Annotated in this window: 375 protein-coding genes, 1 tRNA gene, 2 pseudogenes and 1 riboswitch (1 of these 379 only partly in view); of the genes and pseudogenes, 174 read left to right on the plus strand and 204 right to left on the minus strand. The window is 54.5% G+C overall.

Annotation, left to right across the window (positions count from 1 at the left end):
* The coding region (locus tag Q0824_RS11615; RefSeq protein WP_298450537.1) for a hypothetical protein at positions 1-450 on the plus strand (450 nt) is incomplete at its 5' end.
* 242 nt (positions 451-692) lie between these two features.
* Here Q0824_RS11615 and Q0824_RS11620 read toward each other — a convergent pair.
* From Q0824_RS11620 to dctP (Q0824_RS11630), 3 genes are read right to left on the minus strand one after another with little or no spacing between them, the layout of a single operon-like run.
* Positions 693-1,973: a TRAP transporter large permease gene (locus tag Q0824_RS11620; RefSeq protein WP_298450540.1), complete on the minus strand. Its 1,281-nt coding sequence runs from the start codon at positions 1,971-1,973 to the stop codon at positions 693-695.
* A 23-nt stretch (positions 1,974-1,996) separates the two neighbouring features.
* Entirely contained in the window at positions 1,997-2,509 is a 513-nt protein-coding gene (locus Q0824_RS11625; RefSeq protein ID WP_298450542.1) for a TRAP transporter small permease subunit, read from the minus strand.
* Between the two features lie 35 nt (positions 2,510-2,544).
* Entirely contained in the window at positions 2,545-3,558 is a 1,014-nt protein-coding gene (gene dctP / locus Q0824_RS11630; protein WP_298450545.1) for a TRAP transporter substrate-binding protein DctP, read from the minus strand.
* Positions 3,559-3,703: 145 nt separating this feature from the next.
* Between dctP (Q0824_RS11630) and Q0824_RS11635 the strand changes: the two genes are divergently transcribed.
* From Q0824_RS11635 to Q0824_RS11645, 3 genes are all read left to right on the plus strand, one after another.
* The gene (locus Q0824_RS11635) at positions 3,704-5,137 is read left to right on the plus strand and encodes a PLP-dependent aminotransferase family protein (RefSeq protein WP_298450548.1); all 1,434 of its coding nucleotides are present in this window, start codon (positions 3,704-3,706) and stop codon (positions 5,135-5,137) included.
* 188 nt (positions 5,138-5,325) lie between these two features.
* Positions 5,326-6,570, plus strand: a complete 1,245-nt coding sequence (locus tag Q0824_RS11640) for an FAD-binding oxidoreductase (protein WP_298450551.1) — start codon at positions 5,326-5,328, stop codon at positions 6,568-6,570.
* A gap of 18 nt (positions 6,571-6,588) precedes the next feature.
* Positions 6,589-6,939, plus strand: a complete 351-nt coding sequence (locus Q0824_RS11645; protein ID WP_298450554.1) for a RidA family protein — start codon at positions 6,589-6,591, stop codon at positions 6,937-6,939.
* 528 nt (positions 6,940-7,467) lie between these two features.
* Here the strand turns inward: Q0824_RS11645 and Q0824_RS11650 are convergent.
* Positions 7,468-7,660: pseudogene (locus Q0824_RS11650) on the minus strand (transposase); the annotation flags it as partial.
* Positions 7,661-7,808: 148 nt separating this feature from the next.
* On the opposite strand from Q0824_RS11650, the gene Q0824_RS11655 reads away from it, so the two are divergent.
* Positions 7,809-8,075, plus strand: coding sequence for a winged helix-turn-helix domain-containing protein (locus tag Q0824_RS11655; RefSeq protein WP_298450556.1), 267 nt, complete (start codon positions 7,809-7,811; stop codon positions 8,073-8,075).
* A 42-nt stretch (positions 8,076-8,117) separates the two neighbouring features.
* Here Q0824_RS11655 and cysC read toward each other — a convergent pair whose 3' ends face one another.
* The 8 genes from cysC to Q0824_RS11695 all read right to left on the minus strand — a co-directional run bounded on the left by cysC (position 8,118) and on the right by Q0824_RS11695 (position 35,379).
* The gene (gene cysC / locus Q0824_RS11660; RefSeq protein WP_298450559.1) at positions 8,118-8,720 is read right to left on the minus strand and encodes an adenylyl-sulfate kinase; all 603 of its coding nucleotides are present in this window, start codon (positions 8,718-8,720) and stop codon (positions 8,118-8,120) included.
* Positions 8,721-8,733: 13 nt separating this feature from the next.
* Entirely contained in the window at positions 8,734-9,951 is a 1,218-nt protein-coding gene (locus tag Q0824_RS11665; protein WP_298450561.1) for an HlyD family efflux transporter periplasmic adaptor subunit, read from the minus strand.
* Positions 9,941-12,136 (minus strand): ATP-binding cassette domain-containing protein, encoded by a 2,196-nt coding sequence (locus Q0824_RS11670; RefSeq protein WP_298450563.1) that lies wholly within the window; start codon positions 12,134-12,136, stop codon positions 9,941-9,943. Before Q0824_RS11670 ends, Q0824_RS11665 begins: the two co-directional genes overlap by 11 nt.
* 3 nt (positions 12,137-12,139) lie before the next feature.
* Complete coding sequence (locus Q0824_RS11675; RefSeq protein WP_298450566.1) at positions 12,140-13,381, minus strand: TolC family protein; 1,242 nt, start codon at positions 13,379-13,381, stop codon at positions 12,140-12,142.
* A 20-nt stretch (positions 13,382-13,401) separates the two neighbouring features.
* Entirely contained in the window at positions 13,402-16,029 is a 2,628-nt protein-coding gene (locus tag Q0824_RS11680; protein ID WP_298450568.1) for a tetratricopeptide repeat-containing sulfotransferase family protein, read from the minus strand.
* 111 nt (positions 16,030-16,140) lie between these two features.
* Positions 16,141-23,178: a cadherin domain-containing protein gene (locus Q0824_RS11685; RefSeq protein ID WP_298450570.1), complete on the minus strand. Its 7,038-nt coding sequence runs from the start codon at positions 23,176-23,178 to the stop codon at positions 16,141-16,143.
* Between the two features lie 199 nt (positions 23,179-23,377).
* A complete protein-coding gene (locus Q0824_RS11690) occupies positions 23,378-32,005 on the minus strand; it encodes an Ig-like domain-containing protein (protein WP_298450572.1) in 8,628 nt (2,875 codons plus the stop codon).
* Between the two features lie 794 nt (positions 32,006-32,799).
* Complete coding sequence (locus tag Q0824_RS11695) at positions 32,800-35,379, minus strand: EAL domain-containing protein (protein WP_298450575.1); 2,580 nt, start codon at positions 35,377-35,379, stop codon at positions 32,800-32,802.
* A gap of 722 nt (positions 35,380-36,101) precedes the next feature.
* On the opposite strand from Q0824_RS11695, the gene Q0824_RS11700 reads away from it, so the two are divergent.
* The gene (locus Q0824_RS11700) at positions 36,102-36,257 is read left to right on the plus strand and encodes a hypothetical protein (protein WP_298450578.1); all 156 of its coding nucleotides are present in this window, start codon (positions 36,102-36,104) and stop codon (positions 36,255-36,257) included.
* A gap of 186 nt (positions 36,258-36,443) precedes the next feature.
* On the opposite strand, the gene Q0824_RS11705 is transcribed toward Q0824_RS11700, so the two are convergent.
* The 5 genes from Q0824_RS11705 to Q0824_RS11725 all read right to left on the minus strand — a co-directional run bounded on the left by Q0824_RS11705 (position 36,444) and on the right by Q0824_RS11725 (position 41,186).
* On the minus strand, positions 36,444-37,172 hold the full coding sequence (locus tag Q0824_RS11705) for a response regulator transcription factor (RefSeq protein ID WP_298450581.1): 729 nt from the start codon (positions 37,170-37,172) through the stop codon (positions 36,444-36,446).
* The gene (locus tag Q0824_RS11710) at positions 37,169-39,112 is read right to left on the minus strand and encodes an ATP-binding protein (RefSeq protein ID WP_298450584.1); all 1,944 of its coding nucleotides are present in this window, start codon (positions 39,110-39,112) and stop codon (positions 37,169-37,171) included. Before Q0824_RS11710 ends, Q0824_RS11705 begins: the two co-directional genes overlap by 4 nt.
* 215 nt (positions 39,113-39,327) lie before the next feature.
* Complete coding sequence (locus tag Q0824_RS11715) at positions 39,328-40,104, minus strand: hypothetical protein (RefSeq protein WP_298450587.1); 777 nt, start codon at positions 40,102-40,104, stop codon at positions 39,328-39,330.
* A 346-nt stretch (positions 40,105-40,450) separates the two neighbouring features.
* Positions 40,451-40,870, minus strand: a complete 420-nt coding sequence (locus tag Q0824_RS11720; protein WP_298450590.1) for a transcriptional regulator — start codon at positions 40,868-40,870, stop codon at positions 40,451-40,453.
* A gap of 4 nt (positions 40,871-40,874) precedes the next feature.
* Positions 40,875-41,186 (minus strand): type II toxin-antitoxin system HigB family toxin, encoded by a 312-nt coding sequence (locus Q0824_RS11725; RefSeq protein ID WP_298450592.1) that lies wholly within the window; start codon positions 41,184-41,186, stop codon positions 40,875-40,877.
* Positions 41,187-41,505: 319 nt separating this feature from the next.
* On the opposite strand from Q0824_RS11725, the gene Q0824_RS11730 reads away from it, so the two are divergent.
* Positions 41,506-42,426 carry an NAD(P)-dependent oxidoreductase gene (locus Q0824_RS11730; RefSeq protein ID WP_298450594.1) on the plus strand — a complete coding sequence of 307 codons (921 nt, stop codon included), beginning with the start codon at positions 41,506-41,508 and terminating at the stop codon, positions 42,424-42,426.
* 124 nt (positions 42,427-42,550) lie between these two features.
* On the opposite strand, the gene Q0824_RS11735 is transcribed toward Q0824_RS11730, so the two are convergent.
* From Q0824_RS11735 to Q0824_RS11815, 17 genes are all read right to left on the minus strand, one after another.
* Positions 42,551-43,708: a helix-turn-helix transcriptional regulator gene (locus tag Q0824_RS11735; RefSeq protein ID WP_298450597.1), complete on the minus strand. Its 1,158-nt coding sequence runs from the start codon at positions 43,706-43,708 to the stop codon at positions 42,551-42,553.
* Positions 43,709-43,888: 180 nt separating this feature from the next.
* Positions 43,889-45,091, minus strand: coding sequence for an acetyl-CoA C-acyltransferase (locus Q0824_RS11740; protein WP_298450600.1), 1,203 nt, complete (start codon positions 45,089-45,091; stop codon positions 43,889-43,891).
* An 11-nt stretch (positions 45,092-45,102) separates the two neighbouring features.
* Positions 45,103-45,573 (minus strand): MaoC family dehydratase, encoded by a 471-nt coding sequence (locus Q0824_RS11745; protein WP_298450603.1) that lies wholly within the window; start codon positions 45,571-45,573, stop codon positions 45,103-45,105.
* Positions 45,574-45,638: 65 nt separating this feature from the next.
* Complete coding sequence (locus Q0824_RS11750) at positions 45,639-46,436, minus strand: SDR family oxidoreductase (RefSeq protein WP_298450606.1); 798 nt, start codon at positions 46,434-46,436, stop codon at positions 45,639-45,641.
* Between the two features lie 2 nt (positions 46,437-46,438).
* Entirely contained in the window at positions 46,439-47,623 is a 1,185-nt protein-coding gene (locus tag Q0824_RS11755) for an acyl-CoA dehydrogenase family protein (protein ID WP_298450609.1), read from the minus strand.
* Entirely contained in the window at positions 47,620-48,816 is a 1,197-nt protein-coding gene (locus Q0824_RS11760; protein ID WP_298450612.1) for an acyl-CoA dehydrogenase family protein, read from the minus strand. The genes Q0824_RS11755 and Q0824_RS11760 overlap by 4 nt, the downstream gene beginning before the upstream one ends.
* A 14-nt stretch (positions 48,817-48,830) precedes the next feature.
* On the minus strand, positions 48,831-49,715 hold the full coding sequence (locus tag Q0824_RS11765) for an SDR family oxidoreductase (protein WP_298450615.1): 885 nt from the start codon (positions 49,713-49,715) through the stop codon (positions 48,831-48,833).
* A gap of 82 nt (positions 49,716-49,797) precedes the next feature.
* On the minus strand, positions 49,798-50,952 hold the full coding sequence (locus Q0824_RS11770; protein ID WP_298450618.1) for an acetyl-CoA C-acetyltransferase: 1,155 nt from the start codon (positions 50,950-50,952) through the stop codon (positions 49,798-49,800).
* A gap of 4 nt (positions 50,953-50,956) precedes the next feature.
* Positions 50,957-52,015, minus strand: coding sequence for an acyl-CoA dehydrogenase family protein (locus Q0824_RS11775; RefSeq protein WP_298450621.1), 1,059 nt, complete (start codon positions 52,013-52,015; stop codon positions 50,957-50,959).
* A gap of 11 nt (positions 52,016-52,026) precedes the next feature.
* Positions 52,027-53,193: an acyl-CoA dehydrogenase family protein gene (locus Q0824_RS11780; RefSeq protein ID WP_298450624.1), complete on the minus strand. Its 1,167-nt coding sequence runs from the start codon at positions 53,191-53,193 to the stop codon at positions 52,027-52,029.
* A 27-nt stretch (positions 53,194-53,220) separates the two neighbouring features.
* Positions 53,221-53,973: an enoyl-CoA hydratase family protein gene (locus Q0824_RS11785; RefSeq protein WP_298450627.1), complete on the minus strand. Its 753-nt coding sequence runs from the start codon at positions 53,971-53,973 to the stop codon at positions 53,221-53,223.
* The gene (locus tag Q0824_RS11790; protein WP_298450630.1) at positions 53,970-55,097 is read right to left on the minus strand and encodes a nitronate monooxygenase; all 1,128 of its coding nucleotides are present in this window, start codon (positions 55,095-55,097) and stop codon (positions 53,970-53,972) included. The genes Q0824_RS11785 and Q0824_RS11790 overlap by 4 nt, the downstream gene beginning before the upstream one ends.
* Positions 55,094-56,005 carry an enoyl-CoA hydratase gene (locus tag Q0824_RS11795; RefSeq protein ID WP_298450632.1) on the minus strand — a complete coding sequence of 304 codons (912 nt, stop codon included), beginning with the start codon at positions 56,003-56,005 and terminating at the stop codon, positions 55,094-55,096. Before Q0824_RS11795 ends, Q0824_RS11790 begins: the two co-directional genes overlap by 4 nt.
* Positions 56,002-56,811, minus strand: coding sequence for a ketoacid CoA transferase (locus tag Q0824_RS11800; protein WP_298450635.1), 810 nt, complete (start codon positions 56,809-56,811; stop codon positions 56,002-56,004). The genes Q0824_RS11795 and Q0824_RS11800 overlap by 4 nt, the downstream gene beginning before the upstream one ends.
* An 11-nt stretch (positions 56,812-56,822) precedes the next feature.
* Positions 56,823-57,698 carry a CoA-transferase gene (locus Q0824_RS11805; RefSeq protein WP_298450638.1) on the minus strand — a complete coding sequence of 292 codons (876 nt, stop codon included), beginning with the start codon at positions 57,696-57,698 and terminating at the stop codon, positions 56,823-56,825.
* 444 nt (positions 57,699-58,142) lie between these two features.
* Positions 58,143-58,772 (minus strand): nuclear transport factor 2 family protein, encoded by a 630-nt coding sequence (locus tag Q0824_RS11810; RefSeq protein WP_298450640.1) that lies wholly within the window; start codon positions 58,770-58,772, stop codon positions 58,143-58,145.
* Positions 58,773-58,840: 68 nt separating this feature from the next.
* A complete protein-coding gene (locus Q0824_RS11815) occupies positions 58,841-59,620 on the minus strand; it encodes an SDR family oxidoreductase (RefSeq protein WP_298450644.1) in 780 nt (259 codons plus the stop codon).
* Positions 59,621-59,766: 146 nt separating this feature from the next.
* On the opposite strand from Q0824_RS11815, the gene Q0824_RS11820 reads away from it, so the two are divergent.
* Positions 59,767-60,552, plus strand: a complete 786-nt coding sequence (locus tag Q0824_RS11820) for an enoyl-CoA hydratase (protein WP_298450646.1) — start codon at positions 59,767-59,769, stop codon at positions 60,550-60,552.
* Between the two features lie 51 nt (positions 60,553-60,603).
* On the opposite strand, the gene Q0824_RS11825 is transcribed toward Q0824_RS11820, so the two are convergent.
* Both Q0824_RS11825 and Q0824_RS11830 read right to left on the minus strand, forming a co-directional pair.
* Positions 60,604-62,205, minus strand: coding sequence for a FadD3 family acyl-CoA ligase (locus Q0824_RS11825; RefSeq protein WP_298450649.1), 1,602 nt, complete (start codon positions 62,203-62,205; stop codon positions 60,604-60,606).
* Positions 62,206-62,290: 85 nt separating this feature from the next.
* Complete coding sequence (locus Q0824_RS11830; protein WP_298450652.1) at positions 62,291-63,052, minus strand: SDR family oxidoreductase; 762 nt, start codon at positions 63,050-63,052, stop codon at positions 62,291-62,293.
* Between the two features lie 290 nt (positions 63,053-63,342).
* On the opposite strand from Q0824_RS11830, the gene Q0824_RS11835 reads away from it, so the two are divergent.
* A complete protein-coding gene (locus tag Q0824_RS11835; RefSeq protein WP_298450655.1) occupies positions 63,343-64,638 on the plus strand; it encodes an MFS transporter in 1,296 nt (431 codons plus the stop codon).
* Positions 64,639-64,711: 73 nt separating this feature from the next.
* Here the strand turns inward: Q0824_RS11835 and Q0824_RS11840 are convergent, their stop codons facing one another.
* The 8 genes from Q0824_RS11840 to Q0824_RS11875 all read right to left on the minus strand — a co-directional run bounded on the left by Q0824_RS11840 (position 64,712) and on the right by Q0824_RS11875 (position 73,982).
* On the minus strand, positions 64,712-66,265 hold the full coding sequence (locus Q0824_RS11840; protein ID WP_298450658.1) for an AMP-binding protein: 1,554 nt from the start codon (positions 66,263-66,265) through the stop codon (positions 64,712-64,714).
* 56 nt (positions 66,266-66,321) lie between these two features.
* On the minus strand, positions 66,322-67,383 hold the full coding sequence (locus tag Q0824_RS11845; RefSeq protein ID WP_298450662.1) for an alkene reductase: 1,062 nt from the start codon (positions 67,381-67,383) through the stop codon (positions 66,322-66,324).
* A 167-nt stretch (positions 67,384-67,550) separates the two neighbouring features.
* A complete protein-coding gene (locus Q0824_RS11850; protein ID WP_298450665.1) occupies positions 67,551-67,979 on the minus strand; it encodes a nuclear transport factor 2 family protein in 429 nt (142 codons plus the stop codon).
* Positions 67,980-68,060: 81 nt separating this feature from the next.
* The gene (locus Q0824_RS11855) at positions 68,061-69,254 is read right to left on the minus strand and encodes an ABC transporter substrate-binding protein (RefSeq protein WP_298450668.1); all 1,194 of its coding nucleotides are present in this window, start codon (positions 69,252-69,254) and stop codon (positions 68,061-68,063) included.
* Between the two features lie 22 nt (positions 69,255-69,276).
* Positions 69,277-70,581: a DcaP family trimeric outer membrane transporter gene (locus Q0824_RS11860; RefSeq protein ID WP_298450671.1), complete on the minus strand. Its 1,305-nt coding sequence runs from the start codon at positions 70,579-70,581 to the stop codon at positions 69,277-69,279.
* A 57-nt stretch (positions 70,582-70,638) separates the two neighbouring features.
* Positions 70,639-71,292 (minus strand): ABC transporter ATP-binding protein, encoded by a 654-nt coding sequence (locus Q0824_RS11865; protein ID WP_298450674.1) that lies wholly within the window; start codon positions 71,290-71,292, stop codon positions 70,639-70,641.
* Entirely contained in the window at positions 71,279-73,102 is a 1,824-nt protein-coding gene (locus Q0824_RS11870; RefSeq protein WP_298450677.1) for an ATP-binding cassette domain-containing protein, read from the minus strand. The genes Q0824_RS11865 and Q0824_RS11870 overlap by 14 nt, the downstream gene beginning before the upstream one ends.
* Before the next feature lies 1 nt (position 73,103).
* On the minus strand, positions 73,104-73,982 hold the full coding sequence (locus Q0824_RS11875) for a branched-chain amino acid ABC transporter permease (protein ID WP_298450679.1): 879 nt from the start codon (positions 73,980-73,982) through the stop codon (positions 73,104-73,106).
* 798 nt (positions 73,983-74,780) lie between these two features.
* Between Q0824_RS11875 and Q0824_RS11880 the strand changes: the two genes are divergently transcribed.
* The 11 genes from Q0824_RS11880 (at position 74,781) to Q0824_RS11930 (ending at position 85,846) form a co-directional block, all read left to right on the plus strand.
* Positions 74,781-75,884: a hypothetical protein gene (locus tag Q0824_RS11880; protein ID WP_298450682.1), complete on the plus strand. Its 1,104-nt coding sequence runs from the start codon at positions 74,781-74,783 to the stop codon at positions 75,882-75,884.
* Positions 75,884-77,398 (plus strand): AMP-binding protein, encoded by a 1,515-nt coding sequence (locus tag Q0824_RS11885; RefSeq protein ID WP_298450685.1) that lies wholly within the window; start codon positions 75,884-75,886, stop codon positions 77,396-77,398. Before Q0824_RS11880 ends, Q0824_RS11885 begins: the two co-directional genes overlap by 1 nt.
* 36 nt (positions 77,399-77,434) lie before the next feature.
* A complete protein-coding gene (locus Q0824_RS11890) occupies positions 77,435-77,950 on the plus strand; it encodes a TRAP transporter small permease (RefSeq protein WP_298450688.1) in 516 nt (171 codons plus the stop codon).
* A complete protein-coding gene (locus tag Q0824_RS11895) occupies positions 77,947-79,236 on the plus strand; it encodes a TRAP transporter large permease subunit (RefSeq protein WP_298450691.1) in 1,290 nt (429 codons plus the stop codon). Before Q0824_RS11890 ends, Q0824_RS11895 begins: the two co-directional genes overlap by 4 nt.
* A 34-nt stretch (positions 79,237-79,270) precedes the next feature.
* Positions 79,271-80,257, plus strand: a complete 987-nt coding sequence (gene dctP, locus Q0824_RS11900) for a TRAP transporter substrate-binding protein DctP (RefSeq protein ID WP_298450694.1) — start codon at positions 79,271-79,273, stop codon at positions 80,255-80,257.
* A 70-nt stretch (positions 80,258-80,327) separates the two neighbouring features.
* Positions 80,328-80,972: a GntR family transcriptional regulator gene (locus Q0824_RS11905; RefSeq protein WP_298450697.1), complete on the plus strand. Its 645-nt coding sequence runs from the start codon at positions 80,328-80,330 to the stop codon at positions 80,970-80,972.
* 188 nt (positions 80,973-81,160) lie between these two features.
* Positions 81,161-82,087: a LysR family transcriptional regulator gene (locus Q0824_RS11910; RefSeq protein WP_298450700.1), complete on the plus strand. Its 927-nt coding sequence runs from the start codon at positions 81,161-81,163 to the stop codon at positions 82,085-82,087.
* 127 nt (positions 82,088-82,214) lie between these two features.
* Complete coding sequence (gene dctP, locus Q0824_RS11915) at positions 82,215-83,240, plus strand: TRAP transporter substrate-binding protein DctP (protein ID WP_298450703.1); 1,026 nt, start codon at positions 82,215-82,217, stop codon at positions 83,238-83,240.
* Between the two features lie 74 nt (positions 83,241-83,314).
* Positions 83,315-83,806 (plus strand): TRAP transporter small permease, encoded by a 492-nt coding sequence (locus tag Q0824_RS11920; RefSeq protein WP_298450706.1) that lies wholly within the window; start codon positions 83,315-83,317, stop codon positions 83,804-83,806.
* Positions 83,803-85,080, plus strand: coding sequence for a TRAP transporter large permease (locus Q0824_RS11925; protein WP_298450709.1), 1,278 nt, complete (start codon positions 83,803-83,805; stop codon positions 85,078-85,080). Before Q0824_RS11920 ends, Q0824_RS11925 begins: the two co-directional genes overlap by 4 nt.
* A gap of 4 nt (positions 85,081-85,084) precedes the next feature.
* Positions 85,085-85,846 (plus strand): M15 family metallopeptidase, encoded by a 762-nt coding sequence (locus Q0824_RS11930; RefSeq protein ID WP_298450712.1) that lies wholly within the window; start codon positions 85,085-85,087, stop codon positions 85,844-85,846.
* Positions 85,847-85,884: 38 nt separating this feature from the next.
* Here Q0824_RS11930 and Q0824_RS11935 read toward each other — a convergent pair whose 3' ends face one another.
* The 10 genes from Q0824_RS11935 to Q0824_RS11980 all read right to left on the minus strand — a co-directional run bounded on the left by Q0824_RS11935 (position 85,885) and on the right by Q0824_RS11980 (position 95,337).
* Positions 85,885-86,655, minus strand: coding sequence for a heme ABC transporter ATP-binding protein (locus Q0824_RS11935; protein WP_298450715.1), 771 nt, complete (start codon positions 86,653-86,655; stop codon positions 85,885-85,887).
* A gap of 12 nt (positions 86,656-86,667) precedes the next feature.
* Complete coding sequence (locus tag Q0824_RS11940) at positions 86,668-87,708, minus strand: iron ABC transporter permease (protein ID WP_298450718.1); 1,041 nt, start codon at positions 87,706-87,708, stop codon at positions 86,668-86,670.
* The gene (locus Q0824_RS11945; protein ID WP_298450722.1) at positions 87,698-88,579 is read right to left on the minus strand and encodes an ABC transporter substrate-binding protein; all 882 of its coding nucleotides are present in this window, start codon (positions 88,577-88,579) and stop codon (positions 87,698-87,700) included. Before Q0824_RS11945 ends, Q0824_RS11940 begins: the two co-directional genes overlap by 11 nt.
* A complete protein-coding gene (locus Q0824_RS11950) occupies positions 88,570-89,661 on the minus strand; it encodes a ChuX/HutX family heme-like substrate-binding protein (RefSeq protein WP_298450725.1) in 1,092 nt (363 codons plus the stop codon). The genes Q0824_RS11945 and Q0824_RS11950 overlap by 10 nt, the downstream gene beginning before the upstream one ends.
* 5 nt (positions 89,662-89,666) lie before the next feature.
* Positions 89,667-90,830 (minus strand): HmuY family protein, encoded by a 1,164-nt coding sequence (locus Q0824_RS11955; protein WP_298450728.1) that lies wholly within the window; start codon positions 90,828-90,830, stop codon positions 89,667-89,669.
* Positions 90,831-90,855: 25 nt separating this feature from the next.
* On the minus strand, positions 90,856-92,880 hold the full coding sequence (locus Q0824_RS11960) for a TonB-dependent receptor (protein WP_298450730.1): 2,025 nt from the start codon (positions 92,878-92,880) through the stop codon (positions 90,856-90,858).
* A gap of 151 nt (positions 92,881-93,031) precedes the next feature.
* A complete protein-coding gene (locus Q0824_RS11965) occupies positions 93,032-93,838 on the minus strand; it encodes an energy transducer TonB (protein WP_298450733.1) in 807 nt (268 codons plus the stop codon).
* Positions 93,835-94,260, minus strand: a complete 426-nt coding sequence (locus Q0824_RS11970) for a biopolymer transporter ExbD (RefSeq protein WP_298450736.1) — start codon at positions 94,258-94,260, stop codon at positions 93,835-93,837. The genes Q0824_RS11965 and Q0824_RS11970 overlap by 4 nt, the downstream gene beginning before the upstream one ends.
* Positions 94,257-94,655, minus strand: coding sequence for a biopolymer transporter ExbD (locus Q0824_RS11975; protein WP_298450740.1), 399 nt, complete (start codon positions 94,653-94,655; stop codon positions 94,257-94,259). The genes Q0824_RS11970 and Q0824_RS11975 overlap by 4 nt, the downstream gene beginning before the upstream one ends.
* Positions 94,645-95,337: a MotA/TolQ/ExbB proton channel family protein gene (locus Q0824_RS11980; RefSeq protein WP_298450743.1), complete on the minus strand. Its 693-nt coding sequence runs from the start codon at positions 95,335-95,337 to the stop codon at positions 94,645-94,647. The genes Q0824_RS11975 and Q0824_RS11980 overlap by 11 nt, the downstream gene beginning before the upstream one ends.
* Before the next feature lie 203 nt (positions 95,338-95,540).
* Here Q0824_RS11980 and Q0824_RS17355 point away from each other — a divergent pair.
* The 4 genes and pseudogenes from Q0824_RS17355 to Q0824_RS11995 form a co-directional block, all read left to right on the plus strand.
* Positions 95,541-95,654, plus strand: a pseudogene (locus Q0824_RS17355) (CarD family transcriptional regulator); the annotation flags it as partial.
* Between the two features lie 63 nt (positions 95,655-95,717).
* Entirely contained in the window at positions 95,718-96,032 is a 315-nt protein-coding gene (locus Q0824_RS17360; protein ID WP_366521656.1) for a hypothetical protein, read from the plus strand.
* 130 nt (positions 96,033-96,162) lie between these two features.
* Positions 96,163-97,419 (plus strand): cytosine deaminase, encoded by a 1,257-nt coding sequence (codA, locus tag Q0824_RS11990; RefSeq protein WP_298450746.1) that lies wholly within the window; start codon positions 96,163-96,165, stop codon positions 97,417-97,419.
* Between the two features lie 154 nt (positions 97,420-97,573).
* Positions 97,574-100,399: a M66 family metalloprotease gene (locus Q0824_RS11995; protein WP_298450749.1), complete on the plus strand. Its 2,826-nt coding sequence runs from the start codon at positions 97,574-97,576 to the stop codon at positions 100,397-100,399.
* 40 nt (positions 100,400-100,439) lie between these two features.
* Here Q0824_RS11995 and Q0824_RS12000 read toward each other — a convergent pair whose 3' ends face one another.
* The 3 genes from Q0824_RS12000 to Q0824_RS12010 all read right to left on the minus strand — a co-directional run bounded on the left by Q0824_RS12000 (position 100,440) and on the right by Q0824_RS12010 (position 106,470).
* Positions 100,440-102,926 carry an EAL domain-containing protein gene (locus Q0824_RS12000; RefSeq protein WP_298450752.1) on the minus strand — a complete coding sequence of 829 codons (2,487 nt, stop codon included), beginning with the start codon at positions 102,924-102,926 and terminating at the stop codon, positions 100,440-100,442.
* 15 nt (positions 102,927-102,941) lie between these two features.
* Entirely contained in the window at positions 102,942-103,988 is a 1,047-nt protein-coding gene (locus Q0824_RS12005; protein ID WP_298450755.1) for a spermidine/putrescine ABC transporter substrate-binding protein, read from the minus strand.
* Positions 103,989-104,088: 100 nt separating this feature from the next.
* Positions 104,089-106,470: a neutral/alkaline non-lysosomal ceramidase N-terminal domain-containing protein gene (locus tag Q0824_RS12010; RefSeq protein WP_298450757.1), complete on the minus strand. Its 2,382-nt coding sequence runs from the start codon at positions 106,468-106,470 to the stop codon at positions 104,089-104,091.
* Positions 106,471-106,644: 174 nt separating this feature from the next.
* Between Q0824_RS12010 and Q0824_RS12015 the strand changes: the two genes are divergently transcribed.
* Positions 106,645-107,274, plus strand: a complete 630-nt coding sequence (locus Q0824_RS12015) for an HPP family protein (protein WP_298450761.1) — start codon at positions 106,645-106,647, stop codon at positions 107,272-107,274.
* A 196-nt stretch (positions 107,275-107,470) separates the two neighbouring features.
* Positions 107,471-108,931, plus strand: a complete 1,461-nt coding sequence (locus tag Q0824_RS12020; protein WP_298450763.1) for a fibronectin type III domain-containing protein — start codon at positions 107,471-107,473, stop codon at positions 108,929-108,931.
* A 22-nt stretch (positions 108,932-108,953) separates the two neighbouring features.
* On the opposite strand, the gene Q0824_RS12025 is transcribed toward Q0824_RS12020, so the two are convergent.
* Positions 108,954-110,033 carry a helix-turn-helix domain-containing protein gene (locus Q0824_RS12025; RefSeq protein ID WP_298450770.1) on the minus strand — a complete coding sequence of 360 codons (1,080 nt, stop codon included), beginning with the start codon at positions 110,031-110,033 and terminating at the stop codon, positions 108,954-108,956.
* A 152-nt stretch (positions 110,034-110,185) separates the two neighbouring features.
* On the minus strand, positions 110,186-113,083 hold the full coding sequence (locus Q0824_RS12030; RefSeq protein ID WP_298450772.1) for a ricin-type beta-trefoil lectin domain protein: 2,898 nt from the start codon (positions 113,081-113,083) through the stop codon (positions 110,186-110,188).
* A 297-nt stretch (positions 113,084-113,380) separates the two neighbouring features.
* On the opposite strand from Q0824_RS12030, the gene Q0824_RS12035 reads away from it, so the two are divergent.
* The 3 genes from Q0824_RS12035 to Q0824_RS12045 all read left to right on the plus strand — a co-directional run bounded on the left by Q0824_RS12035 (position 113,381) and on the right by Q0824_RS12045 (position 117,501).
* A complete protein-coding gene (locus tag Q0824_RS12035) occupies positions 113,381-114,511 on the plus strand; it encodes a DcaP family trimeric outer membrane transporter (protein WP_298450775.1) in 1,131 nt (376 codons plus the stop codon).
* 136 nt (positions 114,512-114,647) lie between these two features.
* Positions 114,648-115,817 (plus strand): acyl-CoA dehydrogenase, encoded by a 1,170-nt coding sequence (locus tag Q0824_RS12040; RefSeq protein WP_298450778.1) that lies wholly within the window; start codon positions 114,648-114,650, stop codon positions 115,815-115,817.
* Between the two features lie 94 nt (positions 115,818-115,911).
* Positions 115,912-117,501 (plus strand): AMP-binding protein, encoded by a 1,590-nt coding sequence (locus Q0824_RS12045; protein ID WP_298450781.1) that lies wholly within the window; start codon positions 115,912-115,914, stop codon positions 117,499-117,501.
* A gap of 15 nt (positions 117,502-117,516) precedes the next feature.
* Here Q0824_RS12045 and Q0824_RS12050 read toward each other — a convergent pair whose 3' ends face one another.
* From Q0824_RS12050 to Q0824_RS12060, 3 genes are read right to left on the minus strand one after another with little or no spacing between them, the layout of a single operon-like run.
* On the minus strand, positions 117,517-118,791 hold the full coding sequence (locus tag Q0824_RS12050) for an FAD/NAD(P)-binding oxidoreductase (protein WP_298450784.1): 1,275 nt from the start codon (positions 118,789-118,791) through the stop codon (positions 117,517-117,519).
* Positions 118,792-118,795: 4 nt separating this feature from the next.
* Complete coding sequence (locus Q0824_RS12055; protein WP_298450786.1) at positions 118,796-120,187, minus strand: cytochrome P450; 1,392 nt, start codon at positions 120,185-120,187, stop codon at positions 118,796-118,798.
* A 58-nt stretch (positions 120,188-120,245) separates the two neighbouring features.
* On the minus strand, positions 120,246-120,566 hold the full coding sequence (locus Q0824_RS12060; protein ID WP_298450789.1) for a 2Fe-2S iron-sulfur cluster-binding protein: 321 nt from the start codon (positions 120,564-120,566) through the stop codon (positions 120,246-120,248).
* Between the two features lie 153 nt (positions 120,567-120,719).
* On the opposite strand from Q0824_RS12060, the gene Q0824_RS12065 reads away from it, so the two are divergent.
* Together Q0824_RS12065 and Q0824_RS12070 are read left to right on the plus strand one after the other, a co-directional pair.
* Positions 120,720-121,778: an AraC family transcriptional regulator gene (locus Q0824_RS12065; protein WP_298450792.1), complete on the plus strand. Its 1,059-nt coding sequence runs from the start codon at positions 120,720-120,722 to the stop codon at positions 121,776-121,778.
* Entirely contained in the window at positions 121,775-122,962 is a 1,188-nt protein-coding gene (locus Q0824_RS12070; protein WP_298450795.1) for a CynX/NimT family MFS transporter, read from the plus strand. The genes Q0824_RS12065 and Q0824_RS12070 overlap by 4 nt, the downstream gene beginning before the upstream one ends.
* A 9-nt stretch (positions 122,963-122,971) precedes the next feature.
* On the opposite strand, the gene Q0824_RS12075 is transcribed toward Q0824_RS12070, so the two are convergent.
* Positions 122,972-123,208 (minus strand): hypothetical protein, encoded by a 237-nt coding sequence (locus Q0824_RS12075; protein WP_298450799.1) that lies wholly within the window; start codon positions 123,206-123,208, stop codon positions 122,972-122,974.
* Between the two features lie 131 nt (positions 123,209-123,339).
* Here Q0824_RS12075 and Q0824_RS12080 point away from each other — a divergent pair, with 131 nt between their 5' ends.
* From Q0824_RS12080 to Q0824_RS12090, 3 genes are read left to right on the plus strand one after another with little or no spacing between them, the layout of a single operon-like run.
* Positions 123,340-126,576, plus strand: a complete 3,237-nt coding sequence (locus tag Q0824_RS12080) for a CHASE domain-containing protein (RefSeq protein ID WP_298450802.1) — start codon at positions 123,340-123,342, stop codon at positions 126,574-126,576.
* A 4-nt stretch (positions 126,577-126,580) separates the two neighbouring features.
* On the plus strand, positions 126,581-127,492 hold the full coding sequence (locus Q0824_RS12085; protein ID WP_298450806.1) for a diguanylate cyclase: 912 nt from the start codon (positions 126,581-126,583) through the stop codon (positions 127,490-127,492).
* Positions 127,473-129,662 (plus strand): EAL domain-containing response regulator, encoded by a 2,190-nt coding sequence (locus Q0824_RS12090; RefSeq protein ID WP_298450808.1) that lies wholly within the window; start codon positions 127,473-127,475, stop codon positions 129,660-129,662. The genes Q0824_RS12085 and Q0824_RS12090 overlap by 20 nt, the downstream gene beginning before the upstream one ends.
* 16 nt (positions 129,663-129,678) lie before the next feature.
* On the opposite strand, the gene Q0824_RS12095 is transcribed toward Q0824_RS12090, so the two are convergent.
* On the minus strand, positions 129,679-132,057 hold the full coding sequence (locus Q0824_RS12095) for a DUF6351 family protein (protein ID WP_298450811.1): 2,379 nt from the start codon (positions 132,055-132,057) through the stop codon (positions 129,679-129,681).
* 341 nt (positions 132,058-132,398) lie between these two features.
* Here Q0824_RS12095 and Q0824_RS12100 point away from each other — a divergent pair, with 341 nt between their 5' ends.
* From Q0824_RS12100 to Q0824_RS12115, 4 genes are read left to right on the plus strand one after another with little or no spacing between them, the layout of a single operon-like run.
* A complete protein-coding gene (locus Q0824_RS12100) occupies positions 132,399-134,015 on the plus strand; it encodes a cbb3-type cytochrome c oxidase subunit I (protein ID WP_298450814.1) in 1,617 nt (538 codons plus the stop codon).
* Complete coding sequence (locus tag Q0824_RS12105; RefSeq protein WP_298450817.1) at positions 134,012-134,641, plus strand: cbb3-type cytochrome c oxidase subunit II; 630 nt, start codon at positions 134,012-134,014, stop codon at positions 134,639-134,641. The genes Q0824_RS12100 and Q0824_RS12105 overlap by 4 nt, the downstream gene beginning before the upstream one ends.
* Positions 134,638-135,297, plus strand: a complete 660-nt coding sequence (locus Q0824_RS12110; RefSeq protein ID WP_298450820.1) for a cytochrome c — start codon at positions 134,638-134,640, stop codon at positions 135,295-135,297. Before Q0824_RS12105 ends, Q0824_RS12110 begins: the two co-directional genes overlap by 4 nt.
* Before the next feature lies 1 nt (position 135,298).
* Complete coding sequence (locus Q0824_RS12115; protein ID WP_298450823.1) at positions 135,299-137,539, plus strand: cation-translocating P-type ATPase; 2,241 nt, start codon at positions 135,299-135,301, stop codon at positions 137,537-137,539.
* Here the strand turns inward: Q0824_RS12115 and Q0824_RS12120 are convergent.
* Positions 137,514-138,560, minus strand: coding sequence for a tellurite resistance/C4-dicarboxylate transporter family protein (locus Q0824_RS12120; RefSeq protein WP_298450826.1), 1,047 nt, complete (start codon positions 138,558-138,560; stop codon positions 137,514-137,516). The genes Q0824_RS12115 and Q0824_RS12120 overlap by 26 nt on opposite strands.
* A 214-nt stretch (positions 138,561-138,774) precedes the next feature.
* Between Q0824_RS12120 and Q0824_RS12125 the strand changes: the two genes are divergently transcribed.
* Positions 138,775-139,101 carry a GreA/GreB family elongation factor gene (locus Q0824_RS12125; protein ID WP_298450829.1) on the plus strand — a complete coding sequence of 109 codons (327 nt, stop codon included), beginning with the start codon at positions 138,775-138,777 and terminating at the stop codon, positions 139,099-139,101.
* Between the two features lie 166 nt (positions 139,102-139,267).
* Complete coding sequence (locus Q0824_RS12130) at positions 139,268-140,293, plus strand: AraC family transcriptional regulator (protein WP_298450832.1); 1,026 nt, start codon at positions 139,268-139,270, stop codon at positions 140,291-140,293.
* A gap of 42 nt (positions 140,294-140,335) precedes the next feature.
* Here Q0824_RS12130 and Q0824_RS12135 read toward each other — a convergent pair whose 3' ends face one another.
* Both Q0824_RS12135 and Q0824_RS12140 read right to left on the minus strand, forming a co-directional pair.
* Entirely contained in the window at positions 140,336-141,610 is a 1,275-nt protein-coding gene (locus Q0824_RS12135; protein ID WP_298450835.1) for an SO2930 family diheme c-type cytochrome, read from the minus strand.
* A gap of 100 nt (positions 141,611-141,710) precedes the next feature.
* Positions 141,711-143,291 carry a parallel beta-helix domain-containing protein gene (locus tag Q0824_RS12140; RefSeq protein ID WP_298450838.1) on the minus strand — a complete coding sequence of 527 codons (1,581 nt, stop codon included), beginning with the start codon at positions 143,289-143,291 and terminating at the stop codon, positions 141,711-141,713.
* A gap of 352 nt (positions 143,292-143,643) precedes the next feature.
* Here Q0824_RS12140 and Q0824_RS12145 point away from each other — a divergent pair, with 352 nt between their 5' ends.
* Together Q0824_RS12145 and Q0824_RS12150 are read left to right on the plus strand one after the other, a co-directional pair.
* On the plus strand, positions 143,644-145,212 hold the full coding sequence (locus Q0824_RS12145) for an EAL domain-containing protein (protein WP_298450841.1): 1,569 nt from the start codon (positions 143,644-143,646) through the stop codon (positions 145,210-145,212).
* A gap of 126 nt (positions 145,213-145,338) precedes the next feature.
* Positions 145,339-145,902, plus strand: coding sequence for an NAD(P)H-dependent oxidoreductase (locus tag Q0824_RS12150; protein WP_298450844.1), 564 nt, complete (start codon positions 145,339-145,341; stop codon positions 145,900-145,902).
* Between the two features lie 60 nt (positions 145,903-145,962).
* On the opposite strand, the gene nhaD is transcribed toward Q0824_RS12150, so the two are convergent.
* The 3 genes from nhaD to Q0824_RS12165 form a co-directional block, all read right to left on the minus strand.
* Complete coding sequence (nhaD, locus tag Q0824_RS12155) at positions 145,963-147,471, minus strand: sodium:proton antiporter NhaD (RefSeq protein WP_298450847.1); 1,509 nt, start codon at positions 147,469-147,471, stop codon at positions 145,963-145,965.
* Between the two features lie 162 nt (positions 147,472-147,633).
* The gene (locus Q0824_RS12160) at positions 147,634-148,392 is read right to left on the minus strand and encodes a putative 4-mercaptohistidine N1-methyltransferase (RefSeq protein ID WP_298450850.1); all 759 of its coding nucleotides are present in this window, start codon (positions 148,390-148,392) and stop codon (positions 147,634-147,636) included.
* Between the two features lie 14 nt (positions 148,393-148,406).
* Positions 148,407-149,765 (minus strand): serine hydrolase, encoded by a 1,359-nt coding sequence (locus tag Q0824_RS12165; protein WP_298450852.1) that lies wholly within the window; start codon positions 149,763-149,765, stop codon positions 148,407-148,409.
* Between the two features lie 141 nt (positions 149,766-149,906).
* Here Q0824_RS12165 and Q0824_RS12170 point away from each other — a divergent pair, with 141 nt between their 5' ends.
* The 6 genes from Q0824_RS12170 to Q0824_RS12195 all read left to right on the plus strand — a co-directional run bounded on the left by Q0824_RS12170 (position 149,907) and on the right by Q0824_RS12195 (position 155,097).
* Positions 149,907-150,899 (plus strand): LLM class flavin-dependent oxidoreductase, encoded by a 993-nt coding sequence (locus Q0824_RS12170; RefSeq protein WP_298450855.1) that lies wholly within the window; start codon positions 149,907-149,909, stop codon positions 150,897-150,899.
* 6 nt (positions 150,900-150,905) lie between these two features.
* Positions 150,906-151,433 (plus strand): YqiA/YcfP family alpha/beta fold hydrolase, encoded by a 528-nt coding sequence (locus Q0824_RS12175; protein WP_298450859.1) that lies wholly within the window; start codon positions 150,906-150,908, stop codon positions 151,431-151,433.
* A 122-nt stretch (positions 151,434-151,555) separates the two neighbouring features.
* Positions 151,556-152,581 carry a TRAP transporter substrate-binding protein DctP gene (dctP, locus tag Q0824_RS12180; RefSeq protein ID WP_298450862.1) on the plus strand — a complete coding sequence of 342 codons (1,026 nt, stop codon included), beginning with the start codon at positions 151,556-151,558 and terminating at the stop codon, positions 152,579-152,581.
* 117 nt (positions 152,582-152,698) lie between these two features.
* Positions 152,699-153,292 carry a TRAP transporter small permease gene (locus Q0824_RS12185; RefSeq protein ID WP_298450866.1) on the plus strand — a complete coding sequence of 198 codons (594 nt, stop codon included), beginning with the start codon at positions 152,699-152,701 and terminating at the stop codon, positions 153,290-153,292.
* Positions 153,293-153,331: 39 nt separating this feature from the next.
* Positions 153,332-154,618 (plus strand): TRAP transporter large permease, encoded by a 1,287-nt coding sequence (locus Q0824_RS12190; RefSeq protein ID WP_298450869.1) that lies wholly within the window; start codon positions 153,332-153,334, stop codon positions 154,616-154,618.
* 35 nt (positions 154,619-154,653) lie between these two features.
* On the plus strand, positions 154,654-155,097 hold the full coding sequence (locus Q0824_RS12195; RefSeq protein WP_298450872.1) for a universal stress protein: 444 nt from the start codon (positions 154,654-154,656) through the stop codon (positions 155,095-155,097).
* A 23-nt stretch (positions 155,098-155,120) separates the two neighbouring features.
* On the opposite strand, the gene Q0824_RS12200 is transcribed toward Q0824_RS12195, so the two are convergent.
* The 9 genes from Q0824_RS12200 to Q0824_RS12240 all read right to left on the minus strand — a co-directional run bounded on the left by Q0824_RS12200 (position 155,121) and on the right by Q0824_RS12240 (position 165,553).
* Positions 155,121-157,397: a GGDEF domain-containing protein gene (locus tag Q0824_RS12200; protein ID WP_298450876.1), complete on the minus strand. Its 2,277-nt coding sequence runs from the start codon at positions 157,395-157,397 to the stop codon at positions 155,121-155,123.
* A 146-nt stretch (positions 157,398-157,543) separates the two neighbouring features.
* Positions 157,544-158,584, minus strand: a complete 1,041-nt coding sequence (locus Q0824_RS12205; RefSeq protein WP_298450880.1) for an extracellular solute-binding protein — start codon at positions 158,582-158,584, stop codon at positions 157,544-157,546.
* On the minus strand, positions 158,581-159,348 hold the full coding sequence (potC, locus tag Q0824_RS12210) for a spermidine/putrescine ABC transporter permease PotC (RefSeq protein ID WP_298450882.1): 768 nt from the start codon (positions 159,346-159,348) through the stop codon (positions 158,581-158,583). The genes Q0824_RS12205 and potC overlap by 4 nt, the downstream gene beginning before the upstream one ends.
* Positions 159,348-160,208, minus strand: a complete 861-nt coding sequence (gene potB / locus Q0824_RS12215; protein WP_298450884.1) for a spermidine/putrescine ABC transporter permease PotB — start codon at positions 160,206-160,208, stop codon at positions 159,348-159,350. Before potB ends, potC begins: the two co-directional genes overlap by 1 nt.
* The gene (potA, locus tag Q0824_RS12220; protein WP_298450886.1) at positions 160,192-161,328 is read right to left on the minus strand and encodes a spermidine/putrescine ABC transporter ATP-binding protein PotA; all 1,137 of its coding nucleotides are present in this window, start codon (positions 161,326-161,328) and stop codon (positions 160,192-160,194) included. The genes potB and potA overlap by 17 nt, the downstream gene beginning before the upstream one ends.
* 173 nt (positions 161,329-161,501) lie before the next feature.
* Positions 161,502-162,506: a TRAP transporter substrate-binding protein gene (locus tag Q0824_RS12225; RefSeq protein ID WP_298451659.1), complete on the minus strand. Its 1,005-nt coding sequence runs from the start codon at positions 162,504-162,506 to the stop codon at positions 161,502-161,504.
* A gap of 202 nt (positions 162,507-162,708) precedes the next feature.
* Positions 162,709-164,385, minus strand: coding sequence for a methyl-accepting chemotaxis protein (locus Q0824_RS12230; protein ID WP_298450889.1), 1,677 nt, complete (start codon positions 164,383-164,385; stop codon positions 162,709-162,711).
* An 84-nt stretch (positions 164,386-164,469) separates the two neighbouring features.
* Positions 164,470-164,673, minus strand: a complete 204-nt coding sequence (locus tag Q0824_RS12235; protein WP_298450891.1) for a DUF3565 domain-containing protein — start codon at positions 164,671-164,673, stop codon at positions 164,470-164,472.
* Positions 164,674-164,683: 10 nt separating this feature from the next.
* On the minus strand, positions 164,684-165,553 hold the full coding sequence (locus Q0824_RS12240) for a cation diffusion facilitator family transporter (RefSeq protein WP_298450894.1): 870 nt from the start codon (positions 165,551-165,553) through the stop codon (positions 164,684-164,686).
* 95 nt (positions 165,554-165,648) lie between these two features.
* Here Q0824_RS12240 and Q0824_RS12245 point away from each other — a divergent pair, with 95 nt between their 5' ends.
* Complete coding sequence (locus Q0824_RS12245) at positions 165,649-166,530, plus strand: LysR family transcriptional regulator (protein ID WP_298450897.1); 882 nt, start codon at positions 165,649-165,651, stop codon at positions 166,528-166,530.
* 3 nt (positions 166,531-166,533) lie between these two features.
* Here the strand turns inward: Q0824_RS12245 and rarD are convergent, their stop codons facing one another.
* The gene (rarD, locus tag Q0824_RS12250) at positions 166,534-167,424 is read right to left on the minus strand and encodes an EamA family transporter RarD (RefSeq protein ID WP_298450900.1); all 891 of its coding nucleotides are present in this window, start codon (positions 167,422-167,424) and stop codon (positions 166,534-166,536) included.
* A 113-nt stretch (positions 167,425-167,537) separates the two neighbouring features.
* On the opposite strand from rarD, the gene Q0824_RS12255 reads away from it, so the two are divergent.
* Both Q0824_RS12255 and Q0824_RS12260 read left to right on the plus strand, forming a co-directional pair.
* The gene (locus Q0824_RS12255) at positions 167,538-167,918 is read left to right on the plus strand and encodes a rhodanese-like domain-containing protein (RefSeq protein ID WP_298450903.1); all 381 of its coding nucleotides are present in this window, start codon (positions 167,538-167,540) and stop codon (positions 167,916-167,918) included.
* Between the two features lie 42 nt (positions 167,919-167,960).
* Positions 167,961-168,941 carry a sensor domain-containing diguanylate cyclase gene (locus Q0824_RS12260; protein WP_298450906.1) on the plus strand — a complete coding sequence of 327 codons (981 nt, stop codon included), beginning with the start codon at positions 167,961-167,963 and terminating at the stop codon, positions 168,939-168,941.
* Positions 168,942-168,949: 8 nt separating this feature from the next.
* Here Q0824_RS12260 and Q0824_RS12265 read toward each other — a convergent pair whose 3' ends face one another.
* The 3 genes from Q0824_RS12265 to Q0824_RS12275 form a co-directional block, all read right to left on the minus strand.
* Positions 168,950-169,375, minus strand: a complete 426-nt coding sequence (locus tag Q0824_RS12265) for a hotdog fold thioesterase (RefSeq protein ID WP_298450909.1) — start codon at positions 169,373-169,375, stop codon at positions 168,950-168,952.
* 45 nt (positions 169,376-169,420) lie between these two features.
* On the minus strand, positions 169,421-170,245 hold the full coding sequence (locus tag Q0824_RS12270) for a transporter substrate-binding domain-containing protein (protein ID WP_298450912.1): 825 nt from the start codon (positions 170,243-170,245) through the stop codon (positions 169,421-169,423).
* 80 nt (positions 170,246-170,325) lie between these two features.
* The gene (locus tag Q0824_RS12275) at positions 170,326-171,078 is read right to left on the minus strand and encodes a transporter substrate-binding domain-containing protein (protein WP_298450915.1); all 753 of its coding nucleotides are present in this window, start codon (positions 171,076-171,078) and stop codon (positions 170,326-170,328) included.
* A gap of 207 nt (positions 171,079-171,285) precedes the next feature.
* On the opposite strand from Q0824_RS12275, the gene Q0824_RS12280 reads away from it, so the two are divergent.
* The 13 genes from Q0824_RS12280 to Q0824_RS12340 all read left to right on the plus strand — a co-directional run bounded on the left by Q0824_RS12280 (position 171,286) and on the right by Q0824_RS12340 (position 188,060).
* Positions 171,286-171,969 carry a type 1 glutamine amidotransferase domain-containing protein gene (locus tag Q0824_RS12280; RefSeq protein WP_298450918.1) on the plus strand — a complete coding sequence of 228 codons (684 nt, stop codon included), beginning with the start codon at positions 171,286-171,288 and terminating at the stop codon, positions 171,967-171,969.
* 137 nt (positions 171,970-172,106) lie between these two features.
* Entirely contained in the window at positions 172,107-172,835 is a 729-nt protein-coding gene (locus Q0824_RS12285) for a flagellar motor protein MotA (protein WP_298450920.1), read from the plus strand.
* Positions 172,832-173,878: a peptidoglycan -binding protein gene (locus Q0824_RS12290; RefSeq protein ID WP_298450922.1), complete on the plus strand. Its 1,047-nt coding sequence runs from the start codon at positions 172,832-172,834 to the stop codon at positions 173,876-173,878. Before Q0824_RS12285 ends, Q0824_RS12290 begins: the two co-directional genes overlap by 4 nt.
* Positions 173,879-174,020: 142 nt before the next feature.
* Entirely contained in the window at positions 174,021-176,798 is a 2,778-nt protein-coding gene (locus tag Q0824_RS12295; protein WP_298450924.1) for an endo alpha-1,4 polygalactosaminidase, read from the plus strand.
* Positions 176,799-176,801: 3 nt separating this feature from the next.
* Positions 176,802-180,008, plus strand: coding sequence for a tetratricopeptide repeat protein (locus tag Q0824_RS12300; RefSeq protein ID WP_298450926.1), 3,207 nt, complete (start codon positions 176,802-176,804; stop codon positions 180,006-180,008).
* A gap of 14 nt (positions 180,009-180,022) precedes the next feature.
* A complete protein-coding gene (locus Q0824_RS12305) occupies positions 180,023-180,553 on the plus strand; it encodes a hypothetical protein (RefSeq protein ID WP_298450929.1) in 531 nt (176 codons plus the stop codon).
* 6 nt (positions 180,554-180,559) lie between these two features.
* Complete coding sequence (locus Q0824_RS12310; protein WP_298450933.1) at positions 180,560-181,894, plus strand: PelD GGDEF domain-containing protein; 1,335 nt, start codon at positions 180,560-180,562, stop codon at positions 181,892-181,894.
* Positions 181,891-182,874 (plus strand): HEAT repeat domain-containing protein, encoded by a 984-nt coding sequence (locus Q0824_RS12315; protein ID WP_298450935.1) that lies wholly within the window; start codon positions 181,891-181,893, stop codon positions 182,872-182,874. The genes Q0824_RS12310 and Q0824_RS12315 overlap by 4 nt, the downstream gene beginning before the upstream one ends.
* The gene (gene pelF / locus Q0824_RS12320; protein ID WP_298450939.1) at positions 182,871-184,409 is read left to right on the plus strand and encodes a GT4 family glycosyltransferase PelF; all 1,539 of its coding nucleotides are present in this window, start codon (positions 182,871-182,873) and stop codon (positions 184,407-184,409) included. The genes Q0824_RS12315 and pelF overlap by 4 nt, the downstream gene beginning before the upstream one ends.
* A complete protein-coding gene (gene pelG, locus Q0824_RS12325) occupies positions 184,409-185,785 on the plus strand; it encodes an exopolysaccharide Pel transporter PelG (RefSeq protein ID WP_298450942.1) in 1,377 nt (458 codons plus the stop codon). The genes pelF and pelG overlap by 1 nt, the downstream gene beginning before the upstream one ends.
* A 75-nt stretch (positions 185,786-185,860) precedes the next feature.
* A complete protein-coding gene (locus Q0824_RS12330) occupies positions 185,861-186,280 on the plus strand; it encodes a YkvA family protein (RefSeq protein ID WP_298450945.1) in 420 nt (139 codons plus the stop codon).
* Positions 186,281-186,347: 67 nt separating this feature from the next.
* A complete protein-coding gene (locus Q0824_RS12335) occupies positions 186,348-187,124 on the plus strand; it encodes a MotA/TolQ/ExbB proton channel family protein (RefSeq protein WP_298450948.1) in 777 nt (258 codons plus the stop codon).
* 6 nt (positions 187,125-187,130) lie between these two features.
* On the plus strand, positions 187,131-188,060 hold the full coding sequence (locus Q0824_RS12340) for a flagellar motor protein MotB (RefSeq protein WP_298450951.1): 930 nt from the start codon (positions 187,131-187,133) through the stop codon (positions 188,058-188,060).
* Positions 188,061-188,067: 7 nt separating this feature from the next.
* Here Q0824_RS12340 and Q0824_RS12345 read toward each other — a convergent pair whose 3' ends face one another.
* The 5 genes from Q0824_RS12345 to Q0824_RS12365 are packed head-to-tail and all read right to left on the minus strand — an operon-like array spanning position 188,068 to position 196,490.
* Positions 188,068-189,153, minus strand: coding sequence for a lipocalin-like domain-containing protein (locus tag Q0824_RS12345; protein ID WP_298450955.1), 1,086 nt, complete (start codon positions 189,151-189,153; stop codon positions 188,068-188,070).
* Positions 189,150-191,444, minus strand: coding sequence for an ABC transporter permease (locus Q0824_RS12350; RefSeq protein ID WP_298450958.1), 2,295 nt, complete (start codon positions 191,442-191,444; stop codon positions 189,150-189,152). The genes Q0824_RS12345 and Q0824_RS12350 overlap by 4 nt, the downstream gene beginning before the upstream one ends.
* Positions 191,441-192,121 carry an ATP-binding cassette domain-containing protein gene (locus Q0824_RS12355; RefSeq protein WP_298450961.1) on the minus strand — a complete coding sequence of 227 codons (681 nt, stop codon included), beginning with the start codon at positions 192,119-192,121 and terminating at the stop codon, positions 191,441-191,443. Before Q0824_RS12355 ends, Q0824_RS12350 begins: the two co-directional genes overlap by 4 nt.
* A complete protein-coding gene (locus tag Q0824_RS12360; RefSeq protein WP_298450964.1) occupies positions 192,118-195,255 on the minus strand; it encodes an efflux RND transporter permease subunit in 3,138 nt (1,045 codons plus the stop codon). The genes Q0824_RS12355 and Q0824_RS12360 overlap by 4 nt, the downstream gene beginning before the upstream one ends.
* The gene (locus Q0824_RS12365) at positions 195,252-196,490 is read right to left on the minus strand and encodes an HlyD family efflux transporter periplasmic adaptor subunit (RefSeq protein ID WP_298450967.1); all 1,239 of its coding nucleotides are present in this window, start codon (positions 196,488-196,490) and stop codon (positions 195,252-195,254) included. Before Q0824_RS12365 ends, Q0824_RS12360 begins: the two co-directional genes overlap by 4 nt.
* 156 nt (positions 196,491-196,646) lie before the next feature.
* On the opposite strand from Q0824_RS12365, the gene Q0824_RS12370 reads away from it, so the two are divergent.
* Positions 196,647-197,072, plus strand: a complete 426-nt coding sequence (locus Q0824_RS12370) for a potassium channel family protein (RefSeq protein WP_298451662.1) — start codon at positions 196,647-196,649, stop codon at positions 197,070-197,072.
* Between the two features lie 178 nt (positions 197,073-197,250).
* On the opposite strand, the gene Q0824_RS12375 is transcribed toward Q0824_RS12370, so the two are convergent.
* On the minus strand, positions 197,251-199,266 hold the full coding sequence (locus tag Q0824_RS12375; RefSeq protein ID WP_298450970.1) for a TonB-dependent receptor: 2,016 nt from the start codon (positions 199,264-199,266) through the stop codon (positions 197,251-197,253).
* A gap of 247 nt (positions 199,267-199,513) precedes the next feature.
* Between Q0824_RS12375 and gdhA the strand changes: the two genes are divergently transcribed.
* The 4 genes from gdhA (at position 199,514) to Q0824_RS12395 (ending at position 205,316) form a co-directional block, all read left to right on the plus strand.
* The gene (gene gdhA, locus Q0824_RS12380) at positions 199,514-200,863 is read left to right on the plus strand and encodes an NADP-specific glutamate dehydrogenase (RefSeq protein ID WP_298450972.1); all 1,350 of its coding nucleotides are present in this window, start codon (positions 199,514-199,516) and stop codon (positions 200,861-200,863) included.
* 16 nt (positions 200,864-200,879) lie between these two features.
* The gene (locus Q0824_RS12385) at positions 200,880-203,456 is read left to right on the plus strand and encodes a PEP/pyruvate-binding domain-containing protein (RefSeq protein WP_298450975.1); all 2,577 of its coding nucleotides are present in this window, start codon (positions 200,880-200,882) and stop codon (positions 203,454-203,456) included.
* A gap of 74 nt (positions 203,457-203,530) precedes the next feature.
* A complete protein-coding gene (locus Q0824_RS12390) occupies positions 203,531-204,796 on the plus strand; it encodes a HAMP domain-containing sensor histidine kinase (protein ID WP_298450979.1) in 1,266 nt (421 codons plus the stop codon).
* Entirely contained in the window at positions 204,783-205,316 is a 534-nt protein-coding gene (locus Q0824_RS12395; protein WP_298450981.1) for a response regulator, read from the plus strand. The genes Q0824_RS12390 and Q0824_RS12395 overlap by 14 nt, the downstream gene beginning before the upstream one ends.
* A gap of 59 nt (positions 205,317-205,375) precedes the next feature.
* On the opposite strand, the gene Q0824_RS12400 is transcribed toward Q0824_RS12395, so the two are convergent.
* The 4 genes from Q0824_RS12400 to Q0824_RS12415 form a co-directional block, all read right to left on the minus strand.
* Positions 205,376-206,035, minus strand: coding sequence for an energy-coupling factor ABC transporter permease (locus tag Q0824_RS12400; protein ID WP_298450984.1), 660 nt, complete (start codon positions 206,033-206,035; stop codon positions 205,376-205,378).
* A gap of 76 nt (positions 206,036-206,111) precedes the next feature.
* Positions 206,112-207,842 (minus strand): sulfate permease, encoded by a 1,731-nt coding sequence (sulP, locus tag Q0824_RS12405; protein WP_298450986.1) that lies wholly within the window; start codon positions 207,840-207,842, stop codon positions 206,112-206,114.
* Positions 207,843-207,849: 7 nt separating this feature from the next.
* The gene (locus Q0824_RS12410) at positions 207,850-208,716 is read right to left on the minus strand and encodes an MBL fold metallo-hydrolase (RefSeq protein ID WP_298450989.1); all 867 of its coding nucleotides are present in this window, start codon (positions 208,714-208,716) and stop codon (positions 207,850-207,852) included.
* An 85-nt stretch (positions 208,717-208,801) separates the two neighbouring features.
* Positions 208,802-210,310: a diguanylate cyclase gene (locus Q0824_RS12415; RefSeq protein WP_298450991.1), complete on the minus strand. Its 1,509-nt coding sequence runs from the start codon at positions 210,308-210,310 to the stop codon at positions 208,802-208,804.
* Between the two features lie 192 nt (positions 210,311-210,502).
* On the opposite strand from Q0824_RS12415, the gene Q0824_RS12420 reads away from it, so the two are divergent.
* The 3 genes from Q0824_RS12420 to Q0824_RS12430 are packed head-to-tail and all read left to right on the plus strand — an operon-like array spanning position 210,503 to position 213,472.
* A complete protein-coding gene (locus tag Q0824_RS12420) occupies positions 210,503-211,597 on the plus strand; it encodes an HlyD family secretion protein (RefSeq protein WP_298450994.1) in 1,095 nt (364 codons plus the stop codon).
* Positions 211,598-211,607: 10 nt separating this feature from the next.
* The gene (locus Q0824_RS12425) at positions 211,608-212,654 is read left to right on the plus strand and encodes an FUSC family protein (protein WP_298450999.1); all 1,047 of its coding nucleotides are present in this window, start codon (positions 211,608-211,610) and stop codon (positions 212,652-212,654) included.
* 26 nt (positions 212,655-212,680) lie between these two features.
* Positions 212,681-213,472, plus strand: a complete 792-nt coding sequence (locus Q0824_RS12430; protein WP_366521662.1) for an adenosylcobinamide-GDP ribazoletransferase — start codon at positions 212,681-212,683, stop codon at positions 213,470-213,472.
* 12 nt (positions 213,473-213,484) lie between these two features.
* Here the strand turns inward: Q0824_RS12430 and Q0824_RS12435 are convergent, their stop codons facing one another.
* Entirely contained in the window at positions 213,485-214,156 is a 672-nt protein-coding gene (locus tag Q0824_RS12435) for a DNA-3-methyladenine glycosylase I (RefSeq protein WP_298451005.1), read from the minus strand.
* 109 nt (positions 214,157-214,265) lie between these two features.
* On the opposite strand from Q0824_RS12435, the gene Q0824_RS12440 reads away from it, so the two are divergent.
* Complete coding sequence (locus Q0824_RS12440) at positions 214,266-214,844, plus strand: nucleotidyltransferase domain-containing protein (RefSeq protein WP_298451008.1); 579 nt, start codon at positions 214,266-214,268, stop codon at positions 214,842-214,844.
* A 23-nt stretch (positions 214,845-214,867) separates the two neighbouring features.
* Here the strand turns inward: Q0824_RS12440 and Q0824_RS12445 are convergent, their stop codons facing one another.
* The 7 genes from Q0824_RS12445 to Q0824_RS12475 all read right to left on the minus strand — a co-directional run bounded on the left by Q0824_RS12445 (position 214,868) and on the right by Q0824_RS12475 (position 220,555).
* Positions 214,868-215,020 (minus strand): hypothetical protein, encoded by a 153-nt coding sequence (locus Q0824_RS12445; RefSeq protein ID WP_298451011.1) that lies wholly within the window; start codon positions 215,018-215,020, stop codon positions 214,868-214,870.
* 96 nt (positions 215,021-215,116) lie between these two features.
* Entirely contained in the window at positions 215,117-215,818 is a 702-nt protein-coding gene (gene bluB / locus Q0824_RS12450) for a 5,6-dimethylbenzimidazole synthase (RefSeq protein ID WP_298451014.1), read from the minus strand.
* Positions 215,815-217,284: a cobyric acid synthase gene (locus tag Q0824_RS12455; RefSeq protein WP_298451016.1), complete on the minus strand. Its 1,470-nt coding sequence runs from the start codon at positions 217,282-217,284 to the stop codon at positions 215,815-215,817. Before Q0824_RS12455 ends, bluB begins: the two co-directional genes overlap by 4 nt.
* Before the next feature lie 3 nt (positions 217,285-217,287).
* Positions 217,288-217,899 (minus strand): cob(I)yrinic acid a,c-diamide adenosyltransferase, encoded by a 612-nt coding sequence (cobO, locus tag Q0824_RS12460; protein WP_298451018.1) that lies wholly within the window; start codon positions 217,897-217,899, stop codon positions 217,288-217,290.
* 26 nt (positions 217,900-217,925) lie between these two features.
* The gene (locus Q0824_RS12465) at positions 217,926-218,693 is read right to left on the minus strand and encodes an ABC transporter ATP-binding protein (RefSeq protein ID WP_298451022.1); all 768 of its coding nucleotides are present in this window, start codon (positions 218,691-218,693) and stop codon (positions 217,926-217,928) included.
* Complete coding sequence (locus Q0824_RS12470) at positions 218,693-219,652, minus strand: iron ABC transporter permease (RefSeq protein ID WP_298451024.1); 960 nt, start codon at positions 219,650-219,652, stop codon at positions 218,693-218,695. The genes Q0824_RS12465 and Q0824_RS12470 overlap by 1 nt, the downstream gene beginning before the upstream one ends.
* A 33-nt stretch (positions 219,653-219,685) precedes the next feature.
* On the minus strand, positions 219,686-220,555 hold the full coding sequence (locus Q0824_RS12475; protein WP_298451026.1) for a cobalamin-binding protein: 870 nt from the start codon (positions 220,553-220,555) through the stop codon (positions 219,686-219,688).
* Between the two features lie 96 nt (positions 220,556-220,651).
* Positions 220,652-220,873, plus strand: a riboswitch (cobalamin riboswitch).
* A 141-nt stretch (positions 220,874-221,014) separates the two neighbouring features.
* On the opposite strand from Q0824_RS12475, the gene Q0824_RS12480 reads away from it, so the two are divergent.
* Entirely contained in the window at positions 221,015-222,985 is a 1,971-nt protein-coding gene (locus Q0824_RS12480) for a TonB-dependent receptor (RefSeq protein ID WP_298451028.1), read from the plus strand.
* A 68-nt stretch (positions 222,986-223,053) separates the two neighbouring features.
* On the plus strand, positions 223,054-224,268 hold the full coding sequence (locus Q0824_RS12485) for a hypothetical protein (protein WP_298451032.1): 1,215 nt from the start codon (positions 223,054-223,056) through the stop codon (positions 224,266-224,268).
* A gap of 28 nt (positions 224,269-224,296) precedes the next feature.
* Here Q0824_RS12485 and cobD read toward each other — a convergent pair whose 3' ends face one another.
* A complete protein-coding gene (gene cobD / locus Q0824_RS12490; RefSeq protein WP_366521658.1) occupies positions 224,297-225,316 on the minus strand; it encodes a threonine-phosphate decarboxylase CobD in 1,020 nt (339 codons plus the stop codon).
* Entirely contained in the window at positions 225,313-226,260 is a 948-nt protein-coding gene (gene cbiB, locus Q0824_RS12495) for an adenosylcobinamide-phosphate synthase CbiB (protein ID WP_298451668.1), read from the minus strand. Before cbiB ends, cobD begins: the two co-directional genes overlap by 4 nt.
* Before the next feature lie 158 nt (positions 226,261-226,418).
* On the opposite strand from cbiB, the gene cobT reads away from it, so the two are divergent.
* Complete coding sequence (cobT, locus tag Q0824_RS12500; RefSeq protein ID WP_298451034.1) at positions 226,419-227,489, plus strand: nicotinate-nucleotide--dimethylbenzimidazole phosphoribosyltransferase; 1,071 nt, start codon at positions 226,419-226,421, stop codon at positions 227,487-227,489.
* Positions 227,490-227,504: 15 nt separating this feature from the next.
* Entirely contained in the window at positions 227,505-228,128 is a 624-nt protein-coding gene (cobC, locus tag Q0824_RS12505; RefSeq protein ID WP_298451037.1) for an alpha-ribazole phosphatase family protein, read from the plus strand.
* On the opposite strand, the gene cobU is transcribed toward cobC, so the two are convergent.
* Entirely contained in the window at positions 228,109-228,624 is a 516-nt protein-coding gene (gene cobU, locus Q0824_RS12510) for a bifunctional adenosylcobinamide kinase/adenosylcobinamide-phosphate guanylyltransferase (RefSeq protein WP_298451040.1), read from the minus strand. The genes cobC and cobU overlap by 20 nt on opposite strands.
* A gap of 111 nt (positions 228,625-228,735) precedes the next feature.
* Complete coding sequence (locus Q0824_RS12515) at positions 228,736-229,854, minus strand: porin (protein ID WP_298451043.1); 1,119 nt, start codon at positions 229,852-229,854, stop codon at positions 228,736-228,738.
* 267 nt (positions 229,855-230,121) lie between these two features.
* Between Q0824_RS12515 and Q0824_RS12520 the strand changes: the two genes are divergently transcribed.
* Both Q0824_RS12520 and Q0824_RS12525 read left to right on the plus strand, forming a co-directional pair.
* Entirely contained in the window at positions 230,122-232,008 is a 1,887-nt protein-coding gene (locus Q0824_RS12520; RefSeq protein ID WP_298451046.1) for a putative nucleotidyltransferase substrate binding domain-containing protein, read from the plus strand.
* Positions 232,001-232,729, plus strand: coding sequence for a 3'-5' exonuclease (locus tag Q0824_RS12525; protein WP_298451050.1), 729 nt, complete (start codon positions 232,001-232,003; stop codon positions 232,727-232,729). Before Q0824_RS12520 ends, Q0824_RS12525 begins: the two co-directional genes overlap by 8 nt.
* 3 nt (positions 232,730-232,732) lie before the next feature.
* Here the strand turns inward: Q0824_RS12525 and msrB are convergent, their stop codons facing one another.
* The 3 genes from msrB to Q0824_RS12540 all read right to left on the minus strand — a co-directional run bounded on the left by msrB (position 232,733) and on the right by Q0824_RS12540 (position 236,209).
* On the minus strand, positions 232,733-233,908 hold the full coding sequence (gene msrB / locus Q0824_RS12530) for a peptide-methionine (R)-S-oxide reductase MsrB (RefSeq protein ID WP_298451053.1): 1,176 nt from the start codon (positions 233,906-233,908) through the stop codon (positions 232,733-232,735).
* A 78-nt stretch (positions 233,909-233,986) separates the two neighbouring features.
* Positions 233,987-235,492 carry an ATP-binding protein gene (locus Q0824_RS12535; protein ID WP_298451056.1) on the minus strand — a complete coding sequence of 502 codons (1,506 nt, stop codon included), beginning with the start codon at positions 235,490-235,492 and terminating at the stop codon, positions 233,987-233,989.
* A 6-nt stretch (positions 235,493-235,498) separates the two neighbouring features.
* Positions 235,499-236,209, minus strand: coding sequence for a response regulator transcription factor (locus Q0824_RS12540; RefSeq protein ID WP_298451059.1), 711 nt, complete (start codon positions 236,207-236,209; stop codon positions 235,499-235,501).
* 175 nt (positions 236,210-236,384) lie between these two features.
* Between Q0824_RS12540 and Q0824_RS12545 the strand changes: the two genes are divergently transcribed.
* Positions 236,385-236,966 carry a hypothetical protein gene (locus tag Q0824_RS12545; protein ID WP_298451062.1) on the plus strand — a complete coding sequence of 194 codons (582 nt, stop codon included), beginning with the start codon at positions 236,385-236,387 and terminating at the stop codon, positions 236,964-236,966.
* Between the two features lie 65 nt (positions 236,967-237,031).
* On the opposite strand, the gene Q0824_RS12550 is transcribed toward Q0824_RS12545, so the two are convergent.
* From Q0824_RS12550 to Q0824_RS12560, 3 genes are all read right to left on the minus strand, one after another.
* Positions 237,032-238,429, minus strand: coding sequence for a sodium-dependent transporter (locus tag Q0824_RS12550; RefSeq protein WP_298451064.1), 1,398 nt, complete (start codon positions 238,427-238,429; stop codon positions 237,032-237,034).
* 122 nt (positions 238,430-238,551) lie between these two features.
* Positions 238,552-240,126 (minus strand): PAS domain-containing methyl-accepting chemotaxis protein, encoded by a 1,575-nt coding sequence (locus Q0824_RS12555; protein WP_298451067.1) that lies wholly within the window; start codon positions 240,124-240,126, stop codon positions 238,552-238,554.
* A 142-nt stretch (positions 240,127-240,268) separates the two neighbouring features.
* Positions 240,269-241,141 carry a carboxylate/amino acid/amine transporter gene (locus Q0824_RS12560; RefSeq protein ID WP_200201445.1) on the minus strand — a complete coding sequence of 291 codons (873 nt, stop codon included), beginning with the start codon at positions 241,139-241,141 and terminating at the stop codon, positions 240,269-240,271.
* Between the two features lie 172 nt (positions 241,142-241,313).
* On the opposite strand from Q0824_RS12560, the gene Q0824_RS12565 reads away from it, so the two are divergent.
* Positions 241,314-242,717, plus strand: a complete 1,404-nt coding sequence (locus tag Q0824_RS12565; protein ID WP_298451671.1) for an MATE family efflux transporter — start codon at positions 241,314-241,316, stop codon at positions 242,715-242,717.
* Here the strand turns inward: Q0824_RS12565 and Q0824_RS12570 are convergent.
* Both Q0824_RS12570 and Q0824_RS12575 read right to left on the minus strand, forming a co-directional pair.
* Positions 242,706-243,734, minus strand: a complete 1,029-nt coding sequence (locus Q0824_RS12570) for a GGDEF domain-containing protein (protein WP_298451074.1) — start codon at positions 243,732-243,734, stop codon at positions 242,706-242,708. The genes Q0824_RS12565 and Q0824_RS12570 overlap by 12 nt on opposite strands.
* 179 nt (positions 243,735-243,913) lie before the next feature.
* The gene (locus Q0824_RS12575; protein ID WP_298451076.1) at positions 243,914-244,345 is read right to left on the minus strand and encodes a CBS domain-containing protein; all 432 of its coding nucleotides are present in this window, start codon (positions 244,343-244,345) and stop codon (positions 243,914-243,916) included.
* A 204-nt stretch (positions 244,346-244,549) separates the two neighbouring features.
* On the opposite strand from Q0824_RS12575, the gene Q0824_RS12580 reads away from it, so the two are divergent.
* Positions 244,550-245,911 carry a sodium:alanine symporter family protein gene (locus Q0824_RS12580; protein ID WP_298451079.1) on the plus strand — a complete coding sequence of 454 codons (1,362 nt, stop codon included), beginning with the start codon at positions 244,550-244,552 and terminating at the stop codon, positions 245,909-245,911.
* A 176-nt stretch (positions 245,912-246,087) separates the two neighbouring features.
* The gene (locus Q0824_RS12585; protein WP_298451082.1) at positions 246,088-246,741 is read left to right on the plus strand and encodes a peroxiredoxin; all 654 of its coding nucleotides are present in this window, start codon (positions 246,088-246,090) and stop codon (positions 246,739-246,741) included.
* A 111-nt stretch (positions 246,742-246,852) separates the two neighbouring features.
* Here Q0824_RS12585 and Q0824_RS12590 read toward each other — a convergent pair whose 3' ends face one another.
* The 6 genes from Q0824_RS12590 to Q0824_RS12615 all read right to left on the minus strand — a co-directional run bounded on the left by Q0824_RS12590 (position 246,853) and on the right by Q0824_RS12615 (position 252,844).
* On the minus strand, positions 246,853-247,635 hold the full coding sequence (locus tag Q0824_RS12590; protein ID WP_298451085.1) for a MetQ/NlpA family ABC transporter substrate-binding protein: 783 nt from the start codon (positions 247,633-247,635) through the stop codon (positions 246,853-246,855).
* A 27-nt stretch (positions 247,636-247,662) separates the two neighbouring features.
* The gene (locus Q0824_RS12595; RefSeq protein ID WP_298451088.1) at positions 247,663-248,328 is read right to left on the minus strand and encodes a methionine ABC transporter permease; all 666 of its coding nucleotides are present in this window, start codon (positions 248,326-248,328) and stop codon (positions 247,663-247,665) included.
* Positions 248,328-249,335 (minus strand): methionine ABC transporter ATP-binding protein, encoded by a 1,008-nt coding sequence (locus tag Q0824_RS12600; protein WP_298451093.1) that lies wholly within the window; start codon positions 249,333-249,335, stop codon positions 248,328-248,330. The genes Q0824_RS12595 and Q0824_RS12600 overlap by 1 nt, the downstream gene beginning before the upstream one ends.
* A 117-nt stretch (positions 249,336-249,452) precedes the next feature.
* The gene (locus tag Q0824_RS12605; RefSeq protein WP_298451096.1) at positions 249,453-250,550 is read right to left on the minus strand and encodes a PLP-dependent cysteine synthase family protein; all 1,098 of its coding nucleotides are present in this window, start codon (positions 250,548-250,550) and stop codon (positions 249,453-249,455) included.
* 65 nt (positions 250,551-250,615) lie between these two features.
* Positions 250,616-251,230 (minus strand): hypothetical protein, encoded by a 615-nt coding sequence (locus Q0824_RS12610; RefSeq protein WP_298451099.1) that lies wholly within the window; start codon positions 251,228-251,230, stop codon positions 250,616-250,618.
* A gap of 111 nt (positions 251,231-251,341) precedes the next feature.
* Positions 251,342-252,844, minus strand: coding sequence for an amidase family protein (locus tag Q0824_RS12615; RefSeq protein ID WP_298451101.1), 1,503 nt, complete (start codon positions 252,842-252,844; stop codon positions 251,342-251,344).
* Positions 252,845-252,896: 52 nt separating this feature from the next.
* On the opposite strand from Q0824_RS12615, the gene Q0824_RS12620 reads away from it, so the two are divergent.
* Positions 252,897-254,036, plus strand: a complete 1,140-nt coding sequence (locus Q0824_RS12620; RefSeq protein WP_298451104.1) for a transglycosylase SLT domain-containing protein — start codon at positions 252,897-252,899, stop codon at positions 254,034-254,036.
* Positions 254,027-254,794, plus strand: a complete 768-nt coding sequence (locus tag Q0824_RS12625; protein WP_298451107.1) for a sulfite exporter TauE/SafE family protein — start codon at positions 254,027-254,029, stop codon at positions 254,792-254,794. The genes Q0824_RS12620 and Q0824_RS12625 overlap by 10 nt, the downstream gene beginning before the upstream one ends.
* A gap of 10 nt (positions 254,795-254,804) precedes the next feature.
* On the opposite strand, the gene Q0824_RS12630 is transcribed toward Q0824_RS12625, so the two are convergent.
* Positions 254,805-257,153 carry a diguanylate cyclase gene (locus Q0824_RS12630; RefSeq protein ID WP_298451675.1) on the minus strand — a complete coding sequence of 783 codons (2,349 nt, stop codon included), beginning with the start codon at positions 257,151-257,153 and terminating at the stop codon, positions 254,805-254,807.
* 352 nt (positions 257,154-257,505) lie between these two features.
* Between Q0824_RS12630 and Q0824_RS12635 the strand changes: the two genes are divergently transcribed.
* The 6 genes from Q0824_RS12635 to Q0824_RS12660 all read left to right on the plus strand — a co-directional run bounded on the left by Q0824_RS12635 (position 257,506) and on the right by Q0824_RS12660 (position 261,688).
* The gene (locus tag Q0824_RS12635) at positions 257,506-258,024 is read left to right on the plus strand and encodes an Hcp family type VI secretion system effector (RefSeq protein ID WP_298451110.1); all 519 of its coding nucleotides are present in this window, start codon (positions 257,506-257,508) and stop codon (positions 258,022-258,024) included.
* A gap of 57 nt (positions 258,025-258,081) precedes the next feature.
* Positions 258,082-258,429 (plus strand): hypothetical protein, encoded by a 348-nt coding sequence (locus tag Q0824_RS12640; protein ID WP_298451113.1) that lies wholly within the window; start codon positions 258,082-258,084, stop codon positions 258,427-258,429.
* 10 nt (positions 258,430-258,439) lie between these two features.
* Positions 258,440-258,889 (plus strand): hypothetical protein, encoded by a 450-nt coding sequence (locus Q0824_RS12645; protein ID WP_298451116.1) that lies wholly within the window; start codon positions 258,440-258,442, stop codon positions 258,887-258,889.
* 164 nt (positions 258,890-259,053) lie between these two features.
* Positions 259,054-259,398: a hypothetical protein gene (locus tag Q0824_RS12650; RefSeq protein WP_298451118.1), complete on the plus strand. Its 345-nt coding sequence runs from the start codon at positions 259,054-259,056 to the stop codon at positions 259,396-259,398.
* Positions 259,399-259,583: 185 nt separating this feature from the next.
* Positions 259,584-260,240, plus strand: coding sequence for a hypothetical protein (locus tag Q0824_RS12655; RefSeq protein ID WP_298451121.1), 657 nt, complete (start codon positions 259,584-259,586; stop codon positions 260,238-260,240).
* A 65-nt stretch (positions 260,241-260,305) separates the two neighbouring features.
* Complete coding sequence (locus tag Q0824_RS12660; RefSeq protein WP_298451123.1) at positions 260,306-261,688, plus strand: wax ester/triacylglycerol synthase family O-acyltransferase; 1,383 nt, start codon at positions 260,306-260,308, stop codon at positions 261,686-261,688.
* On the opposite strand, the gene Q0824_RS12665 is transcribed toward Q0824_RS12660, so the two are convergent.
* Entirely contained in the window at positions 261,681-262,088 is a 408-nt protein-coding gene (locus Q0824_RS12665; protein ID WP_298451125.1) for an NINE protein, read from the minus strand. The two genes, Q0824_RS12660 and Q0824_RS12665, sit on opposite strands and share 8 nt — an antisense overlap.
* A gap of 220 nt (positions 262,089-262,308) precedes the next feature.
* Entirely contained in the window at positions 262,309-263,415 is a 1,107-nt protein-coding gene (locus tag Q0824_RS12670; RefSeq protein ID WP_298451128.1) for an AraC family transcriptional regulator, read from the minus strand.
* 221 nt (positions 263,416-263,636) lie between these two features.
* On the opposite strand from Q0824_RS12670, the gene Q0824_RS12675 reads away from it, so the two are divergent.
* Complete coding sequence (locus Q0824_RS12675) at positions 263,637-264,542, plus strand: metal-dependent hydrolase (RefSeq protein ID WP_298451131.1); 906 nt, start codon at positions 263,637-263,639, stop codon at positions 264,540-264,542.
* A 51-nt stretch (positions 264,543-264,593) separates the two neighbouring features.
* Here Q0824_RS12675 and Q0824_RS12680 read toward each other — a convergent pair whose 3' ends face one another.
* Both Q0824_RS12680 and Q0824_RS12685 read right to left on the minus strand, forming a co-directional pair.
* Complete coding sequence (locus tag Q0824_RS12680) at positions 264,594-265,391, minus strand: class II glutamine amidotransferase (RefSeq protein ID WP_298451134.1); 798 nt, start codon at positions 265,389-265,391, stop codon at positions 264,594-264,596.
* Positions 265,392-265,502: 111 nt separating this feature from the next.
* Entirely contained in the window at positions 265,503-266,318 is an 816-nt protein-coding gene (locus Q0824_RS12685; RefSeq protein ID WP_298451137.1) for an SDR family NAD(P)-dependent oxidoreductase, read from the minus strand.
* Positions 266,319-266,517: 199 nt separating this feature from the next.
* On the opposite strand from Q0824_RS12685, the gene Q0824_RS12690 reads away from it, so the two are divergent.
* Complete coding sequence (locus Q0824_RS12690) at positions 266,518-266,976, plus strand: nodulation efficiency, NfeD-like protein (RefSeq protein ID WP_298451142.1); 459 nt, start codon at positions 266,518-266,520, stop codon at positions 266,974-266,976.
* A 2-nt stretch (positions 266,977-266,978) separates the two neighbouring features.
* Entirely contained in the window at positions 266,979-268,013 is a 1,035-nt protein-coding gene (locus tag Q0824_RS12695; protein ID WP_298451145.1) for an SPFH domain-containing protein, read from the plus strand.
* Positions 268,014-268,046: 33 nt separating this feature from the next.
* Here Q0824_RS12695 and yfbR read toward each other — a convergent pair whose 3' ends face one another.
* Both yfbR and Q0824_RS12705 read right to left on the minus strand, forming a co-directional pair.
* Entirely contained in the window at positions 268,047-268,640 is a 594-nt protein-coding gene (gene yfbR / locus Q0824_RS12700) for a 5'-deoxynucleotidase (RefSeq protein WP_298451148.1), read from the minus strand.
* Positions 268,641-268,684: 44 nt separating this feature from the next.
* On the minus strand, positions 268,685-271,525 hold the full coding sequence (locus Q0824_RS12705; RefSeq protein ID WP_298451150.1) for a DUF748 domain-containing protein: 2,841 nt from the start codon (positions 271,523-271,525) through the stop codon (positions 268,685-268,687).
* 203 nt (positions 271,526-271,728) lie between these two features.
* Here Q0824_RS12705 and pdxH point away from each other — a divergent pair, with 203 nt between their 5' ends.
* The 3 genes from pdxH to Q0824_RS12720 are packed head-to-tail and all read left to right on the plus strand — an operon-like array spanning position 271,729 to position 273,745.
* Positions 271,729-272,364, plus strand: coding sequence for a pyridoxamine 5'-phosphate oxidase (pdxH, locus tag Q0824_RS12710; protein ID WP_298451678.1), 636 nt, complete (start codon positions 271,729-271,731; stop codon positions 272,362-272,364).
* Positions 272,333-273,109: a 4'-phosphopantetheinyl transferase superfamily protein gene (locus Q0824_RS12715; protein ID WP_298451153.1), complete on the plus strand. Its 777-nt coding sequence runs from the start codon at positions 272,333-272,335 to the stop codon at positions 273,107-273,109. The genes pdxH and Q0824_RS12715 overlap by 32 nt, the downstream gene beginning before the upstream one ends.
* Before the next feature lie 33 nt (positions 273,110-273,142).
* Complete coding sequence (locus Q0824_RS12720) at positions 273,143-273,745, plus strand: DNA-3-methyladenine glycosylase I (RefSeq protein ID WP_298451157.1); 603 nt, start codon at positions 273,143-273,145, stop codon at positions 273,743-273,745.
* 51 nt (positions 273,746-273,796) lie between these two features.
* Here the strand turns inward: Q0824_RS12720 and Q0824_RS12725 are convergent, their stop codons facing one another.
* The 7 genes from Q0824_RS12725 to Q0824_RS12755 form a co-directional block, all read right to left on the minus strand.
* On the minus strand, positions 273,797-275,239 hold the full coding sequence (locus Q0824_RS12725; protein ID WP_298451160.1) for an aspartate kinase: 1,443 nt from the start codon (positions 275,237-275,239) through the stop codon (positions 273,797-273,799).
* 54 nt (positions 275,240-275,293) lie between these two features.
* Positions 275,294-276,562 (minus strand): diaminobutyrate--2-oxoglutarate transaminase, encoded by a 1,269-nt coding sequence (gene ectB / locus Q0824_RS12730; RefSeq protein ID WP_298451163.1) that lies wholly within the window; start codon positions 276,560-276,562, stop codon positions 275,294-275,296.
* A 109-nt stretch (positions 276,563-276,671) separates the two neighbouring features.
* Positions 276,672-277,187, minus strand: coding sequence for a diaminobutyrate acetyltransferase (gene ectA / locus Q0824_RS12735; RefSeq protein WP_298451166.1), 516 nt, complete (start codon positions 277,185-277,187; stop codon positions 276,672-276,674).
* 149 nt (positions 277,188-277,336) lie between these two features.
* Positions 277,337-278,290, minus strand: a complete 954-nt coding sequence (locus Q0824_RS12740; RefSeq protein ID WP_298451169.1) for a hypothetical protein — start codon at positions 278,288-278,290, stop codon at positions 277,337-277,339.
* Positions 278,287-279,693 (minus strand): sodium:solute symporter, encoded by a 1,407-nt coding sequence (locus tag Q0824_RS12745; RefSeq protein WP_298451172.1) that lies wholly within the window; start codon positions 279,691-279,693, stop codon positions 278,287-278,289. Before Q0824_RS12745 ends, Q0824_RS12740 begins: the two co-directional genes overlap by 4 nt.
* Before the next feature lie 188 nt (positions 279,694-279,881).
* Complete coding sequence (locus Q0824_RS12750) at positions 279,882-280,850, minus strand: radical SAM protein (RefSeq protein ID WP_298451175.1); 969 nt, start codon at positions 280,848-280,850, stop codon at positions 279,882-279,884.
* Positions 280,851-280,873: 23 nt separating this feature from the next.
* A complete protein-coding gene (locus Q0824_RS12755; protein WP_298451178.1) occupies positions 280,874-283,066 on the minus strand; it encodes a bifunctional TVP38/TMEM64 family protein/FAD-dependent oxidoreductase in 2,193 nt (730 codons plus the stop codon).
* A 231-nt stretch (positions 283,067-283,297) separates the two neighbouring features.
* On the opposite strand from Q0824_RS12755, the gene Q0824_RS12760 reads away from it, so the two are divergent.
* Together Q0824_RS12760 and Q0824_RS12765 are read left to right on the plus strand one after the other, a co-directional pair.
* Entirely contained in the window at positions 283,298-283,918 is a 621-nt protein-coding gene (locus Q0824_RS12760; protein ID WP_298451180.1) for an RNA polymerase sigma factor, read from the plus strand.
* A complete protein-coding gene (locus tag Q0824_RS12765) occupies positions 283,912-284,172 on the plus strand; it encodes a zf-HC2 domain-containing protein (RefSeq protein ID WP_298451182.1) in 261 nt (86 codons plus the stop codon). The genes Q0824_RS12760 and Q0824_RS12765 overlap by 7 nt, the downstream gene beginning before the upstream one ends.
* Here Q0824_RS12765 and Q0824_RS12770 read toward each other — a convergent pair.
* Together Q0824_RS12770 and Q0824_RS12775 are read right to left on the minus strand one after the other, a co-directional pair.
* Positions 284,169-284,921 carry a hypothetical protein gene (locus Q0824_RS12770; RefSeq protein WP_298451183.1) on the minus strand — a complete coding sequence of 251 codons (753 nt, stop codon included), beginning with the start codon at positions 284,919-284,921 and terminating at the stop codon, positions 284,169-284,171. The genes Q0824_RS12765 and Q0824_RS12770 overlap by 4 nt on opposite strands.
* Before the next feature lie 6 nt (positions 284,922-284,927).
* On the minus strand, positions 284,928-285,263 hold the full coding sequence (locus Q0824_RS12775) for a cytochrome c peroxidase (RefSeq protein WP_298451186.1): 336 nt from the start codon (positions 285,261-285,263) through the stop codon (positions 284,928-284,930).
* A gap of 517 nt (positions 285,264-285,780) precedes the next feature.
* Here Q0824_RS12775 and Q0824_RS12780 point away from each other — a divergent pair.
* Entirely contained in the window at positions 285,781-286,536 is a 756-nt protein-coding gene (locus Q0824_RS12780; RefSeq protein WP_298451188.1) for a YiiX/YebB-like N1pC/P60 family cysteine hydrolase, read from the plus strand.
* A gap of 21 nt (positions 286,537-286,557) precedes the next feature.
* Here the strand turns inward: Q0824_RS12780 and Q0824_RS12785 are convergent, their stop codons facing one another.
* Positions 286,558-287,181 carry a YbhB/YbcL family Raf kinase inhibitor-like protein gene (locus tag Q0824_RS12785; RefSeq protein ID WP_298451189.1) on the minus strand — a complete coding sequence of 208 codons (624 nt, stop codon included), beginning with the start codon at positions 287,179-287,181 and terminating at the stop codon, positions 286,558-286,560.
* Positions 287,182-287,334: 153 nt separating this feature from the next.
* On the opposite strand from Q0824_RS12785, the gene Q0824_RS12790 reads away from it, so the two are divergent.
* The gene (locus tag Q0824_RS12790) at positions 287,335-287,667 is read left to right on the plus strand and encodes an ankyrin repeat domain-containing protein (RefSeq protein ID WP_298451191.1); all 333 of its coding nucleotides are present in this window, start codon (positions 287,335-287,337) and stop codon (positions 287,665-287,667) included.
* A gap of 29 nt (positions 287,668-287,696) precedes the next feature.
* The gene (locus tag Q0824_RS12795; RefSeq protein WP_298451193.1) at positions 287,697-288,437 is read left to right on the plus strand and encodes a methyltransferase domain-containing protein; all 741 of its coding nucleotides are present in this window, start codon (positions 287,697-287,699) and stop codon (positions 288,435-288,437) included.
* Between the two features lie 24 nt (positions 288,438-288,461).
* Here the strand turns inward: Q0824_RS12795 and Q0824_RS12800 are convergent, their stop codons facing one another.
* A complete protein-coding gene (locus Q0824_RS12800; RefSeq protein WP_298451195.1) occupies positions 288,462-289,022 on the minus strand; it encodes a TIGR00730 family Rossman fold protein in 561 nt (186 codons plus the stop codon).
* 187 nt (positions 289,023-289,209) lie between these two features.
* Between Q0824_RS12800 and Q0824_RS12805 the strand changes: the two genes are divergently transcribed.
* The 3 genes from Q0824_RS12805 to Q0824_RS12815 are packed head-to-tail and all read left to right on the plus strand — an operon-like array spanning position 289,210 to position 291,547.
* The gene (locus Q0824_RS12805; RefSeq protein ID WP_298451197.1) at positions 289,210-290,520 is read left to right on the plus strand and encodes an NAD(P)/FAD-dependent oxidoreductase; all 1,311 of its coding nucleotides are present in this window, start codon (positions 289,210-289,212) and stop codon (positions 290,518-290,520) included.
* Positions 290,521-290,557: 37 nt separating this feature from the next.
* Positions 290,558-291,322: an HNH endonuclease gene (locus Q0824_RS12810; protein WP_298451200.1), complete on the plus strand. Its 765-nt coding sequence runs from the start codon at positions 290,558-290,560 to the stop codon at positions 291,320-291,322.
* 18 nt (positions 291,323-291,340) lie between these two features.
* Entirely contained in the window at positions 291,341-291,547 is a 207-nt protein-coding gene (locus tag Q0824_RS12815; protein ID WP_298451203.1) for a hypothetical protein, read from the plus strand.
* Here Q0824_RS12815 and Q0824_RS12820 read toward each other — a convergent pair.
* The 8 genes from Q0824_RS12820 to Q0824_RS12855 form a co-directional block, all read right to left on the minus strand.
* Entirely contained in the window at positions 291,528-295,367 is a 3,840-nt protein-coding gene (locus tag Q0824_RS12820) for a DUF3427 domain-containing protein (RefSeq protein ID WP_298451206.1), read from the minus strand. The two genes, Q0824_RS12815 and Q0824_RS12820, sit on opposite strands and share 20 nt — an antisense overlap.
* Before the next feature lie 49 nt (positions 295,368-295,416).
* Positions 295,417-297,315, minus strand: coding sequence for a diguanylate cyclase (locus Q0824_RS12825; protein WP_298451209.1), 1,899 nt, complete (start codon positions 297,313-297,315; stop codon positions 295,417-295,419).
* Between the two features lie 121 nt (positions 297,316-297,436).
* On the minus strand, positions 297,437-298,777 hold the full coding sequence (locus Q0824_RS12830; protein ID WP_298451212.1) for an HD-GYP domain-containing protein: 1,341 nt from the start codon (positions 298,775-298,777) through the stop codon (positions 297,437-297,439).
* A 104-nt stretch (positions 298,778-298,881) separates the two neighbouring features.
* The gene (locus Q0824_RS12835; protein WP_298451215.1) at positions 298,882-299,115 is read right to left on the minus strand and encodes a formate dehydrogenase subunit delta; all 234 of its coding nucleotides are present in this window, start codon (positions 299,113-299,115) and stop codon (positions 298,882-298,884) included.
* Complete coding sequence (gene fdhD / locus Q0824_RS12840; protein WP_298451217.1) at positions 299,112-299,987, minus strand: formate dehydrogenase accessory sulfurtransferase FdhD; 876 nt, start codon at positions 299,985-299,987, stop codon at positions 299,112-299,114. Before fdhD ends, Q0824_RS12835 begins: the two co-directional genes overlap by 4 nt.
* Positions 299,968-302,904, minus strand: coding sequence for a formate dehydrogenase subunit alpha (fdhF, locus tag Q0824_RS12845; protein WP_298451219.1), 2,937 nt, complete (start codon positions 302,902-302,904; stop codon positions 299,968-299,970). The genes fdhD and fdhF overlap by 20 nt, the downstream gene beginning before the upstream one ends.
* Position 302,905: 1 nt before the next feature.
* Positions 302,906-304,465, minus strand: coding sequence for a formate dehydrogenase beta subunit (locus Q0824_RS12850; protein WP_298451222.1), 1,560 nt, complete (start codon positions 304,463-304,465; stop codon positions 302,906-302,908).
* 17 nt (positions 304,466-304,482) lie between these two features.
* A complete protein-coding gene (locus Q0824_RS12855; protein ID WP_298451225.1) occupies positions 304,483-305,013 on the minus strand; it encodes a formate dehydrogenase subunit gamma in 531 nt (176 codons plus the stop codon).
* 92 nt (positions 305,014-305,105) lie between these two features.
* On the opposite strand from Q0824_RS12855, the gene Q0824_RS12860 reads away from it, so the two are divergent.
* The 4 genes from Q0824_RS12860 to Q0824_RS12875 all read left to right on the plus strand — a co-directional run bounded on the left by Q0824_RS12860 (position 305,106) and on the right by Q0824_RS12875 (position 309,161).
* The gene (locus Q0824_RS12860) at positions 305,106-306,176 is read left to right on the plus strand and encodes a substrate-binding domain-containing protein (protein WP_298451228.1); all 1,071 of its coding nucleotides are present in this window, start codon (positions 305,106-305,108) and stop codon (positions 306,174-306,176) included.
* Positions 306,177-306,283: 107 nt separating this feature from the next.
* The gene (locus tag Q0824_RS12865) at positions 306,284-308,008 is read left to right on the plus strand and encodes a potassium/proton antiporter (protein ID WP_298451231.1); all 1,725 of its coding nucleotides are present in this window, start codon (positions 306,284-306,286) and stop codon (positions 308,006-308,008) included.
* 108 nt (positions 308,009-308,116) lie between these two features.
* The gene (locus Q0824_RS12870; RefSeq protein WP_298451235.1) at positions 308,117-308,677 is read left to right on the plus strand and encodes a L,D-transpeptidase family protein; all 561 of its coding nucleotides are present in this window, start codon (positions 308,117-308,119) and stop codon (positions 308,675-308,677) included.
* A 202-nt stretch (positions 308,678-308,879) separates the two neighbouring features.
* Positions 308,880-309,161: an Lpp/OprI family alanine-zipper lipoprotein gene (locus Q0824_RS12875; protein WP_298451237.1), complete on the plus strand. Its 282-nt coding sequence runs from the start codon at positions 308,880-308,882 to the stop codon at positions 309,159-309,161.
* 67 nt (positions 309,162-309,228) lie between these two features.
* Here Q0824_RS12875 and Q0824_RS12880 read toward each other — a convergent pair whose 3' ends face one another.
* The 6 genes from Q0824_RS12880 to Q0824_RS12905 all read right to left on the minus strand — a co-directional run bounded on the left by Q0824_RS12880 (position 309,229) and on the right by Q0824_RS12905 (position 315,212).
* Positions 309,229-309,981, minus strand: coding sequence for an SDR family oxidoreductase (locus Q0824_RS12880; protein WP_298451240.1), 753 nt, complete (start codon positions 309,979-309,981; stop codon positions 309,229-309,231).
* Positions 309,982-310,029: 48 nt separating this feature from the next.
* Positions 310,030-311,079: a L,D-transpeptidase family protein gene (locus Q0824_RS12885; protein WP_298451243.1), complete on the minus strand. Its 1,050-nt coding sequence runs from the start codon at positions 311,077-311,079 to the stop codon at positions 310,030-310,032.
* Between the two features lie 53 nt (positions 311,080-311,132).
* Positions 311,133-311,702: a TMEM165/GDT1 family protein gene (locus Q0824_RS12890; protein ID WP_298451245.1), complete on the minus strand. Its 570-nt coding sequence runs from the start codon at positions 311,700-311,702 to the stop codon at positions 311,133-311,135.
* Between the two features lie 228 nt (positions 311,703-311,930).
* A complete protein-coding gene (locus Q0824_RS12895; protein ID WP_298451247.1) occupies positions 311,931-313,325 on the minus strand; it encodes an MDR family MFS transporter in 1,395 nt (464 codons plus the stop codon).
* A gap of 4 nt (positions 313,326-313,329) precedes the next feature.
* Positions 313,330-313,755 (minus strand): MarR family transcriptional regulator, encoded by a 426-nt coding sequence (locus Q0824_RS12900; protein ID WP_298451250.1) that lies wholly within the window; start codon positions 313,753-313,755, stop codon positions 313,330-313,332.
* Between the two features lie 170 nt (positions 313,756-313,925).
* On the minus strand, positions 313,926-315,212 hold the full coding sequence (locus Q0824_RS12905) for an MFS transporter (RefSeq protein ID WP_298451254.1): 1,287 nt from the start codon (positions 315,210-315,212) through the stop codon (positions 313,926-313,928).
* 217 nt (positions 315,213-315,429) lie between these two features.
* On the opposite strand from Q0824_RS12905, the gene Q0824_RS12910 reads away from it, so the two are divergent.
* From Q0824_RS12910 to Q0824_RS12920, 3 genes are all read left to right on the plus strand, one after another.
* Entirely contained in the window at positions 315,430-316,332 is a 903-nt protein-coding gene (locus Q0824_RS12910) for a WYL domain-containing protein (RefSeq protein WP_298451257.1), read from the plus strand.
* A 16-nt stretch (positions 316,333-316,348) separates the two neighbouring features.
* Positions 316,349-318,112, plus strand: coding sequence for an ExeM/NucH family extracellular endonuclease (locus Q0824_RS12915; RefSeq protein WP_298451260.1), 1,764 nt, complete (start codon positions 316,349-316,351; stop codon positions 318,110-318,112).
* A 166-nt stretch (positions 318,113-318,278) separates the two neighbouring features.
* Positions 318,279-319,349 carry an AraC family transcriptional regulator gene (locus Q0824_RS12920; protein ID WP_298451263.1) on the plus strand — a complete coding sequence of 357 codons (1,071 nt, stop codon included), beginning with the start codon at positions 318,279-318,281 and terminating at the stop codon, positions 319,347-319,349.
* A gap of 1 nt (position 319,350) precedes the next feature.
* On the opposite strand, the gene queE is transcribed toward Q0824_RS12920, so the two are convergent.
* The 3 genes from queE to Q0824_RS12935 all read right to left on the minus strand — a co-directional run bounded on the left by queE (position 319,351) and on the right by Q0824_RS12935 (position 321,043).
* Positions 319,351-320,007, minus strand: coding sequence for a 7-carboxy-7-deazaguanine synthase (gene queE, locus Q0824_RS12925; protein WP_298451266.1), 657 nt, complete (start codon positions 320,005-320,007; stop codon positions 319,351-319,353).
* Positions 320,007-320,672 carry a 7-cyano-7-deazaguanine synthase QueC gene (gene queC / locus Q0824_RS12930; protein WP_298451268.1) on the minus strand — a complete coding sequence of 222 codons (666 nt, stop codon included), beginning with the start codon at positions 320,670-320,672 and terminating at the stop codon, positions 320,007-320,009. Before queC ends, queE begins: the two co-directional genes overlap by 1 nt.
* A 131-nt stretch (positions 320,673-320,803) precedes the next feature.
* Entirely contained in the window at positions 320,804-321,043 is a 240-nt protein-coding gene (locus Q0824_RS12935; RefSeq protein WP_298451271.1) for a hypothetical protein, read from the minus strand.
* Between the two features lie 442 nt (positions 321,044-321,485).
* Between Q0824_RS12935 and Q0824_RS12940 the strand changes: the two genes are divergently transcribed.
* Complete coding sequence (locus tag Q0824_RS12940) at positions 321,486-321,758, plus strand: hypothetical protein (RefSeq protein ID WP_298451274.1); 273 nt, start codon at positions 321,486-321,488, stop codon at positions 321,756-321,758.
* 25 nt (positions 321,759-321,783) lie between these two features.
* On the opposite strand, the gene Q0824_RS12945 is transcribed toward Q0824_RS12940, so the two are convergent.
* The 3 genes from Q0824_RS12945 to Q0824_RS12955 are packed head-to-tail and all read right to left on the minus strand — an operon-like array spanning position 321,784 to position 326,265.
* Positions 321,784-322,197: a response regulator gene (locus Q0824_RS12945; RefSeq protein WP_298451276.1), complete on the minus strand. Its 414-nt coding sequence runs from the start codon at positions 322,195-322,197 to the stop codon at positions 321,784-321,786.
* 55 nt (positions 322,198-322,252) lie between these two features.
* Positions 322,253-322,804 carry a hypothetical protein gene (locus Q0824_RS12950; protein WP_298451279.1) on the minus strand — a complete coding sequence of 184 codons (552 nt, stop codon included), beginning with the start codon at positions 322,802-322,804 and terminating at the stop codon, positions 322,253-322,255.
* The gene (locus Q0824_RS12955) at positions 322,801-326,265 is read right to left on the minus strand and encodes a response regulator (protein WP_298451681.1); all 3,465 of its coding nucleotides are present in this window, start codon (positions 326,263-326,265) and stop codon (positions 322,801-322,803) included. The genes Q0824_RS12950 and Q0824_RS12955 overlap by 4 nt, the downstream gene beginning before the upstream one ends.
* Positions 326,266-326,468: 203 nt before the next feature.
* Here Q0824_RS12955 and Q0824_RS12960 point away from each other — a divergent pair, with 203 nt between their 5' ends.
* Positions 326,469-327,545: a hypothetical protein gene (locus Q0824_RS12960; RefSeq protein ID WP_298451282.1), complete on the plus strand. Its 1,077-nt coding sequence runs from the start codon at positions 326,469-326,471 to the stop codon at positions 327,543-327,545.
* Here the strand turns inward: Q0824_RS12960 and Q0824_RS12965 are convergent.
* Positions 327,539-327,796 (minus strand): hypothetical protein, encoded by a 258-nt coding sequence (locus Q0824_RS12965; protein ID WP_298451285.1) that lies wholly within the window; start codon positions 327,794-327,796, stop codon positions 327,539-327,541. The genes Q0824_RS12960 and Q0824_RS12965 overlap by 7 nt on opposite strands.
* Positions 327,797-327,845: 49 nt before the next feature.
* Between Q0824_RS12965 and Q0824_RS17365 the strand changes: the two genes are divergently transcribed.
* Positions 327,846-327,995, plus strand: a complete 150-nt coding sequence (locus tag Q0824_RS17365; RefSeq protein WP_366521659.1) for a tetracycline resistance efflux system leader peptide — start codon at positions 327,846-327,848, stop codon at positions 327,993-327,995.
* Positions 327,992-328,336, plus strand: coding sequence for a hypothetical protein (locus tag Q0824_RS12970; RefSeq protein WP_298451288.1), 345 nt, complete (start codon positions 327,992-327,994; stop codon positions 328,334-328,336). The genes Q0824_RS17365 and Q0824_RS12970 overlap by 4 nt, the downstream gene beginning before the upstream one ends.
* 9 nt (positions 328,337-328,345) lie before the next feature.
* Here the strand turns inward: Q0824_RS12970 and Q0824_RS12975 are convergent, their stop codons facing one another.
* Positions 328,346-329,632: a serine hydrolase domain-containing protein gene (locus Q0824_RS12975; RefSeq protein WP_298451291.1), complete on the minus strand. Its 1,287-nt coding sequence runs from the start codon at positions 329,630-329,632 to the stop codon at positions 328,346-328,348.
* A gap of 78 nt (positions 329,633-329,710) precedes the next feature.
* On the opposite strand from Q0824_RS12975, the gene ybaK reads away from it, so the two are divergent.
* Positions 329,711-330,181: a Cys-tRNA(Pro) deacylase gene (gene ybaK, locus Q0824_RS12980; RefSeq protein ID WP_298451294.1), complete on the plus strand. Its 471-nt coding sequence runs from the start codon at positions 329,711-329,713 to the stop codon at positions 330,179-330,181.
* 79 nt (positions 330,182-330,260) lie between these two features.
* On the opposite strand, the gene Q0824_RS12985 is transcribed toward ybaK, so the two are convergent.
* The 9 genes from Q0824_RS12985 to Q0824_RS13025 all read right to left on the minus strand — a co-directional run bounded on the left by Q0824_RS12985 (position 330,261) and on the right by Q0824_RS13025 (position 343,723).
* Positions 330,261-332,504, minus strand: a complete 2,244-nt coding sequence (locus tag Q0824_RS12985) for an NADP-dependent isocitrate dehydrogenase (protein WP_298451297.1) — start codon at positions 332,502-332,504, stop codon at positions 330,261-330,263.
* A 556-nt stretch (positions 332,505-333,060) separates the two neighbouring features.
* Positions 333,061-335,052, minus strand: coding sequence for an acetoacetate--CoA ligase (locus Q0824_RS12990; protein ID WP_298451301.1), 1,992 nt, complete (start codon positions 335,050-335,052; stop codon positions 333,061-333,063).
* A 16-nt stretch (positions 335,053-335,068) separates the two neighbouring features.
* The gene (locus tag Q0824_RS12995; RefSeq protein WP_298451304.1) at positions 335,069-335,848 is read right to left on the minus strand and encodes a 3-hydroxybutyrate dehydrogenase; all 780 of its coding nucleotides are present in this window, start codon (positions 335,846-335,848) and stop codon (positions 335,069-335,071) included.
* A gap of 62 nt (positions 335,849-335,910) precedes the next feature.
* A complete protein-coding gene (locus Q0824_RS13000; protein WP_298451306.1) occupies positions 335,911-337,281 on the minus strand; it encodes a TRAP transporter large permease subunit in 1,371 nt (456 codons plus the stop codon).
* A 17-nt stretch (positions 337,282-337,298) separates the two neighbouring features.
* Complete coding sequence (locus tag Q0824_RS13005) at positions 337,299-337,838, minus strand: TRAP transporter small permease subunit (protein ID WP_366521663.1); 540 nt, start codon at positions 337,836-337,838, stop codon at positions 337,299-337,301.
* Positions 337,839-337,995: 157 nt separating this feature from the next.
* The gene (locus Q0824_RS13010; RefSeq protein WP_298451314.1) at positions 337,996-339,081 is read right to left on the minus strand and encodes a TRAP transporter substrate-binding protein; all 1,086 of its coding nucleotides are present in this window, start codon (positions 339,079-339,081) and stop codon (positions 337,996-337,998) included.
* A gap of 339 nt (positions 339,082-339,420) precedes the next feature.
* Positions 339,421-340,833 carry a sigma 54-interacting transcriptional regulator gene (locus Q0824_RS13015; RefSeq protein WP_298451683.1) on the minus strand — a complete coding sequence of 471 codons (1,413 nt, stop codon included), beginning with the start codon at positions 340,831-340,833 and terminating at the stop codon, positions 339,421-339,423.
* Between the two features lie 138 nt (positions 340,834-340,971).
* A complete protein-coding gene (locus Q0824_RS13020; protein ID WP_298451317.1) occupies positions 340,972-343,086 on the minus strand; it encodes a 3-hydroxybutyrate oligomer hydrolase family protein in 2,115 nt (704 codons plus the stop codon).
* A gap of 274 nt (positions 343,087-343,360) precedes the next feature.
* Positions 343,361-343,723, minus strand: a complete 363-nt coding sequence (locus Q0824_RS13025) for a DUF6164 family protein (protein ID WP_298451319.1) — start codon at positions 343,721-343,723, stop codon at positions 343,361-343,363.
* 87 nt (positions 343,724-343,810) lie between these two features.
* On the opposite strand from Q0824_RS13025, the gene Q0824_RS13030 reads away from it, so the two are divergent.
* From Q0824_RS13030 to Q0824_RS13045, 4 genes are read left to right on the plus strand one after another with little or no spacing between them, the layout of a single operon-like run.
* Positions 343,811-345,223, plus strand: coding sequence for a DUF2868 domain-containing protein (locus Q0824_RS13030; protein ID WP_298451322.1), 1,413 nt, complete (start codon positions 343,811-343,813; stop codon positions 345,221-345,223).
* Positions 345,220-346,650, plus strand: coding sequence for a GTPase/DUF3482 domain-containing protein (locus tag Q0824_RS13035; protein ID WP_298451325.1), 1,431 nt, complete (start codon positions 345,220-345,222; stop codon positions 346,648-346,650). The genes Q0824_RS13030 and Q0824_RS13035 overlap by 4 nt, the downstream gene beginning before the upstream one ends.
* Before the next feature lie 50 nt (positions 346,651-346,700).
* Positions 346,701-347,096, plus strand: coding sequence for an ectoine synthase (locus tag Q0824_RS13040; protein ID WP_216006726.1), 396 nt, complete (start codon positions 346,701-346,703; stop codon positions 347,094-347,096).
* Between the two features lie 6 nt (positions 347,097-347,102).
* Positions 347,103-348,293 (plus strand): MFS transporter, encoded by a 1,191-nt coding sequence (locus Q0824_RS13045; RefSeq protein WP_298451331.1) that lies wholly within the window; start codon positions 347,103-347,105, stop codon positions 348,291-348,293.
* A gap of 143 nt (positions 348,294-348,436) precedes the next feature.
* Here the strand turns inward: Q0824_RS13045 and Q0824_RS13050 are convergent, their stop codons facing one another.
* Positions 348,437-349,612: a type III PLP-dependent enzyme gene (locus tag Q0824_RS13050; RefSeq protein ID WP_298451334.1), complete on the minus strand. Its 1,176-nt coding sequence runs from the start codon at positions 349,610-349,612 to the stop codon at positions 348,437-348,439.
* A 408-nt stretch (positions 349,613-350,020) separates the two neighbouring features.
* On the opposite strand from Q0824_RS13050, the gene Q0824_RS13055 reads away from it, so the two are divergent.
* Positions 350,021-352,375 (plus strand): fatty acid cis/trans isomerase, encoded by a 2,355-nt coding sequence (locus tag Q0824_RS13055; RefSeq protein ID WP_298451336.1) that lies wholly within the window; start codon positions 350,021-350,023, stop codon positions 352,373-352,375.
* A gap of 32 nt (positions 352,376-352,407) precedes the next feature.
* Here the strand turns inward: Q0824_RS13055 and Q0824_RS13060 are convergent, their stop codons facing one another.
* Entirely contained in the window at positions 352,408-353,226 is an 819-nt protein-coding gene (locus tag Q0824_RS13060; protein WP_298451338.1) for a hypothetical protein, read from the minus strand.
* A gap of 159 nt (positions 353,227-353,385) precedes the next feature.
* On the opposite strand from Q0824_RS13060, the gene Q0824_RS13065 reads away from it, so the two are divergent.
* Positions 353,386-353,754, plus strand: coding sequence for a DUF6746 family protein (locus tag Q0824_RS13065; protein WP_298451341.1), 369 nt, complete (start codon positions 353,386-353,388; stop codon positions 353,752-353,754).
* Here Q0824_RS13065 and hrpB read toward each other — a convergent pair whose 3' ends face one another.
* The 7 genes from hrpB to Q0824_RS13100 all read right to left on the minus strand — a co-directional run bounded on the left by hrpB (position 353,755) and on the right by Q0824_RS13100 (position 361,821).
* Positions 353,755-356,253: an ATP-dependent helicase HrpB gene (hrpB, locus tag Q0824_RS13070; protein WP_298451344.1), complete on the minus strand. Its 2,499-nt coding sequence runs from the start codon at positions 356,251-356,253 to the stop codon at positions 353,755-353,757.
* Between the two features lie 5 nt (positions 356,254-356,258).
* Positions 356,259-357,473, minus strand: coding sequence for a YbfB/YjiJ family MFS transporter (locus tag Q0824_RS13075; RefSeq protein ID WP_298451347.1), 1,215 nt, complete (start codon positions 357,471-357,473; stop codon positions 356,259-356,261).
* 97 nt (positions 357,474-357,570) lie between these two features.
* On the minus strand, positions 357,571-358,236 hold the full coding sequence (locus tag Q0824_RS13080; RefSeq protein WP_298451349.1) for an SCO family protein: 666 nt from the start codon (positions 358,234-358,236) through the stop codon (positions 357,571-357,573).
* A gap of 152 nt (positions 358,237-358,388) precedes the next feature.
* On the minus strand, positions 358,389-359,309 hold the full coding sequence (cyoE, locus tag Q0824_RS13085; RefSeq protein ID WP_298451352.1) for a heme o synthase: 921 nt from the start codon (positions 359,307-359,309) through the stop codon (positions 358,389-358,391).
* Entirely contained in the window at positions 359,306-360,388 is a 1,083-nt protein-coding gene (locus tag Q0824_RS13090; protein ID WP_298451687.1) for a COX15/CtaA family protein, read from the minus strand. The genes cyoE and Q0824_RS13090 overlap by 4 nt, the downstream gene beginning before the upstream one ends.
* A gap of 64 nt (positions 360,389-360,452) precedes the next feature.
* Positions 360,453-361,103, minus strand: coding sequence for a hypothetical protein (locus Q0824_RS13095; RefSeq protein WP_298451355.1), 651 nt, complete (start codon positions 361,101-361,103; stop codon positions 360,453-360,455).
* Positions 361,084-361,821, minus strand: a complete 738-nt coding sequence (locus Q0824_RS13100) for an SURF1 family protein (RefSeq protein ID WP_298451359.1) — start codon at positions 361,819-361,821, stop codon at positions 361,084-361,086. The genes Q0824_RS13095 and Q0824_RS13100 overlap by 20 nt, the downstream gene beginning before the upstream one ends.
* A 53-nt stretch (positions 361,822-361,874) precedes the next feature.
* Between Q0824_RS13100 and Q0824_RS13105 the strand changes: the two genes are divergently transcribed.
* Positions 361,875-362,078, plus strand: coding sequence for a twin transmembrane helix small protein (locus Q0824_RS13105; protein WP_298451362.1), 204 nt, complete (start codon positions 361,875-361,877; stop codon positions 362,076-362,078).
* A gap of 18 nt (positions 362,079-362,096) precedes the next feature.
* On the opposite strand, the gene Q0824_RS13110 is transcribed toward Q0824_RS13105, so the two are convergent.
* The 4 genes from Q0824_RS13110 to coxB are packed head-to-tail and all read right to left on the minus strand — an operon-like array spanning position 362,097 to position 366,388.
* Positions 362,097-362,984, minus strand: a complete 888-nt coding sequence (locus Q0824_RS13110; RefSeq protein ID WP_298451365.1) for a cytochrome c oxidase subunit 3 — start codon at positions 362,982-362,984, stop codon at positions 362,097-362,099.
* Between the two features lie 16 nt (positions 362,985-363,000).
* Entirely contained in the window at positions 363,001-363,609 is a 609-nt protein-coding gene (locus Q0824_RS13115) for a cytochrome c oxidase assembly protein (RefSeq protein ID WP_298451368.1), read from the minus strand.
* Between the two features lie 13 nt (positions 363,610-363,622).
* The gene (gene ctaD / locus Q0824_RS13120; protein ID WP_298451370.1) at positions 363,623-365,206 is read right to left on the minus strand and encodes a cytochrome c oxidase subunit I; all 1,584 of its coding nucleotides are present in this window, start codon (positions 365,204-365,206) and stop codon (positions 363,623-363,625) included.
* Positions 365,207-365,263: 57 nt separating this feature from the next.
* Positions 365,264-366,388, minus strand: coding sequence for a cytochrome c oxidase subunit II (gene coxB, locus Q0824_RS13125; protein ID WP_298451373.1), 1,125 nt, complete (start codon positions 366,386-366,388; stop codon positions 365,264-365,266).
* 205 nt (positions 366,389-366,593) lie between these two features.
* Between coxB and Q0824_RS13130 the strand changes: the two genes are divergently transcribed.
* The 4 genes from Q0824_RS13130 to Q0824_RS13145 all read left to right on the plus strand — a co-directional run bounded on the left by Q0824_RS13130 (position 366,594) and on the right by Q0824_RS13145 (position 370,489).
* Entirely contained in the window at positions 366,594-367,922 is a 1,329-nt protein-coding gene (locus Q0824_RS13130; RefSeq protein ID WP_298451376.1) for an MATE family efflux transporter, read from the plus strand.
* 198 nt (positions 367,923-368,120) lie between these two features.
* Complete coding sequence (locus Q0824_RS13135; RefSeq protein WP_298451379.1) at positions 368,121-368,771, plus strand: hypothetical protein; 651 nt, start codon at positions 368,121-368,123, stop codon at positions 368,769-368,771.
* A 50-nt stretch (positions 368,772-368,821) separates the two neighbouring features.
* Positions 368,822-369,052 (plus strand): DUF1653 domain-containing protein, encoded by a 231-nt coding sequence (locus tag Q0824_RS13140; RefSeq protein ID WP_298451382.1) that lies wholly within the window; start codon positions 368,822-368,824, stop codon positions 369,050-369,052.
* Between the two features lie 114 nt (positions 369,053-369,166).
* On the plus strand, positions 369,167-370,489 hold the full coding sequence (locus Q0824_RS13145; RefSeq protein ID WP_298451384.1) for a Na+/H+ antiporter family protein: 1,323 nt from the start codon (positions 369,167-369,169) through the stop codon (positions 370,487-370,489).
* Positions 370,490-370,948: 459 nt separating this feature from the next.
* Here Q0824_RS13145 and Q0824_RS13150 read toward each other — a convergent pair whose 3' ends face one another.
* Together Q0824_RS13150 and prlC are read right to left on the minus strand one after the other, a co-directional pair.
* On the minus strand, positions 370,949-371,200 hold the full coding sequence (locus tag Q0824_RS13150; protein WP_298451387.1) for a YheV family putative zinc ribbon protein: 252 nt from the start codon (positions 371,198-371,200) through the stop codon (positions 370,949-370,951).
* Positions 371,201-371,256: 56 nt separating this feature from the next.
* Entirely contained in the window at positions 371,257-373,302 is a 2,046-nt protein-coding gene (prlC, locus tag Q0824_RS13155) for an oligopeptidase A (protein WP_298451389.1), read from the minus strand.
* A gap of 289 nt (positions 373,303-373,591) precedes the next feature.
* Between prlC and Q0824_RS13160 the strand changes: the two genes are divergently transcribed.
* On the plus strand, positions 373,592-374,128 hold the full coding sequence (locus Q0824_RS13160) for a gamma carbonic anhydrase family protein (RefSeq protein WP_298451392.1): 537 nt from the start codon (positions 373,592-373,594) through the stop codon (positions 374,126-374,128).
* On the opposite strand, the gene Q0824_RS13165 is transcribed toward Q0824_RS13160, so the two are convergent.
* The 8 genes from Q0824_RS13165 to Q0824_RS13200 form a co-directional block, all read right to left on the minus strand.
* Entirely contained in the window at positions 374,125-374,436 is a 312-nt protein-coding gene (locus Q0824_RS13165; RefSeq protein WP_298451395.1) for a PA4642 family protein, read from the minus strand. The two genes, Q0824_RS13160 and Q0824_RS13165, sit on opposite strands and share 4 nt — an antisense overlap.
* A gap of 32 nt (positions 374,437-374,468) precedes the next feature.
* Positions 374,469-375,302: a flagellar motor protein MotB gene (locus Q0824_RS13170; protein WP_298451398.1), complete on the minus strand. Its 834-nt coding sequence runs from the start codon at positions 375,300-375,302 to the stop codon at positions 374,469-374,471.
* A 4-nt stretch (positions 375,303-375,306) separates the two neighbouring features.
* On the minus strand, positions 375,307-376,080 hold the full coding sequence (locus Q0824_RS13175; protein WP_298451401.1) for a MotA/TolQ/ExbB proton channel family protein: 774 nt from the start codon (positions 376,078-376,080) through the stop codon (positions 375,307-375,309).
* 51 nt (positions 376,081-376,131) lie between these two features.
* A complete protein-coding gene (aroE, locus tag Q0824_RS13180; RefSeq protein WP_298451403.1) occupies positions 376,132-376,959 on the minus strand; it encodes a shikimate dehydrogenase in 828 nt (275 codons plus the stop codon).
* A gap of 12 nt (positions 376,960-376,971) precedes the next feature.
* On the minus strand, positions 376,972-377,898 hold the full coding sequence (gene hemF, locus Q0824_RS13185; RefSeq protein WP_298451406.1) for an oxygen-dependent coproporphyrinogen oxidase: 927 nt from the start codon (positions 377,896-377,898) through the stop codon (positions 376,972-376,974).
* Between the two features lie 8 nt (positions 377,899-377,906).
* Complete coding sequence (locus tag Q0824_RS13190; protein ID WP_298451409.1) at positions 377,907-378,479, minus strand: L-threonylcarbamoyladenylate synthase; 573 nt, start codon at positions 378,477-378,479, stop codon at positions 377,907-377,909.
* Positions 378,480-378,523: 44 nt separating this feature from the next.
* On the minus strand, positions 378,524-379,648 hold the full coding sequence (dprA, locus tag Q0824_RS13195; RefSeq protein WP_298451412.1) for a DNA-processing protein DprA: 1,125 nt from the start codon (positions 379,646-379,648) through the stop codon (positions 378,524-378,526).
* 67 nt (positions 379,649-379,715) lie between these two features.
* A complete protein-coding gene (locus tag Q0824_RS13200; RefSeq protein WP_298451415.1) occupies positions 379,716-380,735 on the minus strand; it encodes a LysM peptidoglycan-binding domain-containing protein in 1,020 nt (339 codons plus the stop codon).
* A gap of 412 nt (positions 380,736-381,147) precedes the next feature.
* Between Q0824_RS13200 and def the strand changes: the two genes are divergently transcribed.
* The 8 genes from def to Q0824_RS13240 all read left to right on the plus strand — a co-directional run bounded on the left by def (position 381,148) and on the right by Q0824_RS13240 (position 389,286).
* Positions 381,148-381,651: a peptide deformylase gene (gene def, locus Q0824_RS13205; RefSeq protein WP_298451418.1), complete on the plus strand. Its 504-nt coding sequence runs from the start codon at positions 381,148-381,150 to the stop codon at positions 381,649-381,651.
* A gap of 102 nt (positions 381,652-381,753) precedes the next feature.
* Complete coding sequence (gene fmt, locus Q0824_RS13210; protein WP_298451421.1) at positions 381,754-382,689, plus strand: methionyl-tRNA formyltransferase; 936 nt, start codon at positions 381,754-381,756, stop codon at positions 382,687-382,689.
* A 1-nt stretch (position 382,690) separates the two neighbouring features.
* On the plus strand, positions 382,691-383,992 hold the full coding sequence (gene rsmB, locus Q0824_RS13215; protein ID WP_298451424.1) for a 16S rRNA (cytosine(967)-C(5))-methyltransferase RsmB: 1,302 nt from the start codon (positions 382,691-382,693) through the stop codon (positions 383,990-383,992).
* The gene (trkA, locus tag Q0824_RS13220; RefSeq protein ID WP_298451427.1) at positions 383,989-385,365 is read left to right on the plus strand and encodes a Trk system potassium transporter TrkA; all 1,377 of its coding nucleotides are present in this window, start codon (positions 383,989-383,991) and stop codon (positions 385,363-385,365) included. The genes rsmB and trkA overlap by 4 nt, the downstream gene beginning before the upstream one ends.
* Before the next feature lie 153 nt (positions 385,366-385,518).
* On the plus strand, positions 385,519-386,526 hold the full coding sequence (gene glyQ / locus Q0824_RS13225; protein ID WP_298451690.1) for a glycine--tRNA ligase subunit alpha: 1,008 nt from the start codon (positions 385,519-385,521) through the stop codon (positions 386,524-386,526).
* Positions 386,527-386,528: 2 nt separating this feature from the next.
* Positions 386,529-388,610, plus strand: a complete 2,082-nt coding sequence (gene glyS, locus Q0824_RS13230) for a glycine--tRNA ligase subunit beta (protein ID WP_298451431.1) — start codon at positions 386,529-386,531, stop codon at positions 388,608-388,610.
* 5 nt (positions 388,611-388,615) lie between these two features.
* Positions 388,616-389,185 carry a D-glycero-beta-D-manno-heptose 1,7-bisphosphate 7-phosphatase gene (gmhB, locus tag Q0824_RS13235; RefSeq protein WP_298451433.1) on the plus strand — a complete coding sequence of 190 codons (570 nt, stop codon included), beginning with the start codon at positions 388,616-388,618 and terminating at the stop codon, positions 389,183-389,185.
* A gap of 24 nt (positions 389,186-389,209) precedes the next feature.
* Positions 389,210-389,286: transfer RNA gene (locus Q0824_RS13240), tRNA-Pro, on the plus strand.
* A 21-nt stretch (positions 389,287-389,307) separates the two neighbouring features.
* Here Q0824_RS13240 and Q0824_RS13245 read toward each other — a convergent pair.
* Positions 389,308-389,820 (minus strand): lipocalin family protein, encoded by a 513-nt coding sequence (locus Q0824_RS13245; protein WP_298451436.1) that lies wholly within the window; start codon positions 389,818-389,820, stop codon positions 389,308-389,310.
* Between the two features lie 95 nt (positions 389,821-389,915).
* A complete protein-coding gene (locus Q0824_RS13250) occupies positions 389,916-391,364 on the minus strand; it encodes a phospholipase D family protein (protein WP_366521661.1) in 1,449 nt (482 codons plus the stop codon).
* A gap of 379 nt (positions 391,365-391,743) precedes the next feature.
* Here Q0824_RS13250 and Q0824_RS13255 point away from each other — a divergent pair, with 379 nt between their 5' ends.
* Both Q0824_RS13255 and Q0824_RS13260 read left to right on the plus strand, forming a co-directional pair.
* Entirely contained in the window at positions 391,744-394,104 is a 2,361-nt protein-coding gene (locus Q0824_RS13255) for an EAL domain-containing protein (protein ID WP_298451443.1), read from the plus strand.
* A gap of 43 nt (positions 394,105-394,147) precedes the next feature.
* Positions 394,148-394,519 (plus strand): VOC family protein, encoded by a 372-nt coding sequence (locus tag Q0824_RS13260; protein ID WP_298451445.1) that lies wholly within the window; start codon positions 394,148-394,150, stop codon positions 394,517-394,519.
* Between the two features lie 28 nt (positions 394,520-394,547).
* On the opposite strand, the gene Q0824_RS13265 is transcribed toward Q0824_RS13260, so the two are convergent.
* Both Q0824_RS13265 and Q0824_RS13270 read right to left on the minus strand, forming a co-directional pair.
* Positions 394,548-396,812, minus strand: coding sequence for an ATP-dependent DNA helicase (locus tag Q0824_RS13265; RefSeq protein ID WP_298451447.1), 2,265 nt, complete (start codon positions 396,810-396,812; stop codon positions 394,548-394,550).
* Entirely contained in the window at positions 396,809-398,503 is a 1,695-nt protein-coding gene (locus Q0824_RS13270) for a VRR-NUC domain-containing protein (protein ID WP_298451450.1), read from the minus strand. The genes Q0824_RS13265 and Q0824_RS13270 overlap by 4 nt, the downstream gene beginning before the upstream one ends.
* Positions 398,504-398,663: 160 nt before the next feature.
* Here Q0824_RS13270 and recC point away from each other — a divergent pair, with 160 nt between their 5' ends.
* The 3 genes from recC to recD are packed head-to-tail and all read left to right on the plus strand — an operon-like array spanning position 398,664 to position 408,183.
* Positions 398,664-402,212: an exodeoxyribonuclease V subunit gamma gene (gene recC, locus Q0824_RS13275; protein ID WP_298451452.1), complete on the plus strand. Its 3,549-nt coding sequence runs from the start codon at positions 398,664-398,666 to the stop codon at positions 402,210-402,212.
* A complete protein-coding gene (gene recB, locus Q0824_RS13280; protein ID WP_298451455.1) occupies positions 402,209-405,937 on the plus strand; it encodes an exodeoxyribonuclease V subunit beta in 3,729 nt (1,242 codons plus the stop codon). The genes recC and recB overlap by 4 nt, the downstream gene beginning before the upstream one ends.
* Positions 405,934-408,183 (plus strand): exodeoxyribonuclease V subunit alpha, encoded by a 2,250-nt coding sequence (gene recD / locus Q0824_RS13285; protein ID WP_298451458.1) that lies wholly within the window; start codon positions 405,934-405,936, stop codon positions 408,181-408,183. The genes recB and recD overlap by 4 nt, the downstream gene beginning before the upstream one ends.
* On the opposite strand, the gene Q0824_RS13290 is transcribed toward recD, so the two are convergent.
* Both Q0824_RS13290 and Q0824_RS13295 read right to left on the minus strand, forming a co-directional pair.
* Positions 408,071-409,300 (minus strand): phage tail sheath subtilisin-like domain-containing protein, encoded by a 1,230-nt coding sequence (locus tag Q0824_RS13290; RefSeq protein WP_298451461.1) that lies wholly within the window; start codon positions 409,298-409,300, stop codon positions 408,071-408,073. The two genes, recD and Q0824_RS13290, sit on opposite strands and share 113 nt — an antisense overlap.
* An 84-nt stretch (positions 409,301-409,384) precedes the next feature.
* On the minus strand, positions 409,385-411,190 hold the full coding sequence (locus Q0824_RS13295) for an ABC transporter ATP-binding protein/permease (RefSeq protein WP_298451464.1): 1,806 nt from the start codon (positions 411,188-411,190) through the stop codon (positions 409,385-409,387).
* Between the two features lie 108 nt (positions 411,191-411,298).
* Here Q0824_RS13295 and Q0824_RS13300 point away from each other — a divergent pair, with 108 nt between their 5' ends.
* From Q0824_RS13300 to Q0824_RS13310, 3 genes are all read left to right on the plus strand, one after another.
* Positions 411,299-413,032, plus strand: coding sequence for an ABC transporter transmembrane domain-containing protein (locus Q0824_RS13300; RefSeq protein WP_298451692.1), 1,734 nt, complete (start codon positions 411,299-411,301; stop codon positions 413,030-413,032).
* A gap of 97 nt (positions 413,033-413,129) precedes the next feature.
* A complete protein-coding gene (locus Q0824_RS13305; RefSeq protein ID WP_298451467.1) occupies positions 413,130-414,407 on the plus strand; it encodes an aspartate aminotransferase family protein in 1,278 nt (425 codons plus the stop codon).
* Between the two features lie 112 nt (positions 414,408-414,519).
* Positions 414,520-415,257, plus strand: coding sequence for a VC0807 family protein (locus Q0824_RS13310; RefSeq protein WP_298451470.1), 738 nt, complete (start codon positions 414,520-414,522; stop codon positions 415,255-415,257).
* Between the two features lie 118 nt (positions 415,258-415,375).
* Here Q0824_RS13310 and gyrB read toward each other — a convergent pair whose 3' ends face one another.
* The 5 genes from gyrB to dnaA all read right to left on the minus strand — a co-directional run bounded on the left by gyrB (position 415,376) and on the right by dnaA (position 423,055).
* Complete coding sequence (gene gyrB / locus Q0824_RS13315) at positions 415,376-417,790, minus strand: DNA topoisomerase (ATP-hydrolyzing) subunit B (protein WP_298451473.1); 2,415 nt, start codon at positions 417,788-417,790, stop codon at positions 415,376-415,378.
* A gap of 79 nt (positions 417,791-417,869) precedes the next feature.
* Positions 417,870-419,003 (minus strand): DNA replication/repair protein RecF, encoded by a 1,134-nt coding sequence (gene recF, locus Q0824_RS13320; protein ID WP_298451475.1) that lies wholly within the window; start codon positions 419,001-419,003, stop codon positions 417,870-417,872.
* A 129-nt stretch (positions 419,004-419,132) separates the two neighbouring features.
* A complete protein-coding gene (locus Q0824_RS13325; RefSeq protein WP_298451478.1) occupies positions 419,133-420,404 on the minus strand; it encodes an AarF/ABC1/UbiB kinase family protein in 1,272 nt (423 codons plus the stop codon).
* Between the two features lie 8 nt (positions 420,405-420,412).
* Positions 420,413-421,516: a DNA polymerase III subunit beta gene (dnaN, locus tag Q0824_RS13330; RefSeq protein WP_298451481.1), complete on the minus strand. Its 1,104-nt coding sequence runs from the start codon at positions 421,514-421,516 to the stop codon at positions 420,413-420,415.
* Between the two features lie 72 nt (positions 421,517-421,588).
* Positions 421,589-423,055: a chromosomal replication initiator protein DnaA gene (gene dnaA, locus Q0824_RS13335; RefSeq protein WP_298451483.1), complete on the minus strand. Its 1,467-nt coding sequence runs from the start codon at positions 423,053-423,055 to the stop codon at positions 421,589-421,591.
* Between the two features lie 680 nt (positions 423,056-423,735).
* Here dnaA and rpmH point away from each other — a divergent pair.
* The 6 genes from rpmH (at position 423,736) to Q0824_RS13365 (ending at position 429,357) form a co-directional block, all read left to right on the plus strand.
* Entirely contained in the window at positions 423,736-423,870 is a 135-nt protein-coding gene (gene rpmH, locus Q0824_RS13340; RefSeq protein WP_008172542.1) for a 50S ribosomal protein L34, read from the plus strand.
* 15 nt (positions 423,871-423,885) lie between these two features.
* The gene (gene rnpA, locus Q0824_RS13345) at positions 423,886-424,293 is read left to right on the plus strand and encodes a ribonuclease P protein component (RefSeq protein WP_298451486.1); all 408 of its coding nucleotides are present in this window, start codon (positions 423,886-423,888) and stop codon (positions 424,291-424,293) included.
* Entirely contained in the window at positions 424,293-424,586 is a 294-nt protein-coding gene (gene yidD, locus Q0824_RS13350; RefSeq protein WP_298451489.1) for a membrane protein insertion efficiency factor YidD, read from the plus strand. The genes rnpA and yidD overlap by 1 nt, the downstream gene beginning before the upstream one ends.
* A 4-nt stretch (positions 424,587-424,590) precedes the next feature.
* Entirely contained in the window at positions 424,591-426,312 is a 1,722-nt protein-coding gene (gene yidC / locus Q0824_RS13355) for a membrane protein insertase YidC (RefSeq protein WP_298451492.1), read from the plus strand.
* A 92-nt stretch (positions 426,313-426,404) separates the two neighbouring features.
* A complete protein-coding gene (gene mnmE / locus Q0824_RS13360) occupies positions 426,405-427,793 on the plus strand; it encodes a tRNA uridine-5-carboxymethylaminomethyl(34) synthesis GTPase MnmE (protein ID WP_298451495.1) in 1,389 nt (462 codons plus the stop codon).
* A 97-nt stretch (positions 427,794-427,890) separates the two neighbouring features.
* Positions 427,891-429,357, plus strand: coding sequence for an aldehyde dehydrogenase family protein (locus tag Q0824_RS13365; protein ID WP_298451498.1), 1,467 nt, complete (start codon positions 427,891-427,893; stop codon positions 429,355-429,357).
* A gap of 45 nt (positions 429,358-429,402) precedes the next feature.
* Here the strand turns inward: Q0824_RS13365 and Q0824_RS13370 are convergent, their stop codons facing one another.
* Positions 429,403-429,861 (minus strand): YchJ family protein, encoded by a 459-nt coding sequence (locus tag Q0824_RS13370; protein WP_298451501.1) that lies wholly within the window; start codon positions 429,859-429,861, stop codon positions 429,403-429,405.
* A 164-nt stretch (positions 429,862-430,025) separates the two neighbouring features.
* Here Q0824_RS13370 and Q0824_RS13375 point away from each other — a divergent pair, with 164 nt between their 5' ends.
* Both Q0824_RS13375 and Q0824_RS13380 read left to right on the plus strand, forming a co-directional pair.
* A complete protein-coding gene (locus Q0824_RS13375; RefSeq protein ID WP_298451503.1) occupies positions 430,026-432,134 on the plus strand; it encodes a TonB-dependent receptor in 2,109 nt (702 codons plus the stop codon).
* 201 nt (positions 432,135-432,335) lie between these two features.
* The gene (locus Q0824_RS13380) at positions 432,336-433,091 is read left to right on the plus strand and encodes a transporter substrate-binding domain-containing protein (protein WP_298451506.1); all 756 of its coding nucleotides are present in this window, start codon (positions 432,336-432,338) and stop codon (positions 433,089-433,091) included.
* 139 nt (positions 433,092-433,230) lie between these two features.
* Here the strand turns inward: Q0824_RS13380 and Q0824_RS13385 are convergent, their stop codons facing one another.
* Positions 433,231-435,051: an acyl-CoA dehydrogenase C-terminal domain-containing protein gene (locus Q0824_RS13385; protein WP_298451510.1), complete on the minus strand. Its 1,821-nt coding sequence runs from the start codon at positions 435,049-435,051 to the stop codon at positions 433,231-433,233.
* A gap of 345 nt (positions 435,052-435,396) precedes the next feature.
* Between Q0824_RS13385 and Q0824_RS13390 the strand changes: the two genes are divergently transcribed.
* The 21 genes from Q0824_RS13390 to Q0824_RS13490 form a co-directional block, all read left to right on the plus strand.
* Positions 435,397-435,783, plus strand: a complete 387-nt coding sequence (locus Q0824_RS13390) for a DUF3833 family protein (protein WP_366521664.1) — start codon at positions 435,397-435,399, stop codon at positions 435,781-435,783.
* 37 nt (positions 435,784-435,820) lie between these two features.
* The gene (locus Q0824_RS13395) at positions 435,821-436,915 is read left to right on the plus strand and encodes an efflux RND transporter periplasmic adaptor subunit (RefSeq protein WP_298451515.1); all 1,095 of its coding nucleotides are present in this window, start codon (positions 435,821-435,823) and stop codon (positions 436,913-436,915) included.
* Positions 436,916-436,918: 3 nt separating this feature from the next.
* Positions 436,919-440,032 (plus strand): efflux RND transporter permease subunit, encoded by a 3,114-nt coding sequence (locus Q0824_RS13400; protein ID WP_298451517.1) that lies wholly within the window; start codon positions 436,919-436,921, stop codon positions 440,030-440,032.
* Between the two features lie 38 nt (positions 440,033-440,070).
* A complete protein-coding gene (locus tag Q0824_RS13405) occupies positions 440,071-441,351 on the plus strand; it encodes an MFS transporter (protein WP_298451520.1) in 1,281 nt (426 codons plus the stop codon).
* A gap of 356 nt (positions 441,352-441,707) precedes the next feature.
* Positions 441,708-443,594, plus strand: a complete 1,887-nt coding sequence (gene mnmG, locus Q0824_RS13410; RefSeq protein ID WP_298451524.1) for a tRNA uridine-5-carboxymethylaminomethyl(34) synthesis enzyme MnmG — start codon at positions 441,708-441,710, stop codon at positions 443,592-443,594.
* Positions 443,595-443,602: 8 nt separating this feature from the next.
* Positions 443,603-444,238, plus strand: a complete 636-nt coding sequence (rsmG, locus tag Q0824_RS13415; protein ID WP_298451528.1) for a 16S rRNA (guanine(527)-N(7))-methyltransferase RsmG — start codon at positions 443,603-443,605, stop codon at positions 444,236-444,238.
* A gap of 71 nt (positions 444,239-444,309) precedes the next feature.
* On the plus strand, positions 444,310-445,104 hold the full coding sequence (locus Q0824_RS13420) for an AAA family ATPase (protein WP_298451532.1): 795 nt from the start codon (positions 444,310-444,312) through the stop codon (positions 445,102-445,104).
* 66 nt (positions 445,105-445,170) lie between these two features.
* Positions 445,171-446,046: a ParB/RepB/Spo0J family partition protein gene (locus Q0824_RS13425; RefSeq protein ID WP_298451695.1), complete on the plus strand. Its 876-nt coding sequence runs from the start codon at positions 445,171-445,173 to the stop codon at positions 446,044-446,046.
* A gap of 202 nt (positions 446,047-446,248) precedes the next feature.
* On the plus strand, positions 446,249-446,641 hold the full coding sequence (locus Q0824_RS13430; protein WP_298451534.1) for an ATP synthase subunit I: 393 nt from the start codon (positions 446,249-446,251) through the stop codon (positions 446,639-446,641).
* Positions 446,642-446,656: 15 nt separating this feature from the next.
* The gene (gene atpB, locus Q0824_RS13435; RefSeq protein ID WP_298451537.1) at positions 446,657-447,508 is read left to right on the plus strand and encodes a F0F1 ATP synthase subunit A; all 852 of its coding nucleotides are present in this window, start codon (positions 446,657-446,659) and stop codon (positions 447,506-447,508) included.
* A gap of 53 nt (positions 447,509-447,561) precedes the next feature.
* On the plus strand, positions 447,562-447,789 hold the full coding sequence (gene atpE, locus Q0824_RS13440) for a F0F1 ATP synthase subunit C (RefSeq protein ID WP_014873137.1): 228 nt from the start codon (positions 447,562-447,564) through the stop codon (positions 447,787-447,789).
* Positions 447,790-447,884: 95 nt separating this feature from the next.
* Positions 447,885-448,355 carry a F0F1 ATP synthase subunit B gene (locus tag Q0824_RS13445; RefSeq protein ID WP_200201633.1) on the plus strand — a complete coding sequence of 157 codons (471 nt, stop codon included), beginning with the start codon at positions 447,885-447,887 and terminating at the stop codon, positions 448,353-448,355.
* Positions 448,356-448,366: 11 nt separating this feature from the next.
* Positions 448,367-448,903: a F0F1 ATP synthase subunit delta gene (locus Q0824_RS13450; protein ID WP_298451557.1), complete on the plus strand. Its 537-nt coding sequence runs from the start codon at positions 448,367-448,369 to the stop codon at positions 448,901-448,903.
* A gap of 28 nt (positions 448,904-448,931) precedes the next feature.
* Positions 448,932-450,476 (plus strand): F0F1 ATP synthase subunit alpha, encoded by a 1,545-nt coding sequence (atpA, locus tag Q0824_RS13455; protein WP_298451560.1) that lies wholly within the window; start codon positions 448,932-448,934, stop codon positions 450,474-450,476.
* Between the two features lie 67 nt (positions 450,477-450,543).
* A complete protein-coding gene (atpG, locus tag Q0824_RS13460; protein ID WP_298451563.1) occupies positions 450,544-451,404 on the plus strand; it encodes a F0F1 ATP synthase subunit gamma in 861 nt (286 codons plus the stop codon).
* A gap of 53 nt (positions 451,405-451,457) precedes the next feature.
* Entirely contained in the window at positions 451,458-452,852 is a 1,395-nt protein-coding gene (gene atpD, locus Q0824_RS13465; protein ID WP_298451566.1) for a F0F1 ATP synthase subunit beta, read from the plus strand.
* A gap of 36 nt (positions 452,853-452,888) precedes the next feature.
* Positions 452,889-453,311, plus strand: a complete 423-nt coding sequence (locus tag Q0824_RS13470; RefSeq protein ID WP_298451569.1) for a F0F1 ATP synthase subunit epsilon — start codon at positions 452,889-452,891, stop codon at positions 453,309-453,311.
* Positions 453,312-453,430: 119 nt separating this feature from the next.
* On the plus strand, positions 453,431-454,801 hold the full coding sequence (gene glmU, locus Q0824_RS13475) for a bifunctional UDP-N-acetylglucosamine diphosphorylase/glucosamine-1-phosphate N-acetyltransferase GlmU (RefSeq protein WP_298451572.1): 1,371 nt from the start codon (positions 453,431-453,433) through the stop codon (positions 454,799-454,801).
* A 50-nt stretch (positions 454,802-454,851) separates the two neighbouring features.
* Positions 454,852-456,684, plus strand: a complete 1,833-nt coding sequence (glmS, locus tag Q0824_RS13480; protein ID WP_298451575.1) for a glutamine--fructose-6-phosphate transaminase (isomerizing) — start codon at positions 454,852-454,854, stop codon at positions 456,682-456,684.
* Between the two features lie 171 nt (positions 456,685-456,855).
* Positions 456,856-457,566 carry a PEP-CTERM sorting domain-containing protein gene (locus Q0824_RS13485; RefSeq protein ID WP_298451578.1) on the plus strand — a complete coding sequence of 237 codons (711 nt, stop codon included), beginning with the start codon at positions 456,856-456,858 and terminating at the stop codon, positions 457,564-457,566.
* 83 nt (positions 457,567-457,649) lie between these two features.
* Positions 457,650-461,373, plus strand: partial view of a putative Ig domain-containing protein gene (locus tag Q0824_RS13490; protein WP_298451581.1) — the 5' portion only. The gene runs 3,962 nt beyond the window's last position; 3,724 of the gene's 7,686 nt are visible here — the first part of the coding sequence; it begins with the start codon at positions 457,650-457,652; its stop codon lies off the right edge, out of view.

The raw sequence follows: 461,373 nt of genomic DNA on the forward strand, positions 1-461,373 counted from the left end.
TTCTGGTCATCAGACACCTCGTTTATGGTGGCGATATTACCACCTACGTTGGTGTCCGGAATCATTGAACCACTACAGTTTAGAGAAAGTGGTGGTTTATTTGGAGGAACCTATAACGAAGTCGCTATGCCTTACTTCTCCTCAAGCAGCGTATCCACATCAGTAACTGGTGTTCCAGCCCCGACCACATACTCCCTGGATACTTTCAAACTTACTGCCCAGGGTCAGGATTTTACAATCGTAAACCTTGTGTCGACCGACAACACATCCCAAGTTACGCCATTTTTCGCTGGCCTCTCTGAGGGAGTTACAGTAGCGGAGGATACTGAGCTCGAATTCGAACTCATCTCGCCACTTACCCGTGGCGCTACGGTTGATTTGAACTTCTCATTTGAAGTGCTGGAGACTGGCGAGACATTCTCGGCATCTTATGTGTTCAGCAGCAATTAGATAAGAGAACGGAAGACTTGGGGGAAGGTGCTGATACTGCGCCACTTAGCAGATAAAGCATCTCCCCCAGCTTTTAAGAAGTAACTGGGTCATTCATCCGGCTTTTATATAAAGCCTTCTGCCCCCCTTTAAGACACGTTCCTGCCATGCCGATAACACGTGCTCGTTATGCTGCTGCCTCCTCCCACACTTTAATATTTGACGCCCGAGAGGAGGAGCCTTGGTTCAAGGTGCAGTCCTAATTAACCAGCTAAAAGAAACCGGGGTAGAGTTAACGATAGTGCCGGCAAGAAGGTTGTCAGCAAAACCACAGGCAAGTATGCGAGCAACAGAAATACCATGGTAGGCTTAAGCATAGTGCTCAGGGGCGTTTTTCCAGTCAAGGCCCCTAAATACAATATGGGTGCTGTGGGCGGCGTGATCAGCCCCATGCCTAAATTCGTCGCGATAATGGCAGCAAACTGCACAGGGTCAATGCCTAGTTCATTAATGACGGGCATTAACAGAGGTGTTGCGAGCAAAATACCGCTGGCATCATCCATGAGCATTCCAACTAGCAACAAAAATGCATTGACAAGTAACAACAGGATAACCGGATTATCACTGATGGCCGTAAAGCCAGACAAAAGCATTTGCGGCACGCTTTGCATGGTTAACATTCTGGCTAACATCGAGGCAAAAAACACAAGCATAAGCAATACGCCCGTGATCTGGCCTGACCGCCACAACTGTTCATACAAACCTTTCCAGCCCATTTCACGATAAACCAGAATGCTTACCGGTACGGCATACACAACCGCTATCGCCGCTGCTTCAGTTGGTGTTGTAATTCCACCATAAATGCAACCCAGTATGATCACTGGCATCATCAATCCAAGGCTGGCCCTTCGTCCTTTTTTTCCGATATCCGCAAGCCAGGCCTCGGCAGGCAACGCCTCCTCCGTATGAACTGGCATGTATCTAGTCATGAACCAATTTAAAATACAAAACAGGGTAATGAGCAATATCGCCGGAACGACCGGCGCAAGAAAAGCGGCTGTTATGGATGTGCCACTTACCCAACCATAAAGAATCATCGACGCGCTGGGCGGTATCAGCAGGGCCAGGACGGCCGAGCAAGAAACCAACGTTGCCGCATAGCCGCGATCGTAGCCTTTCTCCACCATTCGGGGAATCAGTGTTGTGCCTATAGCCGCAACCGCAGACGACGCCATACCGGATATTGCACCAAACACAGCTGTGGTCAGAACCACAACAATGCCAAGCCCACCCCGAAAGCGACCAACAAAACTTTCCGCAAAATCCACTAGACGATTGGCGATCCCGCCATGACTCATAATATTGCCCGCAATAATGTACAGCGGAATCGCGAGCAGAATTACGGAGCTGGCCTGGCTGAAACCGGCACTTACCAAAAAGGAAGCGCTACCAAAATCACCCACAATAAAAAGAAGCAACACTGCGGTCGCAAAACAGATCGGTACCGGCACACCTATCATCAGAAGGACAACCAGCAAAAGCACATCGAACACAAGTACCCAGTCCATCAGCCGCGCAGCCTCCGTAATAAATCCGCACAGTGTTCTGCAAACTCTGCAACAAAGTAGAGGGTCATCAGACCCAACCCGACCGGCATTGCAAGATGAACATACCCGATAGGTATATTGACCTCAGTAGACATCATTCCCATTTTTAAAGACCAGCTTGCAAGCCCCCACGACCAAACCACCATCCAGCCACAAACAACCGACGTAAGAAGGGAAGAAAAGGTTTTGATCGCTTGCTGCGCCGTGTCATTTTTAATCAAAATATCGGTTAGGGAAGCGGAAATATGGCCCCGCTCGCTGGCACCAACGGATCCCCCCAAAAAATAAAACCAGATGGCGATATACACAGCTATCTCTTCCAGCCCGAAAATCGCGGTTTGAAAGACATATCGGGCTATCACTTGTGCGAATATTATTAATGTGAGCAACACTGCGCATATAGCCAGCACGCAACGCTGAAAACTCAACGCTGCGTGCCAGGCCATGCTCAGCCTTGAGATAAAGGCAGGCATTGTTTTTTCTCATTCAGGTGAAAGGGGGGAGGCACTCAGAGTCCGACCGCCTGGTTCAGCCGCTTCATAACCTCAGCGTCAAGCTCAGCGCCGATTTTTGGCCAGACCTCCTTGCGGGTAAAGTCTGCTAATTTTTGCAGCGTTTCCTCCTCAAAGCGGACCACGTTGATGCCTGCCTCTTCCATAACATCCAGGAAACGACGATCCGCCTCCCGCACATCATCAAACCGCTTGTGGGATATTTCCTGAGCAACTTCCAAAATAATTTTCTGATACTGTTCCGGGAGTGCGCCCATGCGTTCGGCGTTGATTACAAACCAGGCGAGCTCCAGATGATCATTGTATTGCACCCAGGTATTGGTGATGTCCTTGAAGTTATCCAGCGCCATTTCAGCGGTACCGCCGATCTGCCCATCCACAACACCGGTTTGCATTGCGGTATAGAGCTCAGCCCAGGGCACGGTTGTCACTTGGTACCCAAAACCTTCCATCAACGAACGATGCGTGGTTCCACCCGGCCATACGCGCACACGGAGCCCTCGCTCGCCCTCTACGTCAGCAGGGTTTGGCACCGGCTTGGCAAATCCGGCCCCCCCCATACCCGCGCTGTACACCCCCAATAAACGCAATCCTTGTGGCGCAATCATGTCATCGACTAATTTGTAGGCGAAGCCATCAGCACTGAATACCGTTTGCGCTTCGGAATAAGTGGGGGCAATGTAAGGAAACCAGGCGATAGACAGGCGCCTGTCGAAGTTTGTTGATAACGGCTGAAGCCCGATATCGATGGCACCCTGCATCAGCTGTGAATGGGTTTCAACCCAATCACCCAGCTGGCTCGCTGGGAATACTTTTACTTCAACACGGCCATTGCTTCGACGATTGACCTCTTTAGCAAACTGCTCGGCAGCCTGACCTCCGTCAGATCCTGGACGGAACAAGGTGGACAGGCGCAGAGTGTGATCGGCTGCCTGGGCAACCAGTGGTGAAAATGCGAACGTGAAGGCAGCGGCTAACACTGCCAGGCGCTTTAAGAAAACCGGGAGCATGACGAACCTCGCGAATGATTTTTGTTTTGTTGTTAAGAGCAAGCACTACAACTCAAGTACAACTCAAATTAATATACCACCATTGTAATTGTCAAGACTTTAAATTTCAGGTACAAACTGTGGAACCCACCCTGGATACTAGACAATGAGCGCCAAAAAGTTGCCAATCGAAAACTTAATAGATGCCACAGCCCAAAGAATCAACCGCTCACGTAATCGGGCAGAACCCCTCTATGAGCAGCTGGCAGACACCTTTACGGACTGGATTACCGGCGGAAACCTAGGCGCGGGCGAAAGACTACCAACACATCGTGAGCTCGCCAGCCAATTAAGTATAAACATCACAACGGTCACCAAAGCCATGGCCATCCTGCAGGAAGCCGGGTTGGTTGAAAGCAGGCCCGGGCGTGGGACACGGGTAAAGCTCCCTGTGGGGCAGCCTCAGGCACAGTTTCTCAGTGCCCCTAGCGATGTACCTGGGCTGATCGACCTGAGCATTAACCGCCCGGCAACCAACGCATACAGCGACTTTCTGCCCAAACTCCTGCCTCAGCTTGCGGCCGACCCCCGCTTTCTTTTCATACAGGATTATCAGATTCCGGAGGGGCCTCTTTGGGCACGCTCAGCAGCGCAAACCTGGCTGGGCGAGCAGGGCATAGATACAACCTCAGGGCAAATAATTATTACAGAGGGCGCCCAGCACGGCATTGCCTGCACGCTACGTGCACTCACCCAGCCAGGCGACACCATCTTGACCGATTCGGTTACCTACCAGGGCATCAATGCGCTCTGCCACACCCTGGGTCTCAACATTATTGGCGTAAATGCCGACACCGGAGGAATGTGCCCCAAGGCGCTTGAAGCCGCTTGCACAGAACACCAGCCTGAGGCGATCTTCCTGGTGCCGTCCATACAAAACCCAACCACGGTGACGCTCAGCGAGCATAGGCGGCGCGAACTGGCCGCCATCATCAAACGGTTTGGATTATTGCTTATCGAAGATGACGTTTACCGGCCACTGCTGGACACATCCCCCCCACCCTTCGCGGAACTGCTGCCCGATCAAACCGTTTACATCACCGCCATGTCCAAATGCATTGCGCCGGGTTTGCGCATGGGTTTTGTGGTTCCGCCGCTGAAATGGCAGGCCGATATCAGCGCCACCCTCAGAATTGATTGCTGGAGCACATCGCCGCTCTCAACCCTGATCGCATCCCGGCTTATTGAAGGCGGGCAGGCCTCCGAAATGGTGGCCCTACAACGGGAGGAACTGCGTGCACGCCAGAGCATACTGCAGGAACTCTTTGTTAACCTCAACGTTCAATCGAGTGCGACCTCACCCCACGCCTGGCTGCACCTTCCGGATGCGTGGCGAGCCTCCAGCTTTGCCAAAGCCTGTTACGAAAACGGCGTAAGCCTCCTGCCCGGTGTCGCCTTCACGCTGCGCCGCGAAAGCCCGCCAGACGCGGTTCGCATCAACTTGGCAGCAGCACGCAACCGCGATCAGCTTGTGGTCGGGTTGAGCGCCATTGCGCGACTGGCCCAACAGGGTCACCTGCATATGTACGACGCCGTCTGAGGTAATTTACCCACACTCCGAGCAGCGTCCTGAAGAGCGGAACATTAATCACCAAGTACATCTTTAAAGTTATATTGCAATTGTATGGCTTCGCATTTTTTGAGACTATGATCCTTGGCAACGCCGCCATCAGACTCGCAGCACAACATCAACGCCGTTTATGGGCACCCAAAGAAGGAAGATGGAGTATGAGCCATACGGAGCGTACAGAAATAGCCGTCATTGGCGCAGGAGCAGTAGGTATTGCCTGTGCGCTCTGGTTACGCCAGCGCGGGTATGACGTAACCGTGCTGGAACGTGAAGGCATTGCCAGTGGTGCGTCATTTGGCAACGCAAGCACGTTCGCCGTTCATGGCAGTACTCCCATCGCTCGCCCCGACATCTGGAGCAATGCGCCACAGCTTTTGTTTTCGCCCGATTCGCCGTTTGTCATCAACTGGTCAAGGCTGCCACGCCTTACCCCCTGGCTAATACGTTTTCTGGGGCAGTGCAATAAAAAACGCTTTCTGAAAAATTCCGGGACGCTTGCACAGCTTCTCGGCGATACCTACGGCGGCTACGCGCCTTTGCTGGAAGAAACACCAGACGCCCAAACTCTCATAAACCGCCGCGGCTGCCTTTATTCCTTTCGGCAAGCGGCAAACCTTCGTGCGGCACACGGCGATATAGAACTGCGCGACAAGATGGGCATTCACCAACAGCGGCTTAACGAAGCCGAGGTTGCCGAGTTGGAGCCCGCCATGGAGGGCCACACCAAAGGCGGCATACTGTTCACAGACTCCAGCCATCTTGATGATCCGGAGGCCTTTATCCGTGCCCTCAGCGCCCCGTTGCGCGCAGAGGGGCGGGTACACATCGCGAGTGTTACCTCGATTAAGCCCACCGGGCAAGGGCTGAGCATTGGCCACTCCGATGGTCAAACACTTCTGGCTGACAAAGTGGTTGTGGCCAGTGGTGCTTGGTCAGCAACCCTGGCTCGCCAGGTTGGCGACCGTATTCCCCTGGATACAGAACGGGGCTACCACATAGAGTTTGATCTTGATAATGTGCCTGTCTCCCGGCCCACATGCCCGGTAGAAAACGCCTTTTACATGACACCGCTCCAAGGCAGATTGCGAGCGGCCGGAACGGTAGAGCTTGGGTCGATACGAGACCCCGCAAATCCGAAACGCCTTCGCTATATAGAACAGCACGTTCGCCATATTCTGAATTTAAATTCCGAACCGGCACGAACCTGGCTCGGGTTTCGCCCGTCGCTGCCCGACTCTCTGCCCGTTATTGGGCCATCACCCCGCGAGCCCCGCCTCATCTATGCTTTTGGCCACCAGCACTTGGGGTTAACCCTGGCCGGAGCAACCGGGCGACTGGTCGCAGACTGCCTTGCAGGACAACAACCCGACTGGCTGAAACACTGTTCAGCTGGTCGATTCTGAACCACACAGGAAGCATTTATGAACATTCAACGTTTTGAAACCGGCCCCCGTATGAGCAAGGTGGTGACTCACAACCAAACAGCTTACCTAGCCGGCCAGGTGGGCGAAGCGACAGGCAGCATAGCGGAGCAAACCCGAGAAGCCTTGTCCCGGGTAGACGCCTTATTGCAGAGCGTTGGCTCTGACCGTAAACACCTGTTACAGGTTATTGTATGGCTGGCCGACATGTCGGACTTTGAAGAAATGAACGCCGTATGGGACGCCTGGGTACCCACGGGTCACGCGCCTGCCAGAGCCTGCGGAGAAGCACGCCTCGCTTCGCCGGAACTCAAGGTGGAAGTGATTGCCACCGCAGCAATTAGGGCCTGATGCTCGGGGCGAAAGTCGCCCCCTCTATGGTTAAAGGCTGTCTCGAAGCCTGAAATTCGAATGCATACCGACCCTCGGATATCGGAACCAACACGAGGCCAACAAAAATGTTGGTAATTATCTAACGAGCCACTTCAACAAAGGTCGTTCTTACACATTTAGCGACAGCATTTGCCCCTTACAACTGCTGAAAGCTTTAAAATACTGTCCAAGATTACATCCAGCTTTTATAAGCACCTTCTAAACCTCCCCCATAAGCAACTTTCCTGCGACGCCGATAGCGCGTGCTCGCTAGCCCCAGCATGCCAACCGATAGCAGTATTAGTGAACTCGGCTCAGCCACACCGTAGGCGGGATTTGATGGGGTCAAATCAGTAATCAGGCCCTCAAGCCGGAGCTGATCACCGTCGGATCTGCGCAGGAAAACGAGAGTCATCTTTCGATAGGATGAAAAATCATCCAGGTTTAATGTATCGGGCAGTGCTAGATCGGAAAAAACCGAGCCAGTGTTGTCTATTAGAGCCGTACCTCAACTTCCAGCTCTTTAAGACGCTTCATCATCGATGCGTCCATGCCGCCGAATTTCGAGTGCCACTGATAGATCAACGCCGAGCTGACATTGTGCTCACGGGCCAGTTCAGCAACCAAAACTCCGGCTTCGTGCTGCTTGAGGGTTGTCATGATCGGTGATTTGGCTGTCGGTGAATCGAGACTTCTTCATCTGTCGCTCCCTTTGCGATCATTGTAGAAGTCTCTACTCAAAACCTCGATTATTTTCTGGCGGATTACAGTGGCAAAGAATTCAGCATCACTCCCCGTCAGTCCTCACTCAGCCGCCTCGAGAAGCCTCAGGCGAGTGGCAGCTGGACGTGTCGCGTCAGAAACTGACAACACCCCTTGATGACGAGTTACCACTTTCAACTCAGGAATTCTCGTTGATCAGCACGCTGGCTCGTTCATCCGGTGAGGTTTTTACCAAGGAAGCCTTGCTTGATCTGATGTTCCGTTATGAGGAACATCCCGACATCCACCGCATTGTCGTCATCCTCAGTCGCCTGCGTAAAAAAGCAAAGGAGGAGAATATAAACCTTCCTGTACGCTCCATTTTCGGCAAAGGATTGTTTTTTTGTACGTAGCGCCCATGAGCGTATGTCTGATTGACCAACACGAACAGCTTTTTACTCACGGGCAATTAGCTGTTTTTCGAGAAGGTAATCGACAACCTTTTCTATACACTCACCTACCGACAACTCCGAGGTATCCAGCCGTAAATCCGGATTGCCAGGTGGTTCATAAGGGGAATCAATACCCGTGAAGTGCTTGATGTGCCCAGAGCGCGCTTTCTGGTACAGGCCCTTGGGGTCTCTGGATTCGCAAACGTCCAGGGGAGCATCCATAAACACTTCAATAAACTCCCCTGCCGGAAACAGCTCCCTAACCAGGCGCCGGTCACTGGAAAAAGGCGAGATAAACGCACTTAATACGATTAAACCGGCATCCGTGAACAACTTACTCACCTCGCCGATGCGGCGAATATTCTCCACGCGATCCTGATCCGAAAAACCAAGGTCGCTGCATAGGCCATGGCGAACATTGTCTCCATCCAGAACAAACGTGTGGTAACCACGTTCATGAAGCGCTACGTCCAACGCGTTGGCAAGGGTGGATTTACCCGAACCACTGAGACCCGTAAACCAGAGCAGGCATGGCTTCTGGTTCTTGTTTTTTGCGCGCTCGCCGCGGGTAACATTATGGGCGTGCCAGACAATATCGTTTCCCATAGCGAGCTCCCTGTTATCGCTCTCCAAAAGATTCCGCGAACGACCTGCGCAGCGGCTTCAACAAAAAGTTCATCAAAGTACGATCCCCTGTTCGAATGTCGACCTGGGCGGTCATACCTGGCTGAATTTTCAGCACCTGCCCGGTCGTCGTGGTAACCGGCCAGGAACTTGGCGATACATGCACTCGGTAATAAATCTCTTCACCGTTGCGGGTATCTTCCTTAAGCGTGTCGGCACTAACATACTTCACTTCGCCAGGCGCTCCGCCGAATATGGTGTAGTCATAGGGGTCAAAGCGGATGGTAACCGGCAAGCCTTCGCGTATGCGGGCAATGTCGGTGGGGCGTACTTTTGCTTCAATGAGCAGATCATCATCCACCGGCACAATTTGCATAATTTCCTCACCGGCGCGCAGCACACCGCCTACGGTTGTCACCCGGATATTTTTCACGATTCCGGCCATCCTCGCGGTGAACACACTGGCCTGCTGCTCCTCCCGGCGCCGGGTCAGTATGGTTTCATTCTGTGCTATTTCGTCTTCGGTGCGAGTCAGCTCAATGCGCGCATCTTCCAGAAACTTGTTCTGGCGATTGATCAGTTGTGCGTCTGCTTCATTGACCCCTCGGCGCGCACGAAGTATCTCAGAACCACTGACGTCGCCCGAGAGTTTAAGCTGCTGCACCAGCGCAAGTTCCTCCCTGGCTAGATCGGCCGCCACCTTGAGAGTACGCACCTCTTCCTGCAAGCCAAACCGGCGCTGTTTAAACAGGGCTTGTTCAACCTGTGCCATATCCCGGTATGCCTCCGGAATATTCTCTGGCAATTGCAGTTTGTCTGCGCCGGTTACCTCCGCCCGTAAGCGGCTGGCTTTGGTTTTCAAAGCGAACAGGCGCGCCTCAATCTCGCCCACTGCCGCGGTAATTCTGGCCGGATCCAAGCGAGCCAACTCCTGCCCTGCCTCTACGCGATCCCCTTCCTTCACCAGCAAATGGGAGATCACTCCCCCGTCTACCGACTGGATAACCTGCACACGGCTGCTGGCAATGACTTCGCCACTGGCCCGAGCCACTTCATCTATGTAAAAGCTCATGCTCCAGGCAATAAAACCGCCCAACCCGACGAGCAACAGGCTGAGCAGCAATCCATAACTGCGGTAGTGGTAGCTTTCCAGGCGCGCCACTCGGGCTTTCATGGCCAGTTCCTGATCGTCGCTGTCGCGATTAAACCACATCGATTTTGGCTCCCACTGAACGCTCAGGCTGGGCTGGCTTTGCTGCAAAAGAACCACCTGGGTTGCGAGCTAGAACCTGAGGCAATACCACCTGAGGTGCACCGTCTTTAACCACGTCACCCTGATTGATCACAATAACCCGTGTTGCCCACTGGGCGGCCTGCATGGGCCGATGTGTGGAGACAACAAGAATGTCTTCCGGGCGCAGGTTTTCCTTGATAACCTGCCAGGCTCTGGCTTCGCTCTCGGAATCCAAGGAGGCGGTGGGCTCGTCCAGAAGCCATATCCGCGGCTGGGTAATGATCAGCCGAGCCAGAGCCACCAACTGCCGCTGGCCGCCAGAGAGGCCTTCGCCACCCTCACTGATGGGCAAGTCCATACCTAAAGGGCTGCTCGCTGCAATATTATCCACTCCCAGGTCGCGGGTTACTTTGAGCAGACGAGAATCGCTGCCCGTTCCCGACAGTGCGAGATTAGTGCGCAAGCTGCCTTTAAACAGGTGCACCGCCTGCGGCAAATAACCGACGTGGCTGACCACCGCCTGCGGGTCGATTTCCCACAAATCCGCATCCCCTAACCGCACTCTTCCTTCACTGGGTCGGTATAGCCCGGCCAGCACTTTAAGCAGAGTGGATTTCCCACCGCCCACCGGGCCTACCAGCAGCACCCGTTCGCCAGACTGGAAGCTCAACTTGTCAATATTGAGCTGTTGCACTGGCGATTCCGGGTAGGCGAAACGGATCTTTTCCACCTCGATGGTTCCAGGGGGCTCGTCGGGCAACAGCAGTTGCTGGTCGGCACGCCGCTCCAAGCTGAGGTTCAGCACCTGATCGACCATTTGCAACGACTGCGCTACATTTTGCCACTGAGTCAGGTATTGAACACTCTGGGCAACAGGTGCTATTACGCGGCCTCCCAAAATACTGCAGGCAATCAACCCACCCATGGTCAGCAGACCTGCTTCGATTTGCCATACGCCCACCACCACCGCTGCAACATATGCGAGCGTAGACAAACTGCCGGTTGTAACGGTCGAAAAGTTACTGATGGCCTTTTGTTGAATGCTATAGCCTGAAATAGTCTGGGTCACAGCCTGCCATTCCTCAGAAAATCGCCAGGTTGCGTTATTTGCCCGAACCGATTCGGCACCGCGAATACAATCCACTAGCAGCCCCTGACGCTCATTGCTCCGCTGCAACTGGCGTTTCAGCAGGTTACGTAAACGCAACTGGGTGACATACCCCAACAACAAGGCTACAGGTAGCAACAGCGCATAAACCCAGCCCACTTGTCCGCCAATAATTGCGATAACAGCGATGAACAGTAAGGCAAAGGGTAAATCAATAAGGGCGAACACCACGCCGGAGGAAAAGAACTGTCGCACGGAATCCAAACCACCCACTTGCGCCGCGAGCGTGCCCAGGCTTCGGGGCTGCACGTCCAGCTGCAAGTGCAGAAGATGGTCAAACACCTGCTGCGATACCCGCTTATCGACACTGCTGGCAACACTGTCGACAATCCGTGCCCGCAGGGTTTTCAGCAGCCAATCGAGTGAAATGATGAGTAACATGCCAGCCACCAGGGTGGTAAAGGTCGCATAGGCCAGCGTTGGCACAACGCGATCGTAGACTTGCATGGCAAACAGCGAGGTCGTCACGGCCAGCACGTTAACAATCAAGGTAGCCACTAGCACTTTCGCTACCCATCCGCTGTTACGGAATAACTCCCGCCATACCAGTTCGGCAGCCAGGTTACCTTTCAGCGTTGGCGAGTCGCCGCGTGCACGTTGTCCGGGTGTGCGCAGCCATAGCACCAGCGCGTCTTGCATTTCAGTTTCTTCAATGAGCTGCTGGCTGGCGTTGGCGGCCGTTAACGCAATGTTATCAGCATCGGCGCGCTCGGCTATAAACCACTCCGCCTGGTGGCATACCAGAGCCGGCAACCGGCGCAAATCAAAACGGCGCCAGCCTAGCTGAATTGGCTGCACACCTTTCAACTGCGTTTCTGTCAGGATGAAACGCGCGCGCTCCACCGGCTGCACATCGGGGAGCGTTTGTGTGGCTTTGTCACATGCGGCCTGCAGCGGAGCCGCATCCACACTCACACCAAGTTTTTCCAGCAGCTGTCTAAACAGCTCTGGGGGAATTGCAGAACTGGGTGTACCAGCGGGCGTTTCCTGTGACATGATTTACTCCTGTTGTAGGCCGGCCGCGGCATCAAGCCCACCGGATAGGGCGGCAAGTCGTAGCGAGTAAATTAACCAATCATTTTCGGCTTGCACCAGTTGCAACTGCTGTTCGGTCAGCTCACGCTGCATGTTCAGCACATCCAGCCAGGCTTTGTGGCCGGCTTCGTATTGCCGTTGATAGGAGGCAAGAATCTCCGCCAGTTCCTGCACCGATTGATACTGCGAACGCATCACCGCTTCTTGCATCTTCCGGTTGGCATACAAGCTGTCTACCGTGCGATCCAGATCGTTGCGCGTAACCCGCAGGTTTTCCTGGCTGGCGTTCAGCCGTGCGCTGGCCGATTTGTTGCGCCCGGCGGCAACGAAGCCCAGGCCCTCCAGATTGGCTTCCAGTACCACACTGAGCCGCTCATCATCATTGAAACTGCGCGACTGGCCAAAAAACCGCTCAGCCTGCAGATACACCGTTGGCCGGGAAGCGGTTTTTTCACGATCGCGCTCGGCTCTGGCCAAAGCGACCTTCTGGGCCGACAGCAGAACATCTGCGCTGTTTTCCTGTGCTCTGGCCTTCAATTCAGAGGCCGCGGACAATTGGGCGTATTCACCGGGCACAGCCTGCTGCGCGTTCACTGGCATCTGAGTTAACGCATACAAATCGGTGCGCGCGAGCGCCAGCTCACCCTCTAATCGTGACTTTTGGGCCCGCGCCTGAATCAGCCTGGCAAAGGCCAGACGCACGTCTGCTGACGATGCGAGCTGACCTTCAGCCCTGCGCTGTATGCGCTCGAACAGCGCACTCAGACTGTCGATGTTGCCTTCTGAAACACGCAAGCGCTCATAGATACCCTGCAGCCGGGCGTAAGCTGTTGCCGTCTGATCCAAAAGCTGTCGTTTGACCCGGAGCAAGTCAGCCTGCTCAACAATCTGATCCGCCTCGGCATAGGCTATGCCGGCATCAATGCGGCCGAAGGCCCAAACCGGCTGACGGACTCTGAGCGTCGAAGGCGTGGTTTCGTTATCGGCGGAGGCCTGGGCGCTCAAACTTGGGTAGCGCTGGGCTCGTGCGGCGTCACCACCATAACCTTTGGCTTCTACTTCGGCCTCTTTGCCGCTGACCGCCGGGTGCCGGGTTAACGTGGCACGCAGAGCCGCTTCAAATCCGCCCTCATTGGCGGCGCTGGTGAAGGGGCTGGCCAAAAAAGCACCAAACGCCACGGCAAAATACAGGGTACGCATGCGCATCTTAGTATCAATCGTGTTAACTAGCAGGTCGAAAGCTCATCGGCTTCGCCCACCCGGGATGGTTGTCGTAAGGCGGCCGCTTTTTCAGCCTCGCCCAGCATCTCATAGGCCTGGATCAAGTCTTTGCGCCAGTTCATATTCCAAGGGCAGCGGGCGTAGCCAATTTGCATGAGCTCGACCGCGTCCGGCAAATGGCCTTTGCGAGCGTAGACCAAGCCCAGCATAAAGTTGGCTGCCCCGTGCTCCGGGATAAACTGCAGCAATTGCTTAAAGCGAGACTCGGCTTCGTCGAGTTGGTTTTTGTGATAAAAGTCCACCCCGGCGTTGAGCAGCCCCGGTTCGGGCAGTGCAAGCATGTCAATGGGCTGCCATTCGATTTTGGCATTGGTGCCCCGTGTCAGCGGCGCCAGGTGTTCCCGGTAACGCAGCCATTTAGCCTTGGAACTCTGGTAAACCGGCTGGCGCACCTGCCAGACACTGGCGGTTTTCACCGGTCGATCCAGCTCGTTGAACGCCAGCACCTGGGGTTCCCAGTCGACGCCGACATAGTCGAGCATCTTGCGCGCCACGCCTTCGAGATCTTCCACCAGATCTTCATAGTTGACCTCCAGAATCTCGCCCGGGAACACCTGCTGCCAATGCTGCATCAACAGGTTGTGATCAGCCAATTGCTCGCCGATCCAGCCCAGATCGTAGGCAAAGCCCATGCCGCCGTGTTTGGCCGCATAGTCGGTGAAGTAGTTCGACAGCGCGATGTCGCGGGGATCACGGCGCACCGAGATGATCCGCGCCTGCGGAAACAGCAGTTTGATCAGGCCAATGTTTTCGAAGTTGTGCGGCAGTTTATCGACCACGTGCCTGGCGTCAATATCGAACTCACGCAATTGCTCCAACACCTTGTTGGCCATGCCGGCGCTGACATAGGCGTTCAGATCATCCACACAGTCCGGATAACCGCGGCCAGAACCGGTGCGCCGCTCCCAGTGTTCCAGCCCGGCGATTACCTGGGGGATCAGCCCCAGCTCGCCAGCACCGCAGATTTGGCTGTGGCTGGCCAGCACTTGCTCCACCAAAGTGGTGCCCGAGCGCGGCATGCCCAGCACATACACCGGCAGGCGCGAGTCAACGCCACAATCGGGGCGATGCTGGTACAGCGAACGGCTGAAAGCATGGCGGATGCGGGCACAACGTTGCCTGTGCGCCTGCGGATCGTAATTCAGCAGACGCTTGCTGGCTGCGTTGGCGTCGTTCGCCAGGGCCATGGCTTTGTCGTAGTCTTTGCGTTTTTCCCAAGCGGCAGCCAATTGCAGCAGCAGACCGCCGCGCACCGTGCCTTCCACACTGGGCTGGCGAGCGATGCCCTCCATGCGTTCCAGGGTCTGCTCATCATCCGGAAAGCGGCGGGCGTTGATCAGCGACGCATAGCCCTTGGCCGGGTCGATCTGCTTGATGCGCTCGAACAGCGCCAGCGCCTCGTCAATGCGGCCGCGCTGCATCTGTTGCTGCCCCAGACCCTGCAACGCCGGGACGAAATAGGGGTTGTCGGCCAGAATCTCGTTGAACAGCGCCTCGGCGGGTTCGAACTGCTGCGCCTGGCTTTCCACCTGTGCCAGGGCGTGGCGTGCCTGCAGTCGCAACTGGTGAATCTGTGCCTCGGATGAGGCCTCGCTGGGCGAGAGCCGCTCCACCAACGCCAGCGCCTGTTCGGCGGCGTGGCGGGCCTGTTCGTCCCGGCTTTGCAAACAGGCCGCCGACAACCGCACCCAAAGGCCCACTTCCTGGTGCCCGCCCTGGTGCTTGGCCGCTTGGATGGCGCGACGCAGCAAATGGATAGCTTGTGGTGTGCGGCCCTGCAGTTGTGCCAACTCGGCTTGCTGCGAGAGCAGGTCAAGATTTTTGGGGTAGTGCTCCAGGGCATCGCTCAAGGCCGCTTCCGCGGCGGCGTGGCGATCCTGGCCGGCGAGCGTGAGCGCGTAGCCGCTCAGCAACGCCACCCAGTCGCTCTCGGTTAAGGTGGCGCGGCGCTCGGCCAGCCAGTGCTCGGCCTGCGCCAGCGCCTCGCTGGCCACCCAGATTTCCAATTGTAAACCGCGCAGCTGCGCCGTGGCCTGTTGCACCACCGCCTCAGGCAACTCACGGTGGGCGATCTGCAAGCGTTCGATGGCCGCGTCCAGCGCCTGCTGAGCCGCAACAGGGTCACCATCCTGCAAGCACAGCCGCGCCAGTGCGGTCCACACCGGTAAGCGCTCGGGGGCCAGCTCCACCGAGCGCCGGTACAGCCGCCGAGCCTGCACAGCATCGCCCTGCTGCAGCCGGCACCACGCCAGCCGCGCCAACGCCAACGGATGATCCGGGGCTTCCGCAAGTGCGCCTTCCAGCAGCGGGACGGCCTCGCCCAGCTGCAGCAACACGCAGGCTACGCCGGCCAGATCAACCCGCGCGTCCAGATCCAGCTCCGCCTGGCGCGCCGCCGCCTGGCCACCCAGTGCCAGTGCCTGCTGGCGCTCACCCAAATGGGCGTGCGCCAGCGCCAGCAGCGGCCAGGCGCGCACATCGCCGGTCTCGGCCAGATACGCCTGGGCATTGGCCTGCAGTACGCTGAACTGCTGCTGGTCGACCAGTTGGCGGAGGATCGTGAGATAAGACATGGGGCGTTACTCGTTAACGGTGGTTAATTCAGCAAAAACACCGCCGGCAAGCCAAAAGCCTGCCGGCGGTGTCAGCGTGCTGGGCGAACACGGCATTGGCTCAGAGCCGCATTACACTAGGCCCTGGGAGGTGAGGATGCCAGTGGCCATGGCCGTCTGATAAACACTGGCAAAGGCGTTGTCGGCATTGGGGTTGACGCCCCAGGAACCGCTCCAAAGCTGCTGATTCTCCGATCGAGCCAACGTCGCCCGAGTCATGCCTCTAAATCCACTCATGTACACCGCAGAAGCCGAGCCTGTGCTGAAGGACAGCGAGAGTCCGACCGCATGCATTCCAAGCACTTGTACGCCGCTCCGACCGATAACCGGCGCCCCGTCGCCGACGAGCACGATCCGATCATCGGCGCCGAGGTTCGCGCCGCCTGTCCACTGCCCCCAGCTCGCGTCCACGTGGGCGCCACCCTGAGGAACGTTGTGCAGCGTCGCTGAATCGGAATCCACCCGGAGGTAGATAGTGTAGGCGACGTCGGCCTGGAACTCGCGACCACTGTGACCGGAGCTCACCCCGTTCACCATATCGAACACCACGATCGAGGTGTCTGACGTGGGTGCGGCGGCCGTGGTGAAATCTACCGTTGTGCTATCGGCGATACCGGCAAAAGGCTTGCCCGCTGTGTCGGTGATCGCGCCGTTGCTTACTTGGACGTAGTAGGTACTTTCCTCAGCCGCTAGGTCGGCGGTGGGATTGATGGTCAGCGTGTTGCCAACCACCGATAATTGCCCGTTGTGATTGCTGACATCAATAACGTGCGCGTCTGTGCCGTTGGTGACAGTGACCGTGCCAGATGCGCCCAGAGCGATAGCCTCATTAAAAGTGAGAGTGATGTCGCTATCCAGTGCGACATCGGTTGCCCCGTCTACCGGTGAGGAGGCGCTGAGAGTGGGGGCTGCGGTGTCGATTGTCATAATAACCGGAGTGGGCTCTGACAGGTTGCCAGCTGCGTCGGCGGTGTACAACCTGTAGTTACCATCAACTAAGCCGGCCGATGTAACCGCGGTGTTGGTATTGGCCGTTGTTATCGTTGCCGAGTTCCATTGGTTGTCATCTGCGCCGGTAATATCGGCCAGGCTGTTGACAACAACGCTGTCCTTAACAAGATAGGCCATGCCGGCCTCGCTGCTCTGAACAGTGGCGGTAGTGATGCCCAGAGTGGTTTCATCGACCTTAGCAACCGTAAATGAGTCTTTTGTACCGTCGGGGTTGAACTGCTGTACAGAAATATAACGGCTGCCATTCCAGGTGACCACATAGGCCCCATCACTGCCTATTTCGCTGATTTGGGGGGTGGGGGTATTGTGCTGGTCATAATCACCTAGCGTGACCGGCTCATAGCCAGCAGTGGTACCGTCGGCATTGAAATGCTGGACAAAAACTACATCATCGCCTCGCCAGGTGACCACATAGGCCCCCTCACTGCCCACGGCGGTGATTTGGGGGTCTGTATCGTTGCCATTGCTGGTAGCCTTGAGTTCGACCGGTGCACCACCGCTAATAGTGCCGTTGGCGTTGAACTGCTGCACGTAAATGCTCTTGCCTGGGCCTTCCTCGTCGCGGCCTTCCCAGGTGACCACATAGGCCCCCTCACTACCCAGCGCAGTGATTTGGGGGGCTTGATTGGCGGCATACTGAAGGTTATTCCCGAGCTTGACTTGTGCATAACCGGTAGTGGTACCGTTGGCATTGAACTGCTGCACATAAGTAGAATAAACGTCGTCGTGATTGCCTTCCCAAGTGACCACATAGCCGCCGTCGCTACCCACGGCGGTGATTTGGGGGGTGAAGTTATGGTTGTCCAGAGCGCCCGCGGCCGATAGTTGGGCTAGCGGGCCATTGGTGGTGCCTTCAGCGCTAAACTGCTGCACCATAATGTTACTCCAGAAATCTGGGCGGCCTTCCCAGGTGACCACATAAGCCCCTTCACTGCCCACAGCGGCGATCTGGGGGTTTATTAGTTCAGTGCCGCCGCCCGTCGTCTCGAGTTGGATCGGTGTATGACCGTTAATGGTGCCGTCGGCGTTGAACTGCTGCACGAAAATGTAGTGGTTGGCTTGGTCGGCAACCTCGCCGAACCAGGTGACCACATAGGCTCCATCACTGCCCAGGGCGGTGATTTGGGGGTGTTTATCGAGGCCATCTTGATTGCCGGTAGCCTCGAGTTGGACCGGTGCATCGCCGATAGTGGTGCCATCGGCATTAAACTGTTGTACAAAAATGCTGTAGTCGCCATCGCTATCTTTGCCGTGCCAAGTGACCACATAGGCCCCGTCAGTGCCTACGGCGGTGGCTTGGGGCCTATCTGAACTGAGGCCAGCGTTGAGCCTGACCGTTGGAGGGCGAGTGCCGTCGGCGTTGAACTGTTGCACAAGGATATCGCCACCACTGGCCCAGGTGATCACATAGCCGCCGTCACTATCCGTGGCGGAGGCTAGAGGGTGCCAGCCGGAACCTAACTGCTTCATTGTATCTGGTGGGATTATCGACGGCGCTGTGGTGTCGACCAGATAGTTGGGGTTGTCTTTCTGGTTGTACATGGTCAGAACAGCATTATTGCCGGCTGCGTCGACAAGCGAACCATTGTTTAGCGTCAGGCTGGAGTGATTGATACTGATACCGTTGGTATCGGTTTCATTCGTGATGGTGTAGGTGAATACCAGCTTATTACTACCACTACCCGAAGCGTAGTCCGCCTGCACTATGGTGCCGCCGATGTTCAGGGCCAGTTGCGGCGTGCCACTGACCGTGGTTGCCTCGCTCATAGTCACGGTAACGCTAACGACGTCACCGGTGTTGAGGGTTTTGTTTTGAATGCCGGTTGCGCTAGTTATGGTAACGCTATTAACCCGTGGGGGCGTATCATCCAGATCGTTAATATTGAGGGTAACTGCCTGGGTATCAGTATTGCCTGCGACATCTTTTGCGATAACGTCAAAATTATACTTCCTTCTCGTTTCGTAATCAGGGTTTGCTATGAGCTTCACCTCTCCGCTGTTGCTATCAATGCTTAACAAGCTGGCATCCGCACCGCTGAGGCTGTACGTCAAGGCTGCGCTGGTGTCGGTCGCATCGTCGACATCGGCGGTATCGGTGGCCGTGACGGTATAAATGGTTTGGCCCGCGCCACTGTTTTCGTCAATCGCGATGGCGGTATCGCCAGAGGTGATAATTGGATTTGAATCATCCAGGTCGTTAATGTCGAGACTCACGGCTTGGGTGTCGGTATTGCCCCCCGTATCAGTGGCGATCACGGTAAAGCTGTAGTTGACTTTTGTTTCGTGATCCGGGTCAGCGGTGAGGGTCACCGCGCCGGTGTCGCTATCAATGCTTAACAAGCCGGCATCCGCACCGCTGAGGCTGTACGTCAACGCTGCGCTGGTATCAGTCGCATCGTCGACATCGGCGGTATCGGTGGCCGTGGCGGTGTAAATAACTTGGCCCGCGCCACTGTTTTCGTCAATCGCGATGGCGGTATCGCCGGAGGTAATCGTTGGCTTGGATTCATCCAGGTCGTTTACGTTAAGAGTGACTGGCTGCTCGCTGGCATTGCCTGCGGCGTCCGTGGCAATCACGGTAAAGCTATAGTTGGCCTTGGTTTCGTGATCCGGGTCAGCTAAGAGAGTCACCGCTCCTGTCTGCGCATCAATACTCAGGGCTGCGTCGCTACCTGCCTTAAGGCTATAGCTCACACCGCCACTGATATCGCCGGTATCCGTTGAGGTGACGGTGTAAACGACTTGGCCTGCACCACTGTTTTCATCGAGTGCGGTGGCCGTTGCCGCCGAGGTGATGGTGGGAGCCACTTCATCCAGGTTATTAATATCGAGGGTCACGGCCTGCTCGCTGGCATTGCCTGCGGCGTCCGTGGCGACCACGGTAAAGCTGTAGTTGGCTTTGGTTTCGTGATCTGGGTCAGCGGTGAGGGTCACCGCGCCGGTGCCGCTATCAATGCTTAACAAACCGGCATCCGCACCGCTGAGGCTGTACGTCAAATCTGCGCTGGTGTCGGTGGCATCGTCACTATCGGCGGTATCGGTAGCGGTGACGGTATAAATCACTTGACCCGCACCACTGTTTTCGTCAATCGCGATGGCGGTATCGCCAGAGGTGATAATGGGGTTGGAGTCATCTATATCGTTAACATTGAGAGTCACCGCTGTCGGTGCGCTGCTGTTACCCGCGGCATCGGTAGCGATCACGGTAAAGCTGTAGTTGACTTTTGTTTCGTGATCCGGATCAGCGGTGAGGGTCACCGCGCCGGTGCTGCTATCAATGCTTAACAAGCCGGCATCCGCACCGCTGAGGCTGTACGTCAACGCTGCGCTGGTATCAGTCGCATCGTCGACATCGGCGGTATCGGTGGCCGTGGCGGTGTAAATAACTTGGCCCGCGCCACTGTTTTCGTCAATCGCGATGGCGGTATCGCCAGAGGTAATCGTTGGCTTGGATTCATCCAGGTCGTTTACGTTAAGAGTGACTGGCTGCTCGCTGGCATTGCCTGCGGCGTCCGTGGCAATCACGGTAAAGCTATAGTTGGCCTTGGTTTCGTGATCCGGGTCAGCTAAGAGAGTCACCGCTCCTGTCTGCGCATCAATACTCAGGGCTGCGTCGCTACCTGCCTTAAGGCTATAGCTCACACCGCCACTGATATCGCCGGTATCCGTTGAGGTGACGGTGTAAACGACTTGGCCTGCACCACTGTTTTCATCGAGTGCGGTGGCCGTTGCCGCCGAGGTGATGGTGGGAGCCACTTCATCCAGGTTATTAATATCGAGGGTCACGGCCTGCTCGCTGGCATTGCCTGCGGCGTCCGTGGCAATCACGGTAAAGCTGTAGCTGGATTGTGCTTCATGATCCGGGTCAGCGGTGAGGGTCACCGCGCCTGTCTGCGCATCAATACTCAGGGCTGCGTCGCTACCTGCCTTAAGGCTATAGCTCACACCGCCACTGATATCGCCGGTATCCGTTGAGGTAACGATGTAAACGACTTGGCCTGCACCACTGTTTTCATCGAGTGCGGTGGCCGTTGCCGCCGAGGTGATGGTGGGAGCCACTTCATCCAGGTTATTAACATCAAGGGCCACAGCCTGCTCGCTGGCATTGCCTGCGGCGTCCGTGGCGACCACGGTAAAGCTGTAATTGGCCTTGGTTTCGTAATCTGGATCGCCAGTTAGGATTACGGAGCCATTACTGCTATTAATACTGAATGAGGCATGATCCCCACTTTCTTTTAAGCTATAAGTGACGTCTCCGCCTGCATCTGTAGCCCAAGCGGTGTATACCACTTGATCGGTAACGCTATTTTCATCAATACTCGTGGCGATGTTACTCGAGATGAAGCTAGGCGCTGTGGCGTCGATACTTTCGCCATTGAGCGTCACGCTGGTGAGCTCGGAGCTGGTGTTTCCAGCGGCATCCGCCAGCGTTAATTCGGTGGCAACGGCTTCGGTATCGGCGACATTGCTGTCACCTTCCACCACTGTGTATATGGCCGTGTAGGTGCCATCGCCGTTGTCTCGGAAGCCGGTAAGTTCCTGGCCGTTGAATCTGCCTTTGGAGAGGGTCAGGCCCGTTTCGCCGTTGTCAGCGGTGATGGTAATCTCCACCTGATCGCCCACCTTCCAGGTGCCATCTTCCACGCTGACACTCAGGATGCCTGGCGGAGTCACATCCACGGAATCGATCACAGCCTGCAGACCGGCAAGTGTATCGACTTCGCTACCGTCATCGGGGGTACCGCCGACGGCCTCTTGCATGGCTTTCAGGGTTTCCGGTGTTATCCCGGTAATGCCGAGGGTTTCGAAGTCTTCAAGAGTAGGCGGTGTGCCGCCACCGGCCGCTCCGCGCACAACATTGAGGGCATCCACAATCGCCTGTATTTCTTCAGGCGTGTCGCTGCTGCTCTTGGGCAGGCTGGCCAGGGCATCTTTGACCGAACCAGCATTCTCAGCCGTGACGCCGGTGACGCCCGTACCTTTTCCAAACAGATCGGCCACAGCGTCACCCGTTTGGCCGGCCACGATGGCACCAATTAGCAGAATCGCTTCCGCGGCAGGGCTCAGCGCGGCCACGCCGCCGCTAAGATCGATTCCCGCGACCAGTGCATCGATGGTGGCCTGGCTGTCGCCGCCATTATCCAGGTCGGCACCTGAGAAGGCGGCCAGCAAGATGCCGTAGGCTTCGCTTTCACTGATGCCATCGCTGGTATCAAAACTGGTGTCACCGTTCACGGTGACGACTGGGAGGTTATGCAGATCACTGAGGCCGAAGGCGTTCGCGATAGCCTTATTAATGGCCGCTACATCGTCCGCCTGGAGGGGGTCACCGCCGGCTGCTTCCAAGGCTTTGTGATAAGCGATGGTGGTCAGGGCGTTCAGGTTCAGAGTTAACGTGCTGTTTGCTTCGGTAATCGCACCAGCGGCAAACAGCTCCGCGTTGAGGTTGGCCGGGGCATTGGTGGCTTCGTCCAAGTGATCTTTGCTCGCGCCGGTATTGATCGCCTGCGCAATCACTACACCGCGATAACTGCCCACGGCAACGCTGAAGCGCCCTTCAGCATCAACCGGGCTATGGCCCAGCTCGGTGATGCCGTCGGACTGATAAACGGCTACCTTTAAATCGTTACCCGGCAGCACCGGGCCTGCCACTACCTGACCTACTACCGTGTTGACCTCTGGAGTGTCTTCATCATGACCGCCACCGTGGCTGGACTGTGCGATCAGACCACCACTCAGGAACACGGCAACCGGATCCAGATCCGATGAGTCCGCTGCCTGCCAGACGATATCACTACCTTCGACAACCGGATCCGCTGCGGTAACCTGCTTTATGTTGCCCGCCTCGCTGACTTCGAACACAGCACCTTGGTCGGCGTCGTAAAACTGCTCAAGCTGCGCCACCGGCTCATCGTCAATCTCTATTACCAGCGCATCGTCTTTTTTCTTCAACACCAGGTTGCTGACCGGTTCCTGTGTATCTGCATCCACAATGGCGTAGGTCGCATTGGTTTCCACAGGAAGCGACAAAAACGCATCCAGCGCGTGGGTTTCGATGATTTGGGCTGAGGTAACAATACGTAGTTGAAGCGCTGACATGGCAAAGGTCTCCGAGACCGAAATTGACAGTTATTAAGAGTCTGCGGGAAACAAACAACGCCAGCCATTCTCAAAACTCTCAGAACTCTCGGTTTTGGCAATTAATTTTAACTCAAGAACCATTGCACTCGCCGGCAAGCTATTAGTCTGCCGGCGGGTGCAATGGGCCGGGCGAACCCGGCGTTGGCTCAGGGCCGCATTACACCAAGCCCTGAGAGGTGAGAATACCGGTGGCTATGGCCGTCTGATAAGCTCTGGTAAAGCCATCGTCGGCATTGGGATTGCCGTTCCAAGCTCCGCTCCAGAGGCCTCTCGCTGACGATGCTGACGACGTAACTCGTGTGATGTCCCCCCATGGTTTTATTATCACCGCTTCGCCCGAGCCGGTTTTGAAAGTCAGCGTCATGAGATTTTCCATTCCATTCACTTCCTGAGCCTTCAGACCAACAACCGGTGCCCCGTCGCCGACGAGCACGATCCTATCAAGGGTTCCGAGGTTCGCACCGCCGGTCCACTGTCCCCAAGTCGCCTCGGCGTGCGCGCCGGTCTGCGGGGTGTCGTGTAACCTCCATGAATCGGAATCCACTCGGATGTAGATGGTGTACTCGACGCCCTCTTGGAACTCGCGACCACTGTGATCGGAGCTCACCCCGTTGACCATATCGAACACCACAATCGAGGTATCCACAGGTGGCTCAACTACGGTCACCGTCTCGGCCGAGGCAACCGACAGGTTGCCGGCCGCATCGGTGGTGTAAACGCGGTAATCGCCGGCCGCTAAGCCAGTGGCGGCTAGATTGGTAGCGGTGTTAGCGGCGCTGATGGCCACCGAGTTCCAGTGCTCGTCGGCCGCGCCGGTGATGTCGGTCAGGCTGCTGACCACGACGCTACTGTGCACCAAATAAGCCGTGCCGGTCTCGCTGCTTTGCACCACGGCGCTTTCGCTCGGTTCGATCGTGCTGGCCGTGACCGCAGCCGCCGGTGGCGTGGTATCGACCAAGTAACCGGCGTTATCGACCACAGCATCGTGCTGGAGCAGCGTGGCGTTACCGGCGGCGTCGGTGATGGCACCGCCGTTGAGGCTGAGGCTGTTGGCGTCGATGGCAATGCCGTCGAGGTCGGTTTGGCCAGCCTGGATGGTGTACTGGAACTCCAGTTCTGTGCCGCCGCTGCCAGAAACGTAGCTCGCCTGCACGGCGCTGCCACCGATGTTCAGCGTCAGCTGCGGGCTGCCGGCGACGGTTACCACATCGTCGAGAGTGACAGTGAAGCTCACAACATCGCCAGCGTTGAGGGTGTTATTCTGGAGGCCGGTAGCGCTGCTGATGGCCACAGCCGTGATGCTGGCGCGGGTGGCATCCACCGATTCGCCGCTCAGGGTGACGCTGGTCACCCGCTCGCTGCTGTTGCCAGCGGCATCAGTGAAGGCCAGCTCGGTGACGGCGCTGCCGCCGTCGGCGATATCAGCATCGCCCTCGACCACGGTGTAGGTGCCGGTGTAGGTGCCGTTGCCATTATCGGTGATATTGCTAAGAGTCTGGCCGTTGAACTGTGCCGAGGACAGGGTCAGGCCGGCCTCGTTGCCGGCGGCGGTGATCGTCACCGCCACTGCGTCGCCGATGGCCCAGCTGCCGTCGGCCACGCTGACTGCTGCCACCGTGGGATCGGTGGTGTCGACTTTATAGGCCTCGTTGGCGGCCACAGCGTCGTGCGCGATCGACGTGGCGGGATTGCCGTGGATGTCGGCAATGCTGCCGCCGCTGAGGCTGTTGGCGAGGACGCTGATACCGTCGAGGTCAGTTTGGCCAGCGTGGATGGTGTACTCGAACACCAAGGTGTCGCTGCCGCTGCCGGAGGCGTATACGGCCTGCACGTTGGTGCCGCCGATATCGAGTGTCAGCTGGAGATTGCCGAGCGCGTCGACTGCCTCATCAAAGGAGACTGCCACACTGAGCACGTCGCCTTCATTGAGCCAGCCGTTTTGGGCGCCGTCGGCACCGCTGAGAGCAACACCGGTGAGAATTGGCGGGACGGTGTCAATGGTCAGCGCCACGGGCGAGGCGACTGAGAGGTTGCCGGCGCCATCGACACTGTAGACCACGTAGTCGCCATCGCGCAGGCCGCTGGTGGCGAGCAGCGCATCGACGCCGGCCTCGGTAACGGCGGCAGACACCCAAAGATCGGTAGCGGCGTTGGTGATGTCAACTTCGCCATCAACTGTGACACTGCCATGCACCAGATAGATGGTACCCGGCTCAGTGCTCTTTACCGGGAACTTGGCAACGTCAATGCCAGCGGCGTTAACGCTCAGATCTGCACTGCTGTCGTCATTGACGTTCCTCACCACAAAGCCGTCGTCATCGAAACCCATCACCCTGTGGCCTTCGGCGTTAAAGCGCTGCACAAAGATACTGTAATCACCGTCACTGTCACGGCCGTACCAGGTGACGAGAAAGGCGCCGTCGTCGCCCACCGCGGTGACTTGTGGGTCCCTATCGTTACCATCGGTCCTGCCGATACCCTCAAGCCGCACCGGAGCGTTGCCGGTGATCGTGCCGTCGGCATTAAAGCGCTGCACGAAGACGCTGTCATCGCCCTCAGCGTCTTCGCCTTGCCAAGTAACTACATAGACCCCGGCGCTGCCCACCGCGGTAACCTGCGCTTCTGAAACATAAAGACTGGAGTTGCCGATGGCCTCGAGCTGTACTCGCGCGTTGTCCGTGGTGGTGCCGTCGGCATTGAAGTGCTGCACGAAGATGCAGGCATCGCCACCCTCGAGCCCACCCTCCCAGGTCACGACGAATGCGCCGTTGTCACCCACCGCAGTGATTTGCGGGTCGATGTTATGAACCCCGATGCCGTCGAGCTGCGTCATCGGTCCATCGGTGGTTCCGTCGGCCTGGAAGCGCTGCACGAAGATACTCAGAGTGCCGCTGCTGTTATCACCTGTCCAAGCGACCACGTAGGCATCGCTGTTACCCACCGCAGTCACCTGCGGTTGATAATCGTAACCGAACGTATCGAGCTGCACTTGCGCGCCAACCGTGGTGCCGTCGGCATTAAAGCGCTGCACGAAGATGCTATCGCCATCCACGTCATCGCCTTGCCAGGTCACGACGAATGCGCCGCTGTTGCCCACCGCGGTGATTTGCGGGCTGGAATTATCACCCAAGGCGTCGCCGTTAGCGTCGAGCTGCGTTATCGCCCCGTTGGTGGTGCCGTCGGCATTGAAGCGCTGCAAGAAGACGCTCGTATGGTCGTTAGTGGTGCTGCCGTCGTTATTGCTGTTGTCACCTGCCCAGGTGGCCACGTAAGCGCCGCTGCTGCCCACCGCAGTCACCTGCGGGTCTTCGTCAGCGCCGGCTGAATTGCCAATGGCCTCGAGTTGCACTGGGCCGCTGCCGGCGGTGGTGCCGTCGGCATTGAAGTGCTGCACAAAGATGCTGTAATCACCGTTGCTGTCACGGCCGTACCAGATGACGACGTAGGCGCCACTGCTGCCCACCGCGGCGATTTGCGGGTATTTGTTACTCTCACCGTAGAGGCCGTTGGCTACGAGCTGCACCGGCGCGTTGCCCGTGGTGGTGTTGTCGGCATTGAAACGCTGCACAAAGATACTGTCATCTCCATCGGCGTCCTCACCCTCCCAGGTGACCACGTAGGCGCCATCGCTGCCCACCGCGGTGATTTGTGGTCTGCGGTCACCTCCATCGGTGACGCCGGTGGCCTCAAGCTTCACGGAAACCGCCGGCAGGATCACTACCGGCCGATTGGCGTCGATTGATTCGCCGTTAAGTACCACACTGGTGGTGGCCGCGCCCACGTTGCCAACCGGGTCGGTGAAAGCCAGTTCGGTGACGGCGCTGCCGCCGTTGGCGACATCGGCATCGCCCTCGACCACGGTGTAGGTGCCGGTGTAGGTGCCATCGCCATTATCGGTGACATTGGCAAGGGTCTGACCGTTGAATTGGGCCGAGGTGAGGATCAGGCCGGTCTCGTTGCCGGTGGCAGTGATCGTCACCGCCACCGTGTCGCCGATGGCCCAGTTGCCGTCGGCCACGCTGACGGCAGCCACTGTGGGCGCGATGGCGTCCACTTTATAGGCGTCGTTATCGGCGACAGCGCTGTGGCTGAGCACGGCGGCGTTGCCGGCGGCATCGCGGACGGTGCCACCGTTGAGGTTGAGGCTATTGGCGTTGATGCGGATACCGTCGAGGTCGGATTGGCCAGCTTGGATGATGTATTCAAACACCAGCGTGTTGCTGCCGCTGCCGGTGGTGTAAGTAGCCTGCACGGGGCTGCCGCCAATATCGAGGGTCAGTTGCGGGTTACCGGTGACGGTCACGACCTCGTCGAGCGTGACGGTGACGGTGACCATATCGCCGTCAACAAGCCAGCCGTTCTGGGCACCGTTCGCGCCCAGGGTGATGCCGGTGATGCTCGGCGCGGTGGCATCGAGGGTGAAGGCGATGTCGCCGCTGGCAATACTCACGGTACCGGCCGCATTGCTAACCTGCGCGGTCAGGGAGCGCTCGCCATCGGCGCCCAGCTCGGCCGCCACTACGTCGATGTCGACGTAGCCCTGTGCCAAGTCGCCCGCACTTAAGATCGTGAACTTGGCCGGGGCAAAAGCCGCACCGTCGAGTTGTAGCTCGACGCGATCACCCGCTTCGAAGGCGCCGGCGGTCGGCAAGGTCACGCGGAAGGTGGTGATGACCGCCTCATCGGCATTGAGCACGCCGTCGGCCAGATCGGTACCCAACTCGGCCAGTATCGGTATAGCCGCATCGATCAGCGACTGTAGCTCGGTGCGGGTATCAACCTCGCTGCCGTCGTCAGCTGTAGCGGCTATCGCCGCCTGCACTGCCGCCAAGTTCTCCGTCGTTACGCCGGTGATGCCCAGCGTTTCCAGATGCGCCTGAGTCGGGGCCGTGCCGCCAGCCGCGCCTTCGAGCACGGCCGCCATCGCGCCAATCAATACTTGCAGCTCGGCAGGGCTGTCAACTTCGCTGCCATCGTCGGCGGTAGCGGCGATCAACGCCTGCATAGCGGCCAAGTTGCCGGGCGTTACACCGGTGATGCCTAGCGTTTCAAGATCCACCAGGGTCGGAGCTGTGCCGCCGGCCGCACCGGTCAACACCGCTTGTGCAGCATCCACCAGCGCTTGCAGCTCGGCGCGGGTATCCACTCTGCTGCCGTCATCCGCGGTCGCTTCAATCGCCGCTTGTACCGCGGCAAGGTTGTCCAGGGTCACACCGGTGATGCCCAAGGTATCCAAATGCGCTTGGGTCGGCGCCGTGCCGCCAGCCGCACCTGCGCGCACCGCCAGCACCGCCTCGACCAGCGCTTGCAGCTCGGCGCGAGTATCGACCTGGCTGCCATCGTCGGCGCTGTCGGCAATGGCGAACTGCACCGCAGCAAGGTTCTCGGGCGTGATGCCGGCGATGCCCAGAGTCTCCAATTGAGCCTGACTCGGCGCCGTGCCGCCAGCGGCCGCTTCAAGCACGATCGCTGCCGCCGTGACAAGGGCCTGCAACTCGGCTGGGGTATCGACCTCGCTGCCGTCATCAACGGTGGCGGCAATGGCCGCTTGTACGGCGGCCAGATTGGCCGGCGTCAGACCAGTGATGCCCAGCGTTTCCAGTTCGGTTTGGGTCGGCGCGGTGCCGCCGGCCGCACCGGTCAGCACGGCTTGTGCGGCATGGACCAAGGCCTGTAGCTCGGCGCGGGTATCGACGCCGCTGCCATCGTCAGCCGTGGCGGCGATGGTTGCTTGCACAGCGGCAAGATTCTCCGGCGTGACGCCGGTGATCCCTAAGGTCTCTAAATGAGTCGGGGTGGGCGCTTCGCCACCGGCCGCGCCGGTTAGCACCGCTTGAGCCGCATCGACCAGCGCCTGCAGCTCGGCTTGGGTATCCACTTCCGTGCCGTCATCGAGGGTCGCCGCAATCGCCGCTTGTACGGCGGCAAGGTTCTCCCGCGTGACACCTATGACACCAAGCGCCTCAAGCTCAACCTGATCCGGCGGTGTGCCACCGGCCGCACCATCACGCACTGAGGCCCACGCCTCATCTAGCACCACCGGTGTCACCACGGCCTGAAGCTCTGCAAGGGTATCAACCTCGCTGCCATCATCAGCGGTGGCGCCAATCGCCGCTTGCACCGCCGCCAGGTTGCCTTCGGTAACGCCCACAACGCCCAACAGTTGCAACTGAGCCAAGGTCGGCGGCGTGCCGCCAGCCGCACCCTCGCGCACCGCCAGCACCGCCTCGACCAGCGTTTGCAGCTCGGCGCGAGTATCGACCTGACTGCCATCGTCGGCACTGTTGGCAATGGCTGCTTGCACCGCGGCCAAGCTCTCCGGTGTCACGCCGGAGATGCCCAGTGTCTCCAGGTGAACCTGGGTCGGCGCCTCACCACCGGCGGCGCCGGTTAGCACCGCCTGTACCGCATCGACCAGCGCTTGCAGCTCACCTTGCGTGTCCACTTCCGTGCCGTCATCGAGGGTCGCCGCAATCGCCGCTTGCACGGCGGCAAGGTTCTCCGGCGTGACGCCGGTGATGCCTAAGGTCTCTAAATGAGTCGGGGTGGGCGCTTCGCCACCGGCCGCGCCGGTTAGCACCGCCTGAACCGCATCGACCAGCGCTTGCAGCTCAATTTGCGTGTCCACTTCCGTGCCGTCATCGAGGGTCGCCGCAATCGCCGCTTGCACGGCGGCAAGATTCTCCGGCGTGACGCCGGTGATCCCTAAGGTCTCTAAATGAGTCGGGGTGGGCGCTTCGCCACCGGCCGCGCCGGTTAGCACCGCTTGAGCCGCATCGACCAGCGCCTGCAGCTCGGCTTGGGTATCCACTTCCGTGCCGTCATCGAGGGTCGCCGCAATCGCCGCTTGTACGGCGGCAAGGTTCTCCGGCGTGACACCTATGACACCAAGCGCCTCAAGCTCAACCTGATCCGGCGGTGTGCCACCGGCCGCACCATCACGCACTGAGGCCCACGCCTCATCTAGCACCACCGGTGTCACCACGGCCTGAAGCTCTGCAAGGGTATCAACCTCGCTGCCATCATCAGCGGTGGCGCCAATCGCCGCTTGCACCGCCGCCAGGTTGCCTTCGGTGACGCCCACAACGCCCAGCAGTTGCAACTGAGCCAAGGTCGGCGGCGTGCCGCCAGCCGCACCCGCAAGTACAGCGACCACCGCATCAACAATCCCCTGCAATTCGGCCTGAGTATCCACACCGCTGCCATCATCAGCCGTGTCCGCAATCGCCGCCTGCATCGCTGTGAGGTTTTCAGGCGTCACCCCGGTGATGCCCAAGGCTTCAAACTCAGCCTGGGTCGGCGCCCTTTCACCTGCCGCAGCGCCACTCATCGCCGCGCCAGCCTCGGCCACCACCACTGTGGTTACCAGCGTTTGTAACTTACCGGGAGTGCCAACTTCGCTGCCATCATCAGCCGTGGCCGCAATGCCGGCTTGCACCGCCGTGAGATTTTCAGGCGTTAAGCCGGTGATGCCAAGAATTTCAAGCTCTGCTTGCGTGGGCGGCGTGCCGCCAGATGCACCTTCGCGTACCGCATCCACTGCATCAACAATCGCCTGCAGCTTTGGCACTGTATCCGCCCGCATCTCGTTGAGTGCGTTAGTGATCGCCTCCCGATTTGCTTCGCTGACACCGCTAACACCCGAATTTGCCCCAAACAAATCGGCCACTGCGTCACCCGTTTGGCCGGCCACGATGGCACCAACTAGCAGAATCGCTTGCGCTGCCGGACTAAGCGTGGCCACGCCGCCGCTAAGATCGATTCCCGCGACCAGTGCATCGATGGTGGCCTGGCTGTCGCCGCCATTATCCAGGTCGGCACCTGAGAAGGCGGCCAGCAAGATGCCGTAGGCTTCGCTTTCACTGATGCCATCGCTGGTATCAAAACTGGTGTCACCGTTCACGGTGACGACTGGGAGGTTATGCAGATCACTGAGGCCGAAGGCGTTCGCGATAGCCTTATTAATGGCCGCTACATCGTCCGCCTGGAGGGGGTCACCGCCGGCTGCTTCCAAGGCTTTGTGATAAGCGATGGTGGTCAGGGCGTTCAGGTTCAGTGTTAACGTGCTGCTTGCTTCGGTAATCGCACCAACGGTAAACAGCTCAGCGTTGAGGTTGGCCGGAGCATTGGTGGCTTCGTCCAGGTGATCATTGCTCGCGCCGGTGTTTATCGCCTGCGCAATCACTACACCGCGATAACTGCCCACGGCGACGCTGAAGCGCCCTTCAGCATCCACCAGGCTTTGGCCCAGCTCGGTGATACCGTCGGCCTGATAAACGCCTACCTTTAAATCGTTGCCCGCCAATACCGGGCCTGCCACTACCTGACCTACTACGGTGTTGACCTCTGGAGTGTCTTCGTCATGACCGCCGCCGTGGCTGGATTGTGCGATCAGAGCACCACCCAGAAACGCTGCGCCACCCAGGAACACGGCAGCGGGATCCAGATCCGATGAGTCCGCTGCCTGCCAGACGATATCACTACCTTCGACAACCGGATCCGCTGCGGTAACCTGCTTTATGTTGCCCGCCTCGCTGACTTCGAACACAGCACCTTGGTCGGCGTCGTAAAACTGCTCAAGCTGCGCCACCGGCTCATCGTCAATCTCTATTACCAGCGCATCGTCTTTTTTCTTCAACACCAGGTTGCTGACCGGTTCCTGTGTATCTGCATCCACAATGGCGTAGGTCGCATTGGTTTCCACAGGAAGCGACAAAAACGCATCCAGCGCGTGGGTTTCGATGATTTGGGCTGAGGTAACAATACGTAGTTGAAGCGCTGACATGGCAAAGGTCTCCGAGACCGGACGTTGTCTTAGTTTTTATTAACAGACTGCTTCCGCGCGACACAGCTATCTCTTGGTTCTTTGAATAATTATTTCTAGCCGCGCACGAGCTTAAGCATATAGTTCTACTCGTGCTATCAGTCTGCGCAAAAAAAAAAGACCCCGCCATTCTCAATCCTCTCAAAACTCTTACTTTTGCCTATTACTTTGTAAATAAACAACAAAATGATGTTTAGAGCGCCAACATATGAACAGCGATACCGAACAAACTGTCGAAGAGAGGCCAAGGAAGGCCTTGTGGAAGGTGGCCTAGGGTTTCGCTATTCGATAAATTCAGCATGATGTAGTGGTCAACTAATCCCGGACAGTATTTTAAAGCTGCCCTCAGCTGCAATGGACGGTATGCTGAAAGGGTTTGTAGGTCCGCCCTGGATGAAGAGGCTCACAGCGGTCATCCCGGTGATGCAGGGAGCGACCATGACCCTTATTTCTTGCCCGGAACCGGCGACAATTAGGAAGTTCTTTTTCAGTCATTCGCTTGATAGATATAAATCGCCGTCCTTCATTGCGTTGATGACAAGATTACCTCCAACGTAACAGGTATTCAGCCTCGGCAGTCGTTCAGGAATGCTCGTATCCACTCATTCTCAGCCGACCGCGGCTCAAGCTTGTAGCTTTTCAAAGTCCGAAAGAAGCGAGGGATCTAACTGCACAGGCCCATTCGCAAATCATTCGTGCTTCTCACATGACTACTGCCCTGACTCATAGGGAACGTCAGAAAATATGCATCATCGTTATGTCCCGGTACCCTCCGGCAAGAGGTCAGGCAGCTTTTTCAACTCAGCCAGAGGCATTGGCCGGGCAAACAGATACCCCTGCAGGATATCGCAGTGCCGGCGAGCAAGGTCGTCCTGCTGCTCACGGGTTTCTATCCCTTCCGCAACCACGATCATATCCATGTGATGGGCCATGGTAATCACGCCCTGAACGATAGCAGCAATCCGGTGATCGGTTGTGGTTTTCTCCACAAAGCTTCGATCGAGCTTTACCTTGTGAGTGGGCAAATCCCGAAGATAACTTAGGCTGGAAAAGCCTGTTCCGAAATCATCCAGGGCCACACGTATGCCCAATTCTTTTAGGGTTTCCATCAGTTCGATCACAGGCCCCGCACCGTCCAGAAGAACACTTTCCGTTACCTCCAGTTCCAGCAGTTGGGGCGAAAGGCCCGTTTCTGCCAGTATCCGGCGAAGGTCATCCAAAAAGCCGCCACGGATGAACTGTAAAGATGAAATGTTGACGGCAACTCGCAGCCCCCTTTCCCGGTGAGCATTAAAGTCTGCGATCTCCATGCAGGCTTGCTTAAGGACCCAGAGGCCGAGGGGCACAATCTGGCCGGTATGCTCGGCCAGAGGAATGAAGTCACCCGGGGGGATCATCCCTTTGATAGGGTGGTGCCATCGCACCAGGGCTTCGACACTGCGCATGTGTCCAGTGACAGCGTCCACCAGTGGCTGGTAATGGAGTTCAAACTGGTTTTCCTTCAGCGCAGTATGAAGATCATGCCTCAGGTTCACGCTGTTGTGACTGCGCTCGACTTTCTGGCCACTATGCCAATGCCAGGTGTTTTTACCCTGACGCTTGGCCCGCTCCCGGGCAATGTCTGCAAACTGGAGCAATTCATGAGGGGCCTTTAGAGGCACACTGTTGCAGGCGATCCCGATACTGGCGCTGATGTGAACCATTTGGCCGTCTACGTCGATCGGTTGTGCAAGGTTTGCCAGTATGCGTTCGGTTAGTTGGATGACTTCTTTCCTGCTCGTGTACCCGGGTAGCAGTAGACCAAACTCATCCCCAACTAATCGGGCAACGGTCGCGTCAGGCGCTGCCAGGGCTATGAGTCGTCGAGCAATGGTTATGAGCACCTGGTTCCCGACATGGTGCCCCAGCTCGTCATTAATAGGCTTGAATCCGTCGAGGTCAAGATACAGGGCAGCCAATGCTTTACGCCCTCCGTCCACAACCAGTGTTTCTCGCAGCTTTTCTTGAAACGAGACTTCATTGGGCAATCCGGTAACCAAGTCGTGGGTGGCTTGGTAGATAATCTGAGCTTCCTGCTCCTTTTGGTGGGTAACATCCTGCTGAGTTCCGATAAAGTGTGTGCACAGGCCGTCATTATCGAACACTGGGCTGATCCGAAGGTGGTTCCAGAAAGGTGTTCCGTCCTTTCGGTAATTGACTAGCTCGACATTGACCTCAGTTTTGTGGCGTATTCCATGCCGTATGGCCTCAAGTGCTTCCGGAGCGGTGTTTTCTCCTTGAAGAAAACGACAATTACGCCCTATCACCTCGTCGTGGGCGTAACCGGTCATTTCGGTGAACGCGGGGTTGGCATAGACCACTGGCATGTCTGGGCTGCATACTTCCACCATCAGCATGCCGTTAGGGCTTGCCTCAATGCCACGCTTGAGCAGGTGCAGATCTGAACCCTGATGTTTGCGATCGGTAACGTCCTGGCAGAGACCGTAGACACCGACGATTTTACCTTGGATGGTGACCGGGAAGTTGGTGACCTCCAGAAAGTAGGAATAGCCGGAGGCGTGGATGCCCATGGTTTCGTAAGTGATGATTTCACCGTTTCGAACTCTGTCGAATGCGGCCTGGGTGTGTTCGCGGTAATCAGGCTCAACAAAGAGATTGAAGTGAAGACCGTGTAAGCTATCCGCCGAATAGCCGGAAATTCTTTCCAGTGCCTCGTTACAGCTCTGGAAGCGACCATCGAGGTCGAATGTGTATACTCCATCCGGATGGTTGTCGAACAGGGCCCGATGCCACTCGGAGAGAGTCCTGTGGTTCTCAGCATCCCGGTGTCGGAGGATGGCCAAGGCGACCAGGGCGGCAGCCCGGGCTAGGTTGCGTTGAGCCCCCGCAGTCGGGGTAGCTGGAACACGATAGTAGGTTGCAAAGGTGCCCAAGAGTTCGTTCTTCGAGGTGAGAATCGGCATGGACCAACAGGCACGAACGCCTTCTTCCAAGGCGATGTCATGGAAGCCCGTCCAGCGGCGATCTTCCTGAATGTTGTCAGTAATGACTAATTCTTTAGTAAAGGCCGCCGTACCGCAGGTGCCCATGTTCTCAGCCACCTGAATATCCTGCATGACCCGGGAAAAGTGTTCTGAAAACCGTTCGCTGGGCATCAGATTCAGGCTGTTGGTGGCCGGATCAAATTGCATGATGGATACGAGCGCGCCGGGCATCATGCTGCCGACCCAGACGGCTATCGCGTCCAATGTCTGTTCCAGAGGATGTTGCTGGGCGATCAGTTCATGGATGTTCTGTTGCGCTTCCAGCACGGAAAATTCAATGTCACTCATCATGCGATGCTCTGCCTACAGATGGGGTTCTTCTCAGAAAGCCGTTTACGCCAACCGCCAGAGCATGTCTGAGGTGAGCACTGGAGGACGATCTCAGCTCTCAAACGAACATTTCTCCAGACTAGCCTGAGGCATTCAATGGCTATAGCCGAAGTTGAACCAAAATCGTGGATTCTTCTGCTGGCCGTCGGACAGGGCCTCGCCACCCCCGAGTTTCCAAGCCCTCACCAGGTCGGCGCTCCAGCCATTGCGCTTGTAGAGCACACCGAAACCGGCACCGGAGACCGATCGAACGCCTCCATCGTCGGAGCCTCCGTTGAGCGTGCAGGAATGTTTTTGGGGATGTCAGTCTCACTCCTCTCAATACTATCAGCGGGCAATAACGCCAGCCACGACACTCTAAGCACATATTTGCGAGCCGAGAAAAGGATGCATTGTCCTGCCCCTACTTGTGCGAATCAGCCCGCCAACTTCCACGCTGTCCATGACAGTTTTTACACTCTCGGTAGGCTTTGCGCTTTCGATAATCACCGCACTCGCGACATGCCTTATGGTTTCTCACGCCGCCGCAGACCGAATAAAACTGGGGAAAAATATTCCCTTTAGCGTGCTGATAGATGCCCAGGGCAGTTCTCGTCCAACCAGGCTGCAGAAAAACTCGCACAGTAGAACTTGATAGAGCGCTCTTCCTTCTATCCTGATTGCGCGAATGGGAAATGTGACCTATGGACTACCGCAATCCTGTATTAGTTCTGTTTGGCATGCTATCGGCAGTGGGGCTTGTGCCGCTCAATCGCGAGTTCCATGCAATCTGGCTACATGCATTGATTGCGTTCATTTTGTTGGTCACGGCGATAGCCGTTTACCGAATACAGGAATAAAAAATCAAAGAACTAGACAGGAGCCAACTCGCCAGCAAGCTCAAAGCAGAACGGGATGCCAGCTTCCACCAAAGTCAGTTTATGGGCATCGCGTCCCAGGAGTTCCGCACACCGTTGGCGGTGATCTCGACCTGCTTGGCTGACTTGGAAGTTAATTGCATCTGATTAAGCCGCAATGGATGCTGATCAACCCATTACTCGCTCTTCAACATTGCCTACAAATACCAGCCCTTTACCAAAAATAGAGCGAAGCGGAAGGTTTATATTCTCTTGCTTCGCTTTTTTGCGCAACCGGCTGAGAATGACATCGATTCGGTGAATATCCGACTGTTCTTCATAACAAAACATCAGATCAAGCAACGTCTCTTTAGTAAAAACCTCACCAGCCGAACGAGCCAGCGTGCTGACCAGAGAATACTCTTGGGTTGAGAGGGCTAAATCGTCACCGTTAGGCGTGATCAGCCTTTGACGCGATGCATCCAATTGCCACTCGCCAGAAGCCTCCCTTACGGTTTGTGCTGTGCTGGCAGGCTCGCTTTCCTGTTGCATCCTTCGCCATAGGCCATCAATAGCGGTTGCAAGTTCTACGAAGTTGACTGGTTTTACGAGGTACAAATCGGCCCCCAAGTTGAGACCTCGCAATTTATCTTGCTGGTGTCCCCGCGCAGTGGCAATAATCACGCCCATTTTGCCTATATCCTTGAGATAATCCACAACACTGAAACCATCTTCGCCAGGCAACCCCAGATCAACCATCACAATATCAGCCGGGCTGCGGTGAAGTTTTTTCCAGAATTGCTCAGCGCTTGAAACACCCCAAACGCTGTACCCACGCTGTTGGAGAAAAAATATTAACTCGTCCAGTAGGTCTGAGTTGTCTTCGATGATACTGATTGCTGGTTTTCTGGCGGTCACGAATCGGAGTTCTCCTCTCCCGGTTGAAATGTAAGCTCAAAACAACTGCCCTGGCGGCTCGTCAACACGACCCTTAAATCGCCGCCGTGGGCGCGGCTTATTTCCCGCGCAACAAACAAACCTAGACCTGCGCCGCGGCGAACATGATCCCCGCGACGATAACGTTCGAAGATCCAACTGGTATCCTCAATACCCTGGCCCTCATCGCATATACGAATTGCCACCAGACCTTCAAGTGATGAGCAATCCACCCGGATTAGCCCACCTTCAGAATGTTTGACGGCGTTGTCGATAACATTCGACAGGGCAATACGAATCAGGGCTGTGTCTACGATCACGGTCCAGTCTTGCAACCCTGAACCCTCGATCTCTCTGTTTGCTGCCGTCAGCTGCAAATTGTGCGCACTGGACAGCTCAGCCAACTCAGAGGCGGAACGTACAAGATCGATTAGTTTGGTCGGTTTTGGGTCAACATACAGATTATCAGCTGCAAGCCGCGCATCGGCAAGGCAATTATCAGTCAGCGAAACCAGCCGGTCTGTCGCACGGCGGATCTTGCCATATCGCCCTGTTCGCACACTATTTGCGCCACCCTCTAGGTGTACTAAATTCTCCAGCGCACCAGAGATCACTGCCAGAGGCGTACGGAACTCATGTGAAACCATCCCCATAAACTGACGTTGGTGGAAGCTGGCATCCCGTTCTGCCTTAAGCTCACTAGCAAGTTGACTCTTTTCCAATTCTTTCAGTTTTTGCTCTCTGACCCGGAAGACTGCGGTTGCCATCACCAATAACACGAGGGTGATCAGTACATACTGCCAAATCACGTAAATCTCACCATTGAATGGCACCAGCCCAAGTAACGAAAGCAATGCAAACAGGCCACCCAAAATGCATGCGATAGGCGTAGCGCATAACAATAACGTCGTAACGTTGAAGTTTGAGCGCCGCCACTTATAGGCTACGGCGCATATAAAAACGACCGCTCCGAGCAAGAAAAGGCAGCTCAGAATCCGGATGGCGAGCCCGTATTGCTCAAGAGGTATTAAAACAACTAACGAAAGAATCATTGCGCTTAGAGTGATCAGCAGTTTGTGCGTACGAGACAACAGGAGTCTGAGGCGTGCGGTTTCTGCTGATAGCCAGAGCAGGGTTGAATAGGAGCTTAGCGTCAGTATGCCCGTCAGGTAGTGCTGCAATTCCGCCCCGAATTGGGGCAGCAGCCAGCTGATGTAGCCCTGTATCGCAGCGACAAGCAAAAAAGAGGTGGAAAATGCCACTGCGGACCAGAGCAATGTGCCGCCGATCACAATCGCCAGCACGAGCGCGAGCGTTGTCGACAGCGTGGCCAGACCAAGAAAGAAGCTCCAGAATGATGTGGATCTTGTTGCGTGCCCCAGGAACTCCGCTGGCCGCCACAGATTGGCCTGTACGATCGTCGCGCTGCTACTTTGCACGCGTACTATCACCTCGTAGCCTTTTGCATTGCTAACAGGTGGTGCCAGGATGAACACCGACTTTCGGTAGTTAAGGTCTGCTTGGCCGATCGTCAGATCTCCGGCTCGCTTTGATAGCCAGGGCTCGTCGCCGCCAATAGGGCGTGCAAAAATCTTGAGGTCATCAAGAAAATTAGGTCCTACCTCCATCCAGAGATCGGCGCCGGCAAATGCCGTTTCCGGCAACTCGAACCTAAGCCAGAATGCCCCATTCGTGTAACCGCGAGAAAAGGTTGAGTGCTGGTCCAGACTTTGATCGGTCAGCTTTTCTACAGCTCGTGCAAGCGAAAACTGAGCCATGGGATCTGCAAGGGCGCTATAGGGAATGTCTTTTCCAAGTTTCAATGGGTCGGCGAGCAATGAGGCTGGTATAAGCCACGCAAGCAACAGGAGGAGGCGATAGAGCGTCAAAAGGCTATTTTTATTATAGGAATAGCTTTGCATATTGGGCTTTTATATATTGATCTTTAGCAGAAAATGGTGGATTTAAGCATGGTTTCGCCATAGTTGCTATCTGTCACGAAGGTGTTACAACAGGGATGTTTCGTAATGGATCGTGCGAAGCAAGAAAGAATAGATGCAAGCGCTAGTCACGAGCAGGCGCGGACACAGACTCGACCCTGGATTCAGGGCCGAGCAGGTTAAGGCATTTTCCTTACTCAATAGTCCGATTGATTCAGCATCGACTCAATCTCAAATACTCCATCCTGATCAAGGTCGAGCTTGTAGGTAAGGTGGTTGCTGAAAATTTCCACCTGAAGTGCACGGCCACCTCTACGCAGAGTATAGGAGCCATCCTGCACACCTCCCAACCAACTGTCGTAAACGATTCCTGAAGTGATCTCAGCATCATACACAAGCCCCGCGGAGCCAAGACCAAGCTGGAAAGGTTCGGCAGCCATCATCGACCATGCGGCCTGGTAAGAGGGTAATCCCTCTACCTTGTTAATTACCAGATGGTAGTCACCCAAGTAGTACTCGAAACGGTTAACACCACTCGTGCGAGCCTTGAGCGACGCGCCTTTGAGGGATATTTGCGTGCCTTCGCTGAGCTTCAGATTGATGTCACCGTGGATATATGAGTCAGCAGTATCAGCGCTAGCGATTCCATACTTGTCGAACACCTGAAGAGTTTCTGAATTCAGAGCAGAAAAATGATCGAACCAATCATAATAACCGGAGACGACCTCAGTGGTTACTGAACCATGGAGTTTATAGGGGGATCTTAGCTGGGTAGACGCACAGGCCTCACGTTCAATGCGGAATTTATCGCCAGCACCAAAGTATGTGAAGCTATCAGGATCGACTTCCAGCTGGCCATTCTCGATGATTAACTCGGTTCTACCACCCAGATCACACATGTAATCAGTGAGATTGATCGTATTTCCGGGAACATCATGTTGTGTTAGCTGCCTCGGATCGACAGGATCAAGCAAAGGTCATATTCGGGCAGCCCGAAATTCTCACCCTGTGCCCAAAATACAAGTCGTTATGTGGGCTTAACCGTTTTCGATAGGGCGAGCACATTTCGACCAAACCCTTTCCCAGCAACGACTTACGCCGATTTACGACGGTGCCGGCCAGTTGAAACCGTCTAATGGGGTGCCCTCCGAAGCTATTTTCGAGGCCTTACGTGAAAGCGTAGGGCCTTTTTAATTTCCTGTGTCCAAATTGTGTCCACGAATTTAAACTGCTTTTTCTTGGTTCGGTAATTATGACCATTGCCTGATCACACTCCATGTTAGTGAAAACGCAGAAATAGCCCGGTTTTCTGGCTAGTGATCAGAAGAAGAGAGCCGGAGAAACATTAAAGCGCTCCCCCAGGGCCTCCATGTGCTTGCGGGTGAGTTTCTTCCCTTCCGCCTCGTTGAGGATTTTGCTGACGTTGCCTTTTGAGCCCAGCTCAGGCAAATCTGCTACGCCTAGGTTGTATTGATCCATAAGTGTTTTCAAGACAGCAATGCCGTTGTCAGTGCCTGCTACGGCAGCATTAAAGTCTTTGAACTCTTCTGCCTGATCTTCCCAGCGCTCAATGCTAACGGCGAGGATCTCGATGAGCGGCTTATTGGTATCATAATCTTCAATGAGGTCATCCATCATGGCCAAGGCGCTTTCGTAGTCTTTCTGGGTCTCGATATGGGCCAGAAATGGCAGCTCGCCCAGAACAGTGCGGAGCTGGTGAATCAAAGCGGTGTTTAACATGGCTCTACTCCTTGGTTCTGCGGTACTTGTCAGTTAGCCGGTCGTACTCGGCGTGGCTGCAAATATGTTTAACGTACATGCGGTTGTCACGGAATTCGATGAAAGCGATCAGGCGAAGGTTGTTGCCGCCTATGTCGATTACCCACCACTTATCCCTGTATTCGAAGTTATCCAGTGAGTGGAATACCTGGCGTAACTGTGCGGGCGTTTCAAATTTTCCGTTACGCAATGTTGTGTAGACGTTGATCAGAGCATCCCTGTCGTTCGGGTGCTGCAGAGCTGCGTCATTAAACGGTTTTCGTGAAATTACATGCACCGCCTTCCCTTTGTTTCATTTTTTGAAACCATATCACAGGGGTTTCCTTTTTGGAAACCTTCTCGTTTTGGCCGTTCCCTAAATGGGTCCACGGTGTGTCCACGAATTTAAACTGCTGCGTCTCTTCACTGAAATCACGCCCCCTGCCCTGATCCCGGACAACCGCTCTTAGGGCACAGAAAGAACAATCCCAAGAGCCTTGGGGTTTTCGCTCATTTCCGAAATCATTATCCCAACTAACGCCTTAGTCTTAACAGACGATTCACCTCCTTGAAGACTGGCCTAGCCTCAAGTATCAACTCCAATAACAAGGAATGATATGAAAGTGCTTATTGTAGGCGGCTCCGGAATGATCGGCGGCAATACTGCTTTGCATCTGCAGGAGCTTGGCCATGACGTAACCCTTGCGGCACGAAATCCGGCGAAAGCAGGCACACTGATGGCCGCCATGCCAATAATTTTCGGCGATTATACTCGTCAAGAATTCACCAAAGCCGACCTGGCACCGTTTGAAGCGATCGTTTTTGCGGCTGGCAATGACATCCGCCATGCTTCACCGGATGAACAAACAGCGGAATTTTGGCGAGCGGCGCAATCAGAAGGTGTGCCTGCATTTGCTGAGCTAGCTCGAGATGCCGGGGTAAAGCGATTTATTCAGCTTGGCAGCTATTACCACCAATTACGCCCGGACCTTCTCGAAGGCAGTCCCTACCTACAAGCCCGCCAGCTAGCCGATGATAGAGCGCGAGCTCTGGCTACCGATGACTTCAATATTTGTACGCTAAACCCGCCCTCCATAGTGGGAGCCCTACCCGGCCTGATTGCCGCCCGCTATGAAACGCTTGCAGCGTGGGGGCAAGGGTTACGCCGCGACATTCCCAATACAGCGCCGCCTGGTGGCACCAACTACATGTCAGTACGCTCTCTTACCCAGGCAGTTGCAGGTGCCCTGGACCATGCTAAGACAGGTAAAGCGTATTTGGTTGGGGATGAAAACCTCAGCTTTAGAGAATTTTTCCAGCTGTTCTTTGATGTCGCCAACAATCCAGTTGAGATAGTAACAGTAGACGAGGAGCACCCGCTATTGCCTGACGCATTTATCGTTCAAGGTCGGGGAAACAGCTTGGTTTATGAGCCAACCCCCAAAGAAACGGAAGCATTGGGGTATAAACGGAAAGATATCAAAAACGCGGTAAGAGAAGTCATATCCCTGATCAGTTCCGCTAAACAGAAAAGCTGAGTCATGGCTATTAATGAAACATCCATTATAGATCTGCACGATAGCTTTCCGTTGATCACCGGTGCGGGCTCAGGAAGCAAACAGGGACTATGTGAAACGCTGGTTCCCGGTGGGAGGGAGCTTATCAGCCCCTTTCCAGCATACTTTTACCACTAAAACTGGCAACACTGTTCAACAGCACTCGAATCAGGTCGCTTTGCCGGGTAACGTCAACTTTAGAGAAAATTGAGCGCAGATGAGCTCGAGCCGTGTTGCGCTTGATGTCAGATGAAAGTGCAGCCTCATCTAAAGACATTCCGTTCATGATCTTTACAGCCAGCGATGCTTCTGCCGGAGTCAAATTGAACAGCTTGCGGACAACCTCGTCCTGACCCTCAATCTTATGAACAGTATCTCGGATAAAAATGGCTGCAGAAGGTCTCTTCCCGCCAGATGTCCAGCTGCCGGCTGGAATACTATGAACTGCGATGCTCAAACCAGCTTGGTCATTCTTCCTGTTAACTGTCATTACCTCAAATGCCGACTCCCTACCCGCAAAGCTCAGTGCCAAGGCATCTTTTAAACAAATTTTTAACTTCAAATTATCTGTTTCGAAAACAGCTTTGAGGCGATTATTCGCTAGCAGCAAACCATCCTTGTTCTCAAGAATTTTATCCGCAACTATATTGGATTTTATTATCTCCCCTTCTTCTGAGAGGATTACGACACCCAACTTCATTTCATCAATCGTGCGCTCATAAAGCGCACCAAATGACTGCTGTTTGATTATCTTGCTGTAAATCAGCACGGCTCGACGAAAATGCGGAATTAAATAATTGCACAAAGATTTATCTTTTATATCGAAAGCATGAAGGCTTTTCGGGCGACTAATTCGGAGAGGGCAACTCATTTCCTCTGAAACGTCTATATCAACGCCCATAATTCGGTATACATTCAGTACATTAAGGTATTCAGTATAATATGGCTTAGTCACCCACTCATCTTCTGTAAATAACTCGTCTGACGTTACAACCTCGTCAGACGGGAGTTCAACAAATGGGTCAAGGGAAAAAAACTGGCTGTGATACGCATGGATAAGTGGCGCGGGTATGTCCCCCGCTGTCAGAACAACACCTGGCAATGCGAATGTGGTGGGTCGGATCGCCAGTGTCACATAATTAGCATTTAGATAATTCTTAAGCAGTTCCAGACTTGAGGCCCATGGCTTTTTCTCCATCGCTCCCTCGTAGATTAAACCAATCAACTCCAGAAGATCGTGATTGCTTATCTTTAACTCATTCATAGAGGACATTTTGACTGTGGACTGCCACTTCAGATAGGTAGAAAGCTACCTTACATCGAATTCCCTTAACATGCTATAGATCAAAAGTCGGCCCCTAAACGCTACCTCGGCACTTGCTCTATCTGAACAGTCCAAGAGCCGCTCAGGGGGCCCATAATTTTTGCTGGCGATGAAACTTGATTACAGCAGTTCAAATAGTCCAGCAGCACCCATGCCACCGCCAATGCACATGGAAACCACCACGTATTTAACCTTGCGACGCCGACCTTCCAGCAAAGCATGCCCCACCATGCGGGCACCGCTCATGCCGAACGGGTGGCCAATAGAAATAGCGCCACCGTTAACGTTGAGCTTGTCGTTATCAATGCCAAGATGGTCGCGGCAGTAAAGCACCTGCGAGGCAAAGGCTTCATTGATTTCCCACAGTCCGATATCGTCAACGCTCAAGCCATGCTGCTTGAGCAATTTTGGGATAGCGTACACTGGCCCAATACCCATTTCTTCCGGCTCACATCCGGCAACAGCGACTCCCCGATAAATACCGAGAGGCGCCAGGCCACGACGGTCTGCTTCTTCGCGGGACATAAGAAGGCAAGCAGCGGCACCGTCAGAAAACTGCGAGGCATTACCGGCAGTTACGTTCTTGCCTTCCTTGATCCAGTCGCCGTCCTTCCACACCGGTTTAAGGCCCTGCAAGCCCTCCAATGTGGTGGTAGCACGGTTACATTCGTCTTTGTCGGCAACTACTTCTTCTTCGCCAGCGGGTGTGCCATCTTTTTCAAATAGTTTTTTGGTGGTTTTCAGCGGAACGATTTCATCGTCAAAACGACCTGCGGCCTGAGCTTCCGCGGTGCGCTGCTGGCTTTGCAGGGCGTAAGCGTCTTGGGAGTCACGACTAATGTTATATCGCTCGGCCACCACTTCTGCAGTTTCGATCATCGGGATGTAAGCAGCTGGGGCTGTCGCAATCACAGCCTCAGACCGCGCACGATATGTATTCTTATGTTTATTCTGAGTCAGGGACAGTGACTCTACACCACCACCAATGGCTACATCGGCTTCACCGCACATAATTGACTTTGCAGCTTCGGCAATTGCCATCAGTCCAGAGGCGCACATACGGTCTACCGCCATGCCGGCCGCACTGTTAGGCAAACCGCCGGTGTAGGCACACAGCCGGCCAATGTTATAACCCTGAGTGCCCTGTTGAACCGCTGCACCCATGATGACATCTTCTACGTCGGCCGGATCGATACCGGCGCGCTCCACAACGGCACGAACTACGTGGCCACCCAATACAGGGGCTTCAGTATCGTTGAAGGAACCTCGGAAAGACTTGGCTAGCGCGGTGCGGGCTGTGGAAACAATGACAGCTTCTTTCATTACAAAAATCCTTATTGCTGGTTTTCAAAGGTGTAGCGGCTGATGGTGTCAACCACGCAGCCAGGGCGGTCGCTGCCCTCAACTTCAACGGTTACGCGAACAACAACTTGTACGGAACCGTTAGGCAATGTTTCTACTTTGGTAATTTCGCCTGCGCCACGGATGTTCGAACCGACACGAACCGGAGCAGGAAAGCGAATACGGTCACAGCCGTAATTCACACCCATGGCGAGGTTTTCGACGGCCATCAACTGGGGCAAAAAATAGTTCACCAGTGACAGCGTAAGGTAGCCATGGGCAACCGTGGCACCAAAGGGGCCGTCGTTGGCTTTTGCCGGATCTACGTGAATCCACTGGTGATCGCCGGTGGCATCCGCAAACTGATCAATACGATTCTGCTCGATGCGCAGCCAGTCGCTAACACCCAGCGATTGGCCTTCGGCGGCCTGTAGGCTTACCGCGCTTGCAAATACGTTGCTCATGTCCGGTTATCTCCAAAAGGTTCTGCGGGCCTGGCTATTTTGGCCCGTGGTTAACAATGCCTGTCTTACGCCTGCTGAGAGCTGACAGACAACACTTCGCCAGTCATGTAAGACGAGTAGTCACTGGCAAGAAACATCATCACATTCGCGACTTCCCACACTTCCGCACCGCGGCCATAGGCTTCACGGCCTTCCAACTCCTGCAGCAATTCAACCGGCGCGGATTTACGTAGCATGGCGTGCACCGCCAGCGACGGCGATACGGCGTTGATACGCACACCGAATTCGGCAGCTTCCAGCGCACTGCAACGTGTAAGTGCCATGACTCCGGCCTTTGCAGCGGCATAGTGGGATTGTTCTTTTTGCGCGCGCCATCCCAGTACCGAGGCGTTATTCACTATGGCACCGCCATTCCCACGCTCTTTCATTTTTCGCATCATGTAGCGGGTCATGCGCATGGTGCCGTTCAGCGTTACGTCGATTACCTTATTCCACTCGCTATCTTCCATATCCAGCAGCGCTTTTGTGGTGCCAAGGCCGGCGTTATTGATCAATATATCGACACCTCCAAGCTTTTCTTCGGCAAAATCAACCAACGCCTGGACCTCGGTTTCGTCGGTGACGTCGCATAGCTTGCCCCACACCTGGTCAGAACCACTCTGTTCTTTTAGCCTGTCCACCGAAGCTGCCAACCGGCCCTCATGTACATCACTGATGACAATGCCCCGACAGCCTTCTTCCATTGACTTGGTGGCGGCGGCAAAACCGATACCAGCACCAGCAGCTGCGGTAATAAGTACAGAGCGGCCCTTCAGCAGACCATGGCCCGGCACGTAGGCCGGATTGCGAGTTACATCATTCATTGTTATCTGCCTTTTGCTTCTTTGGGCATACCAAGGCCGCGCTCGGCAATGATATTGCGCTGAATCTGGTTGGTGCCGCCGTATATAGTGTCAGCACGGGTAAACAGGAATAGGGATTGCATACGAGTCAGGTTATAAGGCGCGCTTTCCAGCATTTCTGCCTCGGGGCCGAGCACATCCATGGCCAGCGCACCCAGGTTTCGATGCCAGCTGGACCAGTGCAGCTTGTACACCAGTGCCGAGCTTTCTGAACCGGCGTCTTCGGTGTCAGACAACATGCGCATGGCGTTGTATCGCATCAGTCGCAAACCTGTGTGGGCCTCAGCCAAACGCTGGCGAATATTCGGATTGCGAGCCGCACCGTTGCTGCGCGCCAGACGAATTAATTCGTTCAACTCGTTCTGGAACTGCATCTGTTGGCCTAAGGTCGACACGCCACGCTCGAAGCCCAGCAAAGTCATCGCAATGTGCCAGCCCTGGCCTGGCTCACCAATCAGATCGGCGGCGATAGCGTCATCAAAAAATACTTCGTTAAATTCGGAGGTCCCTGTCATCTGCTCAATGGGTCGAATATCTACACCCGGCTGATCCATTGCCACCAAAAAGAATCCCAGTCCCCGATGGGCCACAGATCCAGATTCGGTGCGTGCCAGAACAAAGCACCATTCGGATTCGTGGGCCAACGACGTCCAGATTTTCTGGCCGGTGATCTCCCATTTCCCCGTTTCAGCATTCTGTACAGCGCGGGTGCGTACATTGGCGAGATCCGATCCGGCGGATGGCTCGGAGTATCCTTGACACCAAAATTCGGTGCCGTTAAGAATTCCAGGTAAATATCGGGCTTTCTGCTCATCGGTGCCGAACGCCAGAATGGTTGGCCCGGTAAGACCCTCACCTATGTGACCAACCCGACCTGGCGCTCCCGCGCGGGCGTACTCTTCGGCGAAAATGACTTGCTGTTCAATGGAGGCATTACGTCCTCCCCAAGCTTCAGGCCAGCCGATGCAGGTCCAGCCGCCCTCCGCCAAGCGTTGTTCCCAACGCTTGCGCTCCTCGGAAAACATGTGTTCGTCCCCGGGGCCGCCACGAAATTTAAGCTTGGCAAATTCGCCTTGCAGATTGGTTTCAAGCCACTGGGCAATCTCATCGCGAAAACGTTCATCTTCGGCGTTAAAGGTCAGTTTCATTGCGAATCTCCTGATTCCAGCAATAATTCGGCTACCAGCTCTCGCTGAGCTGCGCCGTTGCCCAGGTATAGTTCGCTGGCTTTCGCCCGTTTAAAGTACAACTGGATGTCGTATTCAGCGGTAAACCCGACACCACCAAATAATTGCAACGCAGATCCAGCATTGAAAAATGCTGTGTCGGAACAGTAGCCTTTGGCCATAGCAGCGGCCTCTTCCAGTTCAGCCGCAATAGCCGCGCTACCTTCAGGATCAAGTACTTCACTAGCCACACATGCGGCGTAATACACGGCCGACAGCGCCACTTCACTCTTCAGCTTCATGTCAGCGGCTTTGTGTTTTATCGCCTGATAGCCGGCTATCACCCGCCCAAACTGCTCGCGCTCAAGTGTATAGGCAACCGCCATATCCAAAGAGGCACCCGCAACACCTGCTTGCTCTGCTGCCAACGAGATTTTGGCAAGAGCTAAAGTTCTAGCCAGCACTGGCCAGGCTTCACCCGCAGAACCCAGCAACTGCTCGCTGGTAACAAACAAGTCCGTCATCGTGATGGTAGCCTGACGCCGGGTCTGATCCATGGTTGGTGTCCACCGGCGCTCGATACCAACAGATTCTGCTGGCACCGCAAACAGCGATATACCCTGTTCACCACTGGTTCGCGGAGCACGCGCAGCAATAATCAGGAGATCGGCAGTATCACCATCAATGACGTAACGCAGCTCACCGTTCAGGCGGTAGTTGTTACCATCGGTTTCGCAAATCACAGAAACTGCACTTACGCCCCAGTCACCGCCATGTCGAGCAGCTTCGGCGCCAGTCCAGGCAAGGGCTGCCGTTGTCTTGCCCTCAGCAATTCCCGGTAGCCACTGCTGTTTCTGTGCCTCTGTCGCCGCCAACAATATGGCATTCGTAGCCAAGCCGACAGTCGCCAGAAACGGCGAGCAAAACAGCTTGCGACCCATTTCTTCCAAGACAATGGCCAGGTCGACATACCCCATGCCCAATCCGCCGTATTCCTCGGGAATAGTAATAGCTTGCAGGCACAGATCGGAGCAGAGTCGCGACCAGATCTCCGGGGTGTAGCTATCCGGCTGACTCATGGCAACCCGCACATCCGCAGGGCTTGAGACATCCGCTAGAAAGGCCTGAGCGGTTTCGCGGATCATGTGCTGTTCTTGGGTTAAGCGAAATTCCATGATTTACCCTCGCCTCAGCTTCCATAAACTTTTTGCGCCGGAGTTTCTTTCGCCAGCAAGGTTTCCATCGCATTGCCAACTTCAGCAGGCGCCCAACGATCGCCTTTATCAACGCCTTCTGTAGAGCGCCAGCCATCGGCAATCGAAATCTTGCCACCTTCAGCCTCGAACACTCGGCCCGTCACCTCCGCAGAGGCCTCAGATGCAAGCCAAGCCAGTAAGGAAGACACGTTTTCAGGCGCCCAGTAATCAAAACTGCCGTCGCTCGGTGCCGCCATGCGAGTTGCCATTGCTTCGACTGCTGTGGTCATACCGGTACGGGCCGCAGGAGATACTGAATTGACGGTAATGCCATAGCGGCCAAGCTCTGCAGCTTGATTCAGAGTTAATGCAGCAATACCAGCTTTTGCGGCGGCGTAGTTGGATTGGCCGATAGAACCCTGCAAACCCGCGCCAGAAGTGGTGTTCAAAATACGTGCACTGACTGGCTTACCGGCCTTGAACTGGCTGCGCCAGTAATGGACTGCGTGTGAGCTGATACAGAAGTGACCCTTCAGGTGCACACTCATGATCGCGTCCCAGTCGCTTTCAGTCATCGAAGCGAACATTCGGTCACGATTAATACCTGCATTATTTAGTACGCAGTGCAAATCACCCCAGGTATCAATTGCGTCTTTCACTGCGTTGGCGCTGTCTTCGTAGTCAGTAATATCCGACGTATTCACAATGGCCTCGCCACCCGCGGCAGTTATGTCATCTACCACTTTCTGCGCGGCATCTCTGTTAATATCGTTTACCACTACCCTTGCGCCTTCAGCGGCAAATACTCGTGCGTGGGCAGCTCCCAGCCCACCACCTGCACCAGTGATAATCACAACTCGTTTGTCTAGAATTCCCATAACTATCCGTCCTTAACATTCTCATCAGCATGCTGCTGAAGCCGGCGCCAAGGCGCGGGCCGGCATCTGCTCTGTGCGGGAATTAACCCAACCGTTCGATGATGGTTACGTTAGCTTGGCCACCGCCCTCACACATGGTCTGCAGGCCATATCGTTTACCGCTGTGTTCCAACTCGTGCAGCAGCGTGGTCATCAACCGCGCGCCGGTCGCACCCAGGGGGTGGCTCATGGCAATGGCGCCGCCGTTGACGTTAGTAAGTGACGGGTCATAGTCCATCTCTTTCTGCCATGCCATCACAACAGAAGCGAACGCTTCGTTGATTTCAACGCGGTCTATGTCGGCCATGGTCATGCCAGCTTTTTTCAGAGCGGCACGGGTAGCCGGAATTGGTGCCCGCAAGTGCCAAATTGGATCATCACCCAGCACACTGAGGTGGTGGATACGAGCACGAGGTGTCAAGTTGTAACGTTTCAGCGCGGCTTCAGAAACCACCAGCATAGCGGCAGAGGCATCGCCGGTTTGACTGGATACCGCGGCCGTAATATCTGGGTATTCCGGGTCTACCGGCTCCAGTGTCGCCATTTTTTCAAGGCTGGTCTGGCGCGGTGTTTCGTCGGCCATCACATCGCCAAACGCTACAACCTCCTTATCGAAACGACCACTTTCAATGGCGGCGAGTGCCCGGCGATGACTTTCCAGTGCAAACACTTCCATATCGGCACGCGAAATGCCCCAATGCTTGGCAATGCGCTGAGCCGCATAGAACTGATTGACCGGCTGGTTGCCAAATCGGGCACGCCAGCCTTCACTGCCAGAAAATGGATCGGGAAAGCCCAAAGGCTGACCCGCCAGCATGGCAGTAGAAATCGGGATCTGGGTCATGGTTTGCACACCACCCACAGCGATGACATCCTGAGTGCCACTCATCACCGCCTGCGCGGCAAAGTGCAGCGCCTGCTGCGATGAACCGCACTGGCGATCGACCGTGGTGCCAGGCACATTCAGCGGTAGACCAGCGGCCAGCCAGCTAGTGCGAGCGATATCGCCTGCTTGTGAACCTACGGTATCCACACAACCAAAAATCACGTCATCGTAATCTTCACTGGGTATGCTATTGCGCTCGACCAACGCTTTCAGCACGTGGGCGCCCAGATCAATGGCGTGAACCTGCGACAATCCGCCTTTGCGCTTTCCACTAGGGCTGCGCAAGGCATCTACAATGTAAGCTTGTGCCATAAACTTAGCCCTCGAATGTATATTGCGGCCCGATGGCTACGCCATCTGCCAAAATGTCGTCAGCAACCCGCTGGCGATGGAATTCAGCAGTGCCCCAGGACGCTTGCAAGGCCCAGGCCCGCTTCATGAACATCTGCAAATCGGCTTCCCACGTGTAGCCCATAGCTCCATGTACCTGAATACCGTGGCGGGCCGCGACCATCGCTGCCTGGCAACAAGCCAATTTGGCATGCGACACATACAAATCGGCACGGGCGTCTCCATTAGCCAGCGCATAAGCAGCGCGATACAGCGTTGGCTTGGCCGTCTCGATGCCACCAACCACATCTGCCAGCTTGTGTTTGACCGCCTGAAAGCTACCAATAGGCTTACCGAACTGTTTGCGTTGAATGGCATAATCCACCGATAAGTCCAGCATGCGCTGAGCAAGACCCAAGCTCTTGCCCGCAACTGCGAGCGCGCCGCGATTCAGGGTCTCGGCCCAAACCCCTGAGCCATCGTCTGCGCCTGCAATCTTGCTCGCGGAACTGGCAGAAAAATTAAGGCGGCTCACCCTGCGCGAACTGTCAATGCTGGTATTACGTTCGCAGTCAAACTGCTCACGGGACACTAGATGAACTTCGCCTTCGTGCTCCACCAGTGCTTTGTCAGCAAGATGGAGATCAACCACCAGCGGATTAACGCCATGAACCACTGCAATACGAATGCTGCCCTCAGCAATCATTTCCAATAGCTGTTCGCGCTGCTGGGTGCCTTCCGGCAGTGCCGTTAGCAGGCCGCTGGCTACGTATGCGGTATCAGCCATCGAGTCCGGTATGGCGTAATAACCCAGCTCTTGTGTAAGCAGTGACCAGGCAGTGTCGTCCATACCCAAGCCGCCCTGATTTTCCGGTACTGACAATGCAGCCAAGCCTTGTTCGGCCATTTTTTGGCGCAATTCGGAAGTGGAGCCCTCTTCTGTATCGCAGATATCACGCAACACTTCCGGGGGCACTTCGGTCTTTAGAAAGCGACTGATGGCCTCTTTGAAAGCCAGTTGATCTTCAGTAAATGTAAAATCCATGGTTGGCCCCTTTATGCTCGCGGCAAGCCAAGCATGCGCTCGGCGATGATGTTGCGCTGAATTTCATTGGTGCCCGCGTATATTGGCCCGGCCTGGGCAAACAGGAATCCTTCCAGCCAGCTACCGTCATCCAGTGCTGCAGGCGATCCACCGCGAAGTTCACCATAAGCCCCCAGCATTTCCATGGCAGCTTCATGCATTTTCAAATCCAGCTCAGACCATATAACCTTGTTAATACTGGATTCCGCACCAATCTTGGCGCCCTTCTCGACTAGGCCAACGGTATGGTAAGCCGCCTGAGCATAGGCTTCGGCACCCATCCAGCTTTCCAGCACCGCATCGCGCAGGGCACCGTTTTCGCCATGGTTGGCGGCGTACTGTCGATACAGATCCACCAGGCGTTTGGCAGTCTGCTGGAAGCGGGCCGGTGACCGCAGCAGCAGGCCACGTTCAAAACCGGCCGTCGCCATGGCTACAGACCAGCCCTGACCTTCCTCGCCGATACAGTTGCTAGCCGGTACCCGTACGTCGTCAAAGAACACTTCTGCGAACGCGTCTTTACCGTTCAGCGCTTTAATCGGACGAATGGTCACTCCCGGCGCGTCCAGCGGTACAACCAGGTAGCTCAAACCGTGATGACGCTTGCTATCAGGGTCGGAGCGGAACAGACCGAACACCCAGTCCGCATAAATAGCCCGGGTAGACCAGGTTTTCTGACCGTTGATAACGTACTCGTCACCATCACGGATGGCTTTGCTACGCACGGAGGCCATGTCGGATCCAGCATCCGGCTCAGACCAGCCCTGTGCCCACATATCCTGGCTGGAAGCCATGCGCGGCAAAAAGCGATGCTTCTGCTCGTCGGTACCGAACTCCATCAGGGTGGGGCCCAATAGCAGCTGGCCGTTTTGGTTGACTCTCATGGGTGCGCCGGCAGCGTAATACTCTTCCTCGAATATCAGCCATTCGATGAGGTCGCAGCCACGGCCGCCCAGATCTTGTGGCCACATCACCATGGACAGGCGATTTTCATAAAGTTTGCCTTCCCACTCGCGGTGCTGTTCAAAGCCTTCGCGCGTGTCGTAGCTTTGAAGTGGCTCGGCAGGTACGTTGTTGGACAGCCACTCCCGCACCTCTGTACGGAAAGCGTTCTGCTTTTCATTGAATTTCAGTTGCATGAAATGTGTCTCCAGCGGGAGTCCTGATTAGAAGCGGGCGTCGCGTTTTTCCACAAACGCGCGACGGGTCTCTGCCGAATCTGACGTGGTGTAAGCTTCCAGAGTAAAACCCTGTTCCCAGCGGTACTTCTGTTCGAGATTGCCATCTTCGATGCCGTTCAGAGCCTCTTTGGCTATACGGATCATGGCGGGGCTCTTGGCAGCAATTTTGGCGGCAATCTCACGGGCTGCTGCGGGCAGTTCATCTTTGCTTACAAGGCGTTCAATAAAACCGTACTGCATGGCATCGGGTGCACTCACAGCCTCGCCGGTAAAGAACATATGGCGGACTTTTTGTACCGGGAACAGGCGCTGCAAGTGTGCGCCACCGCCCATGGCACCCCGATCCACTTCCGGTAGAGCAAAGCTGGCACATTCGGAAGCCAGTACAATGTCCGCGGCCCCACTGATCCCAATGCCACCACCCAGAACAAAACCGTGAACGGCAACAATGACCGGCACAGCGCAAAGGTGGATAGCGCGAAAAGTTGCGTAATTACCCGCGTTCACTCGCACAATCAGATCTGGATTGGCATCGAGTTCCTTGATATCCACACCGGCACAGAAGCCACGGCCCTCGGCGCGGATGATGACAACCCGCACGTCCTGATTTGCACCCAGCGCATCAATTTGCGCGGCCAGTGCCAGCCACTCATCACTGTTCAGGGCATTTACAGGTGGCTTGCAAATCACCAGCTCGGCAATGCCCTCGGTAATCTCGGTGGTAAATGCGCTACTCATAACTGGGCTCCTGCGGACTGACTGGAAACGGAATCGCCATCGACAGCGGATTCGGTATGGGGGTAACGGCTGTACAGCCGGTCAAGACACTGTTCGGCTTCGGCCACAATGGCGTCGATTAATTCGGCACAGCTGGGCAACGAGTCGATGGCGGCAGCCACCTGACCACTGGGCATAATGCCGTCATCCGGAAAACCATCGACCATCGAGCGCTGAATAAGAATGGGCTGGTTGGCCGCCATAATGACCTGGGATGTGGCGCCCGGGTCTTCCTTGATGGCTTTGAAAAAAGTTTTGATCATGTGGCCGGTGGTCATGCCCGTTTGGGCTTTCCATTGCAGCGCACTGCGCAAGGCAATCCACAAGCGGCCAATAGGGCCAGCCGCTTCCAGCTTGTGTACAAACGGGTTGTCGATCATCCGGTGGCGCAAGCCATCTACCGCCGTCGTCACCCGCACCTGATCCACATCTTTAACGCCAACATAACGCTCCAACGTGGTTTTGGGCGTGGGCGAATCGGAGGTCATCATAAAGCGGGTACCCATGGCGATACCTTCGGCCCCGGCCGCCAGGGCACTGGCCAGCCCACGACCGGTTGAAAAACCGCCGGCGGCGATCACCGGCACGGAGACCGCGTCCAAAACCTGGGGCAACAGGATGGAACTAGGCACGCTGCCGGTGTGGCCGCCGCCCTCGCCGCCCTGAATGGTGATCATGTCGGCCCCCAATTCAATCGCTTTGACCGCATGTTTCACAGCACCAACCGTGGGCACGCACAACACGCCGGCTTCCTTGAAACGGGCTATGGTGGCCTTGTCCGGGCCACGGCCATAGCTGACCGCTTTCAGTTTGTACTCTATAGCCAGGTCCACGCATTGCTGGGCGTTTTCCTGAAACATGTGGAAATTCAAGCCGAAATTGCTGCAGCCGGTGGCTGCAATGACCTTCTTGATGGCGAGCTCTACTTCGTCGGCATCCATGGTGGCGCCGGCCAGAAAGCCAAAGCCGCCGGCTTTGGTGGTCGCAATAACCAAATTGGCATCAGATACCCAGCCCATAGCCGTTTGGATAATGGGGTAGCGGCAACCAAGAAGGTCGGTTACGCGGGTGCTGGGCAGTGTCATGACGATTTGTCTCCGCCTGCATCGGCTTTATTCCGAGCTGCCATAGCTTTGCCGTCAAAACCGCCGAGCTTGTCGCCAGAAACCTGCTCATTGTGCACGTGCGCAAAATGGTGCCAGGCAAATACGGCCTCCATGCCCGTCCGTTTGCCCTGGAGATCTTCTATGTGGTTCACCGCCTGCTTGGTCAGTGCCAATCCCATTCGCGGCTGGGTTGCAATTTTTGTGGCGATTTTTGTAGCTTCCGCCAGCAGGTCATCCCGCGGAACCACGCGATTTACCATGCCCAGTTCGTAAGCTCGGGAGGCGGGCATGCGATCGCCCAAATAGAGGAACTCTTTGGCAATGCGCGGTGGCATTTCGAACGGATGAGCAAAATACTCAACACCCGGAATGCCCATACATACAACAGGGTCTTGAAAAAACGCGTCTTCGCTGGCTACGATCAGGTCACACACCCAGGCCAGCATCAGGCCACCAGCAATGCATCCGCCCTGCACCACTGCAATCGTTGGCTTGGGCATATCGCGCCAGCGCCGACACATATTCAAGTACACTTCCTGCTCACGCACGTAGAGGAATTCTCCACCGGGCTTGTTGGTGTGATCCCACCACAAATGCTTGTGCTCAAATGACTTGTTGACGTCGCGACCGGGGGTACCTATGTCGTGCCCGGCAGAAAAGTGCTTACCGGTGGACGTCAGCATAATGACCTTCACATCATCATCATTGATGGCGCGTCGGAAGCAGTCATCCAACGCGTAAGTCATCTGCGAGTTCTGCACGTTGTTGTACTTGGGCCGGCTCATGGTGAGGATGGCAATGCCATCCTCAACCTTGTATTGAACCGGTTCGTCCGTTTCGTACACGGATTCATCAACTCGGGGCGTCAGATCGTCAGTGGTGTTCATGACTCCACCTCTTCCTGCGTTCGGCTGCCTGCCGGGTTGCCTTTCAGCTGTTTTGCACGCAAGTTGTGTGGGTCAAGCTGCTCAATCAAAGCCAGCTGCACAGCCGTTGGAGCCGCAGTTTGCCCCAAGCTCTCAGCCTGAATTACTGGAAAACCGGTATTTTCCTGAACATGCTCAAAAGACACCCCCGGATGCAGCGAAATCACCCTGGCAGCGTTGTCTGGCCCTTTGAAATCCATGACACACAAATCGGTAACCGCCACCCCGATGCCCATGGTGTCTTTGCGCATACTCTCTGACCAGCGCTCGGGTTTGAAACCGACGCCGGATACCATATCGACTTCACCCTCAACGAATACTCGCTTGCTGTGGCTTGGAACAAAAAACGAGTTAAGGTGATTGATGCTGTTGCCGGGTAAGCCACGTACCCCCAACATCGCTACCTTCGGCTTGTGATAGTCACCGATGACAGAAAGGTTTGTCTGTGCCCAGCGGTCAATCTGGGTGGGCCCAACCATAGCGTGCCGCTGCCCACCCCAAACATTGTCAAAAATCCGCTCAAACGGCATGTAACCGGAATATTTAGGCTGATACTCACCACGAGGCCCGACTGGAATCGGTTCTTCGACCAGAAATGCCTCGCTGTCTGTCATTAGCAATTCAGGAGAGTGGGTCATCTTGGCCAGACTGGCACCCAAACGCGGGATAATTCCCAGACCCGAAGCCAGTACTTCTCCGTTATCACGAAAGGCCTCGGAGGCTGCGACAATCATCAGTTCCGCAAGACTATAATTTGGTGTGGTCATTTATATACTCCTCAGAAAGTGGGCACAGGAATCGATGCAAGGTGTTCTTCACCGCCATTTTGCTCGCGGTACTTTTCCTCACCTCCCTGAACATACTTCTCGAAATAAACACCCCAACCCTGGTCGTCCTTCGCACCATCGCTGTATTCCTTGAGGTGCTTCATATCCCAGCCATAGTCGGGGCTACAGATTGTGGGGTGCGCACCAAAGCGTGCTTCAACAACGCCAGTTACCAGTGAGCGCTCAAACGTATTAAATCGCGCTGTTTCCTTATCCAGCTCGAGCTTCTCTTCTACTACTTCAGCAGACACAATCGCATGCTTCGCGGCGCGCACGACGTGATGATCGAAGTAGGCATCAACGCCTGTTACCAACGTGTTACCCAAGCGGTCAGCCCGGTTTACGTGAACAAAGGCGTAATCCAGATACAACGCGGGCATAGCGAGCAGTTCCTCACCGTCTTCATAGGGTGAGCGAACCATTTTCAGATCAGGGTTATAAGTCAGCACGTCGGTAGCCAACCCTGCACGGGCCGGCAAAAAAGGGACTCGCATAGCTGCGGCTTTCAGCCCCCACTGGAACAGCCCTTCATCTAGCTCCATAACATCCAGCGTTCCTGCCTGGCGAGCCTTTCGGAAATATGGCTCCAAGGGAATCGCATCGAGTGTTGCAAAGCCAAAAATCAGTTTTTTCACCTTACCCGCGGCGCAGAGCATTCCTACTTCCGGTCCACCAAATGCAACTACGGTGAGGTCTTTGACATCACTCCTCAGAATCTCACGTACAATTGCCATTGGCTTGCGACGAGGACCCCAGCCACCAAAACCAATTGTCATACCATCTTTCAGGTGCCCAACAGCCTCAGCCGATGTCATTTGCTTATTCATTTCGTTTCTCCTTACCGACCGGCATATTTGCTATGCCCGCATGCGCTTAAAGCGTTTGAAGTCAAAATTCCTAAGATTCACCGGTGATGCACAAGCCCCTTAAAACTATAAAAACCCAAGGTAACGAGTGCTGCACTTAAAGGGGAGTAACCCAACCCAGCTTCTCTTTTTGTTGATACTGAACTGATTGTCCCGTGGATATGTTGAATACTCATCGTCCATTAAGACTAAGAACTGAAACCCGTTGAACACAAAAGCAGTGATTACTTAAACCCAAAGAAACAAAAACATAACCACTTGATTATTTGGGAATAAATGGATCGTAAAACTATAAACAGCCATGCCTGAAACCTGGTTCGCACAGGCCAGCCGATAAAGAAATAAAGACAAGAGGTGAGCCTGCCGAACTGCAGGCTCCACCTGATTCAGGAAGGGAAAATAAGCCTATCGCACGCGGATTTTAGGGGCAGGAGTTCCGCGCCTCATTCCTTTGAGAAAGCCATCTACAGGTAATGGCTCGGCAACCTCTGGCAACTCATCTTTTGGAGCCGAGCTTGCCCAAAACTCTTTCCAGGAAGGAAACAGATCATGAAAGGTTCCATGGTATGGCTCACGGCCAGGCCAGCGCATCTTCATGTCGCCGATAGGTGCCTTATTCAAGTCCGATGCATACCAGTAACACGGTAAACGACGACGAAAATACCAAGCGCCGTCGATGCGTTCGTAGTCATCCCAGTAGAGCATTTGCATCAACACCCACTCGCCACCGGTCTCATGCTCGTTCTTGGAGTAGACGACACCGATTGCATGATCTGCATCCACAAACTCTATAATGTGCTGGCCCACATGGTGCGAGGTGCCGGTAAACTGGTGGCGCAGAGTATCGTCGACCCATGCCTTCAAATGCTCGCGTCCAACCTTGCCCCCACCAACGCGAATGTCAGGAGCAAACAGCCCAACATGAGCATCGATGTCCCGCATATCAAGCGACAAAGAATACTTCCCGACAAGCTGTCGAATTGCCTCTGTAGATTCTATGCGATCAAGCCTTGCCAGCAAGTCGTTCTGACTCATAACACCACTCCATTAAATTAGAAAGCGACAACAAAAACCCGGAAACGCAGCATCCTTGACCGGGATCGTTATACCGTATTAGCTGAATCCAGAAAGGCAGGCCTCTCACCACCACCATGCACTAATAAATCGGTACCACTCCAGTACGAAGCATATTCAGAAGCCGCAAAAAGACAGGCACCGGCAACATCGCGCGGCTGCCCCATACGACCTGCTGGAATGGTTTTGCCAACCGCCAAAATTCCCTCTTCGTCTCCGTAATGCATATGAGACAGTTCGGTCTGGATCAACCCCGGACTTACAGACACAACACGCACCTTAGGCGCCCACTCCACTGCCAGGGAGCTGACAAGCGAGAGAACACCCGCCTTTGCCGCACCGTAAGCAGCCGTACCAGGTGAGGGTCGGGAGGCGCTGACACTCCCTATAAAAACAATAACACCACCGCCAGCCTGCTTTTGCATAATGCTATTCGCACTCTGAGCGACGTTTAAAGGAGCCAAAAGGTTTAGCCGGATAATACTTTCGCTAAAACGGGGCGAAGCCGTTGCAGAATCCGCAAAAGGACTGCCACCTGCGTTGTTTACAACAACATCGAGACGCCCAAATTCAGACTCAACATGCTCGAAAAGCGCTGACAGCGCATCCAGATCGCGCAGATCCAAACCGTAGAACACTGCTTTGTTACCAGAAGCTTCCGGAAGCTGCTCTGGCTTGTTGCGACCACACACCAGCACTTGGGCACCTGCTTGAAGAAAGCTCTCGGCAATGCCAGCACCGATCCCTTTGGTTCCGCCTGTTACAAGTACAACCTTGCCCGAGTAATCAAATTTATTTGAACTGCCCATCAGCGCCTCCTGGAATAATGACTGCAACAACTCTAATAGGCTCGACACATACGTTCGTCGTCTGAATGGACGATGAGCCGGCACAAGAACAAAACCACTATAATCAGACATACTGACCCGCAAACCCATCAGAGACTTTGCATGAAATGAATAGCACAAAAAGTGACCCCGTACTGCTTGATTTCCCGGCAGAAGGCGTAGGAAGACTCACGCTGAATCGCCCCAGTGTGAACAATGCACTGAGCCTTGAAATGCAAGCACAACTCTCAACCCTCTTCACGGATCTAGCTAGCAATCCGGATGTCAGGTGCATTGTTTTAACCGGGGGGCCGAGCGTATTCGCCGCCGGCGGGGACATCTCAAGCATGGCGGGTGTGGGGCCAATTGATATTTACCAGCGCCACACTGAAAGGGTCTGGGCACCGATTCAACATTGCCCAAAACCCGTGATTGCAGCCGTTTCGGGATACGCCTTTGGCGGCGGATGCGAGCTGGCCATGCACGCGGATATTATTATTGCGGGTGAAAGTGCAAGCTTTTGTCAGCCGGAGATAAAAATAGGCATTATGCCGGGCATTGGCGGCACCCAAAGGTTGGTAAGGGCAGTGGGTAAAAGTAAAGCCATGAACATGGCCCTTACCGGCAAACCTATTTCTGCATACGAAGCTTGGGTATCCGGCCTCGTCAGCGAAATTATCGAGGATGATGCAGTACAAGATTACGCAATAAAGCAGGCAGTCAAAATTGCGCGAATGCCGCCACTGGCAGCTGAACAGATCAAAGAAGTTATACTCGCTGGAATGGACGCTTCTCTTGAGGCTGGCCTTGCCCTGGAAAGGAAAGCAAATGCCTTGCTGTTTGCCTCGGATGACCAGAAAGAAGGTATGAATGCTTTTATCGAAAAACGGCACCCCACATTCAAGGGCGAATGACCGAAGCGGCGAGCCGAAACAGCAAAATAGAACGGCTCGCCAATTAACCAATCACATCGCTCTTAACTTGGCCTTATCAATCTTATTACTTGCGTTTTTGGGCAATTCGCTTAAAAACTTAACCGATCTTGGCACTTTATAATTAGCCATATTCTTTCGGCTCCATTCAATAAGCGTCTCTTCGGTTAAGTCTGAACCCGGCATTAACACCACGCAAGCACGCCCAACTTCTCCAAAGCGCTGATCAGGCACACCAAATACAGCGGCCATAGCGATGTCAGGATGCTCATACAGTGCAGCTTCTATCTCGGCTGGGTAGCAGTTGAATCCACCCATAATAAACATGTCTTTCAGGCGATCGGTAATAGTCAGATTACCTCGATCATCAAGATAACCGACATCACCGGTGTGCAGCCAACCCTCTTTATCAATAGCCTGCTCAGTAGCCACAGGGTCATTAAAGTAACCTTGCATAACATGAAAGCCTTTCAGGCACACCTCCCCAACCTCACCACTCGGTAAGACTTCGCCTGTCGCATCCATAATGCAAAGTTCGGTTTCGGGAATAGCCTGCCCACTCGTGCTGGCGATAATTTCGGCCGGCTCATCAGGATCGCAAATCGTTGCAATACCGCCACACTCGGTCAATCCGTATGCCGTAGTCACCACAGAAAAGCCGAGCTCATTCCGAAGGCGCTCTATCAGTACCGGCGGAATGCTTGATGCGCCAGTAACAGCAACACGAAGGCTACTGATATCGGCTTCTTTCAGGCGGGGCTGTTCCAGCATTGAAAGATAAAGCGTTGGCGGGCCAGGCAAAATGGTCACTCTCTCAGTTTCGACTCTTTCGAAAATCTCTTCCGCATCGAACACAGCATGAGGCAACACAGTCGCGCCACTTATCAGGCCACTAAGCCAGCCGGCCTTGTACCCAAAACAGTGGAAAAAAGGATTCACTACCAAATATTTATCTTCTGGCGCCAGGCCAATCGTATTCGAATATACCGAGAATGCTTTCAGAGTCTGGCCGTGGCCACTCATCACCCCTTTTGGCTTACCCGTTGTGCCTGACGTGAACAGAAGATCAGAAAGATCATTTGCCTTGAGGGAATTAGCCCTTTCAAGAACCGCCTGCTCAGAGACCTCCGCACCCCCAGAGGACAAGAATGACTCAAGAGAATCATCAGGATGCTCATTTTCAGGCGAGCCAAGAACAACGATTCCGTCAAGATTTCGAGGGTGGAAATCTGCAAGCATAGCGGGATAATCCACACCCAAAAACTGCCCGACCACAAAGGCATACCGGCTGCCACTGCGCTCAATTATATCAGCCGCCTCTCTCCCCTTCATCCTGGTATTAATTGGCACCAATACAGCACCGGCACAGTGTATGCCCAGCGCAACAACTACCCAGTCCAGGCAGTTGGGTGCCCAAATAGCAACACGATCTCCTTTGCTTACACCACGCGCGATCAGAGCTTTAGACACAGCTAGGGCATGCTTTGGAAGGTCAGAATAGGATATTGAGTGCCCTTTTTCTGAAATGGCAATATGCTCACCACACTCTTTTGCCCTGGCAAGCAACAACTCCGGTATTGTCGAAACCTGGATAGACAGCATGATGTCATCCAGCTTTTTATTTTCAGCACCCATGAAATTAACCTCGTTTCTTCCACCCGGCTCCGCCCTTAGTAGATTGGCGTAGTCACCGAGCGCTTTCTGAATTTGATCGTTAGAATCACTTAGGCAAGTTACTAAGCGAAGCCATCGTAAAACCGCCATCGGCAACCAGATCATGGCCGTTTATATATGCAGCATCGTCGCTGGCTAAAAAAACAACAGCATTAGCCATATCACTGGTTGAAGCCAAACGCCTCAGAGGCACTGAACCGGAGCGCGCTTTAAGCACCTCGTCATCGTTGTAGAAGCTCTCAGACATAGGCGTGCGAACCATTCCAGGGCTCACCGAATTTGCTCTTATACCGAGCGGCCCCCATTCAACCGCGACTTGCCGGGTGAACGCCAGTAGCCCGGCCTTACTCGGGCCGTAGGCTGCGGAACTGCTAGGGTTAGCAGCACCGACTGACCCGACATTAACAATACATCCCCTGCCAGATTCCAGCATAAAGCGTCCAAACAGCGTCGTTGTAAGAAATGCCCCCGTCAGGTTCACTTTTAAAATCTGCTCCCAAAGAGCCAGGGATGTTTCCAGAATTGAGCAAACCGGAGACATTATGGCAGCGTTGTTAACGAGAACATCGCATCGTCCAAACTCTTTTCTCACTACATCACAGGCCTGCTGAACCGAACCTTCAGAGCTGATATCACACTCAACAGCATGACAGCCCTCGTGAACAGGAGACTCTTTGAACTCCAGATCCAGAGCAACAACGCTTGCCCCCAACTGCAGAAACCTATTGCAGATGCTTTGGCCAATAGCCCCTCCTGCACCGGTTACTACGACGACTTGCCCCACAAACGAGTGTTGACGCTCAACCACACACTTCTCCAAATATCATTGAGCAAAACCTGAAACCATCACAAAGCCTCAGGCCAACCCAAAATAGAGCTGCAGAATCATTTCACAGCTATTTAGTAGCTCCACATCCTAGTCCAGACATTTTTACCAGTGCTTCGTCCAAAGAGACTAGTCCCAAACAGCTAAGCGCCGTAGTCCGAACAGAGGTTGAAGGGGAATGCTGAAGGCAATAACGTCAGGTTGGAAAACACTATAAATGGTCAAGTTCACATGCATTTTTATAACTTACAATAATTCCGCGAGTATCTAATTTGAGCAAGCAACCAGTTGTAAACATCAACGCAAACCACCTCACTTTATTACTTATTCTCGCTTATTCCGGCACATTTATGGGCCGACAGATCATGTCAGTTATGATCGAGCCTATAAAAACTGAATTTCAGGCTAGTGATACGGTAATTGGAATCATCGCTGGGTTGGCTTTTGCGGTTGTCTACGCAGCGTCCGGGCTATACGCCGGCAGGTTATCTGACCGGTTCAGCAGAACGCGAATCCTCGCCATCTGCCTACTACTCTGGTCATTTGCAACTATTTTCAGCGGACTTGCCACGGGGCTCGTTATGCTTGCTTGCGGCAGAATGATCGTTGCCGCAATGGAGTCAGCAACAACACCCGCCTCTCTTTCTTTGATTTCGGATCTTTACCCCCCGGCGAAGCGAGCAGCCCCCATCAGCCTCTATTCTGGCGCCCCCACAATATCGATTATTCTCGGTCTCAGCGTAGGAGCTTGGGTCATTGACAATTACGGCTGGCGCGCCGGCTTTTTCTTTTCTGCCGCCCCAATATTGGTCATGTCAGTTATCTTGCTACTCACAGCGAAGGAACCAGAACGAGGAAAGTGGGAACCAAAAGGAAACCTCCAAGCCGAACACGGGTCGCTTCTCAATTCCTTGACGATTATTGTGAAAAACAAGCAATGCTTCTGGCTTGTGCTATCAACTTCGTTTGGATCTTTCTGCGCTTTTTCATTCGTTACCTGGAACACGCCATTCCTGGTTCGCTCCCACAATCTCGAGCTGCAAGATGCTGGCATATTAGTAGGAATGATAACCGGCGCTACCGCCCTTATAGGCACGCTGTTTATCGGATGGTTCACCGGTTTTATGATGCGCTTCAACAGAGCCTGGCTGATACGCATCCCGATCATCGGAAACATTCTGAACCTGATAGCCACCGTCATTTACTTATTTTCACCACCACAGATTGCATTCGAAGTGGCCGGTATCGCTGTCCCAACTGCGATGGGCTGGTGCGTACTCGCCGGCTTCTTTTCGGCATTCTGGCTAGGGCCATCCCTGACACTGCTTACAACACTGGTATCACCTCACGAGCTCTCAACAACCTTCGCCATCCAAAACATTTCTGGCACTGTTGCGGGGGCAGGCTTAGGCCCTTTTATACCCGGCATCCTAAGTGATTTGCTAACGCCAGTTTACGGAGATGAGGCCCTTCGATTCGCCCTTGTCATTTCGATCAGTTTTGCGCTCGTACCTATCGTTATATTGGGGGGGCTTCACTATCAAGGGGCAGGAACCGAGCACTCCTAGACTAAAGGAGCGCTCCGGTTGTGCTGTCAGCTTGCCGGGAACAAAATGGCTACTCTCGGCAAATTATACGAGGCTAGTGTTTCAGCTCATTCCTGATCACTTTACCGCTCGCGCTTTTCGGCAAGCTTCTAACAAACTCGAAATACCGGGGCACTTTAAAGTTTGCTATGTTCTCTCGGCACCAGGATTTCAGGCTGTCTTCTGCCAACTCTTGTCCCGCCCTGAGCACGATGAATGCCTTACCTACTTCGCCGAGCCGTTCGTCTGGCACGCCAATCACTGCCACTTCCAGTATCCCTTCGTGTTCTAACATCAACCGTTCAATCTCGGCGGGATAGCAGTTAAATCCTCCCACAATAAACATCTCTTTCAGACGATCGGTAAGATACAGATATCCAAGGCTATCCATGTGACCTATATCGCCTGTATGAAGCCAACCTTCATCCGTAATCGACTCCTCGGTAGCCTGCGTATCGCCCGAATAGCCAAGCATCACGTTGAAGCCCCGAACCATTACTTCACCCTGCTCACCCGGTGAAGCGACTGAGCCATCCAGTTTGCGGATATACACTTCACACCCCGGAATTACCTGGCCGCAGCTACTGGCAATAAGCTCTGGAGAATCCCAAGCATGGCACATGGTAACCAGCCCACTTGCCTCACTGAGGCCATAGGCGGTCAGCACAACATCTATACCAAGCTCTTGACGCATTGCACGTACAAGAGCAGGTGCAACAGATGCCGACCCGGTTACAGCCACACGTAACTGCGATATGTCATAGTCTTTCAGGTTTGGATGCCCAAGTATTTCAGTAAATAGCGTGGGCGGACCAGGCATTACCGTAATCGCCTCTGTATGCAGCCGCTCCAGAATTTCCGTCGCATCAAACACCTGATGGGGAATAACTACCGCCCCTTTTAAAAACGCAGCGAGCCAGCCGGCTTTGTAACCAAATGAATGAAAGAAGGGAGAGATAATCAAGTATCTGTCGCCAGGCACCAGGTTTGCCCTGTCTGCCCAAACCGCAAAGGTCTGGATATTCTGCTGCTGGCTTGTCAGAACCCCTTTTGGTTCGCCGCTTGTGCCCGACGTATACAGCAAGTCAAGAACAGAGTCGGGGCTGACGTTTGCTTTTGCGTGCTCGAGTGTCTGCTGACTTGTACCCCTTCCCGCTTCTAAAAACTCAGACCAACTCTGGTCATCGCGGCAGGGACCAACTACCACTGTTTCTATTTCCGAACGGGTCGTGTCCGGCAGTAAATCCGGGTAGTACTGGCCTAGAAACTCACCAACAACAACCAGTAGCTTTATTCTGGAACGAGAAACAACCTTCCCGATTTCTGCCGCCCGCAGACGTGTGTTCAGCGGAACAACGACGGCGCCAATCAGCTGGGCACCCACGCAGGATACAATCCACTCCCATCGATTCGGGCACCATATCCCAACCGCGTCGCCATAGACGACACCCTTTGCCAACAAAGCTTTGGCAAAGCCTTCACTCTCGGTGCGTAGCTCTCGATAGGTTATTGATTTTCCGTCGTCAGATATTGCCTCTCTATCTCCAAACTCAGCAACAAGCCTATCGAGTAGTTGAGGTATGGTTTTACTTTCAACAGCGCTGCTCATCGTCCACCTTGCCTCTTAGACGTCAGTACATTTAAATTTTAAACCAACGCGAAATTTCAGGAAAAAGCAGGGTAATCGGTGTAGCCAGCAGGGCCTGGGGTATACACATTACTCTTATCGAAGTCTGCTAATACATGGTCGTTCGCAAAACGGCTTACCAAGTCTGGATTGGCAATGAAATATCGGCCAAACGACACAGCGCTGCCAACACCGTTTTCCATTGCAGCCTTTGCCTGACTGAGATCAAAGCTATCATTCAAAATCAATTGTGTATTGGCATGCTCTTTGGCAAGTTCAAACACATCCAGACCTGGCTTATGGGGGTTCATCATGTGCAGGTAAGCAAGATCCAAGTGCGATACGGCCTTCATCAAGGCAACAGCAGTTGCGACCGGATCCTCATCTTTAATGTCATTGAATGGGTTGCCTAGTCTCATTCTGTAACCCACACGACCAGCACCAATAGCTTGCGCCATGGCGGAAATAATCTCTGCTGGGAAGCGGACACGGTTCTCTACGCTACCACCATACTGGTCGCTTCTCTGGTTAGAGCCAGAAGCCATGAACTGCATCGGGAGATACCCACTCGTGCAGTGCAACTCAACACCATCAAAGCCCGCACGCCTGGCATTTTGTGCAGCTGTGACATGCTCATCAATCACAGATTGAACTTCCGCTGTACTCAGTTCGCGGGGCACATCAGGCGCAACCATTCCCTGGCTGTCGGTAAACAGCTTGATTTCAGCCTGCACCGGCGAGGGTGCAACCGTTTCAGCACCTTCGGGCTTGTTGTAATGGGTTGCCACTCTGCCTACGTGCATGAGCTGGAGAACTATCTTACCTCCGGCCGCATGAACAGCCTGGGTTACTTTAGCCCAGGCGGCTATCTGCTCCTCGCTGTAAATGCCTGGTGTTCGGCAATAGCCAGTGCCAACAGCAGAGGTTGCTGTACCTTCAGCTACGATCAGCCCTGCAGACGCACGCTGGGCGTAATAGTCGACCATTATGTCTGTTGGCACATGATCAGCAGTAGCGCGACTTCTGGTCATTGGTGCCATGACCACTCTGTTAGCGAGTTTCAAGTCTCCCAGCTCTACAGGACTTAATAACTTACTCATACATTCATACCTCAATCTTGATGTACACACTCTTGTGGAGTTTTATCGTCGCGCACTCCGCCATTAATCGTGACGCTATACCAAGCATCATCTGCACTGGAGCGATCAACAGCATCGTCTAACCGGACTAAAACGGTAAGCAGTACGGACGCGCTAAATCTATGCGCCTATACTGTTTTTGGTGCCAAAAGCGTATTTTCGCGACACTTCACCTTCCACCCTGAATCCGTTCTCACAAACAGCCAGGAATTATCTGAAACCCTATCGATTTCAAAGTTGCCAGCAGAATATTTAATCAACAGCGTATTGCTGCGCACACGCGCCTCATCGCCGGTCACGATTGTTTGGGGCGGGCCCATAAAGTGCAGGCAACCGGCAGAGACGTATGATTGGTGGAGATCGCTCTGTACCATCTCCTTTAGGGCTTCACGGCCAGCCCATCGACCAACACCGTGAACAATATATTCTCCATCCTCTGTCCAGAGGTCCGCTACGGCATCTCCATCACAAGCATCCACGTGAAACCCGTAACTCACTATCAGGTTATTAATTTCCAAAATATCCTGTGCATTGCGCCCACTATTTTTGTTCCCCATCGCCACACGCCCCGACATTTACAGAAAAAAAAGGCGCACTAATGTGCGCCAAAATGCAAAACAACTCTCAAGCAGATCTAATCAATCACACGAATATCTTCTGAAGGTTTTATCCTCTCGCGGGCTATGCATTTCCTGACCAAGGATCAGACTGTCCGGGCCAAACATGAAATGGGTATCTTTCGAAGCGCCGAACTGGGCATACATATTCTCTACCCCGGAGCTCTCGGTTTCGATCCAATTCGCGAGTACTTCGGCATCTAAAGATTTTGTGTTTTCAATAGCGGCCTTCAGAAGGTAAACCGATGAGTAGTAGAACGAAGTTGTTCCCACTGGAGCCTTCTCCGGGTCGATACCCCGCTCCTTATAACGCTCATAAAATTGTGCGTATAGGGATTTCCCTAGCTCATCACCTGGACAATAAGAAAACTCAGGGAAAATTACACCATAGACGTTATCAAAATAGCTGCCCGGAACGCTTTTCCCTATAGACTCCGCGTAGGAAGCCATAGACATAGCGCCAACTACCGGAACGTCCCAGCCTATGTTTTCCCGATTTTCAAGAAACGTACGAAGATCCCCAGGAGTCCCTATAAAGTAGAGAATAACGTCAGGTTTCTTTTCTCTCAGCGACAGCAACTGAGGCGTAACATCATCCGTGTTGTACTGGTATTCCTCAACTCCTACAGCTTCCACCCCCCTCTCTTCAAGACGCTTCTTCATCGCCCCAACCGCGGTACGTGATTGCCCACCATTATCAACCAGGATGGCTGGCCGCTTGGCATTAAGTTCATCCAGGGCGCCATTTACCATCGCAATCCCTTGGCCTTCCGCGTTAGCGATGATCGAAAAATGGTAGGGACCAACTTCAGGGGTCAGTTCCAAACTGCCCGCAGAACTAATTTGAAGAAGCTTTGAACGCGTTGCGAGAGGCACTACAGCGCCCGTTTCCTGGCTGATCGCCGGCCCGATCAAGGCATCAATCTTCTCACGATGAACCAGACGCATAACCTCGCTAACGGCAGTGGACGGGTTCGTTTGAGTGTCAGCCAACACAAGGCGCATTGGTGTATCAAGCACCCCACCACTGGCATTAATCTCTTCTACTGCCATTTTGGTGCCTTCCGCAAAGGCCTCGCCTATGACGCTGCCAGCACCTGTCATCGAGATCAGCCCGCCAACAATAACCTCATCCTTCTCCAAAGCATAAATACTCGAAGAAGCAATCAGTCCGGACAACAGCAAAGCTGATTTCAGAGTTCTTTTAATGAACATATATCGCACTCCTTATCTCGAATTAGAACTTGTACATGGATGTTAGATACACACGTTGGCCGCTACCTTCATCACCATCGTCGTTCTCAATTTCAGCGTACTGGTACTCAATCGCAAGAGTCGCGTTGGGCATTGGATTCCACATCAAATTCGAGAAGAAGCTCTTACTAGAACTCACGGTTTGACCGTGAGGAGCGGTGTTCTCCGGAATGTCAACCTCCTTCATCCCGAGGTTAAACGTAGATGTCCAATTTGGCTTCCAGGCTTGCGTGTAACCAATATTGATTCCGTATGCTTTTACCTTATACAGCTCATCATTCTCAAGAATGGCCGAGCTGGTGTTTTGCTGGGTGATATAGTTGTTTGCACCATCAGAGTAGGTGCCTGAGTAATACACATTACTCCTACCCACCGTCGAGAACTTACCTTGGTAAGTCAGCGCATATCCAAAGACCGAATCGCGTTCGCCAGGCAGGCCGGTATCGTATGTTAACTTGCGACCTATCGCCGAGAACGACTGGCGGAACCAGTCATTTGAGTACGTATAGCGAGTCACCAGCTCAAAACTTTCATCGATTGCATTGGTACTGATGTTGCTCGTTCCAGCACCAAAGCTCACGCCGTCAGCTCCGTAGAAGTCCTGAACCGACTGTTCAAGTGCAAATGAAAGGGCGTGATTGTCTGAAGGTTTGTGGGTGTAACGAATTTGAGGGACACGTGCCACAGCGGGCAAGCCAACTGGACCGCCAAGATCCAATAACCAAGGCGCAGATCCCAAGTCAGTCGAGTTCGACCAGTACTGACCTATAAGTAGAGGGCCAACTTCCACAATGGCATGTCTAAGGCGAAGCGATACTGCGTTTGTAGACAGCTTGCTACCTCCCGTTCCATAGAAGTCTGTTTCGATCAGCGTGCGTACGTTGCCAAACTTAGACGGCGTAATTGTCTCAAATCCAAGACGGCTTGCCCGGGCATCAAATTCGAGCTGCCCGGAACGCTCCGCCTGGGGGGTTCCATCCCACGCCACACCACCATAACCAGGGTTGAACGCGCCAGTAACCGCCTGAGAGGCACCAAACCCGCTGTCAATGCTGTAAACAACCTGAGCCCGGGCTACACCATAAAGCCGCAAATCTGTATCCGTTCCAGGAATCGGGATAAAACCGGCCCTACCAGAAGCGCGCGGAGTATTTTCTTTTAATTCCTGGAGCTCGGATTTCAGCTCATTAACCTGCACCTCCAGGTCAGCAAGATTATCCGCCATAGTCATCGGAGACAGCAGCAACAGCGAAGCGGATAGAGGTACAAAGTGTTTTATTTTTATCATCAATAGACTCCAGTCTTTCTTATTTATTTATAAGATAAAATATCAACGAAATCACACTCACTTATTGTTCTTAAGCTCTCCTCGTTCCATTATCAGATAGCGGTCCGCATAAGGTTCCGCAATATGAATATGCTGTTCGACAATCACAATTGCGGGCCCTTTCGTGGACCACTGTTTAAGAAAATCTAAAATTGGTGGTAAAAGAGCTTGAGCTAGGCCTAAAGATGGCTCATCACAGAGTAATAGTTTTGGCTTGGCCACAAATGCTTGTCCTAATGCAAGCATTTGCTGCTGCCCTCCGCTCAAATCTCGAGCGAAATCTTTCTGTTTGTCAGAGAGAATGGGGAACATATCAAACACTTCTTTTACCGACGCATTAAAATCCTCTGACGATTTCTTATGTGCAGCGGCTCCCAACCTCAAATTATCGTAAACAGAAATATTTGGAAAAACTCGATGACCATCAAGAATAAGCCGAAGCCCAAGTCTTGATATCTTATCCGGAGCCTCGCCTGCTATATCAACGCCGTTAAAAACAACACTTCCTGAGGTGGGCTCTACAAACCCTGCAATGGTCTGTAACAGCGTTGTTTTACCGGCGCCATTTTCACCACCGATTAATACAACCTCACCCTCAGATATATTAAGATCAACATCTCTTAGTACTGGAATGTTACCGTAACCTGAGCATAACCCTTTAACCTTTAGCATGATGCGACTCCACAAACAGGTGCTGCACGTTTTCGTTTCTTGAAACAACATCAGGATCATCAGTAACTACATGCTTGCCTGCTTCTAGCACCGTAATCCTATCGGCAACGTCCCAAATAAGATCAATATCATGCTCAACCAATACGATTGTTTTTCCGTACTTTTCTGACAGAGTTCTTATCAACGCTTTAAATTCGCGTCTTTCTGTCGTCGATAACCCTGCAGCCGGCTCATCCAACATGATTATTCCAGCATCCTTCAAAACAATTCTCATAACTTCCAGAAGTCGCCGCTGCCCATGAGGAACCAATTCGATATCATTGCCCTCCAAATTAGTTCTTGTTTCTTTTAGCGTGCTTTCGAACAACTTTTTATCCGGGCTTGCGTCCAGACCTACTTCCAAGTTCTTCCATACATCGATAGCACCGAATATTCTTGGAGTTTGAAAAGTTCGCCCTAGTCCAAGCTTAGATATTCGATAGGGTTTCATTCCAACAGTCGACGTTCCATTAATGATGATTTCGCCAGAGTCTGGATGAACCAAGCCTGTCAGAATATTAAGAAGTGTTGTCTTACCCGAGCCATTAGCTCCAATAAGCGCGTGAACAGTACCCTTCTTAACATTAAATGAGACATCGTCCACTGCTTTGACATGCCCAAAGGCCTTTGAAACCTTTTTTATTTCTATGACATTCCCGAGACTGCTTTCTGTTACTACAGACGTTGACGCTTTACTGTGTTTGCGCTGTTCCAAAGCATTAAGTATCACATCCGACGTAATGTTGAAGTCTCGCTCCTTACGGGTATAGGTTTTAATCTTCCGCACAAAGAAACCGACAACCCCCTCTGGAAATAGAGTTGCGACCAACAGCGTGATAGCACCATACGCAAGTAGTCGGTAATCAACGTATTCTGCAAGCAGCACGTTGGGAACCAGGTAAAGAACCAGAATCCCGACGAACGGCCCCAGGTACTCGCCTCTGCCGCCCACAATTACAGCGAAGAAAAATAGAATAGAGAGATCTACATGGAAGGCCGCAGGGGTCATGAAGCCTATGGCGGGGGCATATAGCGCACCGGCAATACCAGTTCCAAACGCCATTACAAAAAAAGCAATGAATCGCATCAAACCTGGGCTAATCCCCAGTGTCATAGCAGCTTCGGGGCTTTCAGAAGCTACCTGAAGCCGTCTGCCAAGTACTGTATTTTTAATGTAGTAATAAAACATTAGCGCTGATACAGCGAGAAGCCCGGATAAGAGAGCGATAAGCTTAACGTCGCCAATAACAGACTTCTCAAGAAATGTTACATAGCTTGCAAGCCCGTTAATGCCATTTGTGTACTTGTCAAACATCACCAGAATATCCGGGAATACCATCGCAACGGAAAAGGTAACAAAACCGAGATAGAACCCCTGAACTCGGAGTGCTGGCAACGCATACAGGCCGCCTACAACAGTGGCAGCCAGCGTACCAATTCCGGCAGCCACGAAATAAGGTAAATCATGCAAGTTCAAAGCAATGGCTGTCACATAAGCGCCAACACCAAAAATTGCACCACTACCAAATGAAAACTGCCCACCATCAAACAACAGAAAGTTCTGAAGAATAGCCACCGCAATGAAAATATTCACAACAACAAAAGCATTTGCGAGATATAAATCACTCGAAAATAGAGGAAAGAATGTTGTTACAAATATTATTACAAGACCAACATATATTTGAACAGGAAATGACCTTTTGCTAGATCTTTTGCGGCTTTCATTAACGGCAGCTGCAGAACCTAGTTTTTTTGTATTTACTGCACTCATATCACACCGTCCTCGCAGCAGTCCGACCAAACAGACCTTGAGGCCTGAGCATCAACACAAAAATAAGAATGGCCAAGGCTGTCAGAAGCTGGAACTCCCCACCCAAGGTAAACGCGGTCATCATGGAGATTGAGCCAAGCAGCAGACCACCCAATATAGATCCAGAGTTACTTCCAACCCCGCCTACTACCGCTGCAATAAATCCATTAATCACGTAATTAATGCCTGATTCAGCACCTATTACTAGTACTGGCGCAAGTGCATACCCAGCAGACCCTACAATCAGCCCACTTATACCGAAAGCAAGCAACTGAAGCTTCTTAACAGGCAAACCAGCTGACTTGGCCGAGTGTATATCCTGCGAAAGCGCACTTATTGAAAGTCCGAGCATGGTTTTTCTATAAAACCATTCCAGAATCACGTACCAGGCGAACATCAAGACAATAGCAATTAGTGATGTAATTGGTGTTTTGGCGCCAAATGCTTCAACTTTCCCAAAAGTAGGACTCACATATACTGTGGAGGCGCCTTGAAACATAAGAATTAGCGCTCCTATAATGACTGATGAAGCCATTGTAGAAACCAACCAGGACTGATAGCTGTCTTTTTTAGCTGAAACCCCAATAGTAACCATTCCCTGTATATAAAGTATTACTGACACTACTATTGCGGCCACTAACAGAAACAAGAACCAAGACAGAATTCCGCTCACATAATCGGTTAGAAAAGCTGCTGCCAGAGCACCTAAAATGAATATGTTGCCTTGGGCAAAGTTCAATACGCCGCTTGACTTATAAACGACGTTAAAACTCATGGCGATTATCGCGTAGATAGCACCAAGTGCTAAGCCACGTAGTAAGACGAGGAATATTTCATCCACAGCAGAATCTCCAGTCTTAGTATTTGGAATTGTTTTTCACATTAGTGACGACATTACTAGCGAGCTTGAGGGTGCACATGATCCGAACGGACTAGAGGCGGCATGATGTGCAAATATAGAAAGGATGGAGCGCTCTACGTCTCAGGCCATAGCAACATGACTGTTCCTGCCCTCTGAGCGCATAGCCTGTCAGCAGGTCTTCCCCCATAGACCTATACACACTCTTTGAACGGCCTGATCTGGGAAAACACTATCAACCGGAGCTAGGTGCACTATCACATGCTAGATCGCAAGGGGCCTGGCTGTTGTCAATAAAATTGAGCGCGCATCCTAACACAGAGCTAGGCCTCTGGTTTGTTAATAGCTTTCTCGTAAGTTGCTCACAAAGCATAACAAAATATGCCTAGATCTCGATTAGAAGCCCGCTGCCTTTGATACTCCGCATCTGCGCGATATTGGGTTCGCTCGATCAAAGGCGCCGTATGATTACTTAGAGGCATGAAGACTACTTCGCTATGCTTTCGTTCTATTGATTTTCAGCCGTGGCCGTTCGAAACAAGCATCCATTGAGCACCTTGTACTGCAGTGAACACCCAATCTCAGACAGTCTTTTAAGTCCCTCCTCCACCCGCAGCAGCCAGAAAACTCTAATCAGCGGCGCAACTGCAACAAGGCTGCTTACACCACCCTCTCCTGACCGCGACCCAGCCGCACCCCACACCTAGACTAAGGTCTAATATTAACAGTTGGGGCACCAATGGTTTGATTTGGCATACCAAATAATAAAAAGGAAATACCATGAACCTCATGCAACATTTTGTTTGTGGGCATATTGCACGCCTGGATTCGCTGGCACCCCACCTTGAGGGTGCCGGGCTTTCCGTGACTACCTGGTCCACGCGCTTCCTTGAGCAGCCTGTAGTCCTTGTGCAGTCTGAAGATACTCCCAATAAAGGCGCGCTCGGCGCAGTCGAGATTGACCTGATCTGCTCCGCTTTCGCCTACGCTGCTGAAAAGCACTGGCCAGTTGTTCTATACCTGAATTCTTCTGGTGCACGGCTCAACGAGGGGGATGGGATTCAGGCCTCATTCCGAAAGCTTTTGAACGCTGCCCTTGTCTTCCGGTCCGAAGGTCACCGCATCGTGGTGTTAATGGGCAAGAACGTATTTGGCGGCGCCAGCCTGCTGGCAATGAGCGGACACACACGCATTTACAGCGAAGCAACCCGCGTTTCCATGACAGGCCCCCGGGTACTGGAGGGGCAGCCTGAAAATCAACCCCACGACATCCGCGCGATCATTGCCGCAAAGAGCCGTGTTCGAAACGACGCTTTCGGTGTGTGGTCGGAGAGCTTGGACGACGTTAAGGAGCACCTGCTTCACGCGCTCTCAAACCGAGACCCCGCGCCCGGGGGAGCAGAGCTAGTGAAAGCGTCGAATCTGCTTTTCGCCTCATCCCGAGTACAGGTAAGCCAATCCGGCATTAGATGCATAGACACTCACCCGCCCCATATCAACGATCTCCTGGCACTCATCTTGGCGGTGTCTAAATGGGATAGCTCGGTAGAGCTGGTAATTACCTGTGAATGGCTCTGCCACAGCCTCGATGCCGCTGACGAAAACGCATACCAAAGTTATTGGCTCTTTTCGGTGTCTGAAACCATCTACCGCAAGCAAAAAGAGGGCTGTCAGATCACCTGCCACTTTGCCAAGGATGTTTCGGGGGGGCTCTACATAGCGCTCGCTGCCGCGGTAACAGAGGTCACGGCGGCCTCAGGTGTAGGTGTGCAGGCTTTGCCTTATGGAATTGTCGATCAAATTGTCACATCGGCAACGGCCCGGAAAAAAGAAATTGAGCTCATTGAGCTGAAAATAATTGATCGAATCGAAGGACCTCAATAATGAACAAGAACTTCTTTAACAGAATCCTAGAATCCGCCATTCAAGCCGGTGCAAAGCCTTTCCTAGAGGGCCCGTCTGGGGAGGAATATTCCTACAACGACCTACTGGAAATTACCGCAAGATATGCTGAAAACCTTCGGCAGCTTGGCGTCCAGCCGGGTGACCGGGTCGCCGCCCAGATCCATAAAAGCCCGCAAGGATTCTTCCTGTATCTGGCCACTTTACGGGCCGGGGCTATCTTTGTGCCTTTGAATACAGCCTACAAAGCCCGGGAAATCGAGTATTTTCTGAGCGACAGCAAACCTGCGGTAATTTTCTGCTCCGAGGCCAGCGCCAAGGACAACCAAAAAGCGATTGAGGACCATGTTAAGTTTGGCTCAGCGACATTTAACGAGGTCGGCAATTGCGCTCTGCTGTCCACCGAGGTGGCTTGTGAGTCTGAGGCCGCGCCAGTGGAGCGAACGGGGTCTGATGTCGCCATCATTATTTACACCTCGGGAACCACCGGCCAGCCCAAAGGCGCGATGCTCACCCACGACAACCTCGCGTCGAACGGTCAATCACTAACAGAAGGCTGGAAGTTTACAGCCTCCGACGTACTTCTCCATGCCCTCCCCATATTCCACGCCCATGGTTTGTTTATCTCGACCCACTGCGTGCTCCTGTCGCAGAGCAAAATGATTTTCCTGGAGAAGTTCGATGCCAATGTGGTGCTGGAAAAGCTGCCGGAAAGCACCGTGATGATGGGCGTACCCACCTTCTATACTCGCCTGTTGTCCACCCCCGTATTTGATAGAGACGTTACCCGCTCGGTGCGCCTGTTCATCTCCGGTTCTGCACCATTGCTTGAGGAATCCAGCCAGCAGTTCCTGGAGCGGACCGGCCACGTGATCCTTGAACGCTACGGCATGACAGAATCCGCAATCATCACCAGTAACCCTTACGACAAAGAACGCAAGATCGGCTCGGTAGGCCTGCCAATCAAAGGCGTTGAAGTCCGGGTTACGGCCGAAGATGGATCCGTGGCCACGATTGGAGAAGTGGGCGGGATCGAGATCAAGGGACCGGCAGTGATGAAGGGCTACTGGAACAAGCCCGAGAAGACCGCCGAGGAGTTCACCGGTGATGGCTGGTTTAAAACCGGTGATCTTGGACGGCTGGACGACGAAGGTTACCTCTATATTGTGGGCCGCGGTAAAGACCTCGTCATCTCCGGTGGCTACAACGTGTATCCCAAAGAAGTGGAATTGGTTATCGACACCGTGCCGGGCGTAAAAGAATCGGCCGTTATCGGCGTGCCCCACCCTGACTTTGGCGAAGCTGTTGTCGCCGTGGTGGTGCTGGTCACCCCTACCGAGCAGATCTCTGAAAAAGTCATCAGCCTCTGCAAAGAAAACCTTGCCGGTTACAAGGTGCCGAAAGCAGTGAAGGTGGTTAACGAGTTACCTCGCAACGCCATGGGCAAAGTTGTCAAGGCCCAGTTGAGGGCGGATAACGCCGACCTCTTTAAGTGATGCCTCCAATAATACGCAAACAATAATGAGGTTTTTATGATTATAAGAACAATAGATAAGGCGGTAGGGAAAATTGGAGACTTAAGTTTCCAGCTCTCCCTGCTGGTGACTGTCTTCCTTGTTGTGGCGATTACCTGGGAAGTCGCCAACCGTTTTTTGTTCAGTACCTCCTCTGTTTGGGTGTCCGAGGTTTCCGGCTACCTGGTGGCATCCATCCTGTTCCTTGCCACTGGCCGGGTGTACCGGGAAGGTGGTCACGTGAGCATGTCGATTTTTCTCGACATGCTCTCTGGCGCGCCCAAGTTTGCCTTACTGGCACTGATTGATGTGCTGGTCCTGGGCCTGGCGCTCGTGGTCGGCTACGCCACCTACGACATGGCACTGCTCTCATACCAGCTCAATTGGCGGTCGTCGACCACGCTGGCAATGCCACTCTTTATTCCCCAAATGTTCATGCCAATTGGCGCTGCCGTTCTGGCCCTCGAGGCCATCAGGCTGCTCGTGCGTAACGTCTACGGTGTTTGCCGTGCAAGAAAAGGAGCACAGGCATGATGGTCCTGATTGTTATCGCATCCCTGCTGACCTTGCTCGCGCTCGGCACGCCAGTAGCATTCTCCTTGGGGATTTCAGCCCTACTGGGCATCGTTTATATCGGGGGCTTTAGTGCTTCGTTTGCGGTGTCTGACATCATCTGGGGAACCGTCTCTGAATTCGTTTTGGTCGCGATTCCCTTGTTTGTATTGATGAGCGAGATCATCAACAGCTCGGGCGTCGGCAAGGATCTTTTCCGGAGTGTGGATAAGTGGTTTGGCTGGATGCCAGGCGGGCTGGCCATCAGCACCATCGTTGCCGGAGCCATCTTTGGCGCCGTCAGCGGAACCGCTGTCGGTGTTGCGGCGGTGATCGGTAGCGTTGCCATTCCCGAGATGATGAAGCGTAACTACAGCAACGAGATGTCTTCGGGCACGGTAGCTGCCTCCAGTGGCTTGGGCATGATCATCCCGCCAAGCCTGCCGTTGATCATGTACGGCGTTGTTACCGAAACCTCAATTGCCGACCTGTTCTCGGGTGCCCTGATACCCGGAATCGTCATCGTATTGATGATGTGCGCGTACGTTGCATTTGTCTCCCTGAAGGAGCGCAAAAAAACGGGGCTTGTACGTGTCGAATCGACCGCTGACGAGCGCAAGGACCTGGGCTTTGGCAAATCGCTGGCCCTTGCCGGTCCGGTTATCTTTCTGATCGTTGTGGTGATTGGCAGTATCTATAACGGCATTGCTACCCCGACAGAGGCAGCCGCTATCGGGGTGTTTGGTGCCCTCGTGATCTCAGCTCTGAAAGGCTCACTATCCTTTAAAACCCTCTCGGTGGCGTTGGTCAAATCCACCAAGACCAACTGCATGCTGCTGGCTATCTTGGCCTTCGCCATGGTCTTCAGCTACGCCCTCAGCAATGCCCAGGTACCCCAGCAAGTTGCGGAAATTGTTATCTCGGCGGAACTCAACAAGTGGACCTTCTTATTTATCGTGATGGTAATGCTGTTCTTCTTGGGCATGCTGCTCGATGCCATATCCCTGGTGATCATTGCCGTGCCAATTATATTCCCGGCCATGCTTGCCTACGGTTTTGACCCCGTCTGGCTAGGTGTCGTGATCATGGTGAACATGTGCTTTGCTGTGATAACACCGCCAGTCGGCCTATGTCTTTACGTTGTACGAGATAGTGTTGCAGGGCTAACCTTATCCCAGGTTATCCGAGGCACCATCCCGTTCATCGTTCTGTACGCTGCAGCGATCGTCGTTCTATCGGTGTTCCCGTCGCTGACAGCATTTTATTAAGTGATCGATCTACAAAAACAATGAGGATGAACTAATGGCTCTAGGTAAATTTTTCTCACTCGTACTACTGGCTTCGGCCATCTCTGTCTCGGCTAACGCGAAGGAAGTTATTCGGCTGGGCCACTATTTCCCGGCAGATGATTTCCGCGGGAAAACGGCCCAGTACTTTGCGGACTCCCTGGACCCCAAGGCTTTCGATGTGAAGGTATTCCCCTCCGAATCCCTTGTTAAAGGCCGGGACGGATTTATGGCCACGGCCAGGGGCACGGTGGATGTCTACAGCCTGTTTGGCGGCTACGCGGTCGGCAGTGTGGATCTGATGCGGATCTTCACGACACCCTTCCCGCCCAAGTCGATGACCGATGCCAAGCTGCTGGAATTTGCCAACGACCCGCGCGTTCTCGATATTCTGGACAAGCAGTTTGAAAGATCGCAAGTCAAACTCCTGGGCTTTATAAACTCCTCCGGCGACACCACCGTGTTCATGTCCAACCAGGTTGAAGGCCTCAAGGGCTTCTCCGGCAAGCGGATTCGGGGTGTGGGCGGATACACCGATCCGGCACTGCAAGACCTTGGTGCTTCTGTGGTTTTCATGAGCGCGGCTGAGCAGTTCCTGCAACTTCAAACCGGCGGCGTTGACGGTGTAATCACCACCAACTCCTCCTACGCCAACCTTGGTTTAGCGGCGGTTGCTCCAGCTCGTTTGGATCGCTCCATCGTCCGCACTCCCTATGCCCTCGTGATGAACCTGCGCAAATGGAATCGTCTGAATGACTCTGAGCGCCAGGCGATTGAGGAGGGCGTTCAGAAAACCATCGACTGGTCCGCAGACAACTTTGCGGAGGAATCCAAACGCCTTGCTGGCCTGGTGGAAGCACAGTCCACATCCGTGATCGAGTTGAATAGTGAAGACGAGCAACGTGTTAACGCACTGTCTGCAAAGTACTTGAGCGAGTTTTCCAAATCCTACGGTAAAGATGCAGATCTGTTGGTCGAGATCTTTAACGAATACAATAAGTAGTCACTTTTGATGCCCCCTTTGGATTTAGCCCAAGGGGGCATATTTTCGCTTTGAAGGAGTGGAGTTTCCGTTGGACAGAGACCAAATACAAAAGATCTTGGAAGAGCGACTTCTGGACCGCTTCTATGTTTCCGGTGATCGGCTGAACGAGCGAACCCTGGCAGCAGAGTTTGGTGTTTCCCGGACCCCAATCAGGGAGATCCTGGCTCGCCTGCAAAGCGGCGGATTAGTAGAGTACCGTGAGCGACGTGGGGTTTTCGTTAAAGAGGTTAGCCTCAGCTATGTGCTGTCGCTCCTGGAACTTCTGGCCGCGTTAGAGTCTTCCTGCGCACGTTTGGCTGCGCGTTCGGGTAGCGTCGAAGACAAGCATAAGTTACTAACTCTGGCAAAGCTCACCATCGAAGGTGCCGCAACGGGTGTTGAGGAGTACTCCGAATCAAACATGCAGTTCCACGAACTGATGTACCAGATGTCGGGCAACGATGAGTTAGTGAGTATGGTCTACAGTGCGCGAAGAAAAGTAGCCCCTTATCGCCGGCAGATCCACCGTGTTGCAGGGATGACCACCGAATCTGCGCAAGAACACGTCGTTATTGCAGAGGCGATCATACAGCGGAATGAAAAACTGGCAGCGGATTTGATGTTCCAACATCTGGACATGAGCCGTAGCGAGTTCGCCCCTTTTATCGCCTCATTGGGCAAGGTGTTTTCTTGAGTTTTGGCTTGCGCTTTTGAGTTTGCGGCACCGATGAGTGCTTCTGTGCGGTCTGCTCGACAATCAGTCTGTGCAGAATAATGGTATTCTCATCAACGTGGGCCTACCAGCCATGACACAACAATTTGGCCCCGGAAACACCAAGCCGCTACATTAAGCTATACAACACCCACCAACCGGCGTTTTATATGCTTAACCAACGTGCACTAGCCTACCTGAATGAAGTCATCCGCCGCGGGTCCTTACGGCGCGCAGCCGCCCATTTGAACGTCGATGCATCTGCCGTTAGCCGCCAGATAAAAGCGCTTGAAGAAGAACTGGACACGCGCCTGTGTGAACGGCACGGGCGTGGCATGCGGGCGACAGCTGCGGGGCAACTGCTAGTTCATCATTATCACAGCCAGCGGGCATCGGAAGAGGCCGTACTCTCCCAACTTATGGCACTTCAAAACCTGGCCAAAGGTGAAGTTCGGATAGCCGTTGGGGAAGGCTTTGTGGCGGACCTGATTGCCGCACCACTCGGCACCTTTATGTCGGAGTTCTCGGGAATCAATGTCGAGATCCGCATGGCGGGTGTTAACGAAGCCATGTCACTCCTCAAGGATCGTGAGGTCGATATAGCGCTCCTGTATGCGCCGCCAGCGGACCCTCAGTTTTTCTGTCACGTCGAAACCCGCCAGCCACTGGATGTGATCGTGCCCCCTGCCCACCTGCTAACGGAGCTGAACCGCCCCGTAACGCTCAATGATCTGAAAGGGTGGCCATTGGCGCTAATGGACAACCCCTTTGGTATGCGGCAGATGGTGAATATGGCCGCTCACCAGGAACACGTGCACCTTGAAGCACGGCTTCATACAAATTCCGTTTCCGTTTTAAAGAATTTTGTCCGTTCAGGGATCGGCGTTACGTTCATGCCAGAGCTCACTGTGATGGATGAAATAAACCGTGGAGAAATAATCCCTCTCCCCATGCAATACCCGGTTATGAACGATACTCGCGCGCAAATTGTAAGTTTGAAGGCGCAGGACCTAACCATAGCGTCAGCCGCCTGCATCGATCACCTGCAAAAAGGAATGCGCTTTTTCTCAGCTGACGCACCTCGACTGTTGCAATAAAGTCCACACTTAAGGTATTGCATAGTCAACACTTCAACACATAGCCTACTAACTGGCACCCCTGAAAAAACCTGTGGGTTCGCGTTCGGTACCCCGCAACTAACGACAATAAAACAGGAAAATTACTATGACGACTAACCTATTTTCTCCCAAGAGACTCTTTACAGCGTGTCTACTTGGCTCTGCCTTGCTGGCCGGAAACGCTCTGGCAGCCACCACAATCAACTTGAGCTACAACGGCGCCCCTGATCTGGAAAAGAACGCCGTTCACGTTTTCGCTACGAACCTGAAAGAGCTGGTTGAGGCAAAAACCAACGATGAGCTCCAGCTTACGCTGTACCCCAACAGCATGCTGGGCGAAGAGCAGGAGCGTATGGAACAGACCATGAGTACGCCATCGCTCAACATCGCTTCTTTTGCGGGTGTCTCGCCTCTGGTGGATGAGATTTTTGTCAGCGCCATTCCGTTCCTGTTCGAAGATTTTGCTGCCGCACGCACATTCTTTGATGAAGGCAAATATTGGCAGGAAGTAAGCGGTGCACTGAACGAGCGTGCTGGCATCGATATGCTGGCTGTTGTTGAAGAAGGCGGCTTTCTGGCCTTCACCAACAACAAAAGGCCCATCACCCGCCCGGCTGACTTTGAGGGCCTTCGCTTCCGCGCTATGGACCCAAGCCAGGTAGCACTTTATGAAGCATTTGGTGCGTCCGGCACGCCTATCCCCTGGACAGAAACCTACATGGCTCTGCGCACCAGAGTAGCAGACGGCCAAATGAACCCACCCATGTACATCGCCCTGGGCAGCCTTCATGAAGTTCAGAAGTACCTGACCCTTGCGAACATTCAGTATTCCGACCAGTTTCTTGTAGGCAACAGCAAGATGATCGAGAGCTGGGATGAAAAGACTCGCAACGCATTCATGGAAGCCGTGGCCGAAGCCAACCGCAACGCCAGAGAGCTCAACGAAGCGCAAGTTGAAAAGCGTATCGCGTTCCTGGAAGAACAAGGCATGGAAGTTATTCGTCCTTCTGAAGAAAACCTGGCCGAATTCCAGAGCATTGGCCAGCCTGCCTACCTCAAGTGGCTCAAAGAGCGTGGTATTGAGCAGCGCTGGGTTGATATGGCACTGGAAGATGCGGGCGTGAAACGCTAAACCACCCCTCGCTATGACGACAGAGGGCTGGTTTCGCCAGCCCTCTCTATTTCTGCGCTGACTGGAACACTGCAATGCTCACCAAGCTTCGTTATCGCCTGCTGGCTATAAGTTGCCCGTCTACCCTGACTCTGGCGGGTGCTTTGCTATCCCTTAATGTTGCAGCCATTCTGTTTGGGGTTTTTGCACGTTACATCGCGGGTGGCGCGCCAATCTGGACAGATGAGCTCTCCCGCTTTTTGATCATAGGTACCGTTATGCTCGGGGCTGGCGCGGTTTGGGCCGAAGGTGGGCACATGCGCGTTGGCCTGTTGGAAAAACTGCTGCCCGCGCCAATTGCTCGAGTATTGGTTGTCTATCAATGGTTACTTACTTTATTTGTTGCCCTGGGAGCAGCGTGGGCCAGCTATCGCTATGCGTTGTCGGTCAACATGTTCACCACATCCGGGCTCGGCATTAGCCGCACAATCCCTCTGATGTCATTACCCCTCGGCTTTTTACTGCTGGCCTGGCATGTACTGCTCTATGGGCCTGCACCCCTCAAGACCATAGAGGACCAGCTATGATCCTCACCATGTTGGCCGTTTTTCTTGTCCACGTTCTACTTGGACTGCCTTTGTTCATTGCGCTGATTACAACGGCAATTGCTGGCTTTCTATTTGTCGATCCTTCGATGATTCCGCGGATGATGCCGCAGCAGTTCTTTAGCGGGATCAACGTATTTTCCTTGATGGCGATTCCCCTATTCATCTTCGCCGGCAACCTGATGAACGTGAGTGGCTTGACCGAGCGTTTGATGGGGCTGGCCCGCCTGATGGTTGGGCACTTACGGGGAGGCATGGGCCACGTTAACGTGGTTTCGAGTATCTTCTTTGCAGGCATCAACGGTTCAGCCGTGGCCGACACATCGGCACTGGGCTCTCTGTTAGTCCCCGCCATGGAGAAAGAAGGCTACTCAAGGGCCTTTGCCGCCGGGCTCACCGCAGGCAGCTCGCTCATTGGCCCGATCATTCCGCCCAGTATCTTCATGATCCTTTATGCTTCACTGACAAACATTTCAGTGGGAGACCTGTTTCTGGCGGGCGTGGTGCCTGGCTTGCTACTAGGCGTGGCCTTTATGGGCATGAACGCCTGGTACGCCTGGCGCAAAAAGCTGCCAAAGAGCGGGAAACTGCCTTCGTTCGGCCAGCTCGGATTCGCATTCATGGGCGCTCTGCCCGCACTGATTGCACCCTTTATTATCGTAGCAGGCATAGTGTTTGGCTTTGTAACCCCGACAGAATCCGGGGCGCTCACAGCTCTGTATGTGGCCTTGTGTGGCTTCGTACTTGGCGGGTTACGTTTGCAGGAGTGCTGGAAAGCGGTTGTCGATACAGCGCGCCTGACCTCTGCGATTTTTCTGATCATGGCAGCCTCTGCCACCATTAGCTGGCTTCTCTCATACGCACAGGTTCCTGCGCAGTTTGTGTCGCTGCTCGCGCCCTACGTAGACAATGGTGTGATCATTCTATTGCTGCTCAGCCTTATCACTTTCTTCACAGGCATGTTTATGGAAGAAGTGTCGGCGCTGATGTTGCTAACGCCAATCTTTGTGCCGGTAGCCATGATGGCCGGTATAGACCCGGTTCATCTGGGTGTCATCATCACGCTGAACATCACTATTGCGCTCATAACACCCCCGTTAGGCGCCTGCGTGTTCGTGGCGGCAGCGGTCAGTCGGCTTGAGATAGTCTCGCTGTTCAGAACCATCTGGCCCTTTGTGCTGACGGCTATTGCGGTACTGATTCTATTAATTCTGTTCCCACCGCTGACGCTGTGGCTCCCTACCCAGTTTGGATAAGACAATGCCTTTAACGACGTTATTGAACGACTTGACGCCCATTCCCAGCCACCCGGCTCCCAGCTGGGAAACTCTGCGTTCCGTGCCGATTGCAGATAACGGTGAGAGCCTGGTGCCAATGAGCCTGGCTCCTGCACCCATAAAGGTATTTCCTGCCTACGCCCGAATGGGCATACCCGGTGCGATACAGGAATGCTTTGTTCGTGAAGGTGTGTACCGGGCACTACTCGCTGCGGCGCGCAGTCTACCCGAAGGGATCGGCATCATCGTTCTGGACGGCTGGCGTCCATGGCGGGTGCAGCAGTACTTGTTCGACACCCTGCATGAGGCCATTCAGCATCAGCAGCCCGACCTGGACGAAGCAGCACTCCTTGAGAGAACCAGAGAGTTTGTTTCGGTGCCAAGCCGCGAACCGACAGCCCCAAGCCCTCACCTTACCGGCGGTGCCGTGGATGTGACACTTTGCGATGCCGATGGTTTACCGTTGGATATGGGCACGCTGTTTGATGAGGCACTACCGGCTTCCCACAGCGATTATTTCGAGCAGCTCGAAACACTGACGCCACAGCAGAAGAAAGCACGAGATCATCGTCGCTTGTTGTATAACACTATGAAGCAGCAGGGTTTCACCAACCTGCCAAGTGAGTGGTGGCACTACGATTTTGGCGATCAGTTATGGGCTTATTATGACGCCCACGACCAGGCCTGCTACGGCCCGGCCGAGCTGGACACCATTGAAAACCGCTGGCGCCAACAGCTGGCGTAATGGCTGAGAAAAGCAGGAAGCTCGCACCAAATGGCGCGCTACGCCTGCGGAATCACCATGGGATAGCCCTCTGGCAACGCCAGTACTCGAGCCTTTAAACCAAACACCTTATCCAGCAGCCCTGGCTCCAGAATGGTGGTCGCCGAACCGTCTTCTACTATGCGCCCTGCCGCCATCATCACCAGACGGTCGGCGTAGCAAGACGCTACGTTCAAATCATGTACCACCGCTACAACACTGTAACCCTGCTCTTTGGCCAACTCCCGCAGCAGACTGAATACGGTTTGCTGCTGGGCCGGATCCAGCGCCGAAGTGCATTCATCCAATAGCAGGAGCCGTGGCCCGCTGGTGCTCCACAGTTGCGCCAGCACCCGGGCCAACTGCACCCGCTGCTGCTCTCCTCCAGACAAGGTTGGCACCAGGCGCTCGGCCAGCTCACCGATGCCCAGGCGTTGCAGCAGGTAATCAATCATTTCATTACACTGAGGCGTCGTTAAACCGGAGCACCCCAACGCCACAATTTCACGGGTTGTGAATGGAAAGCTGACATCCACCCGCTGGGGCATCACCGCCCGCTGGCGTGCGAGTTCCGCTCCCTTCCACTGTCGGATTTCACGACCAAACAGTTCAATGGAACCTTGGCCAAAAGCCAATTCGCCCGCCAGGGTTTTTAACAGGGACGATTTACCAGCGCCATTAGGGCCGAGCAACGCAACCAGCTCTCCCGGTTCGACGGTGAGTGACACATCTTGCAGTATTCGGCTTCGCCCTATGGTCAGCCCTAACTGCTTAGCCTTTAAAACTGTCATGGTGCCAGCTCCCTATGCGCCAATGCGCATTCTCATAAGCAGTACCAAAAAGAATGGCCCGCCTAACAGCGACATCATCAAACCAATGGGCAGTTCCGCCGGCGCCACAACTACTCGCGCCAAGCTGTCTGCCGCCACCAGTAAGACACCGCCTGCCAGTCCACTGGCGGGGATCAATACCCTGTGCCCAGCGCCGACAATTTGTCGTAACAGGTGCGGCACCACCAACCCAACGAACCCGATAAGGCCGGTTACCGCCACTGCCGCGCCAGTGCCCAACGCAGACAACACAACCGTCGCCCGCTTTACCCACTGCACCGAAAAACCCAGATGGCCAGCGACCGATTCACCAAGGGCAAACGCATCCAGGGGTTTGGCTAACACGGGGGCCAGTAACAGCGCCAGCAGCATCCAAGGGCCAGCAACTTGCAGGTCTTCCCAACTGGCGTGGCCAAGACTGCCCATGCTCCAGAAGGTCAACGAACGCAGTTCACTATCGTCGGCGTAGAATGTCAGCAGGCCGGTTAAGGCTCCGGCGACTGCATTTATGGCGATACCCGCCAGCAGCAAGGTTGCCACAGCAATGCTGCCGGAACGGCTGGCAACGCGCCAAGCCACCAGGGTGGTTAGCACCGAGCCCACAAAGGCGGCCAGAGGCAGCGCCCATCTGCCAGTGAGTATCGTCCAATCGGACAACCAACTGCCCCCAAGCACAATAACCGATACTGCCGCCAGTGCCGCTCCGCCGGACACCCCGATTAACCCAGGGTCGGCGAGAGGGTTGCGAAACAATCCCTGCAGCAAGGTGCCGGAAACAGCCAATACCGCACCGGTGAGAAATCCCAGAACCAGCCGGGGCATACGCACATCAAAAAACACCATGTGGGCTGCGGGTTTTGCGGCCTCAGGTTCCAGCAGCAGATTCACAACATCGCTGGTGCCCAGAGGATAAGCACCGTTGGTCAGCGAGAACAAAGCCGCCAGAACAGCCAGCCCAGCCAGAACCATAAAAATGAGACTGGCAGGCGCTCGCTTTGCAGTATCAGTCGCCATGGCGACTAGCCAGGGTGCTCTCTGCGGTGGGGGCTTCAGGCAGGATTCCGTCAAGTATCACCAGAGCCTCTGCCAATCTTGGGCCAAAGCTGAGTAGCATCATGCTGTCACCCACATACCGGTGGCCGTTTTTCCAGGCCGGCAGCTGGGCCAGCTCTGGCCAATCGGCAATCCGGAACTGCCCCGGCGCAGATTCAGCAACCACAATCGCATCGGGGTTGGCGCTGATGATCGCTTCGCGACTGGCAGGTTTGTAGCCACGGATATTGCTGACCGCGTTAGTCGCCCCGATCGCTTTCAGCAGGGCATCTGCACCCGTGTGGCTACCGCCGAATGAAACACCATGGCCACCCGCGGCCAACAACAGCAACACCTTGGGCGCCGAACCCCTTGCAGCCACCTTTTTATCGATGTCGGTAAAGACCACCTGCAATTCAGCGGCGAGCCTTGCCGCTGCTTCCTCACGGTCGACCAATTCACCAATGGCCATAATCCGCTGAAGAGTCTGCTCCGGGCTTTGCGCAACAGGCAACCGGGTGACTTTGACTCCCACCTGTTCCAGGCGCTGCAGGGTTTGTTCCGGCTCCGCTTCTTCGGTGGTGATCAGGTGATCGGGCTCCAGCGACAACACGCCTTCGAATGGCAAGGCCCGCAGATAACCTACTTTCGGCAGCTGATTGACGTCTTCCGGGTACTTGCTGGTGGTATCAACACCCACCAGACGATCCTCTACGCCCAGAGCAAACAATATTTCCGTCACCGCGCCATCGGCACTGACAATGCGTGAGCCTTTGGCACCTGCATTACTGGCACTTCCGGCATAAGCCGGAAGTGCCAGTAATGCAGCCAGCAGCAACCCGGTCAATCGCATAGCTTTGCCTCCAGCGCACGCACTTCGGCTTGCCAGTTTTCAGCTTCCACCTCGCCCGGCTTACGTTTGCCAAATACCGTCAGTACGATTTCCCCGCTGGCGTTATAGCCTTCCACTGAGGTTATGGTGCCATCCACAGAAGGCCGTTTTACCGTCCACCAGTCGGTCACATCGCCAGTCTTTGCATGCAGGTTAAAGCCAGGGTCCAGCACATTCATCCACTCACCTACTCGGCGAATATTGTCCACCTGGCCAGTCCAGATTTGCACAATGCCGGGGTTACCCACGAACACCATAATCGGGCACTGGTTGGTTTTTACTTGCTGTAAAAGCTCATCCAAGGGGGACTCAATGGAGTCGGTGCTGCGCTTGAGTTTTCGGGTGTAGGCCGGGCCAACCAGCTCTACCGCCGTTAGCCGGTCGACCTTGTTGCGTTTGAGCATGGAGTGGAAATGGTGCACGTCTTTCAGTGTTGCCCAATCCTGCTGTAGTGCTGATACATCAACACTAGCCGGGTCCACCCGCGGCTCTGGGGAGGGAGCTGCTTTCAGTTCCGGCACCACAGGCTGATCGGCTTTGTATTTCGCGACCAGTGCATCCCAGGCTTCAGCTTGGGTGCCTTTGGTTTTGTACACTTTCTGGATGGCTCGACCACTGGTATCAAAGAACTGCAGACTATGGCGAGTGCCGGAACGCACCTCTTCAACTACATGGAAGCCAAAGGTCCAGCTTCGAAAAAATACCCGCAGGTCCATCTCACCAACGGACAGCCCCATGGAGCCACCGCCGGTTACCTTGAACCCTTTCAGGTGGCCGGTAATCTCATGCACCATTTCATCGTTGCGGGCGAGCATCATCACTTCGCCAACGGATTCCAACTCGGTGAGCAGTGCACCAAAATCACTAGACAGCGGTGTGAGTGCACCTTCTTCACGACACAGCATCAGTTCCATTTCACTGACATCAAGCAGGTTCGCGGCGTTACGGATGCGCAGGTTTGGCTGCTCCGACAGCAACTGTTGCCAGCGGTCTTTTAGCGCAATTTCTAACTTAACCTCAGGGAATTCTATCGTTGCGTTCATAGTATTTACTCTGCTGCGGTTAGTGATGCGTTAGTCCAACGAACAATGGGTTGTCCTGAAACAGTGTCGTCACCGTAATAGCCGACGATCTGCACGGCATAAACAGGGGCTTGAGCATCGTTGGTATCGGTATCGATCAGGTATACCCGGAAGTTCGGGCGAAGTAAGTGCCCACCCGCCTGGTCGTATGCGTACCAGCTGGATGCGTTGAACACGCCACTGGTGGTGTCGGCCGCGTATCTTCCTGTTATGTCCTCGCCTGATCCTGGCGCAATGGTGGCGCTGGTATAGACCGCCAGATCATCCCACTTGAACGGCCCGAACACCCCGCCATTACCTTTGCCAGAGGTGCCACTGTTGCTTCTCAGATAGATATCTCGGCCAGCGAAGCCCAGCTTCACATCCCAATGTGCGGAGGTTTCGCAGTTCGCCGTTGAATCAGCGTCAAAATCAAAGCAAAGCTCACCACCTTCCGGGCCTATGAACCCGGTAAACGTGGCCGATTGGGTGAAGGTAGTGGTATCTGGAACCTGAACATCAAAGGCCACCGTAAAGCTCTTGATGCCCTCACCCGTGCGGGTAGGAAAATCCATCTCGGTCATACGCATGCGGGCGTAGCTGTTGCCTTCCGCTGACCGCAGCAACCAGCCATTGTCCGAATTGGCGTTCATGATTCCGCCGTTGGGGTTGTAGCTGTACCAGTCGTTACCAAAGTTATTGGTAATCGCATCGCTGATCCAATCCCGGCTGCCCGGCGCTGGATACTCTGCTAACAAAGCCTCTTCCTCTGATGACGCCGTGGCATTAACCAGAAGATTGAAATTGGGCTCGCCGGCGGCGTCATAAAACTTGTCCTGGGAGGTGGCCACTGCGCCAGCCACGCTGCCCGTTCCCGTAGCCCCGCCATTAACCTGAACCGTGTCGCGCTTGAACGACAGATGCCAGTCGGTGCGGCCTTGCGCCTCATCCGCCGTCATCTGCATGGTTGCGCCCGTGTTCAGGTTCAGATAAGTGGCTTGGCTATAGGATTTCGCATCAACCACCTGACGCTGAATCTCCGAATTGCCACCTGTTTCACCAGACCCACCAAGACTGTTCTCACTGCCGCCACAACCAGCCAGCAATACTACTGTTGCCGCCAACCCGAGCCCCCGGTAAATATCACTCATGCACTTTCTCCTTGTTGATCGTTCGTTATTTTCCAAATCCAAGCGTCACGCCCATGTACACAAACCTTCCTGCCACCGGGCCGAAGTCATCGGCATCGTCGAAATCACGCTGCTTATTGGTGAGGTTGTCGACGCCGGCAAACAGCTGCAGGTTGTCGCCAAAGGTCTGATTCAGTTTCAGATCCACCGTGGTGTAACCCGGGGACTTTTTGGTTTCGTCTGTATCCACGTATTCCGAACTCTGGTTGCGCATCCGCACCGACCAGTTCAGCCCAGGGATGCCGCCAGGCCCATCCAGGCCAAGCCGGGTTTGATGCTGCGGCCGATTGGGTAAAGCAAAACCGGTCGCCCGGTCTTCTGCCTGGGTGTAGGTGTACCCTGCGGTCACTTCCAAGCCTCGGGCGAATTGCCAGCCGGCGGTGGTTTCCACACCACGGGTGCGGGCCTTATCAACATTGGCGTATCGATACACATCCACACCGTCACCGCGGGCGGCGGTGGCATCAGCATCGAATTGGGTCTGGATTAAATCTTCAATCAGGTTCTGAAAGGCGTTAATTTCAAGCCATCCGGCGTTCAGGTAATTGACACCCCAGCCGAGCTGCAGGTTTTGCGACGTTTCGGGTGACAGGTCCGGGTTGCCTTCAACCACATAACCAAGCTGGCTGTGGTCAAACCGGTAATGGCGCTCTTTCAGGTTGGGCACTCGATAGCCGCCACTCCAACTGGCACGGAGGTATTGGCTGGCTGAGCTGTCTGGCGTCAACTCATAGCGGGTATTGATCTTGGGGGCGTAGTGGTCGCCGAAATCGGAATCCTGCTGGCCGCGTAGTCCGGCCACCCATTCCCAGCGGTGCGATGGAATCCAGGTGTCCTGGAACCAGACCTCCTTGCTGCTGCGTGAACGCTTACCGCCATCCAGTTCCATCTGGCCGTCAATCGTTTGCTCCAGAGTTTCATGGCGAAAATCAGCGCCCACCATCAGCAAGTGGTTCTTACGAACGGCAACTTCAGTGTGAGCCGAAGCCTGGGACAACACCTGATTCGCATCTCGGTGGTCAAACTCACCAAAGGCCGAGTATTTGTAGGTGTTGTCTGTGAGCTCTTCCCGCAGCAGATTCCAGAACACAGTTTGGGCATCGCTCATGCCATGCTCGCCACCCAGCACCGTGCGCCAGCGCTCGAAGGACTCTTCCTTTCCTTGCTTGAGAACCGTACCGGCCTTTTCGTTCAAAAACCGGGAGCCGGAGGCTTCATCAAAATATCCGACTTCCGCAAACAGCCGATGATCGTCCTGGGGCAACCAAACCAACCGGGTATTGAACTGGTTGCGATCGTATTCATCCCCTGGCCTCGCCCAGGTGGATGGCTCAGGATCAATGCCGTTGGATGCCTGGTGTGATCCGCTCAGGCGAAGCCGCAGTTGTTCGGTGCCCATGTCGATATTGGCTCGCCCGCTGTAGCGACCAAAATCGGCAGTGTCTCCACTGGGGTTTTGCTCGCCATAACTACCGCCATCAACCGTAACCTCTCCCCGAAAACCTGGCTCAAGGTCCTGGGTAATAACGTTGACGACGCCGCCAATGGCCGCACTGCCGTACTGTGCAGATCCCGCGCCTTTCACCACTTCAATGCGCTTTACATTCAGCAGCGCCAGCTGGCTTACATCCACCGATGAGCCGGTTGTGGCCGTGAGTGGCAGACCGTCTACCAGCACCAACACCCGGTCAGCACCAACACCCTGCAGCCAGACTTCCTTGCCTGCCTTGCCGTGGATGTTTCGCAACTGCACTCCGGCAACGTTCTCGATCGCCTCCGCAACGTTTCTGGCGTGGGTCTTTTCCAGTTCCCGGTCTGTTACAACTTCAGTCCGCACAGGAGTGTCACTCAGCATGCGGTTGGAGCGGGTACCGGTAACGACGATTTCATCGAGGTAATAGGAGGATTGCGGCGTGGTTTCCGCTGTCGCCTGCCCGCAAACACTCAGAGAAAGCAAAGCGATAGAGAACAAAGGCAGTGTCGAACGATTCTTCCCGCAGGCAGCATTCACTCACTTCAACTCCTCTCAAGCGGGCCAGGCTAACAACAGCCACCCCAAATAGTAACGAGAAGCATTCTTGTTTAGATTTTGATTTCTGTCAACAAAAAACAGGAGATTTCACGTAGAGAAGAAAAAAGAGGGAGCGGGCGGGTTGTCGTAACTATCGGCGGTCGCTGAGCTTGAACGCCACGGGAATGGACACGCTCAGGGTGTTCTGGGCGAGATCATCGGGAAAGGCTGGCAATGGTGCCGCATTCTCGAGCATGCGAATGACCGCCTTATCCAACTCAGGGTGGCCGGAAGGATCGGTAATACTGGATTCCACAATGCGTCCTTGGCGATCTATGGTAAAGCTGAGCCCAACCACCCCTTCCTGGCGCCGCAGGCGAGATGATCTTGGATAGCGTTTAGCGCGGGCGAGTTTAGCTGCGACCACCGCCAGATAGGAACTTCGCGCACCGGGATTGCCTCCAGAGGCACTGGCGCTGCTTTCGCCACTGCCAGCCTTGCGCGCCGGAGCAGCTGCCACATCCTTCGCCGTTTCGGTGTCGGGTAACGCTTGGGTAGAAGTCGTTGCTATAGGAGACTCCGGAACCGCTGGTTCCGGTTCAGGCTCTGGTTCTGGCTCTGGTTCTGGTTCAGGCTCCGGTTCAGGCTCAGGCTTTGGTGGCTCTTCTACGCTCACCTCTGCTGTTTGCCTGGGCTGCTCCGGCTCACTCACTACGGGTTCCGGTTTGGGAGGTGTCGGGATCGGTTTCGGTGGCTCGACAGTGGCCGGAGCCGCTTCCTGGGTTTCGGCCTCTACACCCAGATCACCCAGCATGCCAAGATCGATTTCAACACCCGCCTCCCCAGGAGCCTCAGCCCCTTCCGGAATGGTAGCGGTGCGTGCAAAAGCCGCAAGTACCAATAAATGAAGTGCCAGCGTCAATACCGCTGCACCGAGCCAGTGACGCCGTGCAATCATTCAGCGCCACCCTGGCGAGTCTGTAGCGCTACTTTTAACAGCCCTGCCTTTTTGATGTGGTGCAGCACTTTTTGCAAGGCTTCAACCGGCAGCATGGCATCGGCTTTGACCAGCACAGACACCCCATCAACCGTCTCCGCTTCATCCAGCATATTTCCCAATCTTTCTACCAGAAGATCCGGAGACACCTCAGCGTTATCCAGGTACATAGCACCTTCAGCTGCGACCAAAACCGTCGCTGAGTGCTCTTTTCCTTGAGCCGCTGTAAGAGACTCGGGGGCTTGAACCATCACCGCATCAGAGGCAGTGATTTGCCCGGCGACCATGAAGAAAATCAGCATCAAAAATACAATGTTGATCAATGGCACCAGGTTATCATCCGAAGCCAGATCCTTTTTCGGCGCGGTTGCTGAAAGCCTCACTTCGGCCCCTCTGCAAGCGACACGTGGGCAGCGCCAGCATTCTTCAAGCGATCCAGCAAAGTGATGAGCGCCTGCGTGTGGAGACCTGCATCAGCCTGAATAGCAAACACCGCATCGGGTTTAGCCGACACCAATTCAGCCAACTCATCGCGACTGGGGTCCCTGTAGACCCGCCCCTCCAGCTCAAAATGACCCTGATTAGAGGTTAGGCGAATCAGCTGTATGTCTTTCGGTGGCTCGGAATTACTGTCGGCAGGCGAAGCAACATCCAGCTGCCGCCAAGTAATAAACGTGGATGACAGCATAAAAAACAACAGCAGAATGAACACCACATCAATCAACGGTGTCAGGCTGATGCCTTTGGCCCGCCTTACCGGTGAGGCATCAAGCTGCATTCCGCAGCGCCTCCGATGATGCCGCGGTCTCAAACGGCGGCAGCGTGGGCGAGCACGTAAAAACCCTTGTGACCGCATCGCTCATAGTTGCAGATACCCGCTCAACCTTACGCTCGAGCCAGGAGTGCACGGCAACAACAGGTATGGCCACGGAGAGGCCAACGGCGGTTGTCAGCAACGCTTGCCAGATACCACCGGAAAGCACGGAAGGATCCACCTGATTGCCAGCGGCTTCCATTTGCTGGAACGCCACAATCATTCCCATAACGGTACCGAGCAAACCCAACAACGGGCTAAGTGAACCAATCACCTCAAGGGGCCGGAAAAAGCTGCGCAGATCGTTCAAGTACCCCGTAGCCACTCGCTCTACTTCTTCACGCAGGATCCCATCGTCTGTGGTATTCAGCTGCCCTTGCATTGCCATAGCCACAACGGATGAGATGGGCCGTCGCACATTCAGGGCCCTCACTGCATTCCTGCGGTCACCCTTTTTCCAAAGGCTTAGCGCAGCGTCCACATCAGCTGTGCTCTCTGCGCGCGCCAGCATGAATTGCCACATTTTGACCAGAATGATGGTCATGGCAACCGCAGAAAACACCGCGAGAATCCACACCACCGGGCCGCCAGTAACCAACAGCCCTTGTAGCTGTGCAAAAAACGGAACAGATAAACCAGCGCCCACAACGCTCCCCCTCGAGTAAACAGCAACAATTTTCGTGAATGCTAATTGTTATCATTTACCTTCGCAAGGGCGCCAAGGGATCTTTGACTGTAAGGCAACAAAGCCGGCTGTTTGATTTTTGTGCAGAAATAGCGTAACATGCTGATTATAGTTATTTTTTAAAAGGAACATTTTCTTAGTAAAACAAGGAGAATATTATCACTATTAATCAAGGCGATCGTATTTTTCACCCCGGTCATGGCATCGGAATCGTTGAATCCATTCTCAAAAAGAGTTTCTCTGGCGAGGACAAAACCAAGTTCGTAAAACTTTATTTCGAACGTGACGACCTCACCTGGCTGGTGCGCGCCAATGATCTCCCAAGCAACATTCGCTTCCCCATGAGTGCTCAGGAAGCGAAGAAGATCATCAAGCATGTGAAGAGCTGGCAAGGAAAGTTAAGCGAACAGTGGAAAGCCCGCTCAACCGCAAACCAGGCTGCTATCGACAAAGGCGACCCCTACGGTTACGCCGAGATGGTTAAAGGCCTGAGCGTTATGCAAGAGGAAAACCCGCTGAGCATGACAGACCGCAGGCACCTGAACCTCGGCATAAAGTTTTTGTGTGAAGAACTTTCCAGTGCACTGGGCAAAACGCAAGAGCGGGTACAGCAGCTTATAGAAGAAGCTTCCAGGTCAAAGCCAACCGCAGCCTGACCCACAGGCAGCGCGAGCTCATAATCCAACGTGTGCTCAGTACTTTTAAGGCCTTACGCGAGAGCGTAGGGCCTTTTTCGTTACAATGTGGGCGCAAGCTCTCAGCGATTCATAACACGAGGACGTTTTCATGAAGAAATTTATTAATGCGAACCTATACCGCAACAGCGATGCCACCGAAATCCTCGTGGAAAATGGCGTAATCCGAGCAATTGGTACTAACCTCCCCTCGGCAAAGGAAACAATCGACCTGAAAGGCCGCCTCGTTGTGCCCCCTTATGTGGATGCCCATCTTCACCTCGACTACGTCTACACCGGCGGCAGCAAAGGAGCCAAGAACAACACAGGCACGCTGTTCGAAGGCATTGCCCGTTGGCACGATGTAAAAAAGAACCAATCGTTCGAAGATGCAAAACAACGAGCACTACAGGGCATACAGGAAGAAGTCTCAAAAGGTGTGCAATTTATCCGCACCCATATCGATGTATGCGATCCGAATCTCACTGGGCTGAAAGCCATGCTGGAGCTTCGTGAACAACTGAAGGATAACGTCACCATTCAGATCGTCGCTTTCCCCCAGGAGGGGATGTACGCCTACAAAGGCGGTGATGAAATGGTGGAAGAAGCCCTGAAGATGGGCGCCGACTGCGTAGGCAGCATTCCACACTTTGAATGGGCGCGGGAAATTGGCGAAAAGTCCATTCACCGTACCGTTGAACTGGCTGTTAAATACGACAAGCTCATCGACGTGCACTGCGATGAAACCGATGATGTGATGAGCCGGTTTGTTGAGCTCTTGAACGCCCTGGCCATGACCGAAGACATAGGCACACGCACAGCGGCCAGCCACACCTGCTCCTTCGGTTCGGCCGACAACGCCTATGCGTTCCGCATGATGAGGCTGTTCCAGAAATCGGGCCTCAACTTCATTGCTCTTCCCACTGAAAACGCCTACCTGCAAGGCCGCCAAGACACCTACCCAAAACGCCGGGGCATGACTCGCGTTAAAGAATTCTGGGAGAGCAACATCAACGTCTGCTTTGGCCAGGATTCCATCAACGACCCCTGGTATCCGGTAGGCAACGGAAACCTGATGAACATCCTGGATAACGGCATTCACATGGCGCAAACCATGTCGATGGATCAACTGGATACCTGTCTTGATCTGATCACGTTCAACGGTGCAAAAACCCTGAACGTGGAAAACCAGTACGGGCTGGATGTTGGCAAGCCAGCTAACTTTCTGGTGCTGGATGCCACCAGCCCGTTTGAAGCGGTTCGCCAGCGGGCGGATGTGCTGGCATCAATTCGTAATGGGGAATATCTGTTCAAGAAGCCCGAGCCCAGTTACGACATTGAGCTGGACCTGTTCGGAAAGACCAAGTAACGCTTTTTCGACGAAAAAGGGGAACGTAGAAGTGACGTTCCCCACAATTTTACATTTCTACAACAATCTATTTGTTTGTAACAGCCAGTAAATTAAGGAGAATCCCCGCCATTAAGCAGAGTACACAACCAAAAACGGCGATAAGGGATTCAGGATGTATTTCAAAGGTGCTGCAGCACTCGGGTTAACCGGCATTTTACTTTCAGGCTGCGGAGGAAGTTCCTCAAGCGAAACAATCACCGAATCTCAGCACGCAATCAACTTACCTGATGCCGTCTCGATGGTGAGTTACCAGTACCAACCTCAGCATGACGCCCTTCCGGGCACGGTAAGATACAGCGGAAACAACCTCCCGAGCTGGGCCTCAGTTGATGCAGCAACCGGAATCATTTCGGGTACCCCGGGCCCGGAAGACGCATCGGCACAGGTCGACCTATCGATCACCGCATCCAACGGCTCTCATCGCCTGATCCTTAACGACTCGATACAGGTGGCGCACGCTGCTGCGTTCCTGAATCCGCCAGCATTGGATTTCTATGCCAAGGATTTTGATGGCAACCCGCGGGAGCCGAGAAACGACCTTTCAGGGGGCGAACTAGAAGGCGAAGTTCAATTTGTACAGTCTCACTCCGTTGCGCCCGCAAAGAATTTTGAGCGCAACACAACCGACGAGACCAAAAGCAAATACATGCCCCGGCTGACGGCGCTGCGGGATACCCTGCTCCTGTTTGTCCCCAAAAATGGCATTGAGCCAGTAACCATGCATGCAAAAGTAAGCGTTAACGGCGAGCCCTTGATGACGCTACCAATGGCACACCCAAACGACTTGCCGAAATCAGACGTTACGGGCGCTCAACCCATTCAATACTCCAAGCAGGCATGGTCCGTCAATCTGCCTTGGGATACCGTAAGAAACGGTTTGTCTCTTGAATTTGTTGCGGATAAAGGCGCAGACGGCAGAGTTTCCGGCTACTTGCCTACCACCGATATCGACATTGGCGAAGCCTCCCGAATTGTCTTCCAGAGTATTCGTTTAGGCATGCTGACCGAGCCCGGACAGAGCGATGGGCACTACACGCTTCGGGATCCTGTGCTGGCTGCTACAGATTACTTCCAGACCCTACCTGTCTCAAAACTCGTTATGGGCAGCTACGCCGATGCCGTGCTCAACCGGGTAATCATCCGCTCGGGCACCATATATGACAAAGACATTGATGGTAGCAGCCAGGTTGCAGGTGACGTATACAGCGGCGACATGCGCGAGAACGTTGGCAAATCGCAGGTCAGCGTTGGCATAAACATGGCCAACTTTGGATATACCAGCAATAACATGAATCAACAGCACCCTCATGTCTTCAAGCAGATAACCAATCACCACGCCTGGGGCATGTATACCAATGGCCGCGTTGATCACGGCCTTAGTGGCGGCAATGGTATCGGAACGCTTTATCACTCCTGGGGTAATGAAGCCAGCCATGAATGGGGCCACGCCTATGGCCTCGGCCACTACCCTGGCCAAGGCCTGACCGATGATGGGCGCTGGGCGGTTCATCACGCTGACAGTGGCTGGGGATACATTGCACACCGCAACCGGATGCGCGCAAACCTTTTTGGCTTGAATGATGAGGGCGCCTACAACTACAAGCGGGACGCCATGTCAGGCGGCTCTGATGGCGGGCCTTTCTCTGTTTACACTCACTACACGGGCTATACCGCAAGAATCATTCAAAACGATCTGGCCAGGCCTCCCATTCCAGACGCCAGTTACCCCAATGGCTACAAAAAGTGGAATACAAACACCGGCCAATACGAAAATCATTCCAGCTCACATCCGGCACCTGTGAGTGTTGGAGTCCCGGTTGCCACGATTCTGGGCGGCTATGATCCCGATGGCTCCAACGCAGTGATCTATCCGGTATTTCACGGCAACTACGGGAACCTGTTCGATCTGCCGGAACCTGATCTCAATTCCACCGCCAATCAGTGTTGGGTAGAGGTGAACAACAGCGAGGGCGAGCAAAAGCACATCAGCGTTAAGTCCTCCCGGCATAGTTCGAACAGCATCAACCAGCTTCACTTCAATTTGCGGGCAGACTTCAAGCCAACCAGCGCCAGCCTTTATTGCCGGCGCGATGGCACCGACGAAAAACTCGCAGAAACCGCCTTTAACGGTGAAATCCCTGAGTTGCCCCCTGTGGCGATCGTTGGCCAGGAAGCGGGATTCCAGCAGTTGCAAGCAACGGAACTAGCAGTAATTGAAGAAAAGCTGGAAGCTATGGACGCTGGCCGCTTCAATACCTTGAGTGGTGATCTGGCGATTCAGGTAACCAGCTATACTGAGCAAGAGTTGAAGGATGGGCTGTCTGGCCCGGCATGGCAGTTGCTGCAGAAGATCAAACGCGACCAGAAGCTGGCCACAGAGATTGCGGTTATCCTGGCCAAGGCCCGGCTTGAGAACCTGTCTCCAAGCGAGACGAAAACACAGCTGATGCAATCACTGACCGCCAGCGGATTGATTGAATCGATAGACGATATACTGCTGACTGGCGACGTTATCCAGGGGAGCGGTGTATATTTCGACACAAACCTTGTGGATGCCCTGTACGTTGCCGTGACCGAAGGGCCAGATGACATTACTAATGCCAGCCACTGGGTTATGGATCTCAAAAACCGCATTCACCCGGTGGCAACGCCTTGGCAATGTCTGACCCCCTCAGGCGAGCGTCTTGGGTTGGCACTCTGCCAGCAGGACAACGCTGCACAGCGCTGGACTTACAACTCGGATAAACAACAATTGCGCAATGAAGGTAGCGGCAAGTGCCTCGATTATGCTCGCCACAACGGTACCCTCATCACTTATGGCTGTTCCGGTGAATGGAATCAGCAATGGACGGGAGTTACCACCTCACAGAGCAAAATGCTGTCGCTGCTGGATGGCAATCTGCTATCAGATGTCTACGGAGCCCTTCTGGCTGACTGACATCGGCGCCGGGCGCGCTCTGTGACAAGCCTTGGCGGGCTCACGACACCTGCAAGGTTGATTTGAGCAGCTCCAGGGCCCTTTTGCTTTTCAAGAATCGGGTCATTTCAGCCGCCGGCAAGGGCCGGCTTAGCACATAGCCCTGGAGCTGATCACAGCCTTCACCAGCAAGATAAGCGGCTTGCTCCGGCGTTTCCACGCCCTCGGCGGTTGAGGTCAGCCCCAGGCTTTTGGCAATAAAAAGTATTGCCGAGACGATGGCTGCGTCCTTTGGGTCGACCAGCATATCCCGCACAAAGCTCTTATCGATCTTGAGCTTGCAGATAGGCAATTCCTGAAGAAGGCTCAAGGACGAGTATCCAGTACCAAAATCATCCAGCGAAATAGTCACACCTTTTTGGCGCATCTTATCGAGATAGCCAATAACCTCCGGCCGGATCTTCATCAACGCAGTTTCGGTGATTTCGAGTTCAACTTGCCAAGGTTTCAGCCCGTTCACCTCCAGCACCTCATCAACAATCGCTATAAGATTCTGCCGCTGAAGCTGTATAGCAGACACATTGACGGACACACAGGCATTGCTGAGCCCAGCCGCCTGCCAAACACTTAGCTGGCGCCCGGCCTCACGTAGAGCCCACTCACCTATGGGCAGAATCAAACCGCTATCCTCGGCGACCGGAATAAATCTATCCGGGTCGATAGCGCCTTCTCTCGGGTCATTCCAGCGTAGTAACGCTTCCAGGCCAACGACTTTACCGGTGCTGGCCTGCACCAGTGGCTGATAATAGAGCTCCAACTCGTCATTACTCAACGCGCGCCTTAAACCGGCTTCCAGGGAGATATGTTCCAACGCCGCACGGTTGTAAGTTGCAGAATAAAATTGAAAATTGTTGCGACCCTGCTCTTTGGCCTGATACATCGCGGCATCGGCACGCTTTATCAAATCGTCTACCTCAGTCCCGTCATCCGGAAACAATGAGATTCCGATGCTGCTACTGCTATATATCTCTTCATGCCCAAAATGGAACGGCGCTTTCAGTGCATCAAGAATGCGTGAGGCAACTTTTGCCGCATCCTGGGAGTTATCAACCTTGGGCAGCAGGATAACGAACTCGTCACCGCCCAGGCGGGCGAGGATACCCGAGGTGTTCTGGGGTACTTCCGGGTGCACCACATCTTCCATCCTCAGTACCGATGTGAGACGAGCGGCCGTTTCCTTGAGCAATAGATCACCCACTTGGTGGCCCAGGGAGTCGTTGACCCGTTTGAAGTTATCGAGATCCAGAAACAACACGGCCATTTTGCCATCTTCCCGACGGGCAAGAGAAATCATGCGGCGCAATGTCTCGTGGGCTCGGAATCGGTTGGGTAGGCCCGTCAAACTGTCGTGATAGGCCAGTCGCTCGATTCTGGTACGCGAGGTGTCCAGATTGCCAGCCATCTCCTGAAAGCTCTGCACCAACTGCCCTAACTCATCCTTGCTGGACAAGGCTATCTTGGGCGCGAGATTGCCATGGCCTATCTCGCGTATGGCTCTCATCAGGGTTTGCAACGGCCGAACCATAAGCAAATTCATGGAAATAAACAGCCCGACAATCATCAACACCACGGTGCCGAGTATGATCCAGGCAACCGTCGTCCCCAGCTGCTGACTCTCTTTGAGCAATTCCCGCTCCGGCAGCACGCCAATCATCAGCAAGCCTTCGTGTAATCGCCGCGTTGCCAAAAGACTCGCTTCCTGCTGATAGGTCGCCGGCACAAGTTCCTCACTGTTTTCCGCCCCGGAGATCTTGGTCAACAGGGATTCGGGTATGCGCTGACCCAATCGCGAGCGGTTCCGATGGAAAAGAATCTTGCCTTCGTCGTTGATGATAAGCGTATGGCCGTCTTCACCAATCCGGCTGGCAGCCATTTGCTCCACCATAAAATCCAGCCCCATGGTGACAACCAGATAACCACGCAGTGTCGGCTTGCTGTTAAGCGGGTCCTGAGTGGTTGGGTCGATTAACCGCATGGGCCGCCCGACTTGCAGTGATACCGTGCTGCTACCGGGGGTAGAGGTAACCCAGACAAACGTCTCACCCTCAAACTGGCGAAGCTCCTGGAAGAACGGTGTGCCCCCTTCTTCTTCGCTAAAATTCGACGCCGGCGCCAAGGCGACACGGGCATCTTCATAACCATCGGGCAGCAGGTATCGGATCTCAGTGTAATCGGGGTAAGCACGCAGATAACTGGAGAACAGCTTAAGCAGTGAAGGCAGCATCAATGCATACCGCTCTTCCTCATCCTCTGTGAGCGCATAGGCCCGCATCAGCGAGGCATCGGCAAACAGTTTCGCGTTAGCTTTGGCAATGTCCCTATGCACCTGAAAGTTACGCGCCATTTGATCCATTAGCGTCGTCATCTGGCTCGAGCTGCGTTCTACCGCCGTCGAACGCAGCTGGTCATAGGCCAACCAGCCCAGAATCATCAACGGAATAACCGCTAAGGGTACGACGACTAACAGAACCTTGGCATGAAGACGCATAGGCGTATCTGGGACTCAGTTGACGAGGCGCGAATAGATGACTGCGCGGTTCTTTTTGGCGCGAGGAGGCAGACGGCTATAGGCTTCCGAATTGTCCAGTGCCTCCCCTATTGGATAGATAACCTCGTCATCTCTGAAGCTCCCGGGCAGCAAGGCTTCGGCAGCCTGATTCGGGGTTGCATAATAGACATACTGGGCCAGCCGCGCGGCAATCTCAGGCTCATTGAGAAAATCGATGAATCGCTTGGCATCCGCTTTTCTGGTGGAGGCTCGGAGTACCCCCAGATAATCAGTCCAGATATTGCTACCTTCCTCAGGGAGTACAAACACAACATCGTCACTGTGCTCCTGCAACATGCGAGTGTCGCCGTTGTACATCATGCTCATGACAACCTGGCCGGATAGCAGGGCAGAGTCTTCATTCAGGGAAATGTAACGATAGGTTTTAACGGAGGGTGCTTGTGCATGCAGAAGCGCTTCCGCTTCTCTCAGCTCTTGCCTGTCAGTGCTATTAAGCGAGTAGCCCAGCGCCTTGAGCGCTACACCAATCATATCCGCACTGTCGCCGATCATGGCGATTTTCCCCTGTAGCTCTGCCACTGGCTGCAACAGGTCCATCCAGCTTGTCACCTCGAAGGGAACCAGATCTTTACGGTAGACAATGCCGAGTGTTCCCCAGAAATAAGGCACACCATACTCTTCGGCTTTTTCAAACGCGGAACGCCAACGTGGGTCCACATGCGCCAGATTGGGAATACTGGATTCACCAAGAGGTTCGAGCCAGCCGCGCTTGGCCAGAATTCGGATTGACGCCCCATTGATGAGCACAACATCAAAGCCCTTGCCTTCGGTCTCAAGCAGCAGTTCGTCCCTGGAGGTATCGGAATCGAAATAGCTTTGCTTTACTGCGATACCCGTGCGCTGCTCAAACTCTAAAAGAATCTCAGGATCCATGTAATCCTGCCAGTTGAGGAACACCAGCTCCCTTGATTCAGCGGCTTGGACAAAAGCTGTAGTGACGAGCAAACAAAGCGTTAGCCATAGAGCTTTACTTGAGCGCATATTCTTTCCCACCGTCTACAGGCAACAGCGCATTCAGCCCGCCCTGTGCTACGAAACAACCTTGAACAATCCTACAGGATTCATTGGCTTCGATCCCCTGCTATGGGCAACTTGCTTGCACACCCTCTACTTTCACGGTTCCACTCACACCTTCCCAAGCACCACCAGGGCTAGCGACACCTTTGGTTCTGAGGCGATAGCTGCCCGGAGCCAAATTACGGGGTAGCTTCCAGCTAACCGTGGCTTCCGAGGTGCCAGTGAAGGGCAAATCCAAAGGCATGGGCGGCAAGTACTCGGGATGCCACGTGTACAGCAGGGCCGGATGGCGATCGGTGGCGATCACCGCCCAGCTGCCATCTTCTTCAAGTCTTTCTGTAAATGCATAGCTGTCATTGAGCATCAAGTCGTTGCGGGGGTGACTGGCCTGAAACCGGGCTGAGATCTGATCGCCAGGTGCCGCCAGGGCGGGAACATCCTCGATCAGCGCCCCAAAACCCTGGGCGCCGGGGCGGTCACCCGCTAAGTAAGGAGGCCTGCGCAACATCGGGATGACATCCGGATAAGCCGGGCCCTCTGGCAAAGCCGTTCCTTCCGCCATCGAGACCGCCAGCTTTCTTAGCTCCTGAGTAACAGCGGCCAGACTCCAAGGACCAAATACCGTGGACGCGCCCTCGTATTGCTGACTGGCGTACTCCTCACGTGTGGTCAGATAGTGGTTGTAACCATTCGACAGGCCGGCGATGACCACCGTGTTTACACCCACCGACGCCAGCTCTTCCAGCACCATCGCCCTTATTCGTCGGGCAGAGGTGGTGGTCAGCTCCCATGGCAAGCCAACCAAAGCGAGATTACCGATACGGAACACCTGAAATGGCTGCACCGCCGGTTCGAGATTGAGGGTCAGGCCGAACAGCTTGCCCAGTGCGCCGGACAGGCTATCGAATACCTCCCCGGCATTGGTGAACATCAGCACCGGCTTTTCAGCATGGCAACCCAACCCCAGCCCCGGCAGCTGCTGCGCTTTGCACATCAACAAATCACCGAGAATATTGAAAGGAAAAGTAGCGCTGGGGATATCAAGGGTGCCGCCGCACGCAAGCCCTTCACGACTCAAAGGGCCTGGCCCATCTTCTGCACCGGCCGGGAAGGACAGCCCGAGAGCTGCGTTACAGGTTTGTTTAACCGTGGCATCAAGCTCTGGGGGATGCCGCAGGCTTGCCAGTACCTGCGGATCTGTGACGGTGACTTCGTTCATCTGTACGTGCATTAACCGGTAGTCCACCCCACCGGTCAGCGGCTGGCCGGCCTGCCAAAGTTCCAGCGCTTTGGCCAGCTGCTTTGTTCCGGAGATTGCATTGGAATCCATCGGCGTTTCACCGCCACCACGGCGGGGGTCCGGGTGGGGAAATTCATTAATGAAAATATTAGGGGAAACATCGCCTTCATCGGCTTGGGCAAAGGCGGCCACGAAGCTGTCGGTGGCTGGATCGCCTCTATAATCCGTGGCCATGATTTCTTCATAACCCAAGGAGGCGAAGCCCTTCATATCGGAGCTGACATAAGGTACCTCGGGCCCCATAACCGTAGGATGCACACCAAACCAGTTGATGACCCCTACGGAGTTGCCGTTCTGGCGCCTCAGGTTCAGCTGCACCATGGTCTTGTTAACATCAACCTCTTCGCCCCTTACGTTCAGATACTGTTGCCGCTCCTGTTCCGGATTCATGGCATAAGCAGGCCGCGAGCGGTTGATGTTGGTGTTGAGCAGTTCGCCCTCAGCCAAGGAAATAGGCGCGGGCTTAGGATTGGCTTCAATGTTGTAGTGGGCACGGGAGATGGCGTCTGCAATTCCGTTCACTATGGTGCTGTATACCAGCGAATCGAAACCCAAATGCAACGAATTCCCGGCTTCGTGGTGGGCGTAGCCGGCAGGGCCATTGTGGGTGTGGGTGGCGGAAAGCATGAGATTATCAGAGTTATATACGCCCGCCAGCTCCGGGTCCGCAGCCAGCGCATTGAGCACCCCAACCCGAATGCTTCCCCACATCAAGCCGATGTCGGCGGACACGAACATTATCCGCTTGCCATTGCAGGGTGATTCCACCGCAAAAGCCCGCGCATATTGCCGCTGATGAAGGCCGTGCATAACCTGGCCTGTGTCTTCCCAGCCGGCACCACTTTTCAGCGCCACAGGGCCAGTAATATCCGACAGGCCACTGCCAAAGCGGAACGCTCGATTATCACTGCAAGGCGTTCTTCCGAACTCTGCCGGGATAGCAGGCTTTCGATGACCAGGCGGGTGTGTTGATGGGGCATCCAGACCTGCCCCAACCTCCCGAAGCGGGCTTTCCATAACACACTGCGCCAACGCCGGGTTCGCGAAGGGTTTTGGGGCTTCCCTGCTCGCAGCATAGGGTGCCACAACCGAGGCGAAGGCCAGCAAAAATAAAGCGTAAAACCTCACCTTGATGTTGTGGATCACGACTGGCTCCAATCAATGCCGTATTTCTTAGCCGGCACAGCATAGCGCCAGATTGCTGCGATGCATTGACTGCACTGACTCAGGCATTAAAAAAATAACCATATAACAAACGGGAAATTGCGAAAACCACTGCCACAACGTACTCTAGCCCACTTTTTTGTGTACGGACGCACCATGGGTATCAAGAACGAACGATTACGCTGGCAACTGGCTTCCGGCGTTTTACGAGCCTTCCACCTGGAACGCTTGGCAAGCAGATATAGCCGCAGAACCGTGATGGCTGGCTTCAACCTCGTGAATGGTGGCGTAAGCATCGCTCTGGTGTCTTTTATCGCGCTGATCACTCAGGAAGCCTTTATTTTCCCGTCTTTGGGCGCGACTGCTTTTATTCTTTTCTATGTACCCATGGCTCAACCAGCCTCACCAAGAAACACTCTGTGCGGACATTTAATTGGCGCTTTGATGGGGCTGTTAGCGCTGTATCTGTTTGGCTTACAGGATGCGCCCTCAGCATTTGTCAGCTCTGTGGATTTACCGCGCGTGGGTGCCGCCGCCGTGTCTTTGGGCTTGACCAGCTGTTTGATGGTTTTACTGAAAGTTGCCCATCCACCCGCAGGCGCCACTGCGCTGATCGTATCTTTGGGGCTTATGCCCAACCCTTCCCAATTACCTATTTTGATGGCAGGTGTACTTGTGTTACTGGTGCATGCGTTCTTGATGAACCGCCTGTCGGGCATTCCCTACCCGTTGTGGTCATCTGATGCGGCTGGGCCAGCACTGTCCCTAAGCCCCGAAAGGCCGTAATAGAGCTATAGCACGGGCATAGTAAGGGCACAGCACGGCCACCGCGCACCACTCTTAACGCGTCCACATCCCCGCTTATCGAACTCGGCGGCGACGGTTTTTTGGCTCAAAAAGTAACCAAATAGCGCCATATTTTACACCATTTAACACGCTTGCCCGATAGGATTGCATCATCCAAATACCCCGGAGATGCACAATGTCCTTCCATACAAGCTCACGCTCAAGCCTCTTTATCATCGCGCTGAGCTCACTCCTTACCGCCTGTGGTGGTGGCGATTCTTCAGCCCCATCACCTCAAACACCCAACTCATCGGTGACCACGCCCGGCGACAACAACACCCCGGAAGAAACCCCGGAGCAGAAGTTTTGGGTGGAAGGTTATGCCGTTAAGGGAGCTGTGGACGGTGGGCTTATCTCGATCTGGCATCACGAAACCGACGCTATGGCCAGCACTATGGATAGCAACTGGGTAAAAATCGGTGACACCGTCAGAACCAACGAAAACGGTGGATTCCGGATCTCAGTACCTGAGGCCTATTCAGCTGAGCCGCTAAAGGTGATTCTGCAGTCAGATACTCAAACCCTCATGCGCTGCGATGCCCAACCTTCGTGTAAAACACCTTCCGGAGTCAGCATCAGCTTTGGCGAATGGTTCTGGCCGGGTAACAACCTGGAGCTGAAATCCCTTGTGGTGCCGTCCAATGCCAACGAAGGTGTTGTTTTAACACCACTGGTAACTCTGGCATTTGAAAAGTTTCTCAAGTCATCGGATCACAGCGTTTCCCGGTTCACGGAATTGCTTCGCAATCAGGAAGAACGCTTTGGCCTTGGTGCGGGCGCCTTGCTGGAGAAGCCAATGGACCTTGCAGCCGCAGATTTGAGCAGCATTCAAGCCCGGGACCTGAAAACCGCCTTGTTGAATATTGCCTTTCTTAGCCTGGTAGACGGGCAACAATGGAAGACACTGGGCGATGTTCTCGGTGCTGCCAAAGAGGTTTCAGAGCCCAATGGTGACCTGCCGCTAAGCGCCGGAGAGAATCTGGACCTGAGCGTTGAGCTGCTAACTGTCGCAGCCATTGTGCAGGCGGACCTACTATGGGACGTGCTGAAAGGAGCCGGCGTTAAAGATGCGGTTATGGACAACACCCTTGCAAGCCTCGAACAAACCCTGGGCTCCACAATGCCGACAGTTCCGCCAGCGCCGGAACCCGTTCCTGACCCGACACCTGAGCCAACGCCAGAGCCTGCCCCCGAGCCGGAGCCAACGCCAGAACCCGAACCGGCGCCTGAACCAGCCCCAGAGCCCGAGCCCGAGCCAACACCTGAGCCTGAGCCAGCTCCGACTCCTGAGCCACAGCCAGAGCCAACTCCGGAGCCAATAACGGGTAACGCAACAATGAACTGGAATGCGCCTGCGACCCGCGTAAACGGAGAAGCACTGGCGATGGGTGAAATTGACAAGTACATCGTTAAATATGGCACAGAAGAACGTGTTGATGACAGAACGAATGAAATCACTGTAGAAGACGGTCAAGCAATGGAATACCAAGTCGCCGGCCTTACCGAGGGTACCTGGTATTTTGCAATGAAAACCGTAGATACCAACGGCCTTGAAAGCGACTGGTCCGTTTCTGTAAGCAAAACGATTTCCCGGTAACTCCGGGAAATCAACCTTAGCCTCAGCTGGAGAGCCGGTCTTTTACACCTGGATCCTCTCCGGCCTGAAGCTGCTCAAGGCTTCTCTCATGCCGAAAAGCCGTTGGTGTAGTGTTCATGATTTCCCGAAAGGCACGATTGAAGGAGCTGAGGGTTCGGTACCCCACATCCAGAGATATGTTGAGCACAGGCTCTTCTGGCGTATCGATCAGGCGGTTCGAAGCCTCCGCGATCCGAAGGTGGTTGATGTAATCACTGAAGTTACGATACCCGAGCTTTTGATTAATCAAACGGCGTACTCGGTACTCCGGAATACCCAGAGCATCAGCCAACTGTTTTAACGCCAGTTTTTCCCTCTTGTAGAACCCGCCGTTCATAAGCTCTTCCAGTTTTAACCCATCATCACTATCAACTTGCCGTGGCGCATCAACCAGGGCGCAAGCTTCCGGTTCCGGCTGTTGTTCACATTCAACCGACTGCTCGCCTGGCGTCAGTTCCAGCAATACATCACGGGACGAAATAATACAGAACAGAATCGCCAAGGATGCCAAACCCACAATCATGCCTCTGGTCGCCTCAGGGTAGATACCAAAATTCAGACTGATGGTTGCAGTACCCACTGCACTGCCCAAAATCAGCAACAGCGCCAAGCGAAGTTTTCTGCGCGCTTCAACCAGATCGTTACGCCAATGGCGAACCACATAGATTACGCCATGCAGCACAACCACATACTCAAACCACTGCCCCAATTTCAGCCCCAAAAACGCACCCACATCAGACCAGTGCCCAGCCTCTATGAAAGGAGTGGATAACGCGGGGGCAGCAAAGCTGTATAGCGCCATTGCGCCCCATACGCTGATTAACCGTGGGCGCGACGCAAAGACAAGCTGGCAAAGCACCCAGAACAAAGCGGGCAGCGCGGTTTGAAGATCAGAGGTTAGCCAACGCCAGTGAGCCGGAGCGAGCGGGTCCATAAGGTATGCAACTGATGCGAGGATGATCAGAAGAAAGACTTTTCCCACCCGCAGGTGCCGGAAGTCTCGCCAGGAAATCAGGAACAGAGCAGCCAGAGAACCCAAACCGAACCCAGTGAGCGCGAGCAAAGCGAACCCCTCGATTGTTGATGTTATTATTTTTTATCAAGTATAGGAGGAATTCAGAGGATTGTGCGTCGACTGGTTTGCACCCTTGAAAGCGGCGACAGCAAATGGAATAGTCGCCCGCCCGTCACTGGTGACGAACGGGCGACTATCAACTATTGAGGCTGTGTCGCAACCCACTGCTGATTGCTACCACCATGGTGCTGCCACATCACCAAAGCCTGGCCTGCTGCATCCATAGCGTAATTGCCATTTTGCTTAAGCCGGAAGGACTTATCGGCATGCTGCTCGAACTGCTGCGCATCACCGGTGCTGCAAGCAGCGAGCACCAGCGGTGTGCCGTTGGCGGCCTGAGCCGAACTGGAAACACACAGGTTAGGGTCAAGCCCGGAGCGCAACACGCCCGGCGTGGGCTGCCATTGCCACAGTTGCGCGTCGGCGCCCGAGCAATCTGCAAGGTTCAATGACGAGCCGACACCGTTCGCAGTCAGGCACAAGCCAGATCTGGCGCTTCGGTATTCCGCCAGGCGACCGCTCGCGGAATCCATGCGCAACTCCCACTGCTGATTCGCGTTACCGTGGGACTGCCAGAACCCTACCCAGCCGCTGTCATAGGCATCCAGCGAGTGGCTATTGCTGCCCGCACTGGTTATGCGTTGGCCGGAGTACTGCCAATTTTGCTGAGTGCTGCCGTTACACGCCTGCAGGTTGGGGTAGCCGTTATTCCAGGGCGTGCCGTTGTTATCCAGGCAGTATGCATCATCGCCTTCCTGGTTAGAGATGGTTCCCTGTACGGGGTCGAACAACCACCGCTGATCCCGCGCCAGGGGCTGGCACGCGTAATGATCTACCCAGGCACCACTGCTTACGCCATCGTCGTTTCCGGGAACATCAAGGCAGGTGTTCTTTCCACGGTTGAAAATCGTAACGTAGTTCGGCAACGGATTCACAAACTCGCGGTTTGGGTTGCTGCTGGCACGCTCCCACATCTGAAGATAGGCTTCTGCCGAGTTCATAACAGACTCATATACGCGATTAGGCGCGCGTTCACGGAGATCCTGAATATGATCAGCAATCAGGCCGTAATGTGCCATGCCATCGGCGTTCAGATCGAAACTGCGGTTGCCGGTGATCTGCTTGTTCACCGTGAGCCCAAACTCCGTAGTGAACGGATACTCAAGTGGCGATACCGCAGCACTCGCGCGAGGGCCCGGCTGGTTGCCGATCCCGCTCATATCGGTAGAGAAGGTCACACCCGGCAGGTAATCCGTCGCCTCGACCTTATCCAGAAATCCGGAAATCGCACCACCAATGTGGTCAGCATCGCTGTTATAAGGCGCTAAAATTCCGCCAAGCTCAGCAATACGAACCGCGTTCGGGTGCACGGTTCCGTTCGTGCCTGCGTGCATGTGGCTGTGGCCGGAAATCAGCCCGGAGTACTGACGCGCTTCGGCAATATCCAACACGGCTTCGTGGCTATGTTGAGACATATGATCCACCTCGATAACCATGCCCTTATCCATCAGCCGGTTCACCAGATAGATACCTAGATCCGTCAGCCCACGATTGTTGCACTGCCCCGTGGTTTCATCGTAATTGGTAGAGCCAGTCACCCCCAACAACGCCTCAAGCCCAAACAGCCCCAGGTCGTTGATCATCATCTGGCCTACAGTTTCATCAGCACAGGTACTGGTGGAGAAGTACCGGCCCGTTGACAGGTTATTACCCACATTGATCAGACCGCCTTCAATTCTGGCGCCACCAAACTGGTTATCAAACCGATGAATGGGGTAGATCACACGAACACCCAGGTCGTGGTACTTTTCCAGCTGGGCATCTACATAAGCTTGGGAGCAGGTTTGATCTTTCAGGCCACAGTTAAAGAGCTCGGAAGCCTCGATGCCCAAAACAATCGCCATTTTGCCATCGGCAATCACCTGCCTGGCTTCTTCGGGACTGCTCACTATCCGGAAGAATCCCTTGCCCGGGCCGCCAGCTTGCGCATCCACATAGGTCTGCATTTCATGCAAACGGAGAATCTGGAGATCAATACTCTCCATGGTATTGCAGCTGTTAGTACCACCCCAGCTTTGCGGCAACAGGGTGGATTGAATGTTACACAGAACTTCGTTTTCCACGAGATGGGTCACCATCATGCGCTGCCCGCCCAGGAAGGCCCGCTCAATCCAGCGATAGTAGTACCCGGTGTGAGACAAACTCTGGTGGTTGGGCCAGAAAGGAAAGTCCGGCCAACCGGCGGTGTTGTAACGGAAGTTGATGTCGTTGAAACCCATCAGGTTGCCAATCACATCCAGCGAGCCATTGGGGCCATGCACATCGGAACTGTCGGCAAGCGCTTTGGTTACACCAAAGGGATGAAACGGCGCGCCGCCCATCATGGTTCCACCCATGAATTCGTATGAGGTGATGTGCGTGTGCGCATCAATCGAGCCGCGAACCGGGGCATTCGGGTCGCCTTTGAGCTGCTCGCGGTCGCCCGCAACATTCAGCTCGGCCTCAGGGAAATCTGCACAATTTTCAGCAGGCACAAACCTGAACCAGTTTTCGCTATTCCTGTTCCAGGGGTTCAGCAAATCAATAAAATAAATACCCCGGCTGTTCCAGTTATGCCTGAGTGAGCGGTTCAGATACAAACTGGTTAACTTGAATTGGTGCTCTCCGCCCTCGACACGCTGATCGATACGCCAGTTTGCATGCTGAGCAGGATCGGTGCCCGCCGTAATTTCAGCCGGAAGCCGTGTATCGAGAAAGCGTCCAGCCTGGTCGCGCATCAAGAAGGTACCAAACCCGCTGGGTTTGAAGTAAAAACTTGCCGCGTGCCCGGCATTCTCTGCCCTGAAGTCAAAACTCCAGCCATTATTAATGGTGCCGCTGGTCTTATAGCGGCGCATAAACCGATCGTTGTGCAATGACTGAACTGCATAACAACCCTGTGCAAGCCCAAACACTGCGTCTGAACTTTCGTCAGATGCATGGGCTGTTGAACCAAGTAAGGTGGCGGCTCCGAAGAGCGCCAAGAGGAATCGAGCCATGATCCTGTCCTTTTATTGTGAGTTATATCGGATTGACTGGGTGGATCCGTCACAAACAATAGGAGCAGGACTTGGCTCATGCCACAGCAAGAGGTTTGCATAACCTGAAAGAGCTGTGCAGTTTCTTGAATGCGTGTCAGGACGGGCCAGACAAGCACCCTGCCAACTGCATCGAAAAGAAAATCACAGACACTCGTCGAACAAATACAAAAATTTATTTGAGTTGTCATGGGATGGCAACTATCTTTCCTGCGGGGTCTTACAAAAATAATTACCTAATGTTTGGAGTTAACAATAATGCAAAGCAACAAATTAGGAATGGCCCTTCGTGCGGCTGCCGCTATGACTGTAGCCGGTATGGCAAGTCAGGCAGGTGCAGTAAACTTTGACGCTAATGGTTGGGACAGCAGTATTTACGGGTATGCGAGCTTGAAAGCAAGCTACGACATTGATGAGAACGCTGCATCGTCCACCCGGTCGTTCAACTACGAAGCAATTAACGTGGGTGCCGCTGAAAACAACGAGGCAACAGGTTATTTCGGCGCAGATGCGTTCCAAAGTCGCATTGGTGTTAAAACAACCAGCCCTGAAGGCGTCACTTTTAACATTGAAGGGGATTTCCGTGGCGGCGGTGGTGGGACTTTGCGCTTGCGCCATGCTTACGGTTCATACAATGGCGTTTTGGCCGGCCAAACCTGGTCCAACTTCACCAGTTTCGTGGGTAACACATCAACGCTGGACTTCGACTCCCTGCCAGGTTTAGCTGGGTATCAGGCCCGCACCCCGCAGCTGCGCTACACGACCGGAGCTTTATCTGTTTCTGCAGAACAACCAATGAACTCGGTTGAAGGTGCTGGCGCTGCGGCCAAAGATGGCATGCCTGCCCTGACAGCTCGCTTTGAAGACAGCTCTGGCGGGCTGTCCTACTCTGCCGCGGTTCTGGCGCAGCAACTCGGCTATGACACAGGCACAACGGATGACAGCGCCTTTGGCTTTGCAACCTTCGTGGCTGGCAAAATCGCGCTTTCAGATATGATTACAATTCAGGGAACCCTGAGCTTCACGGATGGCGCAAGCAATTACCTGTACCGTTCCGGTGTAGCTAGCGCATATGTTGCCCCCAATGGCGACGTAGAAACCATCTCTGGATACGGCGGCAGCCTTGGCGCTGGCTTCAATCTGGGCAATGGCCGGAGTATCAACATCGGCTACGGCATGACAGAGGTCGATCTGGATGATGGTGTTGCTGACGGGGTGATTGCCGCTACCACATCGGAGACAATCTCTGCTGTGATGGCAAACTATCAGTGGACTCCGGTCAAGAACGTAATGATGGGCGTTGAATACCAGTATGGTATGCGCGAAGTGCAGAATGGCGACGACGGCGATGCGAGCCGGCTTTTGTTTGCAGCTCAGTACAACTTCTAGAAAAAACTGCTGTTAAGTAAGTAAACATACACCCCGGACTCTTCCGGGGTGTATGTTTTTGGCTTATCCGTCCCCTCAAAGTCCATCACACCCTGTGAAGATGGTATACCTGCCAACATTTTTTTGAGGAAAAAAAATGGCTTCAGCACCTTGGAACGACCTGCTGCAACTCGATAAACAACTGGATGAAACCGAGCGTCAGGTGCGGGACAGCATTCGCAGTTTTTGCGACCAACGCCTTATGACAGGCATTCTTGAAGCAAACCGTCATGAAAAATTCGACCGCAATATTTTCAATCAAATGGGCGAACTCGGCATGCTTGGCGCCACCTTGCCTGAGGAATACGGCGGCCCTGGCCTGAACCACGTTAGCTACGGCCTGATCGCTCGCGAGGTTGAACGAGTTGATTCTGCCTATCGCTCTGCACTGAGCGTTCAATCCTCATTGGTCATTCACCCAATTCATGCTTTCGGCCAAGAAGCTCTAAGAAAGCGCATTCTGCCAAAGCTGGCCTCGGGCGAACTGGTTGGCTGCTTCGGCCTGACCGAACCCAACCACGGCTCTGACCCGGGCAGCATGGAAGCTCGCGCCAAAAAGGCAGACGGCGGCTACCTGCTAAGCGGCTCCAAAACCTGGATCACCAATTCTCCTATCGCCGATATTTTCGTAGTCTGGGCCAAACTGGACGGCAGGGTGACCGGCTTTGTGATCGAGCGAGAGGGTGCCAATGGGCTCGACACCCCGAAAATTGAAGGAAAGTTCTCACTCCGTGCATCCGATACTGGCTCTATCTTTATGAACGAGGTGTTTGTACCAGAGGAAAACAAGCTGGACGTAGAAGGCTTGAAGGGGCCTTTCAGCTGCCTGAACAAAGCCCGCTTTGGCATTAGCTGGGGTTCCTTGGGCGCTGCCGAGTTCTGCTGGCACGCCGCTCGCAGTTACACCCTTGAGCGTACACAGTTCGGCCGACCCCTGGCAGCCAACCAACTGATTCAAAAGAAGCTGGTGGACATGCAGACCGAAATCACTCTGGGCCTGCAAGCCGCACTGCAACTGGGGCGCATGATGGATGCCGGTGATGCCACACCCGATGCGATTTCGCTGCTGAAACGCAACAACTGCGGCAAGGCCTTGGACATCGCACGGGTTGCCCGCGACATGCATGGCGGAAACGGTATATCAGACGAATACCACGTGATCCGACACGTTATGAATCTGGAAGCGGTGAACACCTATGAAGGCACCCACGATGTTCACGCCTTGATTTTAGGCCGTGGCCAGACAGGCATTGCGGCGTTTAGCTGATACCTGAGCCCGAACAACCAAGCAAGCGCTTGCTTCAAGTCACCGTGTGCATTAGATTCAACTCACGATAAGTACAACAAGTCGGAGTTTTTCTATGTCCCTATGCAGTGAAATTTCCCTGAACATGATCGACCGGGTATCCGTTGGTGACATCCTGAGCCGCACCAGCGACATATTCCCGGATAACATTGCCCTGGTAGATGGCGACCGTACCCTCACGTACCGTGCCTTTGAAAACCAGGCTAACCAGACTGCCAATGCCCTGCTGGGTTTGGGGCTGAATCCGGGTGATACGGTGGGATTGCTGGCTCGCAACTGCCTGGAGCTGATGATCACTTACATGGCCTGCGCCAAGGCCAACCTTGTGTGCGCCCCGGTTAACCTGGGTTTAAAGCCCCATGAAATAGCCTACTGCCTGAATGACTGCGGCGCCCGTGTTTTGATTGTTGAAGAGGCACTGGCCGGAGCAGGCAAAGATCTGCCCGCACACCTTCCGGCGCTTGAGCATGTTTACTGGACAGGCAGCACCGCCACTGAAGGCGGCGGTAAATCCTGGCAGCCTTTTGAAAGCCTGGTGCAAAGTGGCCGTACAGATCCGGTAGAAGTACTGACCGGCGATCGCGATCCCGTGCAATTGCTTTATACCAGTGGAACCACGGCAAACCCGAAGGGCGTGATCACCAGTCACCTGGCCGTCACCATGACAGCCATGAGCAACACGATCGCGAACCAGACGCCTCCAGAGGCAAGCGTTCTTTGTACACTGCCGATGTTCCATTGCACTGCGATCAACGCATTGGCAATCCCCTCCATTCTGACCGGCGGTAAACTGGTCATGACAAAAGGGTTCGATGCCAAAGAAAGTGCACGGCTGATTGAAGAGCACAGTGTTTACATGTTCGTGTTCCTGCCCATGATGTACCAGGCGATTCTGGCAGACCCGGAAGCCCGCAGCCGGGACTTCTCATCGGTACGCCGCGCTTTCTACGCCATGGCCCCCATGTCAGAGCCCATGCTCAAGAAGGTTGACGATCTATTCCCCAGCGCCGACATTGTCCTTGGGTCAGGCCAGACTGAATTCCTCCCGATGACCTGTTTGATCCGGACGGAACACCAGTGGAGCAAAGCGGGCTCGTGGGGTTCGGCGACACCTTTAACCCGAGTGGCGATCATGGATGATGAGGGCAACCTGTTGCCCCGAGGGCAGTCTGGCGAGATTGTTTATCGAGGTCCACAAGCTATGATCCGCTATCTCAATATGCCCGAGGCAACCACCGAAGCGTTCAAACACGGCTGGTTCCACAGCGGTGATATTGCATCCATCGACGAAGACGGTGTCATCTGGTTTACCGATCGCAAAAAAGACGTCATCAAAACTGGCGGCGAGAACGTCGCGTCTCTGGAAGTAGAACGCTGCCTGTTGGGCCACCCCGCCGTTTCGGAAGCTGCGGTTATCGGTTTGCCCCATGACCGCTGGGGTGAGGCGATTACCGCAAACGTCATTCTGATGCCCGACGCACAGGCAACAGAAGCCGAACTGATCGACTTCTGCAAGAGTAATATTGCCGGTTTTAAAGTGCCCAAAGCTATCGTGATTGTGGATGAATTCCCCCGCACAGGAACCGGGAAAATTCAGAAGCACATGATTCGTAAGAGCCTTGAAGGTCATTACTCAGACAATTAATCCATAAATCTGTGCTCAACCCCCGGCACTGGCCAGTGCCGGGCTATCCGCCAGCAGCAATTCTTTAACCGGTACAGACTCATCCGCAAACCGATCCGGCTGAACAGCCAGGTTTTGCGCGATGATTCGCTTGCTCAAAACAAACTCTTGCGGGCGGTTTACACAGTCCGCCGCAATGAGCCTCCCTTCTCTAAAGTAGAACGCAGCAAAGCTTCGGCCGGTGAGCCTGTCGCCTCGAATTACCAGCTGGTCATAACCCCGGCTCAGGCCGGCGATCTGCAATTTTAAATCGTACTGATCTGACCAGAACCAGGGCAGAAACTCTGAGGTTCTGCTTTCGCCACAAATCGAGGCAGCAGCAACCCTGGCTTGTTCGGTGGCATTGGGGACAGACTCCAGGCGAACGCGGCAACCGTAAACTCGGTTAAACTGATTGGCGCAATCCCCCGCTGCAACTACATTCTGATCGCTGGTGCGGCAATGTTCATCCACCACGATGCCGTTGTCCACGTTAAGACCAGCTACCTCTGCCAGCTCCGTGTTCGGCAACACCCCTACGCCAACCACAACCAGGTCGGCAGGGAACTCGGCGCCATCGGCACAAATAACTTTCTGCACACGACCATTACCGGAGAATCCTGAAACAGCGATATTGGTATGGATGCGCACACCACTTTCCGTGTGTACCCGGTGGTAAAATTCGGATACCTCGGGTGCGGTTACCCGCCCCAGTAATCTGGGGCCTCGCTCTAAAAGAGTTACATGCATCCCCAGTTCCCTTAGCGACGCCGCTGCTTCGAGGCCAATATAACCGCCACCAACAATTACGGAATGCCTGCCTTCCACAACGCTCGCTTTAATGGATTCAGCGTCGGCCATATTGCGCAAATAATGAATCCCGTCCAGATCACTACCGGGCAGCTCCACCTTCCGGACTCGCGCGCCGGTGCAGAGCGCCAGCTTGTCATAGCTCAGCTGTTCGCTCTTTCCATCTTTCTCTCCATCACCCCCAACCAACGTCAGCGTCTGCTGATCCCGGTTGATGGCAGTAACCCGCCCTTGGCGAAACTGTATATCGTTCTTTTGATAAAACGCTGCCGGGCGAATCGGTAAGCTCTCAGCCGCTTTCTCACCCGACAAAAAAGCCTTGGACAGCGGCGGCCGTTGATAGGGCATGTGGGGCTCATCGCCGATCACCAGAATGTCACCCTCCCAGCCTTCCTGGCGAAGGCTGGTGGTCAGTTGTGCCGCCGCATGGCTGGCACCGACTATGAGGCAAGTCCGGGTCATAAGCTCATGCCTCCGAGGGTTTGGCAGACAACTGAACCATCATCTTCGAATAGCCGCGCACGAAGTTGGATTGCACATACTCCGGCTCGCCAATCACCTCAATTTTGTCGAAACGTGCCAACAACTCTTCCCACAGGATACGCAACTGCAACTCGGCCAAACGATTGCCCATGCAACGGTGAACGCCAAAGCCGAAAGACAGGTGGTTGCGGGCATTTTTGCGATCGATAATGAACTGTTCCGGCTGGTCGATAGCACGCTCGTCGCGGTTACCGGAGGCGTACCACATGACTACCTTGTCGCCTTTCTTGATGGTTTGGCCGTTCAGCTCCACATCCTGTGTTGCAACACGCCGCATGTGAGCCAGGGGCGTTTGCCAGCGGATAATTTCGGACACCATATTGGTAATCAGACTAGGGTCGCTCTTCAGTTTGGTGAACTCGTCCGGGAATCGATTCAGCGCAAACACGCCACCCGTCATTGAGTTTCGGGTAGTGTCATTGCCACCCACAATCAGTAGCGCCAGGTTTCCCAAAAACTCCAACGGCCTGTTAATCAAGTCCCTGGTGTCGTCATTGCTTTGCAGCAGGGTAATCAAATCAAAGCCAGGCTCTTCTCCTGCCGCTGCTCTCGCTTTTTTCTCATGCCACAGGCGAGAAAAATGCCGGGACATATCCACCATGCCCCGGAATAGCTCATCTGAGTCGTTCAAGCCGCCAGTGGATTCGGCGCCGCCACCGGCCAGGTCAGACCAATAAACAAGTTTACGACGATTCTCATATGGGAAATCGAGCAGTGTTGCCAGCATTCTTGAGGTCAGTTCAATGGAGACATCTTCCACCCAATTGAACGGTGCATCCAAAGGAAGTTTGTCCAGGACATCCCGGGTGCGTTCGCGAATCAACCCCTCCATCTCTTTCAGGTTTTTCGGCGCTACAACACCCTGAACCGCTCTGCGCTGAACATCGTGTTTGGGTGGGTCCATGGCGATGAACATTTCCACCGCCAGCTCATCCGGCGCCTTACCAATAACGATAAAGGGCTCTGAGGAAAACAACTTGTGGTTTTTGTCCACGAACAGGATGTCCTCATAGCGTGTAACAGACCAGAAGGGACCGAATGCGCTGTTCTTCTGGTAATGCACCGGACATTCATCCCGCAAACGCTTGAAGTAAGACTCCCAACGATTTTGCCGGTACAAAAAAGGATTGCTGACATCTATATCCTCTATCGCCAGCGTTGATACGTCGGGGATGGGCGCTTCTACGAATTCAGGAAATTCTGTGTATATCCCCAGCTTCGTTTTTGCCTTGTAAAGCAAATGAGCAGCCTTGATTTGTGTGGGCATCGGGACAAGTGCAGCGCCCTTCTCGGCAACCAGATTAACGATATTCATAATGCGTCCATCCTTGCGGTTATTGTCTTTTTTGTGGGTGAGGAGTGGCCAGCGCCTGTTACATCTGAAACTCGGGCAAATGCGCAACCAGACCGTCCATCGCATCCGTTGCGATGATCTGACAGGCCAACCGGGAGGTCGGCGCTCGATCCGGTGTCATATCCAACATCTGCAATTCCTCATCGCCGGCCTTGCCTGTGGCTGAAATCCAGTTGCCATCTACGATCACGTGGCAGGTGCCACAGGCCGCTTCACCGCCGCAGTCTGCATCGATGCCAGGCACTCCGTTATCCATGGCAATCTGCATCAGGGATTTACCCGTTTCTATTTCAACAGCGTGTTCTGCACCGTGGTGTTCGATGAATGTAATACTGCCCATATAGCGCTCCTGAGAATCGGCACAAAAGGTATCTTGTGGTTGTTCACTCCAGACTAGGCAATCATCGCCCCCTACAAGAGGTCATTTTTTGACATCACAGGGTCATTTAAAGACACTGTGCTTGTCCGGCACTGATCAGAAAGGCGCAGAAGCATGAAGAAAGAAGTGCAGGCCACAGGCCGAACGAGTGGAAATGCGGCCTGCATTCCCCCGAATTATTCTCGCCTGATCGCCCGGGTATTGGGCCTGCAAGCAAGGGAGCTGCCCACTCTACTCATGCAGACGGGCCTCTCAGTGGATCAGCTGATGCAGGACGACACCCTGCTCACATCCAGCCAGCAAATGCAGATACTGCAAAACGCCTTGCGGATGACTGAAGATGAACTATTCGGTTTGCGCATTGGGCAATGCCTGACGCCGACCACCCATGGGGCCATGGGGTTTCTGGCCAGTAGCAGCCCCAACTTGTTGATCGCGCTGAAGGCTTTCGAGACCTACCTTCCCACCCGAGCCGACTTTTCCCACCTCGAGTTGAAGCGCAGCGAGTACTACTGGGAGTGCTACTGCTACTTTGATATGGCGCTTGATACGGATGTGCACCGTGTTATTTCGGAAGCCTACGCATCCATTCTCTTTCAATGTGCAGAGTTCATTATCGGGCAGCCGGTAGAAGGTGCGCGCACCTGCTTCTCCTTTCCGGAACCTGATTACAGCCCGCGGTATGCTGAATTTCTACCCGGGGACATCGAATTTTCCTCACCGGAGTTGATACTGAAGATCCCCGCGTATCTTTGCGATATTCCCAACGCTGCGGCGAATAATGAAAACTACTCACTGGCGCTGCGGCAGTGCCAATCAATGCTGCAGAAACTACCGCTCAAAACCAACAACTGGACCCACCGCCTACAAAGACTGATGCTGTCACAGCCTCCAGGGGTGCTCAGCGAAGAAGAAGCGGCAGCCATGATGTTCATCAGCAAACGCACTCTGGCCCGCAGGCTGGAGCTGGAAGGCCGAAGCTTCCGTAGTATTCGTGACGAAATACTGTCGCAGCAGGCCAGCAGTTATCTGCGCAGCAGCACTATGTCGGTGGATGCGATTGCAGCCATCCTCAGCTACCATGACAGCTCCAATTTTCGGCGAGCCTTCAAACGCTGGTTTCAGTTAACGCCTGATCAGTATCGAAAGCAGGCAAGATTAGAAAATTCATGACACCAAGAACCCCGGTTCAACACCACCGAAACGCCATCATGATGTTTGTAGGCATGATGCTGGTCGCGCTCAACCTGAGGCCAGCGCTGACCAGCGTTGGGCCGATTTTGAAAACTATTGGCGATAATCTGCCGCTGTCGTCGGTCGGACAAGGCGTACTCACAACCCTTCCTGTCTTACTGCTGGGCCTGGCAGCGCCCATTGCGCCCCGTGCAGCACGTAGACTCGGAATGGAGCGCTCCGTGTTGCTGGTTCTCATTATTCTGGGTCTGGCCATTGTTGCGCGACCCTATCTGGGGGTAAGTGGCTTGTTTCTGGGCACGGCAGTGGCCGGCGGCTGCATCGGCATTATAAGTGTTTTGCTGCCGGGGATCGTGAAGCGCGATTTCCCCGAATCCGCCAGCCTGATGACCGGCATATACACTGCCACGTTGTGCGCAGGTGCCGCCATAGCGGCTGGCTCTACCGAGCCACTGCGCATGTTTTTTAATGGCAGCTGGCAGCCGGCTCTGGCTATCTGGGCCATACCTGCCGTTGTTGCGGTATTGGTCTGGTGGTTCCAGCTCGGCGGCAAGTACGTGCCCACCGAATTGCCCGCTGCCGAAAAATCACTGTTCAAAGACAAGCTGGCCTGGCAAATAGCGCTTTTCATGGGCCTGCAGTCCTCCCTCGCCTACACGGTATTCGGCTGGCTACCAACCATCCTGCAAGATCGGGGCGTAGAGCCGGTTCAGGCCGGGCTGGCCCTGTCGGTTTCCATTATGGTGCAGGTACCCGCAGCCATTGCAGCGCCATGGATTGCCAGCAAAATGCGCGATCAGCGCTTTATGATTACGCTCGTCATGCTTGCGACGGCGATGGGGCTTGGTGGCAGTATCTACGCGCCCATTGAGAGTGCCTGGTTATGGGTTGCGGTGCTGGGACTGGGCCAGGGTGGTTCCTTCAGCATTGCACTTACCCTCTTGGCCGTGCGAGCACGAGACGCCCAAACCGCTGCCCGCCTGTCGGGAATGGCCCAGAGCCTCGGCTACACCATGGCCGCGATAGGCCCTCTGCTGATGGGAATTCTGCACGAACAATTCGACAGCTGGAATGTTGCCGGCGGCGTGCTTGGCTTGATTGCGCTCGGTGCTCTCATTGCCGGGCTGGGTGCCGGCCGGCGGCGGTACGTGCTTGATCAATAACTAGCGGCGCTATTGAGTGCCATCACCTCGCACGCCCAGACGGTCGAGGTACACATGCAGTTCGGCTTCGCTCATATCGACATACTCCAGCACCCGCCCATAAAGCATCACGGTAGGCACGTTCCGCCCGTTCCGCTCTTTCTGGGTTTCATGGATCAGGTACAGAATAAGTCTCTCTGTGCGTGTCAGACCGTCACGTACGTCTGGAATCACCTCCAAAACCTGCTGCCATTCTTCAGGGCTCATAAGCTTCCTTTATTTCACACCGATACAGGCTCACATCCAGCTCCCCTAACTTTTTGTCTTACTAGTACTTCCCGGAGACCTCAGCTAACCTGACTCTTGGTACTCAAACTCACCGCTTATCAGATCAGTATATGGGAAAGACCCGGGACGCCGCAGCCCAGATAACCAAACTGCATTGGATAGTCATCTGCCTTTCCTTTCTGCTCACCGTAGCAGCCTGGCAGATCTCTTCACAGATTGCCGATGCCAGAGCGGAAGATCAGTTTGACCAAAGAATTGAACAGCTCAATGAACTGTTGCTGGACCGGATGCAAAAATACGAGTTTGCGTTGATTTCCGGGGCAGGTGCCATCCGCGCAAACAACAATAGCCTCTCGCTCACCCAGTGGCGGAAATTTGCAGAGGTTCTTGCCGTGCAAGACCGGATGCCGGGGGTTCGCGGCATTGGCGTTATCAAAAGGGTGCCGGAAAGTGACCTTGAGGCCTATCTTGCAGAAGAGCGAAAAGAGCGCCCGGGCTTTGGTGTTCACCCGCCTCACACGGGTTCAGACTTCTGGCCCATCACCTACCTTGAACCTCTCGCCGGAAACGAAGCCGCCATTGGCCTCGATATGGCACACGAATCGAACCGTTTCACTGCAGCCCAGAAAGCGATGCGCACAGGCCAAACCCAAATTACTGGTCCCATAGCGCTGGTTCAGGATGACGAAAAGAAGCCAGGCTTTCTGTTTTTCCATCCCTTCTATCGTACCCAGGGTGCGCAACAACAAGAGAATAAGGAAGCTGACTTCCTTGGCCTTGTGTACGCGCCTTTTCTTGTTTCCCGGCTGATGGGAGGCACCCTGGCAAACACGAACCGGTTGCTGCACTTTCAGATCAGTGATGGCGACCACCAGCTTTACAGCGAGTTCAGTGAAACAGCGGAGAATAACTACGACACCTCACCCATGTTCCAGGCCTCCTACTCTCTCGATATCTATGGGCGGGAATGGCAATTTGAGGTGCAGACAACCCAACTTTTCGAGAAATACAACGTCAGCAAACAGCCTGCAGCCATTCTGGTCAGTGGCCTGATCATCAATGGGCTCATACTGGCTGCCTTCCTCCTGCTCTCCAACGCCAAACGGCGAGCCGAGCAGGAGGTTATCGAGAAGACTGCAGAACTGAACATGCAGAAGCTTGAAGCCGAATCTGCTGTAAAGGTAAAAACAGCATTCCTTGCCAACATGAGCCACGAAATCCGCACACCAATGAACGCCATTATCGGCATGTTGGTGCTTTTGAAAGAGGCCCATCTTAACGACCATTCCCGCCGCCTGGTAAGCAAAGCATTCCTGGCCTCAGAAGTGTTGTTGCAGCTTTTGAATGACATTCTGGACCTGTCCAGAATTGAAGCAGACCATATCGAACTGGATTATCAGCCGTTTGAAATCGAAGCGCTGGTTCAGCGCAGCGTTGAGTTGTTCGCCATCACAGCAGAAGAGAAAGGGTTGAAACTGCGGGTAAACATTGCACCGTCCACGCCCAGGTGTGTCACAGGCGACCTCCTGCGAATCTCCCAGATATGCACCAACCTGGTCGGGAACGCAATCAAGTTCACCCAGGAAGGTAGCGTGAGTGTGAGCATCGGATTTAGCAGCACAGACGAGACCCATGGAGTTCTGAAAATCACGGTGAAAGATACCGGCATAGGGATCAGGGAAGAGGACCAACAGCGGGTTTTCGAGAACTTTCGTCAAGCCGATGAATCCACCAGCCGCGTATTCGGCGGCTCGGGCCTGGGCTTGGCAATCAGCAACCATCTCGCAAAACTCATGGGCGCGACGCTCAGCCTGGAAAGCGCCGAAAACCAGGGTTCCAAGTTTACCCTGATGATCCCGGTTGCTCTGGCCGAGAATGAGAAGAGCATCGGCACCCGCCATGTTACAAGCCCTATCCAAGTCTATCACTATGGCATGAACCACAACCTATCCCTGCTGGAAGCCTACCGCGAACACTGGTCTCTGGAGCTGACGAAAGCCGCATCCCTGAATGAGATCAAGTCCATATTGGCAGCGGCGCCTGGCGAAGGGAGTGCCAAGCCGTCAATGGTGATCGTCGATATGGACGATCTAGAAACAGAGATCGCCAAAGGATTTGTACAGGAACTGTTGGCGACACCAGAGCAATACCAAATAAAAGGGCTTCTGGTGGTTGTACCTGCCGGCTTCAAGCAAAACTGGATGATTGAGTTTCAGGATGCCGGCGGCCGCACAGCCTATGAACCTCTAACCCCCTCCAAGCTGTTCGAGCATCTCGCACCAAAGCAGTTGGAAGAGCACACACTCACATCAACTCCTCGCCCCATATTCCACGACCTGAGGGTACTGATCGTTGATGACGTACAGCTCAATTGCGGAATTGTTGCAAGCTACCTAAGCTCTTTTGGTGTGCAATCCGAGTCTGTCCACAACGGCGCCGACGCCGTGCAGTGCCTGGAAAGCCGCCCATTCAATCTAGTTCTGATGGATCTTCATCTGGACGGTGAAACAGGACAGGACATTACCCGCCAGATTCGAAGCCACGAGGGTATCAGCCAGCCGATCATAGCCGCGCTATCTGCTTCAATATCCGAACACGACCGCAGCAGCGCGTACAGCGCGGGTATGGACGACTATCTGACCAAACCTGTTCTTCCCGGAGACATTCAAAGGTTGCTTCAAGCCTTTTTCAAAGACCATGCCGCTAGCGGCGAATCTTCTTCCCCGGCACGGGCGGCAAAACCGCCGGAACAAACATCCAATGCTCAACTGCCTGATTTTATATCCCGATCTGAGTACCAGACCCTATTCGGAGCCGACCCCGGCCTGTTCAACCGTTGCCTGCGCAGCTTTCTGGCTAGCTCCACAGAGATGATCGCTGCTCTTGAGCACTGCGTGGAGCAAAACGATCGGGCAGCGACCAAGGCCATTGCTCACAAAATTAAAGGGGCGGCGGCCAATATCGCTGACATAGAATTAGCCAAGGTTGCGGATAAGGTTGAAGAGGCCGCGGAATCGGGCAGCTCAGGACTCGGGCCGGAAATGCTTCTGACAACTCTGATAGAGCATATTCAGCAGCTTTCTGAAATGGCCAGCGCCGCAGAATCCACAGGGCGGACTGCTATTATGACAAGCGAACCCGTGAATCAGATCATTGAACGGATGATGCAGCGACTGGCCGGCAACCGTATTGCGAGTGACGGTGACATCGATCAGGTGTTGGAATTTCTGCGCGAGAATGGCGAAACCACCCTTGCAACGCGCCTGCGCCTGGCACTTGAAACCTACAAATTTAGCGAGGCCACTGATTTGCTGTCGAAGATCAAACTTGAAGTCCGGGGCAGTTAGCCTGATGAGTATAAATAGAGCACCAACGGTGCTGATCGTAGAAGATGAACCCGTAGGCATTGCCAGCCTCGTTGGCATTCTGGGGGACGCTTGTGAGCTGATCATCAGCCAGAGCCTGGCCGAAGCAAAAGAGCTCCTGTCCGACGAAATAGACATAGTGCTTCTCGACCTGTACCTGCCCGATGGCTCCGGGCTCGACTTTCTAAACGAGCTCAGGGCGTCTGAACGGTATGCCTACGTGCCTGTTATCTGCATTTCCGCTTCTGACAATACACGGGATATTGAGGAGGCTTTTCGGCATGGCGCAACAGACTATGTGCTGAAGCCGTTCAATAAAACCATACTAAGCTCCAAAGTATCGACGTTTATTGACCTTAAGCGCAAAACCGACATGTTGGCAGAAGCAGTTCTTATTGACCCCTTAACCGGGATTGGCAACAGGCGCCTGTTCAACCAGCACCTTGATCTGGAGTGGCGACGAGCCTGGCGCCAGAACAACACCCTTGGACTGGTACTGGTCGATCTGGACCATTTCAAGCAGATCAATGATCAGCATGGTCACGCCCAGGGCGATTTGTGCCTGCAAAAGCTCGCAGCTACCATGAATACCAGCTTCGCACGGGCTGGTGAGGTGGTTGCGCGCCTCGGAGGTGACGAGTTTGTCGCGCTTATACCCGGGGCCGATCTGCAAAGCACTGTATTGGCGGCAAACAACCTGATCCAGTCCATTCGGGCAGAATGTCAGAGCTGCCCGAAACGTGCGAAAACCTGCACCCCTTTCACCATATCCGTAGGTTGCTCGGCCATTCAGCCGTCATCTTTGTCAAATGCCGCCGAATTGATCGAAGCCGCAGACAGGCGTCTATATGAGGCCAAGGAAGATGGAGGGCGCAACTGTGTCAGACCCTTACCTTGAATTTATCATGCACGATGGATCAGAGCTGTTCGGGTTAAGCGGCAACCCAAAGATTCTGGTTGTTGACGATGAACCGACCAACATTCGTGTTCTGACAGATGCCCTCAGCAAGGATTATGATCTGGTGGTCGCATCCAGCGCTGCTGAAGCCATGCGCATTCTTGAACAAAGCGACAAACCCCACCTGATTCTGCTGGACATCATGATGCCGGGAACGGATGGGCTCCAGATGTGTCGCGACCTGAAAGCCAGGCGCGATTTGCAGCATATACCGGTTATATTTATCACAGCCCTGAGCGACTCGAAATCAGAAGAGAAAGGATATATAGCCGGCGCCGTTGACTATATCCACAAGCCGATCCGCTTGCCTGCCGTGAGGGCCAGGGTGCGCACCCACATTTCCCTCAGCGGTATGCTTGATCACATCACGGCTCTGAACCAAGAACTCAAAGAACAGATTGAAAAGCTGGCCAACTCCGGACAGCCTGGCAATAACCTGTTCGAAAGAGTCTTCATGGCAACCTCGGAAGGCATTATCCTCCTGGACGCCAACAGCACCATCATCGCAGTGAACTCTGCGTTTTCCCGCATTACCGGGTATTCCGAAAAAGACGTACTCAATATGAGCTACGCGAATCTGAGCAAAGATATAGATTCTCAACTTGGCCTGGACAGCATCTGCAAGCATCTAACGGAGCACGACCACTGGTCTGGAGAGCTTCATAGCCGCCGAAAATCCGGAGAGCTCTACCCGGAACTCCGAACCATCAGCACTATTCGCTCAATCAACAATGATGTCACGCACTACGTTGTGGTGTTTAATGATATATCCAGCGTAAAAGAGACAGAGCAGCGACTGGAAGAACTGAAGTGGCGCGATCCGATTACAGGCCTTTCAAACCGGGCTCTGTTCCTGAGTCAGCTTGGTACCGTGCTGAAATTCTGCACTCGTGGCAGTGAGTCTACCGCCGTCCTCGTGGTGGATATCAATAATTTCCGATATATCAACGAAACCTTCGGCTTTAAAACCGGTGACTCAGTGATCAGAGAGTTCGCCAAACGCCTGCGCCGCGCTGTGTTCACTGACGACTCCATAGCCAGACTCTCTGGCGACGAGTTTGGTATTGTTCTGGCGCCTAAGCAGTGGGCCATTGATGATGCGTATCGGGTTGTGCTGGGTTTATACGATCGTATCCAGAACAGCCTGACCGAGCCCATTCAAAATGGCGACAACCCCGCTCTCCACCTTGAAGTCACAGTTGGTGCCGCCTTATACCCTACCGACAGCTCAGACTCTCCAACATCCGCCCTTCAACACGCGGAAACCGCACATCGCAGTGCCAAAGCGGCTAATCGGCCAATCGCGATTTTTGAAGATTCCATGAGTGATCAAATTCGCCACCAGCTACAGATTGAATCGGAGCTGAAGCGGGCGCTAGAGCGCGATGAACTGCTGCTGTACGCACAGCCCCAACTGTCTCCAGAGAGGGTTCTCTACGGGCTTGAGATTCTGGTTCGCTGGGGTCACCCCGAACGCGGTCTTCTGGGCCCGGGCGAGTTCATCCCTCTTGCGGAAAATACCCGGCAAATTGTGAAGGTCGAACGGTGGATTCTGCGCAAATCCATGGAGAAAATGGTCGAAGTTCACAGGACTCATCCCGAGCTTCGCTGCGCCATCAACATATCGATTAAGCACTTCGCAGAAGATGATTTTGTAGCAGCCGTGAAAAACCTGTTAGCCGCGTCCGAGTTTCCCGCTGAGCTGCTTACCCTGGAACTCACAGAAAGCGTTTCAGCTGACGATCTGGAATCCGTTATCCAAAAGATGGAAGCCTTGCGCAACCTTGGGTGCACCTTCTCACTCGATGATTTTGGAACCGGCTATTCATCGCTATCCCGTTTGCAACGCCTGCCTATATCCGAGGTCAAAATTGACCGCAGCTTCGTGCTTTTAGCTCCCAATGAGCCTATGAACGCCAACATTGTTGAAATGGTTGTAAGGATTGGCGACACCATGGGCGCTCGCGTCGTTGCGGAGGGTATCGAAACTCAAGTTCATGCAGATTTTCTCGCAACCCTGCATCCTCACGTTTGCCTACAGGGTTACTTCTTCGGGGTTCCACAGCCTATTGAAACGTTTATGGACGCGGAAGAGCCACCGTTGAGCTGACTCTTCCGGGTTTCATTTAGCCTGCGGGGCGTCCTTGATCTGGCTGGCTGTAGTCGCAAACACCATCAGGGAAGATTTCGTTTAGTCTCGTAATCTCGGGCTCCGTGAATGAAACGGTTCCGTAGGTGTCGTCACCCAATGCGGTTGTAACCGGCTTGAGCGCGCACTTGAATACACTGCCTTCAATCGGCCCACCGGCCACGATACGGGATGTAGAGTAGGTTTCAAACTCGGCAGTACAAGCGCCATCAGGCTGGTCATCAAGAATGCCGTTCCATACGCTGTCTCCCTTGGCGATAAGAGAACCATCCGCTTTATAGCAGCTATCTACCGCTGCCGCCGGCTTGTTGTCGGCGATACTCAGCTCGGGATTCTCACGCATATTCATCAGCCAGTCGTGCAGCACACCCAGCGCATCCATGGTTGGGTCTGAGCTTTTATCCGGCCTCGGTCTGTTTCCATCGGAAGTGTCGGTTGGCCTGCCGTCGGTAAACCAGATTACCTGGTTACCTGAGTCTCCCATCTTGTTGATGATGCGCTGGCGCACTGAGAAGGACTGGTGACTGTTGTGCATATCCAGCACTTCCTCCAAGTAGTGCCTCCAATCTATAACCGGAATATTGAGTTGGCCGTCGAAGACCATCCCAACGTCATAGGCCGCCTGAATCGCTAACAAATCACCCTCAGTGCGAGGTGCTGGCGCCGTACCATCGGCACTCAGGTTCATGTTGCGGGAGCTCCAAGGGTCGAACTTGGTTGGATCAGCAAAGACGTCTGCTTCCGTACCAATAAACGGAAAGCCCTCCTGCACCATTTCGGACGGATGTTTCCATCCGCCAACCTGCGCGTTCAGTTTGAGAAACTCGGTTTTGGTGATTTTGCCATCAACCAATGCTCCGAGGCCGTACTGGACGCCAACGTTGTCGTACAAGGTGCGCGGGTCGCCGTTCTCATCAACGCCGTAGATATTTCTCAAATCGTCATAATGAGACCATTCCACGGTACCCATCACACCAGCAGGCTCCATTAACTCCTGATTTCGAGCTTCCCCGAACAGTGGGTTCATTACCAAAGGTGTAAGCCCGCGCCAGGCCGGAATGCATTCGGTCATGCCCGGCGCTGTGCTATACCCAAGCATTGCTTTAGCGCCGGCCAGCGGGTCCGGGTAGTCGTCGGTAGCATTAAGCCCCACCAACCAGGAACGGTTTTTGGTAGTTTGCCACTTGGTATTGTCTTTATCCGTAACGTCCATGTAGTACTCCAGCAACTCACAGTCACCGATGTGAATGGTCTGGGTGACCATGTCGGGATAGGAGTACTGCGGCATACCTGCATCCAGCAAGCCAGGATGGTTCTGGGAATAAACGTACTGCTGGATAGCGCCACCAGATCCGCCAACGGACACTGTGTACTCAGGCACACCAAAGCGCTTGATGAAGTGTTCCTTCACCATCAATGCCGTTTCGCCACCTACTTGAAGGTTGTAGTGGGTGTCTGCTTTGGTACCGGTGGAATAAATAATGGCATAACCCTTAGCAAGGGCATCTGGGCGCAACGCTCGGCTGTTGCTAACACGGCCCTGTGAATGCCCTATGGCAACACCGCCCTGAAAGTGGAACAACAGCCGGCCATTCCAGTTTGCAACCGATGTGTCATCCGGCTCATCCCCAAGATTGGCAAGTGTGGCAAAGCTGTAGATAAACCGATTAATAGTGCCCCGCTCCTGGCGTACGATGAAATCGACGGTGTCACCGTTGGTCAGCTCTGTGGTGGCCATATCTGCAGGCCGGGAACCATCGTCAGGCAAAACAGCCCAGCTACCGCCAGTTGTGCGATAGACAAACTCCACATAAGGCTCGATCGAACAATCCTTGCTCAAACCTATCTTGTTAGCACCGCTATCCATAACCGGGAAGCCGGTATCGCCTTCGGTATCAACCAATGGCTGCTTTCCCAGCTCGGTTGTAACGGTACAGACAAAGGGGTACTGCTGGGGACCAGAAAATATTGGCCCGCTCACTGGGTGAACAGTCAGGGTAAGGTCACTCAAAGGGCCGGATTCACTATGGTGCAACTCCAGCCGGTTTTCACCTTCAACGAGGCCCACTATCAGAATCTCCGGGCCATTTCGACCTGTCCGTACTTCCGGGTTGACCATCGCATCGTTGAGCCAGAATTTCAGGCTGTTCATTTCTCTGGAAACGGTTGTTGCATCACCCTCCAGTCCAACCAGTACCGTATTACCACTGACTTGGTTCGGCGCGCTGGAAAGACTGATAAGGTCAAGATCTGGTGGGTTTGAGGAACTATTATTGGATCCATCAAAACAACCACTGAGCAAAAACACAGATAATCCGGCAATCGCTAATGATTGCGTTATCAGGCGAGTAAACATCGAAAATACCCTCATTGGCGTTATTTTTATCACCGAGCATTTTGTCGAAGCTGGAAGCTGGTACTACACGAAAAAACCAAGTGTTTTTTCTTTTCAAGACTAGTCCACCTTTCACCGGAGGTACAGTGCACCACCGCTAAAGCGTAAACCTTCACACAACCACCCGGACTTGACTTAGAACAACGACAACCATCGTTCAATCAGGCTTGTCGCGTTACTGTAGTGCGACCCCTCGTTATCTTCCAAACGAATACAAATACTGTTTTTAGAGCCCGCTTTTACTTGCTTTCGGTTGTCGGCTTTGATTAAGGTGTATTTGTAATGCATCAACAGGACAGACTATGACGCCTACCATCGCCATTCTCCTGATCATTACCTTCGTGCTTTCCACGGTTGGTTTGCTGCTACTGATCTGGTCGATCGCCAACAATCAGTTCAGCCATGGTCAGGCCGCGGCACGCACTATCTTCTCCCCGGGTGAGGAAGGCCACAGCGAGGACCCTGCGCGGGCCGCTGACGAACCTTTCACCGGTGATACCAGCGAACAGACAGCGGCCATTGAGGCACGCTGGACAGCTGATCAATCCTCCAGAACCGCGGTATTGACCTGGCTCAGCTCATCGGTTTTCTGGCTGCTTCTGGGCTCGTTTTTTGGCCTGGCCTCCTCCATTAAAATGCACCTCCCCGAGTTTTTGACGGCCAGTGAATTTCTTACCTTTGGCCGGATTCGCCCTGTACACCTGAACGCCGTAACCTATGGCTGGGCGTCCATGGCGGGTATTGGCGTGGCGCTTTTCCTGATCCCAAGGTTGTTCAAAACCCCGTTAGTAGGCGGCAAGTACGCTGTTATTGGCGGCTTTATCTGGAATATCGGCCTGGTTCTGGGTTTGAGTGCCATCACGCTGGGGCTTTCTGATGGCGAGGAGTGGCTGGAGTTTCCCTGGCAAATCGACATTCTGTTTGTAGTGGGCGGTGCCCTGTGTGCTGTGCCATTGCTACTAACCGCCGCCAACCGGAAAGTGGAACATCTCTATGTAACAAGCTGGTACCTGATGGCGGCGCTGGTGTGGTTTCCCTTCCTGTTCCTCATTGCCAACCTGCCTTTCGCCTTTCCCGGTGCCTCTGGCGCCACGGTTAACTGGTGGTTCGCTCACAACGTGCTTGGTCTCTGGGTAACGCCCATCGGCATTGGCATTGCGTATTACATGATTCCGAAAATTCTCGGTAAGCCGATTATCTCCTACCAGCTATCGCTGATCGGCTTCTGGTCACTGGCTCTATTCTATAGCCAAGTGGGTATTCACCACCTGATTGGCGGGCCTATTCCAACCTGGCTGGTGACGCTTTCCATCGTCCACAGCGTGATGATGTCGATTCCAGTGATTACCGTTGCCATCAACCATCACGGCACCATGATCGGCAACTTCAGCCGTCTGAAAGATTCACCAACCCTGCGTTTTGTATGGATCGGCGCGCTCATGTATACCGTGGCGTCGCTTCAAGGCTCTATGGAAGCTCTTCGCAGCATCAACGTGATAACCCACTTCACCCACTACACCGTGGCCCATGCGCATTTGGGCATGTACGCCTTCCTGAGCTTTATCCTGTTTGGCGCCGTGTATTTCATTATGCCTCGCCTTACAAATTGGGAATGGCCCTGGCGCAAGCTGATCAGCCTACACTTCTGGCTGGTGAGTATTGGCATTCTGATTTACGTGGTATCCCTGACTGTTGCCGGTTGGAAGCAAGGCGTTGCACTGCTTGATGCCGCCATGCCGTTCATGAACATAGTGAAAATGACACTGCCCGCACTTCAGGCCCGCACCGTTGGTGGTGCTCTGATGACACTGGGGCACCTGGTGTTCGCGTTCCATTTCATCGCTATGTTAATGCGCAGTGGTGCCGCCACTGAACAACCAACCCTCTTCCGCCCAGCCACCAAGGAGAACGCTCAATGAAACGTGCTCTCGCAATCATGGTCGGGGCAGCTCTGATTCTATTGCTGGCCACGCTTACTTTGGTGGTCATGCCCTACCTGCAAATGTCTGCGGAGCAGGTTCCGCCGGATCTCAAGCCTTACACGGAACAACAACAGCGTGGGCGGCAGGTCTATATCGCAAACGGCTGTGTCTACTGCCACAGCCAGCAGCCCCGAGACCCGAGCTTCGCACCGGGAGACAAAGACCGGGGATGGGGCCGCCCATCGGTACCGGGCGACTACGCTTACGATGAACCCCATCTGCTGGGCACCATGCGCACCGGCCCGGACCTGTTCAACATCGGTGCCCGCCAGCCCAGTATCGACTGGCAGTTAATGCACCTGTACAACCCGAGGGCGATTATCAAAGGAAGCATCATGCCTTCCTACCCCTTCCTGTTCCGTCATGTAGACGAACCGGCAGAAGGCGACAAGGTGGTGAATATACCACCGCCCTACGGCCCCGAAACCGGAACAATTGTCGCCACTGAAGATGCGCTGGCATTGGCGGAGTACATGCTCGCCCTTGACCACACATACCCGGCACCGACTTTGCCGAAAAAGCCGCCAAATTCCGATGAGCCCAAGGAGAACCGCGCGCCATGAACCAGCATGATCATCGCGCTCAATATCGTGAAGCGCCCGAACCGGAAGAAGGCACACGCGCTACGCCAAAGATCGTATTGGCCTGGATCGCCATACTGATTGTGTGGGGCGTGGGATATTACGCCTGGCAGATTGGCAAGCCGATGCTGGGTGGTGACAGCCGCTCAGCGGTGGCAACTGTGCAGCAGGAATCAAAACCTGCCGACAATTCCGCGGCCAGCAGCGGCGCTGAAGCCTCAGAGAGCTCAGATTCTGGCAGCAGTACAGCGGCTGCAAAGCCAAACGGAAAGGCCATTTACAACGCTCAATGCAGCGCCTGCCATCAGGCCAACGGGCAAGGTGTGCCGGGTGCCTTCCCGCCACTGGCTGAAAGCGAATGGCTGCTGGCAGACGCGGCTATTCCCGTGGCTATCGTTCACGATGGCCTGCAAGGAAAAATCGAAGTGGCCGGCAGTAGTTACCAGGGCGTTATGCCCAAATTCGGTGGATCCCTTTCCAATGCGGAGCTGGCTGCTGTCCTGAGCTATGCCCGTAACGAGTGGGGCAATAGCGCCGGCGAAATCGATCCGTCCATTGTCACTGAGCACGTGGATCGTTTCGGCCAACGCGGCGACTGGTCTGCCGAGGAACTGAAGGAGGTTTTTGGAGAACCCTGAGATGGCAACTAACAGCAGAAACACAGCGCAGGAACAACAGAATCAGGACATCTTGATGATTGAAGGGATGCGCTGTGGCAGCTGTGCGATTGCTGTTGAAGCATTACTGAAAAAACAACCTGGCGTGAGTGATGCGGCCGTTAATTTCGCTGCAGACGTAGCGATGATTTGCTGGGACAAAGAAAAGCCCCCTCTGGCGAATCTTCAACAAGCCGTAGCTCGCCTGGGATACCGCCTACATAGCTCGGTTGATCCAGATCGCAGCAAGCTCCAGGCGGAATCGGTGCGCAAGCATCTACAACGCCGACTGGCGGTTGCCGTGGTGTTTGGCATGTGGAGCATGATGCCGGCGCTGCTAATCTATCTCGCACCCTTGGGTGCAGTAGAACCGGAAGTCCTATGGCCGCTTGCCATCGCCAGCGGCCTGTTCGCGGCGCCGGTTTTGTTTTACTCAGGTTCTCACTTCTACCGGGTGGGCTGGCGCACTCTCCTTGCCGGCGCACCGGGCCTCGATAGCCTTATCTTTCTGGCCGTTTTCGCGGCAAGCATCATCTCCACATGGCAGCTCTTTGCAGGCAGCTACCACGTGTATTTCGATGCGGCCGTTATGCTGATCACTTTCCAGCTGATCGCAAGATTGCTGGATACCAGCGTGCGCCGACGCGCTTCGGAAATCATTCGCCGCTATCTTCAACAGGTTCCCGAGCAGGTCACACTCAAAGCTTCTGACGGAACACGGGAAACTCGCCCAGCCAAGGACATTAAAGCCGGCGAGCGGATTATTCTCCGAGCAGGTGAACAACTGGCGCTGGACGGCCAGATTGCTCAAGGGCATGGCCAGGCCGATCTGTCCATGCTGACCGGGGAGCACATGCCACAACCTCTCGGGCCGGGCGCAGACATGCTGGCGGGCTGTCAGTTGGTTGAAGGTGAGTTGGAGCTGATAGTAACCGCAAGCTCCGGGCAACGCCGCATCGACCAATTATCGCGCTCCATCAGCGCCCTACTTAGTCGTAAAACCACCCTTCAACGCCTCACCGACCGGATTGCCCGCATCCTTTTACCCGTTATTGTGATCGCAGCCACCCTGGCTGTGGGGCTAGCCCTTGTTCAAGGCGTTCCGATGCCAGAAGCAGCAGCCCGCGGACTTGCGGTGATGATTATCAGCTGCCCCTGCGCCCTTAGCCTGGCCATTCCGCTGGTGATCACCATGGGCCATGCCACTATGATCAGTCGCGGTATTGTATTGCAGGACCCCGCGGCACTTGAGGCGGCTGCAGAAGTGGGCGCGATTGTTTTTGATAAAACCGGTACATTAACCACCGGCGAGCCCAGCCTCGACAGCATCATACCCGCTGGCCAGTGGACGGAAGGTGAATTGCTGAAGCTGGCACAGAGCACGCTTAGTGAGTCAGCACACCCGGTTGCCCGGGGGCTGATGGCGAAAACAACAGCGCCGCATACACCCGCCCCCGAAGGAACGCGGGAGAGCTTCGCCGGCGCCGGTACCCGCTGGATAAGCAACGGGAATACTGCCTTGGCCGGGCGCGCCAGCTGGCTTCGGGAACAGGGGGTTGATATGCCACCTACCGAAGACACCGGAATGAGCGTTCATCTCGCTTTCAATGGTCTCTACGCGGGCAAGATCGGGTTTCAGGAAACCCTCAGACCGGAATCGGCAGCCACTATTCGCCAGTTGATCAACCAGGGCTACGCTATCTATATACTCAGTGGTGATACCCGCAAAGCCTGCCTCGATCTGGCCAGTCGCTTGGGCATTCCACCAGAGCATGTGCTCTCAGAGTATTCCCCGGAACAGAAGCACAGCTTTATCGACAATCTGGAAAAGCAGACACCCACTGTATTTGTGGGGGATGGCCTCAACGATGGTTTGGCCCTGGCCGGCGCCAGGCTTGGCATTGCCGTGGGAAATGCTGCCTCTGCGACAGGGGCAGCTGCGGCTGTCTACCTAACAGAAAGCATCGACAAAGTGCCCGCCACTCTGCAATTGGCGCAACGGGCGCGCAAACTCATGTATCAGAACCTGTTCTGGGCAGTAGGCTATAACGCCTTAGTGATACCGCTGGCAGTGATGGGCTGGATTCAGCCGGTTATTGCTGCCGTTGCCATGTCACTCAGCAGCCTCTGTGTTTTGCTCAATAGCCTTCGTATGCAAAAGCAGATTGTTGGTGATGTGCCCGACACAGCTCGCAACGTCAGCCAGATAACTTCGCCGGCCTGAACGACCGCACCAAGCCAATGAATGTAACGGCCCAAGCAACAAGCGCAAGGTAGAAAAAACTGGTGGGGATAAAGTCCAGGAAGTGAAAGCCCAGAGCTGCCGCCATCTCGTGGGTGCTGGCGGCGTACATGCCCAAAGGGAACACCGCACCCCAGTATAGAGGGTCATATTCCAGTGGGAACTTCTTGTACACATGCCGCCATATCCCAAGGATAAACAGCATGGGTATCCACCAGGTTCCCGTAGCCCAATAGAACACGGAAAAACCTTTCAGAAACGGCAGCAGTGAATCCAGAAACGGCGCATCTTTTACATTCATAATCAGCAGGGAACCGGCCAGTGTTGAAATGGCCATGGCTCCCATGTTGATCCAGTATGGTGGCGCAAGATCGCCCGGAGAGAACTTGAAAAAGGTGTAACGGTAGAAAATCAGCGACATCATCCAGATATACAGCATGCCGCCCCAAAGCCACATAGACAGCGCCAGAAAGTTTATCCCCAGCTTGTAGGGTTGCGGCATATCCACAGCAATTAACGCACTCAATACCGCAATGGACTGGGTTGCCACCACCGCCAGCAACCATCCGCCGGTAATGCCCTTATCCAGAGGCGGCTTTTCTTCTTTTACCGTGAACGCTGTAAAAATGGTGTAGGTCAGCGCCAACCACAGCAGAATCGCGAACACCCAGAGCACGCGCCCGGCCAGGGTGAAATCCGTCAACATGATAAATTGGCTGCCAAGCACACTGGAGCCAGCAGGTAGCGTAAAAAAGCCAGGGCCACGAAGATGGTCTATCACATCGAGGAAAAACGCCTGACGGAAGAGCACCAAGCGTGAGAGTGTGGCGGCCCATAATGCCGCATAGAAACAAAGGTTAAGGTAGAGCAAACCCTTGGCAACCACATCAAAACCCAGCATGTGGGCGGTTAAGGAGATAATACCCGTTGCCATCACCATGCCAAAATAAGCCGGCGACAAGCCTTTCAAATCCTGGGTTACCCCCCTCTTACCTACACTCATCTAATTGCCTGCTCCCCGGCTATGCGCACTTCAGGTCAAACTGCAGTTTAGTTCAGAGCCGGGCTGGTTCAACTCTGGCGCGGCAACATGACCCACCCTTGCCTTTAAATCCAAAGGTGCTATGGTGCCGGCAACCTCAGTGAAGGAGCTTTCCATAGTTTCTTTATGCCTCCTTTCGATTTCCTTTAATTAGCCGGTGAGCAGAGATACAGACATGATGATGAATGTGGGTTTTAACCTGGGTTCACGTGATATCGCAACGCTTAATGCAAAACTGGGAAGGCTTTACAGAAACCCCGTTATCCCCCCCGAAAACACCGCCATGATTGGCAGTACGGTAACGCTGATCAACTGCCTGGATTCATCGGAACTTACCTTTCGCCTAACAGATTCCGGCTCCTGCCCGGAAGCCGAAAAAGATGACGTCTGCATAGGCTCCCCCTTCGGCCTTGCATTGCTCGGCACTACGCCGGGAAGCGTGGTTAAACTGGGGTCGGGCAACGAAGAAGGGCACGCTGTTGTGCTCAAAATCTCTGGCTGACGTAGCCTGACCCAAGCTACTACCCTCCCTTTCGCTTTGCTGCAAAGTCTCTCTGCCGGGCCGTTACGTGACGTATCGCATGTCGTAATTGACACCGGCACGCCTGAGTGACATGTTTGCATCCGTCTAGTACAAACAACAATAAACAGCGTCGAGTATTATAAGCATGCTGATTTTGACCGGCTTTGGGCTGGCTTGCCTGGTTATTCTGCTGATCGCAACAACCCGGGAACTGCAACATTCATCTGCAGCGCGGGTATTCGCGGTTTTTCTCATCGCCAGTTTCGGCTTTCTGCTCCACCCGCTCACGCCTGTTCACTGGCAGTGGCTCACCCTGAACCTGCAAGGCATGCTGCCGGCCCTGTTCTGGCTGCTCTGCCAGGCAACCTTCCGCCAGCGGTTAAACGTGTTTTCCGTGTGGAGCGCGATGGCACTCTACAGTGTGATAGCGCCCTCCATAGCAAGGTTATTTTCCACCCATCAGAACGCAGAAGGGCTTCTGCTTTTCTTTGGCTGGGATCTGGGGGAGGTGTTCGAGTTCTTTATCATCGCCAACGGATTTTGGGCGGTAATCGCTGATTGGTCGGCGGATCTGGTGGAACCCCGGCGAAAGCTGCGCGCGTTCGTTCTGGTTGTAGCCGGCACCGCCGTGGCACTTGTAGCTTTGGCATTCAATCTGGACGCTGCCTATGCCGTTAACCGGGCACTGGTAGTTTCGGTTACGGGAGTTGCTATAGCGACCTTCCTTCTAAAAGGCCGGTTCAGCGACCTCTCGTTCCGCAGCGGCCCTCCCCCGATTGTGAAAACCGAACACCCCGTGCAGGCACCGGAAACCGACACCCAGGCACCCCCCCAACATGAGCACATAGCTCGCCTCACAAGCCTGATGGACGAAAGGTATTACCGGACAGAACACCTGACGTTAAAAATGTTGGCGGGAAAACTCGAACTTCCGGAATATCGCACTCGGGCGCTGATCAACAAGCAATTGGGCTATCGCAACTTTAACGACTACATTAACCAGCTCCGAATTGCTGAAGCTTCAGAGCGCTTGATCGCCGAACCCGAAACTCCAATCCTCAATATTGCACTGGATGTGGGGTACCGAACCCTGAGTTCATTCAACCGAGCGTTCCGGGAAATTCAGCAGTGTACGCCTACTGAATTTCGCCAGAACAACACTGCTAACTGAAGCCCTCGTTCGGCACTGTATATTCCAGGCTAAACGTGAGGTTTATGGCGTGGAAGGAGAACATCCTGCCGAAGGCAATTGATCAATCCAACTACGAATAAGCGCCGTTCCTTCTTGGTGGGCAGTGTTACGAGCTAGCTCGGGCATTTTGTGGCGGTTATCCACTGTTGTCATACGGAATAACAGATAAGAGTCATCAGGGTTACCTGGAATCACATCGAACGGATAACCATCCTTGCCCCCGGCAACCGGGGTCTTGCAGACACCAAATTTGCCTGGATCTGTTGCGTAATCCCGACCGTATTCCAGTTGCACACCGCTGGTGCCAGCTGCGCCTGCATAACCGGCTGGTAGAGTCAGATCTGCGCGATGACAATGTGCGCAATTTATATCGAGATAGGCGCGAGCAGCATCGTCTAGCTCGTTCGAACTGAGCGACGGAATAGATACCTCATCATTAAATACAGGCGCTTTTTCGACACTCTGGAAATTGGATGGCAGATCGGCCAATAACCCACCTTCAGCCATGTACTGAAGCTGGTTATACACGGTGCCGTCAGGGTAGGTATGATCCGTATTCAAGTAGCGCGCCTTTGGCCCAATCGGTAGAAATATCTGGTCGCCAGCCTCGCCGGGCACGATAGCATGACAGGAGCTGCAGTCCGCTTGCTTGGGAACGGAATAGTCAAAGGTAATTTCCTCGCCCTGATTGTTGATGGTTTTGAGATCCACCAAGCGCTTCCCAGCAATGGCCAGAGTCGCATCGGACTCGGATGACCAGTAATAAGGAAGTGCATACCACCCGTCGGTGCGGTGAATTAACAGCCGGGTTTCAATAACCAACTCGTTGCCATCACGCATGGCTGTATTGTCGGGTAGTGCAAAGGTTTTACTTATTACGGTTCCTACAGGGAAATCCAGTACCTCTGAAACACTGTAACCGGCCTGTTTACCCTCCGGAACATAGATAAATCGATACTTGCTGGTGTAATCCGAGAACAAGGCAGTGGACAAATCATAGGGGACACCACCCCGGGAAGGCCCGGTGGTTGGGTCACTGGCATCAGTAAACAGGTTGTAATCGGATAGCTTGGGACAAGCTTTCGTCATCAACGCATCCCAGTTAACTCCGGCTGTGGTGGCACTGCAGTCGCCCACTGCACCTGTGGGTGAGCCCGCCCCGGCATTCAGAGCTCCCCCCGTGGGTGGAGGCGTGCCACCACTAGAGTCGCCGCCTTCGTCTCCGCCACCACCACACGCGGCCAGAAATAGAGATGTAGCCAGAATAACTGCTGTCGTATTATTGTTATTTCTCATAGGTAACGCTCTCGTACAGCGGCATGTCGCCGGGGCAAATTTGCCCGGCGGCACGCCGTTATTGATTATTACAATGTAGCGAACAGCTGAGAGAGCCTGGTTACAGCGCGCAAGCCGCTTCTGCCAGATCATCCCCGGTACAGCCATATACGTTGTTTCTGAAGGTCACTTTCGCCGGCGCAAGGCGCGGCTGGGTGCAGGAAAGATAATTGGTGCCAATCATCGGTTCGATCAACAGTTGTGGTGCAGGATCGCCATTGCCATCGAACGTCGCATCGGCGGGATCAACAGGATAAACCAGGCCAGTGTTAACCTGGTCGTACTCTGGCGCTGAATTTCCATTGATATTGCTGTTCGCACAGATCAGATCGCCGGCGCCATATGGATCATAGTTCACTCCGTCAGCTGCAGCATCTGGCCCCACAATGGCGTTAAACCCTCCTATTCCCTGAGCGCCAAAATTTGATAACAGCTCACCGATACCATCGTAGAGGATGGCCGGAAAGGTTTGCTCCATTCCCGAATTATTAAAGGCTGACGTATAACCATCAATGATCGGCTGCAGCAAAGCACCACGAGGGTTACCCCCGTTACGAGCAATGGTGTTGTTGTGCATATAGACGTTTTTCACCGTCGGGCTCCAACCATCCGCCATGGTCGCACCAAATTCGGCCGGATAACCTGCCACATCGTCATCAATCAGGAAATAGCTGGTGATCGCAATCGCAGTAGTCTCGTTGTCCGTAATCTGGTTGTTGTAGATTTCCACATCGCTGGCAGCCAGCACTATTACCCCTGTTCCCGGTGGCACTTCGCCAACCGTTCCAGCCCCCACGTTCTCCGCATTATTGGCATAGATCTGGTTGCTAAAGATCCGCACGTTGCTGCCATAAGCCTTTACGAGCCCGGGCAGATCAAATGACAGAATACCGCCGGAGTTCCCAACAGCAATGTTGTTATAAACATCGGCCATGCTGGAGTTTTCTATTTCGATCCCGGCCACGTTGTTCTTGGCAGTGTTATTCCGAACCACGATGTTCTCTGATTGGCCAACATAGATTCCCGCATCGGCGGAGCCGTAGGCGTAGTTGTTTTCCATCAACACGTTCTTGCTGTTGAGCGGATAAAGACCATAGGCGCCGTTATCGGCTTCCAATGGGCCTTCCCATACGGTGGCGGTGTAGGTTATGTGTATACCGTCAACACCGAGCGTCTTGATGCCGTTTTTCGGCGCTTCATAAACTCCCAGGTCCCGGATGGTAATGCCATTGCCACCGGTGAAACGAAAGGCGTCATCCCCATTGGAGCCACCGAAATCAAGAATTGTTTCGTTAATGCCATGCCCGGCAATCGTAAGTCCCTGCGCACTGTTAACGATAATGCCCTCGGTAACAGTAAAGCGCCCTTTAGGCAGAACCACTAAGGCATTTTCTGGAAGGTCAAACAATGCGAGAGCTAGCGCTTCGGTGATGTCATCACCCGTAACCGCATCTGGTGCCACAAAAATGGCATCGTTAGTGATGGTAAAGCCAGAAGTGGTTGTTGCCACAACAGTCGGGCCTACATTTCCGGCAACGGCATCTTTGCCATCCTTACCGTCGTCGCCACAGCCAGCCAGCAGCAACCCGCTGGCTAATGCTGAAACGGTAAAGAGTTGTGAGAGCTTCGTTCTCTGACGCATGATGATTCCTGCTTGTTTATTGTTGGTTTTGAGCTGGCACGCATTCGCTGTGGAAGGTGACGCGCCACACAAAACACTATTGATGAACATCAAACAAAGCGAGCACAACCGATGCTCAGAAATACAGAATCTCTGGGCAATTCTTTAAACACCTTGTGCCACAGGGGTTAGAAGAGAGCGCACTTAGGCACTGACTCATCTTTGAAATGCGATATATTTAAACTTTTGCATAACTGTTTTATGGTTTCCGCCAGTCCAAATAACCGAATATCAAAAGCGCCAGGGGCCACAACTTTCCCACTTAAACCATCTTCAACTATAGTGAGCACACTCCCTCAACGAAGCTTTGAACATGCCGACAGCTGATCAACATTTTCGATGGACACACGCTTTGATCGTCGCGCTTTCCGGCCTATTTGTATTTTCTCTGTACGCTGCTTTCACCATCACCCTGGCAGTTCAAAGCACTCTTGCTTCCCAATCTGAAAAACTGAACGCCCTCACTTCCGAAGCTGCGAAAATAGCACTAGAGAGCCGTTTGATTATTAATCGCCTTAACGGCCAAGGGTTTGATCACTGCCACGACGAGATGCTGCAAGCCATGCAACGGGAGCTTTTTCTTGCGAGCCGCGTGAAAGATATCGGTTTTGTCAAAAACAATGCCGTGCTGTGCACAACTGGCCAAGGGGTTTTGCAAACACCTTTTGAGCAGGGCCCGTGGGACTTCACTGGCAGAAACGGCTTCAAATTCCGACCCGACGCTCAACTTGTGCTTTTCGATGGAGAAATCACTGCGCCTATAATCCAGAAGGGCCATTTTAATGTGATTTTCGATACCCGATGGCTGGAGCGATTAGCGTCCAATAGCAACCGCTGGCAAGTGGTATATCGCAGCAGTCAGCCAGACACCCGACATGCCTATGGCAGCCGCGAAGTGTTTCGCAATCTGGGCGCGAAATCCGGACACGTTGTCACGCCGACAACCACATACTCAGAGGCCTGCAGCAACGATATTCCATACTGTGCAGGCCTTGAGATAGAGCACGCAGATCTTCTGGCTCAAAACCCGTCGCTCGCGGCGTTCCTGGGCATTACCGGCCTGGTATTAGGCTCGGGTTCAAGCCTTGTAAGCTGGTTGCTTTTAAAAAGACGGCTCAGCACAGGACAAAGGACAATCAGAGGTTTACAGCACAACGCCTACTTCCCTCTCTATCAACCTATCGTCGATCTGAAGAGTGGCAAAATTATTGGGTGCGAGGTGCTGGCCCGGTTTCACGATGCAGTTGGCCCCCTTTACCCTGATGAGTTCATCCCAACGTTAGCTAAAGCGGGTCAAAGTTGGCCATTTACCCAACTGATCATGCAGAAAACCCTGGACGACCTGCACTCCAGGACCGGGCTGCCCGACGGTTTCAAGGTAAACATCAATCTATTTCCATCAGATATTGCCCAGAGCAGGCTGAAGGACGCCGATATTTCCCTGGCCCTTGCGGCATCGAGGTTTAATATCGCTTTCGAAATCACCGAAGACGAACACCTGGATACAGCCACCGCAAAAGATTGCATCCAGTGGATTAAACAAAATGGCTTTGAACTGGCAGTGGACGACTTTGGTACCGGCTATTCCAACCTTTCCAAGGTGCGGGATCTGGGTTGCAACACGCTGAAAATTGACCGTAGTTTTGTATTTGATATCGATACCGGCGGGCTGGGAGCAGCGCTTGTGCCGTTAATGGTGCGTATTGCGAACGAACTGGGCATGGATGTTGTTGCCGAGGGCGTGGAAACAAGCGCACAAGCGGCGGTTATTGCAGAAATGGGTGTACCGCTGGCTCAGGGCTGGGCATTTGGCAAACCCATGTCAGCAACTCAATTGGAAAAGCTCGTAGGCACAACACTCCAACCCGACCAGCGCACTTGATCGGATTTCCTGTTCATCTCTCTCAAAATGCTTCGTTTGAAGTAATAGACGCGAACATCTAGATTTAAAGCACATCTTGTACCGCCGGTTTTGGCAAGGCACTCCCACCCATTCAGGACATTGTTCATGGCACTTAAACTGAATATCGTAATTTGCAGCACACGCCCTGGCCGTATTGGCCCATCCATCGCAACCTGGTTCCACGAGTTTGCGACAAACAACTCCGGCTTTGACTGCGAACTAGTAGATTTGGCTGACTTTGATCTTCCCGTTTACAACGAAGCCAACCACCCGCGCTCGGGCATATACGAACACGAACATACGAAACGCTGGTCTGAAAGCGTTAACTCAGCCGATGCCTTTGTGTTTGTAACGCCAGAATACAACTACTGCCCACCGCCAGCCTTTGTGAACGCTCTGAATTACGTTTACACAGAATGGAACTACAAGCCCTGCGGCTTCGTTAGCTATGGCGGCGCTGCAGGTGGTATTCGCGCAGCAACACTGGCTCGCCAACTGGTCAATACCCTGAAGATGATGCCGATGGTTGAAGGCGTGATGGTGCCCATGGCCTGGAACCATTTAGATGACGACAAGGTGTTTCATTCCAACGACCTGATTGACCCATCCGCTACCGCAATGCTGACCGAAATGGAAAAATGGGCCACAGCCCTGAAAACCATGCGCTGATGCGCGGCAGGAATTGATGCTTGAGCAACGGAGCCCGGAACGGGCTCCGTGCCAGGCACATCAAAACAAGTGTGCGTTAAGCCACATGTGGGTTGCGATGGACGCAGCATAACCGAGAGCAATAACCGGCGCCCAGCGCAGGTGTGACATCAGAGTGTAATAGCCTCTGGCCTGGCCCATCAACGCAACACCTGCGGCAGAGCCTATAGATAGCATGGATCCGCCAACACCCGCGGTAAGCGTAACCAGCAGCCACTGGCCATGAGACATATCTGGCTCCATCGAAAGCACGGCAAACATCACCGGGATGTTATCCACAATCGCAGATATAACACCCACCGCAATGTTGGCACCCGTTGCATTCCAGTCGGTATACAGCAACTGGGAAACCTCGGCGAGGTAGCCGATATACCCAAGCCCGCCCACACACAGCACAACTCCGTAGAAGAACAGCAGCGTATCCCATTCTGTGCGCGCCATTGGGTTGAATATGTCGAAAGGCACCGCCTTGTCGAGCCGGGCGAGCAAGCGTGTATTTTTATGGTTTTCAGCCCAAACCCGCTCACGGGCAACGCCACGTTTGAAGCTGAGTTGCAGGTAATAACTCAGGAACTGCAGGTAGGCCAGGCCCATCATCATGCCGACTACGGCGGGCAGATGCAGGAAGTTGTGGCCTAGCACAGCTGTGGTAATGGTGAGCAGAAACAGCACTACTGTGCGACGAGCGCCGCGCTTCATGATTACGGGATCCGATGCATCCTGAGGCTGTTCGCGGGGGATAGCAAAGCTCATGATAATGGCTGGCACGAGGAAGTTAACAGCCGACGGAATAAACAGCCTGAAGAACTCCGTAAACTCAACCACGCCCTTCTGCCAAACCATCAGCGTTGTGATGTCGCCAAAGGGCGAGAAGGCACCACCGGCGTTGGCTGCGACCACAATATTGATACAACCGAGACCGATAAATCTTGGGCTGTTTTCACCGACTTTCAGCAGCACAGCACACATCAATAGGGCGGTAGTCAGGTTGTCTGCAATAGGCGATATAAAGAATGCCAACAGGCCGGTAATCCAGAACAGGCTGAGATAGCTAAAGCCTCTGCTTACCAGCCAGCCACGCAAGGCATCAAACAGCTGACGCTCTTCCATGGCATTTATGTATGTCATGGCCACCAACAAGAATAGAAGAAGCTCTGAGTATTCAAGCAGGTTGTGCTTCAAGGCTGCATTAGCGCTTTCCGTATCGCCACTCATGGCTGCCGCGCCGGCAACCAGGAACCAGATCAAACCCGCCGCCAGCAACACCGGCTTGGATTTGCGCAGGTGCAGCTTTTCTTCCAGCATCACGAATGCCATGGCGATGACAAAGATGATGATAGAAATATAGCCAACAGGATGATGGGTAAGGCTTTGAGCATTGGATTCTGCAGCGCTGGCCAGCGCACTGAAACCAAATGAGAAGACTGCAAAAAAGACTAAAGCTACTTTTGCAAAAATGCTGGAAGGGGCAATTACACGAATAGAACAACGCCGGAACGGCAGTTTTTCGGAACTACTGTTTTCAGTCATGGGATCTGGCTCAAAAGTTTGGGGCGCACATTATCAATCAAAGTGCACTTTACGCACCATAGCTTCCGTCAAGTCGACGTGATCTAAGTCGTTCGTAAGCTATTATATTTTTCGCTTGCCCGGCACTTGTACTTTTGAGCCTTACCCGAAGTGCATCTATAGCTAATCCGACCTGTTTTTCTCCCAGATTGTCAGCTCGGAAAAGCTGTGCTGGAACTTGTTGCGCGTTTCACGGATCACAAACGGTAGGCTTCGCGACTCCATCAGCAAGGTGAAGTGCGGCGCCAGCATGTCGCGCAGGCCATCAAACGTGCCGTAATTCTCACCATCTTTCTGGAAGCCTCCCACCCACTTTTCTTTAGGGGTGTGCTCCTCCAGCCAGGTGTAAGGAGAGGCAATCAGCAAGAGCCCATCATCATTCATGCGCTCATGAATGCGTGTCAAAAAGAGCGGGGGGTCGTAAAGCCGGTCTATGAGGTTGCCTGCCAGCACCAGATCGTATCCTGTGAACTCAGGCTTGAGGTCGCAAGCGTCCCCTTGATGGAAAGCCACCCGCTCAGCGGCCTCTTCCAAATCCAAAGACGCTAGAGTGCGCTCCTGATACGTTACCAATGAGCCTTCTTCCGGCCGGGCGTAGCGAACCACTTTATCTCTGGCCATTACCTGGCACTGCTCCACAAACTTGCTGGAGAAATCGATGCCATCCACATGGGCAAACGCCCGAGCCAACTCAAAACTGGTGCGCCCGCAGGCACAACCAATATCCAGAGCTTTCCCCATAGTGCGCCCATCCATGGCCTCTATGGCTACTCTTGCCAGCCCTCTGGGAAAGTTGGCTTCGCCATGCCACTGCTCACCAAAGTGAAACTCCAGGTACTGGGCCAAGGTGGTGTCGTCTTCATAATAAGCGTTTTGCTGCACAACCGTTTCCTTCTTCACTGTGATGGGCGTGACGATGCTTCGGTGATTGGGAGGCGACCCACCTGCTCTTGCGCCATGAGGTAGTCGGCAACCGCCCGGTAGGCTGGCAACGAAGTTGGGTCGTTAGCCGTATTTGCGGCAACCGGGTTCGAGCCAAGCCGCACTATAACCATGTTAGCGGCCGGATTGATCCAGACGGTTTGCCCATGTACGCCGCGCGCTGCGTATGCACCGTGGTCGTCATTGCTGATCCACCACAAGCCGCCATAACTCCAGCCGGGGAGAGTTGTGTAGTCTGCCTTTGCAAACGTCTCTTTCTTACCGCCGTTACGAATGCTCGCGACAGCCGCGGCCGGTATGATTTGCTCACCGCTCACCTGCCCCTCATCAAGCATCATCTGCCCAAGCCGCGCCATATCTCTCAAGGTTGCATTGAATCCACCACCTGCGAACGGCGTGCCGATGGAGTCAACCGTAAAGAAAGCTTCGCGTTCAGTGCCGAGCCGGCTCCAGATGCGTTCGGATAAAAGCTCAGCCACCGACTTGCCTGTGGTACGTGCAATCAGCCAGCTAAGCGCGTCGGCGTTGATCGTCCGGTAGCCGAAGGCTTCACCGTGCGCGCCTTTTTTCTTTACGGTTTGCAGATACTCAAAATAGCTGCGTGGGCCGGTGTAGCCGTCCGGCTTCGGTAGCGGGCTACCTGCCAAGGCATACGCCCAGAATTCCGCATTTGGATCTGTTGAATCTTCCGAGTAATCCAGTGCTGTTGTCATGTCCATGACTTGTCGCACTGTCGCGTCGCCAAATGCGCTGTCCTTCAGTTCCGGGATCAATGTGGCGACCTTGGCGTCTTCATCGAGTCGGCCTTCCGCCACCAAAATCTCACCGAGCAGGCCTGTGAGTGACTTGGTGACGGACATTACTCCATGCAGCGTATTTTCATCCAGGCAGCCATTATAGCGCTCGTAAACAATGCGGCCCTTGTGCAGAACCAGAATGCCATCCGTGTAATTCACATCGAAAGCAGCATCCCACGTCATGGGCTCACTCCCTCCGAGCGGCACAAACTCGACCGCATCCAAACCGGCATCCAGATCAACAGGCAGTTCTCGTGTGCCCTCAGTACCATTGCGAACAACAACAGTCGGCATCATTTCGCGGAAGTGGCAGACCGTCCAGCGCAGCTTGGGAAACGTAAAAAAGTCCGGGTCAGTAAAGCGAATGGTCTTGTCAGCCGCCGGTGGAAAGCCCTGCATCCAGCCGAGTACATCGGGAGCTGAATCCTGCGCGGAAAGTGGAGTTGTGTCCTGTGCCATGGCAACGCCTCCCAGAGTCAGTGACAGGGTTAGACAGGCACTCATAATAGGCTTCATCGTCTTTTCCTTATGTATTCCGGCATTTCCCACAGATTATTTCAGACATTAACAGCATAACTTGAAACCCTCACACCCAAGCACCATATTCACTGGTCATACCCACGATCAATAGAGCCTGATGGCCCAACGGGGAGCAGCATGAGCAACCATCCTGAATACTCACTATTAGAGCTAGCGTCAGTTCGCGAAGGCGATTCCGTCGGCAACACCTTAGAGAACAGCGTAGCCTATGCTCAACATGCTGAACGCCTCGGCTTCAAGCGGTTCTGGCTGGCGGAGCACCATAATATGGAGGGTATCAGCAGCTCCGCGACCTCTGTACTAATTGGTCTCATCGCAGGCAAAACCCAAACCATTCGGGTTGGCTCCGGCGGTGTAATGCTGCCTAACCACCCACCTCTGGTGATTGCAGAGCAATTCGGAACGCTCGAAAGCATTTACCCCGGCCGTATTGACCTGGGTCTTGGCCGCGCGCCGGGCACCGACCAAATAACGGCTCGTGCCCTGCGCCGAGATGGCTTGGGCGCGGAACAATTCCCGGAAGATGTTGCGCAACTACAGTCACTCCTTGGCCCGCTAAAGCCAGGCCAAGCAGTGAAAGCCATTCCAGGTGCAGGTACCAAGGTGCCGATCTGGCTATTAGGCTCCAGCCTCTACAGCGCACAGCTAGCGGCTATGCGCGGCCTACCCTATGCCTTTGCCGGGCATTTTGCTCCGCGCCTGTACCGTGAGGCTCTGAAGGTGTACCAGGATAACTTCCAGCCTTCCGATCAGCTGCAAAAGCCTTACAGCATGCTGGCGGTTCCCGCCGTACCTTCGGCAAGCACCGAGGAAGCAAAGTACCTTGCGACCACCAGCTACCAGAGAATTCTGGCGCTTTTCCGGGGACAGCCCCTTTGGATGAAAGAGCCGGTGGAATCGATGGATGGCCTTTGGAACCCAGCTGAACAAGCGACTGTTAAGGATTTTCTGGGGCTGCAACTGCTTGGCGATGCCGCGGCTATCAAAACCCAAATCAACGAACTACTGGCCAGTGTGGACGTGGATGAGCTTATGTTTACCGTGGATATTTATGATCCAGAAAAACGGCGGCATGCACTCGACATACTTAATGGAACCCGGGAAGACTAAAGCGCCATGAATAAACGCATTACACACATTTTCCTCTCCCATGGTATGGAGAGCGGTCCCGGCGGAACCAAAATTCAGGCCCTCAAAGCCTTGGCCGAGTCCTTTGAAGACGTCCGGGCGCACGCCATAGACCATAGAAGCACCAAAGACCCGGCCACTCGCCTTACCCAGATGCAAGACGCCATAGCCGCCAGTGGTGCAGATCCCTGCAACATTATTCTTGCGGGCTCCAGCATGGGTGGCTGGGTTTGCGCACAAACCAGTGAGCAAACCCCGGTCCTGGGTTGCTTTCTGCTGGCACCGGCGTTGGCAATGGAGGGCTACCCGCAATCCAGCCCACGCATACAAGCCAAACATGTGCAGATCATCCACGGCTGGGATGATGATGTTGTGCCCCCAATGCCCGTTATTGAGCTGGCCCGAAAACAGGCATTGCCAACGCTGCTGCTCCCCGATGGTCACCGCCTTGCCAACAGCCTTGAACGGATCACCAAGGAATTCCGGGCATTCCTTTCCAGAGCCGGCATCCAGTAATCGAACACATATTGGCCAATATGGAACCAAACAGGCCATTTTCTTGCGAAAGTCGGTAAGTTTTGCCAGTCTCTACTAATGTAACAATAAATGTCTGAAGAAAAATGAACGGAGAAAACCCGATGAGCAGCATGAGTAAACTCAAGAAACTGGCCGGAATTTCAGCGTTCGCATTCGCGGCAATGACCGCAGCAAACTCTGTGAACGCAGCAAACTGGCGCTACGCTCACGAAGAGTATGAAGGCGACGTACAGGATGTATACGCATATAAATTCAAGGAATACATCGAAGAGAACTCCGACCACACGCTCCAGATTTATCGTTTTGGCGAGCTGGGTGAGTCTGATGACATCATGGAACAAACCCAGGCAGGCATTCTGAACTTTGTTAACCAGTCGCCTGGCTTTACCGGTGCTCTGATTCCTGAAGCACAGATCTTCTTTATCCCCTACCTGATGCCCACAGATATAAGCACGGTTATTGATTTCTTCCGTGAGAGTAAGGCCATCAACGAAGACTTTCCGAAGCTTTATGCCGAGAAAGGCCTTGAGCTTCTGCAGATGTACCCGGAAGGTGAGTTTGTTATCACGCTGGATGAGCCAGTCACAACGCCTGAAGGTATGAAGAACAAGAAGATCCGGGTTATGACCAACCCACTGTTGTCTGAAACCTACTCTGCGTTCGGCGCAACACCAACGCCGCTGCCTTGGGGCGAAGTTTACGGTGCTCTGCAGACCAACATGATCAACGGTCAGGAAAACCCGATTTTCTGGATCGAGTCAGGCGGGCTGTACGAAGTGTCTCCTAACCTGATCTACACCGGTCACGGCTGGTTCACAACTGCTGCAATGGCCAACAAGGATTTTTACGATGGCCTCAAAGATGAGGACAAGAAGCTCATCCAGGATGCAGCAGATTATGCTTTTGAAAAAATCATCACCCATATCGATGGTTTGGCGGATGAAGCTCTCGCGAAAATCCAGGCCGCCAGTGACGAAGTTACTGTCACGCGCCTGAACGAAGAGCAGATCAAAGCGTTCAAGGCTCGCGCTCCTCAAGTAGAGAAAAAGTTCATTGAGATGACTGGCAAGGGCGGCGAACAACTGCTAAACCAGTTCAAGAAAGACCTGAAAGAAGTGCAAAAGTAATATTCTTGCATTGCTCCTGTGTCCGTCGGCTCTCGCCGGCGGACACTCCATAGAACTAACCCCGCCCCGCCAAGCATTAGTGACCGGTCGGGAGCGACATGAACCGGAGCAGATCCCATGTCGGAGAACACCCCGGAGATAGATGACGACACCGGTCCTTTTGAGTCCGGTCTGCCCGGGTTTCTGGGAACCATAGACGGTTGGATTGCCAATGCCGAGGCCGTCATTTTGGCCACAGGCATTATCCTCATGGCCATCAATACCGTTGTAAACGTTATTGCGCGATTTGTGTTTGGAGAGGGCTTTTTCTTCTCGGGCGAAATCAATCGCATCCTGATTATTCTCGTGACCTTTGCCGGCATCGGGTACGCGGCGCGTTACGGGCGTCACATTCGGATGTCTGCGGTTTACGATGCACTACCAGCCAAAGGCCGCAAGGTGCTGATGATCTTCATCGCCCTGTTTACTTCTGCGGTAATGTTCTTCCTGTGCTACCACTCCTACGGATACATCGAGACTCTTTACAGCCGTGGCCGCATTTTGCCGGCGTTGGGTTTTGAGATCTGGTGGATTTATATCTGGGTGCCTGTGGGCTTTGCCGTGACTGGCATTCAGTATTTCCTCACAGCAATCAAGAACTTCACCACTGAGGATGTTTATCTCTCCACCGGAGTGATCGACGGATACGCTGATTCAGAATCGGAAGTCTGATCCGGTTTTACACCGGGCACGATAAAAAAGGGCACACCTATGGCGACTATTCTAATGATCATCATGATCGGGCTGCTGCTGCTCGGTTTCCCGATGATGATCCCACTGACGACCGCCGCCGTCGTTGGCTTTGTAATGATGTTCGACGGCTTCGGCCAGATGGGCACGTTTATTCAACAGATGATGGGGGGAATTCGACCCGCATCTCTGATTGCCGTACCCATGTTCATTCTCGCTGCAGACATAATGACCCGTGGCCAGTCTGCGGACAGATTGATTAACATGGTTATGGCCTTTATCGGCCATATCAAGGGCGGCCTGGCGATCAGTACCGCAACTTCCTGTACTCTCTTCGGTGCCGTTTCCGGCTCTACTCAGGCGACCGTTGTGGCCGTTGGTTCTCCCCTACGGCCTAAAATGCTGAAGGCCGGCTATTCCGATTCGTTCACTCTGGCTTTGATCATCAACGCCAGCGACATTGCCTTCCTGATACCCCCCAGCATCGGCATGATTATCTATGGGGTCATCTCCCAAACATCCATTGCAGAACTGTTCATTGCGGGGGTCGGCCCGGGCATCCTGATCCTGTTCATGTTCTCGCTTTACTGCCTGTTCTACGCCTACAAAAACAACGTACCCACGGAGCCCAAGGCAAGCTGGCGCCAGCGTGCGCTTTCAGTTCGTGATGCCAGTTGGCCACTGTTTTTCCCGGTTATCATTGTGGGTGGTATCTACGGCGGTATTTTCAGCCCTACAGAGGCTGCAGCGGTGTGCGTACTCTATGCATTCCTGTTGGAATTCATCATATTCCGCTCTCTGAAGATTGGTGAAGTTTACAAGATTGCCAAATCTACCGGCCTGATCACCGCCGTGGTCTTTATTCTGGTGGCCGTAGGTAACGGTTTCTCCTGGATCATTTCCTTTGCCCAGATCCCCCAGGCAATCCTGGAATCTGTTGGAGTAAACGAAGCCGGCCCGGTGGGCGTGCTTATCGCTATCTGTGTGGCCTTCTTTGTCGCCTGCATGTTTGTAGACCCCATTGTCGTCATCCTGGTATTAACGCCAATCTTCGCCCCTGCCATTCAGGCAACGGGGTTGGACCCAGTGCTGGTGGGTGTACTCATCACCCTGCAGGTTGCAATTGGATCGGCAACGCCGCCGTTTGGCTGTGACATCTTCACAGCGATTGCGATCTTCAAACGGCCGTACCTTGAAGTTATCCGGGGCACGCCTCCGTTTATTTTCATGCTGATCCTGGCGGCTGGCCTGATCATTGCCTTCCCGCAGATCGCTCTGTTCCTGCGTGATCTTGCCTTTGCAGACTGACGCACACTTGGATCTGAATTTATAAGGAGACAAGCATGTTCAAACGGATACTGGTGGCAGTAGATGGGTCCAAAACCTCACTCAAGGCTTTGGATAAGGCTATCGGGTTTCAAAAACTGATGCCTGAAACCGAGATCTTCATTCTCTGCGTGTACAAGCACCACAGCCTGTTTGAAGCGTCTCTCTCCATTGGCCGGCCTGCGGACATGGATATTCCAGACAAGGTGCTGTCTGATTACGCTAAAGAAGTGGTCAAACATGCCAAGGATATGGCTATTGACCACGGAGCAACGAAGATTCGCGGCTTTGTGAAATCGGGGCGTCCATCAAAGGTCATTGTGAAATTTGCCCAAGACAAAGAAGCAGATCTGATCGTGGTGGGAACTCGAGGCACACATAGTGACAAAGACGGGATGCTTCTCGGTAGTGTTTCACACCGGGTGGCCTCTCAGGCCAAGTGCCCGGTTCTGGTGGTTTGACCCCCATTTCATGGACCGGCCGGCTAGATATCCGGGAACGCCTCAACCTTATTTCGCCCCCCAGCTTTAGCTTTGTATAGCATCTCATCTGCCAGCTTCAACAGCTTCTCGGGATTGTTCGTACTGCCCGGCCATGACGCAGCGCCAATGGATATGGTCAGGGACCCGAGATCTTTGCCCTCAAATATCACCGTTTCTTTTCGCACGGCTTCGCGCAGTTGCTCAGCTCGTTCTCTTGCTCCAGCTATATCTGATGCGGGCAGAATCACCACAAACTCTTCGCCACCGTAGCGGCAGACAACATCGCTGCCACGAAAACGCGATTCCAGTATTGCAGCGAATGCTTTCAGTGCGGCGTCACCTGCTTCATGCCCATGGGTGTCGTTAAACTGCTTGAAGTGGTCTATATCAACCAGCAACAACGACAGTGGCAGTTCTTTGCGTAGGGCTACGGTAGCTTCGTGTTCAAACAACTGATCAAAATAGCGGCGATTCTTAAGCCCCGTGAGGGCGTCTTCATAAGAGAAGCGGCGCAGGTCTTCCTTGAGTGAAATTCCTGAAAGCGTTACCCCAATTCGTTCAACCACCAGGTTGATTGAAGCCATTAACCTTGCTGCGCCGCCTTCAGTTTTCCCAGAGCTGTTTATGCTGTCTACATCCACCAGCAACAAGCATTCCGGCGCTGGCCCATGGCCCATAAACTCCACATTGATAGAGAAGCACACCAGTCCCCGGCTGTTCTTGCAAGCCGCCTCAGCCTCCTCGATGGAGCCGGCAAGAAGATGAACCGGGGGCGGCATATGGCTGAGCGTCTCAATAGCAGGAGGCAGATCAGGCAGTGAATCTCCGTAGCCCCAAAGCGCAAGGCGCTCATAGCCACCAAAGGCCGTTCGCCGGTATATCATACCCTTGATGGGACTGCACAAACTGGGCATATCCTCAGCGAGCCGTTGAAACGCCTGATCGAGGCTAACGCATGCTTGCAGTTCCGAAACAACCTCGGCAAAAAACCGGCTTTTCTGATTTTCAAACGCCAGAACCTCAGCACGGGTCTGCTCTCGCTGCAAAAGCTTCTCTGTTTTTTCGGTTCGCTCAGCCACTTGGTGCTCAAGTGTAACAGTTAACTCCTGCAGGGCTCGCTGGGTCATCCCGTAATGTCTTAACGAGATTATGACGACGGCTAATATAAACACGAGAAGACCCAGGCCAACGGGTACCTGTACCCATGGCATGAAACCATGGGCTACTGCCATGTCTGCAACCAACAAAGCACCGAACACGCCACAAGCCAGCACAAGAACTTGCTGCTCAGTGGTCATTAAATGCATCCGCGGAGCGGTTATCAGCGCCATTGAAAAGAGGGACAACAAAAACAGAGCGTCAAAGGGCGGGAAGGTAAACGAAAGGCCTATAACACCTGTCAACGCCAGGCTCAGCGCCCCCAGCGCGTATACAAGATGCAGTTTCCAGATCACTGAAATAGCTCGCGGCGGGCGGGCGCTACCCAGCCATTGGTCGAGCATAAGCCAAAGACCAACAGGCAGCAGAAAGTAGCTCCCGGCGGCCAGGTAATCCCACATCAAGGCATCGGGCACAAGCAGCTGGCTGGCTGAGCTTTCGGAAAGGAGCATCACTGACGAAGCCAGCGAAAAAAGAGCAATGCTGGTAAAGGTTTTCCTGCCGCCCTGCAGCAGGGAAAGTATCAGTGCGAGCAACGCCACCAGCAGAGAGAACCCGGCAACAAGCAGGGCCTCCAGAGAGCTGTTAAGGATATGCAGAATTAACTCTGAGTGATCCATGAGGCTCACTTCACCCCAAAGGCCTATGTCCGTGTAATCAGAAAACACGCGGAAATACAGCGTTTTATTCTCGTAACCCTCTGGCAGAGTTATTTTGTGCCAGGGCCAGCCTTCGAATTTGCCCCGACCATCTTTGTCGAAGGTGCCGTATTGGTAGATGTTTTCACCATCCAGCCACACCTGAACAATCAAATCGATACTCAGGATATAAAGCACGGGATCTTGCCAGTCACCCGCGGGCAGGGTTACCCGATACCACACCTGATCCTGGCCATTTCGGCCTGAGGGGTTAGAAGGGAAATCAATGGCATGCCACTGTTCTGGCTGCTGTGCAAGGGCCCAGTCAGGTGTTCCTTCCACAGTTAAGGGTAAGTCGCCCCAGCGGTATTCCCAGCCTGCGGTTAGTGGCTGCGGTGCCGCCAAAAGTGCGGCCGGCGCAAGTCCGCACAGGGCTCCGAACAGGATAATGAGGATTTTTAGAAAGTGTGCAGGTATAGACACGGGTATTCGGCCAGTTGGGGCTATACAGGCCAGTATAGTGCACCCTACCTCCGACGTGTATAAAGAACAGACACCAAATCGTATTTGGAAAGGAGGATTGCAGGGCCAAGGACTGGCCCTGCACTATCACACTCGGAAGCCGGGTGTTACAGCCCTGATTTCAGTTTTTCCCAGTACTTGGCATAGACCTGCAAGGCTTCATCCCCTATGTCGGTCTGAAACTCTGCATTCACCATGTCTTCCGGAGTAGGGTAGCTGGCACGATCTCCGGCGACCTCATCGTCCAACAGCTCCCTGGCAGATAGCACCGGCGTGGCGTAGCCAATATCTTCGCTGATCAGCGCCGCAATTTCCGGTTGCAGCACAAAGCTGATGAACTGATGGGCTGCTTCCGGGTTCTTGGCATTCTTTGGGATTACGAAGCTGTCCAGCCAGGCAATAACGCCCTCTTCCGGATACACATACTCCAGCGCTTCCATGCTCTCCTTGCCCATAACGGCTTCGCCGTTCCAGATCATGCCCACATCCGCCTCGCCTTCGAGGAAGGGCATGCGGGGTGCATCCGAGTTAAATGTACGCACGGAGGGCATGAGCTCCGTCAGCTTTTCATAGGCTTCCTCAATTTGCTGAGGGTCGGTGCTGTTACCGGGATAGCCCAGTACTCGCAGGCTCATGTGAAAGACTTCACGCATGTCATTTGTCAGGTTCACCTTGCCTTTGAAGCGCTCATCCCAGAGATCTTCCCACGCGGTCACCGGCTCGCCGGCAATATCGGCCGTATCCACGCCAATACCGGTAGTGCCCCAGAGATAAGGCACGCTGAACTGGTTACTCGGGTCGATATCCAGGCCTGTGAGTTCCGGATCAAGCTGATCAAAGCCGCTGATCTTGCTTTGGTCGATGGGCAACAGCAGCCCTTCATTGCGCATTTTGCTGACATAGTAAGTAGAAGGCACAGCAAGGTCGTATGCGGCGCTCTCATCCAGCAACTTCAAACGGGCGTACATGGCCTCGTTGCTGTCGTAGGTGGTGTATACCACTTTGATGCCGGTCTCATCTTCGAAGCGGGTCAGCACTTCCTGAGGCATGTATTCAGACCAGTTGTACAGATTAAGTACCTGCGGGTCATCGGAACTGCAGCCGGTCAGGCCAAGCGCCAGAATGCCGGCCAGTGCGAGTTTCTTCATTGTTTGCTCCTTGAAAGAATCCATTGCGACAACATCAACATCACTAGTGAGAACACTAGCAGCAGAGTGCCAAGTGCGTTTACTTCAGGTTTAAGCCCCACGCGCACCATGGAGTAGATGCGCAGTGGCAGAATTTCGTAACTTGGGCCGCTCACAAAGGTGCTCACCACCACATCGTCCATGGACAGGGTGAAGCCGAGCAACCAGCCTGCCATTAACGCCGGCATGATAACCGGTATCAAAACGGTGCGGGTCATGGTGAAGTCGCTCGCGCCCAAATCTCTGGCTGCTTCTGGTAAGCGTTCATCAAAACCGCTGAGCCGTGCCATAACGGTAATCACTACAAACGGCAGGCAGAATGTCACGTGCGCAAGCAGCAATGAAACGTAGCCAAGTTTCAGGCCCAGCAGCAGGAACAGCCCCAGCAACGAAATGGCCAGCACAATTTCAGGCGACATCATCACCACAAAGAGCATGCCGTTCAGAACTCTTTTGCCGCGAAATCGATAGCGATGCAGGGCCAGTGCGGTGAGCGCGCCAATGATTGTGGAGACCGTAGCCGCGGTAAGTGCCAGCCACAGCGAATTCCACATGGCCTGCACCATGGCGTGATTGTTAAATAATGAATCGTACCAGCGCAGACTCAACCCGCCCCAGCTATAACCCGTGCGGGAGTCGTTAAAAGAAAACACCACCAGCACCACAATCGGCACGTACAACAGCAGGTACACCAGGGTGAGGTAACTACGGGAGAGCCAGCGCATCAGGCACCCTCCTCGCCCAGGCGGCGCTTACTCAGGCGGTGAGCGAACATCAGCAATGCCATGGTAAGTGTCAGCACGATGCTGGCGGCGGCACCAAAGGGCCAGTTGCGGGCATCCAGAAACTGGTTTTTGATCACGTTACCCACCAGTAGATTGCGGGACCCGCCCAGAATGTCCGGTACAAAGAACAATCCCATCGCTGGAAGCAATACCAGCATTACACCGGCCAACACGCCCGGCAGCGTCAGCGGCACCACGACATTTTTAAAGGTAGCCAAGCGACCCGCACCCAAGTCGTGGGAGGCGAGCAGGACATCCTGCCGCAAATCTTCGAATACCGAATACAGGGGCAGGATCATAAAGGGCAGCAGCAAATACACCAGGCCGACGATCACGGCACCTTCGGTGTACAAAAGCTGCGCCGGCTCATCAATCACACCCAAAGACATAAGTGCGCTGTTCAAAAGACCGTTGGTGGCCAGGATTAGCTTCAAGGCGTAGGTGCGCACCAGAGAGTTTGTCCAGAAGGGCACAATCAACAGGAAAATCAGGAGCATCTGCCGGCGCTTCTCCACCCGCGACAAGGCCCATGCAAAAGGGTAACCGATCAGCAAACAAATCAGAGTTGTTAGTGCCGCCATGTACAAGGAGTGAAGAAACACGTCCAGATACAGAGGATTAAACAGTTGCCGGTAGGCATCCAGGTTCAAGGGCAACGAGATAAAAGTAGAGGGGTTCCGCGTCATCACGCTGGCACCCACCACAAGCATATTGGGCGCGAGCACGAGGAACAGCAACCAACCCCACACCAGCACCAGTACAGCCGCTCTGAACGGCTGCTGTTTAATGCTCCGCATCATCAGCTGCCAGCTCCTCCTCATCGGTGAGCGGCTCGTCGCCCTCTTCCGCCAACAACCATTCCCAGCCATCTACCCAGCTAACACGCACCCGCTCACCAATGCTGTAATCGAATGTGGGGTCGTCCTCATCAAAGAACTCGCTCGCCATTACATGGCTGCCGTCTTCCAGCTCAATCATCGAATCCAGGGTACTGCCTTTGTAGTTGCGTTCGACAATCTTGCCGGCCACACCTTCGGTATCATCTGGTGCAAGCACACGGATATCTTCCGGGCGCAGCAAAACGTGTAGAGACTGTTTCATCGCAACACGGAACGAAGGCTTGTTCAGATCCCGATTCAGGCCAAACACATCCACACTGATGCGCTCACCCTCAATGTTGGTTACACGGCCGGGGAAAAAATTAGTCTGGCCCACAAAGCGCGCGGTAAACACATTTGCCGGGCGCTCATAGACTTCACGAGGTGTGCCAAGTTGCTGAATGTGCCCGTCTTTAAGCACCACAATTCGATCAGACATGGACAACGCTTCTTCCTGATCGTGGGTGACGAACACGAAGGTAATGCCCAGCTCCCGCTGCAGGCGTTTGAGCTCTACCTGCATGGTGCGGCGTAATTTATAGTCCAGCGCAGACAGAGGCTCGTCCAGCAGCAGCATTTTGGGCCGTTTGACCACTGCCCGGGCAATCGCAACCCGCTGCTGCTGGCCTCCGGAAAGCTGGTGAGGCTTGCGCCTGGCAAAGTCCTCCAACTGAACCATTGCAAGCGCTTCTTCAACTCGCTCCGCTATTTCAGCTTTCGGCCGTTTTTCCATTTTCAAGCCATAGGCCACATTGTCGAAAACCGACATGTGTGGGAACAGCGCATAGTTCTGGAAAACGGTGTTGAGCGGCCGGTGTTCCGGCGGGGTCTGAGTGATATCAACGCCAGACAGGGTAACCGTGCCCTCATCCGGATGTTCAAAACCCGCCATCATGCGTAACAAGGTGGTTTTACCACAACCGGAGGGCCCCAAAAGGGTAATGAATTCGCCATCATCAATGGTAAGGCTGAGTTCATCCAACACGGTCTTGCCATCAAACTGCTTGCTGATACCGCTTAGCGATAAGAGTGTTTTAGTCATCAACCCTGCCCAAGATTAAGAGAGCTTCTGAAAAAGCCCCTGCTGCGGCGTATTTTTCCAGAAAGGAAGCTACATAAAAAGCAGTGTGCAGGATTTACGCACTGCATTCATGGGATTGTTCTGCAATGAGAGCACCCTGTCCACCTCAGTAGCCAGGGTGCAGTGTAGCGGGGTCAGTCGGTGGCAATACTGTTCAGGTAGGCTTTATCGGAAATATTGGTCCACTGTCGAACCTGTTTCAGATAGTCACGCTGGGAATTTATGATCTCTTTTGCAAGATCATCCTTCTCGGCAGCCTCAGCCAACAACTTGTTTGTTGCATCACGCATGGCGTTGATGACTTCCGGCGGGAACGTCTTGTGGGTCACGTTCGGGTAGTCTTCTTTCATCCGGTCCCAGGCCACGCCGCTTTCGTGGGTGGTCTGAATATACATGTCGTAAGCCGCTGTGCGCATGGCGATGCGAAGGATTGCCTGCAGATCTTCCGGCAGCTTTTTCCAGGTTTTATCGTTGATCAGGAACTGTACTTCTGCACCCGGCTCCTGCCAGCCAGAATAGTAATACTTGGCGATCTGGTGGAAGCCCATGGGGAAGTCCAAAGCCGGCCCGACCCATTCCACAGCGTCCACAGTGCCACGCTCAAGTGCGGTGTATAGCTCACCGGGGGGCAAATTGGTAACGGCAACGCCCAACTCGGCCATCACTTCGCCGGCAAACCCGGGCGTGCGCATTTTCAGGCCTTTGAGATCTGCGACCGAATTGATTTCCTTGTTAAACCATCCGCCCATCTGGTTACCAGTGTTGCCACCCGGAAAGGACATCAGACCGAAAGGTTCATAAACCTTCTGCATCAGCTCCATGCCCTGATCGTGATAGAACCAGGCGTACATTTCAGGCGCAATCATGCCAAAGGGCACGGTGGTGAAGTACATGGCGTTTGGAATGGTGCCCTTATAATAATAAGAGGCCGTGTGGCCCATGTCGTATTGGCCATTGCGCACCAGATCAAAAATACCGAAAGGCGCTTTGTGCTTGTTGGCGCTATCTATGCGGATTTTCAAGCGGCCACCGGACATCTCTTCGGCCATCTTCGCCATGTTTGTGGTGGTTTCACCCAAAATCGGCGAGTTCGGCCCCCAGGTTTGCGCAAGTCGTAGCGTATAGTTATCTGCAGCCATGCCAAAAGAGCTAACAGTAAGCAGCAGCGTTACCGCTACCATCTTGAACAGACGTGTCATCATCGTTAACACCATTTATTTTGTTGCGTTGTTATCGTTTGAACGCCTGCAATACTAGCCCGTGATCAACCTCTTCGCCATGAGCAACGCTCAAATACACTCTGAACGATCTGTACCTGTTTTCAAAATTCCCAGCCCATCGTTAAACCTTGAACTGGCTTACAAGATCCCGCAAATTCTCGCCCAACCGAGCCAGTTCATTGCTGGCCTCATTAGTCTGGGTAACGCCTGCATCACTGCGCTGTGCTGCTTCTACAATACGCACCACATTTTGGTTAATTTCCTCGGCCACTTGGCTTTGTTGCTCTGCAGCCGCGGCGATCTGGGTAACCTGGTCGTGAATCTGACCTACCGATTTCTCGATAGTCGTCAGGGCACCGGCCGCATGGTTGATACGCTCAACCGTCTCCGATGAATGATCGCGAGATTGATTCATCCGCTCAACGGCAGAAAGTGACTCACTCACAAAGCCATCAATCATTTCCCGAATTTGATCTGCAGACTCTGCACTGCGTCTCGCCAACTGCCGAACCTCATCCGCAACGACAGAGAAGCCCCTACCGTGATCGCCAGCTCGGGCAGCTTCGATAGCAGCGTTCAAAGCCAGCAAGTTCGTCTGCTCAGTGACTGCATGAATTACGTCCAGAACTTGCTGGATATCATCAGACTTCTCAGCAAGAGCATTGATACTTTGAGCGCTTTTCAGAATCTCTTCAGATAGTTTATTCACAGCACCCTGGGCATTGGTAATGGTCTCACCACCATCGCGAGCCATGCGGTCAGCATTAGATGCGGCACTCTCAACTTCGTTGGCATTACCGGCGATTTGTTGAATGGTTGCAGCCATCTCGTTAATTGCAGACGCAATCTGGTCTGTTTCCGCTCCCTGCTCCTGCACAGACGCGCGCGTTTCATTCGCCACACGGCTCAATTCTTCCGCGGCAGAAGCCACCTGATCTGTTGTGGAGCCGACTTCCTGAATCGTTGTCTGGATTTTGATTACGAACGCATTAAATCGGCGTCCCAATTCAGCGAGCTCATCCGTGCCTGCATCAGGCAAACGCTGGCGAAGATCACCGTCACCATCAGCAATTTCTTGCATCATATCGCTGACGTTCTTAAGTGGGCGGGTAACCGTGCGGCCAACAAATACGCCGACCAATATCGAAACGGCCACTACGGCTAGGGTCACCAAAACTCCAAACCAAATGGTGCGGGCGATACTTGCTTCAATCTCTACACGAGCGGAAGCTACTTGCCTCTCTATGTCGGTTACATACACACCCGCTGCTATTAACCAATCCCATTCCGGTATGACGGCAGCGTAACTAATTTTGGGCTCTTCATTACCTGAGGCAGGATTCGACCAGCTATATGAGTAATAACCATCGGATTCGACCGCCCGGAACAGTTGCGACAACACTCTGGCGAACGCGGGGCCGGCTTGTGTACCCTCGATAGAGGGATCAGGTGAATAGGAGACAGCTTGCCCTGAACGGTCGAAGGCAAACACATAGTTATTTTTTTCAAACCGGACTGCCCGCAGCCTGTCTGCCGCCGTCTTTTTAGCTTGGCGCTCTGTCAGCTCGGGGTTGCTTCTAGCCTCCTCCACTACAGCCTTCGCTGCATCAACAAGGTTTTTAAGGCCTTGTTTTCGGGACACCATAAGGCTTGATTCAAGCCGCTTTAGCTCAGCTTCTCCACCGGCTTGGATTTGACTGACAGCAACCCAGGAAACCGTGACAGCCGTCGCCAAAACAGGTATTAGCACGGCAAGGAGCAGGCGGGTTCGAATGCGCAGGGAGTTCAAAAACGTCATGGAGGCAGTTCCTGATGATTAAGTCGGTTTGTGTATTATCGACCAAACCCTCGATACCTTGAATACGACTTAACGAGGAGCTTATCAAAAATCTGGTGGTGCTCCCTCGTTACACTTACGGCAGTCGAGCTCAAAACCCAGCATGGAGCGCCGCCCCTCTTCGGTGATCACCCAGGGCCGGTTGACCCAGGGTGGCGTGTGGCGCACGTGTTGATTATGGCCACAAGCCAACCGGGCGACCCAATGGTCTTCTTCATCTTTATGGTAGGCGGTTATCGGTTGTTTCATACCGCCTAGGTTAACTGACCAGGCTGCGGATAAAAATCGCCGGGCGCACCGGAAGATCCGACAGGTGTTTTAGCAGACTCCGCTTCAAGCGCTCAGTGCGCCCCGGCCAGTTGACAGGGAGACTGATTTCCATCATCAGGTTGGGGCCAACTTTCGCCATTTTCACCTGATCCGGATCAAGCCCCACAGAGCTAAGGGCCTCATGAACTTCTTCTGCAAATTCTGCTGGGGGCGCGGCCAGCAAAAGCTCGCGCACGGCACCGATGGTCATCTTCACGGGTACAATTATGAAATAGGCGGAGATAGCAATCATCATCACCGGGTCGGCATACACAGCCCATGCGGACCAAGCGCTCTGCTCCAACCACCAGGCTATTCCAAACCCCATCAGCACGGCTGCACTGAGTACAGAATCCATAAACCACTGACCCTGCTCTGCAACCAGTAAGCCCGAAGACTGGCGACGCTCGGCCCACTTCAGGTACACCCAAACGGCGGCACACCCCAAAACACTCACGCCAGCAAACACCAGCGCTTTGTCGGCACTCACCGCGCGACCACCTTCAAGCATCGCAGCAATGGCAGAGGCCAGAGACAGTACACACACCAGCGTTATCACCAAGCCTTTAATAGCAATTACCAAAGGCTCAACCGCTCCGCGGCCGAACGGGTATTCTTTACTGGCGGGGCGGCGAATAATCCGCGCAGCGTATAGTGACAGCAGCGACAGCAACAGGCTGACCAGTGAATAGGCGCCGTCAAACAGAATAACCAGCGAATCAATCCACAAACCCCAAGTAATACCGGCCAGAGCAAACAAACCAGCAGCTACCGCAGACAAACTCAGCGCCATGTTTTCCCGCGCTATAAACTTAAACATTTTGATCTCCCGTGAATTACCAGCATATTATCGCCACATAACTGACAGTGTGAGTCGGTCACCGACGGAAAAACCGGCGGAACGGGAGATTTCTTTTGAAAACATCGCAAATACAGGTTTTTCTGGCCGTGGTTCGCAATGGCACCATCGCCGCTGCGGCCCGGGAACTCAACCGAAGCCGCACCACTGTGAGCACCGCTCTCGCTGCGCTGGAAGACGAACTGGGCGTGGCATTGTTTGAGCGCAGCGGCAATCAGTTGCAATTGACCACCATCGGCCAAGCCATAGTGACCGATTGCCGCCGATTTGATCAGGTCGCCGGGCAGATTTTTGCACGCTGCCAGCACCATCTCAGTGGTGCCGAGTCGGTTTTGCGCATAGCCCGGGACGATTCAATTCCAGAGCCTGTGTGGCGCGATCTTCTGCGCCGGCTCAAGATCCGCTTTCCGCAGACCAGTCTTTCTGTTTATCTGGCCACACCCCGGGAGCTGCCGCCTCTGGTCAAAAGCCAGTCCGTGGATGTGGCCTACGGGCTTATGCCTGCGCTGGCAAGCGAGGGCTATCAATGGTTTCGTGAGCTTGCCGATGTGCGCATGCTCACGGTAGCGGCACCGGATCATCCACTGAGCCAACTGAAGCGGGTAACCCAGGACGACCTCATCAGCTTTACCGAAGTCACACTGGCGTTTATGGAAAACGATCGGCTGGAAGCCGAGTCTCCGGAAACAGCCAACTACCTGGCTTTCACCATGTACGAGCTCATCCGGGATGCGGTAATTGATGGTGCCGGGTGGGCAGATCTGCCCCTGCCCCTGATTGCAGATGCCTTGGAACAGGAAAAGCTCAAGGTTGTTCACCATCGCAGTGCCCGCTGGTGGAAAGTATTCAGCGCACTGGAATCCGAGCAGGCGCAAGGCGGCGCCGTTGTGGGCTGGCTGGCTGAAGAGCTGGAGCAATATCTGGAAACAATGGAGTAAGCCCTACTGCGCGACTGGCCGGCTGCGCCCTGCCCAGGCAGACCATGAATACATTGCCAGAGCTATCCAGATCATCACAAAGCTCGTCAGCTTTTCAGGGCTAAGCGGTTCGCTGAATACCAGTAGCGCGATCAAAAACTGGATGGTTGGGTTGATGTACATAAGAAAGCCAACGGTGGAAAGCCGCAACCTTCTGGCAGCACCGGCAAAGGCCAACAGGGGAACCGCCGTAACTATGCCGCTGGAGAGCAACAAGAGCGTGGTTTCAGTGCTGCCCCCGAAGTGGGAAACCCCGGCGTAACTGAGTGTCGCAAGGGCAAGAAGGCCAACCGGCAACAGCAGAAGCGTTTCCACAAACAGGCCCGAAAGCCCATCCAGGGCTACCTGTTTGCGGAGCAGGCCATAGGTTCCAAAACTGAACGCCAGCACCAGTGTGATCCAGGGCACCACGCCCAGCAGGAACAATTGATACAGAATCGCAATAGTGGCCAGCACCACTGCTACTATCTGAAGCCGGGAAATGCTCTCTTTTAGCACCAACATCCCCAGCCCAACGTTTACCAGTGGCGTAAGGAAGTAGCCAAGACTTGCCTGCAGCACCTGCCGGCTTTCCACGGCGTAGATGTACACACCCCAGTTAATAGCGATAAGCACCGCGCAGCCGAGAACGTAGCCAAGTTTCGATGGGCGCGCCAGCGCGGATTTCACCGGCGGCCAGCGTTTGAGAAAGGTAACAATCACGGCCAGAAACACGCAGGACCAAAGCACCCGGTGAATCACCACCTCCCAGGCTGGCACCCCTTCAAACAGCGCAAAATACAGCGGGAAACAGCCCCACATAATGTATGCAGACAGACCGTACGCAACGCCTTTACTGGTTTCCGGCAGGGCCATTAAATAGCTTCCTCACTATGCTTTGCTGGTGAATTTAACACACCTGAAGGGTTACGCACCTTGGTAATATGTCTTAGTCTGACCAAACACCCTTATAGTAGAGAGAACCTGTTATGAAAACCGCCCAGGATTTTGTTGCAGAAGCAAAACAGCAAATTCAGGAAATTTCCCTCGATCAAGCTGACCGCGCCATTCAAGCTGCAGATCTGCTATTGGACGTTCGCGATGGCGACGAATATCGGCAAAGCCACATTCCCCAAGCCACAAACATTTCCCGGGGCACGCTGGAGTTTAAATTCAGTAACGACCCTACGCTGGCAAACCGGGACATGAAAATTGTTCTGTATTGCAAAACCTCAGGTCGTTCAGCGCTGAGCGCAAAAGCCTTGAAGGAAATGGGCTATCTGCATGTTCAATCGATTGAAGGCGGGTTTGATGCCTGGCAGGAAGCCGGCAAACCCATTGCCAAGCGGGAATTGCCATCGTTTGATTGATCACTGATATACTGCGCCGAAAACTCACACGAACTGACGCCGATGACTACCCATAAAGCCAGGAATCGCATTCCGTCCAGAAATGTTGATGTCGATCATTCAACGTCTCTGGCTGCTGAAGAATCTACTGCGCCAGCAGGGCTTCAGACGATTCTCGACAATCTTGACGCTCTGGTTTATGTGGCAGACTTCGAAACTCACGAACTGCTCTACATGAATGCTTATGGCAGCAACATCCTAGGCAGCTTTCCAGAAGGGCAGAAGTGCTGGCAAATGCTGCAAAACACTGATGGCCCATGCAGTTTCTGCACAAACCACCTGCTGATTGACAGCTCGGGGGCCGCAACAGGCATTCATGTATGGGAATTCCAGAACCGGGTAGACAAGCGCTGGTATCAGTGCCGTGATCAAGCCATTGAGTGGACAGATGGCCGCCTGGTTCGCCTGGAAATTGCCACCGATATTACCGACCGAAAGCACATGGAAGTAGCTCTTCAGGATGCCCAGCAGGCAGCAGAAAAAGCATCCCTGCAGGATGAACTGACGCTCCTGAACAATCGGCGGGCTTTTTTCCAGTTTGGTGAACAACTCCTGCAACAGGCAAAACGAAGCCAGACACCTGTCGCCGCGATTATGTTCGATCTGGACCACTTCAAACAAATCAACGACAGCTTTGGCCACGAGGCCGGAGACGAGGTTCTCAGAGAGATCGGCAACCTGCTAAGGACCAGAGGGCGGGCATCTGACATAACCGCTCGCATCGGCGGCGAAGAGTTTGCACTGTTACTGCCTGACACCCATCAAGATCAAGCTCTGGAGCTGGCGGAACTGTTACGTCAAGCACTCCAGGCGCTCCGAGTTCAGTACAAACACGCAGAGTTGAGGCCAACCGCCAGCTTCGGTATCGCCATGCTGTCTAATGATGACGGCCGCCTTGAATCACTGCTTTCACGTGCCGATGAAGCCATGTACCTGTCCAAGGCCAAGGGTCGGGACAATGTCAGCGTACTCCCGCAGCTCTAAACGGCTGGTTACGGCCGTTTGGTAACGGCCATAGTCAGGCGCGAGATACAGGTCGTTTTGCCTTCTTCGTTCGACATGCGAATCTCCCATACCTGGGTTGTGCTGCCAATATGAAGCGCCCTGGCCGTTCCGTACACCCAGCCCTTGGTAGCAGGGCGTATGTGGTTGGCATTGATTTCCAGCCCCACTGCCACGGTACCGGGATCTTTCAAGCAGCAATTTGCCGCCATGCTGCCCAGCGTTTCCGCCAAAACCACCGATGAACCACCATGCAAAATGCCAAATGGCTGAACCGTGCGCTCATCCACCGGTATCCGGCCTGTGACATAGTCATCACCAACTTCGGTGTATTCAATACCCATGTGGCTGACTGCTGTGTTCATGCTGGCCTTGGCCATTTGCTCAAGATCCGGTGTGCGGGTCCAGATTGCCATACTGATAAAACTCTCTTACGGGTTGAATGAGTTGTCCGGTGGGCGCTATGGCTTAAGGGACATGTAACGGGCAGTATATTCGCTGACAAGTTCGTCCAGGCGGCCTGCGTTAACCAGTGTATACAGTCGATCAGCAATGCGCTCGCGGAGTTCAAACGTGTTGCAGCTTGAATTCTTGGAAAACGTAAAGAAAAGCCCCTCGGTACTGACCGGCACATCCAGGGCTACAAACTCATCCGCCAGCCCCAAGCGTTGCAGCTTCACCTGCCCCTGTAATCGCTCGTACAAAACGTAATCTATGCGCCCGGCAATTGCCATTTCAAAAGACTGCTCTATGGTTCGCACACCAACAATCTGCAAGTTATCTTCCGCATAGCGGTCAAAACCCTGGCCAAAGCTGTTGTTGATCAACGTGCTTCCGCGTTTGCCTTGCAAATCCGGCCAGTGGCGATACTCGAAAACCTTGTCCTTGGGCACCCAAATGGACGCAGCAAGGTTGGTAAAGGGCGGCAGCAGATAGTCCATATACTGGATGCGCTCAGATGTAATAAACGCGCCGGCAACCATATCCAGTTCACCAATCTTGGCAAGGCGCTGAACCCGTGCCCAGGACCCGAGGTTCTGAACTTCAAGTTTCACCCCAAGGGACTCAAGGATTTCTCCCAGTAACGCTGTGACTGCTCCCGTGAGGTGCTCCGGTGCTCCGGGGTCCTCCCATAGAAGCGGTGGATACTCCGGGTTGCCGCTGACGGTCAAGGTTTTGCAGGTGGGCTTTTGCGCTGCGCTGCCCACACAAACAAGCATAAGAGCCAGCAGAAAAGTAACAATTCTGGCAGAGACGGAAAGCGTCTTCTTTTTAAGGGCTAACACGTAAATGACCATCCTGCTCCCGGGCATCAAGCCACCTAAACGGGCCAGACCATAGTATTCTTCTGGCGGGCTCTCTCATATTACTGAGCGTACTGATCCAAATACTTTAGTACCAGATCTTCATAGATGCCCTCGGCCTCAATCAGTTTGAACGCTGCCCTTATATCGTCCTCATACTCCAATACCGGCGACGCTTTGGCAACTGCAATCCATGATCGCTCTCCTGGCACAAAAAAAGGCGATATCTTCACCGGCATACCCAGCTCGCGAAGTGTATAGATGCCAATGAGTTCGGGCACCACAACGACATCTACCCGTCCTTTTTCCATCATCAACATCAAATTCTCATAGCGGGGCGCGGGCTCTTTGCGCAACTGCCCATCGTTATCAAATTTCCGAAAGTAAGTAGAGCCTTCAAGAACTCCGATTGTTTTGCCATAGAGATCCGAATAGCGTTCAATTCGGTTGGCATCGTCAAAATACAGAAACAGTCGACGATCCGCTGGAAACGCCGGAACAACGAAGGTCATATAGGCTTCTCTTTCCGGGGTTTCCCGAGCGCCCAACATTACGTCTACCTCGCCCTTCTGTAACAGATTCAGCACTCTGCGGAAGGGCACTTCCCGATAGTGCGTTTTCCATCCGAGCCGATCCGTGATTTCCTTGAAAATCCCGACGTAAAGGCCTGAGGGCTCGCCGCCCTGTATAATCCGGTATGGCGGCGCGTGATTTGCAGCCACCGTAACCGTCAGGGCACGAACGGTCTCGGTACCTTGTTGTGCTGCGGCAGAAAACGTTATCGCTGCCAGCAAAGCAACAATCAGTAATCGCATTGTTTGTTGTCTCCTGAACACCTTTGCAAATCACTGCAGGCAGTGAAATGCATACAGAGTATAGACGCTCTCAGATCTGCACAGGGCCTGGTTGCGTAAAAAGGCCCAGGTCACTGAGGTTGAATTAACAGCCAGGCAACACAAGACACAGTAACAAGTCTGGTAAAAACAGGTGACTCTCACTTCGCGACAGAAAGGAACGGCTCTATGAAGATCCTTATGGTACTTACGTCACACAGCCAAATGGGCGACACCGGGCATAAAACCGGATTTTGGCTCGAGGAATTCACCGCGCCCTACTATGTATTCCGTGATGCTGGCGCAGACATCACCATCGCGTCGCCAAAAGGCGGCAAACCACCGGTTGACCCTAACAGTGAAGCGGATGACGCGCTAACCGAATCCACCCACCGATTCCAGAAAGATGCCCACGCCAAGGAAGCTCTCGCCAGCACAAAAGTACTGAGCAACGTGGACATGAACGAATTTGACGCCATTTTTTACCCGGGTGGTCATGGCCCGCTGTGGGATCTGGTGAACGACAAAACCTCCATTGCCCTGATCAAGAGCGCCTACGAACAGGACAAAGTAATCGGTGCCGTATGCCATGCACCGGCGGTATTCAAACATGTGGAAATCAAACCAGGCCAGAATCTGGTTGGCGGCAAGCAGGTGACAGGCTTCAGCAACAGTGAAGAAGAGGCGGTTGGCCTGGCAACCATCGTACCTTTCCTGTTGGAGGATATGCTGAAAGAAAATGCCGGAACCTACTCCAAAGGCGACGACTGGGCTCCGCACATCGTTGTGGATGGCAAGTTAATCACTGGCCAGAACCCGGCTTCATCCGAAGGTGCAGCCAAGGCAATGGTGCAGACGCTTCAGCAAGACTGAAACCGTTAACGCAGGCCCCGGCTTGGCGCCATACCTGGCCGGGGCACTTTTGCCACCATGATGTCTGGCAATTAACCATCAAGACTCGCCAGTCTGTGCTAACTTTTGAGGAACATCTCAAAAGGCTGGCTTCTTCCATGAGTAATCCAAAACACACCCTTTTCTGGATGACATTTTTTCTGGCGGTTGTTGCCATTGTCGGCGTGTTGGTCCACAAACCTCTGGCCACCGCGTTTATGGCGAACTGGGTCTTCAACCTGTTAATTGTGGGCGTACTGATTGTCGGCATCGGCCTCACCTATCGGCAGGTATTCGTGCTGTTCCCCGAACTGCGCTGGATTGCCCAGTTCCGCACAGGCCACTCCGGTCTTTCGGTGCTTGAAGAGCCCCGGCTGCTCAAGCCACTGGCACGGCAGCTAGGCGAAGACGCCAAGCGTGATCGTTTCACTCTATCAACCATGTCACTAAGAACCGTTCTGGATGGCATTCATTCAAGAATGGACGAACAGCGGGAAATCACACGCTACTTCATTAACTTGCTGGTGTTTCTCGGCCTGCTCGGAACCTTCTGGGGGTTGCTTGGCACCATCAATGCCGTTGGCGAGGTCATTACCAATCTGGATATGGGTCAGGGTGACTTCGGCAGGGTATTTGCGGATCTTCAGACGGGATTGCTGACGCCCTTGCAGGGTATGGGCACGGCATTCAGCTCATCACTGCTCGGTCTTGGGGGCTCGCTGATCCTGGGTTTTCTCGACATTCAGGCGGGCCACGCCCAGAACCGTTTTTACGACGGCCTGGAGGAGTGGCTAACCGGCGTGACCAACCTGCTAGACCCATTCACTAGCAATGAACGCCAGCCATGATCGGATCCAGGCGCCGCAGCCGAAGCACTACCAACGTATGGCCGGGGTATGTAGACGCATTGTCGGCTCTGCTGATGCTGGTCATCTTCATGTTGTTGATCTACGTGGTCAGCCAGCTTTTCCTGTCTCAAACACTGTCTGACCGCAACTCCGAACTGGCCCGACTGAACCAGCGCCTGAACGAAATATCGCAACTGCTGGGGCTGGAACAGAGCAAAACAGACGCGCTGGAACAACAAATACTCACGGCTCAAAGCAACTTCAGCGACAGCCAGGCTGAGAATCAGAACCTGCAAGACCGCCTGGCAGCCTCTCGCAATCGCCTGATGCAACAGACTGCTGATGCCGAAGCCCGCGCAGAAAGACTGGCGAACATGAATCAGGAGCTGGATGACAAAGACGAACTCTCCGTCAGCCAGCAAAACATGATTCTGCAGCTGTCCAATCAGATTGCATCGCTGCAGAACCAGTTGCGCCAGATAACCGCTGCCTTGAAGCTGCAAAAGGAGATGGCTGCAGATAAAGAAGGCGAGCTGGAGAACGTCAGCCGGCGTCTGAATACGCTGCTGGCTGAGCGCGTCAACGAACTGGAACAGTACCAGTCTGAATTCTTCTCCCGGTTGCGGAACATTCTGGCGGCCAATGAAAACATCCGCGTAGTTGGCGACCGCTTTCTGCTGCCTTCCGAACTGCTGTTCGCTTCCGGCTCAGCCAGCCTGGGCGCTGATGGTAAACGTGAGCTGGATAAGCTGGCCGAGGTGCTGCTGGATGTGGTTAAAACCATCCCCAAAGATCTTGACTGGATTCTGCGCATCGACGGCCACACCGACCTGATTCCCATCAACACACCGCAGTTTCCCTCCAACCGGGAGCTATCAACCGCCCGTGCGGTAGCGGTCGTCCGCTATCTTGCAAATCAGGGTGTGCCCCAAAACCGCATGGTCGCTGCCGGATTTGGCGAGTTCTTCCCGGTTGCGAAAGGCACCGCGCCGGAGGCACTACAGAAAAACCGACGTATCGAAATCAAGCTGACGGACCGATAATGTTTGTCCTTGCCGGCAAACAGAGTTGCCTTGTTCGAAACAGCATAAAGCTATAACCTGCTCAGCATCTGATCAGTTCTTCGTTATTAAGCGCTGGGCAACCACAGCACACCTATTCGCTTTCGATGCACTACTTGCTTACATGATCCGAAACACCCTGTTCGCTTTACTTTTACTGCTACCAGCGTCACTACTAGCCAGTGCTGGGCAGGGCTCTCCCTCAATCCTCAATGTTGGCTTTTATTATGGGCTTGAAGCGCCCATTGGCAGCCTATATGCCTATGATTGGCTGGTGCTGCAACCAACCCAGACCTCCGATGCTCGCTTGGACTTTCTTAACCTGGGCAACACCCGCCCCATTGCCTACCTCAGCGCTGGAGAAATGGCCCACTCTGACCAAGCCATAAAAACCCTGGGCAAAGGTTGGGTATTGGGCGAGAACACGGCCTGGAAGAGCTATGTTCTGGATATCCGAAGGGCTGATGTTCGGGCTTTCATGCTCGACGACGTGGTAACGCCTGCAATGACGCGTGGTTTCAGGGGTGTTTTTCTGGACACGCTCGACAGCCACCTGCTTACCGAAGAAGGCAAAAACAATCAGCAGGCGTTCGCCGATGCCCAGGCGCTACTGATAGCAAAAATCCGCGAACGTTTTCCAGAAAGCCGCATCATCATTAATCGCGGGTTTCATCTGCCCGAGCAGATCCATCAACAGGTTGATGCCCTTGCGTTTGAATCCTGGCGCAACGGCTACGAAGCCGGCGGACGGCGCTACTACCGCACGTCGGAACAAGACCGAGAATGGCTATCTGGCCAACTATCCCATTGGCGCGAGAATCACCCGAACACTCCCATCATTGCGATTGATTACGCTAAAAGCGGCGCTGAGGCGGTTGAGTTGTCTCAGCAGCTGGCACAAGAAGGATTTACGCCCTATGTCTCGGACCACGATCTAAATCGCCTTGGCCCCACACTGCCACCCATTAAGAAACGCCACATTCTGGTGTTTCACGATCTGCCCGAACACCAGGCAGATCAGAGTTCAGCTCACCGGCGCCTTGGCATCCTGTTAGAGCGCTTGGGGCTGGTACCAACTTATCGCTCTATTCTTCAGCCTTTCCTCAACGAACCTCTTGACGATCGTTACCTGGGCGCCGTGGTTTGGCGAGAAACCAACGCAAACGCATCAGCCTTTTGTCGCTGGCTTGGCCAATCACAATCCACAGGCTTCCCGGTCGTTGTCTTTGGGCTCTCCCCCACATCCACCCCCTGCAAAGCCCTGATACAAAGCCGGCGACTGGCAGTCCCGGCTGGCAGCCTGGAACCTGCCGCTGCACACCCTTCTATGGGGAACTTTGAGAGCAAGCGCTTGCCCACAGGCACGCTCACGCCTCTGCCCCAGCCTCGCTTCGCCAGCAGCTGGCTGACGGTTGCAGACTCTTCCAGCAACAACTTCACCCCGGTTTACACCCATCCAACAGGCGGTGTAGCCATTGCGCCGTTCATTTTTGAAATGGGTCCTGATGATCAAGCCTATTGGCGATTTGATCCTTTCGGTTTCCTGAAAGAAGCACTTAAGCTGGACGATTTCCCTGCGATAGACAGCACCACAGAAAGTGGCCGCCGTATCCTCACTGCGCACATTGATGGCGACGGACTGGTATCTCGTGCGGAGCTACCCGGCAGCCCACTGGGATCAGAAGCTATTCAGGAACGAATCTTGAAAGTGTTCGACATCCCGCACACCATCTCGGTAATCGAAGCTGAGACCTCGCCGCAGGGGCTCTTCCCTACTGTTAGCCAAGAGGCAGAAGCCAGCGCCCGGGATATTTTGCGAATGGAGAATATTGAAGTTGCCTCGCATTCCTACAGCCATCCGTTTTTCTGGCAAATGGTTGAAGGCGGCGCTGCCATGGCCCCGGACCCGGAAGACACTCTTTACGGCTACTCGATGGATGTACCTGGCTACACCCCTTCCTTGACCCGGGAAATAGACAGCTCAGTTGCCTACATTAATGAGCGTTTAGCCCCCAAGGACAAACCTGTTTCCGTGTTTCTCTGGACTGGAGATGCCCGCCCGGGGCCTGAGGCATTGAAAGCCACCAGGAAGTTAGGGCTAGTCAACGTAAACGGTGGTGATACGCGCCCGCTGCCTTATGCCTCGGAACTGGCCGGCGTATGGCCTGATGCCCGCCCTGTCGGTGATGAACTCCAGGTGTACGCCGCAACCATGAACGAGAACGTATACACCAACCTGTGGACAGGGCCGTTTTACGGCTTCAGGAATGTGGTTGATACCTTCAAGATTCTGGAAGCCCACAACCGCTTGAAGCCTATCAGTATTTACTACCACTTTTACTCCGGCACCAAACCCGAAGCTTTAAAGGCGCTGAAAGAGGTTTACCAGTACGCCCTTTCGCAGCCGGTTACACCGTTGTATCTCAGCGACTATGCCAAGCGAGTTCAGGGGCAATACTACTCGGCGCTTTTGCAGCAGAGCGAAAACAGTTACCGCTGGCGCGGCATACGGCCACCTTCAACCGTGCGCATTAGTCAAAACCAGTATCCCGATATGGATCACAGTGAAGGCGTGGCGGGCTTTCACGACACTCGCAACCTGCGCTTTGTGCATCTCACGGGTGACAATCCGCTGCTGGTTCTATCTAGTAACCGGCCCACTGGCCCATTACTCGATTCAGCCAATGCTCAGATTGTGAGCTGGCAACGTAATCAGCGTGACGACAACTGGAAAGTACAACTGGAACTAAAGGGGTATCAGCCGCTGGAATTTGTTTTAACAGGCACGTCTCATTGCTCTATGGAAGGTACGCAGCTGTCCATTAGCAAGAAGCCAGAGGGTTTCGTCCAATTCAGCGCCAAAACACAGCATTCCGGCCGCTTCGAATTGGAGTGTGACTAATTAATGCGCCAGCGTAAGCCTGCCTTCTTCAGCCTACCGGCCTTGCTAGCGATGACCGCACTGGTACTGGTTGCGCTCTACCTGCTGTTCCCGCGCCACGCTATTTATGAAGACCCGCGTTACCTCGAATCGCCAGACAGTATTTCCCTTGCTTATCTGGACACTCTGCTTAAATCCGACCCAGACAACCAGACTCTGCGCTTGACCTTGGGCCGAATGCAGCAGAAGGTCGACGAAAACGACCAAGCTCTTGCAACCTTGGCTCCGTTACTGGACAACGCCTCTGTACCACTGCAGGTAATGGCCACCTACCCAGAATTGCTACGTGGTAAATTTTTCAACGCAGAGACAGACGCTGCTCGCGAGCAGGTTCGGAACAGCCTTACATCTGTTCTTGAGCAAGCGCTGGTACAGATCTATTCCGTGGGTGAAAAAGAGGCTCTCATCGCCAGCACTCTGCCACTGCTGAGCACCGAAGAGCAGCTTGCTATCCGCCAGCAACTCTTTGAACTGACTACTGGCACAACCCGCTTGAGAATTGGGCAACAACAAGCCATACAGCAAGAAGGCATGGGCGACCTTGAAGGCGCAAAATATACTCTTGAGTCAATCCAGGGACTGGCTCCACCAAACGAAGCCGCAGCCTTTACGCGCAATCTGATACGTCTGGACTTAGCCACCGGTATGCCGGAATCTGCGCTTGGGCGTTTTCTGGACGCCCACAAAGGGCGCGAGCTAACGGCCCAGGAACTGCGAGAAGGCATGCGCCTCGCTGATCTGGCTGACAAGCCAGAGGTCAGCGCGCCCTGGCTGGCGATGCTGGCTCGAGCTGAACCGACCAACATGGATATCCAGCGCAGACTTCTCCTGCAACAACTGGGGCAAGGTAACATTCGTGAAGCGCTCATTACCGCCCAAGGCATGCAAGACAATGGACGGGATTTGTCCCGCACTGACAGAGAACGCATCGCCCGCCTTTATGAGTGGAACAACCAACCCGCAGAGGCACTGGTTTATTGGCGTGGATTGTTTCTCGACCAACCTCCCGGGAACACATCTTCTCTGGCCTACGACAGGGCAACCAGCCTGGCTGCGAGCCTGTTTAAAGGTCCAGCTCTTATCGAGCTTTATAAAGTTCGCGCCGCACGCGGACAACTTTCCGCTGAAGGCTATAACAATCTTGCCAATGCCCTCATCAGCAACGGCGAATGGAACGATGCTGATCGCTATTTGAATGAAGGCATGTCGCGGTTTCCCAAGAACGTAGCATTGCGCAAGCGCAAATTGGCATTGCTGATAAATAGCCGCCGATTTGCCGAGGCCATCCAGTTGCTGGAAACGGCTCCCGCCCTTAGTGACGAAGAAAGGATTCAACTGGCCAATTTACACTGGCGCCTCAGGGACCCTGAGGCGGCGCTGGCTGTTCTGGACTTCACCCCTTCAGACCCCACTCTGGCGCAAGTGGTCGAGACCATGCACCTGGACCTTGCCCGAATGCTAAACCGCACCGATTTAGTCGAGCACCACTATGACCGGCTTACGGCACTGCCATCTGATTCGCTGACGGTAGAAACAAGGGAGCGACTGATTGGTTATTCATGGCAGTTTGGCTCACCGGAAGAAACCCTGCAGTTGACCCGCCAGCAATACGAGGAAACTGGAGAGGTACGCCATTTGGTCGTCATGGCGGAACTTCAAAGCTCCCTTGGGCTCTACACCGAACTGTCCGAGTCTCTTGAGGAATGGGACAGGCTATCTCCACAGGCGACAAACGACCCCGCATTCTGGCGTTTATCAGCACGGGCACACCAGCAAAACAGCAATCCGCAAGCCGCTCAGAAAGCGTTCCAGGAGGCTGCAAGAATTAGCCCGAATGACACGCGCCTTCTATCCAGCTGGGGCTGGTTTCTGGTCAGCCAGCCTGACCTGTTGCCCGCTCAGCTACCGGCCATCTTATCGATGCTGGCCGACACCCCATCCACGGACACTTTGACCCTGCAAGTCTACGGTCATTTCGCACTGGGTGAGCAAGAGCAGGCCGACGCATGGCTAAGCGTGGCTCGCACGGAACTGAGCAATGATCCAGACCAGCTGCTGGCGCTGTCTGATTACGCCAAAAATTATGGCGCAAAACCACAAGCCGAGGCTGAAGCCGAAGCCCTGAGAAGACGGGCTGTGGAGCTCGCGAACAAACAGGACAACCTGCACCCGGATACAAAAGCTCGGCTCTATTCGGTACTCCGCAATCCCGTTCAGGAGCCTTTTGAACCTCTTTACCAGTTCGACAACCGGGCATTACAGGCAGGCTTCAAAGTACGAGACCTGGGCGGCTTTTCATTAAATGTGGCCGAGGTAACAGGGCAGTTCAGCCACGACCGTTATCGCTGGCTTCTCTCTGCGGAGCAAGCTACAACCAACGATCAGGGACTGCTAAAAGACCGCCCCCAGCCAGGCTCAAGTGGCCGTCTACAATGGCAAACCAACTATTACGATTATCTGGCTGCAGCCGAAGTAGGCACTTACACACTAGCCAACGGTGAACAGCTGAGGGGGTCGCTGGAGCTGACCACTCAGCCTTGGGACAAGGTTACGGCAGGAGCGGCCCTGGCGATGAACGAGCGGGTGACCGACAGCGCAGAGGCTTGGTGGCTGACCTCCGCCAACAGGCTCTCTCTTTCTGCCGGGTTTACGCCCTGGAGCAGGCTGGAGATCAACGGGGAAATTGACTACCTTTCCATCGATGAGGCTTTTGGTGGCCAGATTGGCACTGGCTACGATGCCAACCTGAGGGCCACCTACAGCCTGTTCCGGAGTGACCCCGCCTGGAGAGTTTCCCTGAACTATCAGAGCCGCCAACTTAGCCTTGGCGATAGCTTGTCACCCCAAACTCTGGCCAGGCTGACAGTGCCTCTCTCGCCTGGAGGGCTGTTATCCGAGGATTACCGACGCATCGGGTTCAGCTCCGAGTGGTCCCATGGCGAGCCCCACGCCCTGTACCGGACAACGGCCTCCCCTCGCTACTTTTTAGCACTGGATGGCGGCTATGTTTTATCTACCTCAAATTTCGACTATGGCGCCCGCATGGGCCTTGGCTGGCGTATTGCTGGTGATGACGAGCTGGCGATCTCTGCCGGCTATAGCAGCGACAGTCCGGGCGGGCAAGCCCGCGCAGATGCAAAAATAACCTATACACTCTATCTAGGCCATTAACAGGAGTTTCCATCATGCTCATTCGATACATCACCCTCGGGCTAACACTGGCCTTTCTGGCTGGCTGTTCTGTCATGCAAAGCCAGCAGCAATCTGACCCTGTCGATCTGGACAGCCGCTTTGCGGTAATCCCGCTTGGCAACCTGTCGCAGACGCCTCAGGCTGGTGATCAGGCCGCCAGCATTCTCAGCGCCCTATTGCGCGCCAGGGGTGCAACCGAGGTAGAGCTTTACCTGCCAGCCGATGACAACCCTCTGATTTACGACAACCATGGCAGACAGCAAGAAGCCACCGAAGCTGCGAAGGAAAGCGGCGCCGATATTATCGTGTCAGGCACTGTAGACGAATGGAGATACAAATCCGGTCTGGACGGCGAACCTGCTGTAGGCATTACACTGGTATTCCGAAATGCAGATGACAACTCTGTGATTTGGTCCGGCACCGGAGCCCGCACGGGCTGGGGTCGTGAAGGTGTCACCGTGGCCGGCCACAAGGTGCTTGAAGAACTGCTGGATGAAATGCCTGTTATTGGGACTGCACGTTAAATAGATATGACAACTTCCGACGTGTACGGCGACCTCAACCTCGCCAGCAAAGAAACTGCAGCCTGGGTTAAATGGCTCGAAACCCTCGTTATCACGGGTGCATGTATCGGGGTCGCCTTCTGGCAAAACCCTGAAGACCCTTTGCTAATTAGCGGAGAGTTCCCATGGCTTGCACTGGCATCGCTCATTGCCGGGCTCAGATACGGCTTTTTGATGGCGCTGGTGTCGTCTACCCTGATTTTCGCGGCAGGAGGGCTGTTTCTGCGCGCTGACCTATTACCTGTAACAGCGCCGCCGTACATATGGGGCGTCGGGGTGATGGGCGTTGGCCTGCTCGCAGGAGAGTTTCGGGATTACTGGGACCGTCGGATTGAAAAACTGGTCGCTGCAAACCAGTATCGCCACACCCGTCTTGAAGAATTCACTCGGAACTTCTATCTCCTGAAGGTCTCCCATGACCGCCTCGAACAACAATTAGCCGGCAACTCAAACAGCCTTCGCGAAGCTCTGAGGCGCCTGGATAGCGAAATCTCTCACGCCCAAGGCACTGGGCTAAACCGCGAAACAGGCGAACTGATGATGCGATTACTGGTGCGCTATGGCCAGTTGCAGGTTGCCGGAATCTATACGGTCAGCGAAGGCAAGCTGGCTGAAAGGCCTGTCGCTTCCATCGGTAGTTTTCAGCCTGCACAGACTGACGATCCAATATTGGTCCATGCTCTTCAGGAACAGCAACTGGTCTCGGTTCATACTGAGCACCGGGAAAACCGGAATTCCATGGCAACCAGCCTGCTGCTGGCCCTGCCGCTGATAAACTCTGAAAACACCATGGTCGGAATGGTGACCGTTCAGGCCATGCCATTCTTCAGCTTCCAGCCCAAAACATTGCGCCTGCTTGCCATTATGGCCGGCCACATGGCAGATATGATTCAAGAGCACGCCAAGGTGCCAGGGCAGCCAATAGCCGACTGGCGTCGCTTTGAATTTCAGCTTGCCCGGGTTGCATCTGATGCCCGAAATCACAAACTGTCGTCAATGGTGATTCACTTTACCTTCGCCGACACCGCCACAGCAGTCCAAATCACCCAACGGATGCAGCGAATGCGCCGTGGTCTGGACGTTATCGCGTTCCCGCCGGAAGCACCCGAAACGCAGCTGGTTATTCTATTGCCTTTGACCGACGAACTGGGATGCGCGTCATATCTGCAACGATTGACCGACGACATTCGCCAGCACTCAGGACAAAACCTGACGTCGATAGCGCGTATCCAGCAGCACCAGGTTGGCCCAAAGAGCAATATCGTCAACTGGCTTAACCGTATACAGAAGGCCCATACATGACCGGTTGGCTATTATCGCTAGGGGTCTTTCTAGAGACAGCGGGTATTGCGTCGCTGTTCGTAGACCTGCCGCCTGCCGTTGCTCTGGTTACCTACCTGCTTATACATGCGCTGGCATCTTTGGCGCTCACTCTGGTGTGTTTGCCACTTTTACCAGCCAGTTACCGGAAGAAGAGTCTTCAGGCAGGGCTTTTTCTGTTCACCCTGCAATTTGCCATGCCCATTGTCGGCAGTCTTGGTGTTTTTGGCGGCATCTTGCTGCCCTTGCACCTTCCGCGCAAAACACCCAGCACCCCATGGCAGGAGACACCGATACCGGAGTTGCCCTTTAGCCCTATGGATATGGATCAACAAATGATCCTTAGCGACGGTGGTTTGCGCGAAGTGCTTCGAGAAGCCAGCGCCCCGGAGAAACGCTTGAAAGCTCTGCTGGCCTCCCGGCAGCTGAATGATCGAGAGGCTGTTGGCCTACTTCAGGAGGCCCTCAAAGACCCCTCCGACGATGTCCGGTTGCTGGCGTATTCAATGCTGGAGCAAAAAGAAAAGAAACTGGCCACGCAGGCTCAACGTTTGAAAAAGCTACTGGAGAGGCCTGATCACCCAGAACGCAATTTGCTCGCCCGCCGGCTGGCTCAAACCTGGTGGGAGATTGCCTATCTTGGGCTGGCACAAGGTGGCCTCAAACAGTACTACCTTGAGAATGCTCGCAAGCTGTTAGTAGATCTCACCGGCACAAAATCACAACATAACGACTGGCGGCTGCTGGGTCGGGTAGAGCTTGCGCTGAACAACACCACTGCGGCGGGCGCGGCATTTGAGGCGTCCCTAGCCAACGGGGCACCGCCAGAACTGATTCTTCCGTATCAGGCTGAAATGGCGTTCCTGGCCCGTGACTTTCAAAAAGTTCGCTTTCAACTGGCGAATTGTTCTCGCTACGGTCTACCACCTAACGTTAAAGCAGTGATCGAGGGCTGGTTATGATCGGTCGACAAACCGCGAAAGAAAATCCCGTAGCTGATATTACCTTACTATTGGAAGGCACCTACCCCTTCGTTCGCGGAGGTGTTTCATCCTGGGTGCACCAAATCATTACCGGGTTGCCTCAATATAGTTTTTCGCTGGTTTTTCTGGGCGGCGACCGCAGCCATTACGGCGAACACCAGTATGAACTCCCAGACAACGTTACCCATCTTGAGTGCCATTACCTGATGGATCCGCTTGATGAGGCAAAACCGAGCCCGAGAAAAGGCAACCGCTCAGCCTTCAACGACCAGCGCAAGCTGCATACTCAGTTTCGCCAAAAAGCTCCAATAAAGAAGGGGCTTATGAGTAAAATCTTCAAGGATCTCGGACGCAAAGGCGGCATCAGCAAAGAAGACTTTTTATATAGCCAGGAAAGCTGGAAAGTAATCGGCGAAAGCTACAGCAAGTATTGCACCGATCCGTCGTTCATAGATTATTTCTGGACCATCAAAATCATGCACGGGCCGTTGTTCCGGATTGCGGAAATCGCCCAAAACATCCCGCCCACCCGAGCAGTGCATGCCGTTTCAACCGGCTACGCGGGCTTGATGGGAGCGATGATTCAGGAATCCCGAGGCGTGCCGTACATCCTGACCGAGCATGGAATTTACACCAAAGAGAGAAAAATCGACCTCTCTCAGGCCGACTGGATAAGCGATGTCAGTGACAAGGTCAGCACCAACCTTAACGACCAGCTGGGCTATATCCGGCAGTTATGGATCCGTTTTTTCGAATCTTTGGGCCGCATGTCGTACCAAATGGCCGATCCGATCATCTCGCTCTATCTAGGTAACCAGCAGCGTCAGTTGGCTGATGGCGCAGATCCAGCCCGCACCCACATAATTCCAAACGGGATCGACCCAACACGATTCGAAGGCCCTCTCGCTGCGCGACCAGAAGAAGTGCCAATGGTTATGGGGCTGGTGGGCAGAGTCGTTCCAATCAAGGACATCAAAACGTTTATTCGTGCCATGCGCTCCGTATACGAGGTTATTCCCAATGTGGAAGGCTGGATTGTCGGCCCTGAGGAAGAAGACCCCACCTATGTGACCGAGTGCCGGGAGTTAGTCAGTAGTCTGGGCTTGGAGGGCCACGTTAAGTTTTTGGGCTTCCAGAATGTAAACGATATCCTGCCTCAGCTAGGTTTGATGGTTCTGACCTCGATTTCAGAGGCGCTACCACTGGTCATTCTTGAAGCCCAAGCTGCTGGCTTGCCCTGTTTGGCCACAGATGTAGGCGCGTGCCGCGAGCTTATCGAAGGCGGCACCGGGGAAGACAAAAGCTTGGGGCGCAGTGGCGCGGTAGTACCCATTGCCGACCCTGAGGCGACGGCCAGAGAAGCAATCCGGCTCTTGCTGGACCCGCCCCTCTGGAAAAAGGCGAGTGAAACCGGCCTCACACGGGTAAAACGCTATTACACGCTCGACGCTATGTTTGATTCATATCGCAAGATTTATGACACGGCCCTGATGGCCTCGGATCGGAAAGACTGATGGCAGGCATAGGATTCGAACTCAGGCGCATTCTGAAGCGCGACAACCTGAGCAGCCTGATCGGCGCTTATGGTCTCGCCAGCATTATCAGTTCCGGGCCCTGGGTGCTCTCGGTTCTCGGGGTCATGCTGATTGGTATCGTCAGCCTCACGCTGGCTGTTCGTGATTTGGAAATCGTTCAGTTTCTGGTTTCCGTTACCTACTTGATGGCTATTTCCCTCACGCTTTCCGGGCTTTTTCAGCATGTATTTACCCGCTGGGTGGCCGACCGGCTCTATGAAAAGCGTAATGACCTGATCCTGCCTAATCTGATGGGGGTGCTTTGGCTTTCAACTCTTTTAGCACTGGCCGGCGGGCTTCCTGCCGTCCTGTTTTTGCTGCCCGGCACCAGCACCATGTACAAGCTGCTCATGCTGGCCAACTTTGTAGTGCTCTGTAACCTCTGGCCGGTCACCATTTTCTTGTCAGGGATGAAATCCTATTTCCTGATTGTCGGGCTGTTTGCGGTTGGCTATACCACGGCCATTATAGCCTCGCTGCTGTTGTCAGGTTTTGGCCTCGAAGGCTTGCTTGGTGGCTTGCTGCTAGGCCACGCGCTTTTGCTGTTCAGCTTTCTGTTCACCATCGTTCGCCAATATCCCAGCGATAGCCCGGTAAAGTTCAACTTCACTCGCAGAGCACAGATTTTCCCCGCACTGATTGCCACAGGCTTGCTGTTCAACGCGGCAGTCTGGGCCGATAAGTTTATTTTCTGGTTTCACCCCGACACCTCTCAGCATGTCATCGGAACCCTCAGAGCTTCAGCTATATATGATCTTTCGATCTTCCTGGCCTACCTCGCCATTATTCCAGGCATGGCGGTGTTTCTGGTTCGCATGGAAACCGATTTTTCCGAAGCCTACGATCGCTTTTACACCGCCGTTCGGGAGGGCGACACCCTGGCACGCATCAGCGGCTTCCGGGATGAAATGGTGCGCGTAGCGCGCAGTGGTATCTACGAGATCTTCAAGGTTCAGAGCTTTACGCTGATCATTCTGTTTATCTGGGCCGATGATCTGCTTTCTGCTATTGGCATATCCACTCTGTACCTACCTATGTTCTACATAGATTTGGTAGCCGTTACCATGCAGCTCATTTTACTGGCCATCCAGAACGTTCTTTTTTATCTGGACTCCCGCCAAATAAACGTAACTCTGTGCGCCTTGTTCTTTGCCAGCAACATTGTTTTCACCATCACAACGATCGAGCTCGGCGCCAGCTTCTACGGTTACGGTTATGCTGGTGCTACGTTCCTGTCTTCCGTTATCGGCCTGGCAATGCTTTCCCGCAAGTTCGACCGGCTGGAGTACGAAACCTTCATGCTACAGGGGCGGTAACCCGATACAGTACGTTGACTGATTTCATGACATCATTACGGTAGATCGTTAACCACCAAAAGAGGACTCGTTTTCATGGCCTTGTTCAGCCAGAAGAACGCCCGCAAACAGTTAGATGCCGAAGCCGAGAAAGTAAACCGTGCCGATCTGGAGGCGCTGCTTGAGCGGCAGAAGGCGATTGAGAAAAAGGTCAAAGGCAGTGGCAAGCTGAAACGATTCAGTGCCGATATCAAACTGATGTTTTCCATGATCCGCGACTACTGGAACGGCAGTTATCGAGATGTGCCATGGAAGAGCATAGCGGCCATGGCTGGCGCCCTTCTCTATGTAATGAACCCGCTGGATTTTATCCCCGATATTATCATCGGCATCGGCTTTCTGGACGATGTTGGGGTGGTTGCACTATGTTTGAAGTTGGTCGAGTCTGACTTGCACAAGTATGCAGCCTGGAAAGAAGTTAAAGAAGAAAGCCGGCAATCGGCACAAGCGGATTGATTGAATAATGAACTATAGGTAACCTGAGCCACTTCCCCTTTAAACCCTCAAGTCCCCTGGAGATCACGTGGATTTAGCCACCCTGATTGGCCTTCTTGGTGCCATATTACTGATCGTAACGGCCGTTGTTCTTGGTGCGGCGCCTGGTGTTTTCCTCAACGGGGCATCACTGCTGATCGTAGTTGGTGGAACTCTGCTGGTGGTTCTCGCCAAATTCAGCATCCCGCAGTTTCTTGGTGCCTTCAAGGCGGCTGCCCGGGCGTTCAAGTTCAAGCTCCCGGAAACCCAAACCAGTATTGAAGAGCTGGTAGAAGTTGCAAACATAGCCCGCAAAGAAGGCTCCTTGGGGCTTGAAGGCCGTGAGGTCAGCTCGCCATTCCTCGGTAGTGGCATCCAGATGCTGGTGGATGGTCAAACCGATGACACCATCAAGCAGCTTCTTGATAAAGAACGTCTGATGACACTGGATTACAACCGCTCTGGCTCCAAAGTGTTTACCGCCATGGCGGATGTCGCACCCGCAATGGGCATGATCGGCACCCTGATTGGTTTGGTGCAGATGCTTTCCAATATGGAAGACCCGAAATCCATCGGCCCGGCCATGGCGGTTGCTCTGCTAACCACACTTTACGGCGCAATGATTGCCACCATGATCGCCACTCCCATTGCGGACAAGCTTTCTTTGCGGATGACTGAAGAAGCCCGCATGCAAATGCTCTACACCGATGCGCTAGTGGCCATTCAGCAAGGCATTAACCCACGGGTTATCGAGCAGATGCTATCTAGCTACCTGACTCCAAAAGAGCGCGGCAAGGCGCCTGAGGCGGAGGCCGCCAGCGGATAAGCCCCCATGGATGAGCTCCCAGAAGAGGAAAAACCGGGCATCCCGGCTTGGGTTGTCACCTTTGCCGACCTGATGTCGCTGCTGATGTGCTTCTTTGTGCTTCTGCTGTCGTTTTCTGAAATCGACGCGATGAAGTTCAAGCAGATTGCTGGTGAGCTCTCAAAAGCCTTCGGCGTACAGCGGGATATACCGGCACTGGAAATCCCCATGGGCACCAGCCCGATTTTCGACAAGTTCTCGCCGGCGCCGCCAGAGCCAACGCTGGTTAACGAAATCAAACAGACCACAACCGATCAACAGCCAGAGTTACAGACCCTTAAAAGCCCTACGGAAGATGCGCTGGAATCTGCTGCAAATGAATCTCTTGAAGCCAGTGCCAGCCGCATTCAAGAGGTTCTTGAAGAGGCCATTGACGATGGGCGCATAACAGTAGAAGCCGATCTGGATAAACACAGAATTGTTATCCGGGTTGAAGAAAAGGGCTCGTTCCCCTCGGGCTCAGCAGAGCTGACCTGGGAGTTTGAAAGCCTGCTTCTGGATATGGCAAAGGTACTAGCGGATATGCCCGGGGACCTGACAGTGGAAGGCCATACCGACGACGTTCCCATTCGAACCTCGCGCTTTTACAGCAACTGGGACCTGTCTGCAGCCCGTTCAGCAGCCGTTGCCAATGCCTTGCTAGCTACCGGAGGCGTTGATGCAACGCGCCTGGCCGTTAAAGGTCTGGCTGACACAGAGCCGAGAATAGCCAACACCTCCGCTGAGAACAGGGCAAGAAACCGACGCGTTGAGATCATCATCGATATGTCCGAGCCCCTGGAAGAGCAGCGTATGCGGCTTCGTGAATTAATTGAAAAAGACACAGCCGAGCGCGAGGCCATCATCGACATCCGCCCTGTCAGCCCGGATTCGGATTCAGGGACCATCACCTGGTAACCCACGCTCAGTCGGCATAACCCGTGAGCTCCATATAGCCCACTCCAGAATGGCTTCCTGACACCTCTACCGGGCTCTCCCAATAGGGATAGAGCCCGGCATTAAGGTAATCGCCTAATGGCGCACTCAGCTCCAGATCCACCTGATAGGCCGGAACGCTGAGCTGCCAACGCACAGGTACGCCCTTACGCAGCTCCAGTGCTTTCACGCCAATCTCTTCAGAACTCAAGGGAATGGGATCTCCTTCTGCAGGAAGCCAGGTGCCAGATAGAAAACTGCCGCTGTCGTCCCGCAACTGGAATGCCATCAGCTTATCCCCGCTATCCAGATGCAACGCAAACCAGTCCCATCCTTTTTGCCCGGTTTTCAGAAGCTGGCTGCTCCACTCCCGATCAAACCAGCCTTTACCTGATACCTCCAATGCCTTGCCTTCCAGCACCACCTCGCCGGTTATGGCAATGTCTACCAGGCTGAAGTACATGGAACCCTCGCCACCCACGGATTTGGCGCTGAAGCCCTTATTCCCATGGCCCACGGGCTCGCCCTGAATAGCGAGCGTCAGGTCGTAACTCCAGCCTTCGCCTGCCGCTTGCAGTTGCCAGCGATCGTTATTGGCACTGCCCTGCAGCCACCAGTTATCCAGCCAAACCTGAAAGGGAACGGCCGTTGCCCCCGCATTCCCCATATCGCCGCGGGCCAGCTTTTCCGTAAAGTAGTGCTTCCCCTTCCAACTCACTGCGCCGTGGGCCATCCATGCCGCCTGTAATGGCCAATCGGTTGAATCTGGCCCAGGCTCGGAGGCAACTCTGGGCTGGAGTGCCTGCCGGAACTGGGTCCATTGCACCCCCAAGGGTTCGCCGTCAGTCGTTTCAAGGTTTGCAGTGAGGTACCACCATTCGATCCGATGCTGAGGATGCGGCCCGAAATCAGCGGGGAACCCCAGCCGATCTCCGGGCCCTGGCTGCAAATAGGGCGTTTCTCCTGCAGCGCTTTGCTCAAGCCCCGCCAAACCTGCAAAGCCTTCCTCGCTGGCATCGCCAGAGCAGCCAGCCAATAGCAGTAGCCCCAACAAAAATCCCGGGTACCGGTTCATCGCTCACCTCCCGTCAAGGCGCTGGCAGATACAGGTGCAACGGAGGGTTTGCCAAGTTGCCTGCGCATCAGCGCAGCAATGCTCAAGCCAATGGCCAGGCTAAGAGCGCCAAGCTCCAGCCAGAATGCCGGGTACACGGCCATAGGCAGCGACCAGCCAAATGCCAGTGGATTGATCCGGTGCACCAGCACCCAGGTGAGCCAGATACCCAAAGGCAGGGCCAGCAAGGCAATACCGCCAGTCAGCGCCAATGCCAACCGCAGCAACTGGCCTGCAACTTCCTGCTGCGACATACCCCACACCACCAGAAGCCGGAAGTACCAGGCTCGAGTGGTGAAAAATACCCAACCCATCATCAACAACGCGGACGCTGCCAGAATCAGGGTAAGCAGTGTCATGGCGCGGGTTAACGCAAAGGTCTGATCAAACACGCCGGTCGCCAGCTCGCGAATGGTGCTGTTGTCTCTCATGGATAGGGTTTCAACACTCCAGATCCGTTTTAATCCATCGGTAACAGGTCCAATCCCCAACTCACCCGGCGTTATGGAGAAGCTCTCGGAGCGGGCGTTGAAATTATCAGGCAGGGCTTCTGCATTCAGCAAAACCTCGCCCACCGGGCGGCCATAGTCCGGGTAAACCCCGAGAATCCGCATGTCCCGAGTCTGCTCGTCGAGAACCAATTGCAGAGTATCCCCAACCCCAAGCTTTTGCCTGCGGGCCAGCTGCTCGTTGATCATTACGCCCTTATTGCCAGCCAACGCCTCCCAGGGGTGATCTTCCGCTTCCAACAGTCCCCACCCGGTTATCAGAGAGCTTATGGGCGCAAGCGCGTAAATATCCACCTGCTGGCTGCTTGCAGCAGCCTTGTCTGCCATCCGGGTGCTGCCCCGAATTACCTGATGCCACTGCATGCCCGGATTACTTGCCTTGTGGCCGGTGAGCCAATCAGCTGCTTTTCGGCTGTCTGCCCCAGCGGGCACTTCAATGTAATAGGCTGCTTCCAGCCGCTGCCCCAGCCAGCGATCAAAGGTATTTTCAAAGGTGGTGACCAAAGCCTGAATCGCCAGCACCATGGCGAGGGCAAACTGCAAGGCGACCAATGGCAATGTCAGACGACGCGCCAGCACAGCGAGTTCCCTGTAGCGCCACCGGGCAAGCGGGGCTTTCGACTGATCTGCGCGCCAATTGGCAAAGCGAGTAACCGTGACGGGTGTCAGCCAGCCAGCACCGGCAAACACCAGAGCCACCGCAACAAACACCCAAAGCAGCGATGGCGCCAACCAGGCCATAACCAGCCCCGCCATAAACAAAGCCGTCGCCAAACCTAACCGCTTTGGTACAGACAAAGACAAGCGTTCACGGAATCTGAGCAACAGCAGATCCCCCAAACAGGCAATCACAACCACAGCCAGCATAACCAGGACAGGCGTTATCCAACCCTGCCCATGCCCGGCATAAAGGGGTATATCAAACAATCCATCAAGGGCTTGACCAAAACCACCCCCCAGGCCGGCCGCCAGCCACCGCCCAAGCCATACGCCGGGCACCACACAGATCAGCGTCAGTGCGATGATTTCCACCACCAGCCAACGTTGAACCTGCCCTGGCAAGACCCCGAACCGGTGTAACAACGCAAAGCCGTCCCGGCGTTGCGCCAGCCCCAGCAGGTAGACGCTACGCAACAGCAGAGCCGTAATGAGCAGAACCAGAACCCCCAAGGCTTCAAGATTGAGCAGAAAGCTGTCCCCCAGCTCGCCTGTTTCCGGGCCGGTCGCGAAGGTTCTCAGGTGATAGCCATTGGGCAAATCAGAGGCTTGCGTAGAATCAGGGGTCAGCAGATAAAAACGGCTTTCACGAGCGGGGGTGTCAGCAGCGCTGCTCATATCCACAAAAGGCTTTCCATCCAAAGGCTGATCCAGTGCTTCGGATGCTCCCGTGCCAAAGCAGTGGGCGGCCAAAGGATCCACTCCGATAATACGACTACCAGAATCCGGAGTGACTTCGAGCCAAGGCATTACACACACACCAGCAAGGCGAAGGGACACAAAGTCTTCAACCATCAAAGCATGGCCATCATCCCTGACCACTTGCTGGCGCTCTGCCACCGCTTGTTCGCTCTGCTCAAGGCTCGCTCGCGCCTGGCTGGTGAGTTGATTCACCCCGGTCCACAACATGGTGGCAAGAACGATCATAGTCGCCAGGGCGAGCAGCTGCAGAGGGTGACGGCGATAATGGCTGAGCAGGGCCCGCGGTATGGGCAATGACGATGAGAAAGAAATGCGCCGCTTCATACGGCGCTCAGATGGCCAAGATCCAGAAGCTGTTGGCAACCGGCGGCTAGCTCGACATCGTGGGTTGCCAGTATCAAGCTGCAACCGTGACGTGCCTGAAGGTCAAATAATACCTGGGCAACCTCGGCGGCTGTCTGGCGATCAAGGCTGCCCGTGGGCTCGTCTGCCAGCATTAGTGCGGGCTCCATGGCGAACACCATAGCCAGTGCCGCTCGCTGGCGTTGGCCGCCGGATACCTGATCCGGGTAGCGCCGGGCCAGATCACCTATATCCAGACGCGTCAGCCAGTCCTCACTGTTGGCCGGATCACGACCGGCAAGCTGGGCGCGAAACCGCACATTCTCCAGTAGCGTCAGGGCGGGCATCAGGTTAGCTTCCTGAAACACCACGCCAATCTGCTGCCGGCGCAAGCTGGCCCATGCCGCAGCCTTTTTTCGTGCCGCTGCACCGCCCGCCTCAAAAACCTGTCCCTGCATGACGATGGTGCCGGCATCCGGTGATTCCAGGCCACATAACAGGTTCAGCAGTGTGCTTTTACCGGAGCCGGAGCGTCCGGTCAGCGCCAAAGACTGCCCCTCACCCATGGTGAATGACAGTTTTTCGATCACCGGGACGGTTTCATTGCCGCTGACGAAATGCTTGCTCAAGCCCCGAACAGCCAGCAGAGACTCTGTCATATTGGCTCCCCTCCTTGCCTCCATTCACGAAACTGTTCCAGCAAGGATAGCAGGGCCGGAATAATCACCAGCACCAGAACAGTAGACAGCCCCAGGCCAAATGCAATCGAGGTGGCCATGGGAACCAGGAACTGCGCTTGCAATGAGGTTTCAAACAGCAGGGGTAACAACCCACCTATGGTGGTCAGCGAGGTCAGCAATACAGCACGCACCCGCTGCACGGCGGCTTCGTTCAGTGCTTCGTTAATGCCCAATCCTTTCTCACGTTGGTGGTTGTAGAAAGACACCAGAATGATCGCGTTATTCACCACAATGCCTGCCAGTCCAAACAGCCCAAACAGGGATAGCACCGTGAGCTGAATCCCCATCACCCAGTGGCCCAGAAGGGCACCCACCAGTGCAAAGGGGATGATCGCCATCACGATCAACGGCAAACTCCAGGAGGCGAACACCCAGGCGAGGATCACGTACATCAGGGCGATACCGACCACCAGGCCGGTTTTCATATCCGCAATGGTTTCCCGCTGATCCGCCGACCGGCCTTCAAAGCTGTAGCGCAGGTTGTAGCGGCTGGCGATGTCCGGCAGGGCGTCGGCCTCCAGGCTTTCAATAATCTGGTCAGTGGTGCTTACCCGCGTGTTCAAGGCGGAGGTTACCTCTACGGCCAGCTTGCCATCGGCATGGCGCAGTGCCTCGAAACCCTGGCGGTGATCCAGGTTCATTACCTGCCCCAGTGGCACGAAGCGGCCATCCGGTATGCGCACGGTCACGCGAGAGAGTGTGGATAAACGCTCGCGCTGGTCCCGGGGCAGCTGCACCCGCACTTCCATCTCATCACGACCGTCCTGATAGATCTGGGCAACCCTGCCATCAAATGCTGCTCGCAACTGACTACCCAAATCGGTCGTGGTGAGGCCCAGCGCCTCGCCATAAGCACTGGCCTGATAGATCAACTGCTCACGCCCCCAGGGCATGTCATCTTCTACATCCAGCACGCCAGGCAATGTTGATAACGCCTGCGCCAGCTCTTCTGCCGCAGACTTCAGGTTCTGTGCATTCTCTCCGGTAAGCCGCACATTCACATCCCGGCCCGGCGGCCCAGCCTGACGCTCGGAAATGGACAGGTTATCCAGCCCCGCAGGCAGGTTCAGGCGACTACGCCATTCATTGATCAATTCAGGGTTGCGCACCTCACGCTGGTCCGACGGCGCCAGCTCAATCATTATGGAACCCAGCTCATCACCGGCGCGAGAGCTTCCACCGCCACCCAGGGTGGCGCCTTCAGTAGTCACTGCATGCAATATGAGATTGCCGCCCAAGGCCGATTCCGTCTCGTTCAGCGCCTTTTGCATATCCACCATAAACCGGTCTACGGTTTTACTGTCGGTGCCCGCAACAAAGCTGGCATTGGCGTAAAGCACAGACGGCTCGGGTGTGGGGAAGAAGTTGAACCCGAGACGACCACCGGCCAGTAGCCCAACGGTAACCAGCGCCAGGGCCAGAACACAGGCCATGGTGATGCCACGGTTCTCCAGGCTACGCTGGGAAAACCGGCGGAAGGGGCCTTCGCGAAAGCGATCAAACCGGCGCTCGAACCCATTGCGGAAACGTGCAATGGGGTTACGGCTGGGCTCGGCAGGTTCCGGGATACTCTTGTTCGCATTCCGAGGCTTGAACGCGTGCCGCAAGTGCGCTGGCAGAACAATGAAGCATTCAAGCAGCGACGCAATTAGCACGCAGATCATGATGACGGGAATATCGCCAAGGATATTACCGATAACACCCCCCACAACCAGCAATGGCATAAACGCGGCAACGGTGGTCAACGACGACGCCAATACAGGCCACACCATGCGTTTTGCCGCGCCTTCCGAGGCGTAAATAGAGGCCTCTCCCATGCGGGCATGGGCGTCGGCGTCTTCCCCCACCACAATGGCATCGTCCACAATCACCCCCAGCGCCATAATCAGCGCAAACAGGGACATCATGTTGATGGAGCCGCCAATCAGCCAGAACACACCAAGCGCTGCCAGAAAGGCTGTTGGAATCCCCACTGCCACCCAAAGGGCAACACGCCCAGGCAGGAACAGGTAGAGCAGGCAAACCACCAGTATCAGGCCACTAAGGCCGTTACTGGTGAGGAGTGAAATACGGTCGTTCAGCAGCTGCCAGGTCTCATCGTAAACCTCCAGCTGTATCGTAGGCGGCAACGTGGCTTGGGTATCATCAAGCCATTGTTCCAGAACCTTGGCGGCTGCCAGGGAGTTACCGTTTTCAGATCTCTGCAGTTGCAATTCAATGGCCGGAAAACCATTGCGGGTGAGAGCCACCTGGCTTTCGCGATCTTCCTGACGAACATCGGCAATGTCCCCCAGCCGCAACTGAACACGTTCACCACTGAGCACTGGCAAGGATTCAAACGCTTGCGGGCTGCGCCGCTGCTCTACCGATCGCAGCTCACGGGCTGCATCCTGCTGTGCCATGATCCCGGCGGGTAAATCCCGCGAAACCGATGCCACTCTGTCGGCAATCTGCCCGAGCGCAAGCCCCAGCGTCTCCAGCCTTTCCACCGGAACATCAATGCTGATTTGCTGCTCCGGCAGGCCGCGGAAAGACACCCTATCTATACCGCGCTGCAGAAGTTCGTCTTCATAGCGGTAAGCCAGAGCCCGCAGTTCGAGGCGATCCACATCACCGAACACCAGCAATCGGGCGACGGGCTCGTAGCGCTCAATCCGGGCGACCCGGGGTTCCTCGGCGTCTGTGGGCAGGTTGTTGAATTCATCCACCTGCTGGCGCACATCATCCAGGGCGGTGATCGGGTTAGTGCCTTCCTGAAACTCCAGAGTGATGGATGCAATGCTCTGGGCCGAAGTGGAGGTCATCTTCTTGAGGCCATTCACACTGCGCAGTCGCTGTTCCAGAGGATTGGTAATACCCTGCTCCACATCTTCTGCGGAGGCACCACTCCAGACCACGCGCACGCTGACCACGTCCAACGCAAAGGTGGGGAAAAACTGCACATTCATACGGGTAATGCCCAGCGTACCGGCAAGCAGCATCATCAACATCACCAGGTTGCCAGCAACCTTGTGATGGACAAAAAAACCTATGACGCCTTTTCTGCGCCTCATTGAACCGGGCTCCCGTCGCTGGCCACGTCTACTTTAAGGCCAGTGAGGGCATTGGGAAGATGGGTAATAATCAGCTGAGCGCCAGGCTTGAGCGCTTCACCGGCAACCAGAAGACGCCGCTCACCATTGGCAGAGAGCGCTTCGCCTACCCGTTCAACAGACACACGCTGCATGCGGTTATCGTCTGCCATCAGGTACACATTGTTGGCGCCATACAAGGCACTGAACGGAATGGCCACAGCCTGGCTGCGCTCTGGCCGCTCAAGGATAACGGGTAACAGGGCGCCAGGCCGCAAGCCCGCTGAATCTCCCGCCAGTGCGAGGATTGCTTCGGTTCCGGCAGGGTCGCTAATTCCGGCGAAGCGCTCCAGCCGGAAGCGAATCTCGCGCTGATCGCTGTAGGCAAAAAGGTCTCTACCCTCCGCCAATGCACCCATCAGCTCCGCCCGATACAGGTCAGGCACTCGGGCCCGGAGCTCCAGACCCTCTATTGCATACACGGAGAGCAGTTTCTGGTTTTTCGATACCTGGTCGCCCAGAGCCACCTGAACATCTGTGACAACACCGTCAAACGGGGCCACAACCCGGGAGCGCTCGGCATCCCGCTGCGTGGTCGCAAGCGTGGCTTCTGCCTGTGCAAGCCTGGCCTCCAGGCTTTGCAGCCGCGCCGGGTGTTCGTCTATGGCGCGCTGGCGAATGCTGGCAGTTAACTCAGCCCTGGCGGCGCCGTCCGTTACGCTCTCCAGGTTCTCTCGGGAGGCAAGGTTGCGGTCTACCAGCGAACGCGTACGCTCCAACTGTCGGTGGGCATTCGCTAGGATGGCCTGCTCGCTTTTGAGCGCAGCCTGATCATTGCTGTAGCGCACCTGTTCCGCGCGAATCTGTGCCTCAAGGTCGGCCACCTGCGCTTTCGCCTGGGCCAGCACAGGCTCTACATCCTGAGCGTCCAGAGCCACCAGCAAGTCACCGGCGTTCACTCGCTGCCCTTCTGCCACGGACCGCTCTGATATGCGGCCAGCCATAGCAGCAACCACCAGCATCTGCTCCGGGGCGACTACTTCGCCGTACAAAGGCAGCACGGGCGTGTGCAGGGTTGGTTCAACCACTTGAACCTGCACCCGCCAGCTTCGCTCAGTTGCAGAAACCTGGGCGGGCTCCGGACGGGTCATTTTCAAAAACAGGAAGCCCAAAACTCCGGCGGCGAGAATAATTACGGGTATAAATCGTTTGGACATAGCGTGTGGGCCAGCTAAGGTAAATAAAGCTCCGCCACAAGACGGGAACGAGTAACGAGATGCCTCTGAAAGACACCTCCGGATTGCTATAAACGAATTGCTATAAAAAGTACCTTCAGGAGTTCTATACGTTTGTTCTCAGAAGATTATGCCAACCTGCTCAGTGCCACAATCATCAACGCCTTCATTGTAGTGGTTGTGGTGTTTATGCACCGCGAGGCGCTTGTGCGGCTGAGCGCCTTACTGAAAATAATGCACAGCCAACACCATCTGCGCCTGGTCACTGCCGTTCTGGGTGTGTTGCTGGCCCACACAGCACAGGTGTGGGTGTTTGCAGCAGCCTATTTTTTCATGCACCACGCCGATACATGGGGCACGCTGGAAGGCAACTTCAACGGCAGCTTTCTCGACTGCGTTTACTTTTCTTTCAGCACCTTCACCACCGTTGGCTATGGTGATATCGAACCCTTGGGCGCACTGCGTTTTCTGACCGGAATCGAAGGGCTCACAGGGTTGGTACTAATTACCTGGAGCGCTTCGTTCCTGTTTATGAAAATGCAGCGTTACTGGGCGGGCAGCTAACCTTTCAACCCACTCGTACCCGTTATCCGCCTGCACAATTCAAGCATAGCCCGAAACACCGGCAACGTTTCAGCCCCGGGCTCTTGAGAATAAAAAAACCCCACGCTGGGAGTTTATCCTGCATGGGGCAAAGTGTTACCCGCCGGCTATGAGTAGCGGGCAACCGCCATTGCAAGGTTTACCACCTGGCCGTCAATGCCGCTCGCAAGGTGCGCCCCGGCTCATTCACACGGATCGCGTCAGGATTGAACGGATCGGTGTTTGCGCGGCTCACGTGCGGCGCCCAGGTGTTATCAAACAGGTTATCCAGAGCCCAATTAAAGGTGAGGTACTCCATTAACGGATGGCTACCGGAAAGGTTGAAAACGCCATACCCGGGCGAAACCCCCGCATCCAGCCCCGATTGGGGATCGATACGATCCTGACGGCGGGCAAGCTGCCATTCGGCCTCAATGCTATGGCCCATCGCCTGCCAGCCCAAAGTTTGCACAAATTGAACCGGGGGAATCTGTGGCAGGGCTTTATCATCATCACGGTTTTCGCCGCGAACCGACGCCAAGGCACTGCTGCTGCTCCAGGTGCCGTCGGTCCATCCAATCACTGCCTCAACACCCAACAAGCGAGCATCTATGTTCTTGTAGCGAGTACAACCGTTAGCTTTGACGCACTGAGCCTGCGTTTCTTTGTAGCGCAGCACAAAATCATCCACCTGATCGACCCATACAACTGGCTTCCAGTTCCACTGGTTTTTGCTGCCACTCAGGGCTAACTCCAGCTTGTAATGCTTTTCAGTATCCAGACCTGGGTTGCCAATCCAGCTGTCGCCCATGGTATTGCGCGCCAGGTAGCGCTCCGTAACACTGGGGCTGCGCACACTGCGGCTGCCAGTCAGGGTTAGCGCCTGGTTCTGTGGCAGGCGCCATTCGCCAGATACGAACCCGCTCACGTTGTTATCTTCAACGTCTACATCCGCCGTACCGTATGCACTCTGGTAAAGCATGGCCGGAGTCATACCCATGCTCGCCACATCGTCCGCTTTGGTGGCACTCATTTCCACACGGTCGTAACGCAGGCCCGCACCCACTTTTATGTCACGGGCAATGCGCCGAAAGCCCTCAGCAAATATCCCGGCACGTTCACGCTCTACACCCGGCCACATGAGTGAAACCGTCATTGGCATAGGGTTACTGACGTTGAACAGTGTGGCATCCCAGTCGTTTGCCTCAAGATCTGCACCCACGGCCCAATCGATTACGCTGTTCGGGCTTTGATCGAGCGTAAAACGCAGGCCTCGGGTTTCGGTGATGGAATCCGTTTGCATCTTCATCATGCCAGCCGGGCGCAGGCTGAAGTTATCCATGATGTGATCCACATCGGCCTGCCACGCGAGCAAGCTCCACTCGCCCTTTGCTACCGGAGAACCGATCTCCATGCGGTAAATATCTGTGTCGGTTTGCGGTGCATCCATACCGGAACCGGCGTATTTCACATCGCTTTCTTCCTGCCGGCTCACCATGGCCTTGATGAAGAAACCAGTCTCCGCCGTCCAGGTAGCGTCGGCGCGGCCTTCGGCATTTTCGTAGGCGCTACGTACTTTGTTGCCATCACCGTCTTCGTAATCGTTCGCTTCATCATATCCGCCAGACAGTCTTAACCAGGCCGCCTCACTGCCCACGGCCGCTGCCGCATTCACCAGCTTGCCGTTTCCATTATCTGACCCTCCAACCGTTACCTGGCCGGTGGTCGCGCTGCCATTGAACCGAGGCTCTGCGGTAGTGGCAATCACCTGCCCGCCGGCAATGGGGCCCCAACGCAGGGTGCGGTTGTTAGTTCGGACTTCCAGAGCCGGTGCCAGCGCGCTGCTCAGGCGACTCGTTGGCGGGTCCATGCGATTGGGGCAAGCGCCTTCCACCCGAATGCCATCCAGCAGCACATCCACTCTTTCCTGACTTTGCCCGCGCACCAAAGGTTCCAGACCGCGACCGCCCATCCGGGAGAGTGAGACCGCGGGGTCTGAGGCGAGCCGATTGACCGGCTCACTTGCCAGCACCGTAGAAGTCTTTTCAGCTACCTGCCCCTCGGTTACCCGGATAACAAGGCTATCCCCGGAGGCTTGCGCCAGCGCGAGAGCAGGTATTCCTGCGAGTCCTAAAGCCGCGATCCACGCGCATTTCGCAAATACTGGTTCTTTCATGCAACTGCTTCCCCGGGGGCGTTTCCACCTATTAATCTGTAGAACAAACGTGTCCGGGAATGATAAACAGGCAGCCGCCGCAGCGCGTGAGACACAATGCCGCATCTCTATGGGGGTATGCCGTCAGCCCCCTACCGCAGGGGCTCGCTTGCCAAACCTGCCGCAATATGGTCAAATCACCGCCCCATTTTTCCACCATCCTTTCCACTTTCCTGCAATAAGCAAGAACCGAAATGAGGAAGACTCTATGACCGCCCGACTTGATGAGAAACTGGAACTGATTTACCAAGACGTTCTGCACCGCAATCCGGGTGAAAACGAGTTCCACCAAGCTGTACACGAAGTTCTGGAGACTCTGGGGCCCGTTCTGGTGAAATATCCGGAATTTGCCGAGAAGAAGATTATTCAGCGCATCTGCGAACCAGAGCGCCAGATTATTTTCCGCGTGCCCTGGCAGGACGATAAAGGCGAGATCCACATCAACCGCGCCTTCCGCGTGGAATTCAACAGTGCCCTGGGCCCCTACAAGGGCGGCATGCGTTTTCACCCATCCGTATACCTGGGCATTATCAAATTCCTGGGCTTCGAGCAGATCTTCAAAAACGCCCTGACCGGCCTGCCTATCGGCGGCGGCAAAGGCGGCAGTGACTTTGACCCCAAAGGTCGTTCAGACGACGAAATCATGCGTTTTTGCCAGAGCCTGATGACCGAGCTGTATCGTCACATTGGTGAGTACACAGATGTACCTGCCGGTGACATTGGCGTGGGCGGGCGCGAAATTGGCTACATGTTTGGCCAGTACAAACGCATCACAAACCGCTACGAGTCTGGCGTACTTACCGGCAAAGGCCTCGACTGGGGCGGCAGCCGTGCACGTACAGAAGCAACTGGCTACGGCACCGTGTTCTTCACACATGAGATGCTGAAAGCCCGTGGCGACTCCATGGAAGGCAAAAAAGTGGTTGTTTCCGGCTCCGGTAACGTCGCCATCTACGCCATTGCAAAAGCCCACGAGCTAGGTGCCAAGGTTATTGCCTGCTCCGATTCCAGCGGCATCATCGTGGATGAAAAAGGTCTCGACCTGGCTGCTCTGAAGCAGATCAAGGAAGTGGATCGTCGGCGCCTCAGCGCCTACACCGAGTTCCACAAAGACGCGAAATACGTCAAGGGCGGCAGCATCTGGTCCATTCCTTGCGATATCGCACTGCCCTGCGCCACTCAGAACGAGCTGAATGCCAACGACGCAAAAACTCTGGTTGAAAATGGCTGTATTGCAGTTGCTGAAGGCGCCAACATGCCCACCACGCCGGAAGGGATTGCCATCTTCCAGCAGGCCAAGATTATGTACGGCCCGGGCAAGGCAGCCAATGCCGGCGGTGTGGCAACGTCTGCTCTGGAAATGCAACAGAATGCCAGCCGTGATTCATGGTCCTTCGACTACACGCAGAAGCGCCTTGAGGACATCATGATTGATATCCACAAGAGCTGCTATGAAACCTCAGCTGAGTTTGGCTCGGAAGGCAACTACGTACTGGGCGCCAACGTAACCGGCTTTATCAAGGTCGCCCGCGCTATGCAGTCTATGGGCGTTATCTGATTATGGAGTAAGGCTCTTGAGCGGGAACGGCGGAAACTCACAGGATAACAGCCGGGTTTCCACCGGCCTCCCGGGGCTGGATGACGTTCTTGATGGCCTGAGAATTGGCGATAATGTGGTCTGGAGAGTCAGCGATCTGGACGACTACCGCCGATTCGTTACTCCATTTATCGAGTCTGCGGCGTCCGCCGGGCGCCGTATCATTTATCTGCGTTTTGGCCAGCATCCCCCGCTGGTTTCTGCAAACGCCAACATCCACACCGAAAACGTCGATGCTCTGGATGGCTTTGAAGCTTTCACCGGTAGAGTATGGCGCCTGATTGAAGAACATGGGCGCGGCGCATTCTATGTGTGCGATTGCCTGAGCGATCTGCTCAACGCCTGGGCCACCGACGCCATGGTAGGCAATTTTTTCCGGGTGGTTTGCCCCTTCCTCTTCGAACTGGATACCGTCGCCTGGTTTGCTCTTTACCCGGATCGGCACTCCCGCACCACACTGGATCGCATCCGGCAGACAACCCAGGTAATGGTGGATGTGCACCGTTTGGAGGACGATGTACAGATCCAGCCGATCAAAGCCTGGTGTCGCCAATCCCCCACCATGTTTCTGCCACACCGAGAGCGCGATGGTCGTTTTCTGCCTGTCTCTGACAGCAGCGATGCCACCCGGCTACAAGCCGGTCTGGAAGTGGCGCAGCTACATCGGCAACCGCTTCTGGATTACTGGGATCGTCTGTTCATGCAGGTTACCAGTGCCATGCAAGATGATAATCAAGATCAGGCTGCCGCTATTCACGAACGCGTGCTGAATGTACTGATCAGCCGGGATTCGCGCATATTGGATTTGGCCAGAAACTATCTGAACCTTGAGGACCTGCTCGCAATACGCGCACGAATGATCGGCAGCGGGTACATCGGCGGAAAGGCTGCCGGCATGTTGATCGCGCGCAGCATCCTGCTCACCAATCAGCCCGATATCTGGCAGGAAAGTCTGGAACCCCACGATTCCCGTTATCTTGGCTCAGACGCCTACTATGCCTTTCTCGTACACAATGGGTTGTGGCCAGCAATCATGCGCCAGCGCGCACCCGAGGGGTACTTCAGTGAAGCGGCGACATTGCGCCAGGGCTTACTGGAAGGCGAATTCCCACCGGAAATCCGGAGTGAACTGGAACGGCTGCTGGATCATTACGGGCAATATCCCATTCTGGTGCGCTCAAGCAGCCTGCAGGAAGATGGTTTTGGCAACGCCTTTGCCGGCAAATACGACAGCGTTTTTGTGATCAATCAGGGCGCTCCAGAGCATCGGCTTGGCGCTCTGGAGGACGCCATTCGCCAGGTTTATGCCTCTACCATGAGCGACGATGCCTTGGTATACCGCAAGCAACGCGGTCTCGACCAGCGGGAAGAACCCATGGCGCTGCTGATCCAGCGAGTCAATGGTCGCTTCCATGGCCGCTACTACATGCCAGATGCCGCGGGCGTTGGTGTTTCTCGCAATACCTTTGCCTGGGATACCGATATGGACCCGGCTGCTGGCATGGTTCGGCTGGTTATGGGGCTGGGCACCCGTGCCGTTGATCGGATTGAAGGCGACCACGCTTGCGTGATGGCGCTGGATTACCCTCGCCGCCAGCCCTTCCGCAATCAGGATGAAAGCTACAAGTTCTCCCAGCATCTACTGGATGTACTGGATCTGCGAGAAGGCGAATTAGCCACCCGCCCGTTAAGCCAGCTCACACAGGAGGTTTCCGACCTGCCGTTGAGCCACTTGGGTGAAATAGACCAGCTCGCCAGCAGGCGAGCTCGGGAGCTGAATTTGCCAACACCGGTATGGCGCCTGACCTTTCAACCCCTGGTACGCAATGGTCTTTTCGTGGACCGCCTCTCCAGCTTGTTGAAAACCCTCGAAGCAGGCTATAACCACCCGGTGGACGTGGAATTCACCCTGCATCTGAACACTGCCGGAGAACCGGCCTTTAACCTGGTGCAATGCAGGCCGCTGGCAACCATCGGCGAAACCACGGCCGTTGCAATACCCGAGGAAATACCGGCACAGAATCTTCTGTTCCGCACCCTGGGACACTTTATGGGGGGCAATATCAACCTGGGAATCCAGCGCGTTATCCGGGTGGATGCTGCCGTTTATAAACAGCTCAGCGTGAGCCAACGCTACGAAGTTGCCAACCGGGTAGGCGAGCAGGTGCGCATGAACAATAGTAAAACCATGCTGATTGGCCCGGGCCGGTGGGGCACCAGCAGCCCCGAACTGGGCGTGCCAGTTCGTTTTGCGGACATTGCGGGCGTGGCCGTGCTGGTTGAAGTGGCAGAAATGGACGGCGATATGGTGCCGGATCTTTCTTACGGCTCACATTTTTTTCAGGACCTGGTAGAAGCCGGTATCGCCTACGCGGCTCTTTTCCCCAATGGCCGGAACAGTGTTTATCAACCAGACCGACTCCGCGGCACAAACACACACAGGCAGGGGGTCTCACCTGAGGCCGCGATTCAGAGCTTTGACCTACGCGAGAATCCGCTGCAGCTGACCGGCGACGTGATCAGCCAGGACCTGGCCTGTTACTACCCGGTTTGATACCTATCAACTATTTTAACAAAAGCACCTGACCGCAGCCCCGCTGCCCACCCGGCCCTGCTAGAATCCAGCGCATGGAATGGCTCACGCACTCTCAAACCGGTTTTCAACAAGCTGCCCGCTACCTGCTGGGCATGCGTTTGGCCGTTGCCGGTCTTCAGCTTGTAGCGCTGGCGGTAGCAGAGACCGTTATTGCCCTGGCGTACGGGGCAGAAGCGCTCATACTGTGCCTGTTTTATGGGGTTCTCGCGGTTCTTGGCTGGCTTTGGTTTACTCGTCGGCCACCGCAATCCGCCATCAGTGTCAGCGCTGGCCTTGCTCTTGACCTGGTTTTGATTGGCGGATGGCTTTTCCTCACCGGCGGCTACACCAATCCTCTTGTGTCCCTGTTACTGCTGCCTATAGCGGTCGCGATCATTCTGGTTCCCCTGAGCCAGAGCATGGCCCTGACCCTGGCCGGAATCGCCGTTTATACGACTCTGATTATCTGGCACACCCCCATTACCCATGAACATCACGATGCCAATCTGGCCCAACTGCACCTCGCGGGTATGTGGGTGACCTTCGCCATGACGGCTGCAATTCTGCTATTGGTGGTTGGCGCTCTGGCACGGCGGCTAGGCCAGCAACAGCAGCAGCTTTCAAGCATCCGGGAAACGCGCCTGCGCGATGAACAGATCATCTCCATGGGGCTTTCTGCAGCCGCCGTTGCCCATCGCCTCGGCACCCCTTTAAACACCATGACCCTGTTGGTCGACGAGATCCGTTCCGCTTTCCCCGACCCGAGTCTTGCGGATGACTTGAGGCTGATGGAGAAACAACTCGTTCTTTGCAGTGAACATCTTCAGCAACTTTCCAGCGCGGCAGTACAGGCAAAAACTGCTCAGCTGGAAACGCTTACGGCCAAGGATTGGATCGCACGGCTGAAAGAGTCAGCAACGCTCTTATGGCCTGCTGCACCCATCGACTGGCCCGGGGTGGTTCCGGATTGCCAGGTAGCGGTGGATGCCACCCTGGATCAGGCCATTTTGAACCTGTTGGCAAACGCGCTAACCGCCAGCCCATCCTGGGTTGCCGTTAGTGTTCATTGCGCTGAAAACAACCGGATTGAAATGGTGGTGGAAGACCACGGCGACGGCCTGGAAGATGACTTTCAGAAAAGCCTGGGCGAACAGATTGTTGGCTCGGAAAATGGCATGGGCGTCGGCCTCTTTCTTACCAACGCAACCATCCAGCGCCTGGGAGGCACGCTGAAGGCCCGCGTTGACCAGCAAGGAACAACCATGGTCATCGACCTGCCTGCAGCCGAGACAGCAGGAGTAGCACGTGACCACCAATAAAACCTGGTTACTTATTGACGATGACACAGCGTTTCTGGAGGTGCTTCAGCGCGCCCTGAAGCGCCAAGGCATTGAAGCTGCTATAGCCACCTCCCAGGCCGAAGCACTTGGCACTCTGAGTACACAAAGCTTCAGCCGGTGTGTGCTGGATCTGAATCTTGCCGGCGAGAGCGGCCTGCAACTTCTGCCCGAACTGCTTCACCGACAGCCTGATCTGGACGTTCTGGTACTCACGGGGTACGGCAGTATTGCCACAGCGGTTGAGGCCATGCGCCGCGGAGCAATCAACTATTTATGCAAGCCGGTTACCGTTAGTCAGCTCATTAGCGGCTTTGACGCTCTGGCAATCACACCGGAGCTCCGCCCCGAACCACCTTCGGTGGAAGAAATGGAATGGGAGCACATTCAGCGGGTACTCAATGAGCACGAAGGTAATGTATCCGCCACCGCCAGGGCTTTGAACATGCACCGGAGAACCCTGCAACGCAAACTGCAAAAGCACTCTCGCTGGCGCAATTGAAATATCGCGCGCAATAGCGAATCGGGCTGGTAACTCTAAACATCCCTGGCGCGGATTACCTATCGATAGCGTCGCTGATCCAGCGTTGTAAGCCTGTCCGGGTGAAACACCATCATGCCGGTTACAACCGCACCATTCACAAAGCCCTCTGGAACCATGAATAGAGGGAGGTAGCGCAGGTAACCGTGAACCAGCTCTGAAAACTCATAGACTCCGCTGGCCCAGAGCATAGCGCACATCATTACACCAGCAGCGGCCACCGAAATACCCGCCCCGAAAAAGCCACAAAAAAAGATGTAAGCAAAAAAATTACTGAAATCCCGATGCCTTTCCCAAAGCATGATGGCCTGGGTGACGAGAGCGGGAATCATAACGGTCACCAAGCCGTTGGCGGCAAACATCACGAGTGGCTCACGGCCCGTTATCACGGTAATAACCAAGGCCAAAAGCCCGGCGAGTACGGCCAGCCCCCAGCCCAGCATCAAGGTGACGACTGTGATACCAAAGATGTGGATCGCCAGCCCGGGATAGATCCCCGCTCGCAGTTGCCAGATAAAGCCCAGCGCCACTGCCGCTCCAAAAAAGGAATGTTGCAGCGCATTGTCGGAGCGCAACGCACGCCAACGCACCGAACGGGCCGCCTGAAGCAGAATCAGCAGGAACGCGGCCAGTGTTAGATACCACAGCCCGGTTGAGAGCAGGTTATCGGTCATCCCCATAGTGAAGCACGCCTACAATAGCTCGGAACATGCCCAATAATAACGGCCGAACCCACCCGACAGCTAATGATCCAGGTTATCCGGACGCCGAATTAATGCAGCTATTGGTGAGAGACTGCCATGCTTCAAAGGTGCTGAGGAACACTTTTCCACCCAGATGAGACAGCAGCTGGGTGTCCTTGAGACGGTCCATTACTGGCCCTTTCACCTCAGAGAAGTGCAACCGCACACCTGCGTCTTTCAGACGCTCATTTATCGCCTCCAGGCTTTCCAGAGCAGACGCATCGATATGGCTGATTGCCGGGCACACCAGCACCAGATCTTTCGTCTCTGGCTTCCGAATGGCCAGCGCCATCACTGTTTCTTCAAGAAAGCGTGCATTGGCGAAATACAGACTTTCATCCACCCGCAGAAAGGTCACCTCCGGGCACAGTTCCACATCGTGACGAAGAACATTCCGGAAGTGCTCCGTACCCGGAACCAGTCCAACAACGGCGCTATGGGGGCGACTGGTTCGATAAAGATACAACCCCATAGACATCAACACACCTGCTGTAATGCCCGCCTCAACACTATGGGCAAGCGTCAGCAGAATGGTTGCGAGCATGGCGCCAAAATCGGCCCGGGAATAGCGCCAGGTGCGCTTCAGAGCAGGCAAATCGATCAACGAGGCGACAGCAACAATAATCGTTGCAGCCAGCGTGGCCTGCGGCAGATAAGCGATTGCAGGCGTCAGGAACAGGGTTGCCAATGCAATCCCGATTGCCGCATAGGCACCGGCAGCGGGAGTTTTTGCGCCTGCGTCAAAATTAACCACGGAGCGGGAGAAGCCACCGGTGACCGGCATGCCTCCAGAAAAGCCTGCGCCAAGGTTGGCGGTTCCCAGGCCAATCAACTCCTGGTCGGGATCAATACGCTGGCGCCGTTTAGCAGCCAGTGTCTGCCCCACAGACACTGACTCCACAAAGCCCACAATACTGATCAGCAAGGCACTGGCAGCCAACTGCTGCCAAAGTTCCCAATCCAGTGGTGGCATTGTCAGCTCGGGTAAGCCTGAAGGCACAACGCCAACCAACCGAACGCCCTGAGCATCAAGCTGCAGGAGCCAGGCAACCAGTGTCGTGGCCACTACTGCGAGAATCGGAGCTGTTTTTGTAATGATGTCGGCGAGCCGTGTTTCCACACCAAAACGAACCAAAAGAGGCTTCAAATGTTTCCGGGAAAACATCAGAAACAGCAAGGCACCGGCACCAATTAACAGCGTGGGTATATTGGCCCCCCCGATCGACTGAATCAGGGACTGGGTAATCGTCAACAGGTTTTGCCCCGATGCCTGCACGCCGAAAATATGCTTGAGCTGACTGGCGGCGATCACAATGCCAGAGGCGGTGATAAAACCGGATATTACCGGGTGGCTGAGAAAGTTGGCGAGAAAACCGAGCCTGAGAATCCCCATCAGCGTGAGCATTAACCCGGAGATAACGGCAAGCAAAACCGCCCCCGCAAGATATTCCGGAGTTCCGGCTTCTGCCAGTGGCGCCAGTGCGGCGGCGGTCATCAAGGAGACTACCGCCACCGGCCCCACCGACAGTGTGCGGCTTGTGCCGAAGATGGCGTAGATCATCAGCGGCAGAATGCTGGCGTACAGGCCTACGTGTGCAGGCAATCCTGCCAGCAGGGCATAAGCCAGTGACTGCGGAATCAACATCACGGTTACAATAACCGCAGCCACCAGATCACTGGAAGCCTGGTTACGACCGTATTCGGGCGCCCACTGGAGAAAAGGCAGATAGCGTTTGAAGTTCATTCGGCACTCAGAAGAAGTTGACCGGCACTTTCAGGTACACCTGGCCATTATCCTCCGCTGGTGGCATCTCACCTGCCCGCATATTTACCTGCACGGAAGGTAGAATTAGCCGCGGCATATCAAGCGTCGCGTCGCGCTCAGTGCGCATCTTCACAAATTCGTCTTCGCTGACGCCATCGTGCACGTGAATGTTGGCCTCTCGCTGCTCTGCCACAGTTGTCTGGTGCACATACTCTTCCCGGCCCGGAGCTTTATAATCATGGCAAAGGAAAATACGGGTTTGAGCTGGCAGTGACAGCACTTTGCGAATCGACTGGAAGAGCACACGAGCGTCACCACCCGGAAAGTCACAGCGTGCAGTTCCGTAATCAGGCATGAACAAGGTGTCGCCCACAAAGGCTGCGTCACCTATTACATAGGTCAAACAGGCGGGTGTGTGGCCAGGGGTGTGCATAACGCGACATTCAAGGCCACCAATTGCGAAGCTATCTCCATCCTGGAAAAGACGATCAAACTGGCTGCCATCACGGGCAAATTCAGTGCCCGCATTGAACGCCTTACCAAAAATTTCCTGTACATCCCGGATGTGGGCACCAATTCCGGTTTTACCACCGAGCTTTTCGTGAAGATATGGCGCAGCGGAAAGGTGGTCCGCATGAACGTGAGTTTCCAAAATCCACTCAACGTTCAAACCATTTGAGCGCACATACTCAATAATCTCATCTGCAGAACGCACATCGGTAGTGCCTGAGGCGTAGTCAAAATCGAGTACCGAATCGAGAATGGCGCAAGCCTGACTATCAGGGTCACGGACCACGTAGCTGAACGTATTGGTGGGCTCATCAAAGAAATGTTGAACGATAGGGCTTCTCACTGCACTCACCTCCGTTGGGGTGTAATCCTGTAATCTATAGCATAAGGATATACCAAAACGGAATATAAGATGAAATTCTCTTTTCCTATATGCGCGATACCCCTAATGCATCAACAAGGCAGTCCCGCCCCGCCTGCTTTGCTGCATAAAGCCTGTCGTCCGCTAACCGGATCAGCGGGTCAGGCGAAGCAGGAAACTCATCTAGCTCACTGATATCAGCAATACCGGCGCTGACGGTTAACGGCACAGTGTGATCTTCCAGATCGAACTCATGATTGCGCACGGCACAGAGAATACGGCTTACGATACGACGCACACCCGCTGCGTTCAGGCCGCTGAACGCTACTACAAACTCCTCTCCACCAAATCGCGCCACCACATCAGCCTCTCGGGTTTGCTCAAGAAGAACCTCGGCAAAACTCCGCAAACAGGCATCTCCTCCCAAATGGCCTACAGAATCGTTAATGTGCTTGAACCGATCGAGGTCGAACATGGCCAGTGTAAAGTGCTCCTCATATCGACTGGCACGGCTCAGCATTTCATGAAGCCTGGGCATCAGATAGCGACGATTATGCAATTTGGTCAGGGGGTCTCGGATAGACTGGTTTAGCAGCTCCCGTTCAAGCCGGTGGCGTTCAAGTGCTCCCGACAGCAGGCTGGATACGATAATAAGAAGGTCTGCCTGGTCTTCACGCCAAATACGTTTACGAATGGAATCTACGCCAAAAAAACCTGTAACCACACCCCTCACACGAACCGGCACACAAAACATTGAACACACTCCCTGCTCTTCCAGCATCGTGCGCTCGGGGCCGGCAGGAATCTGCTCAATTTCCTCAACAAAAATGACCCGGTTGCCACTGACCATTTCGTCGATTTTGCATTGCCACCAATCAAAATCTTCGGTCGGCACATTGCGCTGGCTATCGATGAGGGCCGGCACACCTTCAGAGCACCATTCGTGAGTGTTATCCATCACACGATGGTCTTGCGAAAACTCATACAAGTAGGCCCTGTCCACCCCAAAAAAGCCGCCAATGGCTTTCAATAACTCATTGATGCACTGATCAATGGTGCCAAAGCTCAGGTTGATAAACTGCGTTGACAGCTTGGCGATCAATTTCTGAAAATCGGCCTGGAAGGAAGATTCCGCTTCGCGTGCTCTGAGTGTGCACTCAAGATCTTTATAATGCTGAATGTTATGCAGCTGGCCATACCACACCATGCTTCCATCAACCTGGCGCTCTGGCGTTCCCTGGGCTTCGAACCACTCGTAGTGCCCCGCTCTCACTTTCATCCGGGCTTGATACCACCAGCTTTTGAGAGCAGTAGCGGATTCTTCAATGCTGGCTTCTACACCCTCGATCTGCTCCGGGTGAACCGTTAAAAACATCGAATCGGCATTTTCACGCAAGATGTCAGGATCAAGCCCAAGAATGTCACTCACCTGATCACTGACAAACAGGTACTTATGCGTCTTCGCGTCTGCACTCTTCCAATAGGTAAAGAGTACGCCGGGAATGCCCAAGGCCAGTTTTTTGAAAAAATAATCAGAGTCGGTGTAATGCGGCCGTAGGCCGATCTCTTTGATCATGAATCTTTCGCCTTACTGGCGTGAATCGTCTTCATCCTAAAAGTGTAGTCCAAGGCACCAGGCTCAGCCATTTCAAATCAAAGCCTTTCATTTACCTCAAGCGTCTCGCGCCAATTTTGAGCAGGTGCTACCCTATTTTCGTATCGGCTGAAAAGTATGGACAAGCCCAATGACTCCCCGGGAGAACACCGAATGAGCGAGATCGACGAACAAGCTCCGACCAAGAACCCTGCAAAAACCATCGCTATCGGTGTTGTTCTGCTCCTTATTATCCTTGCGGTCACCTACGCGTTGAGCGACCGACTGGCACCGTCATCGTCGCGAGGTTTTGTTTCGGCCCATGTTGTTCAAATTGCACCCCGGGTTTCCGGTGACATTACCGAAGTGATGGTTCAAGACGACGCTGTGGTGCAGGCTGGTGATCCGCTTTTTGCCATCGACCCCCGGCCGTTTGAACTGGCGCTTCGACAGGCGGAAGCCAATCTGGCCAGCACCGTTCAGGGTATAGATGCCTCAGCCGCCTCACTGGTAGCCGCCCAAGCTGGCGTTACCCAAGCCAGAACCAACCTTGATACGGCCCTTACAGACGCAGACCGCACATTGCGCCTGGAAAAACGCGGCATAGTGCCGGTTGCGCAAGGTGATGCAGCACGGGCCAAAGTTGCGGATGCCAAAGCACAACTCAGTACTGCAGAAGCCAATTTGGAAAGTGCCCGCAAGCAGCTCGGCCCAAAAGGTGCAGACAATCCTTCCATCCTCGCGGCACAGGCACAACTGGAAAGCGTGCAGTATGACCTTGCATCCACAAGGGTACGAGCACCCCATTATGGCGTAGTGACCAACATGACTCTGGCAAAGGGCCAGTTTATCGGTGCAGGCAACCCGGCGCTGACGTTTATTGATGCGGAGGCTGCTTGGGTCACCGTAGATCTGCGGGAAAACCAGCTTCAAAGCATCGAACCCGGTGACACAGCGCACCTGCTTTTTGATGCCGTACCCGGCACTATCTTCGAAGGCCGTGTACAGAGCATTGCCTGGGGCATTAATCCGGGGCGCAACGTTCAAGGCGGTCTGGTGGTTAACGAAGCCTCCAATCGCTGGTTTGAACCCGCGCGACGTATTCCAGTGAGAATTGAGCTGAAAGGCTCGCAAGACAACTGGCCGCGGCAAGTGCGCGTAGGTGGCAAGGTGCATGCGGTGGTATTTGCCAACGGAACAAGCAACCCAATTGCCCTGATCGCCCGTGGGTTTCAACGCGTGAGATCCTGGTTCAGCTACCTGTATTGAGGCGTACACCATGTACGTAACCCCCCGTCCCAACGAAGCTGACGACCCGCTTTACGCTGTGCGCCTGGGTGTCACTGGCATGCTGGCCTACGCCGCCATTCCACTGATCAATCCTGCGTTGCCGCCGATTATTGCAGCGCTGCCGGTTGGCCTGATTGCCGCTCAGCGTAAAGCCTTCAGCCCGGGCAAAGCCATTGGTGGGCCCATTGCGCTCATCCTGATGGTCTATCTGATGACCTGGTTTGTAGAAACCTTGCGCCCCATGCCATTAGTGTATGTAGGGGCCATGTGGCTAACCTACTTTGCCGGCTTCCGTATGATTCTGCAGTCCGGCGCACAGGCGGGCATGCTGATTGTCGTTGTTGCCGTGCTCATGTCAGTTATGGGCATGCACGGTAACGCTACGGTAGAGGCTATGCGTGACGGATTTGTTCAGGCCTCTTTGGTGGGTTTAGTGCTGGGGCCGCTTGTGTATGCACTTTTCCCGGCACGAACCCGTGAGCAGCATGTAGACGAGCCTGTGCCCACAGACGGCAATGTCACCCTGGGTGCTGCCATCAGAGCCACGGTGCTGATGTGCCTGTCGTTCTGGCTCTACTCCGTAATGCAGCCCTCCGATATGATGATGGCGGTGATTGCGGCCATGGTGCTGGTTTTCCCAACCCGCCACGCTGTGTTCTACGAAGCCCACCAACGGGTACTGGCAACCTTCTACGGCAGCGCCGTCGGGCTTGCGGTGCTTTGGCTGTTCACCTTGTCTTCGCACTTGCCCATCCTGTTAGGCCTGATTTTTCTTGGCGGTTTGTGGCTTGGGCACCTGATGCTGCACGGAAAGCATCCCAGCATGGTGTATCAATATGGCCTTTCCGTCGCCATGGCGCTGATTGCCGGCGCGCTCTCAACCCAGGATCCGGGTTACGCAACCTTTACACGCATTGTGCTCACTCTGGCCGGTGCCGGTACCGCCGCTCTACTGGTTGCTGGACTGGACGCACTCACAGGGTGGCGGGGCTCCGAACAATCACGGAAGCAAAAAATACAAGAGACTGAGGCATGAGTAATCATGGTGTGGATGACCAAATGATGGACGGCCAGCCTGCTGAGGCAGCCCCATCGCCTTCCCGTTCAGTACTGCAGCACGAATGGCAAGCCTTCTGGCTAGCCGTTGGCTTTCTCACCCGCATTCCCATGCTGGTGCGCATCGATTATTCCCAGAAACTGATGAACCAGTGCAGTATGTACTTTCCAGTCGTAGGCCTGCTATTAGGTGCCTTGTACGCCGGTCTATTCGCACTGCTCAGTTTGGCTTGGAGCCCAATGGTCTGCGTACTGCTGGTGCTGTGCTTTCACCTGTTTATCACCGGCGCCTTCCATGAAGACGGCCTGGCTGACAGCGTAGATGCACTGGGTGGCGGCTACACAGTTGAAAAGCGCCTGGAGATCATGAAAGACAGCCGTATTGGCACCTACGGCACCGTGGCTTTGGTGATGGCTTTAGGCCTGAAAGCTGCGCTGCTGATGGATGTGAGATCAATCTGGCTGGCATTGCTGGTAGCGCCCGCTATCAGCCGTGTAACACCCCTACTGCTGATGGCCTTTATGCCCTATGTAACAGACCCGGATAAAAGCAAAAGCAAGCCCGTAGCAGAGACCTTTTCCCGCCAACGCTTACTGACCAGCTGTGCATTTACTGCCCTGATTTCACTCGTATTCAGCATTTGGTTGCCGGGGCTTTGGCTTAGCGCCTTAACCGCTGTGCTCATGGTAGCCTTACTGTGGGGCTGGTACTTGCAGCGGCAATTAGGTGGTTACACCGGCGACGCACTGGGGGCGAGTGTGGTGTTTTGCGAGTTGGTGCTGCTGATGTTCCTGTGAGATGTGGCCAACTTAGTCGTTATCCACGGTGAACGAGACGATTCGGGATAAGTGGCTGATGGGCAGGCCGGTTTCCTGGTGCCACTGATTGAACGCATCTTGAGCCTGGGCCAGCCCTTTTTTGCTGGTGGGTGACGCGTCCAGAATATCGGCGCGGGTCAATGCGGTCACCACATCGCGGGACAGGATGAAGCCATCCCAACCCACCCGGCGCAAAAAGTACTGGGCCGTATTCCCGCCCAGCCGGGCGCCGTTGCGCTTCAAATACATTAGCAGGCCAACCTGATCCTCACTGGGCCATTCCGCTAGAAACTGCCCAAAACTACCGTAGTCTTGCGCCACTTCCATAATCATCCGGGCGTTTTCAGGCACCGTGCGAATCTTCTGCATATTACGAACAACCCGCGTATCTTCGGCCAGTCTTTCCAAAACTTCTGGTGGAACTTGCTGCCAGTAGGCGGGCACGAAACCTTCGAAGGCCGCCTCAAAACTTGGCCACTTATTCTCGATTACACGCCAGACAAAACCCGCCTTGAAAATACAGCGGGTGATTTCGGACAGGTAACGGTCGTCGCCAACCTCCATCAGCCGCGCGCGCTTCGGCAATGGTGGCAGCAGTGCCTTCACGGCTTCCTCGCCACCTTTTCGAGCGACTGCCTGCTGATATAATTCAGAAAACTCCATAAACACCCCAGCAAAGCCCTAATTGGGCCTCAACAACCCCATTTAGGGCTTGATGAACCCCAATATGGGGACTAAAGTACCCATATTGAGTCCGTGAAATGAGCCTACCATGCCCGTAACCAACATTGGCGATGCCCTGTTTACCAAAACCCAGCAGCGTGTACTCACTCTACTGTATGGCCAGCCAGATCAAAGCCTATACCTAAACGAATTGGTGCGGCTGGCTCAGGTTGGCCGCGGCTCGGTGGCTCGGGAGCTAACCAAGCTTACCGACTCTGGACTGGTGGTTATGACCCGCCAAGGCAACCAAAACCATTATCAGGCAAACCGGGACAACCCGATCTTTCATGAGCTGATCCATATCGTTCAGAAAACTTTTGGCGTTTCTGAGATTCTGACAAATGCACTGCTGCCGGTTGCCGATTCGTTCGAACAAGCCTTTATCTATGGCTCTGTCGCCAAAGGCGAAGCTCATGCAGGAAGTGACATAGACCTGATGCTGGTCGGCCACGATCTCAGCTACAGCGACATCATGGAACTGCTTGCGCCTGCAGAGCAACAGCTTCAACGAACCATCAATCCCACGTTATACTCCCCCGATGAATTCGAGAAGCGCATTGCTGACAACCAAAGCTTTGTTACCCGGGTGATGGAACAACCCCGCCTCGAGCTCAACTTCAACAGCTAATCCACGGACCTGCGCATGCTCTATCACTCGCCGCGCTCCGCTGGCACGGCTACCGTTCGGAAAGCCGCTACATTGTATTTCAATGCCTGCAACACACGGTCGGTTTGCCGAATGCGAAATGGCGGGTACTGGATAAATGCCATTCGGCCCGCAACTTGGCGGAATACGAAGGACATATGGATGTGAATCCTCAGTTGTTGAAGGAGTTGATTGCCATCACGCGTGAGTTGCAGGTGCTGGTAAAGGCGTTGGCGCCAATCACGGTCTGACGTTCAGACTTTCTTTAATTGCTCAGTCAGGCCAGTCTGATCTACCGGCTTACCCCAGCCATTTCCGTGCACCAGTTCTTCCAGGGGAAGACGTGATCGCCAGCCTTTGGCCTGAAGTTCTGGTTGATCCAGAAACTCGCTGACATAGCCCAGGCAAAGATACGCCAAGGGGTAAACCTGCTCCGGCAATTGCAGAATATCCGACAACCGATCCTGGTCCAAAATACTGACCCAGCCCACACCTATGCCTTCCGCCCTCGCCGCCAGCCAGAGGTTTTGTACCGCCAGGCAGGTGCTGAACAGGTCCATCTCCATGATGGAGTTTCGGCCCAAAACATGAGGACCACCCCGGGAACGGTCACAGGTGATGCACAGGTTGATTGGACTTTCGATAATGCCTTGGAGCTTTAAGCTACGATAGGTTTCCTTGCGCTCACCGGTATAGTTATCAGCGGCTTTGGCGTTCTCTTCATTGAAGCTGGCCAGAACCCGCTCTCGCACCGACAAACTGTCGATGACAATGAAGTCCCACGGCTGCATAAAGCCTACCGACGGCGCGTGATGGGCAGCCGTCAGGATTCGGGCTAAGACATCGTCCGGAATGCGGTTGGTCAGAAACTGCGAGCGCACGTCACGGCGTTCAAAAATAGCCCGGTACAGCCCTTCTCGCTGGGCTTCGGTGAACGGGTCATTGTGGTTGCTCATATCTGCAGCAGGCTCCTTAGCCGGTCGGTATCCAAACACGTTTCTACTTGATCGGCCAAACGGTCCAACTGCTGTAACCGGTGGCTCTGGTAATCCACCGCTTGCGCAACTGCCTGATTCAGCCCCGCCCACGCCAAGATGGCATCGCATGCTTCGGGCGCATCGAACAAGCCATGCACATATGTGCCGGCTATTTGGTCATCATGACTAACGGCGCCGTCGGGCCGGCCTTCCAGTTCCGCAAAAGGGCGAGCGAGTGCTGGGCCTTCGGACACGCCGTTGTGCATTTCATAACCCTGCATGGTCACACTTGTCGTCGACCCGGCTACGCTGGGCGCTAGGGTGCCGGACACCTGCTTCAGCTGCTTACCAGGCACCATTCGCGTGTTCATTTCCAGCAAACCCAAGCCTTCTGTGCGGCCGACGTCACCCTCAAGGCCGTCAGGATCTTCTACCCATTGCCCCAGCATCTGGAAGCCGCCACAAATTCCCAACACCTTGCCGCCGTAGCGCAGGTGTTTGCGCAGAGCATCCGGCCAGCCCTGCTGTTTCAGCCACTGCATGTCGTGACGGGTGCTTTTACTGCCCGGTAGGATAATCAAATCAGAGGGGGGTATAGGTTGGTCTGGGCCGACAAAGGTGAGGTTTACTCCCGGATGCAGGCGCAACGGGTCAAAGTCGTTGTGGTTGCTGATGCGCGGCAGCACCGGCACCACCACGTTCAATGCCCCGGGTTCGCTACTTCCTTCAGTGCTGACACTGTCTTCGGAATCCACTACCAGCCCGTGAAGGTACGGCAGTACGCCGAACACCGGTTTGCTCGTGCGGGTTTCGAGCCAGTCGAGCCCCGGTTCCAGCAGCGCAATATCGCCTCGAAAGCGATTGATGATGTAGCCTGCTGTTCGCGCCCGCTCGGTTTCAGACAGCAGCTCCACGGTGCCGACCAGCTGTGCGAAAACACCGCCTTTATCGATATCACCTACCAACAGTACGGGGCAATCCGCTGCTTCCGCAAAGCCCATGTTGGCGATGTCGTTGGCCCGCAGATTAATTTCGGCCGGGCTGCCGGCACCTTCCGCAATGATCACATCGCAACGCTCGCTCAGCGCCCGCCAACTGGCCATCACTGATGCCATAGCTTCGGCCTTGTAGGCGTGATAATCCAGCGCATCCATATTGCCGTGCACTTGCCCACGCAAAATCACCTGAGCACCGCAGTCACTTTGAGGCTTCAGCAAAACCGGGTTCATGTCGCTGTGGGGTTCAAGGCCACACGCCAAGGCCTGCAACGCGGTGGAGCGGCCAATTTCACCGCCATCCACCGTAACCGCACTGTTCAACGCCATGTTTTGTGGCTTGAACGGTGCGACTGATACACCCTGACGTGCCAGCCAGCGACACAGGGCGGCGACAACCGTGGTTTTCCCGGCGTCGGACGTGGTGCCCTGGATCATCAGAGTGATCATAATTTAAAGCTCGACACCCTTCTGGGCCTTGATGCCCTGATCCTCAAAAGCGTGCTTCACTACGCCCATTTCAGTCACTGTATCGGCAATATCGATCAGCTCCTTCGGGGCGCTTCTTCCAGTTACCACCACGTGCTGCATCTCTGGCCGTGCTTGCAAATCGTCCAGAACACGGTCCAGGTCGATGTAGTCGTACTTCAATGCGATATTAAGTTCATCCAGCAAAATCAGATCGTAGCTGTCGTCTTTCAGCATGCCGGCGACAATATCCCAGGCGGCATTGGCCGCCGCAACATCCTGCTCCCGGTTCTGCGTTTCCCAGGTGTAGCCTTGCCCCATTACGTGATAGTCCACGTTGGGCAAATCCCGGAAGAAGGCTTCTTCACCGGTACTGAACGCACCTTTGATGAACTGCACAATGCCTACTTTCATGCCGTGGCCTAAAGAACGAGCCACCATGCCAAAACCAGAGCTGCTCTTACCTTTGCCCGGGCCGGTCAATACCAGCAATATGCCCTGTTCTTTCTGGGCGTTGGCTATGCGTTCGTGCATGATTTTTTGTTTGGCTGCCATGCGTTTGGCGTGGCGTTCGGGGTCTTTTGCGCGTTCTTTCATGGCGATTGCCTCACATCAACGTTAATTTATTGAGCCGGCACAAACACCGACAGTCCGTCTTTTTCCAGGGCGATAAGGCGCTGGTTGTATAAACGTTCCAGGGCTTCCGGGACCAACATGCTGTCTGTCGCCCCCCAGCAGGCATCGCCATTGGTGTACAGCAACAGAACATGGCTACACCAGCGCGCCGCCATGTTGAGATCGTGCAAGCACATAAACACAGCTTTTCCAGACTCTGCCTGGTTTCGAAGCAGATTCATCACCTTTACCTGGTGGTGCAGATCCAGATGGTTGGTGGGTTCATCCAGCAACCAGATGTCCGGGTTTTGGGTCATCAAGGTGGCAACTGCCACACGCTGGCGCTCTCCGCCCGACAAGGTATTCAACAAGCGATCAGACAAGTTATCGACATCCAGTGCCGCCAGCGCCTGCTCTGCAAGCGCCTGATCCTCGCCTTGCTCACTTTCCCAGGGCGACAACCAGGGATGGCGGCCAATCAGGGCCGTTTCCATCACCGTTGCCGGAAACGTGTCCTGACGCTCCTGGAACACCAGGCCCAATCGCCGTGCAATATCCCGGCGTTTGAGTTCCTTTAAAGGTGAGTCATTCAGCACCACCTGCCCACTGCGAACAGGAAGCAAACCCGCGAGGGTATGCAGTAATGTGGTTTTCCCAGCACCGTTAGGACCTAGCACACCCCAGATCTGGCCCGGCTCAACTGTCATATTCAGAGCAAAGCCGTCAGGGCGCCCCGGTATGTTGATGATCAGTTCGCGGGCTCTCAGCGTGCTCATCAGCGGCTCCGGTGCAACAGATAGAGAAACATGGGCACACCCAGCAATGCGGTTATCACGCCAACTGGCAACTGTTCGGGCGCAATCACCGTACGCGCCAAAGTGTCTGCCAGCACCAGCAACGTGCCACCGGCCAGAGCGCTGGCAGGCAAGATGATGCGCTGGTCATTACCCAGTACCAGTCGGAGCATGTGGGGCACGATTAACCCTACAAAACCAATACTCCCTGCGGTCGTCACTGCAGTTGCAGTCAGCAGGCTGGCGAGTAAATACACCACCCATTCCAGCGGCCGCACAGACACACCCAGAGCGGCAGCCTGCATAGGCCCCCGCGCCAATACGTTGAGATTCCGGGCAAGCGGCATAATCAACCCTATGGAGACAACCAGCACCACAAAGGCCGGCCAGGGTGTACGAGCATAGGAAACATCCCCCATCAGCCAATACAGCATGCCGGGCAGTTTGTGCGAGGGAGTAATTGCCAACATGAGTGTGATCACAGCCCCCCAACCGGAAGCCACCACAACCCCGGTTAGCAGCAAGCGGGAAGGTGTCCAGCTACCGGTTCCATGGGCAAGACCAAACACCAACATGGTTGCCAACATGGCGCCGGCAAAAGCCGAGCCGGAGATTAACAGCGTTCCCATCCCGGCAAGCATCGCCAGCAACGCACCTACTGCGGCACCACCCGACAGCCCCAGAATGTATGGATCAGCAAGTGGGTTGCGCAGCAATACCTGCATCAATGCACCCGCTACAGCCAACAAGCCCCCGGTCGCAAATGCCGCGATTGCACGGGGCAGCCGTAATTCCCAAACAAGCGTACGATGCAATGCGCTGCCGTCGCCCTGAACAACCTGCCAAAGATCAGGCAGCGAAACGGTCACACTGCCCATTGCCAAAGCCAGCATCATGGCTGCCAGTGCCATCACGCCAAGACCCAGAAGTGAGCGGGTCACTGGCTACCCGCCCACAGGTGCTCACCCACGTCATCAATGCCCACGAGCAACGTCCAACTTTTCACAAATCAGCTTGCTGGCCTCGAGTAGCCTGGGCGTGGGCCGGGAAATAGGGGAGGCGGGAACAAAAATAAGGTTATCCCGAACCACCGCACTCAACTCGGAATACTCCATCCAGCGATCCAGTTGTTCATCGGCTTCGCCATCTACACTCCCCGTGAGAATGGCATGGGGGTTGGCATTCAGGACAACTTCTGCACTGATTCTTGGCACTAAACGTGGCATATCGCCAAACACATTAACGCCACCACACAACTGCAGAACCTTACCAATCAAATGATCATTATTGATGGTCATCAGCGGCTGCTCCCACACCTGATAAAAAACCGGTATCGGCTCCGCGTTGCGATACTCGTCAGCAATATCCGCAATGCCCTTTCTGAAACGTTCCGCTTCCGCAAACCCAGCCTGCTCTGTACCCGCAAGAGTAGAAAGCCTCTCGAGAACACTGGAAACACCTTCAAAAGTTCGAGGCTCTATGGCGAACTGAGGAATCCCCAACGCCTCCAAAAGCTCAATCTGGGCCGGGGGATTTCCTGTTACCCAAGTGATCACCAAATCCGGCTTAAGCGCCACAAGGGCTTCCAGATCTATCCGCGTATGATTGCCAACCCGCGGGAGCTTGAGTGCGGCGGGAGGATAATCACTGTAATTAACACCCGCGATTACCTTGTCGCCCGCCCCGGCTGCGAACGTAAGCTCGGTTGCGCCCGGCGACAAAGTAGCAATTCGCTGTGCAGGCGCCGCCAGACAAAGGGGTTGACCGGCATCATCCGTCGCACAAACGTCTGCAAACGCGCCGCTAATAAGCGCGAAAAACAACAAAGAAGCACGAAATATCATTAACAACTCATCCCTTTGGCTGCTGCCAAAATGACAGACCCGGTGTCACAAATAACATTAATTGACTGACATAAAACGGAACCCTAGACTATGCGCCAAGTTCTATCCGTAGCAGGTGCCCGAGGCGCAATATACGTTATCGTATTATTGAGCGCAGGGTGAAACTGGGAAGTTCGGTTAAAGTCCGACGCTGCCCCCGCAACGGTAAGTGGCAATGAGCAGGATCAGGTCTAGGCTTCTGGCTGACGCGAGCGCATCCTACTCTGGCGACATCGCCAGCCGCAAGCCCGGAGACCGGCCTGCTACCGGCTATCAGTGAGTACTGGCGGAGGGCTGGTACCGCGGAGTTTTTGCCTGCTCGTGTTGGCGCTAAACCTCCTGATGATAGCTGTTCTCGCAGCTGAAGCGATTTTCTTTGGCTGTGGTTTATAGCTCATTTGGCCATGGTTAACTGCTCTAATGCGTCGTTTTTACTGCCTGCTATTTCTTTTGCCCCTGGCTGCCGCAAACGCGGATGACGCTGCGCCGTTTATTATTGTGGAAAGCGCCCCGGCTAACGCTGCATCAACTATCGATCCCTCCAAGGCAACCGGGCCTGTACGCGTAATTCCCCGCTCAGAATATGAAAATCGCACTGCAAACTTAGCTGATGTACTTAGCAATCAGACGGGCGTTCAGATTCGCCAGAGTGGCGGCTTGGGTAGTTATTCGTCTGTATCCATTAGGGGTTCCACCGCACGCCAGGTTCAGGTTGTGGTTGACGGCATGCTGCTCAACGATCCAGTAACGGGCGGGGTGGATATGGGCAAGCTAGGGCTTCACGACATCAGCCGAATTCAGGTTTACCCTGGCGGCGCACCTGCGCAGTTTGCTCAGGCTGGTATTGGTGGCGTGGTGGTAATGGAAACCCTGGGCAAAGACATCGAAGACACCACCCGCATTAACTTGGGTGCAGGCTCTTTTGACACCTACAAGATGGGCCTGTTCAACAGTGGCAGCCACGAAGATTTTTATTATTGGGTATCGCTGGATCGGCAGAGCAGTAACAACGATTTTGAGTACCCCAACAGCCGCGAATGGTTCAATCCGAACGATGGCGCCACGACAAAACGCCGGAATGCTGATTACGAGCAGGATGCTGTCAGTACTAAGCTGGGCTGGGAGATCAACAACACCAGCAAGCTGGACGCGCTGATTCAGTACAACGACAACGAGCAGGGCGTTCCAAGCATTCAGAACTGGCAAAATAACAAAGCTTTTTTAGCCAACGACACCCTACGCACCCAATTGCACTATCAGCAACAAGGCTGGATGGATGGCCAGGCTCACTCCAGCCACCGAGTGATATGGTCGGATGCCAACGAGCGTTACAACAACAGAACAGGGCTGGTCGGGCTGGGCACAACCGACGTCTATACCCGCACAAAACAGCTTGGAATGGCCAATACCGTCACTTGGTTGTTGGGTAACCACACGCTTTCCGCCGCTATCGATGTGGCAAAATACGACTACCGACAGAACGACAAGCTCAGCTCGGATCTGCCTGACGAAAGAGGCCGCCTGCAAATTGCCAGCGCGCTTTCCCACCAGTGGCTCAGTTCCAACAACCGCTGGCGCTCGCAGGTATCTCTGCGACAGTACCGCATTGACGACGATTCCGATGAAGCACTCGGCAATGGCACCGTCACGCAAACCTCCAGTACAAATCGCTACAACAGCTGGCAACTGGGGTTGAGCCATTACTTTGCCGGCAACTGGGAAGTTTCTGGGGCGTTATCCAGACAAGTTCGTGTTCCAACTCTGCAGGAGCTCTATGGTCAGCAGGGGTTATTCGTCGGCAACCCCGATCTTGAAGCCGAAGAGTCGAAGAACTACGAAATAACTCTGCGCACAGACCGGGGCTGGGGGCACGCCGAATTAACAGGGTTCTATCGTGAGCTTGACCCTGCAGTTGCCGCGATCTACGACGCCCGCGGCGTTGGCCGCTACACCAATTTATCCGCAGAAATATACGGCGCAGAAATAGATGCATTGTGGCGCATCTATCACTGGTGGGAGCTGTACGGCAACGTAACACTTCAGGAATCTGAAAACACCGATGACAGCGTCAGAGATCGGTTCGAGCAACGACTTCCCGGCATCTACCATGAGTCATTCGTTGCCGGCAGCCGCTGGCATATCCGGCCTCTCCGCTTTGACGTTTCCTACAACTATGACGACAAACTCTATTATGACGCCGCCAACAGGCTCATGGCTGACCCCCGCACCCTTGTAAACGCCTCGGCAAGCTGGACGAAAATATGGCCCAACCGTAGCGAGAGCGAGATCACTTTGGAGCTTCAAAACATAACTGACGAAATCTATCAGGATTTTAGCCGTTTCCCCGGTCCGGGAAGGAGTTGGTTTGTGAATGTGAAGCACATTTTTTGATCGGCGAATATCTAATTACGCAAACCAAAAAGAAAGACCTTATCTAAACAGGAACCAAGGAACCCATCATGAAAACTGAACTGCACTTCCGTAGATTCGCTCTACCCTTCGTGCTTGCCCTGTCTGCCACACTTACTGCCTGTGGCGGAAGCTCAAGCAACAGTGGCAGCATCGAGATCGATGAAAATACAAAGTACGTTGCCGCAATCGCGACTGCGTCGAGTGATTACCTGTCTGGCGAAGTCGAGTTGGCTGAACTGGGCAAAGACGATATAGAGGCTTCCGGTGGTTATTTTTCAGGGCCGTCCGATATTACTGTGAATGCCTACGGTGAAAACTACTATCTGATTGGTAAATTTTTCATTGATACCATCAAGAAGGTCAATATCAAAGATCCGGCCATCGCTACCTGGGACTACTCCACACTGGCACCAGGTGCTACCGGCTCATCAAATCCCTATCAGCTGGTCTTTGTTAATGAGCAAAAGGCGTATCTCATCCGCTATGGCGCTAGCACCGCATGGATCGTAAACCCCTCAGCCGCCAATGAATCAGAGTTCTATATTGGTGAACTGGATTTGTCCGCTTACATACCTCAAAACACAACCGGAGCACCGAACATGTCCTCTGGGGTGATTGTTGGAAGCAAACTCTTTATTACTCTTGAGCGTTTGGGTAGCGACTATAAGCCGACAAACACAGCCTATGTCGCGGTCTTCGACACAACAACCGACACGGAAATCGATACTAACTCAGGAAACACAGATGGGCTGAACGGGATCGCCCTGAAAGGCCTCAACCCGACGCGCATTGAACATGTTGAAGGGCTTGGCCTAGTGGTGGTTAATCGAGGCGGATTCAGCTCGCCATTCACTGGTACAGGTCTCGACATTGTTGACCCTGATACCTATACCGTCAGTTCTTTAGTTGCGGACGACGAGATTGCCTCACAGATCAACAACGCTGTGTTTGTCAGTCCTACACACGCATACATTCTCAACTACTCAGGTTGGCAGAATGTTTCGTTGCAGCGCTTCGATCCATCCGTGGGCGCGAGCAGTCTTGAAGATATTTCTGGCCTGACAGGTGGAGATTTCAGAACCATTGATCTGAGCCCTGAAGGCACCCTGTGGGTGGGTGATGCCAACACCAGTGCTCAAGGCATTCGTATCTTTGATACGTCCACCGATCAACAGGTCGATTTTGTGGAAACACAGCTACTGCCCATTGCCGTTGCTTTCATCGAAACAGGCAATGACACGGAAGTAGCAGTAACCCCATAAACGAAGCAAGACTGTAGGCAGTGGCGGGTCATTGAGCCGCTGCCTTTATCACTTCAGCCAAGCGCTCCCAATTCTGACTGCAGCCCGGCAGTCCAAATCTCAGCATTTCTGGCTGCGCAAAACAACGGACCAACACACCGCTACGGGCAAACGCTTGTGCCAGCGCACTCGCCCGGCCGACCCTTACAGTCTGAAACAATGGACTGCTGCCAAAAGCCGAAAACCCACCACCTTGAAGCAACACCCTCAACCTGTCAGAGTCGCTGCGCAATCGATGCAAGGTACTTTGCTGCCACTCGTGATCCTCCAGTGCCCGTTGCATCACAAAACGAACAGGCCCGCCAAGCGGCCAAGGGCCGAGTTCTGCATTTAAAACATCAGCAACCACTGAATCCGTCAGCACAGCACCAGCCCGCACGCCCGCCAATCCAAAAAACTTTCCCAGCGAACGCAGAATAACCAAAGCTGGCAAACCGGCACGGAATGCCAAGCTGAATGCCGGCGTAGCATCCATAAACGCTTCATCAACAACCAGCCAGCCACCGCGTTTCTGCAACCGCCGATGCCAGCGCAAGAGGGTCGAAGGTGGGACGATTTCACCGGTGGGGTTATTGGGGTTAATCCACACCAGCACATCCAGCTGGTCTAACCAACGATCATCACAACCGGAAGTACCGCAACGGGTTTGCTCAGGCCCAATCGACACAATTGTATGGCCAGCCTTTCGCCAGCTTTGCCCATGCTCTCGATAACCCAGCACAGGCACACCCACACGGCAGGGTTTGCGTAATCGTGGCAGCGCCATGATTGCCGCCTGGCTGCCCGGCACAGGCACACAGGCCGCTTCCGGAGGCGCCCCAGACCACTTGCGAATAACCTCTTCAAGCCCATCATCGGCTTCGGGCAGCCTTTGCCAAAGCTCTGCCGGTATTTCAGGCACTGGCCAGCCATTGGGGTTAATGCCGGTAGACAGATCCAGCCATTCCGAACGGGGAATTCCCCAGCGTTCTGCTGCGTTGTTCAAGCGCCCGCCATGCTCCAGCATCATGATGAATGCACCGCAATCAATAAAAACACTGTGATCATCAGCACCACCCCAAGCCAGAGCCAGACGCCTCGCCGTACCAGTGTGATCGCGGCTTCCACACTGGCGGCGCTCGCATTCTCAGCACCGCCCAGAATCGGGCGATGTTTAATACCTGAAGGGTAAGGCGAGGCCCCGCCAAGCCGAACATCCAAAGCACCTGCACCCGCCGCCATAACAGGGCCGGCATTCGGGCTATCCCACTGCGGCCCCTGATTTCTCCAGCACCACCAGGCCAGTTTGCGATTGCCCAGCAACATATAGGTTAGGGCCGTCAGCCTCGCAGGCACCCAGCCCATAAGGTCGTCCAGCCGTGCTGCCACTCGGCCAAAATATAAAAATCGCGGGTTGCGATAGCCCCACATGGCATCCAGGGTATTCACCATGCGGTGCAACACCACACCCGGAATGCCTGCAACCAGGAACCAGAACACACTGGCAAACACGGCATCGGCTCCGTTCTCCAGCATGGACTCAGTCGCCGCTGCAGCCACGCCCTCCTCATCCAGCGCACTCGCCTTACGGCTGACAATACGGCCGACCTGGTCACGAGCTTTTTCAAGGTTGCCGGCCTGCAATGGCTCAGCCACCGCCTTGCCATGCTCCGCCAACCCGCGGAGGGACATGGCAAGCCAAAGGGTTGTCGACTGAATCAACACCAACAGCCAGCCATCAAGAGTGGCAGACACCCAGATCGCCACGCCCAAAAAAGGCGCGGTGAGCAAAAACACGGAAAACAGACCGGCCACCAGACTTCGCCGGGATTGATTCGAAGCGGTGTTAAATCGCTTTTCAACGGCGTTTACCAAGTGCCCGAACCCAACCACCGGATGCAGGCGACGCGGCTCGCCAAACAGATGATCAAGGACGAGGGCAAGTACAAACACAATCAAAGGAGCGAATAGCAGCACTGGTGATCCCGAGCCGGTCAATCGATGAAGCCGTCAAGCCTACCTCATTCCACCCAGTCGGAGTATGATCCCGCCCCACACTCTATAAAACCCAAGCCCTGATCACCGTAACAGCACCCCGCATTACGGTTTATTGATGTCTGAAGGTATGTGAAATGTCGTTCCCCAGCAGTTGGACTACCCCTCCCCAGCAACCCGACGCGCAGTTTTTTGAACGAGCCGCACAGCGCCAAAGCGTTCTGACTAAGCCCGCAGGCTCGCTGGGCCGGCTTGAGAACGTGGCGGTTCAACTATCCGGGTTGCAGGGCACCGTCACGCCAGCAGTTGATCGCGTTCAGATCAGTGTATTCGTGGGTGACCATGGCATTTGTGAGGAGGGCGTTTCGGCCTATCCCCAAGCGGTTACAGCTCAGATGATTGCCAACTTTGCCAATGGCGGCGCGGCCATAAGCGTGCTGGCCAAATCTCTGGGTGCAGAACTGGAAGTTGTTAACCTGGGCACGGTTGCGGATGTTGAGCCCAACTTACCCGGTGTGGTTGATGCTCACATCGCCCCCTGCACCCGTAATTTTTCAGAAGCCGATGCCATGACGACTGAGCAGCTATGCGCCGCGCTCAGCCACGGCGATGCCGCCGCCCAGCGCGCGGCAGACAAAGGCAGCCAGTTATTCATCGGCGGCGAAATGGGCATAGGTAACACCACCTCCGCCACGGCTCTTGCCAGTTCGCTGATGAGCAAAAACCCCATGAAACTCACTGGTCCTGGCACTGGCCTGAACATGGCGGGCGTGCGCCACAAAGCGGAAGTCATCATCCTGGCGATTCAGCGCCACGATAACGATGACGATGGCGAGGATGCCATAGCCGTACTCAAGGCCTTTGGTGGCTTTGAAATAGCCGCTCTGGCGGGCGCCTTTGCCGGCTGCGCAGCGCGATCCATTCCGGTGTTGGTCGATGGGTATATTGCCTCTGTCGCAGCGTTACTTGCGGTAAGCCAGCAGCCAGACATCCGCCCTTGGCTGCTATTTGCCCACCGCTCCGCTGAGCCTGGCCACGAAGCTATTCTTGGCGCACTAGATGCCGAGCCCTTGCTGGATCTTGGCATGCGGCTCGGTGAAGGCAGCGGGGCAGCTGTCGCCATTCCGCTCTTGAGAATGGCCTGTGAGCTACACAACAAAATGGCCAGCTTTGAAGACGCTGGCGTTAGCAATAAAGATCCGCAATGAAAGAGGGCAGGCACCATGGCTGATAGCACATCCGTGTTTGACCTGATTCGCCACGGCGAGCCGGAAGGCGGCCCCATGTATCGCGGCAGCAAAGACGACCCGCTAAGCGAGGCGGGTTGGCAGCAGATGCGAAGCGCAGTGACTGAAAGTGACCGCTGGGATGCCATAGTTACCTCCCCCATGCTGCGCTGCGTTCGCTTTGCGCAGGAACTCGCAGATAACCGCGGAATCCCCCTGCATAAGGACGAACGTTTGCGGGAGATTAACTTCGGGGAATGGGAAGGGCGCACAGCCGATGAGGTGATGGCCAACGATGGCGAGAGGCTCAGCCAGTTCTGGGCGAACCCGGTTGCCTACACGCCTCCCGGCGGTGAAACGGCCAAGGACTTCAATCGCCGCGTTTCTGAAAGCTGGCACCATTGGCGGGAAGAGCTTGCGGGCCAAAAGGTCCTGATCGTTTGCCATGGTGGCGTGATAAGGATGGTAATCGCAGATGTGATGAACATTCCACTGGAACATTCCTTCTCCAGTGTGGCCACGCCCTATGCCTGCCGTAGCAGAATACAGGTGGACACATCGGCTCACGGGGTTTTCCAAAGCCTTGTAGCCCACGGGTCACTCAAGGCTTCAACACCATAGGCAGCCCAGCGACACTCATTACCACTTTGTCGCTCACAGCGGCCAGCGCCTGATTCAGCCAACCCAGCTCATCCGCAAAACGCCGGGTGAGCGGGTCCATTCCGATCGTACCCAGCCCCACCTCATTGCTGACTATGACAAGCTTGCCAGGATAAAGGCTTACCTGTTCTAAAAACGCGTCCCGTTCCCGGGCAAAGGTTTCTTCTCCGGCGTGCAGCAGGTTGCTCACCCACAGGCTCATGCAGTCAATCAGTATGCACGGCGCATGCGTGGACTTCGCCTGGCGGGCAAGCACCTGGGCCAGAGCCAGCGGCTCTTCCTCAAGCCCCCAACCATCCGGGCGATGCTGTTGATGGCGCTGAATGCGGGCACGCATCTCGTCGTCTCCGGCGGTTGCTGTGGCCAGATAAACCACCGAGTTGTTTGTCTCTGAAGCCAGTCTCTCTGCCAACGCGGTTTTACCCGAGCGAATACCACCAAGAACCAACGTATGCATTGTGTTTTATCTCCAGAATCGAGAAACGCATGCTAACTGGCGTCCCTACCGAAAAGCAAAAAGCCCCGCGAACGGGGCAAAACCAAGAGAAAACCCGTTCCGAAACGCGGGTCAGAACTTAACGCGCATACCAGTCATGGCAATGTTGATGTCATCGTAGCTACGCTCTTTAGCGCTTAACTGGTAGTTATTGAACGCGGCGTACATATCCAGCCACTTTGCTGGTGTATAAACATAGCTGATGCCATAGGCTTTGGCCTCGCTATCCGTCACCGGCGCTGGCGTATAGTCTGTGCGGTCTTCACCGACAGCGTGGTGAATCGCAACCGCATGGTTACCGGTTTTGTACCCGGTTTTGACCATATAAAAATCCGAGGAGGTTCGTGCCTTGTCATCCTGCATGGAATAAACACCCCCCAGGTTAAAGCCACTGGTGTGCAACCAGGACACAGACCCACCATAAATCTCGAGCTTATCCACGGCACCGCCAACGTCCTTACGTGAATAACCAACACCCGCAGCCAACTTTCCCGCCAGTGGCAAAGTTACCTTCGCTGCCAACTCGGTAACGTCATCACTGCCGGTACCGCTGCTCTTTTGCTTGTACCCCTGGCTCACAGAAACGGTAACGGGGCCTATCTGGGGGCTGTCATAACGCACGCGGTCGTATCGCTGCTCAAAGTCCTGATTGTGCAGGGCCTGAATCAGTTTTACATCATTACCTGAGCCATCTTTAGCCACAAAGGGCAAAGCACCACCCATCAGCCCCAGGTTAGAGAAAGCCGCCACCTTGGTGCCAGAAAGATCAATTTCAGTATTACCATCAGCGGCGCCAGACCCCTGACCAATTGAAACCTGACCAAAATCACCCGCAACAAACAGATTAATATGGCGCTCTTCCAACTCGCCGTTTATAGAGCGGTTGTCTGGCGTGACTTTGCTCGAATCGTTGTGCTGGTATTCAAACTCAAGATGAGTACCAATCCGCACACCCAGATCTTCTACCTCCTTACTGATCTTTGCACCGAAACGGCTGGAGGCGTATTTGTTATCCACTAGATAGGTTTCTGAACCGTAGCCCGTGTCACCGTACATCACGGCCATATTCACCCAGCCATAGGTATCGATATCCAGATCAGGCACTTCCACTGTTTTTGCGGAAGCTGATGTTGCCGCCAAGCCACTGCTGATCAAGGCAATTGCGAGGTAGAGCTTGCGCTGCTGTTTCATAACTTTCTCCAACGTATCAACAACTTGAATTAATGATACTCATGCGAATAGCAAGCTAACCATAGCTACACAAAGCAATCCTGGTTTGACACCCGTCAATTTGATCAGGCTTATAGGGCTGCTCTAGGGACAAACACTTAGCTAAACGCTGCTCTGTTGCGGGGAGAAAGAGTTGGTTTCAGGTTTTCGGGCCAGGCTCCGCCGATCATCCGTCGGCTTCTGCTATAGTTTTGCTCAAGCGCTTTCAAATTCCATCCGGGAGACAGCATGCAGGCTGAACTGATCGATATCCGCAACCACCTCATCCAGCATGCTCCATTTGATGAAATGCCTGAGGAGCTGGTTAACGAGCTTACTGCCAACATTGAGATCAGCTATGTGCGGGCAGGAACCCAGATAACCGAAACCGGGCAAACCAGTACTCGCATGTATTATGTACGCAGCGGCGCCGTGGAAATTTTTCGCCGCTCAGGCGAGCTCTATAACCGCATAGGTGAAGGCGAGATTTTTGGCCAGTTTGGCCTGCTTATGCGTGGCCAGGTGAGGTTTCCTGCCCGGGCACTGGAGGACAGCCTGCTCTATCGCATTACGGCAGAAACCTTTCATTATTTGTTTGAAAACGATGAGAACTTTGCAGATTTTGTGGAGATAGAAGATCGCAGCCGTTTGCGTTCAGCCGTTTCCCGCCGGGAAAAATCCAACGCTCTGATGACATCCCGCGTTAACCGTCTTATTTCCAGAGAAACCGTCTCGGCACCCACCACTGTGAGGCTGCAGGAAGCTGCGCGAATCATGACAGATCAGGGCGTATCCGCTCTGCTGTTGATGGATGAAGAGTGCGGTGGCACCTGCGACAGGGAGCGGCTGGTGGGCATCATCACCGATCGGGATCTGCGCACACGGGCGGTAACCGAAGCGCTGCCCTCCGAAACACCTGTCAGCGATATCATGACCACAGGCTTGATTACCATTCGGGCCAGCAGCTATGTGTTTGAAGCCATGCTCACCATGCTGCACAACAATGTGCATCACTTGCCGGTAATAGACGGAGACGAGGTTCGTGGCGTAATCGCCCTTGCAGACATTGTGCGTTACGAAAGTCAGAGCAGCTTGTATCTGGTGAGTAACATCTTCCACCAGCAAGATGTGAAAGCCCTGAAGAAAATCAGCAAGGATGTCCGCGACAGCTTTGTGCGTATGGTGAATGAGGACGCCAATTCACACATGATAGGCAGTGCTATGGCAGGCATTGGCCGAAGCTTCACTCAGCGCTTGCTGGAGTTGGGTGAGGAAAAACTGGGGCCGCCGCCGGTTCCCTACTGCTTCATGGCACTGGGTTCCATGGCCCGGGACGAGCAACTGGTGGTGACAGACCAGGACAATGCCATGATTCTGGACAACAGCTTTGTGCCAGAAGAACACGACGAGTACTTCCTCGCACTGGCAAAATTTGTGTCTGATGGGCTAGCACAATGTGGCTACACCTACTGCACCGGCGACATTATGGCCACCAACCCAAAATGGCGTCAGCCGTTGAAGGTTTGGCGCGATTACTTTACCGACTGGATTGAAAACCCCAAGGCAGTAGCCCTGCTGAACAGCAATATCTTTTTCGATCTGGACGGCATTTATGGCCGTACGGAATATGCCGAAGAATTGAAAGCTCTGGTCGCCCAAAAAGCCAGCAGCAGCCAACTGTTCCTGACTCTTATGGCGCGCAACGCACTCAATCGAACACCGCCGCTTGGATTCTTCCGCACCTTCGTACTTGAAGAAGACGGCAAGCATCAAAAAACCTTCAACCTGAAACGCCGGGGTACCGCCCCGCTGTCCGATCTGATCCGCATTCACGCATTGGCTTCGGGTTCACAGGCACAGAACTCTTTTGAAAGGCTGAAAAGCATCGGAAAAACCAAGCTGATCATGGAAGACGATCTGAGCAACCTGCGGGATGCACTGGAGTTCATTTCTATTGTGCGTATTCGCCATCAGGCGCTGGCTCTGGAAGCTGGAGAGGAGCCAGATAACAACGTGCGGCCGGAAGATTTGTCGCCGTTTGAACGCAGCCATCTGAAGGACGCATTCCAGGTTGTGAGCAACGCACAAAAATTCCTGAGATTCCGCTACAACTCTCAGGCGACGCGGCATGTCTGACAACCAACCCCTGCCAGACACTATTAAATCCCTGCCATGGCCAGAACAATACAAGGCCCTGTCGGAAAGTGCCCAAGCGCCCGTACTTAAAGCGTTTTACGAAGCTGGCTGCGTTTCTGAGAACACGCCTGTCTCTGAAGTAGCCATGGTGGCCCTGGACTTTGAAACCACTGGCCTTGATGCAGAAGCTCACTCAATCGTCAGTATCGGGCTGGTGCCCTTTACGCTGGACGCTGTTCTGCTTAATCAGGCCAAACACTGGATTGTGCGCCCAAGACTGCCCCTGCACCAGACATCGGTTACCTTCCACGGCATCACCCATGCCGATATCAGCGATGCGCCGGATTTATCAGAAATACTGGAAGAGGTCTTTGCCAGTCTGAATGGCCGCATTCCCGTTGTGCACTACAGGCATATCGAACGGCCATTCCTGAATGTGGCATTGCAATATCGACTCGATGAAGGAATTCGCTTCCCTCTTATCGACACCATGGCCATAGAGGCCTACCTGCATCCGGACCGACAGCCTTCGTTCTTTAAACGCCTAGTGGGAGGAGAGCCAATTTCCATACGCCTTGGAGACAGCCGAAAGCGCTACGGGCTGCCTCACTATGCCGCCCATAACGCTTTAGTAGATGCCATTGCCACCGCGGAACTGCTACAGGCACAAATACAGCACCACTTCAGCCCGCAAACACCCATTGGTGATTTGTGGCTTTGAAGCTTACTGAGACGCCTTCACCTGGGGGATCCAGTCGTCGTATCCCGCATCCGCCATTTCCTCTAGCGGAATGAACTTCAACGCCGCTGAGTTCATGCAATAGCGCAAGCCGGTAGGGGCTGGGCCATCATTAAACACATGCCCAAGGTGCGAGTCGGCAAAGCGGCTGCGGATCTCGGTGCGCTTCATAAAGAACCCGTTGTCTTCCTTTTCCACAACCATGTCCGAGCTCAGCGGGCGGGTAAAGCTCGGCCAGCCAGTTCCGGATTTGTATTTGTCACGGGAAGAAAACAGTGGCTCACCGGACACCACATCCACGTAGATTCCCGGCTGTTTGTTATCCCAGTACGGATTGCTGAACGCCCGCTCGGTGCCATCGTTCTGGGTGATTTCATACTGAGTACTGGTCAGTAGCTGCTTTAAGGTTTCGGTATCCGGTTTTACAAAGCTTTCCGGGTCGAAGCCTTTTTTCTCGCCGGAACTGCCCATTGATTTGTCGCTTGGCTTGAACTGGCTGAAGTCCAATTCATAGTCTTCGCCATACACGCTTTCAACAAACTGATAGCGGCCCGAATTGTAGGTGTAAAACTTATAGCGCACCGGATTCGTTTTATAGTAATCCTGGTGATACTTCTCTGCCGCGTAAAAAGCGCCCAGTGGTGCAATCTCAATAACCACTGGCTTTTCATAGACACCGGAAGCCTGCAGTGCCTGTTTGGCCGTTTCAGCCAAACGCTTCTGCTCGGCATCGTGATAGAAAATTCCCGGGCGATACTGTTGGCCACGATCCACAAACTGACCATTGGCATCCGTGGGATTCATCATTCTCCAAAGGCCCTGCAACAAGCCTTCGTAGGTGATTACGGTCGGGTCGTAGTAAACCTGCACAGCTTCTGTGTGCCCGGTGCTACCGCCGGCCACCTGCTGATAGTTCGGATTAGGCTCGTCGCCACCGGTGTAGCCAGAAACAGCTTCCACCACGCCGGGGATTTTCTCGTAGCCAGCTTCCACGCACCAGAAGCAGCCACCGGCAAAAGTGGCGACTTTCAGGCCTGGGTCTTTCGGAGCATATTCATTGGCCGTGTCGGTGCTTTTCTCAGCTGTGGCAACGTTGGCATAAAAGGCGCCGGTAGCTGCTACCAAAAGCGCAGTAACCATCGCGAGTATTTTTCGATTCATAACAACTCTCCTGCGAGTAATATCCTAAGCCATCCTATCGCCGTGACTTCACCAAAACGTTCCTTAAGTCTTACGAATTTATAACGCTGTGGATTCTTTTGACGTTGAATCCGCTAGCGGCAGCCAAAATTGAAACCTGGCACCTGCCCCTGAATGGCTTTCTACGGAGATTCGCCCATGCTGCAATTCCGCCATTCGGCGCGCTATTGCAAGGCCCAGCCCCGCATGCCCGGTGCGGCTTGCGCCAGGGGCCTGATAAAACGGGTCGAACACATGGTCCATATCCTGAGGTGCGATGCCTTCGCCTGCATCCTCTATGCAGATTGCAGCGCCACTTCCGTTCACCGTCACACTTAGCTTTACCTCTGCACCCTTGGGTGAGTGATCCACAGCGTTGCCAATCAGGTTATCCAGCACTCGCTCGGTCATGGCGATATCAGCCAGCACTATGGCCGGCTCGGCGCTGGTGATGCTCAACGTAACATCTGCCTGTTCGGCTTTTGGTCTGTGTTTTTGCACAACGTCGTGCAGCAGTTCTGCGGGCATAAACGACTCCGCAACGGGTTGTCGTTCGCGGGCATCCAATGCCGCTAGCTCAAACAGTTCATCAACCAGTTTGCTGAGGCGCAGGGTTTCTGCCAAAGCCACACTCAGAAAGCGCCGGCGTTCATCCGGGCTCAGCTCATGCTGCTTTATTTCCAGGGTTTCCAGATAACCCTGAATGGACGCCAGCGGGGTGCGTAAATCGTGTGACACCTGAGCCACCAGTTGGCGGCGCTGATGATCTTTGTCTTTCAACAACTCCAGCTGGCCGGCAATGCGCGCCGCCATCTGATCAAATCTGGCCGCCAGATAATCCACATCGTCCCCGGGCACTCTGGTTTCGTCTGCAATGTCCGTGCGTGCGGTATCTTTTATATCTGCCTCAAACGCCTCCACGCGAGCGGTTAGCCGCGACAGGCGTCGTGTCAGCAGCCTAAAGAACACAAGGCCCGCAAGCAGCCCCACAAATAGGCTGATGGCTAAAGCACCGCCGCCCATCTGCAGCAAGTGGTCGCTGTGCACCATACTTTCAGCAAAATCGTACTCTTCACCCCTAAGCACCACATACAGGTAGCCTGTGGGATTCTCCTCGCCCGGTACCGGGGTGACCGAGAACACTTTGCGGCGATCGTGACTGCGAGGGTCGTCGCCCTGCAAAGGGTAGGCGTCTGGGTTGTCCAGCAACTGGTGAATCGGCTCCAGAGATACATGCTTTCGTTTGATTTTGGCGGGGTTGGCAGAGTAGGAGAGAATGCGCCCTTCATGATCCAGCAAATAAATCTCAATACTGGGGTTGATGCTCATGTACAGATCAAACAGGCGCTCCAGCTCGCTGTGATTGAGTGTGCCGTTGGTGACCAGATTGCGGTCTGACACCAGATGGCTGGCCAGATCGCGGTTCAGCTCCTGACCGACTGCCGCACTGTACTCACGCACGGAGTACAGGCTTAGCGCGGTAAACAGCCCTCCAACAATCACCAGCAACAAGAACAGGCCGAGGGCGAGGCGCGCATACAAGGTTTGAAACAGAGGGCGGGTCATAATAGTTCAGTCCAGAAATCGATACCCGACACCCCATACGGTTTGCACGTAACGGGGCTCGGCTGCATCGGTTTCAATCTTGTTGCGCAAGCGGTTGATGTGGGTATTCACGGTGTGTTCATAGCCCTCGTGGTTATACCCCCACACAGCATCCAGCAACTGTGCCCGGCTGAATACGCGCCCGCGGTGGCTGGCAAAGTGCCAAAGCAGATCGAACTCACGGGCAGTGAGCTCCGCTTCACTGCCGTGAACAAACACCCGGCGCCGCACAGGGTCTATTCTAAGCCCATCTACCTCCAACTCTTCGGCTTTCGCCTGCTCGGAACTGCGGGAAGAAAGTGCATCCACCCGCCGGAACAAGGCTTTGATGCGGGCAGCAAGTTCCGCAACGCTGAAGGGTTTTGTCAGATAATCGTCTGCACCCATTTCCAGGCCAAGCACCCGATCCAGCTCAGAACTTTTGGCCGTCAGCATAAGCACCGGAATGTAACCGGGAATTGCACGAATTTCCCGGCAAACAGAAAGGCCATCCAGCCCCGGCAGCATCAGGTCGAGCACGACCAGATCAATGCCGCCTTTTTTAAAGCGATCAAGGCCATCATCCCCGCGGCCCACAAGAACCGGCTGCATACCCAGATCTTTAATCTGCATGCGCACCAGCTCCCCGATACCGGGGTTGTCTTCAATAATCAATACAGTCTTTTTGCGCGTTCTCATGAAACGAGTCTAGCGTTAAAAGTTCACAAATTCGTCACAACCTGCTGCTCCGACCGGGCTTCGCTAAGATAAAGCCAATGGTCTACGCTAAATGCAGGCTCTATCGCACGCAGAGTGTTCATCGAATGAGGGAGGTGGAGCAATGCCGCTCACCCGTATAAATAAGGAGTGTTCTATGTTCAGGGGTCAAATCATCGGTCGGTGTCTGCTGGCGCTGGTGCTATCGATACTGGCGTTTACGGCGCAGGCAGAGAAATTGACCGACTCAACAATCGGAGCATTTATCGCATCCATGCAGGAGGCTCAGGCACTTCAGGACCAATACGAAGATACAGAAGGCTGGCCGGATCCTGACACCGAAGACATGGATTCAATACCCGACATGACGCAGCTCTTTTCCAGCGGTGTCGAAGAGATGAAGGGCACTCCCGCCTATGGCAAGTTTGAAGACGTGGTTAAAAAGCACGGTTTCAAAAATCTGCAATCCTGGGCATCTGTGGGAGACCGGGTTTTCGGGGCGATGATGGCCATTGAGCTGAAAGATTCTGGTGGTGGTAACGCCGAGATGACTGAAGCCATGGCAGAAATCGAAAACAACCCGGACATGAGCCCTGAAATGAAAGCTCAGATGCGGGCGATGATGGGCGCTGCACTGAACATTACAAAAGCCGCTGACAACGTACCTGCCGCAGACATAGAAGCAGTCAGACCCCACATGAAAGCTTTGCAAGCCACAATGAACGACGACGAGGACTGATGTTCAGTCCAAAAAAAGCCCGGAAAGGCACCACTGCCTTCCGGGCTTTTTTGTTTCCAGTGCAACTACACCAGCAAGTTGTAAGCAAACACGATCACAACGGCCACCGGCGTAACAAAACGCAAGAAGTTCAACCACAGTGCAAAGGTGCCATCGCTCATTTCCAGATCTGATTTCAGTGATTCTTTAGCGACAAACCAACCCACAAAAATCGCGGTCAGCAAACCGGATAGTGGCAGCAGGATGTTGGCAGTAAAGAAGTCCAGTAGATCAAAAATCGTTTTCCCTTCAAACCGCGCGAACATATCAAGGGGCGTAACATCTGCCCAAACGTTCAGCGACAATACAGACGCAATACCCAGCAGCCAGCAGAGCACGCCAACAAAAATGGCACTGCCCGAGCGCTCCATGTTGGTGTTCTCTTCTACCCACTCAACTACAGGTTCCAGAAGGGAAATTCCCGAGGTCCAGGCGGCAAACAGCAGCAACACGAAAAACAGGGTGCCAAACACATCCCCCATAGGCATGTTGCCAAACGCCAGTGGCAGGGTCTGGAATATCAGGCCTGGGCCTGCACCGGCTTCAAGGCCATTGGCAAACACAATCGGGAAAATGGCCAGGCCGGCAAGCAGAGCCACGGCTGTATCCATCAAACCGATGGTTACCGCGGTTCGCCCAACCGCTACATCGCGCCCGAGATACGAGCCATAAGCCATCATGATGGCCATGCCCAGGCTGAGTGTGAAGAAGGCATGGCCCAGAGCAATCAGAACGCCGTTGACTGTTAAGGCATTGAAATCAGGCGTAAACAGGAAGCTGACCGCCTCACCGAAGTGCCCGGTGGTGGTCGCATAACCAACGGTTATCAGCAGCAGAATAAATAGCGCTGGCATCAGTATGCTAACCGCTCTCTCCAGCCCGTTTTTAAGGCCTTGAGACACAACAAGAATTACCAAAACCATAAACAGTGTATGCCAGGCTAACAACTGCTTGGGGCTCGCCAGCAGATCACCGAACAGCTTGCCAATGGACTCTGAGTTACCACCGTTAAAATCCCCCAATGCTGCGTGACCAACATAGGATGCAGCCCAGCCACCAATGACAGAGTAAAAAGAGAGAATGACAAAGGCGGCGATCATGCCGATAACAGCGGAGATACGCCATGCGGGTGAACTGAGGTTGCGCTCGGCAACCAACCGCATACTGCCGATCGGATTGTGGCGGCCGCTGCGGCCTATGTAGATCTCAGCCATCATGATGGGCACACCGATAATGGCGATGCACAACAGGTAAACAAGCACAAATGCGCCGCCCCCGTTCTCACCTACGATGTAAGGAAACTTCCACACGTTTCCAAGACCAACCGCGGAACCGGTTGCGGCAAGAATAAAGGCAAAGCGAGAAGACCATAGGCCGCGGGAGACGCCGGAATCGTTAGTTGAAGCCGGGTTAGACTGAGACATGTTTAGTTCCTGTGCTTTTGGCTGAGGACTCGGATTTGAAAAAATTGTGGGAATTTTGCCAGCAGTAGCCAAGGGATACCAGAGCCAGCAACACATTGGCCCCGGATTCCCTGCAGGAACACCTAATCGGCTTTGTGGAGAAAGCGCGAAACCAGATCTTTCAGCCCATGGGACATGTTGCTCAGGCTATCGCTGCTTTGTTTGGCGGAGTTAGCCTCTACTTCGCTGTGGTCTGCCAGCTCGGCAATGTTGATGATTTGGCGATTGATCTCCTCAGACACCTGATTCTGCTCTTCAAACGCTGCCGACATGCTGATAAAGCTGTCGGATATATTTCCGATGGAAGTAACAATATCCCGCAGTGAGTTCTCGGCTTCCCGTACCTTTTCAAGCCCTTGGCCGGCAACCGCTTCCCCATCCTGGGTAGCCTTAACGGCGGTATCTACCTGCAGGCGAAAATCATCAATCACATCCTGAATGCGCACCGTGGATTCGCGGGTACGCTGTGCCAGCGACCGAACCTCATCCGCAACAACCGCAAAACCACGACCCTGCTCACCAGCACGGGCAGCTTCAATGGCCGCATTCAGGGCCAGCAGGTTAGTCTGATCCGCAATGTCTGAAATCAGGCTGGTGGCCTCACCTATGCTTTTGGTGGACTCCCCAAGCCTGCTGATGGCTTGGCCAATCCCGTTCACACTGGTTACCAGCTGCTGAATGGCAACCAGGGCTTCTGAACTGCGTTCGCTGCCAATCACAGCAAGACGGTCTGCCTCCTCAGCCTCGCTGGCATTGCCCAGCATGGCACTTGTGACTTCCTGGATGGAGGCTGTCATTTCTGTGATAGCAGAGGCTGTTTGATCTGTTTCAGCACGCTGACGCCCGATGGCTATCGCCCCATCACTGATATAACCATGGGAAGCGCGGGCCTGCTCATACAGTAGTTCAGCCTGATCTTCGATTCGGGCAAGAGCTGTGCGAACCCGGGCCTCTTCACTAATCAGTAACATTGCCAGCTGGGAAAACGTTCCAGCCTCACCGCTGTAGGTACGAGCGACAACAGGATCGTGGAACGCATCCGGGCGGAGCTCTAGAAGCTGCCTCAGCCGGCTGGTGAGGCTTTTCTGAAACATAAATGCAGCCAACAGATGGCCAGCGACAATCAGCCCCACAGCCAACCAGGTTTTCTCGAACCCGAGCGCAACAACACTGAACACCAGCGATAGCAACAGCGGCCAAGCGCTCTTCAGTGCCGACAGTGTTCGGCTCGTTTTTTGTCGGATGGGCTTGCCGGCAACAATTCCTGCGTAGAACCTCTCAGCTCTTGTCACGTCCTCGCGGGCAGGCTCAACCCGAACCGACTCATAACCCGTCATCTGCCCGTTTTCCAGAATGGGCGTCACATAGGCACTCACCCAGTAAAAATCACCGCTTTTAGCACGGTTTTTTACCAACCCCATCCAGGCTTTACCCGCTTTCAGGTACCGCCACATATCCTCAAATACTGCCTGCGGCATGTCCGGGTGGCGAATAATGTTATGAGCCTGGCCAATCAGCTCGGCCTCAGAGAAGCCGCTTATCTCTGCAAACTCTTCGTTGCAGTAGGTGATAACGCCTTTGAGATCGGTGGTAGTAATAAGCCGGCCACCCTTGCGCATTTTTACTTCACGCTGGGTTACGGGGAGGTTTTTGCGCATAAGTTGGTCTGTTGCTCAGTGCAGGCTGGAGTATAGGTCGCTACACAATATAGATTCACCCAACTCATTGATATTGGTCAAACGTAAAACAGAGTAACAGGACTTATCCATCCGCCCCATGGCTGGGGCGGAATTTACCTACTTATGCAGTTCCGGCAAGCCGGGCACGGGGGTGGAGGCGAGCATTCACCCAGAGCGAAAAGGCGATAATGGCACCACCCAGCGCAAGTTTCAGCAGGTCGGCATCACGGTTCCAGATCACAAGGTTTACCACCAGTCCGGCAGGCACCAGCACGTTATTCATGATAGCCAGCGTGCCTGCATCCACTTTGCAGGCGCCACGGTTCCACAGGAACAGGCCGGCGCCGGAAGCCGCCAGGCCCAACCACGTCAAAACGCCCCATTGCAGAGCCGTTGAAGGCAAACGCTCGGCATTGCCAAATATCATGAACGACGGCAGGGCAATAATCAGCGCACCGATAAAGAAGTAACCGAAAGTACGGTATGCGGGTATATCCACCGGATAGCGCTGCATCACGTGCTTGTAGCCCACCTGGCCCGCCGCAAACGTGAAGTTGGCCACCTGCAGCAACAGGAAGCCTGTAATGAAGTCTTCACTCAACCCATCATAACGAATAACGCCTGCGCCAAATGTTGCGATTGCAGCAGCGACAAGTGCCACCGGGGAGAACCGCCGGAACAATGCATCATCAAGCAGGGTGACGTAGAGCGGTGTAAATATGGTGAACAGCAGGACTTCCGGGACTGTCAGGTAACTAAAAGAGCGATAAAGGCACAGGTAGGTGATGCCAAACTGCAGCATGCCTGTTACCAGCACGCCGAAGCGGAGCCCTCCCGGTACACCGCGCCAGCGCGTGAAAGGTAAAAAGATAAGCGTAGCCAACAACACGCGGCTGAGCACTGCAAAATCGCTGTCGACCTGACCGGCCAGAAACTCACCAATCAAACTGAAAGAAAAAGCCCAGAGGATCGTTACAAAAACCAGAAGCCCCATACTGCACGCCACTTGAAGGAATTGGACGGGTACTTTAACGGGTTTTAAAGTGAGTTTCAGTGCCTTTGCGCGACAAATCCCTATAACGCGCGCACTGACGAACGGGTAGGATATTTCGCCCGCAATTCAACCACTCATGCCTAACAGCACCAGCTATCCGGATCAGCACTCTATGGATGAAGCCGACCAGCCACTACCGGAAGTTCGCAAATCCCTCCTCTCGCGAACACTGACCGAATGGAAAACCCTGGCAATTCTCGGCGGGCCTATTTTGATTGCCCAGCTAGCTCAGATGGCCAACGGTGTTATCGACACGGTGATGGCGGGCCATGCCAGCGCAGAAGACCTGGCGGGTGTGGGAATAGGCAGTAGCCTCTGGGCACCGTTGTTCCTGTTATTCATGGGAATGCTCGGCGCACTGCAACCCATCATTTCCGGTTACAACGGAGCGCGTACACCGGAAAAAATAATGCCTGCTACGTGGCAGGGCCTCTACATTGCGGGGGTAGGGGCCATCATCATGATTGTGCTGCTCACCAATGTTCACCCGGTTTTGCAAGGGTTGAACCTTGAAGCCAATACCGCGCGCATCACCCAGGGCTACCTGGATGCGTTTGTCTGGGGAATTCCAGCACTCCTGTTAATGGCTGCGCTTCGGGGCCTGACCGATGGTCTGGGACACACTCGAGTGATTATGGCGTTCTCACTACTGAGCACGCTAATTAACCTGCCACTGAACTATATTTTCATTTACGGCAAGCTCGGGCTGCCCGCCATGGGCGGCGTAGGTTGTGGCTGGGCCACCTCTATTTCCAACGGCGTTGCGGCCATTGCGCTGCTGGTCTACCTGAGCCGCAGCAGGATATTCAAAAAATTTCATTTGATTGCTGACTGGACCAAGCCCAACGCCGCCCTGATTCGCTATGTGTTGAGCATTGGCATCCCCATCGGGTTCACCATTTTCATAGAAGTCAGTATGTTCTCGGTGATCGCATTGTTTCTTGCGCCGCTGGGGCCTGTGGTCGTTGCGGGACATCAGGTTGCTCTAAACGTTGTCTCCTTGCTTTTCATGCTGCCGCTGAGCATTGGCATGGCCCTTACCCTGCGAGTCAGCTTTCTTATTGGCGCTGGTGCACCGGATACAGCCCGGCTGATTTCCCGCAGCTCACTGATTCTGGCGGCCATGACAGCCCTGGTGTTTGCCACGCTGCTGTTTACATTCTCACAAGGCGTTGCAGCGCTCTACACCAGTGATGCAGCGGTTCAGGCAGTGACAGTAAGGTTATTGATGTTCGCGGCTATTTTTCAGGTGGCAGACGTCATTCAAGTTACCTGCATCAGCGCCCTGAGAGGCTATAAGGATACGAGTATTCCCTTCCTGATCATGCTGTTTTCGTTCTGGGGTGTGGGATTACCGGTAGGTTATATGCTGACATTTACCGACTTGCTGGCGCCGTCGATGGGGGCTGCCGGTTTTTGGGTAGGGCTGACTGGAGGACTGGGTTGCGCCAGTGTGCTGCTTGGGTGGCGGTTGTTTCGCTATCGACCTGCAACCGTCGCGCAGTTAGGCAGTTAATTCCGGATTGGCGGAAGGCGTAACTGTGTCAGCCCCAGGCATCACGTCTGAAAACACCACCCGATCCCTACCGGTCTCTTTGGCTTCGTAGAGGGCGTCATCGGCCCGCTCCAGCCAACTGCCCACACTCTCACCATGCCTAAGCAACGCGACCCCAACCGAAACAGTGATTGGCCCGCCCGGGTGGGTCATTTTCTTCCGCAAAATGTGCTGGAGGTTATTCATTACCGCAACCAACCCCGCGCCATCAACGCCCGGCAGCAGAAGCACGAACTCTTCGCCTCCGAAGCGAAAAAGCTCATCGGATTTACGCGTGCTTTGTTGTATCAGCATCACCAGATCAACAAGTACCTCATCGCCCACTCCGTGGCCGTACTCATCGTTCACCTTCTTGAAGTGGTCAATATCGAGCATAACCAAAGCATAAGGTATGCCCGTACGTTCTGCATGGGCCGCGGCCAGATCAAGCTCTTCATCCATGGAGCGCCGATTTTTAACGCCGGTCAGTGGGTCAATGGTCGCTAAGTGTTCCAGGCGCTCACGCTGATTATCAGTACGCTGAGCAAAGGCAAAGGCTGTGGCGCTCACTACCAGGGCGGTTGCCATAAAGGTCCACTTCTGTACATCGTCCTGGAAGGCGTCACCATGAAGCACAATGGCACCAATCGAAGAGAGATTGAGGAATGTCGCAACCCGTGGGCTCACCAGAAAGAAGGCCGTCACAAGGCAGGGATAAAGCCAGAACAGCCCCACCTCCCCAACCACCATAGCCACTACAACGGCACCCGAACAGGCAATGACGGCAAGAAGCATTCCGCTACGCCGCGTATCACCGGTTATCCACGCATAAACCATTCCACCAAGAATCGTGAGCATTATGGTGGTATCTATGGCCCCCGCAACATGGTTGCCTTGCAAAAAACGCATGATTGCAAAGGGAGTAACACCCAGCAGGGCGCTGGTGCCCAAAATGGTAATGATCGACAACCGAAAATCGGTTCTTAGGCGCTTTAACATGCTTGTCATCTTCCGGTCAGACGGAGCTAGCTTCCCAAGCATAATTCAGTGCGGCCCAATAAGCGCCAAATCCTACTATTTGTAACAAAATGACCCGAAAGCGTCGTACAACGCTACACATAAATACGTCAACTGATCTCTACCTCTCAAAAAATCTGGCTCTTAACCGGTGAGCATGCTCAGTCGTCGTCGCGCGTGTGCCTCGAAAGCTCGAGCCCACAACCAATTCGCGCAAGCTCAGCAAGCACTGCTGAACGGGTAACGATGCCAATGAGTTTTCCGTGTTCCGCAACGGGGTACACCTTAGGTTTGCCAGAGCCGAGTTTCTGCGCGAGATCAACAATCGCCATGTTTGGCGAAATCGCCAAAGGCTCACGGAACATAACATCATCTACAATCGGGTCGCCCTCGCAGTGATAGTTACTGACCAGCAAGGCATGAATGCAATCCTGCTCGGAAACGAACCCCAGTATACGCCGCTCCGCATCGACCACCGGAAGCCCGGTGATGTGATTTTCAAGCAACGCTTTGACTACCTGTGTTAGCGGCGTTCCGCAACGGATGGGCTCAATATGATTGGACATGACATTGGAAACTTTAAGCGCACACATGGTTAACTCCTCACAATTTTTATGACCCAGCAACATCAACGGGTTCTGGCACTGAGCTCTACTGTAAACATAGACAATGGGCGCCCAATCCTCCATTTTCCTCTCTGGCGGTTTACAGATGCCAATATGTGACTAAACTCAACTAGTTATACTCCTTGCGGGTAAAATCACAACATCAAACCATGGCACAACAAGGGGATTTCCATGGAAGCCTTTGAAAACATTGTTGGTTCCATTAACGGGCTGGTCTGGGGACCTCCCATGCTTATACTCATTCTTGGTGTTGGATTGTTCCTGAGTCTCGGATTGAAACTGATGCCAGTACTGAAAATTGGCACCGGCCTGAGGTTAATGTGGACGGGGCGGAGCTCCAAAGATGCAGAATCCGACGGTGAAATCCCTCCTTTTCAGGCATTGATGACCGCTCTTGCAGCAACGGTCGGCACTGGCAACATCGCCGGCGTCGCGACCGCTATTTTCCTTGGCGGACCGGGCGCACTGTTCTGGATGTGGCTGACCGCTCTGGTGGGCATGGCTACCAAATACTCCGAAGCCGTGCTTGCTGTACGCTTTCGTGAAGTCGACGAACGCGGCGTTCACGTTGGCGGGCCCATGTATTACATCCGCAATGGTCTTGGCAAAAAGTGGGCTTGGCTGGGTGTGCTCTTTGCGATTTTTGCGGCCATTGCCGGCTTTGGCATTGGCAACACAGTGCAAGCGAATTCGGTTGCAGATGTTATGGAAGCCACTTTCGGCCTTCCTCACTGGATTTCAGGCGTTATTCTGATGGTGCTTGTGGGTCTGGTGCTTATTGGTGGTATTCGCCGTATCGGCCGGGTGGCCAGCGCTCTGGTCCCTCTGATGGCGCTGTCCTATCTGGTTGCCGGCTTGATTGTCCTTGGTATTAATTTCTCGGAAATCCCGGCCGCATTCGCCCTGATCTTCGAGCATGCCTTCAGCCCCATTGCAGCAGAAGGTGGTTTTGCCGGTGCCGCCGTGTGGGCAGCAATACGCTTTGGTGTAGCCCGCGGTGTCTTTTCCAACGAGGCTGGCCTGGGTTCTGCGCCTATTGCCCACGCGGCTGCCCAAACCAAAAACCCGATTAATCAGGGCATGGTGGCCATGCTGGGCACCTTTATCGATACCATTATCATTTGTACGATTACCGGGCTGGTCATCATCACCTCAGGCACCTGGATATCTGGCGAATCCGGCGCGGAGCTCACCTCCATGGCGTTCGCACAGGCACTTCCCGGCGTGGGTGATTACGTAGTGGCCCTTGCCTTGGCAATCTTCGCCTTTACGACATTGCTAGGCTGGTCATTCTACGGAGAGCGCAGCGTTGAGTTTCTTTTCGGAGTGAAGGCTATCGTGCCTTACCGTGTCGCCTGGGTCCTTGCCATTCCTCTTGGCGCAACCGTAAATCTGGGTTTGGTGTGGCTGGTGGCAGACACGCTGAACGCCATGATGGCGCTGCCCAACCTGATTGCCCTGTTGTTACTCAGCCCGGTTGTATTCAAGTTGACGAAAGAGCATTTTGAACGAAAAACGGCGGCAGGGTTCTAACATAGTAATAGCTCAACAGGCACCCGGTGCGGGATGAGGTGAATCAAGTGACCCTTGCAAACCTGTCATCCCGCACCAATGATACTCGTATACACTTACAAGATAGTTCCGGTAGGTACATGCCCACCGGAAGCTCGAATAAAGCCACTAACAAGTGACACCGAAGGAGAGCAAATATGAGTTTACGTCTAGGCGATACTGCGCCGGATTTTGAACAGGATTCCAGTGAAGGCAAGGTTTCTTTCCACAGCTGGCTAGGTGACAGCTGGGGTGTGCTGTTTTCTCACCCTGCAGACTTTACGCCAGTGTGCACCACAGAACTTGGCCTGACTGCGAAATTGAAAGATGAGTTTGCACAGCGCAACGTCAAAGCCATCGCGCTGAGCGTTGACCCTGTTGACTCCCACCATGAGTGGATCAAAGACATCAACGAAACCCAGGGCTGCGCGGTGAATTTCCCGATTATTGCAGACCACGACGGCAAAGTGGCCGAGTTGTACGACATGATCCACCCCAATGCCGACAGCACGCTGACCGTACGTTCGCTGTTCGTGATTGATCCGAACAAAAAAGTTCGTCTGATCATCACTTATCCAGCGAGCACCGGCCGCAACTTCAACGAAGTTCTGCGGGTAATTGATTCTCTGCAACTGACCGACGACCACAAAGTTGCCACCCCGGGTAACTGGGAACGCGGCGGAGACGTGGTGATTGTGCCATCACTTCAGGATGAAGATGAGATTGCACGGCGCTTCCCCAAGGGCTACAAGAAGGTGAAGTCCTACCTGCGGATGACGCCAGATCCCTCAGCTAACTGGGGTGGTGAATAATCACCAGCACCAGTGTCTGAATGTAGAAAGTACTGAATGCAAAAAGCCGGGCAGTTTTCACTGCCCGGCTTTTTTTTGTACTGCTTTTTTCAGGTTGTGTTCTGGCTTCGATCAGAATGCCGGAACAACGGCACCTTCATACTTTTCTTTGATGAATTCGCGAACCGCATCAGATTTCAATGCATTCGCAAGTTTCTGCATGGCATCGCTGTCTTTGTTATCAGGACGCGCAACCAGAATGTTTACATACGGCGACTCGGAACCTTCAATGATCAGCGCATCTTCAGACGGGTTCAGGCCCGCTTCCAGCGCGTAGTTGGTGTTGATCAGCGCAACGTCTACCTGACCAAGGATTCGTGGCAAGGTTGCTGCTTCCAGCTCTTTGAAGTCGAGCTTCTTCGGGTTATCCGCAATGTCACGCGGCGTTGCAGTGATCTTGCTACCTTCTTTCAGAGTGATCAATCCTGCTTTTTGCAGGAGCAGCAGTGCACGACCACCGTTGGTGGGATCATTTGGAATGGCGATGGTTGCGCCATTTTTCAGATCATCAAGCGACTTGATTTTGTTCGAATAAGCGCCAAACGGCTCAACGTGAATACCGGCAACCGTCACCAGGCTTGTGCCACGGCCGTCATTGAACTCATCAAGGTACGGCTGGTGCTGGAAGAAGTTGGCGTCCATACGCTTCTGGTCTACCTGTACGTTTGGCTGGATATAATCGGTGAAGACTTTTACATCCAGTTCCACACCCTGCTCGGCCAACTGAGGCTTAACGAACTCCAGCAGCTCTGCATGGGGTACAGGGGTTGCTGCTACAGACAGCTTCTCAGCGGAAACCGCTGCAGAAAAAACAGATGCGGCAGCCAATGCCACCAGGGCTTTCTTAAAGCTCATCACTCACTCTCCTATTGAATTGGAAAACTACTTACGACTGAAATACAGAACCAGACGGTCACCGGCCATCTGCAACACTTGTACGAAAATCACCAAAAGCGCCACAGTAATCACCATCACATCGGTCTGGAAGCGCTGGTAGCCAAAACGAATGGCCAGATCACCCAAGCCACCGCCGCCAATGACGCCAGACATGGCCGCATAGGAGACCAAGGTGATCGCCGTGACCGTGATGCCGGCGATGATGCCCGGAAGCGCTTCAGGCAGCAAGGCACCAAAAATGATCTGCCGCACGTTGGCACCCATGGCCTGCGTGGCTTCTATTATGCCCCTGTCGACTTCCCGCAGAGAGGTTTCCACCAATCTTGCAAAGAAGGGTGCGCCACCCGCAACCAGCGGCGGAATCGCACCGGCCACACCCAACGAAGTCCCAATCAGCATCACGGTGAAGGGGATCATCACAATTAGCAGAATGATGAACGGCACGGAACGCAGCACGTTCACCACAAATGACAGTACGCCGTAGGCTAAAGGTTGATCCAGCAACTGCCGCTTGCTCGTGAGGAACAGCAGCACACCAATCGGCAGGCCCGCCAGAACACTGAACAGCAGGGACATTCCCACCATTACCAAAGTGTCCCAACTCGCTATACCAATTTCTGGCCAATCCACGTTACTCAATAAGGCTTCCATCAGCGCAGCACCTCCACATGAACATCGGCCGCTTCCAGTGCCGTCATGGCGGACTCAAGATCACCACCCACCAGGGACAGCGTCAACTGGCCATAGGGCGTGTCCTTGATATGGTCGATGCGGCCAGAGAGGATGCTGAAATCCACACCGGAGGCGCGAGCCACACTGCCCAACAAAGGCTGATAGGTAGATTCGCCCTTGAACGTCAGCCGCAAAATACGGCCACTGGCCTTTTGCAGATCTTCCTGCCGCTCCTGGCTGTCGATGCTTTCGCTTTCAAACACGAAATCCCGGGTGGTGGGATGTTTGGGGTGCAGGAAAACATCACTCACCGCACCCATTTCAACAACACGGCCAGCGTCCATAACAGCAACCCGGTCGCATACGCGGCGCACCACATCCATTTCATGGGTGATGAGTACAATCGTGAGTCCAAGCTCTTTATTGATCTCGGAAAGCAAACGCAGCACCGACTGGGTTGTTTGCGGGTCCAGAGCGCTGGTGGCTTCGTCGCACAGCAGAATGGTTGGCCTGCATGCCAGCGCCCGGGCAATTCCTACCCGCTGTTTCTGCCCGCCCGACAGCTGCGATGGGTATTTTGTGGCGTGATCAGCAAGGCCAACACGATCCAGCAATTCCTGAACACGGCTTCGGATTTCCGTTTTGGAATAGATGCCCGCCAGCTTCATAGGGAAGGCGATGTTGTCCGAAACGGTTTTAGAGGAAAGCAGATTGAAATGCTGGAAAATCATGCCAACGTTGCGACGGAAGGCACGCAGCTCAGCCGCGCTGTAGCGGGTGATATTCTCGCCATCGATCACAATATCACCACCGGTCGGTGGTTCCAGCAAGTTGATCAGGCGCACCAGGGTGGATTTCCCCGCCCCGGAATGCCCGACAATACCGAACACCTCGCCGGTTTCAATGGTCATATCAGTAGGATGGAGCGCGGGGATCGCCCGGCCGTCCACCTGATACGACTTCTGTACCTGGTTAAATACAATCACGGTCAGCGCCTTGTGGGTGCAAGAATAAAGCCGTCAATTATAGCCTATTCACCGGCCAAACCCGAACCCACAAATCATCGCTAGCGCTTGTAAGGTTGGGCAACGTAGGGGATCAGTCTATGGACGCGTTTCAAGACCCGGCTCGAACACGCCGCTTCGATCGAAGCTATCCAGGGCGGTCTCCCATTCCGTTAAATCCAGCCCCTGGCTGGCAACCCAGGTGGGGTTAAAATAGGTGTCGATATAACGATGGCCGCCATCACAAAGTAGTGTGACGACTGAGCCTTTCTCACCGGCCTTTTGCATTTCGCTGGCCAGGCTCAGCGTAGCAATCAGATTGGTGCCGGTAGAACCACCGCAACGCCGCCCCAAGTGCCGCTCGAGATAGCGCAACGCAGCAAAACTGGCGGCATCGGGCACGCGCACCATGCGATCGATGACCGCGGGGTTGAAAGAGGGCTCCACCCTAGGGCGGCCTATGCCCTCGATACGTGAGCCGCACTGGCCAATGATATCCGATCGGCCGCTGGCGAACGCCTCATAGAACACCGAATTTTCAGGGTCGGCCACGCACAGTTCGCAGCCTTTGGCGAGGTAACCACCGTAGCGGATATAACGCCCGATGGTTGAGGAGGTGCCACCCGTGCCGGCGCTAACCACAACCCAGCGAGGAACAGGGTGTGGTTCCCGCTGTAGCTGTTGGAAAATGCTTTCAGCAATATTGTTGTTGCCACGCCAGTCCGTCGCCCTCTCGGCATAGGTGAACTGATCCATATAGTGACCACCCAACTCACGGGCAAGCCGCTGCGATTCGGTGTAAATCTCGCTGCCGTTATCAACCAGATGGCACTCACCACCATAAAATTCAATTTTGGCGATTTTTTGAGCCGACGTCGTTCTGGGCATCACAGCTATGAAGCGCAACCCCAGAAGCTTGGCAAAATAAGCCTCGGACACCGCCGTCGAACCGCTGGAGGCTTCGATAACGGGTGTATTCTGCGTAATCCAGCCGTTACAGAGGCCGAACAGAAAAAGTGAGCGCGCCAAGCGATGTTTGAGACTACCCGTGGGGTGGGTCGATTCGTCCTTGAGATAGATATCGACGTTCTGCAGCCCGGGCAGATCCAGTTTGATCAGGTGGGTGTCTGATGACCGATTGAAATCCGCATCGATACGAGCGATGGCGTCGGATAGCCACTGGGCGTTATTTAACATGGTCGTAGGTCCTGAAAGCCGGGCACTTGGCCCGGCTTTTCATTTCAGGGTTTCAGAGTTTTGAACTAGTGCAATGCTCGCAACTGCCGAGGGTAAAGTGCAGCGCTTACTTCAGGCTCCTCCAGAAGATCAGACAGTTCAAGGTCAACATCCGTTTCCTCACCATGTTCTGGCAGGGGGTCAAACAGCGTGCTGAGCCAGGAGGCGATTGATGGCTCCTCGTCACGCCGGTAGTCCGTAGACAATGCTTTAATCCGGCGAAAGCCGATAATGCGCTGATGCTTGGGGTCCCGGATCTGTTCAAATCCACGCCAGTACACATGATCCCGGGTGTGGAGCTGCACAAACAAGGTATCTATCGGCTCGTTTGGCTCAACCTCCGGGCTATCACTCGATGAGGCCTCAAGGCCGTCATCCTCTTCCGATTCCTTCTTTTTCTCACGAATGGTTGTCCAGGCGGGGTACAAGACCGCCACCGCATCCGCTTCAACATGCTCACGGGCAGCGCGGAGAATCAATCCCCAGCGTGCCTTGTCGGCATCGGTTTCAAGTGAGTTGATGGGCAGGTCATAACTTTGCTCACTGGCCAGAACAATCGCCATCATCGGAGCATCCAGCTCTCCCATGGCTTCTGCCTGTGCGACTGACACCAGTTCTTCGATTGCCATCGGTTGGTTCATAATACGCTCGCCTCCTCGATGCCATCAGGGTCTAACAGGAAGATGATCTCCCTGACACACAGCATAGCCTGATACGCGTAGAAAGATAAACGTGGGGTTTCAATCAACAGATCACAAGCCCTCTGCCGGAAATGCATTTTCCAGCCGTTCGTAATAGCCAAACCATGGCGCAGCCTCCTCAAGCTGAGCCGCCAGCTGCAGCAACACGCCTTCACCGCCATGGGGCGCCCCAAGCTGCACACCAACCGGCAAGCCGTCAGCCGTCCAGTGCATGGGCACGGACATGGCCGGTGTTCCGGTCAGGTTGGCAAGTTGGGTAAAGGGGGTTCGGGCCAGACTGTCCATCGCAATCTGATCCACCTGGCCACTGCGATGCAGTATTTTCCCGGCCTTCAGGGCGAGCGTCAGCTTTGCCGCCATCTTCAAATGTGCCGGCGTGTCCAGCTCACCGATGCGAGCTGGCAACTGGCCAGCAGTGGGGCAGAGATAAAGGTCATAGCCCGCAAAAAAAGCGCCCAATGCCCGGGCGAATTCGTTCCACTGCTGGCGGCGAAGCACATAGTCTGACAACGGCATGGTATCGCCCAGCATGCCTATCAGCCGTGTATCAAGCTCAAAATCACTGTCTGCAGCACCAAGCTGACTCTTGGCTTTCGCCATCAAGGCCGACACTTCACCAAAATAGAGGCCGAGGTAGCACCGGGCCAGCGCCATGCCATCAAACTCCGGCCGGGCATATTCAACCTTGTGCCCCAGGTTTTCCAGAATCCGCGCGGTTTCCTCAACGGCAGCAACGCATTCGGGAGCAACCGCGGTATCGTAGGGGGACGCGGTGAACACACCAATTTTCAGGCTGCCGGGCGACTTCTGCATCAAATCCGCATAAGCCTCGCCGGGGCCGGGAATAACGAAGGGGTCGCCGGAAGCCGGGCCACTCAGTACATCCAACATGGTCGCACTGTCGCGCACCGTGCGAGTAACCACATGGTCTGCCGAAGCGCCCGTCCAGGCCTCACCCATCATGGGCCCACTGGAGATGCGCCCGCGAGAAGGTTTGAGCCCGAACAAGCCGTTATAAGCTGCGGGTATACGGATTGAGCCACCGCCATCGTTTGCGCCGGCCATGGGCACTACACCGGCTGCAGCTGCGGCACCGGAACCACCGCTGGAACCGCCAGGGGTCAACTTGGTGTTCCAGGGATTGCGCGAAGGCCCCCACAACTCGGATTCCGTAACGGCCTTGAGGCCGAACTCCGGGGTTGCTGTACGCCCTAGAAACACCAGGCCACCCTCACGGGCACGGCGTACAAACTCGGAATCCTGAGGCGCAATGTAGTTCTGGAAACCACGGCTGCCATAGGTGCAGGGCCGATCGCCCTGTTCCTGAGCCAAATCCTTGAGCAACAGGGGCACACCCGCAAACGCGCCTTGCTTCGGGAAGTCCTGGGCCAGAGCCTCTGAAAACTGAGGGAAGCAGATGGCGTTCAACGAACCGTTCACAGTGGTTGCTCGTTCCACTGCAGCCTCGCATACTTCCCGGGAAGTTACTTCGCCGCGGCGGATAAGATCGGCCAGCGCGGTGGCGTCATAACGCAGATACTCAGATTGCTTCATAGCGGCGCCCATTTGTTATTGTGGTGCCCGGAATGCCACGGACACATTGCTTATGTACTCAAGGTTCGCAAGCTTACGTCAGCTTGCCGTTATTTTCATCCTGACTGCGCTGGCGCCTGTAGCAGCGCAGTCAGAAGAGAAGCAGCCCGAAGCCGACAGTGCTGATACTGCTGGCTGGACCGCCATTGTGAGGAACTCGCCCTACTGGGTCAGCCAGGGCGTTTACACAAATATCCTTACTATCCGCCGATGGGTGTTGAAAGAATCCGGCTACTGCTCAAATACGGATCGTCACATTCTGTTCGATATGCGCGGGCAGTTTTTGGGGTGGATCAGCAACGGCACAACCAGCGCCGCCACTCAGCAGCGCCTGAACGACGCCCGTCAGGCTCAGCATGAAAAAGGGGTCACTGAAGAGTGGATTGCCGGGGACGCAAATACGAATGGATACCCGTTTGCTCTGGCGTGTGATCAACCCCATGTAAACCTGGATCTTGCCGTTGGCCGTTATCTGGGTGCCCGGGGGAAAGATCGTGTGTGGGGTGCCTGGGACGACCTCTCCTTCGCCACGCGCGAAAACCCGGGATCGCTCCACGATGCGCTGATGTACATTGTTCAGCTCAGGAGCGAGCAAAACCGATATACATTGCCGGCGGTTTTACCCAGGTATCTGGCCGGGCAAATCCTGATTGAAAGCGGTGGGCAAGCCCGGGCACACTCCCGTGCGGACGCCAAAGGCATTCTTCAGCTGTCTCCCTCCGCCCTGAATGACTGCCAGATCAAGCCGCAAAACTATTGGCACCGGTTGGCCCAGATTGATTGTGCATTGCGCCTGATGCACCAAAACGCCCGCAATCTGCAGCCGGCCTTTAATGAACGCTTCGGCCACCTGCCGGAGGACAAACGCAACGAGTTGTTTGTACTCTTGCTGGTTCAGGCCTACCACGGCGGCGCGGCGCGCGTGCAAGCGCTTCTTGATGATGAAACACTGGCAAAGCCAGCCGAGTACTTTGCAGCCAACCACGAACGCTTCACCGCAGGTGATATTGCCTTTGGCATGGTGTTTCACAATCTGGGCCGGGACAGACTGGGGCTGGCATCCCTGTATTATGTGGCCGATGTGCAGCTGGCAACAGAAGCCCTATGCCGAACCCCAACTCTTGAATCCGAGGAATTCTGCGCGTGGAAATAGCGTTGCTCCCTGAGAGCCTGAGCCTGTCAGTGGCGATTTTCCTGCTGGCGAGTTCTGTTGTTACCTCAATGATCACAGCCAGTTTGGGCGCCGGCGGCGGTGTTCTTCTGTTGATTCTGATGGCCACATGGATGCCGGCAGCCGCTATTATTCCCGTGCACGGCATGATTCAGCTGGGTTCTAACGGTGGCAGGACAATACTGACCTGGAAACACATCGACTGGAGAACCATTGCAGCTTTTGCACCCGGCGTCATCGTAGGTGCAGCAGCGGGTGCCTGGTTGCTGGTGAGCCTGCCCGCCTATTTATGGCAACTGGCCATTGCGGGCTTCGTGCTCTACCTGTGCTGGGGACCATCGCTACCAAAAGGCGCCTTCGGCCCGGTTGGTGTTTTTGTTGCTGCTGCACTAACCAGCTTTATCAGCCTGTTTGTGGGCGCTACTGGCCCGCTGGTCGCAGCGTTTATCAAGCAGATTCACGCTGACCGGTTTCGCACTGTTGCCACCTTTGCAACGGCAATGGTTCTGCAGCATGCCCCCAAGGCGCTGGTTTTTGGTGTAACGGGATTCGTGTTCGCGCAATGGCTGCCGTTCATCCTGGCCATGATTGTCTGCGGCTTTGCCGGCACCTGGCTAGGATTGCGCGTTCTGCACTCACTGAACAATCACTGGTTCAGCAAAGCGCTCGATCTGGTTCTGACCGTTCTGGCTTTGCGCCTGATTTGGCAGGCCAGCCTCGCAGCACACTGGTGGGCATAACGGTGCATCTTTACAGTTCTGGCTTCGGCGCAGGTATCACGACAACACGGTTGCGGCCTTTTGATTTGGCCGCATAAGCACCTTCATCGGCGCGGGCGACCACGTGTTTCGGTTCGCGGTCTGTCGGGAGCAGTTCCGTCACCCCGATACTGGCCGTAACGCCGAACATACGGCCTTCGTGTTCTATGGCGAACGCCTCAACACCCGCACGAATACGTTCGGCAAGGGTTTTGGCTCTGTCCATGCCGCACGCTGGCAAAATAATGCCGAACTCATCCCCACCCAAGCGAGCAACAGCATCTGACTGACGCACCGACTCCTTGAACAGATCGGAAAGTCGACGGAGCATTTCATCGCCAAGCAGATGTCCACCTTCGTCGTTTACCGGCTTGAAGTGATCAAGATCGATGAGTATCAGCACGGAGCTTGCGTCTTGTTGCGGCATCTCGCTGAGGCATTTGTTTAGCGCTGCGGTAAAGGCCCGGCGATTTAACAGTTGCGTCAAGCTGTCGTGGGTTGCTTCCCAGGACAGGCGCTCTTCCTGGCGCCTGCGCTCGGCATCATCCCGAAGTACAAATACCAAGCGCTCATTCTGCCGCCCCTGGCGGATATGAATCATGCTGAGGTCTACATCGAACAGATCGCCACTGGCGTTGCGAAGAGTGACGTAAAGGCTGTCCAGATCATCCCTTTCAAGAAACCACTCGTGGCTGAGGGATTGGCCCTCGTGGTCGATGCCCACCAGCTCAAATACGTTTTTGCCAACATATTCCCCACCGGTACCCAAAAAGCGGGTTGCGGCCTGGTTCGCATATCGGATAACGCCGCCAGTGTCGGCCATCAGGACGCCGTCCTGCATTACGCCTAATATGCTCTCCGCCCTTAGTTGCTCGTCTCGAAGAGCTTCTTCTACTTCCAGCTCATGGGAAATATCCCGTACAACGGTGATGGTGCCCATGACCTTCACAGGGGTTTCCAGGATTGCCGTCATTACTTGGCACCAAACCGGCACGCTGGCATTCGGCCCTTGCAGTTGGAAGCGGCCACGGAATACTTCCTGCTTCTCGAGGGCCCGTTGCCAACCATGAATCACCGCATCACGATCATTCGCGGTGACGCAATCAAACAAATGGGAACCTGAGAGCTCTGCCAGTCTCAGGCCGATAATGCCTTCAAACACCGGGTTGACGAACTCAATGCGACCAAGTACATCAGCCTGCACAATACCAATCGGTGCTCCCCGGGTAAGTGATCGGAAAAAGGCCTCCCGCTCTGCAAGCGAGCTCAAAACGTCATCACGCTCATCCATAACCGTGTTGAATATTTCAGCCACCTGGCTTATTTCCGAACTACCTGAAACCCCCACCGGGTTGCTTCGCATTCCCAGGTGGCGCTCGCGCACTTGCTGCCCAAGCTCACCCAACGGCGCCATCAGACGACGAAAGCGCCACATGGTCACCGGAACAACCAGCAGGATCACCACCAACAACGTCCAGAGAAAGGCATCCTTGATTCGGCTAGCTGGCGCATAGGCTTCGCGAGCGGGCCAACTAGCAGCCACAAACCAGGGCACCTCAGACATTTGCTGCACTGACAGGATAATACTCTCACCCTCAGAACTACGGGTTCTGGCGGTGCCTTCGAATCCGCCCATCGCCTCTTGTAGCAGCGGGTTAGCATCACTTACCGGTTGCATAACCTCGCCGGTTCGGCCATTGGCCAGAACCGTTCCACCGTGGGTTACGATCGCCAAATATCCGGTTTCACCAATACGGATGTCAGAAAACTCTTCAATTAGATGCTCACCCGAAAGCACAACTGCACCCCCGAGCATGCCGATAAAGCGTTGTTGATGATCGAATACGGGCGCTGCCATCATCAGGGCAGGCCGGCCTTGATCGTATGATCTGTAGGGCTCACTGATAAGCGGGGTAAGTTGCTCTTTGGCGCGGCGAAAATACGAGCGGTTACTAATATCCAACCCGACCAGCTCCAGATCTTCCGGGTGCTCGGCAATCACTTTCCCTTGCGCATCAATCAGGTAAACACCATCAAAAAGGTGCTGCAATGCTGTTTGGCGGCGCATCACGACTTTTGCTCGCACCTCGAATGCGGCCTCACTCATGGTGAGCCCTTTGGCCACATGGCTGAGAGTTTCCAAGCGCTGAGCCAACTTATCGTCCAGTTCGCCAGCCACTATCTGCGCAATGGTCTCTACCTGTTTCGCCGCCTGCTGCTCAAGTTCGGACTTGCTTAAAAGTGAGCCAACAAGAGCAACCACGAGCGCAGTCAGGACAACAGCGGCAACCACGAAAAGCACAGCCCGGTTGACCAAGCCTCGCAGCCAGCGGGAAATCATCACAGCAGAGTTACTCCTCTTTTCAGAGATAGCGTAGTAATGGTCGGTCCCCCTGCTGCTCAGTTCGCTTAAAAATAATTTCGGCCGTTTAAATTTTAGCAGAGCCTGTGCAGTGGGGAATTACAGGCCTGCAATCACCAGCTCTATTTGCCCAGGCAAATATTCGCCCGGGGAGCAATTTATCGCCCCAGGGCCGAGCATAAGCTTGCCCATCGCAGAACAGCGCTTTGCGGAAAACCTTTTAGATACTGTTTTTAAAGAACTTTACCAACCTGGCACGGGCTTTGTTTATATCTTTTTGTCCAGGGAACACCCAAGGACATTCATTCATTAAAACGTCATGGAGCAGACTATGCCAACTCCTTGTTATATCTCGATCGAAGGTAAAACTCAGGGCAACATCACCGCTGGTGCATTCACGTCCGATTCCGTAGGCAACATCTACGTTGAAGGTCATGAAGACGAAGTACTGGTTCAGGAATTCAGCCACGTTGTTACCGTTCCTACCGATCCCCAGTCCGGCCAGCCTTCCGGCCAGCGTGTACACAAGCCGTTCAAGTTCACATCCGCGCTGAACAAAGCCACACCGCTGATGTACAACGCTCTGGCTTCTGGCGAAATGCTGCCAAAGGTTGAGCTCAAGTGGTACCGCACGTCTGTTGAAGGCAAGCAGGAGCATTTCTTCTCCACCATCCTGGAAGATGCCACCATCATCGACATCAACTGCACCATGCCACACTGTCAGGACGCAGCCAGCGCTGACTTCACCCAGCTGGTTACCGTTTCCCTGTCCTACCGCAAGGTAACCTGGGAGCACGCAGTTGCAGGCACTTCCGGTGCTGACGACTGGCGTTCGCCGATCGAGGCGTAATAACCCCAGAAGGGGCCTCTCTGGAGGGGCCCCTTCTATATTTTCAAGGATGAAAATATGGACACTCAATTATCGTCCGAAGATATTGATAAAACCAGAGCGATAATGAAGGCATTCTACGGCCAATCAGTTGCTTCGGGTTTCACTGAAAGCAGCGTAACTGAAGAGACGGTCCGGGCGATTGCCCACATGCTTGTCGAAACGGTTGATTGCAGCAAGTGGATTGATGCTGTTCCTTCCCCGCAGGATCTGCTGCGGCCAACTCGTAGGATCACAAAATGGGCTTTACGCCTGATTCGCGAGGCAGGAAAACCTTTTCTGCAGAATGAAGTGAGGGTAAGCTGGCTGTGCCGGAATGTCCGTTCTGGCCAGTTCAGAACCTCTATCGAAACGACTTTGAGATGAGTTTTCCGCTATGTCAAGGATCGGTCTAGTTATAGCTTTTTTGCTTCTGCTCTCGGGCTGCGCGTCCCATTCTTCATTGATCATCCAGCCATATGGCGAAATATCCATAGAAGTGCCAGACGATATGTTTTCCTCCGTTAAGGTGAGGGACGGTGAGCTCCTTTTTTTGAGGAATAACCGGATCATCGGCTTCGTCAAATCAGACGAGATCCCCAACACAGTTAGCTCAGACACTGCGAGTGAAACATCTAAAGCTCTATATGAAAGCGCAGCTCAGGGATCCAGCAAACCAATCTGGATAGAGTCTATTCCTGACGCTCAGGCATTTGGCGTAGTTCAAGGAGATTTTAGAACAATTTTCATCGTGCCTGATGGCTCTGCCCAATCCCTCATTACCTTCCAAGGGCCGACGGAAGGTTCAGATTCTGCTCGCATTAATGGCGTGAAGGTTTCCCAATAATTTCGTTCGCGGGTCACCATTCCGGAGCTTGCTGGAACCCTCTTTCAGATAAGACAAGGAAGCCTGAAAAAATGAAACTCTTTAGCACAGCCATATTTTTACTGTTTTTATCGGGCTGCAGCTCGGTTCAGCTGATATCGTTTTCGCGAAGTCAGGATTACTCGGTGTCTGTGGGTTCTTCTTTATTCGATGCAGTGCGTATTGATGAAAATGACACATCCCTCTTCCGTAAAGGAAAAGCCGTTGGGTTCATCCGCATTGAACCTGTCCCCGAAGGCTCCAAGTCAGCGGAAGCTTTTCTGAACGAGCTTAAACTCAGCTCTGAATCTGCATCCACCAACACAACGCCAATGATTCTCCCCTCTGGCTTCACGGGGTTTGCTGCAAAAAATCGCAACTATGTGACTGGCTATCTGATCAGCGAAACACACTCCGACTCCATTCTTATTTTCAGCTTCCCTGAAGATGACTTCGATGAAATCGCCAAGACAGTCTCGGCCGGAATTTAATCCGTCGCCTTCAGACAAACTGTCACCACTTATTTTTATCTGGTGACGTTTTGTCTGACTCGTCGCCGAGAATCTAGTAAATTGGCAGGTACCCTAACAAAACCGATTTACCTGATCATGAGGCGCGTAGTCCTTCGATTGACATGAAACACCCGAAATCTCAAATGCGTCAGCTAGGCGCGCTGATGTGCACTGTTACAGAGCAGATTCTCTGGCAACCCGCTGCAAACCAGGTTCAGGCACAAGCGCCCGGGAGCACTCTGGTGTGCCGGGTAGGCTCAGGCCAGGCGACCTATCACCGCTTTAACCCACAGCCAAAGCAGCACCAGATCACTTATGGCCTTCGCATGATTCAGGCCAAACACCATCCCGCCACAGCGAGCGGCTGGCTCTCCAGCCGGGAGATCCACAGGCGCGGATATTTCGACGGTGAGCTGAATACACTGAATCTGCTGGCACACACCTGCTGCCATGAGTTCGCCCATTTGCTGCAACACAGTGCGGGCCACAGGTTTCCTGGCTCGGTTCACAACCGGCACTTCTATAACATTCTTGATGGTCTGCATGAGAATGGAGAAGCAGGTGTCGTGCGAGAAGTATTAGCGGAGCGCGCGGAACAGCAGGGCATCGATCTGCCTCAGCAGTCTTTCGAAATGCCTGATATCAATAAACAGAAGGCGGCGTGGAACCTTGGCGAAGCTGTGGCCTTCGACCAGGGTTTGCGGGAATTTCAGGGCGATATTACGCGAGTTAACCGCAAAACCTGTACTGTGGACGGCACGGGCAAGTCCCGGGGTATGCGTTATCGGGTACCCATGCAGATGCTTCGGCGTATAAGCTAGTCCGATGCTGCTATTCTCTGTGTTAGAGCAGGATCAGAAAAACAATCATAAAAAGGATGTCGACCGTGAAGCCTCTCAGCCCCACCGACCAACTTTTTCTCTGGCTGGAAAAGCGCCAGCAACCCATGCATGTGGGTGGGCTGCAGATTTTTTCGTTTCCCGAGGACGCGCCTGACGATTATGTCGCAAGGCTCGCGGAGCAACTGCGAAAAGACACGCAAGTAACGGCGCCTTTCAACCTGCGGCTAGACAGTCGTTTGGCGCAACCTGTGTGGGTGCACGACGAACACCTGGATCTGGAGCACCACTTCCGCTTTGAGGCCTTGCCTACACCCGGTCGTATTCGTGAGTTACTTGCGTTTGTTTCCGCCGAGCACTCCCACCTGATGGATCGGGAGCGGCCCTTGTGGGAGTTCCATCTTATTGAGGGGCTTGGCGACAGGCAGTTTGCGGTTTACGTGAAGGTGCACCATTCCCTGGTGGATGGCATTTCCGCCATGAGAATGACTCAGAAAATGCTGTCTTCGGATCCCTCCAAGCGCAACATGCCGCCCGTTTGGGACATGGCTGTACGACAAGGGCAAAGCGGGGGCAGAAGCAGCCCCTCGCTCTGGCAGAGTATCAGCCATTTACTCGGGGAATCAGGGAAGCAGCTTGGGACTGTGCCGGCAGTCGCTCGGGAATTACTGCGCTCGGTGAATAAGGCCCGCAAAGACCCTGTATACAACTCTATGTTCCATGCGCCACGCAGCGTTTTGAATCGAAAAATTACCGGCTCCCGTCGATTCGCAGCTCAGTCTTACTGCCTGAAACGCATCAAAGCGGTTTGCCATGGGTACAACGCAACTGTGAACGATGTGGTCACCGCTATGTGCGCCAGTGCTTTGCGTACCTATTTGATGAACCTGGATGCGCTGCCAGAAAAGCCATTGATTGCGATGGTTCCGGTTTCTTTGCGCAAGTATCAGAAGTCAGGGGAGGATCAAGCGGAAGGCAATCACGTGGGCGTTATTCTGGCCAATCTGCACACGGATGAAAGCCACGCTGGTGAGCGGCTCAGGAAGATTCACCAAGGCATACAGGAAGCAAAGGAACGTTATGCCCACATGTCGCCTGAAGAGATTCTCAACTACACCGCTCTTACCTTGGCGCCGGCGTGCTTTCACCTTCTTACTGGCATGGTTCCAAAGTGGCAAACGTTCAATGTGGTGATTTCCAACGTACCCGGGCCAAAAGAAACCTCTTACTGGAACGGCGCCAAGCTGGAGGGTATGTATCCGGTATCGATTGCCATGGATCGCATGGCATTGAATATGACACTGACCAGCTACAACGATCAGGTGGAGTTTGGCCTGATTGGTTGTCGCCGCACCTTACCGAGCCTCCAGAGGATGCTGGATTATCTGGAGGACGGTTTGGTGGAGTTGGAGCAGGATATGGCTAGTTGAACTTCACTTCGCGGTTCCGCTCTGAAATCTGGTCATTCAAGGTCCAGAAGTCGTAGAGAATTCCAATCAGGAAGAGGCCGCCGGTCAACAGGTAGATGATGCCTGTGATCCATTTGCCCATGTACATCCGGTGTAAGCCAAATACGCCGGTGAAGGTGAGTAGCAACCAGCCGATGTTGTAGTCGACTTCGCCTTCTCTAAACCTGCTGTCTGCCTGTTCGTCCATGGAGGGGATCAGGAAGAAGTCGATTATCCAGCCGATCAGAAAGAATCCGAACGTAAAAAACCAGATGGTTCCGGTGATGGGTTTGCCGTAATAAAAACGGTGTGCGCCCAGAAATCCGAAGATCCAGAGTAGGTATCCAAACAGTTTGCTGTGCGTATCTGGGCGGTTGAGCATTATGGCTCCGGTATCGGTTATTTGTGGTTTTTATATGGGGTGGGTTTTGAATTCCACAAGGCCTATTCATTATGGTGCCGGGCTAGAGGGCCAGGTTTATTCTCCTTGGGAAAAACAACTCGCTGCGCTCAGACATCTTTTTCCTGGCGGAGAATAAACCTGGCCCTCCAGCCTTCGAACAATTGAGATAACTCCGGGCACTGCATCGTTTAGAAAGGTGTCATGGCCCCAGCTCTGGTGCTGGGTCGGGGCCGCCTTCCCGGAATTCGCTGGCGGATTTTCCGGTCCATTTTTTGAACGCTCGACTGAAGTTGGAGAGGTCGGCGTAGCCCAGTTCGTAGGCGATTTCGCTCACGGATTGGTTGGTGTAGCGCAATAGTTGAATGGCGCGGTCTTTGAGTACTGATTCCACGATTTCGCGGTAGCTGGTTTCGCGGTCCGCCAGACGGCGCTTTAGTGTGCGTGAGGAGACGCAGAAGCGTTCTGCCATGACCTCCAGCGAGGGCAGTGGCCCTGGCATCAGGCGCAGCAGGTTGCGTACGGCGAGGGCCAGGTCGCCCTGTTCTTTTAGTGCTTTCTGTAATTCATATTCGCACTCATCGCTGGCCATGCGGGAGGCGTCTGCATCGGCCAGTCTCATGCGCACATCCAGTAGTGCTTTCGGGAGCACCAGTAATTCGTCTGGCTGGTTATACTCGAATGTAACGGGCAACTGGTCTGCAAACTGGCGGTAGTAGGCGGGCTCAGGGCCCTTCAGGCGCACGCTGACGCCGGGCAGTTTACCGTCGCTCGTGGAAAATCCGCGGTTTTCCGCATCGCTGCGGTCGAGCAGTTGTTCCGTGAGCATCACCAGTGTTGCACACACGGTTTCTACCAGAAACGGATCAAGGCCGGGCACTTCGAATTCCGTGCATAGCTTCACGAGTACACTGTCTTCGGTTTCTGCCTGGCTCATGCTCAGAAACGGTGCTCTTAGCTGTAGATAACGGCGAACAGAATCAAGGGCCCCGGCAAGGGTGGGGCTGGTTAATGCAGCAAACCCCAGAGTGCCGTGGATGGTAACCCGCAGCTCCCGGGCTAGTACGAAACTCAGCCCATCTTTGCCCGCCAGCTTCACGGCACGCTCGGCCATCACGATGGCATCGGTCACAAACACTCGGCTGTCGTTAGCTTTCAGGTCGTCGGAGCTGAAGTTCAGGCCTTCGTAGAGCAGGCGCTCGTTATGGCCAAGCTGCCTTACAGTCTGGGCCAATAACCGCATATACACGCCCGGCACCAGGAATAGTCCCAGCATCTGCCGTTCTTTTTCCGACCCGGAGATCGCCATAGGTTGCCCTTGCTTGCCTGAATGAATACGTCACAAAGACTCTAGCAGAAGCCCGCAGCCATGGCAGTGGGGCCGGTTGCACCTGGTGTTCCGTCACGTTGGCCAACTTTTATGCCGCTCTGTCCTATTTTGAATGGTGACCGGCCTGCTTTCGCATTCATCCCGACAGTGGACTCCGACACACTGAAGCCATGTCATCAGCCAATGTGAGGAGTAGACCCATGCTGAGTACAAAAGCCGTCGAAAAGCAGGTTGCCGCAGCAAACCGGGCATCAAAAACGCCGGATAACGTCAACATCAAGGCTCAACGTATGGGGTTCGAGTTTGATGAGCAGGTGCCCCAGTACTGGTTGGAGGAGAGCCCTTTTCTGAGCCACATGATGAACGCACTTTCGGTGCTCTTTCCTCAGGGCGAGCAGTTTTTTGTGGACTCTGTGCGTGCCTATCGGGATCAGATTAACGATCCCAAACTGAAAGCCGAAGTGCGGGGTTTTATCGGCCAGGAGGCCATGCACTCCCTGGAGCATATGGCCATGAACCAGCATGTGCGGGATCAGGGCATGCCGATTGAGGACATGGAAAAGCATCTCAAAGTGGTTCTGGACGCCACCAAACTGCTGCCAAAGCGCCACCAACTGGCCATTACCTGTGCCCTTGAGCACATGACGGCCATGATGGCGGATATGCTTCTGGAGCGTGACGATGTGCGTGAGGGCATGCACGAAACCATGCGCCCACTCTGGGCATGGCACGCTATCGAGGAAACCGAGCACAAGGCGGTGGCTTACGATGTGTTTCAGGAAGTTGGGGGCACCTACGCCGAAAGAACCTTTTATCTGGTGTTCAGCACAGCGGCACTAGGGGTCATGACCTCTTATTTCACCGGCCGATTGATGCTGAACGACGCCAAAGGCTTCTCGATTACCGATACCGCCAAAGGCCTGTGGCGTACATGGGGAAAAAATGGCACCTTCTCAAGCCTGGTTCCGGTCTGGCTCAGTTACTTCAAGCCGGGGTACCACCCATGGGATCACGACAACAGCGAGCTAATCGCACGTTTCAAGGAGGAGATCCAGTCTTATATAGCGCCTCAGTACCAGGGTGGGAATCGCAAAACCCTGCAGTAATTCAAGGATGCAAACACGCAGGCTGGCCATGTAGAGCCGGCCTGCCCAGCTTCAAGCCCCCGCGCTCTGCGCGTTCGCTGCAATGCCTTTGGCTTCCACTATCCCTTTCCGCCACAAACGCCATTCACCGGGTTGGTAAACATCCCACTTCTCATCGCTGGTCAGGGGCTCGGTTACAATCACGCTGACGATATCGTTCGGGGTGGTTTCTGATTCGAAATCCACAATTACGTCGGCATCCTTTAACCTCGCGGGGCCAAAGGGTGCGCGACGGGTGATGCTGGCCATTTTGGTGCTGCAGTAGGTGAACAGCCAGTCGCCGTTACTCAGCAGCAAGTTGAAAACGCCTTGCTCCGCATATCCCTGCGACAGCTCTACCAAGTGTTGTGTAATAACCTCAATCGGCTCATCCCGGTCACACTGCTTACGCAGGTGGTTGAGAATATCGCAGAACAGGGCCTCGCTGTCTGTGTCGCCAACCGGCTCGTAGAAACCCGATGATGGCCGGAACTCGGAAAGCTGGCCATTGTGGGCAAAAACCCAGTAGCGGCCCCAGAGTTCGCGTTTGAACGGGTGGGTATTGGCCAGACAAATGTCACCTACATTGGCCTGGCGGATATGGCAGATGGCCACTTCGCTTTTGATGGGGTGGGTCTGCACCACTTCGGCAAGCCGTGAGTTCGAGCTGGCGTCCACATCGTGGAAGGCCCGCACACCCTTGCCTTCATAAAAAGCCACACCCCAGCCGTCCTTGTGAGGGCCGGTGTCGCCGCCCCTACGGGTCAGGCCGGTGAAGCTGAAACAAAGATCGGTGGGGGTGTTGGCACTCATGGCCAATAGTTCGCACATAACGGGATGCGGCTCCGTGCAGGATGGGGGTTCCAGTTCAAGGATACCGCACTTGGGCGGGTATGCCAGCAGCCGGCATACCCGCCTTTCTTCACAATCCGATAATAGCGATCAGATAATCAGCTTGTTGCGGGTGAAGCGTTCCACCAGCGGCTGGTAGGCAGACCCCAGCAACCGATTAACGACATCGATACCCCAGGCATCTGGCCCGACCAGAATGCGGGATTCGTTTTTGAGAATGCCTTTAACAATGGTTTCGGCCGCTTTTTCCGGCGTGGTCATGGCTATTTGGTCGAACCCTTTACGCAACTCTGTCGCGCTTTCCAGCCTGCTCATGCGCGCAGAATTGGCAATATTGGTACGAATACCGCCTGGGTGCACACAGCTTACAGCCACTGGCTGCTTCTCCATTCTCATTTCCTGACGCAAGGATTCTGTAAAGCCACGAACCGCAAATTTTGCTGCATTGTAGGCGCTTTGCGTAGGTACGCCGATCAGGCCAAACACACTGGAGATATTCACCACGTGGCCATCACCCGACGCAATCAGATGGGGCAGGAAGGCTCTTGTGCCGTGGGCGACACCCCAGAAGTCGATATCCATAATCCACTCGAAGTCTTCATCAGACATCTCTCTCACCGTTGCCGAGAGTGCTACGCCAGCGTTGTTGATAATCACATTAACCTGGCCGAAATCTTTCACTACCTCCGCTGCATGGGCGTATATCGCGTCTCTGTCGCCAACATCCAACCGGTAGGTTTTAACCTCCGAACCCGTCAGGCCGGCGGCGGTTTCAGCAAGGCCTTCCTCGTTAACATCAGACAGCGCCAGCCTGCAGCCCCGCACTGCCAATGCCTTGGCGAGAGCCCGACCGATACCGGAGCCTGCTCCGGTGATTACCGCTACCTTGTTTTTCAGATCTTTCATGGGCATTGGTCTCTTGTTGTGTGTTGCGCCTCTTAGAGAAGATACTCTAACAACTGCGCCTGAGCAGCATATGGCCTTGCGTTTCTGTATTGCACGACGCCCCGGCCAGTCGGACTCAGCCCGAGCTTTTGGGTACAATCCACTTACCGGGAGTTCAATCTCGCGGATTTCTTTCACCCTGAACCTGCGGACTTTCTGTATGGAATGGAGTCTTACACATTTTTGGCTGATTCTGGCCCTTGCATTGGGCCTGGCCGAGTTGACGTCCGGCGTGCTGTTGCTGCTGGCATTGGCTATTGCTGCTGGCCTGACTGCTGTGCTTGCCTATGTCGGCATGTCGTTCGAATGGCAACTGGTCGGAATGGGCATGTTCTCGGGCCTGCTGGTGCCAATCGCTATCCGCTGGATCCGCCCACGGTTTTCCCCCAAAGGCGTGGCCTATGGGACGACTGGCACGGGCGTCGAACAGGGAGAGCGCTATCGCACCCTGAAGCGGGATTTCGATGGCGCTACGGGGATCAAGATCAACGGCGACTTTTATCGCTTGAAAGATGACAATACCGGCGCCACCGATTTCCCTGAGGGAACCGAAGTTATTTTCAGTCAGTTTGATGGCACAACCGCCATTGTTCACACAGCCACACACAAGGAACAGTAAGTATGGAAGCGTTTATTACACCCGGGCTGATCATCAGCCTCATTGTTGTCGCCATCGGCATTTTCATCATTGCCAAAGGGCTGGTGATCATCCGTCAGTCAGAAGTGATGGTTATTGAGCGTCTGGGCTCTTTCAACCGGGTTCTGGAAAGTGGTGTAAACATCATTATTCCCTTTGTCGAACGCCCCCGCCCCATCACCATGATCCGCTACATGCGCATGGGCGAGGAATACCACCCGATGATGACTGACGAAACCCGCATCGACCGCCGGGAAACCGTGATGGACTTCCCCGGCCAGCCAGTGGTGACCACCGATAACGTGACCGTGAAGATCAATGGCGCGCTCTATTACCAGATCATCGACCCCCGCCGTGCGGTATACGAAGTGGCCAACATGAGCCAAGCGGTAGAAGTATTGGCTAAAACCACCTTGCGTTCAGTAGTGGGCAAAATGGAACTGGATAAGCTGTTTGAATCCCGCGCTGAGGTGAACAACGCCATTCAGGCCGAAATGGAAGAAGCGGCCTCAAAGTGGGGCGTAAAGCTGACTCGGGTAGAGGTTCAGGACATCAGCATGCCGGAAGAAGTTGAAGAGGCCATGCGCCTGCAAATGGCCGCCGAGCGTAAACGCCGAGCTACGGTAACCGAGGCAGAAGGTGAAAAATCAGCCGCTATTGCCAAGGCGCAAGGCCAGCGTGAATCTGCCATTCTTAACGCCCAGGGCGACAAGGAATCTGCCATTTTGCGTGCTCAGGGTGAGCAGGAATCCATTCGCCTGGTACTGAGCGCTATGGGTGACTCTGAAGACAACAAGCAAACCGTTATCGGCTACCTGCTGGGCCAGAGTTACATCAAGGTATTGCCGAACATGGCAAAAGACGGCGAGCGCGTGTTTGTGCCCTACGAGTCTTCTGCTCTGTTGGGCTCAATGGGCATGTTCCGGGAACTGGCCGGCAGCCCGGAAGACGCCGTACGCCAGTCACTGCAGCGGGATGGCCTGCGCGGTGGTTTGGTAGGCGGTGCCAGCAACGCCTGATTCTCTGGCTTGCGTACGGACAACCTGCCGGGCTCAGCCCAGCAGGTTGTCCAACGGTTCTTCGTAACTGGCCGCGAACACTTCCATAAAGTAGGTCACTTCCGGCAACCTTTCCTGCACAAGCCTCTCTCGGATTTGCTTCTCCGCAGGCTCAAACTCGCGGTTACCCGCACGCACCTCTGCTTGGCATTTCAGCCAGGCTGACAGACGGTCTGCTGCCTTGATCAGTTCACGATCCTCATCTGGTAATTGGGACTCCTGAAGGTAGGGCGCAAAGTCCTCACGCAGGTCTTCCGGTAACAATGCCAGCAGCTCCGCTTCTGCCTTATGCTCAATATCGCCAAAAGCCTCTCGCATAACCTTGGAGTGGTACTTTATGGGCGTGGGCATATCGCCGGTTATAACCTCTGTTGCATCGTGGTACAGCGCTGCAGCGGCAATTTTGTCGGCATTCACCTGCCCGCCAAAGTGCCGGTTGCGAATCAGCGCCAAAGCGTGGGCCAACGTAGCCACTTCCCAGGAGTGGGTCGCTACATTTTCCTCTATGGCGTTGCGCATCAACCCCCAGCGCTTAATCCAGCGCAAGCGGGAAACGTATGCAAAAAAATGACTGCTGGCCTTAGGCACGCGCTGTGTTCCTTTTGAATGCTGTTATGTGCTTCATGAATGTCTTAGCGGGAATCCAGAGTAAACCCAACGATAACCTTGCCACCTTCCGATACCGTCGCATCACGGGAAGGCTCGAGCAGAAACAACTGCTTGGCTGGCACATCGTGGGTGTCTCGCAGTATATCCATCAATACACCAGCGCGGGCGCTGGCGAGATTATTCAGCGTCTCAGGCGCCAGTGATCGCTCGCCCGCAAGATACGCCTCGCGGGCCTCTTCCCAGGCCTGTTCTGTCAGTTCGACGCTTTGGTTTGCTGCCAGCTCATCACGCAGAAGCACCAGGCCATCAGCGTTGGGTGAAACACCACCGCGCACGTTCAGCAGCAGATTCGGCCGATCAAGCAAGGCGTTGCCCAAAGCCGCCAGCTTTTCAGCCTCACCCGGGGCCAGCCTGTTGGTGCCCGGCTCAAAACCTATCTGCCCCAGCTCTTCGCCACTCAAGCCCGCAAGCTCGGCAATGGAGCCCAGCATACTGAACGGCGATGTTGCCGCTTTTGCCAGCAAATTTACAAAGGTGCGCATCACCACTTGGCCCACTCTGAAATCAGGGTTACTCATATCGCCGCTGATGGGCAAGTTCACCTCAATAACACCATTGTTGTCCCGCAGCAGCGCCAGCCCCATTTTCACTGGTGCATTCACGGCGTCTTCACTGGCAATCGCCTGCCCCAAACCAAGGCGATCCATAACCACCCGGTTCGATGCGTTTATCTGGCTACCGGTAATCTCATAATCAAGATCCAGTTCCAGCTTGCCGCTGTCGATGCTATAGCCCAGATACCGCCCCAAATAAGGCGTAAGGGCAGGCAAGGAGAGGTCCTTCATCACCAGTGTGAGGTTGTTGGTTTCTTCAGCCCCCAGAGTGCCGATTGTGCCATCAAGCTCCATACTCGCACTGCCTCCTACTCGCCCTTTCAGGCTAATCTTGCCCTGTTGGGGCGACACGTTGCTAAGGCCGGAAACAGTGCCATTAAGCTGGTCAATAGAGGTTGTAAAGGCCGGCTTCAACGTGCGGTCTGTATAGTCGAGTGCGCCTTGTTCAAGCACCAACTGGCCAATACGGAAAATCAGCCCGGACTCATCCGTGGGTTCTTGCTGAGCTGGCTCGGCCGCAATATCCGTTTCAGAATCCCGGCTGATCCGGGCAAGGTTATGAACGTTATCCGTGTTGCGTACCAGATTAATCGCTGGCTGGGCGAGGGTCACCGTGCCAATTTCGAGCCGCGCCGGATGCACGTTGTACTCGATGGGCGCAAGGCGCAGCGTTTTCCATGAAACAAGAGGTTCCTTACTGTCCGGCAATTGGAGGTTCAACCCGGAAACCTCAGCAGTACCACTGAAGGTGCCGGTTAAAGGCTCTTGCTGACCATCCAGATCAAGATTTCCATCCAGCCCCAGTGTGCCGTCTGCAATTGCGAGATTGGCCGATTCCTGCAAATAGGGTTCGAACGCCGCCAGAAGAATGCCTGAGCCAGAGATGGCGGCCTCCAACGCAAATGGCTCAGGGGTCAGCTGGCCCTTAACGGATAGCTTGCCCCCGCTGCCCAGAGTCGCCTGAAGCTCATACGGCACCTGATCTTCCATCTCGCTGTTTATGCTTCCGATAGATAGCGACAGTGGTTCAAGCTCAAGTTCCGCTGGCGATCCGGGCTGCTGGTCCTGCCAGAGCACTCGGCCATCAGACACATCGATGCCCGCAAGCGACCAGCGAAACGGCCGCTGAGTTTCCGCTGGTGCGGGCTCGCCTGATTTGGAGGCGCTCTCCTCATTGCCCGCCTCATTCTGTTCGGAAAACGCTGCAAGCGAGGCAATCCAGTCAATTTCTCCCTGGTTGTTCCGCTCCAGCGCAATATCCGGCTGCACCAGAGAGATTTTTCCAACTTGGGCTGCACGAGCCCGGAGATCAAACCCGATATCCTCGATGGCGATTGAGGCTGTATTCAAACGCGCCTGTTCAGCCTTCTTATTTGGCGCAACTGCAAGATTTTCCACCAGCACCCGGCCATTCGTGGTGACAAGTTGCAGCCTATCCCCTGCTTGCAACTCGTAATCGGAACCCACGGTTACTTTACCTCCGAGCAAACCGTAGGGCAGGTAGGGTGTCAGGAAGTGCCCGAGTGTTTTGTGGTCGACCCCTGAAACAGCAAGATTCCCGCTGGAATAAAGAGGCGTAATACTGAGATTGCCTTGCCACTTGATCGTCTGATCACCTATGGCTGCCTGCAGGTGGTAGTCGCTGTTGCGATCATCCCGCTGCCAGGTGGCCAGATCACTCAAGGTAAGATCCAGCGGCAGAATGCGGAACTCTGCCATTTCTGGCTGAGTGAAATCCCGGAACAGCAACTCACCGCCGTTGATGGTGAGCTGTTGAAAGTAAATCGAGGGAGGCGACTGACCCTCCTCTGGCTCTGCGGACTCGTCAAGCGCCTCCTTTTCTCTTGCGCTGGCCGCCTGAAAGTCCCGGGCGAAATTCACGCTGTAATCGTCAAGCAAATCCAGCCGGATGAACGGCTCATCCAGCTCAATCGCCTCAAACCCGACAATACCGCGAAGCAACTCAAAGAAATTCAGGTTGATATACAGACGATCAAATCCCACGACCTTTTGATTATCACTGTCCTGGGCCGAAAGGTTCAGGGCCTCAACGCTCAATGCAAACGGGTTACTGTTGATATCACCCACCTCTGTCTGCCAGCTCATGTGTTGTTCCAGCTGATCTGGCAAAGCTCGCTTTAACCACCAGGGCAACACCAGAAAGCCCGCCAAGCTGTACAGCAGGATGAGTACAAGCGCGACGATAATCAGAATTCCGGGAAGGCGACTGCGCTGTCGGCTTTCAGCCACGTTTTTCTCCTTTGAGACGAGGGGGGCTAGAGCAAATAATCTCTCACAAGGATAGTCCGGAGAACGCCTGTTTGTCAGCCATTGTGCAGCAACCGCTGACATGGGAAACCGAACTCTATATCCTGAGCGCTCTTACCTGGCATGATTTCCAGTTAGTTTTTTACACGTCTTTTGTGGTTTTCAGTGATCGAGAGGGGGCATTTATGGACATCAGCGATATGCGTCGCGATTTTGAAAGTGAAGGGCTCGATCATGAAGCCCTGAACAACGATCCTGTGCAACAGTTCGAAGCCTGGTTCGGAGACGCGCGCGATGCTGGTATTCTTGAGCCCAACGCCATGTCACTGGCCACTTCGGGTGCCGACAACATGCCCGATTTGCGCACTGTGCTGCTGAAGTACTTTGATAACCGCGGTTTTGTGTTCTATACCAATTATGAAAGCCGGAAAGCCCACGAAATTGAAGATAACCCTCAGGCGGCACTGCTATTTCCCTGGATCGGCCTGAATCGTCAGGTGCGAATTCAGGGCAAAGTAGAGAAGGTCAGTAAAACCGAATCCCTCAAGTACTTTGCTTCGCGCCCGAGAGGCAGCCAGATTGGCGCCTGGGTTTCCGAGCAGAGCAAGGCCATCACGTCACGAGGGCTACTTGAGCAGAAAGTGGCGGAAATGAAACGCAAATTCAGCGAAGGCGAGGTGCCACTACCCGGCTTTTGGGGTGGCTATCGCGTTGTACCTGAACGCATTGAGTTCTGGCAAGGCCGCCCCAGCCGCCTTCACGATCGGTTCGAATACGTGAGGGAAGGCGATGGCTGGCTCATTCAACGACTCCAACCCTGATTCCGGAGGCGTTCTGCAAAAGCCCACCATAAAACTGTGCCATCAAACGGGGCAAGTGCCCAGCACAGCACCGAGTTGGCTGACAGACCATGAACTTGACCGATACGCTCAGCTCAGTGGCGATCGCGCGGCTGAGTTTCTTACCAGCCGATGGTTAATCCGCCAGGCTTTAAGCAAGGCAGGCTCTATGGAGCCAGACCTGTGTTACCCGGTGGAAGGCCGCCCAACGGCCGCGGCCTGCCCGGCGGGTTGGCACCTCTCCCTGAGCCATAGCCATGGGCTGTCTGCCTGCGCGACTCAATACGGCTCGCCAGTGGGTATAGACATCGAGCCCAGCAAACGACACCCGCAATGGCAAAAGGTGGTTAAACGCTGGTTCTCCCCGGTTGAACAGGAATGGCTGTTTCAGGAAGATGATTCCCAGGCGTTCCTTCAAGCCTGGACGCTGAAAGAAGCCTGGTTAAAGGCCACTGGCCGTGGCATTGCGGGCAATCTTCAAACGCTGGAGGTGCGCAGGAATTTTGAGCTCTACGGCGACCAGCCAGACGGCCTCTGGCAGGCCTGTGTATTTTATACAGAGGGGTACTTGTGCACACTGGTGTACAGACAAAACGCAGATAGTGAGGGTGGTTCATGGCCACGGATCACACTGCTGGAACCGCCCCTCGATGATTACAGCCTGAGCTCAGCGCAGGCACTGGATACGCACTGGGAGCCCATCTTTCATCGCAATATCCAGGCATAGCCACAGCATTGATACCGACTGAAGGGCCGTAGCATGGCAGTTTCGCAGGAAAATCAAACACCCCCGGAGCGCTGCTCATGGTGCGGTACCGATCCGCTTTACGTTCACTACCACGACACAGTGTGGGGGCGACCTGAATACGACGACCTGGCTCTGTTTGAAAAGCTCTGCCTGGACGGCCAACAGGCCGGCCTGAGCTGGATAACCATTCTGCGCAAACAGGAAAGCTATCGGGCTGCCTATGATGACTTCGATCCAGAGAAAATCATTCAGTACGATGATGCCAAAGTGGCGGAATTATTAGCGAATCCTGGCATTGTGCGAAACAGGCTGAAAGTGCAGTCGATCATCAAAAACGCCAAAGGCTTTTTGAAACTGCAGCAAGAAGGTACAGGGTTTTCAGAGTTTCTCTGGTCGTTCGTAGGCAACAAGCCCATTCAGAACCAGTGGTCCAGCTTTGCAGAGGTACCCGTTACTACGCCGGAATCCGAGGCTATGTCGAAGGCGCTAAAACGCGCAGGGTTCAACTTTGTTGGTCCAACCATTGTTTATGCGTTCATGCAGGCCACCGGTATGGTCAACGACCACATGGTGCATTGCCCACAACACACTCAATGTCGACTAGTGGCGCAATAAGGCCGTTCACTGCCCTTTACGAGCAGCGAACGCAGCCGGGATCTCAACCGATCAGGCGGCAACAATAGCGTAGCCGTGATTGTGAGGCTCAACCAACGCACCGTGCAACGCGATGATCGCTTTTTCGTAGTTGTCTTCATCCACCACAAACTGAAGATCCACCTGGCGCATGCACTGGTGCATAGCCAGCACGTTGATTTTCTCTTCAGCCAGGGCTTTGACAGACCGCACAAGAATGTCCGGTATTTTAATATCACTGCCAATCGCTGAAACAACCGCTACTTTGCGGGTGCTGATTTCACCGTTGGGGAACTCGTCTTTTAATGCACTCACCACACGCTTAACGTGCTTGAGCGTGCTTCCCACGTAATGGGTAATGGTGTTGGCGTTAGTGTCCTTGGCCATAAAGCGCACTTTGAACCGGCTCAGGATATCCAGGATACGGCGGTCAGAACCCGGCTCTCCCTGCATGTCCTGGTCGAACACCTCAATCGCGAACACACCCTTGGCGCCGGCGATGATCTCTACCTGCGGCTTTTCACTGACGTAATCACCGGTGATCAAGGTGCCAGTATGCTCCGGCTCGAAGGTATTCATTACCCGCAGCGGAATCTCCGCCTGGCGCAGGCCCTTGCCGGCACGGGGGTGTATGGCTTCCATACCCAGATTTGCCAGCTGGTCGGCCACGTCGTAGTTGGTGCGCCCCAACGGAACCACTTTATCGGCACCGACAATGTTGGGATCGGCCGAGCTCAGGTGATATTCCTTGTGAATGATCGCCTCGCGCGCATCGGTCATTACCGCGACCCGGCTAAACGTCATTTCACTGTAGCCTCGGTCAAAGGTGCGCATCAGGCCTTCTTTGCACTGGGCGTAGCCGGTCACAATGGGCAACTCACGGCTTAGATCTACCGCATCGAATGCCTGCTTCAGTTTTTCATCCAGCGGCAGCAATTCGGTATCGCGCCAGCCCGTAAGATCCACAAAACGAGCATTAATCCCTTCTTGCTGAAGCTTCAGGGTGGTGTTGAACGCACTGTGGGCTTCGCCTATGCCGGCAAGCATTTCCCTCACGGTCAACAGATGCTCTTCCAGCTGAAACTGGCCATAGGAACACAGGCGCTGCAGGTCTATCAGGCAGCCACGAACCCCTTCAATGCGATCGGTAATGAACTGATCCGCCTGCTGCTTGAGCATAGGGTCTTCAAACAGCTCACCGTTAATATCGGTGATGAACTTGATCAACTGGGTAAGGTCATCGCCCCATGCCCAATCCGATTCGGCATCGGCGAACAAAGCATACACGCCCGGCTCGCCGGTTTTTTTGTGCTCCAGCAACTCGTTGGTTACGCCACCGTAGGCAGACACCACGAAAATACGTTGATAAAGATCTTCTTTACTGCGGTCGCCAACAATAATGTTGTCGCGCACCGCTTCGTAGTTGCTCATTGAAGTACCGCCGATTTTCTCGACGGTATGTAATTGGCTCGTCATATTCCTACCCTGGCTTACCGTGCAGTATAAATGTCCTGGTTAACAACAGGCGTCTTAAGACGCCTTGCTCATGCTTTCCTGCATGATTTCATCCACACTCTTTGCCAGCAATTCGGCCCCCAGCTTCAGGTCGTCCTTGCTGGTGGTCAGCGGCATCAGGCACTTGATCACCTCATCATTCGGGCCGCTGGTCTCAATGATCAAGCCGTGCTCAAACGCACGCTTGGTAACCGGTCCGGTAATGTCAGCATTGGTCGCTTCAATGCCACGCATCAAACCACGTCCTTTCATTTTGAACTCACCCGGATACTTATCGCAAATAGCCTGTAGCGCATCGCCAAGTACCTGGGTTTTTTCCTTCACTTCGTTGGCAAAGCTGTCATCTTTCCAGTAAGTCTCGATGGCAGCGCGGGCCGTAACAAACGCCATGTTGTTGCCGCGGAAGGTACCGTTGTGCTCACCCGAACTCCAAATATCCAGCTCAGGCTTGAACAGCACCAGTGCCATGGGCAGGCCATAGCCGCTCAGGGACTTGGACACAGTAACGATATCCGGCGTAATGCCGGCAAACTCAAAGCTGAAGAACTCGCCGGTACGGCCATTACCCGCCTGGATGTCGTCCAGAATCAGCAGCATGTCATGCTTCTTACACAGGGCTTCCAGACCCTTCAGCCACTCGGCGCGTGCGGCGTTCAAGCCACCCTCACCCTGAACCGCCTCAACAATAACAGCAGCCGGAACCTCAACACCGGAAGAACCGTCTGACAACAGCTTGTCCATAATGGCCAGGCTGTCTACGTCTTCACCCAGGTAGCCGTCGTAGAACATGAAGTCCACATTGCTCAGGGGCGCGCCAACACCACCGCGATGGTGTTTGTTACCGGTTGCAGCAACGGCACCCATGGTTACACCGTGGAAACCATTGGTGAACGAAATAATGCCGGTACGGCCTTTTACCTTACGGGCCAGCTTCAGAGCAGCTTCCACACAGTTAGTGCCTGTGGGGCCGGTGAACTGCATTTTGTAATCCAGCCCGCGGGGGTCAAGAATGTACTTTTTATAGGCTTCCATGAAGCCTTGCTTGGCGGTAGTGAACATATCCAGGCCCTGGCTCACGCCGTCGGACTCGATGTACTCAAGCAGTGCTTTTTTCAGCGTATCGTTGTTATGGCCGTAGTTCAGCGAACCCGCACCCGCCAGAAAATCCAGGTACTGCTTGCCGTCTTCCGTGTAAAGATGCGCGTTCTTGGCGCGGTTAAAAATCACTGGAAAGGCGCGGCTGTATACGCGTACTTCGGATTCAGTAGACTTAAAAATTTCCATGGTTTTTCCTCTTGGCCTTCTGGCCCTATCAATTGAATTCTGTGGTAATAATTCTGTGCGGCCCGCAACTGTGTCCGGTGATGTTTGGTCAGGTGGGGGATTCAGGAGCTCAGGGCTTTTTGGTAAAAGGCCCGATACGCAGCAGAAATTCGGAATCGGCATTGCCACCGAAATGAGCGCCTTTCTCGAAGTGCTCGTGGTGCACAATCTCTGCGCCCATATCCCGTGCAAACGAGCGGAACAACGCCCAAGAGGCCTCGTTATCAGCGGTAATCGTGGTTTCCATGTGGGTAACGTTTTTGCACGCATCCCTGGCCACGATTTCTTTCAGCATCCGCTTGGCCAGACCTTGCCCGCGACCCTTTTCATGAACGGCAACCTGCCATACGAAAACGGTTTCGGGTTTTTGGGGAGGGGTATAACCGGAGATAAAACCAACCAGATCGCCGTCTTTCTCCGCAGCTACGCCTGTATCGGCAAAATCGCTGCACTGCAGGAGGTTGCAGTAAATGGAGTTGGCGTCCAGTGGAGGGCACTCTGCTACCAACTGGTGGAGCCTGAAGCCATCATCCTTTGTTGGTTTGCGAAGGGTGATGGCGGTGGTATTCGATCCTTCAGAAGTCATAACTTAAGTGATTCGCTCTTAAAATTAAGCGTCAAATTATATAGACCACAAAATATATTTCAAGTCTGGCCAGGGAATTACACCCCGGGAAACCCTTATACCCACCCTAAGAATAGCCTAAATTACTGCATTCGCCAGCGCCTTAAAGATTATGGTGCTGAGGGGAAAACAAGGTCGCAAGGGCTCAATGAAGCGCCTTCGAGGAGGCGCTTTCGATATGAGATTGCTGCTGGCGACCCCGCCGGCCAAAGCTGATCGAACCGCTCCACCCACGCACTGACATTAAAATCTACAGGCATCAGGTCCACATGTATCCCGCCGCCAGAAATCAGCCCAGCCACAGACTCAACTGTCGATGCCGTGCGGCTTATGCGAGTGACCAGCCCTCTGGCATCCCCGCTCAAGTTACCCATGCCAGATGAGCCGTTATTTGCCACCACACAAGACCGCCCCTGAGCGCCGCCAGACCAGAGTACTGGCAGGCACGTGTGGGTTGAGGCTATTACATCCGCGCCAGATTCCCGAAACCACTCATCAAGACGGCCCTGGTTACCAGCAGCAAAGGATTCGTAGGCCAACCCCCAGCCTGCCAAAGACTCCGGATCGCCATGCAACACCAAAACCTTTAGTCCTCCAAACATCATGCACTGATATCTTGGGAGAGCGGCTAAGCGCTGCTGAATATCGGGGTGTGTTGCGGCGAGATTTTGCAGCCTCGACATAATCTGATTAGACCGCTCAACCACACCCTGATCTACAAACTCAGGGTAAGCACAACCACACCCGGCACCCGCACTGGGAGTAGCCAGCTCAAAATCTACATTACCCAGAATAGCCGTGTGCTTCAGCACCCGATTGTTGATATCGCGGAAGAGCTCGTTACTGGCGTTAAACCAGTTAAAATCGCCGTTGAACACCAGCTTTACGCTGCTCCCTTGCCGCTCTTCGGCGAGCGCCATCTTCTCAATTTCATCCAGCGCAAACGGATTGCCGTAGAGCCCGCCAATTACATAAATAACGTCTTCGGCCACCGGCACGGGATCTGCGCACAAAGAAGCGGGCTGGTAACGATAAGCCAGAGGACAACTGCGGCCTTCTGTCATCGCGCCTCTCCGGCCGCCAGCGTTTTTCCGGCCAGAAAGCGCACCGCCAGCGGCAAGAAGAAACCAACGGTGCATATCAGAAATCCGTATGCATTAACGCCCAACAGCGTGGCGTACTTGCCACTCCCAATCGCCCAGCTCGCCGGAATAAGCCCCGCCGCCAAAAGAACACCAAGCCCAAGGCCTGTCCAAAAACTGAGATGAAAACTCCACGGCGACCAGCGGGTGAACCCATAAAACAGAAACACCGGAGCCAATCCCATCACCATGGTGCCGGAAACGGTGGTGGCCTTGAGAATATCCGTACCGGCGAACATAGGCAGGTTGCCAATCACCGCAAACACAACCATCACCACCGCACCCACACGCATACTCGGCAGCCGGTCTTTTGCACCTTGCACCAGCCGTGGCAAGTCCACTGCCAGAGACTTGGCCAACGAAGTAAACGTTGAATCCAGAGTGGAACCCGCAGACGTCATCATCACTACACTCATGAAAAACAAAGCCGCCAGCCCCAACGATTGCCCCACAGCCACCGGCGCATTGCCCATAGCTTCAATACCGTTAAGCCGCGCATGCACCCCCACCAGACTGAACAAAAACACCGCCACAAAGCCCAGCAAGCCCGCCACCACAAAACTCTTGAGCATGGTTTTTTCCTTGTTCACAAAGGCACGGTCCGTCAGCACTGGGTCATGGAAGGGATAACTGAACATCTGCAACAGAGCCACCAGCAACAAATCGAAGCCCGCGTTCAACCGGAACTCACCCTCGCTCAGCAAAGCGGAAGAATCGTTGGCCGGGATAATCATGAACAGCACCGCACCCAGAAAAAACACAAACACGAACGTTTGAATCACATCCGTAAAAATCGAAGAACGCAGCCCGCCCTTCAAGCTATAGGCCAGCGTAAACGCCGTGAACACCATCGCCGCAAGGTAATACTCAAACTCCCCCGGAAGCCCGAAGTAACCGCCCACAACCGCCGTGTTGCTCCACACCTCGTTATACAACCGAATCAGAATAGCCGCCGCAAACGCCAACCCTGCAAGACGCCCAAACCGCGACGTAAGAAAATCCTGCAAGCTCCGCGCACCCGTCTGAGTACGAATCAGGTAAATGACATACCCGGCCACCGGAATCGAAAGCCAGTAACTGGCATAAGCCAGCCCGCCAACCACCCCGTAATCCGCCCCCAGATTCGCCGCATTGGTCACCGACTTGGCAAAAATCCAACTGATAAAAATACTGGCCGTAAGCGACCACTGACTTACCGGATTACCTTGATCATCCGCACCCTTGTAAAACGACTCCGAGTTCCTGCTCTTCGGCGACAGCACATACATAACCACGCCATAAACCAGCAAAAACCCCCAAAACAGCGCGGCCTCTGTGATATTCACTGTCGTCTATTTCCTCAATGTGTTCCGGGATTCCCATAATTTTTTCAGCCTGGGAGGCTAGCAAGGTGTTCCCGCGGTATGGGGGGTGACGTTTTATTTTCTTGGAAAAATAACTCGCTGCGCTCAGACATCTTTTTCTGGCGAAAATAAAACGTCACCCCCCATACCGCCAACTCCCATGCAAAAAATCAGACAGGCGCCGAACAACTAGCCCCATAGCGATAACAAGAAAAACACCGATGGTGCCGCAACATAATGCGCTCCGCCATGCTCTCCGCCAGCGACCCACCCAAATCATACTCAGGGTCATCATCCACCAGCGTGCACGCATAAACCCGCACTGAATCACCTTTCTTCACCAGCATCCGCGTATAGGTACACATGAAATGAGAGCGGCTCTGAGGCGTTGGATACTTCTCCATGCACCCCTCAGTAATCTCCGGACTCCCATCCTCCGAGCCCGGCGTACCCAAATCAGGGAACGCCGTAAACGCCAGATTCTCCGGAATCTGCCACTCGCGGAAAATCCCACGGAACGCCGCCTCTACCTCAGCAGACACCTCATTGGCATCCGTCTGCCGCGCAATCGAAACCTTAAACCCCTGCTCAATCAGCCAGTGAATACCCTCCAACGCCTGATCAAAACTCCCCTCACCACGATCCTTGTCATGGCGAGCACGGTCAGGAAAATCCAGGCTAACGCGGAAATGAATCGGGTAGGGATTATCCAGCAACGGCAACACCTGATGCCGACGCTTGAGTAACGGCTCAGTGGCATTGGTCAGCACAAAACAGGGCCGGTGCTGACTGGCGTAATCCAGAATGTTCACAAAGTCGCGAATCACGAACGGCTCGCCACCGGTGAACGAAAACTGCTCCACACCCATATCAATGGCTTCGTGAATGAACGGCTTCACATCGCTCAGCTTCATGCCGGGAATACGGCCATCGCCGGGATGGCTGCCCTCAAGGCAGAACGGGCAAGCCAGGTTGCAGGCCGTACCCGTGTGAATCCACAGCTCTTTCAGCTTGTCTGCATCAATGTAACCCCGAGGGTCGCCATTGCGAGTGTGAGTCCAGCTGTCATGGCCTCTGGGTGCCAGCACTTCTACCGCTGGTATGCGCTGCCTGGCAGGTCGTGTTTCAGTCAGGGGCATGGATGCTCCTTGGTGCTGTGACACTATGGCGTCACGTTTGAAGTGTCGGGCAGGCGGCGCTGATTTTTGCCTCGCCGCCAGCCGTGTAATTTTTCCAACAGTTTGAGAACGCCCTCGGGCGCATTCGCACGCTTCCACTCACCGGCAGCGTACTTGGCTGATTCGTTCCATGTGGGATAAGGGTGAATCGTGCCCAGAATCTTGTTCAGCCCCAGGCCGTGCTTCATGGCCAGCGTAAACTCCGCGAGGATTTCACCAGCGCGGGAACCTACAACCACCGCGCCGAGAATCTTATCCTTGCCTGGGGGTGTGAGCACTTTGATGAAGCCGTAGTCTTCGCCGTCTGTGATCGCCCGGTCGAGATCATCCAAGCCGTAACGGGTTAGCTCATAGGCCACGCCTTGCGCTTTCGCCTCCGCCTCACTGAGTCCCACACGGGCCACTTCCGGCGAGGTGAACGTAACCCAGGGCATAACCCGGTAATCCACCTTGAAGCGCTTGAACTGCCCAAACAAACCGTTTACTGCCGCATACCACGCCTGATGCGCCGCCGCGTGGGTAAACTGATAAGGCCCAGCCACATCGCCACAAGCAAACACGTTGGGATAGCGCAGGCTCATATCGTCTTCCACAGCCACTGCACCATTGGGCAGAGGCTCCACGCCAATCCGCTCCAGATTCAGGCCAGAGGTGTTTGCAGTGCGGCCTACAGCCACAAGCACCTGATCGAATGGAATGCGCACCCGCTCGCCCTTGTGGTCGCAATAAGCAACTTTCTCACCCTCCTCCATGCGGAACTCCACAGCGGTATGGTTCAGGCGCAGATCAATACCGTCTGCTTCAAACTGCTGCTTGATCAGAGCAGAAACGTCTTCGTCCTCTTTCACCAACAAGCGGTCGCCACGCTGAACCTGAATAACCTTGGTGCCCAAGCGCACAAAAGCATGGGCAAGCTCAGACCCAATAGGCCCACCACCCAGAATCAACAGTCGCTCCGGCTGCTCCTCCAGATCCCACAGCGTGTCTGAGGTCAGCGGGCTCATATCCTCAAGCCCGGGTATTGCAGGCATAGCCGGCTTACCGCCCGTTGCAACCACAATACTGCGTGCCGTGAGGCGCTCGGTACGGCCATCGTTGTGCTTTATTTCCAGCTCCCAGGGGGAAATAAAATTCGCTTCGCCGAAAATGCAGTCCACACCCAACTTCTGATAACGATCGGGGGAATCGTGTGGCTCAATTTTGGCAATTACGTCCTTAACCCGACCCATAATGTTCTTGAAGGAGCCCTTCACAGGCACAGATTCCAGCCCGTAACGGTTGGCATGGCGCATCGTATCGGCAGCTTTGGCACTTCGAATCAAGGCTTTGGACGGCACGCAACCGGTATTCAGGCAATCGCCACCCAGTTTGTGCTTTTCAATCAGCGCCACCTTGGCTTTTACAGCAGCGGCAATATACGCCGTCACCAAGCCCGCTGATCCGCCGCCTATCACCAGCATGTTGTAATCAAAGGATTCCGGCTTTTGCCAGCCAGAGTAAACCCGGCGACGGCGAATAAAGCCCACCACAAACTTGGCAATCAGCGGGAAAATGCCCAACAGGGCAAACGAGAGCAACAGGTCTGCAGAGACAATATCGGCAGTAGATTGGATCTGTCCCAATTGGGTTCCGGCGTTCACATAGATAAACGTGCCGGGCAGCATCGCCACCCAGCTTATCAACGCATAGGTGCGCAGCTTCATGGAGGTAAGGCCCATGGCCAGATTGATCAGGAAAAACGGGAACACGGGCACGAGCCGCAGGGTGGCGAGATAGAAAGCGCCGTCTTTTTCCACACCCCGATCCATCTTCGCCACGGTTTCCCGATAGCGGGAGCGCAATGTATCGCGCATCAGGAATCTGGCAACGAGAAAGGCGAGGGAAGCACCCACAGTAGACGCCAGGGAAACCGCCAACAGCCCATAGGTGTTGCCAAAAAATGCACCCCCGGCAAGAGTCATAATAACCGCGCCGGGCAGGGACAGCGCCGTCACTACTACATAGATAGCCGTATACCCTGCAACTGCCAGCAGGAGGTTGCCCTCAATCCACTGTGCCAGGCTCGCCTGATGGGACTGCAGATTAGCCAGCGTCAGCAGTTTATGACCGTCCAGGCCAATAAAAATGCCAACAACCGCCAGTATGACCAGAATCAGTATCAGCTTGCTTCGATTCATGTTTGCGCCTGTAAAAAGTGTATAAACCTATACGTTGTTATTACCCAGACACGATCACTGACTGAATGTTACAACGTAAAGAAACTGAATTTTTTCGGCCACTACCCAAGGGTTCCGGAACTTTTCCGGCATCTTAAACACTATAGGGTATGCACAGCCGGTCGTTTCGGGCTCATATTCCAACAATCCAGTAACCTGAAGAGTGGCCCACAACATAGGAACTTCTTCGCCATGGGTACCGCAGCACATACGGAAACCGAGCTCTCGCTAGTCGAGCGCATGAAAGAGGGCGACCCGTCGGCTTATAAACACGCTGTTCGTCACTATTCTCCCAGCATGCTCGCCGTTGCCAGATTCTATCTTGATCATGCAAACGCAGATGAAGTCGTTCAGGACTGCTGGGTATCCGTAATCGATGCCATACAGAAGTTCGAAGGTCGATCTGGCCTGAAAACCTGGTTACACCGAATTGTTGCCAATCGATGCAAAAATCAGATTCGGTCGAGCAGCCGTGAGGTGGTAACAGATTTTTCCGATAGCCTCGACCCCGATCTCGCCAACCGATTCAAACCGTCCGGCCGCTGGAAGGCACCACCCCAAGCTCGATTTCACGAGTCTGCCGAGGCGCTTATGGAAACCGAAGCGCTCAATGACTGCCTCGACAAACACCTGTCCGCGCTGCCGGAAACCCAGCGTTCTGCCTTGATGCTATACGAAGCCCATCAACACGCTTCCGGTGAAGTGTGTAACATTCTGGATGTCAGTGCCTCTAATCTACGGGTACTCTTACACCGTGCCCGGCAAAAGGTATTCCTTATGGTGGAGGCTTTCCAGGAGACAGGCGAATGCTAATGTGCAGGGATCTGGCCAGAATCGCCAGCGATTACATTGATGACGAACTCGGTACCCGACAAAACCTCTCAGTAAAAGTACACCTGATGATGTGCAAAGGCTGCCGCACGTTCATCGACAACCTCAGAACCAGCACAGAGCTGATGACATACCATTCATCGTTCAAGGTAGACGAAGATTTTCTGCGCCGAATTGATGAGCGAGTAACAGACGCACTCAAGGCCCACCAATCCGGCAAAAGCAATCAGGATTAAACCTCTTCCGGCTGCTGATGCTCAGCCACGACAGCCCTGGCCCCAGCCAACTGGCGGCGCTCCTGTTCTGCCTCCAGGCTGGCTGCCCAGCCCTCCACATCAATAGGAATGCTGCCGGTAATTTCCAGCGACCGGTCTTCCAGCACCTGCCCCATATCTTGCCCGCCTTGATCAGCGACAACGGCATCCCGATGGTAAAGCAGGGCTTCAATCTGTGGCTTAAAGCAACGAACCATCGCTCCCAACCATCGGTTAACGGGCAGGCTTGGATAAGCATGGTCGATGTCAAAACGATCCAAAGCGGACACAATGACATCTGCTGGCAGCCAGCTTTCATCGGTAACCCAACGATTCACTGCAAACAAATCAGTTGGGTAGCCCCAGGCATCCATCGATACTGCCACCAGGTGAGCCACCCGGTCTTCCCCCCTCGGGCCCAGCGCTGGCTCAACACCTTCAGGCAATGCTCCAGCACGCAAAAACAGGTGGAAGTGCCCATGCTCCGGATGGTCATCCCGATGGGCATGGTAGTAATACTGGGATGCCGTCTCCCGATCATAAACATCGTCGTTCGGGTAGTGGTCCATCTCATAAAAAGCCCCTTGGCCTTTCAGCACTTCACCCACAATATTCAACCCGCCTTTTTTCAGCAGCCGGTAGCTTTCGCGGATATCAGCAATGGCACCGAGGCAGCTTCGCAATTGCGCGTCATCAAGGTGTTCCAGCACTGGAATCGGTAATTGGGTCATGGTTTTCTACCTCCCCCGCTGAATTTCTCCCATGTACGCAGTCAGTGCGGCCAGCTCCTTACTGCCCCATGCCAGCGGATCGGCAGCCATGGGCTGAACCATGCAAATCTGAACCATCTCATCCAGATGCACTGAATCCATACCAAATATTTCCCGAGCCATGGCCACTGAATGCGGATAAGCCTCGGCAAAGGTTGCCTGGTACCCGGCGCCATCGTTATGACAAGAGGCACAAGCAAGACCGTTACTGCTAAGGGACGTATCGTTGAACAGCGTTTTGCCCAGCGCCATCAGCTCTTCAGGGTCGCCCTGGTAGGGTTGATAACCTACAGGACGGGTCACCTTCTTCGCAGCGCAAGGGTTAGGCTTGGCCCCGCACTTTCCGGTGGCCCCACAGGGGTTACACTTTTTGATCGCGCACGGATTACAGCGCTTGGTCGCGCAAGGGTTTTTCGTTGCGCAGGGATTCTTCGAGGCACATGGATGCTTCTTCATGGCGCAAGGGTTACAGCCTGCCTTACACCCCGCCTTACAATGTTGCCCAGCCCGACATTTATTCTTGCAGGGCGAGCAGGGACTGCTCCCCGCCACTGCCATGCCACCACTGCCCAGCATCGTGGTCATCAACAAAGCAGACCACAACCCGGTATGCCTGTGTTTATATGAAACTTGAACTTTCTGTGCAAAAGGATGAATAGTAGACATGATCTGACTCCCCGCCCATGGCGTTATTTCTGGGCCTTCTGAGCCCGGCACCGCCTGAAGAGGCGGCTAGAAAATAGACACACAACATGGGAAGTTATTACAAAGCTGGCTTTCACACGGCCATTAACCGCCTTGAGTCCAACCGGAGTGAAGAATGTTCCTGAACTGGCTGGCGAAGCATCTTGCCGCTTACCTTACCAAGCAAGTGGCGCAACATTCCGTGCCCGTCTCAACATGGGAAGCCTTGGCCAAAGCGCTCAAGCCGGGGGATGTTTTGCTGGTTGAGGGGAATACGCGCATCAGCGTAGCCATAAAGTACCTGACCCAGTCGACCTGGTCTCATTCGGCTCTCTATCTGGGGCCGGATGCCGGTTTGGGCTCTTCCGAAGATGGCGAACCCCACACGCTGATTGAAGCAGATCTGGAGCTTGGCATTCGTTCTCTGCCTCTGTCCTTTTACCGCAATAGCCATACCCGTATCTGCCGCCCTGTAGGGCTTGATGACGAGAATATTCACATGCTCACCGAGTATGCTCTGGGCCGCTTGGGTAATCAGTACGATCTGAAAAACGTATTCGATCTGGCTCGCTATCTTATCCAGACACCGCCGGTTCCGTCACGGCACAGGCACAAGCTGCTGGCGTTCGGAAGCGGCGATCCTACACGGGCCATCTGCTCCACCTTCATAGCCGAAGGGTTCCAGCGCCTGCATTACCCAATACTGCCAACGGTCAACACCCTGCCTGCAAACGACCCCAATTGCCGGGACTGCATTCGCGAGCATTATCGAATCCGGCAAACATCCTTGTTTACGCCAAGGGATTTTGATGCATCCCCGTATTTCCAGATTATCAAACCAACACTGGAAAACGATTTCGACTTCCGCACAATCGACTGGGCAGATCTATAAGCTGCCCAGTCGCCATGGGCCTTAACGCAAATCCGGGTTCAGCGTGTAGGTTCCGGTCACTCTCGCACTGGCCAACACATGGCCCTTCATGGCCTTGCGCACATCTTCGCCATCAAATTCCCCGGAAAGCCCAAGAGTCTCTACATCCAAAGCGTGCACTTCGTAGTGGTAGTGGTGCAGTAACTCATCGTTCCAGGGCGGGCAGGGGCCGTCGTAGCCGAAGTAGGTGCCTGCCATGTCCGGGTTTCCGGCAAGGAATTGGGTGAAATTGTTCACCCCACGCTCGCCAAACGGGCCGGAATTTCCGCACTTACCTTTAGGCGTAACGCCATCACTGTCTTCGCCTTCCGGAATGCGACTAACACGGGCAGGAACATCCACCAGCAGCCAATGGAAAAAATCCACCCGTGGAATATCCTTCGAAATGGTTTTGCCTTCCTGATTCGCATCATCCGCCACGCTGGGCACATCCGGGTCGAACATCATAATCACAAAGCTTTTAGTGCCTTCCGGTACATCTTCCCACGACATTCCGGGGTTCCGGTTAGGGCCAAAACTCATCCGGTCTTCCGGGTGGAACACGCCGAACGCGAATAAATCCGGGATCGGTTTGCCCTCTTCAATCCCCTCAACGTTCAGTTTCATGGTGCCTTCTCCTGTCAGTTATTGCTGTTATTAGCTTAGATATATTCTACCGATTGTGCCTGAGGCTAACGCATTCTGTGATAAAAGGTTGTATCAACGGTATCGTACCCATGTCTACAACGACCGTTCAGACATTATTTAAATGGAGCCAAGATGAGCGAACACAAGCCCGGCCAGCCGCAACAACCAGAGAACCAAATGGACGAAGATGCCATCGCCTTCGCCCAGGGTATTTTTGAACTGGCACGCAACGGTGGTGCCGGCCCCCTCAGTATAATGCTCGATGCCGGTGTTCCGGTGAACATGCGCACCAGTAACGGCGAAAGCCTGCTCATGCTTGCCGCCGGCAACGGCCATGCAGATACAGTGCAACTTCTGCTGGAAAAAGGCGCCAACCCGGAATTACAGGACGCAGAGGGCAATACTGCATTAAGCCTCGCCCGCGCCAATGGCAACCAGAACGCGATCAAGCATCTGAACCGCTAGCACCCCGGATTTTTCTCAAAGAGCAACGCATGTTCAACAAAGGCGATATTATTCACCACAGTCGGGATAAGCTCGGCAGCATTTTGGTGATCGACTACCGCAAGCACCGGGTACTAACCTTCAACTCGGTGTTTGAGCAAAGCAAAATCGACCGGCGCTACCCCCAGGTTCCGGTGCACGAATACAACCGCGCCATGTTTCTGCCTGCGGCATTTAAACGCCCGCAACACGTCACCATACTGGGGCTTGGCGGCGGCGTAATGGCCAGCGCGTTTCACCATCTGTTTCCTGAGTGCCACATACACGCGATTGAGCTGCGCGAGGCAGTGCTGTACGTGGCCCGAGAATACTTTGACCTGCCCGACAGCGCGCGCCTGAACGTAACCATTGCCGATGCACGTGATGCCCTGAGCAACATCCCTGAAAGCAGTACGGATTTAATTCTGGCCGACCTGTACAGCGCAGACCGTATGAGCCCCGCACAGGCGCAACGCCAGTTTGTAGAAGCTTGCAGCCGGGCCCTGAGTGACCATGGCTGGTTGGTGCTGAACTACCATCGCTCCCCGGATCCGGAGGGGCCTTACTTCCGCCAGCTGAAAAAGCACTTTGCCGTGTTACTGGTTTTCAAGAGCAAAACCAACAACACCATCGTGTATGCCAGCAAACAGCCCTTCGAGGCCATGCATCCGAAAGATCCCGCACTGGCCAACCTCGAAAACCGCCTACCCATTGGTTGGAGCCAGCTAATGAGCAAAGTCAGCCGGCTTTAACTTTATGGAATGTACCGCTGGGGCTCAAGCCCACTTTTCCTGCGGTGCCGTGTAGCCCTTGAACCCCTCTATCAGAGCGGCCGGCGTATCGGCCAACACAATCATGTCGAGGTATTGCTGCTTAACGAACCCCGAAGCCACCATGGTTTTCACCATATCGAGCTGCGCGTTGTAGAAGCCTTCCACGTTATAGAATGCGCAGGGCTTTTTATGAAAACCAAGCTGCCCCCAGGTCCAGACCTCAAAGATTTCTTCTAAAGTGCCAATGCCCCCAGGCAGGGCCACGAAGCCATCGGCCAACTCCGCCATCTTCGCCTTGCGCTCATGCATGTTGTCGACAACAAAAAGCTCGGTAAGGCCCGGATGCGCCAATTCCCGGCTAACCAGATGCTGCGGAATCACACCATAAACCTTACCGCCACTGGCCAGCACCGCATCGGCAACAACACCCATGAGGCCGACATGCCCACCACCAAACACCAGATCTATCCCGTTATTACCGAAGTACTCACCCAGCTCTCTGGCCTTTTCAACGTATAGCGGCTCATTACCTGAACGGGAACCACAGTAAACTGCTACTTTCATATCGTTCTGTCTCTTGCTGTGTTTCAAATAATATATGGGCCTTCCGACCAATTGTGCAGGCTGCCCGCAGCGCGTTAGTATTATCCTCGCAGCATCCGTATCCTACCTGTAAGCCACCCACAGTGACGACAGCCAAGCGTTTTTCTGCAAGAGCGTTTGGCTTTCATTACTTAAAGGTCTGAACGCTATGGATAACCTTCATCACATTGTGGTGGTCGGCGGCGGTGCCGGCGGCCTCGAACTTGTTACCAGCCTGGGCAGAAAACTCGGCAAAAGAGGCAAAGCCCGCATTACCCTTGTTGATGCCGGCCTGACCCACGTGTGGAAGCCCCTGCTGCACGAAGTGGCCTCCGGCTCACTGGATGCCAACTCCAACGAAGTGAACTACCGGGCCCACGCCCGCAGGCACCACTACGAATTCCAGCTCGGCCGCATGAATGGCCTCAACCGTGAGGCCAAAGAACTGGTGATCGCCCCCTTTTTTGATGAGGAGGGCATTGAAGTAGTACCTGAGCGCCGACTAAAGTACGACACGCTGGTGATTGCCGTAGGCAGCACTGCTAACGATTTTGGCACTCCCGGTGCACAGGAGAACTGCCTGTTCCTCGACAGCCTGAAGCAGGCACGGCGCTTCCACAACCTGATGCTCAACGCCTTTTTGCGCAAAAACCACGAAGCCATGCAAGGCGGGGCTCACGCCCTCAACATAAGCATTATAGGCGCAGGCGCCACAGGGGTTGAGCTGGCTGCAGAACTGCGAATGGCATCACGGGAACTGCCCGTTTACGGCATGAACCACCTGAAAGCCTCCGATGTATCCATTACCGTGATTGAAGCCGCCGACCGGATTCTACCAGCGTTGCCGGGGCGGCTATCGGCGGCCGCCACCAAAGAGCTAGGCCGCCAACACGTGAAAGTACTCAATGGCCAACCCGTAAGCGAAATTCGCCCTGGCCTTGTGGTACTGAAAGACGGCACCGAACTGCCCTCAGAAATGACCATCTGGGCCGCTGGCATTAAAGCGCCTGCATTTTTGGCCGACCTCGACGGCCTGGAATCCAACCGCAGCAACCAGCTAATAGTGCACCAAACCCTGCAAACCACCCAGGATACAGACATATTTGCCTTCGGCGACTGCGCAGCCTGCCCGCAGCCGAATTCTGACCGCCCCGTAGCCCCCCGCGCTCAGGCGGCACACCAGCAGGCCGACACCCTGTTCAAAACCCTGTGCAACCGGCTGGAAGGCAAAGATGCCGTACCCTTCGTGTACAACGACTACGGCTCGCTGATCAACTTCAGCCACTACACCACCGTAGGCAACCTGATGGGCAACCTGTCTGGCCGCAGCATGTACATTGAAGGCAAGGTAGCGCGGCTGTTTTATGTATCGCTATACCGCATGCACCAGGTGGCCTTGCACGGCTTTCTGCGCACGGGCGTGATCTGGTTTATGGATAAGATTAGCCGGGCGATGCAGCCGAGGATGAAGTTGCATTGATGGATTAACTGGAAGGTGGACTGGCGAGGCTAGTGAAATGGCAACAAGGAAGCAGTGGTCAGAGTTTGATCGTTTGGTTGCTCTTGGGCTTTATTGCGAACTGCCCTTCGGCAAGTTCCACCAGCACAACCCTCGCATTATTCAGGTGGCACAAAAGCTAGAGCGTTCGCCCAGCTCCGTTGCTATGAAACTGAGCAATCTTGCCAGCTTGGATCCAGTTATAACAAGCTCTGGACGCAAAGGGTTAGCAGGAGCTTCGCAGGCAGATCGAGATTTATGGCAGGAATTTAGCGAGCAGCCTTCCAAAATCATGCCAGAGATCGCCACGGCTCTTGAAAGCCTTGATAAGGCAGTTCCCAAGGACTCAGAAATTAGCGAGCTAGATGGCTATCGTGGGGAAACTGCCACCGCGATCATCCAACGTCGAAAAAGCCAAAACCTATTTCGCAAAGCCGTGCTTTCAGCTTATGACAACCAATGCTGCGTCACGGGCATTGCCGACCCACGCTTTCTCGTTGCCAGCCATATAAAACCTTGGGCTGAAGATGTGGACAATCGCCTAAACCCTCGCAATGGCCTGTGCCTCAGCACCTTTTTTGATCGTGCCTTTGATATTGGGTTGATTACATTCTCCGACGATTACACTCTGATCGTTTCCTCTGAACTGGAAAAACAACAGAGCAACAACCATATTCGAGAGACGTTTTTAGAACGAAGCGGCACAGCGATCGAGCTACCAAGCAAGTTTTCGCCATCACAAAACTTTATACGCTGGCACCGTGAGAGCCTATTTATACAGTGAGCAATCTAGGAGTGTGAGGTGCCCGATATGGAAAGCTGCATTTCAGAAATTGAGCTGATTCTTAAACAGCGATATGGCGTTTCATTCACGGATATCGGGATCGAAGGCGAAGAATGGCTGGATCGCTTTGGCGACCAGCCATTAGTGGATGCTGTGGAGGCGTATGCAGCCAAGTATGGTTTAACGCCACTAACTTCTAAAGATTTTATGCCCTCTTCAAAATAACGCTCATTGGGCTGCTGCCTTCGTGGCTTTGGTAGTCCATTGTTCCGTAGTACGTAAACGGAGCTGCTTTTTTGTTTTGGAGCTTGTTGCCACGCACGAAAAGATGGATCGTCAGTCCTAGCTCTGCATGGTTTATTAATTCCCTACCACGCTTACTCTCGGGTGTTGTGCTCCTTTGGCTTTGCCAGTGGAACAGTTTTTCATCAATCCAATGATCCACGTAGCGATGGTTCTCCGCCTTACCCTGTTTATTCAAAGTCACTAACAGGACATGGGCGTTTGCATCGGCCAAGAACACATGCCCGCTCTGCCAATTACCCGGGTTAAACTCGGCTCCAAACAAGCCCGGGATATCTTCCCGCATAAAACTCTGGCCTACGGCTAACTCTAGCGGATCAATCACCGCCTCAAGCCGCGCAAACGTCCGAAACTGCTCACTCAGCTCAGGCGTTACCAAAATATCGTCATAGCTCGGATTCTTAGCTTTTAAAACATATTGGCCTTGAGCCGTCTTCTCGACCATGCGCAGCAGATATTGCGTGTCGCCCGTTTCATCCATGCGTTCAATAGCTAGCGTCTTGCCTGTAATGCTGCCAGCTTGGTCTGGATTGATCTGTTCCAGCAGCAAATAATCGCCACTGTGAATTGGATGTTTGCCGCCATTCATCGAATCACCCGATGCTTGCGCGATAAAGTGCCGGCTGGGGTTCAGTCGTCCATGGCCTTCGCCAAGATGACGGTACTCTTCGGCCTCCGCAGAACTGCTTCGGAAGTGTCCGCAGGCGATTTTCAATGTAGGGAAAAATGGCAGCTCGGTACCTAGGGCATCATTGCCCGGGAAAGCAGACACGCTCTGATCAACCGGCTCTATGTTGCTCCGTGCCTCGTAGCTGGCTAGCCGATAATCCACCAACTCCTGAACCAATGCGGTGAAGGCATCTATCTGGTCACTCTCAAACGTAATAGCGGTAGTAAAGTGACCATCATTAATTTTGAAGAATTCTGCTTTCTTGGTGTTCTCACCGATCCATGCCTTGACTGGATTCCTACGCCAATAAGCCTGCCAAGCCCTTGGTTCAGGGCTTTCCCGCATATCTTCTGGCAGTTCCCCCAGCAAAGAACGACGACGCTGCAGAACTTTCAAAGACTGGCTGGCTAATGCAGCCAATTCTGGCGGGTTGCGCCAGCCATCCAGCTCTTGAAATGCCTCAAGCAGAACCATTTTGAACGACTTGGTCATGGCCGTTTTTTCAAGTTCAGTAAGAAACGCCGTTTGCTGCTCTACAAGCTTAGATTCCGTCTCGTCCAAGTCCTCCATGTGCGCCACTAGCGCAAACCAGTGGCTGAACTGTTTGCGCAGTTGAGGGAGACTGGCACCAAAGCGATAGAACTCCGTGAGCGTTGGACGGCGGCCAAGGGTGTCCCGCAGCAAGCGATAGTCTTTCTCAGTGCCCTCTCCATCCAAGGACTTCAAAAAATCGATCAGTTGCAGGTCGTAGTTGATGAAGCAGCCGTCTGGTAAATCCAGTTTTTGAGTTTCTGCCTTGCGAGCATACTGCGCCAACTGTCGGTGGTTCATGTCCGCGCCCATCAGCGCCTGAGGCTTATGCAAAAAGCCTTGGTGGTTACCGATAAAGTCTAAAACCACCAGTTTGTCTTTGCCTTCTGCTTTACGGAGGCCACGGCCAAGCTGCTGCAAGAATAGGATTTTCGATTCCGTTGGGCGCAATAGCATCACGGTATCAATGGTCGGCAAATCCATGCCTTCGTTAAACAGATCTACCGAAAACAGTACGGCCAACTCACCAGCTTTCAGTTGTTCCAAAGCCTCGCCACGGGATAGTTCAGACCTACCATGAACTGCGGCAGCAGCAATTCCTCGTTTCTGGAACTGCTCAGCCATAAAGTCTGCATGGTTGATCGAAACACAGAACGCTAATGTGCGCTCTTGCCGGTGCGCCTGCCACACACGCTCGGCATGGCGAGCACGGCCTAAGGTGGCGAGTTTATGAGCCAGTTGATTGGGATCAAACTTACCGTTACGCCATGGAATTTCCGCGTAATCGACGCTGTCGTCGTAAATTCCATAGTAGTGAAAGGGGGCCAACAGCTGACTGCGGATGCCTTCAAACAAGTTGTGAGCATAAACTAGATTGTCGTCGCACAGAGAAAGAATATCCGAGCGGTCGGTCCGATCTGGTGTGGCGGTCAAACCTAACATGAACGTGGGGGCGAAATAGCTCAGCAAGCGGTGATAGGTTGGTGCCGCGGCATGGTGAAATTCGTCCACCACAATGTAATCAAAGTGCTGGGGTGCAAAGCGCTCTAAGTGGGCCTCTTTTCCCAGAGTTTGTATCGAGGCACAGAGCACATCCACAGCCATATCCCGCTGTTTACCCATATAAAAGCCCACACGGCTTTTGGGACGAATGCGGATAAATGTTTCGGCTGCCTGATGAAGAATTTCCTCCCGGTGGGCAACAAACAGAACTCGCCTGGCACCCATTTGCGCCGCATCAAATGCAGACAACCAGGTTTTACCCAAGCCTGTCGCCAACACCACCAAACCTCGGCTATATCCTTCAGATCGTGTTTCGCGCAGGGCTTCTAACGCGGCAGTTTGTACCGGCGTTGGCTCTGGTGGATCTTCAACTTCGTGGCTGCCAGCTTCCATAGGGCGAGGTGGGAGAACTCTTCGAGCTTCGTACTCATCAATCCAACCATCTGACAAAGGCAGGGTGTTGCGGTGGCGAAATAGCTCCTCAAAACGGCTCAGCGCTTCAAAAAAGCCGTTATCGCTGGGGTAGTCCACTCGGTAGTTCCACTCCAAGCCATCCTGAAGCGCTTGGCGACTGATATTACTAGAGCCGATAAATGCCGTTCCCTGCCGCGCCGTTTCATTGCCAACATAGGTGAAAATATAGGCTTTAAGATGAAAGCTTGAGCCTGCACTTTCATAGACCCGAACCTGCGCGCCCCTCTCTTGCAGTAGCATTAAACTGCGCAATGCTTCCGGGTCGGTGATGTCCATATAATCACTGGTTAGAACCCGAACTCGCGCTGGCAGTTCGTCTCGGGCAAGTGCACTCAGTAAGTCGGGGAGCAGCAATTTCAATCCGGTGGATTTTACGAATGCCACCGCCATATCAATCTCACTGGCTTTATTGATGCTGGCACAAAGGTGCGGAAGGAAATGCTGGTGCTTACCGCCCGTAATCAGCTTGTCGGGCGTTGCGGCCTGCTTATGAAAAACCCCATTCACCCAATACTCATCCCGCCCCGGCCTGCGATCTGCTGTCTGCCAGGTGGCTATCTTCTCAAGCCCCGGTAGAGCACTTGCCCAGCTTTCAAGCTGAGCCTCTGTCGCATCGGTAAAGTGCCTGCCGTTGTGTTCGCGCTGGTGTTCACCACGCTTAAAGCTCAGGTATAGAGCGCCGCCTGGCTTCAAGGCTTGCCATAGTTGGGAGAGTGCTTGGGGTATCTGTTGCAGGGGAAGGTGGAGCAAGCTGGCGCAGGCCCAGATGCCATCGTAGGCCTGATGTTCAGTAACCTGGCTGAACGTGCGAACAGAAACCGGGTGATTTATGGCTTTGGTCGCCAAAGCGGCCAGCTTTTCGGAGGCATCAAAGGCTGTAACACGATAGCCGCGGGCCAAAAACTCCCGGGAATCTCGCCCGGAACCGCAACCAGCATCTAGTATGTGGGCATTTTCCGGGAGGTGTGGCAAAAATGCATCGTACAGTGCGGACATATCTACATGCAGCGTTTCGTCTATAAACTGCTGCGCGTGCGCGTTGTAGTAGGCAACCGATTGGCTCATGCCGAGAAGCGCCCTTTTGATTATCAACGAAGATCAGTGCACGACCAGTCTAGTCGTCGGTATTGGAAATTGGCAGGTCATGCTCACTGATAAAATACCGGTTCTTGCCCGCTCGCTTCGCTTCATACATGGCTGCATCGGCACTTTGCATAAGGCCTTCGTTGGTAATTCCAGCACCGCGAGCAACCACAATTCCAATACTCACACTCACCCGAGCAACCCCTTCGGGCATATAAACGGGCGCTGCAACTGCCTGAATAATCTTTTCAGCCACTGTTGTGGCATTTTCCGGTGAGGAGACTTCCGGTAGCAATACGATGAACTCGTCTCCACCCATACGCGCCACTGTGTCTGTCTCACGAATGCTGCTCTGCAGCCTCGCCCCGATTTCTTTTAAAAGGCTATCACCAGCATCGTGGCCAAGGGTGTCGTTCACTTCTTTAAAGTGGTCAAGATCAAGGAACATCAGCCCAAGATAGCGGGAATGACGCCTTGAGAGCGCAATAGCCAGGCTCAACCGATCGTCCAAAGCTCGCCGGTTGGGAAGGTCAGTCAAAATATCCTGATACGCGAGTGTGTGAATTTTCTCCTGGTACTTTTTCATCTCGGAGAAATCCTGGAATGAGATCACCACCCCCTCATCGCCAGTATCGCTGGTTAGCGGAGCAGCATTCAGGATCACCGGAATGGTGGCCTTATCTTTTCGGCGAAACTCCTCGTCTTTACTGCGGTATAGCTCGCGGGTATTCATCACGTTGAGGATGGAACAGCTGGTTTCATCTCCCTCATGCACGTGGAATACATCGTGCCCTTGTTTGGTGACCATTTCCTCGGAACTCCAGCCCAAAATTCGCTCAGCTTCCGGGTTGATATAGGTAACAACACCCTCGCTATCCATAACGATCAGGCCATCTCCAAGCACGCTGGAGATTTTCCAGAAGCGCCGGGCCTGCTGTGCGTTTTCGCGCCTTAGCTGGCGGCGATTGTGGAGGGAAAACTGGAAATAGAACGTCACCACTAATATCAGCACCACACCAATCAGGTAAAAACCAACTACCCATGGGTGCGTAAAAAGTGCGTTCGTCGGTAGTGTGCTTGAGGGTAAAAACGCAACAGCCTTCCAGGCGTAATCCTCACTTCCTTCTGATGAATCCAGCCCCAGAAGCGGGTGAACCGTTTCAAACACAAAGAGGCCTGCCGGCGTATCAATATGGCCACTTTCACTTTGTGATATGTGTTCCCATGCTTTCGGATACTCTCGCTGAAATGCAGAAGGCAAGCCAAACATGAAGCCCCACTCGTCGTTTTCATCCGGAGCAGATAACACGCCACCCTCGCTGTTAAGCAAAAATGCCGGGTAGGTTTCCCCCATGCTCTGCCTGAAGGTGTCCAGAAGCGACTGGCCTAGCATATTGAGAATTACAGTACCTTGCTTTTGGCCACCATCACCAAACACTGGTACACCAAACCGAACCATAGGCAGGTAGGGGGATTCGACCTGGCCGTTCTCAACATTCAAATCGAGAGGGGATACGTACACATTGCCCTCAGGCATGGCCAAGGTGCCAGTGAAATAGTAACGGGTGCCTTTAGACTGCAGTTGGCCATCAGGGGTAGTTACGCTGCTACCGGATGAATAATCCAGCCGAACCAACTCAGTTCCATCAACGTCGAGAAAGCGAATCTGGTTGTAGATTGATTTTTGCTCGAGCAGGACACGAAACACCTGCTTAAGCCGCACTTTGTCAATGTCAGCGCGAGATTGATTGAATGCCTCGGTCGCTGGCAGTTTTGACACTGTGCGCAGGTCATTCGCGGCGTAATCATAGATTTGGGTGAGTAGCCCGGAGGTGAGCCTAACTTTGGCCTGCTCAGCAATTTTTAAATCCGCGAGCTGTTCGCTTGCCTGATAGGTTAATGCACCATAAACAACAGCTGTAAATGCCACTGCGCAGAGAAGGCCCGTGATCAAGGCCGATTTAACATACCCTTGTTCTTTTATTCCGATACCTGACATGTGTTTCCAAAAGTGCTTTATTAAAAAGAATGGAAGGGCTGACTCAGTAATCTCAATCGTTCTCTTCGGGATCAAGCGCTGGTGTAGTAGCGGCTACAATCAAACCGTCCCTCACAAAATCCCGCAAAACAATACCATAGGTGCCATCCGGCACCTCTTTGGATATATGAAAAACCTGATCTCTCTCGTCTGTTGGGCCGGTTTTCAGGTCCAGCATCCTGGCCGGTGTCACTGGTAATTTATGGGCATTCCGTACCATCAATACCTTGGGTTTGAGCTTATGGTCAGGATCACTCTCTACTACTATCCCTACCTCTCCATTCATCATTTCAACAATGGAGCCAGGTGGGTAAATCCCTATCATCTGGATAAACGCATCGGCCAGTTCCGCATCAAACTGAGTTCCGCGATTCTTGTGAATAATTTCTAACGCATGCATGGATGCCAGGGCTTTTTGGTACACCCGCTTACTGGTGATTGCATCGTAGGTGTCTACCAATGAAATGATCTTCGCAAAATAAGGGATTTTTTCAGCCGGCAGGCCCCGCGGGTACCCTTGGCCATCCACTCGTTCATGATGAGAAAAGGCAACATCCACGGCGGAATGCAGCGCAGCGCCCGTGCTCATCAGTATGGTTCGGCCATGAACTGCGTGGTTTTTCATCAAATCAAATTCGTCGGCGGTCAGGCGCCCTGGTTTGTTCAGAACTTCGTTCGGTATTTTGGTTTTACCCACATCGTGCAGCAGGCCGCACAACGCCAGGTTCTGAATTTCACCCTTTATCATGCCCAGTGATTTGCCAAACGCAGCCGCCAGTATGGACACGTTGATGCAATGCTCTGCGGTGTATTCATCCTGGTTTTTGATTCTGGTGAGCAGCATCAAGGCGTTCTCATTACGTAGAACGCTCTCCACACAACTGTTCACAACCGCTCGCGCGTTGTTGATGTCCAGAGCACGGCTTACCCGCAAGCCAGACATGATGGATTTGGCCGTATCTTGAGCCTCTTCAAATCGCATGCTGACGGTTTGAAGCTCACGGCCCACACTCACTTGATTAATATAGGAAACCCGCTTTCTCGGAATAACCCGAGCCGAGCCGGGTTGCGGTGTTTTTGCCTGTTGTTTTTTGCTTTTGAAAAAACCGGTAAGGCGATTGGAGCCGGGCTTTTTTTCTATGGGCTCGCGGTGTCTTTCAGCCACGCCCTGTATAAACACATACTCACACTGGCGGCGCACAGCGTGCAGCTGTGTCATATCGTTGATGATAAACCCCTGAACCAGGAAGTCTGTGTCTTCCCAGGGTCTATCCAGTCGGATGACGTGCATTCCGACTTCCAGGTCAGCGACATCGACCTGGGTTTCAATAAGCTCAACGTATGTGCCGCGCATGAGTTTTTCTCAAATGTGAAATTTCCAACATCAGCGCCAGGCAGTTTATATGTAAAACGTGCTTTGGGTCTGTTAAAAACGGTTAAAACCTGTACAGTTTCACGCTATACCTCCACAGCAGGCTCGAGTTTGTCGACCGTCAACTTCGCCAAAATAGACAACTCATCCGGGCGCTGGTTGGCATAGGCAATGATTTGCTGCTTCATGCTACGAGCCCAGAATTTTTGAAGGTGGTCGGCTGCTACATCGGTTACCTTTTCGTCGTCACCATGGTGCAGGTTATTGGCGATTATCTGGTCGAGCATCTTAATCAGGTTGTTCAACTGCTGATCACTCACAACTGTCTCTCCTGAGCCCTTTCCTCGCCACGGGCATAGATTACGTGGCGGCCGGGGCGAGCAAATCCGATAAGGTTCATGCCACTTTTTTCGGCTTCGCGAATGGCCAAAGCAGTCGGGGCGGATACTGCCACCAGGCTGCCTATGCCCACGTTGGCGCTTTTCTGCACCATTTCAAAGCTGGCACGGCTGGAGATCAGTGCAAAGCCTTCACTGAAGGCTTGTTCGCCATGTTCCCGTAGCCGGGCGCCGATCAGTTTATCCAATGCGTTATGCCGGCCTACGTCTTCTCGCGCCATTACAATTCTGCCCTGAGAATCGCACCAGGCTGCACCGTGGGTAGCACCGGTTTGCAGTTGCAGTGGCTGGTGTTTTTTCAGGTTGGTCAGTGCTTCTTGAACGATTTCATCACCGGGGAGCGGCTTCGTCGCCACCTTTTCAAGGGTTCGCACCACATGAGCAAGGGATTCTGTACCGCAGAGCCCGCAACCGGTTCGGCCTGCCATGTTGCGGCGTTGCTCCCGCAAGCGGGCATAGCAATCGCCGGCAATGTGCATTTGCACCTCTATGCCGTCTTCGCTGGGTTTTATCTCGATGCTGAACAGCTGGTCCGGCCGCTGCAGAATGCCTTCGCTCAGGCTGAAGCCCAGGGCAAAGTCCTCAAGATCACAGGGCGAAGCCATCATCACCGCATGGGACACTCCGTTGTACACCATAGCCACGGGTACTTCTTCCGCAACCAGATCGTGGGAGCGCGCGCCCTTGATACCGCCACGCACATTTACCCAGGCCTCGCTCACTGCTGGTGGCGAGGTTTTGCCAGGTGAATCAGCCACAGCCGCTGGCCTCTGATTACTTGAGAGTAGTTGCATGGCTATTTTCCTGCTTACTCATGGCCGGTTTCAGCAGTGCCTGCTGGCGCTTGTCGAAATCCACAAAATCCCGTTGCCAATCCGATGGCTGGGACACTTTTTCTACCTGAACGGCGGTTACCTTGTATTCCGGGCAGTTGGTGGCCCAATCGGAGTTGTCGGTGGTTACCACGTTGGCACCGCTGCCCGGGTGATGGAAGGTGGTGTAAACCACGCCCGGTAGCATGCGGGTACTCAGCTTTGCCCGCAGCACAGTGTGGCCAACGCGGCTGCTGATGCCCAGCCAGTCACCGTCTTTTACGCCGCGCAGTTCTGCATCGCTGGGGTGCAGTTCCAGCACGTCTTCTTCATGCCAGTCGCTGTTACTGGTGCGACGGGTTTGGGCGCCAACGTTGTACTGAGACAGGATTCGCCCGGTGGTTAGCAGCAGCGGGAAGCGACGGCTAGCGCGCTCTTCACTGGCCAAATACTCGGTTACTGCAAACCGGCCCTTGCCGATAGGGAAATCCACCGTGTGCATGGTGGGCGTGCCATCCGGGTACTCATCGTTGCAGGGCCACTGAATGCTGCCCAGCTGCTCCAGCTTGTCGTAATTCACGCCGGTAAACGTGGGGGTTAGCGATGCAATTTCATCCATGATTTCAGAAGGATGGTTGTAGTGCATGGGGTAGCCCAGAGCGTTAGACAACGCCATGGTTACTTCCCAATCTTCCATGCCCGCAACGGGCTCCATCACTTTGCGCACGCGGTTGATGCGGCGCTCCGCGTTGGTAAACGTGCCGTTCTTTTCAAGGAAGGTGGAACCCGGCAGCAACACATGGGCAAACTTGGCGGTTTCGTTCAGGAAGATGTCTTGCACAATCAGGCAGTCCAATGCTTTCAGCGCCGCTTCTACATGCTGGGTGTTGGGATCTGACTGGGCAATATCCTCGCCCTGCACGTAAAGAGCCTTGAAGCTGCCAGCGATGGCTGCGTCAAACATATTCGGAATGCGCAGCCCCGGTTCGTTATCGATGGGCACACCCCAAACAGCTTCGAAGCGCTCACGCACGGCTTGATCGTTCACATGCTGGTAGCCCGGCAACTCATGGGGGAAGGAGCCCATATCGCAGGAACCCTGCACGTTATTTTGCCCGCGCAACGGGTTCACGCCGCCACCCTCTTTGCCAATGTTGCCCGTGGCCAGCGCCAGGTTGGCAATGCCCATCACCATGGTGGAGCCCTGGCTGTGTTCAGTCACGCCCAGGCCGTAGTAGATGGCACCGTTGTCTGCCTGTGCATACATGCGGGCAGCCTCACGAACCTTGTCTGCCGCTACGCCGGTTACCGACTCTGTGGCTTCAGGGGAGTTGCGTTCTTCCGCAATAAACCTGCGCCAGGTGTTGTAGGCCTCAGTATCACAACGGCTGTTGATGAACGCCTGATCTTCCAGGCCTTCGGTCACAATCACATGGGCCAGGGCGTTCACTATGGCCACGTTGGTGCCGGGGCGCAGCGGCAGGTGCAGACCTTCCTCGGCATTGGGCGTGTGGACTAAATCGATTCGGCGCGGATCGATTACGATTAGCTTGGCGCCTTGGCGTAAACGCTTGCGCATCAGCGAGCCGAATACCGGGTGGGCATCCGTTGGGTTGGCCCCGATCACCATGATGGTGTCGGCCTTCATTACCGAATCGAAGGTCTGAGTGCCGGCTGATTCACCCAAGGTGGTTTTCAGACCATAACCAGTAGGGGAATGGCATACCCGTGCACAGGTATCGGTATTGTTGTTACCAAAGGCGGCGCGCACCAGCTTCTGCACGAGATAGGTTTCTTCGTTGGTGCAACGTGAGGAGGTAATGCCGCCAATGCTTTCACGGCCATACTCGGCCTGAATGCCTTTAAGTTTCTTCGCCGAAAACGCCAGTGCTTCGTCCCAGGACACGACTTTCCAGGGGTCGTTGATGGAATCTCGAATCATCGGCTCGCGGATGCGGTCGTCGTGAGTGGCGTAGCCAAAGGCAAACCGGCCTTTCACACAAGAATGGCCGTGGTTGGCTTCGCCGCCTTTGTACGGAACCATGCGCACCACTTGGTCACCCTTCATTTCGGCTTTGAACGAGCAGCCCACTCCGCAATAGGCGCAGGTAGTGACTATGCTGTGCTCGGGCTGGCCTTCTTCAATTACGCTCTTTTCCATCAATGTGGAGGTAGGGCAAGCCTGCACACAGGCTCCACAAGACACGCACTCGGAATCCATGAACGGGTCGTTCTGGCTGGCAACGACTTTGGAATCGAAGCCGCGGCCTTCAATCGTCAGCGCAAAGGTGCCCTGCACTTCGTCGCAGGCTCGCACGCAGCGTGAGCAGACAATGCACTTGCTGGGATCGAAGCTGAAATAGGGGTTGGAGTTGTCGGTTTCGGCGTCCAGATGGTTCTCGCCGTCAAACCCGTAACGCACTTCCCGCAGGCCCACGACGCCGGCCACATCTTGAAGCTCGCAATTGCCGTTGGCCGGGCAGGTAAGGCAGTCCAATGGGTGGTCGGAGATGTACAGCTCCATGATGTTGCGGCGCAGTTTCGCCAGCTTGCCGGTTTGGGTGGTCACGGCCATACCTTCGGCCACAGGCGTGGTGCAGGAGGCCGGATAACCGCGGCGGCCTTCAATCTCTACCGCACACAGACGGCAGGAGCCGAAGGCTTCCAGATTGTCGGAAGCGCACAGTTTGGGGATATTGATACCTGCCAATGCCGCTGCGCGTAATACCGAGGTGCCTTCGGGAACCGTGATATCACGACCATCCACCGATATGGATACCAATTCTTCTGAGAGACTGGGCGGTGTGCCCAAGTCCCTGGAAAAAGAGTCGAAATCAGGATTCAGGCCGCTCTTGCCAGGCTCGTAGCTTTGAGTACTGGGGTCATAGTAGTGCAACATATCAAGCCTCCACCTGGCGCGGGCTGGCCATCAGGTCTTCTGGGAAATATTTCATAACGCTCTGAACCGGGAAGGGGGTCATGCCGCCCATGGCGCAGAGGGAACCGTCCACCATGGTTTCACACAGGTCTTCCAACAATTCCAGATTGCTGTCGCGGTTTTCGCCAGCGCGGATGCGATCAATCACCTCCACACCGCGCACCGAACCAATTCGGCAGGGGGTGCATTTGCCGCAGGATTCAACGGCGCAGAACTCCATGGCAAAGCGGGCCTGCTCGCCCATGTCGACAGTGTCGTCAAAAACCACCACGCCACCGTGGCCAATTCCGGCCCCGAGTGCAGCGAAGGCTTCATAGTCCATGGGGGTGTCCCATTGGCTTTCCGGCATGTAGGCCATCAACGGGCCACCCACCTGCACAGCTTTCATAGGCCGGCCGGTAAAGGTGCCGGCGCCGAAGTCTTCCAGCACGGTACGCAGGGTAGCGCCGAAGGCCAATTCAATCAGGCCACCCTGTTTGATATTGCCCGCTAACTGAATGGGCAAGGTACCCAGCGAGCGACCCATGCCGTAGTCGGCGTAGGCTTTGCCGCCGTGGGCCATGATGTAAGGTACGGCCGCCAGCGAGAGTACGTTGTTTACCACTGTGGGTTGCCCGAACAGTCCCTTGATGGCGGGCAGTGGCGGCTTTGAACGTACCAGCCCGCGCTTGCCTTCCAGGCTTTCAAGCAGGGAGGTTTCTTCACCACAAATGTAAGCGCCTGCACCAAGGCGAACTTCCAGCTGGAACGAGCGGCCACTGCCGCACACGTTATTGCCTAAATAGCCTTGGGCCTCAGCTCTGCGAATAGCGTCGTTCAGCATCGTTTCAGACAGAAGATATTCCGAACGCACATAGATAAAACCCAGAGTCGCACCTACTGCCAAACCAGCAATGGCCATGCCTTCAATCAACATGTAGGGGTCGCATTCCATTACCAGGCGATCAGCAAAGGTGCCGGAATCGCCTTCGTCGGCGTTGCACACCACATACTTTTGCTGGCCATCCGGCTCATCCAGCACGGTTTGCCATTTGATACCTGCGGGGAAGGCCGCGCCACCACGGCCACGCAGGCCAGAGGCCTTTACTTCATCCACAATATTCTGGGGCGTGAGTTTCGCGGCTTTCTTCAGGCCGGCGAAACCGCCGTGGGCAACGTAATCGTCAATGCAGACAGGATCGGTGATACCTATGCGCGCAAAGGTCAGGCGCTGTTGCCGTGCAAGGTAGGGGTGTTGTTCGATATCGCCCAGAGACAGTGGATGATCCGGTTTGCCTTCAAACAAGCCTGCAGCCACCAACTCTTCTACCTGCTCAGGTTCTACCGGGCCATAAGCTACTCGGCCCTCGGGTGTTTGCACTTCCACCAAGGGTTCCAACCAGAAGAGCCCGCGGGAACCATTGCGCACCAGGTTTATTTCCTGGCCTTGCGCTGCGGCTGCGCGCTTTAGTTCTCGCGCTACACGGTCGGCGCCCAGAGAAAGAGCTGTGGTATCGCAGGGCACATACACTGTCATTGTCATTGGATTTGCTCCTGCCTTCATTTTAGCTGCAAAACAGACGTGGTGAGTTTGTCCGCCAGCTGGTCGAACTTTTGAGGGGTCATTCGGCCGACCGTTTCATTGTTTACGCGAATAGAAGGGCCGCAGGCGCAGTTGCCCAAGCAATACACCGGCTCCAACGTGAACTCGTTGTCCGCGGTGGTTTGGTGATAGTCCACGCCCAGCTTTTCCTGAACGTGTCGTTCAAATGCGCGGCCACCTCGGGCCTGACAGGCTTCCGCACGGCACACTTCCAGCAGGTTGCTACCGGCAGGGCGAGTCCGGAAGTGGTGATAGAAACTGATAACCCCATGGATGTCTGCACGGCTCTGTTGCAGCATTTCAGCAATAATGGGTACAGCGCCGTCTGGCACATAGCCAATGCGATGTTGTATGGCATGGAGAATGGGTAAAAGCGCACCAGGCTTGTGCTGCAAGGCTGCAACTTCCTGTCGGATGATGTCAGGGCTCCAGCCCTCGGGCAGATTCGGCACCGATGCGCTATGATTAGCACTCTCTGACATATGCATAATTGTTCCTACCTGTTTTTATTCTGATACAGTAATAAAGCTATCTGCAGCCAAATTAGCACTCCCTGCACAGCTAAGGAATATGAACGCAAATGCATAATAAAAAGCTGGATATCGCCCCTGCCTGGGTGTTTCGTACCGACTCAGATGAATTCTTCGAGCCGGTTCTGTTTCGTTTGCTGGAAAGCATTCGCGATACCGGCAAGCTAACGGTTGCGGCAGCAACTGCAGGGGTCTCATACCGCCATGCGTGGAACCTTCTGAACCGGGCTGCGGATATTCTGGGCCTGCCTCTGGTGGTTATGCGCAAAGGCCACGGTAGCCAGCTCTCGGCCCTTGGTGAAACGCTGTTATGGGCAGAGCATCGGGTGAAAGCCCGGCTGGGGCCGCAAATCGACAGCATGGCGGCGGAACTAAACGATCAGGTTCAGCAACTGCTCGCGGGTGCACAACCCACTCTGCGCCTGCATGCTAGCCACGGGTACTCGGTGGCACTGCTGCCGGAGTTTTCACAGCAGGTAAACATCAACCTGCAGTACAGGAATCCGGAAGAAGCACTTACCGCGCTGAACCGCAGCGAATGCGACGTGGCGAGCTTTCACCTACCAACCTGCCCGGCGCTTGCCCAACAGATCCTTAGTCACTACAGACGGCATCTGAGCGACAAAAACCACCGCCTGATCCGCTTTGTTACCAGGCGCGAAGGGCTGATGATGCGCAAAGGTGAGTATGAGGACATCCGCACGCTAAAGGATTTGAGCGAATCCGGGCTCAGTTTTGTTAGCCGGGACCGCCATTCCGGCACCCGAGTTCTCTTTAACCTTTTATTGAAACAGCAAGGCCTCGCCGAGAGCAGCATTAACCGCACCCCTCAACAGGAGTTTACCCACACTGCCATTGCCGCCTTCGTAGCCTCCGGTATGGCAGAAGTGGGTTTTGGTGTACAGGCAGCGGCAGAGCAGTTCAATCTGAACTTTATTGAGTTGGCTTGTGAGCATTACATGTTGATCTACCGCCAGGATCGCTTGCCCACTACCACGCTGGAATACCTGACCACACTGATGAAATCCCCGGCACTGACAGATCGCATCAACACGGTGCCGGGTTATGAGCCAGACAACCCCGGCGAAATAACCACCTTTGACGCACTGATTACCCGCTGACATTGAGGAACACTCTTACTTGTCTATCGGACTCGCGATGGGCAAACTTGGACTAGCCCACTCGCGCTTTCGCCATTTCCCGGCAAGCCGTCACATACGGAGTTCTGATGGATCCAATGCTCACCCTGGTCGGTGCTCTGATGCTTGTCATCAGCATCCTGTTGAGCCCGCTTTCCAGCCGGGTAGGCATGCCGGTCCTGCTTGTTTTCCTTGCGGTGGGCATGATGATGGGCAAAGACGGCCCGGGCGGCATCGAATTCGATGATTTCCAACTTTCCTTCCTTGTAGCCAGCCTGGCGCTCGGCGTTATCCTGCTTGATGGCGGCATGCGAACCCGGGCTGAAACCTTCCGCGTTGGCCTGAAACCCGCCATGTTGCTGGCTACGGTTGGTGTTGCCATGACAGCACTGGGGGCGGCACTTGTCGCCTGGCTTGTGTTCGATCTGAGCTGGATGACGGCACTGCTGGTGGGCGCAATCATTTCATCCACCGACGCGGCAGCGGTGTTCTCGCTGCTTCAGGGGCGCGGTCTGCACCTGAATGAGCGGGTGAGCGCCACTCTGGAAATCGAATCCGGCAGTAACGACCCCATGGCGATCTTCCTGACGCTGATGATGGTTACCCTGATTGCCAGCGACGGCGATCACGCCATTCAGGATTCACTGATCCTGCTGTTCAAGCAGTTCAGCATCGGTGGGATTGGCGGCGTCCTTGGCGGCTTTCTTATTTCCGAATTGACCAACCGCATTCGCCTGATGCCATCACTCTATCCTCTGCTGGTAGTAGCCGCAGGCATTCTGTTGTTCTCCGTTATTAACCTGTTGGGCGGCAGCGGGTTTTTGGCAATCTATCTTTGCGGCGTAGTGATCGGCAACCGCAAGGTTCGGATGATGCCGATGATTCTGCAGGTACACGATGGGCTAGCCTGGCTGGCTCAGCTTTGCCTGTTCCTGATTCTGGGGCTGCTGGTGAACCCCTCCGACTTGCTGCCTCTGGCAGGCGCGGGCTTGGTACTAGCGCTGGCGCTGATTTTTGTGATCCGGCCATTAACCGTTCTGGCCACTCTTTGGCCTTTCGGCTTTAATCGCAGGGAGCTTGGCTTTATAAGCTGGGTGGGCTTGCGGGGTGCCGTGCCGATCGTGCTGGCACTATTCCCGATCATAGCCGGCCTACCGGAAGCACAGCTGGTGTTCCATGCGGCTTTCTTTATTGTTCTGGTTTCTTTATTGGTTCAGGGCACCACAATAACACCGCTTGCGCGCCTGCTGCGCCTGGAAATCCCGGCAAATGGCGAGCCTTTTCGTCGTTTGCCACTCGACGCCCCAGCTGCGGGCGACCACGAACTGATGCTGTTCCCATTGCGAGGCGAGAACTGGGAAACCCCAAGGTTACTGAGCCAACTACGCTTCCCTGAAAACACGGCTGTTGCCGGAGTGTTCCGCAACCGGGTATGTCTACAACCGAAGGCCGATCTGGAAGTATCCAGTGGCGACATGGTGGCCATGTTCGCCACGCCCAGCGTGCTGAAAGAACTGGGCAAAGCACTGAGCGGCCGTCACACGCCGAAGTATCTTGCGGAAAGAGCTTTTTTCGGGGACTTTGTGCTGAACGGCGATGCGCTGCTTGGTGATGTAGAGCAAGTATACGGCATCGCATTTGATGAGTTGGCGCCCGAGTTGTCATTGGCTGAATGTTTTGCCAAGCGCACCAAGGGTCACCCGGTTGTTGGCGATACCGTTGTTTTGGGGCCAGTCACTCTGGTGGCAAGGGCAACCGAAGCCGACCAGGTTACCAAGGTGGGTTTAAAAATGGATAAGTCACAAAACGTGTGATCTATGCACGGGATAGCTATAAAAGTTAACAAAACCCCTTAACAACCCCATGGGCGGTTATGTTATAAACTGAACTGCATAAAGATTAATCATTGGTAAGTTTAGTATATGGCTATTCCCCGCTTATTAACCCGGTGTTTTCTGGCACTTTTTATTACGGCATGCTTTCCGGCCTATGGCTCAGAGTTGCTGGCCAGAGCCGACACCTACATGCCGGTCATTGAGGACTCACCAAGCGATTCCCTGGTGGTTAACAAGGTCTTGGTGAAGAAAGGGCAACGGCGGCTCTTCCTGATGAATGGGGAAGAGATTGTGCGCAGTTACCGCATATCACTGGGAGACAACCCCAAGGGCCACAAGCTCTACGAAGGCGACGAGCGCACTCCCGAAGGCGACTACACGCTGGATTGGCGCAACCCGGGCAGCGACTTTTACAAATCCATTCACATTTCCTACCCCAGCGAAACCGACCGTGAGATGGCTGAAAACTGGGGCTTGAGCCCGGGTGGCAGCATTATGATACACGGCCTGCCCAATGGCTCAGAAGACATGGCTTTTGCCTATACAGGTCTGGACTGGACCAACGGCTGCATTGCCGTTAACAACCAGGAAATGGACGAAATTTGGCAGCTGGTCAACGATGGCACGCCAATACGCATCCTTCCCTGACGACTTTTCCGTGGTACAAATATTAAGTTGTTGTCATATCCTAAGAAAATATACATATACTGAGTTAACAATTCCTCTCAGAGTGTTTTACACTGTTTCACGACTCCGGTAGTCAATGCCTATCGGGCCGAAGCTATTAGAAAGTCGTCTATACTGACTTTTGAAACACCAGGAAATAACTCGACCAATAAGGGGATTTACAATGCGTAAACTGACAATCGCCGGAATCGCACTGGCTACTGCTCTGACTGCAGGTTGTGCAACTAACGATCAGGGCGCTCTTGACGAAGCAAATGCAACTGCAAGCTCTGCTGAGCAGTCTGCAGACAAGGCAATGAACACCGCTAACAGTGCAGCTAGCGCTGCGCGTTCTGCCCAGCAGACCGCTGACCGTGCACTGGCCGCAGCTAAAGCAGCTCAGAAATCAGCTGACGAAGCTAACGAGCGCGCCAAGCGTATGCTCGATCGTGCAAGCAAGAAGTAAGACTTCTGCTTAAAAGCATGATAGAAAAAGGCCGGGATTCCCGGCCTTTTTTATTGCGCTTGATTCGTCAGAACAGCTTGGCCAATACTGAAACCGGCAGGCGCCGGATAAGGAAACCAATAGGCGTCCATGGCCAACCGGGCACAAAGCTCTCACTCTTCCCCGACTCAATCGCTTTCACCATAGCCTTGCAGCCGGTTTGTGCGTCCACAATGAACGGCGCATTCTTCACCTTTTCATTGATTGCGGTTCTGATATAGCCCGGATACAGCGTTGTCACCTTGATGGGCGATTTCGTCTTTTTCAGTTCAACCCGCAAGCCCTCTGAAAGTGCCGCAAGGCCCACCTTGGTTGCCGCATAGGTGTTCACATTACCCGGCATGCCACGCACAGCGGTTACTGACGACACGGTTACCAGATGCCCCCGGTTTTGCTCACGAAAAATCTCCATGGCCGCTTCCATTTGCGCCAGGGCGGCAACAAAGTTGGTTTCTGCGGTTTGGCGGTTGGCGTTAAACGCACCGGTACCCAGAGGCTGGCCTTTGCCAATGCCGGCATTAACGATAATCCGGTCCAGGCTGCCAAATTCCTGCTGAAAGGCCCTGAACACCTCAAAATTCTGTTCGTGGTTATTCACATCCAGAGCACGAATACTGATAGTAATCTGCGGGTATTTGCCCGCCAGCTCATCACGCAAGGTTTCCAGCCGTTCGGTACGGCGAGCGCACAGGGCCAGGTTATCGCCTCTGGCCGCAAACTCACGGGCCATGCCCTCACCAAGCCCGGAACTGGCTCCGGTGATCAGTATGGTGCGTTTCATGAATTCTCCCAATTTATCGTTATATGGAAAACTGCGCTGCGCGCGACATCAGAAATACAGCTTCTGTTCCGGCTTATCTGATACTGGGCTCTGTTTGTCTTTAGACGTTTTGTCTGAAGCCACCCGTGAAATCTGCTCTCCCACCATAGCCGGAATACCGTCCGCCTGGTCTACCGCCAGCTCTATCGCCTTGCGCTGAACCTCTACACCCGGGTGCTTCAAGCGGAAGGCTTCAACCTCCTGAGTTACTTCTCGCCATAGGCGATCTCTGTCCTGCTGGCTGTAGTCTTCATGGGGGCGGTGAACTTCAAGCCACACTTCACCTCCGGACATGCCCATTTTTACCGGCTTATTCACAATCTGGACCGACGTCCCTTTGCTCACCTGATAAACAAAGCGCGAGATGTCTTCGTTGTACATGCGAAAGCAGCCATGACTGACGGGCATTCCAACGCCAAACCGTTTGTTGGTGCCGTGAATCAGATACCCTTTCTCACTCAGCATAAGTGCGTGGGTTCCTAACGGGTTATCCGGGCCAGGCGGAATCATGCGGGGGAGGAAATCACCAGAGGCTGCATGCTCGGCACGAATGCTCTCGGGGGGATACCACGCCGGTGCTTCCAATGGCATGGTGACCTTTGCATCGGCCAGTGGGGATGGATTCTCGGAGGTGCCGACGCCCACCGGATAGACCTGCACACCATCTTCTGCAAAATAGTAAAGCCGGTATTCCGCCAGGTTAATCACAATGCCTTCACGGCGGGCGTCCGGAATGATGTACTGGCGCGGCAGGGTGATATTGGTGCCTTCACCCGGGAGCCAGGGATCGACGCCCGGATTGGCTTTCACCAATTCGAGATAGCCCATTGCAAGCTGGCTACCCACTTCGGCAAAGGTATCTTCGTACTGGGTGGTAAACACGTCGAGCCGGCCCGCCAGATCCCCATTGATCTCGAACGTTGGTACACGGGGGCTACGATCCGTTGCCTGCACCGCCGCAGGCTGCTCTGGTGTGCTTTTTGGCTTTGCCGCCCACACTGGCTGAAAAGCCAGGCTTCCTGCTAGTAACGCCAGTACTGAATACGTTTTAAATCCCATAAACCCCATTCCAGATAAACCTGCTTCTTGGCATGCAGTGACAGCCGACACCCTCAGTAGTTCCAAACCACTGATGACAGCGTCACCACCGCCATAACTGCGAACAATATACTTGCACAAACCCGGGCAGTTGCCAGCGGCAATCTGTCCATCAACCAGTGCCCCGCTATAATAACCGGTATATTGGCCAGCAACATCCCCGCTGTTGTACCGATAACAACCCAGAGCGTCTCTGTATAGCGGGCCGCCAGAACAACCGTAGCTATCTGGGTCTTGTCACCAATCTCTGCGAGAAAGAACATCACCGTGGTTGCTGTGAAGGCGCCCATGCCCAGAAACCGTGAGCTTTCGCTGTCGTCTTTATCTGGCACCAACAGCCACAGGGCAATAACCACAAAGCTCACAGCGAGAATCCAGGGTAACCAGGCATCAGGAATCCAGGCAGCCACCCAGGCTCCCAGCCAGGCCGAGAGGGCATGGTTCAGGATCGTCGCAATGAGTATGCCCATAATAATGGGAAAGCGCCGGGAGTAGCGGGCAACAAGGAAAAGCGAGAGTAGCTGGGTTTTGTCGCCAATTTCGGCAATGGCAACGGCTACTGTAGAAGTGAGAAATGCGTCCATGGATTCTTCCGGGGCGGATAGTCAGACATGAGACAGCTCACCTTCCGCCCTTGGAGGTGAAACTGCCTCAGGTCTCGCCAATTTCACTGAAACCAAGTGAAACACGGTCGCCATGGGGATTGAGCCCCAAGTATGTTGACCACCGTCCGCGCCCGACATCGGTTGCGGAGGCTACTCCCCTGAAGAGTTGAGCTTATGCTAATCAATCACGCCGGGTATGGCAAACCACTACGCCCGCATGCGCCAAACAGGCAGCACAGCCAGCGCTACAAATACAGCAACCAGCCACCAGGCCGCATGGAACGCATTGATGGTGGGTACGCCGCCGCTGTGCTCACCGAACTCGATGGTCAGTGCCACAATATTCACGCCAAAAGCACCACCCAACTGGCGGGTAAAATTGATGGTGCTGGAGCCTGCGCCCAACTCTTCGGGTTTGAGTGGGTTCAGTGCGCCAATAGACAAGGATGGCAACATGAACCCTATCCCTATACGCCCAAATACGGTCCATAGCGCAAGCCAGCCAAACGCCAGAGTAAGGTTGGATAGCGCAAAGAGAATGGCTGATGATGCAAACATCGCCATGCCGAAAATAACCAGTTTACGTGCATCACCGCCACGGTCGGCGAGCTTTCCGGCCAGCGGGAATGTCATGCCCAAAACAATGCCCGCCGGCAGCATCAGCAGCCCCGCCTGGGTCGCTGTATAACCCAAGGCCGTTTGAACATAGAGCGGTATCAGGTAGGTGGAACCAAACAGCGCCAATCCCAGCGCCATCGCGCCCAGATTTGCATACAGGAAGCTGGGCTTACGCAGCAGGCTGACATTCACCAAGGGATGCTTTATGCGCTTTTCACGCATAACAAACAGGACCAGTAGCACCAGCGCCACCAACCCTTCGATGGCAACCCGAACTTCCTGACCGTCCAGATTTTGCAGGCGGTTCAGGGTATCAAGAGCAAACCCGATAGTTGCACCCAGCAACACCAGGCCGGGCAGATCAAACCGATAAGGCGCTGGTTTGGAGGCCGGCACCGGCAGGAATCTCAGCGCCATAAATACGCCAACGAAGGTGACCGGGACTGGTGCAAACATTACAAAGCGCCAGTCCAGCTGATCCACCAGAAAGCCGCCCAGCACAGGCCCGAGTGCCGGTGCCAGTACCACGCCCATGCCATAGATCCCCATGGCCTGGCCGCGTTTATTTCGGGGGAATATGCGGAACACCAGGTACATGCCCATGGGCTGCATAAGGCCAGCCATGGCGCCCTGACCAATACGCGCAGCAATGAGCTGTTCCGGCGAACTGGCAAAACCGCCAACCACGGAAATCACCGTAAACGCTGCCATGGCAACCGCCAGGGTTTTGCGCACGCCAAAATGATCAAGCAGCCATGAAGACGCCAGCATGGTGGTGGTCATGGCCGCAATAAACCCGGTTGCGAGCCAGTGCACCATGCCTTGACGTATACCAAATTCCACCATGATTTCGTGAAGTGCCACATTCACTACAGTGGCACTCAACACGGTGGCAATGGTGCCCACCATTACCGTACAGACCGCTAGCCAACGCCAGTTATCGCCATAACGGGCCGTCAGCCCTGCTACTGAATTATCACTCAACGGATTACTTCTGCTTTTCGCCGTTTTCCATGATTCTGTGGAACACCTTCAAGGCAACCGCAATATCGCCTTCATCCACACCCTCAAGCATTTCGTCCCGCAGCAGGTTGGCACGGGCAGTGAGAACCTCCATGAATTCACGGCCAGGGTCGGTCAAGTGCAACCGGCGGGCTCTGCGATCGTTGGGGCAAGCCCGGCGCTCAATCAATTTCTGTTGTTCAAGGCTATCGAGCAGACGCACAAGCGTGGGATTTTCAATGGCCATCAATCCAGCCAATTCACGCTGGGTCAGGCCTTCGCCACCTTGCTGCAGATAAACCATGGTGGTCCATCGAGCCTGGGTGACGCCCAGGTCTTTGAGGCGTTCATCCAACAATTTCCGCCAGCGGCGGGTTACTCGAGCGACGGCAAAAGGGAACTCATCTTTCATTGTGACTACTCCGTTCCGGGGCCGGAATCGCGCTTCGCGTATCGTGCTGCGCCGGCCAACAGGCTTACATTACAGGAAAGCTACCAATAGTAAGCTAACAATTGGAATAAGAACAGATGTAAAAATAAAAACAAAATCGGAAAACCTGAAATTTACTCAAAGCCCCTGGTTCAACCTGTGTGACGCAGGGATTCCTCGTTCATTTCCTCAACCTCCGGAGACTCACAAAACTCCGTATTCCGCGGATCCAGCTCTGTCAGTACAGACGAGGTTTCCGGCATGGCTGGCACATAGTCTTCCTGATCTTCCACTGCTACGTCTTCTGTGTAGGTAATGCGCAGAGATGTGACAATGGCAAGAACCAGCAGGAACCCGGCATTGCCCAGGAACAAGCCTTTTGGGCCCAGCAGGTTGATCAGTTCAGCCATCACGATGGGGCCAATCACACTGCCAACGCCATAGCTGAGTAACAGCGTGGCGCTGGCCGCGACAATACGGGTGCTTTCCATGCGGTCATTGGTGATCGCAACGGAAATCGGGTAAATCGTTGCCGAAAGGCCGGTAAACGCACCTACCAGGAGTGTGAGCTGCCATAGATTGTCGGCCCCGGTAAAACTGACGCCAACCGCTGCAAGTGCGGCAAAAAACACTACCCAGAACATTACACGGCGCCGGTCAAAGCGATCACACAGCCGCCCTAAAGGCCAGGCAAGTATCATGGCCGCTATAATGGCGCTGGCCATGAAGGTTGATGTTTTGGCGACATCTAGCCCCATCAAGGTCGCGTAAACCGGCCCCATGGCATAAAACCCACCAATGAGTACGCCACAGATCAGGGCACCGGCAACACCGGTAAACGACTCTCGGGCCAAGGTGAAAAAGGAGATACGCTGAACCTGCTCGATGATGGGAGCTTCCATACGGGTGAGCGACAGAGGGACCAGTGCCAGAGTCAGTAAAATCGCGGCGATGGAAAACGGCATGAAATTGGCGGGGTCACCCACGTTGATTATGAGCTGACCGCCCGCAGCAGAAAGGTAAAAAATAATCTGATAGACCGCGAACATTGCCCCGCGATTGCTGTTGGTCGCTCGGCTGGAGAACCAACTTTCGATGACCACCAAAACGCCTGCGATGGTAAAACCTGAAAGCACCCGCAAGAGCGCCCAGAACACCATCGATATAGCCATCGGATACATCAATGACGTAACCGCCGCAATCGCCGCAAAAACTGCAAACGCGCGGATATGCCCAACACGGCCGATAATATGGTGAACGTAAAGGGTGCCCAGAACAAAGCCAATGGAATAGCACACCAACACCCAGCCGATGATATCGGGTGAAACCGATTCGATGCTCAGGCGAATGCCCAGCAACGTCATCAGAAATGCATTTCCGCTGACCAGCAAAACGATGCTCAAAAGGAGAGCAGAAAGAGAGGCGACCATTCGGGTCATGGCGGAAACTCCGGGCGTTCTAACAGGCTATTACAGCAGCCCTTAGCGGGCATGACTACTAAGCACTTCCCGAAGCGGGAAAAAGCCTCGGAGCGCAGCAAACTGGGGCCACCGCGCTGTTTCACAGAGTTTTACATTAATGCGCCGTAACAGACCCGCAAGTCCATAGGAGGTAACATCAATAATCATTATTCAACGAACCCGTGAGCGCCTGGTTATGAAAAAAACGGACTGGCCCATCCGATGGGATTTGCTGCTTCGCTACCGTCTCATCGAAACCATCGCACTGTGGGAAGGTCGCCTGACGACAAATCACATCTGCCACAGCTTTGGTATTGGTAGGCAGCAGGCATCCAAGGATATAAACACATACCTGCGTGAACTCGCCCCGGGCAACCTTGTTTATGACCGCCATCTAAAGGGCTATGTGCCGGCTCCCCGTTACCAGCCAGTCGTGACCCGCGGGCATGTCAGCGAGTATCTGGATATACTGGCACGCCAGCAAAACCTCAGCAGTACATTTGAAGCCCTGGACATCGGTTTGCCAGACAGCACCGTTGTATACAGCCCTAACCGCGTCATTGCACCCGAAACCATGCGCGCTGTCGTAACGGCAACACGGTATGGCAGGCAACTCCGGGCCAGCTACTCTTCCCTGAGCCGCCCCGAAGCCGTTGAAGGCATTCTTGAGCCGCACACGCTGGTGTGCACAGGCAATAACTGGCACCTGCGCGCCTGGTGCGACTCCAACCGGGAGTTCCGGGATTTTGCCCTCAGCCGTTTCCACGCAGCACCTGTGGCCCTGCGGCAAAAGGCGAAACATTCTGTGCAGCAGGATGAAGACTGGAACCGCACGGTTACCATGTCCATCTCCCCGGATCACCGCCTGACCGAAGCTCAGCAAAAAATCATCGCGCTGGACTATGGCATGGAACATGGCCGCCTGGACGTTGAGACCCGCGCCGCTCTTGCACCCTATGTGCTATCGCGCCTGGGAATCACGCTCGACAATTACCATCCGGACCCACTCGTTCAGCAACTTGAGCTGACCAATCCGGACCACCTCGGATTTGGCAGCAAACGTGAACGCGCCCTGAAAGCCGTAGCTGGCCTCCGCTAACCGTTAAGCGAGCAGTGTGAACTCAAGCATCGGGAATGTTGGTGCCTTAATTTTTATTCTGGCACTGCTGCCGGCCTCTCAGGTATTGGCTGCCACTTCTTGTGGCAGTCCGGCAACGCCGATTTCCGAAATTCAGGGCCGAGGCGATAGCTCCCCACTGATCGGCCACAGGGTTACCGTTGAGGGTGTGCTCACTCTCGATGCTCGCATGAAAGGCGGTTTTACCGGCTTTTACTTGCAGCAAGCGGATGCTGAGACCGACGGAAACCCTGAAACATCAGAAGCCCTGTTTGTTTATACCCGCAAGAAAACCGGCACACCCGGTGAGCGCCTTCGAGTGACCGGCACCGTAAAAGAATTCCACGGCCTGACTGAGCTGGTTAACATAAAAGCCATACAGTCTTGCGGCCCCGCAGGGCTTCCTGAAGCTCAGGTTTTATCTCTGTTACAGCCGGCTGCCTTCGAGTCTTTGGAAAGCATGCGCGTTCGTATAGCCCAGCCTATGACCATCATTGATTCCTGGAATCTCGCCCATTATGGCGAGCTGACCCTGGCTGTTAGCGATCAGGTTGTACCAACAGAATATCAGGAGCCTGGGCCCAAGGCGGCAGCGGATGCGGCACGTAATCAGCGGCAGAGATTGCTGCTGGATGATGGCCGCGGCGTGCGCCAACCGACACCGATTCCCTGGCCCCCAGGAGGGTTAACGGGCACAAGCACCATCCGCAGTGGCGATAGCGTCCATGATATCGCCGGTATTCTCGATTACCGGTTCGGAGCCTGGAGAATACAGCCCGAACGCCCTCCGATCTTCAGCACGGTGAACATTCGCCCTTTGGCTCCGCCACGGCCAGACACCCCGCATATCCGGGTAATGACCATGAACCTTGAAAATTACTTCAATGGTGATGGTGAAGGCGATGGTTTTCCCACTACACGGGGTGCGCCAACCACCAAGGCTTACAAATTCCAGCATAAGCGGCTGGTAGAAGCGCTACAACAGCCAAACCCAGACATACTGGCGGTCACAGAGCTGGAAAACGACGGTTACAGTGAGACCAGCGCGATAGCGCAGCTGACCCGAGCCCTCGGCCCTGATTGGTCTTTTATTGCGACCCCAGGCGCTGACGGTAGCGACCAGATACGCACGGGCTTGCTGTACCGCCATGACCGCGTTATAGCCGAAGGGCAACCCGAACGCCTGACCAACGGGCTGTTCAGTAAACAGGGCCGGCCGCCATTAATGCAGGCGTTCAGGCCCAGGAGCAAACACTCTTCCATTCAAATAGTAGTGCCACACCTGAAATCTAAATCCTGCCGAGGTGCTAAAGGCAAAAACCAGGACACGAATGATGGGCAGGGCTGTTACGCTCATCGTCGCTCAGAGGCTGCACAAGCCCTAGTGCAATGGCTTAAGCAGTTACCGAAAACGTCTGCTCATGTCGGCACCCTGATTACCGGCGACCTGAATAGTTATTACAAAGAAGCGCCGCTGAACACCCTGAAGCTTGCCGGGTTCACCAGCATGGTGCATCACTTTCATCCATGCTCTGCACAGCAGTGCGATCATTACACCTTCAGGTACAAGGGCGAGAGGGGCTCATTGGATTACGCGCTTGCCTCATCGTCACTCGTACCTCGAGTACTCAACGCCAGCACCTGGGCCATCAACGCCGACGAACCACGGGCCATCGGTTACAAATCTAATTTGCCGGGCACTACTGCATTGCCCTGGCGCTCTTCAGATCATAATCCAGTGATTATCGATATCCGGTTCTAATCCCTTCCTCATATTCCTGAAGGATTCCGCTGATATACCCACCAATTGGCCTGTCGCCCCTCTTGACGCGTCATTGAAGTCATGGGGGCAGAGTGCTGCAAAGGTCATAATCAAAGCCAGCATTCAGAATGACTGACAACAAGAACAGCGGATAACAAGGATTACCATGCGTGTCTCTGCCTCCAACACACAGGATCTGGGTATGCCGGCCATATACCTGCATCTACTGGCTGAACTGTTAAAAACCATTGGTCTGGACGAGCGCGACCTGTTGCTCAGGGTTGGATTGGACCCTGTACGGCTGCAATCAACAGACGTTCGGGTTAGCCACGCGCAAGCCAACGAATTCGTCACCCGCGCCATCATCGAAAGCGGCGAACCCGGCCTTGGCATTATGCTGGCCCGTGAGCTGAAGCTACCTTTGCACGGCGCGTTAGGCGTGGCTGTCATGAGCAGCCGCACATTGAAAGACGCGCTGGATTTGATGACCCGCTACCTTACTCTTCGAGCACCGCATCTGAGTGTTAGCAGCCGCGAGCACGACGGTGCGATGCATTACACTATTCGCTGTGATGGCGACTCGGGGCCACTTCAGGGGTTCATTGTGGACGCCATGCTGTTTGGCTGCGCCTTCATGGGCGAGCAGCTCACTGGCACCACTATCGGCGGCGCGGCGATTCTCCGGAAAGGCCCTGAACCCTCGTATTTCCGTCGCTTCAGGCAGTCGATCGTGATGCCGGTAACCTATGGTTCCCAGGAAGATGCCCTGGTTATCCCCCATGGCATGCTGTCTGTGCCTATCCGCTTCAGCGACGACCAGCTTGCGGCGTCGTCCCGTGCCCAATGTGAAGATGCCCTGCAACAGCTCACAGAAGATGCAGGCTTCGGATGCCGGGTACGACGGGTAATTGAAACCAGCTATCCCTTCCCGCCAAAACTCGCGAGAGTGGCGGCCACCCTGTTTGTATCCGAGCGCACATTAAAACGCCGTCTGCAGGAAGAGAATGCCAGCTTTCAGAATTTGGTAGATCAGGTTCGGCTGGAACGTGCCCGGGAATTGCTCACCGGCACCAGCATGAACCTGAACCAGATTGCAGACGTTCTAGGCTATGCCGACGCGGCAAACTTTACCCGGGCATTCAAGCGCTGGACGGGAAACAGCCCAAGCCGCTATCGGGATGCCGTGGAAAAGCCAGGCAGAGTGTTTCTGCACACCAGCGCGCCGGCTCATGCGTAAATCAGTCAATACCGATGATTTTGTGCATTTGTAACGTCAGACGCCAGCGGGGGTTAGCGAGGCAATAATCCGTCGCTTTGCGGGTGTTACTCTGTTTGACCGGGTCCGTGCTGCCGTCAGGTGCCGATGGCGAGGCCATAGGCGACAGGAAGAAATGCCGCGCGTTGAAGTGAACAAACCGTTCAGGCATGGCTTCCGGCTGAGGGTACACCAGCTTCAGCTCATCACAGGCTTCAATCACCACCGGCGCATCGGCCTTGGGGCTCACACACAACCAGTCAATCCCGGCCGGTGCAGGCAAGGTACCGTTGGTTTCCACACCCACTTCAAAACCTGCCTGATGGAAAGCCTCGATCAGCGTTTCATCCAACTGCAACAAAGGCTCTCCACCCGTACACACCACGTAAGGCTTGCCGGGAGCGTCTGGCCACAAGCTGCGTATGTGATCCGCCAACGCCTCTGCAGTTTCGAACGCGCCTCCATTCTGGCCATCGGTGCCTACAAAGTCTGTATCGCAGAAATTGCACACGGCTGCCGCCCGGTCCTTTTCCCGGCCGGTCCACAGGTTGCACTTGCTGAAACGGCAGAACACCGCAGCGCGACCGGCTTGGGCGCCCTCGCCCTGCAAGGTGTAGAAGGCTTCTTTTACTTTGTACATCAGCGACCTGCCTCGTAGGCCAACGGGTCTGCAAGGCCATTCTCTGAAAATGCCTCAAGCCGCTCTACGCAAGATCCACAAAGCCCGCAAGCCTTTTCCCGCCCGTTATAACAGGTCCAGGTGTGAGCATATTCGAGCTCTAGCTTCAGGCCTTCAGCCAGAATATCGCCCTTGGTCATATGCATGAAAGGTGCCTCAATGCCCACGGGTTCATAGTTGGCAACCCGACATACAGCGTCCATCTTTTCGACAAATTCGGGCCGACAGTCAGGGTAAATTGCATGGTCCCCGCCATGGGCGCCGTACCAAACTGCACCGGCATTCACCGTCACCGCATAGCCTGTGGCCAGCGAAAGCAAAATCATATTTCGGTTAGGCACCACGGTGGCTTTCATGTTTTCTTCGTCGTAATCGCCTTCGGGTATGTCGCCATCAGAAGTTAGCGCAGAGCCCGACATAACCTCACTCATGGCGCGGATATCTATAACCTTGTGAGGTATATCGAGGGCAGTGCACACCGACCGCGCAACATCCAGTTCGCGGACATGGCGCTGGCCGTAGTTGAACGATAATGCATGAACCTTCAGCCCCTGCGCGCGCGCGCGATGCAGCAGAGTAAAAGAATCCATGCCTCCAGAATAAATAACAACCACGGTGTCAGTCATGCAGGCTCCTGGCAAGCGGATAGAGGGTTCTGTAAAGACCGGGTAATCACGGGGCGGTATTGTAGCAGTGCAAAGGCAGGAAGGGTTTACGCCCGTATAAAACGGGCGAAGGTTTCAAGACCTGATAAACGTTAGTGCTTGAGTGCACTCATTCTGAGGGCGATCACTTCGAGACCACCTCTCAGGGTAGATAGCGTCCAGTAAGTCACCAGCGCCATCAATCCTGCACCGATCACGGTGAAGGCCAAATCGTCACCGACGACTCGTTCTTTTGCCAACACCATATACATAGCCAGTGCGGCAATTAAAAGGATTTCTACGACAAAATGGAAACGGAACTTGTTACGGGCAGATCCGGATTCGTCGGACATTTTCTTAGGTTTCAACCTCTGGGTTTCTATCAGTATGGGTGATTGGTTAGTGTACGAATTATCCCCCAACGCAACCCCGATATCTGTACGAGTTAGTGGCTACGGACTTTCCACTACCGAAAAACACGCGCTCCTTACCAGCGTCTGTAGGGGTTTGCCGCAGTTCTCAAGCTATTGCAAACGCCGGCCTAACGGATACACTACCAGATCAAATACACCAGAAATGCCGACTATGATCCGAATGATTCCACAGCTCTTGATAAACGCCACAGCAGTCTGCCGTAAAGGCCACTGCGTGCGTGTGATGGTAGAAATTATCTAACGGCTTTCGGTCAGTTCCCGGGAGCCTTTCAAGCGACCGGGTCAGCGTCTCCAGCAAACCCCGGTTGCCCTCGGCTCCGGGGTTTTGTTTTTGCTGTCGAACAACGACAAGGAGATCACCATGAGAAGACAACACACTTCGCGTGCCGCGAACCAGCCCATGAATAACCGGGCAGGGGCCATTCGTCGACCGGAACAACTGCCGCTGCTTGATGCTATCTGCAAAAAGCTGAATCAGCGCGTGAATCTGGATGACGAGCAGAGGGTGCTTGGCGTTTACGAGCGGGGGTGGATCTTTAACGGTGTGCTGGCCACCCTGGGCACTGCGGAAGCCCGCTACGTGCGCGCACTGGCTACGCGCCACAACTCCTGGATAGCACGCCAGGTGGCATAACACATCAATAGGAGGACTGAACCGGTCAATGCTGCCGGTTCAGTCCAATCATAACGGCCGCATCAGGGCCATGCACTACCGCGTAGTTGTTAACCACATCGAGTATCTTTTCCTGCGAGTAAGGCTTCACCACATAACCATTGGCACCAGCACTGATTGCCCGCTGAATACTGTCGATAGAGTCATCCGCTGTAACCAGAACAATATGTTGGCCATCCCGCGCTTTTTTGAATTCTTTCATCAGTTCATGGCCGTCGCCATCCGGTAAACCAAGATCCAGAAGGATGATGTTGAACTTACCACTGTCAAACGCTTTGCGCCCCGATGCGACGCTTTCGCAATCCGTTACATCCGTCGCCCCCGCCTTGTAAAGCATATCAACCAACCGCTCGCGCATTACCGGCTCGTCTTCCACAACCAGTACCGTCAGCTTATCCATTGTTATCTCCTTTTTCGTCGGGTGCAGGTTGTCCGGGTTTTTCGTATCGCATGGATTACCACGAATCTGTGCCTGTGTGCCGGGGAAGATCCAGAGGCGCATGTGCAGCTCTGGCCGGGTTGCCAGGCTTTACGGTTTTCCCGTCGGCGCCAGAACCATAGGCATCCTGGCTATCGTCGCGGGTCAAAATATTGCTGATGCCCACCGCCGTAGAATATAGCGATATAGCAAGAATGAGCAGAATCGGCTGCACAAACGCCACGAATCCAGGCACCTCAGCGCCACTTATGATGCTCAGTATAAGGATGATGGCTGGCCCCAGCACTACAAACAGCGTCAGAGCGATAAAGAATACAATACGCTCCTTGAAACGGCCAAGATCCCGATTAATCACCAGCCCCAATACGAACTTCCCTATGGCCAACCCTGCAAGAATGGCCGCGGCTATGCTCAGGTCTGCATGCATCAGCATCTCGTAAAGGCGACCGTCCCATAGACGCTGCATGCCAATAACAAGAAACGGGAAAAGCACGAACAGTACGTCGGCATAGGTGCCGTACATCATGCTCATGGACTGCTGTTCACGGTGTAACTGGCGCTCACTCATTGATCTGATCCTGTTTCATTCTGGGTTAGTTCACGCTCGATCATGTTATTCAGTATCGCAAACTCGCTTTGTATCTGGCTCCACAAGGGATTCGTTTCTTTTACAAGTCCTTCAACAATACCTGCCTGAAGGGTCATTTCGGGGTAACCCATGGTGCCCGCAGACCCTTTTATCTGATGCGTTTCTGTCTGGAGTACTTCCCGGTCATGGTTTGCCATTGCCTGCTTCATTCGTTGCTGGCGCGTGACCAGCTCTGACAGAAATCTGGCTACCAGGCGACGCATAGCCTCATCTTCTTCCTCTATTTCAGCGGGGCCGGAATCCAGAAAGCGCCCCAGCAGTGCTTGCAATCGATGTTCGTCTATCGGCTTCTCCAGCACCCCGTCGCAACCTGCCTCACGCAGTGCATCGGTTTCTTGCTGATCGCCCGCAGTGAACGCAATAATTGGGCGCCGGAAGCCTGCCTGTCTGAGCAACCGCGTTGCCTCAACACCATCCATCTCTGGCATATGCCTGTCCATAAGCACCAGTTGCACGGTATCTGAAAGTGCTTTGCGCACGGCTTCGTCACCGGACGCGACGGACACAACTTCAAGGCCCAGACGGGTCAGCATACGCTCCACCAACTGCCGATTCCCGGCATTATCTTCAGCTACCAGTACTTTGCCGCAATGTTTCTGCACGGGCACCGTGGAACTACCCGTTTCAACCTCAAGGTAGCGCGCCAAAACCTCATAGAAATGCTGTTTGTCGATGGGTTTGGCCAGGTGCTCATTGCAACCCGCCAACCGGTAATCGGCGATATCTTCGGTCATGACATTTGCAGTTAACGCAATCACCGGCGTATTCACTCCCGCCTCCCGCAGCGCCACGGTAGCATCGCGGCCATTCATAACTGGCATCTGAATGTCCATGAGAATCAGATCAAACGGCTCCCGAATGGCCATTTCCAGAGCTTCCGCACCGTTGCCAACGTGCACTATTTCAGCACCGGTACGGCCCACGAGCAAAGACACCAGACGCCGATTCACATCGTTATCTTCCGCACAGAGTATACGCCCGAACAGACGCGGTGCCAGAGTCATCGGGATGCTACGGCGGCGCTGGCTCAGCTCGGAGGCATCCCGCAGGAAGTGAACCTGCTCCAGAGAACCGGTGCATATGGATAACTCGAACTCACTGCCTTCTCCATATGTACTGCTGACACGGATACTGCCACCAAGCATTTCTGCCAGCCGGCGTGAAATGCTCAGGCCAAGGCCCGTGCCGCCATACTGCCGTGAGATCGCTGCGCTGCCCTGAGCAAAGGGGTCGAACAACCGGCCTATCTGTTCTGGCTTCATGCCAATCCCGCTATCCACAACGCGGGCAACCAGAACCTGCGCTTGACGCTCGCACCGGATCGCCAGGGAGATCGATCCTTTTTCGGTAAATTTAAGCGCATTTCCACACAAATTAATTATAATCTGGCGCAAACGTGTGGGGTCGGTCTGAATTTGCTCAGGCAGCGGGAATTCACAGACTATGTTGAAATCCAGTCCTTTCTCCCGAGCCCGGGGCGCAAAAAATGCGCGAATTTCATCCAGAAGCTCGGGCAGGTTTACCGAAATCACATCAACATCCAGTTTGTTGGCGTCGATTTTGGAGTGGTCAAGAATGTCGTTCACCAGCTCCAGCAGGTGGCGACCGCTGCGAACGACGGTCTCCGCGCTGCTGCGTTTTTCCTGCTCATCAAGATCCGGGTCCATAAGCGTTTCGCCGTAGCCAATAATGGCCGCCAGCGGCGTGCGGATCTCGTGGCTCATATTGGCAAGGAACTGGCTTTTAGCCTCCGCTGAGTTACGGGCCAGCTCTTTCTCGAGCCGCTCCTGCTCCCGCTCACGTTCAATACGTTGGCGCCGATGACTTTCTGTGGAATCAACACAGGTGCCTTCCAGATGGGTAGGCTCGCCTTCGGCATTATATGCGGTATGGAGCGAAATAATGGCCCAGCGTTCGTCTCCTGACCGGGTCAGGTAACGGGCCTCTACACCTTTTACCGTGCCCCGCGCTTGCAGTTGCTCAACCACCAATTCCCGCAGCCGGTCGTCGGCTATGCATGCGTCCAGAACATCAGGGTTGGTTTCCAGTAGCTCCCGGCTGCTACTGAAGCCCATCAGGCTCGCCATAGCCGGGTTAGCCGTTACAAACCGGCGATCTATAGACATCTGGAAAACACCCTCAATAGCGTTATCAAACAGTGACTGATATCGCTGCAGGTTGGATAGCGCCCGCCGGTTCCAGTTCAGTGCCTGGCCCTGAACCTGTTTGATGCGATCTGCCAGAGCAAAAGAAAACAGAATTATCTGCGCGGTGAGCCCTATCTGGGGCGCGTAACCGGTGAAGGCATTGAGCGGCAAGTAACCCATGACCGTCAGGGCGTATACACCAAAGCCCACAAGGGCGAGCGTCCAGGCGAAAAAGTAGGAACGGGCCGCAGGGTTGTAATAGCGCCAGGACAAATAACTGACCACAATCAAAATGAGACAGAGCAGCATCGACCCGATAACAATCCATTCCATGGCAATGTGATAGGGAACGAACAGCGACAACACAAAAGTGAGAAGCACAGAGTACAGACACAAGATCAGAACCCGGTCGAGATCCAAAGATCGGGTGCGGGTTTCAAGCAGTGCCCGGGCCATCAACAGGCCCCAGAACCAGGTCATCGTAATCTGGAGGTGCAGGTACTCCTTGTTGAACAACGCAGGGCGGTTGTCCAGGAGCTGAATTCCGTGAACCTGCTCGGTTGCGATAAACACCCCGGCAGACACCAGATAAAGCACATAGTAGATGTTACTGCGCTCACGAACAGACACCGCAACAAACAGGTTATAAGCCAGAATGGCAAGCAAACTACCCAGCAGCGCTCCGCGGATAATTTCGTCTACCGACACCTTTTCAATGTAGCTGTCGGGGCTCCAGAGGCTAATGGGCAGGCGGAAGGTGTTGGTATTGATAATGCGCAGGTACACAGATGAAACGCTGCCTGGCTCCAGATCCAACCGGAACGTGGGGTTGGGCACCGCCAGATCACGCTCTGCCCAGTTATCATGATAGCCGGCCTTGCGCTGATCGATGAGCTCTCCGTCGCGCACCATATACAGGACAACTTCATCTACCAGCGGAAGGGCCAGCTCGAGAATCCATTCTTCACTTTTTCGTCTGATATCCGCATGCACGTCAAAGCGAATCCAGTAAGCTGATTCGGTATAACCAAAGTTCAGCACACCGTTTTCATGCCGGGTAAACCGTTCTGGCTCCATGGCGAGGATGTCTGACAAAAGGTAGAGCTGGCCGGCATCCTCCAAATACAGGATACAACCGCCAAAATCGCGGACGCTTTCCGTGCCCCTCTCCAGAACAAGCTCGCCGTTCCGGCATTGTTCTTGAGCACTCACCAAGCCCGGCACCATCACCATAGCCGTGACAAGGCATATCACAACAAGCAGCCACTGCACTGCGTTGCCTGAAGCCGGTTTACACCGTTGCTGCAAAATGTGATCTCCGCGCGGGCATGAGCCTGTTTTATGGTTTATTGTCAGCAGTCGGATCGGGGCAGACCGCCCCGCGGGTATTTACTTTAGCCGTTTATGGCTGACTTCGCACCTCAGGGCCTTCTGAAATGAGACACTCCTGCTTTTTCACCGCTATCTCAATTGCACTCCTTGGCATCAGTGGGTGCAAGATGGCGGATACCGGGCCAGTAGCGTTTAACCCTGCCACGAATGTGAGCCCGACTTTTTCAACATTTGACCTGGAAAACACTGACAAGGCGCCCGACAACCTTGAGCACACCCGGTTTTGGGATTTTTATCAGGGCCTTGAGCCCACTGGCAATAACGCTACTGACGAGGATCGTGAAACAGCGAACGAAATCCGTGCGCACATAGACAAATTTATACGAGCAACCCGCACGCCCGACGGAAAAAGCTATGAAAAGGTACGTAACCCGCTGGACTTGATGAATCAAGTAATTGCATTCAATGAGATAGATAACTTTCGGGAAGGCCGGCGTTACATCAGCCAGCGTATTGCGGCTGGGCAGGCCGGCAACTATAGCAACCGCGCTAACGGTGCCCTCATCCGGTTTACAGATCAGAATGCCGTGCTGGACGATGCGTCGTTAAATGACAAACTGTGGGTCTATCCGACGCTGGATTGGCGGTACCTGCCGAAAGGGCCAGAAGACAGCGACCTGGATGAAAAGGTGTATCGAACGATTCAGTATGTCAGTCGAAGTGTGGCAACTGAAGAGGCGGAAGCCCAGCCCGAACTGATAAGCCTGCTCGCTGGAAGCCGCTTTGACGCCAACAGCTTCGTGACTAGTGGATACAACATCCCTGAGTTCGCGACCGCCGACTATCTCAGCCGCAATTATGGGGGCATAGAACTCCGGCAAGAATTCATTCGGGATAAAATCGATACGCTTTTTATCAAGAGCGCCGATAAGCCGGTGCTGGATCTGAGTCGCCACGGAATAACTCTGAGCGATACTAGCCCTGACTGCCTGAGGGTTGAACTGGATTACGTAGGCTCAGTCTTGAGAGTTTTCCACTCCAATGAGCAGCCGGCAAAAATCAAAGACCCAGCCAGTGAGGATCCTGATGCAACCATCAAGAACCCTGCATACTGCGGCAATCAGGTAGACAATGAGGCTGCTATAAGCTGGGCTGCGAAAGGCGCTTTTTGGCGTCAATAATACCGACGCTCACCCATCTCCCAATTCTGCAAAAAGCCCTTTTTGCGGTCGATCATGCGCTCGTAAGCTGAAATCATGACGGCCACATGGGGCGCTTTGGCCAGTCGCAAAATTTCGATTCGACGCTCCAGCCGCTCCACTTCGGTGCAGACTTGTTGATGCACGTGAGTACGCACACTGTCGTGGTGGTCGAGCCGAACCTGCCGGGGCGAGGGGGGGAATTCTTCGTAGGGATTTCTTGGCTTATCCATTGCGTATCTCATCCATTGAGTTGCCGCGGTTCCTTCATCAAACTGCAGTTTGCACAACTGTCTAACAAAGTGCAACAAAATGAACAGAGTTTCACTTCTACGCAATAATTCAGACAACAGCCCCACACTCAGAGAATCCCGGCGAATCCGCTGCTATAGTTCCCATTATCAATTTCACAGCGAACAGGATTGTGTATGAGCCCGACATCCGTTGCCGACACCCTCAGGGAATACCTGTCTTTGCTTGAACTGCTAGACGACGCCTATTGGGAAGCGTCAAACATCGCGCACAAGGACATGCTCTACGACATTATCAGTATTTTCAGCCAGGAAGTGTCCGAGATAAACAAGCTCAGCATTCAGGATCACCACTACCCCTATGAGGTGATCACTGAAGGCATTCGCCGTGTTGTACCAAAACTGGAAAGGCTGGACGAAAGCCGCGAGGACGTCATTCAGCGCACGCAAACACTGACAGACTTCCGGGACATACTTTCATCCGTACTCGGAATTCTTGAGGATCAGTTAAGAACCCTGTGAGCGGTCGCTTTAAATAGCCACCGCCGGGCGCTCGCTTTCCGGGCGAAGAGGAAACTCCCGCGCAATGGTATAAACAAACTTGCCGAGCGCGGGGATGTGATGACCCACTATGGGAAACCCGGTGTTCAGCAAACTCACGGAGATATCCCGCGCGGCATCGGCCCAGCAAAGCTTGTTGATCAAACCAACATGGCCAAATGCATACCGGCTTCGTTGCCCCCACATTCCAACCGGGTTACCACCCAGCATCATGCCGGCGCTGAAGCGCATGGGTATCATCATGGTACGGTCAATTTGTAATGAACCAAACTGCTGAATGGCACGGCGAACGGTAATCTCGCTACAAATACGTTTACCCTTCCAGATACCGCCATTGAGCATCATCTGGAAGAACCGGCCCATCTCTTCGGCCGTGCCACACAGGTTACCCGCTGGAATCACTGCTTCCTGGAACAGAGGATTGTTGGTGACCTCTTCCACCGTCGATATATCGCCGCCAAGTGCCCGGTTTACGATCCACGATACAGGGAAACGCGGTGTCGGGCCGGTCGCGTAGTTGGTGGCCAACTCATGCAGATTCTCTGCCTCGATCCCGTAGGTAAACCACTTCATACCCATGGGCTGACGGATATGCTTGTCCAGGTAGTTTTCAATAGTGTCGCCGGTTACCTTTTCGAGCACTCGTTGCAGAACATAGCCTCCGGTTATCGCATGGTAAGCAACTTTGGCACCGTCTACTGCAATGGCTCGGGACTCGCACAGCAGGCGCCAAATCTCTTCCTGATCCCATAGAACCTCAATGGGTGTCTCTTTCGGAATGGAAGGAATGCCGCCCCTGTGGGACAGGATCTGATGCACCGTGATGGTACGCTTGCCATTTTGTGCGAACTCCGGGCAATAATAGGACACAGGGTCCATCAGATTTACCAGGCCTTGCTCAACCAACATGTGCATCAGCAAAGCAGTGACCGCCTTGGATGCCGAGAAGTAACAAATGGGGGTGTCGGTGGTCATGGCTATTTTCGGCGTGCCGGCAGACTCGTGGGGGCCGTTTCCACTGGCATGACCAATGGCCCGGTGCAGTATTTGCTCGCCCTTGTGACGCACCGATATCTGGATACCGGGGTGAACGCCTGTGCGGTACAAGGCTTCGACGCTTTTCCAGATGTTGTCGACAGTGCGGGTGTCTATGCCGACCGCTTCCGGGTTTTCACCGGCAGTATCGCGCTGGGTAACGGTCGATAAATCCTTGGGAACCTTGCAACTGTGCAGTGCACGACGGGCTATTGGGTTCATCAGGTACGCCTTGCTAGTGTTGACTGTTATTATAGGCAGTTGATCAGAGGGCAAATCAACTGTTTCTGAGGCCAGTTTATGACACCCGGTATCGAAGCGGCCAGTAAAGCCGGCGTATTTCATACTATCCACGAGTACGTGCACGACCCTTCCAGTGCAGGGTACGGCACTGAGGCGGCCGACAAGCTGGGGGTTGATCCTGCGCGTATTTTCAAAACCCTGGTGGTCGCTGTCGATGGTAAATACCTGGCAGTAGGCGTGGTACCGGTTACCAGCATGTTAAGCATGAAGTTGATTGCCAAGGCTGTCGGCGGCAAAAAGGCTGTAATGGCCGACCCACAGGAGGTGCAGCGCCGCACCGGCTATGTACTGGGCGGTGTGAGCCCACTGGGCCAGAAAAACCGCTTAAAGACCTTCATTGATGCCTCCGCTGAAGTTTTCGAGACGGTTTACGTGAGTGCCGGCCGCCGCGGGCTGGAGATTGAGCTGTCTCCCGCCGATCTCGCCAGTTTGACCGGGGGGAAACTGGTGCCTCTGCAACAGACATAAAAAAACCCGGAGAGCCGATCAACGACTTTCCGGGTTTTGTTTCAGGTGGCCGGGCACAGTGCCCGGATACCGTCAGGGATTACTTCACCGATGCACGGGCATCCTTCAAAATCTTATTGAAGGTTGCACTCGGCTGCATAACTGCCTCCACCTTATCTTTGGGTGGGTGGTAGTAGCCACCGATATCCGCAGGATGACCCTGAATAACGCTCATTTCTTCCAGAATCTTGTCCTTGTTCTCTTCCAGCTGTGCTGACATCTTCGCGAAGAACTCTTTCAGCTCTTGGTCGCTATCCTGAGATGCCAGTTCTTCTGACCAGTAGCGAGCCAGGTGGAAATGGCTGCCACGGTTATCCAGCTCACCCGTTACCCGTGACGGCGACTGGTTGTTTTCCAGCAGGCGCTCGGTAGCTTTGTCTAGGGTCTGGCCCAGCAGGCGTGCACGGTTGTTGTCGTGCTTCTCGCCCAGCTCATCCAGCGATACCGCAATGGCCAGGAATTCGCCCAGGGAATCCCAGCGCAGGTGATCTTCCTGCAGAACCTGCTGCACGTGTTTCGGAGCCGATCCACCAGCACCGGTTTCGTAGAGGCCACCACCGTTCAGCAGGGGAACAATCGACAGCATCTTGGCGCTGGTACCCAGCTCCAGAATCGGGAACAGGTCGGTGAGGTAGTCGCGTAGTACGTTACCGGTTACCGAGATGGTATCCAGACCACGAATCAGGCGCTCCATCGTCCAACGAATAGCGCGCACAGGTGACTCAAGGCGGATATGAAGCCCTTCGGTGTCGTGATCTTTCAGGTATGTATTAACCTTCTTGATCAGCTCGGCATCGTGAGGACGCTCGTCGTCGAGCCAGAACACTGCCGGCATGCCAGTAGCTCGGGCACGGCTAACAGCCAGCTTGACCCAATCGCGGATCGGCAGATCCTTGGTTTGGCAAGCGCGCCAGATGTCGCCTTCTTCGACATTGTGCTCAGTCAGCACGGTGCCATCTTCAGCCAGGATGCGCACAATGCCTTCTTCTTTGATTTCAAATGTCTTGTCGTGGGAGCCGTACTCTTCGGCCTTCTGCGCCATCAGGCCCACGTTCGGTACTGTTCCCATGGTGGTGGGATCAAAGGCGCCGTGGGTTTTGCAGAAGTTGATCATTTCCTGATAAATCGTGGCATAAGTGGACTCAGGCATGACGGCCTTGGTGTCCTTCAACTTGCCGTCGCGCGCCCACATTTTGCCTGAATTACGGATCATTGCTGGCATGGAAGCATCAACAATAACGTCGCTCGGTACGTGCAGGTTGGTAACGCCCTTAACGGAGTCAACCATGGCGATTTCCGGGCGGTGCTCGTAGGTCTTGTGCAACGCTTCCTGAATTTCTTCCTGCTTCGACTCTGGCAGCTGCTTGATTTTCTCAAGCACCGACGAGAGGCCGTTGTTCGGGTTTACACCGATTTCGTCAAACAGTTCGCCGTACGTGTCGAAAAGCTCTTTGTAGTAAATCTTCACCGCGTGACCAAACACGATAGGGTGAGAGATTTTCATCATGGTAGCTTTTACGTGCAGGGAGAACATCACGCCGGTCTTTTCGCAGTCTTCGATAACCTCTTCGAAGAATTTGCACAGCGCTTTTTTGCTCATGAACATGCCGTCGAGCACTTCGCCTTCCTGCAGTGGCAGGTCGGATTTGAGAACGGTTTGCTCGCCTTTTTTGTTCTCGAACACAATGCGGGCGTTGGTTGCCTTGTCGAGAGTTACGGACTGCTCGTTAGAGTAAAAATCGCCGCCGCGCATGTGGGCTACGTGGGTGCGTGATGCCGGGCTCCACTCTCCCATGCTGTGGGGGTATTTACGTGCAAATGCTTTCACCGCAGTCGGCGCTCGGCGGTCTGAGTTACCTTCACGCAAAACCGGGTTTACAGCGCTGCCGAGTACTTTGGCATAGCGCTTGGTCGCATCTTTTTCTTCGTCGGTTGCAGGGTTTTCGTTGTAGTCAGGAACCTTATAGCCCTGATCCTGCAATTCTTTGATAGCCGCACGCAACTGCGGAATAGATGCCGAGATGTTCGGCAGCTTGATGATGTTGGCGTCGGGGTCTTTGGTGTATTCGCCCAGCTCTGTCAGTGCGTCCGGAACGCGCTGGTCTTCCTCAAGGTGATCCGGGAAGGTCGCCAGAATGCGAGCCGCCAGGGAGATGTCGCTGGTTCCAAATTCAATACCAGCCGGCTTGGCGTAGGTTTCCAGAATTGGTAACAGTGACCGTGTTGCGAGGGCAGGCGCCTCGTCGGTCAGTGTGTAGATAATCTTCGCTTTGGATGATTTCATTTTCGTCCTCAGGCTAATAGGTGGGTTCAGGACGGTCATGGCTAGATCTGGCATCTTGTGAACGCCCGACCATTGCTATGACTGATTTTTAAAACTTTTGATAGACCTACTAAGATACCATTTTTTTGTTCTGCTTGGTTACGATCTTAGTATAAGAACGGACTAAAAACCCTTGATCTTCGGTAACTGGGGGAACAAATGGCGGGAATTTACGAAACTTTCTAACATTTTGGCGTGTTGGCTTGGGAGTAGCGCACTGGGGGTAAGCCCTCCCAAAACACGCTCCTTCGGCACCCCTGCGGGGTCCGGCCCACAATCATAGATTGTGGTCGTTCGGCTTTCGCATGAAGCTACGCTTCACAAACGCTCGGCCGAACCCATGTGGCGCTTGGGCTCCGCTATCCCTGGCTCCGCACAGTTTTGGGAGGGCTTACCCCCAGCGCTTCGCGGACATTTCGGTGGCCTACCGGCATTTCAAGACAGGAAACACCAGCCAGCATATCTACACCGGAAGTCACCGCTTCCACTCCTGCACGCTTTTGACATAACAGTCGCCTTAGTCTTTGGGCAACAGGTTCTCCTCAGCAAGCCGCTCGCGAATCTGGTCCAGCGCTTCCGGGTTGCCCAGAGCATCACGGTTATCGGCTTTGGTGGAGCCGTTGATCAGGCGGGCGACGGCCAGTTCGACTTTTTTGCCGCTGCGGGTGTAGGGGATGTCTGGCACCTGAACTATGTGTTTGGGAACATGTCGTGGGCTGGCACCTGTGCGGATTCGGGCTTTTAGCTGCGCCAGCAGGTCGTCGCTGAGTTCCTGGCCTTCGGCAGGCACTACAAACAACACTACTTCTACGTCGCCATCGATCTGGCGGCCAACGACGAGGCTGTCTTTTATAGCCGCTTCAGTTTCTACCTGCCGGTAGATTTCGGCGGTGCCGATTCTTACGCCGCCGGGGTTGAGTGTGGCGTCTGAACGGCCGTAGATGATGGCGCCGCCGTGTTCGGTGAATTCTATGAAATCACCGTGAGCCCATACGCCGGGGAAGGTGTCGAAGTAGGCTTCGCGATAGCGTTCGCCGTTGGCGTCGTCCCAGAAGGCGACAGGCATGGAGGGCATTGGCTGGCGGCAAACAAGTTCGCCTCGGCCCTGGTCTACGGGGTTGCCGTCATCGCCGTAGGCTACGGCGTCGACACCGAGGAAACGGCATTGGATTTCGCCACGGCGCACAGGCAACAGTGGTGTAGAGCCTACGAAGCAACCGCAGATGTCGGTGCCGCCGGCAATAGAGCCTAGCAGGGCTTTAGGTGCGCCCTGGTTGTAGACCCAGTCGTAGTCTTCCGGGAGCAGGGGCGAGCCGGTTGAAAACACGACTCTCAGTTTGCTCAGGTCGAGGGTTTCGGCCGGCGCCATTTCAGCTTTGCGACAGCCAGCGATGAACCTTGCGCTGGTGCCGAAGTGGGTCACGTGTTCTTCGGCTACGGTGTCCCAAAGGAAGCTGAGGCTGGGGTAGCCTGGTGAGCCGTCTACCGTGATCACAGATGCGCCGGTTAGCAATGCGGAAGCCTGCCAGTTCCACATCATCCAGCCACAGGTGGTGAAGTAGAGGAACCGGTCATTCGGGCCAACGTCGCCGTGCAGCATAAGTTCTTTGGCGTGATTAACCAGCATGCCCGCGGTGCCGTGCACGATGCATTTGGGTTTGCCGGTGGTGCCAGAGGAATAAAGTATGTAAACCGGGTGGTCGGGGTCGACGGGCGTATACGACGGTGCTTCGCCAGCGCCAAACGCAATGGCTTCGTCCCAGTTGGTTACAAGCTCACCTGTAATCGGCGCAGCGTTTGGCAGTTGCTGAACGCTTACCACGCACTTCAGCGTTGGCAGGCCGGCAATCAGTCCTGCAAATTCCTCCTGGCGGGCCAACACCTTGCCACCATAGCCATAGCCGTTCACAACAATCAGTGCAGAAGGCTCTATCTGGCCAAACCGGTCAAGAATCGCGCCCACACCGAAATCCGGTGACGCGGAGCTCCAGATGGCACCCAAGCTGGTGGCCGCCAGCATACCGGCGAGGGCTTCGTAGCCGTTGGTCACCACACCGGCTACTCGATCGCCTTTCTGTATACCTTTGTTACGCAGGAAGGCTTCCAGTGCGCCCACATCGGCTTTCAGCTCTCCGTAGGAACGGCGAAGCACAGGGCGTGTCTCGCAATAGGCCACCACCGCTTCTTTGTTGGCGTGGTCGCCTTCCGCATGACGCAGCAGGTTGGCCGCAAAATTCAGTTTCATGCCCGGGAACCACTCGGCACCCGGCATATCCCGCTTGCCCAGAACTTTGAGCGCTGGCGTTGCGCTAACAAGCCCGCAATAGTCCCAAACGCTGGCCCAGAAGGTTTCAAGGTCATCAACAGACCATTGGTGCAGCGCGTGGTAATCAGCAAACGGGCCATAGCCCTGCTCTTCCAGCCAGGTTTTGTAGCGACCCATTTGGCTATTGGCCAACTCGCCTTCCGATGGAGTCCAGACTACTGGGGACTGTTCAATAACGCTCATCCGTTGCTCCTGTTACTTACTGCATGTGCCAGCCGTGGCTGACAACAAACGATTGGCCTGTAAGAGCGGCTGAAGGGAAGGCCGCCAAGTGCACCGCCATTTCGGAAACATCTTCCTGGGTGGTGAATTTGCCATCTACTGTGTTTTTTAGCATCACCTTACTGATGACTTCCTCTTCGGAAATACCCAGCTCTTTTGCCTGCTCCGGTATCTGCTTATCCACTAGTGGCGTTCTTACAAAGCCAGGGCAAATAATGTTGCTGCGAACTCCGTGCTCTGCACCCTCTTTGGCAACAGCTCGACATAATCCAAGCATACCGTGTTTTGCTGCCACGTAAGGAGCCTTCAGGGGCGAGGCCTCGAGCGAGTGCACTGAACCCATGTACAGCATAGTGCCTCCACCGTTGGCGTACATTTGCTTCAGAGCCGCACGTGTGACCAGAAACGCGCCATCCAGATGCACATTCATCACCCGCCGCCAATCTGCATACGCCAGATTGTGTACCGGATCTATGTGCTGGATACCGGCGTTCGCTACGGCAATGTCCAGACCACCCCAGGCCTTTACAATGGCGGCTACGCCCTCTTCGACGGCGGCCTCATCGGTTACGTCCATGGCCAATGCCATTGCGGTGCCGCCAGCTTTTTCTATGGCGTCAACGGTGTCTTGTGCACTTTCCAGCGTGAGGTCTGCCACAGCGACACGAGCACCTTCACGGCCGTAATGTTCGGCGATTGCCCGCCCAATGCCTCGCGCTGCGCCAGTAATAAGAGCGATATCGTTTTCGAGACGCATGGTGTTTGTCTCCCAGTTATTATTCAGTTTTTGTAAGTGAAAGCCTGCGCAAAACCTGCGTATCAGGAACCGCCGTACACTTCATTTGGAAGCCAGGTCGCCAAAGGCTGGAACCAGAACACCAGTGCCAAAGCCAGAAGCTGCAACATAATGAACGGCAACACGCCCAGATATATGTCCCGGGTGGTAATACCCGGCGGGCATACTCCCTTGATATAGAACAGCGAGAAGCCAACGGGGGGGGTCAGGAAGGAGGTCTGCAAACACATGGCAAACATGATGGCAAACCACACTGGCTCCACACCCATTTTGAACAGTACGGGGGCCACTAAAGGTAAAACGATCAGGGTAATCTCCACCCAGTCCAGGAAAAACCCGAGCAAAAAGGTGATAAACAGAACGGTTAACAACACACCTGTAGTGCCAAAAGGCAGGCCGGTGATGGCGCCTTCTATCACTTCGTCGCCACCCAGCCCTCGCAGCACCGAAGCAAACACTGTGGCACCGATAAAAATGCCAAAAATGAATGCCGAGGTGCGGCTGGTCTGATAAAGGGATTCTTTCAGGGTCGCCATATCCAGACGCTTGCTGACAAAAGCCATAAGCAAGGCGCCGCCCGCACCCACTGCAGAGGCTTCCGTGGTTGTCGCTATGCCAAAAAAGATGGAGCCAAGCACAGAAATGATCAGTGCCATAGGCGGCAAGATTGCCCAGAACACGCCAAACCAGGCGCGCGCATCAAGGCGCTGTCGGTTGGTCGGCGCCGGTGCCAGATCCTTTTTGATGTAAGAAGCGATGATGATGTAGAGAATGTAAAGCATGGCGAGCATGACGCCTGGAATCAGCGCGCCCATGAACAGCTTTCCTACTGACGCATCCGAGGTACCAAGACGATCCGCCATCAGAACCAGCATGATGCTTGGCGGCACCAGAATGCCGAGCGTGCCCACCGAGCACGCCGTACCTACAGCCAGTGATTTGTTGTAGTTGGCCTGCATCATGGGGCCAAGGGACAACATGCCCAGCAGTACCACTGAGGCGCCCACAATACCGGTTGAGGCGGCTAGCAATACGCCAACCAGCACCACAGTAATGGCATAGCCACCGCGCAGACCGCCAAGCACTTTAACCAGGCTGTGCATTAGCTTTTCGGCAATGCCAGATCGGTCCAGCATGATACCCATGAAAATAAACATGGGTAGCGCGACCATCAGCTCATTGGCAACGATGCCATAAATTCTGGCGTCCAGAACGCCAATGGTTCCCTGCCAGGTAAACCAAAGAGGAGAATCGAGATACTCGACCATAACGTGGCCGACAATACCGAATATGAGACCAATACCCGCCAGTGACCAGGCAACCGGGAACCCCGAGAGCAAGAGCACCATAAAGCTGGCGAACATGGCGATAACAAGAATTGCTTCTATTCCCATGACATTAGCCTCGTGGTTCAGGGATTAGGATGGCCGGCAGAGCGCCGATCATCGTAAGGAGGCTCAACAGCCCTGGGAAAACAAAACAGATAGGTGGTGCAACGTGTGGCGCGGGACAGCAGCGCGATCATCACGAACACCAGCCCCAGAGGCAGCATACTTTTGAATATAAACCGGTAAGGCAATCCGCTAGGTGCCTGGGAATGCTCTGTGTAAATCCATGCTGTCCAAGCGTAGGGCACCAGAGCACTGATCATCAGCGCAATGATGGGCAGCGCCAGCAGCACAATCCCCAACAGCTCAATTATGGCCTGGGCTTTGGGGCTGAATTTCTCTTTCAGCACATCAACACGAACGTGGTCGTCCCGCACAACCGCATAGCCGAGGGTGAGCATGGTTGCAGTGCCGAACAGGTGCCAGGACAACTCCTCAAGGGCAATAGAACCTTGAGATAGTGCATAGCGGGAAAACACGTTGATCAGGATAACGATCAGCACAGCAATCCATAACCAGGACGCAAGGCGGCCAACCGCAACTACCAATCGATCAAGATGCATGGATACAGCATTGACTGGCAGCGTATCAGTATCGAATGTCGGGGCATGGTTATCCCCTGAGACATTAGTATCGGTCACAAAAACCTCGGATTTTCCGGATGCAGGGAAGGAAGCGGGCAGCGTTCAACCGTTACCCGCAATGAACATCATCCGTTGATCAGTCGTACTTGTAGAAATCCCGTGGCAGGTAGCCATTGGAGTGCCAAATGGAGTGATGTTCCATAAATTCACGCTGACTGGTCAGTACGCGATTGAACATTTCATCCTTGGCAGCAATTTCATCCAATACTTCATTCGTGACCTTTTGCAGCTCACGCAGTACCGGCTCTGGCAGAGTCTGGGCGTTTACGCCTTCTTTCTCGTACTCGCGCAGTGCTGTTGGCTGGGCCCACTCACTCTGTGCAAACCCTTTAAGCGTGGCAGATTCACAACCCATTTCGATAAGCGCACGGCTCTGTGGCTCCAGCTTCTCCCATACATCGTTGTTCACCAACAGGTGGGAGGTGGTCAGAGTTTGGTGCCAACCGGGCATGATGTAGTTTTTGATGATTTGGTCCAGGCCCAGCATCTTGTCGATGGCCGGCTGAGAGAACTCAGTCGCATCAATCGTTTTACGCTCCAGCGCCTGATAGATTTCGCCGCCCGGAACCATGGTTACCGAAGCGCCTAGCTTTTCCAGAACCTTGCCACCAATTCCGGCAAAGCGGATTTTCAGGCCGTCAAAATCTTCCACGCCCTTGATTGGATTAGCGAACCAGCCTGCGCCTTCAGGGCCGATGATGCTGCATAGCATGGGGTGGATGTTGCGCTTGGCATAGATTTCTTCCAGCAATGCACGGCCATCGCCCTCGTAGTACCAGGCCAGATAAGCGGGCGGCTCCATGTTGAAAGGGGCACCGGAATACAACGGCAAGGCGGGGATGGTGCCCTGGTCGTAACCAACCCAGGTGTAGCCTGCGGGGTATTTACCACCACCTACGGAATCCATGATTTCAAACGGCGGAACCAGTTCGTTCGGCTCGTAGTAACGCAGCTGAATATCACCACCGGATATGGCTTTGAGATTTTCGGTCAGGTGTTTTACAGGCGTTGTGAGCCCTATAAGGTGTGAAGGGAAAGCCAGAGGCACCTGCCAGCGAACTTTTTCTGCAGCTAGAGCATTGCTGCTGACCAAGGCGCCAGTCATAAACGCCGCAGCAGTGATACCCAGTGTCAAACCCGATAGCTTATGTTTGATAGACATGAAGATGATCCTTCTTGTTGTTGTAGTCGGTCCGGACCACTTTGGTCCGGACCTCTTTGGCTCGGAAAGCCTAGGCAGAACTCACGCCAGAAAAATCAGAATAAAGTTGGCAATGGTATATCAGGGGTCTTACTTGTGGCGCCAGCCTTTATTTCTGAATTGTTCTGACGTCCTGCACTTGGGATATAGCAGAGCTCATGCCAATAATTTTTTTCCCTTAAATATCAGATATATAGCAAAAACCGAAAAGCTGTTACAAATATAACCGTCCGGAAACCAGGACAACACTGAACTCTGGTCGTACGTGCTTGTACTGATACCAAGACACCTGTCCGGGAATCAGGACATTTTCGCCAGCTTCTCGTAAAGTACCGAGCGGGAGATACCCAGTAACTTGGCCGCCTGAGTGCGGTTACCCCGGCTCGCAACCAAAGCCTCTTCAACCGCCTGGGCTTCCGCCTCAGCCAATATGCTGGCCAAGGGCCGGATAGGGCGGGGTGTAATTCGGGAAGCTGGGCCCGCGCTGCTGCGGGGCAACACTTTGAACATGGCATCCGCATCCAGTACGCCGCCCTCCTCACTCATGGTCAGGGCTCGCTCAAGCACATTACGCAGCTCACGGATATTCCCCGGCCAGTCGTAGCTGGCCAAAGCCGCTACGCCGGCATCGGTAATTTCCGCACGCATATCCAGCCCCTCGCTAATTTCCCAAAGCAAGGTTTCGCAAAGCAACCCCAGGTCTGCAATACGGTCTCTCAAAGGTGGTATGGGAATTTCCAGCACGTTAAGCCGGTAATACAAATCCGAACGGAAACTGCCGTCTGCAATCATCGCCTCAAGATTACGACTGGTTGCCGCGATAACCCGGACATCAACCTCTGTCACCTTATTCGAGCCCAGTGGCTCCACTTCGCCTTCCTGCAGGACCCGCAAGAGTTTGGCCTGAAGCGGCAATGGCATGTCGCCCACTTCGTCCAGAAACAGCGTGCCCCCGTTAGCCAGCTGAAACTTCCCTTCTCGCAGTTTGCGATCGGCACCGGTGTAAGCACCCGGCGCCACACCAAAGAATTCGGCTTCCAGCAGATTATCGGGAATCGCCGCCACGTTCACCCCCACAAACGGCTTCTCGGAGCGACTGGATACAGAGTGAATCGCTTGGGCCAGCACCTCTTTGCCAGTGCCCGTTTCACCCAGTACCAGCACAGCCATTTCACGCCCGGCGGCAAGCCGCGCGCGGCGCTTGACTTCGAGGGCTCCGGGGCTGGCGCCAACAAAATCCCCAAGACTATAACGCGTACCCCGGGATTTTTTTGCCAGCGCCTTGCGGGCCGCCGCCAGGTCCTGATGCAGGCGCCGGTATTTACTGACCAGGGGCGTAAGTGGTTGCAGGTCGTCGTAAAGCACAAACGCTACAGCGCCCTCAATCTCGCCAGCATTGTCATAGTATGGCAGCCGGGTAACCACCAGTTGTTGCTGTTGATACTCCATAATATCCAGCAACAGCGGTTTGCCGGTTTCCACAACTTCAGGCATGCGGGTTTCGGGAATCACCTGGCGCACCTGGCGGCCAATCACATCTGCCGGATCTTTCAAGCCCAACAACTCGGAATAGCTGACGTTTATCCAGGTAATACGGGACTCGCGATCAACTGCAATCGCGCCTGCGCTGGCCTCCTCAAACATGGGAAAGAGTGCTTCGATTAGATCCCGGGTAAGCCCTTTTTTATTCTTATCACCAAACAACTGTGCCATGTAATGCTTACCGCCAGAGTCAGTTTCATTCATCGTGAAAGCCCTGACATCCGGCGATGCCGGATGTTCTGTCAGAAGTATATGGCCCCCTCCGCACGGTGAGCAAATGGGAGGGGGCAGGGGACGGCCCGAACGCCATCAATCAGGTATGATTAACTCACTACCAACCAGGCGGATAAGGTCTACCTCTGGCGGCTGTGCTGCAATCTGCGGAAGGTTGCTCTGGGCCAACGGTGTTGCATCGCCCCGCGGCGTGGCCCGAACAACCTGGCTTGGCGGCAATGGCGTGTCGTTGGTCAAGCGATCCCAAACCAGATCCAGAGCCTGGAAATAGTAGTGATGCAGCGGCACATAGCTGGCACCAATCGCTGGGAAGCCGTTCAGAACGTCCAGGTGATGGGCGTTGAGCACTTCGTAGTAACGGAGTTCGCTGCCGGCTCCCTCCACTTGCTGGTTAAGCCCGAAATAGGGCCGGGAGGTGTGGTTGATAGGCAAAATAGCATCCGACCGCCCCGTCACAAATACCGCCGGCTTGCCGCGAAGATCCCCGGTAGCTCTGATCTCTTCAATACCATCAGCGATGGCTTCGGCAAGCTCTGCTTCAGCACCCGTCAGCGCATCGCCAGTGATCGCATCACGACCCAAGGCCAGACCGTGCAAGCACAGCAATGCATCAAGACCGTAATCCGTAAGGCCGCTGCTGGGGGATTTGCTGACAGTCAGTAGAGTCGACGGAGCCACGGCGTCATCGTAAACAATATTAACCTTTGCAGTGGGCGGAATACCGTTGCTGACTGCAAATGCTGCGGCTTCCTGAACCGGGGTAAGCGGAGTTACTGCCCCGGTACCATCCGTCGCAGCCAGGCTAAGCCCGCACACACGATCCTCCACACCCGCGCGGCCATAGGCGTTGGCATAGGTCATAGAAATGCTCTGAGCTACGTTGGAGGCAAAGTGTATGGGCGCCAGCAGGTTCTGCTCGGGCTGGATACCAAACTCCTCATTCAGAATACGCAGTGCATCCGTGGCACGCGCATCAGTATCGGAGCCTGTAACCAGCCCCTTAAGCGCCAATGAGGTGCAGATATTCTCGCCAATAGCTTGCGGGTTATACGCAGCGTTCAATGGTGCAATATCACGAATAGCCGGCGCCTGATTGGCGCAACCCTGGTACACCGCAAGTGCTGTGGTGTATTCCAGAAGGCTACGACTGTGCTCAACAATGGGCGTATTGCTACCCTGCACAATGGTAAAATTGGTACTTACAGCCGGGTTCACGTTGGGCTCTGATACCGCCACGCCGTCAATCAGCCCTTTTGTATCCTGCTCCGCCGCGCGAACCGATGAACCACCACCATTGGAAACACTGGAGGCTATAACCAAAGTGTTTTCCGGCGTAATAACACGGGTGTTGTCATCACTGCCAAACTGTTTGTTAAGCACCCAGAACCCAAACTCAACAGACTGAAGAACATGGCGCCCCCAGTCGGCTTCCGGGTTAGTTTTCGAGTGAGCATGCTTCCAGGCAAATCGATCCGGCCAATCTGCATTGAAATCATTCCGCTGGCTGGCCGTGAGATCCGCGCGAAACTGAACAGATTCATCAGTAGACGAGAGCGTACCGTCGATACGCTGCGCGGTATTGGTTTCCAAGTTATGGGCGCCGGTGCCACTGCCTTTATCGGTATAGACCACGGCACAGCCCTTTTTCAGACCCCACTCGCCGGCTGTACCAATCGCACCATAAATTCCCCGGGAGCCAGACGAAGGTGCAGTGATCATGCATGGGTTTTGAACATCGAAACTGTCAGGAACCTGAGCCATAACCGTAACAGGCACACTGCTGCCTGCAACGGTCATAAACGCCAGGTATTCATGGCCCGGAATCAGGCCTTCTGTTTGATTACCGACACCGGGGCCAAAAAACTCGTCATAACCACCACCTGGGGATGTATCCACAAGCGCCCGGTAGTTATTGTAAATCGCAAGCTGACGCAGTTCAGCCGGAGAGGGGTTAAGCGGATCAGCAAACGTAGGTGCTGTGGCACTGCCAAGGCCCGTAGCTCCGAGGCCGGCAGTTAGAAGATCGTCAGTCACGCCGTCATATTGGGTGTGCAGTATGTCACCCTGGATAAATTCAGGCGGTTGGTTTACCTCAGGTGGGTTGTTGTTATTGCTGTCACTACTGTCATTGCAGGCACTCAGGGCGATGCCTGTCACGCCGATTAGCGTACAGATCATGATACGTTTCATGGGTCGTTCCTTGTTTGTTGTTGTTAAGAACATGTCCGGGCCCAAGGCCCGAAACAACCCACATGCGCTTCCTGTGCCATTATTTTATCTTTATGTTTTTATTAGCAATTCTTAAAATTCATCGAATACATTGAGGGGTTTTGTCCGACTTCCCGGACACTGCTATCCGCGGGATAAACGAACAAAGGAGGGGGAGTAGTACTAACGAGCGGCGGCTTCAGCTTGTTTGTCCTGAAAACAGGACACCGTAGCGATTTTCGGACATTCGGGAAAATTAACCGATTCGGATAAACGGCAGCAGGCTAAAACCGGCAATCACAATAATTGCCAAACACGCCGCCAGCGTGCGCACGGGTTTCTGCCGAAACATGTACCAGATACCGCCACCCTTGCCCTGCAGGCGCCAGGTTTCATAGGCTTCACGCTGGGTTTGTGTGCGCTGGTACTGGTATTCATGCAGTATGGCTTTGGCTCTTTCGGCTTCTTCGGTGTCGTGCACCCAGAAGCCCCCCATGCTGATGCCCCAGCGGCTAGGCGGGGTCTCGTAAAAGCGCACGTCGTGGGCCTCGAACAAAGCCCGGATTTCTTCGGCTTCATCGTCGGGCACGTGGCGCAAATTCATCAAATGGTGGGGCATGACAACTCGTTATCTGGCATCGAATGGGGTAATGCCGATATCCTAACACCATAGACCCAAAGACCGAATTCATCACCGGAACCGTTCATGACTGATCATTCCCTCCGCTTGCTGCTGGATTTTGATGCCTGCGCCCAAAGAGACAAGGGCCAGGCGCCGGCATTTTTGCACCGGCGGGATCGCAAGTTTGCCCTGACCTGCGAGCAACAAGGGGTAACCCCTACCCCGAAACGCTGGCTGGCCCATATCAACCACCTGAGTGGCCCGGGTGCCGGCACGCCCCCCTCGGCGGGCACTCTGCGCTTCTGGCAGCGGATCAACAGCGGTTTCATGATTGCGGGCACGGTGTTTGGGTTAATTGCCATGATTGGCTTGCTGTTTTACGACGGTGGCCAACGCATAAATGTGACCGTGATTGTTGCCTTTGTCGCCTTTCAGCTATTACTGGCAGTAGTGACCACGGTTCAGTCACTCGCTGGCTGGCAACCTTGGGGGGCGCTGCTCCGGCGCTTTCGTAACAACCCGGAATCGACGGTGACCACCAAGCTTCAGCCTGTGCTCATGGCACGGGCCGCGCAGTTGGGCGGGCTGTGTTTTGCCCTTGCCGGCCTCGCGACGTTACTTGTTATGGTGGTGCTGCAGGACCTGGCGTTTGGCTGGAGCACTACGCTTGAAACCGATGCCAACCGTTATCACAGCCTGATTGCTGCGATTGCCGCACCTTGGGCCGCGATCTGGCCAGCTGCTGCGCCGGATTTGGCGCTCGTGGAAGCCACACGATTTTTCCGAGCCGGTGCGGGGGCGGGCAGCATGGAGCCGGCACGCTGGGGCCAGTGGTGGCCCTTTATAGCCATGCTCTGGTCAACCTGGGCGCTACTGCCCCGACTTGTTCTTGCCCTTTTGTCGGGCGTATTGATAAGGCGCAAGGCTCGACAACTGCTGGCCAACCACCCAGCCAGGCGGGCGTTGCTTTATCGAATGGAAACCCCGGCTCTGGATACCGGAAACGAACACAACGACGCCTCGGATTTACCGGATACACACACGCAACTCAAGCTACAACCCTTGCCGGACGCCAGCATTGTGCTGTGTTGGGCCGGCGCCGGCGACCCGGAGTTGCCGGATGCCCTTAGCAGCGGCAAAAGCCTGATTGCAAAAGCAGGTGGCCGGCTGACCCTGGAAGAAGACCGGCAAACGCTGGAGCAAGTAGCCGAGCAACTGGCACAGGCGTCTAGTCGCTCCGTGATTCTGGTTGTACGCAGTTGGGAGCCACCCACCGGGGAACTGGAAGACTATCTGACCAGTGCAAGAGCTCTCTGGCCAAAGGATGTCCGGATCGCTTTGCTGCCACTGGCCACCCACATTGAGCAGGAGCCAGATGTCCATCAGGTTCAGCAATGGCTGAGGTTTGCCAAGCGGGCCGGGCCAGAATTTATAACAGTCAGCCTGATACCGGCTCATGGAACCGTTCCCGGTATGAACGGGGGAGTTATGGAATGAATACAGCGCCCATTTTTGCCGTTGTAGGCCATCCCAACAAAGGAAAATCCAGTGTGGTGGCCACCCTTTCCCAGAACGATGGCATTGCCATTGCGCTGGAGCCGGGCACTACACGCAAACGCCAGTCCTACCCACTGAGTGTGGATGGCAGGGTTCTCTACACACTGGTGGACACACCCGGTTTTCAGCGCCCCAGGCGGGTGCTCGAGTGGCTTGAGGCCCACAGTGTTTCTGCATCAGACCACGGCGAAACGGTTCGTGCATTTGTTCTGCAACATCAGGACGACAGCCGCTTCACTGACGAATGTGAACTGCTTGCACCATTGATTGAGGGCGCGGGCATTATCTATGTGGTGGACGGCTCGGCGCCCTACAGTGCCGAGCACGAAGCCGAGATGACCATACTGCGCTGGACCGGCCAGCCCAGCCTGGCCCTGATCAACAGCATCGGGCCCGACGATTACAGCGACACCTGGCAAGCCGCACTAGGGCAATTCTTCCAGGTTGTACGCAAGTTCGATGCGGTTCGCGCCCCGTTCGAGCAACATCTCAGCCTATTACGCGCCTTTGGGCAGCTTGAGCCAGACTGGGAAAAGCCTCTGGATCAGGCAACACATCACCTCTCGGCCCAGCGCGAGCAGCGTCGCCACCAGGCGGCCGGCATCATCGCCAAAGCACTGCATGACATGATGTCGTTCAAGGAAAAGCGCACGCTGACGCTGGATCAAGTCGCGGGCACCAGCGACAGCACCCTTGCGGATCAACTCCGGCAACGCTGGTACCAACACCAACGCCAACGGGAACAGTCTCTACGCGTGCACATTGAGCATCTGTATCAGCACCAGAGCATCCGGCGACAGGAAGCCGAGCTTGAGTGGCACAGCGACCACGACCTCTTCTCGGAAGACAGCCGCAAACACTGGGCTGTCAGCAGGCGCTATCTGGCCACAGCCGGTTTCGGTGCGGGCGCCGTCAGCGGAGCAGGGCTGGACGCTCTGACTCTGGGCTCATCACTGGGTACCGGGGCTCTGGTGGGCGGCCTGCTCGGTGCAGCCGGGAGCTATTTCTACGGCGGCAAGTTCACCCTGCCGGTTCTGAATATTGGGTTGCTCCAGGACGGCCTGAAAACAGCTACGTTCGGGCCTGTGCAAGACAGCCAATTTGGTTACGTAGTGCTGGGGCGAGCCGTGGATCATTGGTGGCACATAAGCCATCGAAATCACGCCGGCAGAGATCTACTTGATCTGCAGCCGGCCGATCACCACTGGCTTGAACGCCTCGACAAAAAGAGCCGTCAAACTATTCAGAGAACCTTGGACAAATGCCGTAAACAGCAGCCTCTGGATGACATTCAGCAGCAACGTTTTAACACCGCCATAGAGCAATGCATGGCTGTTTATGACGACTGGCGGTTGAATCGCACCTGAAATGAGTGTTTATACTGTAAGGCTATTCCATCAATAAACGAGGAATGCTCATGAAGATTGTACGAGTTCAGGACATCATCGGTACCGAACGTGAAGTGCACGGCCCAGGTTGGACCAGCCGTCGTATGTTGTTGAAAAAAGACGGCATGGGCTTCTCTTTCCACGAAACGATCATCCCTGCCGGTGCTGAGTTGAACCTGTGGTACAAGCACCACCTGGAAGCGGTTTACTGCGTAGCCGGCAATGGCAGCATTACCGACAAGGCCACCGGTGAAACCCACCAGATCTCAGACGGCACGCTTTACGCCCTCGACAAGCACGATCAACACACCCTGCGCGGCGGCACTGAAGACATGCGCTTGATCTGCTCGTTTAACCCGCCCGTAACCGGGCAGGAAGTACACGACGAAGACGGCGCCTACCTGCCGGATACCAGCGAAGACTAATCTTACTTGTCCAGAGCTGAACACCCCGCGCCATCCACATCGCCATCGACAGCAAGCCTGCTGCCGGTGGCGGTTTTACTTTGGCTGGCCGGGGTCTACCTGCGCATTCCCATACTGGTTGCGCCACCGCTTGCACCGTTTATCGGTGATGAACTGGCACTGTCTCAGACCTTAACCGGTGCCCTGACCACACTGCCCATCCTTATGCTGGCCATAGGCTCCATGCCTGGCTCTCTATCCATTGCCCGCATAGGCCCGCGCAATACACTGGCACTGGCCATGTTCATTATGGTTATCGGCTCCGCTGGCCGAGGCTTGGCGCCAGACTCCCTCACCTTGATGCTCACCAGCGCCGTTATGGGTATAGGCATCGCCATGATGCAGCCCGCGCTACCGGCACTGTTGCCACGCTGGCTGGAACCCAAAAACCTGGCACTCGGCTCAGCCATCTACATGAACGGCATGCTGATGGGCGAATTCATCGGCGCAGGCATCACCCTGCCGGTCATCATGCCATTGTTAGACAACAGTTGGCGCGCCACCATGTTGGCATGGTCATTACCCGCACTGCTGGTCGCCGCAGCCCTGTTCCTGCCCAAACGCGACCTGGCCAGACCCACCCAAAAGGTTGCCTGGCTACCCGACTGGAAAAACCCGCTCACCCTGAAGCTAGGCTTGCTGTTGGGCGTATCCGGCTCTCTATTTTTCGGCGTAAACGCCTATCTGGCGGCATTGCTGGAACAGAGAGGCGAATTCGACAACCTCACCGAAGCCTTGTTCTGGTACAACTTCGCTCAGGTAATTGCTTCTCTGTTGATGCTGAAAATGGCCCGCTACTGGGTAGGCAGAAAAGCCCCACTGCTCATCATGCTGATACTCAGCCTGCTGGGAACAATAGGGTTGTTGGTGTTTACAGGATGGTGGGCAATAGCCAGCGCAACGTTCATGAGTTTCACCGCGGGCATACTGTTAATCATGATGGTGGCACTACCACCACTGCTGGTGCCTGCCAATGAAACCGGCAGATTGTCCGCTGGCAACTTTCTGGTCGGCTACACCATAGCCTTCGCCGTACCCATGCTGGGAGGCGTACTCTCAGACTGGACCGGCGACGTTCGACACGCCATAGCCGTAATGATTGCCTACGGAGTTCTAGTCTCCCCACTGGCAATAAAACTTAATCTTCAACGTCAGTAAAGCGCCCCCACCAATGGCCGAAGGCCGTGGAGCGGGGTGTCTTTTCTGCCGGGAAAAAGATGTCTGAGCGAAGCGAGTTGTTTTTCCCAGAAGAAAAGACACCCCGCTTCGCGGCCCACCCCAATGAAGCAGGCCCTCAGGCTTTAAATGTAGTAATCCTTCAACGGAGGAAACCCGTTAAATTCTACTGCACTATATGTGGTTGTATAGGCTCCGGTGGACAGCCAGTACATACGATCGCCAACAGCCAAGTTCAGTGGCAGCGGGTATTTGTGGTGCTCGTACATGATGTCGGCGCTATCGCATGTTGGCCCGGCAATTACGCAGTCTTCGCCTTCACCTTTCTTGTCTGTCCAAATAGGAAACTTGATCGCTTCATCCAACGTTTCAATCAAACCGTTGAACTTGCCCACATCGGTGAACACCCAGCGGTGCAAAGCCGTGCGGGATTTGCGAGCAATCAAAACCACTTCGCTCACCAGAACGCCTGCGTTGGAAATCAACGAACGACCTGGCTCGATAATGATTTCCGGCAAATCATCACCAAAATCTTCTTTCAGGAAACGGGTGATTTCAGAAGCATACACACCCAGCTCGTTGGTCCGGTTGATGTAGTTTGCCGGGAAGCCGCCACCCATGTTGATCATCTTCAGCTCGATGCCGTCTTCTTCTTTCAGACGCTCAAAGATAACCTTCACCTTGTTTAGCGCCGAATCCCACGCACCGATTTCACGCTGCTGGGAACCCACGTGGAACGACACGCCGTAAGGCACCAGGCCAAGATCACGGGCCAGAATCAACAGGTCCATGGCCATGTCGCTCTCACAACCGAATTTGCGCGAAAGCGGCCAGTCAGCTGTTTGCGTGCCGTCGGTCAGAATGCGTACATACACCTTCGCACCGGGAGCTGCCTTGGCAATCACGCGCAAATCCGCCTCGGAATCCGTGGCGAACATGCGAACACCCTTTTCATAAAAGGTGCGAATATCCCGCGCCTTTTTTATGGTGTTGCCATAGCTGATCCGATCGCCGGTCACGCCAAGACCCATCACCTTTTCCAACTCATACACCGACGCAATATCAAAACTCGCACCCTTGTCCCGCAACATTGTCAGAACCTGCGGAGCCGGGTTGGCTTTTACTGCGTAATACACATTCGCATAAGGAAAACCCTCCACCAGCTCGTCGTACTGACGATTGATGGTGGCGGTATCAATCACCACAAACGGTGTTTCCTTGGTATCTGCAAACGCCTTGATCCGCTCAAAGGTCTCGGCAGTGTAGTAATCGGCGATGTTAGCGTTGGCTGACTCGGTCATGGATGGTGTTTCCCCCAGGGGCAAAAAACAGTGCGTAAACGCGAACGCCAGAACCTGAATGGTCCTGACCAAGAAGCGCGATAATCAGGCTTTTCCCACCCTGCGGATATGAGCATATCTACCCATAATCCGAACAACCGCCAAACCTCCCAAAAGCCCCGGATATCAGGGGCAACGAACAAATTGAGCCGGATATAAATCACCTGGAGTGCAAGCCCTAACAATGGCCGACAGGCCGAGCAGCCGGGTGCCTTTTCTGCCGGGAAAAAGATGTCTGAGCGAAGCGAGTTGTTTTTCCCAGAAGAAAAGGCACCCGGCTGCTCGGCCCACCCCCAAAGTAAAAGCGCCTTAGCGAACCCCTATTCAACCGTCTATAATTCACAAAACTCAGACGACTACAGGCCCCCAATGCCGAAACTCATTGCAGCTGCAATTCTGACCCTGCTATTTCTCGCGGGCTGCGCCGAAAACACCACGCCACCTACATTCAAACAGGCATTGCCCACTGCAACTCACCAACCCGTCAGCTTCAACGACGACGTGCGCCCCATTGTAGAAGCCAAGTGCCTGGCCTGTCACAGCTGCTTTGATGCCCCATGTCAGCTCAAAATGGAATACTCCGACGGCCTGATTCGAGGTGCCCACAAAGATCCGGTTTACGATGGCGGCCGCTTTGAAACCCAACAAACCACGCGCCTTGGGATTGATGCCCAAACCGAACAACAGTGGCGAGAAATGGGTTTCTACTCCGTGCTGGCCCGAGGCGACCAAACCCGCAGCCTGTTCGAGAATATGATTCGCTTGGGCAAACAGTATGAGTTTGCACCCAACAGCAAACTGCCCGACAACATAGAGCTCGGTCTGTCCCGCGCTAACCAGTGTGTCAGCAACGAAGACTTCTCCGACTACGCCAGCGACCACCCCTACGAAGGCATGCCGCTGGCCGTAACCGGTCTCACCGACGACGAATACGCCACGCTCACCGGCTGGCTTAACCAGGGTGGGGCTATCAGCCCGTTGGTTATCAAACCAACTGACGCCGAACTGAGTCACATCAACCGTTGGGAGGCCTGGCTTAATGATCGTAGCCCCCGCCAACAATTGATCAGCCGCTGGGTATACGAACACCTCTATCTGGCGCATCTGTATTTTGAGGATGAGGGCACAGACACCCGCTTCTTTGAAATCGTGCGTTCCTACACGGTGCCGGGCATACCCATTGGCATGATTGCGACCCGGCGTCCCAACGACGACCCCGAAGGCCCTGTGTATTACCGCCTAAGGCCCGTTGCTGGCAGCATTGTGCACAAGCGCCACATTACCTTCGCATTCGAGGAGAAGCCGTTTGAACGCACCCGGGAGCTGTTTGAAGCCGGCGACTGGCAAGTAGATTCCCTGCCAGACTACAGCCGGGATAGTCGCGCCAACCCGTTTGTGACTTTCGCAGACATACCCGCAAAAGTCCGCTACCAGTTCATGCTGGATAACGCCGAGTATTTCACACGCACCTTCATTCGCGGGCCGGTATGCCGCGGCCAGATTGCCACCGACGTGATCCGGGATCACTTTTGGGTTAGCTATCACGATCCGGAAGACGATCTTTACCTAACCGATGCCGAGTATCGCAACAAGGTAAGCCCCTTACTGGCACTACCTGGCCAGGACAGCGCTTTGCTGGATCTGGGGGAAAACTGGATTGACTATCAAGGCAAGCGTAACCGCTACCATGAACTGCGAAACCAGGCCTACCGGGAGGCCTACCCAAAAGGTGCTTCCCTCGACCATATCTGGGATGGCGACGGCAACAATACCAACGCTCTGCTGACGGTATTCCGCCACCACGACAATGCCTCAGTACAGCGGGGGCTTATCGGTCAGGTACCGCTAACCAGTTGGTGGATGGATTACCCTCTGTTTGAACGCACCTATTATGAACTGGTGGTGAATTTTGACGTGTTCGGTAATGTAGCCCATCAGGTTCAAACGCGGCTCTACTTTGACCTGATCCGGAACGGCGGTGAACAGGACTACCTCAGGTTGATACCGCCAGGTGAGCGCAATCGGGTTTTACGGAACTGGTATCAGGATTCAGGTTCGCTAAAACTGGATTACAGCTACGCCCGCATGGACGATACCGCCCCCTCACAGGTGCCCTATGCCACCTCGGCTTTCAATGAGGAGCTCGGCGCTCGCATGCTGTTGAAATTCCACGAACTGAACGCAGAGCGGAATGACCCTATCAACCGCTGTGGTGGCAGTGACTGTGGCCGCAAAGACGAACCAGAGTGGATTCGGGATGCAGACCAGGTACTGTCTGAAATTGCCGCTACCCGGGCCGAATTCCTCCCGGCAATCAACTACCTGCCAGACGTTACCTTCTTGCGGGTTCACAACGGGGAAGGGCAGCGCACGGTTTATACGATTATTCGCGACCGCGCCCACAGCAATGTCGCTTTCCTGCTGGGAGAAGATCCACGCTACCAGCCGGAGAACGACAAGCTGACCATTTACCCGGGAATCATCGGCAGCTACCCCAATTTCATCTTCGACATCCCGGCCTCGCAACTGGAGCTCTTCAAAGACCGGATGAAAGCCCTGAAAGTGGAGGAGCCGAAGGCGTTTGAATCTCTGGTGGGCGTATGGGGCGTACGCCGAACCCACCGGCAGTTCTGGGAAATTCTTCACGACATTACCGCTTGGCACCGCGAGCACCAGCCCCTGCAGGCAGGAATTTTCGACATTAACCGTTACGAAAACCTGTAACCCTTTAGCTGTCTAACTCTCTAACCCCGGGCTCAAACCGCCACAGGGTGGAATGGCGCGGGGGTGTTGGAACCACCGGGGTCCCGGGGTTCACTCTGCTGTTGCAGATATTCCAGAATGGCGTCTTTCAGATCGCTGCCCTGGCCCAACCCCTGATTACCGAATAAACGGTTGAATTCCAGTACAAAGGGGTAGCCTTCCACCAAAGCAATATCGAAGCCGGCGTGATCCACATCCAGTTCCCGGGCCAGACGCAGGGCGAGATCAGTCATCACCTCAGGTACGGGGCTGTTATCGATCTTGCCGCCTTTAGAAACATTGTTGTAAAAGCCCTGCTCCGCCTGGGTGCGCCAATAGGCTGTCACAACCTTATCGCCCACCACCACAATGCGCGCATCGCGATCCAGGGGCAGATACTCCTGAACGTACAGAACGTCTGTGCGATCGCAGTACTTCTGCCAGTCGTCATGGTTTTCAATCAGCCACACACCTTCGCCCATGCTGGCTTTCGGCAGTTTCGCCACAAAGGGCAGCGCCATAACACTCCATATATGCTCGCGCTCCTCCGGGCCGTTGGCCTCAATGATGGTCCAGGGGATATGCTCCGGCGCGACCGCCTCAAAGGCTCGGGTCATTTCCACTTTGTCGTGGCCAATGCGGTAGCTGGCAACACTGGGGAACACTCGGCATTTCAAGCCATGCACCAGCGCATTGAGCTGCCAGTATTCGGGGAATAGCACCCAGTCTGCATTGCGCAGCAGTTCTTTATGGCGCAGGTAATTCTCCGGTTTCAATACCGTCGTATCCGGAAAGCCAAGTGTGCGGAAAATATTAAATGATACTAAATTCATGGGCGGGATCGCGCTGAGTAAAGTGGGCAATTTTTAAGCAGTTTCACCTTGGGCGCAAGTGTTTTTTCTGGGCTAAATTGACGGTGGTCATGGTTTTTATTAACGCAACTGATAATAATTCGCATTACATTGTGCATTAATTTACCACGGAGCCTTACCATGACAATCGTTCGCCAGTTTACTGCCGTAGCCGCCTCCCTGCTGATCGCTGTGCCCGCATTTGCCGGCGACAGCGACCACTTCAAAGGCCAGCCTTCAAACACCCTTGAGCAGGCCGTTGCCAACTTCTCCGACTACAACAACAAGCTGGAAAAAGTGCTGGCCGGTGATCTGACTCCAGAAGCCATGAACGAAGTTCATCAGCTCACCTACACTCTTGAAAATGCCCTGCAAAAGCTGGATGACGAGATTGATGCGCTTGAGGATACTCTGGAGAAAGTCCACAAGGCCTCCGAGCATGCGGATCCGGATACCGTGCGCACAGCTGGCGAGCAGTATCTCAGCAACAGCCGGAAGATGATCAAGTAATTACTGGCGGGGCTTTCTTTTGACGCCCTGCTGGGCAACCGCGGTTAGTGGGTCTTCTGGCCAGGGATGTTTGGGGTAGCGGCCGCGGGTGTCTTTGCGCACCTGCGGGTACACGTTAACCCAAAAACTGGCCAGATCCGCCGTAACCGCCAGCGGTCTCTGGGCAGGGGAAAGCAGATGAATCAGCACTGGCACCTTGCCACCAGCAACGGTCGGCGTTGTTATCCAACCAAATAAGGCCTGCAACTTGGCTGCCAATACCGGGCCATTCTCCGCGGTGTAATCCAGGGTAACGGAGCTGCCGGTGGGGATGGTCAGGCTGGTTGGGGCCTGTTCCCCCAGCTGCTTCTGTTGCGGGTAGTCCAGCAAGCTGTTCAGGGCGTTGTACAGGTTCAGTTTAGCCAGATCAGACCAGCGGCTGATGCCGCTCAGGAAGGGCCCAAGCCACTCTTCCAGAGCGTCTGTCAGGGCTTGATCACTGACATCCGGCCACTGGCCGGGAAAGTGCCTGGCCAACAAAGCGACTCGCGCCTGCCACTGCAGGGCAGCAGGTGTCCAGGGCAGGTTATCCAGCCCTCTGCGCCGAACGGCGGCGAGTATGCCCTGCTGAATCAGCTCCTGTGACGGCTTTGCCAGCGGTTTCTCGGCAAGGACCAGCGCCCCCAGTCGGCGCGTTTTGCGTGCGATAACAGTGCCGCGTTTATCATCCCATTCCGCTTCATCCTGCTCACGAATATGGGCCGCCAGATCGACTTCCAGCGTTGCCAGGTCCACCGGGGCTGCCAGATAAATCCGTGCTTCTCTGGCCTTGCCGTCCAGGTCTGCAGCCACCAGCCATTCATGCCGCGCCAGCCCGTCGTCGTCTCGCAGAAGGGAACCTTTGCCGTTGCTGAGCTGGTAGCGTGGTGTATCTCCGGGACGGCGTTTGCCGATGCGATCCGGGTAGGCAAGAGCCAACAAGCGTCCCACTTCTGTGGCCGTTGGCATGAGTTCTTGTTCGCGCTTCCCATTGTCGCCAGACGCTGACAAACGCTTGGCCTGCTGGCGCAGAGCTTGAAGACGGTGCGGATCTATACGCTGAGAACCTCGTTCTCCACGAAGGGCTCGGATGCGTTCATGCATGTCGGCACCGGCACCCGGGCCCAGCAAGTCCCTGTCTTCCAATAGCGCGGCTAGCTCCGCCGCCAGCTTGCCCAGCCCAAGCGATCGCCCGAGTATGACCATGTGGGCCAACCTGGGGTGAATGCCCAACCCCCGCGCTGATTTGCCGTGCTCGGTGATTGCGCTTGCATCATCCAGCATGTCCAGCCACTGCAGCAGCTCCACACCCTGCTGCCAATGGGCAGGTGGCGGCGAGTCGATCCACACCAGGTTATCCGGTGTTCTGGCACCCCATTGGGCCAACTCGAGCACCAGCGGGGCCAGATCGGCCTCGCGAATCTCCGGTGGCGTGAAATCCGCCAGCCCGAACTGTTCCGACTCGCTCCATAACCGGTAACACACACCCGGTTCTACCCGGCCTGCGCGACCCTTGCGTTGCTCTGCAGAAGCTTTGGAAACCCGGCCAGTAATCAGCCGTGTCATGCCACTATTTGGGTCAAACACAGCCCGGCGTTGCTGGCCGCTGTCCACCACCACCCGCACGCCTTCAATGGTCAGACTGGTTTCTGCGATGGCGGTTGCCAGTACTACTTTGCGAGTGCATGCAGCGGCTGGCGCAATGGCCTGGTCCTGCTCTGCAGCTTTCAGGTTGCCGAACAGGGGGGCGATGACAACGTTCGAGGCCACCTGCCCGGTCAACGCTTGGGCCACCCGATGAATCTCTCCTGCGCCCGGCAGGAACACCAGCACCGAGCCAGGTTGCTGCGCCAGAGCTTCGGTAACCACCGCTACAACTTGATCCACCAGTCTCGGGTAGCGTTGCGTGCTTGCCGCCGGGCGATAGAACACTTCCACAGGAAAGGCTCGGCCTTCACTGCTCAATACCGGTACATCTCCGAGCAGGCGGGCAATGGGCGCGGTGTCCAGTGTGGCGGACATCACCAGTACTCGAAGATCTTCCCTCAATGCGTCTTGTGTCTCTCGTACCAATGCCAGCCCGAGATCGGCCTGGAGGGAGCGTTCGTGGAATTCATCGAAGAGCACAGCTGCGTAGTCTTCCAGCATGGGATCGCTCTGGATCAGCCGGGTGAGAATGCCTTCGGTCACAACTTCTATGCGTGTCGCGCCAGATATTTTGGTATCCAGCCGCGTGCGGTAGCCGACGGTTTGGCCGGGCTGTTCACCCAGCTGCGACGCCATAAATCTGGCCGCAGAACGAGCTGCCAACCGCCGGGGTTCGAGCATCAGGATTTTACCGCCTTGCACCCAAGGTTCATCCAGCAGTGCCAAAGGTACCCGCGTAGTTTTACCTGCGCCCGGGGGTGCCTGCAGCAGGGCCGTGGTGGCTTGCTGCAGGGTTTGTTTTAGCTCTGGGAGGATGCGGTCTATTGGGAGCACGGCTATCAATCGTGCGGAATTGTTCTTGCGTGCCAGGCTTCAGGCCTGGGAACAAAAAACACAAAAAGTAATCCGAAAACCAGCGCCCCGACACCTATGCCGAAGGCGGATACCAGAGTGCCACCGGCGTCGAGCCACTGTTTGGTTAGCCAAGGTCCAGCCATTTGGGTGAATCCGTAGAGGGCGACCATGGCCGCAGACAGCCGGGGCCCCTGATGTGGATGCAGGGCACGCCCAAGCCGTTGGGTGAGCAGCACCGTTCCCAGAAAAGTGCTTCCTACCAGGGCTGCACATAACAACAGGCCAAGGGCGCCGGGTACGACAACGGCTGCCAGCACACCCGCAAGCTGAATCAGGAAATTCAGCTTCAACGCGGGTATATCGCCCATTTTCGTGCCCAGCTTATTCCACACCCAGGCGGCAGGAATTGTACACAGGGCTACGATTAGCCAGGCCCCATCAAGCAGCCAGTGTTCGGCCTCGAGCTCGAGCTTTGCCAGCAGTGGCAGAAAGGTCATGGGAAGGATGTAACCCAGACCTGCGCCTGCGTACGACAGAAACAAAGGAATGCTGGCGCGATCTATTAACGGGGTTTTGGCTTTCACCTTGCCATCATTACCAGGCACTTGATCTGGCACATCGAGCATTATCAAGCGGCGAGCGCCCCAAATAGCCAAAGGAATGGATGCCAGAGCCACTGGCCACCAGCGCGCAGCACCTTCCAGCCAATCTGCAGTGCCGGTAACCAGTCCACTGGAGAGCAGCAAGCCCAGACCCACGCCAATGTATACAAGCCCACTCATGCTGGAACGATTACGCAATACCAGCCACTCAAGAATCAGCGCAGGTGCTTGTACAAACACGACACCGTTAGCGACGCCATTCATCCAGCGGGCGGCCGAGATAGCGGTTAGATTGTCCGTTTGGGTAACGAAGATCGTGGTTACAACGTGAACGACGAGAAACGCGGGCAGCAATACGCGGATATGGCTAACCCTATGCCAGCGAATCGCCAGCATGGCACCCATCAGATAGCCTAAATAGTTCCAGGTGGCGATCGCGGCGCCTTCTGGCGCGGTGAGCTGACCATCTTCTATAAGATAGGGCAGCAGTGGGGTGTAAACAAAGCGGCCCAGCGTGTGCACAACCATAAGCACAATGGCACCCGCAGCCAGAACGCCAAAGAGTTCTTTCAGGGTTGTGGTGTTCTGCTTGTACATACTGTCAGTTCCGGCGAGTGCGTTGTCAGCCGGGCAGTCTATGCGAGTCGCGCCGCTATGTCAGTTTGACCTTAGCAGAACAGGCTGCTTATCCGCCTCAGGTGCGCGGGATTTCACTGTTGGCTTTGGCCCAAAGGTAGATGCGCTCATAGGCTTCCGCCAGTTGTTCCGGGTTATGGGGTGGCTGAATCAATGCCGCCAGCTGGCCGTCCGGATTCACCAACGCAAAATGCCCGCTGTGATCTACAAGCAGCTCACCGTCGACGTCTCGGTGTACAAACACGGCACTCAGACTTTGCGCCAGTGCACGCAATGTTTCCAGATCCCCTGTCAGCCCGTGGAAGTCTTCGCCGAAAAATCCGGTATAGGTTTTCAGCTTTTCAGGGGTGTCGTGTTCCGGGTCGGCTGTGACCAGCAGGTAATCCGGCTGAGGCAGGTCTTTCGACAGTAGTTTGTCGGTGCGGCGCAGGTTGGCCATGGCCGCCGGGCAGATATCCGGGCAATTGGTGTAGCCCACAAACGCAAAGGTCCACTTCCCCCGAAGGTTTTGGCGGGTAACGGTTTCGCCGTTTTCATTTGTGAGGGTGAACTCGGCCAACGGCCGCGGCTGGTCATAAACATAGGTGTTCATTTCAGCCAGATTCGGAGCGGGTGTTGGCTCCCCACTATCCACCAAAAATACCTGCCGACCTATGACCAAGCCAAATACGAGTACAACCAATAGCAGAAGTACAAACAGCGTGACCTTTAGCGAACGATTCATTATTGCTCCAGTTAACTGCCTTGGCCGGTTTGATAGTGTGCCAAGGAGGAGGGGGGATGCCTTTTCTTCTGGGAAAAACAACTCGCTGCGCTCAGACATCTTTTTCCCGCCAGAAAAGGCATCCCCCCTCCTCCCCGTAAAATTTTCCGGCCTCAGAAAAATACATAGTGGTCTACAAGGAGTACCACAAACAGGGCCATCAGGTAAGTGATGGAGTATTTGAAGGTGTTTAAAGCAACCCGGCGATCGTCGCCTTTCAGCAGTTTTATGGCGTACTGGAGGAAGCGCAGGCCGAGAACCAGGGCACCCGCCAGATATATCCAGCCGGACATACCTGTGACGAAAGGTAGCAGGCTGACTGCCAGCAGCATCAGGGTGTAGAGCAGGATATGTAATTCGGTGAATTTATTACCATGGGTGACCGGCAACATTGGGATACCGGCTTTGGCGTATTCTTCTTTGCGGTGAATCGCCAAGGCCCAGAAGTGTGGGGGCGTCCAAGCGAAGATGATGAGAACGAGCAACAGAGCGTGGCCTTCCACCTGGCCGGTTACCGCTGTCCAACCTAACAACGGCGGCATGGCACCGGCGAGGCCGCCGATGGTGATGTTCTGGGGCGTTGCCCGCTTCAGGAACAGGGTATAAATGCCGGCGTAACCTACCAGTGAGGCCAGGGTGAGCCATGCGGTGAGATGGTTCACCTGCCACATCAATACCACCATGCCTACACTGGCCAGCAGTGTGGCGAACAGGATTGCTTCTACCGGAGAGATTTTACCGGTAGCCACAGGGCGCTTGCGGGTGCGGGCCATGACGGTATCTATTTTCTGGTCGACCACGTGGTTGACCACGGCGGCGGCACCGGCAAGAAAGGCTATGCCCATGTTGCCCCAGATCAGCACGCTCAGGCTGGGCAGGCCGGAGGTGGCCAAGAGCATACCAATGGCTGATGTCAGGATCATCAAGGCCACTACGTTGGGCTTGGTCAGCTCCAGATAATCTCGCCAGGATATGGCACGTGCGGATTGGCTGGTTGGGTTGCGGGCCGGCAGTACGTCCACTTGCTCACTCATGCCGTAATCTCCTGATGCATTATTGTTGTAGGTGTTGCTCTTGCAGCATGTGCCTGCGGCAGCAGATTGTGCTGCCAGATCAGGTATATCACCGATAGTAGCAGCCCGGCGCCCATGGCGTTGTGGGCCACTGCGATCGGCAGGGGAATATGGAAAATAATGTTGGCGAGCCCAAGGGTAATCTGCGCAACCAGCGCTGCAGAAACAAACAGCACCGGGCGGCGCAGTTCGCGACTGGCGCTTCTGCGCCAGATCAGAGTCAGTAGAACTGCGAAATACCCCAGAACCACCAAAGCACCGATTCTATGGGTTACGTGGATGGCCACCCGCCCATGAGCTGTGAGTTGCCCACCCAGATAGTTGGGGCCCACATGCTGGGTAATATCGAAGCCATGCTGGAAATCCATATCTCTTGGCCACCACTCACCCTGACAGGTGGGCAAGTCGGTACAGGCTACGGCGGCATAGTTGGCTGCCGTCCAGGCGCCCAAGGCAATTTGCAGAATAACCAGCAACAAGCCGCCATAGAGCCAGGGACGGAGTTTCGCGATGTGGGGCCTTTGCGCCGAGGGGTTCGGGGTTTCTTCGGGGGCAGAGCTGGCCTGCGTTGCAGAGAACTTTCTTAGCCGCAGCACCAGCAAGGTGAGCAAGCTCAAGGTGGTAAAGCCGCCAAGAAGGTGAAGCGCGACCACTTGAGGCCAGAGCTTCAAGGTAACCGTCCACATACCAAACGCACCCTGCAGCAGAATAAACCCTGCAATGAACAAAGGCAGTTTGAAAGGTACACCGCTGCGGCGCTTCCGCACGGCACTTGCTGCCAGCCCGAACACCACCAGCCCCAATGTGCCAGCGGCGTACCGGTGGATCATTTCGGGCCAGCCTTTAGCTACATCCACCGGCGTGTCCGGGAACCGGGCATTGGCGATGGCTATATGCGACTCGCTTTGGGGCACGGTTATGAAGCCATAACACCCGGGCCAGTCGGGGCAACCTAGCCCGGCATCCACCAGCCGGGTCCAGGCGCCCAGCATGATGACAACAATGGCGAGAAGAACTGAGAAAGTCGCCCAGTTTGCCATGGCTTTGGCGTTAGGCTGGTTGCCGGTAGACAGATGCGTCAAGGTAACTCCTCCGGGCTAAGGCTCAGCCCACCTGTGACAGTTTGAGCAAGTGCTTCAGATCTTTGAGGATGTCCTTACCGGAATTCTCGGGGCCGTAATGCATCATCACGTTGCCAAAGGGATCGATGAGCAGGATGCGCGGCTCACTTTCCGGATTGATTCCAGCAGGCCAGGCAGATGTTTTACCGGGTACAGGCCTCAGGCGTTCCATCAAACGATACTCGGTTGGCCAGCGTGCCGCGAGATCACCGGTAATTCCGCCTAAAACGGCGGCTCTCGATACTCGGTTAGCGTTTTTTCCCAAGGCAATGTTGGCTTGCCGCGCGAGGTAGAGCAGTTCTTCGCAGCGGGTGTCACATTCGCCCGCAGCAACCACAAGCAACCACTGAGGATCTGTTTTACCAGCGACAAACCGATTGGCCAGCGGCTCGCCCGAAAGCGTCTCAAGGTTGAGCTCGGCCACAGGCACCGTCGGACTGATCAGCGCCCCGTGATTAGTATGCCCTGCGGGATTCAGCCAGCCGGTGTAGAACATGATAGTGGCCAGAATCATTGGCCCGAACCCCAGGGCAAACAACAACATGGCTGTACGTCGGCCCCTGCGAACTTGTTCGGGGGTTGGGCCTTCTTTTTCTTCTTGCTGTGGTAACCCGTTAACCATCGTCATTGTCATTATTGGTTCCTGTCTTTCGATAACTCGCCGCTACACTCAATATAGTCAGCACCAGTGCAAGCGCAAACCATTGTGTTGCATATCCGTAGTGGGTTTGTGGCCCCATGAGGTCTGGTTCCCAATCCGCACGATAGGCGCCAGGCTGCTCGCCGCTCGCAAGCCGGATAATAGCACCAGGCAACTCAGGGATTTCAGCTCTTGCAACCGACCCGGGTAATGCCTGCACTCTGCGGGGCCAACTTTCGTCAGTTGCCGATTTTGAGGACAGTACCGGCGGTTCCGGGTAAGGGCTTATCCGTCCGGTTAAGCTGAAGACACCTTCGGGGGGGCTCACATCCGGCAATTGATTTCGCGTTCTCGGTGCCCCAACCCAGCCTCTGTTAACCAGAACCGCAGGGCCCTGCAGTGGGTAAAACACCGTCAGAACCTCGTAACCTGCAATGCCATCGCGGGTTCGGTTATCCAGCAACCAGCTGCGCTCGTCGTAAAGCCCGGTAACTGTAATGGGCCTGCCGCTATCAAGCCCGCTGGCCACCTGTTCCGGCCAATCAAGATCCTGTGCTTCTTGCTGCCACTGCTCAAGCAGAATCTGCTTTTCCTCGGCCCGGTTCAGTTGCCAGATACCCAAGCCAATAAGCAGCGGCAGAAAGGCGCCTGTAAACATCATCAACCGCCAGTTCAGCTGCCATTTTCGAGTGTTTTGCTGCGCCTCAGTCATGGTCTGCTATAGTGTTTCTGGCTTTAATCAGAACAAAAACCAGAGACTCTTTTATGCTCAAAGCCCTTATCATTTTCCTCATGCTCGCCGTTATCATCAGCCTTTTCAGTGGTCTTTTCTTTCTCATCAAAGACGGCGGCAAGACCAATCGGGTGGTGAACTCCCTCGCGGTGCGGGTAACGCTGAGCGTGCTTCTGCTAGCCGTTATTCTGCTGTCTCTCTGGCAAGGGGGCCTGACACTGCACCCGACCCCCTGAATACAAACGCCTAGCGCCTCATATGACATATACGAACACAAACAGGCCCAACCAAACCACATCCACAAAGTGCCAGTACCAGGATGTCGCTTCAAACCCGAAGTGGCTATCTGCGGTGAAATGCCCCTTTTGAATGCGTATAAACATGATGATCAGCATCAATGTTCCCAGCATCACGTGAAAGCCGTGAAAGCCGGTGAGCATGAAGAAGGTACTGCCGTAAATGCCGGATTGCAGCGTAAGGTTAAGATCCTGATAGGCATGCATGTACTCTTCGGCCTGGAAAAACAGGAACACCAGCGCCAACAGGATGGTCGCACCCAGCCAGATTTTCAGTTTCTTGCGGTTGTCCGCTTTGATGGCGTGATGGGCAACCGTGATAGTGAACGACGAAGTTACAAGAAGAATGGTGTTTATCAGTGGTAAACCCCAAGGACCAATAACGGATTCTGGAGCAGGGTAAGCTTCCGGATCCGGGTTATTGATCAACGGCCAGGTAGCCTGAAAGCCTTCCCAGAGCATGTTGGAACTGCCGCGATCGCCCTCACCCCCGAGCCAGGGCACGGCAAACACCCGGGCATAGAACAGGGCGCCGAAAAATGCGGCAAAAAACATGACTTCCGAGAATATAAACCAGCTCATGCCCCAGCGGAATGAACGGTCCATCTGTGGGCTGTAAAGGCCAGAACGGCTCTCTTTAATAACGCTACCAAACCAGCCAAACAGCATGTAAATCATAACCAGTACGCCGGCCCAAAAAATCATCCAGGCAGTACCGGTGCTGTTGCCCTGGTTGCTGTCGACCATGATCGAGGCCGCACCATATAGCATGACCCCAAGGCCCACCGTGGCAACAATAGGCCACTTGCTCTGTTCAGGAACGTAATAGCTCTGATAGTCCGCCATAGCAATCTCCGATGGCTTATCCGTTATCGATTATTGTTTTGTTTGTTGTACTTGTAGTCTTTGTTACGGCTGCCTGCGGCTCGCCCTGATCATAAAGCGTATAAGACAGTGTCAGCTTGGTGATGTGGCTGGGCAGATCCTGGTCGACAATGAATACCAGTGGCATTTCCGTATTCTGGCCCGCGGACAATGGCTGCTGGTTAAAACAGAAGCATTCAGTTTTGTGGAAATACAAGGCACCTTCCGATGGCGACAGGCTGGGCACCGCTTGGCCAACCATGTCCCGATCGGTCGGGTTCTCGGCATAGAAGTTTACCGTCGTGGCCTCTCCGGGGTGAACCTCAACGCTGCGCGCAACCGGTCGGAATATCCAAGGCATGTCCGGCCCGTTCTGGGCCAGAAACTGCACTTTAATGGTACGGCTCATGTCGGCTACTGAGCGCTCGGTAGACTCATAGCGCCCGCTGGTCTTTCCATTAATACCGGTGATTTCGCAGAACACGTCATACAGAGGCACTAGCGCAAAGCCGAAGGCAAACATTCCCGCCACGCTGGCAAGACACCAGCCGATAACCCGCGCGTTGCTGCGCTTGGGTGCCGATTGGTTTGCCGGTTGCTCAGCCATTTTCGTCAGCCTCCTATTTCACATCTGGTGGCGTGGTGAAGGTGTGGTAAGGCGCTGGTGAAGGAACCTCCCACTCCAGACCCTCAGCTCCTTCCCAGGGCTTGGCTGGTGCTTTAACACCGCCTCTGGCGCACTTCACAACAATCAGCAGGAACAGCAGTTGAGTAGCGCCGAACATGAAGGCACCGATACTGGACACCATATTGAAATCAGCGAACTGCAGTGCGTAATCCGGAATCCTCCGCGGCATCCCGGCAAGCCCCAGGAAGTGCATCGGGAAGAAGGCCAGGTTCATGCCGACAAATGACAACCAGAAATGGGTTTTGGCCAGGGTTTCGTCGTACATATAGCCCGTCCACTTGGGCAGCCAGAAATAGGCCGACGCAAAGATGCCGAAGATGGCACCTGGCACCAGTACGTAATGGAAGTGAGCCACTACAAAGTAGGTGTCGTGGTATTGGAAGTCCGCCGGAGCAATCGCCAGCATCAGGCCGGAAAAGCCTCCGATGGAGAACAGAATCACGAAGGCAATGGCAAACAGCATGGGCGCCTCCAACGTGAGAGAGCCCCGGAACATGGTCGCCACCCAGTTGAACACCTTCACCCCTGTGGGTACGGCAATCAGCAAGGTGGCGTACATGAAGAAGAGTTGCCCGGCCAAAGGCACGCCCACAGTGAACATGTGGTGTGCCCACACAAGGAACGACAAGAGCGCGATGGCGCCTGTGGCGTAAACCATGGAAGCGTAGCCAAACAAGCGCTTGCGGGAAAATGCCGGGATAATCTGGGAGATGGCCCCGAATGCCGGGAGGATCATTATATAAACCTCCGGATGCCCGAAGAACCAGAACACGTGCTGGAACAGCACCGGGTCGCCGCCGCCCGCCGCATTAAAGAAGCTGGTGCCGAAGTTGATGTCCATTAGCATCATGGTGACCACACCCGCCAGCACCGGCATTACCGCAATCAGCAAAAACGCAGTGATCAGCCAGGTCCATACAAACATGGGCATTTTCATCAACGTCATGCCCGGCGCCCGCATGTTCAGTACCGTGGCAATCACGTTGATCGCGCCCATGATCGACGACACACCCATAATGTGGATGGCGAAGATAAAGAAGGTCGTGCTTGGCGGCCCGTAGGTCGTAGAAAGCGGCGCGTAGAAGGTCCAACCGAAGTTGGGTGCCCCACCTTCCATGAACAGTGTTGAAACCAGAATCAGGAAGGCACATGGCAGCAGCCAGAAACTCCAGTTGTTCATCCGTGGCAACGCCATGTCCGGCGCGCCAATCATCAGCGGTATCATCCAGTTGGCAAGGCCGACAAACGCCGGCATAACCGCACCAAAGACCATAATCAGGCCGTGCATGGTGGTCATCTGGTTAAAAAATTCCGGCTGAACAATCTGCAGCCCGGGCTGGAATAACTCTGCCCGGATAACCATCGCCATGGTTCCGCCGAGAAGGAACATGGTGAAACTGAATATCAGGTACATGGACCCGATATCCTTGTGGTTTGTGGTCAGCAGCCAGCGGCTGATGCCGCTAGCCGGGCCGTGATGATGATCTTGTGCGTGGGTACCTGCAACCGCACTCATGAAAACCCCCGTTACCGCCAATTATTGTGGCTGGTGATATCTGTTATCTGGCGTTGATTACTGTTGGTTCTTGTAATCGAAGATTTCTTTTGGCGTGACCATGTCACCCATCTTGTTACCCCAGGCGTTACGCTCGTAGGTAATGATGGCCGCAAGATCCGCTTCATTCAGCTGCCCGCCGAAGGCCTGCATAGCCGTACCTGACACACCGTTGACGACAACATCGATGTGCGCGGCCATGTCTCCGGTCGCAATGGCGCTGCCCCTGAGTGCCGGGAATGCCGGTGGCGCACCGCTGCCATCTGCCTGGTGACAGGCAGCACATGCAGTGGCGTAGGCTGTCTTGCCTCGCTCCATCAGCTCTTCCATGGTCCAGTCTTTCTGGGTCAACTCACGCTCTTTCTCGGCGGCTGCTTTCTGATCAGCTACCCAGGTGTTGTATTCCTCTTCCGGCACGGCTTTCACTACCACTGGCATAAAGCCGTGGTCCTTGCCACACAGCTCTGTGCACTGGCCCCGATAGGTGCCCGGCTTGTCGACCCGGGTCCAGGCTTCGTTGATAAAGCCGGGAATGGCATCCTTTTTAACGCCGAAATCAGGCACCCACCAGGAGTGAATGACATCGTTTGCCGTCAGCAGGAAGCGAACCTTCTTACCTACCGGAATCACCATGGGCTTATCCACCTCCAGCAGATAGTTTTCGCCCTTGGCCTGTCGGTTTCTGATTTGGTCTGACGGCGTTGTGAGGTTGGAAAAGTAGCCGAAATCTTCGTTGATATATTCGTACTGCCACTTCCACTGGTAGCCAGTTACCTTGATATCGATATCCGACTCAGTGGTGTCGTACATATCAATCAGGGTAGCGGTGGCGGGAATCGCCATAATGACGAGAATGACAAGCGGTATGAGCGTCCAGAGGACCTCAACCATCGTATTTTCATGAAAATTGGCAGGTTTTGCCCCCTGTGACTTACGATGGGCAAATATAGACCAGAACATGATCCCGAATACCACGGCGCCAATGGCAACGCAGATCCAGAAAATGGTCATGTGTAGATCAAATATATCGTTACTGGTACCGGTTACCCCGGGGGTCATGTTTACCGTCCAGTCCGCCATGGACAGCGCGGGAAACAATAAACCGCCTAAAAGGGCACCTACCCGCTGAGCGTGCACGCGCATACTGTGTCTCCACAGAGTATTATTCTTGTCGGATTTTGCGTAATCCCTCTACTCTTTCTCCGACGCTCGCATTCGCCAGAAATTCGCAGAGTGAAAGCCTGCTTATGGATACATCACCATCGAGTATAGACACAGATCAAAAAAAGACTAAAAAGTCATTAAACCCAAAACGACTAAACACAATCCTTTAAGAAGCAAATCGAATATGACATTCAAGTTGTCGGTTACAGACAGGCGTTTATGGGCACTGGCGTGGCCATTGATGCTCACCAACCTGACGGTTCCTTTGTTAGGTCTGGTAGATACAGCTGTACTCGGGCACCTGGAAAGCCCGGAGTATCTGGGAGCCGTGGCGGTTGGCGCTAACCTGTTCACCATCCTGTATTGGACCTTCGGTTTCATGCGCATGGGCACTACCGGGCTGGCCGCCCAGGCCTGGGGCAAGCGCGACAGCTTCAGCCAGGTTGCTCTTCTTTTGCGCTCGGTGATGTTGGCGGTGGGTATCGGCCTGTTGCTGATTCTGTGCCATCAACCGCTGATTCGAATCGGGCTGGTTCTGATGAACGCCAGCCTCGAAGTAACCGAACTAGCTGCTGAGTATGCGGCTATCAGAATCTGGAGCGCCCCTGCAGTGCTGTGCCAGTACACGCTTGTAGGCTGGCTCATTGGCACTCAGTACGCTCGCGGGCCGATGATCATGCTGATTGTGGCCAACGGCCTGAATATCGTGCTGGATGTATTCTTCGTGACAGTGTTGGGCTGGAACAGCCGGGGCGTGGCCATTGCCACGGTGATCGCCGAGTACGGTGCTGCCATCATCGGTTTTATTATCGTGTTGCAGCGTATGCCCGACGGGCAAAAACTTACCCGGGAGCTATTCGGCGCCCTTGCAGACTACTTAGCCATCTTGCAGGTAAACCGCTACATCATGGTTCGCACCATAGCGCTGTTACTGGTGCTGGCATTTTTTACCGCCCAAGGGGCTCGTCAGGGCGACACCATTCTGGCAGCCAACGCGGTGCTGATTACTTTCCTGCTTCTGATCTCCAATGCGCTGGACGGCTTTGCCAATGCGGCAGAAGCGCTGATCGGAGAGGCTGTTGGCAGAAACAGCAAACGCCGCTTTATGGTGGTGTTTCGCTGCGCGCTACGCTGGTCTCTCTGGGGCTCGCTGTTGCTGACTATTCTGTTCGTCCTCGGTGGCCGGGGGCTGATCGCACTGCTGACCGGTATCGAAGAGGTTCGCACCACAGCCTGGCAATATCTGCCCTGGCTCTGGTTGCTGCCGTTCACTTCCGTATGGGGTTTCTTGTTTGATGGCGTATTCATCGGCGCAACGCGCACCCGGGACATGCAGAACACTATGTTGTTTTCCGCACTGGGGGTATTTGCCCCCATCTGGTGGCTGACCACCGGCTGGGGAAATCACGGCCTGTGGTTTTCTCTGATCTGCCTTATGCTTGCCCGTGCAGCCAGTATGGGTTGGCTTTGCTGGTCGCACACACGTAACGATCGGTGGTTCAGCACCCTATAGTGGTGGGCAAATGTTAACAATTTCTGACACTCCAGAAATCGCAGCTCGCAAAATCTCGTCTACACTTGTCAGAAAAGAAGGGCGCCTCGTGCGGGTAAGTGGTGGCAACCCGCCGCAGCTCAGTTGCCCGGTTCCCCATTGCCCGATACGGGAGGCGCCTTGCGACCTCAAACTGTTCAGACACTGGCATGTCCTCAAATGACTCCACAGGCAGTTCTGGAAATCATTGACCACGCGCGGCGCAAGGAAGCTCGCTCTGGAACCTTTCTGAAGCAGTTGCATAAAAAGGCAGCGGCGTTGCCTTCGGCCGTCACCATTGAGGGCTACCAGCCTGCGGCCTGCCTGTTTCAGTTCGCCATTGAATACATAGAAATGGCACCACGGCTCATAGAGTGTGTGGATGCCTGTGCACAGGAAGCCGGCACCGCCCAGCTGTTTGACCCCTTTGTGAAAGCCGCCATTGGTTACTTCACCGAGCCATCGGTACTGCTGGTGCACTACGATGGCCTGGACGGCCTTCTGATACGCGCCTACCTCTGCCACCGCCTGATGGAAGAGATGCACGAAAACAATCACTCCATCCGAACCGGCGGGCTTGTCGATATAGAAGCAACTCGTGCTAACCTGCTGGTCCACGAACTTATTGGCGAGCCCTTCGCAAACGAACTGGATGACTCAATCACCGTCACCGTGCTGCAAATTGCCGGTACGCCGGATTATTATGAACTCAATCTGGACCCCTTCGTTGAACAGGTAAACAACGACGCCTGGAGCTGGATGCGACGCTACTGGGAAAACCTCCTGACCCGCAATCATATCCGCTTTTCCTTAGGCTCCAACCTGACCTGATTTGGCCATGAACTGCGCCAAGCGCATCCAAAGACTCCCAGGAACTCACTATGACAGACCGAAAAACCGATATCCGACCCGGTCGCTACCGGCATTATAAAGGCATGGATTACGAAGTAATCGATATTGCCCGGCACAGCGAAACCGAAGAGAAGCTGGTGGTTTACCGTTGCCTTTATGGTGACCACAGCCTGTGGGTGCGCCCGCTCAACATGTTCCGGGAAACGGTAAACGTGGCAGGTGAACAGGTTCCGCGTTTTGCCCGGATTGATAAGGACTGACGGTTACACAAGTCCTTTGACTCAGCTGGCCAATTACTGCACATTACCGCGTTTTCATAATATCTGCCTTCCCATGAAGGCGGGATAATCCACCCCCGTACTCGGAGTTTTCCCATGAATGCCGTCGTTGCCGCGGTGCTGATCATGCTCGTGCTGAGTTTGGCCCGCATCCACGTTGTTGTTGCCCTTATCGTAGGCGCCGTATCTGGCGGCCTGATTGCGGGATTGTCTCTTGAAGCCACCATTGAAGCCTTTAACAACGGCTTGGGCGGCGGTGCCACCGTTGCACTTTCGTACGCTACCCTCGGTGCCTTCGCCGTTGCCATAGGAAAATCCGGCCTCGCCCACGCGCTGGCAGACAAAACCCTGGCCATGGTCGGCCAACAGGAAAACAGCACTGCGGCCAAGAGCGTGCGTTACATGATCATCGGTGTGCTGGTGCTGATTGCCCTGTCGTCACAGAACATTCTGCCGATCCACATTGCCTTCATTCCACTGGTTGTTCCGCCCATGCTGTACGTGATGGCGAAACTTAAAATGGATCGCCGCCTCGTTGCCTGTGCGCTAACCTTCGGTTTGATCACCCCGTACATGTTCCTGCCCATCGGTTTCGGCGGCATCTACCTGAACGACATCCTGATGGCCAAAATCAGCACCAACGGCGGTGAAACCGAAGGCCTGAGCGTAATGCACGCCATGGCTCTGCCTGCCTTGGGCATGCTCTGCGGCCTGCTGGTTGCGGTATTCTTCACCTACCGCGGTGACCGTGAATACGACCTGGAAGCCATTACCCGCACCGAGCGCGTAAACGTGTCTTACAGCTCCGGCACATTGTTCATGGCGGTTGTCGCGATTGTGGTCGCCTTCGTGGTTCAGCTCTGGCTAGGTTCAATGATCCTTGGCGCGCTGGCGGGCTTCCTGTTGTTCAACCTTTCCGGCGTGGTTAAGTGGAAAGAAGCCGACGACCTGTTTACCGAAGGCATGAAAATGCTGGCCATGATCGGCTTCATCATGATCGCAGCATCTGGTTTTGCGGAAGTAATGCGTGAAACCGGCGAAATCGCCACCCTGGTACAAAGCTCTGTAGACATGATCGGCAACAACAAGCCCATGGCCGCTCTGCTGATGCTGCTGGTAGGCCTGATGATCACCATGGGCATCGGCTCATCTTTCTCCACCATCCCCATCATCGCCGCTCTCTACGTGCCTCTGGCTCTGGAAATGGGCTTCAGCTCCTTGGCCATCGTTGCCTTGGTCGGCACCGCCGGCGCCCTGGGTGATGCTGGCTCCCCAGCCTCCGACTCAACCTTGGGGCCCACTGCCGGTCTGAACGTAGACGGCCAGCACAACCACATCTGGGATTCCGTAGTGCCCACGTTCCTGCACTACAACCTGCCGTTGCTTGGGTTTGGGTGGTTGGCGGCTATGGTTCTCTGACTTCGTGAACCTTGGAGGTGGCCTTCTTTTGTAGCCTGCCAGTTTGGGGGCTATGAGGTCACGGTGGGTCTTTTCTTCTGGAAAAAAGGAACTCGCTTCGCTCAGACATCTTTTTTCCGCCAGAAAAGACCCACCGCACCCTCTGAGCAGACAGTACAGATATCGTAGGAAACAAATGGGGAGGGTGAGTATTCCTGGCTATGTTTTCAGTGCTGCCAACACTGGATATGAGAAACCAGAGTTTGAAATCTAGAGTATGGAATTCAAACCATACTGAACGAACCGAACTTCCTTATCTTTTAACCTGAATTGCCTCCGCAGTATGAACAAGAGGACGTGGGGAGATGTTTTTCTGCCGGGAAAAAGATGTCTGAGCGCAGCGAGTTGTTTTTCCCAGAAGAAAAATATATCGCCGCGGCCTCGAACACCTCCAAGCCAACAGGCTACAAGCCTTAGTCTTTAGTCCTCACTCCCAGCCTTAAAGAAAACAACCTGCTTAACCGTATGATCGTCAGTGTTCTCACGCTGATTAACCCGAGTCTCCAGTTCCGGATTTTCAGGCTGCTTAGCATCCGATATGGCATCAGTAAAACCACATGCCACACACTCGCGAATCTGCTCGTCGTTGTCGTCGGTGAACATCATAATCTTGTCCATCTCCGCACAGCGGGGACAAACCGCACCGGCTATAAAACGTTTGGGGGTCGCCATAACGTAACTCCAGAATAAGACCCCGGTGGCTGTAACAACCACCGGAGAGGGTTGGATCAGGCTGCTTCGTCTGTGATGCCAGTCTGTTTCAGAAGTGCATCCACCTGCGGCTCACGGCCACGGAACGCTTTGAACAACTCCATTGGCTCCTGAGACCCGCCTTTTTCCAGAATGTTCTCCAGAAACGCCCGGCCGGTTTCAGGATCGAAGATGCCGTTTTCCTCAAACAGCGAGAAGGCATCGGCTGCCAGCACTTCCGCCCACTTGTAGCTGTAATAACCCGCGGCGTAACCGCCAGCGAAGATGTGAGAGAAGGCGTTGGGGAATCGGTTGAACTCCGGCCCGTCCACCACGGCAATTTCATCACGCACTTTGCGGTGCATGTGCAGCGGGTTGGTTGGGGCCTCTTCGGTGAATTCCGCGTGCAGGCGGAAGTCGAACAGGGAGAACTCCAACTGCCGCACCATGGCCATGCCCGACTGGAAGTTTTTCGCTGCAAGCAGCTTCTGCAACAAGTCTTCCGGTAAGGACTCACCGGTTTCGTGGTGGCTGGCAATCAAGGCCAGAGACTCGGGGTTCCAGCACCAGTTTTCCAGGAACTGGCTGGGCAGCTCTACCGCATCCCAGGCCACGCCGTTGATGCCAGACACATCCATGACTTCCACCTGAGTGAGCATGTGGTGCAGGCCATGGCCGAATTCGTGGAACAGGGTGGTTACTTCGTCGTGAGTAAGCAACGACGGTTTGCCGTTCACCGGTGGCGTAAAGTTGCAGGTGAGGAACGCCACCGGCAATTGCAATGCGCCGCGCTGATCGCGCCAGCGTACACGACAATCGGCCATCCAGGCGCCACCGCGCTTACCCTGACGTGCAAACAGGTCAAAGTAGAACCAGGCGATGGGCTCGCCGTTGCGGCTGATGCAGTAGGCGGTGGCATCTTCGTGCCAGGTTTCTACATCTGGTTTGGCTTCAATCTGTATATCAAACAGCTTCTCAGCAACCCGGAACAGGCCAGGCACCACTTTATCCACAGGGAACCAGGGGCGGAGTGTTTCGGGGGAGATGTCATAGCGCTGCTGGCGAAGCTTTTCACTGTAGTAGCCCACATCCCAAGCTTTCAGATCATCCAGGCCGTGCTCATCTTTGGCGAAGGCTTTAAGCTCGGCATAGTCCTTCTCTGCAACCGGCTTGGATTTGGCCGCCAATTCGTTGAGAAAACCCAGTACTTCGTCGGTATCCCGGGCCATTTTCTTGGCCAGTGAGCGTTCGGCGTAGTTATTGAAACCCAGGAGTTTGGCCAGGGCGTGGCGGCGTTTGAGGATTTCGGCCATTACCTGGGTGTTGTCCCAGGTTCCGGCATCCGGCCCTACGTCTGAAGCGCGGGTAACAAAGGCTTCGTAGACTTCGTGGCGCAGCTCACGGTTGTCGCAATAGGTCATGACCGGGAAGAAGCTGGGGAAATCCAGGGTGATCACATAGCCATCCAGTTCTTTCTGGCTGGCAGCCTGCTTGGCGCCTTCAAGGGCCGATTCCGGAATACCGGCCAGTTCTTCTACGTTCGTGATGTGCTTGAACCAGTTTTGGGTGGCGTCCAGCACGTTGTCGCTGAAGCGGTTAGTCAGTTCCGACAGTTCGCGGGAGAGGTCCGCATACTGTTTTTTCTGATCATCCGGCAGGTCGACGCCGCCAAGGTGGAAGTCGCGCAGGGTGTTATCTACGGCTTTGCGTTGGGCTTCGCTCAGTTCGCTGAAGTCATCCCGGGCGGCGAGCTTTTTGTAGGCTTCACACAGGGCTGAGTTCTGGCTGACTTCGGTGCTGTACTCGGTGAGCTTTTCCAGACAGTTTTTATAAACTTTGCGCAGGTCGTCGTTGTTCATCACGCTGTTGAGGTGTGAGATAACGGACCAGGCGTTGCTCAGCTTGTTTTCAAGTGACTGCATGGGTTGAACCAGAGTATCCCAGGTGGGATCTTCGTTCTGGGCCAGGCTGGCGATTTTCACGCGGTTTCCGCTGAGAATCTGGTCAATGGCCGTTTCCATGTGTTCGGTGCGCACGTGGTCAAACTTTGGCAGCAAGTCGTCAGTCAGTAACGGGTTATTCATGGATCCCCTTCTCAGCTGTTCAAATGTGAGGTAGCTTCATTAATATCAATCATCGGAGGAAGACGTCTGTGTGGAGGCTTTGCCAAAACACGCCATGAATACGTCCATGTAGGCTCGGCTCCGCCTCTCACTGCTTAATGCTCCTGCCGCGCAGTGAGAGTCCTGGGCTGGCCATCCATGGCCAGCCCGTGAAGAGCTTTCGCTCTTCACCCATGGCTCCGCACGGTTTTGGCAAAGCCTCCGCACAGCCGCCCCCAACTTCCGGGCAAACGCAACTAAGGTATATGTAATGACGAATATACGTTCTCACAAGGGTATCACGCCAGATTTAGGAGAGCGCACTCTGGTCGATCCCAGTGCGGTAGTGATCGGCGATGTCAAAACCGGCAAGGATTGCTCCATCTGGCCGATGACCGTAGTGCGGGGTGATATGCACAGGATCCGCATTGGCGACCGTTGCAGTATTCAGGACGGCTCGGTGCTCCATATCACTCATGCCAGTGATTTTAACCCGGGCGGCCACCCGCTAACTCTGGGTGACGATGTGACCGTGGGGCACAAGGCTTTGCTACATGGCTGCACCATTGGTAGCCGGGTGCTGGTGGGCATGGGCTGTATCATTATGGATGGTGCGGTGGTGGAGGATGAGGTGATTGTCGCAGCCGGCTGTTTGGTGCCGCCGGGAAAAACACTGGAGTCCGGGCATCTGTATGTTGGCTCGCCATGCAAGAAGGCGCGTGCTTTGTCCGATAAGGAACGCACGTTTTTTGCGTACACAGCGGCCAACTATGTGAAGCTCAAAGATGAGTATCTGGCCGAGGTTTAGTGCTCGGTCGCTGCGCTCCTTTTCGCGCCAGCCAGTTCCAGCGCCCGGGCGTAGTCTGCGCCTTTGTGGTGCTGGGATACGTGGTCCAGAAAGGTTTCACCCGCCTCGTTGGTGGCATTCAGATCACCGCCAGCTTCCACAAAGAAACCTACGAAGCGTCCAAAATCCTCTGCTCTCATGGCTCGGTAGGCTTTAAGCAGGGCGGTGTAGTCAGATCCTTCCTCTTTCTGCTCGCGTGGCAGATGGCTTTTTATACGCTCATCGCTCCACTCTTCGTCCAAAACCTTGGGTTTATCAGGGCCGCTCATAGTCATTCTCTCCTTTCTAGATCAGCTTATGCTCAGGGCAGGATTTCCACCGGCAAGTCGCCGGTTGAGATAGATTCGTCACATTCCGGATCACGAATGGCAATTTCCACGCGGCGGTTCAGTGCCCGGTTTTCCGCGGTGTCGTTCGGGGCCAGGGGGTTGGTTTCCGCTCGTCCAGCTGCGACAACGCGTTCCGCAGGCACCTGCTTGCTCATCACCAGTTCGTGTACCACTGACACCGCACGGGCGGCCGAAAGATCCCAATTGGATCGATATCGGCTGCTGGAGATGGGCCTGTCGTCGGTGTAACCGGAAACCAGAACGTCGCCGGTACAACCCGCCAATACGTCCACCACCCGTTCGATAATGGGGATCATCTCCGGTTTGATAGCTGCCTGGCCGGAGCGGAATGTGGCTTCTTCCGAGAATCGGATAACAACTTTGTTCTGGTCGTAATTGACCACCAAAGCCTCGGAAGCAACTTCGTTTTCAAGCTCGCTTATCATGCGGCTGGCCAGATCCAGCACGCCGCCAGAAATAATGGTGTCTGCTGTTTCTGGCGCTCGCTCATCAATGAATTCAGGTTCCCGGGTCTGGGACTCCGTGGGTTCGGGCAGGGAGACAGTATCAGACTCTACAAGGGTGATCGGCGAGCCGCCTACACCGTCACCCAGCACGTTAGAAGAACCAAAGGCCACGGACATGGAGTTGGCCATGGCTTTGTATTTCTCAATATCCATTTCCGCAAAAGACAGCAGCAGTATAAAAAACGTCAGCAGCAGCGTGGCAAGATCGGCAAAGGTAACAATCCACGCAGGTGTTTGATTGGTCTGCTTGGGCTTTCTGGCCTTCCGGATAGTTTGCAAAACCTCAGGCCTCCCGCTCCGGCACCAGCCCTTTGCGGTGTTCCGGCGTTACAAACGAGGAGAGTAACTCGGTCATCACTCTGGGGTTTTCTCCACGCATAATATTGCGTATGGAGGTGATGATCAGGATCTGGTTACGGCTTTCGTCTTCCGCTTTCAGTTGAAGCTTGTCCGCCAGCGGCAGGGCGATCAACTGAGCAATAAAGGCACCATAAAGCGTTGTCAGCAAGGCAATGGCCATTGCCGGGCCAATGGAAGAAGGGTCGTCCAGGGAGTTGAGCATCTGCACCAGACCCACCAGGGTACCTAGCATTCCAATCGCCGGTGCCGACTCGCCAATACCCCGGAATACCCGCTCCGCCACTTCGTAGCGCTCTGCCATCTGCTGGGATTCCTGTGCCAGCGCCTCTTCAACCATCTCAGGGGGATGGCCGTCTACACACAGGTAAATGGCTTTTTGCAGAAATTCATTGGCGGTACGATGGTTTTCCAGGCCCAGAATGCCTTCTTTACGTACAACCATGGCCAGCTCACCAGACTCGCGAATCAAGTCGGTAGGGCGCTCAACTTTGTCGGTGAAGGCGGCGCTCATGGCCAGGCGAAAGGCACTCATCACCGAAGACATGCGGAATTTTACGAGTGTGACCGCAAAGGTACCGCCAATAACAATGGCCAGCCCCGGCAGATTAAGAAAGGTAAGAAGCGAGGCATTGGCCAGCATTGCCAAAATCACGATCAGAATGCCGGCGACAAGCCCTACGAGGGTAAGAATGTCCATGCATAGCCCTTCATGGATAACATTTGTAGATAGCCCTTACGGGATATTGTCTTAGTCGTTTCGCAATACATCGATAACCGGCGCTGTGTCTGGCTGCACTCCGCGCCACACACGGAAGGATTCAGCGGCCTGTTCAACCAGCATACCCAACCCATCAAATACCCGAACAGCTCCACTATCCAGAGCCCACTGGTTAAACGTGGTTGTCTGCAGAGAATACATCATGTCGTAAACAACGGTATCCACCGCAATCACATTTGCGTTAATGGGTGGTAAGTCCCTCTGCAAACTGGCGCTAGTACCATTGATAATTAAATCAAACGATTGATCTGGCTCATTAAATCCACAAGCGCTTAGCTTAGTAACATTAGCCTCATCTGCAAACAGTGTAGCCAGTGCTTCGGCTTTGGCCACTGTGCGGTTTGCGATCGTCAGCCTGGCGGGCTGCTGTGCCAGCAACGGCCCAAGTACACCACGCACGGCACCGCCTGCACCCAGTATCAGTATGTTTGCGTTTTTAAGCTGAATACCATGATTGACGGTAAGATCCTGCACCAAGCCCTGGCCATCGGTATTGTCGGCCACCAGCTGGCCCTCGCTGTTCTGGTACAGCGTATTGGCAGCACCGGCTTTCTCCGCCCGTGCCGCGCGCTGATCTGCCAGTTCCCAGGCTTGCTCCTTGAAGGGGACTGTTACGTTCAAGCCCTTGCCGCCACCCTCAAAGAACTGGCGTACGGTATCTGCAAAGCCATCGAGGGGCGCCTGAATCGCGGTGTATTCCACAGGTTCGCTCGTCTGCTTTGCAAATAGACTGTGGATCCTTGGCGACTTGCTGTGATTGATCGGGTGGCCGACCACCGCGTATTGCTCGTTGCTCATTTCTAACCCCGTTTACGTCGCGTTACCGGCAAGCCAGTCGCGCCCGGTCAGAAAATGCTCGGTCAAGCGCGCTTCTTCGCTGCCCGCTTCTGGTACCCGGCTGTAATCCCAGCGCACCAATGGTGGCAACGACATCAGAATGGATTCGGTGCGCCCGCCAGATTGCAGGCCAAACAAGGTGCCACGGTCGTACACCAGGTTGAACTCCACATAGCGCCCGCGCCGGTAGAGCTGAAAATCACGCTCACGCTCACCGAAAGCCTGCTCCATACGGCGCCGTACAATGGGTTCGTAAGCTTCGATATAGCTGTCGCCCACGGATTTCATCAACCCGAAATCCTGCTCGAAATCCCCGGTGTTGTGGTCGTCGAAAAACAGGCCACCTACACCGCGCGGCTCGTCCCGGTGCTTCAGGTAAAAATAGTCATCACACCAGTCTTTGTAGCGCTGATAAGTATCGTCTCCAAAGGGCGCGCAGGCGTTTTGGGCGGTTTTGTGCCAGTGCACGCAGTCCTCATCAAAGCCGTAGTAGGGCGTCAGGTCGTAGCCGCCACCAAACCAGTAAACCGGTTCGCCTGTTTCTGGCGTGGCGATAAAGAACCTTACGTTGGCGTGTGAGGTGGGCACATACGGATTGTTCGGATGAATCACCAGAGAGACCCCCATAGCCTCCCATGGGGCACCGGCAAGGTGAGGGCGATGGGCGGTGGCCGACGGTGGCATGGTTTCACCCATTACATGGGAAAAGTTAACCCCGCCTTTTTCGAAAATACGACCATCGCTGATGACCCGGCTCACACCGCCGCCGCCCTCCGGTCGATCCCACGCATCACGTACAAATTCAGCACCGCCTTCCAGTGCTTCCAGACGCTGGCAAATGGCATCCTGCAAGCCAAGCAGATACTGCTTAACCGCGTTGCTATCGGGTTGCTGTGGCATGAATTCTCCTAACGAAGCTGTTTACCGCTAACGATATCAATAATTCGGCTGGGTTTCCGGTTACCGCCAAGGGCTCCCGACACAATCTGATCAAGCTGATCTTTGAAGTAGTGGCCTACCTGCTCCGCATCTCGGGCCGGCTCTTCCCCGGCGGGATTGCAGGAGGTGGAAACCAGAGGCATGCCCGCAGTCTCACACAAAGCCTTAACCACCGGGTGCTCGCTGACTCTGACTGCAATGGAACTGTGACTGCCACGCACCCACTCTGGAATCTGCTGGTTAACATCCGGCAGCACGCAGGTCACCGGGCCGGGCCAGTGAGACAAAGCCGCCAATTGAAGTTGCTCTGGCAATGGGTTCAGCAGGAACCGGATCTGCTCTATAGACGCCGCCACCAGAATCAGGCCTTTCTCTACCGGTCGGTTCTTGAGTTCCAGGATGCGGGTTACTGCTTGAAGGTTCCATGGATCGCACCCCAAGCCCCAAACAGCCTCGGTGGGGTAGGCAATAACGCCACCTTGCAGGATTGCGCTGCAGGCAAGCTGAATCTGCTGATCGTTTAGTGGGTTGGGCGCAGCCATGCTGATGTTGTCAGACCAAAATGGGATGAATCATCACACCGGGCTCAGGCGATTTTCTGGAAACCTCCGGGGGCAGAACTTACCAACCCTTCAAGCTCTAGGAGCAGAAGAGACTGGACAAGTTGGTCGGCCGGAAGACCGGTTGCCAAGCACAGTGCATCAGTAGATTGTGGATCATACCCTAATGCCTCAAACACCGCGATTTCCCTGCTGTCCAGAGTTGCCACCGGGCTGGCCGCTGGCGCTTGCGAACGCTGCACGGGTGATTGCGTCCAAGAGGCACCCAACTCTTCCAGAATATCGTCTACCTGATCTACCAGCCGTGCGCCCTGCTTGATCAGATAATGGCAACCTCGCGCGACCGGGCTGTGGATTGATCCCGGAATTGCAAACACTTCACGCCCCTGTTCCAACGCCAGGCGGGCGGTGATCAGAGAGCCGCTTTTAAGCCCCGCTTCCACCACCAGAATGCCGCGACTGAGGCCACTGATAATACGATTGCGCTGGGGAAAGTGCGCGGCTCTTGCCGGTGTACCCGGCGGGTATTCAGAAACCAGAAGACCGTTCGCGATAACCCGCTCGCCAAGCCGACGATGCTGGTTCGGGTATATGCGATCAAGGCCGCAGCCAATGACAGCAATGGTGGGGTGCCCGGCACCCAGTGCGCCGGCATGGGCTGCACCGTCTACTCCCAAGGCCAGGCCGCTGGTTACCAGCAACCCCCGTCCACTTAGCTCTCCTGCAAAACAACGGGCGTGATCCAGCCCAGCAGGTGTGGCGTTACGGCTGCCGATAATGCCGATCTGTTCGCGGCTCAAGAGGCTGGCGTCACCCCGGGTGTAAAGCACCAGTGGTGCATCGTGGATGTGCCGAAGGGCTTCCGGATAATCCGGGCTCTGCCAGCACAAAATACCGATGGCGTGTCGCTCACAAGCCTGCAAAATTTGCTGGACGGAGCTTACACTGGCGTCGGTCATATCATGGTTTTGCCATGCCAGAATTGCCGTAACAGTTTCAACATGCAGCCCAAGCGCCCGGAGGGTTGCCGCGTTTTTGGTGAGCAGTTCAGTAAGGTTGGGAATGGTTGCGAGCATGGCTCGCCGGCGGGTGCGCCCGAACTTGGGTAAACAAGTCAGAAACAGCCATTGCGAAGAGGGTGAGGAAAACACAGCATCGTCCTTGAAAACAACAAAGCCGGGCCATCCTGGCCCGGCTTGTGATTAACCGATCATCGAATCAGGGGTTGGTAACCTTGTCGCCCACTGACAGTGGACGGGTCGCCTGCAAAATTAACCCGTAACTCATTTTTTCATACACCTGGAATACCATCAGAAGACCAGCGCGCTCTGAAGGCAGCTCAATGGTCTCGTTGGTAACCGGGTCGCGGGCCAGATTGCCAGTCTTTAGAATAGCCATCACATTACCCGCTTCCAGTCCTTCGCGGGCACCGCGGTTGATAGTAACCACGTTGTACTGGCCAATCTGGGTAACGCCGCCGTCCACTGACATCATTTTGCCTTCAATCTCCTGAGCGGGAGAGCTGGGCACAAAGCTGGTAGTCAGGCGTCTGTCTTCATTAACCAACAACCGGTCGCCGATGCGTACTTCTTCGCTGGAGCGGGTTAGATCCAGCGTCAGAATTTCGCCATCTTCCGCCGCGATAGTACCACGGGCAATACTGCGCGCTTCCAGCCCAAGGAACTCGCCGGTATCCGGATCAACAAACTCCTGGCTACGACGGAACACGCCAACTTTATCGGCTGGCTTCTTGCCCCGGGCATAAACCCGGTCACCAGCGCCGAGCACGATGCGGGCGTCTTTGCCTTCGAGGATGTACGGTGCCGCGTTGATCTGCTCAGGGGTGACAACCCGAGTATCCGTCAGGAAGCTGCTGATGGCATCCAGAGGAATAGCCGGGATTGGTGTATCAATCCGCTCAGAGCGCACCTGTGGTGACAGCTTCACAACGCCGTTGTTGGACGTTACCTTGGTAACGCGGGGTTTGCCGTCGATATAAACCAGAGCAAGCCGATCGCCCGGGTAAATCAGGTGTGGGTTGGCAACCTGTGGGTTAACGTGCCAAATTTCCGGCCAGTACCACGGGTTGCTCAGAAAACGCCCTGATATATCCCAGAGAGTGTCACCCTTCACAACAGTGTAACGCTCAGGATGATCAGACCGCAGTTCAGGTGCGGCGTGAGCCCAGGAGGTTAATAGCAGCGTAGTGGCTGCCAGAGCGTACAGCAGTTTCCTCATTGTCTAAGTCCTTGATCGCGTGCCTTGATTCTATGCATTCTGGTAAGGATGCAGCCAGTTTTCTGCAGCTTATTACGTTGTTATGCAACTTACTATAGAAGAAGTCTCGCAAATTGTGATGTTATGTTTTATTCCTCCAGTAAATTCTATGTCATTTACGGAAGATTTCAGCGATTGTCTGGTCAGTTTGTACTCAATCGACAATATGGGGGATAATGAACCCATCACAGGCAACGCGCTGCACATCTTATAGTGTGAAGGGAACAATTTGCGCTCTACGCTGTCGCAATTCAGAGATCGCTTTCACACAGTTACAAAAGACAACGTTAAAAAGTCAGCCAAAGCCGTAAGTCATTCGTAATGTCAGTTGAAATTACTGACATTCGCCATACAGGCCAAAAGTACGAGCACTATGATACTAGATATTCTTGAATACCCCGATCCCCGACTGCGCACTATTGCCAAGCCGGTTGATGAACTGACAGACGCCGACCGCACGCTGATCGACGACATGTTCGAGACCATGTACGATGCGCCCGGCATTGGGTTGGCAGCCACACAGGTCAATGTGCACAAGCAGATCATTGTGATGGATCTGTCTGAGGACAAAAGCGAACCGATGGTGTTTATCAACCCCGAGGTTGAAGTACTGGACGGCGAACTCGAAGCCATGCAGGAAGGCTGCTTATCGGTGCCCGGCTTCTACGAAGACGTAGACCGCATAGAGCATTGCATTATTCGTGCGCTGGATCGTGACGGAAAGCCATTTGAAATCGAAGCTCGAGGCCTGCTGGCCGTTTGCATTCAGCATGAGATGGACCACCTCAACGGCAAGCTGTTCGTCGATTATCTGAGCAACCTCAAGCGCAACCGCATTCGCAAGAAGCTGGAAAAGCTTCAAAAGCAAAGTGCGTAAAACCTGCCTGATGGCCGCGTGAGAACCGTGTGAAAGCATAGTAAAGTATCGGACCGGGCCTTGCCCGGTCTTTTCGTATTCAACGAAACAGAGACCCAAACAGTGCGACTCGTTTTTGCTGGCACCCCGGATTTTGCAGCTTCCGCTTTGAAGGCACTGCTGAGCACTCACCACACCCTTGTGGGCGTTTATTCCCAGCCCGACCGCCCAGCTGGCCGCGGCCGCAAGCTGCAGCCCAGCCCGGTCAAACAGGTTGCTCTGGATAATGACATTCCCGTGTTTCAGCCAGAAAGCCTTAAAACCCCGGAAGCACAACAAGAGCTGGCGAACCTCAAGCCTGATGTGATGATTGTTGCAGCCTATGGGCTGATTCTGCCCCAGGCGGTGCTGGACATTCCCACCCACGGTTGCCTGAACATCCACGCCTCCCTGTTGCCCCGCTGGCGTGGTGCCGCACCTATACAGCGCGCCATTGCCGCTGGCGATGCGGAAACCGGCATTACCATCATGCAGATGGACAAAGGCCTGGACACCGGTGACATGTTGCTCAAATCCGCGACCTCTATCGGTGCGAATGACACTGGCGGCAGCCTTCACGACCGCCTTGCCGAGTTGGGTGGCCAGGCGATTATCGAGGCTTTGGACCTGCTGGAAAAGGGCAGCCTCCAAAGCGAGATACAGGTTAACGAACTGGCCTGTTACGCCCACAAACTGTCCAAAGAAGAAGGCCATATCGATTGGTCGTTGAGCGCTCTGGCGATTGAACGTCTGGTTCGCGCCTTTAATCCCTGGCCCGGCACCTACACAGATTTTGAAGAACAACGGCTGCGAATCCACGAAGCCACGGCCATTGAAGAGCAAAGCGCCAAACCGGCTGGCACCGTGATAAGCCGCGAACGGGAAGGCATTGATATTGCCTGTGGCACCGGCACCTTGCGCATCACCCGCCTGCAGCTCCCCGGATCTCGCGCCCAGAGCGTGAATGATCTGATAAACGGGGGCAAACAATTGCTTTTACCCGGACAGGAGCTGCGCTGACATGGGCGACTACGACCAAGCTCTGCGCGCCGTTGCGGCGGATGTTCTTCTGGCGGTGGAATGCGGTGAATCTTTGTCCCAGTGCCTGCCACCGGCACTGCAGCGCGTTGCTCTCAACGAACGCCCTGCGCTTCAAGCCCTGTGCTACGGCACCTGCCGCTGGTTTCACCGCCTCGACAGCGAGTTGAATAGCCGGCTTAAAAAGCCCATTAAAAGCCAAGACCGTATTGTTCACCACCTGATGCTGGTCGCTCTTTTTCAGCTCCGCTTCAGCCAGCAAGCTTCCTATGCGGTTCTGAATGAATCGGTGGAAGCTTGCCGCGCCCTCGACAAGCCCCACCTTACGGGTCTGGTGAACGGTATTTTGCGAGCCGCCGAACGCGAAGGGGCCCCGGAGCCACAAGATGACGCCAGCCGCTTCAGCCATCCCGTATGGATGGTCGAAAAGCTGCGCCACAACTGGCCCGATAGCTGGCAAGCGATCCTCGAAGCCAACAACGCCCAGGCACCCATGACCCTCAGGGTGAACGCCCTGCGATTCAGCCGGGATGAGTACCTGGCTCTGCTGAACGAAGCAGGCATTGAAGCCAGCGCCACTCGCTTTGCACCTCACGGCATCCAGCTTGGCCGGCCGGTGCAGGTGGATCAACTCCCCTGGTTTGCCGATGGCGCCGTTAGCGTTCAGGACGAAGCCGCTCAGCTGTGCACCACACTTCTGGAGCTTGCACCGGGGCAAAGGGTTCTCGATGCCTGTGCGGCTCCGGGCGGAAAAACCTGCGCCATTCTGGAGAGCCAGGCGGAACTTGCCGAAGTGGTCGCCATTGATGAATCCGCAGCGCGGTTGCCCAGGGTTCAAGAAAATCTGGATAGGCTGGATCTGCACGCCAGCCTGTTAGAAGCCGATGCCGCAGATATTGAACAGTGGTGGGACGGCCAACCCTTTGATCGCATTCTGCTCGACGTACCCTGCAGTGCCAGCGGTGTTATCCGCCGCCATCCGGACATCAAACTGCTGCGCCGTGAAACCGACATTGTGCCCCTGGCGGGCATACAGCTTGGGCTTCTGGAGGCCATGTGGACGGTACTGAAACCAGGGGGGCGATTGGTCTATGCCACCTGTTCCGTGTTCCCTCAGGAAAATCACCGTATAATCCAGAGGTTTATTAAACATCAGAGCAGTGCCGTTCTTATTGAGCCAGAGGTTCAGTGGGGGTCCGATATGGGCGCAGGGCGACAGCTTCTCCCCGATCCAATCAGCCATGACGGCTTCTTCTATGCCGTGCTGGAGAAACCTGAATCATGAAGATCCTGATCCTCGGTGCTGGGCAAGTGGGCGGCACGCTGGCGGAGAACCTGGCCAGCGAAGCCAACGATATAACTGTTATCGACACAGACGCTGTGCGGCTTCGAGAGCTGCAGGATCGCCTTGATATCCGCACCGTGCAAGGCATGGCCTCTTACCCCTCGGTTCTGAGCCAGGCCAACGCGGAAGATGCCGACATGTTGATTGCTGTGACCAACAGCGACGAGACCAACATGGTCGCCTGTCAGATAGCCTCCATTCTGTACAGTACTCCCAAACTGATCAGTCGCGTTCGCGCCAGTGCCTACCTGTCGAACAAAAAGTTGTTCGGGAGGGAGGGAGGTTTCCCCATCGATGTGATGATCAGCCCGGAGCATCTTGTGACCCGGCACATTACTCGCCTGGTTGAATACCCCGGCGCCCTGCAGGTCCTGGAATTCTCCAAAGGCCTGGTTCGATTGGTGGCCATCCGCGCCACCGAAGGCGGCCCGCTGGTCGGGCGCGAGCTGTCTTATTTTCGTCTGCACATGCCCAAAATTGATACCCGGGTGGCCGCCATCTTCCGCAAGGATCACGCCATCATGCCCAAGGGCAATACGGTGATTGAGGATGGCGATGAAGTGTTTTTCATCGCCGGTGCTGATCACATTCGCTCGGTTATGAGCGAGCTGCAACCGCTGGTGAAGACCTACAAACGGATCTTTATTTGCGGCGGTGGCAACATCGGCCAGCGCCTGGCCTATACCCTGGAAGACCGCTATCAGGTAAAGCTGCTTGAGCGGGACCATGATCGCTGTGTACTACTTTCCGAAGGCTTGCGCAAAACAGTAGTGCTTGAGGGTAACGCGGCAGACAAAGACATTCTGCTGGAAGAGAACATCGAAAACACCGATGTGTTCATCGCAGTCACCAACGACGATGAAGCCAATATCATGGCCTCCTTGCTGGCCAAGCGCCTGGGTGCCCGCAAAGTATTCACCCTGATCAACAATCCCGACTATGTGGATCTGATCCAGGGGGGCGAGATTGATGTGGCGATCTCCCCCCAACAGACCACCATCGGCAGCTTGCTTACCCATGTACGCCGTGGCGATGTTGTAAACGTTCACTCGCTGCGCAGAGGCGCTGCCGAGGCTATCGAAGCCATTGCCCACGGAGATCACAGATCCTCCAAAGTGGTTGGCAAGCGTCTGGATGAAATCGATTTGCCCAAGGGTGCGACCATTGGGGCAATTGTGCGGCACAACGAAGTGCTGATCGCCCACGACCATCTACGAGTACAACCGGACGACCACGTAATACTGTTCCTGGTGGATAAATCCCGGGTAAGGGAAGTTGAGAAGCTATTTGCCGTAGGGCTGACCTTCTTCTAGTTCAAAATCAACAGCATGAAGACGACTTAGAAATACCGCTTTGGCGCGCGTATAATGCGCCTTTTTCCGAATGGCCCTTTTTGTGAGCGGGCCACACACAGACCGAATCAGCAGGCAAACGTTGTGACAGAGCAGGCGAAAAACAAAGCAGCGATCAGCACCACTCCAGACATCAAGACGTTTCAGGGCTTGATTCTGGCACTGCAGAACTTCTGGGCGCAGCACGGCTGCGTGGTACTTCAGCCCTTGGATATGGAAGTCGGCGCAGGTACCTTTCACCCGGCTACCTTCTTGCGGGCCATAGGGCCGGAAACCTGGAATGCGGCGTATGTGCAGCCAAGCCGCCGCCCCACAGACGGCCGTTACGGTGAGAACCCCAACCGTCTGCAGCATTATTACCAGTTTCAGGTGGTGCTCAAGCCTTCTCCAGACAACATTCAGGAACTCTACCTGGATTCCATGAAAGCCCTTGGGCTTGACCCGCTGGTGCATGATATCCGCTTTGTGGAAGACAACTGGGAATCGCCTACCCTGGGCGCCTGGGGTCTGGGCTGGGAAATCTGGCTGAACGGTATGGAAGTCACCCAGTTTACTTACTTCCAGCAAGTGGGCGGCCTCGAGTGCTATCCGGTTACCGGCGAGCTCACCTACGGCCTCGAGCGTATCGCCATGTATTTGCAGGGTGTGGACAGTGTTTATGACCTGGTGTGGACAGAAGGCCCCGACGGTGTGGTCACCTACGGCGACGTGTTCCACCAGCAGGAAGTGGAAATGTCCACTTACAACTTTGAACACGCAGACGTTGAGTTCCTGTTCCAGAGCTTTGATGTTCACGAGCGCGAAAGTGCACGGCTGATTGAAGCCGGCCTGGCGCTGCCAGCTTACGAGCAGGTTTTGAAGGCGTCGCACACGTTCAACTTGTTGGATGCACGCCACGCTATTTCCGTTACCGAGCGCCAGCGCTTCATCCTGCGTGTGCGCACTCTGGCCCGCGCCGTGGCCCAGGCGTACTTCGACAGCCGCCGTAAGCTCGGCTTCCCGCTGGCGCCGGAAGCTTTGCGCCAGGAAGTGCTGGCCATCGCAGAGGCCGCCGATAACAAGGCCAACGGCAAGAAAGGTAAAAAAGCGAAGCAGGCACAACAGGCAGAGGGAAAGGCATAATCATGGCAAAGCAGGATTTTCTGGTAGAACTGGGCGTCGAAGAGCTGCCCTCAAAATCGCTCAAGCCACTGTCTGATGCGTTCACTCAGGGTATCACCCAGGGCCTGGAAGCTGCCGGCATCGAATTCGGAAAAGTAGAAGCCTTTGCCACACCTCGCCGGATGGCCGTCCGCATTCGCGATTTGGCCGATGCTCAGCCAGACAAGCCCGTTGAAAAACGCGGCCCGGCGGTTAAAGCGGCTTTTGATGATTCGGGTAACCCGACGCGCGCACTCACCGGTTTCGCAACCTCTTTGGGCGTGACTCCTGACCAGCTAGATACTCTGGAAACTGACAAGGGTGCCTGGTTGGTTTATCGCACAGTAGAGAAGGGCAAGCCTACTGTAGATTTGATGTCCGGGCTGGTTGAACAGTCGCTGTCATCCCTGCCAATTCCCAAGCGTATGCGCTGGGGCGCTCATCGCACCGAATTTGTGCGGCCGGTTCATTGGCTGGTTATGCTGTACGGCAACAAGATTATTGATACACCCATCATGGAACTGACGCCCGGCAACAAAACTCTGGGCCACCGCTTCCATTGCCCGAAAGCATTGATTATTCCAACGCCGGCAGATTACGAAGTCGTCCTTGAACAGGAAGGCTATGTAATCGCCGATTTCGCCAAGCGCCGTGAAATGATCCGGGCTGGCGTCAGCGCCCTTGCCGAAGCCGAGGCGGGTGGCAAAGTGGTGATCAATGAAGATCTTCTGGACGAAGTTACTGGCCTGAACGAATGGCCAGTGCCACTGATGGGCCGATTCGACAAGCGCTTCCTGGAAGTCCCGGCGGAAGCCCTGATTTCCTCCATGGAAGAGCATCAGAAGTACTTCCACGTGGTAGACGCCAACGGCCACATGCTGCCTCTGTTTATTACCGTGGCCAACATTGAGAGCAAAGATCCCTCGCAAGTTGTCTCAGGTAATGAAAAGGTGATTCGTCCGCGCCTCGCCGATGCCGCTTTCTTCTACGAAAACGACCGGAAGATCCGCCTGGAAGACCGAGTGGAACGGCTCAAACCAATCGTGTTCCAGGAAAAGCTTGGCAGCATCTACGACAAGTCCGTTCGGGTAGCGGCACTGGCAAGTAAAATCGCTGCAGCGATTGGCAGTGACCCAGCCTTGGTTGAGCGCGCCGCCATGCTCGCGAAGACTGACCTGGTTACCGAGATGGTACTGGAGTTCAGCGATCTGCAGGGCATCATGGGCCAGTACTACGCAGCCGATGACGGCGAGCCAGCCGATGTGGCAAAAGCCATGAACGAACAGTACATGCCACGCTTTGCCAAGGACAGCCTGCCCACAACCCTGACCAGTTGTGCGCTCGCCATTGCGGATCGTCTGGATTCCCTGGTGGGGCTGTTCGGTATCGGCCAACCGCCTTCTGGTACCCGCGACCCCTTCGCTCTGCGCCGCGCCTCTTTGGGCGTACTGCGCATCATCATTGAGCGGGAACTCCCGCTGGATCTGCAGACTTGCTGTGAATGGGCAGAGGAGAACTTCACCGGGTTGACCGAGGAAAACACCGCCGCCAGCGTTGTTGATTACATGCTGGACCGGTTCCGCGCCTACTACGAAGAGCGTGGCATTAGCGCCGAAGTATTCCTCGCCGTTCATGCTCGCCGCCCGACTCGCCCGCTGGATTTCGACCGCCGGGTGAAGGCTGTGGAAGCTTTCCGCCAGTTGCCGGAAGCCCAGGCACTTGCCGGCGCAAACAAGCGGGTTTCCAACATTCTGTCCAAACAGGGTGGCGAATGCGTTGGTGAAACCGTCAACGACAGTCTGCTGCAAGATGCCGCCGAGAAAACCTTGGCAGAGCAGTTAAACCAGCAGGCCGAGAAGGTACTGCCACTGTTTGAGCAGGGCGACTACGCCAGTGCGCTGCAATCCCTGGCAAGCTTGCATGATCCGGTGGACGATTTCTTCAGCGAAGTGATGGTAATGGCAGACGACGAAGCTGTGCGGGACAACCGCCTGGCGCTGCTGAACCGCCTGCACAACCTGTTTTTACGGGTTGCCGATATCTCACTGCTCCCAGCTGCTGGCTGACCCCCATGCTAGTCATACTCGACCGGGACGGGGTCATCAACGAATACGATGGCAGCTACATTTGCACAGTAGATGATTGGCACCCGATTCCCGGCAGTATTGAGGCGATGGCACGGCTTTGCAAAGCCGGCCATCGCATCGCCATAGCCACCAACCAATCCGGCATAGCCCGGGGCTTCTACGGCACCGATATTCTGGATGGCATGCACGAAAAGATGACGCGGTTACTGGCAGCTGAAGGCGGCCAAATCGAGTTCATTGCCTACTGCCCGCACCATCCTGATGATGATTGCACTTGCCGCAAGCCACTCACCGGCTTACTGGAACAGATCCGTGATCACCTGCAGTTGGACACCCTGGAGGGCGCCATTATGGTAGGGGACAGCCGCAAGGATCTCGAAGCTGGCGTTGCCGAAAACTGCCAGCCTGTGCTGGTGCGAACCGGCAATGGAAAAGACACAAAACGCAGCCTGAAAGCCCACGCAATTCCCGGGGCAAGCGTTGCGATATACGACGATCTCAGTGCATTTGCGGATGCCCTGTTATCGGGCTCGGGGCTAGAATTAGCCAATTGAATCCGTATAATACCGGCGGTTAGTCGGCGTGTGGCGCAGCTTGGTAGCGCACTTCGTTCGGGACGAAGGGGTCGCAGGTTCGAATCCTGCCACGCCGACCATTTTCTTATTGTGTAGCGGGGCTACTGCGCCACCAGAATCAACTCGGTTAAATCAAAGCCCTCCGCCACGGCCCGAGCTTTGAACGCCACCAACGCCTCCTCACTCACCTCCGGCGTGCGCGACATCAGCCACAGGTAATCCCGGTTGTAGCCGGTAATGTAGGCGGTGGAGTATTGGTTATCCAGCTCAAACACCACATACGACGCATAGAAAGGCCCGAAAAACGAGACTTTAAGGTGGCCCACGTCGCTGTCGCCCACGAACACCGCCCGGCCGTCAGCTTCCTGCCACTGGCCTTCTTCGGCGTTGTAGCCCCGGTTGATGACCTTGATGCTGCCGTCGTCGTTCAGGCTGTAGTTGGCGGTCACCCTGCTGAGCCCTTCCTCAAAGGAATGATCCAGCCGGGCGATTTCGTACCAGGTGCCCAGGTAGCGCTGCTGGTCGAAACCGGTAACCGGTTCAATATCCTGGGGCACTCCGGTGCAGGCGCTGAGTAAACACAGTGCAGTTGTGAAAACCAGAACACACTTCATCGAAAAAATCTCCTGAAAGCGTCGGCGGGTTATCACCTAACCAAAGCGTGGTCCCGGATTTTCGGTTTAGCTGTTCCAAGCGGAGAGTGCTGCCCCTACAACAACCCCTCAATAGGCAAAAACGAGAAAACAGAAACCAGCATCCGCTTGATCAACCCGGTGCCCGGATCATGACTGTGCCGGATCTCTTCCTCCCCATTACGCTCAATCCACTGCAAATCGCCGTCCTCATCCAGTACCACTTCATACGCCGTTACCCGAACCTGCTCCTCGAAATGGTCTTCCATTGCCTGAGTCAGCTCCGGACTTTCAATTACAAAGCCCAGCTCGGTGTTGATGTGTACGGATCGCGGATCAAAGTTGAACGATCCTACAAACAGGCTTTCGCCGTCGATGGCGAAGGTTTTTGCATGCAGGCTGGACGAGGAGCTGCCCATCAGACTGCTTTGCAGGTCTTTTTCAACGGTATTGGCAGACAGCTTACGCAGTTCGAACAACTGTACGCCGGCTTCCAGAAGCGGCTTGCGGTATTTGGCGTAGCCGGCATGAACCATGGCCACGTCGTTGGCTTCCAGTGAGTTGGTGAGCACGCGCACCCTGACGCCTTTGCGTTCCAGATCGCGGAACATTTCCACACCGGTTTTGGTGGGTATGAAGTAGGGAGAAACCAGCGTCAAAGAATGCTGAGGATTGCCCATGGCCGCGGCCATCTGTTGAGCCAGCAAACCGTTTTTAGGCTTTTTCCCCAGTACCTTGGCGGGGTCATCGCTAACCATGGTGACCGGCGCCCAGGTGAAATCCAGATCACGGTCCAGAAGCTTTTGCAAAAACACCGATTCCTTTATTGCACATACGTACTCGCCGGCTTCCGTGGAGGTGCTGCAGGCTTTGGCCGTTTCTACTATCCGCGCAAGATCCTTTTCGTCGGGTTTGCCAAGAATAGTGGAGGCGGGGTAGGCCGAAGCGCTTGACCAATAGCGGTCAAAATCCGTCGAAAGATTCTGCACCACCGGCCCGATAGCCAAAACATCAAGGTCGGCAAACAGTGCGCCCTGCCCAGCTCCGAAATACTCATCGGCCACGTTGCGCCCGCCAATAACGGCCGCCTGATTGTCGGCGGTGAAGGATTTATTGTGCATGCGGTGATTCAGCCGCTGAAAGCTGGTGATGTAACCAATCCACTTGGGGCTGCGCACAACAAAGGGGTTAAACAGCCGCACCTCGAAATTCGGGTGGGTGTTGAGCGCTGCCAGAGCATCATCGAGCCCCGAGATGCCATTGTCGTCCAGCAGTAGTCGAACGCGCACACCGCGCTCAGCCGCCTTGTAAAGCGCATCGAGTAGAAGGGTGCCCGTAATGTCGTACTGCCAGATGTAGTACTGCACATCCAGGGAGGCTTCGGCCCCTTTGGCCAATACGGCCCGCGCAGCAAAAGCATCGTGGGCGTCTGGCAATAGCAGAACACCACTTTCCCCGGGATGGGCGTTTGCCAGAGGCGCGATGGCGCGCCCCAGCTGTGTGTCTTTGGTAACTTCGATAGGCATCGATTGGCTTCCGGTCCTATCTGGCATGGGTGGCAGTGCACAGCCGCTGATTATCATAAAAACAGACATAAGAAGTACGAAGCCCGGAATGCGCAGGCTGGGTCGGCTGATCATGCAAAAACTTCCTTCGGGGCAAAATCCAAGTGTAGCAGTTCTCCAGCCGCTAGCTTCACTTCGGCCAACCGAGCGGTTACAGGCTTATCCCTGATGTTGATGCTGCCGGCCCACTGGGGACATTACCAACCCTATTGATTGCAGGTTTTGCCCACGGTAACCGTATGGCAGCAATCTTCTGGCTGGACCGGTGTCACCAAATGTCACAAAGTACCAAATCTCGATCTGTTAACATTTCGTTCACCGGCTTCTCCAAGGGTCCTGAATGAACGTGACGGAAAATGAAAAAAGACGACTTTCTGCGGTTCTACGGCTGGGGATTCTCGACACTCCGCCAGAGGAGCGGTTTGAGCGCCTTACCCGAATTGCCCGCCAGCATTATCGGGTCAAAACCGCCTTGTTCACCGTGCTGGATCACGACCGCCAGTGGTTCAAATCACATCAGGGGCTCGAAGTTACTGAAACACCCCGCTCGGTAGCATTTTGCGATCATGCCATACGGCAGGATCATATTTTTGTCGTGGAAAACGCCTCCCTGGACCCACGGTTTCGCAACCATCCTTTTGTGTTGAATAGACCGCACATCCGCTTCTATGCAGGCATGCCGGTGCGCGAGCCCGGCGGCTTCAAAGTCGGCACCTTGTGCATCATCGACGACAGGCCCCGACAGTTCAGCGAGAAAGACCTGGATGTTCTCCGCACTCTGGCGACCATGGTGGAGGAGGAGCTGGAGCGCTCATACATTGAGTCGGATAAAAGCGAGTATGTACCTGTCTCCCAACTCAACCGGGCCATTCATCATGCCCAGAATGTCTTTCTCACAAGCGACAACGAGCGCTCCGCATTCAGCCAGATGCTCAGTGACCTACTTGCCCTGACGGGCAGCCAGTTCGGGCTTATCGGCGAAGTTCTGCATAAGAGCAACGGCGCACCGTTTCTCAAGGTCGGCGCCATTACCAACATCGCGTGGAGCCCGGAAACCCAAGCCCTATATCAGGACGTGGAACGTCGGGGCATGGTGTTTGATCGCCTGGACAATATTCTCGGCCTACCCATGGTGTCCGGTGAGACCATCATCTCCAACAATCTGTCCCAGGATTCCCGGCGAGGTGGTTTGCCTCCAGGGCACCCGACTATCAATACATACATAGGTATCCCGGTGTTTTCCGGTGACACCCATCTGGGCATGATTGGCCTGGCGAACAGGGCCGAAGGCTACTCTCAGAAGCTTGCAGACGAACTGGCACCGCTCTCGCAAACCCTTGCCAATCTGATCGAACGCAAGCGCCTGTACGAGGAAAAAGGCAGCCATAAAAGAGATCTTGAACAGGCAGCGAATTACGACGCGCTCACCGGCCTGCCCAATCGCCACAGGCTCACCGAGTTGTTCGAACAGGAACTGTATGAAGCCGGCCAGAGAGAAGGCCAGGTGTCTGTGTGTTTTATCGACCTGGACGGTTTCAAGAGCATCAACGACGAGCACGGCCACGCTGTAGGGGACGCGGTTCTGAAATCCGTAGCCGAGAAACTCAAAGCAACGGTGCGCAGCCACGATATTGTGGCCCGTCTGGGCGGTGATGAGTTTGTGGCTATTCTCCGGGATGTAGGCGATGAACGGGTTTACGCACGCCTTCTGGATGCCATCCGGCAGCCCATCAATTTTCGGCATAATGTACTGCAGGTTTCCGGCAGCATGGGCGTTACGGTGTACCCGGACGATAACGTAGATTCCGACCTGCTCCTTCGCCATGCAGATCAGGCTATGTACGCTGCCAAGGAAAGCGGCAAGAACAACTTCAAGATATTCGATCTCCGCTCGCATTCTTCCCGTAAAGAGCGGGTTCGAATATTGGAGCAAATCGATACGGCTCTGCGCCACCAGCAGCTAGAGCTGTACTACCAACCCAAGATCTGTTTCCACAACCACTGTGTGAACGGCTTTGAAGCCCTCATCCGATGGAACCACCCAGAGGAAGGCGTTCTGGGCCCAGCGCATTTCCTGGAGCATATTGAATACACCGAGTATGCGCGCACATTGGGCAATTTTGTGATCCGCGAGGCCGCAAAGCAGCTTATGGCCTTTACCCAGAAAGATCTTCCCTACACGCTGAGCGTCAACCTTAGCCCCTGCCACTTCCTGAGCGAAGAGTTCAAAGACGATTTGTCGAGTGCACTGGAAGATTTACCGAGAGAGCTGCGCGGCCGCCTGATTCTGGAAATTCTCGAAACCACGGCGATGGACGACACTGAAACCGCTCTAAAGAACCTGAAAGCCAGCCGTGATCTGGGTGTGGATGTCGCTCTGGATGACTTCGGAACCGGGTATTCATCTCTGGATTATTTTCGGCGACTGCCTGCTCAAGAGATCAAAATTGACCGTTCGTTCGTAATGGATATGCTGAACGACTCGGACGACAGTATGATTGTCAGTGCTATTGTCAGCCTGTCGAAAAGTTTCAATAGGCGGCTGGTCGCTGAAGGTATTGAGAGTGCCGAGGTTGAACAAAAACTGATTGAGCTTGGTTGCGATCTGGGCCAAGGCTTTTTTTACAGTAAGCCGTTGCCGCTTCCGGACGCCCTGCGCTGGGCAGAGCAGTTCCGGTGGGACGACAGGCTAACGAAATAACGCCAACCGCGCAGATCGACGGCGCGACACGGGAGAATAGAGCATGATTGGATACGTCACCATTGGTGTCAGCGATATGGAAAAAGCCAAGAAATTCTACACAGAGCTTCTGGCCGATATGGGCGCGAAGCTTCTGCTGGATATGGGCCGAATTGCGTTCATTGGCGAAAGCATGAAATCCCCTATGCTGGCGGTTTGCACGCCCTTCGACGGCTCCCCAAACCACCCGGGTAACGGCAATATGCTGGCCTTGCAGCCCGGCTCGAAAGAGGCGGTTGATACCTACTACAAGAAGGCCATTGAACTGGGTGCAACCTGCGACGGCGAGCCCGGGCAGCGTATTCCAAACCAGTTTTACGGTGCCTATGTGAAAGATCCTGACGGCAACAAGCTGGCATTTTTCCAGTTCGGTTAATCCGTTGCACCTCAAGACTGAGACTGCGCTATTCGGTGGTCTCAGTCTTGAACCACCACCCAGGTAATAATCCCCGAATCTGCGGCTGTGTAAAGCGGTCGTCAATCAGCCAGATCACTCCACGATCGTCTGGCGTGCGAATTACCCGGCCAGCAGCCTGAGCCACTTTCTGTAAACCCGGAATCAGATAGGTGTAGTCATAGCCCGCACCAAAGCGCTTGTGCAGGCGGTTTTTGAGAACCTCATGCCAGGCATCAAAGGGTGGTAGGCCCAAGGTAGCCACAAACGCGCCAATCAACTGCTCGCCCGGCAAATCGATACCTTCACTGAACACGCCTCCCAGAACTGCAAAGGCAACGCTGCCAGATTCTTCCCGAAAGCCTGCCAGAAAATCGTTCCGTTGTTGCGGGCTCATCCCAGAATGCTGGGAACGCTGAGGTACACCCGGGGCATTCTCGGCCAAAGCCGCACTCACTTGATTCAGGTATTTAAAGCTGCTGAAAAAGGCCAAATAGTGCCCGGGGCGCTCCCGGTATTGATTCGCGATCAGCTCGGAAATTGGCTCTACCGATGCCTCGCGGTGCGCCTGTCGAGTGCTGATCTTTGGGGTGAACTGCACCTGCAACTGATCGGCACTGAAGGGGCTTGGCAGCGAGATAAAACGGCTATTCTCCGGCAAGCCCAGCAAGTCCCTGTAATACACGCCGGGGCTGAGGGTGGCAGAGAACAGCAGTACTGAGGCGGCGGCCTGGAAGCGATCCCGCAGGAAATCCGCCGGTACCAAGTTCTGAATAGTAACGCTTGCTCGCCCCCGGCCTTCGCGGCGAAATTCACAGAGGGAGTGATCGCCAAAGGAATCCGCCAACTTCATGAAGGCGACGGACTCGAACAATACTTCCTGCAACGCCAAGTCCGGCGGGTTATCGGCCAGGTAATCTGACAACCCGGATACCAACCCCAGCAGGCTGCCAGTCAGCGCAGCGGGAAGCTCATCGAGAAATACCGGCGTGCTACCTTTCTCTGAATGATCACGGATAACACCCTGCCAAGCTCGGGCGGTGCGATCGAGATGCGGTTTCAGAACCTTGGGTGCGGTTTTTCGGACTTTAAGAAGCCGCTGTTGATCCAGCTGCACCGAATACATGCCCCGCCCGCGATCCACCAGATTGTGGGCTTCATCCACAAGCACTGCGGTTTTCCAGTTGTTCTGCCGGGTGAGACCGTGAAGCAGGGCAGACTGATCAAACATCCGGTTTACATCGCCAATGATGACATCGCACCAACGGGCCATTTCCTGCGCCAGAAAATAGGGGCAGATGTCGTGACCTGCGGCGATCTTTGCCAGCGCCTCCTGAGTGAGGGATGAGCCCGCCTGAGCAGCCTCGGCGCGGGCATCTGGCAGCCGATCAAAAAAGCCTTTGGCCAGGGGGCAGGAATCACCGTGGCAGGCTTTATTCGGGTGTTCACAGGCATCGGACTTGGCCACCAGCTCCAAAGTGCGGAGTGGCCAGATCTGCGGTTCTTCCTGCGCAGCCCGTAAACGCTCTACCGCGTCCACCGCCAGCTGCCGGGCGGTATTTCGACAGGTGAGATAAGCCAGTCGGTCGTGATTGGCTGTGGGCATGGCCATCAGCGCCGGGAACAGAGTGCCCAGGGTTTTACCCAAGCCTGTAGGTGCTTCCAACAGCAAGGTTTCGCCTTTTACGGTGTTTTTATAAACCGTTTCGGCAAGCTGTCGTTGGCGGGGGCGAAACTGTTTAAACGGAAAACGCAGCCCGGCCAGACGAATATCCCGCTGCTCCCGGTGGTGGGCTTCCTGTTCGGCCCATAACCGGTACTGCCCACACAAAACTTCAAGCTCTTGCCAAAGCTCCTTGGCGGTGGCGGTTTCAGTCATCGGTGTTTCCCGGTTGTTGCCGATATTGAAGTACACCAGCGACAACTTCAGGGTTTTTCGGTTTTCCTGTTTGCAGAGTAGGGCGCCGTAGGCTCTTAGCTGGGCTCGATGCAACGCCCGTTGATAGGGCCGTATTCGGGATAAGTCACCACGGTGGGTTTTGATTTCTTCCAGCAGGCCAGAGTGGGGGTTATACACATCGGCCCGGCCGTATAGCTCTATTCCCAAGCACTTACCGGTAAGTGAATACTCGCTTTTATAACCGTACCCGCGTTTACCCTGAATGGCTTGATGGCCAAGAATGCCCTCTTCAGCGCTGGGAGCCGGAGTGTAGCGAAAGTCCAGATCGCCTTCTCGGGCAGCAAATTCGCAAAGGGTTCGAACCGCGACCCTCATGTTGTTACCTCGCTGTCTTGCCAGCGGAGGTAACACACGCTGGCGGCAATGCCCTTACGGGCAAAGAAATGCAGCCAGCGGATTTGATGATCCTGCAGTCGGTCGCCCGGGCCTTTTACTTCGATCATTTCATAACTAGGCCGATTTTCGCCGATTTGCATCGAAAACTTAATAAGATCCGGCAAACCGCTTCGGTGTTCGCGGATATTCAATAAGATCCGTTCAAATATAACCCGCAAGTCTGCGGCGGGAATTCTATCCAGTGCAAGATTCAGCAATTCCTCATTCAACGCTGGCCAAATCACAAAGGGGTTAGTGATGCCTTGTTTGGCTGCGTAGTTATCCAGAATTGTCTGGCGATAGCTGCCATTCTTCAGTGCAGCAAAACACTCATCGAACGATTCTTGACGGCGACTCACAAAATCTTCCCGCACCAAGTCTGCGGGGCCTGTATGGAAGGGATGAAAGAAGGCGCCGGGAATGGCTTTGAATATAGTGTGCCAGCACAGCAAGCCGAACAGGCCGTTAATCAGTGTGTTTTCAACATAGAACACAGGCGCATCCGGCGTGGAAAGGTGATCCCGAACCACTTCTTCCACCGAGCTGGCGGATATCGGCAAGGTTAGTGTGAACTCGCGGATTTCAGGATTCACCGGCGCAGGCGGAACTGGCTCGCCCACCTTTTTAGCCAACCGCTTAACAATGCGGGCCAACCCCTGAGCTTCGGCATCGCTTAGCTCCTGGTTTTGCCAGTGTGCCGCAATATTCCAAGCTTCCTCGAAGCGTTTCATTCGCTCCAGCAGCCGCAGCTGTTTTAATCTGGCCTCTCGGTGCCTGCTGGCAGCCAGTGCCTGCAATGCCAGCTCCCGGTCACCCTGTCGTTCCGCCTGCCGCCCCAACTCAAGCAACAGACGATCACGGCGGCTGGTTAGCCAGGGGTTGTCCGTAGCCGCCGGAAGATCAGCATAAACCTCAGCGGCGGGCACGCCAGCATCCAGGCTCTCCCGGCAGTGGTGCATGGCCAGGTAAGTATCCACCTTGCTACGATGAGTGAACGCCCGCGCTTCAGGGGTAAACTCAACCCGTTCATAGCGATGATGGCCTAGCTCCACCAACACAAAATCCGACCAGCTCTGGCGCAGGTTGCCGAAGAACATCAGGCGGATGCGGTCAAACAAAGCCATGTGGCTGACCTGCACCACCGGCGAAGCCGTGTCATTAAACCAGTCTGCCAGTGAGCGAGCATCGGCAAAGGCTCCCTGCAGGGTTTCCTTCATTCGGGCTTTGGGGAGATTTTTGGCAAGCCCGACTTGCTCCAGCATTGGTGCAAAGGCCATCCGCAGTTCAGCCAGAGTGAACAGACGGAAAATATCATCCAGAGCCAGCAGAGGATCGGCATCCAGCCAGTCACCGGCAACCAGTTCATCCAATGCTTCTGCTTCCGGGCGCCCCAACTCCGGGTAATTCAGCTTGTCTGTACGAAACAGATCACCTGTGCGCATCACCATACGAGTGAGCAGAGCACGGGCAGCGCGAGGCAACTCAAAAAAATCGCGCAAGCAGCCTCGCTCTGATTCGAGCAGTAAATCCGAGTGATGATTCGCCACCCATGAGACAACCGTTTCCATGTTTTGCAGGTAGTACAGAGGGTTTTCGAGATCTGCGGCGGTGGGCCGGAGATGCTTACTCATAATGACAAAACCTATTAGGACGACACAACTTGTCGCTTCATTTCATTATATTGTCCACGGCACCTAGTCTGATTCTCTCATCAGTTGCGGTACTCTTTACTACTTGCTGCAAGCACAATGCCCTGATCACGGTTGATACGATAATCCGATAAGGAAAAGCATGCCCGTACATTCTGCCATCACCCCCGGTTTTCACGCCGTCCACGCAAACCATCTCGAAGACCTGCGCCGGGCGGTGGTGTTTATCTGCCAGCAGAACCCACTGCCGCCGCTACAGAGCGAGACGTTTCTGGTGCAGAGCAACGGTATTGCCCAGTGGTTGAAGCTGGCGCTGGCAGAAAAGCGTTCAGAAGATGGCAGCGAAGGTGGTTTGGGCATAGCTGCGGGTATGGATTTTCTGTTCCCCGCGCGTTTTATCTGGCAAGCCTACCGGGCCGTACTGCCGGATGGTGAGGTGCCGGAGCAATCCCCCTTTGATAAGCGCCGATTGGTGTGGCGGCTGTATCGGCTACTACCGGAACTGGTTCATACAGACGACGTATTCAACCCGCTGGCGCGCTTTCTGGAAGGCAGTGATACGGATTTGCGAGCATTCCAGTTGGCCGAAAAAGTAGCGGATTTGTTCGACCAGTATCAGGTGTTCCGCGCTGACTGGCTGGCCGCCTGGGAGCAGGGCCGGGATGTGGTGATCACCGCTCGCGGCGAAGAAAAGCCGGTTGAGGACGATACCCTTTGGCAACCGATGCTCTGGCGCAAGCTGGTGGAAGACACAGGCGCTGAAGCCCACACCAGCCGTTCGCAGATTCACACACGGTTTATGGCTGAAGGTCAGCGAATTACTGCGCCTGCTCATCCGAGCCGTTTGCCCAAGCGCATCGTAGTATTCGGGGTTTCGTCGCTGCCGCGCCAAGCTTTGGAAGCTCTATATGTGCTGAGCCGTTTCAGCCAGGTGGTACTGTGCGTTCACAACCCGTCGCAGTTCTACTGGGCGGATATTGTCAGCGACCGCGAATTACTGAAAGCCGAACGCAAGCGAGGCAAGGTTCACCAGACACTGTCGAAGATTGAAGATGCCGACCAGCTGCATCAGCACGCAAATCCACTGCTGGCAGCTTGGGGAAAGCAGGGCCGGGACTACATTCGTTTGCTGGATGAATTCGACAATCCGGATGAGTATCGCGCCAGCTTCCAGACGCCAGATCAAAAGATCGATATCTTCTCCGAACACGGATCGGATCAGGCTCCCTGCCTGCTGCATCAGCTTCAAAATGACATCTACAATCTGACGCCCCTTCAGGAAATCCGGAATGAACAGCGCGAACTCGATCTGGATCACGACCATTCCATAGCCTTCCACGATGCCCACAGCCCGCAACGGGAAGTGGAGATTCTGCACGATCAGCTGCTGGCTGCCTTCAACGCAGATGCCACTTTGCGGCCCCGGGATGTGATGGTGATGGTGCCGGATATCAACGTCTATGCGCCCCATATTCAGGCGGTGTTTGGTCGCTACACTTCCGGCCTCAAGCGCCACATTCCGTTCACCATTTCCGATCAGGGCCAACGCCACCACGAGCCTGTGTTGATTGCCCTGGAAACGCTCATGTCGTTGCCCCGCAGCCGTTTCGGGGTGAGTGAGATCATCAGCCTGCTGGAAGTGCCCGGGGTTCGCGATCGCTTTGAAATTGCCGAAGAGGAAATCCCCTTGGCACGGCGCTGGGTGGAAGGCGCTAACATTCGCTGGGGCCTGCACAGTGCTCACCGGGAAAGTCTTGAACTACCTGCCGGTCTGGATCGCAACACCTGGCAATCGGGCCTGCGCTCCATGCTGTTAGGTTATGGCATGGGCGACGATGAGCCTTGGGCAGGTGTTCAGCCCTACGGCGAAATCGGCGGGCTGCAAGCCAGCCTGGCTGGGCGACTTGGCGAGTTTGTGTATCGCCTGGAAACCTTATGGCAAGAGTTGCAGGCAAGCCGCACACCCCAAGAGTGGGAAGAACTCTTTTCCACCATGCTGGAGCAGTTTTTCCACAAGGTAGAAGGGCATGATCTGTTGCTGCTGAACCGCTTTCGCCGGCAGCTGGAGCAGTGGCTGGAAGACACGATGGCCGCAGGGCTGGATGAACAATCGCTACCGCTGAATATCGTGAAGGACGTTTTACTGGAAGGCCTGGATGAGGGCGGTCTGAACCAGCGCTTTTTGGCCGGCAAGGTAAACTTCGCCACACTCATGCCCATGCGTGCGATTCCCTTCCGTAAAGTGTGCCTGCTGGGCATGAACGACGGGGACTACCCGCGCTCGCGGCCACCAGTGGATTTTGATCTAATGGCTCAGGATTACCGGCCGGGTGATCGTTCTCGCCGGGAAGACGACCGCTACCTGTTTCTCGAAGCCATGCACTCAGCCCGCGAGCAGCTGTACATCAGCTGGGTAGGGCGCAGCATTCGCGACGACTCGCCGCGGCCACCGTCCGTACTGGTCGGCCAGCTGCAAGATCATCTCGACAGCTTGTGGCAGGTGCCAGGAAAACCAAAGGATTCCGTAACCGCCGCACTGACCACCAGCCACCCGCTGCAACCGTTCAGCCGGGATTATTTCCCCCAGGTACAGCATGCGCGCAGCCTGTTCACCTACGAGCACGAATGGCGCGGCGCTCATGGCAACGAAGCAGAAGAGCGGCGCGAGCCGCAAACGGCCCTGCCGTATCAGCAACCCGAGGAACCCATCACCCTCAACGATCTCGCTGGCTTTCTGAAAAAGCCTGTGGATACGTTTTATCAGCGCCGTTTGCAGGTGCGTTTCGAGGATGTGGAAGACGACGACACGGATAACGAGAACTTTGAGTTGAACGGCCTTGATCGTTGGCGCCTGGATACCGAACTGATTGAGCAAGGTCTTCTGAAAGCCAGTAATGAAGACGACCTGCACGAGCGGCTGGAAAGCACGTTGGATCGCATGGCACGGCGTGGCGACCTGGGTATGGGCGTCACCGAACACAGATTGCGCAGCGACCTCTCCGGCCGCTTGCCGGATCTGTTCCAGCGCTATCAAAGCGCACTGGCGGAATGGCCCGAAACGATCAACGAGCCGTTAACGTTTGAGTACAAGCTGGCCAACAGCACCGGATCGGTAGAGGTGCTGGACTTGATTAACAACCTGCGCCGCAACCACGAAGGCAAGATCTGCCGGCTGGTTATCGCCGGTTCCAGCTTGCTTACCGGCAGCGGTAGCAGCAAAAAGCTCCGCTACGCCAACCTGATGCGGGACTGGGTAATTCATCTGGCCGGGCAACTGACCACACAACCGTTTGAAACCCTGATTCTGGGCAAGGAAGAAGGCCGGAAAGTACGCTTTGCACCATTACCAAGAGAAACCGCCGCCAAGCATCTGGACGCCATACTGGCGCACTGGATAGAAGCCAGCACCCGCGCGTTACCGCTGCACTGTGAGGCCGGATTTGCCTGGATTTACAGCTTCTACCAGAGCAAGAAATTCCTGGGTGACCACGAACGCGCCATCAGCGATGCCCAGCAGACATACGCCACTGCTTTGGAGCGGGACACTGGCTATTTACGAGGCGCTTTTGAAAGCGCAGAAGCCCTGATGGAAAGCGATGAATTTGAGGCCTTGCTGCACGCGCTTTATGTGCCCCTTTGGGAGGCCGAACAGGATAAATCCGCCGCTGGTCAGATTGAGGGCAAGCTATGACGGCTACAACCGTGACGAAAAACCCGAACCTTGATCCACTGGCGCTTCCCCTGAACGGCAGCAGCCTGATTGAGGCCAGTGCGGGTACCGGAAAAACCTTCACCATCGCCATTCTGTACGTGCGTTTTGTGCTGGGCCACGGACAACCCGAGGGCAGCCCCCTGGCTGCCGGCATGTTGCCGCCCAACCTGCTGGTGGTCACCTTCACTGATGCCGCAACCAAGGAACTTCGGGATCGTATCCGCACCCGGCTCACACAAGCGGCCGAGGTGTTTTCCAGCAATGGAGAAAGCCTCCAACCCACGCCGGAAACCGCACTGATCCACCAACTCCGGGATAACAGCTATCCCGATCCGGCAACCTGGCCGGACTGCCGCAAAAAACTGCTACTGGCCGCCGAATGGATGGACGAGGCTGCGGTGTCCACCATTCACGCCTGGTGTAACCGGATGCTCACCGAGCATGCGTTCGATAGCGGCAGCCTGTTCCGCCTGTCACTGGAAACCGACCAAAGTGAACTGCTCGATGAAGTCGCGCGGGATTACTGGCGCACCTTTATCTACCCGCTGTCGCCAGTACTGATGGACGAAGTGTTGAGCCACTGGAAAACCCCGGACAACTTGCGTGCCGCTGTGCATAACCTGCTTGGCGACGCTGATTCTTTCGACGTCGCCACCGACGATGTTAAGCAAGCCATCGAAGCCACTGTGCAAAAGCGCATGGAGCAGGCTCAGGCTCTGAAAGCCAACCCCTGGGCAGACTGGAAGCCTGAAGTCACCGACATGCTGATTGCGCTCAACAAGAGCAAACGCCTGCACGGTGGCAGCATGAAGCCGATGATTGCCGCCTGGGACACACTGCTGGAGTGGGCCGCCTCCGATGAGCTTTACCCGGAGGGTCTGGACAAAGCCGGTTTCCAGAACCAGACACCAGACATACTGCCCACAAAACTCAAAGGCGAGGGCGATGCACCCCATCATCCCGCTTTTGATGCCATTGCAGAGCTGATCGAATTCAGCCAGAGCCTGCCCAGCGCCGAGGCCGACATTCTCCGGCACGCCAGCCGCTGGATTGCAGCGCGGCTGGAATCGGAAAAGCAAAAGCGCTCGGAAATGGGTTTTGACGACCTGCTCACACGGCTTGACGATGCCCTTCATGGCTCCCGTGGTGATCAACTGGCAGCCACCATTCGTCGCCAGTTCCCGGTGGCGCTGATCGATGAATTTCAGGACACGGATCCGGTGCAATACCGCATCTTCAACCGCATTTACCGGGTTTCAGAGAATCATCCGGATACCTGCCTGCTGATGATCGGCGACCCAAAACAGGCCATTTACGGCTTCCGCGGCGCCGACATCTACACTTACTTGGACGCCCGCACAGGCGCCCGCGACCGCACCTGGACACTGGGCCGCAACTTCCGTTCGTCCAAACCCATGGTGACAGCGGTCAACCGGGTATTTGAACATGGCGACCTCAACAGCCCGGAAGGTGCCTTCCTCTTCGGCAAAGGCGATACCTCACCCCTGCCATTTCAGGGGGTAGACGCCAACGGCACCAAGCGCCTGTGGTCGGTGAATGGCGAGGTACAGCCCAGCCTCACCCTATGGTCACTGGAAAGCGATCAGGAGGACAAAAATGGCAATCGTAAAGGCCTCGCTAAAGGCGCTGCCACAACGGATGTAGCCGAAACCTGCGCCAGCGAAATTGCCCGCCTGCTGACACTTGGCCAACAAGGGCTGGCAGGATTTGCTCTCGAAGAGAACAAAGAAGACCTGGAGCCAGTTGAGCCCAAAGACATCGCCATTCTGGTGAATAATCGCAAAGAAGCGGCGGCAGTGCGGGATGCTCTGGGCCAAAGGCGCATCAAGAGTGTGTACCTGTCTGACCGGGATTCGGTGCTTACTTCTCAGGAATCAAAGGAAGTGCTGTGCTGGCTTAAAGCCTTTGCCGAGCCGCGGCAACTGGCCTACGCCCGGGCCGCTCTTGCCACCCCCACGCTCGGCTTGCCCTGGCGCTATCTTGACCAGCTATTGACCGACGAGATGGCGCTGGAGCGGGAAATTGACCGCTTTATGGGCTATCAGAAGCAATGGCAGAGCCAAGGCGTACTGCCCATGCTGCGCAGCTTCCTGATGGACTTTGATGTACCCGGCCGTCTGCTACAGCACCCCGAGGGCGAACGCCGGCTGACCGACATTTTGCACATTGCCGAACTATTGCAACAAGACAGCCTGCAACTGGACGGCGAACATGCACTGGTGCATCACTACACCCAGATTCTGCGGGCGGCAGACGAAGAGGACGAACACCGCACCCTGCGCCTGGAAAGCGATGCCGGTCTGGTGAAAGTGATTACCGTGCACAAATCGAAAGGCCTGGAATATCCCTTGGTGTTCCTGCCCTTCGGCGCAGCCTTCCGCGCTCAAAGCGAAAAACAATCGTTCGTGCGCTATCACGATTACAACTCAAAACTGATCACCGTATTTGATCCAACACCGGAAGACGTTGCCCGAGCAGATCAGGAGCGGCTCGGCGAGGACATTCGCAAACTCTACGTGGCTCTGACCCGCGCCCGCTTTGCCACCTGGGTCGGCGTTGCCGAGATCGAGAATTGGCACCTCAGCGGCCTGGGTTATCTGCTGGGAGAGGAACCTGCAGCGCAACATCCCTTGAGTGAGGCGCTCGCACAACTGGTTAATAGCCACACTGAGTTATGCACAGAACCACTGCCGGCAGCGACAGCATTGCGCTACACCCCAGCCGAACCTGCAGCACTCGGCCCTGCATTAACCTCAACCCGCGAAGCACGTGAAGACTGGTGGATTGCCAGCTACTCGTCACTGGAATACAGCAGTCTCTCTGGCACAGGCATAGCCTTCGCCGGAGAAGTAGAAGACGCCGAAACCCAGAACCTGCTGGAAGAGGGCGCTCACAACCCTGAGGATGAGGACACAGCGATTCTGCTCAGCCACAGCCTGCACAATTTCCCGAAAGGCGCAGGCCCAGGCACCTTCCTGCACGATCTGTTGGAGTGGTGCGTACAACAGGGCCTGCAACACATTGTGGATAACCCCGAACACTTACGTGAACAGCTCATTCGCCGTTGCAGCACGCGGGGCTGGACTGACTGGGTAGATACGCTTGAAAACTGGATACTTGCGCTCATTCGCCAGCCACTGCCATTGAGTCGCAATGGCGGTGAAAGCGTCAGCCTGACCGCCCTTGACACTCTGCGCCCGGAACTGGAGTTCTGGTTTGAGAGTCGTAACGTAAGCACGCGAGCCATGGACAAACTGGTGACTCAACACACCCTCAACGGCGCGGACCGACCGCGAGTGGATGACGGGCGCTTCAACGGCATGTTGAAAGGCTTTATCGACCTGGTGTTTGAACATAACGGGCAATATTACGTGCTGGACTACAAATCCAACTATCTTGGCGATAACGATAGCGCCTACACAGATCAGGCCATGGGCGAGGCGATTCTGGAGAAACGCTACGACCTGCAGTACATCCTCTATCTGCTGGCTCTGCACCGTTTATTGAAGGCTCGCCTGCCGGATTACGACTACGACCAACACATCGGCGGCGCGGTGTATCTGTTTTTGCGCGGCGTGAACGCGCCGGGAGCCGGGGCGTTTACCGACAAACCACCCAGAGAATTGATTGAACAACTGGATGCTATGTTCGATGGCAAGGCAGCCGGGGAGGTAGCGGCATGAGTAAGACAAGGAATACCGAAAACCAGTTTTCCTTTGATCTGGACGAAGCCGAAGACACTGGCCTGGCCTTGGAGCAAACCGAAACTGTTCTGGAGCTTCTGGATAGCTGGCAGCAAGCCGGCTGGATTCGCCCTCTGGATGTACGCTTTGCGCGGTTGATTCAGGATCTGTCGGAAGAGCAGGGCGAAGCACCGCAACCTCTGGTTTTGCTGCTTGCGGCACTGACATCCCATCAGGTTGGCCGGGGCCACGTGTGTGTGGATCTGGCTGATCTGCTAGCCGATGCAAACAGCACTCTCTCCTTGCCAACGGAGGAGCAAGAAAACGCCGACAGCAACCTCAATGGCCCCGAAGAAGTACTGGCTCGCGTATCCACGGAACAATGCTTGGATGCTCTGGGCATGGCTCTGGCGGTAAGTGATGGTTCACATACTACGCCTCTGATATTGAGTGGTACTCGCCTCTACCTGCGCCGGTTCTGGCGTTACGAGCAGCACATTGCCGCCGGCATTCTGCAGCGACTGGCGCAGCCGTCCACCCTCGCAGACCCGTCTTCAGCAGCTGCCATAACACTGAGCAAATCTCTGGACGTACTGTTTAAATCACAGGGTTCTCCGGTGGATTATCAAAAGCTCGCCTGTGCCTTGACCGCCCGCAATCGGTTCGCCGTTATTACCGGAGGCCCCGGCACCGGCAAAACCACCACTGTAGTAAATTTGCTGGCAGCCCTGCAGTCCGTCGCAGGCGAATCCAGCGAGCGGGATGGGCGCAAATACCGTATTCGCCTGGCAGCACCCACAGGCAAAGCCGCAGCCCGATTGAACGAATCGATCGGCGGTGCCGTCAGCCGTCTACCACTGGCGCAGTTGCCAGGGCAAGTGTCTCTGGCGGACATTCCCACCAAAGTGACCACACTCCACAGGCTTCTAGGCAGCCGCCCGGACACCCGCAAATTTCGCCATAACCGCGACAATCCACTGCTGGTGGATATCCTGGTGATCGACGAAGCCTCGATGGTGGATCTGGATATGATGGCATCGGTATTTGACGCCCTGCCGGCCAACGCTCAGCTCATACTGCTGGGCGACAAGGATCAGCTGGCCTCGGTAGACGCCGGCGCAGTTTTAGGTGAGTTGTGCCAGCGCGCGCCAGATGGGCATTACCTGCCCGCCACGGTGCAATGGTTAAAAGCCATCACCGGCACCGACATCCCTGAAAGCCTGCAAAACTCCGAAGGCCAGCCGCTGGATCAGGCGGTGGCCATGTTACGCAAGAGTTATCGTTTTGCCGAAGGCAGTGGCATTCGCCAACTGGCCGAGGCGGTCAACACCAACACCTTGAGCGACAGCATGCTTCAGCAGGCTCGCAGCGCCGGTTTTGAGGATGTCGTGTGGCTGAATGGCAGTACTAACAAACCCTCTCAGGAAGACGCTCAGGCGCTCATCTGCCGCCATGCGGTCAGTGGCAGCCCGGAAGCTTTCCACAATAACGGGGAAGGGCGCATCGATGCCAACAACCAACCTCTGCCACCACCCGTCGGCTACCGTCATTACTTATCCCTGATGCAGAGCCACACTCTGGACGGAAACAGCACAACAGAGCAGTGGGACGAGCTGGCAAGATCCGTGTTGGAGGCCTTCAGTGATTTTCAGGTGCTCTGCGCTCTGCGCCGCGGCCCTTGGGGTGTAGAAGGGCTCAACGAACTCATCGCCCACCACTTGCTCAAGCAAAGGCTGATTCCACGGGCAGAGGGCTGGTACGCCGGGCGCCCGGTGCTGATTACCGGAAATGATTACAACCTGGGCCTGATGAACGGCGATGTGGGCATTACCTTCAGCCTGCCTTGGGGAGCTAGCGACAAGAACAACGACGAGCAACCACAGCCAGTATTACGCGTGGCCTTTCCCAGCAGTGACGGCAGCGGCGACATCCGCTGGATATCACCCAGCCGACTGCAACAATTGGAAACCGTGTACGCCATGACCGTGCATAAATCCCAGGGCTCGGAGTTCAATCACACCTGTATGGTACTGCCAGATCGCCTCAGCCCCGTACTCACACGGGAACTGGTCTATACCGGTATCACCCGTGCTAAGAACTGGTTTAGCCTGATTCCCGGCGATGCCAGCGTGTTCAGCGACGGCGTCGCCCAGAGGGTAGTACGCGCTTCCGGGTTAGCGTCGGTGTTGGCGTCTGGATTGGTGCCTGAGTTGGAGGAGGCAAGCCAAGACTCTGCTGAATCTTGAGAACAACGAACTCTGCCGGGCGCATAGGAGCAAAGCCCACCAACAGATTAACGCGGCCCAAGTCGATATCGCTCTGCGTGGTGGTGCTGGAATCGCAGCGTACAAACCAGGCTTCAGATGCCTTCGCACCTTGAAATGCACCCAGTTGAAATAGGCTGTGCATAAAGGCGCTGACAGCTATCCGTACCTGCGCCCACAAGCGCTCGCCATTTGGCTCGGTCATGGCCAATTCCAGTCCACGGGAAAGGCTTTCCTCAATGAACAGCGCCGTGCGGCGGACGGAGATATATTTATATTCGCTCTCCCCCGAATGTTCAAAGCCGGCCATAGTACGCGCACCCCAGACCATCGCGCCGCCGGCAAATTGGCGCAGCGCGTTGATTCCCTGGGGGTTCGTTATGCTGTTATCGGCACTCGTAATCACATGCTCTAAGCCTGTCACACCCAGAATAGCAGCATCCTTACCCGCCGGTGCTTTCCAGACGCCGCGCTGAGTGTCGGTACGCGACATAATGCCCGCGATGGTGCCGGCCGGATCAATAGGCAAAGTCGAAGAAGCGGCCATGGTACGAGGCCAGTAGATGGCGGCATGGTCGATAACATTTCCGATACGCATCTCTGCAACCCCGGCTGCAGCCTCAGCCGCCGTTTGCCAGTCGCCCTGGGGGTCAACAATCAAAAACGCCCGTTGGCGCTGGCAGAATACGCTAGCCGTGCCCCACAGTTGTTGCCGTTGGTCATCCGTCTGCGCCAAACCCCGAGGCAAGGTCAGTAAATTGAATGTATCTACTTCAGACTCAACCGTACTGAAGGCGTTTTCGTAGTCGACGAGTTCAGGCGTGTTTCCGTCGTCACCTTCAATGCGCACTACGATCGCCTTGGAACCGCCGTTGAGGAAAAACTGTTTAACTTGCAGCGCAATTTCGCCATAAGAAACATCAACGCCGAAGATCTGCTCAAACTCGCCAAACCCTCGAATGATAGTCGGGCGGTTCAGATCACCTTGGCGGGCCATACCGATAAAGAGCGTTATTGATGTCGGCACACCCGCTATGGTGTTCACTCCCGAGGATGTTTCCTCAACATAAACGCCGGGGTATCTCAGACGTGTTGGCATAGTCGTTCCCTGCAAACAATCCATCGAACAGCTTAAACTCACCATAGACCACAATTCTTAGCTCTACATATCGGCCAGGTTAACTTAAACACTCTCCTCTTCTTCATCACTATGTTGTTGCTGCAGCCACAATCGGGCGTAGTAGCCATTCCGCGCCAACAACTCGCTGTGGCTGCCACTTTCCACAATCTTGCCGTGATCCATTACAAGAATCGTATCGGCATCACGCACAGTAGATAAGCGGTGGGCGATAACAAGGGTGGTGCGCTGCCGACTGACTTCGTTCAAGGCATCCAGGATTGCCTGTTCTGAGATGGAATCCAGTGATGAGGTGGCTTCGTCGAGAATCAATAACGGCGGGTTTTTCAGCAACACTCGGGCAATGGCCACTCGCTGCTTTTCACCGCCGGAGAGTTTAAGCCCCCGCTCGCCCACTTTGGTGTCGTAACCTTCTGGCAGACTACGAATGAAGTCGTCCAGCCGCGCCTGTTTCGCAGCATGATGGACCTCCGCTTCGGTAGCCTCTGGCCGGCCGTATGCGAGGTTGCTGTACAGGGTATCGTTGAACAGAACGGTGTCTTGGGGAACCACTCCGATTGCAGAGCGCAGGCTGTCCTGACTCACCTCGCGAATGTCCTGGCCATCGATGGTGATGCTGCCTCTATCCACGTCAAAAAAACGGAACAGCAGGCGGGCGAGGGTGGATTTACCGGCACCGCTGGCGCCTACAACGGCCAAGGTGTGACCTGCAGGAATGGTGAAGTCCACATCCTGCAAAATCGGGCGATCTGAACGGTAAGCGAAATGCACGTGATGAAAGCCTATCTCGCCTTTGTTCACAACGAGCGCCGAAGCCTCGGGCGCGTCTTCAATCGCCGGTGTTTCACCCAGCAATCCAAACAGACGCTCCACATTCACCAGAGACTGGCGAATTTCCCGGTACACAAAGCCCAGAGCGTTCAATGGAATAAACAGTTGAAGCAGATAGGCGTTGATCATGGTGAAATCGCCCAGGGTTATAGCACCAGTGGCAACTTCTCTTACGGCCATAACCATCATGGTTATCATGGCCAAACCAATGATAAGCGCCTGGCCAGAGTTTAGCGCCGCCAGGGACAGACGGTTTTTCAGACGGGCTTTCTCCCAGCCTTCAAGATTTTCATCGTAAAGTTCGGCTTCGAATTTTTCGTTATTAAAATATTTAACGGTTTCGTAGTTGAGCAGGCTGTCGATAGCACGGGAGTTAGACTGATTGTCACGGGCGTTTGCCTCACGCACGAACTTGGTTCGCCACTCGGTGACTCTGATCGAAAAAACCACATACACCACTACCGCGATAAGAATGGCAAACACATAGCTGGCGTTAAACGCCACAAATAGAATGCCCGCCACCATCAGAATTTCCAGCAGGGTGGGAACTATATTGAACAGGGTAAAACGCAGCAGAAAACTAATGCCGGTGGTTCCCCTTTCAATGTCCCGGGCCAGCCCCCCGGTTTTGCGATCGAGATGGAAAGCCAATTCCCGATCATGCAGATGACGGAACACCCGCAGCGACACCCGCCGCATGGCACGCTCGGCAACTCGTGCAAATACTGCATCCCGCAGCTCACCGAACAGCGTGCTGCTAAACCTCAAGGTTCCGTAGGCAACCACCAGCACGATGGGAATCCACAGCAACAGCTCAGCCTCGCGGCCCTGATCCAGATAATCCACTATATATTTCAGCGCCACGGGGGTTGCGACCGTCGCCAGTTTTGCCAGTATCAGGAATGCAACAGACAAGGCTACTCGCCCACGGAACTCGGCTAGATAAGGCCAGAGCCCGGCGATCACTTTCCAGTCGGGCTTGTGGTTAGCGGGGTAATCACTGTCAGCGTATGCGCGCAAGAGACTTCCTTCATTTTTACGGAGAGGACAAGCGTATGATAAGGCCTGTGGATATTACTGCACCTCAACTTCAGGAGTCACATCATTAACACTCGTCACCGGCAGGCCCTGAAACTCGTCATCGGCTTTATTATTCCCTACCGCAAAGCGGTTGCGGGCGCCTTGGTGGCACTTGTCATCACCGCAGGCATCACCCTTGGCTTGGGGCAGGGGCTTAGAATTCTTGTGGATCAAGGCCTGGCTACCCAATCACCCGAAAACCTGGCCCGGGCGGTTGGCCTGTTCTTCATACTGGTGTTGGGGCTGGCTTTTGGTTCCTTCGCGCGCTTTTATCTGGTGTCCTGGATAGGTGAGCGCGTGGTCGCCGATATCCGCAAGCAAGTGTTCAATCACCTTATTGACCTGCACCCGGGGTTCTTCGAGCAGAACCGTGCTCTGGAAATACAGTCTCGATTTACTGCCGACACCACCGTTCTGCAATCGGTGATCGGCTCAACTGTCTCTATTGCCTTGCGCAATGCGCTGATGCTGATAGGTGGTTTGGCTCTGCTGTTCATCACCAACGCCAAGCTCGCCGGGATCATTTTGCTGGGTTTCCCTCTGGTTATTGCCCCCATCCTGTTTTTCGGTCGCCGGGTTCGGCAGCTATCCCGGCTCAGCCAGGACAGGGTGGCCGATGTGGGTAGCTACGTGGGGGAAAACCTCACTCAGATTAAAACGGTTCAAGCCTTCAATCATCAGCCCCACGACCGGCGGTTCTTTTCCGAGGTTTCCGAACGGGCTTTTGAGATAGCCCGAGCCCGTATCACCCAGCGCGCCTGGTTAACCACCTTGGCCATTTCACTGGTGATGGGGGCCGTAGGCATAGTGATCTGGATTGGCGGTCTTGATGTTATCCACGGCCGAATTTCCCCGGGGGAGCTGGCTGCATTTTTGTTTTACAGCTTGCTGGTAGGCGTAGCCGCTGGGGCGATCAGCGAGGTCATCGGTGAACTGCAACGGGCTGCAGGCTCCGCGGCCAGGCTTTTTGAGCTTCTGCAAACAAAGCCGGCTTTTGATCGGCCTGCAGAACAAGGAAATGAATTTCCCGGGGAAATTACCGGAGAAATCACCATCGACGGGCTTAACTTCAGTTATCCCGGTCGGAGCGAACACCCTGCACTGAGCGATATTAGCCTGCAGGTTCGTGCCGGAGAGACTCTGGCGCTGGTTGGACCTTCCGGGGCCGGTAAATCCACACTGTTTGATCTCCTATTGCATTTCTATCAACCCGACAGCGGCACCATTCATATTGATGGCACAGACAGTGCCACGGTTTCTCTCGAGGCGCTCAGAGGATGCTTTGCACTCGTGCCCCAGAACCCCGCTCTGTTCCACGGCACCGTGATCGACAACATCCGCTATGCACGCCCTGGCGCCAGCCAGGGCGACGTAGAAAAAGCGGCTCGCATTGCTCACGCCCATGAGTTCATTGAAAAGTTGCCCGAAGGCTATCACTCACAGCTGGGTGATGCCGGATTAGGGCTTTCGGGCGGCCAGAAGCAACGGCTGGCCATTGCCCGTGCGCTACTGGCCGACGCACCCATTCTGCTATTGGATGAAGCCACCAGCGCGCTGGATGCTGAAAGCGAGAGCTTGATCCAACAAACGATGCCTGCCCTGACATCCGGTAGAACCACTCTTGTGATCGCCCACAGACTGGCTACTGTACGTAATGCGGACCGAATAGCGGTTCTGGATCAGGGTCGCCTGTTAGCCGTTGGCACACATGATGAGTTGATGCAGGAGAACGAACTCTACCGCCGTTTGGCAGATCTGCAATTCCGGGAGCAGTCAGTATGATCACTCTTTTCAATGTGGTCAGTTTGTGTCATTCCGTTCTACTCCCTACACTGGTTAACGAGACTGTTTTAAACAGAGACACAGGGAGAATGGCAAAGTGAGCAACAAAGAACTTCAGGCACTCAAAGAACGCTATGTTGCAGCGGGCGCGGCGAGCCCTAACGAGCAATTTGCTGATCACGCAACCAACGCAGAACTGTGGGACGCTGACGGAAAACGCATGATCGATTTTGCGGGTGGCATAGGTGTGCTTAACATCGGCCACCGGCACCCGAAAATAGTGGCGGCCATAAAAGCCCAGCTTGATAAGCTGATGCACACCTGCCAGACCGTTATGCCCTATGAGGGCTACGTGCGTCTGGCGCAGAAGCTGAGCGAAGTCACGCCGGTAAAAGGCCACGCAAAAGTAATGCTGGCCAACTCCGGTGCTGAAGCACTGGAGAACGCCCTTAAAATTGCCCGTGCAGCCACCGGCCGCACCAACGTAATCTGCTTCAACGGTGGTTACCACGGCCGTACCTTCATGACCATGGCAATGAATGGCAAGGCCGCACCTTACCAGACAGACTTTGGCCCGATGCCAGGCAGTGTATTCCGCGCACCTTATCCTGTGCCATACCACGGTGTGACGGAGGAAGAAGCGCTGCGTGGTCTGCAGATGACCATGAAGGCCGACTCTCCGGCAGACCAGACAGCTGCGATCGTGCTTGAGCCGGTATTGGGTGAGGGTGGTTTTTACGCAGCACCCACCAGCTTCCTGAAAGCGCTCCGGAAGATTTGTGACGACAACGGCATCCTGCTGATTGTGGACGAAGTTCAGAGTGGCTTTGGCCGCACCGGCAAGATGTTTGCTCTGGAGCATAGTGGCGTTGAGGCAGACATCATTACCATGGCGAAGAGTATGGCCGATGGTATGCCCATTTCCGCGATCGTTGGCACCGACAAACACATGGACTCCTCAGGGCCGAATTCATTGGGTGGGACTTATACCGGCAGCCCGACAGCTTGTGCGGCTGCCCTTGCGGTATTCGAGGTATTCAAGGAAGAAGATATCCTGGGCAAAAGCATACGCCTTGGTGAAAAGCTGAATCAGCGCTTTACCCAATGGCAGGAGCAGTTTACTCATGTAGACAATGTGCGTGGACTAGGGCCTATGGCGGCATTCGAAATGGTTGAAAGCAAAGAAAGCCGTAAGCCTTTACCAGATATGGCTGCAGCAATTACCAAGAAGGCCAAAGAGAAGGGCCTGATCCTTCTGAGCTGTGGCATGTACGGTAATACCTTGCGCTTCCTCATGCCGGTAACCATTGAGGACAGCATCCTTGAAGAAGGCTTGGCCATCGTTGAAGAGTGCCTGAAAGAAGTCGGCGCCTGATACATTACGTTTTAGCTTGATCATTTGTGACCTAAGCCGAACCTGCGGGTTCGGCTTTTTTATGGCGTTCGTCGTATACTGACCTGAGCTGTTTCACCAACCAGGCAGAGCCATGACCGCACCAAATACCACATCAATGCCCGACCACAAACCGAGACCTTGGGTTGATCTTCTGGTCAGCATTATCATCCCATCCGTTATCCTGATGAAGTTCAGTGGCGACGAGCATCTAGGCAGTGTTAATGCCCTGATTCTTGGTTTGGCCTTTCCACTGGGGTGGGGCCTTTTTGAGCTGATTCGCTACAGGAAGAAAAACTTTATCGCTCTGCTGGGCCTGATCAGTGTGGGGCTCACAGGCGGTATCGGCTTGCTTGAACTGGACGCCGGCTGGCTTGCCATAAAGGAAGCAGCTATTCCCGCAATCATCGGCCTCGCGGTACTTGCCTCTACCCGCACCAAATACCCCTTGGTTCGTACTCTTCTTTATAACCCCAACGTTCTTGACGTGGAAAAAATTCAGGAGTCCCTGGAGGAGAACAATCGTGTAGCGGAGTTTGAAGGGCGCTTGTTGAATGCCAGTTACTTTTTTGCAGGAACCTTCCTGTTTTCCTCCATTATGAACTATGTTCTGGCCCGCTGGATTGTCGTCAGCCCCTCTGGTACCCAGGCATTCAATGAGGAGCTTGGCAGGATGACTCTGGTGAGTTACCCGATGATCGCCATTCCCTCTATGGTCATGATGATGCTCATTTTCTATTACCTTTGGAGAACCATCCGCCGGCTTACAGGCTACACCCTGGAAGACGTGATGGCGCCTCATTTGGCAGAGAAAGAAAAGTCCAGGCAGTAGCCTGAAAATTCCCGAAAATCACGATGTAATCCAACGAGATACCCGGATTTAAGGTACAAAAAAAGCGGCCAGAGCAATACTACTCTGGCCGCTTTTTCATTACCTGCTTTAGGCCTGATCAGATGTCGAGATTGTGCACTTCCAAAGCGTGAGCCTGGATAAAATCTCGACGCGGCTCTACATCATCACCCATCAATGTTGTAAAGATCTGATCTGCTGCGACAGCATCATCAATCTTCACTTTCATCATGCGGCGGCTATCTGGATCCATGGTGGTTTCCCACAGCTGATCCGGGTTCATCTCTCCCAAACCCTTGTAGCGCTGAATGCTCAGGCCTCGCTGCGCTTCCTTCATCAACCAGTCCAGCGCTCCTTCAAACGACAACACCGCCTGCTTGCGCTCGCCACGCTGAACGTACGCACCGTCTTCGATAAGTCCGTTCAGAGTCTCGCCAAGGCGCGCAATTGCACCATAAGACGGTGAGTCGAAGAAATCATGGCTAAACACATATTCAGTAGGAATGCCGTGAACATGAATCGTCACCTTAGGCAGGAACAGACCGCGCTCGGAATCCTTGCTGACTGAGAACGTGAATTTGGTACCGGTACGGGTATCTATATCCAGGCCTTCACCAAGACGACTTGCCCAGGCAGCAACCGCTTGTTCATCTTTCAGTTGCTCTGATTTCAGAGTGTCGTTATGCAGCATCTGCTCCAACACCTTGGCAGGATAAGCGCGGGACAGCCGCTCAATCATAGCCATCACGGCCTGATAATCCTTCACCATAGTTTCAAGAGCGGAATCCTTGATGGACGGCGCTTCGGGGTTCACGAACAGCTGTGCACCTTCCAGAGATGTCTGGGTGAGATAGGCTTCCATTGCCTTTTCATCCTTCAAGTACTGTTCCTGTTTGCCACGTTTGACCTTATACAGGGGAGGCATGGCAATAAAGACGTGACCACGTTCAATAATTTCACGCATTTGGCGGAACAGGAACGTCAGTAGCAACGTGCGGATGTGGGAACCATCCACATCGGCGTCCGTCATGATAATGATGGAGTGATACCGGAGTTTATCAGGATTGAACTCCTCTCGACCAATGCCACAACCAAGAGCCGTAATCAGAGTGCCCACTTCAGCGGAAGACAGCATTTTGTCGAAGCGTGCTTTCTCTACGTTCAGGATCTTACCTTTCAGCGGCAGAATAGCCTGCGTTTTGCGGTCTCGGCCCTGTTTGGCGCTTCCGCCGGCCGAGTCACCCTCCACTATGAACAGTTCAGAAAGAGCGGGGTCTTTCTCCTGGCAATCAGCGAGCTTGCCGGGCAAACCCGCGATATCCAAAGCGCCCTTACGTCGGGTCATATCCCGTGCCTTACGGGCCGCTTCACGGGCACGCGCCGCTTCAATCATCTTGTTAACGATCAGTTTGGCTTCGTTAGGCTGCTCTTGAAGGTATTCGGCAAAGCTCTGATAGAGCTCCTGCTCAACCGCCGTTTTTACTTCTGAAGACACCAGTTTATCTTTGGTTTGTGAGGAGAACTTGGGATCAGGAACTTTCACACTGATGATGGCTGTGAGGCCTTCACGCGCGTCGTCGCCAGAGGTGCTCACCTTAGCTTTCTTGCCCAGGCCTTCCTGTTCAATGTAGTTATTCAAAGAGCGGGTAAGTGCTGCACGGAAGCCAGCCAGGTGGGTACCACCATCCCGCTGGGGAATGTTATTAGTGAAACAGTAAATATTTTCCTGGAATGCATCATTCCACTGCATGGCAACTTCAACCACGATGCCGTCTTCACGCTCCCGGGTGAAATGGAAAACCCGGTTAATGGGCGTTTTATTGGTATTGAGATGCTCAACAAACGCTCTCAACCCGCCTTCATACTCAAAGATTTCTTCTTTGCCACTACGCTCATCCGTCAGGCGGATACGAACGCCGCTGTTCAAAAACGCCAGTTCCCGGATGCGCTTTGCCAGGATTTCGTAGTGGAACTCAATAGTAGAAAAAGTTTCCGGGGACGGAATGAAATGCACTCGAGTGCCAGACGCTTCCGTATCGCCAACAGGTGCCAAAGGCGCATTGGGCACACCGTGTGTATAAACCTGTTCATACACCTTGCCATCGCGACGGATAGTCAGGGTAAGGGTAGAGGACAAGGCGTTTACAACCGAAACGCCTACACCGTGAAGGCCACCGGATACCTTGTAGGAGTTGTCATCAAACTTACCCCCGGCATGTAGCACGGTCATAATAACTTCTGCTGCGGATACGCCTTCTTCCTCGTGGATATCCACCGGAATACCCCGACCATTATCCTGAACGCTTACAGACTCGTCCGGGTGAATAATGATCCCTATCTCAGTACAGTGTCCGGCCAGAGCTTCATCGATGGAGTTATCCACCAGTTCAAACACCATGTGATGCAGGCCAGTGCCATCATCGGTATCGCCAATGTACATTCCTGGCCTTTTTCGCACCGCATCCAGCCCCTTCAGGACTTTGATACTGGCCGAATTATAGCTCGATTCACTCATTAGGTAACTCCTGAAGCGTAAGGGCCGGCGCAATCCTCAAACCGCCTTTTGGCGCAGCTATAAGGTTGGTAGGCCGGTTTTATTCTTCCTTCAATTTGCCATGTTCCACGTGGAACATTCGGTAATCAGGTATCTGATTATTCTGCCACAGTATCTCCGGATCAGGATGTTCAATGGCGGTAATAAATACCTGGCAACGTAACTGCTGTAACTTTCGAGCCAGCATGGTTCTATGGCTCTCATCCAACTCGGCGTTAATATCGTCGACCAGAAAGCTAACCTGCTTTCCAAGATCATTTAACACCATACTCTGGGCAATCTTCATCAGAATAACGAGGGTCTTCTGTTGGCCGCGAGAAAAGGTTTCCGCTACCGGTCGTCCCTGATACTTGATGCGGATGTCAGCACGGTTTGGCCCATAAAGGGTGTGCCCCATGCGGGCTTCCTGCTCCCTGTGGCGGACCAATACATCCGCCAGTGACTGACTCGTGTCCCATCCGGGATAGAACTCAAGTTTCAGCCCGTCTGTCCAACTTACATCCACTTCGTGAACCAGATTGTCGAAGGCACGTTTGAACTGGTCAAAGGCCGTCTTTCGGGCGTCGCTAATTCGTTCGCTCAGTGCCACGTACTGGGTATCCCAGATACGCATCATGGATTCGTCTAGTCTACCATTTCTCAGCGTTTGATTCCGCTGTGATGTAACTCTCTGGCACTGTTGCCAGCTTGATGCAAAAGAAGGTTCCACGTGGAACACTGCCCAATCCAGAAATTGCCGACGCTTTCCCGGCCCACCCGCAACAATATCAAACACACCAGGATCTATGACTGAAACGGGCAAGTGCATCGCAAGTGAGGAAAGGCTGCGTACGCTTTCCCCATCGACCCGCAATGTGGTTTCCTTCTGTACCACATCGCGGGAAATACCCAAACGATGGGCAAGAGTTCCTTCTGCTAAATTATCACGCGGCTTATCAAGCCCATGGTCCAAACCTCCAAATACAGTGAAACGCTGTTGCCCATGCTGTACGACCGCCTGATGCCGACTGACACGAAAGGAACGACCCAAGCCCAGATAACCAATCGCCTCTAGCACGCTGGTTTTACCGCTGCCATTAGCACCGTAAAGAAAGTTGAATGACGGTGAGAATGAAACAGGTTCAGCAGGGGAGAGGTTGCGAAAAAACTCGGTATGAAGTTTTACCAGCGCCATAGGAAGCAAAGCTCGTCGCGGCAGCAAGAGGAATGGAAGGTATCCACGAAAAAAGGCAACAACTCACGGATTACGTGGGGTGCTGCCCTCTAGTGTACAAAACAAGGCTGGCGAAGGCGACTTCTGCCTTCAGTGGAGCATGTTCAGGCGATCGTCCATAAAGACATCCATCTCCGGCGCAAGAATATGTACGTAACGATCAAAATACAGGAATTGCTTCAATAACAGGGCGAATTCCCGCGGGAAATGCAAGCCATGGCTTTCGCCCACCTTCACCATATCCATAAGGATATTATTCACATCGTCTTCTGCTTGGTCCGCTTGATAAGGCACATGATCTGGGACCATCTTATCCATTTGCTGGTAAAGCTTGCGCAAATCCGCTGCCAAATCGTCGACTTTCACCGTTTGGCTGGTTATCCCTATACGAATCATGGCGTCTGCCATACCATCGAAATTTCCAACCATCACAGACGATATAAAATCGCTAACCGCCTCCCAAGTATCTGGGCGAATACGGCCAACGATACCAAAATCGATAAACCCTACGCGCCCATCTCTAAGTACCATTAAGTTGCCCGCGTGTACGTCTGCATGAAAAAATTCGCACTTCGTAAGGCTGGAAAACCAGGTATTCATTGCGGTGATCAGCGTCCGCTCCGGATCTTTTGCATAACCGCGGATACTCTCCAGGTCGGTTAGGGGTACACCATGGAACCGCTCCATCGTCAGTATCCGGCGAGTACTTGCATGCTCATATACAGCAGGAACTGTTGCATCTTCATTATGGGTATCGTGGAGGAACTTCCGGAACACTTTGAGGTTATTAGCCTCTTTAATGAAGTCACACTCCTCCATCATGGTGCGTTGAATTTCTTCAACGATACCTGAGAGAGATGTCCAGGAGAGTTTAGGTGCAAGGGTTTCAAGAATGCGTGCCGAGAGATACAGAAAGTTCAGGTCGGTCAGCAGGATATTTTCAACACCTGGCTTTTGAACTTTTATGACTACGTCTTCGCCAGTTACGAGGCGCGCGGCATGCACCTGCGCGATGGAGGCAGAAGCCAGGGCTACCGGATCAATCTCGGAGAACACCTGATCAATCGGTCGATCCAGCTCTTTACTGATAATTCCCTTAATAATGCCATACGGCAAATTGGGGGTGCGATCGAGGCAGTACTGAAATTCCTCCACATACTCTTTCGGGAAGAAGGTCGGCGAACTGGCAATGAACTGCCCAAGCTTGATGTAGGTTGCGCCTAGTGACTCAAAGGTCTGGCGCAACATACGCGGGGCAGGAGGGCGATCCCCCCTGACCCAATTGACACCGGTTCGGCCTAATACAGAAAGTGTTTGCCCAATTCTGAATGCGCCTTTGATTCCGTTCGTTACGGTGCCCATCACTTCTCCTATAGCCTCATCGGCATAACCACATAAAGGCAGCGGTTATCCGTTTGCGATTCGATCAATGCGCTGCTGTTGGGATTCGATAGAGTGATTTTCACCTGCTCATCATCCAGCGCGTTCATTACATCTATCAGATAGCCTACATTAAAACCTATCTGTAGTGATTCGCCCTGATAATCCACCGGCAGCGCGTCTTCGGCCTGTTCCTGATCCGGGTTGTTCGCAAACACCTGCAATTCGTTAGTGGCCAGGTTTAAACGCACACCGCGAATATTCTCATGTGACAAAATTCCGGCGCGCTGAAGGGTGTTTTTAAGCGTGGCACGATCTGCCAACACGATTTTGTCACCGCCACGGGGAATCACCCGATTATAGTCCGGGAACTTGCCTTCAATCAGTTTGGAGGTAAACGTGTAAGACCCGACAGTCGCTCGCAGATGGTTATCACCAATAACCAGAGTGACGGGTGTTTCCACATCATCCAGCAGCCGCGACAGCTCAAGCACGCCCTTACGGGGCACAATCACCTGACGGGGTTCGGCACAACCGGTATTCAACTGCACGTGGGCCATCGCCAAACGGTGACCATCGGTGGCGACTGTGCGCACGTGGTCATTATCCACTTCCAATAGCAACCCGTTTAGATAGTAACGCACATCCTGCTGGGCCATGGCGAAAGCCGTCGCGTCGAACATGCGCCTGAGTTCTTTCTGTGGCAATTCCAACCGGAAACTCTCAGGCTCATCTTCCACATTGGGAAAATGCTCAGCAGGCAGGGTAGACAAGGTAAAATGACTTGCCCCGCATCGCACATGCAAACGATCGCCTTCCAGCACAAGCTCGATTGGCGCTTCGTCTCCAAGAGACCGACAGATATCTGAAAGTTTACGGGCAGGCACGGTGATGCGCCCGGGCTGGTCAACATGGACAGGTGTCACCCGCCCGACCAACTCGACTTCCATGTTTGTCCCGGTCAGAACCAGGGTATTGTCTTCGGCTACCAGCAGTACGTTGGACAGCACCGGCATGGTCTGCTTTTTTTCAACAACACCGGCAATGCTTTGCAAAGGTATGAGCAGGGATTCACGGCTGATCGTCAGTTTCATGTCACTCAGCTTTCTATAGTTGGAAGGATGAATGTAATTTGCTTACGGCTTAACACCTCTTCTGCTACGAAGTCAGGTGGTCAGCAATCTCATAAAATTTTGATAGTCCTCGCGGATCCCCGGATCTGTTTCCTGAAGTTCCAGGATTTTCTTGCACGCATGCAAAACGGTGGTGTGATCTCGACCACCAAACGCATCACCAATTTCCGGCAGGCTGTGATTCGTCAGCTCTTTGGATAGCGACATAGCTACCTGTCTAGGCCGGGTTATCACTCGGGTACGCCGCTTGGAATGCAGGTCCGCAACTTTAATTTTATAGTACTCTGCCACAGTGCGCTGAATGTTATCTATGCTCACTTGCTTCTCGTGAAGGGCAAGCAGATCTTTCAGGCTTTCCCGAATAAACGGTGGCGTAATCTCCGACCCGGTGAAGTGAGCATTCGCTATCACCAAACGAAGCGCCCCTTCGAGCTCTCGTACGTTCGATCGTATTTTTTGGGCAATAAAAAAAGCCGCTTCGCTACTCAATTTAACATTGGTTTGCTCAGCTTTCTTCATCAGTATCGCAACCCGCGTTTCCAGCTCGGGCGGCTCAACCATCACCGTAAGCCCCCAACCAAACCGAGACTTGAGACGTTCTTCCATATCCACAATTTCTTTTGGAAACCGGTCACAGGTTACGATAACCTGCTGGCCACCTTCCAATAACGCATTAAAGGTATGGAAGAACTCTTCTTGTGAACGCTCTTTACGGGCAAAAAACTGGATATCATCAATCAGCAACGCATCGACTGACCGGTAATACCGCTTGAATTCGTTGATAGCGTTCAGTTGCAGCGCCTTAACCATATCGGCAACGAATCGTTCTGACCGCAAGTAAGCAACCTTCGCATTAGGGTTGCGACGCACGATGTCGTTACCGATCGCGTGCATCAGGTGAGTCTTACCCAGACCCACACCGCCATACAGGAACAATGGGTTATATGCACCACCGGGGTTCTCAGCAACCTGCATGGAGGCCGCCCGCGCGAGTTGGTTCGACTTGCCCTCTACAAAGGTGTCAAACGTAAAGCCTTCGTTCAGAAAGCTCTGGTGTTTGATATCGCCTTCTACTTGAACCGGCCTGCGCCCACCGTTAGATGTGTATTCATTAAGCTGTGATTGCCGATTACCACCTGAGGTAACTACAACACCTTTTTCTTCTTCAGTCACTCTGCCACCGGACTCTTCCTGAATCCGCTTGCTGGAATCCTGTTTAACCAGTTCCGAGCGCACGACCGGCTCACTTTCCCGGGGAGCAGAGCCTACTTTCATTCCTACTCTTGGAGCCTGACCCCCGTTTAAATCCTTTAGCACCTCCTCTATACGACGAAGATACTTCTCATGGACCCAGTCCATCACGAAACGGTTAGGAGCAAACAACATCAGTTGTCCTTCCCGGTGATCAGACTGAAGGGGCCTGAGCCAGGTATTAAACTGTTGCGCGGGAAACTCATCCCGGAGTACTTCAAGACATTGATGCCACAGTCTGTTCGGCACGACAGCCAGCTCCCGATAACCCATAAATTTCTGGGACCTGACAACAACTGCCAGATCCCGAAAGATGACCACGGATTCTACCCCGCCAGACCTTCTAGCGAAAGAGCTAATGGCTCTCCATAAACACCCTGTGGAAATTTAACAGCATATTTATCAGTATTTTACAAACTTATATACACCCTTGTGTACAGAAAATACCTATCAGAATAGTTACACACAAGCCTGTGTGCACAACCGCACCTCAGCACTGTGTGCAATCGCCCTGTCATCCGGTGGATAACTCACACCTCTTCAGTCATTCCCACTTGTCCACAATTCATTATGAGTTGATCCACAGGGCTTAACCCCACTTGTACGGAGCTTTATGAATGCTTTAATCTACTGAATTTGTTGATTTAGTTCGAGTTACCCACAGAAAACAACCTATCTAATAACAGTAATAATAGAATTCTTTAAAGAATATTAAAAAGATCTATAACTACTATTATTCTGCTCACCACCCCCACACACCTGGTTTGTTTTGCAACCTTCCCAAACGTACAATCCAGCATCGGCATAAGCCCCTACCAATAAACATTGAACCCATCGCAGAATTTGCATAGAATGCCGCTCCTGTTTTGGCTATTAATTTTTTAAGCCATTTCCTGAATGTCCAACACACGAATTGTGAGATAGTCACCATGAAAAGAACGTTTCAACCAAGCGTACTGAAGCGTAAGCGCGTTCACGGATTCCGTGCCCGTATGGCAACAGCCAACGGCCGCAAGGTAATTTCCCGTCGTCGTGCCAAAGGCCGTGCACGTCTGTCTGCGTAATCTGTCGTTCGCCTCATGAAGGCTTTGAATTTCCCGAAATCGCATCGCCTGTTACGGCCAGCTGATTACGGCAAAGTCTTCAACGACGTACAGCTGAAGGTTCCGCACAGGAATTTTCTGATCCTGGCTACTCCGAATAATCTCGGACATGCCAGGGTTGGTCTTGTGTTCGCAAAGAAGAACCTGAAACTGTCAGTTCAGCGAAATCGGATCAAACGACAGGTACGGGAAACCTTCCGTAACCAGCCTGAACTTCCCGGAATGGATATTATCGTTCTTGGACGCCAAGGGCTTGCAGCTATGGACAATCAAGCAGTCCGAGCTTCTCTGGATGGTCTCTGGCATCGGCTAACGAAGAAATATCATCAGCTACCGCCATCTCGGCCAGCAGAAGGTTCTTCTGCCGGTAAGGGAACAGGTTAATGCGAACGTTGCTTCTTTTTCCCATCCGCTTCTACCAATATGCCATCAGCCCGCTAATGGCCAATCATTGCCGCCACTACCCAACCTGCTCACAATACGCTGTAGAAGCCATTTCTCATCACGGGTCGCTGAAAGGTCTATATCTTTCCATAAAACGCCTGTTGAAATGCCATCCTTGGGCCGAAGGCGGTTTTGATCCGGTACCCGGTACGGTAAACGCAGAGTCAGAAGAAACAATTTCCTGTTGCCCTCAGGCTGACCATTCCCCAATAACAACCCAGACCAGACAGTAACTCTATGGATATTCAACGCGTCGTATTATTTGCCGGCCTGGCTATTGTCAGTTATCTGATGGTACTTGCCTGGAACGAAGATTATCACCAGCCAGTTCCTACTGAACAAGTTGCTGAATCTGGGCGTATTCAAGCAGATAACAGTTCTGCGGATGCGATGGTTCTTCCAGGTGATGCGTCTCAGGGAACCACAGCCTCAAATGGTGCGAATGAAGAATTTACAACACCGGAAACTGGCCAATCCGTATCAAGTGCTGCTACTTCAGGTGTGAACGTAAGTGATCAATACATCACGATCCGCACCGATGTACTGGATCTGGTTGTTGACCGTGTTAGCGGTAATCTCGTCAAAAGCTCCCTACTTGCCTATAACAAATCTCTCGAAGGTAGCGAGCCTCTCACGCTTCTGAATAACACTGAAAATCGGTTTTATGTGCTCGAAAGCGGACTGATTGGCCAGAATGGACCAGATAGTGCCAAAAATGGCCAAGCCCCTGTCTACAGCACAGATGCAACCAGTTATGAACTGGCAGAAGGTGAAAACGAACTGATCGTGAACCTTGTTCACACCATGGATAACGGTGTTCAGATCACCAAGCGTTACCAGTTCGCCCGTGACAGCTATGAAATTGGCGTTCGTTATTTGATTGATAACCGTTCCAGTGAAAACTGGCAGGGTAACTTTACTGGCAAGATCGTTCGTGACCAGTCACCAGATCCCACGTCTGGCCCCAGCATGGGCATTAAGGCATTTCTAGGATTGGTTACCAGTTCACCTGAAGATCCTTATGAAAAGTATGATTTTGGTGACCTGGAAGACAAACGTATAAATGAGACGGTTACCAACGGCTGGATGGCTTTTCTGCAGCACTACTTCCTTGCTGCATGGGTACCTGAGCGCGATCAACCTGCACAATTCCAGACTACTCGCCGTGGCTCACTGCATGTAATGGGTTTCGTATACCCGGCAACAACAGTCGCACCTGGTGAAACAACAGAAATTGGCGCCAGTGCTTATGTAGGGCCGAAGATTATCGACCGTCTTGAAGCCGTTGCGCCCAGCCTCGATCGTACTGTCGACTTCGGTTGGCTGTTCTTCATCTCCTTGCCTCTGTTCATCATCATGGAATGGTTCCACAGCTGGGTGGGTAACTGGGGTGTATCCATTATTCTGCTGACAGTTCTGGTTAAAGCTGTGTTCTTCAAACTATCTGCAACCAGCTATCGTTCAATGGGGCGTATGCGAGCAGTTGCACCTCAGCTTACCCGCCTGAAAGAACTGTACGGCGATGATCGCCAGCGCATGTCGCAGGAAATGATGGCGCTGTACAAGAAGGAAAAGATCAACCCGCTGGGTGGTTGCCTGCCAATTCTGGTTCAAATGCCGGTGTTTATCTCCCTGTACTGGGTGCTGTTTGAAAGTGTACAGCTGCGCCATGCGCCGTTCATGTTGTGGATTCACGATCTCTCGGTTATGGACCCTTACTTCATCCTGCCGATCCTGATGGGCGCCAGCATGATGTTGCAGATGAGCCTGAACCCAACGCCTCCAGATCCTATGCAGGCGAAGATCATGAAGTTGATGCCGATAGTATTTACCATCTTCTTCCTGTGGTTCCCGGCGGGTCTGGTACTCTACTGGTTGGTAAACAACATTCTGTCGATCAGCCAGCAGTGGTACATTACCCGCAAGATTGAAGCGGAAATGGCCACTAAAAAGCACTGACGCTTTGACCGATTGATTGTTCAGTAAAGGCTCCGTGACGGGGCCTTTACTGTTTCAGGAATGCACAAAATAGTGTGTAAGAGGCATGATTCATGAACCAGAGCGCTAGCACCTCCCATACTCCCGACACCATTGCAGCCATAGCCACCGCACCCGGCCAGGCTGGTGTGGGGATCGTTCGAGTATCCGGCCCTCTGGCAAAGCCTATTGCTACAAAGATGCTGGGTTACACTCCAAAGCCCAGATACGCCCACTACGGGGGCTTTCTGGATCAGAACAGTGACCTTATTGATGAGGGTATCGGGCTATTTTTCCCGAACCCTAATTCGTTCACTGGTGAAGATGTTTTTGAATTGCAGGGGCATGGTGGCACCATAATTCTGGATTTGTTATTGCGGGAAGTTTGCCGTCACGGAGCCAGGCTGGCACGCCCTGGTGAATTCTCTGAGCGAGCGTTTCTTAACGACAAGCTTGATCTGGCCCAGGCCGAAGCCATTGCGGATCTTATTGAAAGCAGTTCCGAGCAAGCTGCGCGCTGCGCGGTGAGATCCATGCAAGGTGTATTTTCCCGGAGTATCGAAACGCTGGTTGAAGCCGTTACCCATCTACGAATTTATGTAGAAGCCGCCATCGATTTTCCGGAAGAGGAAATCGACTTTTTGGCTGATGGCAAAGTGGGCAGCGACCTGCAGACGTTGCTGGAACAACTTGAGGGTATTCTGGGTGAAGCCCAACAGGGTACGATTCTCCGCGATGGCATGAAGGTCGTCATTGCAGGACGCCCTAATGCCGGGAAATCCAGCCTGCTGAATGCTCTTGCCGGTCGGGAAGCAGCGATTGTCACCGCCATTGAAGGCACCACCCGAGACGTGCTTAGGGAACATATTCATATTGATGGTATGCCTCTGCATATTATCGACACGGCTGGCCTGCGAGACAGCCCGGATGAAGTGGAACAAATCGGTATTGCCCGTGCCTGGGAGGAGATACGCCAGGCAGACCGTATTCTGCTCATGGTGGATGCCACCACCACGGATAAAACCACACCCCACGAAATTTGGCCGGATTTTATCGATCAATTACCCGCTGCTGCACCGGTAACAGTAATCCGGAACAAGGTGGATCTGAGTGGTGAGAGCATAGGTATTTCAGAGGTATCCAACGGCGATAAACCAGTGATTCGCTTGGCAGCCAAGTCAACTGAAGGATTGGACGTACTGAGGGATCACCTCAAGCAATGTATGGGCTTCGCCAGCACCACAGAAGGTGGCTTCCTTGCCCGACGCAGGCACCTGGATGCGCTTGAACGCGCCAAAGACTTCCTCATACAAGGGCAAGCCCAACTGGAAGGTTATGGTGCCGGGGAATTGCTAGCCGAGGATTTAAGAGCCGCTCAGGATGCGCTTGGGGAAATCACCGGGCAAATTACGCCGGATGAGTTGTTGGGTAAAATCTTTGGATCCTTTTGCATCGGAAAGTGAGCCAAATCCGCAGTAAATACCACTAGATTCGTCGCATGCTGCTGATAAATCGATACACTACTATCGAACATTCGGAATAAACAGCGAGGTCGAACTCATGTCTGAGAGCTACCAGAATCTTCATCTGCAACTGCTGGCAGGGGAATGGCGTGAGGGTAGCGGCGATGAATCCCGCTCTGTCATAAACCCCTATTCGGGCGAAACCTTGCTCTCGATCCGGTCGGCGACCTCTTCTGATCTTGATGCGACATACCATAAAGCTGCAGAAGCTCAGCTAGCCTGGGCGGACACGCCGCCAGGGGAGCGCTCTGCTTTGTTGTTGCGGGCGGTGTCGATCTTTGACGAACGTAAAGATGAGATTATTGACTGGCTGATACAAGAATCCGGAAGTACACGATTAAAAGCCAACATCGAATGGGGCAGTGCCCGGGGAATCACTCTGGAAGCGGCCAGTATGCCAGCGAGGGCTCAGGGTGCCACCATGGGCAGCGATATTCCGGGAAAAGACAACTTCGCGTATCGCAGGCCGTTAGGTGTTGTAGGCGTAATCAGCCCCTGGAACTTTCCTTTGCACCTTTCACAACGGTCTGTCGCACCTGCTATTGCTCTTGGTAATGCGGTGGTGATCAAACCCGCGAGTGATACACCAATCACGGGTGGTTTACTTCTGGCCCGCATCTTTGAAGAAGCGGGCTTGCCCGCAGGTTTGCTGAGCGTGGTGATTGGCCCTGGATCGGCCATTGGTGACGATTTCGTCGCTCATCCCATTCCTTCCCTGATTTCATTTACCGGCTCTACGCCGGTCGGTAAGAAAATCGGCAAGATCGCGACTGGTGGGCGCTATCTGAAAAAAGTCGCTCTGGAACTGGGGGGCAACAGTCCCTTTGTAGTGCTTGACGATGCAGACGTCGAACAGGCGGTGAAAGCAGCGATATTTGGTAAGTTTCTGCATCAAGGCCAGATTTGCATGGCTATCAACCGGATTATTGTCGATACCAAGGTTTACGACCGCTTTGTGGAAGGCTTTGTCGCACACGCCAGCAAGCTGGACGTTGGTGATCCCTCTGCGATGGAAACAGCCATTGGTCCGATCATCAATAAATCCCAGCTTGAAAGTTTGCAACAGAAAATTACGAAAGCCAAAGAGCAGGGCGCAAAAGTACTCCTTGAAGGCAACATTGATGGGCAAGTGGTTCCACCGCACGTTTTTGGTGGCGTAACGGCCGATATGGAGATCAGTAGTGATGAGATTTTCGGGCCGATCGTGGGTATCCAGAAAGCCCGGGACGAACAACACGCTCTTGAACTCGCTAACAGCACGGAATTTGGTCTCTCCAGTGCCGTGTTTTCCGGCGATCTCTACAGGGGACTGGCGTTTGCTCGCAAGATCAGAGCAGGCATGGCTCATGTGAACGATATGCCGGTAAACGATGAAGCACACATGCCCTTTGGCGGTGAGAAAAACTCGGGTCTGGGCCGTTTCAACGGCGACTGGGCCATCGAAGAGTTTTCCACAGTTCAGTGGGTGAGCGTGCAGAAAACTCCGAGACAATATCCGTTTTGATCAAGCTCGTGACGTGACAGACCCGGCTGTAAGGGTTCGTTATCCCTAGATGCAACACGCTTTGAACTTCCTGCCGCTTCCACAGGGGCAGGATTCATTGCGACCGGGTTTCAAAACACCTTCCTGTGGTTGGCCTTTCAGGTAGTACCAACGCCCATCCTCCCGCACAAACTCCGAGTTTTCCTGCAAATACCCCCAACCAGATCCCATGCGATAAATCGCCTGAAAGTACACCTGGCCGGTGTTGCCCGTTTCTCCGCTACCAAGAATTCGCAAAGTTACCCAATCTGGCGACTCGTCCAGATCCATCGCCGTTGGTCGAGTGCTGTAGTGCCAGCTGGCGCGGATGTAGTCTTCAAGCTTCAATACAAAGCCGGTGAAGCGCGAGCGCATAAGCGCCTCAGGAGTGAGGGCAGTGGCGCCCTCGTGGTAACGCTGGCAGCAATCCGCATAGGTGCGCTGGCTGCCACAGGGACAATATAGGATAGCGGTATGATCAGGCATAAGGTGATAACTTTTGTGCGTGAAGCTAATGCGAACCAGTATACCAGCCTGATCCGGAGCTGATTTCATTTCGTTTAAAACAGTTTAATGATATCTATTGCCATATGTAAACGAGAAGTAATATCATTCGCATCTTTCGGATATGGACCAAAAGGACGGATGGTATGTTGTTTTATCGGATAGCCATGGGCGCGGCCTGCAGCGCGCTTGTTTTCAATACGGCTGCACAAGCGCAGCCCGTGGAGCTGAGTGAAATGGTGGTAACTGCCTCTGGCTTTGAACAGACCCAGTCTGCTGCGCCTGCCAGTATTACTGTTATTTCCGGTGAAGAGATCCGCAGCAAACAAGCGTTCAGCCTCACCGATATTCTGGATGATGTGGAAGGCCTGGATGTTAGTGGTTCTGTAGGTAAGACCGGCGGTTTTGACATCCGTATGCGAGGAATGCCGGCAGAATATACCCTGATCCTGATTGATGGGCGACGACAGAACACCGCCGGCAACGTAACCCCAAATGGTTTTGGTCAATCGGCAACCAGTTTTCTACCGCCGCCGGCCGCTATCGAACGTATAGAAGTGGTGCGTGGGCCCATGTCCACTCTTTATGGCTCAGATGCTATGGGGGGCGTTATAAACATCATCACCCGTAAAGTCAGCCCGGAATGGGTTACCTCTCTCACAGCAGAAACGACCCTCAATCAGGATAGCGACTTCGGCAACAGCCGGGCCTATAGCGCCTACACCACGGGCCCTCTTGTAGATAACCTTATAGGCATGCAGCTGCGTGGCCGTTGGTTCGAGCGGGATGAATCTACCCTGGAATTTCTGGATCTCAACGGTGATCCGATCGAAGTCAGCACCCGTGGGCCCAGCCCAGTGGAATCTGAACAATATACGGTTGGCGGCCGCTTCACCGTGACGCCGGATGAATCCAACGATCTATGGGTGGATATTGAAAGCAGCCGGCAGGACTACGACAACTCTGAGGGTCAGTTAGGAACCTTGGGGCCACAGGGTTACGGCCCGGAGCTGGAGTTTGATCGCGATCAGTTTGCAGTTGGCCACACCGGGCGTTTCGACATTGGCACCTTGGAAACGAGCATCATGAGAAACGTAACGGAAACCGGCGGGCGAGTGATACCCAATGGAGTACCGGGGAAAACACCAGGTTCGGACCGGGAGTTGAAGGCGGAAAACCGTGTGGTCGACAGTAAGCTGGTGATGCCTTTGGCCAATCATGTGGTGACCGTTGGTGGCCAGTGGTTAGACGCACGAATGATTGATGGCGTGGCCAGTGAAGAGTTCAAGCAGAAAACTCAAGCCTTGTTTGTTGAGGACGAATGGTTTCTGGCGGATGATCTTGCACTTACACTGGGTGGCCGGTACGACAACCACGATTCTTTCGGCGGCCAGTTCAGCCCGCGAGCCTACCTTGTTTGGAACTCTACCCCTGATATGACCGTTAAAGGTGGTGTAAGCCGTGGCTATAAAACACCAGGCCTCGAGCAGTTGGCGCCCGGAGTTATCGGTTTTACCGGGCAGGGTACTATTCCGTTATTTGGAAACCCGGATTTGAAACCGGAGAAATCCACATCTTCAGAACTGGCCGTGATCTACGAAAAGCCAGCAGGCTATCGGGTTGGCGCAACGGTGTTCTACAACGAATTCACAGACAAAATTTCAGAAGGTCCGGATCAGTTGAACTGCAGTTATGCACAAGATCCGAACCGTCCTGGCTGTGTGGATAAGGGTAACTGGCCTCTAGCGGATGTTTTTGGGCAGGACATCAACATTGATGAAGCCATTACCCAGGGCGTGGAACTGCAGGGCTCCGTGCCGTTCGCACAGGCTTGGCGCCTAAGTGCGAATTACACGTACACCGACAGTGAGCAGAAATCTGGGGAGAACAAAGGCGAGCCACTTACCGATACACCCAAGCATATGGCAAACCTTTCCTTGCGCTGGACGCCGTCGCTCCGCTGGTCGACTTTTGTGAAGGCCCAGTATGAAAGCGAGCGCTACCGAGCCCGAGACAGAATTCGCGGGGCTGCTTCCTATGCCGATCTGGGCGACTTCAAAGCCGTTACCCTGGTGCATCTGGGTGGCCAGTATCAGGCGACTGACAACCTTGGTTTCAGCGCCACCATCTATAACCTGTTGGATGAGGATTTTATTGAGTATCGGGCTTACGATAACGACGCCAGCTATGGAAACCTCTACGCCAATTCTGAAGAAGGTCGGCGTCTCTGGGTGTCTGCCACCTACTCATTCTGACACCCTTGCCCGGTGGATTCTAAAATTTGATGGTTATCGGTTTTGCTATCGGCAGTATTGCCGGTAGCATTTTTTGTTTTACGAAAACACACATATTCCTTCTAAAATAGTGATGAACATTGCGGTAAGCTTCCGAATAGTCGGGTTCCATCTGTGCTTGAGCTCTTTGTAAGATTATCCAAGATAAAAAGGAGAGTATCTGTGTTTAAACGTATTCGTTGCGTCGCGCTGGTGATTGCGGTCATAGGAAGCATGGCGTCGGAGTTGGCTTATGCATCGGACAAGTTGTATCTGTACACGGAGAACTTCCCCCCCTATAACATGAGCTCCTCGGGCCGGGCTTTTGAGCACAATGCAACTGAAATCGATGGCATTTGTACTGAAATGGTTAAGGCCATACTGAAAAACACAGATTTGGATTACGTGATCAAATTACGTAATTGGGATTATGGCTACAACCGGGCATTGGATAAGTCGAACCATGGGATTTTCTGTACAACGTTTACTGAAGAGCGCGAGAACAGGTTCAAGTGGGTAGGACCGCTGACTAAAAATCTTTGGACGATCTTTGCGGCCAGTGGAGCTAACCTGAAGATTGATAAGCTGGAAGACACCAAAGGCATGCTTTACGCCGGGTATCGTAATGATGTCATGACCACGTATTTGCTTGATCGTGGGTATGAAGTATCCGCCATGGAGAGCGATGATATTAACCCGAAGCGTCTTGAACTTGGCCAGGTAGATTTGTGGATTGCCGACCGCTTGGCAGGGCCATACTTTGCTTCTCAGCAAGATGTGGAAGGGCTTCAGCCAGTATTTTCGTTTAACGAAACTGAATTGTATCTGGCTATGAATCTGGGTACATCTGAAGAGATCATGCGAAAACTGCAGGAAGGTCTCAACAAGATCAGGAGCAGCGGCATGTACGAGGCTATTGAGACTAAATACGGCCTTTAAGTCTGATCTGTTAATAGCACGTTGTTTGAAGGGGGAGTTGGTTCCCCCTTTTTTCCAGCCTCCCCCTACTCCCGGATTCAAGAAGACTACAGGTTATTGTGGCGCCCCGGGATAGCCAATTGTGGCTCTTTATCCGGGCTTAGCCGGTAAATGCCATGTTCTCCGGATCGATCTGCATCAGGTTACGGCTCGGGCTCAACATGCTTGTGGCATGGGTTTGGGCCCTGGGTAGCAACCGTTCGAAATAGAACTCGGCGGTGGCCAGTTTGGCATTGTAGAAAGCTTCGGAATCGTCGCCCCCGTTGTCCAGACGATCTGCGGCAGCCACAGCCTGGCGTAGCCACATATAGGCCATGGTCACATAGCCGCTGTACATCAGAAAATCGTAAGAAGCCGAGCTAACCACATCCCGGTCCTTGCGCGCGGCAAACATGATCCGCAGGGTGAGCAAGTTCCACTGAGCAGTAAGTTTGAGCAGCTCTACCGCAAATGGGCGCACACGGCTGTCGGTCAAATGCTTACGGGCAAAGTTGGCAATCCGGGCGGTGAACTCACGAACCGCACCGCCTTTGGTGGTCAGCAGTACCTTGCGGCCCAGCAGATCCAGCGCCTGAATACCGGTGGTGCCTTCATACAAGGTGGCAATCCGAGTATCCCGGGCAATCTGTTCCATGCCGTGTTCACGAATGTAACCGTGGCCGCCAAATACCTGCATTCCCAGGTTAGCCGCTTCGTTGCCCAGTTCGGTCAGGAAGCCTTTCAGAATCGGAGTCAAAAAGCCCAGTTTGTCATCGTATTTGGCGGCTTTCTCTGCATCTCCGGCGGAATGGCCTTCAACCATATGGTCTGCCAGGCGAGCGGCGTCATACAACATGGCGCGGCCACCTTCAGCAATGGCTTTTTGGGTCAGCAGCATACGGCGCACATCGGCGTGGTGAATCAGGCTGTCTGCCACCTGTTCGGGGTCTTTCTTGCCAGAAAGCGCACGCATGGAGCGGCGCTCTTTGGCGTAGTCCAGAGCCCATTGATACGATAGTTCAGCGGGCCCCACACCTTGAATTGCGGTACCGATACGAGCCGTGTTCATAAAGGTGAACATGCACTCCAGGCCTTCGTTCTCGGGGCCGATCAGGTAGCCGGTTGCGTCATCAAAATTCATAACGCAGGTCGCAGAGGCCTTGATGCCCATTTTTTTCTCGAGGCTGCCACAAACTACGGCGTTGCGCTCACCTACTCCACCTTCGGCGGTGGGCACGAACTTGGGCACAATGAACAGACTGATGCCGCGGGTTCCTTTGGGCGCGCCCGGCAGACGAGCCAGAACAATGTGGATAATGTTCTCGGTAAGATCGTGGTCACCGGAGGAGATAAAGATCTTGGTGCCGGTAACCTTGTAGCTACCATCAGCCTGTGGTTCAGCTTTGGTTTTTACCTGGCCCAGATCCGTACCGCATTGGGGCTCGGTCAGGCACATGGTGCCGGCCCAGCGGCCCTCTGTCATAGGCAGCAGGTAGGTGTCTTTCTGATCGTCAGAGCCGTGCAAAAATATTGTGTTCATGGCACCCATCGACAAGCCCGGGTACATGGAGAACGACCAGTTCGCTGTGCCCATCATTTCCTGCTTCAGCAGGCCCATGGAAGCAGGCAGGCCTTGGCCGCCGTATTCTTCCGGGGCAGAAAGCCCCTGCCAGCCACCCATCACATAGTGATCGTAAGCTTCTTTGTAGCCCTTCGGAGTGGTTACCTCGCCATCTTTAAGCGTACAGCCTTCTTCATCCCCCGGCTGGTATAGGGGGCTTAGCTGTTCTTCGCTGAAGCGCGCGCACTCGGTGAGGATAGCGTCCACGATATCCGGAGTTGCGTTCTCTCCGCTGGCCAATGTGGCGTAGTGCTTTGGGTAATCAAACACTTCATTCAGCAGAAACTTCATGTCACGCAAGGGCGCCTTGTAAACCGGCATAATCAATCCTCTGTACTGGGTCTGAAAGTCTTCTAGCGGGGTTTATTCACCGCCAAGTTGCCTGCAGTTTTACGGCATAGTGCTACGGAATCCATTGACGAAAAGCGCTCATGACGGTGTCAGCAAAGACAGTTCAGAGGTTTTTGACGGGCCATCCGCTGATCGAAGAACTCTCCTCGGGCGTATTCAAGTATCGGGTACGAACGCGTTAAACCCGATCGTAATTCTGAGTTAAAAAGCTTTCTGGAGAGCTATATGAACAGTGTAAAAAACGTGCAAAATCTGTGTTCTGTGATACCCAATGCTGGGCGGCACTCTATACTCGTGTTGATCGCGGTTTTGGCAATGCTCGGGGGCTGCTCTGGCCCTGCACTTACAGATTATGCAGAACGCGGGCCCAAGCTCATTCCGGAAGTGTTCTTTAACGGTGAACTTAGCGCCCGTGGTGTGGTCAAGGACATGTCCGGGGAGGTGATTCGCACCTTTGATGCGGATATCTCGGCATCCTGGAATGACGCTGGCGATGTGGCGGAGCCGGGAACCATGCGCTGGCGTGGTAACACCATTCACATGAACTATGTGCTACGAATAGCTTATGGCGATGGAACCCTGGATGTACGAATGGACGACTGGATGTATCTGATAACGCCCGACACCTTGATCAACCAGACCACCATGAGCAAATGGGGGGTTGATGTCGGTGAACTTGTGCTTGTGATACAGAAAAAATAAAACCCGGCGAAAGCCGGTCTGTCTGCTGAGAGACTTTATGTTGAAACAATGGCTGATCGGTTTGCTACTGGTCGTATTAGCACTGGGTGCTGCTTTCGTTTATCGCAGCATGGATGAATCGGCTGAGGCGCAGGTTGCTCGTGAGCGGCCTGCGAGTGCCGTGAATATCGTGGTGCCCGCAACGGATACGGTGCGGGATGAGATCAGGGCAGTTGGTAGCTTGAATGCAGTCAATGAGGTGAACCTGACCACTGAAACCAGCGGCCGTGTGGTAGGAATCAATTTGAAGTCTGGCCGCCCGATAAAGCAGGGCGACCTGCTGCTGCGGCTTGATGATCGACAGGCGAGGGCGGATCTGGGTGTTATTGAAGCCCAGTTGGCAGACGCTCGGCGTAAATACGAAAGAGCCAAAAGTCTGCGAGACAACAACAGTATTTCCCAGTCCTTCGTGGATGAGTTGAGAACCGCCGTAGAGGTGTCTGAAGCTCAGCGTACCGCGGCTCAGGTCAGGCTTGAAAACCATCGCATTGAAGCCCCGTTCTCGGGCGTGGCAGGCTTGAGTGATATCAGTATCGGCGCCTATATTACCGCAGGTACCACCATAACCACGCTGGACGCTACATCCCCCATGGAGCTGAATTTCTCCATCCCCGAGCGCTTTCTTGGCCAGATCAATCCAGGCCAGAAGGTACAAGGCAGCTCCCCGGCTTACCCTGATCAGGTATTCAGTGGTGAACTAGTTGAATTGGGTTCCCGCATTGATGAGCTCAGCCGTTCGTTACCGGTTCGCGCCCTGATTGATAACACGGAGGGGCGGTTGCGCCCCGGCCAGTTTATGTCCGTTAGCCTGACACTGCGCGAACGCCAGGCTCTGGTTATCCCGGAGCAAGCGGTTATGGTCCGTGGTGCTGAACAGTATGTGTTTGTGGCAGAAGACGGTGTTGCCCGGCGTGTGCCGGTAACGCTGGGCTCACGCATGCCCGGGCGTGTGGAAATTGCGGAGGGGCTAGCAGCAGATGATTCGGTGGTGGTGACAGGGCAAGACCGGCTTAGCAGTGGTGAACGTATCCGGGTGATCGATGATGAAAACGCGATTCCCGAAAACCGGTTTACCCTTTCTGTGGAGTCGTAAGCCGTGATTCTTTCCGATATTTCCATCAAACGCCCGGTGTTTGCCACGGTTCTCAGCCTGTTGATTGTCGTGTTTGGTCTGGCTGCCTTGTTTGGCCTACCCGTGCGCGAATATCCTGACATTGATCCACCCGTGGTGTCTGTTTCCACCAGCTATACGGGTGCGGCCGCGGAGGTGGTTGATACTCAGATCACTCAGATAATCGAAGGTGCCATCAGCGGCATAGAAGGGATTCGCTCTATCCAGTCATCCACCCGTCAGGGCGGGTCCTATACCACGATCGAGTTTTCCTCCAGTCGGGATGTGGACATTGCAGCTAACGATGTTCGCGATGCTATTTCGAGGGTGAACAACCAGTTACCGGATGAAGCCGATCCGCCCGTGGTGCGCAAAGCGGATTCCGATGCCCGCCCCATGATGTGGGTAACCCTGCGCAGCGATGACTGGGATTCAGCCCAGATGAGCGACTATGCCGACCGGGTTCTGGCAGATAGATTGGCGGTGGTGGATGGCGTCGCCGATGTGCGAATTGGTGGTGAGCGCCGCTATGCCATTCGCGTGTGGCTCGACCGGGAACGCCTGGCGGCTCGCGATATAACCGTGGCCGAAGTTGAGCGGGCGTTGCGCGCCAACAACGTAGAACTACCCGCAGGTTCTGTGGATTCTTCCACTCGTAACTTTACCGTGCGGGCAGAAGGCAGGCTGGAAACGGTCGAAGAGTTCCGTGAGCTGGTGATTCGCCGGGATGGCAACCAGCTGCTGCGCCTGGGCGAAGTCGCCAATGTGGTTATGGGTGTGGAATCCGATATCGGGCGCTTGCGGGCCAACGGCCAAACGGCCATTGGTATGGGTATTATTCGCCAGTCCAAGGCCAATACCGTGGCAGTATCCGATGCTGTTCGGGGTGAGCTGGATAAAATACGGGAAACCCTGCCACCGGAAATAAGCATCACTGAAAGCTATGACGAATCCATTTTCATTCGTGCCTCCATTCGCGAGGTAATGATTACCTTGGCGATTGCCGTGTCGTTGGTAATCCTGGTGATATTCCTGTTCCTGCGCTCCTGGCGCGCCACCCTGATTCCCGCCGTGACCATTCCGGTAGCGGTAATCGGTGCCTTTATCGGCCTCGGCTTTCTGGGCTTTTCCATCAACGTACTCACCTTGCTGGCGGTCATACTCGCCATCGGCCTGGTGGTGGACGACGCGATAGTAATGCTGGAAAACATCCAGCGCCGAATTGATAAAGGCGAGCCTCCACTTCTGGCCGCTTATCGTGGTGCCAGGCAGGTAGCCTTTGCGGTGATTGCCACCACCCTCACTCTGGTGGCGGTGTTTGTGCCCATATCGTTTATGGGCGGCAACATAGGCCGACTGTTTGCGGAGTTTGGCTTCACTCTGGCGGCGGCAGTGGTGGTGTCCAGCCTGGTGGCGCTGACTCTCGCACCCATGCTTTGCTCCAAGTGGCTAAAACCCAGCCCGAAAAGTGGCGAGGGGCGTGGTTTCTGGGCGGTCATCGAGAAAGTTCTGAGCGGACTCACCAGTGGATACGAACGGCTGCTGAGGTTTTCACTTAACCAAGCAGGCTTGGTGCTGGGCATTGGTTTGGTGGGGCTGGTTGTGGCGGTTGTGATATACCCGAAGCTGCCTCAGGAATTGGCACCAATCGAGGATAGAGGCACGATTATAATGCCCGCCAGTGCGCCTCGGGGAGCCACGGTTCAATACACCGATCACTATGTAAAACAGGCCGAAGAAAAGCTTATGCCTTTTCTAAAAGAGGGGCCTGCCAGCCGCATGCTGTCTATTGTCGGCTTTCGCGAGCGGGAAGACAGCGCGTTCATAATTATGGGGTTGGCCCCCTGGGATGAGCGGGAGATCAAGCAGCAGCAGGTGACCAACGAAATACGGAAAAAATTTGCTGATATTTCCGGTATTCGCATGGTGGCGATCAATCCGCCAGGATTGGGGCAGCGTGGTTTCAGTCAGCCAGTAGAGTTTGTAGTTGCCGGACCGGACTATGAATCCGTGCAGGCCTGGAGTGATGAACTGGTAGAGCGAGCCAAAGACAATCCCAACCTGCTGAACTTGCAAACAGACTTTGAGCTCACCCGGCCGGAACTCAGCGTTGCCATTGACCGCGAGCGCGCGGCAGATCTGGACATTACCATTGAGGATGTGGGCCTTACACTGCAAACCATGCTCGCTTCCCGGAAGGTCACCACCTATCTGGAACGTGGCCGCGAGTACGATGTCATCATGCAGGCAAATGATGCCAGCCGCGCGACACCGTCAGATCTGGGCCAGATATTCCTGCGCCCGAGAGAAGGTGGCGACCTGATTCCACTGCAAGCACTGGTTTCAATTGCAGAGAAAGGGGCAAACCCCGATCTTCGCCGCATAGATCGCCTGCCGGCGGTGGTGATCAGCGGATCTCTGGCAGATGGCTACGACCTTGGCTCGGCATTAACCTATCTGAACACCCTTGCGGTGGACACCTTGCCGTCAGAAGCCCGGTTGAGTTACCAGGGCTTGAGCCGGGAGTTTCAGGAATCGTCCTCGGCGATTTATGTCACCTTCGGCCTGGCCTTCATCATCGTGTTTTTAGTGTTGGCAGCCCAGTTTGAAAGCTGGATTCACCCGCTGATTATCATGCTTCCGGTGCCATTGGCCGTGACTGGCGCACTGTTGGCACTGTGGTGGAGCGGCATCAGTTTGAACATATACAGCCAGATAGGGATTATTATGTTGCTGGGCCTTATGTCTAAAAATGGCATATTGATTGTGGAGTTTGCCAACCAGCTGCGAGACGAAGGCTACGCGGTAAAAGACGCAATTCTGGCGGGCGCGTCCCTGCGCTTCCGGCCCGTGCTGATGACGACCATCTCCACGGTCTTTGGCGCGGTGCCTCTGGTTATTGCAACAGGCGCGGGTGCTGAGAGCAGGGCAGCGATTGGTATGGTGATTCTTGGCGGGCTGATTTTTGCGACCACGCTTACGTTGTTTATCATCCCGGTGCTATACAATCTGCTGGCCGGCTTTGCCAAATCCGCCAATGCGATTGAACATGAGCTGGAGCGCCAGGCCTCGATATCCCAAGCCAGTTCGTCAGATTAATGAACGGGCTGGTGTGACCCTGCAACCCGGAAGGTTTTATGGCCATACCCAGCCAGTTCCGTTTACTGGGACAGCGGCGATTTTTGCCGCTTTATCTCACCCAGTTTTCCGGAGCGTTCAACGACAACCTCTATAAAAACGCGCTTTTGTTGCTGATTGCCTATCAGACCACAGGTTTGATGGGCTTGTCGGTGAACACGGTAATCAACCTGGCTGCGTTTCTGTTTATCCTGCCGTTTTTCCTGTTTTCCGGCATTGCCGGGCAGATGGCGGATCGTTATGAGAAAGCGGCCATTATCCGCAAGGTAAAACTGGCCGAAATAGGCATTATGGCTTTGGCTACCTCGGCACTCTGGCTTGGTTGGTACGAAGGGCTGTTGGTGCTGTTGTTCCTGATGGGCACCCAATCTACGTTTTTCGGGCCGGTGAAGTACGCCATTTTGCCCCAGGTGCTTGGGGAAGATGAGCTGGTAGGTGGCAATGGCCTTGTGAGCATGGGCACGTTTGTTGCCATTTTGCTCGGCACCATAGCCGCCGGCTTGCTGATGGGGCTTGAGGGCGCGGCAAAACTCACGGCTGCGAGCATTTTGGTGATGGCAGTTTTAGGCTATATCGCCGCAAGACAGGTGCCAGACACCGGGGTAACCCTTAATGCGCAGGCGGTGCGCTTCCGCCCGGTGTTGGAAACCTGGCACCTGATGGGTGTGGCCGCCGAGCGTAAGCCGGTGCTCTGGGCGATTCTCGCCATCTCCTGGTTCTGGTTTCTTGGTGCAGCCTATCTCACCCAGTTTCCCAATTTCGCGGTGAGTAACCTTCAGGGTGACGAAACCGTGGTCACGCTTCTTCTGACCATGTTTATCGTGGGCATCTCAATCGGCTCGATGATGTGTGAGCGCCTTACACGGCACCGAATCACTTTGACCCCTATTCCTTGGGGCGCTCTTGGGTTGACCCTTTTTGGGGTAGATCTGTTCTTTGCGGTACCGGCAAGCCTGGAGCCCTCCACCTGGTGGACATTGGTGACAGATCCAGCTTACATCCGGGTATTGGCTGATCTGGTGGGCATAGGAGTGTGCGGTGGCTTGTTTATCGTGCCCCTCTACGCGTTTATCCAGTATGAAACCCCGGAAAATAAACGAGCGCGAATCATTGCAGCACTGAATGTAATAAATGCGCTGTTCATGGTTGTAAGCGCACTCACAGGCATTATTGTACTCGGACTTCTCGAAGTGGGTATTCCGGGCTTCTTTCTGTTGCTCTCACTGGTCAACGGGCTTGTGCTCATAGCGGTGTGGCGTTTGCGGCGACGAGCAGGATAGAGAGCTGTGGATAAATAGTTGGATAAGCTGCGGACAAGCCCTGAATATATTTTTTTAATGCGATTTAAAACAACAGTTTAGTTGTCAATGCGGGATGCTTGATAAGCGACAGAATTGTGGATAACTTTATTGAAAACTTTTTGAGGAGAGCTCCCCAAGCCTATGAAAACCCGATGATTTAGGTTTATCCCTGCATGGCAGGAAGCCTGAAGCATGTGTTTTATCCGGTGACAGCGACCCAATGGCTTTCGCTTTCAGGTGTTTCTGGTTAAAATTTGCACATTCTGACTGCATTTTTCCGGGTGAAACGTTATACTCCCGGCCCTGTTTTTATCCCCCGATTTCCGAGGTGAGCTGTGGATTTTCCGACCCGTTTCGATGTAATTGTCATTGGTGGTGGCCATGCCGGTACCGAAGCCGCGCTTGCGGCCGCACGTATGGGCTCGCAAACCCTGCTGCTGACCCACAACATTGAAACCCTTGGGCAGATGTCCTGCAACCCGGCCATTGGGGGCATTGGCAAAAGCCATCTGGTTAAGGAAATTGACGCCCTTGGCGGCGCCATGGCCCAGGCAACCGATCTGGCAGGCATACAGTTCCGGGTGCTTAACAGCCGAAAAGGTCCGGCAGTGCGGGCTACCCGTGCCCAGGCAGACCGTGTGCTGTACAAGGCCGCCATTCGCCATACTCTCGAAAGCGAGCCTAATCTCACCCTGTTTCAGCAGGCTGCGGATGATCTGATTGTGGAAAACGATCAGGTAACCGGCGTCGTGACCCAGACGGGTATCCGGTTTAACGCTAAAACCGTCGTACTGACAACAGGCACCTTCCTCGGCGGCGTTATTCACATTGGCATGCAGCAGCATTCCGGCGGACGTGCCGGCGATGCGCCAGCCAACGCGTTGGCTCAACGGTTGCGAGAGCTGCCATTTAACGTAGGCCGCCTGAAAACCGGCACGCCGCCACGTATTGATGCCCGCAGTGTCGATTTCTCCGTGATGCAGGAGCAGTGGGGCGATAACCCTGCGCCGGTGATGTCGTTTATTGGCAGCCGGGATCAGCATCCGGAACAGGTGTGCTGCTACGTTACCCGCACCACCGAGCAAACCCACGACATTATACGCAGCGGCTTTGATCGTTCGCCTATGTTTGCCGGCAACATTGAAGGCGTTGGGCCGCGCTATTGCCCATCGATCGAAGACAAGGTCAACCGCTTTGCCGACAAAGACTCGCATCAAATATTTGTAGAGCCAGAAGGCCTGACCACCAACGAACTGTATCCGAATGGCATATCCACCAGTTTGCCGTTTGATATCCAGCTGGCGGCTGTGCGTTCGATTCCAGGTTTCGAAAACGCCCATATCACGCGGCCTGGTTACGCCATTGAGTACGATTATCTGAATCCGCAGGATCTGCGCCACACTCTGGAAACCAAGTTCATTCAGGGGCTCTATTTCGCCGGCCAGATCAACGGTACTACTGGTTATGAAGAAGCGGGTGCCCAGGGTTTGCTGGCCGGCATTAACGCTGCCTTGCGGGCGCAGGAAAAGAGCGAGTGGTATCCGCGCCGCGATGAAGCCTATCTCGGGGTGCTGGTGGACGATCTGATCACCATGGGTACCAAAGAGCCTTACCGCATGTTTACCAGCCGCGCGGAATACCGCCTCATCCTGCGCGAAGACAACGCCGATCTGCGCCTCACCGAGACGGGCCGCAAGCTGGGACTGGTAAACGACGAGCGTTGGCAAAAATTCAATACCAAGTTTGAAGCCATTGCGACAGAGCGCAAACGTTTGGAAAGCACCCGCATACACCCTGCAACCGAAGCGGGTGATCGCGCCAATGAATTTCTCAAACAACCCATGACCCGGGATCACACCTTGGCTGAGTTACTTCGTCGCCCGGAAATTGTGTACAGTCATGTGGCTGAAATCGGGGCTGCGCAAGCAGAAGATCCGGTTGTGGCTGAGCAGGTGGAAATCGAGATCAAGTACGAAGGCTATATTTCGCGCCAGACTGACGAAATTGAGCGTTTGCGCCGGAATGAGAACACGGCGCTGCCTATTGATCTGGATTACGATGTAATCGGCGGCTTGTCGAACGAGATCAAGCAGAAGCTGAAAGAAGTGCGCCCGGAAACCGTTGCACAAGCCTCGCGAATTCAGGGTGTCACGCCAGCTGCGATCTCGCAGATATTGGTAAATCTGAAAAAGCGCGAGCTTCTGCGCAAGCAGAGCGCCTGAACCCTGCCATGACTCAAACACTCTGGCAGCGCCAACTCCGGGAAGGGCTGGCGCAAATGCAGCTTTCCCTCGATGACGACAAGCAACAACAATTGTTGGCATTTCTTGCTCTGCTCAACAAGTGGAACAAGGCATACAACCTCACGGCTGTGCGCAACGAAGGGGAGATGGTTTCCCGCCAGTTGCTCGACAGCCTCAGTATTCTGCCTTGGGTAACCACGGAACATCTTCTCGATGTGGGTGCTGGCGGCGGCTTGCCGGGTATCCCTCTGGCCATCGTGCTGCCAGAAACGCGTTTCGCCCTGCTGGATAGCAACGGCAAGAAAACCCGCTTTCTGAATCAGTGTGTGCTGGAGCTGGGGCTCAAAAACGTGGATGTTATCCATGGCCGTGCTGAAGATTGCCTGCCAGAGCAGCCATTTAGCCAGATCAGCAGCCGGGCATTTACCGCATTGGATAATCTGGTGGCCTGGTGTGGCGAGCTGTTGGCGAATAATGGCAGCTTTCTTGCCATGAAAGGACAGTATCCGGATGATGAGGTGGCTGCCCTTCCTGCGGGTTGGCAGGTATCATCCAGACATTCCCTGAGTGTTCCCGGTGCTGGTGGCGAAAGACACCTGTTGGTGCTGGGTCGGGCAGAGTAGTTCCATTAAAGAATAACCCCAGTACTCGCAACGGTATTTGGCAGCGGTATTCATTAACAAGGAGGCGAGACATGGCGCGCGTGATTGCAGTGACCAATCAAAAAGGTGGTGTGGGCAAAACCACTACCTGCGTCAATCTTGCAGCCTCATTGGCCGCCACCAGGCGCCGGGTTCTGCTGGTGGATATGGATCCCCAGGGCAATGCCACCATGGGCAGTGGTGTCGACAAGAGCTCACTGGAACTCTCAGGCTACGACTTGCTTACCAAGCGCGCGACCGCCGCCGAAGTGATTATTCCGGCAGAAGCCTCCGGTTTTGACATCATGCCATCCAACGGTGATCTGACCGCCGCTGAAGTTGAGCTGATGAACGAGATTGGCCGGGAGCATCGGCTCAGGCTTGCCATCAATGGCATTCGAGACAACTACGATTACATTCTGATCGATTGCCCGCCCTCACTGAGCCTGTTAACGGTGAATGCGCTGTCTGCAGCGGACTCAGTGCTTATCCCCATGCAGTGTGAGTATTACGCTCTGGAAGGCCTGGCTGCACTGATGAATACCGTAGAGCAGATCAAGGAAACGGTGAACCCGAATCTGGAGATCGAAGGCATCCTCAGAACCATGTATGACCCCCGGAACAGCCTCACGCTGGATGTATCTGGCCAGCTTACCGAGTATTTCGGAGACAAGGTGTACCGTGCGGTAATTCCCCGTAACGTGCGTCTTGCGGAAGCGCCCAGCTATGGCATGCCCGCATTAAAGTATGACAAAACCTCCAAGGGTGCGATTGCCTACCTTGCGCTGGCCGGTGAAATGGTGCGTCGCCACGGGGTGAAAAAGACATCGGCTCCGGTTGCGGTGTAACATAGCGGCTCGTCTCTTTTAATAAAGAAGCACAACGACTATTTAACGGGAAGAATGACTGACACCATGGCGGCGAAGAAACGAGGATTGGGCGAGCGCGGGCTGGGAGCCCTGCTGGCCGGTTCCAGGGTTAACCTGGACCAGGAACTGAAAGATCACGACGGCGAGTTGCGACAGGTTCCTATCGATCTGATCCAGCGCGGTCGTTTTCAGCCACGTCGCGACATGGATCCGGCTGCCCTGCAGGAGCTGGCGGACTCCATTCGCCAGCAAGGCGTGATGCAACCGGTTGTTATTCGTCCCATTGCGGAAGGCCGCTATGAGTTGATTGCCGGTGAGCGCCGCTGGCGGGCCACTCAAATGGCAGAGTTGGATAGCATACCCGCCATCATCCGGGATGTTCCTGATGAGGCAGCCATCGCCATGGCGCTCATCGAGAACATTCAGCGCGAAAACCTCAATCCTATAGAAGAAGCCTTCGCGCTCCAGCGCTTGCAGGATGAATTTGGCCTGACCCAGGCCCAGGTGGCGGAAGCTGTGGGTAAGTCCCGCTCCACCATCACCAATCTTCTGCGCCTGATTGGGTTAACCGAAGATGTGCGTTTGATGCTGGAACATGGCGATCTGGAAATGGGCCACGGTCGGGCCATGCTGACACTTACGCCGGAACAGCAGATGCAGGTGGCCAAACAGGTTGTCGCTAAATCTCTGTCAGTGCGCCAGACAGAAGCTCTGGTTCGCCGGATGCAGCAGGAATCCGTTGCTGGAAAACCCGCAAAACAGGGCGCCATTGATCCCAATATTCGTGCCCTGCAGGATGATCTTGCAGAGCGCCTGGGAGCAAAAGTATCTATTGCCCATGGCCAGCGTGGCAAAGGCAAACTGGTCATAGAATACAGCTCGCTCGATGAGTTGGACGGTATTCTTGGCCATATCCGCTAATCGTGAATAAAAAACAGCGTGTAGGCCCAAAGACCTACAAACACCAGATGTCGTTACCGTGACGCACAAAAGCCACAAATTGTGTGGTAAATGCCCCTTCTTAAGCCCTATGTGTTGAAAATTCAGTCAGATTTCGTTCAGAGTCTGGTTGAACAACTAGTGCTTAAAACATATAATTTCGCGCGATTGGAATGGTGGTGATATGAAATCTCGGCAATCTCGAATCACCCAAGTTCCTTTAGCTCGTTGGCTGGCCATTGAGTTTAGCTGGTTGAGCCTTTTTAGCGTGTTGTGGTTATTGCATAGCCCCTTGGCAGCTTATTCCGCTTTTGTAGGCGGTCTTATATTTTTAGTGCCAAATACCTGGTTTGCATATCGGGTTTATCGATACCAGGGTGCTCGTAACGCACACCTGATGGTGGGAAATTTTTTTCGGGCGGAAACCACCAAAATCGCCCTTACCGCAATTTTTTTCGCGGCCGTTTTCACTTTAATGGAGCCGGTATACGTACCGGCTCTGTTATTCACTTTTGCTGTGATGGTTATGGCAGGTGGCGCGTTGCGCTGGCTGGTACGACCAACAACACGGCGATGATGGGACGAGAGCAGAATGGCTGATACCCCAGTAGAGTATATTAAGCACCACCTCCAGAATCTCACCTATGGCAAGCTTGAAGCGGGCTATGAGCGATTTGATGGCAGCGTGATGAGCGAGTCCGCCTGGACCTTCGCCCGTACCGCGCAGGAAGCCTCCGATATGGGCTTCATGGCCGTCCACGTGGACACCTTGGGCTGGTCCATCGCAATGGGGCTCCTGTTCCTTGGGCTTTTCCGCTATGTGGCAACGCGCGTTACTACCGGCGTACCCGGTGCATTGCAGAATCTGGTGGAAGTCACCGTTGAATTCATCGAGAACCTGGTAAAAGACGGCTTTCATGCCCGCAATCCGCTGATTGCGCCACTGGCGCTGACTATTTTCGTGTGGATTCTGTTGATGAACATGCTCAAGTTCATCCCGGTGGACTACGTGCCAATGCTGGCTTCAGCCATGGGTCTTGAGTACTTCAAGATTGTTCCAACTACTGATCCCAACGCCACCTTTGGTATTTCCATTGGCGTTTTCCTGCTGATCATCTTTTATAGCCTGAAAGTAAAAGGCATTACCGGTTTCGCCAAAGAGCTGGGTATGCAACCCTTCAATCACTGGGCGCTGATCCCTGTTAACCTGGTGTTGGAAGTTCTGGTTCTGATAGTGAAGCCTATCAGTCTGGCACTGCGTTTGTTCGGTAACATGTACGCTGGCGAAGTTGTGTTTATCCTGATCGCATTGCTGCCTTTCTGGGCGCAGTGGACACTGAACCTGCCTTGGGCGATTTTCCATATTCTGGTAATTCCGTTGCAGGCATTTATTTTCACCATGCTGACAATTGTTTATCTTGCAGCGGCGCACGAAGATCACTGATTTACCCGTTAAAAAGCAAACCCTTAACTATCTGAAAAACTGAGGAGTTCTCAATGGAAATGGTATTTATTGCAGCAGCGATCATCATCGGTATGGGCGCACTGGCCACCGGTATCGGCTTTGGTATTCTGGGCGGAAAACTGCTTGAAGCTACAGCCCGTCAGCCAGAAATGGCTAACCAGCTGCAGGTTAAAACCTTCATCATGGCTGGTCTGCTGGACGCCGTTCCAATGATCGGTGTTGGTATCGCGATGTACCTGATCTTCGTTGTTGCTGGCTAATTAGCCCAATAATGCGGGCGCTGCTCTGGTAATCAGAGCCTAGCGCCCGGTTTTTTGGTCTCCAGCACGCAACGAATAGCAAGAGGTATATTGCCGTGAATATAAACCTTACGTTGATAGGGCAATCGATTGCCTTCGCTATTTTCGTCTGGTTCTGCGTGAAGTATGTTTGGCCGCCGATTACGGCTGCCATGCAAGCGCGCCAGAAGAAGATTGCTGATGGTCTTTCCGCTGCTGACCGGGCTTCACTGGATCTTGAGCTAGCTCAGGAAAAAGCCGCCCAGCAAATGCAGCAAGCCAAAGAAGAAGCTTCCGTTCTAATTGATCAGGCCAACAAGCGTGCCGCTCAGATTGTGGAAGCGTCCAAAGACGATGCCCGCAAAGAAGGCGAAAAGCTCATTGAGCAAGCCCGAGCGGAAATTCAACAGGAGCGTGTTCAGGCTCGCGACGCACTCAGAACAGAAGTGGCATTGCTTGCCATTGCCGGTGCCGAGAAGATTCTGGAAACCTCTGTCGATGCCAAAGCTCACAGCGAGATGCTGGACAAGCTGGCAGCACAACTCTAAGCGAGGGTCCCATGGCAGAACTGACTACGTTAGCCCGGCCCTACGCCAAAGCCGTTTTTGATGCCGCAAAAGAGCAAGATGCCGTAGGATCCTGGGATCAGGCTCTTGCTCTTGTTGGTTTGCTGGCAGCTGACGGCGCTGTGAAGAAAATTCTGGCCAATCCTGGCCTGTCTGAGCAACGCAAGGCAGAGCTGTTTTTCGATACTGCTGAAGAACAGATGCCCGAAGCGCTCAGAAACTTCCTGTTGATTCTTGCTGAAAACAAGCGCCTGGCGTTGCTGCCGGAAATTTCAACCCTGTTCACCTTCTACCGCGCAGAACTTGAGCGCACGGTAAATATGAAGGTAAGTACTGCGTTTGAAATGACTCCGGAAGAGCAGCAAAAGCTGGCAGAAGCATTGTCCAGGAAACTGGAGCGTAAAGTCGCCCTGGAAACCGCTGTTGATCGTTCTTTGATCGGCGGTGTGGTGGTAAATACCGGCGATCTGGTTATTGACGCTTCAGTCCGTGGCAAGCTGGCCAAAATGGCTAAAGCTCTGGGCTCCTGATTTCAGCAAAAGGTTTGAGGACAAAGGCATGCAGCAACTGAATCCATCCGAGATCAGTGACATCATTAAAAAGAGAATCGAAAAGCTCGATATCTCTTCTGAAGCAAAAAACGAAGGCACTATTCTGTCTGTTGCAGACGGTATTGTGCTGATTCACGGCCTGGCTGACGTAATGTCTGGCGAAATGATCGAATTTGCCAACGGCACATTCGGCATGGCGCTGAACCTTGAGCGTGACTCTGTGGGCGCCGTGGTATTGGGCGACTACGAAGGTCTGGCCGAAGGTCAGAAAGTTCGTTGCACCGGTCGTATTCTTGAAGTTCCGGTTGGCCCGGAACTGCTGGGCCGTGTGGTTGACGGTCTGGGCAATCCGATCGACGGAAAGGGCGAGCTGGGTACCAGCATGACCGAGCCGGTCGAAAAAGTAGCACCGGGTGTTATCGAGCGTCAGTCTGTTGATCAGCCGATCCAGACCGGTATGAAAGCGATCGATACCATGGTTCCGGTTGGCCGTGGCCAGCGTGAGCTGATCATTGGTGACCGTCAGATTGGTAAGACAGCTGTCGCCATCGACGCGATCATCAACCAGAAGAACTCAGGCATCAAGTGTATCTATGTTGCCATCGGCCAGAAGCAGTCTTCGATTGCTGCGGTTGTGCGCAAGCTTGAAGAGCACGGTGCGATGGATCACACCATCGTAGTAGCCGCAGGCGCCGCCGATCCGGCCGCCATGCAGTTCCTGGCACCGTATTCCGGTACCACCATGGGTGAATACTTCCGTGACCGCGGTGAAGATGCCCTGATCGTATACGATGACCTGTCCAAGCAGGCTGTTGCTTACCGTCAGATCTCCCTTCTGCTGCGTCGTCCGCCAGGTCGTGAAGCCTATCCCGGTGACGTTTTCTATCTGCACTCCCGTCTTCTGGAGCGCGCTTCCCGCGTAAACGCAGACTACGTTGAAAAGTTCACCAACGGTGAAGTGAAAGGCAAGACCGGTTCTTTGACCGCACTGCCAATCATCGAAACCCAGGCTGGTGACGTTTCGGCTTTCGTACCGACCAACGTAATCTCCATTACCGACGGTCAGATCTTCCTTGAGACCAACCTGTTCAACTCCGGCATCCGTCCGGCGATGAACGCTGGTATTTCGGTATCTCGGGTAGGTGGTGCAGCTCAAACCAAGATCATGAAGAAACTGGGCGGTAACATCCGTCTGGCTCTGGCTCAGTATCGCGAGCTGGCAGCGTTTGCACAGTTTGCTTCGGATCTGGATGACGCAACACGCAAGCAGCTCGAGCACGGTCAGCGTGTTACCGAACTGATGAAGCAGAACCAGTACAGCCCCATGACTGTGGCTGAAATGGGTAGTGTTCTTTTCGCAGCTAACGAAGGCTTCCTTGATGACGTAGACGTCACCAAAGTTGTTCAGTTTGAAGCCCAGTTGTTGGATTGGCTGCGTTCAGAGCAAAAAGAACTGCTTGAGAAGATCGGTGCCGAAGGCAACTACAACGATGACGTTGCCGCAGGTCTTAAAGCTGCGCTGGAGAAATTCAAGACCACTCAAACCTGGTAACACCGCTGGCCCGCTGCGGCGGGCCTGTAGGTCCAAATGAGTGTCTAACTTGAAAGGGCAGTGATCTATGGCCATCGGAAAAGAAATACGTAACCAGATCGGCAGCATCAAGAGCACGCAGAAAATCACTAGCGCCATGGAAATGGTAGCGGCGAGTAAAATGCGCAAAGCTCAGGAACGCATGCGGGCTACCCGCCCTTATGCGGAGAAGATGCGCCAGGTAATTGGACACATTGCCAAGTCCAACAAGGATTACCGTCATCCGTTCATGATTGAGCGTGAGGTGAAACGTGTAGGCTACATCGTTATCTCCTCCGATCGCGGATTGTGCGGCGGTTTGAACTCAAATGCGTTCAAATTGCTCGTGCGCGAAATGCGTGAATGGAAAGACAAGAATGTTGCGATTGACCTCTGTGCTATCGGGCAGAAAGGCGCTTCATTCTTCCGCAGCTACGGTGGCAACGTGGTCGCGGCGCTGACGCACATTGGTGATGATCCCAGCGCGGAAGTTCTGATCGGTAACGTCAAGGTGATGCTCGATGCTTTCAGTGAGGGCAAGATTGACCGCCTGTACCTGGTGAGCAACGAATTCGTCAACACCATGACGCAAATGCCGAAAGCAGAGCAGCTATTGCCGCTGCCGGAAGGCATCGAAGAAGATATCGGTACCCAGTGGGATTACATTTACGAGCCGGATGCGCGTCCGATTCTCGACGGGCTACTGCCACGCTATATTGAGTCCCAGGTGTATCAGGGCGTGGTAGAGAACCTGGCTTGCGAACAGGCCTCCCGAATGATTGCCATGAAGAGTGCTACCGATAACGCGGGTGACATTATTAAAGACCTGCAGTTGGTATACAACAAAGCTCGTCAGGCAGCCATTACGCAAGAGATTTCGGAAATTGTGAGCGGCGCGGCATCGGTCTGATTCGCCACAATCCTACTGGTATTATTGACTATGAAGATAACGAGGAACCGAGCATGAGTAGCGGACACATCGTTCAGATCATTGGCGCGGTTATCGACGTGGAATTCCCACGTGACGCCGTTCCAGGCATTTACGACGCACTGCTGCTTGAAGGTGGCGAAACTACACTGGAAGTTCAGCAGCAGCTGGGCGACGGCGTTGTTCGCACCATCGCGATGGGCAGCACTGAAGGCCTGAAGCGTGGCCTGAAAGCAGAAAACACACACAAGCCGATTTCGGTACCCGTGGGCACCCAGACTCTGGGTCGCATCATGGACGTTTTGGGTCGTCCTATCGACGAAGCCGGCCCTATCGGTGAAGAAGAGCGTTGGGCTATCCACCGCAAAGCACCCAGCTATGCAGACCAGTCAGCTTCTGCCGACCTGCTGGAAACAGGCATCAAGGTTATCGACCTGATCTGCCCGTTCGCCAAGGGTGGTAAAGTTGGCCTGTTCGGCGGCGCCGGTGTAGGCAAGACCGTAAACATGATGGAACTGATCAACAACATCGCGAAAGAGCACTCCGGTCTCTCCGTATTCGCAGGTGTTGGTGAGCGGACTCGTGAAGGTAACGACTTCTACTACGAAATGAAGGACTCCAACGTTCTTGATAAAGTAGCGATGGTCTACGGCCAGATGAACGAGCCCCCAGGAAACCGTCTGCGTGTTGCCCTGACCGGTCTCACCATGGCAGAGAAGTTCCGTGACGAAGGTCGTGACGTACTGTTGTTTATCGACAACATCTACCGTTACACCCTGGCGGGTACTGAAGTATCTGCACTGCTGGGCCGTATGCCTTCCGCGGTAGGTTATCAGCCGACTCTGGCCCAGGAAATGGGTGAGCTGCAGGAGCGTATTACCTCCACCAAGACTGGCTCAATCACATCCATCCAGGCGGTATACGTACCGGCGGATGACTTGACTGACCCGTCACCAGCCACCACCTTCTCGCACCTTGATGCTACCGTGGTACTGAGCCGTGACATCGCTTCCAAGGGTATCTACCCTGCGATCGACCCGCTGGACTCCACCTCCCGTCAGCTGGATCCACTGGTTATCGGTGAGCAGCATTACGCGGTTGCCCGCGGTGTGCAGAACGTACTGCAGCGCTACAAGGAACTGAAAGACATTATCGCGATTCTGGGTATGGACGAGCTGTCTGAAGAAGACAAGCAGATCGTTTCTCGCGCCCGTAAGATTGAGCGTTTCCTGTCTCAGCCGTTCCACGTTGCTGAAGTATTTACCGGTTCACCGGGCAAGTACGTGTCTTTGAAAGAGACCATCAGCAGCTTTGAAGGCATCCTCGCTGGCGACTATGATGATATGCCTGAGCAGGCGTTCTACATGGTTGGCGGCATGGACGAAGCCATCGAAAAAGCGAAGGCCATGAAAGCGAAAGAAGCTAAGTAATCCTCTTTCAATTTCTGACCCAAGAGGCTTAGAGATATGGCTATGACTGTACATTGTGACGTCGTAAGTGCTGAGAAGAAGATTTACTCCGGTCTGGTAGAGATGCTTATCGCTACCGGCACCGAGGGTGAGTTGGGCATTCAGTTTGGCCATGCTCCGTTGCTGTCCGCGCTTAAGCCGGGGGCAGTCCGGATCATCAAACAAGGTGGCGAAGAGGAAATCCTCTACGTTTCCGGGGGATACCTGGAAGTGCAGCCAAACCTTGTAACCCTGATGGCCGATACAGCGGTGCGTGCTAAAGACGTTGATGAGGCTGCCGCCGTGCAGGCTCAGAAAGACGCCGAAGCAGCATTGGCGAACAAGACGGGTGAGTTTGAGTACTATCGTGCGGCTGCCGAGCTGGCCGAAGCGTCTGCTCAGCTACGCACCCTGCAAAAGCTGCGCAAAAACGTTCGATAGAACAGTTTGCGAGAGCTTGCATCGAAGAAGCCGCATCCTTCCATTCCGAGGTGCGGCTTTTTTGTTGTGTGAACTACCATTGATATAGAACGCCGACCACGTAAGGGAGTTGTTGCCCCATGTCACCGTTGCACGTTGTAATCCTGGCTGCTGGCCAGGGATCACGGATGAAATCATCGCTGCCGAAGGTACTGCACAAAGTGGCAGGGCGGTCGATGCTCCACCACGTGATCGAGACTGCCCAGACATTGGGCGCCGAAAAAGTTCACGGTGTGATCGGACATGGCGCTGATCAGGTAAAAGCAGCTTCCAACGCCTACAGCGTTAGCTGGGTAATGCAGGAACAGCAGTTGGGAACGGGTCACGCGGTTGCCCAAACACTGCCTGAGCTACCCGACGACGCCAGGGTTCTGGTGCTTTATGGCGACGTACCCCTGACCACTGCACAAACCCTGCAGGGATTAGTACAGGATCTGGACGAGACCACCCTCGGGTTGTTAACCGTGACTCTGGACAATCCCCAGGGCTATGGCCGTATTTTGCGCGATCAGGCAGGGAAGGTTACTGCCATCGTTGAACAGAAAGACGCCAGCCCGGAACAGTTGGCCGTTAATGAAGTCAACACAGGTATTCTTGCGGTAAGCGCGCGGCACCTGAAGACCTGGCTTCCCCAGCTATCAAGCAGCAACGCCCAGGGCGAATATTATCTGACCGACATTATCGCCATGGCCGTTCAGGCGGGTATGACGGTAAATGTGGCTCAGCCGGGCAATCCGTTCGAAGTGCAGGGCGTGAACAATCGTCTGCAACTGGCCGAGCTAGAGCGTTGGTACCAAAGCCGGGAAGCCGAACGTTTGATGACGGAAGGCGCCACCCTGGCTGACCCGTCGCGAGTGGATGTGCGCGGTGAACTCACCATTGGTAATGACGTTCTGATTGATGTGAACGTAGTCTTCAACGGCAAGGTTACCTTGGGTAGCAATGTGTCTATTGGCCCCGGGTGTGTGATCACCGATAGCAGCATTGCCGATGGCGTCCATGTATATGCCCACAGCGTCATTGAGCAAAGCAGTGTGGGCCCAAATGCCAACGTTGGGCCATTTGCCCGCCTGCGGCCGGGTACGCAATTGGCGGCCAACACCAAGGTAGGGAATTTTGTTGAAACTAAGAACACCATCGTGGGTGAGGGCAGCAAAATTAACCACCTCAGCTACGTGGGTGATGCTACGCTGGGCGCTAACGTAAACGTGGGTGCAGGCACCATTACCTGTAACTATGATGGCGTGAACAAGTACAAAACGGTGTTGGGTGACGGCGTCTTTGTGGGCTCAAACAGTTCGCTTGTAGCACCGGTTACCATTGCGGAGGGTGCCACCGTTGGGGCGGGCTCTACGATTACCAAGGATGTGCCTGAGCAGCAACTGGCCGTAGCCCGTGGTCGTCAGCGCAACATCTCCGGTTGGCAAAAGCCGGAAAAAAGCGGATCGTAATTTTCTCCTAGTTATTACCACGATTTTTTATCACGAACAGGACAAACAGCATGTGTGGCATTGTAGGTGCAGTTTCGGAACGGGACGTTCAGGGCATTCTTCTTGAGGGCCTGCGCCGCTTGGAATACCGGGGATATGATTCAGCTGGTATGGCCGTTCTGGATGGCAAGAGCGCCGTTCAGCGCGCTCGGGAAGTGGGCAAGGTAGCCTCGCTTGCGGCCGCCATTGAAGCCCGCCCGCTCACCGGCTATCTGGGCATTGCTCACACTCGCTGGGCAACCCACGGTGTGCCATCGCAGCTCAATGCTCACCCGCACATGTCTGGTGACCGCCTTGCAATCGTGCACAACGGTATCATCGAGAACTATCAGGAACTGCGTGAGGAGTTGAGAGCCGACGGCTACAAATTTACCTCTGAGACCGACACCGAAGTTGTTGTGCACTTGATAGAGAAGAACTATCGCGAACTGGGCAAACTGTACGATGCGGTGAAAATCTCGGTTACACGGCTGCGAGGAGCTTATGCGCTGGCCGTGGTGCACGCTGACGAGCCGGAGCACATGGTGGTTTGCCGTGAAGGTAGCCCGCTGGTTATTGGCGTAGGTATCGGTGAAAACTTCATTGCGTCTGATCAGCTTGCTCTGCTGCCTGTTACTGACCGCTTCATGTTTCTGGAAGAAGGCGACCTTGCGGATATTCGCAAGGATCGCATCGAGATTCACAATCGCGACGGCAAACCTGTTGAGCGTGCGATCAATCGGTTCGAACATGCCGCCGACTCAGCAGACAAAGGCGAGTACCGCCACTACATGCTCAAGGAAATTCATGAGCAGCCCAGAGTTATCAAGGCCACTATTGAAGGTCGCGTAACCGGCAGCCATGTTCTCGAACAAGCGCTTGGTACCGAAGCGGGAAACCTGCTGCAAGATGTTCGTCACGTACAGATCATTGCCTGTGGCACGAGCTATCACGCTGGGATGGTAGCGCGTTACTGGATTGAAGATTTGGCAGGCATACCCTGTTCAGTGGAGGTTGCCTCCGAATTCCGTTACCGCAAACATGTGATCCAGAAAGACACCTTGTTTTTGTGTATTTCCCAATCCGGTGAAACGGCTGACACCTTGGCAGCACTGCGCCAAGCCAAAAAAGCCGGTTTCCGCGCGGCACTGGCTATTTGTAATGTACCGGGCAGCACGTTGGTAAGAGAATCAGATCTGGTTATCATGACCCAGGCGGGCCCCGAAATTGGCGTTGCTTCCACTAAAGCCTTTACGACCCAGCTAACAGCGCTGCTAATTTTTACTCTCGCGCTGGCACGAAAAAATGGCTTAAGCGAAGAGCGTGAAGCAGACATCGTGAAAGCCCTTCATCTGGTCCCCGGCCAGGTAAATGACGTGTTGGCACTGGAAACTGAAATTGCTGACATATCCATGCGTTTCATGGACAAAAACCACTCCCTGTTCCTGGGCCGTGGATCTCAGTACCCCGTAGCAATGGAAGGTGCCCTGAAACTAAAAGAAATTTCCTACATTCACGCAGAAGCCTATCCCGCAGGCGAGTTGAAGCATGGCCCGTTGGCATTGGTAGACAGCGAGATGCCGGTAGTTACCGTTGCCCCCAACAACGACATGGCCGAGAAGCTGAAATCGAATCTCGAAGAAGTTCGCGCCAGAGGCGGTGAACTATTCGTGTTTGCAGATCGTGCGGCGAACATAAAGCCGGAAGATAATATCCACGTGATACAACTCCCGGAAGTGCACGAAATCACCGCACCGATTGTATATACCGTGCCGTTACAGTTGCTGTCGTATCACGTTGCCGTGCTTAAAGGCACAGATGTGGACCAGCCCAGAAACCTCGCAAAGAGCGTGACGGTGGAATAAATCTGCAACACACGGCCTTCTTCGGCGAATAAAGCTTGGCCTCTGGTGAAATTTCGAAGAAGGCGGTGTGTAAAAGAGCGGCTCTTATTCCCTTATGTAAAATTGTGTAATAATATGTGCGTAGAGTTAACAGGATTTAACTTTTCTACGAACAAGGAATGTTAACAGACTATGTTTTCAAATCTGCTTGCCAGGACTGTGCTTTCTGCCAGCCTTCTAGTACCTGCGTTATCCGCTCATGCTGCTGTTATCAATTTCACAGATTGGGCATTCAATATTGATGGCGTAGTCTCCGAGGCATACTTGGGTGATGCGATGCCGGGAGATGGCTTCCTGGACCCTTCGACCGGTCTGGGTTCTTTGTCCTTTGAGCTGTCTGGCGCGGGAAATCACTCATGGATCGGGTTCCTGGATCTGGATTTTGATGCCCACCTGAATACCTACCTTAACGAATATGGCTTAGCTCACGGCGCCGTTGCTAGTGGTCAGAGCTGGCAGATTGACGAGCCGGGTTATGCGTTTGGCACTATCTATGACAACGTGATTGCGGGCGCTTTGGACAATACTAACCATCTGCCATCTGACCGCCCGGATGATGTGTCTCTTGCTCTAGGCTGGAACTTTGACCTCGCACAAGGTGAAACGGCACTCATCACACTGACGCTGAGCGACATGCTGGCAACCTCCGGCTTTTATCTTGAACATGTAGACCCCCAGACTGGCCCAGGCTTCGACGACACTGCATCGGTGTACTTCTGGAGTTCCCTGGAGATCTTCGGGGCGAACGTGCCAGTTACAGTTCCTGAGCCTGGTTCCCTGGTATTGATGGCGCTGGGCCTGATAGCCGTATCGACACGACGTTTGCGTTACACACCTGCCTGAGATAACACTAAGAAGATAATGCAATCCGCCGGGTGACGCCTTCGCGCCTGGCTGGCATTCGCCTGATGACAAGGACGTTAATAATGCTCACCCTGACTTCTTTCCGATCGTTTGTTGTATTTGCAATGTTGCTGGCAGCTCCTATGGGCTTGCTACAGGCCGCATTGCTATCACCTGATGCCATAAACGTCTCTATCGCGCAGGGACAAAGTGTTACGGTGCAGCGCTCCATCACTCTCAGTGAATCCGGGCCTGCCGCTAACCGTGTGGATGTGGTTTTCCTGGCCGACAACACGGGCAGCATGGGGGGAGCCGTTAAAGCCGTTAAGGATAACGCACGTGCTATTTTGGATGCGATTGCAGGAGAGGACCAACGATTCGAAGGGGTAGACGTTGCCTTTGGGGTCGGGCGATATCTGGGTGATCCTCGGGAGTTCGGGTCTGCCGCTAACGCGGCCGACCGTGCCTATCAGCTTCTCCAGCCGGTCACTGAAAACAAAGACGATGTTCAGGCAGCTATCAATCAGTGGTACGCCCGGGGTGGCGGAGACGCTGCAGAAGCGAATTTCTTTGCTCTCCATCAGGTAGCAACGTCGGGAGGCATCACCGATGGTGAGGGCTCTACCGACCGAGGTTATTCAACAGGCGCTGACACCGGATGGCGTGATGGTGCAGCGAAGATCATAGTGTGGTTTGGGGATGTCCATTCCCACACATCTAGCGTAAGCATGCAGGAGGTCATATCCGCTCTTGAGGTGAACGGAGTGTCTGTCGCTGCGGTAAACACGCGTGGCTCAAGGCAGGGAATCGATTCAGGTAGCCAAGCAACTGACATAGTGACCGCAACGGGTGGTGTGCTGGTCAATGGCGTTCAGAGTCATGCAGCCATGGTGGATGCCATTCTCAGTTCAGTCGGCACCGTGACCTCTCGCGTTAATCTTGAGCTGCAGGCTCGTCGTGATACATCCGGCATTGCGGTTTCTTACGAATGCGCTTCACCAGAAGGTTGCGAGGATGTTCCCTCAGGGGAATCCCGCCTGTTCAATATGACAGTGACCGGACATGTGCTGGGGGCCTACGATTTTGAAACCTACGCACCGAGGCTTTCAGGTGTATCTGGCAGTGATCGCGTCACCGTTCGCGAGTGCGTCAGCGATGTTCGCACTCGGGCGAAGACCGGTCGTGTTCAGGTCATGTGGTCGGATACCGGCGCCCATCATTACTCTGTCCAGCGTTCGGATGCTGCCGATGGTCCTTTCGAAGAACTGGTGACGACCACCAACCGCTATTCAACCTATCTTGATACCGGTGTGCAGAACAACAACACCTACTATTACCGCATTGCCGAAATGGATGCTGCTGGCGCCGCTGTCTGTGAGTCTGGCGTGGTATCGGCAGTTCCTCGGCACATGCGTGATCGTCCCGAGCCAGTGAACCATGCTCCTGTCATTTCCAGTACCCCGTCTGAAAGCGCTACACAGGGCGTAGGCTATATTTATCAGATCCTGGCCTCGGATCCGGATGGAGATGCACTGAGTTATCACCTCGATTCTGCGCCTGTGGGTGTGCAGATTGATAGCAATACAGGTCTCGTGGAATGGACCCCTGGCCGCGATGATGTGGGCAATCAACAAATCGTCATCGGCGTAGAAGACCCACTGGGCCTGAGGGCCACGCAGCTGTGGACTGTCCAGGTAGAAAAAGTCAATGAAGCACCCAGGATCACGTCTTCGCCTGTGGGCTTTGCCCGTGTTGGCCAAGCCTATGAGTACGCCGTAAAAGCAGCTGATCCGGATCCGACCGATACGCTGATTTATGTTCTTGGTACCGCCCCTGCAGGAATGCTCATTGATTCGGCGACGGGCGTTATAAGCTGGACACCGGCAGACAGTCAGGCCGGCCAGAATCCTGTGTCTGTAACTGTGGAAGATCCGTCAGGACTGTCGGACGAACAGTCGTTCAGCATTGAAGTTACTGCCGTTAATCGTGCTCCAACAATCATCTCGACACCGATCGCTAATGCAGCCACCGGGGTTGAATACAACTACCTGATTGAAGCTCATGATCCTGATGCCGGTGATTCGCTCAGCTATGCGCTGATTAGTGGTCCGTCGGGCATGACAGTTGATGCGAATAGCGGCCAGTTAAGCTGGACACCGACATCGGGTCAAATTGGCGTAAGCGCAGTTGAAGTCAAGGTGGAAGACGCCGCTGGCCAGTCAGATACGCAGACCTTCCAGGTTGAGGTTGTTGTTAGCGGGAACCCGCCCATTATCGATTCAGTGCCCGTGACGACTGCATTTGCGGGAGAGCTCTATCAATACTCCGTAATCGCTTCCGATCCGGACGGTGATGCGCTTGTTTATCGTTTGAGTGAAGCACCAGCTGGCATGTCGGTTTCAGAAAGCGGCACGGTAAGCTGGGCTCCATCAACGGCTCAGGTTGGCTCCCACCCGGTTACTGTTGTTGTAGAAGACGACAGAGGTGCGTGGGTTTCGCAGGCATTTGACTTGGTTGTGACGGAAAAGAATACGGCTCCTGTGATTACGTCTGCTCCTGCACCAGGTGTGGAGCTTGGTAGAGCCTATGCCTATCAGGTGATTGCCAGCGATGATGATGGCGATGCTCTGACCTACAGCCTGCCTCAGGCGCCTGCTGGTATGGTCATAGTGGCAGATTCTGGTGTCGTTTCATGGGTGCCTTCCCCCTCTCAGCTTGGCAATCATTCGGTCAGGGTGCTTGTTAGCGACGGCAAGGGTGGCAGTGCCAGCCAGAGCTTTACGGTTGTTGTCACAGAGCGGCCCAATGTTGCGCCTGTCATCACCAGTGCAGCACCGACATCGGTCGTGGTTGGCGAAACTTACAGCTATCAGTTGATGGCAACGGATGCTGATGGTGATGCCGTCACGTTTGGGGCTGTCAGCATGCCGGCCGGGATGACAGTAGATACGTCCGGTTTGGTAGCTTGGTCGCCCGCGTCTGCGCAGGTTGGAATTCAGAACGTAAGATTTTTTGCCGACGACGGTAAGGAGCGCTCCTACCAGAATGTCGCTATTGAAGTTGTTGAAGCCATACAGCCGTTGCAGGTTGAGCTGACCGCCTCCCCTCAAACGGTGGATGAAGGCGATATCGTATCCATTCTGACGGTGGTCACTGGTGGTAAAGGTGAGCGCACAATAAATTTGAATGTTGATGGTACCCCTCTGCCTGTCAATGGCAGCGGAGAAGCAATGTGGACCGCCGTCGGCACGGGCGTAAAGATTATTACCGCCACGGTGAGTGACACTGAAACCTCAGTAACAACCACCGCAACAGTGACTGTGCGCGATCCCGACGATACGGCCAGTCCTGTGGTAACACTGGAGGGGCCAACTGACGGCACCGTTGTCACTGCACCCACAGAAATCATTGCCACCATCACTGACGACAACCTTGCCGGTTATGAAGTGCTTGTTGCGCCATCCGGTACCGACCAGTGGCAGGTGATTGCCAAGGGCGATGCCAACCAGAATTCGGCCGCCGTTGCGACTTTTGATCCCACGATGCTGACCAATGGCCAGTACGACCTGGCCATCATTGCGATCGATGTTAATAACCTCTCAGCTTCTGACATGATGTCTCTTCAGGTTGAGGGCGATCTTAAGGTTGGTAACTTCAGCATAACCTTGCAGGATCTGGAGGTTCCGCTGGCAGGCATCCCCATCCAGGTGACCCGGACGTATGATAGTCGCAGACGTCATGAAACTCTGGATTTCGGCCACGGCTGGAGCGTGGGCTATCAGGACATAAAAGTAGAAGAATCCAGAG

The organism is uncultured Marinobacter sp. (genome assembly GCF_947488835.1).
Classification (GTDB): domain Bacteria; phylum Pseudomonadota; class Gammaproteobacteria; order Pseudomonadales; family Oleiphilaceae; genus Marinobacter.

Bases quoted from the DNA above. Each gene is read 5' to 3' on its own strand.
- Q0824_RS12535 (WP_298451056.1), bottom strand. From the start codon at position 235,492: ATGACCCGCCCTCTGTTTCAAACCTTGTATGCGCGCCTCGCCCTCGGC.
- Q0824_RS12580 (WP_298451079.1), top strand. From the start codon at position 244,550: ATGGAAGCCTTTGAAAACATTGTTGGTTCCATTAACGGGCTGGTCTGG.
- Q0824_RS12830 (WP_298451212.1), bottom strand. From the start codon at position 298,777: ATGCGCGGCACATACGTTGAGCTTATTGAAACCCAGGTCGATGTCGCT.
- Q0824_RS12310 (WP_298450933.1), top strand. From the start codon at position 180,560: ATGACAACTTCCGACGTGTACGGCGACCTCAACCTCGCCAGCAAAGAA.
- Q0824_RS12520 (WP_298451046.1), top strand. From the start codon at position 230,122: ATGCAGGCTGAACTGATCGATATCCGCAACCACCTCATCCAGCATGCT.
- queE (WP_298451266.1), bottom strand. From the start codon at position 320,007: ATGTACAAAGTAAAAGAAGCCTTCTACACCTTGCAGGGCGAGGGCGCC.
- dnaN (WP_298451481.1), bottom strand. From the start codon at position 421,516: ATGAAACTGACGATCAGCCGTGAATCCCTGCTCATACCTTTGCAAAGC.
- glyS (WP_298451431.1), top strand. From the start codon at position 386,529: ATGGCAAAGCAGGATTTTCTGGTAGAACTGGGCGTCGAAGAGCTGCCC.
- Q0824_RS12805 (WP_298451197.1), top strand. From the start codon at position 289,210: ATGGATAACCTTCATCACATTGTGGTGGTCGGCGGCGGTGCCGGCGGC.
- Q0824_RS12015 (WP_298450761.1), top strand. From the start codon at position 106,645: ATGGGTATCAAGAACGAACGATTACGCTGGCAACTGGCTTCCGGCGTT.
- queC (WP_298451268.1), bottom strand. From the start codon at position 320,672: ATGACTGACACCGTGGTTGTTATTTATTCTGGAGGCATGGATTCTTTT.
- Q0824_RS12550 (WP_298451064.1), bottom strand. From the start codon at position 238,429: ATGTCTCAGTCTAACCCGGCTTCAACTAACGATTCCGGCGTCTCCCGC.
- bluB (WP_298451014.1), bottom strand. From the start codon at position 215,818: ATGAGCAACCACAATGACCCGTTCACCGAAGCCCAGCGAGAAGGGCTG.
- Q0824_RS12070 (WP_298450795.1), top strand. From the start codon at position 121,775: ATGACACCAAGAACCCCGGTTCAACACCACCGAAACGCCATCATGATG.
- Q0824_RS12630 (WP_298451675.1), bottom strand. From the start codon at position 257,153: ATGATTTCCCGCTGGCTGCGAGGCTTGGTCAACCGGGCTGTGCTTTTC.
- Q0824_RS13310 (WP_298451470.1), top strand. From the start codon at position 414,520: ATGACCGCACCAAATACCACATCAATGCCCGACCACAAACCGAGACCT.
- Q0824_RS13035 (WP_298451325.1), top strand. From the start codon at position 345,220: ATGAATACAGCGCCCATTTTTGCCGTTGTAGGCCATCCCAACAAAGGA.
- Q0824_RS12295 (WP_298450924.1), top strand. From the start codon at position 174,021: ATGATCCGAAACACCCTGTTCGCTTTACTTTTACTGCTACCAGCGTCA.
- Q0824_RS12455 (WP_298451016.1), bottom strand. From the start codon at position 217,284: ATGATCACTCTGATGATCCAGGGCACCACGTCCGACGCCGGGAAAACC.
- Q0824_RS13265 (WP_298451447.1), bottom strand. From the start codon at position 396,812: ATGAGGGTCGCGGTTCGAACCCTTTGCGAATTTGCTGCCCGAGAAGGC.
- Q0824_RS12110 (WP_298450820.1), top strand. From the start codon at position 134,638: ATGAACCAGCATGATCATCGCGCTCAATATCGTGAAGCGCCCGAACCG.
- sulP (WP_298450986.1), bottom strand. From the start codon at position 207,842: ATGAACTTCAAACGCTATCTGCCTTTTCTCCAGTGGGCGCCCGAATAC.
- yidC (WP_298451492.1), top strand. From the start codon at position 424,591: ATGGATATTCAACGCGTCGTATTATTTGCCGGCCTGGCTATTGTCAGT.
- trkA (WP_298451427.1), top strand. From the start codon at position 383,989: ATGAAGATCCTGATCCTCGGTGCTGGGCAAGTGGGCGGCACGCTGGCG.
- Q0824_RS11640 (WP_298450551.1), top strand. From the start codon at position 5,326: ATGAGCCATACGGAGCGTACAGAAATAGCCGTCATTGGCGCAGGAGCA.
- potB (WP_298450884.1), bottom strand. From the start codon at position 160,208: ATGATGCGGAGCATTAAACAGCAGCCGTTCAGAGCGGCTGTACTGGTG.
- Q0824_RS11730 (WP_298450594.1), top strand. From the start codon at position 41,506: ATGAAAGTGCTTATTGTAGGCGGCTCCGGAATGATCGGCGGCAATACT.
- Q0824_RS12350 (WP_298450958.1), bottom strand. From the start codon at position 191,444: ATGAAGCGGCGCATTTCTTTCTCATCGTCATTGCCCATACCGCGGGCC.
- Q0824_RS12665 (WP_298451125.1), bottom strand. From the start codon at position 262,088: ATGCTCAACCGCCCAGATACGCACAGCAAACTGTTTGGATACCTACTC.
- Q0824_RS13385 (WP_298451510.1), bottom strand. From the start codon at position 435,051: ATGCCGGTTTACAAGGCGCCCTTGCGTGACATGAAGTTTCTGCTGAAT.
- Q0824_RS12115 (WP_298450823.1), top strand. From the start codon at position 135,299: ATGGCAACTAACAGCAGAAACACAGCGCAGGAACAACAGAATCAGGAC.
- Q0824_RS11865 (WP_298450674.1), bottom strand. From the start codon at position 71,292: ATGCTAAAGGTTAAAGGGTTATGCTCAGGTTACGGTAACATTCCAGTA.
- fdhD (WP_298451217.1), bottom strand. From the start codon at position 299,987: ATGCAACTACTCTCAAGTAATCAGAGGCCAGCGGCTGTGGCTGATTCA.
- Q0824_RS11815 (WP_298450644.1), bottom strand. From the start codon at position 59,620: ATGGGCAGTTCAAATAAATTTGATTACTCGGGCAAGGTTGTACTTGTA.
- Q0824_RS11855 (WP_298450668.1), bottom strand. From the start codon at position 69,254: ATGTTCATTAAAAGAACTCTGAAATCAGCTTTGCTGTTGTCCGGACTG.
- Q0824_RS11750 (WP_298450606.1), bottom strand. From the start codon at position 46,436: ATGAATGATGTAACTCGCAATCCGGCCTACGTGCCGGGCCATGGTCTG.
- dctP (WP_298450545.1), bottom strand. From the start codon at position 3,558: ATGCTCCCGGTTTTCTTAAAGCGCCTGGCAGTGTTAGCCGCTGCCTTC.
- Q0824_RS12095 (WP_298450811.1), bottom strand. From the start codon at position 132,057: ATGTTTACTCGCCTGATAACGCAATCATTAGCGATTGCCGGATTATCT.
- dctP (WP_298450694.1), top strand. From the start codon at position 79,271: ATGGCTCTAGGTAAATTTTTCTCACTCGTACTACTGGCTTCGGCCATC.
- Q0824_RS13325 (WP_298451478.1), bottom strand. From the start codon at position 420,404: ATGGGCACCGTAACGAACGGAATCAAAGGCGCATTCAGAATTGGGCAA.
- Q0824_RS11685 (WP_298450570.1), bottom strand. From the start codon at position 23,178: ATGTCAGCGCTTCAACTACGTATTGTTACCTCAGCCCAAATCATCGAA.
- pelF (WP_298450939.1), top strand. From the start codon at position 182,871: ATGATCGGTCGACAAACCGCGAAAGAAAATCCCGTAGCTGATATTACC.
- Q0824_RS12185 (WP_298450866.1), top strand. From the start codon at position 152,699: ATGTCGGAGAACACCCCGGAGATAGATGACGACACCGGTCCTTTTGAG.
- codA (WP_298450746.1), top strand. From the start codon at position 96,163: ATGAAGAAATTTATTAATGCGAACCTATACCGCAACAGCGATGCCACC.
- Q0824_RS12375 (WP_298450970.1), bottom strand. From the start codon at position 199,266: ATGAAAGAACCAGTATTTGCGAAATGCGCGTGGATCGCGGCTTTAGGA.
- Q0824_RS11680 (WP_298450568.1), bottom strand. From the start codon at position 16,029: ATGTCTTATCTCACGATCCTCCGCCAACTGGTCGACCAGCAGCAGTTC.
- Q0824_RS12275 (WP_298450915.1), bottom strand. From the start codon at position 171,078: ATGCGATTACTGATTGTTGCTTTGCTGGCAGCGATAACGTTTTCTGCC.
- Q0824_RS12790 (WP_298451191.1), top strand. From the start codon at position 287,335: ATGAGCGAACACAAGCCCGGCCAGCCGCAACAACCAGAGAACCAAATG.
- Q0824_RS13130 (WP_298451376.1), top strand. From the start codon at position 366,594: ATGACATTCAAGTTGTCGGTTACAGACAGGCGTTTATGGGCACTGGCG.
- Q0824_RS12240 (WP_298450894.1), bottom strand. From the start codon at position 165,553: ATGTTTAAGTTTATAGCGCGGGAAAACATGGCGCTGAGTTTGTCTGCG.
- Q0824_RS13485 (WP_298451578.1), top strand. From the start codon at position 456,856: ATGTTTTCAAATCTGCTTGCCAGGACTGTGCTTTCTGCCAGCCTTCTA.
- Q0824_RS13065 (WP_298451341.1), top strand. From the start codon at position 353,386: ATGACAATCGTTCGCCAGTTTACTGCCGTAGCCGCCTCCCTGCTGATC.
- Q0824_RS13030 (WP_298451322.1), top strand. From the start codon at position 343,811: ATGACTGATCATTCCCTCCGCTTGCTGCTGGATTTTGATGCCTGCGCC.
- Q0824_RS12165 (WP_298450852.1), bottom strand. From the start codon at position 149,765: ATGAAGCCTATTATGAGTGCCTGTCTAACCCTGTCACTGACTCTGGGA.
- gdhA (WP_298450972.1), top strand. From the start codon at position 199,514: ATGACCGCCCGACTTGATGAGAAACTGGAACTGATTTACCAAGACGTT.
- Q0824_RS11700 (WP_298450578.1), top strand. From the start codon at position 36,102: ATGGACTACCGCAATCCTGTATTAGTTCTGTTTGGCATGCTATCGGCA.
- Q0824_RS12345 (WP_298450955.1), bottom strand. From the start codon at position 189,153: ATGAACCGGTACCCGGGATTTTTGTTGGGGCTACTGCTATTGGCTGGC.
- Q0824_RS13430 (WP_298451534.1), top strand. From the start codon at position 446,249: ATGAAATCTCGGCAATCTCGAATCACCCAAGTTCCTTTAGCTCGTTGG.
- Q0824_RS11635 (WP_298450548.1), top strand. From the start codon at position 3,704: ATGAGCGCCAAAAAGTTGCCAATCGAAAACTTAATAGATGCCACAGCC.
- Q0824_RS11820 (WP_298450646.1), top strand. From the start codon at position 59,767: ATGAATAGCACAAAAAGTGACCCCGTACTGCTTGATTTCCCGGCAGAA.
- atpE (WP_014873137.1), top strand. From the start codon at position 447,562: ATGGAAATGGTATTTATTGCAGCAGCGATCATCATCGGTATGGGCGCA.
- Q0824_RS12590 (WP_298451085.1), bottom strand. From the start codon at position 247,635: ATGAGCTTTAAGAAAGCCCTGGTGGCATTGGCTGCCGCATCTGTTTTT.
- Q0824_RS12055 (WP_298450786.1), bottom strand. From the start codon at position 120,187: ATGAATATCGTTAATCTGGTTGCCGAGAAGGGCGCTGCACTTGTCCCG.
- Q0824_RS13050 (WP_298451334.1), bottom strand. From the start codon at position 349,612: ATGACCGAGTCAGCCAACGCTAACATCGCCGATTACTACACTGCCGAG.
- Q0824_RS13055 (WP_298451336.1), top strand. From the start codon at position 350,021: ATGCCGAAACTCATTGCAGCTGCAATTCTGACCCTGCTATTTCTCGCG.
- Q0824_RS12960 (WP_298451282.1), top strand. From the start codon at position 326,469: ATGAGACACTCCTGCTTTTTCACCGCTATCTCAATTGCACTCCTTGGC.
- Q0824_RS12935 (WP_298451271.1), bottom strand. From the start codon at position 321,043: ATGTCCGACGAATCCGGATCTGCCCGTAACAAGTTCCGTTTCCATTTT.
- Q0824_RS12880 (WP_298451240.1), bottom strand. From the start codon at position 309,981: ATGAAACGCACCATACTGATCACCGGAGCCAGTTCCGGGCTTGGTGAG.
- Q0824_RS13405 (WP_298451520.1), top strand. From the start codon at position 440,071: ATGGCCATACCCAGCCAGTTCCGTTTACTGGGACAGCGGCGATTTTTG.
- Q0824_RS11880 (WP_298450682.1), top strand. From the start codon at position 74,781: ATGAACCTCATGCAACATTTTGTTTGTGGGCATATTGCACGCCTGGAT.
- Q0824_RS11860 (WP_298450671.1), bottom strand. From the start codon at position 70,581: ATGATAAAAATAAAACACTTTGTACCTCTATCCGCTTCGCTGTTGCTG.
- Q0824_RS12465 (WP_298451022.1), bottom strand. From the start codon at position 218,693: ATGAGCACGCTGAGAGCCCGCGAACTGATCATCAACATACCGGGGCGC.
- Q0824_RS13115 (WP_298451368.1), bottom strand. From the start codon at position 363,609: ATGGCTGAGCAACCGGCAAACCAATCGGCACCCAAGCGCAGCAACGCG.
- Q0824_RS13165 (WP_298451395.1), bottom strand. From the start codon at position 374,436: ATGAGCGGCCCTGATAAACCCAAGGTTTTGGACGAAGAGTGGAGCGAT.
- Q0824_RS12040 (WP_298450778.1), top strand. From the start codon at position 114,648: ATGGCTTCAGCACCTTGGAACGACCTGCTGCAACTCGATAAACAACTG.
- Q0824_RS11740 (WP_298450600.1), bottom strand. From the start codon at position 45,091: ATGAAAGAAGCTGTCATTGTTTCCACAGCCCGCACCGCGCTAGCCAAG.
- Q0824_RS13060 (WP_298451338.1), bottom strand. From the start codon at position 353,226: ATGAATTTAGTATCATTTAATATTTTCCGCACACTTGGCTTTCCGGAT.
- Q0824_RS12860 (WP_298451228.1), top strand. From the start codon at position 305,106: ATGCATAATAAAAAGCTGGATATCGCCCCTGCCTGGGTGTTTCGTACC.
- Q0824_RS11710 (WP_298450584.1), bottom strand. From the start codon at position 39,112: ATGCAAAGCTATTCCTATAATAAAAATAGCCTTTTGACGCTCTATCGC.
- Q0824_RS13145 (WP_298451384.1), top strand. From the start codon at position 369,167: ATGAATGCCGTCGTTGCCGCGGTGCTGATCATGCTCGTGCTGAGTTTG.
- Q0824_RS11760 (WP_298450612.1), bottom strand. From the start codon at position 48,816: ATGGAATTTCGCTTAACCCAAGAACAGCACATGATCCGCGAAACCGCT.
- recB (WP_298451455.1), top strand. From the start codon at position 402,209: ATGACGGCTACAACCGTGACGAAAAACCCGAACCTTGATCCACTGGCG.
- Q0824_RS11745 (WP_298450603.1), bottom strand. From the start codon at position 45,573: ATGAGCAACGTATTTGCAAGCGCGGTAAGCCTACAGGCCGCCGAAGGC.
- Q0824_RS13090 (WP_298451687.1), bottom strand. From the start codon at position 360,388: ATGGCAAACTGGGCGACTTTCTCAGTTCTTCTCGCCATTGTTGTCATC.
- Q0824_RS11770 (WP_298450618.1), bottom strand. From the start codon at position 50,952: ATGGCACAAGCTTACATTGTAGATGCCTTGCGCAGCCCTAGTGGAAAG.
- glmU (WP_298451572.1), top strand. From the start codon at position 453,431: ATGTCACCGTTGCACGTTGTAATCCTGGCTGCTGGCCAGGGATCACGG.
- Q0824_RS12655 (WP_298451121.1), top strand. From the start codon at position 259,584: ATGTGCACTGTTACAGAGCAGATTCTCTGGCAACCCGCTGCAAACCAG.
- Q0824_RS12640 (WP_298451113.1), top strand. From the start codon at position 258,082: ATGGACACTCAATTATCGTCCGAAGATATTGATAAAACCAGAGCGATA.
- Q0824_RS12680 (WP_298451134.1), bottom strand. From the start codon at position 265,391: ATGTGCGAACTATTGGCCATGAGTGCCAACACCCCCACCGATCTTTGT.
- Q0824_RS12555 (WP_298451067.1), bottom strand. From the start codon at position 240,126: ATGCGCAAAAACCTCCCCGTAACCCAGCGTGAAGTAAAAATGCGCAAG.
- Q0824_RS12060 (WP_298450789.1), bottom strand. From the start codon at position 120,566: ATGGGCAGTATTACATTCATCGAACACCACGGTGCAGAACACGCTGTT.
- Q0824_RS12800 (WP_298451195.1), bottom strand. From the start codon at position 289,022: ATGAAAGTAGCAGTTTACTGTGGTTCCCGTTCAGGTAATGAGCCGCTA.
- Q0824_RS12425 (WP_298450999.1), top strand. From the start codon at position 211,608: ATGTACGTAACCCCCCGTCCCAACGAAGCTGACGACCCGCTTTACGCT.
- Q0824_RS12000 (WP_298450752.1), bottom strand. From the start codon at position 102,926: ATGCGTCTTCATGCCAAGGTTCTGTTAGTCGTCGTACCCTTAGCGGTT.
- Q0824_RS13015 (WP_298451683.1), bottom strand. From the start codon at position 340,833: ATGGCACAGTTGTTTGGTGATAAGAATAAAAAAGGGCTTACCCGGGAT.
- Q0824_RS12120 (WP_298450826.1), bottom strand. From the start codon at position 138,560: ATGAGTGTAGGTAAGAGGGGGGTAACCCAGGATTTGAAAGGCTTGTCG.
- Q0824_RS13075 (WP_298451347.1), bottom strand. From the start codon at position 357,473: ATGTACAAGCAGAACACCACAACCCTGAAAGAACTCTTTGGCGTTCTG.
- Q0824_RS12595 (WP_298451088.1), bottom strand. From the start codon at position 248,328: ATGGAAGCCTTATTGAGTAACGTGGATTGGCCAGAAATTGGTATAGCG.
- Q0824_RS13425 (WP_298451695.1), top strand. From the start codon at position 445,171: ATGGCGGCGAAGAAACGAGGATTGGGCGAGCGCGGGCTGGGAGCCCTG.
- Q0824_RS11645 (WP_298450554.1), top strand. From the start codon at position 6,589: ATGAACATTCAACGTTTTGAAACCGGCCCCCGTATGAGCAAGGTGGTG.
- mnmE (WP_298451495.1), top strand. From the start codon at position 426,405: ATGAACCAGAGCGCTAGCACCTCCCATACTCCCGACACCATTGCAGCC.
- Q0824_RS13100 (WP_298451359.1), bottom strand. From the start codon at position 361,821: ATGACTGAGGCGCAGCAAAACACTCGAAAATGGCAGCTGAACTGGCGG.
- Q0824_RS12290 (WP_298450922.1), top strand. From the start codon at position 172,832: ATGATCGGATCCAGGCGCCGCAGCCGAAGCACTACCAACGTATGGCCG.
- Q0824_RS12265 (WP_298450909.1), bottom strand. From the start codon at position 169,375: ATGGCAATCTGGACCCGCACACCGGATCTTGAGCAAATGGCCAAGGCC.
- Q0824_RS12145 (WP_298450841.1), top strand. From the start codon at position 143,644: ATGCCGACAGCTGATCAACATTTTCGATGGACACACGCTTTGATCGTC.
- Q0824_RS12315 (WP_298450935.1), top strand. From the start codon at position 181,891: ATGACCGGTTGGCTATTATCGCTAGGGGTCTTTCTAGAGACAGCGGGT.
- Q0824_RS13095 (WP_298451355.1), bottom strand. From the start codon at position 361,103: ATGACAATGACGATGGTTAACGGGTTACCACAGCAAGAAGAAAAAGAA.
- Q0824_RS12085 (WP_298450806.1), top strand. From the start codon at position 126,581: ATGAGTATAAATAGAGCACCAACGGTGCTGATCGTAGAAGATGAACCC.
- cobO (WP_298451018.1), bottom strand. From the start codon at position 217,899: ATGAAAGAACGCGCAAAAGACCCCGAACGCCACGCCAAACGCATGGCA.
- Q0824_RS12515 (WP_298451043.1), bottom strand. From the start codon at position 229,854: ATGAAACAGCAGCGCAAGCTCTACCTCGCAATTGCCTTGATCAGCAGT.
- Q0824_RS12225 (WP_298451659.1), bottom strand. From the start codon at position 162,506: ATGGCTGCAGATAACTATACGCTACGACTTGCGCAAACCTGGGGGCCG.
- Q0824_RS12610 (WP_298451099.1), bottom strand. From the start codon at position 251,230: ATGAACCAACCGATGGCAATCGAAGAACTGGTGTCAGTCGCACAGGCA.
- Q0824_RS12865 (WP_298451231.1), top strand. From the start codon at position 306,284: ATGGATCCAATGCTCACCCTGGTCGGTGCTCTGATGCTTGTCATCAGC.
- atpD (WP_298451566.1), top strand. From the start codon at position 451,458: ATGAGTAGCGGACACATCGTTCAGATCATTGGCGCGGTTATCGACGTG.
- Q0824_RS12105 (WP_298450817.1), top strand. From the start codon at position 134,012: ATGAAACGTGCTCTCGCAATCATGGTCGGGGCAGCTCTGATTCTATTG.
- Q0824_RS11890 (WP_298450688.1), top strand. From the start codon at position 77,435: ATGATTATAAGAACAATAGATAAGGCGGTAGGGAAAATTGGAGACTTA.
- Q0824_RS13420 (WP_298451532.1), top strand. From the start codon at position 444,310: ATGGCGCGCGTGATTGCAGTGACCAATCAAAAAGGTGGTGTGGGCAAA.
- prlC (WP_298451389.1), bottom strand. From the start codon at position 373,302: ATGAATAACCCGTTACTGACTGACGACTTGCTGCCAAAGTTTGACCAC.
- rpmH (WP_008172542.1), top strand. From the start codon at position 423,736: ATGAAAAGAACGTTTCAACCAAGCGTACTGAAGCGTAAGCGCGTTCAC.
- Q0824_RS12575 (WP_298451076.1), bottom strand. From the start codon at position 244,345: ATGTGTGCGCTTAAAGTTTCCAATGTCATGTCCAATCATATTGAGCCC.
- Q0824_RS12420 (WP_298450994.1), top strand. From the start codon at position 210,503: ATGAGCGAGATCGACGAACAAGCTCCGACCAAGAACCCTGCAAAAACC.
- rsmG (WP_298451528.1), top strand. From the start codon at position 443,603: ATGACTCAAACACTCTGGCAGCGCCAACTCCGGGAAGGGCTGGCGCAA.
- Q0824_RS13200 (WP_298451415.1), bottom strand. From the start codon at position 380,735: ATGAGGAAACTGCTGTACGCTCTGGCAGCCACTACGCTGCTATTAACC.
- ybaK (WP_298451294.1), top strand. From the start codon at position 329,711: ATGACACCCGGTATCGAAGCGGCCAGTAAAGCCGGCGTATTTCATACT.
- Q0824_RS11850 (WP_298450665.1), bottom strand. From the start codon at position 67,979: ATGGGGAACAAAAATAGTGGGCGCAATGCACAGGATATTTTGGAAATT.
- Q0824_RS11930 (WP_298450712.1), top strand. From the start codon at position 85,085: ATGCCTTTAACGACGTTATTGAACGACTTGACGCCCATTCCCAGCCAC.
- Q0824_RS12940 (WP_298451274.1), top strand. From the start codon at position 321,486: ATGAGAAGACAACACACTTCGCGTGCCGCGAACCAGCCCATGAATAAC.
- Q0824_RS12260 (WP_298450906.1), top strand. From the start codon at position 167,961: ATGACTACCCATAAAGCCAGGAATCGCATTCCGTCCAGAAATGTTGAT.
- Q0824_RS12720 (WP_298451157.1), top strand. From the start codon at position 273,143: ATGGCAGTTTCGCAGGAAAATCAAACACCCCCGGAGCGCTGCTCATGG.
- Q0824_RS13470 (WP_298451569.1), top strand. From the start codon at position 452,889: ATGGCTATGACTGTACATTGTGACGTCGTAAGTGCTGAGAAGAAGATT.
- Q0824_RS12280 (WP_298450918.1), top strand. From the start codon at position 171,286: ATGAAGATCCTTATGGTACTTACGTCACACAGCCAAATGGGCGACACC.
- Q0824_RS12765 (WP_298451182.1), top strand. From the start codon at position 283,912: ATGCTAATGTGCAGGGATCTGGCCAGAATCGCCAGCGATTACATTGAT.
- Q0824_RS12785 (WP_298451189.1), bottom strand. From the start codon at position 287,181: ATGAAACTGAACGTTGAGGGGATTGAAGAGGGCAAACCGATCCCGGAT.
- aroE (WP_298451403.1), bottom strand. From the start codon at position 376,959: ATGAGCAACGAGCAATACGCGGTGGTCGGCCACCCGATCAATCACAGC.
- cyoE (WP_298451352.1), bottom strand. From the start codon at position 359,309: ATGAGTGAGCAAGTGGACGTACTGCCGGCCCGCAACCCAACCAGCCAA.
- Q0824_RS13365 (WP_298451498.1), top strand. From the start codon at position 427,891: ATGTCTGAGAGCTACCAGAATCTTCATCTGCAACTGCTGGCAGGGGAA.
- Q0824_RS12545 (WP_298451062.1), top strand. From the start codon at position 236,385: ATGTTCAGGGGTCAAATCATCGGTCGGTGTCTGCTGGCGCTGGTGCTA.
- glmS (WP_298451575.1), top strand. From the start codon at position 454,852: ATGTGTGGCATTGTAGGTGCAGTTTCGGAACGGGACGTTCAGGGCATT.
- Q0824_RS12885 (WP_298451243.1), bottom strand. From the start codon at position 311,079: ATGGGATTTAAAACGTATTCAGTACTGGCGTTACTAGCAGGAAGCCTG.
- Q0824_RS12525 (WP_298451050.1), top strand. From the start codon at position 232,001: ATGTCTGACAACCAACCCCTGCCAGACACTATTAAATCCCTGCCATGG.
- Q0824_RS12850 (WP_298451222.1), bottom strand. From the start codon at position 304,465: ATGACAATGACAGTGTATGTGCCCTGCGATACCACAGCTCTTTCTCTG.
- gyrB (WP_298451473.1), bottom strand. From the start codon at position 417,790: ATGAGTGAATCGAGCTATAATTCGGCCAGTATCAAAGTCCTGAAGGGG.
- Q0824_RS12065 (WP_298450792.1), top strand. From the start codon at position 120,720: ATGAAGAAAGAAGTGCAGGCCACAGGCCGAACGAGTGGAAATGCGGCC.
- Q0824_RS12725 (WP_298451160.1), bottom strand. From the start codon at position 275,239: ATGACGAGCCAATTACATACCGTCGAGAAAATCGGCGGTACTTCAATG.
- Q0824_RS17360 (WP_366521656.1), top strand. From the start codon at position 95,718: ATGAGTGCTCAGGAAGCGAAGAAGATCATCAAGCATGTGAAGAGCTGG.
- cobD (WP_366521658.1), bottom strand. From the start codon at position 225,316: ATGATGCTGGAGCATGGCGGGCGCTTGAACAACGCAGCAGAACGCTGG.
- Q0824_RS12330 (WP_298450945.1), top strand. From the start codon at position 185,861: ATGGCCTTGTTCAGCCAGAAGAACGCCCGCAAACAGTTAGATGCCGAA.
- Q0824_RS12870 (WP_298451235.1), top strand. From the start codon at position 308,117: ATGGCTATTCCCCGCTTATTAACCCGGTGTTTTCTGGCACTTTTTATT.
- cobT (WP_298451034.1), top strand. From the start codon at position 226,419: ATGTCGTTCCCCAGCAGTTGGACTACCCCTCCCCAGCAACCCGACGCG.
- Q0824_RS11840 (WP_298450658.1), bottom strand. From the start codon at position 66,265: ATGAGCAGCGCTGTTGAAAGTAAAACCATACCTCAACTACTCGATAGG.
- Q0824_RS12795 (WP_298451193.1), top strand. From the start codon at position 287,697: ATGTTCAACAAAGGCGATATTATTCACCACAGTCGGGATAAGCTCGGC.
- Q0824_RS13370 (WP_298451501.1), bottom strand. From the start codon at position 429,861: ATGCCTGATCATACCGCTATCCTATATTGTCCCTGTGGCAGCCAGCGC.
- Q0824_RS12715 (WP_298451153.1), top strand. From the start codon at position 272,333: ATGGCTGGCTCATTCAACGACTCCAACCCTGATTCCGGAGGCGTTCTG.
- Q0824_RS11925 (WP_298450709.1), top strand. From the start codon at position 83,803: ATGATCCTCACCATGTTGGCCGTTTTTCTTGTCCACGTTCTACTTGGA.
- Q0824_RS12100 (WP_298450814.1), top strand. From the start codon at position 132,399: ATGACGCCTACCATCGCCATTCTCCTGATCATTACCTTCGTGCTTTCC.
- potC (WP_298450882.1), bottom strand. From the start codon at position 159,348: ATGCGCTGGCTCTCCCGTAGTTACCTCACCCTGGTGTACCTGCTGTTG.
- Q0824_RS11935 (WP_298450715.1), bottom strand. From the start codon at position 86,655: ATGACAGTTTTAAAGGCTAAGCAGTTAGGGCTGACCATAGGGCGAAGC.
- Q0824_RS12355 (WP_298450961.1), bottom strand. From the start codon at position 192,121: ATGACAGAGTCTCTGCTGGCTGTTCGGGGCTTGAGCAAGCATTTCGTC.
- dctP (WP_298450703.1), top strand. From the start codon at position 82,215: ATGACGACTAACCTATTTTCTCCCAAGAGACTCTTTACAGCGTGTCTA.
- Q0824_RS13010 (WP_298451314.1), bottom strand. From the start codon at position 339,081: ATGTCTATCAAACATAAGCTATCGGGTTTGACACTGGGTATCACTGCT.
- Q0824_RS13135 (WP_298451379.1), top strand. From the start codon at position 368,121: ATGACTCCACAGGCAGTTCTGGAAATCATTGACCACGCGCGGCGCAAG.
- Q0824_RS12230 (WP_298450889.1), bottom strand. From the start codon at position 164,385: ATGACGTTTTTGAACTCCCTGCGCATTCGAACCCGCCTGCTCCTTGCC.
- Q0824_RS12995 (WP_298451304.1), bottom strand. From the start codon at position 335,848: ATGCGTCTCGAAAACGATATCGCTCTTATTACTGGCGCAGCGCGAGGC.
- Q0824_RS11995 (WP_298450749.1), top strand. From the start codon at position 97,574: ATGTATTTCAAAGGTGCTGCAGCACTCGGGTTAACCGGCATTTTACTT.
- Q0824_RS12035 (WP_298450775.1), top strand. From the start codon at position 113,381: ATGCAAAGCAACAAATTAGGAATGGCCCTTCGTGCGGCTGCCGCTATG.
- Q0824_RS12415 (WP_298450991.1), bottom strand. From the start codon at position 210,310: ATGATCAAAGAGATCGGCCTACGGCCGCATTACACCGACTCTGATTAT.
- Q0824_RS12605 (WP_298451096.1), bottom strand. From the start codon at position 250,550: ATGTTAAATAACGCCCAGTGGCTATCCGACGCCATCGCTCGTATCGAT.
- msrB (WP_298451053.1), bottom strand. From the start codon at position 233,908: ATGAATCGAAAAATACTCGCGATGGTTACTGCGCTTTTGGTAGCAGCT.
- ctaD (WP_298451370.1), bottom strand. From the start codon at position 365,206: ATGAGTGCGGTTGCAGGTACCCACGCACAAGATCATCATCACGGCCCG.
- Q0824_RS12130 (WP_298450832.1), top strand. From the start codon at position 139,268: ATGCTGATTTTGACCGGCTTTGGGCTGGCTTGCCTGGTTATTCTGCTG.
- Q0824_RS11975 (WP_298450740.1), bottom strand. From the start codon at position 94,655: ATGCAGCTTGATGCCTCACCGGTAAGGCGGGCCAAAGGCATCAGCCTG.
- recF (WP_298451475.1), bottom strand. From the start codon at position 419,003: ATGGCGCTGGTAAAACTTCATACCGAGTTTTTTCGCAACCTCTCCCCT.
- Q0824_RS12970 (WP_298451288.1), top strand. From the start codon at position 327,992: ATGAGCCCGACATCCGTTGCCGACACCCTCAGGGAATACCTGTCTTTG.
- Q0824_RS13375 (WP_298451503.1), top strand. From the start codon at position 430,026: ATGTTGTTTTATCGGATAGCCATGGGCGCGGCCTGCAGCGCGCTTGTT.
- Q0824_RS11735 (WP_298450597.1), bottom strand. From the start codon at position 43,708: ATGAATGAGTTAAAGATAAGCAATCACGATCTTCTGGAGTTGATTGGT.
- Q0824_RS13390 (WP_366521664.1), top strand. From the start codon at position 435,397: ATGCTCGGGGGCTGCTCTGGCCCTGCACTTACAGATTATGCAGAACGC.
- Q0824_RS11665 (WP_298450561.1), bottom strand. From the start codon at position 9,951: ATGTGGTTTAATCGCGACAGCGACGATCAGGAACTGGCCATGAAAGCC.
- Q0824_RS13040 (WP_216006726.1), top strand. From the start codon at position 346,701: ATGAAGATTGTACGAGTTCAGGACATCATCGGTACCGAACGTGAAGTG.
- Q0824_RS13245 (WP_298451436.1), bottom strand. From the start codon at position 389,820: ATGAAGTGTGTTCTGGTTTTCACAACTGCACTGTGTTTACTCAGCGCC.
- Q0824_RS12365 (WP_298450967.1), bottom strand. From the start codon at position 196,490: ATGTCCAAACGATTTATACCCGTAATTATTCTCGCCGCCGGAGTTTTG.
- Q0824_RS12760 (WP_298451180.1), top strand. From the start codon at position 283,298: ATGGGTACCGCAGCACATACGGAAACCGAGCTCTCGCTAGTCGAGCGC.
- Q0824_RS11695 (WP_298450575.1), bottom strand. From the start codon at position 35,379: ATGATGAGTGACATTGAATTTTCCGTGCTGGAAGCGCAACAGAACATC.
- Q0824_RS12030 (WP_298450772.1), bottom strand. From the start codon at position 113,083: ATGGCTCGATTCCTCTTGGCGCTCTTCGGAGCCGCCACCTTACTTGGT.
- Q0824_RS12810 (WP_298451200.1), top strand. From the start codon at position 290,558: ATGGCAACAAGGAAGCAGTGGTCAGAGTTTGATCGTTTGGTTGCTCTT.
- Q0824_RS12685 (WP_298451137.1), bottom strand. From the start codon at position 266,318: ATGAAAGATCTGAAAAACAAGGTAGCGGTAATCACCGGAGCAGGCTCC.
- Q0824_RS12695 (WP_298451145.1), top strand. From the start codon at position 266,979: ATGGAAGCGTTTATTACACCCGGGCTGATCATCAGCCTCATTGTTGTC.
- potA (WP_298450886.1), bottom strand. From the start codon at position 161,328: ATGACTAAAACACTCTTATCGCTAAGCGGTATCAGCAAGCAGTTTGAT.
- atpG (WP_298451563.1), top strand. From the start codon at position 450,544: ATGGCCATCGGAAAAGAAATACGTAACCAGATCGGCAGCATCAAGAGC.
- Q0824_RS12920 (WP_298451263.1), top strand. From the start codon at position 318,279: ATGCGTGTCTCTGCCTCCAACACACAGGATCTGGGTATGCCGGCCATA.
- Q0824_RS12585 (WP_298451082.1), top strand. From the start codon at position 246,088: ATGAGTTTACGTCTAGGCGATACTGCGCCGGATTTTGAACAGGATTCC.
- Q0824_RS11625 (WP_298450542.1), bottom strand. From the start codon at position 2,509: ATGCCTGCCTTTATCTCAAGGCTGAGCATGGCCTGGCACGCAGCGTTG.
- rarD (WP_298450900.1), bottom strand. From the start codon at position 167,424: ATGGCCCTGCCGGAAACCAGTAAAGGCGTTGCGTACGGTCTGTCTGCA.
- Q0824_RS12190 (WP_298450869.1), top strand. From the start codon at position 153,332: ATGGCGACTATTCTAATGATCATCATGATCGGGCTGCTGCTGCTCGGT.
- Q0824_RS11885 (WP_298450685.1), top strand. From the start codon at position 75,884: ATGAACAAGAACTTCTTTAACAGAATCCTAGAATCCGCCATTCAAGCC.
- Q0824_RS13110 (WP_298451365.1), bottom strand. From the start codon at position 362,984: ATGGCGGACTATCAGAGCTATTACGTTCCTGAACAGAGCAAGTGGCCT.
- Q0824_RS11825 (WP_298450649.1), bottom strand. From the start codon at position 62,205: ATGGGTGCTGAAAATAAAAAGCTGGATGACATCATGCTGTCTATCCAG.
- Q0824_RS11800 (WP_298450635.1), bottom strand. From the start codon at position 56,811: ATGACCACACCAAATTATAGTCTTGCGGAACTGATGATTGTCGCAGCC.
- Q0824_RS12050 (WP_298450784.1), bottom strand. From the start codon at position 118,791: ATGACCCGGACTTGCCTCATAGTCGGTGCCAGCCATGCGGCGGCACAA.
- Q0824_RS12950 (WP_298451279.1), bottom strand. From the start codon at position 322,804: ATGAGTGAGCGCCAGTTACACCGTGAACAGCAGTCCATGAGCATGATG.
- Q0824_RS11670 (WP_298450563.1), bottom strand. From the start codon at position 12,136: ATGTCACAGGAAACGCCCGCTGGTACACCCAGTTCTGCAATTCCCCCA.
- Q0824_RS13175 (WP_298451401.1), bottom strand. From the start codon at position 376,080: ATGGACATTCTTACCCTCGTAGGGCTTGTCGCCGGCATTCTGATCGTG.
- Q0824_RS12430 (WP_366521662.1), top strand. From the start codon at position 212,681: ATGGACGGCCAGCCTGCTGAGGCAGCCCCATCGCCTTCCCGTTCAGTA.
- Q0824_RS12255 (WP_298450903.1), top strand. From the start codon at position 167,538: ATGAAAACCGCCCAGGATTTTGTTGCAGAAGCAAAACAGCAAATTCAG.
- Q0824_RS11755 (WP_298450609.1), bottom strand. From the start codon at position 47,623: ATGAAACTGACCTTTAACGCCGAAGATGAACGTTTTCGCGATGAGATT.
- Q0824_RS12170 (WP_298450855.1), top strand. From the start codon at position 149,907: ATGAGCAACCATCCTGAATACTCACTATTAGAGCTAGCGTCAGTTCGC.
- Q0824_RS12435 (WP_298451005.1), bottom strand. From the start codon at position 214,156: ATGGAGTTTTCTGAATTATATCAGCAGGCAGTCGCTCGAAAAGGTGGC.
- hemF (WP_298451406.1), bottom strand. From the start codon at position 377,898: ATGCCACAGCAACCCGATAGCAACGCGGTTAAGCAGTATCTGCTTGGC.
- Q0824_RS12820 (WP_298451206.1), bottom strand. From the start codon at position 295,367: ATGAGCCAATCGGTTGCCTACTACAACGCGCACGCGCAGCAGTTTATA.
- Q0824_RS12140 (WP_298450838.1), bottom strand. From the start codon at position 143,291: ATGCGTCAGAGAACGAAGCTCTCACAACTCTTTACCGTTTCAGCATTA.
- Q0824_RS12485 (WP_298451032.1), top strand. From the start codon at position 223,054: ATGAAAACTGAACTGCACTTCCGTAGATTCGCTCTACCCTTCGTGCTT.
- Q0824_RS12620 (WP_298451104.1), top strand. From the start codon at position 252,897: ATGTACTCAAGGTTCGCAAGCTTACGTCAGCTTGCCGTTATTTTCATC.
- rnpA (WP_298451486.1), top strand. From the start codon at position 423,886: ATGAAGGCTTTGAATTTCCCGAAATCGCATCGCCTGTTACGGCCAGCT.
- Q0824_RS13000 (WP_298451306.1), bottom strand. From the start codon at position 337,281: ATGGGAATAGAAGCAATTCTTGTTATCGCCATGTTCGCCAGCTTTATG.
- Q0824_RS12475 (WP_298451026.1), bottom strand. From the start codon at position 220,555: ATGATATTTCGTGCTTCTTTGTTGTTTTTCGCGCTTATTAGCGGCGCG.
- yidD (WP_298451489.1), top strand. From the start codon at position 424,293: ATGCGAACGTTGCTTCTTTTTCCCATCCGCTTCTACCAATATGCCATC.
- Q0824_RS12770 (WP_298451183.1), bottom strand. From the start codon at position 284,921: ATGACCCAATTACCGATTCCAGTGCTGGAACACCTTGATGACGCGCAA.
- Q0824_RS12175 (WP_298450859.1), top strand. From the start codon at position 150,906: ATGAATAAACGCATTACACACATTTTCCTCTCCCATGGTATGGAGAGC.
- Q0824_RS12985 (WP_298451297.1), bottom strand. From the start codon at position 332,504: ATGAAATCATCCAAAGCGAAGATTATCTACACACTGACCGACGAGGCG.
- Q0824_RS13005 (WP_366521663.1), bottom strand. From the start codon at position 337,838: ATGCATCTTGATCGATTGGTAGTTGCGGTTGGCCGCCTTGCGTCCTGG.
- atpA (WP_298451560.1), top strand. From the start codon at position 448,932: ATGCAGCAACTGAATCCATCCGAGATCAGTGACATCATTAAAAAGAGA.
- Q0824_RS12645 (WP_298451116.1), top strand. From the start codon at position 258,440: ATGTCAAGGATCGGTCTAGTTATAGCTTTTTTGCTTCTGCTCTCGGGC.
- Q0824_RS12285 (WP_298450920.1), top strand. From the start codon at position 172,107: ATGAGTAATCCAAAACACACCCTTTTCTGGATGACATTTTTTCTGGCG.
- recD (WP_298451458.1), top strand. From the start codon at position 405,934: ATGAGTAAGACAAGGAATACCGAAAACCAGTTTTCCTTTGATCTGGAC.
- Q0824_RS13395 (WP_298451515.1), top strand. From the start codon at position 435,821: ATGTTGAAACAATGGCTGATCGGTTTGCTACTGGTCGTATTAGCACTG.
- Q0824_RS12340 (WP_298450951.1), top strand. From the start codon at position 187,131: ATGGATGAGCTCCCAGAAGAGGAAAAACCGGGCATCCCGGCTTGGGTT.
- Q0824_RS12540 (WP_298451059.1), bottom strand. From the start codon at position 236,209: ATGAGAACGCGCAAAAAGACTGTATTGATTATTGAAGACAACCCCGGT.
- Q0824_RS12965 (WP_298451285.1), bottom strand. From the start codon at position 327,796: ATGGATAAGCCAAGAAATCCCTACGAAGAATTCCCCCCCTCGCCCCGG.
- cobU (WP_298451040.1), bottom strand. From the start codon at position 228,624: ATGCATACGTTGGTTCTTGGTGGTATTCGCTCGGGTAAAACCGCGTTG.
- Q0824_RS13255 (WP_298451443.1), top strand. From the start codon at position 391,744: ATGAACGTGACGGAAAATGAAAAAAGACGACTTTCTGCGGTTCTACGG.
- Q0824_RS12135 (WP_298450835.1), bottom strand. From the start codon at position 141,610: ATGAGAAATAACAATAATACGACAGCAGTTATTCTGGCTACATCTCTA.
- Q0824_RS11790 (WP_298450630.1), bottom strand. From the start codon at position 55,097: ATGACACTGCCCAGCACCCGCGTAACCGACCTTCTTGGTTGCCGCTAC.
- Q0824_RS12635 (WP_298451110.1), top strand. From the start codon at position 257,506: ATGCCAACTCCTTGTTATATCTCGATCGAAGGTAAAACTCAGGGCAAC.
- Q0824_RS11780 (WP_298450624.1), bottom strand. From the start codon at position 53,193: ATGCAACTGAAATTCAATGAAAAGCAGAACGCTTTCCGTACAGAGGTG.
- Q0824_RS11895 (WP_298450691.1), top strand. From the start codon at position 77,947: ATGATGGTCCTGATTGTTATCGCATCCCTGCTGACCTTGCTCGCGCTC.
- Q0824_RS12400 (WP_298450984.1), bottom strand. From the start codon at position 206,035: ATGGGGATGACCGATAACCTGCTCTCAACCGGGCTGTGGTATCTAACA.
- Q0824_RS13025 (WP_298451319.1), bottom strand. From the start codon at position 343,723: ATGCCCCACCATTTGATGAATTTGCGCCACGTGCCCGACGATGAAGCC.
- Q0824_RS11720 (WP_298450590.1), bottom strand. From the start codon at position 40,870: ATGTTAAACACCGCTTTGATTCACCAGCTCCGCACTGTTCTGGGCGAG.
- ectA (WP_298451166.1), bottom strand. From the start codon at position 277,187: ATGACTTCTGAAGGATCGAATACCACCGCCATCACCCTTCGCAAACCA.
- Q0824_RS11775 (WP_298450621.1), bottom strand. From the start codon at position 52,015: ATGGATTTTACATTTACTGAAGATCAACTGGCTTTCAAAGAGGCCATC.
- Q0824_RS12890 (WP_298451245.1), bottom strand. From the start codon at position 311,702: ATGGACGCATTTCTCACTTCTACAGTAGCCGTTGCCATTGCCGAAATT.
- Q0824_RS11945 (WP_298450722.1), bottom strand. From the start codon at position 88,579: ATGCGATTGACCGGGTTGCTGCTGGCTGCATTACTGGCACTTCCGGCT.
- Q0824_RS13140 (WP_298451382.1), top strand. From the start codon at position 368,822: ATGACAGACCGAAAAACCGATATCCGACCCGGTCGCTACCGGCATTAT.
- gmhB (WP_298451433.1), top strand. From the start codon at position 388,616: ATGCTAGTCATACTCGACCGGGACGGGGTCATCAACGAATACGATGGC.
- Q0824_RS11805 (WP_298450638.1), bottom strand. From the start codon at position 57,698: ATGAATAAGCAAATGACATCGGCTGAGGCTGTTGGGCACCTGAAAGAT.
- Q0824_RS13150 (WP_298451387.1), bottom strand. From the start codon at position 371,200: ATGGCGACCCCCAAACGTTTTATAGCCGGTGCGGTTTGTCCCCGCTGT.
- recC (WP_298451452.1), top strand. From the start codon at position 398,664: ATGCCCGTACATTCTGCCATCACCCCCGGTTTTCACGCCGTCCACGCA.
- Q0824_RS11675 (WP_298450566.1), bottom strand. From the start codon at position 13,381: ATGCGCATGCGTACCCTGTATTTTGCCGTGGCGTTTGGTGCTTTTTTG.
- Q0824_RS11910 (WP_298450700.1), top strand. From the start codon at position 81,161: ATGCTTAACCAACGTGCACTAGCCTACCTGAATGAAGTCATCCGCCGC.
- Q0824_RS12150 (WP_298450844.1), top strand. From the start codon at position 145,339: ATGGCACTTAAACTGAATATCGTAATTTGCAGCACACGCCCTGGCCGT.
- Q0824_RS12020 (WP_298450763.1), top strand. From the start codon at position 107,471: ATGTCCTTCCATACAAGCTCACGCTCAAGCCTCTTTATCATCGCGCTG.
- Q0824_RS12235 (WP_298450891.1), bottom strand. From the start codon at position 164,673: ATGAAACAACCGATAACCGCCTACCATAAAGATGAAGAAGACCATTGG.
- Q0824_RS13260 (WP_298451445.1), top strand. From the start codon at position 394,148: ATGATTGGATACGTCACCATTGGTGTCAGCGATATGGAAAAAGCCAAG.
- coxB (WP_298451373.1), bottom strand. From the start codon at position 366,388: ATGCGCGTGCACGCTCAGCGGGTAGGTGCCCTTTTAGGCGGTTTATTG.
- Q0824_RS12675 (WP_298451131.1), top strand. From the start codon at position 263,637: ATGCTGAGTACAAAAGCCGTCGAAAAGCAGGTTGCCGCAGCAAACCGG.
- Q0824_RS12975 (WP_298451291.1), bottom strand. From the start codon at position 329,632: ATGAACCCAATAGCCCGTCGTGCACTGCACAGTTGCAAGGTTCCCAAG.
- rsmB (WP_298451424.1), top strand. From the start codon at position 382,691: ATGGGCGACTACGACCAAGCTCTGCGCGCCGTTGCGGCGGATGTTCTT.
- Q0824_RS12005 (WP_298450755.1), bottom strand. From the start codon at position 103,988: ATGCGCTCAAGTAAAGCTCTATGGCTAACGCTTTGTTTGCTCGTCACT.
- pdxH (WP_298451678.1), top strand. From the start codon at position 271,729: ATGGACATCAGCGATATGCGTCGCGATTTTGAAAGTGAAGGGCTCGAT.
- dctP (WP_298450862.1), top strand. From the start codon at position 151,556: ATGAGCAGCATGAGTAAACTCAAGAAACTGGCCGGAATTTCAGCGTTC.
- Q0824_RS12390 (WP_298450979.1), top strand. From the start codon at position 203,531: ATGGAATGGCTCACGCACTCTCAAACCGGTTTTCAACAAGCTGCCCGC.
- Q0824_RS13250 (WP_366521661.1), bottom strand. From the start codon at position 391,364: ATGCCTATCGAAGTTACCAAAGACACACAGCTGGGGCGCGCCATCGCG.
- Q0824_RS13450 (WP_298451557.1), top strand. From the start codon at position 448,367: ATGGCAGAACTGACTACGTTAGCCCGGCCCTACGCCAAAGCCGTTTTT.
- Q0824_RS12780 (WP_298451188.1), top strand. From the start codon at position 285,781: ATGTTCCTGAACTGGCTGGCGAAGCATCTTGCCGCTTACCTTACCAAG.
- Q0824_RS12570 (WP_298451074.1), bottom strand. From the start codon at position 243,734: ATGTTAAAGCGCCTAAGAACCGATTTTCGGTTGTCGATCATTACCATT.
- Q0824_RS12045 (WP_298450781.1), top strand. From the start codon at position 115,912: ATGTCCCTATGCAGTGAAATTTCCCTGAACATGATCGACCGGGTATCC.
- Q0824_RS11870 (WP_298450677.1), bottom strand. From the start codon at position 73,102: ATGAGTGCAGTAAATACAAAAAAACTAGGTTCTGCAGCTGCCGTTAAT.
- Q0824_RS13190 (WP_298451409.1), bottom strand. From the start codon at position 378,479: ATGGCTGCGCCCAACCCACTAAACGATCAGCAGATTCAGCTTGCCTGC.
- Q0824_RS12750 (WP_298451175.1), bottom strand. From the start codon at position 280,850: ATGCCCCTGACTGAAACACGACCTGCCAGGCAGCGCATACCAGCGGTA.
- Q0824_RS13080 (WP_298451349.1), bottom strand. From the start codon at position 358,236: ATGAATCGTTCGCTAAAGGTCACGCTGTTTGTACTTCTGCTATTGGTT.
- Q0824_RS12990 (WP_298451301.1), bottom strand. From the start codon at position 335,052: ATGAGCGTTATTGAACAGTCCCCAGTAGTCTGGACTCCATCGGAAGGC.
- Q0824_RS13270 (WP_298451450.1), bottom strand. From the start codon at position 398,503: ATGAGTAAGCATCTCCGGCCCACCGCCGCAGATCTCGAAAACCCTCTG.
- Q0824_RS12480 (WP_298451028.1), top strand. From the start codon at position 221,015: ATGCGTCGTTTTTACTGCCTGCTATTTCTTTTGCCCCTGGCTGCCGCA.
- def (WP_298451418.1), top strand. From the start codon at position 381,148: ATGATACTAGATATTCTTGAATACCCCGATCCCCGACTGCGCACTATT.
- atpB (WP_298451537.1), top strand. From the start codon at position 446,657: ATGGCTGATACCCCAGTAGAGTATATTAAGCACCACCTCCAGAATCTC.
- Q0824_RS12445 (WP_298451011.1), bottom strand. From the start codon at position 215,020: ATGTCCTTCGTATTCCGCCAAGTTGCGGGCCGAATGGCATTTATCCAG.
- Q0824_RS11795 (WP_298450632.1), bottom strand. From the start codon at position 56,005: ATGAACACCACTGACGATCTGACGCCCCGAGTTGATGAATCCGTGTAC.
- fdhF (WP_298451219.1), bottom strand. From the start codon at position 302,904: ATGTTGCACTACTATGACCCCAGTACTCAAAGCTACGAGCCTGGCAAG.
- Q0824_RS11845 (WP_298450662.1), bottom strand. From the start codon at position 67,383: ATGAGTAAGTTATTAAGTCCTGTAGAGCTGGGAGACTTGAAACTCGCT.
- Q0824_RS11810 (WP_298450640.1), bottom strand. From the start codon at position 58,772: ATGAGTCAGAACGACTTGCTGGCAAGGCTTGATCGCATAGAATCTACA.
- nhaD (WP_298450847.1), bottom strand. From the start codon at position 147,471: ATGACTGAAAACAGTAGTTCCGAAAAACTGCCGTTCCGGCGTTGTTCT.
- cobC (WP_298451037.1), top strand. From the start codon at position 227,505: ATGGCTGATAGCACATCCGTGTTTGACCTGATTCGCCACGGCGAGCCG.
- ectB (WP_298451163.1), bottom strand. From the start codon at position 276,562: ATGGAAATTTTTAAGTCTACTGAATCCGAAGTACGCGTATACAGCCGC.
- Q0824_RS12945 (WP_298451276.1), bottom strand. From the start codon at position 322,197: ATGGATAAGCTGACGGTACTGGTTGTGGAAGACGAGCCGGTAATGCGC.
- Q0824_RS11690 (WP_298450572.1), bottom strand. From the start codon at position 32,005: ATGTCAGCGCTTCAACTACGTATTGTTACCTCAGCCCAAATCATCGAA.
- Q0824_RS12075 (WP_298450799.1), bottom strand. From the start codon at position 123,208: ATGAGCCCTGAAGAATGGCAGCAGGTTTTGGAGGTGATTCCAGACGTA.
- Q0824_RS11765 (WP_298450615.1), bottom strand. From the start codon at position 49,715: ATGGGAATTCTAGACAAACGAGTTGTGATTATCACTGGTGCAGGTGGT.
- Q0824_RS12910 (WP_298451257.1), top strand. From the start codon at position 315,430: ATGAAAAAAACGGACTGGCCCATCCGATGGGATTTGCTGCTTCGCTAC.
- Q0824_RS12360 (WP_298450964.1), bottom strand. From the start codon at position 195,255: ATGAGGCGCAGAAAAGGCGTCATAGGTTTTTTTGTCCATCACAAGGTT.
- Q0824_RS12205 (WP_298450880.1), bottom strand. From the start codon at position 158,584: ATGAAGAAACTCGCACTGGCCGGCATTCTGGCGCTTGGCCTGACCGGC.
- Q0824_RS11950 (WP_298450725.1), bottom strand. From the start codon at position 89,661: ATGAACGCAACGATAGAATTCCCTGAGGTTAAGTTAGAAATTGCGCTA.
- Q0824_RS13160 (WP_298451392.1), top strand. From the start codon at position 373,592: ATGACGAATATACGTTCTCACAAGGGTATCACGCCAGATTTAGGAGAG.
- Q0824_RS13105 (WP_298451362.1), top strand. From the start codon at position 361,875: ATGCTCAAAGCCCTTATCATTTTCCTCATGCTCGCCGTTATCATCAGC.
- Q0824_RS12755 (WP_298451178.1), bottom strand. From the start codon at position 283,066: ATGAATCGAAGCAAGCTGATACTGATTCTGGTCATACTGGCGGTTGTT.
- Q0824_RS12195 (WP_298450872.1), top strand. From the start codon at position 154,654: ATGTTCAAACGGATACTGGTGGCAGTAGATGGGTCCAAAACCTCACTC.
- Q0824_RS13290 (WP_298451461.1), bottom strand. From the start codon at position 409,300: ATGCCAACACGTCTGAGATACCCCGGCGTTTATGTTGAGGAAACATCC.
- pelG (WP_298450942.1), top strand. From the start codon at position 184,409: ATGGCAGGCATAGGATTCGAACTCAGGCGCATTCTGAAGCGCGACAAC.
- Q0824_RS11965 (WP_298450733.1), bottom strand. From the start codon at position 93,838: ATGATTGCACGGCGTCACTGGCTCGGTGCAGCGGTATTGACGCTGGCA.
- Q0824_RS13020 (WP_298451317.1), bottom strand. From the start codon at position 343,086: ATGAAACGTATCATGATCTGTACGCTAATCGGCGTGACAGGCATCGCC.
- cysC (WP_298450559.1), bottom strand. From the start codon at position 8,720: ATGGGAAACGATATTGTCTGGCACGCCCATAATGTTACCCGCGGCGAG.
- Q0824_RS12440 (WP_298451008.1), top strand. From the start codon at position 214,266: ATGCCCGTAACCAACATTGGCGATGCCCTGTTTACCAAAACCCAGCAG.
- Q0824_RS12955 (WP_298451681.1), bottom strand. From the start codon at position 326,265: ATGGTGATGGTGCCGGGCTTGGTGAGTGCTCAAGAACAATGCCGGAAC.
- Q0824_RS12565 (WP_298451671.1), top strand. From the start codon at position 241,314: ATGGATGAAGCCGACCAGCCACTACCGGAAGTTCGCAAATCCCTCCTC.
- Q0824_RS12690 (WP_298451142.1), top strand. From the start codon at position 266,518: ATGGAATGGAGTCTTACACATTTTTGGCTGATTCTGGCCCTTGCATTG.
- Q0824_RS12905 (WP_298451254.1), bottom strand. From the start codon at position 315,212: ATGACCCGAATGGTCGCCTCTCTTTCTGCTCTCCTTTTGAGCATCGTT.
- Q0824_RS12300 (WP_298450926.1), top strand. From the start codon at position 176,802: ATGCGCCAGCGTAAGCCTGCCTTCTTCAGCCTACCGGCCTTGCTAGCG.
- Q0824_RS12900 (WP_298451250.1), bottom strand. From the start codon at position 313,755: ATGAAAGATGAGTTCCCTTTTGCCGTCGCTCGAGTAACCCGCCGCTGG.
- Q0824_RS11955 (WP_298450728.1), bottom strand. From the start codon at position 90,830: ATGAGTGATATTTACCGGGGGCTCGGGTTGGCGGCAACAGTAGTATTG.
- Q0824_RS12615 (WP_298451101.1), bottom strand. From the start codon at position 252,844: ATGAAGCAATCTGAGTATCTGCGTTATGACGCCACCGCGCTGGCCGAT.
- Q0824_RS11920 (WP_298450706.1), top strand. From the start codon at position 83,315: ATGCTCACCAAGCTTCGTTATCGCCTGCTGGCTATAAGTTGCCCGTCT.
- Q0824_RS12305 (WP_298450929.1), top strand. From the start codon at position 180,023: ATGCTCATTCGATACATCACCCTCGGGCTAACACTGGCCTTTCTGGCT.
- Q0824_RS12560 (WP_200201445.1), bottom strand. From the start codon at position 241,141: ATGGGGCTTCTGGTTTTTGTAACGATCCTCTGGGCTTTTTCTTTCAGT.
- Q0824_RS11940 (WP_298450718.1), bottom strand. From the start codon at position 87,708: ATGGCGACTGATACTGCAAAGCGAGCGCCTGCCAGTCTCATTTTTATG.
- Q0824_RS12855 (WP_298451225.1), bottom strand. From the start codon at position 305,013: ATGCATATGTCAGAGAGTGCTAATCATAGCGCATCGGTGCCGAATCTG.
- Q0824_RS12125 (WP_298450829.1), top strand. From the start codon at position 138,775: ATGATGATGAATGTGGGTTTTAACCTGGGTTCACGTGATATCGCAACG.
- Q0824_RS12740 (WP_298451169.1), bottom strand. From the start codon at position 278,290: ATGACAGAAGGCCGCAGTTGTCCTCTGGCTTATCGTTACCAGCCCGCT.
- Q0824_RS11785 (WP_298450627.1), bottom strand. From the start codon at position 53,973: ATGAGTAGCGCATTTACCACCGAGATTACCGAGGGCATTGCCGAGCTG.
- Q0824_RS12670 (WP_298451128.1), bottom strand. From the start codon at position 263,415: ATGGCGATCTCCGGGTCGGAAAAAGAACGGCAGATGCTGGGACTATTC.
- Q0824_RS12875 (WP_298451237.1), top strand. From the start codon at position 308,880: ATGCGTAAACTGACAATCGCCGGAATCGCACTGGCTACTGCTCTGACT.
- Q0824_RS12080 (WP_298450802.1), top strand. From the start codon at position 123,340: ATGGGAAAGACCCGGGACGCCGCAGCCCAGATAACCAAACTGCATTGG.